General features: G+C 71.2%; 432 protein-coding genes, 6 tRNA genes and 2 pseudogenes (2 of these 440 running past the window's edge). 259 read left to right on the plus strand and 181 right to left on the minus strand.

Features of this window, described 5'->3' with window-relative positions; translation table 11 throughout:
• The 3 genes from V6R91_RS15435 to V6R91_RS15445 all read left to right on the plus strand — a co-directional run.
• A protein-coding gene (locus tag V6R91_RS15435; protein WP_271061932.1) for a FecCD family ABC transporter permease crosses the window boundary here: on the plus strand, nt 1-250 show its end. Its footprint begins 803 nt before the window's first position; 250 of the gene's 1,053 nt are visible here — the last part of the coding sequence; its start codon lies off the left edge, out of view; it ends in the stop codon at nt 248-250.
• On the plus strand, nt 247-1,035 hold the full coding sequence (locus tag V6R91_RS15440; RefSeq protein WP_336395988.1) for an ABC transporter ATP-binding protein: 789 nt from the start codon (nt 247-249) through the stop codon (nt 1,033-1,035). Before V6R91_RS15435 ends, V6R91_RS15440 begins: the two co-directional genes overlap by 4 nt.
• Nucleotides 1,036-1,141: 106 nt before the next feature.
• Nucleotides 1,142-1,420, plus strand: coding sequence for a GlsB/YeaQ/YmgE family stress response membrane protein (locus V6R91_RS15445; protein WP_217996176.1), 279 nt, complete (start codon nt 1,142-1,144; stop codon nt 1,418-1,420).
• Nucleotides 1,421-1,530: 110 nt separating this feature from the next.
• Here the strand turns inward: V6R91_RS15445 and V6R91_RS15450 are convergent, their stop codons facing one another.
• From V6R91_RS15450 to V6R91_RS15475, 6 genes are all read right to left on the minus strand, one after another.
• A complete protein-coding gene (locus tag V6R91_RS15450) occupies nt 1,531-2,559 on the minus strand; it encodes a hypothetical protein (protein WP_336395989.1) in 1,029 nt (342 codons plus the stop codon).
• Nucleotides 2,560-2,598: 39 nt separating this feature from the next.
• Nucleotides 2,599-3,342, minus strand: a complete 744-nt coding sequence (locus V6R91_RS15455) for an SDR family oxidoreductase (protein ID WP_336395990.1) — start codon at nt 3,340-3,342, stop codon at nt 2,599-2,601.
• Nucleotides 3,343-3,434: 92 nt separating this feature from the next.
• Nucleotides 3,435-4,976: an alpha/beta fold hydrolase gene (locus V6R91_RS15460; RefSeq protein WP_336395991.1), complete on the minus strand. Its 1,542-nt coding sequence runs from the start codon at nt 4,974-4,976 to the stop codon at nt 3,435-3,437.
• Nucleotides 4,977-5,282: 306 nt separating this feature from the next.
• Nucleotides 5,283-6,344 (minus strand): phosphotriesterase family protein, encoded by a 1,062-nt coding sequence (locus tag V6R91_RS15465; protein ID WP_336395992.1) that lies wholly within the window; start codon nt 6,342-6,344, stop codon nt 5,283-5,285.
• Nucleotides 6,337-7,344, minus strand: a complete 1,008-nt coding sequence (locus V6R91_RS15470) for a DMT family transporter (protein ID WP_336395993.1) — start codon at nt 7,342-7,344, stop codon at nt 6,337-6,339. Before V6R91_RS15470 ends, V6R91_RS15465 begins: the two co-directional genes overlap by 8 nt.
• Before the next feature lie 40 nt (nt 7,345-7,384).
• Nucleotides 7,385-8,134, minus strand: coding sequence for a glutamine amidotransferase (locus V6R91_RS15475; RefSeq protein WP_336395994.1), 750 nt, complete (start codon nt 8,132-8,134; stop codon nt 7,385-7,387).
• Nucleotides 8,135-8,254: 120 nt separating this feature from the next.
• Between V6R91_RS15475 and V6R91_RS15480 the strand changes: the two genes are divergently transcribed.
• Complete coding sequence (locus V6R91_RS15480; protein WP_067243430.1) at nt 8,255-9,241, plus strand: substrate-binding domain-containing protein; 987 nt, start codon at nt 8,255-8,257, stop codon at nt 9,239-9,241.
• Between the two features lie 134 nt (nt 9,242-9,375).
• On the opposite strand, the gene V6R91_RS15485 is transcribed toward V6R91_RS15480, so the two are convergent.
• Together V6R91_RS15485 and V6R91_RS15490 are read right to left on the minus strand one after the other, a co-directional pair.
• A complete protein-coding gene (locus tag V6R91_RS15485; RefSeq protein WP_336395995.1) occupies nt 9,376-11,136 on the minus strand; it encodes a sulfatase in 1,761 nt (586 codons plus the stop codon).
• Nucleotides 11,137-11,144: 8 nt separating this feature from the next.
• Nucleotides 11,145-11,786: a PadR family transcriptional regulator gene (locus V6R91_RS15490; protein WP_271061816.1), complete on the minus strand. Its 642-nt coding sequence runs from the start codon at nt 11,784-11,786 to the stop codon at nt 11,145-11,147.
• Nucleotides 11,787-12,010: 224 nt separating this feature from the next.
• Here V6R91_RS15490 and V6R91_RS15495 point away from each other — a divergent pair, with 224 nt between their 5' ends.
• Nucleotides 12,011-13,345, plus strand: coding sequence for an MFS transporter (locus V6R91_RS15495; protein ID WP_336395996.1), 1,335 nt, complete (start codon nt 12,011-12,013; stop codon nt 13,343-13,345).
• 25 nt (nt 13,346-13,370) lie between these two features.
• Here V6R91_RS15495 and V6R91_RS15500 read toward each other — a convergent pair whose 3' ends face one another.
• A complete protein-coding gene (locus V6R91_RS15500) occupies nt 13,371-14,282 on the minus strand; it encodes a LysR family transcriptional regulator (protein ID WP_336395997.1) in 912 nt (303 codons plus the stop codon).
• A 122-nt stretch (nt 14,283-14,404) separates the two neighbouring features.
• Between V6R91_RS15500 and V6R91_RS15505 the strand changes: the two genes are divergently transcribed.
• Complete coding sequence (locus tag V6R91_RS15505; protein WP_336395998.1) at nt 14,405-15,427, plus strand: MBL fold metallo-hydrolase; 1,023 nt, start codon at nt 14,405-14,407, stop codon at nt 15,425-15,427.
• Nucleotides 15,428-15,549: 122 nt separating this feature from the next.
• Nucleotides 15,550-16,896: an MFS transporter gene (locus tag V6R91_RS15510; RefSeq protein WP_336395999.1), complete on the plus strand. Its 1,347-nt coding sequence runs from the start codon at nt 15,550-15,552 to the stop codon at nt 16,894-16,896.
• Here the strand turns inward: V6R91_RS15510 and V6R91_RS15515 are convergent.
• The gene (locus tag V6R91_RS15515) at nt 16,891-18,321 is read right to left on the minus strand and encodes an aminotransferase-like domain-containing protein (protein ID WP_336396000.1); all 1,431 of its coding nucleotides are present in this window, start codon (nt 18,319-18,321) and stop codon (nt 16,891-16,893) included. The genes V6R91_RS15510 and V6R91_RS15515 overlap by 6 nt on opposite strands.
• Here V6R91_RS15515 and V6R91_RS15520 point away from each other — a divergent pair.
• On the plus strand, nt 18,320-19,288 hold the full coding sequence (locus tag V6R91_RS15520) for a DMT family transporter (RefSeq protein WP_336396001.1): 969 nt from the start codon (nt 18,320-18,322) through the stop codon (nt 19,286-19,288). The two genes, V6R91_RS15515 and V6R91_RS15520, sit on opposite strands and share 2 nt — an antisense overlap.
• A gap of 27 nt (nt 19,289-19,315) precedes the next feature.
• Here the strand turns inward: V6R91_RS15520 and V6R91_RS15525 are convergent, their stop codons facing one another.
• Together V6R91_RS15525 and V6R91_RS15530 are read right to left on the minus strand one after the other, a co-directional pair.
• On the minus strand, nt 19,316-20,416 hold the full coding sequence (locus V6R91_RS15525; RefSeq protein ID WP_336396002.1) for a serine hydrolase domain-containing protein: 1,101 nt from the start codon (nt 20,414-20,416) through the stop codon (nt 19,316-19,318).
• A 59-nt stretch (nt 20,417-20,475) separates the two neighbouring features.
• Nucleotides 20,476-21,135: a TetR/AcrR family transcriptional regulator gene (locus tag V6R91_RS15530; RefSeq protein ID WP_336396003.1), complete on the minus strand. Its 660-nt coding sequence runs from the start codon at nt 21,133-21,135 to the stop codon at nt 20,476-20,478.
• Nucleotides 21,136-21,214: 79 nt separating this feature from the next.
• On the opposite strand from V6R91_RS15530, the gene V6R91_RS15535 reads away from it, so the two are divergent.
• The gene (locus V6R91_RS15535) at nt 21,215-22,582 is read left to right on the plus strand and encodes an MFS transporter (protein WP_336396004.1); all 1,368 of its coding nucleotides are present in this window, start codon (nt 21,215-21,217) and stop codon (nt 22,580-22,582) included.
• On the opposite strand, the gene V6R91_RS15540 is transcribed toward V6R91_RS15535, so the two are convergent.
• Entirely contained in the window at nt 22,579-23,529 is a 951-nt protein-coding gene (locus tag V6R91_RS15540) for an EamA family transporter (RefSeq protein ID WP_336396005.1), read from the minus strand. The two genes, V6R91_RS15535 and V6R91_RS15540, sit on opposite strands and share 4 nt — an antisense overlap.
• 78 nt (nt 23,530-23,607) lie before the next feature.
• Here V6R91_RS15540 and V6R91_RS15545 point away from each other — a divergent pair, with 78 nt between their 5' ends.
• Nucleotides 23,608-24,477 carry a LysR family transcriptional regulator gene (locus tag V6R91_RS15545; protein WP_336396006.1) on the plus strand — a complete coding sequence of 290 codons (870 nt, stop codon included), beginning with the start codon at nt 23,608-23,610 and terminating at the stop codon, nt 24,475-24,477.
• A 220-nt stretch (nt 24,478-24,697) separates the two neighbouring features.
• Here the strand turns inward: V6R91_RS15545 and V6R91_RS15550 are convergent, their stop codons facing one another.
• Genes V6R91_RS15550 through V6R91_RS15565 form a run of 4 tightly spaced genes read right to left on the minus strand, consistent with a single transcriptional unit; the run spans nt 24,698 to nt 28,869 of the window.
• Nucleotides 24,698-25,630 carry a PfkB family carbohydrate kinase gene (locus V6R91_RS15550; protein WP_336396007.1) on the minus strand — a complete coding sequence of 311 codons (933 nt, stop codon included), beginning with the start codon at nt 25,628-25,630 and terminating at the stop codon, nt 24,698-24,700.
• Nucleotides 25,627-27,108 carry a purine-cytosine permease family protein gene (locus tag V6R91_RS15555; protein ID WP_336396008.1) on the minus strand — a complete coding sequence of 494 codons (1,482 nt, stop codon included), beginning with the start codon at nt 27,106-27,108 and terminating at the stop codon, nt 25,627-25,629. The genes V6R91_RS15550 and V6R91_RS15555 overlap by 4 nt, the downstream gene beginning before the upstream one ends.
• A gap of 58 nt (nt 27,109-27,166) precedes the next feature.
• Complete coding sequence (locus V6R91_RS15560) at nt 27,167-28,165, minus strand: ADP-ribosylglycohydrolase family protein (protein WP_336396009.1); 999 nt, start codon at nt 28,163-28,165, stop codon at nt 27,167-27,169.
• Nucleotides 28,162-28,869 (minus strand): GntR family transcriptional regulator, encoded by a 708-nt coding sequence (locus V6R91_RS15565; protein ID WP_336396010.1) that lies wholly within the window; start codon nt 28,867-28,869, stop codon nt 28,162-28,164. Before V6R91_RS15565 ends, V6R91_RS15560 begins: the two co-directional genes overlap by 4 nt.
• Before the next feature lie 352 nt (nt 28,870-29,221).
• Here V6R91_RS15565 and V6R91_RS15570 point away from each other — a divergent pair, with 352 nt between their 5' ends.
• The 11 genes from V6R91_RS15570 (at nt 29,222) to V6R91_RS15620 (ending at nt 41,132) form a co-directional block, all read left to right on the plus strand.
• Nucleotides 29,222-30,505, plus strand: coding sequence for a SufS family cysteine desulfurase (locus V6R91_RS15570; RefSeq protein WP_336396011.1), 1,284 nt, complete (start codon nt 29,222-29,224; stop codon nt 30,503-30,505).
• Complete coding sequence (sufU, locus tag V6R91_RS15575) at nt 30,502-30,945, plus strand: Fe-S cluster assembly sulfur transfer protein SufU (RefSeq protein ID WP_336396012.1); 444 nt, start codon at nt 30,502-30,504, stop codon at nt 30,943-30,945. Before V6R91_RS15570 ends, sufU begins: the two co-directional genes overlap by 4 nt.
• Before the next feature lie 206 nt (nt 30,946-31,151).
• A complete protein-coding gene (locus tag V6R91_RS15580) occupies nt 31,152-32,519 on the plus strand; it encodes an MFS transporter (protein ID WP_336396013.1) in 1,368 nt (455 codons plus the stop codon).
• Nucleotides 32,516-33,769 carry an alpha/beta fold hydrolase gene (locus tag V6R91_RS15585; RefSeq protein WP_336396014.1) on the plus strand — a complete coding sequence of 418 codons (1,254 nt, stop codon included), beginning with the start codon at nt 32,516-32,518 and terminating at the stop codon, nt 33,767-33,769. Before V6R91_RS15580 ends, V6R91_RS15585 begins: the two co-directional genes overlap by 4 nt.
• Nucleotides 33,762-35,255 (plus strand): aldehyde dehydrogenase, encoded by a 1,494-nt coding sequence (locus V6R91_RS15590; RefSeq protein WP_336396015.1) that lies wholly within the window; start codon nt 33,762-33,764, stop codon nt 35,253-35,255. The genes V6R91_RS15585 and V6R91_RS15590 overlap by 8 nt, the downstream gene beginning before the upstream one ends.
• Nucleotides 35,256-35,277: 22 nt before the next feature.
• Complete coding sequence (locus V6R91_RS15595) at nt 35,278-36,180, plus strand: NAD(P)-dependent oxidoreductase (RefSeq protein ID WP_336396016.1); 903 nt, start codon at nt 35,278-35,280, stop codon at nt 36,178-36,180.
• Nucleotides 36,177-36,971, plus strand: coding sequence for an N-acyl homoserine lactonase family protein (locus V6R91_RS15600; RefSeq protein ID WP_336396017.1), 795 nt, complete (start codon nt 36,177-36,179; stop codon nt 36,969-36,971). The genes V6R91_RS15595 and V6R91_RS15600 overlap by 4 nt, the downstream gene beginning before the upstream one ends.
• 88 nt (nt 36,972-37,059) lie before the next feature.
• Nucleotides 37,060-38,538 (plus strand): FAD-dependent tricarballylate dehydrogenase TcuA, encoded by a 1,479-nt coding sequence (gene tcuA, locus V6R91_RS15605; RefSeq protein ID WP_336396018.1) that lies wholly within the window; start codon nt 37,060-37,062, stop codon nt 38,536-38,538.
• A gap of 68 nt (nt 38,539-38,606) precedes the next feature.
• Nucleotides 38,607-39,236, plus strand: a complete 630-nt coding sequence (locus V6R91_RS15610) for a GntR family transcriptional regulator (protein WP_336396019.1) — start codon at nt 38,607-38,609, stop codon at nt 39,234-39,236.
• A gap of 145 nt (nt 39,237-39,381) precedes the next feature.
• A complete protein-coding gene (locus V6R91_RS15615) occupies nt 39,382-40,974 on the plus strand; it encodes a sodium-dependent transporter (RefSeq protein ID WP_336396020.1) in 1,593 nt (530 codons plus the stop codon).
• Entirely contained in the window at nt 40,971-41,132 is a 162-nt protein-coding gene (locus V6R91_RS15620; RefSeq protein ID WP_271061230.1) for a methionine/alanine import family NSS transporter small subunit, read from the plus strand. Before V6R91_RS15615 ends, V6R91_RS15620 begins: the two co-directional genes overlap by 4 nt.
• 55 nt (nt 41,133-41,187) lie before the next feature.
• Here V6R91_RS15620 and V6R91_RS15625 read toward each other — a convergent pair whose 3' ends face one another.
• Nucleotides 41,188-42,075, minus strand: a complete 888-nt coding sequence (locus V6R91_RS15625; RefSeq protein ID WP_336396021.1) for an alpha/beta fold hydrolase — start codon at nt 42,073-42,075, stop codon at nt 41,188-41,190.
• Nucleotides 42,072-42,713: a TetR/AcrR family transcriptional regulator gene (locus tag V6R91_RS15630; RefSeq protein ID WP_336396022.1), complete on the minus strand. Its 642-nt coding sequence runs from the start codon at nt 42,711-42,713 to the stop codon at nt 42,072-42,074. Before V6R91_RS15630 ends, V6R91_RS15625 begins: the two co-directional genes overlap by 4 nt.
• Nucleotides 42,714-42,854: 141 nt before the next feature.
• Here V6R91_RS15630 and V6R91_RS15635 point away from each other — a divergent pair, with 141 nt between their 5' ends.
• The 4 genes from V6R91_RS15635 (at nt 42,855) to V6R91_RS15650 (ending at nt 47,362) form a co-directional block, all read left to right on the plus strand.
• The gene (locus V6R91_RS15635; RefSeq protein WP_336396023.1) at nt 42,855-44,558 is read left to right on the plus strand and encodes an endonuclease/exonuclease/phosphatase family protein; all 1,704 of its coding nucleotides are present in this window, start codon (nt 42,855-42,857) and stop codon (nt 44,556-44,558) included.
• A gap of 76 nt (nt 44,559-44,634) precedes the next feature.
• Nucleotides 44,635-45,840: a sensor histidine kinase gene (locus tag V6R91_RS15640; RefSeq protein WP_336396024.1), complete on the plus strand. Its 1,206-nt coding sequence runs from the start codon at nt 44,635-44,637 to the stop codon at nt 45,838-45,840.
• Nucleotides 45,837-46,463, plus strand: a complete 627-nt coding sequence (locus tag V6R91_RS15645) for a response regulator transcription factor (protein WP_336396025.1) — start codon at nt 45,837-45,839, stop codon at nt 46,461-46,463. Before V6R91_RS15640 ends, V6R91_RS15645 begins: the two co-directional genes overlap by 4 nt.
• A gap of 152 nt (nt 46,464-46,615) precedes the next feature.
• Nucleotides 46,616-47,362 carry a DUF4822 domain-containing protein gene (locus V6R91_RS15650; protein ID WP_336396026.1) on the plus strand — a complete coding sequence of 249 codons (747 nt, stop codon included), beginning with the start codon at nt 46,616-46,618 and terminating at the stop codon, nt 47,360-47,362.
• A gap of 140 nt (nt 47,363-47,502) precedes the next feature.
• Here V6R91_RS15650 and V6R91_RS15655 read toward each other — a convergent pair whose 3' ends face one another.
• Nucleotides 47,503-47,724 (minus strand): hypothetical protein, encoded by a 222-nt coding sequence (locus V6R91_RS15655; protein ID WP_336396027.1) that lies wholly within the window; start codon nt 47,722-47,724, stop codon nt 47,503-47,505.
• Nucleotides 47,725-47,957: 233 nt separating this feature from the next.
• Between V6R91_RS15655 and V6R91_RS15660 the strand changes: the two genes are divergently transcribed.
• Together V6R91_RS15660 and V6R91_RS15665 are read left to right on the plus strand one after the other, a co-directional pair.
• Nucleotides 47,958-48,467, plus strand: coding sequence for a flavin reductase family protein (locus V6R91_RS15660; RefSeq protein WP_067243461.1), 510 nt, complete (start codon nt 47,958-47,960; stop codon nt 48,465-48,467).
• Between the two features lie 58 nt (nt 48,468-48,525).
• Nucleotides 48,526-48,930 carry a hypothetical protein gene (locus V6R91_RS15665; protein ID WP_336396028.1) on the plus strand — a complete coding sequence of 135 codons (405 nt, stop codon included), beginning with the start codon at nt 48,526-48,528 and terminating at the stop codon, nt 48,928-48,930.
• A gap of 31 nt (nt 48,931-48,961) precedes the next feature.
• On the opposite strand, the gene V6R91_RS15670 is transcribed toward V6R91_RS15665, so the two are convergent.
• From V6R91_RS15670 to V6R91_RS15680, 3 genes are read right to left on the minus strand one after another with little or no spacing between them, the layout of a single operon-like run.
• On the minus strand, nt 48,962-52,360 hold the full coding sequence (locus tag V6R91_RS15670) for an error-prone DNA polymerase (RefSeq protein ID WP_336396029.1): 3,399 nt from the start codon (nt 52,358-52,360) through the stop codon (nt 48,962-48,964).
• Nucleotides 52,360-53,907 (minus strand): DNA polymerase Y family protein, encoded by a 1,548-nt coding sequence (locus V6R91_RS15675; protein WP_336396030.1) that lies wholly within the window; start codon nt 53,905-53,907, stop codon nt 52,360-52,362. The genes V6R91_RS15670 and V6R91_RS15675 overlap by 1 nt, the downstream gene beginning before the upstream one ends.
• Nucleotides 53,904-54,725 carry a hypothetical protein gene (locus tag V6R91_RS15680; RefSeq protein WP_336396031.1) on the minus strand — a complete coding sequence of 274 codons (822 nt, stop codon included), beginning with the start codon at nt 54,723-54,725 and terminating at the stop codon, nt 53,904-53,906. The genes V6R91_RS15675 and V6R91_RS15680 overlap by 4 nt, the downstream gene beginning before the upstream one ends.
• Before the next feature lie 124 nt (nt 54,726-54,849).
• Here V6R91_RS15680 and V6R91_RS15685 point away from each other — a divergent pair, with 124 nt between their 5' ends.
• Together V6R91_RS15685 and V6R91_RS15690 are read left to right on the plus strand one after the other, a co-directional pair.
• Nucleotides 54,850-55,140, plus strand: a complete 291-nt coding sequence (locus V6R91_RS15685; protein WP_336396032.1) for a DUF1905 domain-containing protein — start codon at nt 54,850-54,852, stop codon at nt 55,138-55,140.
• A 48-nt stretch (nt 55,141-55,188) separates the two neighbouring features.
• Complete coding sequence (locus tag V6R91_RS15690) at nt 55,189-55,836, plus strand: UdgX family uracil-DNA binding protein (RefSeq protein ID WP_336396033.1); 648 nt, start codon at nt 55,189-55,191, stop codon at nt 55,834-55,836.
• 13 nt (nt 55,837-55,849) lie between these two features.
• Here V6R91_RS15690 and V6R91_RS15695 read toward each other — a convergent pair whose 3' ends face one another.
• Nucleotides 55,850-56,737 (minus strand): DUF72 domain-containing protein, encoded by an 888-nt coding sequence (locus V6R91_RS15695; protein WP_442928132.1) that lies wholly within the window; start codon nt 56,735-56,737, stop codon nt 55,850-55,852.
• Between the two features lie 136 nt (nt 56,738-56,873).
• On the opposite strand from V6R91_RS15695, the gene V6R91_RS15700 reads away from it, so the two are divergent.
• The 6 genes from V6R91_RS15700 to V6R91_RS15725 all read left to right on the plus strand — a co-directional run bounded on the left by V6R91_RS15700 (nt 56,874) and on the right by V6R91_RS15725 (nt 61,363).
• Nucleotides 56,874-57,341 carry an A24 family peptidase gene (locus V6R91_RS15700; protein WP_336396035.1) on the plus strand — a complete coding sequence of 156 codons (468 nt, stop codon included), beginning with the start codon at nt 56,874-56,876 and terminating at the stop codon, nt 57,339-57,341.
• A gap of 145 nt (nt 57,342-57,486) precedes the next feature.
• Entirely contained in the window at nt 57,487-57,702 is a 216-nt protein-coding gene (locus V6R91_RS15705) for a response regulator (RefSeq protein ID WP_067243469.1), read from the plus strand.
• On the plus strand, nt 57,695-58,309 hold the full coding sequence (locus V6R91_RS15710; RefSeq protein ID WP_336396036.1) for a CYTH domain-containing protein: 615 nt from the start codon (nt 57,695-57,697) through the stop codon (nt 58,307-58,309). The genes V6R91_RS15705 and V6R91_RS15710 overlap by 8 nt, the downstream gene beginning before the upstream one ends.
• A gap of 55 nt (nt 58,310-58,364) precedes the next feature.
• Nucleotides 58,365-59,528 carry a type III polyketide synthase gene (locus tag V6R91_RS15715; protein ID WP_336396037.1) on the plus strand — a complete coding sequence of 388 codons (1,164 nt, stop codon included), beginning with the start codon at nt 58,365-58,367 and terminating at the stop codon, nt 59,526-59,528.
• Entirely contained in the window at nt 59,518-60,240 is a 723-nt protein-coding gene (locus tag V6R91_RS15720; protein WP_336396038.1) for a methyltransferase domain-containing protein, read from the plus strand. The genes V6R91_RS15715 and V6R91_RS15720 overlap by 11 nt, the downstream gene beginning before the upstream one ends.
• Nucleotides 60,230-61,363 (plus strand): FAD-dependent oxidoreductase, encoded by a 1,134-nt coding sequence (locus V6R91_RS15725; protein WP_336396039.1) that lies wholly within the window; start codon nt 60,230-60,232, stop codon nt 61,361-61,363. The genes V6R91_RS15720 and V6R91_RS15725 overlap by 11 nt, the downstream gene beginning before the upstream one ends.
• 111 nt (nt 61,364-61,474) lie before the next feature.
• Here V6R91_RS15725 and lpdA read toward each other — a convergent pair whose 3' ends face one another.
• Nucleotides 61,475-62,872, minus strand: coding sequence for a dihydrolipoyl dehydrogenase (gene lpdA, locus V6R91_RS15730; RefSeq protein ID WP_067243473.1), 1,398 nt, complete (start codon nt 62,870-62,872; stop codon nt 61,475-61,477).
• 92 nt (nt 62,873-62,964) lie between these two features.
• On the opposite strand from lpdA, the gene V6R91_RS15735 reads away from it, so the two are divergent.
• The 3 genes from V6R91_RS15735 to V6R91_RS15745 all read left to right on the plus strand — a co-directional run bounded on the left by V6R91_RS15735 (nt 62,965) and on the right by V6R91_RS15745 (nt 64,781).
• On the plus strand, nt 62,965-63,447 hold the full coding sequence (locus V6R91_RS15735) for an FHA domain-containing protein (protein ID WP_336396040.1): 483 nt from the start codon (nt 62,965-62,967) through the stop codon (nt 63,445-63,447).
• Nucleotides 63,447-64,133, plus strand: coding sequence for a transcriptional regulator FtsR (gene ftsR / locus V6R91_RS15740; protein WP_336396041.1), 687 nt, complete (start codon nt 63,447-63,449; stop codon nt 64,131-64,133). The genes V6R91_RS15735 and ftsR overlap by 1 nt, the downstream gene beginning before the upstream one ends.
• Nucleotides 64,134-64,235: 102 nt before the next feature.
• On the plus strand, nt 64,236-64,781 hold the full coding sequence (locus tag V6R91_RS15745) for a MerR family transcriptional regulator (RefSeq protein WP_067243478.1): 546 nt from the start codon (nt 64,236-64,238) through the stop codon (nt 64,779-64,781).
• A 78-nt stretch (nt 64,782-64,859) separates the two neighbouring features.
• Here V6R91_RS15745 and V6R91_RS15750 read toward each other — a convergent pair whose 3' ends face one another.
• Nucleotides 64,860-65,669: a ParA family protein gene (locus tag V6R91_RS15750; protein WP_067243479.1), complete on the minus strand. Its 810-nt coding sequence runs from the start codon at nt 65,667-65,669 to the stop codon at nt 64,860-64,862.
• A gap of 92 nt (nt 65,670-65,761) precedes the next feature.
• Between V6R91_RS15750 and V6R91_RS15755 the strand changes: the two genes are divergently transcribed.
• From V6R91_RS15755 to def (V6R91_RS15765), 3 genes are read left to right on the plus strand one after another with little or no spacing between them, the layout of a single operon-like run.
• On the plus strand, nt 65,762-69,169 hold the full coding sequence (locus tag V6R91_RS15755; RefSeq protein WP_336396042.1) for a pyruvate carboxylase: 3,408 nt from the start codon (nt 65,762-65,764) through the stop codon (nt 69,167-69,169).
• A 49-nt stretch (nt 69,170-69,218) separates the two neighbouring features.
• On the plus strand, nt 69,219-71,402 hold the full coding sequence (locus V6R91_RS36380; protein WP_378819536.1) for a MinD/ParA family ATP-binding protein: 2,184 nt from the start codon (nt 69,219-69,221) through the stop codon (nt 71,400-71,402).
• Nucleotides 71,402-71,893 carry a peptide deformylase gene (gene def, locus V6R91_RS15765; RefSeq protein ID WP_336396043.1) on the plus strand — a complete coding sequence of 164 codons (492 nt, stop codon included), beginning with the start codon at nt 71,402-71,404 and terminating at the stop codon, nt 71,891-71,893. The genes V6R91_RS36380 and def (V6R91_RS15765) overlap by 1 nt, the downstream gene beginning before the upstream one ends.
• A gap of 76 nt (nt 71,894-71,969) precedes the next feature.
• Here def (V6R91_RS15765) and V6R91_RS15770 read toward each other — a convergent pair whose 3' ends face one another.
• On the minus strand, nt 71,970-73,796 hold the full coding sequence (locus tag V6R91_RS15770; RefSeq protein ID WP_336396044.1) for an AMP-dependent synthetase/ligase: 1,827 nt from the start codon (nt 73,794-73,796) through the stop codon (nt 71,970-71,972).
• A gap of 158 nt (nt 73,797-73,954) precedes the next feature.
• Here V6R91_RS15770 and V6R91_RS15775 point away from each other — a divergent pair, with 158 nt between their 5' ends.
• Together V6R91_RS15775 and V6R91_RS15780 are read left to right on the plus strand one after the other, a co-directional pair.
• Nucleotides 73,955-74,653 (plus strand): lysophospholipid acyltransferase family protein, encoded by a 699-nt coding sequence (locus V6R91_RS15775; protein WP_067250494.1) that lies wholly within the window; start codon nt 73,955-73,957, stop codon nt 74,651-74,653.
• A 38-nt stretch (nt 74,654-74,691) separates the two neighbouring features.
• A complete protein-coding gene (locus V6R91_RS15780; RefSeq protein WP_067250490.1) occupies nt 74,692-76,029 on the plus strand; it encodes a class II 3-deoxy-7-phosphoheptulonate synthase in 1,338 nt (445 codons plus the stop codon).
• Between the two features lie 212 nt (nt 76,030-76,241).
• Here V6R91_RS15780 and V6R91_RS15785 read toward each other — a convergent pair whose 3' ends face one another.
• From V6R91_RS15785 to V6R91_RS15795, 3 genes are all read right to left on the minus strand, one after another.
• Nucleotides 76,242-78,818 (minus strand): esterase-like activity of phytase family protein, encoded by a 2,577-nt coding sequence (locus V6R91_RS15785; RefSeq protein WP_336396045.1) that lies wholly within the window; start codon nt 78,816-78,818, stop codon nt 76,242-76,244.
• Between the two features lie 127 nt (nt 78,819-78,945).
• On the minus strand, nt 78,946-80,886 hold the full coding sequence (pknB, locus tag V6R91_RS15790) for a Stk1 family PASTA domain-containing Ser/Thr kinase (protein ID WP_336396046.1): 1,941 nt from the start codon (nt 80,884-80,886) through the stop codon (nt 78,946-78,948).
• A 103-nt stretch (nt 80,887-80,989) separates the two neighbouring features.
• A complete protein-coding gene (locus tag V6R91_RS15795) occupies nt 80,990-82,126 on the minus strand; it encodes a LysM peptidoglycan-binding domain-containing protein (protein WP_336396047.1) in 1,137 nt (378 codons plus the stop codon).
• 192 nt (nt 82,127-82,318) lie between these two features.
• Between V6R91_RS15795 and V6R91_RS15800 the strand changes: the two genes are divergently transcribed.
• Complete coding sequence (locus tag V6R91_RS15800; RefSeq protein WP_231820575.1) at nt 82,319-82,669, plus strand: Rv2175c family DNA-binding protein; 351 nt, start codon at nt 82,319-82,321, stop codon at nt 82,667-82,669.
• A 284-nt stretch (nt 82,670-82,953) separates the two neighbouring features.
• On the opposite strand, the gene V6R91_RS15805 is transcribed toward V6R91_RS15800, so the two are convergent.
• Nucleotides 82,954-84,042 (minus strand): polyprenyl synthetase family protein, encoded by a 1,089-nt coding sequence (locus tag V6R91_RS15805; RefSeq protein WP_336396048.1) that lies wholly within the window; start codon nt 84,040-84,042, stop codon nt 82,954-82,956.
• An 89-nt stretch (nt 84,043-84,131) separates the two neighbouring features.
• Here V6R91_RS15805 and V6R91_RS15810 point away from each other — a divergent pair, with 89 nt between their 5' ends.
• The 25 genes from V6R91_RS15810 to V6R91_RS15930 all read left to right on the plus strand — a co-directional run bounded on the left by V6R91_RS15810 (nt 84,132) and on the right by V6R91_RS15930 (nt 111,417).
• Nucleotides 84,132-84,506 carry a DUF3040 domain-containing protein gene (locus tag V6R91_RS15810; RefSeq protein ID WP_231820577.1) on the plus strand — a complete coding sequence of 125 codons (375 nt, stop codon included), beginning with the start codon at nt 84,132-84,134 and terminating at the stop codon, nt 84,504-84,506.
• Between the two features lie 268 nt (nt 84,507-84,774).
• Complete coding sequence (gene mraZ, locus V6R91_RS15815) at nt 84,775-85,206, plus strand: division/cell wall cluster transcriptional repressor MraZ (RefSeq protein ID WP_067249391.1); 432 nt, start codon at nt 84,775-84,777, stop codon at nt 85,204-85,206.
• Nucleotides 85,207-85,305: 99 nt separating this feature from the next.
• The gene (gene rsmH, locus V6R91_RS15820) at nt 85,306-86,292 is read left to right on the plus strand and encodes a 16S rRNA (cytosine(1402)-N(4))-methyltransferase RsmH (protein WP_336396049.1); all 987 of its coding nucleotides are present in this window, start codon (nt 85,306-85,308) and stop codon (nt 86,290-86,292) included.
• Nucleotides 86,289-86,861, plus strand: a complete 573-nt coding sequence (locus tag V6R91_RS15825; protein WP_336396050.1) for a hypothetical protein — start codon at nt 86,289-86,291, stop codon at nt 86,859-86,861. The genes rsmH and V6R91_RS15825 overlap by 4 nt, the downstream gene beginning before the upstream one ends.
• 70 nt (nt 86,862-86,931) lie before the next feature.
• Nucleotides 86,932-88,716, plus strand: coding sequence for a peptidoglycan D,D-transpeptidase FtsI family protein (locus V6R91_RS15830; RefSeq protein ID WP_336396051.1), 1,785 nt, complete (start codon nt 86,932-86,934; stop codon nt 88,714-88,716).
• Nucleotides 88,717-88,750: 34 nt separating this feature from the next.
• Nucleotides 88,751-90,175 (plus strand): UDP-N-acetylmuramoyl-tripeptide--D-alanyl-D-alanine ligase, encoded by a 1,425-nt coding sequence (locus V6R91_RS15835; protein WP_336396052.1) that lies wholly within the window; start codon nt 88,751-88,753, stop codon nt 90,173-90,175.
• On the plus strand, nt 90,172-91,281 hold the full coding sequence (mraY, locus tag V6R91_RS15840) for a phospho-N-acetylmuramoyl-pentapeptide-transferase (RefSeq protein WP_067244259.1): 1,110 nt from the start codon (nt 90,172-90,174) through the stop codon (nt 91,279-91,281). Before V6R91_RS15835 ends, mraY begins: the two co-directional genes overlap by 4 nt.
• A complete protein-coding gene (gene murD / locus V6R91_RS15845) occupies nt 91,278-92,825 on the plus strand; it encodes a UDP-N-acetylmuramoyl-L-alanine--D-glutamate ligase (protein WP_336396053.1) in 1,548 nt (515 codons plus the stop codon). The genes mraY and murD overlap by 4 nt, the downstream gene beginning before the upstream one ends.
• Nucleotides 92,779-94,047, plus strand: a complete 1,269-nt coding sequence (ftsW, locus tag V6R91_RS15850; RefSeq protein ID WP_378819510.1) for a putative lipid II flippase FtsW — start codon at nt 92,779-92,781, stop codon at nt 94,045-94,047. Before murD ends, ftsW begins: the two co-directional genes overlap by 47 nt.
• Nucleotides 94,044-95,117 carry a UDP-N-acetylglucosamine--N-acetylmuramyl-(pentapeptide) pyrophosphoryl-undecaprenol N-acetylglucosamine transferase gene (locus V6R91_RS15855; protein ID WP_336396054.1) on the plus strand — a complete coding sequence of 358 codons (1,074 nt, stop codon included), beginning with the start codon at nt 94,044-94,046 and terminating at the stop codon, nt 95,115-95,117. Before ftsW ends, V6R91_RS15855 begins: the two co-directional genes overlap by 4 nt.
• Before the next feature lie 99 nt (nt 95,118-95,216).
• A complete protein-coding gene (gene murC / locus V6R91_RS15860; RefSeq protein ID WP_336396055.1) occupies nt 95,217-96,614 on the plus strand; it encodes a UDP-N-acetylmuramate--L-alanine ligase in 1,398 nt (465 codons plus the stop codon).
• 99 nt (nt 96,615-96,713) lie between these two features.
• On the plus strand, nt 96,714-97,607 hold the full coding sequence (locus tag V6R91_RS15865) for an FtsQ-type POTRA domain-containing protein (protein ID WP_336396056.1): 894 nt from the start codon (nt 96,714-96,716) through the stop codon (nt 97,605-97,607).
• Between the two features lie 200 nt (nt 97,608-97,807).
• The gene (gene ftsZ, locus V6R91_RS15870) at nt 97,808-98,977 is read left to right on the plus strand and encodes a cell division protein FtsZ (RefSeq protein WP_219084548.1); all 1,170 of its coding nucleotides are present in this window, start codon (nt 97,808-97,810) and stop codon (nt 98,975-98,977) included.
• Nucleotides 98,974-99,654: a YggS family pyridoxal phosphate-dependent enzyme gene (locus V6R91_RS15875; RefSeq protein ID WP_336396057.1), complete on the plus strand. Its 681-nt coding sequence runs from the start codon at nt 98,974-98,976 to the stop codon at nt 99,652-99,654. The genes ftsZ and V6R91_RS15875 overlap by 4 nt, the downstream gene beginning before the upstream one ends.
• 42 nt (nt 99,655-99,696) lie before the next feature.
• A complete protein-coding gene (locus V6R91_RS15880; protein ID WP_067244239.1) occupies nt 99,697-100,191 on the plus strand; it encodes a cell division protein SepF in 495 nt (164 codons plus the stop codon).
• A 3-nt stretch (nt 100,192-100,194) separates the two neighbouring features.
• On the plus strand, nt 100,195-100,497 hold the full coding sequence (locus V6R91_RS15885; RefSeq protein WP_067244236.1) for a YggT family protein: 303 nt from the start codon (nt 100,195-100,197) through the stop codon (nt 100,495-100,497).
• Between the two features lie 125 nt (nt 100,498-100,622).
• Nucleotides 100,623-101,207, plus strand: a complete 585-nt coding sequence (locus V6R91_RS15890) for a DivIVA domain-containing protein (RefSeq protein ID WP_067244234.1) — start codon at nt 100,623-100,625, stop codon at nt 101,205-101,207.
• 9 nt (nt 101,208-101,216) lie between these two features.
• Nucleotides 101,217-101,792 carry a signal peptidase II gene (gene lspA, locus V6R91_RS15895; RefSeq protein ID WP_336396058.1) on the plus strand — a complete coding sequence of 192 codons (576 nt, stop codon included), beginning with the start codon at nt 101,217-101,219 and terminating at the stop codon, nt 101,790-101,792.
• Between the two features lies 1 nt (nt 101,793).
• Nucleotides 101,794-102,714, plus strand: coding sequence for an RluA family pseudouridine synthase (locus V6R91_RS15900; protein WP_219084549.1), 921 nt, complete (start codon nt 101,794-101,796; stop codon nt 102,712-102,714).
• 36 nt (nt 102,715-102,750) lie between these two features.
• A complete protein-coding gene (locus V6R91_RS15905) occupies nt 102,751-103,323 on the plus strand; it encodes a GNAT family N-acetyltransferase (RefSeq protein ID WP_271062596.1) in 573 nt (190 codons plus the stop codon).
• Nucleotides 103,324-103,496: 173 nt separating this feature from the next.
• Nucleotides 103,497-107,015 (plus strand): DNA polymerase III subunit alpha, encoded by a 3,519-nt coding sequence (gene dnaE, locus V6R91_RS15910; protein ID WP_067244224.1) that lies wholly within the window; start codon nt 103,497-103,499, stop codon nt 107,013-107,015.
• 142 nt (nt 107,016-107,157) lie between these two features.
• Nucleotides 107,158-108,564: a hypothetical protein gene (locus V6R91_RS15915; RefSeq protein ID WP_336396059.1), complete on the plus strand. Its 1,407-nt coding sequence runs from the start codon at nt 107,158-107,160 to the stop codon at nt 108,562-108,564.
• Between the two features lie 6 nt (nt 108,565-108,570).
• The gene (gene hisD / locus V6R91_RS15920; RefSeq protein ID WP_336396060.1) at nt 108,571-109,899 is read left to right on the plus strand and encodes a histidinol dehydrogenase; all 1,329 of its coding nucleotides are present in this window, start codon (nt 108,571-108,573) and stop codon (nt 109,897-109,899) included.
• Nucleotides 109,900-109,910: 11 nt separating this feature from the next.
• Complete coding sequence (nrdR, locus tag V6R91_RS15925) at nt 109,911-110,387, plus strand: transcriptional regulator NrdR (RefSeq protein ID WP_336396061.1); 477 nt, start codon at nt 109,911-109,913, stop codon at nt 110,385-110,387.
• A gap of 10 nt (nt 110,388-110,397) precedes the next feature.
• Nucleotides 110,398-111,417 (plus strand): quinone-dependent dihydroorotate dehydrogenase, encoded by a 1,020-nt coding sequence (locus tag V6R91_RS15930; protein WP_271062857.1) that lies wholly within the window; start codon nt 110,398-110,400, stop codon nt 111,415-111,417.
• A 61-nt stretch (nt 111,418-111,478) separates the two neighbouring features.
• On the opposite strand, the gene V6R91_RS15935 is transcribed toward V6R91_RS15930, so the two are convergent.
• Nucleotides 111,479-112,045, minus strand: a complete 567-nt coding sequence (locus V6R91_RS15935) for a DUF3043 domain-containing protein (RefSeq protein WP_067244212.1) — start codon at nt 112,043-112,045, stop codon at nt 111,479-111,481.
• Nucleotides 112,046-112,091: 46 nt separating this feature from the next.
• Here V6R91_RS15935 and V6R91_RS15940 point away from each other — a divergent pair, with 46 nt between their 5' ends.
• The 5 genes from V6R91_RS15940 to V6R91_RS15960 all read left to right on the plus strand — a co-directional run bounded on the left by V6R91_RS15940 (nt 112,092) and on the right by V6R91_RS15960 (nt 117,160).
• Nucleotides 112,092-113,507, plus strand: coding sequence for a dipeptidase (locus V6R91_RS15940; protein ID WP_336396062.1), 1,416 nt, complete (start codon nt 112,092-112,094; stop codon nt 113,505-113,507).
• Nucleotides 113,508-113,598: 91 nt separating this feature from the next.
• Nucleotides 113,599-113,964, plus strand: a complete 366-nt coding sequence (gene erpA, locus V6R91_RS15945) for an iron-sulfur cluster insertion protein ErpA (RefSeq protein WP_067244207.1) — start codon at nt 113,599-113,601, stop codon at nt 113,962-113,964.
• A 122-nt stretch (nt 113,965-114,086) separates the two neighbouring features.
• Nucleotides 114,087-114,986 carry an aa3-type cytochrome oxidase subunit II gene (gene ctaC / locus V6R91_RS15950; RefSeq protein WP_067244205.1) on the plus strand — a complete coding sequence of 300 codons (900 nt, stop codon included), beginning with the start codon at nt 114,087-114,089 and terminating at the stop codon, nt 114,984-114,986.
• Between the two features lie 5 nt (nt 114,987-114,991).
• Entirely contained in the window at nt 114,992-116,722 is a 1,731-nt protein-coding gene (gene ctaD / locus V6R91_RS15955) for an aa3-type cytochrome oxidase subunit I (protein ID WP_067244203.1), read from the plus strand.
• Nucleotides 116,723-116,725: 3 nt separating this feature from the next.
• Nucleotides 116,726-117,160 carry a cytochrome c oxidase subunit 4 gene (locus V6R91_RS15960; RefSeq protein WP_067244200.1) on the plus strand — a complete coding sequence of 145 codons (435 nt, stop codon included), beginning with the start codon at nt 116,726-116,728 and terminating at the stop codon, nt 117,158-117,160.
• Between the two features lie 70 nt (nt 117,161-117,230).
• Here the strand turns inward: V6R91_RS15960 and thrS are convergent, their stop codons facing one another.
• The 6 genes from thrS to ctaE all read right to left on the minus strand — a co-directional run bounded on the left by thrS (nt 117,231) and on the right by ctaE (nt 123,539).
• Nucleotides 117,231-118,439, minus strand: a complete 1,209-nt coding sequence (gene thrS, locus V6R91_RS15965) for a threonine--tRNA ligase (protein WP_336396063.1) — start codon at nt 118,437-118,439, stop codon at nt 117,231-117,233.
• Nucleotides 118,440-118,638: 199 nt separating this feature from the next.
• The gene (locus V6R91_RS15970) at nt 118,639-119,058 is read right to left on the minus strand and encodes a rhodanese-like domain-containing protein (RefSeq protein WP_067244195.1); all 420 of its coding nucleotides are present in this window, start codon (nt 119,056-119,058) and stop codon (nt 118,639-118,641) included.
• Between the two features lie 94 nt (nt 119,059-119,152).
• The gene (gene qcrB, locus V6R91_RS15975) at nt 119,153-120,979 is read right to left on the minus strand and encodes a cytochrome bc1 complex cytochrome b subunit (RefSeq protein WP_271061509.1); all 1,827 of its coding nucleotides are present in this window, start codon (nt 120,977-120,979) and stop codon (nt 119,153-119,155) included.
• Nucleotides 120,976-122,049: a cytochrome bc1 complex Rieske iron-sulfur subunit gene (gene qcrA, locus V6R91_RS15980; RefSeq protein WP_067244190.1), complete on the minus strand. Its 1,074-nt coding sequence runs from the start codon at nt 122,047-122,049 to the stop codon at nt 120,976-120,978. Before qcrA ends, qcrB begins: the two co-directional genes overlap by 4 nt.
• 33 nt (nt 122,050-122,082) lie before the next feature.
• Nucleotides 122,083-122,883 (minus strand): cytochrome bc1 complex diheme cytochrome c subunit, encoded by an 801-nt coding sequence (qcrC, locus tag V6R91_RS15985; RefSeq protein WP_067244188.1) that lies wholly within the window; start codon nt 122,881-122,883, stop codon nt 122,083-122,085.
• A 23-nt stretch (nt 122,884-122,906) separates the two neighbouring features.
• On the minus strand, nt 122,907-123,539 hold the full coding sequence (gene ctaE, locus V6R91_RS15990; protein WP_157517926.1) for an aa3-type cytochrome oxidase subunit III: 633 nt from the start codon (nt 123,537-123,539) through the stop codon (nt 122,907-122,909).
• A gap of 180 nt (nt 123,540-123,719) precedes the next feature.
• Here ctaE and trpD point away from each other — a divergent pair, with 180 nt between their 5' ends.
• Complete coding sequence (gene trpD, locus V6R91_RS15995) at nt 123,720-124,781, plus strand: anthranilate phosphoribosyltransferase (RefSeq protein ID WP_219084556.1); 1,062 nt, start codon at nt 123,720-123,722, stop codon at nt 124,779-124,781.
• Nucleotides 124,782-124,790: 9 nt separating this feature from the next.
• Nucleotides 124,791-125,777, plus strand: a complete 987-nt coding sequence (locus tag V6R91_RS16000) for a PHP domain-containing protein (RefSeq protein WP_231820590.1) — start codon at nt 124,791-124,793, stop codon at nt 125,775-125,777.
• A gap of 1 nt (nt 125,778) precedes the next feature.
• Here V6R91_RS16000 and V6R91_RS16005 read toward each other — a convergent pair whose 3' ends face one another.
• The 3 genes from V6R91_RS16005 to V6R91_RS16015 form a co-directional block, all read right to left on the minus strand.
• Complete coding sequence (locus V6R91_RS16005) at nt 125,779-126,714, minus strand: 5'-3' exonuclease (RefSeq protein ID WP_336396064.1); 936 nt, start codon at nt 126,712-126,714, stop codon at nt 125,779-125,781.
• A 38-nt stretch (nt 126,715-126,752) separates the two neighbouring features.
• A complete protein-coding gene (locus V6R91_RS16010; protein WP_336396065.1) occupies nt 126,753-127,274 on the minus strand; it encodes a hypothetical protein in 522 nt (173 codons plus the stop codon).
• Nucleotides 127,275-127,600: 326 nt separating this feature from the next.
• The gene (locus tag V6R91_RS16015; RefSeq protein WP_336396066.1) at nt 127,601-128,146 is read right to left on the minus strand and encodes a hypothetical protein; all 546 of its coding nucleotides are present in this window, start codon (nt 128,144-128,146) and stop codon (nt 127,601-127,603) included.
• Between the two features lie 248 nt (nt 128,147-128,394).
• On the opposite strand from V6R91_RS16015, the gene rpsA reads away from it, so the two are divergent.
• The 11 genes from rpsA to coaE all read left to right on the plus strand — a co-directional run bounded on the left by rpsA (nt 128,395) and on the right by coaE (nt 140,321).
• A complete protein-coding gene (rpsA, locus tag V6R91_RS16020) occupies nt 128,395-129,849 on the plus strand; it encodes a 30S ribosomal protein S1 (protein ID WP_067244173.1) in 1,455 nt (484 codons plus the stop codon).
• A 264-nt stretch (nt 129,850-130,113) separates the two neighbouring features.
• Nucleotides 130,114-131,763, plus strand: coding sequence for a TIGR04028 family ABC transporter substrate-binding protein (locus V6R91_RS16025; RefSeq protein ID WP_336396067.1), 1,650 nt, complete (start codon nt 130,114-130,116; stop codon nt 131,761-131,763).
• Nucleotides 131,764-131,782: 19 nt separating this feature from the next.
• The gene (locus V6R91_RS16030; protein WP_271061503.1) at nt 131,783-132,787 is read left to right on the plus strand and encodes an ABC transporter permease; all 1,005 of its coding nucleotides are present in this window, start codon (nt 131,783-131,785) and stop codon (nt 132,785-132,787) included.
• A complete protein-coding gene (locus tag V6R91_RS16035) occupies nt 132,784-133,653 on the plus strand; it encodes an ABC transporter permease (RefSeq protein ID WP_336396068.1) in 870 nt (289 codons plus the stop codon). Before V6R91_RS16030 ends, V6R91_RS16035 begins: the two co-directional genes overlap by 4 nt.
• Nucleotides 133,650-135,338, plus strand: coding sequence for an ABC transporter ATP-binding protein (locus V6R91_RS16040; RefSeq protein ID WP_271061501.1), 1,689 nt, complete (start codon nt 133,650-133,652; stop codon nt 135,336-135,338). Before V6R91_RS16035 ends, V6R91_RS16040 begins: the two co-directional genes overlap by 4 nt.
• Entirely contained in the window at nt 135,335-136,399 is a 1,065-nt protein-coding gene (locus V6R91_RS16045; protein WP_336396069.1) for a putative FMN-dependent luciferase-like monooxygenase, read from the plus strand. The genes V6R91_RS16040 and V6R91_RS16045 overlap by 4 nt, the downstream gene beginning before the upstream one ends.
• Nucleotides 136,396-137,019, plus strand: a complete 624-nt coding sequence (locus tag V6R91_RS16050) for a CMD domain protein (protein ID WP_336396070.1) — start codon at nt 136,396-136,398, stop codon at nt 137,017-137,019. The genes V6R91_RS16045 and V6R91_RS16050 overlap by 4 nt, the downstream gene beginning before the upstream one ends.
• A complete protein-coding gene (locus tag V6R91_RS16055) occupies nt 137,016-137,684 on the plus strand; it encodes an alkylhydroperoxidase domain protein (protein WP_336396071.1) in 669 nt (222 codons plus the stop codon). The genes V6R91_RS16050 and V6R91_RS16055 overlap by 4 nt, the downstream gene beginning before the upstream one ends.
• Complete coding sequence (locus tag V6R91_RS16060; RefSeq protein ID WP_271061251.1) at nt 137,681-138,334, plus strand: VOC family protein; 654 nt, start codon at nt 137,681-137,683, stop codon at nt 138,332-138,334. Before V6R91_RS16055 ends, V6R91_RS16060 begins: the two co-directional genes overlap by 4 nt.
• Complete coding sequence (locus V6R91_RS16065) at nt 138,331-139,680, plus strand: amidohydrolase (protein WP_336396072.1); 1,350 nt, start codon at nt 138,331-138,333, stop codon at nt 139,678-139,680. The genes V6R91_RS16060 and V6R91_RS16065 overlap by 4 nt, the downstream gene beginning before the upstream one ends.
• Nucleotides 139,681-139,721: 41 nt before the next feature.
• Nucleotides 139,722-140,321, plus strand: a complete 600-nt coding sequence (gene coaE / locus V6R91_RS16070) for a dephospho-CoA kinase (protein ID WP_336396073.1) — start codon at nt 139,722-139,724, stop codon at nt 140,319-140,321.
• On the opposite strand, the gene V6R91_RS16075 is transcribed toward coaE, so the two are convergent.
• Complete coding sequence (locus V6R91_RS16075; protein ID WP_271061248.1) at nt 140,308-140,928, minus strand: DUF4126 domain-containing protein; 621 nt, start codon at nt 140,926-140,928, stop codon at nt 140,308-140,310. The two genes, coaE and V6R91_RS16075, sit on opposite strands and share 14 nt — an antisense overlap.
• Before the next feature lie 99 nt (nt 140,929-141,027).
• Here V6R91_RS16075 and uvrB point away from each other — a divergent pair, with 99 nt between their 5' ends.
• Entirely contained in the window at nt 141,028-143,109 is a 2,082-nt protein-coding gene (uvrB, locus tag V6R91_RS16080) for an excinuclease ABC subunit UvrB (RefSeq protein WP_336396074.1), read from the plus strand.
• Between the two features lie 28 nt (nt 143,110-143,137).
• Nucleotides 143,138-143,500, plus strand: coding sequence for a TfoX/Sxy family protein (locus tag V6R91_RS16085; RefSeq protein ID WP_336396075.1), 363 nt, complete (start codon nt 143,138-143,140; stop codon nt 143,498-143,500).
• Nucleotides 143,501-143,515: 15 nt separating this feature from the next.
• Here the strand turns inward: V6R91_RS16085 and V6R91_RS16090 are convergent, their stop codons facing one another.
• The gene (locus V6R91_RS16090) at nt 143,516-143,773 is read right to left on the minus strand and encodes a hypothetical protein (protein ID WP_067244149.1); all 258 of its coding nucleotides are present in this window, start codon (nt 143,771-143,773) and stop codon (nt 143,516-143,518) included.
• Nucleotides 143,774-143,819: 46 nt separating this feature from the next.
• Between V6R91_RS16090 and V6R91_RS16095 the strand changes: the two genes are divergently transcribed.
• From V6R91_RS16095 to V6R91_RS16170, 16 genes are all read left to right on the plus strand, one after another.
• A complete protein-coding gene (locus V6R91_RS16095; protein WP_067244147.1) occupies nt 143,820-144,263 on the plus strand; it encodes a MarR family winged helix-turn-helix transcriptional regulator in 444 nt (147 codons plus the stop codon).
• A 75-nt stretch (nt 144,264-144,338) separates the two neighbouring features.
• The gene (locus tag V6R91_RS16100) at nt 144,339-145,067 is read left to right on the plus strand and encodes a DUF4129 domain-containing protein (protein WP_336396076.1); all 729 of its coding nucleotides are present in this window, start codon (nt 144,339-144,341) and stop codon (nt 145,065-145,067) included.
• Nucleotides 145,064-145,573, plus strand: coding sequence for a hypothetical protein (locus V6R91_RS16105; RefSeq protein ID WP_271061245.1), 510 nt, complete (start codon nt 145,064-145,066; stop codon nt 145,571-145,573). Before V6R91_RS16100 ends, V6R91_RS16105 begins: the two co-directional genes overlap by 4 nt.
• Nucleotides 145,557-146,546, plus strand: coding sequence for an AAA family ATPase (locus tag V6R91_RS16110; RefSeq protein ID WP_336396077.1), 990 nt, complete (start codon nt 145,557-145,559; stop codon nt 146,544-146,546). The genes V6R91_RS16105 and V6R91_RS16110 overlap by 17 nt, the downstream gene beginning before the upstream one ends.
• 89 nt (nt 146,547-146,635) lie before the next feature.
• Complete coding sequence (locus V6R91_RS16115) at nt 146,636-147,913, plus strand: DUF58 domain-containing protein (protein WP_336396078.1); 1,278 nt, start codon at nt 146,636-146,638, stop codon at nt 147,911-147,913.
• Nucleotides 147,910-148,455 (plus strand): hypothetical protein, encoded by a 546-nt coding sequence (locus V6R91_RS16120; RefSeq protein ID WP_336396079.1) that lies wholly within the window; start codon nt 147,910-147,912, stop codon nt 148,453-148,455. Before V6R91_RS16115 ends, V6R91_RS16120 begins: the two co-directional genes overlap by 4 nt.
• Nucleotides 148,456-148,464: 9 nt before the next feature.
• A complete protein-coding gene (gene uvrA, locus V6R91_RS16125) occupies nt 148,465-151,404 on the plus strand; it encodes an excinuclease ABC subunit UvrA (RefSeq protein ID WP_336396080.1) in 2,940 nt (979 codons plus the stop codon).
• Nucleotides 151,404-153,431 (plus strand): excinuclease ABC subunit UvrC, encoded by a 2,028-nt coding sequence (gene uvrC / locus V6R91_RS16130; protein ID WP_336396081.1) that lies wholly within the window; start codon nt 151,404-151,406, stop codon nt 153,429-153,431. Before uvrA ends, uvrC begins: the two co-directional genes overlap by 1 nt.
• Nucleotides 153,432-153,456: 25 nt before the next feature.
• Nucleotides 153,457-154,329, plus strand: a complete 873-nt coding sequence (rapZ, locus tag V6R91_RS16135) for an RNase adapter RapZ (protein ID WP_067244737.1) — start codon at nt 153,457-153,459, stop codon at nt 154,327-154,329.
• A gap of 97 nt (nt 154,330-154,426) precedes the next feature.
• Entirely contained in the window at nt 154,427-155,404 is a 978-nt protein-coding gene (gene whiA, locus V6R91_RS16140) for a DNA-binding protein WhiA (protein ID WP_067244740.1), read from the plus strand.
• Nucleotides 155,405-155,555: 151 nt separating this feature from the next.
• A complete protein-coding gene (locus V6R91_RS16145) occupies nt 155,556-156,182 on the plus strand; it encodes a superoxide dismutase (protein WP_067244742.1) in 627 nt (208 codons plus the stop codon).
• Between the two features lie 100 nt (nt 156,183-156,282).
• A complete protein-coding gene (gene gap, locus V6R91_RS16150; RefSeq protein ID WP_271061240.1) occupies nt 156,283-157,293 on the plus strand; it encodes a type I glyceraldehyde-3-phosphate dehydrogenase in 1,011 nt (336 codons plus the stop codon).
• Between the two features lie 9 nt (nt 157,294-157,302).
• A complete protein-coding gene (locus V6R91_RS16155; RefSeq protein ID WP_336396082.1) occupies nt 157,303-158,529 on the plus strand; it encodes a phosphoglycerate kinase in 1,227 nt (408 codons plus the stop codon).
• A complete protein-coding gene (tpiA, locus tag V6R91_RS16160; protein ID WP_336396083.1) occupies nt 158,520-159,311 on the plus strand; it encodes a triose-phosphate isomerase in 792 nt (263 codons plus the stop codon). Before V6R91_RS16155 ends, tpiA begins: the two co-directional genes overlap by 10 nt.
• 108 nt (nt 159,312-159,419) lie before the next feature.
• On the plus strand, nt 159,420-159,668 hold the full coding sequence (gene secG / locus V6R91_RS16165) for a preprotein translocase subunit SecG (protein ID WP_067244751.1): 249 nt from the start codon (nt 159,420-159,422) through the stop codon (nt 159,666-159,668).
• Entirely contained in the window at nt 159,668-160,024 is a 357-nt protein-coding gene (locus tag V6R91_RS16170) for an RNA polymerase-binding protein RbpA (protein ID WP_067244753.1), read from the plus strand. The genes secG and V6R91_RS16170 overlap by 1 nt, the downstream gene beginning before the upstream one ends.
• Nucleotides 160,025-160,066: 42 nt before the next feature.
• Here the strand turns inward: V6R91_RS16170 and V6R91_RS16175 are convergent, their stop codons facing one another.
• The 3 genes from V6R91_RS16175 to V6R91_RS16185 all read right to left on the minus strand — a co-directional run bounded on the left by V6R91_RS16175 (nt 160,067) and on the right by V6R91_RS16185 (nt 162,432).
• Nucleotides 160,067-161,026 carry a GTP pyrophosphokinase gene (locus V6R91_RS16175; protein WP_336396084.1) on the minus strand — a complete coding sequence of 320 codons (960 nt, stop codon included), beginning with the start codon at nt 161,024-161,026 and terminating at the stop codon, nt 160,067-160,069.
• Nucleotides 161,027-161,105: 79 nt separating this feature from the next.
• Nucleotides 161,106-162,293: a hypothetical protein gene (locus V6R91_RS16180; protein ID WP_336396085.1), complete on the minus strand. Its 1,188-nt coding sequence runs from the start codon at nt 162,291-162,293 to the stop codon at nt 161,106-161,108.
• 68 nt (nt 162,294-162,361) lie between these two features.
• Nucleotides 162,362-162,432 (minus strand) — tRNA-Gly (locus tag V6R91_RS16185).
• 135 nt (nt 162,433-162,567) lie between these two features.
• On the opposite strand from V6R91_RS16185, the gene V6R91_RS16190 reads away from it, so the two are divergent.
• The 10 genes from V6R91_RS16190 (at nt 162,568) to clpX (ending at nt 172,027) form a co-directional block, all read left to right on the plus strand.
• Nucleotides 162,568-162,641: transfer RNA gene (locus tag V6R91_RS16190), tRNA-Pro, on the plus strand.
• Nucleotides 162,642-162,709: 68 nt separating this feature from the next.
• Nucleotides 162,710-164,230, plus strand: coding sequence for a trigger factor (gene tig / locus V6R91_RS16195; RefSeq protein WP_336396086.1), 1,521 nt, complete (start codon nt 162,710-162,712; stop codon nt 164,228-164,230).
• A 69-nt stretch (nt 164,231-164,299) separates the two neighbouring features.
• Nucleotides 164,300-164,794, plus strand: a complete 495-nt coding sequence (locus V6R91_RS16200; protein WP_271062459.1) for a tetratricopeptide repeat protein — start codon at nt 164,300-164,302, stop codon at nt 164,792-164,794.
• Nucleotides 164,795-164,874: 80 nt separating this feature from the next.
• The gene (locus tag V6R91_RS16205; RefSeq protein WP_067244762.1) at nt 164,875-165,465 is read left to right on the plus strand and encodes an ATP-dependent Clp protease proteolytic subunit; all 591 of its coding nucleotides are present in this window, start codon (nt 164,875-164,877) and stop codon (nt 165,463-165,465) included.
• A 17-nt stretch (nt 165,466-165,482) separates the two neighbouring features.
• Nucleotides 165,483-166,133 (plus strand): ATP-dependent Clp protease proteolytic subunit, encoded by a 651-nt coding sequence (locus V6R91_RS16210; protein WP_067244764.1) that lies wholly within the window; start codon nt 165,483-165,485, stop codon nt 166,131-166,133.
• A 139-nt stretch (nt 166,134-166,272) separates the two neighbouring features.
• Nucleotides 166,273-167,226, plus strand: a complete 954-nt coding sequence (locus tag V6R91_RS16215; RefSeq protein WP_271062458.1) for a sugar-binding transcriptional regulator — start codon at nt 166,273-166,275, stop codon at nt 167,224-167,226.
• A 29-nt stretch (nt 167,227-167,255) separates the two neighbouring features.
• Complete coding sequence (gene deoC, locus V6R91_RS16220) at nt 167,256-168,224, plus strand: deoxyribose-phosphate aldolase (protein WP_067244769.1); 969 nt, start codon at nt 167,256-167,258, stop codon at nt 168,222-168,224.
• A gap of 8 nt (nt 168,225-168,232) precedes the next feature.
• Nucleotides 168,233-169,675, plus strand: a complete 1,443-nt coding sequence (locus V6R91_RS16225) for an aldehyde dehydrogenase family protein (protein WP_336396087.1) — start codon at nt 168,233-168,235, stop codon at nt 169,673-169,675.
• Nucleotides 169,672-170,535, plus strand: coding sequence for an aldehyde dehydrogenase family protein (locus V6R91_RS16230; protein WP_336396088.1), 864 nt, complete (start codon nt 169,672-169,674; stop codon nt 170,533-170,535). Before V6R91_RS16225 ends, V6R91_RS16230 begins: the two co-directional genes overlap by 4 nt.
• A 223-nt stretch (nt 170,536-170,758) precedes the next feature.
• Nucleotides 170,759-172,027, plus strand: coding sequence for an ATP-dependent Clp protease ATP-binding subunit ClpX (gene clpX, locus V6R91_RS16235; protein ID WP_067244775.1), 1,269 nt, complete (start codon nt 170,759-170,761; stop codon nt 172,025-172,027).
• 17 nt (nt 172,028-172,044) lie between these two features.
• Here clpX and V6R91_RS16240 read toward each other — a convergent pair whose 3' ends face one another.
• The 3 genes from V6R91_RS16240 to V6R91_RS16250 all read right to left on the minus strand — a co-directional run bounded on the left by V6R91_RS16240 (nt 172,045) and on the right by V6R91_RS16250 (nt 175,627).
• Nucleotides 172,045-172,542 carry a GyrI-like domain-containing protein gene (locus V6R91_RS16240; protein WP_336396089.1) on the minus strand — a complete coding sequence of 166 codons (498 nt, stop codon included), beginning with the start codon at nt 172,540-172,542 and terminating at the stop codon, nt 172,045-172,047.
• Between the two features lie 85 nt (nt 172,543-172,627).
• A complete protein-coding gene (locus V6R91_RS16245; protein WP_336396090.1) occupies nt 172,628-174,682 on the minus strand; it encodes a M3 family metallopeptidase in 2,055 nt (684 codons plus the stop codon).
• 39 nt (nt 174,683-174,721) lie between these two features.
• Entirely contained in the window at nt 174,722-175,627 is a 906-nt protein-coding gene (locus tag V6R91_RS16250; RefSeq protein WP_336396091.1) for a LysR family transcriptional regulator, read from the minus strand.
• Nucleotides 175,628-175,730: 103 nt separating this feature from the next.
• Here V6R91_RS16250 and tdh point away from each other — a divergent pair, with 103 nt between their 5' ends.
• Nucleotides 175,731-176,774 carry an L-threonine 3-dehydrogenase gene (gene tdh, locus V6R91_RS16255; protein WP_219084580.1) on the plus strand — a complete coding sequence of 348 codons (1,044 nt, stop codon included), beginning with the start codon at nt 175,731-175,733 and terminating at the stop codon, nt 176,772-176,774.
• A gap of 23 nt (nt 176,775-176,797) precedes the next feature.
• On the plus strand, nt 176,798-177,976 hold the full coding sequence (locus tag V6R91_RS16260; protein ID WP_336396092.1) for a glycine C-acetyltransferase: 1,179 nt from the start codon (nt 176,798-176,800) through the stop codon (nt 177,974-177,976).
• 133 nt (nt 177,977-178,109) lie between these two features.
• On the opposite strand, the gene V6R91_RS16265 is transcribed toward V6R91_RS16260, so the two are convergent.
• Nucleotides 178,110-178,373: a hypothetical protein gene (locus V6R91_RS16265; protein ID WP_271062558.1), complete on the minus strand. Its 264-nt coding sequence runs from the start codon at nt 178,371-178,373 to the stop codon at nt 178,110-178,112.
• On the minus strand, nt 178,370-180,976 hold the full coding sequence (gene valS, locus V6R91_RS16270; RefSeq protein WP_336396093.1) for a valine--tRNA ligase: 2,607 nt from the start codon (nt 180,974-180,976) through the stop codon (nt 178,370-178,372). Before valS ends, V6R91_RS16265 begins: the two co-directional genes overlap by 4 nt.
• 217 nt (nt 180,977-181,193) lie before the next feature.
• On the opposite strand from valS, the gene V6R91_RS16275 reads away from it, so the two are divergent.
• Genes V6R91_RS16275 through V6R91_RS16290 form a run of 4 tightly spaced genes read left to right on the plus strand, consistent with a single transcriptional unit; the run spans nt 181,194 to nt 186,226 of the window.
• Complete coding sequence (locus V6R91_RS16275; RefSeq protein ID WP_336396094.1) at nt 181,194-182,810, plus strand: ABC transporter substrate-binding protein; 1,617 nt, start codon at nt 181,194-181,196, stop codon at nt 182,808-182,810.
• A gap of 49 nt (nt 182,811-182,859) precedes the next feature.
• Complete coding sequence (locus V6R91_RS16280; protein ID WP_336396095.1) at nt 182,860-183,861, plus strand: ABC transporter permease; 1,002 nt, start codon at nt 182,860-182,862, stop codon at nt 183,859-183,861.
• A complete protein-coding gene (locus tag V6R91_RS16285) occupies nt 183,858-184,670 on the plus strand; it encodes an ABC transporter permease (RefSeq protein ID WP_336396096.1) in 813 nt (270 codons plus the stop codon). The genes V6R91_RS16280 and V6R91_RS16285 overlap by 4 nt, the downstream gene beginning before the upstream one ends.
• On the plus strand, nt 184,667-186,226 hold the full coding sequence (locus V6R91_RS16290) for an ABC transporter ATP-binding protein (protein WP_336396097.1): 1,560 nt from the start codon (nt 184,667-184,669) through the stop codon (nt 186,224-186,226). The genes V6R91_RS16285 and V6R91_RS16290 overlap by 4 nt, the downstream gene beginning before the upstream one ends.
• Here V6R91_RS16290 and V6R91_RS16295 read toward each other — a convergent pair.
• A complete protein-coding gene (locus tag V6R91_RS16295) occupies nt 186,216-186,866 on the minus strand; it encodes a pentapeptide repeat-containing protein (RefSeq protein WP_336396098.1) in 651 nt (216 codons plus the stop codon). The two genes, V6R91_RS16290 and V6R91_RS16295, sit on opposite strands and share 11 nt — an antisense overlap.
• Before the next feature lie 292 nt (nt 186,867-187,158).
• On the opposite strand from V6R91_RS16295, the gene ileS reads away from it, so the two are divergent.
• Genes ileS through ndk form a run of 4 tightly spaced genes read left to right on the plus strand, consistent with a single transcriptional unit; the run spans nt 187,159 to nt 192,812 of the window.
• Nucleotides 187,159-190,620 (plus strand): isoleucine--tRNA ligase, encoded by a 3,462-nt coding sequence (gene ileS, locus V6R91_RS16300; protein WP_336396099.1) that lies wholly within the window; start codon nt 187,159-187,161, stop codon nt 190,618-190,620.
• Nucleotides 190,617-191,972: a bifunctional folylpolyglutamate synthase/dihydrofolate synthase gene (locus V6R91_RS16305; RefSeq protein ID WP_336396100.1), complete on the plus strand. Its 1,356-nt coding sequence runs from the start codon at nt 190,617-190,619 to the stop codon at nt 191,970-191,972. Before ileS ends, V6R91_RS16305 begins: the two co-directional genes overlap by 4 nt.
• Entirely contained in the window at nt 191,969-192,394 is a 426-nt protein-coding gene (locus V6R91_RS16310; protein ID WP_271060574.1) for a DUF4233 domain-containing protein, read from the plus strand. Before V6R91_RS16305 ends, V6R91_RS16310 begins: the two co-directional genes overlap by 4 nt.
• 1 nt (nt 192,395) lies before the next feature.
• On the plus strand, nt 192,396-192,812 hold the full coding sequence (gene ndk / locus V6R91_RS16315; protein ID WP_067244815.1) for a nucleoside-diphosphate kinase: 417 nt from the start codon (nt 192,396-192,398) through the stop codon (nt 192,810-192,812).
• A 70-nt stretch (nt 192,813-192,882) separates the two neighbouring features.
• On the opposite strand, the gene V6R91_RS16320 is transcribed toward ndk, so the two are convergent.
• Nucleotides 192,883-193,500, minus strand: coding sequence for a vitamin K epoxide reductase family protein (locus V6R91_RS16320; RefSeq protein ID WP_067244818.1), 618 nt, complete (start codon nt 193,498-193,500; stop codon nt 192,883-192,885).
• Nucleotides 193,501-193,785: 285 nt separating this feature from the next.
• On the opposite strand from V6R91_RS16320, the gene V6R91_RS16325 reads away from it, so the two are divergent.
• Nucleotides 193,786-196,356: an Rne/Rng family ribonuclease gene (locus V6R91_RS16325; RefSeq protein ID WP_336396101.1), complete on the plus strand. Its 2,571-nt coding sequence runs from the start codon at nt 193,786-193,788 to the stop codon at nt 196,354-196,356.
• Here V6R91_RS16325 and V6R91_RS16330 read toward each other — a convergent pair.
• Entirely contained in the window at nt 196,318-196,587 is a 270-nt protein-coding gene (locus V6R91_RS16330) for a DUF4031 domain-containing protein (protein ID WP_067242816.1), read from the minus strand. The two genes, V6R91_RS16325 and V6R91_RS16330, sit on opposite strands and share 39 nt — an antisense overlap.
• Nucleotides 196,588-196,844: 257 nt before the next feature.
• Here V6R91_RS16330 and rplU point away from each other — a divergent pair, with 257 nt between their 5' ends.
• The 11 genes from rplU (at nt 196,845) to V6R91_RS16385 (ending at nt 204,508) form a co-directional block, all read left to right on the plus strand.
• A complete protein-coding gene (gene rplU / locus V6R91_RS16335; protein WP_169797632.1) occupies nt 196,845-197,153 on the plus strand; it encodes a 50S ribosomal protein L21 in 309 nt (102 codons plus the stop codon).
• Nucleotides 197,154-197,173: 20 nt separating this feature from the next.
• Entirely contained in the window at nt 197,174-197,428 is a 255-nt protein-coding gene (rpmA, locus tag V6R91_RS16340; RefSeq protein ID WP_067242812.1) for a 50S ribosomal protein L27, read from the plus strand.
• A gap of 137 nt (nt 197,429-197,565) precedes the next feature.
• The gene (gene obgE, locus V6R91_RS16345) at nt 197,566-199,074 is read left to right on the plus strand and encodes a GTPase ObgE (RefSeq protein ID WP_067242810.1); all 1,509 of its coding nucleotides are present in this window, start codon (nt 197,566-197,568) and stop codon (nt 199,072-199,074) included.
• Nucleotides 199,071-199,865 (plus strand): glutamate 5-kinase, encoded by a 795-nt coding sequence (gene proB / locus V6R91_RS16350; protein ID WP_336396102.1) that lies wholly within the window; start codon nt 199,071-199,073, stop codon nt 199,863-199,865. The genes obgE and proB overlap by 4 nt, the downstream gene beginning before the upstream one ends.
• A gap of 69 nt (nt 199,866-199,934) precedes the next feature.
• Complete coding sequence (locus V6R91_RS16355) at nt 199,935-201,233, plus strand: glutamate-5-semialdehyde dehydrogenase (protein WP_271060576.1); 1,299 nt, start codon at nt 199,935-199,937, stop codon at nt 201,231-201,233.
• A gap of 48 nt (nt 201,234-201,281) precedes the next feature.
• Nucleotides 201,282-201,506 carry a hypothetical protein gene (locus V6R91_RS16360; RefSeq protein WP_067242806.1) on the plus strand — a complete coding sequence of 75 codons (225 nt, stop codon included), beginning with the start codon at nt 201,282-201,284 and terminating at the stop codon, nt 201,504-201,506.
• A 9-nt stretch (nt 201,507-201,515) separates the two neighbouring features.
• Complete coding sequence (gene nadD, locus V6R91_RS16365; protein WP_271060577.1) at nt 201,516-202,115, plus strand: nicotinate-nucleotide adenylyltransferase; 600 nt, start codon at nt 201,516-201,518, stop codon at nt 202,113-202,115.
• Nucleotides 202,112-203,224 carry a hypothetical protein gene (locus V6R91_RS16370; RefSeq protein WP_271060578.1) on the plus strand — a complete coding sequence of 371 codons (1,113 nt, stop codon included), beginning with the start codon at nt 202,112-202,114 and terminating at the stop codon, nt 203,222-203,224. The genes nadD and V6R91_RS16370 overlap by 4 nt, the downstream gene beginning before the upstream one ends.
• Nucleotides 203,224-203,607, plus strand: a complete 384-nt coding sequence (gene rsfS, locus V6R91_RS16375; RefSeq protein WP_067242829.1) for a ribosome silencing factor — start codon at nt 203,224-203,226, stop codon at nt 203,605-203,607. Before V6R91_RS16370 ends, rsfS begins: the two co-directional genes overlap by 1 nt.
• A gap of 35 nt (nt 203,608-203,642) precedes the next feature.
• Entirely contained in the window at nt 203,643-204,332 is a 690-nt protein-coding gene (locus V6R91_RS16380; protein WP_336396103.1) for an SDR family oxidoreductase, read from the plus strand.
• A 103-nt stretch (nt 204,333-204,435) separates the two neighbouring features.
• Nucleotides 204,436-204,508 (plus strand) — tRNA-Ala (locus tag V6R91_RS16385).
• Between the two features lie 165 nt (nt 204,509-204,673).
• On the opposite strand, the pseudogene V6R91_RS36385 reads toward V6R91_RS16385, so the two are convergent.
• A pseudogene (locus V6R91_RS36385) lies at nt 204,674-204,967 on the minus strand (Imm70 family immunity protein); the annotation flags it as partial.
• Between the two features lie 513 nt (nt 204,968-205,480).
• Between V6R91_RS36385 and V6R91_RS16390 the strand changes: the two are divergent.
• On the plus strand, nt 205,481-205,864 hold the full coding sequence (locus V6R91_RS16390) for a VOC family protein (protein WP_336396104.1): 384 nt from the start codon (nt 205,481-205,483) through the stop codon (nt 205,862-205,864).
• Nucleotides 205,865-205,892: 28 nt separating this feature from the next.
• On the opposite strand, the gene V6R91_RS16395 is transcribed toward V6R91_RS16390, so the two are convergent.
• Nucleotides 205,893-206,117: a helix-hairpin-helix domain-containing protein gene (locus V6R91_RS16395; protein ID WP_336396105.1), complete on the minus strand. Its 225-nt coding sequence runs from the start codon at nt 206,115-206,117 to the stop codon at nt 205,893-205,895.
• Nucleotides 206,118-206,330: 213 nt separating this feature from the next.
• Here V6R91_RS16395 and V6R91_RS16400 point away from each other — a divergent pair, with 213 nt between their 5' ends.
• Both V6R91_RS16400 and V6R91_RS16405 read left to right on the plus strand, forming a co-directional pair.
• Nucleotides 206,331-207,314, plus strand: coding sequence for an iron-containing redox enzyme family protein (locus V6R91_RS16400; protein ID WP_442928152.1), 984 nt, complete (start codon nt 206,331-206,333; stop codon nt 207,312-207,314).
• Nucleotides 207,311-207,535 carry a CDGSH iron-sulfur domain-containing protein gene (locus tag V6R91_RS16405; protein WP_231820637.1) on the plus strand — a complete coding sequence of 75 codons (225 nt, stop codon included), beginning with the start codon at nt 207,311-207,313 and terminating at the stop codon, nt 207,533-207,535. The genes V6R91_RS16400 and V6R91_RS16405 overlap by 4 nt, the downstream gene beginning before the upstream one ends.
• 25 nt (nt 207,536-207,560) lie before the next feature.
• On the opposite strand, the gene V6R91_RS16410 is transcribed toward V6R91_RS16405, so the two are convergent.
• The 4 genes from V6R91_RS16410 to V6R91_RS16425 form a co-directional block, all read right to left on the minus strand.
• Entirely contained in the window at nt 207,561-209,069 is a 1,509-nt protein-coding gene (locus V6R91_RS16410) for a sulfatase family protein (protein ID WP_336396107.1), read from the minus strand.
• 32 nt (nt 209,070-209,101) lie between these two features.
• The gene (locus tag V6R91_RS16415) at nt 209,102-210,139 is read right to left on the minus strand and encodes a LacI family DNA-binding transcriptional regulator (RefSeq protein ID WP_336396108.1); all 1,038 of its coding nucleotides are present in this window, start codon (nt 210,137-210,139) and stop codon (nt 209,102-209,104) included.
• Nucleotides 210,136-211,548, minus strand: coding sequence for an MFS transporter (locus V6R91_RS16420; protein WP_336396109.1), 1,413 nt, complete (start codon nt 211,546-211,548; stop codon nt 210,136-210,138). Before V6R91_RS16420 ends, V6R91_RS16415 begins: the two co-directional genes overlap by 4 nt.
• Before the next feature lie 106 nt (nt 211,549-211,654).
• Entirely contained in the window at nt 211,655-212,026 is a 372-nt protein-coding gene (locus V6R91_RS16425) for a MerR family transcriptional regulator (RefSeq protein ID WP_336396110.1), read from the minus strand.
• A 78-nt stretch (nt 212,027-212,104) separates the two neighbouring features.
• Here V6R91_RS16425 and V6R91_RS16430 point away from each other — a divergent pair, with 78 nt between their 5' ends.
• Nucleotides 212,105-212,704, plus strand: coding sequence for a DUF998 domain-containing protein (locus V6R91_RS16430; protein ID WP_271060589.1), 600 nt, complete (start codon nt 212,105-212,107; stop codon nt 212,702-212,704).
• Between the two features lie 39 nt (nt 212,705-212,743).
• Here the strand turns inward: V6R91_RS16430 and V6R91_RS16435 are convergent, their stop codons facing one another.
• Genes V6R91_RS16435 through V6R91_RS16445 form a run of 3 tightly spaced genes read right to left on the minus strand, consistent with a single transcriptional unit; the run spans nt 212,744 to nt 216,000 of the window.
• Complete coding sequence (locus V6R91_RS16435; RefSeq protein WP_336396111.1) at nt 212,744-213,364, minus strand: NADPH-dependent F420 reductase; 621 nt, start codon at nt 213,362-213,364, stop codon at nt 212,744-212,746.
• Nucleotides 213,361-214,581 carry an FAD-dependent monooxygenase gene (locus V6R91_RS16440; protein ID WP_336396112.1) on the minus strand — a complete coding sequence of 407 codons (1,221 nt, stop codon included), beginning with the start codon at nt 214,579-214,581 and terminating at the stop codon, nt 213,361-213,363. The genes V6R91_RS16435 and V6R91_RS16440 overlap by 4 nt, the downstream gene beginning before the upstream one ends.
• 39 nt (nt 214,582-214,620) lie before the next feature.
• Nucleotides 214,621-216,000 (minus strand): MFS transporter, encoded by a 1,380-nt coding sequence (locus V6R91_RS16445; protein WP_271060592.1) that lies wholly within the window; start codon nt 215,998-216,000, stop codon nt 214,621-214,623.
• Nucleotides 216,001-216,150: 150 nt separating this feature from the next.
• On the opposite strand from V6R91_RS16445, the gene V6R91_RS16450 reads away from it, so the two are divergent.
• A complete protein-coding gene (locus V6R91_RS16450; protein ID WP_271060593.1) occupies nt 216,151-217,050 on the plus strand; it encodes a LysR family transcriptional regulator in 900 nt (299 codons plus the stop codon).
• A 58-nt stretch (nt 217,051-217,108) separates the two neighbouring features.
• Here the strand turns inward: V6R91_RS16450 and V6R91_RS16455 are convergent, their stop codons facing one another.
• Together V6R91_RS16455 and V6R91_RS16460 are read right to left on the minus strand one after the other, a co-directional pair.
• Complete coding sequence (locus V6R91_RS16455; RefSeq protein WP_271060594.1) at nt 217,109-217,597, minus strand: YbaK/EbsC family protein; 489 nt, start codon at nt 217,595-217,597, stop codon at nt 217,109-217,111.
• Nucleotides 217,594-218,160 carry a helix-turn-helix domain-containing protein gene (locus V6R91_RS16460; protein WP_336396113.1) on the minus strand — a complete coding sequence of 189 codons (567 nt, stop codon included), beginning with the start codon at nt 218,158-218,160 and terminating at the stop codon, nt 217,594-217,596. The genes V6R91_RS16455 and V6R91_RS16460 overlap by 4 nt, the downstream gene beginning before the upstream one ends.
• 102 nt (nt 218,161-218,262) lie before the next feature.
• Between V6R91_RS16460 and V6R91_RS16465 the strand changes: the two genes are divergently transcribed.
• On the plus strand, nt 218,263-218,772 hold the full coding sequence (locus V6R91_RS16465; protein WP_336396114.1) for a hypothetical protein: 510 nt from the start codon (nt 218,263-218,265) through the stop codon (nt 218,770-218,772).
• Between the two features lie 159 nt (nt 218,773-218,931).
• Complete coding sequence (locus V6R91_RS16470; protein ID WP_336396115.1) at nt 218,932-219,390, plus strand: GNAT family N-acetyltransferase; 459 nt, start codon at nt 218,932-218,934, stop codon at nt 219,388-219,390.
• 206 nt (nt 219,391-219,596) lie between these two features.
• On the opposite strand, the gene V6R91_RS16475 is transcribed toward V6R91_RS16470, so the two are convergent.
• The 3 genes from V6R91_RS16475 to V6R91_RS16485 are packed head-to-tail and all read right to left on the minus strand — an operon-like array spanning nt 219,597 to nt 222,834.
• Nucleotides 219,597-220,406 carry an alpha/beta hydrolase gene (locus V6R91_RS16475; RefSeq protein WP_271062709.1) on the minus strand — a complete coding sequence of 270 codons (810 nt, stop codon included), beginning with the start codon at nt 220,404-220,406 and terminating at the stop codon, nt 219,597-219,599.
• Complete coding sequence (locus V6R91_RS16480) at nt 220,403-221,566, minus strand: FAD-dependent oxidoreductase (protein WP_336396116.1); 1,164 nt, start codon at nt 221,564-221,566, stop codon at nt 220,403-220,405. Before V6R91_RS16480 ends, V6R91_RS16475 begins: the two co-directional genes overlap by 4 nt.
• Nucleotides 221,567-221,580: 14 nt before the next feature.
• Nucleotides 221,581-222,834: a carboxylesterase family protein gene (locus tag V6R91_RS16485; protein WP_336396117.1), complete on the minus strand. Its 1,254-nt coding sequence runs from the start codon at nt 222,832-222,834 to the stop codon at nt 221,581-221,583.
• Nucleotides 222,835-222,925: 91 nt separating this feature from the next.
• On the opposite strand from V6R91_RS16485, the gene V6R91_RS16490 reads away from it, so the two are divergent.
• Complete coding sequence (locus V6R91_RS16490) at nt 222,926-223,501, plus strand: TetR/AcrR family transcriptional regulator (protein ID WP_271062706.1); 576 nt, start codon at nt 222,926-222,928, stop codon at nt 223,499-223,501.
• Between the two features lie 45 nt (nt 223,502-223,546).
• Here the strand turns inward: V6R91_RS16490 and V6R91_RS16495 are convergent, their stop codons facing one another.
• Nucleotides 223,547-224,332, minus strand: coding sequence for a DNA/RNA non-specific endonuclease (locus V6R91_RS16495; RefSeq protein ID WP_336396118.1), 786 nt, complete (start codon nt 224,330-224,332; stop codon nt 223,547-223,549).
• A gap of 105 nt (nt 224,333-224,437) precedes the next feature.
• Here V6R91_RS16495 and V6R91_RS16500 point away from each other — a divergent pair, with 105 nt between their 5' ends.
• From V6R91_RS16500 to V6R91_RS16510, 3 genes are read left to right on the plus strand one after another with little or no spacing between them, the layout of a single operon-like run.
• Nucleotides 224,438-225,649: a serine hydrolase domain-containing protein gene (locus tag V6R91_RS16500; protein ID WP_336396119.1), complete on the plus strand. Its 1,212-nt coding sequence runs from the start codon at nt 224,438-224,440 to the stop codon at nt 225,647-225,649.
• Nucleotides 225,646-226,344, plus strand: coding sequence for a TetR/AcrR family transcriptional regulator (locus V6R91_RS16505; protein ID WP_336396120.1), 699 nt, complete (start codon nt 225,646-225,648; stop codon nt 226,342-226,344). Before V6R91_RS16500 ends, V6R91_RS16505 begins: the two co-directional genes overlap by 4 nt.
• Nucleotides 226,345-226,390: 46 nt before the next feature.
• Entirely contained in the window at nt 226,391-227,194 is an 804-nt protein-coding gene (locus tag V6R91_RS16510) for a DUF1206 domain-containing protein (protein WP_336396121.1), read from the plus strand.
• Between the two features lie 73 nt (nt 227,195-227,267).
• Here V6R91_RS16510 and V6R91_RS16515 read toward each other — a convergent pair whose 3' ends face one another.
• From V6R91_RS16515 to nhaA, 13 genes are all read right to left on the minus strand, one after another.
• On the minus strand, nt 227,268-228,686 hold the full coding sequence (locus V6R91_RS16515) for an MFS transporter (RefSeq protein WP_336396122.1): 1,419 nt from the start codon (nt 228,684-228,686) through the stop codon (nt 227,268-227,270).
• Between the two features lie 114 nt (nt 228,687-228,800).
• Entirely contained in the window at nt 228,801-229,952 is a 1,152-nt protein-coding gene (locus tag V6R91_RS16520) for an NAD(P)/FAD-dependent oxidoreductase (protein WP_336396123.1), read from the minus strand.
• Nucleotides 229,953-230,052: 100 nt separating this feature from the next.
• Nucleotides 230,053-230,310, minus strand: a complete 258-nt coding sequence (locus tag V6R91_RS16525) for a YHS domain-containing protein (RefSeq protein ID WP_067242764.1) — start codon at nt 230,308-230,310, stop codon at nt 230,053-230,055.
• Nucleotides 230,311-230,356: 46 nt separating this feature from the next.
• Nucleotides 230,357-232,624, minus strand: a complete 2,268-nt coding sequence (locus V6R91_RS16530; protein ID WP_336396124.1) for a heavy metal translocating P-type ATPase — start codon at nt 232,622-232,624, stop codon at nt 230,357-230,359.
• Between the two features lie 36 nt (nt 232,625-232,660).
• Entirely contained in the window at nt 232,661-233,608 is a 948-nt protein-coding gene (locus V6R91_RS16535; RefSeq protein ID WP_336396125.1) for a heavy-metal-associated domain-containing protein, read from the minus strand.
• Nucleotides 233,605-233,817: a heavy-metal-associated domain-containing protein gene (locus tag V6R91_RS16540; protein WP_336396126.1), complete on the minus strand. Its 213-nt coding sequence runs from the start codon at nt 233,815-233,817 to the stop codon at nt 233,605-233,607. The genes V6R91_RS16535 and V6R91_RS16540 overlap by 4 nt, the downstream gene beginning before the upstream one ends.
• A gap of 96 nt (nt 233,818-233,913) precedes the next feature.
• The gene (locus V6R91_RS16545; protein WP_336396127.1) at nt 233,914-234,399 is read right to left on the minus strand and encodes a universal stress protein; all 486 of its coding nucleotides are present in this window, start codon (nt 234,397-234,399) and stop codon (nt 233,914-233,916) included.
• A gap of 98 nt (nt 234,400-234,497) precedes the next feature.
• Nucleotides 234,498-235,673, minus strand: a complete 1,176-nt coding sequence (locus V6R91_RS16550; protein WP_336396128.1) for a trans-sulfuration enzyme family protein — start codon at nt 235,671-235,673, stop codon at nt 234,498-234,500.
• Nucleotides 235,674-235,843: 170 nt separating this feature from the next.
• Nucleotides 235,844-236,284 carry an Lrp/AsnC family transcriptional regulator gene (locus tag V6R91_RS16555; protein ID WP_336396129.1) on the minus strand — a complete coding sequence of 147 codons (441 nt, stop codon included), beginning with the start codon at nt 236,282-236,284 and terminating at the stop codon, nt 235,844-235,846.
• 33 nt (nt 236,285-236,317) lie between these two features.
• The gene (locus V6R91_RS16560) at nt 236,318-236,662 is read right to left on the minus strand and encodes a DUF202 domain-containing protein (protein WP_336396130.1); all 345 of its coding nucleotides are present in this window, start codon (nt 236,660-236,662) and stop codon (nt 236,318-236,320) included.
• Nucleotides 236,659-237,018 carry a YidH family protein gene (locus tag V6R91_RS16565; protein ID WP_336396131.1) on the minus strand — a complete coding sequence of 120 codons (360 nt, stop codon included), beginning with the start codon at nt 237,016-237,018 and terminating at the stop codon, nt 236,659-236,661. The genes V6R91_RS16560 and V6R91_RS16565 overlap by 4 nt, the downstream gene beginning before the upstream one ends.
• On the minus strand, nt 237,015-238,016 hold the full coding sequence (locus V6R91_RS16570) for a formylglycine-generating enzyme family protein (protein ID WP_336396132.1): 1,002 nt from the start codon (nt 238,014-238,016) through the stop codon (nt 237,015-237,017). The genes V6R91_RS16565 and V6R91_RS16570 overlap by 4 nt, the downstream gene beginning before the upstream one ends.
• Before the next feature lie 49 nt (nt 238,017-238,065).
• Nucleotides 238,066-239,283 (minus strand): Na+/H+ antiporter NhaA, encoded by a 1,218-nt coding sequence (gene nhaA, locus V6R91_RS16575; RefSeq protein WP_336396133.1) that lies wholly within the window; start codon nt 239,281-239,283, stop codon nt 238,066-238,068.
• Between the two features lie 136 nt (nt 239,284-239,419).
• Here nhaA and V6R91_RS16580 point away from each other — a divergent pair, with 136 nt between their 5' ends.
• Genes V6R91_RS16580 through V6R91_RS16595 form a run of 4 tightly spaced genes read left to right on the plus strand, consistent with a single transcriptional unit; the run spans nt 239,420 to nt 243,517 of the window.
• Nucleotides 239,420-240,013, plus strand: coding sequence for a TetR/AcrR family transcriptional regulator (locus tag V6R91_RS16580; protein WP_271062848.1), 594 nt, complete (start codon nt 239,420-239,422; stop codon nt 240,011-240,013).
• 35 nt (nt 240,014-240,048) lie between these two features.
• A complete protein-coding gene (locus V6R91_RS16585) occupies nt 240,049-240,813 on the plus strand; it encodes a glucose 1-dehydrogenase (protein ID WP_336396134.1) in 765 nt (254 codons plus the stop codon).
• Between the two features lie 34 nt (nt 240,814-240,847).
• Nucleotides 240,848-241,447 (plus strand): CueP family metal-binding protein, encoded by a 600-nt coding sequence (locus tag V6R91_RS16590; RefSeq protein WP_336396135.1) that lies wholly within the window; start codon nt 240,848-240,850, stop codon nt 241,445-241,447.
• Nucleotides 241,448-241,486: 39 nt separating this feature from the next.
• Nucleotides 241,487-243,517 carry a glycoside hydrolase family 2 protein gene (locus V6R91_RS16595; RefSeq protein WP_336396136.1) on the plus strand — a complete coding sequence of 677 codons (2,031 nt, stop codon included), beginning with the start codon at nt 241,487-241,489 and terminating at the stop codon, nt 243,515-243,517.
• Here the strand turns inward: V6R91_RS16595 and V6R91_RS16600 are convergent.
• Both V6R91_RS16600 and V6R91_RS16605 read right to left on the minus strand, forming a co-directional pair.
• Nucleotides 243,443-243,691: pseudogene (locus V6R91_RS16600) on the minus strand (nuclear transport factor 2 family protein); the annotation flags it as partial. The gene V6R91_RS16595 and the pseudogene V6R91_RS16600 overlap by 75 nt on opposite strands.
• A 21-nt stretch (nt 243,692-243,712) precedes the next feature.
• The gene (locus tag V6R91_RS16605) at nt 243,713-244,468 is read right to left on the minus strand and encodes an SDR family oxidoreductase (protein WP_336396137.1); all 756 of its coding nucleotides are present in this window, start codon (nt 244,466-244,468) and stop codon (nt 243,713-243,715) included.
• A gap of 63 nt (nt 244,469-244,531) precedes the next feature.
• Between V6R91_RS16605 and V6R91_RS16610 the strand changes: the two genes are divergently transcribed.
• Entirely contained in the window at nt 244,532-245,215 is a 684-nt protein-coding gene (locus V6R91_RS16610) for a TetR/AcrR family transcriptional regulator (protein WP_336396138.1), read from the plus strand.
• On the opposite strand, the gene aspS is transcribed toward V6R91_RS16610, so the two are convergent.
• A complete protein-coding gene (gene aspS / locus V6R91_RS16615) occupies nt 245,212-246,513 on the minus strand; it encodes an aspartate--tRNA(Asn) ligase (RefSeq protein ID WP_336396139.1) in 1,302 nt (433 codons plus the stop codon). The two genes, V6R91_RS16610 and aspS, sit on opposite strands and share 4 nt — an antisense overlap.
• Nucleotides 246,514-246,781: 268 nt before the next feature.
• On the opposite strand from aspS, the gene V6R91_RS16620 reads away from it, so the two are divergent.
• The 6 genes from V6R91_RS16620 (at nt 246,782) to V6R91_RS16645 (ending at nt 251,439) form a co-directional block, all read left to right on the plus strand.
• Nucleotides 246,782-247,099: a YciI family protein gene (locus tag V6R91_RS16620; RefSeq protein ID WP_271062642.1), complete on the plus strand. Its 318-nt coding sequence runs from the start codon at nt 246,782-246,784 to the stop codon at nt 247,097-247,099.
• A gap of 51 nt (nt 247,100-247,150) precedes the next feature.
• A complete protein-coding gene (locus V6R91_RS16625; protein ID WP_336396140.1) occupies nt 247,151-247,645 on the plus strand; it encodes a methylated-DNA--[protein]-cysteine S-methyltransferase in 495 nt (164 codons plus the stop codon).
• 116 nt (nt 247,646-247,761) lie between these two features.
• A complete protein-coding gene (locus tag V6R91_RS16630) occupies nt 247,762-248,862 on the plus strand; it encodes a flavin-containing monooxygenase (protein ID WP_336396368.1) in 1,101 nt (366 codons plus the stop codon).
• 35 nt (nt 248,863-248,897) lie between these two features.
• On the plus strand, nt 248,898-249,686 hold the full coding sequence (locus V6R91_RS16635; RefSeq protein ID WP_336396141.1) for a DUF3592 domain-containing protein: 789 nt from the start codon (nt 248,898-248,900) through the stop codon (nt 249,684-249,686).
• Entirely contained in the window at nt 249,686-250,213 is a 528-nt protein-coding gene (locus V6R91_RS16640) for a hypothetical protein (RefSeq protein WP_336396142.1), read from the plus strand. Before V6R91_RS16635 ends, V6R91_RS16640 begins: the two co-directional genes overlap by 1 nt.
• Nucleotides 250,214-250,245: 32 nt before the next feature.
• A complete protein-coding gene (locus tag V6R91_RS16645; protein ID WP_336396143.1) occupies nt 250,246-251,439 on the plus strand; it encodes a glycoside hydrolase family 3 N-terminal domain-containing protein in 1,194 nt (397 codons plus the stop codon).
• Here the strand turns inward: V6R91_RS16645 and V6R91_RS16650 are convergent.
• From V6R91_RS16650 to V6R91_RS16660, 3 genes are all read right to left on the minus strand, one after another.
• A complete protein-coding gene (locus tag V6R91_RS16650; RefSeq protein WP_336396144.1) occupies nt 251,379-252,320 on the minus strand; it encodes a 3-methyladenine DNA glycosylase in 942 nt (313 codons plus the stop codon). The two genes, V6R91_RS16645 and V6R91_RS16650, sit on opposite strands and share 61 nt — an antisense overlap.
• Nucleotides 252,321-252,366: 46 nt before the next feature.
• On the minus strand, nt 252,367-253,395 hold the full coding sequence (locus V6R91_RS16655; RefSeq protein ID WP_336396145.1) for an App1 family protein: 1,029 nt from the start codon (nt 253,393-253,395) through the stop codon (nt 252,367-252,369).
• Nucleotides 253,396-253,619: 224 nt separating this feature from the next.
• Nucleotides 253,620-254,267, minus strand: a complete 648-nt coding sequence (locus V6R91_RS16660) for a DedA family protein (RefSeq protein WP_067242710.1) — start codon at nt 254,265-254,267, stop codon at nt 253,620-253,622.
• A gap of 96 nt (nt 254,268-254,363) precedes the next feature.
• On the opposite strand from V6R91_RS16660, the gene leuS reads away from it, so the two are divergent.
• From leuS to V6R91_RS16685, 5 genes are all read left to right on the plus strand, one after another.
• The gene (gene leuS / locus V6R91_RS16665) at nt 254,364-256,946 is read left to right on the plus strand and encodes a leucine--tRNA ligase (RefSeq protein ID WP_336396146.1); all 2,583 of its coding nucleotides are present in this window, start codon (nt 254,364-254,366) and stop codon (nt 256,944-256,946) included.
• A gap of 4 nt (nt 256,947-256,950) precedes the next feature.
• Nucleotides 256,951-258,741: a GDSL-type esterase/lipase family protein gene (locus V6R91_RS16670; protein ID WP_336396147.1), complete on the plus strand. Its 1,791-nt coding sequence runs from the start codon at nt 256,951-256,953 to the stop codon at nt 258,739-258,741.
• A gap of 118 nt (nt 258,742-258,859) precedes the next feature.
• Nucleotides 258,860-259,510: a ComEA family DNA-binding protein gene (locus tag V6R91_RS16675; protein ID WP_336396148.1), complete on the plus strand. Its 651-nt coding sequence runs from the start codon at nt 258,860-258,862 to the stop codon at nt 259,508-259,510.
• 104 nt (nt 259,511-259,614) lie between these two features.
• Complete coding sequence (locus V6R91_RS16680; protein WP_336396149.1) at nt 259,615-261,894, plus strand: ComEC/Rec2 family competence protein; 2,280 nt, start codon at nt 259,615-259,617, stop codon at nt 261,892-261,894.
• A 132-nt stretch (nt 261,895-262,026) separates the two neighbouring features.
• Nucleotides 262,027-262,692: a DsbA family protein gene (locus tag V6R91_RS16685; protein ID WP_336396150.1), complete on the plus strand. Its 666-nt coding sequence runs from the start codon at nt 262,027-262,029 to the stop codon at nt 262,690-262,692.
• A gap of 9 nt (nt 262,693-262,701) precedes the next feature.
• Here the strand turns inward: V6R91_RS16685 and putP are convergent, their stop codons facing one another.
• Complete coding sequence (gene putP, locus V6R91_RS16690) at nt 262,702-264,213, minus strand: sodium/proline symporter PutP (protein WP_336396151.1); 1,512 nt, start codon at nt 264,211-264,213, stop codon at nt 262,702-262,704.
• A gap of 148 nt (nt 264,214-264,361) precedes the next feature.
• Here putP and holA point away from each other — a divergent pair, with 148 nt between their 5' ends.
• Entirely contained in the window at nt 264,362-265,411 is a 1,050-nt protein-coding gene (holA, locus tag V6R91_RS16695) for a DNA polymerase III subunit delta (RefSeq protein WP_271062777.1), read from the plus strand.
• Between the two features lie 83 nt (nt 265,412-265,494).
• On the opposite strand, the gene rpsT is transcribed toward holA, so the two are convergent.
• A complete protein-coding gene (rpsT, locus tag V6R91_RS16700; protein ID WP_067242701.1) occupies nt 265,495-265,755 on the minus strand; it encodes a 30S ribosomal protein S20 in 261 nt (86 codons plus the stop codon).
• A 220-nt stretch (nt 265,756-265,975) separates the two neighbouring features.
• Between rpsT and V6R91_RS16705 the strand changes: the two genes are divergently transcribed.
• Nucleotides 265,976-267,256 (plus strand): MFS transporter, encoded by a 1,281-nt coding sequence (locus tag V6R91_RS16705; RefSeq protein ID WP_336396152.1) that lies wholly within the window; start codon nt 265,976-265,978, stop codon nt 267,254-267,256.
• Here V6R91_RS16705 and V6R91_RS16710 read toward each other — a convergent pair.
• From V6R91_RS16710 to V6R91_RS16735, 6 genes are all read right to left on the minus strand, one after another.
• Nucleotides 267,180-267,929 carry an alpha/beta fold hydrolase gene (locus V6R91_RS16710; RefSeq protein WP_336396153.1) on the minus strand — a complete coding sequence of 250 codons (750 nt, stop codon included), beginning with the start codon at nt 267,927-267,929 and terminating at the stop codon, nt 267,180-267,182. The two genes, V6R91_RS16705 and V6R91_RS16710, sit on opposite strands and share 77 nt — an antisense overlap.
• 94 nt (nt 267,930-268,023) lie before the next feature.
• Nucleotides 268,024-268,176: a hypothetical protein gene (locus V6R91_RS16715; RefSeq protein ID WP_157517848.1), complete on the minus strand. Its 153-nt coding sequence runs from the start codon at nt 268,174-268,176 to the stop codon at nt 268,024-268,026.
• 202 nt (nt 268,177-268,378) lie between these two features.
• Nucleotides 268,379-270,094, minus strand: coding sequence for an ABC transporter family substrate-binding protein (locus V6R91_RS16720; protein WP_231820679.1), 1,716 nt, complete (start codon nt 270,092-270,094; stop codon nt 268,379-268,381).
• A 105-nt stretch (nt 270,095-270,199) separates the two neighbouring features.
• On the minus strand, nt 270,200-272,257 hold the full coding sequence (locus tag V6R91_RS16725; protein WP_336396154.1) for an ABC transporter ATP-binding protein: 2,058 nt from the start codon (nt 272,255-272,257) through the stop codon (nt 270,200-270,202).
• Nucleotides 272,254-273,174: an ABC transporter permease gene (locus V6R91_RS16730; RefSeq protein WP_336396155.1), complete on the minus strand. Its 921-nt coding sequence runs from the start codon at nt 273,172-273,174 to the stop codon at nt 272,254-272,256. Before V6R91_RS16730 ends, V6R91_RS16725 begins: the two co-directional genes overlap by 4 nt.
• Nucleotide 273,175: 1 nt before the next feature.
• Entirely contained in the window at nt 273,176-274,159 is a 984-nt protein-coding gene (locus V6R91_RS16735) for an ABC transporter permease (protein WP_231820682.1), read from the minus strand.
• A gap of 245 nt (nt 274,160-274,404) precedes the next feature.
• Between V6R91_RS16735 and lepA the strand changes: the two genes are divergently transcribed.
• From lepA to hemW, 5 genes are all read left to right on the plus strand, one after another.
• Complete coding sequence (lepA, locus tag V6R91_RS16740; protein ID WP_231820683.1) at nt 274,405-276,255, plus strand: translation elongation factor 4; 1,851 nt, start codon at nt 274,405-274,407, stop codon at nt 276,253-276,255.
• Between the two features lie 4 nt (nt 276,256-276,259).
• The gene (locus tag V6R91_RS16745) at nt 276,260-276,751 is read left to right on the plus strand and encodes a DUF1990 family protein (RefSeq protein WP_336396156.1); all 492 of its coding nucleotides are present in this window, start codon (nt 276,260-276,262) and stop codon (nt 276,749-276,751) included.
• 276 nt (nt 276,752-277,027) lie between these two features.
• The gene (locus tag V6R91_RS16750) at nt 277,028-278,371 is read left to right on the plus strand and encodes an HNH endonuclease signature motif containing protein (protein WP_336396157.1); all 1,344 of its coding nucleotides are present in this window, start codon (nt 277,028-277,030) and stop codon (nt 278,369-278,371) included.
• A 175-nt stretch (nt 278,372-278,546) separates the two neighbouring features.
• Nucleotides 278,547-279,200, plus strand: a complete 654-nt coding sequence (locus V6R91_RS16755; protein ID WP_271061890.1) for a DUF1990 family protein — start codon at nt 278,547-278,549, stop codon at nt 279,198-279,200.
• 27 nt (nt 279,201-279,227) lie between these two features.
• Complete coding sequence (gene hemW / locus V6R91_RS16760; RefSeq protein ID WP_336396158.1) at nt 279,228-280,445, plus strand: radical SAM family heme chaperone HemW; 1,218 nt, start codon at nt 279,228-279,230, stop codon at nt 280,443-280,445.
• Between the two features lie 50 nt (nt 280,446-280,495).
• On the opposite strand, the gene V6R91_RS16765 is transcribed toward hemW, so the two are convergent.
• From V6R91_RS16765 to V6R91_RS16775, 3 genes are read right to left on the minus strand one after another with little or no spacing between them, the layout of a single operon-like run.
• Nucleotides 280,496-281,920 carry a carboxylesterase/lipase family protein gene (locus tag V6R91_RS16765; protein ID WP_336396159.1) on the minus strand — a complete coding sequence of 475 codons (1,425 nt, stop codon included), beginning with the start codon at nt 281,918-281,920 and terminating at the stop codon, nt 280,496-280,498.
• Nucleotides 281,917-284,337, minus strand: coding sequence for an alpha-L-rhamnosidase-related protein (locus tag V6R91_RS16770; RefSeq protein WP_336396160.1), 2,421 nt, complete (start codon nt 284,335-284,337; stop codon nt 281,917-281,919). Before V6R91_RS16770 ends, V6R91_RS16765 begins: the two co-directional genes overlap by 4 nt.
• A complete protein-coding gene (locus V6R91_RS16775) occupies nt 284,334-285,698 on the minus strand; it encodes an MFS transporter (RefSeq protein WP_336396161.1) in 1,365 nt (454 codons plus the stop codon). The genes V6R91_RS16770 and V6R91_RS16775 overlap by 4 nt, the downstream gene beginning before the upstream one ends.
• A 98-nt stretch (nt 285,699-285,796) precedes the next feature.
• Here V6R91_RS16775 and V6R91_RS16780 point away from each other — a divergent pair, with 98 nt between their 5' ends.
• Genes V6R91_RS16780 through V6R91_RS16825 form a run of 10 tightly spaced genes read left to right on the plus strand, consistent with a single transcriptional unit; the run spans nt 285,797 to nt 295,197 of the window.
• Nucleotides 285,797-287,026 (plus strand): PucR family transcriptional regulator, encoded by a 1,230-nt coding sequence (locus V6R91_RS16780; protein WP_336396162.1) that lies wholly within the window; start codon nt 285,797-285,799, stop codon nt 287,024-287,026.
• 42 nt (nt 287,027-287,068) lie between these two features.
• Nucleotides 287,069-288,103: a heat-inducible transcriptional repressor HrcA gene (hrcA, locus tag V6R91_RS16785; RefSeq protein ID WP_067242670.1), complete on the plus strand. Its 1,035-nt coding sequence runs from the start codon at nt 287,069-287,071 to the stop codon at nt 288,101-288,103.
• Nucleotides 288,104-288,151: 48 nt separating this feature from the next.
• Nucleotides 288,152-289,261 (plus strand): molecular chaperone DnaJ, encoded by a 1,110-nt coding sequence (gene dnaJ, locus V6R91_RS16790; protein ID WP_336396163.1) that lies wholly within the window; start codon nt 288,152-288,154, stop codon nt 289,259-289,261.
• A gap of 12 nt (nt 289,262-289,273) precedes the next feature.
• Nucleotides 289,274-290,002, plus strand: coding sequence for a 16S rRNA (uracil(1498)-N(3))-methyltransferase (locus V6R91_RS16795; RefSeq protein ID WP_336396164.1), 729 nt, complete (start codon nt 289,274-289,276; stop codon nt 290,000-290,002).
• A gap of 55 nt (nt 290,003-290,057) precedes the next feature.
• Nucleotides 290,058-290,405: an HIT domain-containing protein gene (locus tag V6R91_RS16800; protein WP_067242665.1), complete on the plus strand. Its 348-nt coding sequence runs from the start codon at nt 290,058-290,060 to the stop codon at nt 290,403-290,405.
• 52 nt (nt 290,406-290,457) lie between these two features.
• Nucleotides 290,458-291,498 (plus strand): PhoH family protein, encoded by a 1,041-nt coding sequence (locus V6R91_RS16805; RefSeq protein ID WP_231821507.1) that lies wholly within the window; start codon nt 290,458-290,460, stop codon nt 291,496-291,498.
• Entirely contained in the window at nt 291,495-291,956 is a 462-nt protein-coding gene (gene ybeY / locus V6R91_RS16810; protein ID WP_336396165.1) for an rRNA maturation RNase YbeY, read from the plus strand. The genes V6R91_RS16805 and ybeY overlap by 4 nt, the downstream gene beginning before the upstream one ends.
• The gene (locus V6R91_RS16815; RefSeq protein WP_336396166.1) at nt 291,953-293,260 is read left to right on the plus strand and encodes a hemolysin family protein; all 1,308 of its coding nucleotides are present in this window, start codon (nt 291,953-291,955) and stop codon (nt 293,258-293,260) included. Before ybeY ends, V6R91_RS16815 begins: the two co-directional genes overlap by 4 nt.
• Nucleotides 293,250-294,215 (plus strand): GTPase Era, encoded by a 966-nt coding sequence (gene era, locus V6R91_RS16820; RefSeq protein ID WP_336396167.1) that lies wholly within the window; start codon nt 293,250-293,252, stop codon nt 294,213-294,215. The genes V6R91_RS16815 and era overlap by 11 nt, the downstream gene beginning before the upstream one ends.
• A gap of 1 nt (nt 294,216) precedes the next feature.
• Nucleotides 294,217-295,197, plus strand: a complete 981-nt coding sequence (locus V6R91_RS16825; protein WP_336396168.1) for a quinone oxidoreductase family protein — start codon at nt 294,217-294,219, stop codon at nt 295,195-295,197.
• A 16-nt stretch (nt 295,198-295,213) separates the two neighbouring features.
• Here V6R91_RS16825 and V6R91_RS16830 read toward each other — a convergent pair whose 3' ends face one another.
• Both V6R91_RS16830 and thrC read right to left on the minus strand, forming a co-directional pair.
• The gene (locus V6R91_RS16830; protein ID WP_336396169.1) at nt 295,214-296,992 is read right to left on the minus strand and encodes a DUF2207 domain-containing protein; all 1,779 of its coding nucleotides are present in this window, start codon (nt 296,990-296,992) and stop codon (nt 295,214-295,216) included.
• 37 nt (nt 296,993-297,029) lie between these two features.
• Nucleotides 297,030-298,451, minus strand: a complete 1,422-nt coding sequence (thrC, locus tag V6R91_RS16835; RefSeq protein ID WP_336396170.1) for a threonine synthase — start codon at nt 298,449-298,451, stop codon at nt 297,030-297,032.
• A gap of 256 nt (nt 298,452-298,707) precedes the next feature.
• Here thrC and leuA point away from each other — a divergent pair, with 256 nt between their 5' ends.
• Nucleotides 298,708-300,462, plus strand: a complete 1,755-nt coding sequence (gene leuA / locus V6R91_RS16840) for a 2-isopropylmalate synthase (protein ID WP_336396171.1) — start codon at nt 298,708-298,710, stop codon at nt 300,460-300,462.
• 122 nt (nt 300,463-300,584) lie between these two features.
• Here the strand turns inward: leuA and V6R91_RS16845 are convergent, their stop codons facing one another.
• Complete coding sequence (locus V6R91_RS16845; protein ID WP_336396172.1) at nt 300,585-301,280, minus strand: trimeric intracellular cation channel family protein; 696 nt, start codon at nt 301,278-301,280, stop codon at nt 300,585-300,587.
• Between the two features lie 36 nt (nt 301,281-301,316).
• On the opposite strand from V6R91_RS16845, the gene recO reads away from it, so the two are divergent.
• Complete coding sequence (gene recO / locus V6R91_RS16850) at nt 301,317-302,045, plus strand: DNA repair protein RecO (RefSeq protein ID WP_271061400.1); 729 nt, start codon at nt 301,317-301,319, stop codon at nt 302,043-302,045.
• Nucleotides 302,042-302,881 (plus strand): isoprenyl transferase, encoded by an 840-nt coding sequence (locus V6R91_RS16855; protein ID WP_336396173.1) that lies wholly within the window; start codon nt 302,042-302,044, stop codon nt 302,879-302,881. The genes recO and V6R91_RS16855 overlap by 4 nt, the downstream gene beginning before the upstream one ends.
• A 2-nt stretch (nt 302,882-302,883) precedes the next feature.
• Here the strand turns inward: V6R91_RS16855 and V6R91_RS16860 are convergent, their stop codons facing one another.
• Nucleotides 302,884-303,459, minus strand: coding sequence for an AAA family ATPase (locus tag V6R91_RS16860; protein WP_336396174.1), 576 nt, complete (start codon nt 303,457-303,459; stop codon nt 302,884-302,886).
• A gap of 53 nt (nt 303,460-303,512) precedes the next feature.
• Here V6R91_RS16860 and V6R91_RS16865 point away from each other — a divergent pair, with 53 nt between their 5' ends.
• On the plus strand, nt 303,513-304,220 hold the full coding sequence (locus V6R91_RS16865; protein ID WP_336396175.1) for a DsbA family oxidoreductase: 708 nt from the start codon (nt 303,513-303,515) through the stop codon (nt 304,218-304,220).
• Nucleotides 304,221-304,298: 78 nt separating this feature from the next.
• Here V6R91_RS16865 and V6R91_RS16870 read toward each other — a convergent pair whose 3' ends face one another.
• Nucleotides 304,299-305,510 (minus strand): metallophosphoesterase family protein, encoded by a 1,212-nt coding sequence (locus V6R91_RS16870; protein WP_336396176.1) that lies wholly within the window; start codon nt 305,508-305,510, stop codon nt 304,299-304,301.
• Nucleotides 305,511-305,652: 142 nt separating this feature from the next.
• A complete protein-coding gene (locus V6R91_RS16875) occupies nt 305,653-306,147 on the minus strand; it encodes a glutathione peroxidase (RefSeq protein ID WP_067242639.1) in 495 nt (164 codons plus the stop codon).
• A gap of 109 nt (nt 306,148-306,256) precedes the next feature.
• Here V6R91_RS16875 and dusB point away from each other — a divergent pair, with 109 nt between their 5' ends.
• The 7 genes from dusB (at nt 306,257) to V6R91_RS16910 (ending at nt 313,261) form a co-directional block, all read left to right on the plus strand.
• Nucleotides 306,257-307,417 (plus strand): tRNA dihydrouridine synthase DusB, encoded by a 1,161-nt coding sequence (dusB, locus tag V6R91_RS16880; RefSeq protein ID WP_271061403.1) that lies wholly within the window; start codon nt 306,257-306,259, stop codon nt 307,415-307,417.
• A 4-nt stretch (nt 307,418-307,421) separates the two neighbouring features.
• On the plus strand, nt 307,422-308,810 hold the full coding sequence (locus V6R91_RS16885; RefSeq protein WP_271061404.1) for a deoxyguanosinetriphosphate triphosphohydrolase: 1,389 nt from the start codon (nt 307,422-307,424) through the stop codon (nt 308,808-308,810).
• Entirely contained in the window at nt 308,810-310,702 is a 1,893-nt protein-coding gene (gene dnaG / locus V6R91_RS16890; RefSeq protein ID WP_336396177.1) for a DNA primase, read from the plus strand. Before V6R91_RS16885 ends, dnaG begins: the two co-directional genes overlap by 1 nt.
• Before the next feature lie 35 nt (nt 310,703-310,737).
• A complete protein-coding gene (locus V6R91_RS16895; protein WP_067244611.1) occupies nt 310,738-311,520 on the plus strand; it encodes an ATP-binding cassette domain-containing protein in 783 nt (260 codons plus the stop codon).
• A gap of 101 nt (nt 311,521-311,621) precedes the next feature.
• Nucleotides 311,622-311,697, plus strand: a tRNA-Asn gene (locus V6R91_RS16900).
• Between the two features lie 112 nt (nt 311,698-311,809).
• On the plus strand, nt 311,810-312,571 hold the full coding sequence (locus V6R91_RS16905) for a class I SAM-dependent methyltransferase (RefSeq protein WP_067244608.1): 762 nt from the start codon (nt 311,810-311,812) through the stop codon (nt 312,569-312,571).
• Between the two features lie 117 nt (nt 312,572-312,688).
• Nucleotides 312,689-313,261 (plus strand): DUF4037 domain-containing protein, encoded by a 573-nt coding sequence (locus tag V6R91_RS16910; protein WP_336396178.1) that lies wholly within the window; start codon nt 312,689-312,691, stop codon nt 313,259-313,261.
• A gap of 38 nt (nt 313,262-313,299) precedes the next feature.
• Here V6R91_RS16910 and V6R91_RS16915 read toward each other — a convergent pair whose 3' ends face one another.
• Genes V6R91_RS16915 through V6R91_RS16925 form a run of 3 tightly spaced genes read right to left on the minus strand, consistent with a single transcriptional unit; the run spans nt 313,300 to nt 315,163 of the window.
• A complete protein-coding gene (locus V6R91_RS16915; RefSeq protein WP_336396179.1) occupies nt 313,300-314,094 on the minus strand; it encodes an ABC transporter permease in 795 nt (264 codons plus the stop codon).
• Nucleotides 314,091-314,807 (minus strand): ABC transporter ATP-binding protein, encoded by a 717-nt coding sequence (locus V6R91_RS16920; protein WP_336396180.1) that lies wholly within the window; start codon nt 314,805-314,807, stop codon nt 314,091-314,093. Before V6R91_RS16920 ends, V6R91_RS16915 begins: the two co-directional genes overlap by 4 nt.
• The gene (locus V6R91_RS16925) at nt 314,804-315,163 is read right to left on the minus strand and encodes a hypothetical protein (protein WP_271061410.1); all 360 of its coding nucleotides are present in this window, start codon (nt 315,161-315,163) and stop codon (nt 314,804-314,806) included. Before V6R91_RS16925 ends, V6R91_RS16920 begins: the two co-directional genes overlap by 4 nt.
• Before the next feature lie 71 nt (nt 315,164-315,234).
• Between V6R91_RS16925 and V6R91_RS16930 the strand changes: the two genes are divergently transcribed.
• Nucleotides 315,235-315,777, plus strand: a complete 543-nt coding sequence (locus V6R91_RS16930; protein WP_271061411.1) for a helix-turn-helix domain-containing protein — start codon at nt 315,235-315,237, stop codon at nt 315,775-315,777.
• A 68-nt stretch (nt 315,778-315,845) separates the two neighbouring features.
• On the opposite strand, the gene V6R91_RS16935 is transcribed toward V6R91_RS16930, so the two are convergent.
• Nucleotides 315,846-316,520, minus strand: coding sequence for a hypothetical protein (locus V6R91_RS16935; protein WP_336396181.1), 675 nt, complete (start codon nt 316,518-316,520; stop codon nt 315,846-315,848).
• Between the two features lie 308 nt (nt 316,521-316,828).
• Here V6R91_RS16935 and V6R91_RS16940 point away from each other — a divergent pair, with 308 nt between their 5' ends.
• Nucleotides 316,829-317,386, plus strand: coding sequence for a GNAT family N-acetyltransferase (locus V6R91_RS16940; protein WP_336396182.1), 558 nt, complete (start codon nt 316,829-316,831; stop codon nt 317,384-317,386).
• Between the two features lie 37 nt (nt 317,387-317,423).
• Here the strand turns inward: V6R91_RS16940 and V6R91_RS16945 are convergent, their stop codons facing one another.
• Nucleotides 317,424-317,795: a DUF4406 domain-containing protein gene (locus V6R91_RS16945; RefSeq protein WP_231820709.1), complete on the minus strand. Its 372-nt coding sequence runs from the start codon at nt 317,793-317,795 to the stop codon at nt 317,424-317,426.
• Nucleotides 317,796-317,841: 46 nt separating this feature from the next.
• On the opposite strand from V6R91_RS16945, the gene V6R91_RS16950 reads away from it, so the two are divergent.
• Both V6R91_RS16950 and V6R91_RS16955 read left to right on the plus strand, forming a co-directional pair.
• Nucleotides 317,842-318,597, plus strand: a complete 756-nt coding sequence (locus V6R91_RS16950; RefSeq protein ID WP_336396183.1) for a DeoR/GlpR family DNA-binding transcription regulator — start codon at nt 317,842-317,844, stop codon at nt 318,595-318,597.
• Nucleotides 318,598-318,640: 43 nt separating this feature from the next.
• Complete coding sequence (locus V6R91_RS16955) at nt 318,641-319,546, plus strand: CPBP family intramembrane glutamic endopeptidase (RefSeq protein WP_336396184.1); 906 nt, start codon at nt 318,641-318,643, stop codon at nt 319,544-319,546.
• A gap of 12 nt (nt 319,547-319,558) precedes the next feature.
• Here V6R91_RS16955 and V6R91_RS16960 read toward each other — a convergent pair whose 3' ends face one another.
• On the minus strand, nt 319,559-319,882 hold the full coding sequence (locus V6R91_RS16960) for a hypothetical protein (protein WP_271062436.1): 324 nt from the start codon (nt 319,880-319,882) through the stop codon (nt 319,559-319,561).
• Nucleotides 319,882-320,064: a hypothetical protein gene (locus V6R91_RS16965; protein ID WP_271062435.1), complete on the minus strand. Its 183-nt coding sequence runs from the start codon at nt 320,062-320,064 to the stop codon at nt 319,882-319,884. The genes V6R91_RS16960 and V6R91_RS16965 overlap by 1 nt, the downstream gene beginning before the upstream one ends.
• A 131-nt stretch (nt 320,065-320,195) precedes the next feature.
• Between V6R91_RS16965 and V6R91_RS16970 the strand changes: the two genes are divergently transcribed.
• Genes V6R91_RS16970 through V6R91_RS16980 form a run of 3 tightly spaced genes read left to right on the plus strand, consistent with a single transcriptional unit; the run spans nt 320,196 to nt 322,272 of the window.
• Entirely contained in the window at nt 320,196-320,777 is a 582-nt protein-coding gene (locus V6R91_RS16970) for an RNA polymerase sigma factor (RefSeq protein ID WP_336396185.1), read from the plus strand.
• A complete protein-coding gene (locus tag V6R91_RS16975) occupies nt 320,767-321,753 on the plus strand; it encodes a hypothetical protein (protein ID WP_336396186.1) in 987 nt (328 codons plus the stop codon). The genes V6R91_RS16970 and V6R91_RS16975 overlap by 11 nt, the downstream gene beginning before the upstream one ends.
• Before the next feature lie 36 nt (nt 321,754-321,789).
• Nucleotides 321,790-322,272 carry a hypothetical protein gene (locus tag V6R91_RS16980; RefSeq protein ID WP_336396187.1) on the plus strand — a complete coding sequence of 161 codons (483 nt, stop codon included), beginning with the start codon at nt 321,790-321,792 and terminating at the stop codon, nt 322,270-322,272.
• On the opposite strand, the gene V6R91_RS16985 is transcribed toward V6R91_RS16980, so the two are convergent.
• On the minus strand, nt 322,253-322,978 hold the full coding sequence (locus V6R91_RS16985; RefSeq protein ID WP_336396188.1) for an aspartate/glutamate racemase family protein: 726 nt from the start codon (nt 322,976-322,978) through the stop codon (nt 322,253-322,255). The genes V6R91_RS16980 and V6R91_RS16985 overlap by 20 nt on opposite strands.
• A gap of 54 nt (nt 322,979-323,032) precedes the next feature.
• Here V6R91_RS16985 and V6R91_RS16990 point away from each other — a divergent pair, with 54 nt between their 5' ends.
• Nucleotides 323,033-323,911: a transposase gene (locus tag V6R91_RS16990; RefSeq protein WP_336396189.1), complete on the plus strand. Its 879-nt coding sequence runs from the start codon at nt 323,033-323,035 to the stop codon at nt 323,909-323,911.
• A gap of 29 nt (nt 323,912-323,940) precedes the next feature.
• Here V6R91_RS16990 and V6R91_RS16995 read toward each other — a convergent pair whose 3' ends face one another.
• From V6R91_RS16995 to def (V6R91_RS17015), 5 genes are all read right to left on the minus strand, one after another.
• Nucleotides 323,941-324,642, minus strand: coding sequence for a response regulator transcription factor (locus V6R91_RS16995; protein ID WP_271062429.1), 702 nt, complete (start codon nt 324,640-324,642; stop codon nt 323,941-323,943).
• Complete coding sequence (locus tag V6R91_RS17000; RefSeq protein WP_336396190.1) at nt 324,639-325,898, minus strand: sensor histidine kinase; 1,260 nt, start codon at nt 325,896-325,898, stop codon at nt 324,639-324,641. Before V6R91_RS17000 ends, V6R91_RS16995 begins: the two co-directional genes overlap by 4 nt.
• Entirely contained in the window at nt 325,895-329,587 is a 3,693-nt protein-coding gene (locus tag V6R91_RS17005) for an efflux RND transporter permease subunit (RefSeq protein WP_336396191.1), read from the minus strand. Before V6R91_RS17005 ends, V6R91_RS17000 begins: the two co-directional genes overlap by 4 nt.
• A gap of 238 nt (nt 329,588-329,825) precedes the next feature.
• Nucleotides 329,826-330,335: a septum formation family protein gene (locus V6R91_RS17010; protein ID WP_067244568.1), complete on the minus strand. Its 510-nt coding sequence runs from the start codon at nt 330,333-330,335 to the stop codon at nt 329,826-329,828.
• A 95-nt stretch (nt 330,336-330,430) separates the two neighbouring features.
• On the minus strand, nt 330,431-330,997 hold the full coding sequence (def, locus tag V6R91_RS17015; protein WP_084344432.1) for a peptide deformylase: 567 nt from the start codon (nt 330,995-330,997) through the stop codon (nt 330,431-330,433).
• Between the two features lie 64 nt (nt 330,998-331,061).
• On the opposite strand from def (V6R91_RS17015), the gene V6R91_RS17020 reads away from it, so the two are divergent.
• Nucleotides 331,062-332,237 (plus strand): DMT family transporter, encoded by a 1,176-nt coding sequence (locus tag V6R91_RS17020; protein WP_336396369.1) that lies wholly within the window; start codon nt 331,062-331,064, stop codon nt 332,235-332,237.
• Here V6R91_RS17020 and pgl read toward each other — a convergent pair.
• From pgl to tkt, 6 genes are read right to left on the minus strand one after another with little or no spacing between them, the layout of a single operon-like run.
• Complete coding sequence (gene pgl / locus V6R91_RS17025; RefSeq protein WP_336396192.1) at nt 332,231-333,007, minus strand: 6-phosphogluconolactonase; 777 nt, start codon at nt 333,005-333,007, stop codon at nt 332,231-332,233. The genes V6R91_RS17020 and pgl overlap by 7 nt on opposite strands.
• A 4-nt stretch (nt 333,008-333,011) precedes the next feature.
• On the minus strand, nt 333,012-333,947 hold the full coding sequence (locus tag V6R91_RS17030; protein ID WP_336396193.1) for a glucose-6-phosphate dehydrogenase assembly protein OpcA: 936 nt from the start codon (nt 333,945-333,947) through the stop codon (nt 333,012-333,014).
• Nucleotides 333,944-335,491: a glucose-6-phosphate dehydrogenase gene (zwf, locus tag V6R91_RS17035; RefSeq protein WP_271062021.1), complete on the minus strand. Its 1,548-nt coding sequence runs from the start codon at nt 335,489-335,491 to the stop codon at nt 333,944-333,946. The genes V6R91_RS17030 and zwf overlap by 4 nt, the downstream gene beginning before the upstream one ends.
• A gap of 13 nt (nt 335,492-335,504) precedes the next feature.
• Nucleotides 335,505-337,121, minus strand: a complete 1,617-nt coding sequence (locus V6R91_RS17040; protein WP_336396194.1) for a glucose-6-phosphate isomerase — start codon at nt 337,119-337,121, stop codon at nt 335,505-335,507.
• The gene (gene tal / locus V6R91_RS17045; RefSeq protein WP_336396195.1) at nt 337,118-338,230 is read right to left on the minus strand and encodes a transaldolase; all 1,113 of its coding nucleotides are present in this window, start codon (nt 338,228-338,230) and stop codon (nt 337,118-337,120) included. Before tal ends, V6R91_RS17040 begins: the two co-directional genes overlap by 4 nt.
• Nucleotides 338,227-340,323, minus strand: a complete 2,097-nt coding sequence (gene tkt, locus V6R91_RS17050; protein ID WP_336396196.1) for a transketolase — start codon at nt 340,321-340,323, stop codon at nt 338,227-338,229. Before tkt ends, tal begins: the two co-directional genes overlap by 4 nt.
• A 237-nt stretch (nt 340,324-340,560) precedes the next feature.
• Between tkt and V6R91_RS17055 the strand changes: the two genes are divergently transcribed.
• Nucleotides 340,561-341,463, plus strand: a complete 903-nt coding sequence (locus V6R91_RS17055) for a heme o synthase (protein WP_067244618.1) — start codon at nt 340,561-340,563, stop codon at nt 341,461-341,463.
• 33 nt (nt 341,464-341,496) lie between these two features.
• Here the strand turns inward: V6R91_RS17055 and V6R91_RS17060 are convergent, their stop codons facing one another.
• On the minus strand, nt 341,497-343,170 hold the full coding sequence (locus V6R91_RS17060; protein WP_336396197.1) for a serine hydrolase: 1,674 nt from the start codon (nt 343,168-343,170) through the stop codon (nt 341,497-341,499).
• A gap of 92 nt (nt 343,171-343,262) precedes the next feature.
• Here V6R91_RS17060 and V6R91_RS17065 point away from each other — a divergent pair, with 92 nt between their 5' ends.
• Nucleotides 343,263-344,240 carry a hypothetical protein gene (locus tag V6R91_RS17065; protein WP_336396198.1) on the plus strand — a complete coding sequence of 326 codons (978 nt, stop codon included), beginning with the start codon at nt 343,263-343,265 and terminating at the stop codon, nt 344,238-344,240.
• A 24-nt stretch (nt 344,241-344,264) separates the two neighbouring features.
• Here V6R91_RS17065 and V6R91_RS17070 read toward each other — a convergent pair whose 3' ends face one another.
• The gene (locus V6R91_RS17070; protein WP_336396199.1) at nt 344,265-344,927 is read right to left on the minus strand and encodes a response regulator transcription factor; all 663 of its coding nucleotides are present in this window, start codon (nt 344,925-344,927) and stop codon (nt 344,265-344,267) included.
• Nucleotides 344,908-346,191, minus strand: a complete 1,284-nt coding sequence (locus V6R91_RS17075) for a sensor histidine kinase (RefSeq protein WP_336396200.1) — start codon at nt 346,189-346,191, stop codon at nt 344,908-344,910. The genes V6R91_RS17070 and V6R91_RS17075 overlap by 20 nt, the downstream gene beginning before the upstream one ends.
• Nucleotides 346,192-346,316: 125 nt before the next feature.
• Between V6R91_RS17075 and V6R91_RS17080 the strand changes: the two genes are divergently transcribed.
• Both V6R91_RS17080 and V6R91_RS17085 read left to right on the plus strand, forming a co-directional pair.
• The gene (locus V6R91_RS17080) at nt 346,317-347,057 is read left to right on the plus strand and encodes an ABC transporter ATP-binding protein (protein ID WP_067244543.1); all 741 of its coding nucleotides are present in this window, start codon (nt 346,317-346,319) and stop codon (nt 347,055-347,057) included.
• Nucleotides 347,054-348,397, plus strand: coding sequence for an FtsX-like permease family protein (locus V6R91_RS17085; RefSeq protein ID WP_336396201.1), 1,344 nt, complete (start codon nt 347,054-347,056; stop codon nt 348,395-348,397). Before V6R91_RS17080 ends, V6R91_RS17085 begins: the two co-directional genes overlap by 4 nt.
• 50 nt (nt 348,398-348,447) lie before the next feature.
• Here the strand turns inward: V6R91_RS17085 and V6R91_RS17090 are convergent, their stop codons facing one another.
• Nucleotides 348,448-349,617, minus strand: coding sequence for a COX15/CtaA family protein (locus V6R91_RS17090; RefSeq protein WP_336396202.1), 1,170 nt, complete (start codon nt 349,615-349,617; stop codon nt 348,448-348,450).
• Nucleotides 349,618-349,847: 230 nt separating this feature from the next.
• Here V6R91_RS17090 and sufB point away from each other — a divergent pair, with 230 nt between their 5' ends.
• The 7 genes from sufB (at nt 349,848) to V6R91_RS17125 (ending at nt 356,612) form a co-directional block, all read left to right on the plus strand.
• Nucleotides 349,848-351,266: a Fe-S cluster assembly protein SufB gene (gene sufB, locus V6R91_RS17095; protein WP_067244536.1), complete on the plus strand. Its 1,419-nt coding sequence runs from the start codon at nt 349,848-349,850 to the stop codon at nt 351,264-351,266.
• On the plus strand, nt 351,267-352,469 hold the full coding sequence (gene sufD, locus V6R91_RS17100; protein ID WP_336396203.1) for a Fe-S cluster assembly protein SufD: 1,203 nt from the start codon (nt 351,267-351,269) through the stop codon (nt 352,467-352,469).
• Complete coding sequence (locus tag V6R91_RS17105; protein WP_067244531.1) at nt 352,466-352,801, plus strand: non-heme iron oxygenase ferredoxin subunit; 336 nt, start codon at nt 352,466-352,468, stop codon at nt 352,799-352,801. The genes sufD and V6R91_RS17105 overlap by 4 nt, the downstream gene beginning before the upstream one ends.
• Before the next feature lie 54 nt (nt 352,802-352,855).
• Nucleotides 352,856-353,626 carry a Fe-S cluster assembly ATPase SufC gene (gene sufC, locus V6R91_RS17110; protein ID WP_067244529.1) on the plus strand — a complete coding sequence of 257 codons (771 nt, stop codon included), beginning with the start codon at nt 352,856-352,858 and terminating at the stop codon, nt 353,624-353,626.
• A gap of 9 nt (nt 353,627-353,635) precedes the next feature.
• Nucleotides 353,636-353,965, plus strand: a complete 330-nt coding sequence (locus tag V6R91_RS17115; protein WP_067244526.1) for a metal-sulfur cluster assembly factor — start codon at nt 353,636-353,638, stop codon at nt 353,963-353,965.
• A 99-nt stretch (nt 353,966-354,064) separates the two neighbouring features.
• Entirely contained in the window at nt 354,065-355,225 is a 1,161-nt protein-coding gene (locus V6R91_RS17120; protein ID WP_336396204.1) for a MalY/PatB family protein, read from the plus strand.
• Between the two features lie 13 nt (nt 355,226-355,238).
• Complete coding sequence (locus V6R91_RS17125) at nt 355,239-356,612, plus strand: MFS transporter (protein WP_336396205.1); 1,374 nt, start codon at nt 355,239-355,241, stop codon at nt 356,610-356,612.
• Here V6R91_RS17125 and V6R91_RS17130 read toward each other — a convergent pair.
• The gene (locus tag V6R91_RS17130) at nt 356,581-357,189 is read right to left on the minus strand and encodes a TetR family transcriptional regulator (protein WP_336396206.1); all 609 of its coding nucleotides are present in this window, start codon (nt 357,187-357,189) and stop codon (nt 356,581-356,583) included. The genes V6R91_RS17125 and V6R91_RS17130 overlap by 32 nt on opposite strands.
• A gap of 85 nt (nt 357,190-357,274) precedes the next feature.
• Between V6R91_RS17130 and V6R91_RS17135 the strand changes: the two genes are divergently transcribed.
• The 4 genes from V6R91_RS17135 to V6R91_RS17150 all read left to right on the plus strand — a co-directional run bounded on the left by V6R91_RS17135 (nt 357,275) and on the right by V6R91_RS17150 (nt 360,842).
• The gene (locus V6R91_RS17135) at nt 357,275-357,862 is read left to right on the plus strand and encodes a biotin transporter BioY (protein WP_271061295.1); all 588 of its coding nucleotides are present in this window, start codon (nt 357,275-357,277) and stop codon (nt 357,860-357,862) included.
• Nucleotides 357,852-358,529 carry an energy-coupling factor ABC transporter ATP-binding protein gene (locus tag V6R91_RS17140; protein ID WP_336396207.1) on the plus strand — a complete coding sequence of 226 codons (678 nt, stop codon included), beginning with the start codon at nt 357,852-357,854 and terminating at the stop codon, nt 358,527-358,529. The genes V6R91_RS17135 and V6R91_RS17140 overlap by 11 nt, the downstream gene beginning before the upstream one ends.
• 25 nt (nt 358,530-358,554) lie before the next feature.
• Nucleotides 358,555-359,151 (plus strand): CbiQ family ECF transporter T component, encoded by a 597-nt coding sequence (locus V6R91_RS17145; RefSeq protein WP_336396208.1) that lies wholly within the window; start codon nt 358,555-358,557, stop codon nt 359,149-359,151.
• A gap of 92 nt (nt 359,152-359,243) precedes the next feature.
• The gene (locus V6R91_RS17150) at nt 359,244-360,842 is read left to right on the plus strand and encodes an ABC-F family ATP-binding cassette domain-containing protein (protein ID WP_271061292.1); all 1,599 of its coding nucleotides are present in this window, start codon (nt 359,244-359,246) and stop codon (nt 360,840-360,842) included.
• Nucleotides 360,843-360,883: 41 nt separating this feature from the next.
• On the opposite strand, the gene V6R91_RS17155 is transcribed toward V6R91_RS17150, so the two are convergent.
• From V6R91_RS17155 to V6R91_RS17170, 4 genes are read right to left on the minus strand one after another with little or no spacing between them, the layout of a single operon-like run.
• Nucleotides 360,884-361,729, minus strand: coding sequence for an SURF1 family cytochrome oxidase biogenesis protein (locus tag V6R91_RS17155; RefSeq protein WP_271061291.1), 846 nt, complete (start codon nt 361,727-361,729; stop codon nt 360,884-360,886).
• Nucleotides 361,726-361,923 carry a hypothetical protein gene (locus V6R91_RS17160; protein WP_067244506.1) on the minus strand — a complete coding sequence of 66 codons (198 nt, stop codon included), beginning with the start codon at nt 361,921-361,923 and terminating at the stop codon, nt 361,726-361,728. Before V6R91_RS17160 ends, V6R91_RS17155 begins: the two co-directional genes overlap by 4 nt.
• Nucleotides 361,920-362,297 (minus strand): DUF3099 domain-containing protein, encoded by a 378-nt coding sequence (locus V6R91_RS17165; RefSeq protein ID WP_336396209.1) that lies wholly within the window; start codon nt 362,295-362,297, stop codon nt 361,920-361,922. Before V6R91_RS17165 ends, V6R91_RS17160 begins: the two co-directional genes overlap by 4 nt.
• Nucleotides 362,298-362,333: 36 nt before the next feature.
• Nucleotides 362,334-362,885 (minus strand): DUF4190 domain-containing protein, encoded by a 552-nt coding sequence (locus V6R91_RS17170; RefSeq protein ID WP_336396210.1) that lies wholly within the window; start codon nt 362,883-362,885, stop codon nt 362,334-362,336.
• 116 nt (nt 362,886-363,001) lie between these two features.
• Between V6R91_RS17170 and fabG the strand changes: the two genes are divergently transcribed.
• Nucleotides 363,002-363,712, plus strand: coding sequence for a 3-oxoacyl-ACP reductase FabG (gene fabG / locus V6R91_RS17175; RefSeq protein WP_271061288.1), 711 nt, complete (start codon nt 363,002-363,004; stop codon nt 363,710-363,712).
• Nucleotides 363,713-363,766: 54 nt separating this feature from the next.
• Here fabG and V6R91_RS17180 read toward each other — a convergent pair whose 3' ends face one another.
• From V6R91_RS17180 to V6R91_RS17190, 3 genes are all read right to left on the minus strand, one after another.
• Nucleotides 363,767-364,474 carry an alpha/beta fold hydrolase gene (locus V6R91_RS17180; protein ID WP_271061287.1) on the minus strand — a complete coding sequence of 236 codons (708 nt, stop codon included), beginning with the start codon at nt 364,472-364,474 and terminating at the stop codon, nt 363,767-363,769.
• A 72-nt stretch (nt 364,475-364,546) separates the two neighbouring features.
• Nucleotides 364,547-365,182 (minus strand): phosphoserine phosphatase SerB, encoded by a 636-nt coding sequence (gene serB, locus V6R91_RS17185; protein WP_336396211.1) that lies wholly within the window; start codon nt 365,180-365,182, stop codon nt 364,547-364,549.
• 34 nt (nt 365,183-365,216) lie between these two features.
• A complete protein-coding gene (locus V6R91_RS17190; protein WP_067246286.1) occupies nt 365,217-366,461 on the minus strand; it encodes a glucose-1-phosphate adenylyltransferase in 1,245 nt (414 codons plus the stop codon).
• Nucleotides 366,462-366,507: 46 nt separating this feature from the next.
• Between V6R91_RS17190 and glgA the strand changes: the two genes are divergently transcribed.
• The 3 genes from glgA to V6R91_RS17205 all read left to right on the plus strand — a co-directional run bounded on the left by glgA (nt 366,508) and on the right by V6R91_RS17205 (nt 368,861).
• A complete protein-coding gene (glgA, locus tag V6R91_RS17195; protein ID WP_271061285.1) occupies nt 366,508-367,692 on the plus strand; it encodes a glycogen synthase in 1,185 nt (394 codons plus the stop codon).
• Between the two features lie 17 nt (nt 367,693-367,709).
• Nucleotides 367,710-368,510, plus strand: coding sequence for an ABC transporter ATP-binding protein (locus V6R91_RS17200; RefSeq protein WP_336396212.1), 801 nt, complete (start codon nt 367,710-367,712; stop codon nt 368,508-368,510).
• A 93-nt stretch (nt 368,511-368,603) separates the two neighbouring features.
• Nucleotides 368,604-368,861, plus strand: coding sequence for a type B 50S ribosomal protein L31 (locus V6R91_RS17205; RefSeq protein WP_067246295.1), 258 nt, complete (start codon nt 368,604-368,606; stop codon nt 368,859-368,861).
• Between the two features lie 101 nt (nt 368,862-368,962).
• On the opposite strand, the gene V6R91_RS17210 is transcribed toward V6R91_RS17205, so the two are convergent.
• From V6R91_RS17210 to V6R91_RS17220, 3 genes are all read right to left on the minus strand, one after another.
• Nucleotides 368,963-369,379 (minus strand): hypothetical protein, encoded by a 417-nt coding sequence (locus V6R91_RS17210; RefSeq protein ID WP_336396213.1) that lies wholly within the window; start codon nt 369,377-369,379, stop codon nt 368,963-368,965.
• A 77-nt stretch (nt 369,380-369,456) separates the two neighbouring features.
• The gene (locus tag V6R91_RS17215; protein WP_271061283.1) at nt 369,457-369,777 is read right to left on the minus strand and encodes a hypothetical protein; all 321 of its coding nucleotides are present in this window, start codon (nt 369,775-369,777) and stop codon (nt 369,457-369,459) included.
• 53 nt (nt 369,778-369,830) lie between these two features.
• Complete coding sequence (locus V6R91_RS17220; protein WP_336396214.1) at nt 369,831-370,535, minus strand: exonuclease domain-containing protein; 705 nt, start codon at nt 370,533-370,535, stop codon at nt 369,831-369,833.
• A 62-nt stretch (nt 370,536-370,597) separates the two neighbouring features.
• Here V6R91_RS17220 and V6R91_RS17225 point away from each other — a divergent pair, with 62 nt between their 5' ends.
• Nucleotides 370,598-371,506 carry an alpha/beta fold hydrolase gene (locus tag V6R91_RS17225; protein WP_271061281.1) on the plus strand — a complete coding sequence of 303 codons (909 nt, stop codon included), beginning with the start codon at nt 370,598-370,600 and terminating at the stop codon, nt 371,504-371,506.
• On the opposite strand, the gene V6R91_RS17230 is transcribed toward V6R91_RS17225, so the two are convergent.
• Nucleotides 371,478-371,969 (minus strand): Lrp/AsnC family transcriptional regulator, encoded by a 492-nt coding sequence (locus V6R91_RS17230; RefSeq protein WP_067246307.1) that lies wholly within the window; start codon nt 371,967-371,969, stop codon nt 371,478-371,480. The two genes, V6R91_RS17225 and V6R91_RS17230, sit on opposite strands and share 29 nt — an antisense overlap.
• Nucleotides 371,970-372,132: 163 nt before the next feature.
• Between V6R91_RS17230 and pdhA the strand changes: the two genes are divergently transcribed.
• Genes pdhA through V6R91_RS17245 form a run of 3 tightly spaced genes read left to right on the plus strand, consistent with a single transcriptional unit; the run spans nt 372,133 to nt 375,735 of the window.
• Nucleotides 372,133-373,245 (plus strand): pyruvate dehydrogenase (acetyl-transferring) E1 component subunit alpha, encoded by a 1,113-nt coding sequence (gene pdhA / locus V6R91_RS17235; protein WP_336396215.1) that lies wholly within the window; start codon nt 372,133-372,135, stop codon nt 373,243-373,245.
• Nucleotide 373,246: 1 nt separating this feature from the next.
• Nucleotides 373,247-374,299 (plus strand): alpha-ketoacid dehydrogenase subunit beta, encoded by a 1,053-nt coding sequence (locus V6R91_RS17240; RefSeq protein WP_271061278.1) that lies wholly within the window; start codon nt 373,247-373,249, stop codon nt 374,297-374,299.
• The gene (locus V6R91_RS17245) at nt 374,296-375,735 is read left to right on the plus strand and encodes a dihydrolipoamide acetyltransferase family protein (protein WP_336396216.1); all 1,440 of its coding nucleotides are present in this window, start codon (nt 374,296-374,298) and stop codon (nt 375,733-375,735) included. The genes V6R91_RS17240 and V6R91_RS17245 overlap by 4 nt, the downstream gene beginning before the upstream one ends.
• A 49-nt stretch (nt 375,736-375,784) precedes the next feature.
• Here the strand turns inward: V6R91_RS17245 and V6R91_RS17250 are convergent, their stop codons facing one another.
• Together V6R91_RS17250 and V6R91_RS17255 are read right to left on the minus strand one after the other, a co-directional pair.
• Nucleotides 375,785-377,056, minus strand: a complete 1,272-nt coding sequence (locus V6R91_RS17250) for an MFS transporter (protein WP_336396371.1) — start codon at nt 377,054-377,056, stop codon at nt 375,785-375,787.
• A 118-nt stretch (nt 377,057-377,174) separates the two neighbouring features.
• The gene (locus tag V6R91_RS17255) at nt 377,175-377,795 is read right to left on the minus strand and encodes a TetR/AcrR family transcriptional regulator (protein WP_271063037.1); all 621 of its coding nucleotides are present in this window, start codon (nt 377,793-377,795) and stop codon (nt 377,175-377,177) included.
• A 148-nt stretch (nt 377,796-377,943) separates the two neighbouring features.
• On the opposite strand from V6R91_RS17255, the gene V6R91_RS17260 reads away from it, so the two are divergent.
• From V6R91_RS17260 to V6R91_RS17280, 5 genes are read left to right on the plus strand one after another with little or no spacing between them, the layout of a single operon-like run.
• Complete coding sequence (locus V6R91_RS17260) at nt 377,944-379,503, plus strand: carboxyl transferase domain-containing protein (RefSeq protein WP_336396217.1); 1,560 nt, start codon at nt 377,944-377,946, stop codon at nt 379,501-379,503.
• Between the two features lie 4 nt (nt 379,504-379,507).
• A complete protein-coding gene (locus V6R91_RS17265) occupies nt 379,508-381,493 on the plus strand; it encodes an acetyl/propionyl/methylcrotonyl-CoA carboxylase subunit alpha (RefSeq protein WP_336396218.1) in 1,986 nt (661 codons plus the stop codon).
• Entirely contained in the window at nt 381,483-382,673 is a 1,191-nt protein-coding gene (locus V6R91_RS17270) for an acyl-CoA dehydrogenase family protein (protein ID WP_372449968.1), read from the plus strand. The genes V6R91_RS17265 and V6R91_RS17270 overlap by 11 nt, the downstream gene beginning before the upstream one ends.
• A gap of 10 nt (nt 382,674-382,683) precedes the next feature.
• Nucleotides 382,684-383,187, plus strand: coding sequence for a MaoC family dehydratase (locus V6R91_RS17275; RefSeq protein ID WP_336396219.1), 504 nt, complete (start codon nt 382,684-382,686; stop codon nt 383,185-383,187).
• Nucleotides 383,184-383,987: an HpcH/HpaI aldolase/citrate lyase family protein gene (locus V6R91_RS17280; RefSeq protein WP_336396220.1), complete on the plus strand. Its 804-nt coding sequence runs from the start codon at nt 383,184-383,186 to the stop codon at nt 383,985-383,987. Before V6R91_RS17275 ends, V6R91_RS17280 begins: the two co-directional genes overlap by 4 nt.
• Before the next feature lie 26 nt (nt 383,988-384,013).
• On the opposite strand, the gene V6R91_RS17285 is transcribed toward V6R91_RS17280, so the two are convergent.
• The gene (locus V6R91_RS17285; RefSeq protein WP_336396221.1) at nt 384,014-384,610 is read right to left on the minus strand and encodes a histidine phosphatase family protein; all 597 of its coding nucleotides are present in this window, start codon (nt 384,608-384,610) and stop codon (nt 384,014-384,016) included.
• Nucleotides 384,607-385,434 (minus strand): Sir2 family NAD-dependent protein deacetylase, encoded by an 828-nt coding sequence (locus tag V6R91_RS17290; RefSeq protein WP_271062762.1) that lies wholly within the window; start codon nt 385,432-385,434, stop codon nt 384,607-384,609. Before V6R91_RS17290 ends, V6R91_RS17285 begins: the two co-directional genes overlap by 4 nt.
• Nucleotides 385,435-385,538: 104 nt before the next feature.
• Here V6R91_RS17290 and V6R91_RS17295 point away from each other — a divergent pair, with 104 nt between their 5' ends.
• Nucleotides 385,539-386,381: a TrmH family RNA methyltransferase gene (locus V6R91_RS17295; RefSeq protein ID WP_336396222.1), complete on the plus strand. Its 843-nt coding sequence runs from the start codon at nt 385,539-385,541 to the stop codon at nt 386,379-386,381.
• On the opposite strand, the gene V6R91_RS17300 is transcribed toward V6R91_RS17295, so the two are convergent.
• Nucleotides 386,368-387,198 (minus strand): SGNH/GDSL hydrolase family protein, encoded by an 831-nt coding sequence (locus V6R91_RS17300; RefSeq protein WP_219086802.1) that lies wholly within the window; start codon nt 387,196-387,198, stop codon nt 386,368-386,370. The two genes, V6R91_RS17295 and V6R91_RS17300, sit on opposite strands and share 14 nt — an antisense overlap.
• A gap of 112 nt (nt 387,199-387,310) precedes the next feature.
• Here V6R91_RS17300 and V6R91_RS17305 point away from each other — a divergent pair, with 112 nt between their 5' ends.
• From V6R91_RS17305 to V6R91_RS17315, 3 genes are all read left to right on the plus strand, one after another.
• The gene (locus V6R91_RS17305; protein ID WP_336396223.1) at nt 387,311-389,053 is read left to right on the plus strand and encodes a DEAD/DEAH box helicase; all 1,743 of its coding nucleotides are present in this window, start codon (nt 387,311-387,313) and stop codon (nt 389,051-389,053) included.
• Between the two features lie 152 nt (nt 389,054-389,205).
• Nucleotides 389,206-390,294: a VIT1/CCC1 transporter family protein gene (locus V6R91_RS17310; protein WP_336396224.1), complete on the plus strand. Its 1,089-nt coding sequence runs from the start codon at nt 389,206-389,208 to the stop codon at nt 390,292-390,294.
• Nucleotides 390,295-390,373: 79 nt separating this feature from the next.
• Nucleotides 390,374-391,018 carry a hypothetical protein gene (locus tag V6R91_RS17315; protein ID WP_336396225.1) on the plus strand — a complete coding sequence of 215 codons (645 nt, stop codon included), beginning with the start codon at nt 390,374-390,376 and terminating at the stop codon, nt 391,016-391,018.
• 27 nt (nt 391,019-391,045) lie between these two features.
• Here the strand turns inward: V6R91_RS17315 and V6R91_RS17320 are convergent, their stop codons facing one another.
• The 9 genes from V6R91_RS17320 to V6R91_RS17360 form a co-directional block, all read right to left on the minus strand.
• A complete protein-coding gene (locus tag V6R91_RS17320; RefSeq protein ID WP_336396226.1) occupies nt 391,046-392,026 on the minus strand; it encodes an aldo/keto reductase in 981 nt (326 codons plus the stop codon).
• A 66-nt stretch (nt 392,027-392,092) separates the two neighbouring features.
• Nucleotides 392,093-392,845: an ABC transporter ATP-binding protein gene (locus V6R91_RS17325; RefSeq protein ID WP_336396227.1), complete on the minus strand. Its 753-nt coding sequence runs from the start codon at nt 392,843-392,845 to the stop codon at nt 392,093-392,095.
• Nucleotides 392,842-393,678 carry an ABC transporter ATP-binding protein gene (locus tag V6R91_RS17330; RefSeq protein ID WP_336396228.1) on the minus strand — a complete coding sequence of 279 codons (837 nt, stop codon included), beginning with the start codon at nt 393,676-393,678 and terminating at the stop codon, nt 392,842-392,844. Before V6R91_RS17330 ends, V6R91_RS17325 begins: the two co-directional genes overlap by 4 nt.
• Complete coding sequence (locus V6R91_RS17335) at nt 393,675-394,496, minus strand: ABC transporter permease (RefSeq protein ID WP_271062499.1); 822 nt, start codon at nt 394,494-394,496, stop codon at nt 393,675-393,677. Before V6R91_RS17335 ends, V6R91_RS17330 begins: the two co-directional genes overlap by 4 nt.
• Nucleotides 394,493-395,455: an ABC transporter permease gene (locus V6R91_RS17340; protein WP_336396229.1), complete on the minus strand. Its 963-nt coding sequence runs from the start codon at nt 395,453-395,455 to the stop codon at nt 394,493-394,495. The genes V6R91_RS17335 and V6R91_RS17340 overlap by 4 nt, the downstream gene beginning before the upstream one ends.
• A gap of 78 nt (nt 395,456-395,533) precedes the next feature.
• Entirely contained in the window at nt 395,534-397,033 is a 1,500-nt protein-coding gene (locus tag V6R91_RS17345) for an ABC transporter substrate-binding protein (protein ID WP_067243404.1), read from the minus strand.
• A 39-nt stretch (nt 397,034-397,072) separates the two neighbouring features.
• Nucleotides 397,073-397,828: a DUF1684 domain-containing protein gene (locus V6R91_RS17350; RefSeq protein WP_336396230.1), complete on the minus strand. Its 756-nt coding sequence runs from the start codon at nt 397,826-397,828 to the stop codon at nt 397,073-397,075.
• Between the two features lie 126 nt (nt 397,829-397,954).
• Nucleotides 397,955-398,737, minus strand: coding sequence for an ABC transporter ATP-binding protein (locus V6R91_RS17355; protein ID WP_336396231.1), 783 nt, complete (start codon nt 398,735-398,737; stop codon nt 397,955-397,957).
• 67 nt (nt 398,738-398,804) lie between these two features.
• Nucleotides 398,805-399,746 carry an ABC transporter substrate-binding protein gene (locus V6R91_RS17360; RefSeq protein WP_336396232.1) on the minus strand — a complete coding sequence of 314 codons (942 nt, stop codon included), beginning with the start codon at nt 399,744-399,746 and terminating at the stop codon, nt 398,805-398,807.
• A gap of 39 nt (nt 399,747-399,785) precedes the next feature.
• On the opposite strand from V6R91_RS17360, the gene V6R91_RS17365 reads away from it, so the two are divergent.
• The 3 genes from V6R91_RS17365 (at nt 399,786) to V6R91_RS17375 (ending at nt 402,686) form a co-directional block, all read left to right on the plus strand.
• A complete protein-coding gene (locus V6R91_RS17365) occupies nt 399,786-400,835 on the plus strand; it encodes a FecCD family ABC transporter permease (protein ID WP_336396233.1) in 1,050 nt (349 codons plus the stop codon).
• Nucleotides 400,832-401,869, plus strand: a complete 1,038-nt coding sequence (locus tag V6R91_RS17370) for a FecCD family ABC transporter permease (RefSeq protein ID WP_336396234.1) — start codon at nt 400,832-400,834, stop codon at nt 401,867-401,869. The genes V6R91_RS17365 and V6R91_RS17370 overlap by 4 nt, the downstream gene beginning before the upstream one ends.
• Nucleotides 401,870-401,960: 91 nt before the next feature.
• A complete protein-coding gene (locus V6R91_RS17375) occupies nt 401,961-402,686 on the plus strand; it encodes a siderophore-interacting protein (RefSeq protein WP_336396235.1) in 726 nt (241 codons plus the stop codon).
• 66 nt (nt 402,687-402,752) lie between these two features.
• Here the strand turns inward: V6R91_RS17375 and V6R91_RS17380 are convergent.
• Nucleotides 402,753-402,837, minus strand: a tRNA-Leu gene (locus tag V6R91_RS17380).
• A 121-nt stretch (nt 402,838-402,958) separates the two neighbouring features.
• On the opposite strand from V6R91_RS17380, the gene V6R91_RS17385 reads away from it, so the two are divergent.
• Together V6R91_RS17385 and V6R91_RS17390 are read left to right on the plus strand one after the other, a co-directional pair.
• Nucleotides 402,959-404,260, plus strand: a complete 1,302-nt coding sequence (locus V6R91_RS17385) for a M20/M25/M40 family metallo-hydrolase (RefSeq protein WP_067243397.1) — start codon at nt 402,959-402,961, stop codon at nt 404,258-404,260.
• A 52-nt stretch (nt 404,261-404,312) separates the two neighbouring features.
• Complete coding sequence (locus tag V6R91_RS17390; protein WP_271062721.1) at nt 404,313-405,137, plus strand: undecaprenyl-diphosphate phosphatase; 825 nt, start codon at nt 404,313-404,315, stop codon at nt 405,135-405,137.
• A 19-nt stretch (nt 405,138-405,156) separates the two neighbouring features.
• Here V6R91_RS17390 and V6R91_RS17395 read toward each other — a convergent pair whose 3' ends face one another.
• The gene (locus V6R91_RS17395) at nt 405,157-406,014 is read right to left on the minus strand and encodes a PAC2 family protein (protein ID WP_067243395.1); all 858 of its coding nucleotides are present in this window, start codon (nt 406,012-406,014) and stop codon (nt 405,157-405,159) included.
• 109 nt (nt 406,015-406,123) lie between these two features.
• Here V6R91_RS17395 and V6R91_RS17400 point away from each other — a divergent pair, with 109 nt between their 5' ends.
• From V6R91_RS17400 to lnt, 9 genes are read left to right on the plus strand one after another with little or no spacing between them, the layout of a single operon-like run.
• Complete coding sequence (locus tag V6R91_RS17400; protein WP_336396236.1) at nt 406,124-406,819, plus strand: HAD family hydrolase; 696 nt, start codon at nt 406,124-406,126, stop codon at nt 406,817-406,819.
• The gene (locus V6R91_RS17405; protein WP_336396237.1) at nt 406,816-407,829 is read left to right on the plus strand and encodes a tRNA (adenine-N1)-methyltransferase; all 1,014 of its coding nucleotides are present in this window, start codon (nt 406,816-406,818) and stop codon (nt 407,827-407,829) included. The genes V6R91_RS17400 and V6R91_RS17405 overlap by 4 nt, the downstream gene beginning before the upstream one ends.
• 10 nt (nt 407,830-407,839) lie before the next feature.
• A complete protein-coding gene (locus tag V6R91_RS17410; RefSeq protein ID WP_336396238.1) occupies nt 407,840-408,811 on the plus strand; it encodes an FKBP-type peptidyl-prolyl cis-trans isomerase in 972 nt (323 codons plus the stop codon).
• On the plus strand, nt 408,811-409,815 hold the full coding sequence (locus tag V6R91_RS17415; RefSeq protein ID WP_336396239.1) for a helix-turn-helix transcriptional regulator: 1,005 nt from the start codon (nt 408,811-408,813) through the stop codon (nt 409,813-409,815). The genes V6R91_RS17410 and V6R91_RS17415 overlap by 1 nt, the downstream gene beginning before the upstream one ends.
• The gene (locus V6R91_RS17420) at nt 409,812-410,795 is read left to right on the plus strand and encodes a helix-turn-helix transcriptional regulator (protein WP_067243391.1); all 984 of its coding nucleotides are present in this window, start codon (nt 409,812-409,814) and stop codon (nt 410,793-410,795) included. Before V6R91_RS17415 ends, V6R91_RS17420 begins: the two co-directional genes overlap by 4 nt.
• A gap of 34 nt (nt 410,796-410,829) precedes the next feature.
• The gene (gene tatA / locus V6R91_RS17425) at nt 410,830-411,084 is read left to right on the plus strand and encodes a twin-arginine translocase TatA/TatE family subunit (protein ID WP_231820762.1); all 255 of its coding nucleotides are present in this window, start codon (nt 410,830-410,832) and stop codon (nt 411,082-411,084) included.
• Between the two features lie 59 nt (nt 411,085-411,143).
• Nucleotides 411,144-411,905: a twin-arginine translocase subunit TatC gene (tatC, locus tag V6R91_RS17430; RefSeq protein WP_336396240.1), complete on the plus strand. Its 762-nt coding sequence runs from the start codon at nt 411,144-411,146 to the stop codon at nt 411,903-411,905.
• Nucleotides 411,902-414,376: a DEAD/DEAH box helicase gene (locus tag V6R91_RS17435; protein ID WP_336396241.1), complete on the plus strand. Its 2,475-nt coding sequence runs from the start codon at nt 411,902-411,904 to the stop codon at nt 414,374-414,376. The genes tatC and V6R91_RS17435 overlap by 4 nt, the downstream gene beginning before the upstream one ends.
• Before the next feature lie 10 nt (nt 414,377-414,386).
• Nucleotides 414,387-416,006, plus strand: coding sequence for an apolipoprotein N-acyltransferase (gene lnt / locus V6R91_RS17440; RefSeq protein WP_336396242.1), 1,620 nt, complete (start codon nt 414,387-414,389; stop codon nt 416,004-416,006).
• Between the two features lie 23 nt (nt 416,007-416,029).
• Here lnt and V6R91_RS17445 read toward each other — a convergent pair whose 3' ends face one another.
• The 4 genes from V6R91_RS17445 to V6R91_RS17460 all read right to left on the minus strand — a co-directional run bounded on the left by V6R91_RS17445 (nt 416,030) and on the right by V6R91_RS17460 (nt 418,746).
• Nucleotides 416,030-416,413, minus strand: a complete 384-nt coding sequence (locus V6R91_RS17445) for an RNA polymerase-binding protein RbpA (RefSeq protein ID WP_067243387.1) — start codon at nt 416,411-416,413, stop codon at nt 416,030-416,032.
• A 124-nt stretch (nt 416,414-416,537) separates the two neighbouring features.
• Nucleotides 416,538-417,326 (minus strand): glycerophosphodiester phosphodiesterase family protein, encoded by a 789-nt coding sequence (locus V6R91_RS17450; protein WP_336396243.1) that lies wholly within the window; start codon nt 417,324-417,326, stop codon nt 416,538-416,540.
• Nucleotides 417,323-418,249, minus strand: coding sequence for an SPFH domain-containing protein (locus V6R91_RS17455; protein ID WP_067243385.1), 927 nt, complete (start codon nt 418,247-418,249; stop codon nt 417,323-417,325). The genes V6R91_RS17450 and V6R91_RS17455 overlap by 4 nt, the downstream gene beginning before the upstream one ends.
• 20 nt (nt 418,250-418,269) lie before the next feature.
• Entirely contained in the window at nt 418,270-418,746 is a 477-nt protein-coding gene (locus V6R91_RS17460; RefSeq protein WP_067243384.1) for an NfeD family protein, read from the minus strand.
• 138 nt (nt 418,747-418,884) lie between these two features.
• On the opposite strand from V6R91_RS17460, the gene V6R91_RS17465 reads away from it, so the two are divergent.
• Complete coding sequence (locus V6R91_RS17465) at nt 418,885-419,649, plus strand: SDR family oxidoreductase (RefSeq protein ID WP_336396244.1); 765 nt, start codon at nt 418,885-418,887, stop codon at nt 419,647-419,649.
• A gap of 62 nt (nt 419,650-419,711) precedes the next feature.
• On the opposite strand, the gene V6R91_RS17470 is transcribed toward V6R91_RS17465, so the two are convergent.
• The gene (locus V6R91_RS17470) at nt 419,712-420,305 is read right to left on the minus strand and encodes an HdeD family acid-resistance protein (RefSeq protein ID WP_271062054.1); all 594 of its coding nucleotides are present in this window, start codon (nt 420,303-420,305) and stop codon (nt 419,712-419,714) included.
• Between the two features lie 137 nt (nt 420,306-420,442).
• Between V6R91_RS17470 and V6R91_RS17475 the strand changes: the two genes are divergently transcribed.
• The 4 genes from V6R91_RS17475 to V6R91_RS17490 are packed head-to-tail and all read left to right on the plus strand — an operon-like array spanning nt 420,443 to nt 424,504.
• Complete coding sequence (locus V6R91_RS17475) at nt 420,443-420,880, plus strand: helix-turn-helix transcriptional regulator (RefSeq protein WP_336396245.1); 438 nt, start codon at nt 420,443-420,445, stop codon at nt 420,878-420,880.
• A gap of 10 nt (nt 420,881-420,890) precedes the next feature.
• The gene (locus V6R91_RS17480) at nt 420,891-421,301 is read left to right on the plus strand and encodes a VOC family protein (protein WP_271062056.1); all 411 of its coding nucleotides are present in this window, start codon (nt 420,891-420,893) and stop codon (nt 421,299-421,301) included.
• 29 nt (nt 421,302-421,330) lie between these two features.
• Nucleotides 421,331-423,685: an excinuclease ABC subunit UvrA gene (locus V6R91_RS17485; protein WP_336396246.1), complete on the plus strand. Its 2,355-nt coding sequence runs from the start codon at nt 421,331-421,333 to the stop codon at nt 423,683-423,685.
• A 6-nt stretch (nt 423,686-423,691) separates the two neighbouring features.
• On the plus strand, nt 423,692-424,504 hold the full coding sequence (locus V6R91_RS17490; RefSeq protein WP_336396247.1) for a TrmH family RNA methyltransferase: 813 nt from the start codon (nt 423,692-423,694) through the stop codon (nt 424,502-424,504).
• Nucleotides 424,505-424,539: 35 nt separating this feature from the next.
• Here V6R91_RS17490 and V6R91_RS17495 read toward each other — a convergent pair whose 3' ends face one another.
• Nucleotides 424,540-425,178 (minus strand): tyrosine-protein phosphatase, encoded by a 639-nt coding sequence (locus V6R91_RS17495; RefSeq protein ID WP_336396372.1) that lies wholly within the window; start codon nt 425,176-425,178, stop codon nt 424,540-424,542.
• Nucleotides 425,179-425,694: 516 nt separating this feature from the next.
• On the minus strand, nt 425,695-426,048 hold the full coding sequence (locus tag V6R91_RS17500; protein WP_231820775.1) for an ArsR/SmtB family transcription factor: 354 nt from the start codon (nt 426,046-426,048) through the stop codon (nt 425,695-425,697).
• 19 nt (nt 426,049-426,067) lie between these two features.
• Here V6R91_RS17500 and V6R91_RS17505 point away from each other — a divergent pair, with 19 nt between their 5' ends.
• The 3 genes from V6R91_RS17505 (at nt 426,068) to V6R91_RS17515 (ending at nt 428,693) form a co-directional block, all read left to right on the plus strand.
• Nucleotides 426,068-427,453 (plus strand): FAD-dependent oxidoreductase, encoded by a 1,386-nt coding sequence (locus tag V6R91_RS17505; protein ID WP_336396248.1) that lies wholly within the window; start codon nt 426,068-426,070, stop codon nt 427,451-427,453.
• A gap of 81 nt (nt 427,454-427,534) precedes the next feature.
• Complete coding sequence (locus V6R91_RS17510) at nt 427,535-427,933, plus strand: arsenate reductase ArsC (RefSeq protein ID WP_271062065.1); 399 nt, start codon at nt 427,535-427,537, stop codon at nt 427,931-427,933.
• 241 nt (nt 427,934-428,174) lie between these two features.
• Complete coding sequence (locus tag V6R91_RS17515; RefSeq protein ID WP_336396249.1) at nt 428,175-428,693, plus strand: GNAT family N-acetyltransferase; 519 nt, start codon at nt 428,175-428,177, stop codon at nt 428,691-428,693.
• A 22-nt stretch (nt 428,694-428,715) separates the two neighbouring features.
• On the opposite strand, the gene V6R91_RS17520 is transcribed toward V6R91_RS17515, so the two are convergent.
• Nucleotides 428,716-429,444, minus strand: coding sequence for a formylglycine-generating enzyme family protein (locus tag V6R91_RS17520; RefSeq protein WP_442928153.1), 729 nt, complete (start codon nt 429,442-429,444; stop codon nt 428,716-428,718).
• A 75-nt stretch (nt 429,445-429,519) separates the two neighbouring features.
• On the opposite strand from V6R91_RS17520, the gene V6R91_RS17525 reads away from it, so the two are divergent.
• Complete coding sequence (locus V6R91_RS17525; RefSeq protein WP_336396251.1) at nt 429,520-430,020, plus strand: DUF2127 domain-containing protein; 501 nt, start codon at nt 429,520-429,522, stop codon at nt 430,018-430,020.
• A 12-nt stretch (nt 430,021-430,032) separates the two neighbouring features.
• On the opposite strand, the gene V6R91_RS17530 is transcribed toward V6R91_RS17525, so the two are convergent.
• The 7 genes from V6R91_RS17530 to polA all read right to left on the minus strand — a co-directional run bounded on the left by V6R91_RS17530 (nt 430,033) and on the right by polA (nt 439,227).
• Complete coding sequence (locus V6R91_RS17530; protein WP_336396252.1) at nt 430,033-430,731, minus strand: potassium channel family protein; 699 nt, start codon at nt 430,729-430,731, stop codon at nt 430,033-430,035.
• Nucleotides 430,724-432,112, minus strand: a complete 1,389-nt coding sequence (locus V6R91_RS17535; RefSeq protein WP_336396253.1) for a TrkH family potassium uptake protein — start codon at nt 432,110-432,112, stop codon at nt 430,724-430,726. Before V6R91_RS17535 ends, V6R91_RS17530 begins: the two co-directional genes overlap by 8 nt.
• 141 nt (nt 432,113-432,253) lie before the next feature.
• Complete coding sequence (gene yczE, locus V6R91_RS17540) at nt 432,254-432,907, minus strand: membrane protein YczE (protein ID WP_336396254.1); 654 nt, start codon at nt 432,905-432,907, stop codon at nt 432,254-432,256.
• Complete coding sequence (locus V6R91_RS17545; RefSeq protein ID WP_271063055.1) at nt 432,904-433,680, minus strand: SGNH/GDSL hydrolase family protein; 777 nt, start codon at nt 433,678-433,680, stop codon at nt 432,904-432,906. Before V6R91_RS17545 ends, yczE begins: the two co-directional genes overlap by 4 nt.
• Before the next feature lie 73 nt (nt 433,681-433,753).
• Nucleotides 433,754-434,794, minus strand: a complete 1,041-nt coding sequence (locus V6R91_RS17550; protein WP_336396255.1) for an LLM class flavin-dependent oxidoreductase — start codon at nt 434,792-434,794, stop codon at nt 433,754-433,756.
• A 93-nt stretch (nt 434,795-434,887) separates the two neighbouring features.
• Nucleotides 434,888-436,573, minus strand: coding sequence for a DUF885 domain-containing protein (locus tag V6R91_RS17555; protein WP_336396256.1), 1,686 nt, complete (start codon nt 436,571-436,573; stop codon nt 434,888-434,890).
• A 20-nt stretch (nt 436,574-436,593) separates the two neighbouring features.
• Nucleotides 436,594-439,227, minus strand: a complete 2,634-nt coding sequence (polA, locus tag V6R91_RS17560; RefSeq protein ID WP_336396257.1) for a DNA polymerase I — start codon at nt 439,225-439,227, stop codon at nt 436,594-436,596.
• Between the two features lie 45 nt (nt 439,228-439,272).
• Here polA and V6R91_RS17565 point away from each other — a divergent pair, with 45 nt between their 5' ends.
• Entirely contained in the window at nt 439,273-439,701 is a 429-nt protein-coding gene (locus V6R91_RS17565) for a hotdog fold thioesterase (RefSeq protein ID WP_219084703.1), read from the plus strand.
• A gap of 13 nt (nt 439,702-439,714) precedes the next feature.
• Here the strand turns inward: V6R91_RS17565 and V6R91_RS17570 are convergent, their stop codons facing one another.
• From V6R91_RS17570 to V6R91_RS17580, 3 genes are all read right to left on the minus strand, one after another.
• Nucleotides 439,715-439,984 (minus strand): hypothetical protein, encoded by a 270-nt coding sequence (locus tag V6R91_RS17570; protein WP_336396258.1) that lies wholly within the window; start codon nt 439,982-439,984, stop codon nt 439,715-439,717.
• Between the two features lie 71 nt (nt 439,985-440,055).
• Nucleotides 440,056-440,595 carry a GNAT family N-acetyltransferase gene (locus V6R91_RS17575; RefSeq protein ID WP_271060846.1) on the minus strand — a complete coding sequence of 180 codons (540 nt, stop codon included), beginning with the start codon at nt 440,593-440,595 and terminating at the stop codon, nt 440,056-440,058.
• 2 nt (nt 440,596-440,597) lie between these two features.
• Complete coding sequence (locus V6R91_RS17580; RefSeq protein WP_067243365.1) at nt 440,598-441,224, minus strand: ANTAR domain-containing response regulator; 627 nt, start codon at nt 441,222-441,224, stop codon at nt 440,598-440,600.
• 93 nt (nt 441,225-441,317) lie between these two features.
• On the opposite strand from V6R91_RS17580, the gene V6R91_RS17585 reads away from it, so the two are divergent.
• Together V6R91_RS17585 and V6R91_RS17590 are read left to right on the plus strand one after the other, a co-directional pair.
• Nucleotides 441,318-441,848, plus strand: coding sequence for a GNAT family N-acetyltransferase (locus tag V6R91_RS17585; protein WP_336396259.1), 531 nt, complete (start codon nt 441,318-441,320; stop codon nt 441,846-441,848).
• Between the two features lie 560 nt (nt 441,849-442,408).
• Nucleotides 442,409-443,539, plus strand: coding sequence for a radical SAM protein (locus V6R91_RS17590; protein WP_336396260.1), 1,131 nt, complete (start codon nt 442,409-442,411; stop codon nt 443,537-443,539).
• A gap of 107 nt (nt 443,540-443,646) precedes the next feature.
• Here the strand turns inward: V6R91_RS17590 and V6R91_RS17595 are convergent.
• The 7 genes from V6R91_RS17595 to trpB form a co-directional block, all read right to left on the minus strand.
• Nucleotides 443,647-443,729, minus strand: a tRNA-Leu gene (locus V6R91_RS17595).
• A gap of 86 nt (nt 443,730-443,815) precedes the next feature.
• Nucleotides 443,816-445,264: a pyruvate kinase gene (gene pyk / locus V6R91_RS17600; RefSeq protein ID WP_336396261.1), complete on the minus strand. Its 1,449-nt coding sequence runs from the start codon at nt 445,262-445,264 to the stop codon at nt 443,816-443,818.
• A gap of 59 nt (nt 445,265-445,323) precedes the next feature.
• Nucleotides 445,324-446,790: a glutamate synthase subunit beta gene (locus V6R91_RS17605; RefSeq protein ID WP_336396262.1), complete on the minus strand. Its 1,467-nt coding sequence runs from the start codon at nt 446,788-446,790 to the stop codon at nt 445,324-445,326.
• Complete coding sequence (gene gltB, locus V6R91_RS17610; protein WP_336396373.1) at nt 446,783-451,303, minus strand: glutamate synthase large subunit; 4,521 nt, start codon at nt 451,301-451,303, stop codon at nt 446,783-446,785. The genes V6R91_RS17605 and gltB overlap by 8 nt, the downstream gene beginning before the upstream one ends.
• 136 nt (nt 451,304-451,439) lie before the next feature.
• On the minus strand, nt 451,440-452,438 hold the full coding sequence (gene lgt / locus V6R91_RS17615; protein ID WP_271060841.1) for a prolipoprotein diacylglyceryl transferase: 999 nt from the start codon (nt 452,436-452,438) through the stop codon (nt 451,440-451,442).
• Between the two features lie 18 nt (nt 452,439-452,456).
• On the minus strand, nt 452,457-453,245 hold the full coding sequence (trpA, locus tag V6R91_RS17620; RefSeq protein WP_067243360.1) for a tryptophan synthase subunit alpha: 789 nt from the start codon (nt 453,243-453,245) through the stop codon (nt 452,457-452,459).
• Nucleotides 453,242-453,477, minus strand: the 3' portion of a protein-coding gene (gene trpB, locus V6R91_RS17625; RefSeq protein ID WP_336396263.1) for a tryptophan synthase subunit beta. 979 nt of this gene lie beyond the right edge of the window; 236 of the gene's 1,215 nt are visible here — the last part of the coding sequence; its start codon lies off the right edge, out of view; its stop codon occupies nt 453,242-453,244. Before trpB ends, trpA begins: the two co-directional genes overlap by 4 nt.

Raw genomic sequence — 453,477 nt, forward strand, 5'->3', positions numbered from 1 at the left:
GGCGACCGCGACGGTCGGGCCGATCTCGTTCATCGCCCTGGCCGCGCCGCAGATCGCCCGTCGGATCGTGCGCTCCGACGGGCTCGCGCTGGGTTCGACCGCCGCCGTGGGCGCCCTGCTGCTCCTGCTCGCGGACGTCGTCGCCCAGCGCGTCCACCCGGACTCACCGCTGCCCGTAGGCATCGTCACGGTGTCGATCGGTGGCCTGTACTTCCTATGGCTGCTCGTGCGAGAGGGAAAGAAGAGATGACTCGACTGATGGTCGACGGCGTCGCACTCGGCTACGCCGACAAGCTGGTGTGCACGGACGTCTCTGTGGCCGTTCCGGACGGCGCGTTCACGGTGATCGTCGGGCCCAACGCCTGCGGCAAGTCCACGCTCCTGAAGAGTCTCACCCGGCTCTTACCGCCTTCGCGCGGCAGCGTCCTCCTGGACGGCCGGAGCCTGCACGAGCTGCCCACCAAGCGCGTGGCGCGCGAGGTAGGGCTGCTCCCCCAGGGGCCGATCGCCCCGGACGGGATCCGGGTCGTCGACCTCGTCACCCGCGGCCGGTACCCGCATCAGCGGCTGTTCGCACCGTGGACGCCCGAGGATGAGTCCGCCGTCGGCGACGCCATGGACGCCACGGGGATCTGGCACCTCTCGGGGCGTCTGGTCGACGAGCTCTCCGGTGGCCAGCGGCAGCGTGTGTGGATGGCCGTCGCCCTGGCCCAGCAAACGCCGATCCTGCTCCTGGACGAGCCCACCACGTACCTCGACCTCAGTCATCAGATCGAACTGTTGGAACTCTGCCGCGCACTCAACCGGCGGCAGGGGAATACGCTCGTCGCGGTCCTGCACGACCTGAACCAGGCGGCACGCTACGCCGACCACATCATCGCGATGAAGGACGGCGCGGTGACGGCGACCGGGACGCCGGGCGAGGTGATCACCGAGTCCCTCGTCTCGGACGTGTTCGGCCTCGATGCCCTCGTGATCGAGGACCCGGAGTCGGGGAGCCCACTGGTGATCCCGCGCTGGCCTCACGACGGGTGACCTATATCAGGCCCGCGCGCGTCATCCAACCCCTGTCGCGACCCGCGTCCCGTGTGCGAACAATAGGAGAGCACGGCAACGTGTCTCTCGTATGAAGGAGTTCAGCATGGTTGTCATCGGATGGATCATCGTCGGCCTTCTCGCCGGCGCACTGGCGAAGCTCATTCTGCCCGGCAAGCAGGAGGGCGGCTGGTTCAGCACCCTTCTCCTCGGCCTGATCGGCGCGTTCGCCGGCGGCCTCCTGTTCGGCCTGATCGGCGGCAAGGGCATCGGCGCGGTGTTCAGCGACCCCTGGTCGTGGGGCTCCTTCTTCATCGCGGTCATCGGCGCCCTCGTCTTCTCGTTCGTCTGGGGGCTCATCACGAAGAACCGGGCTCGCGACTGAGCCGGCATTCCGACTCACGGTCGCCCGGCGGCGGGATCGCACAGGATCCCGCCGCCGGGTCCGTCAGGGCAAGGCGTCACGTCCGGATGTCTCGATCATCGGCCGTGCGGTCAGTGCCAGGAGAGCTCGAGATCCAGTCGTCCGACGCGAAGGCGCAGGACCGTCCTCTTTCCGCCGGGCGCGGAACCGGGGGTGTGCTGGCGGAGGTAATCGTCGGCCCTCGTCAGGACCCGTTGCATCCGCGCATCCTCCTCGACGACCACCGCTCGGGCCTGCTCGGCCCGCCGGATCGCGTCGCGCGCGTCGATGAGCGCGCGGCGATTGACGCGATGCCAGAGGCGTGCGCGGTTACCGCGTGCGACACCGTAGAGGGCCGTGAGGAGCGCGCCGATCGAGATCATGATGGCGCTGGCGAGGACGGGCGCCCACGGATTCCGGGTCTCGAAGTCTGCGAAGGCGAAGGCGTACCACAGGACCCCGATGCAGAACACCGTCAGCCCCAGCGTCGGCCATCCGAAGCGGAACGGAAACCGCGAAAGCGCGGCCACGTACACGCGGAACGAGGGCCAGATCGCCCGGACGCCGGTCGCGTCCGCGGCGCGATCCAGCGCCTCGGTCAGACGATGTGACTCGACATCGGCCGACACGTTGAGGGACCGCGCCGGGATCTGCGCCGCCCACCCCGCGAGTTGCGTCGTCAGGACCTGCGGCGTCAAGAGCGCTTCGCGAGGTTGAGTGACGTACTCGTCGGCGGCAGCGCGGATGGTGAAGGGGTCCTTCGCGAGCGCTGCCGGCTCGCCCACCCCCTTGAGGGCGGAGCGAAGGGTCAGCGCAAGCGCGACGGCCCCCGCGATGAACGTCAGCCCTCCGGCCGCTTGCCGCCAGTCCTCCGTCTCCCGGGTGAAACCCTCATAGAAGAAGGACGCGGAGATGCTGATGAACAGGCCGGAGAGGAGCGCGCCCATCGCGGGAGCCACAATGGTCTGGAACTGCGTTTCGGCGAGCCTGATGTACGTGAATGTGCGCCGCTCCGGAGCTCGGATGATGCGGACGGTGGCGAACTCCACGAGGCTGAGGACCAGGCACGCGACCACGCTGAGTCCGCCGAATCCGATCAGTATCGTCGTGAGGTCTTCCATGGCGCTCCTCTCCGGGGCCCGCTTCGCGTCGTCGGCGTCTCAGCCGTACACCTTCCCGGCGCTGATGCCGCCGTCGATCACGAACTCCGCACCGGTCGCGAACGAGGACTCGTCGCTGGCGAGGAAGACCACGATCGCGGACACCTCCGCGGGATCCGCCGCGCGGGTCAGGAGATTGGTGTCCTCGTCGTCCGCCGTCAGCATCGCGGCCGTCATCGGGGTGCGGATGTTCCCGGGATGCACCGAGTTGACCCGCACGCCCTGCCCCGCCAGTTCGAGCGCGGCCGACTTCGTGACGCCGCGTACGGCGAACTTGCTGGCGGTGTAGGCGTGCATGCCCGCGATCCCCTCGAGGCCGGCGACCGAGGAGATGTTGATGATCGATGCGGGCGTCGCCCGCTTGAGCGCGGGCAGGGCGGCACGCATCCCCAGGAAGACGCTCTTCGCGTTCACCGCCATCACCGTGTCCCAGGACTGCTCGGTGGTCTCCTCCAGCGGCGATCCCGTGAGGATCCCGGCGTTGTTGACGAGGACGTTCAGGGCGCCGAAGCCGGACTCCGTCGCCGCGACCGCGTCCTTCCATTGAGCGGCGTCCGTCACGTCCAGGTGGAGGGAGATCGCCCGCGGGCCCAGCTCCGTGGCCAGCGCCGACGCCGCCTCGTCGGCGATATCCGCGATGGCCACACTGCCTCCCTCCGCGACGATCGCGCGTGCGTGTGCGGCGCCCATGCCGGATGCGCCCCCTGTGACGAGGGCGACCTTGCCCTCGAGTCGTCGTCCCATGACGGTGAACCTCTCTCATAGATGCCTGACGCATTTGTGACGTCAGTAACCCGCACTATAGCCACCTCGGTGCGGGGCGCGTCAAGAGCGGCTCAGCGGTCCGTGCAGATGGTCCCGTCCGCGGGCAGCTCCCCGCGGATGAGGTACGCGAGCGCCGCCTTGGTGGAGCACGTCGACTGCGAGAGGACGGAGGTGTGGCCGTCGGCCTCGACGCCGAGGAGGACCGCGTCGAGCTGGTCTGCGAGCGTCGCGGCATCGGTGAACGGCGTGGCGGGATCCTGCGTCGTCGACGTCACGAGGAATCGGCCGGAGCCCGACGCGGCGATCTCCGGATCCAGATGCGCCGGGCGGTCGGTCTCGCAGGTCAGCGCCACCGCGGCATCCTCTGCGGCGTTCCCCGAATCGCGGATGAAGAAGTAGTCATCGCCGTGCAGCGGTTCCAGGTCTGCGCGATCCAGAGGAGTGGTCGCCTCCGGCATCGCGCACAGGACGGCGTGCGCGAAGCCGCCGGAGATCGCGGTGTCCCCGGCGTCCTCCTCGCGGGGCGCGGCCGCTCGGGGGGCGGCGCTCTCCCCGTCGGCCGGCGTCGCGGACGGCGGCGCAGGCAGGGACGAGGAAGCGAAGGCCTCCGAGAGCCACGTGACAGCATCCGGCCAGGACGACCGTGGCTGATACATCGCCGAGAGGAGCTCTCCGGTCATCCGGGCGCCGTCGAGCGTGACCGCGACGCCGTCGACCGACACCTGCTGTGGATGCGCGGTCAGTGCGCTGCGCAGTTCGATGAGCTGAGCCTTCGCCGCAGCGCCGTCGCCGGACACAGGGCAGGGGCCGAGCTCGCCGGCGAGGCAGCCGTCGATGAAGCGGTCCAGGCTCTCCTCGAACGCGATGGACTGACGCTCCGTCCCCAGCGCGGTGAAACCGATCGACGGGGCGGCGCCGTCGAGTACGAGCCGTCGCGCCTGCGCCGGGAAGAGCGTGGTGTAGACGCCGCCGACGTAGGTGCCGTAGGAGTAGGCGACGGCGTCGAGCGGCGCGTCGCCGAGGGCGCGGCGCAGGGCCTCGAGGTCCAGCGCGACGTCCGTGGTGCTCGCGAAGCGGGCGAGCTCGTCCGACGGCGTGCAGCCGTCGGCGGACCCAGGGCAGGCCAGGGGAGCGTCTGCGCCCTGCAGGCCCCAGACCCCCCGCGGATCGAAGCCGACGAGCGTGAACCCTTCCCTCAGGGACGGCACCCGCTCAACCGTGTCGTGGACGAGCTCGGTGCCGGAGCCCCCGGGACCGCCCTGGATGACGAAGAGGGTGGGAGCCTCGTCCTCCGTCGAGGGATAGCGGCGTACCGGGATCTCGATCGTCGCGTCGGCGGGATCAGCCCAGTTCCGGGGAACGGCGAGGCGCCCGCACTCGGCGTCGGCGTCGTCCTCGCACGCGGTCCACGAGAGGGACTCCGCGCCGCTCTCGTTCCACGCATCGACCCAGGCCTGCGCCGTCTCGGGACGTACCTGGGCCGGGGCGATCGACTCGTCAGACGTGCTTCCGGGCACGGAGCCGCAGCCGGCGAGCAACGCCGTGCCGAGCGCGAGGACGGACAGGACGGAGCTTGCGCGCCGGGGGAGCAGCGATCGACGATCCGGGGTCATGCGACGGACGATATCCGCCTCGCGTCGGGTCGCCGTGTGCGGCCGCGCAAGGACGCGGCACGTCGGGCCGCGGCGCTACGGGGTTCCCCGCAATCCCGGGAGCCGAGGCGTTTCGTCTCGCTGCGCTCGCTCAACGACCGGAGCGTGGGGTTGGCGGCGTTTCGTCTCGCTGCGCTCGCTCAACGACCGGGGGTGGCGGTTCTCGGTCGTTGAGCGAGGAGCGCAGCGACGAGACGAAACGCGGTGACCTGGGGTTGGGGGCGTTTCGTCTCGCTGCGCTCGCTCAACGACCGAGGTGGAGGGCGGTCATGCGGCGGACGGTGTGGCGAGATCCTCCCCGCTGAGCCAGCGGGCGGGATTCGCCACCATCAGGCGGTGCAGCGCGGCGTCGTCCAGGCCGCGCGCGCGAAGAAGATCGGCGAAGACCGAGACCACGAAGCTGAGGCCGTTGCCTCCGTTGCGGCGCCACATCTGCTTGAGGAACAGATCCTGTGACAGCATCAGCTGCGCGCCGTAGCCGTCGGCGATCAGCGCGGCGACGGCATCCGCCGTCTCGTGCGGCGAGGGAGAGGCGCCCTCGCCGGGGAAGGAGATGTCCAGCCCGATCATGTCGAACTCCAGGATCGCGCCCCGGTCCAAGAGCGCGCGCTGATAGTCCGGATCCGATCCCGACGGGTCGCTGTGGGCGAGGGCGATCCGGTCCGGTGCCACGCCGAGCTCCTCGGTGAGGACATCGAGAACCTCGTGTCCCCGGCGCTGCCAGCCGGGCATGTGGATGTTCATCGGCACGTGCGGGACCTCGCGCTGCGCGAGCCCGGCGGCACGAAGGGCGGCGCGCTCGGCGGGCGTGAACTCCGGGGAGACGCCGACCTCGCCGATGACGCCCGCCCGGATCCGCCGTGATCCGATGCCCTCCGTGAGGTCGTGGAGGATGTCGGCGACGTGGGCGTCGACGGAGCGCGCCGTGAGGCGTTCGCCCTCGAGCTTCTGCAGGTACGTGCCGGTGCTCATGACGACGTTCGCGCCGGTCGCCCTCGCGACGGCGGCGAGCCCGTCCGGGTCGCGTCCGATCGCGGGACTCCCCGTCGCATCCACGATGGTTCCGCCGCCGCGGCGCCGGAACTCGGCGACCTCGACCACGACGTCGTCGATGGGCTTGGCCGCGAGGTTGTCCGGGCAGCAGTAGGGGTCCTCGCGGAGGAGGAACTGCCACTCGGGCGCGACGTCCTGCGCGGCGAGCGCGCGGGTCGACGGGTACGCCGCCGGCGCGAGGACGGCTGACAGATCGTTGAAGAGGTGCTCGTGGGGGAGGACGATGCCGAGGTCCGTCGCAGCGACCGGTCCGAGCACGGTCTGGACGTCAGGCATCGGTTCGCCCCGATGGTTCCGGTTCGGGCACCACCGCGCGACGCGAGGGGATCATCGCGATCGCGGCGGCGGCGAGGGCGACGAGTGCGCCGATCACCGTCACGGCATGGAGCGTGACGCCGTGCGAGGGGACGGCGACCTCGATGAGGATGGACCCGATGAGTTGACCGGCGGTGGAGGCGAGGCCGAGGAGGAGGAGTCCCAGTCCCCGCACGAGAAGCGCCATCAGCGCGATCGAGAGCAGCCCGAGGGGGCCGCCGAGGTACATCCACCACGTGTCGGGGAGTGCGAAGTGTGCGCCGGTGGCGGCCATGCGGATGAGGTAGACGATGCCCAGCGCCGCGAACCCGATGAGGAAGTTCCAGGTGATCGAGACGAGCATCGAGCCCGAGAGACGACCGATCTCGGAGTTCCCCGCGGGCTGCCAGCCGGCGAGGAGGCCGCCGACGAAGGGCATGATCGCCAGCGCGATCATGTGCGGGGCGGACCAGCTCGGGGAGACGACGAGCAGGGTGGCAGCGATCGCCAGGACGGCGCCGATCGCACGCTGGACCGTGACGGCCTGCTTGATCCGCACGCCGATGCCGAGGCGATCGCAGAGCACTCCGGAGATCACGAGACCGGAGATGAGCGAGGTCTGGAAGACGGCGACGCCGAGGAACCCGACCGTCACCCCCTCGGACAGCACGATCACCGCGCCGCACAGGCCTGCGAAGAAGTTCCATCGCGGAAGCTCCCCTCGCACGAGCTGGCCGGGCAGGGCGAGGAACGCACGCCGTGTCTTCTCGCGGGTGAACACCACCACGAGCATCAGGACGAGACCCGTCCCGAAGGAGATCAGCGCCGCGGCGTGCCCGTCGCCGAGCTCCGAGCCGAGGCGGCCGTTCACCAGGGCCTGGAGCGGGCCGAGCATGCCGGCGAAGACGGTCGCCAGGGTCAGCGCGGCGACCGAGGCGGAGCGTGCGGTCGCGGGGCGGGCGGTCGACGTCGTTGTCATCATGTTCTTCTGTCTTTCCCTATTGTCGCGGCGAAGCCGCAGGTCAGTCGAGTTCGCCGGCCAGCCAGCGGAGAGAGCGGGCGAACAACGGGCCGTAGCCCTCCCAGGACATGAACTCCTCGGGTGCCCAGTGCGGGGACACGTCGGACATGAACGCGAGGGTGCGACCCGCGCCGACCGTGCGGGTCGCGAGCAGCGGGTCGGCCCCGATGGCGGCGAGCACCGTGGCGTCGGGACGAGCCTGTGCACGCTGGTAGCCGAGCAGGATCGGCCAGTCGCGGTCGAGCCCGGAGGTGATCGCGTGCTCAGCGACCACCGAGCCGCTCACGCCCTCGGGTGTCTCCACCCGGTCGTCGTAGGGCGTCAGCGAGACGGGGAGGACCTCTTCGACCGCGGTCCCGTGATAGCGCGCCTTCGCCTCGAAGCCCTGGAAGCTGAGGTAGCCGCCGGCCATCATGAGCCCGCCGCCGCCCTGGACCCAGTCCTTGAGCAGCGTGAGCCGGTTCGGAGTGGGCCTGCCCAGGCTGAACGTGTCGGGGTGGAGGAGGAGCGAGTTCGAGCCGATGTCCGACAGGAGGACGGCATCGTACTCAGCGAGCTGCTCCGCGGTCTGCGGGAAGCGCTCGGCGACGTCGTGCGACCGCAGGTGGACGACATCCAGCCCCTCTGTCGTGAGCGCGTCGAGAAGACGGGCGCACCCGATCTCGACGCGCGTGTGCGCGAAGGGGTCGTATCCCTTGTGATCGATCGTGGCGCTCACCCACGACTCGCCCGCCAGCAGAACCTTCACCATCATCGACTCCTTCGCGCGTCTCCGCGCCGTCCGGCTCATGCGTTGCGCACTGTTGCGCAACGCACACATCAAACTAGGATGAGAGTCCGGTCGTGTCAACTCGCCCAGGGGGAACGTGCGATGTCGCTCAGTCAGATAGCGCAGCAGGTCGGCGTCTCGACCTCGACGGTGACCCGATACGTGCGCGGCGAGCTCAAGGTCGCCCCGGCGACGGCCCGCAGGATCGATCGCGCGCTGGCGGAGAACGGTCATCCCGCCGCCGCGCGGACGACGACGGTCAGCACGATCGGGCTCGTCGTGCCCTCCCTCGACAATCCGTACTTCTCGAGCCTCGCGGACGCGGTCGTCGACGCCGCGGTCGAGGACGGGATCGACGTCCTCACCTCGCTCACCGGGTCCTCGGCGGCCCGGGAGCGCAAGAGCGTCGAACGCCTCGCCCAGCTGCCGCATCTGGGCGGGATCATCTACCTCGGCATGCACAGCACGAACGAGGCGTTCACGGGGCGCGTCGGCGGGGACCTGCCCGTCGTCCTGCTCGACGAGTACGTGAACTCGCGCGGCACGAACGTCGCGCAGGTCACCGCGGACAGCTTCGGCGGCGCGTATCAGGCCACCGCGCACCTGATCGGCCTCGGTCACACGGCGATCGCCCACCTCGGCGGACCACGGGGGCTGCACACCGCGGACCAGCGCGAGGCGGGGTATCGCGCCGCCCTGGCGGACCGCGGGATCGAACCGGACGAGCGTCTGATCGTGCGGGGGACGTTCACCTCCGACTTCGGCAGCAACGTGTTCGCGCACCTCAGCGCGGCGGGGCGGCAGCCGACCGCGGTGTTCTGCGCCAGCGACATCATCGCCATCGGCGTGCTCGAGGCCGCCCGTCAGGCGGGGATCGCCGTTCCCGAGGCCCTGTCGGTGATCGGCTGCGACGGGATCACCGTAGGGGAGTGGCTGACGCCTCGGCTCACGACGGTCGCTCAGCCGACGACGATGCTGGCGCGGCAGGCGGTCGACGAGCTGGTCGGCATCGCCACCGGGGCGGCGCCGACGACGCGGACGCTGCCGATGACCCTCAAGCTGCGCGCTTCGACCGCTCCGCCCGCCTGACGCGCGGCGGGCGTTGCGTCTCGCTGCGCTCGCTCAACGACCGGGGCGGAGTGCAGCGACGAGTCGAAACGCGGTGACCCGGGTTGGGGGCGTTTCGTCTCGCTGCGCTCGCTCAACGGCCGGCGGTGTCGGGATCAGATCCGGGCGAGGTCGGCGGCGAGACGGTCGAGCGTCGTCGGGCCGAGCGGGATCACCGCGGCGAGCTGATGGAGGCTCGTGTCGCCGAGCATCCCCAGCATCTCCGAGTGCAGAAGCATCGGCAGGTGCGCGGCCACGACCTCGCGCGTCGGCGGGTGGGCGAGGAGCTCGTGCACCGAGGTGCCGAGCCCGAAGTCGCCGGAGGGGAACGCGTCCAGCGGGGTCAGGGGCGCGGCGGCCTCGGTGGCGAGATGGCGCTGCGCGGCGACGAGCAGGTGCTCCGGCCCCGGCTCTGCGTCCGCCGGGATGCCGAGCCGCTCGTACTGCGACGCAGGAGCCTCGTTCTCGCGCAGCAGCCGCGCGAGCAGGCGCAGCATCCGCAGCTCGACGTCCGGGTCGTCGAGCGGGCGCTCCTGACGCGGATCCGCCTCCAGATCGAACAGGAGGGTCCCGAACAGGTACGGGTTCATCATCGCGCGCCCCGTGAGTCGCAGCGGGCGGACGCCCTTCGTGAACGAGAACGGCTCGGCGAGCTCGGCGCCCGCGAACTCCGCCGGCGCGAAGCGCCCGCGCATGTGCGTGGGCATGAGCGTGTACTCCTCCAGGGGGGCGTTCTCCGGCGTCGCACAGGAGCGCATGTACACGTAGCGGCCGTCCGTGACGTTCACGTGTCCGCCGTGGATGCCGAACAGCGCGGCCTCCCGCGACGGGGATCCCTCGGGCGTGGGACCCTGCTCGTCGGTGCGCATCGGGATCCCGAGCATGTCGTCGGTGCGGTCGAGGCCGAAGAAGTCGAGCAGCGTCGGCGCGATGTCGATCGTCTGCACGAGCCCGCGGTGGCGGCGGCCGGCGTCGCCCGTCCTCGGGTCCCAGAGGAACGCCGGGAGCCGCACGAGCTCGTTGAACCAGGGCTGGACGCTCTTCGCCCACCAGCCGTGCTCGCCGAGAAGGAACCCGTGGTCGGTGTTCACGAGGAGGAGGGTGTCCTCCCACATGTCGTGCTCGTCCATGAAGTCGAGGACGCGGCCGAGCGAGCGGTCGCACATCGAGGCGAGCGCCTTGTACTCGTATCGCGCGTGCTCGACCTTCGACTCCTCCTCGGTCACCTTGGCGTACGGCGGCCAGTCGAACTCCGGTCCGTCGTACTCGTGCGGGTAGAGGCGACGGTACTCCTCGTAGGTGAAGAAGGGCTCGTGAGGATCGAAGCACTCGATCTGCAGGAACCAGTTGTCGGTGTCCGCGTTCGTGGACAGGAACTCCAGTCCCGCGTCGAAGGTCCGTGTCTGCGGATGCTCCGCCTCGCGCCGCAGATAGCCGCGGTTGATCGCGTCCTGCCGTCGGATGGCGCCCTTGAAGCCGGTCTCCGGCGCCTCGCCGGGCTTCGCGGCGTGCCCCTTCCACGGGTCGCCCTCCTGACCGCGGAAGAACTCCCAGGTCGTGTAGCGCGGGTGGTAGGTCGCGCCACCGTCCTCCCAGTAGTGCGGATGGTCGCTCGCGAGGTGGGTGTGGATCCCGGCTCGTCCCAGCATCTCCGGCATGGAGTCGTCCCAGGGCTCCAAGGGACCCCAGGAGCGGTGCAGGAAGTTGTACCGACCGGTGTGGATCTCGCGCCGGGCGGGCATGCACGGCATCGATCCGGCGTAGAAGTTGTCGAACGTGACGGTCCGCTCGGCCAGCCGGGTGAAGTTCGGCGCGTGGATCTCGTCCGAGCCGTAGGGCGGCAGCATATGCCGGTTCATGCTGTCGAACATGACCATGATCGCCCTCATCGGTCCGCTCCCTGGATCGTGGCGGCCGCGGCGTCGTCCGGGATCACGATCGTCCGGGCGAGCTCGGCGTTGGTGCGTTCGAGCGCGTCGTCGAGGATGTCCGTGCGCAGGCTCTCGAGCGTGCGGATGTAGTCGTCCAGATCGCGGGCGCCGTTGTAGTGGAGCCGGTCGGAGAGCGCGCGGGCGAACGGCTCGTCCGCGCCCTCGGGCAGCGGTCCGAGCCGGCGGTCGCGGAACCGGTACTTGACGCGCTGGGCATACCGGGCGTTCAGCTCCGTCTCGATCAGCTCCAGGACGTCCTCCTTCGACATGAGGCCGATGCCCAGACTGAGCCGTGCGCCGAAGTCCGGGTCCTGGAAGCGGCTCGGCGGCGCGTACGGGCTGCGCAGCCAGCCGATGAAGACGGTGCGCCCCTCGGGGGTGAGGCGGTAGACCTTCGCATCCTGCGCGCCGGGCCGTTCGTCCACGGAGAACGCGACCCAGCCGCGCTCGGCCATCCGCGACAGGGACCGGTACACCTGGCTCATCGTGGTGTTCGAGCGGAGGAAGCGCCCGTGCGTGTCCAGGTACTTCATGATCTCGTAGCCGGTCGAGGGGCCGCGGGCGATGAGTCCGAGGAGCAGGTGCTCGAGCTTCATGGAGGTGGGTCCGTTCTCTCGTCGTCGAGTCAGGTGCGATGACCATTCCACAAGTGGAATTGCCTTGTCAAATCCACTCCGACGTGTCGATTCGCGACGTCGTGCTTGACAGAAGCATCCCATAAGTGGAATATCGACACCACTCCACTTGTGTCATGGGTTGCTTGGACTGCTCCACCCGATCCGCGCCCGAGACCCGTTCGCTTCAACGACGAAGGAATCGCATGAACACGTCACTCCCGGCCGCCGCCGAACAGGTCCCGACCGCCCCCGTGAAGGGAGGGGTGCGGGGTCGATGGCGCAATCTGTCCACACTCGTCGGCGTCACCGTCGTCGAGAGCGGGGAGGGCAGTCTGACCACCACGCTGTTCCCCGCCATCGCCAAGAGCCTGAACCTCGGCAACTCCGAGCTGGGCATCCTGTCCACGCTGGGCCGTCTGGTCGGCGTCCCGTTCGGACCGCTGTGGGTCTGGTACGCGAACCGCACCAGTCGCCGCCAGGCGATCGTGGTCAGCACCGTGCTGAGCGGACTGCTCGCCTTCGCCTCTGGCTTCGCGGAGAACTTCGTCGTCCTCCTGCTGCTGCAGACGCTCCAAGCCGGTGCCGTGATCGGTCTCACCCCGATCACGAACGCCGTCATCGCCGACAGCTTCGACGACCAGTCCCGGGGGCGTGCGACCGGGATCCTCTACGGCTTCTCCGCGATCCTCGGATCGTTCATCGGCCCGCTCGTGGGCCTGCTCTCGCTCTGGGACTCCGGCTGGCGGTGGGGGTTCTTCGGGGTCGGCGCCCTGCTCGTGGTCTCGGGGCTGCTCGTGCTGGTGCTGTTCCGCGAGCCCGCCGTCGGCGGAGCGGACTACGGCGAGGCGGCGAGCCGGATCGCATACGAACGCCCGCGCCTGAAGGACTCCGTCACGCTGTTCAAGATCCCGACGTTCAGCGTCATGATGCTCTCGAGGCTGCTGTCCGGTCACCTCCTGATCGCGGTGTTCGGCATCCAGTTCCTCGTCACCGAGCGCGGGTTCGACAACGCCGTGGCCGCGATCGTGGCGCTGCCGTTCGGGATCGGCTACTTCCTCGGGACGGTCGGCGGCGGCTTCGTGGTCTCGGCGCTCGATCGCCGCGTCGGCTCGCAGGGGCGCGTCGCGTTCCTGCAGGTGGCCCAGGTCCTGTTCGCGGTGGTCGCCTTCTTCGCCACGCAGTTCGACGTGACCTCCATCGGCTACTACGCCGTGTTCTGGGGGCTCATGGGGATGACGCAGGGGCTGAACCCCGGCATCAACCGACCCATCCTGATGTCGGTCATGCGGCCGGAGCTCCGAGGCCAGGGCTTCGTGATCTATCTGACCATCTTCGAGGTGATCGGGTGGGCCGCGTTCACCTTCGTGGCCGGGATCCTCGCCGACGCCTTCAGCCTCCAGGCGGTGTTCCTCTGGATCCTCGTCATCATGATGATCGTCAACGCGGCCGTGCTCACCGTGCTCTACGCGGTGTACCCGCGGGACCGGAAGCGGGTGGACGACGTCATCACGGAGCGCATCACGACGATCCGGTCCTGATCGCGGCGAGGCGGGGCGCGCGGGATCAGCCCAGCGCGTCCTGCAGTGCCGGCTCGGCGAGGAGCTCGACCAGCATGTCGAGCCGGGCGGTGCGTCGCTGCCCGGACGCCATCGCCAGCACCACGTCGTTGGGCGCCACTCGGTCGCGGACGCGCACGTACGCGACGTGTCGCCCGTCGAAGCTCTGCGTGCCGGGCGGGCGTCCGCTGAACACCGAGTAGCCGAGGCCTCGAGCGACCATGGCCCGGACGGTCTCGGGGTTGGTGAACGCCCAGCCCGCCTGCGGCACGATCCCGGCCTCCTCGATGAGCGACTCGATCACGCCGCGGGACCCGGCGGGCTGCACGAGGATCAGCCGCTCGTCTGCCAGCTCGGCGAGCGAGACGTCGTCCGCGCCCGCCAGGGGATGGCCCTCGGGAAGGACGGCATACGGATCGATCGAGCGGATCGTGCGCACATCGAACCCGGGCACGAGCTGGCGTCGGTAGAGCAGGGCGGCGTCGACGGCGCCGCCGCGGAGCAGATCCTGCACCTCGGCGGCCAGGCCGTCCACGAGGTCGAGCTCGACCCGGGGGTGCCGCGTGGTCACCGCGTCCGCCAACGGCGGCAGGAGGCGCGGGGACAGTGCGACCGTGCACGCGATCCGCAGCGGCCCCGCGATGTCGTCGTGCTCGACGCCGGCGAGCTGGGCGAGCTCGGCGGCATCGTCGAGGATGCGTCGCGCGACCGGGAGCATCCGTTCCCCGCTGCGCGTGAGGGCGACGCCCTTGGCGGGACGACGGACCAGCAGCTGGAGCCGGAGCGCGCGCTCCAGCTCGCCCAGGGCGGTGGAGACGGCTGCGGGGGAGGCGGAGCAGCGCTCTGCGGCGGCGCTCACCGTGCCGAGTTCCGCGGCGGCGGCGAAGTACTCGAGCTGGCGCAGGGTGACGCCGTTCATCTCTGCGTCGCCGCCGTCGTCGCATCCATCGATTCTCCTTAACAAGACCTTCGATAAGTTCCGCTGTACAGAACAATATTCCGGACCGACGATGGGGGAAAGCACGCCGAAGGAGACAGCAGATGAGCGAACCCCGCATCGTCACCCTGGGAACCGCAGGAGGTCCGCGCTGGTGGACGCCGCTGGACGCGTCCTCGCGGTTCGGCATCTCCACGGCGGTCGTCGTGGGCGACAGGGTCTATCTGGTCGACGCCGGGCTCGGCGCCGGACGGCAGTTCGCTCGCGCCGGATTCGCCATGGAACGGCTCGGCGGGATCTTCCTCACGCATCTGCACTCCGATCACACCACGGACCTGATGAACCTGGCCCTCTTCGGGATGTTCGGGCTCACCGGTGAGGGGCCGCGGATCCCGATCATTGGGCCCGGCGACCGCGGTCTGCTCCCGCCGGTCTCACCCCGCGCCGTCACCGCCCCGATGCCGGTGGCGCCCGCGCTCCCGACGCCCGGCACGGCCGACATGTTCCGTCTCCTGATGGAGTCGCAGGCGACGGATCTCAACGACCGCGTGCTCGACGCCTTGCGCCCCTCGCCCCTCGACCTGTTCCACGCGCAGGACATCACGCTCCCCGACGGCATCGGGTACGACGCGAACGCCATGCCGACGCCGGACATGACCCCGTTCCGCGTCTTCGAGGACGACCGGGTGCGCGTGGACGCGATCCTCGTACAGCACCCGCCGATCGCACCCGCCTTCGGCTTCTGCTTCACCACCGAGGACGGCTCCGTCGCGATCTCCGGTGACACCGCCCCCTGCGCCAACATGGTGCGCCTGGCGGAGGACGTCGATCTGCTCCTGCACGAGGCGATCAGCTTCGAGTGGGTGGCCGCCATGTACGGAGGCCGTGACGACGCGACGTCGCAGGCGTCGATCGACCATCACCGACGATCGCACACGAGCGTCGGCGAGGCGATCGCCGTCGCGCGCGATGCCGGTGCCGCACGACTGGCCCTGCATCACCTCGTACCCGGGCACATCCCGACGACGGAGTGGCTGCGCTCCGCCGCCGGTGCCGACCTGGAGGTGCTCGTCCCCGACGACCTCGAGACGATCTCCTTCGCCCGTCGGCCGGCGCTCACGACCTGAGCGCGCCGCCCCGGGATCCACCGCCCCGGACGGCGCCGGCCCCGATTCATCCGTTCCCGATTCAGCCGTTCCCGATCCACCGATCCGTTCCCCGATCCGTCCCGCTTCCAGAGAGGTCGACGATGACCCCGCACCCCACGACCGCCGCGCAGGAGGCGAGCGCCACCGCCGCCGCCGACGGCACCCAGCTCTCGATGACCACGCGCGACATGCGCCGCGTGATCGCGTCCAGCTTCATGGGCAGCATGATCGAGTTCTACGACTTCATCCTCTACGCGACGGCGGCGAGCCTCGTGTTCGGCCAGGTCTTCTTCGCCGGTCTCGGCCCCGGATTCGCGACCTTCGCGTCGTTCGCGACCTTCGCGGTCGGATATCTCGCGCGCCCCCTCGGGGGCATCGTGTTCGGTCATTTCGGCGACACCCGAGGGCGCAAGCGCGTGCTGGTGCTGTCCATGGTGCTCATGGGCGTGGCCTCTACGATCATGGGGCTGCTCCCGCCGACGGCGACCGTCGGGATCATCGCGCCGATCCTCCTCGTCCTGCTGAGGGTGGTGCAGGGCGTGGCCGTCGGCGGCGAATGGGGCGGCGCGATCCTCGTCGCCCTGGAGCACGCACCGCGTGAGCACCGCGGTCTGGCGGCGAGCTTCGCGAACGCCGGCGGCCCGGTCGGCGCGGTGCTGGCGACGCTGATGCTGAGCCTGTTCTCCCTGCTGCCGCAGGACCAGTTCCTGAGCTGGGGATGGCGCGTGCCGTTCCTCTTCAGCGTGGCGTTGCTGGCCGTCGGCCTGGTCATCCGGCTGCGCGTCGCGGAGACGCCGATGTTCCAGAGGCTCGAGGCGATCGGCGCCCGCCGACGCGTGCCGATCCTCGAGGTGCTGCGCCACCACTGGCGGGCCCTGCTCATCGCGTTCGTCGCGGCTCTCGCCTTCACCACGTCTCAGGGGCTGATGACGGTATGGGGCGTCTCGGAGGCGGTCGCGGCGGGAGCGGAGAGCACCGGCGTCCTGAACTGGAAGGCGGTCGCGGCCGTCACGACGGTCGTGATCTCGATCCTCGCGGCCCGGGTCAGCGATCGCGTCGGCCGGCGGACGGTGGTCGTCGCCGGATGCGCCGTGGGCGTCGTCCTCGCCCTTCCGATCATCGGCCTGCTGCAGACGGGCACGGTCTGGGGCTTCGCCCTGGCGATCGTGCTCGGGAACGGCCTCGTCCAGGGGATGGTCTACGGGCCGATCGCCGCCTTCGTGGCCGAGCAGTTCCCGACGGCCCTGCGCTTCTCCGGGGCGTCGGCGGCGTACCAGTCGGCGTCCACCATCGGGGCGGGGTTCTCGCCGCTCATCGCGACGAGCCTCGTCATGACGTTCGGAGCGACGTGGCCGGTCGCGGTGTTCTGGATGATCGTCCTCGCCGCCAGCGCGCTGGCGGTGCTGCTCGCCCGCGAGAGCCGGGGCGCCGACATCCACGGATCATGAGGGGCGGCGGGGACTCGGTCGCTGCTCGGCGAGGGCCTCGGCGAGGAGCCGGATCCCGGCATCGAAGGAGCCGGGGTCCGGACCTGCGTAGTTGAGGCGGACGTAGGCGCCGGTGGGCTCCGCGGGGAACCACTCGCGACCGGAGGCGATCACGACCCCGCGCGCCTCGCCGTCGGCCGACAGCCGCGCCAGGTCCACGCCGTCGGGGAGACGGACCCAGAGGTTCAGTCCGCCCGCCGGGATCGTCTCGATCGTGGCGTCGGGGAGGTGCGCGCGCACGGCGTCGATCATCAGGTCCCGCCGGACGCGCAGCCGGGCCCGGACCCCGCGCACGTGGGTGCGCCATGCGGGCTGGGCCAGGACGTCGAGCGCCGCGGACTGGAGTGCCCCGCTCACGTACATGGACTGCGCCTGGAGGTCGGCGAGCACGCGGTCGCGGACCGGGCCGCGTGCGATGACGGCGGCGACCCGGATCGCGGGGGACACGCTCTTGGTCAGCGATCGCAGATAGACGATGTGACCGTCCTCGTCGCGGGCCGCGAGGGGGACGGCGTCCGCGTCGATCCCGAAGTCATGTGCCCAGTCGTCCTCGATGAGGAAGGCGCCATGCCGTCGGAGGAGATCGCGCACGGCATCCGCGGTCGCAGGTGTCCACCGTGCCCCGGTCGGGTTGGCGAAGGACGGCTGTGCGTAGAGGGCGCGGGCGCCCGTCTGCGCGAGGGCGCGATCGAGCGCCGCGAGGTCCGGGCCCTCGGCGCCCGCGGGCACGGGGACCAGGGACACGCCCACCTGGGCGGCGGCGAGGATCGCGCCCCAGTACGTGGGCGACTCCGTCAGGAGGACGGCGCCCGCCCCGGCGACCGCGCGGAACACGGATCCGAGCGCGATCTGGCTCCCCGGCGTCACGAGCACGTCGCCGGGGGCGGGCGGCGCGAACCCGGCCGGCGTCTGGGCGCCGAGCTCGGCCGCGAACCACGATCGCAGCTCCGGCAGCCCCTCCGACGCGGGCCGTGACACGGCGGCGTCGCTCCTCGCCGCGCGGATGAGGGCGGCGCGGACCAATCGCTCCGGCAGCAGATCGCGGTCCGGATACCCGGAGTGCAGGGCGATCACGTCGGGGGACGGGGAGCGCAGCGCCGTCGAGGTCATCACGGGGACGCCAACGCTCGCCCCCAGCGCCGCGGTCTGCCAGGAGTAGTCGTGCGCCCGGCCGTGATGCGCGGCCCGGACGAAGGCGCCCACGCCGGGCCGGGTCTCGATGAGACCCTGTGCCGCCAGCAGGCGCAGCGCCTTCTGGACGGTCACGGGACTGGCGCCATGGCGTGCGGTGAGCTCTCGGGTCGACGGCAGCCGCGAACCCGGCGCGGCGCCGGCGACCCACGTACGGAGATCGGCGGCGAGTCGATCACTGCTACCCTGATTCATGAAAGACCACAGTAGCGCTACTATCCGCGAGGCTCACCCGCTATCCATCTCTCGGGCGGGGCTGACCTGGGGATTCCTCGGTGTCCTGGCCTTCTCGTTCACCGTCCCGATGACGCGGGTCGCCGTCGGCGCCGAGCAGATGTCACCGCTCTTCGTCGGCAGCGGACGAGCGGTCGTCGCCGCGCTGCTCGCCGCCGCCGCCCTGGCCGTGACCCGTCAGCGCCGGCCTCGCGGGCGCGAATGGCTGAGCGTCGCCGTCGTCGGCGCGGGAGCGGTGGTCGGGTTCCCGCTGCTGACCTCCTTCGCGCTCACCGAAGCACCGGCCCGCCATGGCGCGGTGGTGGTCGCGCTGCTGCCCGCCGCGACCGCCGTCGTCGCCGTGCTGCGCACGCGGGAGCGCCCTGGCCGGGCGTTCTGGGCGGCGGCCGTGATCGGCGCGATCGCGGCTGTGTCGTTCGCCGCGCTCCAGAGCGGAGGCGTCAGCGGGATGCGTCCTTCCGACGGGCTGCTGTTCGCGGCCGTGGCGGTGTGCGCGATCGCGTACGCCGAGGGCGGCGTCCTGTCCCGCACGCTCGGCTCGTGGCAGACGATCTCGTGGGCGCTGGTGGCGGCGTCTCCCGTGATGACGATCCTGACGGGCGCCGCCGTCGCTGCGCAGCCGCCGTCGGGATCCGTGACGGCCTGGCTCGCCTTCGCCTACCTCGGAGTGGTCAGCATGTTCCTCGGGTTCTTCGCCTGGTATCGGGGCCTCGCGATCGGTCCGCTCGCGCAGATCAGCCAGGTGCAGCTGGCCCAGCCGGTGCTGAGCATCGCGTGGGCGGCCCTGCTGCTGCGCGAGCCGATCACCGTGGCGACCGTGCTCGGCGGCGGGGCGGTGATCGGCGCCGCGCTGCTCGCGGTCCGTTCCCGTGCCCGGCGGCCGCCGGGGCCCGAGGGGGACGCGGAGCACCTGGGGCGACGGGGATGAGCCTTCGCCGCGTTCGCGGAGGGACGATCAATCCGACGTGGCGCCCTGGAGGTCGCCGAGCATCCCGAGGACACGCTCGTCCATATCGACCTGCGCCATGACGACGCAGACGGTGCCGTCCCGGTCGGCGAAGAAGTCCGTCCCGAGCCCGCCGGACCAGCCGAAGCGTCCTCGGTGTTTCCCCTCCGTCACGATCGAGACGCCGTAGCCCCATCCCGTGCCCTCCCAGAACCCGGGGAAGAAGCTGTCCGGCGCCTTGGCCGACGGCGGGACCTGATCGCGCCTGAATTCTGCGAGCAGGTCCGCATCGATGAGGCGCCCGTCCAGGAGGGCGTGCAGGAACGCGCGGTAGTCGGAGACGGTCGACACGAGCTCGGAATGACTGACGTCGAACGGCGGGGCGACCGAGAACCCCGCTCCCGCGGGCTCCGTCTCGACGAATCCGTCCTCCGAGCGCCGGAAGGCCGCGACCAGGCGGTGCTCCTGCCCCGGCCGCACCGTGAAGCCGGTGTCGACCATCCCGGACGGGGAGAAGACCGTGGTCGCCAGGACCTCTTCGGTGGAGCCGCGTCCCAGGCGCCCGAGCAGGATGCCGAGGACGCCGAACGAGTGGTGATAGCGCCATCCCTCCCCGGGGTCGAACGCGAGGGGGAGCGTGCTCAGCGTGTCGAGCCAGTCCTGCGCCCCGCGCGTCACGGGCTCGGGGCCGGCCTCCATCCCGGTGTCGACCATCGCCCGCCGCAGCGGGGAGTCCGTCGTCATCATGCCGTAGCCGGACGTGTGGGTGAGCAGGTGGTGGACGGTGATCGGCCGGCTCGCCGGACGGGCCTCGGTCAACGGCGCGTCGGGGTGGGGGAGGGCGCGCAGGCCGCGCAGCTCCGGGAGCCACGCGTCGACGGGCTCGTGCAGCGCGAGCGTGCCCTCCTGGATCAGGCGCAGGGCGGCGACGGCGGTCACGGCCTTGGTCATGGACTGGACCCGGAAGATCGCGTCCGCGCGCAGGGGGGCGCCCTCAGGGGCGTCGAGGCCGACAGATACGGGGTGACCGTCGCCGAGGACGCCGACAGCGCCGGGCACCGTGCCGGCTGCGACGTGGCGGGCGAGGAGGTCGGAGAGGGGCTCGGACACGCGGGGCCTTTCGTCGCCGGAGGGTACGGCGATCATCGTATTGAGGCCGCGCTCCCGCGTCATCCTCCGATGGTCGTATCCTTCTCGCTGTTGAAGGCGACCCAGTCCTCCCAGGAGAGCGCCGTTCCGCGCTGCGTCGCCTCTCCCCGCGCCAGCTCGCGCAGGCCCGCGAGGTACAGGTCGAGCTGCCGCAGATGCAGGGCGGTGGCACGTTCCGGGGAGATCGCGAGGTGCGGACGCAGGTGGGCGACCGCCATCATGATCTCCCCGGCCGTGTAGTCGGGCGGGACGAGCCCGCGCTCACGGTCCTGGGCGATCAGCCGGTCCAGCGCGTCGCGCAGCCGTTCCGCCGCACGGTCGATCTCGGGCGTGGTCGGCAGGCGCCGGCCGAAGGTGGTGACGAGGGGGCTCGACGCCTCCTCGAGATGCCGGGTGAGGAATCGCGCGACCGCGGACTCCGTCTCCTGCTCCGCGACCTCCGTCGCGATGCGGGTCACGTCCTCCAGCGCGAGCAGTCGCAGCGCGTGGACGAGCTCGTCCTTCGAGCCGTACCTGCGGTACACGGACGCGACGCCGACGCCGGCGCGCGCGGCGATCTCCGACGTGGGCGCATCGAAGCCGCGCTCGGCGAACACGTCGCGCGCCGCCTCCAGCACGGCGCGGTCGTTCGCGCGCGCCTCCTTCGCCCGTCCGCGGTCGGGTCGAGTCTCAGGGTCCACGTTCTCAGGGTAGCGATCCGGCGGAGGACGGCCTATGTTAATCGGAACGGAATCATCCGTTCCGATTAGAAGGAAGGCCATGACCGCTCCCGTCCCTGTCATCCCGTCCGCGTCCCGCACGAGCCGCGGACTGCTCCCCGCGCTGTTGTGCGCGGTCCTGTCGTACTCGCTCATGCAGACGCTGCTCGTTCCCGCCCTGCCGTCTCTCGTCGACGGACTCCGCCTGGACGCGGCCGGGGGCGGGTGGGTGCTCACGTCCTATCTCGTCAGCGGTGCGATCGCCGCGCCCGTGCTCGGGGCCCTCGGCGACCGCTTCGGACACCGGCGGGTGCTCCTGGCGGCCATGTGCCTCTTCGTCGCCGGAAGCGTCCTGTGCGTTGTGGCGCCCGTCTATCCGCTGTTCCTGCTCGGCCGGGTGCTGCAGGGAGCCTCCACCGCCTCGTTCCCGCTCGCTCTGGCGGTCGTGCGGCGCCACGTCGCCGCCGATGCGCAGCCGGCCGCCGTGGGCTGGCTCAGCGGGACGCTGGGCCTGGGTGCCGGCGCCGCACTGGTGATCGGCGGGTTCATCGCCGAGGCGCTGAGCTGGCCGTGGCTCTTCGTCGTCGGAGCGCTGCTGGGCGTGCTGAGCATCGTCCTCGTGGCGACGCTGGTCCCGCATGCGGTGCGCGCGGAGCCGTCCGGCCCGCTGGACGCGGCGGGCGCCGCGCTGCTCGGCGGGGGACTGGTCGCCCTGCTCCTGGCCGTCGCGCAGGGGTCGACATGGGGATGGGGTAGCCCGGCCGTCCTCGCGCTCGCCGGGTGCGCAGTGGTCTGTCTCGTCACCCTCTGGGCGGTGGAGAAGCGGGTGTCCCGTCCGCTCGTGGACGTCCGCGTGCTCTCACGCCCCGCGCTCGCGTCCGTGAACCTGCTGACGCTGCTGCTGGGCTTCATCCCCTATCTGTTCTACGTCGGCCTGCCGGTCCTGTTCCAGGCGGCCCATCCCGCCGGCTTCGGGATGGACGTCGCCCAGACCGGATTCGCGATGCTCCCCGGCGCCGTCCTCGTGTTCCTCGGCGGCCGGCTGGCTCCCTGGCTCCTCGCGCGGATCCGCCCCGCCGCGGTCGCCGTGCTCGCGATGCTGGCCATGGGCCTCGGAAGCGCGGGTGCCATGATCCTCCCCACCTCGCTGCCCGCGATCGTCGCGCTGTTCGCGCTCGTCGGGCTCGGCAACGGCATCGGCTTCGCGCTGGCCGCGGATCTGGTCTCGCGGCTCGTCCCGCGGAACGAGATCGCCGCGGCCGTCGGCGTGAACGGCGTGCTGCGGACCGTCGGCTCCGCCTTCGGAACGCCGATCACGATGCTCATCGTGGCGGGCGGCGCCGTTCCCAGCGCCTTCGTGCTCCTGTTCGGCGTGGCGGCGGCCGTCTCGGTGGTCGGCGCGGTGCTGGGGGCGACCGTCCGGGTCTAGCGGATCGACGGTTCCGTCGCGCGTCGTCGGCCCCGGGGGAGAGCGCGACGGGAGCCGGCGAGCTGTCCGCCGAGGATCGCGGCGAGAGCGAGGGCGAAGCCGAGCAGCTGCAGAGGGCGAAGGTCCTGGCCGAGCACGATCCATCCGAGCGCGGCCGCGACGATCGGGGAGAGGAGCCCCAGCAGCGCCGTCGAGGTCACGGGGAGCGCACCGACCCCGCGGAACCACAGCAGGTACGCCGCGAGGCCGCCGGCCAGCCCCAGCCACGCGTATCCGCCGGCCGCGGCCGCATCGATCGCCGGGGGCGGGCCTTCCAGGACGACCGTGAGAGGGACCAGGACCAGGCCGCCGGCGGTGAGGAGCCAGCTCACCAGCACGGGTGAGCTCACACCCTCGGGGCGACCCCAGCGGCGGGTCAGCACGACGCCGACGGCCATCGAAAGCGCCCCCGCGGCGCCGGCGAGCAGCCCCGCGACGTCGACCTGAGCGCCGGGTCCGAGCACGACGAGGGCCACGCCGGAGACGCCGAGCAGCGCCCAGACGGCCTTGGCGGCGGTGGGGCGTTCGCCCAGCAGCGGCAGGGCGAGCGCGAGGACGAGGAGCGGCTGGATCGCGCCGACCGTCGCGGCCACGCCGCCGGGCAGGCGCTCGGCGGAGGCGAAAAGCAGAGGGAAGAAGAAGCCGATGTTGAGGGCGCCCAGGACGAGCGAGCGCCACCACCACACGCCGTGGGGGAGCCGGCGGAACACGAGCAGGAGGATCAGGCCCGCGGGGAGGGCACGGAGAAGGCCCGCGAAGAGGGGGTGCCCTGGTGGGAGGAACTCGGTGGTGACGAGGTAGGTGGTCCCCCAGACGACCGGGGCGGCCGCGGTCAGGGCGGTGAGGCCGGCGGTTCCGCGGAGTCCGGTGGCGCGCGGCGCCGTCGCGGCGAGGTCTGTCGTGGTCATGACGTCAGTCTCCGCGCGATGGATTCATGAGTCCAATGCATGCTTGTCATGTGATTGATCGTGGTTCACGATTGATCCGTGGAACTCCAGCAGATGCGGTATGTCCTCGCGGTCGCCGAGCACGCCAGCTTCACCCGCGCCGCCCAGGCGTGCTTCGTCGTGCAGTCGGCGCTGAGCCATCAGATCGCCCGACTGGAGGAGGAACTCGGCGTCCGCCTGTTCCACCGGACGAGCCGGCACGTGCGGCTGAGCCCGGCGGGCGAGGCCTTCCTCCCGGTCGCGCGGCAGTGCCTGGAGGCTGCGGACCGCGCCGCGGCGGAGGCCGTCGCCGCGGAGGGGGAGATCCGCGGGCCGCTGAGGATCGGTGTCATCCCGACCGTCGCTGCCGTGGACGTCCCGTCGGCGCTGCAGGCCTTCCGCGCGCGGCATCCGCAGGTCGCGGTGCGGCTGGCCGCGGGCAACAGCGACGACCTCATCCGTCAGGTGGCCGACGGGGCGCTGGATCTCGCGTTCCTCGGGCTGCCCGACGGGTTCCCGCTCTCGGGGGTGGGCGGGCGCCGGCTCGCGCGAGACCGGCATCGCGCGTTCGTGGCGCCGGATCATCGCCTCGCGTCCCGTCGGCGGCTGAGCCTGGAACGGCTCGCCGAGGAGCCGCTCATCGACTTCCCCGCGGGGACGACCGGACGGCGACAGACGGACCTCGCGTTCGCGGCCGCCGGCCTCCGGCACGAGGTCGCCTACGAGACGGCGGACATGCTGCTCATGCAGCGCCTCGTGCGCGCCGGTCTCGGCGTCGCGCTCCTCGCCTCGACGTTCGCCACCCGGATGCCGGATCTCGTCGCGATCCCTGTCGCCCATGCGCCCGTGCGCACGGAGCACGTGATCTGGGGTCCGTTCGGCCCGCCGCCCGCGGCCGCGGAGTTCCTCACGGGGCTGGACCCGCGCTGACACCCGTCCGATCCCGCGATCCCTCGTCCTCGTCCTCCTCCTCCAGTGCGGCCGAAACCCCCTCCTGTCGCCGAGACCCCCTCGGAGATACGTGTTTCCCAGGGGGTCTCGGCGGGGAGAAGGGGTTTCGCGTGCAGTTCGGCGGGGCCACGCCGGGAATCGGAAGGGGGGCAGAAGGAGGGGCGGGAGTCGGAAGGGGGCGGGCAGAGGGAGACGGCGGTCAGAGGAGGGCGTCGATCTCCGCGCTCGTCGGCGAGGTGGCCGGGCCCCGGCGGGTGACCGCGACGGCCGCCGCCACGTTCGCGCGTCGCACGGCCTCCTCCAGTCGGCGACCGGTGGCGAGACCCGCGCAGAGCACGCCGGTGTGGGCGTCGCCCGCCCCGTTCGTGTCGATCGCCTCCACCGGGTGCGGCGGGACGAGCAGCGGCTCTCGGCCGACCCCTGCGACGACCGCGCCGTCGCGGTTCGCGCGGACGATCACCGTCGCGTCCAGCCGCCGGGCCAGCGCGTGGGCGAGCTCCGGGACCGTCGACGAGGGCGCCGGCTGACCGAGGCGGACGGCGAGCGTGCGAGCCTCGGACTCGTTGGCGGTCCAGATGCTCGCGCGGGCGGCGACGGCGCGGAGGCGCTCCTCGGGGATCTCGCCCACGAGCGGAGACGGATCCACGACGACGGACGTGTCCTCGGGCAGGGTCGGGAGCCACTCCAGGAGGACCCGTCCGTTGCCCTCGTGGAAGAGGGAGTAGCCGCTGAGATAGACGACGTCGGCTCCCGTCGTGGCGACGGCGTCCAGATCCGCTCGCGAGAGCCGCCCTTCGGCGCCCAGGGTCGACACGAAGGTCCTCTCGGCGTCGTCGTCGACGATCGCGACGCTGAAGCCGGTGTCGAGATCGGTCGTCGGCTCCTGCGTCACCTCGACGCCCTCCGCGGACATCGCCTCCCGCACGATGTCTCCGAAACGACCGGTGCCGTGTCCGCCCGGGTAGACGACCGCCGCGCCGTCCCGGCGCGCCGCGGCCATCACGTTGAAACCTCCGCCCGCGGTGATCTCGTGCGAGGTGGCGAAGACGTCGCCGCCGGCCGACGGGAGCGCCGGGACGGTCAGCACCAGGTCGACGATCGCCTGGCCGGTGTGGATGACCCGGCCCGTCACGCCGCATCCGTTCGGCCGGACCGCGACCCGGCGCCGCGCGCGCCGCCGAGGGCGAGGTAGAGCAGACCCGCCAGCACGAAGGCGACGACCCAGCCGAGGCCGTTCTGGCCGATCCACGTGTCGTAGAGCGGCCCGGTGAACCACACCTCGTCGGCGGACACCTGGGCCCGGGTGAAGAGGTAGCCGACGACGAGCCCGACCGCCCAGGACCCCAGCGCGCGCCACTCGACGCCGCCGCGGTACCAGTACGAGGAGGAGCGGCCCAGATCCATCAGCCCCTCGGGGTCGTACGACGAGCGTCGTGCGAGGTCCACCAGGAACACGGCCACCCAGGCCGTGATCGGCACGGACAACAGGGAGATGAACGTGATGAACGGGCCGTAGAAGCTCGACGCGAACAGCATGAAGTAGATCGACCCGGCCGTGGTGACGACGACGTCCACGATCACCGCGTAGACCCGCTTGATCCGCACGCCCAGGGTGAGCGTGGTGAGTCCCGCCGAGTAGACCGAGAGGTGGTTCGAGAGCAGGAGCCCGCCGAACGCGGCGATCAGGTAGGGGATCGCGACCCACTCGGGGAGGATCGCGCGGATCGCGGCGACGGGGTCGCCCGCGGAGGCCAACGACGGGTCCCCGGCGGACAGCAGGCTGCCGAGCCCGATGAGCAGCACCAGGGGGATCCCCGCTCCGGCGGCCGCGGAGGCGACGAGCTGTCCGGCGCGGACGGCGGGGGACTGGTACCGCGACATGTCCGCCCCGGCGTTCGCCCATCCGATCCCGGTGCCGCCCGCGATGATCCCGACGCCGACCACCATGGCCGCGACGGGGCCGGCGGGGGCGGCGCCGACGGCGGCCCAGTCCACCGTGGCGACGAGGAAGATCGCGACGAACACGTTGAGCGCCCCGAAGATCCACGTGGCGTACTTCTGCACGGTCACGAGGAACGCATGGCCCATGCCGGAGACCGCGACGGTCAGCGCCACGAAGACGAGGATGCAGACGATCGCGAGCGCGGGGACCTCGTGTGCATCGGAGGCCGTGCCGAAGAGCAGGGCGGACAGGGAGAGCAGGGCGAACGCGGCGGTCGTCGTGTTGACCGTCTCCCAGCCGAGCCGGGACAGGAGCGAGACCAGGGTCGGGAGGGCGTTGCCGCGCACGCCGAAGACCGCACGGCTCAGCGTGAGGCTGGGCGCTCCGCCCCGCCGTCCCGCGATGGAGATGAGCCCGACGAGAGCGAACGATCCGAAGGCGCCGACGGCCGCGACGACGATCGCCTGCCAGAGGTTCAGGCCGAGGGCCACGAGGGTCGCGCCCAGCGGGATCCCGAGGATCGAGATGTTCGCGGCGAACCACACCCAGAACAGCTGCAGCGGGTGGCCTGTCCGTTCCTCGACGGGGACGGGTTCGATGCCCCGCTGCTCGAGCGAGGACAGCGCCCCGGTCGAGGCGCGGGTCGCGGCGGAGGTCTGTGCGGGCATGGGGATGCTCCTTTGCATTCGGAAACGTGGTCGGTTCGACGGGGTGGGGCGATCCGGGTCAGCGGGCGAGGTGCCGGTCGCGGAGGGTGAGGAGGGCATCGGCGGTGGTGTCGAACGCCGGCGCGGAGACGGCGGTGATCCGGGCGATCACGTCCTCGGGGGCCGGGGCGGCGTCCGAGGTCGCGCCGAGCAGCGCACCCGCGATCGCGGCGACCGTGTCGGTGTCCCCGCCGAGCGTCGCCGCCGTGCAGAGCGCGGTGAACGGGTCCTCCTCGTGGCGGCGGGCGAGGACGATCGCGGCCACGACCGACTCCTGACTGCTCACCGAGGTGCCGATGACGTCGACGACGAAGTCGGCGGTAGCGGTCGCGTCGAGCCCTGCCGACTGGGCCAGCGCCCAGCGCGCCTTGGCGGGGACGGACGCCCCTGCGGCCCAGTGCCCGAGACGCTCGGCGCGGTCGGCGAGGCGAAGCCCGAACTCCAGGGCGTCGGGCAGCGCAGCGCCGTCGATGCCCGCGCTGACGGTCCCGGCGACGACCGCCGCTGCGGACAGCGCCAGCCCCGTGTTGTGGGTCGGGCGGCTCGCCGTGACCACGGCGTCCAGGAGCGCCTTCTCGTCCGATGCCGGGACCGCGATCCCGACCGGTGCGATCCGCATGGCCGCACCGTTCGTCGTTCCGTGACGGCCGCTCTCCGCGGGCGAGACCCCGGCCGCCAGGGCGTCGAGTGCGGCCTTCGTGGAGGGACCGAGGAGGTCGAGCGACCCGCGGGCACGCATGTCGTCCTCCCACGCCTGGAGCGCCCTGGCCAGGGCGAGGGCGTCGATCCGCCCGTCGCCCGCGATCAGCAGATCCGCGAGCAGGAACGCCTGCTCGGTGTCGTCGGTGATCGAGCCCGCGGGCATCCCGGGGGCGATCGGCTGGTCCGCCACGGCGTCGCGCAACCGGTCGATCGGACCGTAACGGAGCGCGATGTCGGTGCGGCTCATGCTCTGCGTGGGCATTCCGAGGGCGTCCCCCGCGGCCAGTCCGACGAGGGTGTTGCGGGCGCGGGTCATGCGGATTCTCCGAAGGTGATGTGCAGGCGGAAGTGAGCGGGGTCGAGGAACGAGACGACGTGCTCCACGACGTCGCCGGCGCGGGTGTACGAGGTGCGCATCGAGCGGAGGAACGGCGTCCCCTCGCCGCGGCGCAGCACCGCGGCGTCCGCGGCGTCGAGGGGCTCGACGCCGACCTGCTGCTCGCCGTGCGCCGCCCGCAGGCCCGCGGCAGCGAGGGTGGCGGTCAGCGAGGCGTCGACCAGGCCCTGCGTGGGCAGCTCCCGCAGCGGGCCGCGAGCGGGCACCACGGCGTTCTCCACGGAGACGGGGGATCCGTCCGGGAGCCGTCGCAGTCGTCGGACCACGATCGCGTCGGCCAGGTCGGCGGGTGCGGCGAGGGCGGCGAGCGTCGGGGGCGCGGCGTGCGCGATGGCCAGGATCTCGACGTCGAGCGGCGTGCCGCCCACGGCCAGGGCGTGTGCCCACCCGCGTGGGGTGTCCAGCGCGACGCCGTCGAAGGTCACGAACGATCCGACGCCCATCTGGGTGCTCACGAGGCGCCGCCGGTGCAACTCCCCGATGGCCTGTCGCACCGTTCCGCGGCTCACCTGGAGGTCCCTGGCCAACTCGGACTCCCCGGGGAGGCGCTGCCCGTCGGCGAGATCGCCGTCCCGGATCCGCTGCTCGATCAGCGAGGCGACGCGCTGGTACTTGGCGTTCATGCTCGACTCCCTACCTGTCTTCACCGACTGTACCTGTCCATACCTGTCCATGCCAGCTTTTCGTCTGCTCCCACCGGCGCCCCGTTCCGGCGCCCCGTTCCGGCGCCCCGTTCCGGCTCATCGTGGCGGCACACCGTTCCGGACCCTTCGGCCTCCTCGCCGTCCGAGGCCCGCGAAACCCCCTCCCGTCGTCGATACCCCCGCGGGGATACGTGTTTGCGAGGGGGTTTCGGCGGGCAGAGGGGGTTTCGGCTGCAGGTGACGGTGCAGGAGGGGGTGACCGGTGTAGGGCGGGGCGTCGCAACCCGATGACGACGGCGCCGGAGGCGTCTGGCTGCCGTAGCGTGGAGGGGTGAGCACGACCGCAGCGCCCTTCGACGTCACGAGCGTCCGCGCCGACTTCCCGATCCTGTCCGAGAGCGTGAACGGGCAGCCGCTCGCGTACCTCGACTCGGCGGCCACGAGCCAGAAGCCGCGCGTGGTCCTCGACGCCGAACGGTCGTTCCTCGAGCACGCGAACGCCGCCGTCCACCGCGGCGCCCACACCCTCGCCGCCGAGGCGACGGAGCTGTACGAGGACGCGCGGGCCACCGTGGCCGCCTTCGTCGGCGCCGGCCCCGACGAGCTCGTCTGGACCAGCGGCGCCACGGCGGGTCTCAACCTCGTCGCCTATGCCCTCGGCAACGCGGGCCTCGGGCGGGGGAGTGAAGCGAGCGCCGCGATCGCCGTGCGCGAGGGCGACGAGATCGTCGTCACCGAGGCCGAGCACCACGCGAACATCGTCCCGTGGCAGGAACTGGCTGCGCGCACCGGTGCGGTGCTGCGGGTGATCCGGATCCGTGACGACGGCTCCCTCGACCTGGACCACGCCGCGGAGGTCATCGGCGCGCGCACGAAGGTCGTGGCCTTCGCGCACGTGACCAACGTCCTCGGCATCGTCAACCCGGTGGCCGAGCTCGTCGCCCGCGCGCGCGATGTCGGGGCGCTGACGGTCCTGGACGCGTGCCAGTCCGCGCCGCACCTTCCCCTGGACCTGCCCGCGCTCGGCGTCGATCTCGCCGTGTTCTCGGGGCACAAGATGCAGGGACCGTATGGGATCGGTGCGCTGTACGGACAGGCGGAGGTCCTCGACGCCCTGCCGCCGTTCCTCACCGGCGGGTCCATGATCGAGAGCGTCTCGTTCGAGCAGACCCGCTACCTGCCGCCCCCGCAGCGCTTCGAAGCGGGCACCCAGCCGGTCTCGCAGGCCATCGCGCTCGCTGCGGCCGTGCGCTACCTCGACGGCATCGGCATGTCCGCGATCCACGCGCACGAGGCGCGACTGGAACGGCGGATGCACGAGGGGCTGAGCGGGATCGACGGGATCCGGCTGCTGGGCGATGCACCGGACGCGGACCGGGTCGCGCTGTGGTCGTTCGTCGTGGACGGCGTGCACGCCCACGATGTCGGGCAGTTCCTCGACGCGCGCGGCGTCGCAGTACGGGTGGGACACCACTGCGCGGAGCCGGTGCACCGCCGACTGGGCGTCGCCGCCTCGGTGCGCGCCTCCGCGGCCCTGTACACCACGGAGGAGGACGTTGACCGCTTCCTCGACGCCGTCTCCGGGGTGCGCGCGTTCTTCGGGGTCGGCGCATGAGCGATCTCGAGGCGCTGTATCAGGAGCTCGTGCTCGATCACTCGAAGCGGCCGCAGGGCATGGGCCTCGTCGGGGACGAGGGAGCCGAGGGGACCGCGGACTCGCATCAGCGCAACCCGATCTGCGGCGACGAGATCACGCTGCGCGTCCGCCTCGACGGCGAGCGCATCGCCGAGGTCTCCTGGGACGGCGCCGGATGCTCGATCTCGCAGGCGTCCGCCTCGATGCTCACGGATCTCGTCGTCGGGCGGACGACGGAGGAGGCCGCGGAGCTCGTCGACGGGTTCCGCGAGGCGCTGCGCTCCCGGGGCGCGATCGAGCTCGACGAGGAAGTCTACGGCGACGCAGCGGCGTTGACCGGCGTCTCGCGCTACGTCGCCCGCGTCAAGTGCGCGATGCTCGCGTGGGTCGCGCTGGAGGACGCCGCCCGCCGCGCCTGATCCGCACCCCGCCGCCCGAGGGGCCCGCCCGACGTGATCCGGGCAGGGATGGCCGTGGGACGTGCCTGCACGCGGGGCCGCGGCCATCCGCGGGTGCTTTCCCGTGCTCGTTGCGCGGGGCCGTGCCCGGGCGTCTTGTGCTTCGGCATCCATATGTATACAGTGGCATTCCGTGCGGCGCCCGCCGCGGGAACGAGAGGCATTCGATGGCGAATGACAACGCGGTCGTCAGCACCGCGACAGGACAGGGCTACTCCCGGCAGATGACCCGGAAGGTCATCCTCGCCTCGTTCGTCGGAACGGCGATCGAGTGGTACGACTTCTACCTCTACGGCACGGCCGCCGCGCTCGTGTTCAACCGTCTGTTCTTCCCCGACTTCGATCCGCTGGTGGGGACCCTTGCGGCGTTCGGCACGTTCGCCGCCGGCTTCCTCGCCCGCCCGATCGGGGGTGTGGTGTTCGGGCACTTCGGCGACCGGCTCGGGCGCAAGAAGATGCTCGTCTACTCGCTTCTCGGCATGGGCATCGCGACCTTCCTCGTGGGCCTGCTGCCCACGTACGCCGCCATCGGCGTCGCCGCACCGATCCTCCTGCTGCTGCTCCGCCTGGTGCAGGGCTTCGCCGTCGGCGGCGAGTGGGGCGGGGCCGTCCTGATGTCGGTGGAGCACGAGGAGAAGGGCAGGCGCGGCCTGGCGGGGAGCTGGACCCAGGCGGGGAGTCCCGCCGGCCTCGTGCTATCGACCATCGTGTTCGCGCTCGTCACCCTGATGCCCGAGGAGGCGTTCCTCGACTGGGGATGGCGCATCCCGTTCCTGTTCAGCGCGGTGCTCGTCGCGGTCGGCCTGTTCATCCGGCTCAGCGTCATCGAGAGCCCCGAGTTCGCAGAGCTCGCCGCGACGTCCGAGCCGGCGAAGCTCCCGGCCCTCGAGGCGATCCGCAAGCACCCGGTCAACATCCTCCTCGCCATTGCGATGTGCCTGGCGCCGTTCGTCTGCTTCTACTTCTTCGCCACGTTCGTGCTGACGTGGGCGACCACGACGCTGGGGATGGAGCGGCAGAGCGTGCTGTGGATCGTCGCGGCGGCGGGCTTCATCGAGCTGTTCACGATCCCGCTCGCCGCCGCCCTGAGCGACCGGGTCGGACGAGGCAGGGTGTTCCTCTGGGGGACCGTCCTGTTCGCCGCCTACGCCTACCCGTTCTTCCTGGTCAACGACGCCCTGCCGAGCACGGGGATGCTCCTGGTGACGGTGATCATCGGCCTCGGGTTCATCCACCCGCTGATGTACGGCCCCATGGCGACGCTGTTCGCCGAGCTCTTTCCGCCGCGCGTGCGCTACTCCGGGGCGTCGCTGGGCTACTCGATCGGTGCGATCTTCGGCGGAGGCTTCGCGCCGCTCATCTTCACCGCCCTCCTCGGGCTGGGACTCGGCGCCATCGTCGCGATCCCGCCGTACATGATCCTCGTGTCGGTCCTGACCTTCGCCGCCGTCTACATCGGGACCCGCCCGGGGCGCCGCTACGAGGACGAGGGACTCGCCGAAACCGGTCGGAGCCGGCGGGGGTCCGGCCGATGAGCGGGGCAGGTCTGCGCGGGCTCGTCGCCCGGATCGGGCCGTGGATCGCCGCGGCGCAGCAGGATCCCGACCTGGGCGCCTTCCGGCGCACCGCCGACCTCTGTGTCGAACTCAGCGATGGCGACGCCCGCGTGCGGGTGAGCGTCACCGCGGAGACGGTGCGCGAAGGCGGCAGCGACCCGATCGTGCTCGTCGCACCGCCGGATGCCTGGTCGGAGCTGCTGTCGCGGGATCCGCGTCCGACCATGAACCACTTCCTGGCTCTGCGGATGCGGGTGGAAGACACGCGGATCGAGGGCGACGAGCTCGTCTTCGCCCAGCACGCGCCCGTCGTGCGCCGGCTCCTCGAACTCGCTCGCGAGACCGTGGACGCACCGGTCGCCCGAGCCGCGGACCCCGTGCTCGACCGCTCCGGGATCGTCGGCGGCTACGCGACCGTGACGGTGGACGACGCACCCCTCGACCTCTACGTCGAGCGCGCGGGGGACGGTGCGGGCGCCCCGCTGCTCGTGCTGCACACGGCCGGCGCGGACAGCCGCCAGGCGCATCCGCTCATGTCGGACCCGCGGGTGACGGCGAGCCGCGAGATCGTCGCCTTCGACATGCCGGGGCACGGCCGGTCCTCGGCGCTGCCCGAGCCCATCGGCGCCTGGTCCCTGACGCCGGATCGGTACGCCGAGACGATCCTCGCCGTGATCGACGCGCTCAGCCTCGATCGCCCCATCCTCGTCGGCGCCTCGATGGCGGGGCAGGCGTGCCTGATGATGGCGCACCGGGCGCCGGACCGCCTCGGCGGGGTCATCGCCTGCGAGGCGTCGGACCACGTCCCCGGTCGCGCCACGCCGTGGGCGGGGCACCTGCGGGTGAACGAGGCGGCCTTCGTCCCCGAGTGGATCGACGGGCTGATCGCCCCATCCGCGCCGGCGTCGCTGCGCGAGCTGATCCTCCGCACCTACGCGCAGGGCGGGCACCGCACCTTCGCGGGCGACATCGACTTCTACTCCGGAGGCTGGGACGGCCGTGACATCGTGGGGGACATCGACACCGCACGCTGCCCCGTCGTCATGATGACCGGCGAGTACGACTACTCCTGCACGCCGGCGATGTCGGAGGCCACGGCGGCGAAGATCCCCGGCGCCCGCTTCTGGACGATGCCCGGGCTCGGGCACTTCCCGATCTGCGAGCACCGGGAGGCCTTCGCCCCGCACCTGGACCGCGCCCTCGAAGAGATCGGAGACCCCCGTGGCTGACGCCCGGCTCACCCTGCCCGACACCCGCATGCTCATCGGCGGTCGGCGCATCCCTCGGGACCCGGAGCGCACCCTGCCCGTGCACGGCCCCCTCACCGGTGAGACGCTCGCGGTGGTCGCGGACGCATCGGCCGCGCAGACCGCGCAGGCCATCGGAGCCGCCGAGGAGGCGTTCCGCTCGTGGCGGAGGACGAGCGGCGCCGAACGCGCCCGGCTGCTCCACCGTCTCGCCGACCTCCTGGACCGGGACGCCGACAGCCTCGCCCGGCTGGAGAGCGCCGACAACGGCAAGCTCCTTCGCGAGACCACCACCCAGGCGCGTTTCGCCGCCCGGAACTACCGCTTCTTCGCCGGAGCCGCGGACAAGATCTACGGGCACACGATCCCGCTCGACGCCTGGGAGACGTTCGACTACACCGTGCGGGAGCCGGTCGGCGTCGCCGTGCTCATCACGGCGTGGAACTCGCCGATGCAGCTCCTCGCGAACAAGCTCGCGCCCGCGCTCGCCGCCGGCTGCACCGTCGTCATCAAGCCGAGCGAGATCGCGCCGTTGACCACGCTGGCTCTCGCCGACACGGTTGCCGAGGCCGGGTTCCCGGCCGGCGTGATCAACATCGTCACCGGCGGACGCGAGGCGGGCGTCGCCCTGACCACGGATCCGAGGGTCGGGCGGATCAGCTTCACCGGATCGGTGCCGACGGGGCAGGCGATCGCCCGCGCGGCGGCGGACGTCCTCGTGCCGGTGACCCTCGAGCTGGGCGGGAAGAGCGCGAACATCGTCTTCGACGACGCGGACCTCGACCGCGCCGTCCCCGGCGCCGTCGCGGGCATCTTCGCCGCGGGCGGGCAGACCTGCATCGCGGGGAGCCGTCTGCTCGTGCAGGAGAGGATCGCCGAGGAGGTCGTCGCGCGGGTGGCCGAGGTCGCCCGCGGGATCCGGCTCGGCGACCCGTCGGACGAGGCCACGCAGATGGGGCCGGTGGCCTCGGTGCTCCAGCGGGAGCGGATCCTCGCGATGATCGGCGAGGCGAAGGCGGACGGCGCCCGTCTGGTCACGGGTGGCGGGACCCCCTCGGACGAGTCCCTCGCGGCAGGGGCGTTCGTCGAGCCGACGATCTTCGCGGACGTGTCCGCCGAGTCTCGCCTGGCCCGGCACGAGGTGTTCGGGCCCGTCCTCGCGGTCACCACGTTCGGGGACGAGGAGGAGGCGATCGCTCTCGCCAACGGCACGGACTTCGGGCTCGCCGCCGGGATCTGGACGACCGACGTCTCCCGCGCCCACCGCGTCGCCCGGGAGCTGGTGGCGGGGACGGTGTGGGTCAACACCTACCGTTACTCGGCGGCGCAGGCGCCGTTCGGCGGCGTCAAGCGCTCCGGCTACGGGCGGGAACGCGGCCTGGAGGCGCTGGACGAGTACCTGCGGACGAAGAACGTGCTGCTCGACCTCTCGGACGACATCCGCGACCCCTTCGCCATCAAGGCCTGAGCACCGACGGAAAGGAACGCGCATGACGGATCGCATCGGACTGGTCGGCCTCGGCCAGATGGGACTGCCGATCGCCGGGAGGATCTCCGGCGCCTTCGACCTCGTCGCCTACGATCTCTCCGCGCAACGGCGCGCGCTCGCCGCGGACCTGCCGCGGACGACCGTGACGGAGGACCTCGCGGACGTCGCCGACGCGCGACGGATCGTCCTGTCGCTGCCGACCCCGGCGATCTCCCGGCAGGTGCTCGGCGACCTCGTTCCGCGGCTGTCCGCCGGCACGGTCGTCGTCGAGACGAGCACCGTGCTCCCGGACGACGTCCGCGACGCCCGGCGGATCCTGGAACCGGCGGGCGTCGGCATCGTCGACGCCGCCGTGCTGTCCGGCGTGGCGCAGATGGCCCAGGGGGCTGCGACGCTGCTGGTCGGCGGCGAGGACGAGGACGTCTCCCGGACCGAGGATCTTCTGGCCTTGATCGGCGGAGGGGGCGTGCTGCGGTTGGGCGCCCTCGGCTCCGGGATGGCGGCCAAGGTCGTCAACAACGGCGTCGCCCACGCCGTCATGGTCGTGCTGGTCGAGGCGTTCGCGATGGCGCGCGCCGAGGGCGTGGCGCTGGAGGACGTGGCCGCGATGCTCCTGCGGGAGGACGGCGGGCTCCAGCGTCCGCTCAACCACCGGATCATGCAGCGCGTCGCGGGCGGCGACTTCGAGGGCGGCATGCCGCTGGACGCAGCGCGCAAGGACTCCACCCTCGCCCTGGCCATGGCTCAGCGCAGCGGCATCCCGCTGTTCGCGACGCAGGCGGCGCAGACCGTGTACGACCTCGCCGTGTCGGCCGGGCGGGGCAGGGAGGACTACTCCGCGATCGCGCAGCTCTGGGAGGAGTGGTCGGGGAGGGATCTCCGGTTCGGGGACGGCGGACGATGACCGCCCCCGACGGCGTCTACGCGCTCCGCTACGCCTTCCGCACGGAGTCCTTCAAAGGAGAGCACTTCCACGGCTACTCCGCGGACTGCCACGACCGCTGGCCCATCGACTACTACGCCTGGGTGATCGTGCGCGAGGGGCGGCCGTGGGTGTTCGACACCGGCTTCACACGGGAGGAGGCGTCCCGGCGCGGGGCGCGCACCTACCTCGGATCGCCGATCGAGCTGCTGGCAGGACTGGGTTTCGCGCCCGAGGAGGTGCCCGTCGTCGTGCTCTCCCATCTGCACTACGACCACACCGGGCACATCGCCGACTACCCGCGGGCCCGCGTGGTGCTGCAGCGCCGCGAGTGGGAGTTCTGGACCGGCCCGCTGTCCGACCGCGGCGTGTACGCGCACTTCCGACCCGAGGCGGATCTCGCGCTGCTGCGGGGGCTCGTGGACGACGGGCGCGTGGACCTCGTGGACGGCGACACCGACATCGGCCCGGGGATCACCGCGCATCTGGTCGGAGGGCACACCGCGGGCACCCAGGTGCTGCGGGTCGAGACGGAGGACGGGCCGATCGTCCTGGCCTCCGACGCCTCGCACTTCTACGCGAACGTCGAGGAGGACCGGCCGTACGGAGCGGTCCACCACCTGGACGAGATGTACGCGGCGTTCGATGCGCTGCGGATGCTCGCGGGCCCGGACGGCGTCGTCGTCCCGGGTCACGACCCGCGGGTCCGGGACCGCCACGAGACGCTCGCGGACGACCGGATCGTGCGACTGCGGGTGCGGCCGGGACGCTGAGGCGTCATCCTGCGGGTGCGCGGGATCCGACTATCGCATACATATGTATACAATTAGCGCATGCACTGTGCTCTCGAGGGGGAATGACATGACCACACCCACCTATGACGTCGTCGTCGTCGGCGGCGGCAACGCCGGCTTCGCCGCGGCCCATGCGGCCGCCGAGCGGGGGCGCTCCGTCCTCCTGCTCGAACGGGGCCTGCCGGACATGGCCGGAGGCAACAGCTTCTACACGGCGGGGGCGACGAGGATCAGCCACGGCGGGCTCGACGATCTGCGCGACATCGTGGTGGCCGACGAGCGGCACGCCGTGACCGAGGTGCCGGCCTACACGCCCGAGGAGTACCTGGCCGACCTCGTCAAGGTCACGGACGGGCGCACGGATCTCGCCATGGCGGACGTGCTCGTCCACGAGTCCGCAGACGCCGTGCGGTGGCTCAGCGCGCTCGGGCTCCGGTACCGGCTGATGTACGAGCGTCAGGCGTACGACCGGCCGGACGGCACCTATCTGTTCTGGGGCGGTCTGCACATCGGCAACGTGGGCGGCGGAGAAGGCCTCATGGCGGATCACACCGCCGTGGCCGAGCGACTGGGAACGACCGTCCGCTACGGCGCCCGAGCGCGCTCGCTCGTGGTCGAGGACGGGCGGGTCGTCGGAGTGCGGTTCACCGACGAGGCCGAGGGTGCGGCGGCCGAGCACGAGGTCCGCGCGGAGAGCGTGATCCTCGCCGCCGGGGGCTTCGAGTCCTCTCCGCAGTGGCGCGAGGAGCACCTCGGGGCCGGATGGGCCCACGCGAAGGTGCGGGGAACGCCGTACAACGTCGGCGACATGCTCCGCGCCGCCCAGGAGATCGGCGCGGCCCGCGGCGGGGACTGGTCCTCCTGCCATTCGGTGCAGTGGGACGCCGAGGCCGAGCACAACGAGTCGAACCGCGAGCTCACGAACCGCCTCACGCGGCAGAGCTACCCGCTGGGGATCATCGTGAACCGCGACGGCGCGCGATTCCTGGACGAGGGCGCGGACTTCCGCAACTACACCTATGCCAAGTACGGGCGCGAGATCCTCGCCCAGCCCGGATCGATCGCGTGGCAGGTGTTCGACGCCTCCCTGCGGCCGATGCTGCGGACCGAGGAGTACGACATGCCGGGGATCGGCGTGCACGTGGCCGACTCGATCGAGGAGCTGGCCGAGCGCACCGGGATCGACGCCCCGGGCCTCGCGCGCACGGTGGCCGCCTTCAACGCCGCGATCGACCGCGACGTGCCGTTCGACCCGACCGTCAAGGACGGGCGGCGGGCGGAGGTCGTGCCGCCCAAGTCGAACTGGGCGTCGCCGATCGAGACCGGTCCGTTCTACGCCTACCCCGTCACGTGCGGCATCACCTTCACCTTCGGCGGGCTCCGCGGCGACCTCGACGGGCGCGTGCTCCGTGAGGACGGTTCGCCGATCGACGGGCTGTTCGCGTGCGGCGAGATGCTCGGCGGGCTGTTCGCGGGGAACTACCCGGGCGGGTCGGGCCTGGCGGCGGGAATGGTCTTCGGGCGCCGCGCCGGCGCGGCCGCCTGAGCCGGACCGGGTGCGGCCACGGGCCGCACCCGGTCGTCGGGTACATTCGACTCACGGGAGGTGCACCGATGGCGACGAGTGTGTACGAGCGGATCCGGGATGCGATCGTCGAGGGGCGGATCGCGCCCGGTGCGCCTCTGAGCGAGAACGGGCTCGCCAAGGACTTCGGCACGTCGCGGACCCCGGTCCGGGAGGCGCTGCACCGTCTGGAGATCGAGGCGCTCGTCGAGCGGCTCCCGCGCGGCGTGCAGGTGCGGGAGACCTCCCCGGAGGAGATCATCGACATCTACGACGTCCGGATCACGCTCGAGGGCGCGGCCGCCCGCGCCGCGGCCGAGCGCGCCACGGAGTTCGATCAGCGCCGGCTCCGCGCCGCCCAGGAGGCGATGCGGGCGGCGGGCGCCGACCCGCGCGCCCGGGCCCGGGCCAACCGGCAGTTCCACGAGGCGGTGTGGTCGGCCAGCCATTCGCCCACCCTCGTCGACCTTCTCCACCGCCTGAATGTTCACCTCGTGCGGTACCCCACGACGACGCTGGAGGGGGATGACCGCTGGGCGGCAGCGCTCGACGAGCACGAGGCGATGCTGGACGCGATCGAGGCGCGCGACGCGGCGCGGGCACGGGAGATCGCGGAGGCGCACATGACCGCCGCCCGCGAGGTGCGGATGCGGATGTACGCGGAGGCCGCGGCCCGCTGATCGCGGCCGTTCGCCGCCTCGCCGGTCGTCGGGCTGACACGGCGGACGATTGTCGTTACCCTCGCGGGAGGCCCTTTCGGGCGCGGTGCGCGGCGGATCCCGCCACCGCGTCGCGACGACACGACCGACGAAGGAGCACAGGGACGTGACTCAGACGAAGTCCGCAGAGGCCGGGGCCGCCCCTCGACGCGCGGAATGGACCGGCCAGGTCGGGTTCATCCTGTCCGCGGTCGGATCGGCGGTGGGACTCGGGAACATCTGGCGCTTCCCCGGGGTCGCCTACGAGAACGGCGGGGGAGCGTTCCTGATCCCGTATGTCGTCGCACTGCTGACGGCGGGCATCCCGATCCTCTTCCTCGACTACGCGATCGGGCACCGGTTCCGGGGCTCGGCGCCGCTGGCGCTGCGGCGCCTCGCCGGTCGGCTGGGCGAGGGCATCGGGTGGTTCCAGGTGATGATCTGCGTCTTCATCGCGATCTACTACACCGCCGTCCTGGCGTGGGCGGTCAGCTACTTCGTCTTCTCCTTCGACCTGCGCTGGGGAGCGGACGCGGCGGGGTTCTTCTCGGGCGAGTACCTGCAGGTCGCCGAGGCGCCGTTCACCCTCGACTTCGTGCCGTCCGTGCTCATCCCGCTGGTGCTCATGTGGGTCGTCGCACTCGCGATCCTCGGCGCGGGTGTGGTGCGAGGCGTGCAGCTGCTCAACGTCGTGGCGGTGCCGCTGCTGGTCGTCGGCTTCCTCATCCTCGTCGTCAGGGCGCTGTTCCTCCCGGGGGCGCTCGACGGGCTGAACGCCCTGTTCACGCCCGACTTCGCCGCCCTCGCGAACCCCGGGGTGTGGGTCGCCGCGTACGGTCAGGTGTTCTTCTCGCTCTCCGTCGCGTTCGGCATCATGATCACCTATGCCTCGTACCGGCGCAGGAAGTCGAACCTGACCACGCCGGGCCTCGTCGTGGCGTTCGGCAACTCGTCGTTCGAGGTGCTGGCCGGGATCGGCGTGTTCGCGACGCTCGGGTTCTTCGCCTCGCAGCAGGGGGTGGCCGTGGGGGAGCTGGAGGGACTCACGGGTGTCGGCCTGGCGTTCGTGACCTTCCCGGCCATCGTCGCGCAGATGCCGGGCGGCCCCTTCTTCGGCATCCTCTTCTTCGGGGCGCTGACGCTCGCGGGGCTCACCTCGCTCATCTCGGTGATGGAGGTCATCCTCGCCGGTGTGATGGACAAGTTCGGCCTGAGCCGCGCCAAGGCCGTGTATGGCCTCGGCGGCGTCATCGCGATCGTGTCCGTCATCCTGTTCGGGACGACCTCCGGACTCACCGCCCTGGACACGATCGACAACTGGGCGAACAACATCGGCATCGTCGGATCCGCGGTCGCCATGACCGTCACGGTCCTGTGGATCCGTCGCGCAGGCACGCAGCTCAGCGGCCACCTGAGCGCCCTGTCGACCTTCCGGGTCGGGCGGGTCTGGCTCTTCCTCGTCTCCGTGCTCGGCCCGATCGTGCTCGGCTACATGCTGATCGCGACGATCGTGAACCTCATCGCCGAGCCCTACAGCGGCTATGCGCCCGGCTACCTGCTCGTCGTCGGCTGGGGATCCGTCGTCATCATGATCGTCGCGTCGATCGCGTTGACCCTCAGCCCGTGGCGCCAGGACCCGGACCGGTTCACGCTGTGGCCACCGGTTCCTGCAGACCGTGCCTCGGTCGTTCGGACCGTGACCGAAGGAGACCGCTCATGACCGCCATCGCCGTCCTCTTCCTCGCCGTCGCCGTGGTCATCATCTGGGGAGGTCTGGTCACCGGGACCGTGATGCTCGCGCGGCGTCCCGAGATCGAGCGCTATCCCGACGGGGGAGACGCGGTGGAGGCGGAGGACCACCGGGGGCCGGCCGTCTGAGCCCTGCGGGTTCCGCTCAGCTCTGTGCGGCCGCGCCCTGCGTGACCCCGTGTGGTCAGGGACGGTCGACCTCGTCGAGGAAGACGCGCATCTCCGCGAGGAAGGCGTCGTGCGCCTCGAGCTGGGCCCAGTGGCCGCAGCCGGGCGGGATGACGGCCCGGGCGTGCGGCATCCGCGCGGCCGCACGGAGCGAGTCCTGCGGGTCGACGAGCGGGTCCTCCGCACCGTGGAAGAACAGCGTGGGCAGGGTCAGCTCGTGGATGCGCCCGCTCAGGTCGTTCGTCATCCGATCGCGTCCGATCGAGGCCTGGTTGTACCGGGTGTAGCCCAGGGCTCCGCGCGGGTGGCGTGCCAGCCGGACGAACTCGTCCACCACCTCGGGCGGGAGCACGTCCGGCTCAGTGACCATCGCCCGCACCGCGGATCGCGCGAAGAGGTTCGCCAGGCGGCCGAGCGGGAGCAGGATCGCGTCGGGCAGTCGACTGGCCCACCAGGCGAACGCGTGGGCGACGCGCCCACGGAACCGGGAGGTGAGACCGCCCGGGGCGATCGCAACGACGGCGCGCAGGTCCGCGGAGTGGTCGAGCCCGAGAGTCAGCACGACGTCACCGCCCATGGACACCCCGACCACGACAGGCGGACGACGGCACGTCGCCGCGACGACCTCGGCGACGACCTCGGCGAGCGACGACGCGCCGCCGACGGGGGTGCGGTCGATGCTGCCGCCGAAGCCGGGGAGGTCGACGGCCCAGACCTCGCGATCCGCCGCGAGGGGCGCCATCGCGCGGTACCAGGAGACGGATGCGGCGTCGCTGCCGCCTCCGTGGACGAGCACGACGGGGGTCCGCGCTCCGGGGTCCCCCGCGTGCAGCAGGCGCAGCGTTCCCGCGCGGGTGTCCACGGTGCGGACGTCGGCGCCCGGCGGCACGAGCCCGGCGGTCATGCGCCCAGCTCCGCCGCCAGGCCGTCGACGAAACGGGCCAGACACCGCGTTCCGGGCGTGGTGTCGGCAGCGTCGGTGTCCACGGCGCGGTGCAACAGCTCCGCCATTCCGTGCACGAGGCGGGCCGGGTCCGGATGCGGAGCGGACAGAGCCACTCCCATGTTCCACACGGCGAGCGTGGCGGCGAGCGTCTCCGGATCGACGTCGCCCGCGATCATCCGCTCCTCCTGCAGGGCCCGGATGAAGTCCGCGCCGAGCACGGCGCGGCGGCGGAACCGTTCCGGGTCGCCCTCGCCGACGAGGCGCGCGAGCAGGCCCGGCTCGTCGCGATAGGCGTGGAGGACCACGGCGTTGTCGTGCATGGCGGTGACGGCATGCAGGAAGATCCGGGACAGCAGGCCTCCGCGGGGATCGGCCTCGGCGAGATGCGCGGTCCGGTGCGCCGTGCGGACGATCTCTCTGCGAAGCAGTGCGACGAGCAGAGCGTTCTTATCGTTGAAACGGAGGTACAGGACCCCCTTGGCCGTCCCCGCGCGCTTGGCCACGGCGTCCATCCGGACCCCGGCGAACCCGCGCTCCGCGACGAGGTCCGCCGCGGCGTCCAGGATGACCGACGTCTCGACTCCGGGTCTCGCCACGGCGCCTCCTTAATGACCAAAATGATGACTCTGGTCATTAACGTTAGCAGCGGATCCGTTCCGAGGGGCGTTCACCTCCGCGCCACGGGAGCGTCATCGGGGCCGCCTAGGGTCCGGTCGACTCCTCCGAAAGGACCTGGAATGCCCCCCACTCCCGCCCGGCGACGCGGTCTCGCCGTCCTCGGCGCCGTGCTCGCCGGACTCCTCGTCGCGCCGGCGGCCCATGCGGTCGATGCGAGCCTCTCGATCGAGCCCTCGACGGTGGCCGCCGACGGCTCGGTCACCATCGCCTTCGACGCCGGGACACAGGTGCACGAGCGCAACTGGATCGGCATCTACCGCGACGGGGCGACGCCGGGCGGTCCCGCCTCCCTCGACTGGCGGTACGTGCCCGAGGCTCGCGGCCAGGTCGTGTGGAGCCCCGCGGACCGCACCGGATGGACCCACAACGCCGCCTCGATCGGCGCAGGCGAGTACGACGTGTACCTGCTCGAGGACGACGGCTACGAGGTGCTCGCCGGCCCGGTCGACCTGACGGTCGAGGGCGCGGCCCCCGTGGATCCGGCCGACCCGAAGCCGGAGGCCGACGGGGTCAGCGAGCTGAACGTCCTCTCCTTCAACGTCTGGCACGGGGGAACGCAGATCCCGGAGGGCGCGCGAGCGATCGCAGACATCATCGCGGAGACCGACGCGGACGTGACCTTCCTGCCGGAACAGGGCGACGCCCCCGCGCAGGTCGCCGCCCTCCTCGGCTATCAGCACCTCGTCGCCACCGACACCGGGATCGTGTCGCGCTACCCGATCGTGTCCACGGACACGGTCGACGGATGGTGGTCCAAGGCCGTCCTCGACGTCAACGGCACCGACGTCGTCGCCTACGGCGGGCATCTCGAGTACCGCTGGTACACGACGTATCTGCCGCGCGGATACGGCGGGGAGATCCGCGGCGACTGGCCGGCGGGCTGGGGCACCTGGGACCGGCTCGACGCGCCCGTCACCGACGTCGACGCGATCCTGGCCGCGAACGCGCAGTCCGGTCGTCCGGCGACGGCGGCCGCGCTCGTGGCCGACATCGCCACGGAGCGCGCCGCCGGCCGCATCGCCGTCGTGGGCGGGGACTTCAACGAGCCGTCGGCTCAGGACTGGACGGCCGCGACCGCGGGGCTCCAGGACCACAACGGCGTCGTGATCCCATGGCAGACCACCCGGACCCTCCTCGACGGCGGACTGGTCGACGCCTTCCGCGAGGTCCACCCGGATCCGGTCGCGAACCCCGGGACGACGTGGCCCTCGGACAACGAGAGGTTCCCGACCTCCTCGCTGACCTGGGCTCCCGAGGCCGACGAGCGCGACCGCATCGACTACGTGTTCGCGACGCCTGACGCGCGCCTCTCGATCGACGACGCCCGCGTCGTCGGCCCGCAGTCCACGATCGTGCGCAACGAGCGCGTCGTCGACGACAGCGCCGACGACATCCTCACTCTGGCGGCGGTCTGGCCTTCCGACCACAAGGCCGTCCTCGCGTCCTTCCGTGTCTGTGACGGCGGCTGCGCACCGGCGGCGCCGGAGTGGGACCGATCCGCGGTGTACACCGCCGGGGACGAGGTCTCCTTCGACGGGGCGACCTGGCGCGCGACCTGGTGGACCCGTGACCAGGTCCCCGGCGACCCGAACGGGCCCTGGCAGGAGATCGACGTGCAGGACGGCTTCGCGCGCTGGACTCCCTCGCGGATCTTCCAGAGCGGTGAGACGGCCGTGCACGAGGGACAGGTGTACGTCGCCGCGTGGTGGACCCGCAACCAGGTTCCGGGCCAGGCCTGGGGGCCCTGGCGCCCGCACGGCTGACGACCGGCGGTCCGGGCCGGGGTCCGGGCCGCCGCCTCCCGTCGTCCGGGCTCCGGCGCCGGATACTGGAGGGGACATGAGCACCGACTCCCTCCGCGTTCCGGCGCGACGCCTTCCGATCCCCGACCATGCCGTCGACATCGGCTTCGCCGTCCTGCTGCTCGTGTGCGGGTGGCGATACTTCACCCGCCACCCGCTGGACGGCCTGGGCGTCGTGGTGCTCGTGCTCGCCGTGGGCGTCGGCCTGGCCTACGCGCTCGCGGTGATCGATCGGCCTCCGGGCAGGGGGCGAGATTCGGCGAACGGAGCAGATCCGGTCGGCTCGCGCCAGGGGATCGGCCTGCTCGTCGCGACGGCGTTCTGGCTCCCGCTCGTGGTGCTCGCGCCGTCCTTCGGCTGGTGCGGCTTCGCGCTGTTCTTCGCCGTGCACCGCGTCATCCGGGGGCGTCTGGCGTTCGCGCTGTCCGCGGCGATCGTCGTGGCCGTGAGCGTCGGGCTGTTCCTCATGTCCCGCGGGGACGACTGGGGGCTGGTGCTCGGTCCTTTCGTCGGCGGGCTCGTCCTCGCCTCCGCGTTCGCGGCGCTGGACCGGGCGCATGACGCGCAGCAACGGCTCATCGACGATCTCATCGACACCCGGGAGCAGCTCTCGCGCTCGGAGCGGGACGCGGGCGCGGCAGCGGAGCGCGGTCGCGTCGCCAGCGAGCTGCATGACACGGTCGTGCAGCGCACCGCGAGCGCGCTCCTGCTCCTGGAATCCGCCGAGCTGCGCCCCGGCGGCTCGGCGCCCGCGGTCCGGGAGGCGCGCGAGGCACTCCGGGAGGCGCTGGTCGAGACCCGCCAGCTCCTGCACGGTTTGGCGGACCCGCGGGAGGGCGCGGCGTCCCTGAGCGCCCTGCTGCGGGCCCAGGCGCAGGCGGAGGGGGCGACATTCGCGGTGGTCGGACGGGAACGGGCCGTTCCGGAGACGGTCGCCCATGCGCTGCAGCGCGTCGTGCAGGAGGCGCTGCTCAACGCCCGTAAGCACGCGCAGGCGGCGACGACGCGGGTCACGCTGACCTATTTCGACCGCGAGGTGGGCGTCGACGTCGTGGACGACGGGATCGGCCTGGAGGCGACGAGGAGCGACGAGCCGACCGGGGGATTCGGGATCCGTGCGATGACCTGGCGGATCGAGATCCTCGGCGGCGAGCTCACCGTCGAGTCCGAGCCGGGCCAGGGCACGGTGGTCGCCGCGATCGTTCCCGACGCGTCGTCGAGTGCGGCGGAGGCGACGCCGTGATCCGGATCCTGCTGCTGGACGATCACCCGGTGCTCCGCCACGGCGTGCGAGCCGTGCTCGACACGCAGTCCGACCTCGAGGTCGTGGCCGAGGCCGGATCCGCGGCGGAGGCCGAGGCCGCGGCGGCCGGCCACGATCTCGACGTCGCGCTGGTCGACCTCGATCTCGGCGCCGGGCGGCCGGACGGCATCGAGGCGACCCGCACCATCCGGCGGGCGAGCCCCCGCACGGAGGTGCTCGTCTTCACCGCCTACGACTCCGATGCCGACATCGTGCGGGCCCTCGACGCCGGGGCGGCCGGATACCTGGTGAAGGACAGCAGACCCGCGGAGATCTTTCAGGCGATCCGCTCCGCCGCCTCCGGGGGCACACCGCTGACCGGACCGATCGGGGCTCGGCTGATGCGACGCGTCGAGCGTCCGGACGAGACGCTCACCCCGCGCGAGCTCGACGTGCTCACACGGGCGGCGGCGGGGCTCTCCAACCGCGACCTCGCTCGCGAGCTCCATGTCAGCGAGGCGACGGTGAAGACCCATCTGCACCACGCCTTCACCAAGCTCGGCGCCGACAACCGTCAGGCCGCGATCGCCTCGGCCGTCAAGCGGGGCATCATCCGGCTCTGAGCGGGACGGCTCCGAGCGGGATGCCCAGGTTCCTGACAGGCGGGTTCAACCGATCGGTTGATGTCCGGCCTCCTTCGCGTTCCTAGCGTGGAACGTGTCCGCTCCGGCGACCCGAGCCGGGGCGGACGCCCCACATCAGGAACGAGGAGAAGATGAACATTCGCACCGCCCCGCGCCGGGGAACCAGGATCGTCGCGACGACGCTGGCCGCCGCCGCCCTCTGCCTCGCCCCGGCCGCCGGGGCCTTCGCCGCCGCGCCGGTCGCGCCGGTCTCCGCGGTCACGGCGACGACGCAGAGTCCGTCGGACGTGCTCGCCTCGACGCCGTGGGAGACCACGGGGGCGGTGGATCAGGACGGGAACGCGGTGGCGTTGTCGGATGAGGCCGTGGCGAACTTCGTCGGTTGGGCGTACTACAAGACGGACGGCACGTTCACGATGTACAACCTCGACGATTCGCCGAAGATGCAGGGCGACTGGTCGGTGTCGGCGGACGGGTCCGAGCGGACGCTGGTCGCGAAGGACGCGGACGGGAAGGTGCTGTTCGAGCGTGTGGTGCCGATCGTGACGCTGACGGCGGCGGGGTTCACGTATCGGGTGACCCCGGATGCGGCGAACCCGGGGGTGTACTACGACATCGTGCACACCCCGACCGACCACCCCGAGCCCGGCGCGACCGCTCCCGGCGACGGCGACGCGGCCGCGACGGATGACAGCGCTCCCGCACCCGGCACGGAGGTCGCCGACCCCGAGGGCGGCGCCGTGGAGGACGGGGAACAGCTCGCCGTGACGGGAGAGGCGGTACCCGTCGTCGCCGTCGCCGCCGGGGCCGTGGCGCTGCTCGGCGGAGGCGCGGTGCTTCTGACCCGTTTCGTGCGCCGGGGACGCGCCACGAGCTGACCTCGCGCGAGAGGCCCTGCGGACGCACGACGCCCGCGGGGCCTCTGCGTGTCAGCCGACGGGCTTGCCCCAGACCGCCGCATCTGTGGCTCTGCGGGCCTCCGGCTTCGGCGATCGTGAGGCCGGCCGGCGGTCAGTGGTCAGCGGTCAGCGTTCCGCGGATGCGCGCGGGCCGTGCGTTCGTTGCCGCGCCGGTAGTTCCCCGTGATCCTCGCCATGAGCAGCTGAGGATCGCCGTCGGCGACGTCCGCCAGGAAGTCCTCCGCGCGCCGTCCGCGGAGCACGGCCGCAGGCTTCCCGTGGTGGGTGATCACCACGTCGGCGCCGCGCCTGTCGAAGGAGAACCCGTTCGCCGTGCCCATGGGACGACGCTACCGCGACCGTTGCGGAGACGCGATGTGGGCGACGCCGTTCCTGAGGTCGCCGTTCGCGAGGTCGGCGCGTCCTCGGCGTAAGCCGAAGACACACGACTCGCTCCGGTGGGGCGTTTCGGGAAGGATTCGACGGGAGGATCGGTTGATCCCCGTGGGATGAGCGGCCGGGGTGGCGGCGCCGGAAGGACGGCGCCGGCTGCGGTCGCGGAGGAGTGAGCAGGATGACAGGACCCGGCACGGATCTCACCGAGGACTTCAAGGCGGTGTTCCGGCACCTCGCCTCCGGCGTGTCTCTCGTCTCCGCCACCACCGCGGAGGGGCCGGTCGGCCTCACCCTTTCCAGCGTCGCCTCGGTGAGCGCGGACCCGGCCGTCCTCGTCTTCTCCGTCACCAAGGCGACCGGGAGCGCGGGCGGGATCCTCGCGGCTCCCAGCATGGTGGTCCACTTCCTGCGCGTGGGCCAGGAGGGGATCGCCGATGCGTTCGCCCGCACGGGACAACCGCGTTTCACGCCGGAGCAGGGCTGGCAGACTCTTCCGACCGGGGAGCCGTATCTTCCGGACACCCGCGGCGCGCTGCGCTGCACGATCCGGCAGACCGTGTCGGTCGGGCCGTCCGCTCTCGTGCTCGCGGACGTGCACGAGGTCCTTCCCGGCGGCGAGGGCGAGCCGCTGCTGTACCACGACCGTCACTACGATCGGCTCGCCCCGGCGCACATCGACGCCTCCTGATCTCGTCCCGAGGCGGACGGGGCTTGTCCGGACGCCCGGAGTGGGCGAGGGTGGATCCATGATGGTGACCGTCTCCCTTCCGCTTGCTCTCGGCCTCCCGGTCGGACGCGTCGTGGCGTTCGAGGCGGAGGGGGCGGGCGGCCCGCGGATCCTGCGTGACGTCGTGACCGGGATCCGCTACGTGCTCCCCGCCGGGGTGCTCCCTGACGCCGATACCGTGCCCGGCCAGGCCCGTGTCGACAGCTGTACGGTGATCGTCGGGGAGGTCGGGATCGCCGGGGAGACGGGCGTGCGGACCGAGCTGGTCCTGGATCCGGTGCCGGTCCCGGACGCCTCGCGCCGGACGGGAACAGCGGCGGCGTTGTCCGGCGCCGAGCAGGCGGCGGCGTCGGCGACCGGTGAGGCCGTCTGGTGGGGCGGCGGGGAGAGGACTCCCAAGGAGGAACCCGAGCGGTTCTGGTGACCCCCGACGCGGGCCATCGGTCGGAGGGGCGTCATTGGAAGTCCCGTGACCGATGGACCACGCCGACACGGAGATCCTCGAAGGCGTCCGCGAGCACGTTGATCACTCCCTCCGGGGAACGCTCCAGGATTCCTCGGACGATGAGGGCCGGGGACTCCCGGGCGATGCGTCGGTACCGCGTCCACACGCCCTGGGAGCAGATGACGTTGACGAGTCCGTGCTCGTCCTCGAGGTTCAGGAAGGTCATCCCGCCCGCGGTCGCCGGTCGCTGACGGTGGGTGACCAGCCCCGCCACCTCGATGCGACGGCCCGTCTCGTGGGTGCGGAGCCGGTCGGAGGAGAGCACACCGCGTTCGTCGAGCCCGACCCGGAAATGCGCCATCGGATGATCGTCCGTGGACACCCCGGTCGCCCAGAGGTCGGCGGCCAGGATCTCATGGCTGGTCTGATCCGGGAACAGGGGCGGCTGCACCGCCACGGAGCTGCCGGGAAGATAGCGCGCCCGGTCCTGGGCGGCGGAGCCGGCCATCCAGATCGCCTCGCGCCGGGTCAGCCCCAGCCCCTCGACGGCGCCCGCCGTGGCCAGCGCCTCCACCTGGGCCGCCGTCACGTCCGTCCGGCGCACCAGATCGTTCAGGTCCCGGAACGGGCCGTGCGCGTCGCGGTCGGCGACGATGCGCTCGGCGGTCTTGGCGCCGATCCCGGTGATGCCCGACAGGCCGAGCCTCACCGCGAACGCGCCGTCGCGGCGGTGGGCGGCGCTGTCGTCGGGGAGGGAGCGGTCGAAGGTCTGCGCGGGAGCCGGCTGCCTCCGGTGCGTGCACTCCTCACGGCCGGTCGGCCCGAGGGGCGCGCGAGCCTCGTCCTCCCGCGGTTCCAGCGTCTCCGTCGCCGCGGAGCGGTGCAGATCCGGGCGGCGGACCTCGACGCCGTGCCGCCGGGCGTCCGCGGTGAGGGTGGACGCGGAGTAGAAGCCCATCGGCTGCGAGCGGAGCAGCCCCGCCAGGAACGCCGCGGGGTAGTGCAGCTTGATCCAGGAGCTGGCGTAGACGAGCAGCGCGAAGGACAGCGAGTGCGACTCCGCGAACCCGAAGTTCGAGAAGGCCTGGATCTGGGCGTAGATGCGATCCGCGCTCTGCGGGTCCAGCCCATGCGCGCGCATCCCCTCGTACAGGCTCTCGCGGATGCTGTCGATCCGCTCCAGCCCCCGCTTGGATCCCATCGCCCGGCGCAGGGTGTCCGCCTCGTCCGCCGTGCAGTTGCCCAGTGTGGTCGCCATCTGGATGAGCTGCTCCTGGAAGACGGGGATGCCCAGGGTGCGTTCCAGCACGGGCTTCAGCAGCGGGTGCGGGTAGGTGACCGGATCCTGCCCCAGCTTGCGGCGGACGAAGGGGTGCACGGCGCCGCCCTGGATGGGACCGGGGCGGATGAGGGCGATCTGGATCGCGAGGTCGTAGAACGTCCGGGGCTGCAGTCGCGGCAGCAACCCCATCTGCGCACGGGACTCCACCTGGAAGACCCCGATCGTGTCGGCGCGGCACAGCATGTCGTAGACGGCCGCCTCCTCCTTGGGGAGGGTCTCCAGGGACCACCTCTCCCCGGTGGCGTCGGCGATCAGATCGAAGCAGTGCTGCAGGGCGGCGAGCATGCCGAGGCCCAGCAGGTCGAACTTGACCAGCCCCATCCACGCCGCGTCGTCCTTGTCCCACTGGATGACGGTGCGGTTCTCCATGCGGGCGTGCTCGACCGGGACGACCTCGCCCACGGGCCGCTGGGTGAGCACCATGCCTCCGGAGTGGATGCCCAGATGACGGGGGGCCTTGAGCAGCTCGGCGGCGTAGTCCACCACGGCCTCGGGGATGTCGTGGTCGTCGACGGGGGAGAGCTCCAGACCCCAGCGCTCCACCTGACGAGACCAGGCGTCCTGCTGCCCGGGGGAGTAGCCCAGGGCCCGTGCCATGTCGCGCACGGCGTTCTTGGGGCGGTACTGGATGACGTTCGCCACCTGCGCGGCGCTCTCGCGGCCGTACTCGTCGTACACCCACTGGATGATCTCCTCCCGGCGGCGGGCGTCGAAGTCCACGTCGATGTCCGGCTCCTCCGTGCGCGTCGTGGCGAGGAAGCGCTCGAAGGGGAGTCCGTAGCCGATGGGGTCCACCGCGGTGATGCCGAGGAGGTAGCAGACCGCGCTCGCCGCCGCGGACCCGCGTCCCTGGCAGAGGATGCCGCGTCTCTTGGCCTCCGTCACGATGCCGTGCACGATGAGGAAGTAGCCCGGGAAGTCCTTCTCCTCGATGACGTCGAGCTCGCGCTCGATCCGCCGGCGGCCGGCGTCCGTCAGGTCCGGATACTTGTGCGGCACGGCCTTCCAGACGAGCTCTCGCAGATGGCTCATGGGCGTGTGGCCCGCCGGCACCCTCATCGTGGGCAGGGCGGGCTTCGCGCGGCGCAGCGGGAAGGCGCACTCTTCGGCGATCTCCAGACCCCGCGCGATCGCCCCCGGGTAGCGGGCGAAGCGTGCGGTCATCTCCGCCCCGGAGCGCAGGTGCGCCGATCCGTGGGAGGGAAGCCACCCCTCCAGGTCCCGCATGCTGCGCGTGGCGCGCACCGCGGCGACCGCCTCCGCCAGCCGGGCGCGGTCGGGCACGGCGTAGTGGACGTTGTTCGTGGCCACGGTGGCGAGCCCGTGCTCGACCGCGAGCGTCGTCAGGGCGTCGTTGCGGCGCGTGTCCTGCGGATCGCCGTGGTCGATGAGCTCGATCACCACGCGATCGCTCCCGAACAGGTCGACGAGCCGGCGCAGCCCGCGTCGGGCGCCGTCGACCCCCTCCTGCTCCCATCCGCGTCGGACGGCGCCCTTGCGGCATCCGGTGAGCACCGTCCAGTGACCGCCCGAGGAGGCGACGAGGTCCTCCCATTCGTACCGGGGTCGGCCCTTCTGGCCGCCGCGGAGCTGCGCCCGGGTGATCGCCGCGGAGAGCCGGTGGTATCCCTCTTCCCCGCGGGCGAGGACCAGCAGATGCTCGCCGACCGGATCCGGTTCGCCGTTCTGGGGCGACGGCAGCCCCAGGGACAGCTCCGCGCCGAAGACCGTCTGCACGCTCGTGAGCTCCGCCGCCTCGGCGAACCGAGCCGCACCGTAGAAGCCGTCGTGGTCCGTGATCGCGAGGGCGGTGAGGCCCAGTCGTTCCGCCTCGGCGATGAGCTCGGCGGGGGACGACGCGCCGTCGAGGAACGAGAAGGAGGAGTGCGCGTGCAGCTCGGCGTAGGGCACCGCGTCGGTCGGGCGGACGATGTCGCCCAGGGAGACGGCGCCGCGCTTGTGCGTGCGGATCGGGGCGTCCGCGACGAGGGTGTCGCGCAGGGCGGGCTTGCCGCTGAGCGTCCGCTCCAGCTCGCTCCACGACATCTCCGGGTTGTGCCAGCCCATCAGTGGTACCTCCCCTCGGCCCACCAGCCGTCGTCCGTGTGCAGCACGAGCCACGCGCGCTCGTGCTCGTCCACCAGCTGGAACCGCTCGCCGCGGACGCCGTCGGGCTGCCCTCGTCGGTCGCGGACCGGCCAGGGGCCCGCCCAGGACCGCACGGCGTCCGCCTCGATCCGCGCGGGCGCCGCGCTCAGGTTCCCGCGTTCGTCGACCCGGATCGCCGCTCCCGTCGTGTCCGCGACCGTGATCGGGCGGGGAGGGACGAACACCTCGGCGGGGAGGGGGTCGGGCAGGGATCCGGGCCATGGCTGGTCCGGATCCCGTGCGAGCACCACCCGTTCGCCCCAGGGGGTGAGCTGCTGGCGGTCGGCGAGGCGTCGCCCGCCCGCCACCGCGGCGGTCAGCACTCCGTCGTGACCGAGGAGCGTCTGCACGCGGGACACCGCATGGTGCAACCGCTCGTCGGTCCCGGAGCCGAAGAGCCCTGGCTGATGGTGCGCGGCGTCGTCGACGGCGATCGGGGTGATCCGGACACGGGCGATCCCGCGGAAGAGGCGGGTGTCCTCGGCGGTTGCGGGCGGGGCGTCGCCGGTGAGCGCCTCCAGCTGCCAGCGCACGCGGTCCACGAGGTCGGGCGCTTCGAAGCAGGTGGGGTGCAGCCAGGTGCGGGAGTGGACGCCGTCGTCGTCATCGGTCAGATCGATCCGCACCTCCGTGCACACGAGCGAGGCCTCGGCCAGGGCGAGGATCACCTCGTCGGCGGTGCGACGGACCGCGAAGGCGATCTGATCGGACTGGGTCAGCGGCGTCTCGAACTCGGTCTCCGCGGCGAGCTCGGGATCCGGGGCGCGGGAGACGACCGGACGGGAGTCGGCTCCGCGGGCCAGCGCGTGCAGCCGTGCGCCGTGCTCGCCGAACCGATCGCGCACGTCGAGGGGGCCGAGGGCCGCGAAGTCGCCGAGCGTGCGCACTCCGAGTCGTCCCAGCAGCATCACCAGATCGGGGTCGGCGAGGACGCGGGCGGAGAGGGGCGCGAGGAAGGCGGCGGAGGCCCCCGGCGGGACGAGGAGGTGCCCGGGAGGGGACGGCGCCCGGCGCGCAGCGTGCTCCGCGGTGAACGGCCCGTCGGCGATGCCGATCCGCACCTCGGCGAACCCCTTCGTCGCCAGGGCCGCGGAGAGCGCGCCCGCCGCGGCCTCCTCTCCGCCGTGGTAGCGGGCGACCCCCCGGGAGCGCAGCACCGCGATGCCGGGGCGCAGCATCTGGACGCCGGGGGCCTGCTCCTCGATCGCCCGCAGCACGGGGAGGAAGGCGCGTTCGTCCCGCTCCGGATCTGCGGGGATCAGCCGCAGGGCGGGGTCGAGCCCCTGGGCCTCCCTGCGCCGCTGCCCCGCGCGCACCCCCTGCGCCCGGGCCGGGGCGGTGCAGGCGAGCACGGCACCGGCGCGAAGGATCGCGGCGGACGGATGCGGAGGGGCGCCCAGAGCGGCGCGCAGCGGCCAGTCGGGGAACCACAGCACGAGCACGCGGGCGGGGGAGGCGGCGTTCATCCGGCCTCCGCCCAGTGCTCCGGAGCGAGGGGGACGTCGTGTGCGGACCCGGCCGGCACGGGGGCCTCGGCCGCGGGACGGCCCCGGTGCGGCGGGCGGGGCATCGGCACCGGCGTGGGGAGGGTCCCGTGCGCGGGGAGGGTCTCGACGGTCTCGATGGTGCCGTGCGCGCCCGGAAGCCGCACGCGGACGCTCTGCGGCACGGGGGAGCGGCGGGTCTGCGCGGTGATCGTGACCTCGCAGTCCTCCAGCAGGCCCCACCCCTCGCCGAGGCCGTGCCATCGGGGATCCTGGACCCGGATGCTGCCCTCGCTCTGCGGCCAGGGCGTCGAGGACACGACGAGGAGGGTGCACCCGCGATCGCGCAGGCGGGCCGTGAGCCGGGAGATCTCGGCCTCACGCACCCGCGAGGCCGGGCGGACCGCGATGAGGGGGACGACCTCGGAGAGGGCGGAGGCGACGGTGAGCCAGCGGGGGCCCGGGTCGGGGACGAGGAGCAGCCGGTCGAGGTCCACGCCGTGCCGGGCCAGAGCCTCCACGCCCAGCGTGGGCATGCCGACGGCCGCGCACCAGGAGCCGCGGCCGGAGGCGGTCGAGAGCAGGGCGGCGACGAGGCCGGGGGAGGAGGACAGGGCGTACGTCGTTCCCACCTGGAGCCCGCCCTCCGGCAGCAGGGGCTGCAGGGCGGAGGGGACGGGGATCAGGGGGAGGTCGCTGCGGCGGCGCTGCATCCGGGTGATCTCGCGCTGCAGGCGCAGGATCTCTCCGGCACGGGAGTCCATGGCCGGTCCGATCGCGGTGCGCAGTGCGTTCCCCATGCATCCATCCTCGAAAATCTCTTCGAATATTTCAACCCGTGAAGGAGACCGTAACTCGTACATCGGACATCGGCCCGTGCGCCGCGGAACCGGCCCTGTCCGAGGCCGTGGCTACTCTGAGCGGATGCGGATCGAGTTCGAGAGCGATGTCCTGCGGTGGAGCGCACGAGTGGATTCGTGGTACTTCGCGACCGTCCCGGAGGAGCTGTCCGCAGACATCCGCGAGCTCCCCGCGCCGTCGCGCGGCTTCGGCTCGCTCCGGGTGCACGCACGGATCGGCGCGACGAGCTGGCGGACCTCCGTCTTCTTCTCGGGCGGCTCCTATTCCCTGCCGATCAAGCGTGCGGTCCGCGACGCGGAGGGCGTGGCGGAGGGGGATACGGTCCTGGTCGACCTGGAGATCCTGGATCTCTGACGCGTCGAGGGCGTTGACCGCGTGTCCTCCCGGGAGTAGACAACCGGGATGCGGCAGGCGGACAGGGACGGGAACGGCGGCGCCCGGCGGTGGGTGCCCGGGGGCGGCGGCATCGATGAGCTGCGGCGGGAGGCGCCGGGCTGTCGCGGCTGCGAGCTGTGGCGGGAGGCGACGCAGGTCGTCTTCTCGCGCGGCTCGGCCCGTGCGCGGCTGATGCTGGTGGGAGAACAGCCGGGAGACCGGGAGGATCTCGCCGGCGAGCCCTTCGTCGGACCCGCCGGCCGGGTCCTGGACGACGCGATCGAGGAGGCCGGGATCGACCCGCGGTCTCTCTACCTCACGAACGCGGTCAAGCACTTCCGGTTCGAGCGCCGCGGCAAGCGCCGGATCCACGAGAAGCCCGCCGTCGGGCACATCACGGCCTGCCGCCCCTGGCTGGAGGCGGAGATCGCCGCCGTCCGGCCATCGGCGATCCTCGCGCTCGGCGCCACCGGGGCCAGGGCGGTGCTGGGACGCAGCGTCCGCATCGGAGAGGTCCGCGGCCAGGTCCTGGAAGCTGCGGACGACCCGGCGATCCCCGTGGTGGTGACGGTGCACCCGGCGAGCCTCCTGCGCCGCAGGGACGCCGAGGAGCGTCGGGCGGCCTTCCGCTCCTTCGTGGCCGACCTGCGCAGGGCGGACGAGCTCGCGGAGTGACCTCCGCCGCCGGTCACCGGCCCGTGTCGGCAGGCCCCGGTCGATCGCCCACGAGCCGGGCCAGAGCGAGCGCGTCGTGCGGTGCGTGGCCCCGCGCGTCGTTGTCGAAGTAGACGAAGACTTCGCGTCCGCCTTCGCCCGCGCCTCCGGCCCACCCTTGCGTGAGGTCGGCCCACTCCCGAAGCTCGGCATCCCGATACCCGCTGTGGTAGAGCTCACGGGCGCCGTGCAGTCGCACGTAGCCGAAGTCGGCCGTGAGGGCGTCGAAGCGCGGCCAGCGCCCCGCGGTGTCGGCGAGGGCGAAGGCGACGCCATGGCGGCGCAGCAGATCGGCGCAGCGCGGGTCGTGGAAGCTGGGCGAGCGCGGTTCGAGCGCGTGGCGCAGCGGTGCGTCGGGGACCGGGCCCAGCCAGGTCCGCCCGTCGAGGCGGGCGTCGTGCCGCCGGGCGAGGGCGACGGCCTCGTGCGTGCTGCGCGGCAGCGCGCGCAGGAACGCATCGAGGATCTCGGGGTCGAAGACCTGCCGTTGCGGAAGCTGCCAGAGGAACGGGCCGAGCCGTTCCCCCAGTGCCAGCGGTCCGGAGGCGAAGAAGTTGGCCAGAGCCGTGTCGGCGTCCCGGAGGCGCAGCATGTGGGTGATGTAGCGCGACCCCTTGACGGCGAAGAGGAAGCCCTCCGGCACGCTGTCGCGCCACCGCAGATAGCTGTCGGGGCGCTGCAGCGAGTAGAACGACCCGTTCAGCTCGACGGTGGAGAAGCGCTCGCCGATGTAGGCCAGCTCCCGGCGCTGAGGCATCCCCGCAGGATAGAAGTCGCCCCGCCACCGCGGATACCGCCAGCCGGAGACGCCGACGCGGATGCGCCCGGCCGTATGCGGTCCGCCCCGTCCGGTGTCCGTCATTCCGCCCCTTCCTCCCGGCGACGCTAGGGGCTCCGCATCCCAGCGAGCAGTGGATTGACCTTCCCGCACCGGGGCGCTAGCGGGAGTTCTCCACAGGGCCGCCGCGTCGCCGCGGCGGTTCTCCTAGCCTGCACGGATGGACTCCCACGCCCTGATCGTCGTCCTCGTGCACCTTGCGCTGCTCGGCGTCGCCGCGCGCCTGCTCGTCGTGGACATCCAGGAGCATCGGCTGCCCGATCGCCTCGTGCTGCCGACGTTGGTCGGCGCGCTCGCGGCAGTGATCCTCGAGGCGGCACTGACGCCCGGTGCGCGGGCGGAGCGGGCCGCGGCCGGGATGCTCCTGCTGGGCGGGTTCTACGGGGCGCTGCGGATACTGAGCCGCGAGGGCATGGGCGGGGGCGATGTGAAGCTCGGCGCCGTCATCGGGCTGGTCCTCGGCTGGCACGGCTGGGACGCGCTGGTCGTCGGCGGCGCCGCGGCCTTCGTGCTCGGGGCCGGGCATGCGCTGGCCCTGGTGGCGAGCGGCCGGGCCGACCGCTCCACCCACATCGCCTTCGGCCCCTGGATGATCCTCGGCGCCGTCCTGGGCATCGGCGTCGGATGAGGCGCAGCCCGTTCCGCGGTGAACGTCGGTCGTGAGGGGGACTTCGACCTACGGCGCTCGCCCAGTGCGGTCGCCGGCGAGCCGAAACGCGCGGATCCGTCCAGAGGAGGTCATACATGTCGAGGAGGAGGGCTATGGTGAGCAGATGGCACTCGCACGACTCCACGGCGGCCCGCTCGACGGGCAGATCCTCCCGCTCGACGACGTCGAGCGGGATGCGTTGATCGTCCCCTACAGCGAGACGCAGATCATCTACCGGCGCGGTTCCGAGCCGACCCACACCGGCCAGGGCGACGGCCCCACCGAGGTCGGCTTCTGGTACACCGAGTCCGAGGGCGACATCTCGCCCGGCGATGACTGAGCCGCAGCGCACGGTCGAGGTCGAGCGGACCTACGACGTCGACGCGGACACGCCCCTGCCGGACTGGTCCGGGGTGCCCGGTGTCCTCGAGGTGGGCGCCGGTGAGCGCCGGGCCCTGGACGCGCGCTACCTGGACACGGCCGACGCCGCCCTCGCGCGGGCCGGAGTCGCCGTGCGCCGCCGGACCGGCGGCCCCGACGAGGGATGGCACGTCAAGGGTCCCCGCGACGGCGACGCGCGGATCGAGCTCGGCTGGCCGCTCGGCGAGAACGAGGAGCCGCCGTCCGCGGTCCGCGAGGCGCTGACCCGGTGGACGTCCGAGCCCCTTCTGCCCTTCGCCCGGATCGAGAACAGCCGGACTGCCTATCAGCTCCGTGGCACGGAGGGCGTGGTGGCCGAGTTCGTCGACGATCGCGTCCGCGCGACGGACGTCCGCGGCGGCGTCGAGCGCTCCTGGCGTGAGTGGGAGGTCGAGCTGGGACCGGCCGGCCCGACGGACCCGGCCGCGCGCACGGCCTTCTTCGCCGCCGTCGAGCGCGCCGTGCATGCGGCGGGCGGACGAGCGGCGTCCTCGGATTCGAAGCTCGCACGCGCGTTGGGCCACTGAGCCCGGTTCCGCAACCCCCCTGTCGCGGCCCTCGCGGGCGTGCTTGAGTGTCCCCATGAGCCGCCCCGCCGTGCTGCGTTCCCTGCGGACGATCGTGCCGCACACGATCCTGAAGCAAGAGGAGGTCCGGGACGTCTTCGCCGCCCAACCCGACGTGAGCCGACTCGCGAAGCGAATCGTGACGGCGTCGTTCGACGGGTCCGGGATCGAGACCCGGCACACCGTGCTCGACGAGCTGTCGACGGAGAGCGGAGAGCCGACGCCGCTCTTCTACGACCGGGCGTCGGGCGCGCTCCTGTCGCCGGGGACGATGGTTCGCAACGACATCTACGCGCGCGAGGCGCGCGTGCTCTTCGTCGGGGCCGCGCAGGCCGCGCTGGATGCGGACCCGGACATCGAGGCGGCGGACGTGACGCACGTGGTCACCGTGTCCTGCACCGGGTTCCACGCGCCCGGCCCGGACTACGAGATCGTCAGGGCCCTGGGACTGGGGGATCACGTCCAGCGCTATCACCTCGGGTTCATGGGCTGTTATGCATCCATTCCGGCGCTGCGCGCGGCGGCCCAGTTCTGTGCGGCGGATCCGGAGGCGGTCGTGCTCGTGGTCAGCGTCGAGCTGTGCACCCTGCACCTGCGCTCCTCGTCGGATCCCGACACGATCGTCGCCTCGTCGCTGTTCGCCGACGGTGCGGCGGCGGGCATCGTGACCGCGCGTCCCTCGGAGGCCGGTCTGGCGGGGTTCCGGGTGGACGGGTTCCACACCGCCCTGGTCCCGGAGGGCAAGAAGGACATGGCCTGGACGATCGGGGACACCGGGTTCGAGATGGTCCTCTCCACCGCCGTCCCGCAGCTCATCGGCGAGAACATCGAAGCGGCGCTGCGCCCGCTGTGGGAGAGGGACGCGGCGGTGACCGAGGCCGCGGAACGAGACGGGCTTGGAGCAGCGGTCACGCACTGGGCGATCCATCCGGGCGGGCGCAGCATCCTGGACCGGGTGCAGGAGCGGATGCGTCTGAGCGACCGCCAGCTCGGCCCCGCGAGGGAGACCCTCCGGCGCTACGGGAACATGTCCAGCGCGACCGTGCTGTTCGTCCTCCGTCGCATCCTGGAGGAGGAGGACGCGCGAGACGGAGAGCGGACGATGGCGATGGCCTTCGGACCGGGGTTGACGGCCGAGAGCGCCCTGTTCACGGTGGTCGCCGGCACGCATGGGGCCTGACCTGTCCCGGCGTGCGATCGACGTGCGGGAGCGGATGGACGACCCGCACGCCGATCCGCGGGCTTTGGAGCGCACGTACGCACTGTTCCCGCTCGTGAACGCCGTCGTGTCCGGGTGGCGGGGGCTCCATCGCCGCGAGATCCGGCCCCGCGCACGACGGGGGCCGGTCCGCATCCTCGACGTCGGGTCCGGCGGCGGCGACCGGTGCCGCGCGATCGCGGCGCGCTTGCGTCGGGAGGGACTCGAGGCCGTCGTCACGGCTCTCGACCCGGACGACCGGGCCACGGCCTGGGCGTCCGCGCACGACGACGGCGCCGGCGTGCAGTACCGCTGCGGCACGACCCGCGATCTCGTGCGGGAGGGGGACGCCTACGACGTGGTGCTGTCGAATCACCTCCTGCACCACCTCTCGACCGACGAGGTGCAGGGCCTCCTGAACGACTCCCGACACCTGATCCGCGGCGGAGGCGTGGCGCTCCACCACGACATCGCCCGCAGTCGGCCCGCGTACGCGCTGTTCGCCGCCGCGACGCGTCCTCTGGAGGGCGGCGTCCTGTCGGGATCGTTCATCCGGGAGGACGGGCTTCTGAGCATCCGACGCTCCTACACGGCGGCCGAGCTGCGGGCGGTGGCCCCTCCCGGGTGGCACGTGCGGCGACGCCTCCCCGCCCGCCTGGAGCTGCGCACGGAGGCGGGACCCCGTGACCCATGACGTGATCGTCGTCGGGGCCGGGCCGGTGGGGCTTCTCCTGGCCCGGCTGCTCGCGCGCGACGGGGCGGACGTGCTCGTGTGCGAGCGCAGGCGCGGACCCGACGCCCGTTCCCGCGCGATCGGGATCCATCCTCCCGGCCTCGCCGCGTTGGACGCGGCGGGGTGCGGAGACGCCGTGCGGGCCGAGGCGCTCGCGTTGGACCGGGGCGAGGTGCACTCGCGCGGGCGGGTGCTCGCCGCGGTGTCGTTCGGCGGGCACCGGTCAGTGCTGACCCTGGCCCAGGAGCGCACCGACGCGGTGCTGCGCGATGGTCTGGCGTCGAGCGGCGTCGGGCTGCGCGAGGGATGCGAAGTGACCGCGGTGGCGGACACCGGCGCCGACGTCCGCGTGCGGCTGACCGATGCGGCGGGGGAGCGAGAGGAGTCCGCGGCGTTCCTGGTGGCCGCGGACGGGGTCCGCAGCGCCATCAGGGACGCGATGGGGACGAGGTGGCGACCACGGCGGGGCCGGGCCTGGTACGCGATGGTGGACGTGGCGGATCCGGCGCCGGACCGCGTGGCGCGGCTGCACTGCGAACCCGGAGGGCTCGTCGAGTCCTTCCCGCTTCCGGGCGGCCGTCGCCGCTGGGTCCTCCGGAGCCGCGGGGGTCGGCCGGGGCCCACGGCCGCGTCGTTCCGGGACGAGGTCGCGCGCCGCCTCGGTGCGGCCCCGGCGATCCCGGAGGACGCCCGCCCCGCGGTGTTCCTGGCGGCTCAGCATCGCGCCGATCCGCTGTGGTCCGGTCGGATCGTCCTCCTGGGCGACGCCGCGCACGAGACGAGCCCGATCGGAGGGCAGGGGATGAACCTGGGCTGGGCCGACGCTCGCGCGCTCGCCCCCGTGCTTCTCGCCGCGCGGAGGCGCGGAACGGGGGACGCACGCCCGGCCGAGGGGCTCCGGGAGTACGCCCGGGCCCGGCAGCGGGCTGCGGTCCGGGCGCAGCGCCGCGCCGCGTTCTACATGGCCATGGGACGCCCGGTCTCCGGGCTCGCCGTTCCCGCGCGGGAGACTCTTCTCCGGGTGCTCGGCTCGCCGCCGCTGCGTGAGCGGACGGCGGACCTCGTCACCATGCGCGGCGCCTGACCGATCCCTCGCTCGACGCGAAACCCCCTTCCACCGACGAGACCCCCTCTCCGCCGCGCGTCCCAGAGGGGGTTTCGGCGGGGAGAGGGGGTCTCGAGTACCCGGCAGAGCTCAGAGGTTGATCATGTGACCGGCGAGGCCGTGGAACGCCTCCTGCAGCGCCTCGGACAGCGTCGGGTGCGTGTGCACGTTGCGGGCCGCCTCGAGCGCGGTCAGGTCCCACTTCTGGGCCAGGGTCAGCTCGGGCAGGAGCTCGGAGACGTCCGGCCCGATGAGGTGGCCGCCGATGAGCTCGAGGTGCTCGGCGTCGGCGATCAGCTTGACGAAGCCCACCGGCTCGCCGAGGCCGTTGGCCTTGCCGTTCGCGCTGAACGGGAACTTCGCGACCTTGATCTCGCGGCCTTCGGCCTTCGCCTGCTCCTCGGTGAGGCCGAAGCTGGCGACCTGGGGCTGGCAGAAGGTGGCGCGGGGCATCATGCGGTAGTCGCCGAGCGTCATGGTCTCGGCCTTGCCGATGGTCTCGGCGGCGACGACGGCCTGGGCCTCGGCCACGTGGGCCAGCTGCAGCTTCGCGGTCACGTCGCCGATGGCGTAGATGCCCTCGACGTTGGTGCGCATGTGGTCGTCGATGTCGATCGCCCCGCGCTCCGTCAGCTTCACGCCGGTGTTCTCCAGGCCGTAGCCCTCCACCCGCGGCGCGAACCCGACGGACATGAGCACCTTGCCGGCGGTGATCTCGCCGGGCTGGCCGTCGCGCGTCTCGTAGGTGACGTGCACCGAGGAGCCGTTGTCGGTGACGGTCTTCACCGCGGTCGAGGTGAGGATCTCGATGCCCAGCTTCTTGTACTGCTTCTGGATCTCCTTGGAGACCTCGGCGTCCTCGTTGGGGAGGGCGCGGTCGAGGAACTCGATGATCGTGACCTTCACGCCGTAGTTCGCCAGCACGTAGCCGAACTCCATGCCGATGGCGCCGGCGCCGACGATGACGATCGACTCGGGCAGGTCGCGCGTGAGGATCTGCTCCTCGAAGGTGACGACGTTGTCGCTGAGCTGCACGCCGGGCAGCAGACGGACCGTCGAGCCGGTCGCGATGATGACGTTGTCGAACGTGACCTCTTCGGTCGTGCCGTCCGCCTTGGCGACCGAGATCGCCTTCGGGCCGGTGAAGGTGCCGCGTCCTTCGTACTCGGTGACCTTGTTCTTCTTCATCAGGAAGTGGATGCCCTTGACGTGCGTCTCCGCCACCTTCCGGCTGCGGTCGAACGCGGCGCCGAAGTCGAAGTGCACATCGCCGGAGATGCCGAAGAACTCGGCCTTGTGCGTGAAGGTGTGCGCGATCTCCGCGTTCTTCAGGAGCGACTTCGAGGGGATGCAGCCGACGTTGAGGCAGACACCGCCCCAGTACTTCTCCTCGATGATGGCGGTGGACAGTCCGAGCTGAGCGCTGCGGACGGCGGCGACGTAGCCGCCAGGGCCCGCGCCGAGGATGACGACATCGTAATGTGGCATGGCTCCAGCCTATCGCGGTGTCCCTCGCGCGGATCCGCCTCCCGCAGCGCCCTTCGCATCCGATAGTCTGGGGAGCCAGAGGGAGGACGATCGTGTCACAGAACGAGAACCCGGACGGCGCATCCGCCATCCGACGCGGTGCCGACGGACAGAACGACACCACGCAGACGTTCGGGCACGATTCCGATCTCTCCTTCGTGCCCTTCGCCGCCGAGCTGACCGAGGTCGAGCAGTCCGCGATCGCCGCGCTCCCTTCGGGGTCGGCGCTGCTGCTGGTCCGCTCGGGAGCCCTCGCCGGCGCCCGCTACCTCCTCGACACCGACGTGACGACGATCGGCCGTCACCCCGAGGCGGACATCTTCTTCGACGACGTCACGGTCTCGCGCCGTCACGCGGAGGTCATCCGCACGGGCACGGCGTTCGAGATCGTCGACCAGCGCTCCCTCAACGGGACCTACGTCAACGGGGAACGGGTCGATCGCAGCCCGCTCGGGAACGGCTTCGAGCTGCGCGTCGGCAAGTTCCGTCTGAACTTCTTCCTCTCGCCCGTCGACGTCGCGGTGGCGAACGACTGATGGCGTCGTCGTCCGCCCGTGAGCGCTCCGCGCCCACGGGCCTGCTGAGCATTGGTCAGGTGCTCGCACGGCTCGCCCCCGAGTTCCCCAAGCTGACCGCCAGCAAGCTGCGCTACCTCGAGAGCGAGGGCATCGTGTCCCCGGCCCGCACGGAGTCGGGGTACCGGAAGTTCTCGCCGTCGGATCTGGAGCGGCTGCGGCTGGCGCTCACGCTGCAGCGCGACCGCTACCTGCCGCTGGACGTCATCCGTGAGCACCTCGATGCGATGGACGCGGGCGGCGTGGCCTCCGGCGCCGAGCTGCCGGTCTCGATCGTGGCGAGTCCGCGCCGCTATCGCCGTGAGGAGCTCCTCGCGGCGACCGGCGCGTCGACGCAGCTCCTCAATGACGCCATCTCCGGCGGCATGATCGCGCCGGCCGACACGTTCCCCGAGAACGCAGTGGCGCTGCTGCGAGCGCTCGTCGCCCTGGACCGCCACGGAATCGAGCCGCGTCATCTCCGGCCTCTCCGTCAGAGCGCGGAACGCGACGTCGCTCTCGTGCAGTCCGCGCTGACGACGCTGCTGCGCCGCACGGACGCCGCCTCGCGCGGAAAAGCGGGGGAGATCGCCCCCGAGCTGGCGGCCAGACTCGACGACGTCCGCACGATCCTCGTCACGGACGCGCTGGCGCGGTTGCTGTCGTAACGAACTGGTTGCGACACACCTTCGCGCTGCGCCGGATGTCATTGTCCGGGGTCGGGCACTGCTCTAGCGTGGAGGTATCGACTTCTTGAGGAGGGGATGGGCATGAGCGCCGACGAGCGTCGTGACGATCCGTCATTCGGGGACGAGCTCCTCTTCACCGACGGTCTTCCCGCCATGGACGACGAGGTGGGCTACCGCGGTGCCGTCGCCGCGCGGGCGGCGGGGATCACCTACCGCCAGCTGGACTACTGGGCGCGCACGGAGCTCGTCGTCCCCACCGTCCGCAGCGCGAGCGGGTCCGGCTCGCAGCGCCTGTACGGCTTCCGGGACATCCTGGTGCTCAAGCTCGTGAAGAGCCTGCTGGACACCGGGATCTCGCTGCAGCAGATCCGCACGGCGGTGGAGCAGCTGCGCGCCGCGGGCATCCGCAACCTCTCCGGCACCACGCTCATGAGCGACGGTGCCTCGGTGTATCTCTGCACCTCGAACGACGAGGTGATCGACCTCGTCAGCCGCGGGCAGGGCGTCTTCGGCATCGCCGTCGGCAAGGTGCTGCGCGAGGTCGAGTCCACACTCGTGGCCTTCGATCCGGCGGTTCCCGATGCGGTCGACGAGCTCGCCGCGCGCCGCGCGCGCCGTACGGCCTGACCTCGGTCCTACTCCCGACGAGAAGAGCCGGTCCCGCGGGACCGGCTCTTTCTGTGTTCCTGGCGGCGTTCGCGCCGGTCAGGGGCGCGTCGTCTCGGGCACGGGGATCCGGCCCGTACGGATGATGCGGTCCAGCAGCGTGTCGAAGTCCGCGGCGAGCTCCTGCGCCGAGTCGCCGGGCCAGATGTGCAGCGGCTTGGCCGCGCCCTGCGCCTGCTGCAGCGATGTGCGTTCGGGAAGCTGGGGGCTGAGCACGAGGGGGCCGAACATGTCGCGCAGCTCCTTGATGCGGAACTGGTGCTCGATGGACTGCGGACGCACGCGGTTCACGACGATGCCCAGCGGCTGCAGCCGGGGGGAGAGCCCTCGCCGGATCTCCTCGATCGCGCGCAGGGCGCGGTCCGCGGCGGCCACCGAGAACAGACCCGGCTCGGTGACGACCATGACCCGGTCGCTCGCGGCCCAGGCGGTGCGGGTCAGCGCGTTCAGCGACGGGGCGCAGTCGATGAGCACGAGGTCGTAGTCGGCCTCGACGGACGCGAGGGCCTCCTCGAGCTTCCACACGTCTCGCACGCTCGGGTGCGGACCGTCGTAGTTGATCGCCGAGGGGCTCCCGATGAGGACGTCGATGGTCCCCGGGTGCACCTTCGCCCATCCGCTGGACGTGATCGCCTGGCGGACGACCTTCTCCTTGGGGTTGGCCAGGACGTCGGCGATGTTGAGCCGGCCGGCGACCTGGATGTCCATCCCGGTGGACACGTCGGACTGCGGGTCGAGGTCGACGACGAGGGTGCGGATGCCGCGGGCGAAGGCCGCCGAGGCGAGTCCGAGGGTCACCGTCGTCTTGCCGACGCCTCCCTTGAGAGAGCTGACGCTGAGTACGTGCACGGAGACCACGTTACCGTCCCCTAGGCTGGGGAAACACTCAGCCCCGCCCATGCGCGCGCTTTCCGTGCGCGCATCGAGCACACGAGGTGCGCATGTTCCAGAAGATCCTTGTGGCCAATCGCGGTGAGATCGCGATCCGGGCCTTCCGAGCGGCATTCGAGGCGGGGGCGCGCACGGTCGCGGTGTTCCCGCACGAGGACCGCGGATCCCTCCACCGGCTGAAGGCCGACGAGGCGTATGAGATCGGGGAGCGCGGGCACCCGGTCCGTGCCTACCTCGACGTGGACGAGATCATCCGCGTGGCCGTGGAGAGCGGAGCGGACGCGATCTATCCCGGCTACGGGTTCCTGTCGGAGAACCCCGAACTCGCGGCGAAGGCCGCGGACAACGGCATCGTGTTCATCGGTCCGCCCGCCGCCGTCCTGGAGATGGCGGGGAACAAGGTCGAGGCGAAGCGGCACGCGATCGAGGCCGGGGTCCCGGTGCTGCGCTCGACCGAGGCGTCGGACGACGTCGAGGCCCTCGTGGCGCAGGCCGAGGGGATCGGTTTCCCGCTGTTCGCGAAGGCGGTCGCTGGCGGGGGCGGGCGCGGCATGCGGCGCGTCGAGACCATGGGGGAGCTGGCGCCGGCCCTGGCCGAGGCGATGCGCGAGGCCGAGAGCGCCTTCGGAGACCCGCGGATGTTCCTGGAGCAGGCCGTCGTGCGCCCTCGCCACATCGAGGTGCAGGTGCTGGCGGACAAGACCGGTGAGACCGTCCATCTGTTCGAGCGGGACTGCTCGGTGCAGCGACGCCATCAGAAGGTCGTCGAGATCGCCCCGGCGCCGAACCTCGACGACGAGACCCGCTCCGCCCTGCACGGCTACGCGGTCGCCTTCGCCCGCTCGATCGGATACGAGAACGCGGGGACCGTGGAGTTCCTGCTGGAGACCGCCGGCGACCGGGCGGGCGAGGTCGTCTTCATCGAGATGAACCCGCGCATCCAGGTCGAGCACACCGTCACCGAGGAGATCACCGACGTCGACCTCGTGCAGACCCAGCTCCGCATCGCCGCGGGGGAGACCCTCGCCGACCTCGGGCTGCGACAGGACGAGATCCGCCAGCGCGGCGCCGCGCTGCAGTGCCGCATCACGACGGAGGACCCCACGCAGGGGTTCCGCCCCGACACGGGCAAGATCACGACCTACCGTTCGCCCGGCGGAGCGGGGATCCGTCTCGACGGCGGCACGGTGCACCAGGGCGCGCAGATCAGCCCGCACTTCGACTCGATGCTCTCCAAGCTGACCTGCCGGGGCCGGGACTTCCCCGCCGCCGTGGCCCGGGCACGCCGCGCGCTGGCCGAGTTCCGCATCCGCGGCGTGTCGACCAACATCCCGTTCCTGCAGGCGCTCCTGGATGACCCCTCGTTCGTCGCGGGGGACATCAGCACCTCTTTCATCGACGAGCGCCCGGAGCTGCTGCAGGGCCGGGTGTCGAAGGACCGCGGCACCAAGATCCTCAACTGGCTCGTCGACGTCACCGTCAACAAGCCGAACGGCGAGCACCCCGGTCACGCGGACCCCCGTCTGAAGCTCCCCGAGACCGATCTGGCGGCCGAACCCGCGCCGGGATCGCGCCAGCGTCTCCTCGAGCTCGGCCCGGAAGGGTTCGCCCGGGCGCTGCGTGCGCAGAGCGGCGTGGCGGTCACGGACACGACCTTCCGCGACGCGCACCAGTCGCTGCTCGCGACGCGCGTGCGCACGCGCGACCTCGTCGCGGCGGCGCCCTACCTGGCACGGCTGACGCCGGAGCTGCTGTCGGTCGAGGCGTGGGGCGGGGCGACGTACGACGTGGCGCTGCGCTTCCTCGGCGAGGACCCGTGGGAGCGTCTGGACAAGCTCCGCGCGGCGCTGCCGAACGTGGCGATCCAGATGCTGCTGCGCGGCCGCAACACCGTCGGGTACACCCCCTACCCGACGGCCGTGACCGAGGCGTTCGTCCAGGAGGCCGCGGCATCGGGGATCGACGTGTTCCGCATCTTCGACGCGCTCAACGACGTCTCTCAGATGCGGCCCGCGATCGACGCCGTCCGTGCCACCGGGACCACGGTCGCCGAGGTCGCCCTCTGCTACACCGGCGATCTGATGGACCCCGCCGAGAGCCTCTACACGCTGGACTACTACCTGCGCCTCGCGGACGACATCGTCGAGGCCGGCGCCCACGTGCTCGCGATCAAGGACATGGCGGGACTCCTGCGACCGGCGGCGGCCGCGCGCCTGGTCTCCGCGCTGCGCGACCGCTTCGAGCTGCCGGTGCACCTGCACACGCACGACACCCCTGGTGGCCAGCTCGCGACGCTCCTGGCCGCCAGCGCGGCCGGCGTCGACGCCGTGGACGCCGCGTCCGCTCCGCTGTCCGGCACGACCAGTCAGCCCTCGCTGTCCGCCCTCGTCGCCGCGCTCGCGCACACGGAGCGCGACACCGGACTGTCGCTGGCGGCCGTGTCGGATCTGGAGCCGTACTGGGAGGCGGTCCGGCACCAGTACGCGCCGTTCGAGGCGGGCCTGCCCGGCCCGACCGGGCGCGTGTACCACCACGAGATCCCCGGCGGCCAGCTCTCCAATCTGCGTCAGCAGGCCAAGGCGCTCGGGCTCGAGAACGACTTCGAGCTGATCGAGGACATGTACGCGGCGGCCGATGCGATCCTCGGCCGCGTCCCGAAGGTGACGCCGTCCTCCAAGGTCGTGGGCGATCTCGCACTGCATCTCGCGGCGGTGCGCGCGGATCCGGCGGACTTCGCCGCCAACCCGGAGCGCTACGACGTGCCCGACTCGGTCGTCGGCTTCATGGCCGGCGAGCTCGGTGACCTGCCGGGCGGGTGGCCCGAGCCCTTCCGCACGAAGGTCCTCGCCGGTCGCACCGTGCCGGTCGGCATCACCGACATCTCGGACGAGGACGCGGCGGCGCTGGGCGCGGACGCCACGACCCGGCGCCAGATCCTCAACCGGCTGCTCTTCCCCGCGCCGACCCGTGACCTCGCCCAGGTGCGGGAGCTGTTCGGCGACCTGTCCGTCCTGGACACTGCGGACTACCTGTACGGCCTGGTCCCCGGCCAGGAGCATCTCGTCGAGATCGACAAGGGCGTGCAGCTCTACGTCGGCCTGGAGGCGATCGGCGAGGCGGACGAGAAGGGGATGCGCACCGTCATGACGACGCTCAACGGGCAGCTGCGCCCCGTGTTCGTCCGGGACCGGTCGATCGTCGTGGACGCGCACGAGGTCGAGAAGGCGGACACGTCGGTCCCCGGGCAGGTGGCGGCCCCGTTCTCCGGCGTGGTCACCGTCAAGTGCGAGGCAGGGGCGAGCGTGCGGGCGGGTGAGCCCGTCGCCTCCATCGAGGCCATGAAGATGGAGGCGGCCATCACAGCCCCCGTCGAGGGTGTGGTGGAGCGGATCGCGATCGCGCAGACCCAGCAGGTGGAGGCGGGCGACCTTTTGGTCGTCATCCGACCCGCGCACTAACCTTGTGCGGGCGACACGCTCGCACAAGACTTTCCGGGGAGCACCTACCATGACCACAGATCGCAGAACGCCGAAGAAGGAAGACGAGGACGACGTCCTCGGCGTCCTCGACGACGCGGGCGCGGTCGACACGACCGCCATCGGGATCCTGGGCGTCACCGCCCAGGTCCCGGTGAACCTTCCGGTGGACGAGGACGACGACCTCGCCGACGACGACGTCGTCGACGACGATCCGTACGTCGAGCTCCTGATCGAGGAGGACCCGGCGGCCCTGGTGCCTGAGCCGGGCGCCATCGGACGCATCCACGAGGACTCCGACATCGCGGACATCGTGATCGAGCTCCCCGCCGAGGCGGTGCCGGTCGTGGAGACGGCCGACGAGGCCGAGGACGCTACGGCCGAGGTCGAGGAGGCCGTCGAGGGCGAGGCCCTGGCGGAGGAGGAGCCCGCGCACGGGACCCCGGCCGACGAGGAGCCCGCGGACGAGGTTGTAGCGGAGGGGGAGGCCCCGGCGAAGGAGGACGCTGAAGACGAGGTCCTGGCCGATGAGGGGCCCGAGGACGAGGTCTCCGCGGTCGTCGACGAGACCATCGAGGACGACGCGCAGGAGGAGTCGACCGCACCGGCTGGAGCCGACGACGCCGAGGACGAGGTCGAGGCAGAGCCTCTCGCCGACCTCGGGGCGGACGCCGTGGACGAGCGGGACGTGAAGGCGGAGGAGGACGACGCCGACGCGGAGAGCGACGCGGCGACGCCCCAGGACGCGGAGGCGGATGCGGAACCGGTCGAGGATCCGGAAGGCGCCGCCGAGGAGTCCACCCTCCTGGCCGCGGCGACGGATGCGCATCCGGATGCCCCGGCCACGCTCGCGACGCCGGAGGAGACGGTGGACGCCGAGGCCGAGGTGGACGTCGAGGCCGAGGCTGAGGCTGAGCCGGAGACCGTCGTCGCCGAGACGGACGAGCCGGACGCCGAGGCCGAGCCCGAGTCCGACACCGCGCCCGCGTCCGAGCCCGTCGCGGAGCCCGAGGCGATCGCGGAACCGGTCGAGGCGGAGCCGGCACCGACACCCGCCGAGCTTGCCGTTCCCGCCCCGGCCGCTCCGGCGGCGCGGCGTGCCCGGTCCGCCGCCCCGGCCGTCGCTGCTCCGGCGACGACCCCGAGCGAGGAGGAGCCGCCGGTGCCCACGCACGAGGAGGAACCCGTATCGCCGTCCGCGGCCGGACGGACGCCGCAGCACGGCGGGGCCGCACCGACGTCGAAGCGCCTGGGCGAGCTCGGCGAGCAGAAGCGTGAGAGCGCCGACCTGCTGACCGCGGACCGCCTGCTGGACCCCCATCAGATCGCGAAGCCGGAGCCCGAGGGGGCGTGGAACCACTTCGTGTACCGCGTCTCCGGCAAGCTCATCAACCTCGGCGACGGCCGCCGGGCGCGCGAGCGCAAGGCGCTGTCCGCACGCATCTCCGCGCCGCTGTCGGGCGGCGCTCGCTTCGTGCCGGTGCTGTCGCGGAAGGGCGGGGTCGGGAAGACCACCGTCACGGCGCTGCTCGGCATGGCGCTGGCCGATGCCCGGGACGACCGGGTGATCGCCGTCGACGCCAACCCCGATCGCGGCACGCTCGCGGACCGGATCGCCCGCACCAACGGCAAGACGGTGCGCGATCTCGTGCGGATCCACGACCGCGTGACCGGATACCACGACATCTCGGCGGTCGTCTCCCGCGACGAGACCCGCTTGGACGTGCTCGCGTCCGACACCGACCCGCGGGTGTCCGAGGCGTTCAGCGACACCGACTACGAACAGGTCGCCTCGGTCGCGGCCCACTACTACTCGCTGGTGCTGACCGACACCGGGACCGGCATCGTCCACTCGGTGATGGGGGCGACGCTGGACCACGCCGACACCCTCGTCGTCGTCGCCGGGCTCAGCGTCGACGAGGCACGACTCGCCTCCGAGACCCTCACGTGGCTGGAGACGAACGGCTATGCGGACAAGGTCCGCGACGCCGTGGTCGTCCTCAACCAGTCGACGCCCGGCGCGCCGCTGGTGCGCCTGGAGGAGCTGGAGTCCCACTTCGGCACGCGGGTGCGGCACGTCGTCCGCATCCCGTACGACCCGCAGATCGCCTCGGGGAGCGCCATCAACTACGGCGGGCTCCAGCCGCAGACGCGGCAGGCCGCGCGCGAGCTGGCCGCGCTGGTCGTCGAGGGCCTCCGGGCGCAGGTCGCCTGATGGCCGTCCGTGAGATCCGCCTGTTCGGCGACCCCGTCCTGCGCACCGTGTGCGCGCCGATCGAGCAGATCGACGACGGCGTGCGCGCCCTCGTCTCGGATCTGGTCGACACGGTGCAGCTTCCGGGGCGGGCCGGCGTCGCCGCACCCCAGATCGGGGTGGCGCTGCGCGCCTTCAGCTACAACATCGACGGCGACGTCGGGTACGTCCTGAACCCGGTGCTCGTCGAGGTGCGCGGCGAGCCCGTGCCCACCGGCGAGGGGTGCCTGTCGGTCCCGGGGCTGTGGCACGACGCCCTGCGACACCCGTGGGCGCGGGTGGAGGGCATCGACCTCGACGGCGAGCCGGTCGTGCTCGAGGGAGAGGGGCTGCTCGCCCAGGCACTGCAGCACGAGACCGATCACCTGGACGGACGCGTGTACGTCTCGCGACTCGACCCGGACACCCGTCGCCTCGCGATGCGCCAGATCCGCGAGAGCTCCTGGTTCTGACCGCCGCTGCGCTCGAAGACGCCGAAGGTCCCGATCGCTCGGGGCCTTCGGCGTCTCGGGGCGTCGGTCCGGGGCGTCAGCCCAGCGGAACGGTGGTGGTCGCCGTCGGCTCGTCGTAGATGGCGGCGATGTCGTCGGCGAAGTCCTTCAGGATGACGTTCCGCTTGATCGACAGCTTGGGGGTGAGGTGCCCGCTGGCCTCGGTCCACTCGGACGGGAGGATCGTGAACTTCCGGATGGACTCGGCCCGCGAGACTCGCGTGTTCGCGTGGTCGATCGCGCGCTGCACCTCGGCACGGACGGCGTCGTTGCGCGCGGCCTCGGCCAGGGGCATGTCCGCGGACAGGCCGTTGTTGGCGAGCCAGGCCGGGAGCATCTCCGGGTCCAGCGTGACCAGGGCGGAGATGAACGGCTTCTGGTCTCCGACGACCACGACCTGGCCGACGATCGGGTTCGCCCGGATCGGGTCCTCGAGCGCCGCAGGGGAGACGTTCTTGCCGCCGGCGGTGACGATGATCTCCTTCTTGCGGCCGGTGATCGTGAGGAAGCCCTCGTCGTCGAAGGAGCCGATGTCGCCGGTGCGGAACCAGCCGTCGTCGAACGCCTCGGCGGTCGCGTCCGGGTTGTTCCAGTACTCCTTGAAGACGTTGATTCCGCGCACCTCGATCTCGCCGTCCTCGGCGAGCCGGATCCCGACGCCGGGAAGGGCGGGACCGACGGTGCCGATCTTGGACTTGTCGGCGAGGTTGACCGTGGCGGGCGCCGTGGTCTCGGTGAGCCCGTATCCCTCGAGGATCACGACGCCGAGGCTGTGGAAGAAGTGCCCGAGGCGCGCGCCGAGCGGCGCGGAGCCGGAGATGGCGTACACGACGTTGCCGCCCATCGCCTCCCGCAGCTTGCTGTAGACGAGCCGGTCGAACAGCGCGAACTTGATGCGCAGGCCCAGGGGGATCTTCGCTCCCTCCTCCTGGAGCCGTGAGTGCTCGACCGCGGCCGCGGCGGCGGCGCGGAAGATCTTGCCCTTGCCCCCGGCCTCCGCCTTCTGCTCCGCCGAGTTGTAGACCTTCTCGAACACGCGCGGCACGGCCAGGAGGAACGTCGGCTTGAACGAGCCGAGCGCGGGGAGGAGCTGCTTCGTGTCGGGCTGGTGGCCGGTGCGCACCCCGGCGTGCACGTCGAGGATCGAGATGAACCGGGCGAAGACGTGCGCGGTGGTGATGAACAGCACGGTCGAGGCCCCCGGCGTGGAGACGACGTCGTCGAGCGCCTTGGCCGCGTTGCGGGCGAGCTCGACGAAGTTGCTGTGGGTCAGCACGCAGCCCTTCGGGCGCCCCGTGGAGCCGGACGTGTAGATGAGGGTGGCGATGTCCGCGGCGTTCGCGATCGTGCGGCGGCGCTCGACCTCCTCGTCGGTGACCTCGGCGCCCTGCGCGGTGAGCGCGTCGAGCGCGCCGAGGTGCATCTGCCAGACCTCGCGGACGAGGGGGAGGTCGCCGCGGACCTCGTCGAGGCGGGAGAAGTGCTCCGCCGACTCGACCATCACGGCGATGGCTCCCGAGTCCTCCAGGATCCACTGGATCTGGGAGGGGGAGCTGGTCTCGTAGATCGGCACCATGACGGCGCCCGCGTAGAACAGCGCGAAGTCCACGAGCGTCCACTCGTACGTCGTGCGCGCGAGGAAGCCGACCTTCTCGCCCGGCTGGATGCCGGCGGCGACGAAGCCCTTCGCCAGGGCGATGACGGCGCGCTGGAACTCGGCGGCGGAGACGTCGCGCCAGCCGGCGCCGTCGGGAACGGAGAACAGAGCGAGGTTCGGCGTCTTCTCGACGCGCTGCACCAGGAGATCGGTGATGTTCGCCTCGGGGTCGGCGGGGACGATCGCGGGGACTTCGAACTGGACCACGGCAACTCCTTCGGTACCGGACGGGTGGCGGCCTTTTCAGGAGTCTAGGCCACGCGGGGGCGGTTGCGCGGCGCATCGCGATGAGATCGAGTCGCAGATCGTCTGGGACCCGGTTCCGCACTCGTCCGTCGGGGCGCCCGGCGGTAGACTGCACGACGATGATCTACTGGATCCTGAAGTACGTCGTGATCGGCCCGGTGGTCAAGGCCGTGTTCCGGCCCTGGATCGTCGGACGCGCGAACGTCCCGGCGAAGGGCGCCGCCATCCTGGCGAGCAATCACCTGTCCTTCTCCGACTCCATCTTCCTGCCGTTGATGCTGGACCGCCCGGTGTCCTTCCTCGCGAAGAGCGACTACTTCACCGGCCGCGGGCTCAAGGGCTGGGCGACCCGGATGTTCATGAAGGGGACCGGTCAGCTTCCCATCGACCGCTCCGGCGGGAAGGCATCGGAGGCGTCGCTGAACACCGGCCTCAGCGTCCTCGGCCGGGGAGATCTCCTGGGGATCTATCCGGAGGGGACCCGCAGTCCCGACGGCAAGCTCTACCGCGGGCGCACGGGCATCGCCCGGATGGCGCTCGAGGCGCGGGTGCCGGTGATCCCCGTGGTCATGGTCGACACGGACGTGGCGATGCCGACCGGGCAGCGCATCCCCAACGTCATGCGGGTCGGGATGGTCATCGGCGAGCCTCTCGATTTCTCCCGGTACGCCGGGATGGAGAACGATCGCTACATCCTCCGATCCGTCACGGACGAGATCATGGTGGCCCTGCAGCGCCTCGGCCAGCAGCAGTACGAGGACGTCTACGCGTCGGCCGTCAAGGAGCGCCTGAGCGCGGCCGTCACACAGGCCTCCTGACGCGCGATCGCCCCGCGGGAGCCCCGTAGGATGGGGGGATGCTTCAGCACCTCGATGGAATCGACGCGTGGCGCTCCCTCCCGATCAAGCAGCAGCCCCAGTGGCCCGATGCCGCCCGCGTCGCCGAGGTCTCCACGCAGATCGCCGCCCTGCCCCCGCTCGTGTTCGCCGGTGAGGTGGACAACCTGCGCGACCGTCTCGCCCGCGCCGCCTCCGGACAGGCGTTCCTGCTCCAGGGCGGCGACTGCGCCGAGACGTTCGCCGGGGCCACGGCGGACCAGATCCGCAACCGCATCAAGACGGTGCTGCAGATGGCCGTGGTGCTCACCTACGGCGCCTCGATGCCGGTCGTGAAGATGGGCCGCATGGCCGGCCAGTTCGCCAAGCCGCGCTCCAGCGACACCGAGACGCGCGGCGACGTGACGCTTCCCGCCTACCGCGGCGACATCGTCAACGGCTACGACTTCACCGAGGGATCCCGTGAGGCCAACCCCGCACGGCTGCTGCAGGGCTACCACACCGCCGCCTCGACGCTGAACCTCATCCGGGCCTTCACCCAGGGCGGGTTCGCGGACCTGCGCGAGGTGCACTCGTGGAACAAGGGCTTCGCTCAGAACCCCGCCAACCAGCGCTACGAGCGCATGGCCGCGGAGATCGACCGGGCGATCAAGTTCATGGAGGCCGCGGGCGCGGACTTCGACGAGCTCAAGCGCGTCGAGTTCTTCACCGGTCATGAGGGGCTGCTCATGGACTACGAGCGGCCGATGACGCGGATCGACTCCCGGACGAACACGCCGTACAACACCTCCGCCCACTTCCTGTGGATCGGGGAGCGCACGCGCGACCTGGACGGCGCGCACGTCGACTACTTCTCGCGGATCCGCAACCCCATCGGCGTGAAGCTGGGCCCGACCACGACGCCCGAGACGGCGCTGGCCCTGATCGACAAGCTGGACCCGAATCGCGAGCCCGGCCGGCTGACGTTCATCACGCGGATGGGGGCGGGGAAGATCCGCGACGCCCTGCCTCCGCTGCTCGAGGCGGTCAAGGACTCCGGCGCGACGCCGCTGTGGGTCACCGACCCGATGCACGGCAACGGGATCACGTCGGCCACCGGGTACAAGACCCGGCGCTTCGACGATGTGGTCGACGAGGTGCGCGGCTTCTTCGAGGCCCACCGCGCCGTCGGCACGTTCCCCGGCGGCATCCACGTCGAGCTCACCGGCGACGACGTCACCGAGTGCCTGGGCGGGTCCGAGCAGATCGACGAAGAGGGTCTGGCGACCCGCTACGAGTCCCTGTGCGACCCGCGCCTGAACCACATGCAGTCGCTGGAGCTGGCGTTCCTCGTGGCCGAGGAGCTCGAGAAGCGCTGACGGACGCACGCGCGACGGGCGCCTCCCCGCGCGGGGAGGCGCCCTGCGCGCGTGCGTGGGCCCGCGCCGCGTTTCGTCTCGCGTCGCTCGCTCAACGACCGGGAGACGCCCTCGTTTCGTCTCGCTTCGCTCGCTCAACGACCGGGAGATACCCTCGGTCGTTGAGCGAGGAGCGCAGCGACGAGACGAAACGCGGCGCCCCAGCGCCGGGATCAGCCGCGGCGGGCTCGACGCGCCAGCACCAGCGACCCGCCGACGGCGAGCAGCCCGGCCGCGCCCAGCGCGAGCGGCAGCAGGCGTGCGGCGTCCGCGCCCGTGGCGGGCAGCGCGCCCGGGTCGCTCGGTGTCGGAGCCGCGGTCGGAGGGGCCGTCGGCTCCGGCGTCGTGCTGGGCTCGGGCGTCGTGCTGGGCTCCGGAGTTGGCTCCGGCGTCGGGGTCGGCTCCGGGGTCGGCCCGACGGCGGGGAACGCCTCCTCGGCGGTGCCCAGTCGCAGGAACACCGTCTCACCGGTGGCGTCCTTGAGACCGTCGTTGTCGGTGACCGCGTAGAGCGCGCCGTCGGCGGCGACCGCGAAGCCCTCCAGCTTCTCCTGCGTCCAGCCGTTCGTCGCCTGCAGCGCGGGGAGGACGTCGATCGCGGTGCTCTTCTCCAGCACGGTCAGACCCTCCGCCGACGGCGCGATCTCCGGGACGTCGACGCGCGTGACGCGCTTGACGGCCGCCGCAGGGCCGTTGAGCTTGTCCCGCTCGATGATCGCCAGCGTCGTGTCGTCGATCGCGGTGATCTCGGACAGGCCGATCCAGTCGCCGGCGGTCTGCGTGGCGTCGAGGCGGTAGCCGAACCAGTCCCACGTTCCGGTCGCCGGGTCCAGGCGCCCGATGCGCGTCACGCCGTCGCCGTCCACGGTCCCGGCGTCGGTATCGGTCGGGTCGTTCCACAGCGGCCGCTGGAGCACGGTCCACACGCGCAGGTCGGCTCCGGTGCCGGTCGTCGTCACGCCCTCCAGCCCCCACTTGCCCACGTGCGCGGCGATGTCCTCCGGGAGGGGGAACCGCTCGGTCACCGCTCCGTCCGCATCGGTGCGCACGACGGCGTTCTCCGGACCCGTCGCGCCCTCGACGGCGAGCCAGAAGCCGCCGTCCTCGGCCACGGCGAGGCCCTCCACGTCCAAGGCGGCGGGGGCGCCGGCCTCGGTGACGGCGAGGGAGCCGGTGATGCGCGCGGGCGCCGAGGTGACGTCCACGGTGAAGACCGTGGCGGGGGAGAGCACCGCGTCGCTGGCCGCATAGACGAGGCCGGGATCGACGGGGTCTCCCGCGAGAGCGCCGAGGGCGGACCAGCCGAGCGGGCTCCCTTCCACGGTGTCGGAGACGATGCTCGGCTGGGCGGGGGCGTCCGGTCCGAAGGTGAAGACGTTCACCGCGGCGCGGACCCCGTTCTCGGCCTCGTCCGTCTCGCTGGAGACGATGAGCAGGTCGCGCTCCGGCACCGGCAGGACGCCCTCGGGCCCGTTCGTGGTGAAGAGCACCTGGCGGAACTGCGGGGAGCGGGGATCGGTCATGTCGTAGACCGCCACGAAGTTGGAGCGCTCGCTCGCGATGAAGGCGTACGGCGTGCCGCCGAAGGTCGCGAACGCCAATCCCTCCGGCTCCGCCCCCTTCTTCTCCGCGCGCGACTCGGCGTGCAGGCCATGCTGCACGGCGAGATGCTCGAACGAGGAGCCGGCGTCCCAGACGACCGTGCCGTCGGCGGCGTCGAAGACCGTCCAGCCCCGGGTGCCGCCCTTCCAGTCGCCCTCGTTCGCGGTGGCGACCAGTCCGTCGCCCACCCAGGCGATCGCGTCGGGCTCGCGCGGCGCCGCCGGGAGCGATCCGGTCAGGTCGATCCGGCCGTCCTTCACAGTGTCCACGCCGGAGAGCGCGACCGACCCGGCGGAGAAGGCGCTCTCGATCTCACGGGTCGCGAGGTCGATGACCGCGACGCCGTTGTTCTCCTGCAGGGTGACGGCGAGCTTGTTGCGCTCGTCGATCGTCACGTACTCCGGCTCGGGGTCCTCCGGGGTGTCCCATCCCGCGGACGCGACGACGGGCACGGGTGCCCCGTCCGCATCGAGGAAGGAGACCGCGTCCGTGGTCCACCGCGCGGGGTCGTCGCCGAGGGAGAGGATCTGGACGAAGCCGGCGGGGAGCTGGGGGAGGTCCCCCTCCTCGCCGCCGTCGGGGGTGGCCTCCTCGTCGCGCTGGTTCTCCATCGCGATCGCCGCGAACGCGCCGTCAGGGGAGACCGCGATCGAGTCCGGCTGGCCCCCGAGGTCGATCGAGCGCACGAGCGAGCGGTCGGCGGCGCGGAGGACGTCGAGGCGGCCCCGGGGCGCGGTGAAGTCGCCACCCGTCTCATCCACGACCACGAGCAGGTACTCGCCGTAGGCCGTCACCGACGTCGGCTGGTCGTCGGCGTGACCGAGATCGGCGAGGTCCACGGTCCCCGTCCCGATCGGTGTCGCGGGATCGGTCACGTCGAGGAAGCCGATGCGCTTGCCCGCGGCGTCGGTGTAGACGACCGTGCCGTCCTCGGTGATCGTGGAGATCTCGGCCACGGTCGGAGCGGCAGGATCCACCCCTTCGGGGACGTTCTGGAAGACGGGATAGGTCGCGGTGCGCTGGAAGAACGCGGCGCCGGCCTCGGCCGGGGCCGCGGACTCCGCGGCCGCGGGGAGGGCGGCGGCGCCGACGACGCCGCCGGCGAGGCAGGCCGTCAGGACGGCGGCGGACAGAGGACGAAGGCGCATGGGGACTCCACGGACATCGGGGATCAGGGATGATGCCAGCGTGGAGACGCAGGGAGGCCGGACGGTGCCGGGCAGATGGACGGGAGGTGAACTCCCGGTGGCTGGATGACGCCGGTGCGCCGGCGCGTCAGAGCGACACGGTGATCGTCAGCGTCACTCGCGTCCCCAACGGCACCATCTCCCCGGTGCCGGGCTTCTGCGCGGTCACCTCGGTCGCGCTGTCGATGATGGCGTTCCACACGGGCGCGTAGTCCGCGGTGAAGCCGGCGTCTTCGAGCGCCGCCTTCGCCTCGTCCCTGGTCATCCCTCGCACATCGGGGATGGGGAACAGCTCGGGTCCGTCGGAGACGACCAGCGTGATCGTGTCCCCGGGACGCCAGTTGCCGCCTCCGTCGCGCTCCGAGGTGCTGATGACCCGGCCCTTCTCGACGTCGTCACTGAACTGGTGCTGCGTCTCGCCGAGCACGAGCTTCTTCTCCTGGAGGGCAGCGACGGCATCGTCGAGCTTCATTCCCACGACGTCGGGGAAGGCGCCGAGAGATGTGAACAGCGAGACGGTGTCGCCCTCGTGCACGGTGCACCCCTCGCCGCACTCGAACGCCTCTCCGCCGCCGCGCGGCGTGGCCAGGGCGTTGATCACGAGCCCGGCGTCGGCGTCCGCGTAGGTCGCGGTCGACGCGCCGACGACGAGGTTCAGCTTCTTCAGCGCATCCGTGGCCGCGGTCTCCGACAGGTCGTTGAGCCGCGGCACCTGCTTCTCGGCGGGGCCCTGGGAGATGATCACCGTCACCTGCGCACCCTTGTCCAGTCGCTCGCCGGCTCCCGGATCCGTGCCGATCGCCTCGCCGGCGGGGACGTCGAGGGACGTCGCCGCGCCCTGCACGGGCACGAACTCCAGTGCGGACAGCTCGGCGGATGCCTCTTCGAAGCTGCTTCCGGCGACGTCGGGGACGGCCACCCGGGAGCCCGGACCGGAGCCGAACCACCAGCCGGCGCCCGCCGCCGCGGAGGCCAGCAGGAGCACGAGCACCAGCAGGAACGCGCCGCGCGAGCGGCGACGGGCCACGCGCCGTCGCAGGATCGTGGCGTTGTCGACCGGAGCCTGCTCCGCCGTGGCGGCGGGCGCGGGCGGGGCGCCGGGCATCACCAGGGTCAGCTCGCCGGAGTCTCGCATCGGCGCGGCCGCGGAGGACGCCTTGGTCGCCGTGACCGCCGGGGTGATGCCGAGTTCCCGCTCGATGGCGCGGAGACGGTCGAGCATCTCCTGCGCATCCGAGGGTCGTTCGTCGGGCGTCTTCTCGGTCGCCCACAGGACCAGCTCGTCCAGTTGCTCGGGCACCCCGGGGTTGCGGACGCTCGGGCGCGGGACCGACTCGGTCGCGTGCTGGAAGGCGATCTGCATCGGCTGCTCGCCCTTGTACGGCTGCTCGCCGGTCAGCATCTCGTACAGCATGATGCCGAGGGCGTAGATGTCGCTGCGCGCATCCGCCGTCCCGCGGGTGACGAGCTCGGGCGCGAGGTACGCGATCGTGCCCATGAGCTGGGCGCCGGAGGCGGTGTTGGCCGTCGTGGCGCGCGCGAGCCCGAAATCGCCGATCTTGATGCGGCCGTCCTCCGCGAGCAGGACGTTCTCCGGCTTGACGTCGCGGTGGACGATGCCGGCGCGGTGCGCGGCGGCGAGACCGGCGAGCACCGCGTCCATGATCGTGATCGTCTGGGGCACCGTCAGCCGCTTCTGCTCGCGCATGAGCTCGCGCAGCGTGATGCCGGGGAGGTACTCCATGACGAGGTAGGCGAGTTCGCCGTCCTGGCCCTGGTCGAACACGTTGACGACGTGCGGATCCGCGAGGCGGGCGGCGGCGCGGGCCTCCTGGATGAAGCGGCTCTGGAAGACGGAGTCGTCGCTGAGGTGGCCGTGCATGACCTTCAGCGCGATCCGCCGCTCGAGCCGGAGATCCGTGGCGACGTAGACCGTGGCCATACCGCCGCGGGCGATCCTGGCCCGGACCCGGTACCGGCCGTCGACGAGCCGCCCGATGAGCGGGTCGGTCTGCTGGCTGGTCGTCACGTCAGAAGTCTAGAGAGGCCTTGCTGAAAGCCCCGGCAACGGCTCGCACTTGCCCGGGAACGAGCAGGGCCCGGGGCGATCGCCCCGGGCCCTGCTCACGCGGTCAGCCGAGCTCGGCGACCCAGACGTCCGTCTGCGGCTGCCAGAGCCCGTAGCGGTTCGGGAAGGCCGAGATCTGCACGGCCTGGGCGGCCTCGGTGAACGGCATCTCCTCCCAGCCCTCGATGTCGAGCAGGCCCCGAGTGGTGTCGCCGTTGGGATCCGACGGCCCCCCGTAGAAGGCACGGATGCTCCGGTCGCGGTCGTGGATCTGCTCCGGGGTTCCCCACCCGGTGCTCGGGCGCTGCTGGAACAGCCCGATCGAGTCCCGGTCGCCACCGGGCAGGTGGCGCATGTTGGATTCCACCATCGCGGTGGCGAGGGCGATGCTGATCCCGTGGTCGGAGACGCCGAGCTCGCGTCCGATCGCGACGATGAGCCGTCCGTTGTCCCGCTGCTCGTCGTCGAGGACCGTGGGCGGCGCCTGATACGGGTCGGGCGCGGGCGTCGGAGCCGGCGCGGGGTCGCCGGACGGGGCGGGGTCGGCGGCGGGGGCGGCGTCGAGGATCGGCAGAGCCGCCTCGGCCACGACCCGCAGAACCTGCTGCGGGTAGATGATCGAGTCCGGGCCCAGGCCGTTCAGCGCATAGAGCGAGGCGACCGTGGTCTGAAACCGCTCGGCGATGGCCCACAGGGTGTCGCCCGGCTGGACCGTGTACGTCGAACCGGCGTCCTCCGCGGAGCCCGCGTCGGCCGTCCCCGGATCCGAGGCCGGGGCGGGCGAGGCGGCAGGGGTGTCGGGAGGGGTGAGCCGGAGCACGTCTCCGGGGTAGATGATCGAGGCGGCGGTCAGGCCGTTCCACGAGAGCAGCTCGGAGACGGAGATGTCGAACTGAGTGGCGATGTCGTACGGGGTGTCGCCGGCGACCACGGTGTAGGCGGCCGGCGCCGCCATCGCACCGACGCCGTCGGCCGGGGCCTCCGCCGTCGTCGAGGTCATGCCCGTGTGCGTCACGCCCGCGAGCCCACGCAGGAATGCGGAGGCGTCGCGCTCCGGGCCGCGGTTCTCGCGGGGGAGGGGCTCGGGCTCCGCCGCCGCGGCGGGCAGGGCCGCCAATGCCCCGGCGACGGTGGTCAGAAAGGCGGCGGGCAGAGTCCAGCCGGTGATGGTCGCGCGTCGTCGCGCCGTGTCGGGTGCCAAGGCTTCCCCCCTTGTTCGGTCCCGAGGGGCGGTTTCCCCGGGGGCGTTCCCGGCCGAATCGGCCTCTACGACCGTGTCACGAATCGATAAACGAGTCAACTGGTGTAATGCAAAGTGACCAGTGTGACTGTTGTGATCCTGACCGGCGAGATCGCAGCCGAGGAGGCGTCGGGCGGATGAGAGCATGGAGGGGTGTCTGCGACTGAACCCGCCTCCGTGCCGACCGCCTGGTTGACCCTGCCCGAGCTCGTGGAGCGTCTCGGGGAACCCCTCGGGCGCGTCCGGCGTCTGCTCGACGAGCAGCATCTGATCGCCTCGCGCCGCGGCGGCGCCCCCGCCGTGCCCGAGGTCTTCCTGCAGGGCGACCATCCGCTGCCCTCGCTGCGGGGCACCGTGATCGTCCTCAAGGACGCTGGCTTCTCCGACGATGAGGCGATCGACTGGCTGCTCGCTCCCGACGACACCATCGGTCGCGCGCCGATCGAGGCTCTGCGCGACGGGCATAAGAGCGAGGTGCGTCGCGTCGCCCGGACGCTCGCCTGACGCCTGACGCCTGACGCGGTCTCGTCTTCGCGCGCGCGTCCTCGCGCGAGTCAGCCCGCGGGCTCGCCAGTTCAGGCGTTCGCGCGGGGTCAGGCGGGATCCGGTGCTCTGCGCCTGATCTGGCGTGTTGGCCTGTTCTGGCTTGCTTGGGTGCGATCAGGCCACGCGTCCACGTGGTGATGCCGGGTCAGGCGTTCGGGCGGGATCAGGCGGGATGTGTCCGTGGGAGCCTGATCTGGCGTGTTGGCCTGTTCTGGTGTGGGCCGGGATCAGGCCGAGCGGGATCAGGCCGAGCGCACCGTCGCGGCTTCGGCGAGGGCGCGCAGCTCGGTCGTGGCCTCCGCGTCGAGACGTGCGTCGCGCAACGCCTCCTCGGCCTCCGTCCCGTACCGCGCGATGAGCTCCTCCACCCGTGCAAGCGCCCCGGACTCGACGATGGTCGCCTGCAGGGATTCGATCTGATCGCGGGTCAGGGCGGGATCGCCGAGGAGCTCGTCCACGATCCGTCGGCCCGGTGCTGCCAACGCCTCGCGCGTCCACGCGATGAGGAGGGTCCGCTTGCCCTCGCGGAGGTCGTCGCCGGAGGGCTTGCCGGTCACGCGTTCATCGCCGAAGACCCCCAGGACATCGTCGCGGAGCTGGAAGGCCATGCCGATCGGATGGCCGAAGCCGCGCAGGGCCTCGCGCTGCGCGGCATCGGCGCCGGCGAGCGCCCCGCCCATGAGCAGAGGCTGCTCGACGCTGTAGCGCGCGGCCTTGAGCGAGACGATGCGCAGTGCCCGGGTGGCGTGCTCGGCGTCGTCGTTCACGCTCCAGGCGGACTCCTCGGCGATGTCGAGGTACTGACCGAGGGTCACGTCACGTCGCATCCGCGCGTATTCGGCGCGCACGGCAGCGGCGGCGGAGTGCCCGGCCAGGCCGTGCTCCAGCAGGTCGTCGCTCCAGGCCACGAGGAGGTCGCCGAGGAGCAATGCGGCGGAGCGGCCGAATCCGGCGGCGGGACCGGACCACCCGGCGGCGACGTGCTCCGCCTCGAACGCGCGGTGCGCGGACGGGCGGCCGCGGCGGGTGTCGGAATTGTCGACGAGGTCGTCGTGCACCAGAGCGGCGGCCTGGAACACCTCGAGCGCGGCGCACACGTCCCACACGGCGTCGTTCTCGGCGGCCTGCGGATCCGTGGCGCGGGCGACCGCGGCCCAGGCGGTCCGGCAGAAGCGCGCCCGCAGCCCCTTGCCCCCCTCGAGGGTCCGCGCGGCGGCCTCGACGAACGCCGCAGCGTCCGGACCGTCGCCGGCGGTCTCGGTGCGCATGCGCGCGATCAAAGCGTCGACGCGGGCCGTGACGGCCGCCAGAACGGGAGACGGATTCGGCACGCTTACAGCCTACTGAGCGTACGGCGAACATCTAGCTTCGCGGGAGCGCGCGAGCGTAGACTGGAGGGAACTCAACCCGAGGGGGACGAATGCCACTCTCAGAACAGGAGCAGCGTCTGCTCGACGAGATGGAACGCCATCTCATGCAGAACGACGCCGATGTCGTCAGCGCGCCCGCAGGCGACCGCACACTGAGCTATCGCAATCTCGTGTACGGCGCGGTCCTCCTGCTCGCCGGCGTCGGCGCCCTCGTCGCGGGAGTCGCCATCGGCGACGTCCTGGGAATCGTCATCGGCGTCGTGGGCTTCGCCGCGATGCTCGGTGGCGTCATGCTGGCCGTGACCCCCGTGCGCAGGACGGCCCCGCCGGCCGCGCGCCCCGATCACGGCACCAAGGCACCGGCCGGTCCCTCCTTCATGGATCGGATGAACGATCGCTGGGATCGTCGACACGAGGAACGATGATCCCGTGACGGGGTGACCGTCACTCCTTCGAAGGGCCCGGGTGCTTCCGCATCCGGGCCCTTCGTCGTTTCCTCCACCGGCCCTCCACCTGCACTCCACTTCCCTCCACCGGCCCTCGTCCCCGTGATTCCGCGGGACGAGGGCCTTTTCGGTGTCCGTGAACCTGGGAATCCGCGACATTGCCGTAGGAAAGTGGAGGAGAGTGGAGTAAAGTGGAGGAAGCGGGTCAGCAGGGCGCGACGGGCGGCAAGAACGGGGGTGAGGGCCGATGCTGTTGGGCACCCATTCCCCCAAGCTCGACGACAAGGGCCGCGTCATCCTCCCGGCCAAGTTCCGTGAGGATCTGGCGGGCGGCGTGGTCGTCACCCGCGGGCAGGACCGGTGCCTCTACGTCTTCAGCACCGCCGAGTTCGAGACCGTCCACGAGCGGATCCGGCAGGCGCCGCTGAGCAACAAGGAGGCCCGCGCGTTCCTGCGCATGTTCCTCTCCGGTGCCAGCGCCGAGATGCCGGACAGCCAGAACCGCATCACCATCCCCGCCCACCTCCGGACCTACGCGGGGCTGGAGAAGGAGCTCGTCGTCACCGGTGTCGGCGCCCACGCCGAGATCTGGGACGCCGCCGCGTGGAACGCCTACGCGGAGGGCAACGAGGACGCATACGCAGACATGGAAGAGGAGGTGATCCCGGGACTGTTCTGACCTGGGTCGTGACTCCCAGCCGCTCCCACCCGGCGCACCTTCCCCGGTGCCGGGCCGAGCGGATGGGGATCAGGATCCAGGATCGGGGCCCCGCACATCATGGGCATCCGCGACATCCACACCCCGGTCCTCCTCGACCGCTGCGTCGAGCTGCTGGCCCCGGCCCTGCAGCACGACGGTGCGATCCTCGTCGACGCCACGCTGGGCATGGGCGGGCACTCCGAGGCGTTCCTGGAGCGTCTCCCGAACATCCGCCTGATCGGCCTCGACCGCGACACGGACGCCCTGCGGATCGCGGGGGAGCGCCTCGCGCGCTTCAGCGACCGGGTGACCCTGGTGCACACGGTCTACGACGCGATCGGCGAGCACGCCGACGGCGCATCCGGGATCCTCTTCGACCTGGGCGTGTCCTCCCTCCAGCTCGACGAGGCCGACCGCGGCTTCGCCTACGCGAAGGATGCGCCGCTGGACATGCGGATGGATCAGACCTCCGGCATCACCGCCGCCGAGGTCGTCGCCACGTACTCCGAGGGGAATCTGCGGCGCATCTTCGAGCGGTACGGCGAGGAGAAGCTCGCCGCCCGCTATGCGCGGGCGATCCTCCACGCTCGTGAGCAGGCCCCGCTGACGCGATCGGGCGACCTCGTCGACGTGCTGGTCGCGGCGACCCCCGCCGCGGCGCAGCGCGCAGGCCACCCCGCCAAGCGGGTCTTCCAGGCGTTGCGGATCGAGGTCAACCGCGAGCTCAGCGTCCTGGCCGACGCGATCCCCGCCGCCATGGACGCCCTGGAGGTCGGCGGGCGCATCGTCGTGATGTCGTACCAGTCCCTCGAGGACCGCCTGGTCAAGCAGGCCTTCGCCGCGGCCTCGTCGTCGACGGCGCCGGCAGGCCTGCCGATGGAGCTCCCGGAGCACGCGCCGCGGTTCCGCACGCTCACCAAGGGCGCCGAGCAGGCGTCCGAGGCCGAACGCGCGACCAACCCGCGCGCGATCCCGGTCCGTCTCCGCGCCGCCGAGCGCATCCGTCCCGCCCTGACCCCTCCGGCCGAAGCGCGCCGCCGCGAACAGAGGAGCACATCCGCATGAGCCTCGCCGCCGAACCCCTGCTGCCGGGAACCGAGGAGCCGGGCCGTGAGCGCCGACTCCGCCCGCTCGAGCGACCGGCGTCCCGTCGCCGCCCCAAGCTCGTCTACGCCATCGTGGCGCTGGCCGGCGCCGTGCTCATCGGCATCGCACAGATCGCGCTCTCGATCGCGACGACGCAGGACTCTTTCACCGTGGCCCAGCTGACGCAGCAGAACAAGGAGCTGACCTGGCAGGGCCAGGCCGCCGCCGAGGAGCTCGCCGGTCTCAGCTCGCCGCAGTCCCTCGCCGCGGCGGCCGCGGACCTGGGGCTCGTCGTGGGCGGCAGCGCCAACTACATCCGTCTCAGCGACGGCGCGCTCATCGGGGCGGGGGAGGGCGCAGGGTACGCCTCGACGGTGAACCCACGCGGCTCCGGCGCGGTGCCGAACGCGCTGGTCTCCGACACGCCGGAGGAGACGGCCGGTGCACCGGTGTCCGAGGGCGTAGAACCGGTTACGGAGACACCGGACACGAACGTCCCGCCGCAGGCCGAGGGCCTGCCGACCCCGTCCTTCGGCGGCACGGAATAGACGACGGACGACACCGGCGGACGGGCGTCCGGCACACGACAGCGACGGAAGACGACCGGACGGAGACCCGATGACGACGCGCGCGACCCGCAGCCCTCGCCGACGGACGGTGGTCGCCCTGGCGGTGATCCTCGCGGTGGTGGTCGGCTTCGTCGTCCGGCTCGTCGACATCCAGGTCGTCAACGCCGCCGCCCACGTCGAGGACTCGATCGAGACGGGCAACCTCGGACTGACCCAGCCGATCGACGGCGTCCGTGGATCCATCGTCGACGCCAACGGATCGGTCCTGGCGCAGAGCGTGCTCGTCTACGACGTCGAGCTCAACCCGAAGACGATCATGACGCTGGAGCAGGACGAGGAGAACCCCCCGAAACTGCCCTGGGCGGAGGCCTCGGAGAAGATCGCCGCGATCATCGGCGAGTCCGCGGAGGAGGTGCGCGGCGTCGTCTCCGACGCCCTTGCGGAGAATCCCGACAACCAGTACGCGCTGCTGAAGCGGGGAGCGACCACCGACCAGTTCCTCAAGCTGCGCGAGCTGAAGCTCCCGTACCTCTTCTCCCCGCCGCGTGACGTGCGGCAGTATCCCAACGGCGCGGTCGCGGGGAACCTCGTCGGCTTCGTGACGGGGGACGGGGAGACGAAGACCGGCATGGAGGAGCTCCAGGACTCCTGTCTCGCGGCCACGCCCGGCGAGGAGACGTACCTGCGCGGAGAGGACGGGGTGATCATCCCCGGCAGTCACCGCGAGAAGCCGGCCGTCGACGGCGGCACCGTGAAGCTGACGATCGACAGCGAGCTGCAGTGGTATCTGCAGCAGATGATCGCCGAGGAGACGCAGAGCAAGGGAGCGCAGACCGGTTCGGTCACCGTCGTGGAGGTCGCCACCGGGAAGATCCGGGCCGCTGCGGAGTACCCCTCGGTCGATCCCAACGACCCGGGCGCGTCCGATCCCGAGGACCGCGGCAACCGCATCTTCACGACCACCTTCGAACCGGGATCCACCTTCAAGGCGATCACCGCCGCGTCAGTCATGGAGCATGCCGGGGCGACCTGGGAGACGAGCGTCGTCGCCGGCAGCCACGAGGAGTTCCCGAACGGCGCGGTCGTCAACGACGCGGTCGGGCACGACACGTACGAGTACACGCTCGCCGGCGCGCTCATCGACTCCTCCAACGTGGCCATGTCCAAGTACGGGGACATGGTCACGGATCAGCAACGATATGACGACTTCCGGAAGTTCGGAGTGGGCTCCGAGACGGCCGTCGGATTCCCCGGCGAAGAGCCCGGACTTCTCCACCCCGTGTCCGACTGGGACAACCAGTCGCACTACACGACGACCTTCGGCCAGTACTTCACCGTGACCGCCCCGCAGGTGGCGAGCGCCTACCAGGCCATCGCCAACAAGGGCGTCAAGGTGCCGCTGTCGCTCGTCGAGTCCTGCACCTCCTCCGACGGTGAGGACAAGGCGGTCACCGCCCCCAAGCCCGAGCGCGTGCTGCCCGAGGCGACGGCCGCGGAGCTGTCGCGGATGATCGAGAACGTCGCCGTGCAGGGCGGCCTGGCGGACGACATCGCGGTGCCCGGCTACCGCATCGCGGCCAAGACCGGGACCGCGGAGAAGCCCGGGGAGAACGGCGCCTACAAGGCGGGCATCTACTTCACCAGCATGGTCGGTTACGCCCCCGTGGACGACCCGCAGTACGTGGTCATCGTCACCCTCGACGAGCCCACTACGGTAACCTCGTCTGCGGCCACGGCTTCTGCGTTCCAGAAGGCGATGACGCAGGTTCTGAAGACGTTCCGTGTGCTCCCCTCGTCCGTCCCCATGGACGAGCTGCTTCCCAAGTACAAGTGATCGGCGCTCCGCGCGCCCGGAGGATCCCGACGTCATGATCGCCCTGTCCCTCGGTGAGATCGCCGCCCTCGTCGGCGGCGAGCTGCATCCCGCGGCCGACGCGACCCCGGAGACCGTCGTCTCCGGCGCGGTCGACACGGACTCGCGACAGATCGTCGAGGGCGGGATCTTCGTCGCCAAGCCCGGCGAGGTGACCGACGGGCACCGGTTCGTCGGCGCGGCGCGCGAGCGCGGCGCCGTGCTGGCCCTCGTCGAGCGGCGGGTCGACGAGCCGATCTCCCAGATCGTCGTTCCCGACGTCGTCGACGCGATCGCGGAGCTGGCGCGGGCCGTCGTCGCCAGGGTCCGTGCGGCGGGAGACCTCCGCATCGTGGGCGTCACCGGCTCGAACGGCAAGACCACGACCAAGAACTTCCTCGCGCGGATCCTCTCCGAAGAGGGCGAGACCGTCGCGCCTGTCGCCTCGTTCAACAACGAGGTCGGCGCTCCGCTCACGATGCTTCGGGTGACGCCCACGACCCGGTTCCTCGTCTGCGAGTTCGGCGCCAGCGCGCCCGGGGAGATCGCGCGTCTGGCGGGCCTGGTCGAGCCGGACGTCGTCATCGTGCTCATGGTCGGCCTCGCTCACGCCGGCGGGTTCGGCGGGATCGAGGAGACGGCGCGCGCGAAGGCCGAGCTGGTCGCCGCCGCGCGCCGCGGGGGGACCGCCGTCCTCAACATGGACGACCCTCGCGTGTCCGTGATGCGCGGCGCCGCCCGGGATCGCGGGCTGACGGTCCGCGGCTTCGGCGCGGGGCCGGGCGCCGACGTGCGCGCGGTCGACGTGGACGTCGATGCGAGCGGGACGACGTGCACCGTCGTCCTCGCCGGCGATGACGGCGAACAGCGCCTTCCGCTGCGCCTGCAGGTCCTCGGCGCCCACCACGTCGGCAACGCCCTCGCCGCGATCACCGCCACTGCCGCGCTCGGGGTGGCCCCGGGCGACGCGGTCCGCCGTCTCGAGACGGTCGAGATCGCCGAGCGGTGGCGGATGCAGCCGATGGGCAATGACGAGGTCCGCATCATCAACGACGCGTACAACGCCAGCCCGGACTCCATGGCCGCCGCCCTGCGCACACTGGCGCAGATCACGCGGCCGGGGGAGCGCACCGTCGCGGTCCTCGGCGCCATGAGCGAGCTGGGGGAGGCCGCCGGCGACGAGCACGACCGCATCGGCCTGCTCGCCGTGCGTCTGAACATCCAGCGCATCGTCGTCGTCGGCGCCGATGCCCGCAGGCTGTATCTCGCCGCGGTCGGCGAGGGGTCGTGGGACGGGGAGGCCGTGCACCTGCCGGATGCGGACGCCGCGTATGACTACCTCCGTGAGGAGCTGCGCCCCGGCGACCGCGTCCTGGTCAAGTCGTCCAACTCCGCCGGGCTCCGGTTCCTCGGCGACCGTCTGGGAGAATCGTTCTCGTGAGGTCCCTGCTTACCGCGGCGGCAATTTCGCTCGCCTTCACCCTCTTCCTGACGCCGGTCTTCCTCCGGCTGTTCCGGAAGTGGGGCTGGGCGCAGGTGATCCGCACCCCCGAGGCGATCGAGAACCCCAGCCACCACGCCAAGCGCGGCACGACCACGATGGGCGGCACGATCTTCATCGTCGGCACGATCGTCGGCTACACGATCGGCACGCTCACCGGCGGCAGCTCTCCGACCGCGTCGGGATGGCTCGTGATCTGGATGATGGTGGGCTTCGGGATCGTGGGCTTCATCGACGACTTCATGAAGGTCCGCAGTCAGCGCAGCGCCGGCCTCTCCGGATGGCGCAAGATCATCGGTCAGATCCTCGTCGTGATCCCCTTCGGCATCGTCGCGCTCACCACGACCAACCAGTGGGGCAACACCCCCGCGAGCGGCTTCATCTCGCTCTTCCGGGACATCCCCGTCCTCTGGCTCTTCGCGCTCGGGCCGATCGTCGGCTGGGCGCTCTACCTCATCTGGCTGTCGCTGATCGGGATCGCCGCCTCGAACGGGGCGAACCTCACCGACGGGCTCGACGGGCTGGCCGCCGGCGCCGGGGTCTTCGTGATCGGCGCCTACAGCCTGATCTCGTTCTGGCAGTTCAAGCAGTCCTGTGTGGCCCCGGCGCTGGAGTCCTCGGTCCAGGGCGGCTGCTACGACGTGGCCAACCCGTTCGACCTCGCGGTGATCTCGGCCTCCTTCGTCGGAGCGCTCGTGGGCTTCCTCTGGTGGAACGCGCCGAAGGCGAAGGTGTTCATGGGCGACGTCGGATCCATGGCGATCGGCGGCGTCATCGCCGCGATGGCGATCCTCACCCGCACCGAGCTGCTGCTCGTCCTCCTTGCGGGCGTCTTCGTGATCGCCCCGGGCTCGGTGATCGTCCAGCTCACCTACTTCAAGCTCACCCGCGGCAAGCGACTGTTCCTGCAGAGCCCGTTCCACCACCATCTCGAGATGCGAGGTTGGCCCGAGAGCACGATCGTCGTGCGGATGTGGATCATCGCCGGGCTCCTCGCGGTGTCGGCCGTCGGCCTCTTCTACGTCGAGTGGCTCACCCGGTCATGACCCGCGACCTCGACGCGCTGACGAGCTGGCACGCGGACTGGAAGGGCCTGCGCGTGGCCGTGCTCGGCCTGTCGGTCACCGGCTTCTCGGCCGCGGACACGCTCACCGAGCTCGGCGCGGAGGTGCTCGTGCTCTCCGAGTCGGCCTCCGACGACTATCGCCGCCTGGTCCCCGTCATCGGCGCGGGCCTGCACCTCGGACCGCTGAACGAGGTGCCCGAGGCTCTCGCGGCGTTCGCCCCCGAGGTCGTGATCGCATCCCCGGGCTTCGCGCCGTCCCATCCCGTCATCCGCTGGGTCCGGGACAACGGGATCGCGCTGTGGGGGGACGTCGAGCTGGCCTGGCGCGTGCGGGACAAGGTGCTCCGTGCCGACGGCACGCCGGCGGAGTGGACGCTGATCACCGGGACGAACGGCAAGACGACGACCACCCGGCTCGCGGCCTCGATGCTCGTGGAGGGCGGGCTGCGCGCGGCCCCCTGCGGGAACATCGGCGTCCCCGTGCTGGACGCCGTCCGCGACCCCGAGGGGTTCGACGTCCTCGTCGTCGAGCTGTCCAGCCACCAGCTCTGGTACCTCGGCCTCAGTGCACCCGCGGGGCAGATCGTGCCGCGGTCCTCGGTCTGCCTGAACCTGGCCGATGACCACCTCGTGTGGCACGGCAGTGCTGCCGCCTATCGGGACGCGAAGGCCGTCGTCTACCGCAACACGACCACGGCCTGCGTCTACAACAAGGCGGACGAGGCGACGCGCCGCATGGTCGAGGAGGCGGACGTCGTCGAGGGCGCCCGCGCGATCGGCTTCGATCTCGGCATCCCCGGCCCCAGCGATCTCGGCATCGTCGAGGGAATCCTCGTCGATCGTGCGTTCCTGGAGGAGCGCCGGAGCAGTGCCCTGGAGCTCACGACGGTCGCCGCCCTCGCCGAGCGCGGTCTCTCCGCCCCGCACATCGTGCAGAACATCCTCGCGGCCGCGGCCATCGCGCGTTCCTTCGGCGCCGCGCCGGAGGCCGTCCGGGACGCCCTGGAGGCTTTCCGGCTCGACCCGCATCGCATCGAGGTCGTGGCACGTTCGGGCGGTGTCACCTGGATCGACGACTCGAAGGCGACCAACCCGCACGCGGCGCAGTCCTCGCTCCGTGCCTTCCCCGGGGCGATCTGGGTCGTCGGCGGCGATCTGAAGGGCGTCGACCTCTCCGAGCTCGTCGCCGGAGCGGGGGCGACCGCACGCGCCGCGATCGTGATCGGCGCGGACCGCGGCGAGGTGCTCGCGGTGTTCGAGCGACACGCGCCGGCGGTCCCGGTGATCGAGGTCGTCCCCGGCGAGACTGAAGGGGTCATGAACCGCGTCGTGGAACTGGCGGCCGGGATCGCGCATGACGGCGACACCGTGCTCCTCGCACCCGCCGCGGCATCCTTCGACCAGTTCGACAGCTACGCGGATCGAGGCCACCGCTTCGCCGAGGCGGTGCGGGAGTGGATCAGCCGGGGGAGCGCGCATGACGCAGATGACTCGCCCCGCGATGACGCCCCGCGGGGCGGCTGACGGCGGCGGGCGCGGGCTGGCCGCTCGCGTCTCCCTGGGCCGCATCTTCACCCCGGTGTCGTCCGAGTTCGTGCTCATCGCCTCCACAGCGCTGCTGCTGACCGCGTTCGGGCTGGTGATGGTCCTGTCCGCCACCAGCGCGACCGCGGTGGACCGGGGGGAGGGGCCCTACGACGTCGTCCTGAAGCAGGGCGTCTTCGCGCTCGTCGGCGTCCCGTTGATGTTCCTGCTCAGTCGCCTTCCCGTGGAGTTCTGGAAGCGGATCGCCTGGCCCGCGCTGATCCTGACGACGCTTCTGCAGCTCCTCGTGTTCGTGCCCGGTCTCGGCGTGGAGAACGACGGGAACCGGAACTGGATCCTCGTCGCGGGACAGAACATCCAGCCCTCGGAGTTCCTGAAGCTGTCGCTGGCGCTGTGGGCAGGACTGATCCTCTATCGCAAGCAGAGGCTGCTGCGGCTGTGGAAACACGTCTTCATCCCGCTGATCCCGGTGTCCGCGCTCGTGATCGGGACGGTCATGGGCGGGCACGATCTCGGCACGGCCATGATCCTGTTCCTCGTCCTGCTCGGGGCGCTGTTCTTCTCCGGCGTGCGTCTGCGGATCTTCCTGCTGCCTTTGCTGCTGTCGCTGGTCGCGGTGGCCGTGCTCGCCCTCACGAGCAAGCGCCGGATGAGCCAGATCATGAGCCTGTTCAACCCCGACACGATCGACTGTTACTACACGGACTGCTATCAGCAGCTGCACGCCGTCTGGGGGATGGCGAACGGGGGGATCTTCGGTCTCGGGCTGGGCAACTCGCAGGAGAAGTACGGGTGGCTCCCCGCGGCGTCGAACGACTACATCTTCGCCATCGTCGGTGAGGAGCTGGGGCTGATCGGCTGCGCGATCGTGCTGGGCCTGTTCGCGATGTTCGCGGTCGGGGTCTTCCACATCATCCGAAAGACGGCCGATCCGTTCGTGCGCATCGTCTCCGGCGGCATCGTCGTGTGGGTGATCGGGCAGGCCCTCATCAACATCGGCGTCGTACTGCGGATCTTCCCGGTCCTGGGCGTCCCGCTGCCGTTCATGTCGCAAGGAGGTACCTCGCTCGTGTCGGTGCTGATCGCCTGCGGTGTGCTGCTCTCCTTCGCCCGGTCGCTGCCGGCGGGGGCGACGGCCGGCGCCCTTCGCGGGCCGGCGCTCCGGGAGGGGCCGGCAAACCGGGGTAGGGTCGCTCGGTGACCACCTATCTTCTGGCCGGCGGCGGCACCGCCGGCCATGTGAACCCGCTGCTCGCCGTCGCGGACGGGCTCCTCGCCCGCGACCCCGACGCCTCGGTCCTCGTACTCGGCACCAAGGAGGGACTGGAGGCGCGCCTGGTGCCCCAGCGAGGCTACGAGCTGCTGACGGTCGACAAGGTGCCGTTCCCGCGGCGGCCGAACGGCGCGGCTCTCGCCTTCCCCGTGCGATTCCCCCGGGCCGTTCGCCAGGTGCGCGACCACCTGACGGGCCGTGGGGTGGACGTCCTGGTCGGGTTCGGCGGATATGCGTCGGCCCCGGCCTATGTCGCGGCGCGCCGCGAGGGGGTCCCGTCCGTGGTGCACGAGGCGAACGCGCGCCCGGGGCTGGCGAACGTCCTCGGCGCGCGCTCCGCGGCCGGAGTGGGGGTCGCGTTCGAGGGCACGCCGTTGCGCGGCTCGACCGTGGTCGGGATGCCGCTGCGGCGCGAGGTCGTCGAGCTCGACCGTTCCGCGCGGCGGCTCGAGGCGGCGGCGGAGTTCGGTCTCGACCCGGCTCGACCGGTGCTGCTGGTGTTCGGCGGATCCCTCGGCGCGCAGCGGATCAACGAGGCCATCGCCGGGTCGTGGCAGGACATCCTGGCGACCGGATGGCAGCTCCTCCACGTCACCGGAGAGCGGTCGGATCTCGCCGACCCGGGCGCCGCCGGATATACGATGCGCCGCTACGTCGACCGCATGGATCTCGCGTTCGCCCTCGCGGACCTGATCGTGTCGCGCTCCGGCGCGGCGACCGTCAGCGAGGTCAGCGCCCTCGGCATCCCCGCGGTCTACGTCCCCTACGCCGTCGGCAACGGTGAGCAGCGCCTGAACGCCGCCTCCGCGGTGGCGGCAGGAGCGGCCCTCTTGGAGGACGACGCGACGTTCACGCCCGAACGCGTCCGCGCCGTCGTCGTGCCGCTGCTGCAGGACGCCGGTCGCCGTGAGGCCATGGCACGTGCCACGGAGGACGTCGGCTCGCGGCGAGGAACCGAAGACCTCATCGCCCTGATCGATCGCGCGCTCGCGCGCTGACCAAGCACCCTCGGCCGGGCATCTCGAAGGGCACCGGGCATCGCCGGACGGCGCGCCCCGGAGCCCGCTCCGAGCCGGGCGACTTAGGATGAGGGAGCCATGATCAGACCCGACCTCACCCTCCCGATCCCGGACGAGATCCGCTCCGCCCACTTCATCGGCATCGGCGGATCCGGCATGAGCGGGCTCGCTCGGATGTTCCTCGACGCGGGCATCCGCGTCTCCGGTTCGGACCGTGCGGACAGCGCCGCCCTGCGGGCTCTCGCCGAGCGGGGGGCCACCGTCCACGTCGGCCACGACGCCGCGCACTTGGGGGATGCGGACACGGTGGTCCACACCGGCGCGATCTGGCCGGAGAACCCCGAGTACGTGACGGCCAAGCAGCGCGGGCTGCACGTCATCCACCGTTCGCAGGCGCTGTACTGGCTGATCGGCTCCCGACGCCTCGTGTCGGTGGCGGGAGCGCACGGGAAGACCACCTCGACGGGCATGATCGTGACGGCGCTTCAGGCGCTCGGGGAGGACCCGAACTTCGTCAACGGCGGTGTGATCGAGCAGCTCGGCGTCTCCAGCTCCTCCGGTGTGGACGACCTCTTCGTCATCGAGGCCGACGAGTCGGACGGGACCTTCCTCCTCTACGACACGGCGGTCGCGCTCATCACGAACGTGGATCCGGACCACCTCGACCACTTCGGCTCCGACGAGGCGTTTCACGACGCCTTCGTCCGCTTCGGGAACGAGGCCTCCGAGGCCGTCGTGATCTCGAGCGACGACCCCGGTGCGCTGCGGGTCCGTGCGGGGCTCACGCACCCGAACGTCGTGACGTTCGGACAGGCGGATGACGCCGACGTCCGTCTGACGGACATCGCCACCGACGGTCCGGTCGCCGCCACGATCGAGCACGCGGGCGAGAGCGCGCGCATGCGGCTCGCCGTTCCCGGCGTGCACAACGCCGTCAACGCCGCCGGCGCGGTCGCGGTGCTGCTCACACTGGGCCACCGTCTCGCGGAGGCCGTCCACGCGGTGGAGGGGTTCGCCGGCACCGTGCGGCGCCTCGAGCTGCATGGCACGGAGCGAGGGGTGAGCGTGTACGACGACTACTCGCACCACCCGACCGAGGTCCGCGCGGCGCTCGAGGCGATGCGGACGATCTCCGGTCCCGGGCGGATCATCGCGATCCAGCAGCCGCACACGTACTCGCGCACCCAGCACATGTACCGGGAGTTCGCCGAGGTCCTCGAGCGCTTCGCCGACCACACGGTGATGCTCGACGTCTACGGGGCGCGGGAGGACCCGGTGCCCGGGGTGACCGGCGAGCTCGTCAGCGGCGCCTTCGCGGATCCCTCCCACGTGCACTTCGTGGCGGACTGGCAGGAGGCGGCGGACTACACCGCCTCTGTCGCCCGCGAGGGGGACCACGTCATCACGCTCGGCTGCGGGAACGTCTACCAGATCATCCCTCAGGTTCTCGAGGCGCTGCGGCGCACCGGGGCGTGACCGGTGCGGCGGCCCGCCCCGATCCCTCGGCCGGCTGAACCGGTCGAGGCCGCGCCGCCCGCACGGCCCGCGGACGTCGAGCGTCCTCCCTCCGCGGCGATGGCGGAGGATCTGCAGGAGACCGCGCCGATCGCCCCGCTGCTGCCGGGCCTGATCCGTCCGTCGTCGTCCCCGGCGTCCCCGCAGCCCGCGCCCGCGGATCGGGAGGGACCCGGAGAGCCGGGCGTCGCCGACGGCCGGCTGAGCCCACGCGACGTGTGGCGCGCCGCCAAGGCGCGGCGCCGGACGCTGCGGGCCGAGATCCGCCGCTTCACGCAGCGCTCGCGCCGGCGCCGCCTCGCCTGGATCGGAGGGATCCTGGCGGTGCTCGCCATCGTGCTCGGAAGTGCGGCGACCGCGTACAGCCCGCTGTTCGCGCTGGAGAAGATCACCGTGGTGGGCACGCACGCGCTCAACCCCGAGGAGGTGGCGGAGGCGCTCGCGGGACAGAAGGGCACACCGCTGGCGTTGATCAGCTCGAGCGAGGTGAAGGAGGCGCTCGTCGCCTTCCCGCTCATCGAGACCTATCAGCTCGAGGCGAAGCCGCCCCACGAGCTGACGGTGCGCATCGTCGAGCGGACGCCCGTCGGCGTGGTCTCGTCCGAGGCGGGCTTCACGGTCGTCGACGGCGCCGGCATCGCCCTCTCGACCTCCACCGAGCGCCCCCCGGGATTCGCCCTGATCGAGGTCGAGGGCGGAACGGGGTCGAAGCCGTTCACGGCGGCCGGGACGGTCATGCGCGCGCTGCCCGAGGACCTGCGCGGGCAGGTCGAGACGGTGACCGCGACCTCGGTGGACGACGTCACCCTCGCGCTCTCGTCGGGAGCGACCGTCGTGTGGGGGAGCGCGGAGGAGTCCGGGCTGAAGGCGCTGATCCTGAGCAAGCTGATGGCGGCGCAGCCGGAGCGGGCGCTGTACGACGTCTCCTCGCCGGACGCGGCTGTCGTGGGCTGAGTCGGGCAGCCGCCCCGGGCGGGAAGGCCGCCCCGCGGAGGAGTTTCGGCCCGTTAACGCCGACACGCGCGTGTCCTTGCGATCGCAGGGCCCCGGTGCCGCTTACCTTCGATTCGAGAGAACGCAATACCGGGAAATACTTTAACCCTCTCGTTGAGGTTTAAGGTTCCCGACTCAAGGCTCGACAATCGGAGGCCGGGATGAGCCAGAACCAGAACTACCTCGCCGTGATCAAGGTCGTCGGCGTCGGCGGTGGCGGCGTCAACGCCGTCAACCGCATGATCGAGCTCGGGCTGCGCGGTGTCGAGTTCATCGCCGTCAACACCGACGCGCAGGCGCTGCTGATGAGCGACGCGGACGTCAAGCTCGACGTCGGGCGGGAACTGACCCGGGGTCTCGGCGCGGGCGCCGACCCGGAGGTCGGACGCCGGGCGGCCGAGGACCACGCGGAGGAGATCGAGCAGGCGCTCACCGGTGCGGACATGGTCTTCGTGACCGCCGGCGAGGGCGGCGGCACGGGCACCGGCGGCGCGCCGGTCGTCGCGCGGATCGCGAAGTCCATCGGCGCGCTGACGATCGGCGTCGTGACCAAGCCGTTCTCCTTCGAGGGGCGCCGTCGCCAGAGCCAGGCCGAAGCCGGTGTCGCCAAGCTGAAGGAAGAGGTCGACACGCTCATCGTCGTACCGAACGACCGGCTGCTGGAGATCAGCGATCGAGGCATCTCGATGATCGAGGCGTTCGCGACCGCCGACCAGGTGCTGCTCGCCGGTGTTCAGGGCATCACGGACCTCATCACCACCCCCGGCCTCATCAACCTCGACTTCGCCGACGTGAAGTCGGTCATGCAGGGCGCGGGCTCCGCGCTCATGGGCATCGGATCCGCGCGCGGCGCGGACCGGGCGATCAAGGCCGCCGAGCTCGCGGTGGAGTCGCCGCTGCTGGAGGCCTCGATCGAGGGCGCGCACGGCGTGCTGCTGTCGATCCAGGGCGGGTCGAACCTCGGCATCTTCGAGATCCACGACGCGGCGGACCTCGTCAAGGAGGCCGCGCACCCCGAGGCCAACATCATCTTCGGCACGGTCATCGACGACACGCTCGGCGACGAGGTGCGCGTCACGGTGATCGCCGCGGGCTTCGACGGCGGAGAGCCGTCGCTGCGGCTGGACCCGATGGTCGTCTCCCGGCCCGCCGCCCCGGTGCAGGAGATCGGGCTGGCCGACGACGAGTCCGAGACCACGGCGACGGAGTCCGCCGATGCCCCGGCGCCGACCGCTGCGACCCCTGCCTCGCCCGTGCTCCCGGTCGTGGCGACCAGCCTTGAGCCGGCGTTCGCCGACGACGACATCGACATCCCCGAGTTCTTGAAGTGACGCTGGCGGAGCGGCTGTCCGCGATCGACGAGGCGATCGCGGACGCCGCGCGTCGGGCCGGGCGAGACCCCGCGGAGCTCACGCGCATCGTGGTGACCAAATTCCACCCGGCGTCGCTGGTCCGCGAGCTGCACGCTCTCGGCGTGCGCGAGGTGGGGGAGAACCGGCAACAGGAGATCACCGCGAAGACGGGCGAGCTGCAGGACCTCCACGATCTGCGCTGGCATTTCATCGGACAGGCGCAGACCAAGAAGGCGGCGGCGATCCGCCGCGCCGCGCACACCGTGCACTCCGTGGACCGTGAGCGGCTCGCGGACGCCCTCGAGCGAGCGGCGGAGGACGATCGCGCCCTCGACGTGCTGATCCAGGTGAACCTCACGGAGGATCCGTCCCGAGGCGGCGTGAGCCCCGACGGCCTCGAGGCGCTCGCGGAGCATGTGCAGAGCCTGTCGACCCTCACGCTGCGCGGACTGATGGCGGTCGCTCCGCTGGACGAGGAGCCGGCCTCCGCGTTCGCGCGGCTGCACGGATACGCCGCGCGCCTGCGGGCGGTCGCGCCGGACGCGTCCTGGATCTCCGCGGGCATGACCGCAGACTTCGCGGAGGCGATCGCCGCCGGCGCGACACACCTGCGGATCGGCTCCGCAATCACGGGTCCCCGCCCTGCCCAGGGCTAGCCTCGAAGGAAGAACACACCCCACACACTTCCGGAGGACACGATGGGGAACCCGCTGAAGAAGACCATGGTGTACCTGGGCCTCGCCGATGAGGAAGAGGTCTACGAGGAGGAGGCTCAGGCCTCCGCCGCTCCGGTGCGCCGTGAGCGCGACGTCGAGCGCGAGCGTGAGCGTGAGCGCGAGGACCTGAAGCCCGCCGCTCCGGTGACGCCTCTGCGGCGTCCCACGGCCGTGCGCCAGCCGGCCTCCGGCGCGGTCAACGAGATCCTCACCGTGCACCCGAAGCAGTACCGTGACGCCCAGGTGATCGCGGAGAGCTTCCGTGACGGGATCCCCGTGATCATCAACCTCTCGCAGATGAGCGACGCCGACGCGCGCCGGCTCATCGACTTCGCGAGCGGCCTGTCGCTGGGCCTCTACGGGCGCATCGAGCGGGTGACCAGCAAGGTCTTCCTGCTCTCCCCGGAGAGCATCGCGGTGTCGGGTCAGGGTGGGATCGCCGGGGCGGACCCGGACACCGCGCTCGCGCACTCCTGACGCGTGTCACCGATCCCGCTGATCGCGGCCATCCTCAACGGGGTGCTGCTGATCTACTTCATCGTGCTGCTCGCGCGCCTTGTGCTCGAGTACATCCCGATGTTCAACCGCGAGTGGCGTCCCAAGGGCGCAGGGCTCGTCGTCGCCGAGATCGTCTTCACGGTCACCGATCCGCCGATCAAGCTGTTCCGCCGCCTCATTCCTCCGCTGAGGGTCGGACCGGTCGCGATCGACTTCGGATTCGCCCTGACGATGCTCGTCGTGCTCATCCTGATGTCCGTCACGCGTGTGATCGCCCAGTCCTGAACGCGGGGCGACCCCGTCCCGCGCAAACCCGGTCGGGACGACTATGCTTTCCCAGAGGTGCGCGCCCCGGGTACGCGCCAACAGTCCACCTGGCCGCCGAGAACTCATCGAAAGAGGAGCCACCAATGGCATTGACCCCGGATGACGTCGTCACCAAGCAGTTCCAGCACGTCCGTTTCAAGGACGGGTTCGACCCGGACGAGGTGGACGACTTCCTCGACGAGATCGTCATCGAGTGGCGCAAGGCGCTCGAGGAGAACGCCGAGCTGAAGGCCAAGCTGGCCGCGTACGAGTCCGGCGAGAAGGCGCCGGCCGCCGCCGAGACGCCCGCGCCGGCCCCCGTCGCCGCTCCGGCGCCCACCCCCGAGCCGTCCTCGGGTGCGGCCCCGGCGGGCATCATCGAGCTGGCCCAGCGTCTGCACGACGAGCACGTCGCCGAGGGCAAGTCCCAGCGCGACCAGCTCATCGCGGACGCCAAGGCGCAGGCGGCGAAGATCCTCGCCGACGCCGAGGCGCAGCAGCGCGAGCAGACCGCTCGTCTCGAGCGCGAGCGCAACGTGCTGGAGAGCCGGATCACCGAGCTGCACGACTTCGAGCGCTCCTACCGCTCGCAGCTGCGCAGCTACATCGAGAACCAGCTCCGCGACCTCGACTCCCAGTCGGGTCCCTCGGGCTCCTCGGACAGCCCGGTCTCGCAGGCCGGTCGCTAGGTCGGCCTGTTGCCAGGGCGTCGACCTCTGCATCGTTCGGCGGCCGGCGCGATCGTCGCGATTCTCGCGGCGGTCGTGCTGGCCGCCGATCAGTTCGTGAAGTACCTCACGATCGAACACCTGCCGCTGCACCAGCCGGTCCCGGTCCTCGGCGAGTTCCTGCAGCTGTACTCCGTGCGCAACCCGGGCGCCGCGTTCTCCCTCGGCGAGAACGTCACCTGGATCTTCACGATCGCGCTCGCGGTGGTCGCGGGCGTCATCGTGTGGAAGGCGGTGGGGGTCCGCTCGCGGTTGTGGGCCGTGGTCCTCGGGGCGCTCCTGGGCGGAGTGCTCGGGAACCTGACGGACCGCCTCTTCCGAGAGCCGGGATTTCCCGTCGGCCACGTCGTGGACATGATCTCGATGCCGTGGATGATGCCGGCGATCTTCAACGTCGCTGACATCTTCATCGTCACGGGCATGATCTCCGTCGCCCTTCTCGTGGTGGTGGGCCTGCGTCTGGACGGCACGCGCGAACGGGATGCGGCGCCCGCCTCCTCCGCGGGCGAGTCGGCCGGTGACGGCCAGGACCGCGCGGACGTCTGACGTGGAGACCCGTTCCCTTCCGGTCCCGGACGGTCTCGACGGCGCCCGCGTCGACGCCGCGCTCGCGAAGATGCTGGGCTTCTCGCGGACCTTCGCCGCCGAGGTGGCCGAGGCGGGCGGGGTGTCCCAGGACGGTGCCGTGCTCGGCAAGTCCGACCGGCTGCGCGGAGGCGGGTGGCTCGATGTCTCCTGGCAGCCCCGCCAGGAACCGCGGATCGAGCCGATCGCCGTCCCGGAGCTCGGGATCGTCCACGACGACGACGAGATCGTCGTCGTCGACAAGCCCACCGGCGTCGCCGCGCATCCCTCGCTCGGATGGGAGGGGCCGACCGTGGTCGGAGCCCTCGCGGCCGCCGGCTTCCGCATCGCGACCAGCGGCGCACCGGAGCGGCAAGGGGTGGTGCACCGGCTGGACGTGGGGACGAGCGGGCTCATGGTCGTCGCCAAGACCGAGCGTGCGTACACCGCGCTCAAGCGCGCGTTCAAGGAGCGCACCGTCGAGAAGGTGTACCACGCGGTGGTGCAGGGACACCCGGATCCGCTCGTCGGGACCATCGACGCGCCCATCGGCAGACACCCGAACCACTCGTGGAAGTTCGCCGTCACCCCGGACGGCAAGCCTTCGGTCACGCACTACGAGACGCTCGAGGCCTTTCCCGGGGCGTCCCTGCTGGAGATCCACCTGGAGACCGGGCGAACGCATCAGATCAGGGTGCACATGGCGGCGCATCGCCACCCCTGTGTGGGGGATCCGCTCTACGGCGCCGACCCCACGCTGTCGGCCCGGCTCGGCCTCACCCGCCAGTGGCTGCACGCGCATCGACTCGGCTTCTCCCACCCGGGCTCGGGGGACTGGGTGGAGTTCGAGTCGCCATATCCCGCGGACTTCCGGCACGCGTTGGAGATCCTCCGCGGGGAATGACGCGCGGATGTCGGTGCGGGGCGCCAGACTGGGCCCATGACCATCGTCGTCCGGCCTGCGACCGTGTTCGAGGACGTCGCCACGCTCGTGGGGCCGAAGAACCCGGCTTCGAACGTGTGCTTCTGCCTGAGCTATCGGATCGGGAACAAGGAGAACGTCGCCCTGCGCGGAGCGGCGCGCGCCGACCGCGTCCGTGAACTGTGTCATCAGGACCCGCCTCCCGGCGTGATCGCCTACCGGGACGGCGAGCCGGTGGGCTGGGCGGCGCTGCATCCGCGACGGGACACGAGCTTCGCGCGCAATCGGCTCATCCCGCACGTCGACGACCTGGACGTCTGGGCGCTCTGGTGCTTCCGCGTCCGTCCCGGCCACCGCAAGCAGGGCGTCTCGCACGCCCTGATCGAAGGAGCCGTCGCCTACGCGCGAGAGCGCGGGGCCCCCGCCATCGAGGGGTATCCCGTCGACAACGCGGGGGAGAAGGTCAACCTGACCATGGCGTACGTGGGCACACGCGCCCTGTTCGAGTCGGCGGGATTCAAGAAGGCCGCGGAGACCCGTTCGGTGCTGGACGGCTTCCCTCGCGTGCTGATGCGCCTCGACCTCCGCTGATCCCGCGCGGTCCTGGCGTCGTCGCGGTCCTCGGGAACCCGCGCGAGCTCAGGCACACGCGCGAGTTCAGGCTGGTCAGCGCGATATTCGCCTGATCTCGTGCGAATGCCTGAACTCGCGCGGCCCGCTGACGCCGGCGCCGGGCGTCGGAGGCGGTCCGTAGACTCGAAGGCATGGCATCCGACTCCTTCGTCCACCTCCACGTGCACAGCGAGTATTCGATGCTGGACGGTGCCGCACGCATCGGGCCGCTCGTGCAGGAGGCGGTGAAACAGGGGATGCCCGCGGTGGCGGTGACCGACCACGGCAACACCTTCGCGGCGTTCGAGTTCTACAAGGCCGCGAAGGACGCCGGGGTCAAGCCCATCATCGGCATCGAGGCCTACGTCACGCCGGGCACGCACCGCAGCGACAAGAGCCGGGTGCGGTGGGGATCCCCCGAGCAGCAGCGCGATGACGTCTCCGGATCCGGCGCCTACACCCACATGACTCTCCTGTCCGAGACGACGGAGGGCATGCACAACCTCTTCCGGCTGTCCTCGACGGCGAGCATCGAGGGGTACTACTTCAAGCCCCGCATGGATCGGGAGATCCTGCAGAAGTACAGCAAGGGCCTGATCGCCACGACGGGGTGCCCGTCAGGGGAGATCCAGACCCGGCTCCGCCTCGGCCAGTACGACGCCGCCCGCGCGGCCGCCGCGGAGTTCCAGGACATCTTCGGCAAGGAGAACTACTTCGCCGAGATCATGGATCACGGGCTCGAGATCGAGCGCCGAGTCACCGGGGACCTCCTCAAGATCGCGAAGGACCTCGGCATCCCGCTGGTGGGGACCAACGATCTGCACTACACCCACCAGCACGACGCCAAGAGCCACGCGGCACTGCTGTGCGTGCAGTCGGGGTCGACCCTCGACGACCCGAACCGGTTCAAGTTCGACGGCGACGGCTACTACGTGAAGTCCGCTGCGGAGATGCGCCAGGTGTTCCGCGACCACCCGGTCGCCTGCGACAACACGCTGCTGATCGCCGAGCGCTGCGACGTCTCGTTCAACACCAGCGCCAACTTCATGCCGCGATTCCCCGTCCCGCAGGGCGAGACGGAGGAGAGCTGGTTCATCAAGGAAGTGGAGAAGGGGCTGCACTACCGCTACCCGAACGGCATCCCGGATGCGGTGCGCAAGCAGGCCGACTACGAGGTCGAGGTCATCTCGTCGATGGGCTTCCCCGGCTACTTCCTCGTCGTCGCCGACTTCATCAACTGGGCCAAGGACAACGGCGTGCGCGTCGGCCCGGGACGAGGTTCCGGAGCGGGATCGATGGCGGCCTACGCGATGCGGATCACCGACCTCGACCCGCTCGAGCACGGCCTCATCTTCGAGCGCTTCCTGAACCCGGACCGCGTCTCCATGCCCGACTTCGACGTCGACTTCGACGACCGTCGTCGCGGCGAGGTGATCCAGTACGTCACCGAGAAGTACGGCGACGAGCGCGTGGCCCAGATCGTCACCTACGGCACCATCAAGGCGAAGCAGGCCCTCAAGGACGCCGGGCGCGTGCTCGGGTTCCCGTTCAGCATGGGGGAGAAGCTCACCAAGGCGATGCCGCCGGCGGTGATGGGCAAGGACATGCCCCTGGACGGCATGTTCGACAAGGACCACCCGCGATACAAGGAGGCGTCGGAGTTCCGCACCGTCATCGAGACGGATCCCGAGGCCAAGACCGTCTTCGACACCGCACTGGGACTGGAGAACCTGAAGCGCCAGTGGGGCGTGCACGCCGCCGGCGTGATCATGTCCTCGCACCCGTTGATCGACATCATCCCGATCATGCGACGGGAGCAGGACGGACAGATCGTCACGCAGTTCGACTACCCGTCCTGCGAGTCCCTCGGGCTCATCAAGATGGACTTCCTCGGGCTGCGGAACCTGACGATCATCTCCGACGCCCTCGCGAACATCAAGATGAACCGCGACGAGGACCTCGTGCTGGAGGATCTGGCGCTGGACGACCGCGCCGCGTACGACCTGCTGGCCCGCGGCGACTCGCTCGGGGTCTTCCAGCTCGACGGCGGACCCATGCGATCCCTCATGCGTCTGATGAAGCCCGACAACTTCGGCGACATCTCGGCGCTGATCGCCCTGTATCGCCCGGGGCCGATGGGGGCGAACTCGCACACGAACTACGCGCTGCGCAAGAACGGCCTGCAGGAGATCACGCCGATCCACCCGGAGTTCACCGAGTCGCTGGCCGACATCCTCGAGGAGTCCTACGGCCTGATCATCTACCAGGAGCAGGTGATGGCGATCGCCCAGCGGGTGGCCGGCTTCTCCCTGGGCCAAGCGGACATCCTGCGGCGTGCGATGGGCAAGAAGAAGAAGTCCGAGCTGGACAAGCAGTACGAGGGGTTCCACGCGGGCATGCGGGCCAACGGCTACTCCGACGGCGCGGTCCAGGCGCTCTGGGAGATCCTGCTGCCGTTCTCCGACTACGCGTTCAACAAAGCGCATTCGGCCGCCTACGGCGTGATCTCGTACTGGACCGCCTACCTCAAGGCGCACTACCCCGCCGAGTACATGGCGGCGCTGCTCACGAGCGTCGGCGACTCCAAGGACAAGATGGCGCTGTACCTCAACGAGTGCCGACGGATGGGGATCAAGGTCCTCCCGCCGGACGTGCGCGAGTCGATCAACTTCTTCGCGGCCGTCGGGGAGGACATCCGCTTCGGTCTCGGCGCCGTCCGCAACGTCGGCAGCAACGTCGTGGACGGGATCGTGCAGGCGAGGGAGAAGGAGAACTTCACCTCCTTCCACGACTTCCTCAAGAAGGTCCCGATGCACGTCTCGAACAAGCGGACCATCGAGTCGCTGATCAAGGCGGGTGCCTTCGACTCGATGGGGGACACGCGCCGCGCGCTGGTGGAGATCCACGAGGACGCGGTGGAGGCCGCCGTCGGCCAGAAGCGCAACGAGGCCCAGGGGGCGATCGGCTTCGACTTCGACAGCCTCTACGACGACCTGGAGGAGGCGGCTCCGGCGAAGGTTCCCGAGCGCCCGGAATGGACGAAGAAGGACAAGCTCGCCTTCGAGCGCGAGATGCTGGGGCTGTATGTCTCCGACCATCCGCTCGCGGGCCTGGAGGTGCCGCTGGCGAAGCACGCGTCCATCGCGATCAACAGCCTGCTGGAGTCGGAGGACCTGCAGGACGGCGACCAGGTGACCATCGCGGGTCTCATCACGAGCGTCCAGCATCGCGTCGCGAAGGCCAGCGGAAACCCCTACGGGATGATCACGGTCGAGGACTTCCACGGCGAGATCACCGTCATGTTCATGGGCAAGACCTATCTCGAGTTCCAGGGCATGCTGCAGTCGGACGCCATCATCGCGGTCCGAGGGCGGGTGTCGCGGCGAGACGACGGGATGAACCTGCACGCCCAGGCGGCGTTCACGCCGGACGTCGGCTCCTTCGACGCGGCAGGACCGCTGACGCTCGTGGTCCCCGAGCAGCGGGCGACGGAACGGGTGATCGAGGACCTCGCGGACGTCCTGCGCCGCCACGCGGGGGAGACCGAGGTCATGCTGACCATGCACCGGGGAGGGCGGGCGAAGGTCTTCGAGGTCCCGATGCCGGTCTCGGTCACGGCCGACCTGTTCGGGGACCTCAAGTCGCTCCTCGGTCCGCAGTGCCTGGGGTGACACCGTTCGGAGCCGGGGGCGACGCGCACCACGTCGCCCCCGTCACGTGCACGTTCCGCTCAGGGACGATCCGCGGCGCGCGGGTAGGATCTGTTCGCGTCGGAGACGCCGGGCACGGCCGCTCTCACGCGAAAGGACCCTCATGACGAACGAGAATCCCTCCGTCCCCTCGGCGCCTGAGGACGACGCGAACGACGACGCGCTGTCCACGCCCGACGGGCCGTCCGCCGCCGCGCCGGTGGCGGAGACGGCCCGCGTCACCGACGACGGGGAGCCCGCGGCCACGTCGCGAACGACCGACCCGGCGGATGCCGTCCCGGTCGTGGAGGGCATCGACGCGACCCCCGAGGCCGACGTCATCGTCGAGGCCGCGCCGCAGGAGGGCATCCTGGGCTTCACCCTGCGCGAGCTCCTGATCGTCGGCGCGTGGCTGGTCGGTTTCGTGCTGTCGTTCGTGCCGGCCTTCGGCTTCCCGTTCGCCGACGGCGTGTCGTTGTGGGGCCCCGACCTGCAATGGCTGCTCCCGATGGGCGTCCCCACCGTGGCCACCTTCCTGATCGTGCTGCGCCGGTTCTCGCCGGAGGGCATCCGTCGGGTGGGGTCCCTGGGGATCGACCAGTTCGCCTCGGTGGCGTTCTCGGTCGCCGCCGTCAGCTGGGCCGCGCTGCTGTGGCAGCAGATCCGTCTGTCGTTCGCCACGGCGAACCCGGGCGCCGGGAGCTGGGCCGTCTGGCTGGAGCTCCTCCTCTCGCTCGGACTCGTGGTCCTCACCGTGTTCGCCCCGCTCGTCCCGCGCCTGCGCGACGACTTCGAGGGGCGTCAGGAGACGCTCGCGCACCGCAACGCCAACCCGGTGCGCCCGGTGATCGCGCGTCCGCGCCCGATCCCGCAGCCGGACTCGGCCCCCGCACCCGCTGCCGAGGAGGCAGCGGCCCGGACGGACGACCCGGCGACAGGCCCGACCGACGCCCCGCCGCAGTTCTCCTCCCGTGCGCACGCCGCCGGTGCCGAGCCCGGCACCACCTCCGTCGACCCCGCCGGCGACGCCTACGCTCCCGCCTACGCGCGCCGTTCCGCGGTGGAGGACGACGCCGTCGACACGCGGGACCGCGCCGATGCGCGCCGGCACGAGACCGGCACCGGCACGGACGCCGTCACGGACACGGACGCCGCGCAGCCCGCCGAGGAGCGCGACGAGGTCATGCCCGACGCCCTCACCGAGGTGTTCGCTCCGCTGGTGGAGACGGACACGGATCTGCGTCTCTCGGGTGAGCAGCCCGGCCCCGTGCCGGAGGACGACGACGTCGAGGACACGCGGACGCGTGCGGTCGCGACGGTCGACGAGCCGGCGGCGTCCGTCGCACAGCCTTTCTGGGCGCTGGCGCCGGAGCGGCGACCGGTGCACGATGAGCGGGGATCCGTCATCTTCGAGATCGGGCCCGACGCGTGGATCCTCGTCCTCGAGGACCGCGGCGGCGCCTATGTGGTCCGCCACGACGACGGGCGGGTGGGCTACCTGCACGACACGACCGACATGACCCGAGGCTGAGGACGCATGCAGACGATCGACCTGAGGGGACGCACCCTCACCACCGCCGAGATGCTCGCGGCGGTCCCTCGCGCCACCGCGGCGCGCGCCGAGGCCCTGGCGACCGCGGCCGCCCTCGTCGAGGACGTGCGCGTGCGCGGCGAGAGCGCGCTGCGCGAGCAGGCCGAGCGCTTCGACCGCGTCGTCGATCACGCCATCCGGGTGCCGAAGCAGCACATCGACGACGCCGTGGCCGCGCTGGAGCCGAGGATCCGCTCCGCGATCGAGGAGTCGATCCGTCGGGTGCGTGCGGCCTCCGAGGCACAGGTGCCGGCTCCCGCGGTCACCGAGCTGGGAGCGGGCGCACGGATCCGCCAACGGTGGCAGCCGGTCGGCCGCGTCGGGGTGTACATCCCCGGCGGCAAGGCCGTCTACCCCTCCAGCGTGATCATGAACGTCGTCCCGGCACAGGTGGCGGGCGTCTCCGAGATCGCGCTCGCCTCGCCGGCGCAGGCGGACCAGGATGGCCGGGTGCACCCGACGATCCTCGCCGCGGCGGGTCTGCTCGGCGTCGATGAGGTCTACGCCATGGGCGGCGCGGGAGCGATCGGCGCGTTCGCCTACGGCGTGGACGCGCTCGGCCTCGACCCGGTCGACGTGCTCTCCGGTCCCGGCAACAACTTCGTCGCCTCCGCCAAGCGGGCCGTGGCCGGCGTCGTCGGAACCGACGCGGAGGCGGGCGCGACGGAGATCCTGATCGTGGCCGACGAGACGGCGGACCCGCTCCTGGTGGCGGCCGACCTCGTCAGCCAGGCCGAGCACGACGAACAGGCGTCGGCCGTGCTCGTGACCGATTCGGCCGAGCTCGCCGCCCGTGTCGCCGAGCGGGTGGAGCAGCTCGCGGCGTCCACCCGTCACGCGGATCGGGTCGCCGCCGCGCTGTCCGGGCCGCAGTCCGCCCTCGTGCTCGTGGACGGACGCGAGGCCGCTGTGGCCTTCAGCAACGCGTACGCGCCTGAGCACCTCGAGCTGCACCTCGCCGATGCGGCCGAGGCGGCAGCGTCGTTCACGAGCGCCGGAGCCGTGTTCGTCGGCGAGGACAGCCCGGTGAGCCTGGGCGACTACCTCGCGGGCAGCAACCACGTCCTGCCGACCGGCGGACAGGCGCGCTATGCGCCAGGCCTCGGGGCCTACACGTTCCTGCGTCCGCAGCAGGTGATCGAGTACGACCGCGCGGCTCTGTCGGAGGTCCGCGAGGCGATCGTCGCCCTGGCGGACACCGAGGTCCTTCCCGCGCACGGCGAGGCCATCGAGGCACGGTTCGTCGGTGCGCCGGTGGTCACGGCGGAGGCGTAGTCTTACTCACCATGCACTGCCCCTTCTGCCGTCACCCCGATTCGCGCGTGATCGACTCCCGCACGAGCGATGACGGTCTCTCGATCCGCCGCCGTCGTCAGTGCCCCGAATGCGGGGGGCGTTTCTCGACCACGGAGACGGCGAGCCTCAACGTCATCAAGCGTTCCGGCGTCATGGAGCCGTTCAGCCGCGAGAAGGTGATCTCGGGCGTCCGGAAGGCGTGCCAGGGCCGCCCCGTGACGGAGGCGGATCTCGCCATCCTCGCTCAGCGCGTGGAGGAGGCGGTCCGTCAGACCGGTGTCTCGCAGCTGGACACGAACGAGATCGGGCTCGCGATCCTCGGGCCGCTGCGCGCTCTCGATGAGGTCGCCTACCTCCGGTTCGCGAGCGTCTATCAGGCGTTCGACTCGCTGGAGGACTTCGAGTCCGCGATCGCTGATCTCCGTGCCGACCACGCCTCGTCCGAGCCGGAGCCCGCCGACCGGTAGCCTGGCAGGGATGTACGCGCTCCTCTTCCGCCACGTCCTGTCGCGACTGGATCCCGAGTTCGCCCACCACGCGGCGATGCTCGTCATCCGCATCCTGGGGGTGCCGCCGTTCTCGTGGGTCGCCCGAGCGCTGACCCGCTCGCCCGAGGGCGACAGGGTGACCGCGCTCGGCCTCACGTTCCCGACGCCGTTCGGCGTCGCGGCCGGGTTCGACAAGAACGCCGTCGGCGTCCGCGGGCTGGACGCCCTCGGGTTCGGGCATGTCGAGGTGGGCACGATCACGGCGCTCGCGCAGCCGGGAAACCCCAAGCCCCGGCTGTTCCGGCTCGTGCCCGACCGCGCGGTGATCAACCGCATGGGGTTCAACAACGCGGGAGCGGAGGCGGTGGAGCCGCGTCTGCGCCGGCTGCGGCGACGTCATCCGCGCGCGGTCGTCGGCGTCAACATCGGCAAGAGCCGAGTGGTCGCCGTGGAGGATGCGATCGCCGACTACGTCTCCTCGGCGACGCGCCTGGCGCCGCTGGCGGACTATCTCGCGATCAACGTCTCCTCGCCGAACACCCCGGGGCTGCGCGGCCTGCAGGCGGTCGAGACGCTCGCGCCCCTGCTCCGCGAGGTGAAGGCGGCCGCGGGGGCCACGCCGTTGCTGGTGAAGATCGCGCCGGACCTGCCGGACGACGAGGTCGAGGCGATCGCCCGCCTCGCCGTCGCCGAGGGACTCGACGGGATCATCGCGACGAACACGACGATCGGGCGGGAGGGCCTGCGCACCGCCGCCGGCGTGGTGGAGGCCGCCGGCGCCGGTGGGCTGTCGGGTGCGCCCCTGCGCGCGCGGTCGCTCGAGGTGCTGCGCATCGTGCGCGCGGCGGTCCCGGAGGACTTCTGCGTGATCTCGGTCGGGGGAGTGGAGACGGGCGCCGACGTCCGCGAGCGACTGGACGCCGGCGCGACCCTGGTCCAGGGGTACACGGCCTTCCTCTACCGCGGGCCGCTCTGGGCGCGTCAGATCTCCCGCGGCCTTCCGCGCTGAGCCCGACGACGAGACCCCTCGTCCTCCGCGGAGAACGAGGGGTCTCGTCGTCGGGGGCGCGTCAGACCGGGTACTGACCGCGCTTGACCTGGGGCTTCGGCAAGCGCATGAAGCGCATCTGCAGGGAGCGCATGGCCGCGTACCAGCCGAGGCCCTTCTCGCGGCGATCCTCGCCGAACTTCGCCGCGGCCTTGCGCTTGATCCGGACGCTGAGGATCACCATGTCCGCGATCGCGAGGATGATGTAGCCCCACAGCACCACGAACGCCCAGTAGGCCACGGCCATGTTCGGGATGAGCGAGGCGATGATCACGAGCACCATCAGCGCCATCACGAACTCGCTGAGATGCCAGCCGGCGTCGACGTAGTCGCGGACCCAGCGGCGCTGCGGACCCTTGTCCCGGGCGGGGAGGTACTTGTCCTCGCCGTTCGCCATCCCGATGCGGGCCCGCTCGCGGCGCTCCTGCAGCTCGGCCTTGGCCTTGGCCCGCGCCTCCTTGGTGTCCGCCACGAGCGGTCGGCGGCGCGCAGCCTCCTGCTCGGCGCGGCTCGGCGTGGGCCGGCCCTTGCCGACCGTGGGCGCTGCGGACTCGTCGTTCGAAGCGGGGCTTGCGGGGGTATCGGCCACGAAGGCTCCTGACGTGCGTGGAAGGGGTCGCCTTAAGATTACTCGCATGACTTCTCCCTCACCTTCGGTCACCGCGTCCGCCGACCTCGAGGCGGCCCTGCGCGAGTCCGTCGCCGGCGCCGTCCCCTCCGCTCTCGCAGATCTCGGCGACCTCGTGCGCATTCCCGGCATCGCCTGGCCCGCGTTCGACCAGGAGCAGCTCGTGCGCAGCGCGGACGCCGTGGCGGCCCTGGCGACCGACACCGGGGTATTCGACAGCGTGCGCGTGCTGCGCGCCGCGATCCCCGGGACGGATGAGCTCGGCCAGCCCGCCGTCCTGGCCACGCGCGCCGCGCGCAACGGCCGGCCGACGATCCTGCTGTACGCCCATCACGACGTGCAGCCCCCCGGAGACGACGCGCTGTGGGAGACCCCGCCGTTCGAGCCGACGGTCCGCGACGGGCGCCTCTACGGCCGCGGCGCGGCGGACGACAAGGCCGGCATCATGACCCACATCGCCGCCCTGCGCGCGGTCGCCGAGACGCTCGGCGACGATCTGGACCTCGGTATCGCCCTCTTCGTGGAGGGGGAGGAGGAGTACGGATCGCGCTCCTTCGCGCAGTTCCTCCGCGACAACGAGGACGCGCTGCGGGCCGATGCGATCGTGGTGGCGGACTCCGGAAACTGGGACTCGGAGACCCCGGGCCTGACGGTCTCCCTCCGCGGTGCGGCGCGGTTCACGATGACGGTGCGCACGCTGGACCACTCCTCGCACTCCGGGATGTTCGGGGGCGCCGTGCCGGACGCGATGATGGCCACCGTGCGCCTCCTCGACACGCTGTGGGACGAGAACGGCTCCGTCGCGGTCGAAGGGCTCCGCGTGCGGGACGCGGAGACGCCCGAGTACGGGGAGGACACGCTTCGCGCCGAGACCGGACTGCTCCCCGGGGTGAGCCCGATCGGCGAGGGGACGATCCTCGGCCGGATCTGGAACAAGCCGTCCGTGACGATCATCGGGATCGACGCCACCTCGGTCGAAGAGGCGTCGAACACGTTGGCCGCGCAGACCCGCGTCGTCCTGAGCTGCCGGGTCGCCCCGGGCCAGTCCGCGACGGAGGCGTACGAGGCGCTGACGGCGCATCTGCGCGCGCATGCGCCGTTCGGTGCGCAGCTGGAGTTCTCCGACGAGGACCTCGGGAACCCCTTCCTCGTGGACACGGCGGGATGGGCGGTGGGCCTCGCCCGTGCGGCGATGGCCGACGGATACGGCAAGGATCCGGTCGACGTCGGCATCGGCGGGTCGATCCCCTTCATCGCCGACCTCGTCGAGACGTTCCCCGCCGCACAGATCCTCGTGACCGGGGTGGAGGACCCGCACTCGCGTGCGCACAGCCCGAACGAGTCGCTGCACCTGGACACGTTCCGCCACTCGATCGCCACCGAGGCGCTGCTGCTGGCGCGGATGAACGAGATCCAGCAGTGAGCCCTGCCGCCGGCTCCGCCCCGGGCGGCGGGGCCGGCGGTAGAATTCGGGGGAGAGCCCGTGCCCTGCCAGGGCCTTCCGAAGGAGCGACATGAGCGACACCACCCTGACGACCCCGGAGACCACCCACGCCCACGGCGTGAGCCTCACCGACGCCGCTGCGCAGAAGGTGAAGAGCCTGCTGGAACAGGAAGGCCGTGACGACCTGCGTCTGCGGGTGGCGGTCCAGCCCGGCGGCTGCTCCGGTCTCATCTACCAGCTCTACTTCGACGAGCGCTATCTCGAGGGCGACGAGACCGTCGACTTCGACGGCGTCGAGGTCATCGTCGACAACATGAGCGTGCCGTACCTCGACGGCGCGTCGATCGACTTCAAGGACACGATCTCGGAGCAGGGGTTCACGATCGACAACCCCAACGCGCAGGGTTCCTGCGCCTGCGGCGACAGCTTCCACTGACCCCTCGGCAACCACCCGGAAACGCCGTCACGACCTCGCTGAACCTGCGTGGTTGGCATGAATCGGGTGTGAGGTTGCCCTAGACTTGGGTACGCCCCTGTCCGAGATCTGAAAGGTGCACCGTGCCTTCGAAACGCCGCCTTCGTTGGGCTGCGCTCCCTCTGGGAGTCGCGGCAGCTGTGGCCCTGGCGGGATGCTCTCCCACCGAGCTCCACGGCTTCCTCCCGGGCTTCGTCGAGGATGGCACTCCTGCCACCAACCACACGGACCGCGTCGCCGCCCTCTGGGTGAACTCCTGGATCGTCCTGCTCGCCGTCGGCGTGATCACGTGGGGCCTGATGGCCTGGGCCGCGATCGCGTACCGCCGTCGCAAGGGCCAGACCGGCCTGCCGGTGCAGCTGCGCTACAACATGCCGATCGAGATCTTCTACACGATCGTGCCGCTGATCCTCGTGGCCGGCATGTTCGCCTTCACCGCGCGTGACCAGACGATCATCGAGACCCAGTACGAGGACCCGGACGTCTCGATCACCGCGATCGGCAAGCAGTGGTCCTGGGACTTCCAGTACGACGGCGAGGACGAGGACAACTCGGACGCCGTCTGGAGCATGGGGATCCAGGCGCAGCCGGACAAGGACGGCAACGTCGACCAGGAGGCCCTGCCGACGCTGTACCTGCCGGTGGACCAGAAGGTCCGCATCGAGCTGCAGTCCCGCGACGTCATCCACTCGTTCTGGATCATCGACTTCCTGTACAAGAAGGACATGTACGTCGGCAAGGACAACTCCTGGTCCTTCACCCCGACGCGCATCGGCGAGTACCAGGGCAAGTGCGCCGAGCTCTGCGGCGAGTACCACTCGATGATGCTCTTCAACGTCAAGGTGGTCAGCCAGGCCGACTACGACGCCTACCTCGAGACGCTGCGCGACGAGGGCAACACCGGCGACATCACCGACGCATACGACCGGCTCGCGAACCTTCCGGGCACGGGCGCGCCGACCTCCGAGGAAGAAGGGAAGTAACCAGGATGACCTCCACTCTCCCGGGAACCTCCGAAGCGGGCGCACGCCCGACGACGATCCCGCCGCGTCAGGCGGCGCTGCTCACCACCACCCGCGTGGAGCAGAAGGGCAACATCGTCGTCAAGTGGCTGACGTCGACGGACCACAAGACCATCGGGTACATGTACCTGATCGCCTCGGTGCTGTTCTTCCTCCTGGGCGGCGTGATGGCGCTGATCATCCGTGCGGAGCTGTTCGCTCCCGGGATGCAGATCATCCCGACCAAGGAGCAGTACAACCAGCTGTTCACGATGCACGGCACGATCATGCTGCTGATGTTCGCGACGCCGCTGTTCGCGGGCTTCGCGAACGCGATCCTGCCGCTGCAGCTGGGCGCGCCGGACGTCGCCTTCCCGCGTCTGAACGCGTTCGCCTTCTGGATCTTCCTGTTCGGCTCGACGATCGCGGTCGCCGGCTTCCTGACCCCGCAGGGTGCGGCCTCCTTTGGGTGGTTCGCCTACCAGCCGCTCGCGAACGCCTCGTTCTCTCCGGGCGCCGGAGGCAACCTCTGGATGCTGGGCCTGGGTCTGTCCGGTTTCGGCACGATCCTCGGCGCGGTGAACTTCATCACCACCGTGATCACGATGCGCGCTCCCGGAATGACCATGTGGCGCATGCCGATCTTCTCCTGGAACACGCTCATCACGAGCCTGCTGATCCTGATGGCGTTCCCGGTGCTCGCCGCGGCGATGCTCGCGGCGGCGGCCGACCGCGTCCTCGGCGCGCACATCTACGACCCGGCCAACGGCGGCGTCCTGCTGTGGCAGCACCTGTTCTGGTTCTTCGGCCACCCCGAGGTGTACATCATCGCGCTGCCGTTCTTCGGCATCGTGTCCGAGATCTTCCCGGTCTTCAGCCGGAAGCCGATCTTCGGGTACAAGACCCTGGTCTACGCGACGATTGCCATCGCGGCGCTGTCCGTGGCCGTGTGGGCGCACCACATGTACGTCACCGGATCGGTCCTGCTGCCGTTCTTCGCCCTCATGACGATGCTCATCGCCGTGCCGACGGGTGTGAAGATCTTCAACTGGATCGGCACGATGTGGCGCGGCTCCGTGACCTTCGAGACGCCGATGGTGTTCGCCCTCGGCTTCCTGGTCTCGTTCGTCTTCGGCGGTCTGACCGGCGTCATCCTCGCCTCGCCGCCGCTGGACTTCTTCCTGTCCGACTCGTACTTCGTCGTCGCGCACTTCCACTACGTCGTGTTCGGCACGGTCGTGTTCGCGATGTTCGCGGGCTTCTACTTCTGGTGGCCCAAGTGGACGGGACGGATGCTCAACGAGCGCCTCGGCTACGTGCACTTCTGGATGCTGTTCATCGGCTTCCACATGACGTTCCTCATCCAGCACTGGCTGGGCGTGGACGGCATGCCTCGCCGGTACGCGGACTACTCCTCGTTCGACAACTGGACGTGGGGCAACCAGGTCTCCACGATCGGTGCGATCATCCTCGGCGCCTCGATGCTGCCGTTCTTCCTGAACGTCTGGATCACGGCCCGCAAGGCGCCGAAGGTCACCGTGAACGACCCGTGGGGCTACGGCGCCTCCCTCGAGTGGGCGACCTCCTGCCCGCCGCCGCGGCACAACTTCACGTCGATCCCGCGCATCCGCAGCGAGCGTCCTGCGTTCGACCTCAACCACCCCGAGGCCGCGGAGCACCCGGTCGCGGCGGGCGTCGCCGAAGGAGAGGCCAAGTAAGCCATGCGCGACAACGTCATCCTGTGGTGGATCCTGACCGCGTTCTTCGCCCTCGTCGGGGTCGTCTACACCGGCTGGAACATCCTCGCTCACCCGGACCGTGAGCTCGTCACGGCGATCGAGTGGGTCGGGACCGTGGCCCTGTTCTTCACCGCGTTCATGTCCGCCATGATCGCCTTCTACCTGGACCGCACGCACCGCGCGCAGGGCGGCCAGCTCCCCGAGGACATCCTCACCGCCGACATCGACGACGGGGACCCGGAGCTCGGCGAGTTCAGCCCGTGGTCGTGGTGGCCCATCGTGCTCGCAGGCTCCGCGGCCCTCGGCATGATCGGCCTGGCCGTGGGACAGTTCCTGTTCCCGATCTCCATCGCGATCTTCGTCGTGGCGATCGTCGGCTGGGTCTACGAGTACTACCGCGGGAACTTCGCCCGCTGAGCGGGAGAGGGCCTCGAGATCGGGCCCCGGGACCATCGGTCCCGGGGCCCGATCTCGCCGTGCGGCGGAACTAGACCAGGAAGACCGATGAGCGTCGGCGGATCTCCTCCTGCATCCCGGTGATGAGGTCATCGACCGCGACGGCCTTCCCGTTCACGCTGAGGAGGTCCTCGGCGGCCTCGCGGTCGCCCAGGACCGCCACGCGGGGCACGCGGCGTTCCTGCAGGCCGCGCACGCGCGAGCCGAGGGAGCCGCGGCGCGCGACCTCGACGCGGATCCCGGCCGCGCGGAAGCGCTCGGCCACGGCGTCCGCCTGGGTCCCGTGCCGATCGACGCGGACGGGCGCGAGCGCGAGCGGCACGGGCGCGAGCCAGGTCGGGAAGCGCCCCTCGTAGCGCTCGATCAGCAGCGCGACGAGCCTCTCCATCGATCCGATGAGTCCGCGATGCACCATGACCGGACGCGCGACGCGTCCGTGCGCGTCGGTGTAGCGGAGATCGAATCGTGCGGGCAGCACGCGATCGACCTGGACGGTCGAGAGGGTCAGCTCCCGCCCGGCGGCATCGATCACCTGGACGTCGATCTTGGGCCCGTAGAAGGCCGCCTCCCCATCGGCTCGGCGATGCGGCAGCCCCCGCCGGTCGAGAGCGTCCAGGAGGTCCTGCTCGGACGCTCGCCAGTCCTCGTCGGATCCCGCGTACGCCGACGCCTCTCGCAGGTCGCGTCCGGAGAGGCGGATGTACGAGATCTCGATGTCGAGGACGTCGTAGGCCCGGAGGATCGCGTCGACCGCGGTGACGACTTCCTCCACGACCTGGTCGGGCCGACAGAAGACGTGCGCATCGTCCAGGCTGATCTGCCGGACGCGGCTCAGACCGCCGAGGACGCCGGTGAGCTCGCTGCGGAACATCGCCGCCGACTCGGTGAGGCGGACGGGGAGGTCCCGCCAGCTGTGCGGTTCGGCCGCGTAGACCTGGACGTGGCTCGGGCAGTTCGCCGGCCGGAGGACGAACTCGTCTCCGCCGACGCGCATTGCGGGGAACATGTCGGCGGCGAACTTGTCCCAGTGGCCGCTCCGCTCGAACAGGGAGCGCCGTGCGAGCACGGGGGTGTAGACACGTCGGCACCCGGTCTCCTGGGCGATCTCGGCGGCGAACTGCTCCAGGGAGGCGCGGACGGCCGCGCCGTGCGGGAGCCACAGGGGGAGACCGGCGCCGATGTCGGCGCTGGTCTCGAAGAGGCCGAGTCTTCGGCCGAGTACGCGGTGATCGTTGTCCATCTGTCCTTCTCCAGGGTGAGTGCGCGGAGAGGACACCGGAGACGACGAAGCCCGGGGTGTCTCCCCGGGCTGTGCGTCATGCGTGGAGTCGCTAGAGGTCGCGCCGGAGAGGAACCGGCGTCGTCGTGACCCGCAGCATTCGCATGCGCCGACGATAGCACGTCAGGCGATCCGGGGACGACGGCCGGGACGACCTCGGTCAGGCGCGATGACGGACGCGAGGGATGCCGGTGAGAGGATCCACCGGACGGCGGTGCACGCCGTCCGCATCCTCCACGGGGTAGCCTTCCCGGGCCCAGTACTCGAAGCCTCCGATCATCTCGCGCACGCGGTATCCGAGCTTCGCGAACTCCAGGGCGCCCTTGGCGCCCGCGTTGCAGCCCGGGCTCCAGCAGTAGACGACGACGTCCGCATCGGCGGGGATCTCGGTCGACGCCCGCTCGGCGATCTCGCGGTAGGGCATGTGGACGGCGTCCGGGACCCGTCCCTGCGCCCAGGCCTCCTCGGAGCGCACGTCGACCACCACGACGGGGTCGCCGGCGGAGCGTGCGGCGTGAAGATCGCTGGCATCGGTCTCGAAGGCGAGCTTGGCGGCGAAGTAGTCCTGGCGGTCGATCATGATCTCAGCGTACGCGGGCGTGCCCTGGACCGGGGGAGCATGACAGAGCCCCGTCCGGTGACCCGGACGGGGCTCTGTCATGGGGGAGGGAGGACTACTTCTCTCCGTCCTCCGGCTTCTTGCGCGGCTTCTTGACCGGCTCCGTCGCGACGACCGAGCTGGGAGTGTTCGGCGTCTCGCCGATGTGTCCCTCGTCGGTCGGCTCGATCTGGTCCTCGGAGACCCCGGCGCGGGCGTGGGCGCCCAGGATCTCCTCGTGAGCCGTTTCGTCGACGTCATGCAGCGCGTGGCTCTGGTGAGCGTCGGCCGCAGCGATCTCCGTCTGCGTGAGCGGCTGCAGGCGATCCTCGAAGAACCAGCGCGACAGCGCGGAGCGGAAGTTCTCGGTCCACGGGATCCGGCCCTTGGCGTTCGGACGGACCACGAGCGGCTCGTAGGTGTCGACGTCGATGAGCTTCCACCGGTCGTAGACGTCCACGGGCTTGTGCACCTCGATGAACTCGCCGCCGGGGAGGCGGACGATGCGTCCGGACTCGTAGCCGTGCAGCACGATCTCGCGGTCCTTCTTCTGCAGCGCGATGCAGATCCGCTTCGTGATGAAGTACCCGAGCACAGGGCCGAGGATCAGCAGCGCCTGCAGGGTGTGGATGACCCCCTCCATCGTGACCATGAAGTGCGTCGCGATGAGGTCCGAGGACGCGGCGGCCCAGAGCACGGCGTAGAAGATCACGCCGGCGACGCCGATGCCCGTGCGAGTGGCGGCGTTGCGCGGGCGCTGGGCGATGTGGTGCTCGCGCTTGTCCCCGGTGATCCATCCCTCGATGAACGGGTAGATCGCGACCAGGACGATGAAGATGCCGAGGACGGCGACCGGCAGCAGGATGCCGAACGACCAGGTGTGGCCGAGGAACACGACGTCGAGGTTCGACGGAGCCAGGCGCAGCGCGCCGTCCGCGAAGCCGATGTACCAGTCCGGCTGGGTACCCGCCGACACGGGGGACGGGTCGTACGGGCCGTAGTTCCAGACCGGGTTGATCTGGAAGAGGGAGGCGATCAGCACGATCGTGCCGAAGACGATGAACAGGTAGCCGCCCATCTTGGACATGTACACCGGCATCATCGGGTAGCCCACGACGTTGTCGTTCGTCCGGCCGGGGCCGGCGAACTGCGTGTGCTTGTTGATCACCATGAGCATCAGGTGCAGAACCACGAACGCGAGGACGAGGGCCGGCAGCAGCAGGATGTGCAAGGTGTACAGGCGGCCGACGATGTCGGTGCCGGGGAACTCGCCGCCGAAGAGCAGGAACGAGGTCCACGTTCCGATCAGCGGGATGCCCTTGATCATGCCGTCGATGATCCGCAGGCCGTTGCCGGAGAGCAGGTCGTCCGGCAGCGAGTAGCCGGTGAAGCCCTCGGCCATCGCGAGGATGAACAGCACGAAGCCGATCACCCAGTTCAGCTCACGCGGTTTGCGGAAGGCGCCCGTGAAGAAGATGCGCAGCATGTGCACGCCGATGCCGGCGACGAACACCAGCGCGGCCCAGTGGTGGATCTGCCGGACCAGGAGTCCGCCGCGCAGGTCGAACGAGATCCGCAGGGTGGACTCCAGAGCCGCCGACATCTCGATGCCGCGCATCGGGGCGTAAGCGCCCGTGTAGTGCGTCGGAACCATCGACGCCTGGAAGAAGAACGTCAGGAAGGTGCCCGAGAGGAGCACCACGACGAAGCTCCACAGGGCGATCTCGCCGAGCATGAACGACCAGTGATCCGGGAAGATCTTCCGGCCGAGCTCCTTGACGAAGCCGGACAGGCTCGTGCGCTCGTCGATGTAGTTCGCCGTGGCGCCGACGAAACGGCCGCCGAGCGGCTTCTCGTCCTTCTTGTCGCCCTTCGTCTCGGGGGTGACGGTTGCGGTGCTCAATGGCGCTCCCAGAAGCTCGGACCGACGGGTTCGGTGAAGTCGCTCTGCGCGACGAGGTAGCCCTCGTCATCGACGGTGATGGGCAGCTGCGGCAGCGGCCGAGCGGCCGGGCCGAAGATGACCTTGGCGTGCTCGGTCACGTCGAACTGCGACTGGTGGCAGGGGCAGAGCAGGTGGTGGGTCTGCTGCTCGTAGAGCGCGACCGGGCAGCCGACGTGCGTGCAGACCTTGGAGTACGCGACGATGCCGTCGTACGACCAGTCCTTGCGCTCCTCGGACTCGATGAGCTGCTCGGGCAGCAGGCGCATGAGGAGGACGATGGCCTTCGCCTTCTCCTCCAGGTACCCGCCGTCGTGGCCGAGCTCGGTGAGGCTCTCGGGGATGACGTGCACGGCGGAGCCGAGGGTGACGTCCGCGGCGCGGATCGGGGTGCCGTCGGGGTCGCGCGCCAGGCGCACGCCCTTCTCCCACATCGTGTGCTTGAGCAGCTGGACCGGGTCGCCCGCGATCGGGTTCTCCGGGGTGCTGTGGGGGGCGAGACCGCGGAAGAGCGTCACGCCGGGGATGATCGAGGCGACGAGCGCGGCGAAGAGCGAGTTGCGGATCATCGTGCGGCGCCCGAACCCGGACTCCTCGTTCGCGTCCGCGAACGCCTTGACGGCGGCGGCGCGCGTCGAGTCGCGACCACGGGTGGGGTGGCGCGACTCCACGAACTCCTTGTCGTTCATCACGGCCTTGGACCAGTGGATGGCGCCGATGCCGAGTGCGAGGAGCGCGAGGGCGATGCCGAGGCCGATGAAGAGGTTGTTGTAGCGCACATCGATGAGCGCGCCGCTCTCGATCGGGAACAGCATGTAGGCGGCGACCGCCCACAGGCTGCCCGCGAGGGACAGGTAGAAGAGCGTGTAGACCGTGCGGACGGCCGTCTTCATCGCCTTCGGGTCCTTGTCCGTGATCCGCTCACGGTGCGGCGGAAGACCCGGGTTCTCCGCGGGATCGCTGACTGCGACGCTCAGCCCGGGGGAGGGCTGATAGGCCCTGTCGAGAGCCTGCGAGTCGTCGTGTGCCATGGTGCTCCTCGTACGTTCTTCGATATGCAAGCGTCAGTTGGACTTCGCCGTGATCCACACGGTGATGGCGACCAGCGCGCCGATCCCGAAGATCCAGACGAAAAGGCCCTCGGAGACGGGGCCGAGCGAGCCCAGCGTGAAGCCGCCCACCTGAACCGCCTCCTGCTGGAACAGCAGGGCGGAGATGATGTCGCGCTTGTCCTCGGCGGACAGGTTCATGTCGCCGAAGACCGGCATGTTCTGCGGACCGGTGACCATGGCCGCGTACATGTGGAGGGCGCTCGTGCTCGTCAGCGGGGGCGCGTACTTGCCCTCGGTCAGCGCACCGCCGGCGGCGGCGACGTTGTGGCACATCGCGCAGTTGATGCGGAACAGCTCGGCACCGTGCGAGACGTCGCCCTTTCCGTCCAGCACCTCGGCCTCGGGGTAGGTCGGACCGGGCGCGACGGACTGCACCCAGGCGGCCATCGACTTGATCTGCTCGTCGGTGAACTGCGGGTGCTTCTGCGGCGCCTGCGGCCCCTGCATCTGCAGCGGCATGCGGCCCGTCGCGACCTGGAACTCCACCGCGAGCTCGCCGACGCCGAACAGGCTCGGCCCGTTCTCGGTGCCCTGGAGGTTCATGCCGTGGCAGGTGGCGCAGTTCGCCTGGAAGAGCTTCTCGCCCTCCTCCACGGACACCTGCGCGGTGGCGGCGGTCGGCTCGCTGGCGGCGAACGCAGCGGATGCGCCGGCGTAGATGCCGCCGGTGATCATGAGGCCGGCGCCGATGAGGGCGGCGGCGGCCAGGGGGCTGCGGCGACCGCCGGAACGGCGCTTCTTCTCTCGTGCCATGTCGGGAATCCGCTCCGTTTTCTTTACTTCAGGAAATAGATGACGAAGAACAGGGCGATCCAGACCACGTCGACGAAGTGCCAGTAGTAGGACACGACGATCGAGGAGGTCGCCTCCTTGTGCGTGAAGTTCTTCACCGCGTAGGCGCGCCCGATGACGAGGAGGAACGCGACGAGGCCGCCGGTCACGTGCAGGGCGTGGAAGCCCGTCGTGATGTAGAACGCCGAGGCGTAGGAGTCCGCCGAGATCGGCATGCCCTCGGCGACGAGCTGGGCGTACTCCCAGACCTGGCCGGAGACGAACACCGCGCCCAGGATGAACGTGAGCCAGAACCACTCGACCATGCCCCAGCGCTTGCGGCCCTTGTCGTTGCGGGCCGTGTACGGCTGCAGGCGCTCGGCGGCGAAGACGCCCATCTGGCAGGTGACCGACGACAGCACCAGGATGATGGTGTTCACCGTGGCGTACGGCACGTTCAGCAGCTCGGTGCGGGAGGCCCACAGCTCGGGCGAGGTGCTGCGCAGGGTGAAGTAGATCGCGAACAGGCCCGCGAAGAACATCACCTCGCTGCCGAGCCAGACAATGGTTCCGACGGCCACGGGGTTGGGCCGCTTGATCGTTCTCGCCGCCGGGGCATACGTCGCTGAGGTCGTCACCCCTCCATTATGGCCGATCCGCGACGGCGATTCTTGCACCCCCGGGGGCCGTTTCGCCTTCCGGGCACTTAGGGAGACCTAAGAAGTCGCCGGGAATCCGCTGTGTGTCCAGGGCCTCCTCGCCGCGGCGGACGAGGTCACGACCCGGTCACGAACCGGCCCCGTCGATAGGATTCCCCCATGGCGGATGCGTTGACCTGGCCCGATGTCCTCTCCACTCTCCTCGCACGGCGCGACCTCAGCGTGTACGAGTCGACGTGGGCGATGCGTCAGGTCATGCGCGGCCAGGCGACCCCGGCGCAGCTGGCGGGCTTCCTCATCGGGCTGCGCGCCAAGGGCGAGACCATCGACGAGATCGTCGGCTTCCGCGACGCGATCCTGGAGGCGGCGGTCCCGCTGCCGGTGTCGTCGGACGTGCTCGACATCGTCGGCACGGGAGGCGACCGGGTCGGGACCGTGAACGTCTCCACGACGGCGGCGATCGTGATCGGCGCGATGGGCGTGCCGGTCGTCAAGCACGGCAACCGCGCGGCGAGCTCGGCCTCCGGCGCGTCGGACGTGCTCGGCGCCCTGGGGCTGGATCTCACGCTGGATCCGCAGGCCGTCGCCGACATCCTCGACCGCACGGGCATCACGTTCGCGTGGGCGGGCGCCTTCCACCCGGGGTTCAAGCACGCCGGCGGGGTGCGCGCGGAGCTCGGCGTGCCGACCGTCTTCAACATGCTGGGACCGCTGTGCAACCCCGCGAGGGCGGAGGCGAACGCGGTGGGCGTCGCCCAGCTCGAGCGCGTGCCGTTGATCACCGGCGTCTTCCGCACCCGCGGCGCGACCGCGCTCGTCTTCCGCGGCGACGACGGCCTCGACGAGCTGACCACGACGGGGCACAGCCGCATCTGGGAGGTCACGCGCGGCGACATCCACGAGCACGACCTGGACCCGCGCGACCTCGGGATCCCGCTTGCGGAGCTCTCGGACCTGATCGGCGGCTCTCCCGAGCACAACGCGGAGGTCCTGCGCCGCACCCTCGCGGGCGAGGCCGGTGCGGTCCGGGACATCGTCCTCCTCAACGCCGCCGCCGGGGTCGTCGCCTACGAGCTCTCGCACGACGCCGCCCAGGCGCAGCGGCCGATTCTGGAGCGGCTCGCCGACGCCCTGGCGCGCGCGTCCGCCGCGATCGACGACGGGCGCGCCCTCGCCAAACTGGACGAGTGGATCTCCGCCTCCCGGGACTTCGCCGCGTAGGGACCGGACATGGATCCCGTCGACGCCCTGCTCGAGATCGCCCGGCTGCTGGAGCGCGAGCGGGCGTCGCGGTACCGGGCGCGCGCGTTCCGGCAGGCCGCCGCGGCGTTCGGCGACCTGGACGAGGCGTCGCGCGCCGACCCCGCCCGGATCCGCGCGACGAAGGGCATCGGCGCGTCCACGTCGGAGGTGATCCTCGAGGCTCTCGAGGGGAAGGTGCCGCACTACCTCGTCGAGCTCCGCGGCGAGGTCGAGCCCGAGCGCCGTTCGGAGCTGCGTGCGCGGCTGCGCGGAGACCTTCACGCCCACACCGACTGGTCCGACGGGACGACCCCGATCGCCGTGATGGCCGATGCGGCGCGGGCGCTGGGGCACGACTACCTCGCGATCACGGACCATTCGCCGCGGCTCCGGGTCGCCCGCGGGCTGTCGGCGGAGCGGCTGCGCGAGCAGATCCCGCTCGTGCGCGGTGCGAGCGGAGACGGTCTCACCGTGCTCGCGGGAATCGAGGTCGACATCCTGGAGGACGGTGCGCTCGATCAGGAGGACGCGCTTCTCGCGGAGCTGGACGTCGTGGTGGCGTCCGTGCACTCGAAGCTGCGGATGGATGCCGGGCCGATGACCCGGCGGATCGTCCGCGCGGTGAGTCATCCGCACGTCTCGGTGCTGGGCCACGTCACCGGGCGCCTCGTGCAGGGGGAGCGCGGCACCCGTCCGCCGTCCGACTTCGACGCCCGCGCGGTCTTCGAGGCGTGCGCGGAGCACGGGGTGGCGGTGGAGATCAACTCCCGACCGGAGCGCCAGGACCCGCCGGACGAGCTCCTGACCCTGGCCGTGGAGATCGGCTGTCTCTTCTCGATCGACTCCGACGCCCACGCGCCGGGTCAGCTCTCTTTGCTGGACCACGGCGCGGAGAGGGCGGAGCGTCTCGGCGTGCCGCCGGAGCGGATCGTGACGACCTGGGGACTGGAGCGGCTCCGCCGCTGGGCGGGATAGGTCAGCCGAGGCGGTCGAGGGCCTCGATCGCCCGTCCCATGGACGTGCCGAGGTTCCACCGTTCGGCCAGCGCCACCGCCGCCGCCCGTGCGGCGTCGTCGAGCGGGTGCAGGGGAGCGGCCGGCGCGGCGACGTCGAGCGTCGTCGCGACCCGCACCACCGTCGGGGCGACGTCGAGGTAGGCCGAGGCGGCGAGGATCTTCTTCGCCACACCCGCGGACATCCCTTCCCCGCGCTCCGCCGCCGCGCGGATCCCGTCCAGGTCCCCGTGCGCGGCGAGGAGCGCGGCGGCCGTCTTCTCGCCGACGCCGGGGATGCCGGGGAGGCCGTCCGACGCGTCGCCGCGCATCGTCGCGAAGTCCGCGTACTGCGAGGGAAGGACCCCGTACTTCGCGACCACCGAGGCGTCGGTCAGGTCCTCCAGGTTGCTCATGCCCCGCGCGGTGTAGACCACCCGGACGCCGCGGGCGTCGTCGACGAGCTGGAAGAGGTCGCGGTCACCGGTGACGATGTCGACGGGCATCCCCGCCGTGTGCGCCAGGGTGCCGATGACGTCGTCGGCCTCGTGCGCGGGCGCCCCGATCACGGTGAGGTCGAGGGCGGCGAGCGATTCCCGGATGACGGGGATCTGCGCCTCGAGGGGATCGGGCACCTCTTCCACGTCGGCGCCTCCCGGGACGGCCTCGACGACGCGGTGCGCCTTGTAGCTGGGGATCAGGTCGACCCGCCACTGGGGACGCCAGTCGTCGTCCCAGCAGGCGACGAGGTGCGTCGGCTGGTACGCCGTGACGAGCTTGGCGACCATGTCGAGCAGCCCCCGCGCGGCGTTCACGGATGTGCCGTCCGGCGCCTTGACGGTGTCGGGCACGCCGTAGAAGGCCCGGAAGTAGAGAGAGGCGGTGTCGAGCAGCATGAGCTTCGGGGCGCGCGCGGTCATGGGCTCAGTCTGCCAGGCGGCTGCGGGCGCCCGCGGAGTCACGGGCACCCCGGTGCGCCGGGCCTCTCCTCGCAGGTGCCGTCCACCAGCGCCGAGCGGGCCTCGAACACGCGCACCGTCTGCGTCGCGGGCGCCGCGGCGATCTCGCCCATGGGGATCCACCCCAGGCCGTAGTCCAGGTCGGCGGCGTAGCGGACGACGACGGTGGCGGTGTATTCGCCTCTCGCGCCGTACACGTGGCTCGTCGCCGTGGGGGTGAGGTCGGCCTGGCCGAGGGCGGCCCACGACGCGCCGGGGTCCGCGGTCGACCGAGTCGCGCCGTCGCCGTACGCGAAGTCGAAGCCGACGGGCGTGAACCGCACCGTGACGGAGCGTCCCAGAAGATCCGCGGAGGTGGTCTGCGCGGTCGCGTCGCTGACGAAGTTGGCGGGAAGCCCCACGACGCCGACGTTGCCGGGCTCCGCGGACACCGTCGTGCCGGTCGGGACGAAGCGGACGAGATCGGCGAGGGTGATCGGACGGGGCGCCGGCTCCGCCGGGTCCTCGGGGCCGGCGTCCACCTGGGGCGGGCGCGCCCCGAAGCACAGGCGGGCGTCCTGCAGGCGTTCGAGACAGCGCTGGAGCTCCTCCGGGTCAATGCCGACATCGAATCCAGGATCCGAAACGGGGCCGTCATCGGGATAGTCAGATGGGATCTTTGGCCCTGACTCCCCAGAATCGGATTCAGGTTGCCCGGGTATTTCGTAGCCGTCCCAAACATCAATCGTGTCGCCGTCGTTGCAGGCACCGAGATGCAGCGAAATTTCATCACACACGGCTTCTCCCGCTCTGGATGGCGTTGCGACCGACGTTGCTATCGCAACGAGTGTGAGCGCTAGAACACGGGTTAGCACGTGTGATCCGTGAGCTGGGACATCACGATTACTAGCTCGTTGCGCTCGACCATCATTTCGACGGACAGAAGAGACCACGGCTCTCGGTCGGCAGGAGTTACATCCGTTCCGTTCGAATCCAGGACCTGACTTTCGCCGACGCCGACGCAGACGTCGATAGTCACAGTGTCGGTGGCGCGTGCAGGAGGGTTCTGGCCTTCGACGTACTTGACCTCTGTGTCACCCTTGATAGTCAGCCCACGCTCTTTGAACTTCCGTCTGCTCTCGATGTTGGCTTCGAGTGCTTCGCCCCGCAGGAAGGCCTGCGGGTCGGCCGTGCGGTCCCCAGTGCGCTCCCGATTAGCCGCGTCGATGTACGCGCGGTAGGTCGCTTCGGCGGCGGCGAACGCCTCCTCCTCGGACGCGAACAGGGGCGTCGGCGTCGGGTCGGGCGCGGGCGTCGGGGCGCAGCCGCCGAGGGCCATGGCGCCGCCGACAGCCATCGCGACGAGGGCGACGCGGGCGCGGCGCCGACGGGAGGAGAGGTGCTCAGGGGTCACCGTTTCACGCTATCTGCGCGACGAAGCGTCGTCCGGGTTATCCACAGGCGCGAGGGCGTCGAGCGCGGGCGACAGGGGCGTCGCCCACGGAGGGTTCCGATCTGATAGCCTGAAGTGTCACCCGTGGGGATCCGTCCGCATGTGCGTGACGCGCAATCCCATAACCATCCGCTTCGGAGCGATCTTCCGTCATGCATGTCGACGGAGCCCCGGGGCCCGATCATCCATCTACAAGGACTACCCACTACATGACTACCGCAACGACCGCCACGGCCGCCAAGCAGGTCGCGATCAACGACATCGGATCTGCCGAGGACTTCCTGGCCGCGGTCGAGAAGACCCTGAAGTTCTTCAACGACGGCGACATCATCGAGGGCACGATCGTCAAGATCGACCGCGACGAGGTCCTGCTCGACGTCGGCTACAAGACCGAGGGCGTCATCCCCTCGCGCGAGCTCTCCATCAAGCACGACGTCGACCCCAACGAGGTCGTCGCCGTCGGCGACCAGGTCGAGGCCCTCGTTCTCCAGAAGGAGGACAAGGAAGGCCGCCTGATCCTGTCCAAGAAGCGCGCCCAGTACGAGCGCGCCTGGGGCGACGTGGAGAAGATCAAGGAGAACGACGGGGTCGTCACCGGCCAGGTGATCGAGGTCGTCAAGGGCGGCCTCATCGTCGACATCGGTCTGCGCGGCTTCCTCCCGGCCTCGCTCATCGAGCTGCGCCGCGTCCGCGACCTCACGCCGTACCTCGGGCAGGAGCTGGAGGCCAAGATCCTCGAGCTCGACAAGAACCGCAACAACGTCGTGCTCTCGCGCCGCGCTCTGCTCGAGCAGACGCAGTCCGAGTCGCGCACCACGTTCCTCAACAACCTGCACAAGGGTCAGGTCCGCAAGGGCGTCGTCTCCTCGATCGTCAACTTCGGTGCGTTCGTGGACCTCGGCGGCGTGGACGGCCTCGTGCACGTCTCCGAGCTGTCCTGGAAGCACATCGAGCACGCCTCCGAGGTCGTCGAGGTGGGCCAGGAGGTCACCGTCGAGATCCTCGAGGTCGACCTCGACCGCGAGCGGGTCTCCCTGTCGCTGAAGGCGACGCAGGAGGACCCGTGGCAGGTCTTCGCCCGCACCCACGCCATCGGCCAGGTCACCCCGGGCAAGGTCACCAAGCTCGTCCCGTTCGGCGCGTTCGTCCGCGTCGCGGACGGCATCGAGGGCCTCGTGCACATCTCCGAGCTCTCCAGCAAGCACGTCGAGCTGGCGGAGCAGGTCGTCTCGGTGGGCGAGGAGGTGTTCGTCAAGGTCATCGACATCGACCTCGACCGTCGCCGCATCTCGCTGTCGCTGAAGCAGGCCAACGAGTCGGTCGACCCCTACGGCACCGAGTTCGACCCGGCGCTGTACGGCATGCTCGCCGAGTACGACGAGAACGGCGAGTACAAGTACCCGGAGGGCTTCGACGCCGAGACCGGTGCGTGGAAGGAAGGCTTCGACGCCCAGCGCGAGGCTTGGGAGCAGGAGTACGCCGCCGCGCAGGCGCGCTGGGAGGCGCACAAGGCCCAGGTGCTCAAGGCCGCCGAGGCCGAGGCCGCCGCGGGCGACGACTTCGGGGGACAGACGTTCTCCAGCGAGTCGACCGGCGCCGGCACGCTCGCCGACGACGAGGCTCTCGCGGCTCTCCGCGAGAAGCTCTCGGGCGGCAACGCGTAATACCGACCGCTTCGGTTCCGAACGGGCCGTCACCCCGCCTCACGGCGCGGGTGGCGGCCCGTTCCGCGTCTCCGACGCGACCGACGACCGGGCCGTGAACGTCTTTTGGACGGGGCCGCGCCGGCGACATATGACGCCGTGAATGACGTCCGATGACGCTGTGTGAAGCGGCGTGACGGTATGTGACTGCCCCGCCGACGAAGGGGGCCGCAGCGTGGTGGACTGTCGCTCTCACCCGGCACGTCCATCCCCAGAGGAGACCCCATGTCCCGTCCCGCCCGCGTACTCCGCTCGCTCGCAGCGCTCGCCGTGGTCGCCACGCTCATGGCCGGGTGCTCCAGCGGTTCCGCAGGCTCCGGCGGCAGCGAGGAACCGGGCGCGGGCGGCACCCTCACGTATCTGGAGCCGCAGACCTGGACCACCCTGTACCCGCCGGCGGCGGGCTTCTACCCGAACGGTGGAGTCGTCAACAACATCACCGACCGGCTGCTGTACCAGAACCCGGAGACGCTGGAGCTGGAGCCGTGGATCGCCACGGCCCTGCCCGAGGTGAACGCCGACTCCACGGAGTACACGTTCACGATCCGCGACGACGTCACCTACTCCGACGGCACCCCGCTCGACGCGGAGAACGTCGTGCGCAACCTCGACCTGTTCGGCAAGGGCGACCCGAGCCGCGCCCTCACGGTGTCCGAGGCGATCAACAACTACGACCGCGGCGAGGTCGTGGACGAGCACACCGTCCGGTTCCACTTCACGGCTCCTGCGCCGGGCTTCGCGCAGGCCGTCTCGACGATCAACTCCGGTCTGCTGTCGAACGCGACCCTGGACAAGACGAACGAGGAGTTCGGCCCGGGAAACGCCACGACGGTGATCGGCTCGGGACCGTTCGTCGTCGCCGACGAGAAGATCGGCACCGAGCTCACCCTCACGGCCCGTGAGGACTACGACTGGGCTCCGCCGTCGCTCGCGCACCAGGGCCGCGCCCTCCTCGACGGCGTGCACGTCGTCGTCGCGGGGGAGAGCAGCGTCCGCGTGGGCACGGTCGTCGCAGGGCAGGCCGACGTCGCCCGACAGATCGACGCGCCGGACGAGGCGCAGTTCGCGGCCGACGGCCTGAGCCTGCACGCCGCCACCACGAACGGCGTGAACAACGGGTTCAGCCTCCGCTTCCGCAACTCCGTGCTCTCCGACATCCGCGTGCGCCAGGCGATCATCGCGGGCGTCGATCGCGAGGCGATCGTGGAGACCCTGTTCACCGACAGCTACCCGCTCGCGACCGGGGCCCTGGCCCGGACGGCTCTGGGGTACGTCGACACCTCCGAGTACTACGCGTACGACCCGAAGCGCGCCGCGGCCCTCCTCGACGAGGCCGGGTGGAAGGCCGGAGCCGACGGGGTGCGCGTGAAGGACGGCGTCCGCCTGAGCCTGACCTTCAACGAGGCGCTGCCGCAGCCGCGTTCCAAGGAGGTCGTGACGCTCGTCCAGGAGCAGCTGGGCGAGCTCGGGATCGACGTCCAGCTCTTCGCCGGCGACCAGGCGGCGCAGACCGAGGCGTCCCTGTCCGCCGACACGATCCAGGTGTACCACTCGATGGTCGGACGCGCGGACTTCGACGTGCTCAAGTCGCAGTTCTTCGGCGGGAACCGAAACACGCTCCTGAACCGGGACAACACGGACGACTCGATCGGCGACCCGGAGCTCGACGCGCTCCTGTCCGCGATCGCGTCCGCTCCCTCGGTGGAGGCGCGCCAGGCCGCGTCGGAGGCGGCGCAGAAGCGCATCGCCGAGCAGGCGTACTTCCTGCCGATCTTCGAGGAGCCCCAGGTGTTCGGTCTGAGGGCCGGCGTGCAGGACTTCGCCACCGAGTCGGTCGGCCGCCCGTCGTTCTACTCGACGTGGCTCGACCGCTGACCGCGGGCAGGCACGGCACATGGCGTACATCCTGAGGCGGGTCGGGCAGGCGCTGCTCGTCCTCGCTCTCACCTACACGCTGGCGTACCTCCTGCTCGCCGCGCTGCCGGGGGATGCCGTGCTCGCACGGTACGGCTCTCCGGAACTGGGGCTCTCCGCGGAGCAGCTCGCCGAGATCCGGGCCGCGTACGGCGCGGATCGCAGCCTGGTCGAGCGCTTCGCGGACTCGACGCTGGGATTCCTCCGCGGCGAGTTCGGCTTCTCGGTGCAGAGCGGGGCGTCCGTGGCGGCGCTGCTCGCGACGGCACTGCCGTCCACGCTGATCCTCGCCGTGGCCGGGCTGGCGACGGCGGTGTTCCTGGCGGTGACCATCGCGTTCACGGCGACGTACGGAGGCTTCCGGTGGCTGCGGCGGATCTTCCACGCGATCCCGCCGCTGCTGGTGTCCCTTCCGGTGTTCTGGGTCGGGATCGTCCTCGTGCAAGTCTTCTCGTTCCGTCTCGGCCTCGTCCCGGTGATCGGCGCGAACCCGGTCCAGGCGCTCATCCTGCCGGTGGCGACGCTGGCGATCCCCATCGCCGCCCCGCTCGCCCAGGTACTGATGCGCAGCATCGAGGACGTGCGCGACCAGCCCTTCGTCACCGTCGTGCGCGCCCGCGGAGCGAGCACGTCCTGGCTGCTGTGGCGGACGGTCGCGCGCAACGCCCTCCTCCCCACGCTCACCATGGCGGGTCTGCTCTTCGGCGAGCTGGTGGGCGGCGCGGTCGTGACCGAGACCGTGTTCGGACGCGCCGGGGTCGGCCAGCTCACCGCCCAGGCGGTCGCGAACCGCGACACCCCGGTCCTGCTCGCGGTGGTGGTGCTCTCCACGGTCGTCTTCGTCGTCATCAACCTCGTCGTGGATCTCCTCTATCCGCTGCTGGACCCGCGCCTGCGCACGAGCCGCCCCGGTCGGTCGCGCATCGCACGTCCGGTTCCGACATCGCCGGTCGAGGCCGTGCCCGAGACGGAGGTCGTCCGATGACATCCGTACCCGTCACGACGGTCGATCGCGGGACCGGTCGCCCCGGCAGGCGCGACGCCGCGACGCGGCCCGCGGTGCTGCGCCCCGGCGTCATCCTGCCCGTGCTCGTCCTCCTCGTCGCCCTCGCCTGGGCGCTCCTGCCAGGGGTCTTCGCGGCCGGGAGTCCGACGGCGTCGGTCGGTCCGGCGCTGCAGCCGCCCGGCCTGGAGCACCTGTTCGGGACCGACGCCACCGGACGAGACCTCTTCACCCGTGTCGTGCACGGCGCATCGGCGTCGATCGTGGGCGCGGTCGTCGCGGTCCTGGTCGGACTCGTCGCCGGCACGGCCATCGGCGTGGCGGCCGGTGCGGTCGGCGGAGCGCTGGAGGACTTGCTCATGCGGTTCGTGGACGTCCTGCTCGCGATCCCCGGCCTCCTGCTCTCGCTGAGCGTCGTCATCCTGCTCGGCTTCGGCACCACGAACGCCGCGATCGCCGTCGGCGTCACCTCCATCGCCGTGTTCGCCCGTCTCGCGCGTTCGCAGGTCGTGAGCGTGCGCGGAGCCGAGTTCGTGGAGGCCGCATACGGATCCGGAGGGAGCTTCGGATCCGTGCTCGTCCGCCACATCCTGCCGAACTCGCTCACGCCTGTCATCGCGCTCGCGGCGCTGCAGCTCGGCTCCGCGATCCTCCAGATCTCGACCCTCGGCTTCCTCGGCTACGGTGCGCCGCCGCCCACGCCCGAGTGGGGGCTGCTGATCGCGGAGGGACGGGACTACGTCGCGACCGCCTGGTGGCTGACGGTGCTGCCCGGCGCGGTCGTCGCCCTCGTCGTGCTCGCCACCAACCGGCTCAGCGCCGTCATCCGAGGAGGCCGAGGAGCATGACCCGCGCCCTGTTGGAGATCCGGGACCTCGCGGTGGCCTACCGCACAGGACGAGGGGAGTTCACGGCCGTCGACGGCGTCTCCTTCGACGTCGAGGCGGGCCGCACGACCGCGCTCGTGGGCGAGTCGGGGTCGGGCAAGTCCACGGTCGCCCAGTCGGTGATCGGACTGCTCGCCGGGAACGGGCGGATCACCGCCGGGAGCATCGCGCTCAACGAGCGCACCGACGGCCTCACCCAGCTCGTCGGTCTCCCCGAGCGACGGTGGCGGCATCTGCGCGGCCGCTGCGTGGCGCTCATCCCGCAGGACCCGGGGACCTCGCTAAACCCGGTCGCCACGATCGGCGCGAGCGTGGCCGAGGCGCTGCGGATCCACGGCTGGAAGGACGGGGCGCGGATCCGCGCCCGGGTGATCGAGCTGCTGGACAAGGTGGGCATCGACGACCCGGAGCGGCGCGCGCGGCAGTATCCGCACGAGCTGTCGGGCGGCATGCGTCAGCGCGTGCTGATCGCCGCGGCGCTCGGACTCGAACCGGAGTTGATCATCGCCGACGAGCCCACGAGCGCCCTGGACGTCACCGTGCAGCGCAAAGTGCTGGACCTGATCGACCGGCTGCGCCGCGAATCCGGCAGCGGCGTGCTGTTCATCACGCACGACCTCGCGGTCGCCGCCGACCACTCCGACTCCCTCGTCGTCATGCGGCAGGGCCGGATCGAGGAGACGGGCGTCTCGCGCGTCGTCCTCGGGCAGCCCCGGGCGGAGTACACTCGGACCCTCCTCGCCGACGCGCCCTCGCTCGCCAGGGTCGTGGAACGGCGCGCCCACGAGCCTGCGCCGGGCGAACCGCCGCTCGTCGAGGTCCGCGGACTCCGTCAGGAGTACCGTTCCGGGCGCGGGGAGCCCTTCGTCGCCGTGGACGACGTGTCCTTCACGGTGGCACGCGGGACCACGCACGCCCTCGTGGGCGAGTCGGGGTCGGGGAAGACGACGACAGGCCGCAGCATCGCGGGGCTCAACCGGCCGTCCGCCGGGAGCATCCTCGTCGGCGGGACGGAGGTCACGGCGCTGGGGTCGGCGCGTGGCGCCCGGCGGGCCTTCCGCCGCGTCGCCCAGCTCGTCTACCAGAACCCCTACGCGTCCCTGGACCCGCGTCGCCCGATCGGCCGCACGCTCGCGGAGCCGCTGGAGAACTTCGGGATCGGAAACCGCGCGGATCGCGAGGAGCGCGTGGCACGCCATCTCGAGCTCGTCGCGCTTCCAGCCGAGATCGCGGCGCGTCGTCCGTCCGAGCTGTCCGGAGGACAGCGGCAGCGGGTCGCGATCGCGCGGGCGCTGATCCTGGAGCCCGAGCTGGTCGTGCTCGACGAGGCCGTCTCGGCCCTCGACGTCACGGTCCAGGCGCAGATCCTCCGGCTCCTCGCGCGCCTTCAGGACGAGCTCGCCCTCACGTACGTCTTCATCTCGCACGACCTCGCCGTCGTCCGTCAGATCGCGGACACCGTTTCCGTCCTGCAGCGCGGGCGGCAGGTCGAGCACGGACCGACCGGGCGGGTCTTCGATCGCCCGGAGCACGCATACACGCGCCGTCTCATCGACGCGATCCCCGGTGCCGCCCTCCGTCCCGAAGCGCCGTCCGCGCCGCCCGTCCTTTCCGCCGCCAACCTGTTCGTCAAGGAGGATGCATGACCACGCCCCGTCTGGGCTTCTTCACCCGTCTGCTGGAGGACGCCGACGCCGCCGACCGGTACCGGTTCGCCCTGGAGCAGATCGAGCTCGCCGAGCGGCACGGCTTCGCCTCCGCCTGGCTCGCGCAGCACCATTTCGGCGCGGACGAGGGCGGGCTCCCGTCGCCGTTCGTGCTCCTTGCCGCTGCGGCGCAGCGCACGTCCCGGATCGGCCTGGCCACCGGTGTGCTGACCCTCCCGATCGACGACCCGCTCCGGGCGGCGGAGGACGCGAGCGTGCTCGACGCCCTGAGCGGCGGGCGGGTGCAGCTGGGGATCGCCTCCGGGGGGACGCCGTCGTCGTTCGCGCCGTTCGGGCGCGACTCCGCGCAGCGGCGGGAGATCTTCGCGGACCACGCGGCGGTCTTCCGGGACGCGCTGGCCGGCCGCGGCGTCCGCGGGACGGACGCACGGATCTATCCGGCCGCCGACGGGCTCGACCGCCGGATCTGGCAGGCCACGTTCTCCGTCGAGGGCGGGGTCCGGGCAGGGACCGACGGCGACGGGCTGCTCCTGTCACGGACGCAGCCCCGGCCGGGGGACGCCGCCGACCTCCCGCTGCACGAGCTGCAGCTGCCCATCATCGAGGCCCACCGCGACAGCCTTCCGGCGGGGGCGCCGTTCCGGGTGCTCGCCTCGCGCACCGCCGTCGTGGTGGACGAGGCGGACAGGACGCGAGTGCGGGAGCACGCCGCGCCGCGGCTGCGGCGTCTGGCGACGGCCCTCCACGGCGTGGACGCGGACGGGCTCGGCGTCGACGAGCTGATCCGGATCACCGACACCCACATCGGCACCGTCGACGAGGTCGTGGCCTCCCTCGAGGCGGACCAGGCCATCGGCGCCTCGACGGACGTGTCGTTCCAGGTCCACTCGGTCGACCCCGGCCACGAGCTGACGCTGCGCTCGCTGGAGCTTCTGGCGACCGAGGTCGCGCCGCGTCTCGGCTACGCCGTCGGGGACACCGCCGCGCAGGACCTCCGCGGCCTCCATCTCGCCGCGGCGACCCGAGGCGGCGAGGCATGAGCGCCGATATCATCGACCTCCTCGCGGGCGTGACCCCGGGAAGCGCGCTCGACGAACTGCGCGGACGACGTCCCCAGGCACGGGAGAACGCGCAGCGCAGCTTCGAGGCGCTGCTGGAACCGGCCGAGCCCGGGACCTTCCCGCTCGCCGAGCGCTATGCGGTCGCGGCATTCGTGGCGCGCCTGCACGGGTTCGGATCGGCAGCGGAGTTCTACGCGGATCTGCTCGGCGACGAGGCCCCGGGGCTGGTTGCCGCGATCGCCGCTGCGGCGGACGGCGCCGGCGGACGCGGACCGGTCGGCGTGTACCGGGAGCCGGGGCTGAGGGGAGAGGACGAGCCCGTCGATCCGTGGACCGCGGCGCCGGAGTTCGGCGTCCGGCTCGCGGCGGCACTGACGCACGCGCACCTGCTCGTCCTGCGTCCGCGCGAGGCCGGCGCGCCGGCTCTGCAGGCGCTCGTCGATGCGGGATGGAGCGCCGACGACATCGTCACTCTGTCACAGCTCGTCGCCTTCCTGAGCTTCCAGCTCCGGCTGGCCTGGGGGATCCGCGCGGTGCGCGAGCACCCGACGGACGGCGCCGGAGACGTCGTCCCCTCGTTCGAAGGAGCACAGCGATGACCGACACCGCCGCCGGCGCACAGGACCCCGGCGCCCTCGTCACGGAGTATCCCGAGCTCAGGCGACCCCATGGCTTCACCCAGGAGGGCCTCGGGTGGGTGCCCTGGCTCGCCCCGGTCCCGGAGGCGGACCTCACCGACGTCCAGCGCGACGCCCTCATCGAGCCCCGGCGCGCCTCGATGCCCTACTTCCGGCTGCTCGCGCGGGACCCCGGGGCGCTCAAGGCGCGGACGCTCACCGATCTCGACATCTTCTACAACACGGACGGCGGGATCGGCCGTGCGGAGCGGGAGCTCGCGGCCGCTGCGACCTCGCGCCGCAACGGATGCGTCTTCTGCGCGTCCGTGCATGCCGCCGCGGCGACCCGCGAGTCCGACCGCGGCGCCGACGTGCAGCGCCTTCTCGACGAGGGCGTGGCTGCGGACCTGGGGGACGAGCGGTGGAACGCGGTCGTCGCCGCGTCCGTGACGCTGGCCGGGACCCCGCTCGATTTCGGCGCGCCGGACCTCGCGCGACTGCGCGATGCCGGACTCGACGACGCCGACATCCTCGACGTGATCGGCGGCGCCGCCTTCTTCAACTGGGCCAACCGCCTCATGCTCTCCCTCGGCGAACCCGAGGTCCCCGCCCGCCGGAACACCCCTGAGAAGGAGGAGACGCCGTGAGCATCCCCGCACAGCTCGATCACATCGTCATCGCCGGCCCCGACCTCGCCGGTCTCGTCTCCTGGTTCGCCGAGCGCACCGGCGTCGCCGCGGCGCCCGGCGGGGCGCACCCCACGGGAACCGCCAACGCGCTCGTGGCGCTCACCGTCGAGGGGCGCCGCGCCCCGCACTACATCGAGCTGATCGGGCCGGATCCGTCGCTCGACCACTCCGCGCCCCCGACGACGTTCGGCATCGACGCGCTGAGCGGGCCGGCCGTCGTGACGTACGCGGTCCATCCGGAGGACATCGACACGACGGTGGAGGGCGCCCGTGCGCGCGGCTTCGACCCCGGCGAGATCTGGGAGCTGTCCCGGCGCCGGCCCGACGGCGAACTGCTGGAGTGGCGGCTGACCCGGGGCGGCGGCGCGGGCGGGTACGCATCCCCGTTCCTCATCGACTGGGGGAGCACCGAGCAGCCGGGCCTCAGCGACATCCCGACGATCGAGGTCGTCTCGTTCGAGCGGGTGGAGCCGGACCCCGCGCCCCTGCGGGCGATCCACGAGGCTCTGGGGCTCGAGGACGGGGCGCTCGCCGAGGTCGTCGAGGGGCGGCCCGCCGGCTTCCGGCTGACCCTGCGCACGCCGGACGGCCGAACGGTCGCGCTGTGACGGCCGGGGTCGAGGGCGACCTGACCGCCTACCTGGAATGGCAGCAGCGCCACGTCGTGGCTCCGGTCGTGCCCGAGCCCGTTGCCGAGACCTCGTCGTTCGCCGGCGCGGGCGACGCGGTGCACGCGGAGCTCGGTCGCTCGGTGGCGGACCTCGCCCCGGATCTCCGCGCGCTCGCGACGGCGCTCTTCGAGGATCCCGAGATCGGATTCGAGGAGCAGCGGTCGGTCGCGAGGATCGTCGAGCTCGTGGAGAGCCACGGCCGTGCGGTCGAGGTCGGCGCGTTCGGCGTGCCCACCGCATTCCTGGCGACCGTCGGCCGGGGGTCGGGTCCGCACTTCGCGGTGATCGCCGAGTACGACGCCTTACCCGGGGTGGGCCACGCGTGCGGACACAACATCATCGCGGCGACGGCGGTCGGGGCGTTCCTCGCCGCCGCGCCGGTGGCGGAGCGCCTCGGTGCGCGCCTGTCGCTCATCGGCGCTCCCGCGGAGGAGAACGGGGGCGGCAAGGAGCTCGTCCTGCGCGCCGGCGGCTTCGACGCGGTGGACGCCGCGGGCATGGTGCATCCCGCCGCGGGAGCACGCACGTCGCCGGTCCTCGGGCCGAGGACGACGGGTGTGCGCCGGGTCGCCGTCACGTACCGCGGGCGGGCCGCGCACGCGGCGGGCGCCCCGTGGCTGGGCCGCAACGCCCTCGACGCGGTCGTGACGGCCTACCAGGGCGTGGCGCAGCTGCGTCAGCACATCCTCCCCACGGATCGGCTGCACGGCATCATCACCGACGGCGGCGCCGTCCCGAACGTCGTGCCGGAGCGCGCCTCGGCGCTCTTCTACGTGCGCTCGGCGGAGATCGAGACGCTGCGCGTCCTCACGGACCGCGTCGTGGCCGTGCTGGAGGCGGCCGGGCTCGCGACGGGGACCCACGCGGACATCGAGGTGGACCCGGTTCCTCCGTACCTCCCGCTGCAGCCCAACCTGGCGCTGACGCGACGATGGGCGGACGCCGTGCGCCGCCTCGGTCGGGAGGTGCCGCCGTCTCCGCCCGTCGCCGCGCAGGGCGGACCGTCCACGGACATGGGCAACGTCAGTCGCTACGTCCCCTCGCTGCACCCCTCGATCGGTCTCGGCGGCCCGGACGACGTCCATCCCCACAACGCCGCCTTCGCCGCCCAGACGATCCGGGAGCCGGCCTTCGCCGCCCTCGCCGATGCCGCGGTCGGTCTGGCCGCGACAGCGGCGGACTACCTGGCGGACGCGGAGCTGCGCGACGCCGTGGCCGCCGAGTTCGCCGCGGCGGGCGGGCGATTCCGGTGGGAGGACGCGCGGGAGGGCGCGTCGCGCTGACCACGGCCGGACGGTCCCGCACGCTGTGGAAGACTGGCGGGATGCCGCTCATCGCGCTCACCGGCGGGATCGCCTCGGGGAAGTCCACGATCGCCGCTCGTCTGGCCGAGCACGGCGCCGTCGTGATCGACGCCGATGCGATCGTCCGGGAGGTCCAAGCCCCCGGCTCGCCCGTGCTCGCCCGCATCGCCGAGAGGTTCGGTCCGGAGGTCATCGCCGCCGACGGCTCGCTCGACCGCGCTGCGCTCGGAGCGATGGTCTTCGACGACCCCGCGGCGCTCTCCGACCTGAACGCGATCGTGCACCCCGCGGTCCGCGACGAGTCGCACCGCCGGTTCGAGCGGGCCCTCGCCGCGGATCCGGGCGCGCTCGTCGTCTACGACGTGCCGCTGCTCGTGGAGGCCAGGGCGGACGATTCCTGGGACCTGATCGTGGTCGCCGACGCCCCCGCGGAAGTGCGGGAGGAGCGTCTCGTCACCGAGCGGGGGATGACGAGGGAGGCCGCCCGGTCCCGGATCGCGGCGCAGGTCTCGGACGAGGCGCGCCGAGCCATCGCGGACGTGCGGATCGACACCACCGGCTCCCTGGACGACACCCGTCGTCAGGCCGACCGCCTGTGGGAGCGCCTCACGCGGGCGTGACCGGCGGCGCCGCGTCCGCGGACCGCCGCCGTCGGCGGCGTGCGGCGCGTCGGACGAGGACGACGGCGCCGACGATCAGGCCGATCAGCAGCAGGGCGGCGAGGAGAGGAACGACGATCGCCGCGGCGGCGAGCGCGAAGGAGGCGGCGTCCTCCGAGGTGCTGAGAACGGGGGCCGCGATCCCGGCGGTCGCCGTGTTCGCGGCGACCCGGGTGGTGGCCTTGACCGCGTGCACGACGAGGGCGATGGCGATGCCGGCCACGATGGGCACCCACGCGTTGGTCGAGAAGAACGTCGAGGGATCGTCGACGGCGACGGTCTGCGCGTTCGACCCGGCGCCGAAGGCGATGCCTCCCGCCGCGGGGCGGACGATGCTCTGCAGGACGTCGTTCGCGGAGTCGAGGGCCGGGATCTTGTCGGCCACGATCTCCACGAGCAGCAGCGCGCCGATGACCCAGAGCGCGATGTCGCTGGACAGCCAGGTCCATCCTGCGGGCAGAGCGACCGCGGGCAGGAGGCGGTCGGCGAGACCGAGCAGGAACAGCGGCATCCAGGCGTTGAGGCCCGCTGCCGCGGCCAGGCTGGAGCCGATCACGAACTCGATCACGCCCTCACTCTAGGCCGCGACGGCGGCGGACGCCGGACCGCTGTGCGGATGAACGGCCGTCCGGCCCGCGTGTCGGTGGCCCCGCCTACGCTGGTAGTCATGCAACCCACCCGCAGCGTCCGGCCCTTCGAGGTCGTCAGCGAGTACGCGCCCTCCGGCGACCAGCCGCAGGCGATCGCGGAGCTCGCGGCCCGGATCAACGCCGGCGAGACGGACGTCGTCCTGCTCGGCGCCACCGGCACGGGAAAGTCCGCGACGACCGCGTGGCTGATCGAGCAGGTCCAGCGCCCGACGCTGATCCTCGCCCACAACAAGACCCTGGCGGCCCAGCTCGCGAACGAGTTCCGCGAGCTGATGCCGCACAACGCGGTCGAGTACTTCGTGTCGTACTACGACTACTACCAGCCCGAGGCCTACGTCCCGCAGACGGACACCTTCATCGAGAAGGACTCCTCGATCAACGCCGAGGTGGAGCGGCTGCGGCACTCGACGACGAACTCCCTGCTGTCGCGGCGCGACGTGGTGGTCGTGTCGACGGTGTCCTGCATCTACGGACTGGGTGCGCCCGAGGAGTATCTCCGCGCGATGGTGGCGCTGCAGGTGGGGGAGCGATACGACCGCGATGCGCTGATCCGCCAGTTCATCTCGATGCAGTACAACCGCAACGACGTGGACTTCTCCCGGGGGAACTTCCGGGTGCGCGGCGACACCATCGAGATCATCCCGGTGTACGAGGAGCACGCCATCCGGATCGAGCTCTTCGGCGACGAGATCGAGGCGCTGTACTCGCTGCACCCGCTCACCGGCGAGATCATCGAGAGGCTCGACGCCGTGCCGATCTTCCCCGCGTCGCACTACGTGGCCGGCACCGACGTCGTGCAGCGTGCGATCGGTTCGATCGAGGAGGAGCTCGCCCAGCGGCTCGCGGAGCTCGAGCGACAGGGCAAGCTGCTGGAGGCGCAGCGACTGCGGATGCGGACGACCTTCGACCTGGAGATGCTGCAGCAGCTCGGCTTCTGCTCCGGGATCGAGAACTACTCGCGCCATATGGACGGTCGCGAGCCGGGCGAGCCGCCGCACACGCTGCTGGACTTCTTCCCCGACGATTTCCTCCTGGTCATCGACGAGTCGCACGTGACCGTGCCGCAGATCGGCGCGATGTACGAGGGGGACGCGTCGCGCAAGCGCACACTGGTGGATCACGGCTTCCGCCTTCCCAGCGCCCTGGACAACCGCCCGCTGCGGTGGGACGAGTTCACGCAGCGGATCGGCCAGACGGTGTACCTCTCGGCGACGCCGGGCAAGTACGAGATGGGCGTCGCCGACGGCGTCGTGGAGCAGATCATCCGCCCGACGGGGCTCGTGGACCCGCAGATCGTGGTGAAGCCCTCCAAGGGCCAGATCGACGATCTTCTGGAGGAGATCCGCCTGCGGGTGGAGCGTGACGAGCGCGTGCTCGTGACGACCCTGACGAAGAAGATGGCGGAGGAGCTCACCGACTTCCTCGGCGAGCACGGAGTGAAGGTGCGCTACCTGCACTCCGACGTCGATACGCTGCGTCGCGTCGAGCTGCTGACCGAGCTGCGCGCCGGGGTGTACGACGTGCTGGTCGGCATCAACCTCCTGCGGGAGGGCCTGGATCTGCCCGAGGTGTCGCTGGTGGCGATCCTGGACGCCGACAAGGAGGGTTTCCTCCGTTCGGGGACGTCGCTCATCCAGACCATCGGCCGTGCCGCCCGAAACGTGTCGGGCGAGGTGCACATGTACGCCGACAACATGACCGACTCCATGCGCAACGCGATCGAGGAGACCGAACGGCGCCGCGAGAAGCAGATCGCGTACAACACGGCCCACGGCATCGATCCGCAGCCGCTGCGCAAACGCATCGCCGACATCACCGAGGTGCTGGCCCGCGAGGGAGCGGACACCGCCGAGATGCTGTCCGGGCGCGGCGGGCGGGCGGGCAGGAGCGGGAAGGGCAAGTCGCCCACTCCGAACCTGCGTCGCGAGGGGATCGCCGCCGAGGGGGCGGAGCAGCTCGAGGCGACCATCGCCGACCTGTCGGACCAGATGCTCGCGGCGGCGTCGGAATTGAAGTTCGAGCTGGCCGCCCGGCTTCGCGACGAGGTGCAGGATCTGAAGAAGGAGCTGCGGGCCATGGAACGGGCAGGACACGCCTGAGCCGGCGGTCGAGCGACGGGAGCACGGCATGGATACGGCGGGGACCGAGCTTGCGGATCGCGTGCGGGCGCTGCTGGCCGACGAGCCGACGCTCGAGGAGAAGCGGATGTTCGGAAGCCGCGTCTTCATGGTCAACGACCGGATCCTGGTCGGCGCGCGCCGCGGGGGAGTCCTCCTGGTCCGGCTGAGCGACGAGCACGGGGAAGAGCTCGTCACGCGTCCGGAGGCTCGTGTGGCGGTGATGGGCGCGCGCAGCATGGGGACCCGGTGGCTCGATGTCGACACCACCGGGTTCGGGGACGCGGAGCTGATGTTCTGGATCGACGCCGCCCGTGAGGACAACGCGGCGCCCTCGCGCGGGCCCGACGGCAGCGACGACGGCGACCGGTGAGGAGACGCGGGCCGGTCAGGGGCAGTGCATCAGCGGCTTGGGGCCCGATCGGTCGATCTCGTGTGAGGTCATCGGAGCGCCGCACAGCGGGCAGGCGCGCTGTGCCCGCTCCGCGTCGGACGGAGGAGGCGTCGCCTCGTACGGGCCGACCGACGCCGGGCCGGCGAACCGGATGAGGTTCGTGTTGAACCACGCGTAGAGGCCGCCTGCCTCGCGGATCCTCGTCCGCAGCGGCGGACGGGGGGCTGGGCTCGGATCCGGGGTGTCGTTCATACTGCTTAGTGTACTAATGATTTGTGTGCGAGGTATCATCGACGCCATGGAGGAACCGACGCCGGAAGAGATGCTGCGACTGGAGAACCAGCTGTGCTTCGCCCTGGTCACCGCCGCGCGCAACGTCGTGGCCATCTACCGACCGATCCTCGAGCCGCTGGGCCTGACGCACCCGCAGTACCTCGTCATGCTCGCGCTGTGGGAGCAGGCGCCGAGGACGCTGCGCGAGCTGGCCACCGAGCTCGCGATGGATCCGGCCACGGCGTCCCCGCTCGTCAAGCGTCTGGAGGCGGACGGACTGGTGGAGCGCGTCCGGAGCTCCGCGGACGAGCGGCGCCTCGACATCGGCCTCACGGCCGCCGGCCGGGCACTGCGCGAGCGGGCGCTGGCGGTCCCGGGTCAGGTCCTCGCTCGGCTGGGTATCTCCGCCCACGACGCCGCCGCCGTCCGCGACGGTCTGGCGCCGTATGCCGGTGCCGTGACGCTCTGAGCCCGCGGTATCCGTCTCCGGGCGTCGCCTGTGGAGAACCGGGGGCGAGAGCGGCGGTGACCTAGGGTGGGGCATATGCGCCGCGACGACACGCGACCCACGAGGGGAATCGAGGCGCGTCGCACGGTCGCCGGCGGATCGGCGTTGGTGGTGCTGATCCTGGTGCTGATGGCCTTCGCGGCACTGCAGGGGCGGCCGGTCTTCGGTCCGCTGCTGTTCGAGGGTGCCGGCGCGGTCACGCCCTCTCCGCCGCCCTCGATCGATGCGGGGACCGCGCCGCCGGACGTCCGCGATCAGGATCCCGCGGCGCTGGCCTGGCTCGGCGTCGTCCTCGGGATCCTCGTCGCGATCGCCCTCGCCGCTCTGCTGATCGCCGTGCTCGTCGTCCTCCTCCGACGACTATGGCGCGATCGCCCCTTGCGCGTTCGGGCGGGGGTGCAGCTGCAGGACGCCATGCCCGCCCCCGACGCATCCGACCCGGCGGCCGACGCCCCCGTGGTGCGCGCCGGGATCGCCGGAGCCCTGGACGCCATCACGGCGATCGGACGCCCCGACGACGCGATCGTCGCCGCGTGGGTCGGGCTGGAGCAGACGGCTGCACGGGCGGGGCAGCCCCGTGGTGCGTCCGAGACCCCGGGAGAGCTGGCGGTGCGGATCCTCTCTCGGCATCGCGCATCGGCTCCCGAGGTGACCGCCTTGCTCCGGCTGTACGAGGGCGTTCGCTTCGGCGGGGCGACGGCATCGGAGCGCGATCGCACGGAGGCCGCGCGGCTGCTCCGCCGTATCGAGGAGGCGTGGCGATGAGGGCCCGGATCGGGCCCGTGCTGGTCGGCGTCGCCCTTGCGATCCCGGTGCTGGCGGTGCTCGTCACGCTGGGCGCGCCGTGGGGATTCTCGATCGCATGGCTCCTGCTCGTCGCCGCGGGGGTCGTCGTCGCCCGGCGGACGGTCTTCGACGACACCGGGACGTGGCCTCCCGCCGAACCCGAACGGCCGGTCGTCGGTTCTGACGTGTCCCGGCTCGCGTGGTCCATCAATCCCCGTACGGGAGTCGCCGGACACGCGATCGTGCGTCGCGTCCAGAGGGTCGTCCGTCGGCGGCTGTCCCGCCGGGGCCTCGATCTGGACGATCCGGCCTCGGCGGCCCGGATCGACGCCCTGCTGGGGCAGGACCTGCGGAAGGCCCTCACTGCGAAGGAGGTCCGTCGCGACGACCTGCGTCGGATCCTCGACGCGGTCGACCGGCTTGCGCCGGCCGCCGCAGATGAACGACACGACCGAGAGGACGATGGACATGACCGATCACGATGAGACACCCGCGCCGGACGTGGACGAGGTCGCGGAGGTCGGGCGGCGCGTGCTCGCCGGCGTGCGGACCGCCGTCGTGGGGATGGACGAGCCCCTGTCCGTCGCGCTCGCGACGATCCTCGCCGGCGGGCACGTGCTGTTCGAGGACGTGCCCGGTCTCGGCAAGACCCTCGCCGCGCGGAGCCTCGCGGCCGCGCTCGGACTGGACTTCCGCCGTCTCCAGTGCACGCCCGACATGCTGCCCGGCGACGTCACGGGATCCTTCGTGTACGTCCCGGGCTCGACGGACTTCGAGTTCCGTCCGGGCCCGATCTTCACGGGTGTGCTGCTCGCCGACGAGATCAACCGCACGACGCCCAAGACGCAATCGGCGATGCTCGAGGCCATGGCCGAGCGTCAGGTCACGGTCGAGGGCAGGCGGTTCCCGCTGGCGGAGCCGTTCCACGTCATCGCCACCGCGAACCCCGTCGAGTACGAGGGGACCTACGCGCTGCCCGAGGCGCAGCTGGACCGGTTCATGGTGCGATTGTCGGTCGGGTATCCGACGCCCGACGCCGAGACGGACATCATTCTGGAGCGGGTCCGTCGAGGACGCCCGGACACCGTCGTGGAGCCCGTGATCGACGGCGCGGGGCTCCGTCGGATCCAGGAGGCCGTCGAGCGGATCCACGTTGATCCGGACGTGGTCCGGTACGGCGTCGCGCTCACACGCGCGACGCGTGAGGCGGCCCCGGTCGCCGTCGGCTCCTCCCCGCGCGGGTCACAGGCGCTCGTGCTCCTCGGACGCGCCCTCGCCGCCCTCGACGGACGGGGATACGTCCGCCCCGACGACATCAAGCGCATCGCGGTCCCGGTGCTCGCGCACCGCCTCACTCTGACACCCCAGGCATGGGCGCAGGGCACCGACCCCGCATCGGTCGTGACCGCGGCGCTCGCGCAGACCCCGGTGCCGCCGACCGTGGGCGCCGCGCTGTGACCGGCCTCCGCCGGGGTCCGCGGACCGCGCGGGGCGCTTCCCCCGACCCGGCTGAGTCGTCCGGCCCCGCCGAACGCGTCACCGTCCGCGTGCCCCTGCGCTGGCGGCAGACACCGGTGGTGCCGCTCGGGATCATCGGCGCGGTGCTGCTCGCCGCGGTCGGGCTCGCCGCCTCACGGGGGGATGTCGTCGCGGTCTCGACGCCGCTCGCGCTCGCGGCGGCCTGGGCGCAGTGGCGGCGGCCGGCGGCGGGTCGCATCGACGTCGGCCTCAGCGCCCGCGCCGCGGACGCGGCCGAGGTACACGTCGCCGTCGACATACGGGCCGACGCGGAGGCCGTCCAGTTCGCCGTGGATCAGGACGGGCGCAGGAGCGGGACCGTCGACGTGGCGCCCGGCACCGGCGTGCTGCGGTCGCGGAGCCGGCTGAGTCACTCCGGTCCGATCGAACTGCTCCGCCTGACCGCACGCGCGGTCACGGCCGACGGCGCCTGGGTGAGCGAGGTCGTCCCGGCCGGGAGCCTGACCTGGAAGGCGGCGCCGCGGACGCGACGGCTCGACCGGCTCCCGACGTCCGTCCGGCTGACAGGGCTCCATGGTGCGCACGAAGGGTCGCGGATCGGTCAGGGCGGCGAGTTCCGGGACATCCACCCGTTCGCACCCGGGGACGAGCTCCGCCGCGTGGACTGGCGTGCGACGGCCCGGGCCGCCCGAAGGCCCGGGGACCTGCTCGTCCGCCGCACGCAGGCGCTGAGCGACAGCGCCGTCGTGATCGCGATGGACACCGCCGACGATCTGGGCGCGGTCGTCGCCTCCTGGGGCACGCCGGACCGGGAGCGCAGCGGTGTCACGTCCCTGGACCTCGCCCGTGAGGCCGCCCTGTCACTGGCGACGTGCGCGGTCGAGACCGGCGACCGGGTCGCCTTCCACGTCCTGGCCCCGGGCGGACGGGCCGTCCGCAGCGGTTCCGGCGCCCGTCATCTCGCGCGCCTCCGCGGTGTGATCGCCGGGACGGGGGCGAGCGGGGACGGGTCACGGTTCCGGCGCACGCCCCCGATCGGGAGCGGATCGATCGTCTTCGTGCTGTCGACGTTCTTCGACGGGGCGGCCGCGGAGATCGCCACGCGCTGGCGCGCGGGCGGCCACGCGGTGGTCGCGGTCGACGTCCTCCCCGAGCCGGACACGTCGCGGCTGACCGCCGAGCAGACGGTCGCGGTGCGCACGCTGCTCGCCGAGCGTCAGGACGTGATGGCGGACCTGCGCGGCGCGGGGGTCGAGGTCGTGGCGTGGAACGACGACGGTGCCGACGCCGCCCTGCGGGCCGTCGCCGCGCACGGTCGCGCCGGGGCCGGGCGGGGGCGACGATGAGGAGACGGGCGCACGAACTGCGCGTCCCGCGCGGCATTCCCGGGATCGTCCCTCGGCTGCTGGTGCTCCTGGTCACGACGGCGGGAGTCCTCGCCCTCACCCCGTTCATCGTCTGGCAGGCGGTGGCCGTCGCGGCAGCGTCCGTGTCGGTGGTTCTTCCGCGTTCGTTCGCGGCGTGGGCGGGCGCGGCCTGCCTTCCGATCGGCGTGCTGCTCACCGCGCCGTCGCCGGGCCGCACGGCGCTCGCGGTCCTGCTCGTCCATGCGATCCACGTGCTGGCAGCACTGTCGCTGACGATCCCCGCCGGTTCACGGATCGCGCCGGGCCTGCTCCGGCCCGTGCTGCGGCGCTTCGTCGTGATCCAGGCGATCGCGCAGCCCGTCGCGGCCACGGCGGCGCTGCTCCCGCAGGCCGGTGCGGCGGACACGGCCTGGCTCGCGCCGCTCGGGGCAGCGCTGCTGCTCGTCGTCGCGACGGCGACGACGCATCTGATGCGCCGGGGTTCCGCCGCTCGCGGAGCCGATGTCGGTGGCCCCTCCTAAACTTGTCGGGTGCCCATTGTTCCCGTCGCCAGCCCAGGAAAACTCAGTGTCCGCGGTGCCCGCGTGCACAACCTCAAGAACGTCGACCTCGAGATCCCGCGGGACTCGCTCGTGGTCTTCACCGGTCTCTCCGGATCAGGCAAGTCCAGTCTCGCGTTCGACACGATCTTCGCCGAGGGCCAGCGTCGCTACGTCGAGTCGCTGAGCGCCTACGCCCGTCAGTTCCTCGGGCAGGTGGACCGCCCCGACGTCGACTTCATCGAGGGGCTCAGCCCGGCGGTGTCGATCGACCAGAAGTCGACGAACCGCAACCCTCGCTCGACGGTCGGCACCATCACCGAGATCTACGACTACATGCGTCTGCTGTGGGCGCGCATCGGCGTCCCGCACTGCCCGGAGTGCGGCGAGCGGATCCAGCGTCAGACGGTGCAGCAGATCGCCGATCAGCTCATGGAGCTGCCTGAGCGCACCCGCTATCAGATCGTCGCGCCGGTCGTCTCGCAGAAGAAGGGCGAGTTCGTCGACCTCTTCCGCGAGCTCGGCGCCAAGGGCTACGCCCGCGCCATCGTCGACGGCGAGATGATCCAGCTCTCCGAGCCGCCGACGCTCAAGAAGAGCTACAAGCACGACATCGCGGTCGTGGTCGACCGCCTCGTGGCCTCGGGGGACATCCTCGGGCGTGTCACGGACTCGGTCGAGACCGCGCTGTCTCTGGCGGGCGGCGTCATGCAGGTCAACTTCGTCGACGAGAGCGGCGACGCCGCATGGCAGTCGTTCTCGGAGAAGCTGGCCTGTCCGAACGGCCACGCGATCACCCTCACCGAGATCGAGCCGCGCACGTTCTCGTTCAACGCCCCGTTCGGCGCCTGCCCGGCATGCTCGGGTCTCGGCACACGGATGTCGGTGGACGTCGATCTCATGCTCGGTGACGAGGAGCTCTCGATCCGCGAGGGCGTCATCCTGCCCTGGACCACGCAGGGCAAGGGCCTCTTCCAGTACTACGAGCGGCTTCTGGAGGGTCTCGCCCGCGACCTCGACTTCTCGCTCGACACGCCGTGGCGCGAGCTCCACTCCGATGTCAAGGAGGCGGTGCTGCGCGGCGACAACTACAAGGTGACCGTCAAGTGGAAGAACCGCTACGGGCGGGAGATGCGGTACTCCTCGGGCTTCGAGGGCGTGGTGCCGTACATCGAGCGGCAGTATCTGCAGGCCGAGAGCGACACACAGCGCGGTCGGTGGGGCGAGTACCTCCGTGAGGTCCCGTGCCCGGTCTGCAACGGCGACCGGCTCAAGCCCGAGGTCCTGGCGGTCCAGGTGCACGGGCACTCGATCGCGGAGGTCTCGCACCTCAGCCTCGCGGAGGCGCAGCAGTTCATGCAGCGGCTCGAGCTCACGCCGAGAGAGGCGAAGATCGCCGCCCAGGTGCTGCGGGAGATCCGTCTGCGGCTGGACTTCCTGCTTCAGGTCGGTCTGTCCTACCTGAACCTCAGTCGGTCGGCGGGCTCGCTCTCCGGAGGCGAGGCTCAGCGCATCCGCCTGGCGACCCAGATCGGCTCCGGGCTCACCGGCGTGCTCTACGTGCTGGACGAGCCCTCGATCGGGCTGCACCAGCGCGACAACCGCCGTCTGATCGAGACGCTGCTCACCCTCCGCGACCTGGGCAACACGCTGATCGTGGTGGAGCACGACGAAGAGACGATCGAGGCGGCCGACTGGGTCGTCGACATCGGTCCCGGCGCGGGCGTCGGCGGCGGGGTCGTCGTCCATTCCGGGCCCTACGAGGCACTGCTCGGCGACACCGACTCCATGACCGGTGACTATCTGGCGGGGCGCCGTGAGATCCCGACGCCGGCCCAGCGGCGCCGGATCGACCGCAAGCGGATGCTCAGTGTGGTCGGTGCGCGCGAGAACAACCTGCGCGGCGTCACGGCGGACTTCCCGCTCGGAGTGCTCACGGCGGTCACCGGCGTCAGCGGATCCGGCAAATCGTCGCTCGTAAACGACATCCTCTATCAGGTCCTCGCGGCGCGTCTCAACGGAGCGCGCACCGTGCCCGGCAAGCACACCCGCGTGACCGGGCTGGACAATCTCGACAAGGTGGTCCACGTCGACCAGGCCCCGATCGGGCGCACGCCGCGGTCCAATCCGGCGACGTACACCGGCGTGTTCGACCGGATCCGCACCCTCTTCAGCGAGACGCCCGAGGCGAAGGTGCGCGGGTACCTCCCCGGCCGCTTCAGCTTCAACGTCAAGGGCGGTCGCTGCGAGGCCTGCTCGGGCGACGGCACCATCAAGATCGAGATGAACTTCCTCCCCGACGTGTACGTCGACTGCGAGGTCTGCCACGGCAAGCGCTACAACCGGGACACTCTTGCCGTCCACTACAAGGGGAAGAACATCGCCGAGGTCCTGGAGATGCCGATCGAGGAGGCCGCGGAGTTCTTCGAGCCGATCCAGGCGATCCACCGGTACCTGCGCACCCTCGTGGACGTCGGTCTCGGCTACGTGCGTCTGGGTCAGTCGGCGACCACGCTCTCCGGCGGCGAGGCGCAGCGGGTCAAGCTCGCCACGGAGCTGCAGCGCCGGAGCAACGGCCGCAGCATCTACGTGCTCGACGAGCCGACGACGGGTCTGCACTTCGAGGACGTGCGCAAGCTCCTCGAGGTGCTCAACGGGCTGGTGGACAAGGGCAACACCGTGATCGTGATCGAGCACAACCTCGATGTGATCAAGTCCGCCGACTGGGTGATCGACCTCGGCCCCGAAGGCGGCTCCGGCGGCGGGCAGATCATCGCCACCGGCACCCCCGAGCAGGTCGCGAAGGTGGACGAGAGCCACACCGGTCGCTTCCTGGCGGAGATCCTGCAGCCCGAGGGGCGCGCGGGCCGCGCATCGGCACCGCGGGCGGTGAAGCGCAGGGAGCCGGTGTCCGAGCGCAAGGCGAGCTGATGGCGCAAGAGCTCCCGTACAAGCCGCGGGCGGGGGAGATCCCGACCGACCCCGGTGTGTACCGCTTCCGCGACGCCCAGGGGCGCGTGCTGTACGTCGGTAAGGCGAAGAACCTCCGTCAACGGCTGTCGAACTACTTCGCGCCGCTGCGGACGCTGCACGAACGCACCCGGCGGATGGTCACCACGGCCACCTCTGTCGAGTGGACGGTCGTGCCCACGGACGTGGATTCGCTGCAACTCGAGTACATGTGGATCAAGGAGTTCGATCCGCCCTTCAACGTCCGGTACAAGGACGACAAGTCCTATCCGTTCATGGCGGTCACGCTCGGCGACGAGGCCCCGCGGGTCCTGGTCACCCGCAACCGTCGGATCCCCGGTGCGCGGTACTTCGGCCCGTACCCGAAGGTGTGGGCCGTCCACGAGACGATCGACCTCATGATCAAGGCGTTCCCGATCCGCACGTGCAGCGACGCCAGCTACCGCCGGGCGATGCAGACGGGGCGGCCCTGCTTCCCCGGGCAGATCGGAAAATGCGGCGGGCCGTGCTCGATGACGGTCACGATCGAGGAGCACCGGGCGATGGTGGACGACTTCATCGCGTTCATGGAGGGCGGTGACGAGCGCTTCACCCGGGAGCTCACCCGGCGCATGCGCGAGGCGTCGGCGGCGATGGACTACGAGAACGCCGCGCGGTTCCGGGACAAGCTCGCCTCGATCGAGGCCGTGCTCGGCAAGAGCGCCCTCGTGCTTCCCCAGGACGAGGACGCGGACCTGTTCGGGATCGCGGAGGACGAGCTCTCCGCGGCGGTGCAGCACTTCGTGATCCGTGGCGGCCGGGTCCGCGGCGTCCGCGCCTCGACGGTGGAGAAGGAGATCGACATCAGCGGCGGGGACCTGGTGGATCAGGTCCTGCAGCGTGCCTACGGCGAGGCGGAGGGGGACGCCGTGCCGCGCCGTGTCCTCGTGCCGTCCCTCCCGGACGACGTCTCGGAGCTCGAGCAGTGGCTGCGCGATCGCCGCGGTCGGAAGGTGGAGATCGCGGTCGCGCAGCGCGGCCAGCGCGCCGAGCTCATGCGCAATGCCACCGTCAACGCCCAGCAGGCTCTCCTGCGACACAAGATGAAGCGGTCCAGCGACTACGTCACGCGCACCCAGGCACTCACCGACCTGCAGGAGGCGCTGGGACTGACCGAGGCGCCGTTGCGGATCGAGTGCTACGACATCTCCCATCTGAGCGGGACCAACGTCGTCGGCTCCATGGTCGTCTTCGAGGACGGGCTCCCGCGCAAGGACCAGTACCGATCCTTCGGCATCCCCGAGACGACGGACGACACCGATTCGATCTACCAGGTGCTGCGCCGTCGGCTCGCCCATCTGGACGCCCCGGAGGGCGAGCCGCTCGCCCCCGGCGCGCCCCCGGCCGATGCCCTGGAGACCGCGGACGCCGCGGAGGTCGAGGCGCCGCAGGGGAGACGGCGGCCGCGCTTCGCGTATCCGCCGCAGCTTCTCCTCGTGGACGGCGGGCGGCCGCAGGTGGAAGCCGCGGCGCGGGCGTTGCGCGACGCCGGGCACACCGAGATCGGGCTGGCCGGCATCGCCAAGCGGCTCGAGGAGATCTGGCTCCCGGGCGACGACTACCCGGTGATCCTGCCGCGGACCAGCGAGGCGCTGTACCTGCTGCAGCGCCTGCGGGACGAGGCGCACCGGTTCGCGATCACGCACCAGCGCAAGAAGCGCAAGCGCGACATCACTACGGTCCTGGCGGAGGTGCCCGGCCTTGGCGCCGCCCGCATCCGGGCGCTGCTGCGGCTTTTCGGGTCGGTGGCCGCTCTGCGTCGGGCGGAACCGTCGCAGATCCAGGAGGTCACCGGTATCGGTCCCGCGCTGGCGCAGAGCATCCACACGCATCTCGCCACGACGCGGTCGGCACCTGCCGATCCGTCGCCGGAGGACGCCGCGGCCCCTCCGGCGGCGCTCGCACCGGCCCCGGAGCCCCCGGCGCCGAGCATGCCCGCGGATCGGTAGGCTGGTCGGGAGCGAAAGGGGAGTCATGAGCGCCGCCGACCAGGGCGAGTTCCTGATCGTCACCGGTATGTCGGGCGCGGGCCGTTCCACGGTCGCGAACGCCCTGGAGGACCTCGGCTGGTACGTCGTCGACAACCTCCCTCCGCAGATGCTCCGTCCGCTCCTCGACCTGGCGAATCTCGGCGGCGCCGCGCTGCCGCGGGTCGCTGCGGTCGTCGATGTGCGAGGCCGCAACCTCTTCGACGACTTCCCCGGCGTCGCACGGGCGCTCCGACAGCACGGGTCCGTGCGGGTGCTCTTCCTCGACGCCTCCGACGACGTGCTCGTGCGCCGGTTCGAATCGGTGCGGCGGCCGCATCCGCTGCAGGGCGACGGCACGCTCCTCGACGGGATCCGGATCGAGCGGGCCCGGGTGGCGCCGCTGCGCGAGGCCGCCGACATCGTGATCGACACGTCGGCGTTCAACATCCATCAGCTCGCGACCACGGTCACGGACCTGTTCGCCGAGGAGGGGGCGGCCCGGCACCGCCTCACCATCATGAGCTTCGGCTTCAAGTACGGTCTCCCGTCCGACGCGGATCTCGTGGCCGACATGAGGTTCCTGCCCAATCCGTTCTGGATCGACGAGCTGCGGGACTCCACCGGGAAGGATGCGCCCGTCAGCGAGTTCGTTCTGTCCCGAGAGGGCGCGGAGGAGTTCCTCGATGCGTACACCGCGGCGCTGAAGCCGGTGCTCGAGGGCTACCAGCGCGAGAACAAGAGCCATTCCACGGTGGCCGTGGGCTGCACGGGAGGCCGCCATCGTTCGGTGGCGGTGGCCGAGGAACTGGCCCGACGGCTCGCGTCGGTGCCGGGCGTCGCCGTCACGGTCCGTCACCGCGATCTCGGTCGGGAGTGACGCGCGCGGCCGCACCGGTCGGGTCGATGCGGGGTGCGGGAGCCGAGTAGGCTATTCCCTTGCGCCGCGACCCGGCGCGGTAACGCGAAGGAGACCCGTGGCACTCACCACCGACGTCAAGGCAGAGCTCGTCAGCATCCGGAACGCACCCCCGACGGTGCGGGTCGCGGAGGTGACCGCGGTGCTGAGGTTCGCCGGCGGTCTGCACTCCATCGCCAACCGGGTCGCCGTGGAGGCCGAGGTGGACGCCGAGCTGCTGGCCCGTCGCGTCGCCCGGGATCTCGCCGAGCTCTTCGGGGTCCGTCCGGAGATCGCGCAGATCCAGGGTGCCTCGGGCACGGACGGCGCGCGCTACGCCGTCCGCGTCATCGGCGCGGGGGAGACCCTCGCCCGCCAGACCGGTCTTCTCGACCAGCGTCGCCGTCCGGTCCGCGGTCTGCCGAACCGCCTCACCACCGGCTCCCGCGAGGAGCTCGCCGGACTGTGGCGCGGCGCCTTCCTCGCCGCCGGCGCGCTGAGCGAGCCCGGTCGCTCGGCGGTCCTCGAGGTCGCCTGCCCGTCGTCCGAGGCGGCGATGGCGCTCGTGGGCGCCGCCCATCGGCTCGGCATCGCGGCGAAGGCCCGCGAGGTCCGCGGTCTCCCGCGCGTCGTCGTGCGCGAGGGCGAGGCGATCCGCGCCCTGCTCACCGTCATGGGCGCGGTTCGAACGGCGGCGGCGTGGGAGGAGATGCGTCAGCGCCGGGAGGTCCGCGCGGGCGTGAACCGCCTGGTCAACTTCGACGACGCCAACCTGCGCCGTTCCGCCCAGGCCGCCGTCGCCGCGTGCGCACGGGTCGAGCGCGCGCTGGAGATCCTCGGTGACGACGTCCCCGATCACCTCCGCACGGCGGGCGAGCTGCGACTCGCGCACCGCGACGCCAGCCTGGACGAGCTGGGGCACCACGCCGACCCGCCGATGACGAAGGACGCCGTCGCCGGCCGTATCCGGCGCCTCCTGGCGATGGCGGACAAGCGCGCGCAGGCCGAGGGCATCCCGGGCACCGAGTCCGCGGTGCCCGCGGGCATCGACGTCTGAGCCGGGTGACGCGGATCGCCGTCATCCGGGAAGGTTCCGGTTCCGCGGAACGTTCCCGTCGATAGGATGGATATCGTCCGCCTCGTCCCGCGTTCCGGCGGGGTGGGGAACCGGTGAGCGCCGCGAGCGCGGCGCGGATTGGATGAATTCGATGGCGATCTACACGCTCCCCGACCTCCCGTACGATTTCGCGGCTCTCGAGCCCCACATCAGCGGGAAGATCATGGAGCTGCACCATGACAAGCACCATGCCGCGTACGTGGCCGGAGCCAACACCGCGCTGGAGCAGCTCGCCGAGGCCCGCGAATCGGGCAACCTCGGTGCGGTGAACAAGCTCGAGAAGGACCTCGCGTTCAACCTCGGCGGTCACGTCAACCACTCCATCTTCTGGACCAACCTCTCGCCGAACGGCGGCGGTCAGCCCGAGGGTGAGCTGAAGGCCGCGATCGAGGAGTTCTTCGGCTCGTTCGAGAAGTTCCAGGCGCACTTCACCGCCGCGGCGACGGGCATCCAGGGCTCCGGCTGGGCGGTGCTGAGCTGGGACCCGATCGGTCAGCAGCTCATCATCCAGCAGCTGTTCGACCAGCAGGCGAACACCGCGCAGGGCACGGTGCCGATCTTCCAGCTCGACATGTGGGAGCACGCCTTCTACCTCGACTACCTCAACGTCAAGGCGGACTACGTCAAGGCCGTATGGAACATCGCCAACTGGGAGAACGTCGCCCAGCGACTGCAGGTGGCCCGCGAGCAGACGAACGGACTGCTGGTACTGTCGTAAAAGATGGGCGTCCTGATGGGCGAAAAGCCCATCAGGACGCCGTTGTCCGGGTCATTTGCAAGAATCACGCAATCCCTCGAGTAAGAACCAGGAGACTTTCGTGTCTGTCAAGATCGGTATCAACGGCTTCGGCCGGATCGGACGTAATTACCTCCGCGCGGCTCTCGCGCAGGGCGCGGACATCGACATCGTCGCGGTCAACGACCTCACCGACAACAAGACGCTGGCGCATCTGCTGAAGTACGACTCGGTCGGAGGCGTGCTCGACGCCCAGATCAGCTACGACGAGGACAGCATCACCGTCAACGGCAAGGAGATCAAGGCGTTCGCGGAGCGTGACCCCGCGAAGCTGCCCTGGGGCGAGCTCGGCGTCGACATCGTGATCGAGTCGACCGGCTTCTTCACCAAGGCGGAGGACGCGCGCAAGCACATCGAGGCCGGCGCCAAGAAGGTCCTCATCTCCGCGCCGGCGACCGGCGACGACCGCACCATCGTGATGGGCGTCAACGAGGAGACCTACGACCCGGAGACCGACCACATCATCTCCAACGCCTCCTGCACGACGAACTGCCTGGCCCCCCTGGCCAAGGTGTTCAACGACGAGTTCGGCATCGTCCGCGGGTTCATGATGACCGCGCACGCCTACACCGCCGACCAGAACCTGCAGGACGGCCCGCACAAGGACCTGCGCCGTGCGCGCGCGGCGGCGATCAACATCGTCCCCGCCTCGACCGGTGCCGCCAAGGCGATCGGCCTCGTCCTTCCCGAGCTGAACGGCAAGCTCAGCGGCTCCTCCTACCGCGTGCCGGTGCCGACCGGCTCGATCGTCGACCTCACGCTCATCACCGAGCGCGACGACCTGACGGCCGACGAGGTCAACGCGGCCTACAAGAAGGCCGCGGACGAGGGGCGCCTGGCCGGCTACCTCCAGTACAACGAGGACGCCATCGTCTCCAGCGACATCGTCCACAACCCGCACTCGTCGATCTACGACTCGACGCTGACGAACGTCAGCGGCAACCTCGTGAAGGTGTCGAGCTGGTACGACAACGAGTGGGGCTACTCGAACCGTCTCGTCGACCTGACCGAGTACGTGGCCGAGCGGATCTGACCTCACGCCATGACCCTGCGCACCCTCGACTCCCTCCGGGAGACGGTCGGTTCGCTCGACGGCACGCGCGTCATCGTCCGTTGTGACCTCAACGTCCCCCTGCGGGACGGGGTCATCACGGACGATGGCCGCGTGCGCGCGTCGTTGCCGACCCTGAACGCCCTCATCGACGCCGGCGCCCGTGTCATCGTCGTCTCGCACCTGGGACGCCCGGACGGCGCCCCGGATCCGCAGTACAGCCTGGCGCCCGTGGCCACTCGTCTGTCCGAGCTCCTCGGCAGGTCGGTATCGTTCGCGTCTGACACGGTGGGCGCGTCCGCGCGCGAGACCGTCGACGCGCTCGGCGCCGGCGAGGTCGCCGTGCTCGAGAACCTGCGCTTCAACCCGGGGGAGACCGCGAAGGACGAGGGGGAGCGCACGGCCTTCGCCGAGCAGCTCGCCGCCCTCGGCGACGCGCTGGTCTCGGACGGCTTCGGTGTCGTGCACCGCAAGCAGGCGAGCGTCTACGAGCTCGCGAGGATCCTGCCTTCCGCGGCGGGCCTGCTCATCGCGGCCGAGCTCGACGTCCTGGACCGGCTCACCGAGAAGCCCGAGCGTCCGTACACGGTCGTGCTGGGCGGGTCGAAGGTGAGCGACAAGCTCGGGGTGATCTCGCACCTGCTGCCGCGCGTCGACCGGCTCCTGGTGGGCGGCGGCATGCTGTTCACCTTCCTCGCGGCGGAGGGCCATCCGGTCGCGTCGAGCCTCCTGGAGAAGGACCAGCTCGAGACGGTCCGCGGCTACATCGCGGATGCGAAGGAGCGCGGCGTCGAGCTCGTGCTGCCCACGGACGTCGTGGTCGCGGCGTCGTTCGCGGCGGACGCCCCGCACGAGGTCGCCGCTGCCGACGCGATCGAGGACACCGCCTTCGGCGCGTCCGGGATCGGCCTGGACATCGGGCCCGAGACGGCGACCCGTTTCGCGGAGGCGATCCGCGGATCCCGCACGGTGTTCTGGAACGGCCCGATGGGCGTGTTCGAGTTTCCGGCGTTCGCCGCGGGGACCAAGGCCGTCGCGGAGGCGCTGACGGAGGTCGACGGACTCAGCGTGGTCGGCGGCGGCGATTCCGCTGCGGCCGTGCGTCAGCTCGGATTCGCCGACGACCGGTTCGGGCACATCTCGACCGGCGGTGGCGCCAGCCTCGAGTTCCTCGAGGGCAAGAAACTACCCGGCCTGGAGGTGCTCGGATGGGCGTAACGGCTCGTACCCCGCTGATCGCGGGCAACTGGAAGATGAACCTGGACCACCTGCAGGCGGTGGCGTTCGTGCAGAAGCTGCACTGGACGCTGAAGGACGCCAAGCACGAGGACGGGTCGGTCGACGTGGCGGTGTTCCCGCCGTTCACGGATCTGCGCAGCGTCCAGACCCTGATCGACGCCGACAAGATCCCGTTCGCCCTCGGCGCGCAGGATCTGTCGATGCATGACTCCGGGGCCTACACCGGTGAGGTCTCGGGCGCCTTCCTCGCGAAGCTCGACGCGAAGTACGTGATCATCGGGCACTCCGAACGGCGCGAATACCACGCCGAGACGGACGAGGTCGTCGCCGCGAAGGTGAAGGCGGCGCTGAAGCACGGGCTCGTCCCGGTGATCTGCGTCGGCGAGACCGCCGAGGACCTGGAGAAGTTCGGGGCCAGCGCGGTTCCCGCCGGGCAGCTGGAGGCGGCGCTCCAGGGCGTTCCCGCATCGGCGGACATCGTCGTGGCGTACGAGCCGGTCTGGGCGATCGGATCCGGGCAGGCCGCGACGCCGCAGCAGGCGCAGGACGTCTGCGCGGCCCTGCGCGGCGTCCTCGCGAAGGTGCTCGATCAGGACGCGGCGGCGCGCACGAGGATCCTCTACGGCGGATCGGTGAAGGCGGCGAACATCGCCAGCTTCATGCGCGAGCCCGACGTGGACGGCGCCCTGGTCGGCGGTGCGAGCCTGGTGGTGGACGAGTTCGCGTCGATCGTCCGATTCCAGAAGCACGTCGGGGTGTGAGCCGAGGGGGCGTCGCCCCTTCGACGTATACTTGACCGTTACGCGGGTCCTCTTCCGCCGAGGGAACTCGGCCTCCTGACAGACGGGACCCGACCGAAAGGCCAATCCGTGGATATTCTCCAGTTCGTCCTGCAGGTGCTGCTGGGCATCACCAGCGTCCTGCTGACGCTCCTCATCCTGCTCCACAAGGGTCGTGGCGGCGGTCTGTCCGACATGTTCGGCGGCGGCATGACCTCGGCCGTGGGCTCGTCGGGGCTGGCGGAGCGCAACCTCAACCGCTTCACGATCGTCCTCGCCCTCGTGTGGTTCGTCGCGATCGTGGCGCTGGGGCTCATCACGAAGTTCGAGGTGATCTGATGGCGTCCGGTGGAAACGCGATCCGGGGCACGCGTGTCGGCTCCGGCCCGATGGGGGAGCAGGACCACGGCTACCACGCCGACCGCATCGCGGTGTCGTACTGGGACGGCCTCGGCAACGAGACGGTGCGCTACTTCGCCGCCGGGCTCCCTGACGAGGAGATCCCCGAGGTGATCGACCACCCGCACAGCGGCCTGCCGGCGGGACGGGACAAGGACAACCCGCCGGCGATCGCCAAGACCGAGCCGTACAAGACGCACCTCGCCTATGTGAAGGAGCGGCGTACCGACGAGGAGGCCGAGCAGCTCCTCGAGGACGCGCTCCAGCAGCTGCGCGAGCGCCGCGGACAGCGCTGACGCACGACGAGGAAGGCCCCCGCCACCAGGCGGGGGCCTTCCTCATGTCCGGCGTCCCTCGTCGTCCGCGTGCCCGACGAGGGAGAGCGGAAGGAAGTGACGCGCGTCGTCCGTCTCCACGACGTCGACGCGGATCCGGTCCCCGACCCGGAGGTAGTCGGAGACCTTGATGAATCGGCGGTCGTCGACCATGCCCTGAGCAGCAGCCAGCTCCCGGACCGCCCGCGCCGAGATGAGACCTTGGCGGCCGCTCTCGTCGATGGCGAGAGCGTAGCGCGGGCCCGTGGTGCGGATGGTGGCGGTCCCGGCGTCCGCGGCGGCGGAGTCCGAGGTCGATACGTCCTCCGCGATCGTGGACTCCAGGGCGCCCGCGAGCTCATCGGCCATCTCGTCCACGACCGCGAGCAGCGACGCCATATGACTGGCCACGGATTTGTGGAACCCGGAGGGGTTGATGGGCGCGCCGGGCTTGTACAGATCCTCGTGGGTCAGCTCGCTCCAGGCGTCCTGGAGCCTGGTCTTGATCTGGACCTCCACGCACACCGGCGGCGAGGACGGCAGGGTGACGCGCACCAGCAGGTGGAACGCGCGATATCCGGACGCCTTGGGCTCGCTCAGGTAGTCCTTGGTCTCGATGATCTCGAGCGCGGTGCCGCTCAGGTCGCTCGCGCGAAGGGCTGCGACGGCGGCGCGCTGGTCGCGGGGGGACTTGCACAGCACTTTCACCCCAGCGATGTCCTGGACGTGCTGTTCTACGTCGCTCCCGTCCCGCACCGCAAGCGTGGGGTCCTCGGCGCGCTTGCGGCTCAGCTTGTCCAGCGTGCGGTCCTCGGACTTGATCCGTGCATGGTCCGGGTCAAGTCGGGACCCGTCGTCACCCTCGAGGATGTCCTCGAAGATCCGGCGCAACCAGCCCTGCACCTGGCTCTGCGCGTTCGTCCAGTCACCGGGCCGCCGTCGGTAGGCGTCGCGCACGAGCGCGCCGTGCTCGTCGTCCTCCACCCGTGCCCCCTCGCTCCGGATCCTCCCCTGGAGGATAGAAGCCCGAGCAGGCGTCGGCAACCGGCGGCCGCGAGATCGGTCAGCGACAGGCCGCGGCGGCGGCGATCATCTCCTCCGGCGGCGGCCCGTACGCCGAGGTCCCGTTGGCCGGATCGTGGAAGCCCATGCTGATCGCCCACGCCGTGGCCCAGGCCTCGGTGGCATCCGGATCCGTCGTGTCGTACATCGAGAAGCAGCGCACGGTGATCGCATGCCCGACCTCGTGCGCGACGAGGGCCCGGCTGGCGTCGGACGGCCACTGCTCGGCGATGGAGTCCGACAGCTCGATCGTCGCGTAGCCGCCGTCCGCGTACCACCACCAGGTGAGCCCGGACAGCCAGCCGTCCACACCCAGTCCGTTGACGAGGACGGCCCAGTCGAAGTCCATCAGGACGCCCGGGGCGAGGGACCGCGCGAACGCTTCCACCTCGAGGTGCGCGGCGGACAACGGCCCGTCCTTCTCGGCGAGCTCGGCCGCCGCGGAGGCGCGCAGGTCCTGCACCTCGGCCGCGAGCGTCCGGAACGCCGCCGGACCGTCCACCCGCACGACGGCCGGATCGGCGAGGACCCGATCCAGATCGGAGATCGCGTTCCGCAGCGCGATGACGTCCTCATTGCGTGCGGACACGTTCTCCGCCTCCGCCGCGCGGGCGGCGTCCACGGAGACGGTCAGGGCCGCCACCGATCGGTCCTCGAGGTCGTCCGCGGTGGTGGAGAGCCTCTTCTCGATCGAACGCAGGTCGCCCGCGTGCTCCTCCGCCGCCGCAGCGGCGTCCTGCAGGGCGTTCGCCGCGCCCCACGCCTCCCACGCCCAGAAGGGCTTGCGAGGCGGAGGGGGAGTCGCGTTGTCGCGAGAGCCGGCCGCCTCGGCGAGTGACGCATCGAGGTCGGTGCCGACCCGCTCCACCTCGCTGTGCGCGTCCTCGGGGACGAGTCCGGCGGGGTCGTCCCCGAGGGCGAGGGAGAGCAGGCGGGCGTCCTGCGCGATGCGGATCTGTGCATCGAGCGACTCCTCGGCAACGCCGGCGCCGCGCGCCGCCGCGGCGAACCCGTCGCGCGCGTCGTCGTATCCGAGCTGCGCCGCCGTGTGGACGCCGATTCCCGCGGACAGCGCGACGAGCGCACCGCCGGTCAGCAGCAGGGCGCGCACCCCGCGACGCCGTCGGGTACGCGGGGGAGCGCTGGAGAAGCGCGGCGGCAGCGCGTGGGATCCGGTGGGGCTGGTCATCTCCCGAAGTCTCGCACGCGCGGACCCGGGAAAAGGAGAAGGCCCCGCACCGGCGGGGCCTTTCGCTGAGGGGGCGACGGGAATCGAACCCGCACAACCAGTTTGGAAGACTGGGACTCTACCATTGAGCTACGCCCCCGGGCCCGTCGCCGAGCGCCGGGTCCGTGCGGCCCGGCGAACCGGAACCGACTCGAAAGAGCATACCGGACGTTCGGGTGCAGTCCTGTCCGTTAGACTTCTCGGGGCCGTTCCCGCGTGCGCGGGCACAATCACCCGGGGCGTAGCTCAGCTTGGTAGAGCGCCCGCTTTGGGAGCGGGAGGTCGCAGGTTCAAATCCTGTCGCCCCGACGTCGGTTCGCACGACGTCGCAGCCGCGCCGGAGATGCGCGGGACATTCACAAGGAGAACACACCAGCATGGCGAACAGCACCGTCGAGAAGCTGGCCCCGACCCGGGTCAAGCTCCACATCACGGTCACCCCCGAAGACCTGAAGCCCAGCATCGACCACGCGTACGAGCACATCGCGCAGGACGTGCAGATCCCCGGCTTCCGCAAGGGCAAGGTGCCCGCCCCCATCATCGACCAGCGCATCGGGCGCGGCGCCGTCATCGAGCACGCCGTGAACGAGGGACTGGACCGCTTCTTCCAGGAGGCCGTGGTCGAGCAGAAGCTCCGCATCGTCGGCCGCCCCTCCGCGGACGTGACCGAGTGGCCGAACGAGAAGGACTTCTCCGGCGACCTCAAGGTCGAGATCGAGGTGGATGTCCGTCCGGAGATCGAGACCCCGTCGCTGGAGGGCATCACCCTCACCGTGGACGCGGTGGAGACCGACGAGGCGGCGCTCGACGCCGAGCTCGACCGTCTCCGCGCCCGGTTCGGCACGCTCGTCCCGGTGGACCGCCCGGTCGCGACCGGCGACTTCGTCGAGCTCGACCTCGTCGCGACGATCGACGGCGCCGAGATCGACCGTGCGGAGGGCGTCTCCTACGAGGTCGGCTCGGGTGAGCTGCTGGAAGGGATCGACGACGCGATCGAGTCGCTGACCGCCGGCGAGGACACGACGTTCCGCTCGACGCTCGTCGGCGGCGACCACGCCGGCGAGGAGGCCGAGGTCTCCGTCACGGTCAAGGCGGTCAAGGAGCGCGAGCTCCCCGAGGCCGACGACGACTTCGCGCAGATCGCCAGCGAGTTCGACACTATCGCGGAGCTCCGCGACAGCCTGCGCGAGAACGTCCAGCAGCAGGGCGTGTTCGCCCAGGCGTCGGCCGCGCGCGACAAGCTCGTGGAGACGCTGCTCGAGAAGATCGAGATCCCTGTGCCGCCGCAGCTCATCGAGGACGAGGTGCACAACCACCTCGAGTCCGAGGGGCGTCTCGAGGACGACGAGCACCGTGCCGAGGTGACCGAGGCCAGCGAGAAGCAGTTCCGCACCCAGGTCCTGCTGGACGCGATCGCCGAGGACGCCAACGTCCAGGTCTCGCAGGAGGAGCTCAGCCAGTACCTCATCCAGTCCGCCGCGCAGTACGGCATGGCCCCGCAGGAGTTCGTCGAGGCGCTGCAGTCCGCGAACCTGCTGCCGGTCCTGGTCGGCGAGGTCGCGCGCAACAAGGCGCTGGCGATCGCCCTGGGCAAGGTCACGGTCGTCGACTCCAACGGCAAGGCCGTCGACATGACCGGCTTCGTCGCGACCGAGGACGACGCCGAGGGCGATGGCGAGGCCGCGGAGGAGAAGCCGGCTGCGAAGAAGGCCCCGGCGAAGAAGGCCGCGGCGAAGGACGACGCGGACAAGCCTGCCGCGAAGAAGTCTCCGGCGAAAAAGGCTCCGGCCAAGAAGGACGCGGACGCGGCCGAGGAGAAGCCCGCCGCGAAGAAGGCCCCGGCCAAGAAGCCGGCGACGCGCAAGGCCGCCAAGGAGGCGGCCGAGAAGGCCGAGTGATCGCGTAGCGACACCGGAGGGGCGGGTGCTGCGGCATCCGCCCCTTCGTCATCCCGGGAAGGAGCAGTCATGACGAGGTGGGACGACCGGATCGACGCCGTCTGGGAGGCCGCATCGGGCGGTCTCGTCGACGACGAGGTGATCGCGCGGATCGACGCCCTCGCGGCCGAACGCGGCACCGACGATGCGCGGGCCGAGTTCGAGAGGGCAGGGGCCCGGGACTCGGCGGGCCGCCCCGAGGAGGCGGTGCCGCTGTACCGGCGTGCGCTGGCGTTGGGCCTGGACGCGGAGCACCGACCCCAGGCGGTCATCCAGCTGGCGAGCTCGCTGCGCAACCTCGGCGCGGTCGACGAGGCCCTCGCCCTGCTCACGGAGGAGCAGGAGCGGGAGCCGGACTCGCCCTATCGCGACGCGGTCGCCGCCTTCCGCGCCCTGGCGCTCGCGAGTGCCGGCCGCCCGGCGGAGGGGCTGTCGGTGGCCCTGCTCGCGCTCGTCCCGCACCTGCCGCGCTACCACCGGTCGCTGACCGCCTACGCGCACGAGATCGCCCGCGACGATGCCTGATATGCCGACGGCGAACACGGCCGGGCCGCCGCGTTGACGCCGGTAGATTCGAATCACCGAACACGGAAACAGGAGCGGAAATGGCTGAACCCCTGGTCGCGACGAGTGTCTTCGACAGGCTGCTGAAGGATCGCATCATCTGGCTCGGGTCCGAGGTGCGGGACGAGAACGCGAACGAGATCTGCGCGAAGATCCTCCTTCTCGCCGCCGAGGATCCCGAGAAGGACATCTACCTCTACATCAACTCCCCGGGCGGATCGATCACGGCCGGCATGGCGATCTACGACACGATGCAGTTCGTGCCGAACGACATCGTCACCGTCGGGATCGGGATGGCGGCCTCCATGGGCCAGCTGCTGCTGACCAGCGGCACCAAGGGCAAGCGCTACATCACCCCGAACGCCCGCGTCCTCCTGCACCAGCCCCACGGCGGCTTCGGCGGGACGGCGAGCGACATCCAGACGCAGGCGCAGCTCATCCTGTCGATGAAGAAGCGCCTGGCCGAGATCACCGCCGCGCAGACCGGCAAGACCGTCGAGCAGATCGACGCCGACGGCGACCGCGACCGCTGGTTCACGGCGGACGAGGCGCTGGAGTACGGCTTCGTCGACCACATCCGCGAGCACGCCAGCGACGTGCACGGCGGCGGCGGAACCGGCGCGGACAAGTAAGGCGGGAGAGGACCCACATGTACACACCCACGTTCCGCTCCGCCGGAAACCTGCCCTCCAGCCGCTACGTGCTCCCTCAGTTCGAGGAGCGCACGGCCTACGGGTTCAAGCGTCAGGACCCCTACAACAAGCTGTTCGAGGATCGAGTGATCTTCCTCGGCGTGCAGGTGGACGACGCCTCGGCCGACGACGTGATGGCTCAGCTCCTCGTCCTGGAGAGTCAGGACTCCGAGCGCGACATCACGATGTACATCAACTCGCCCGGCGGCTCCTTCACCGCGATGACGGCGATCTACGACACGATGCAGTACGTCGCGCCGCAGATCCAGACCGTGGTGCTGGGCCAGGCAGCGTCGGCGGCATCCGTGCTCCTGGCGGCCGGTGCGCCCGGAAAGCGCCTCGCCCTCCCGAACGCGCGCGTGCTCATGCACCAGCCCGCGATGGGCGAGGCCGGGCACGGTCAAGCGTCGGACATCGAGATCCAGGCGGCGGAGATCCTGCGGATGCGCACCTGGCTGGAGGAGACGATGGCCCGCCACACCGGCAAGAGCCCCGAGCAGGTGAACCGCGACATCGATCGCGACAAGATCCTGTCCGCGGAGGAGGCCAAGGACTACGGCATCGTGGACCAGGTCCTCACGAGCCGGAAGCGCCAGGCGCTGAGCTGACGAGACGATGTCATAGGGGCGGAGCCGGGAATCCGGTTCCGCCCCTTCGTCGTCCCCGCGATTGCGCAGGCGCCGAGAGCTCCTTGCGCATATGAGCAAAGGCGTGCGCGAGTGTGGGAACACGCGTATCCTCGGGAGGGTGACCCCCACCCCGGCCCCGGACGACGAGCTGCTCGCCGTGCGCGTGGCCGAGCTGTACTACGACGAGGACCGCACCCAGGACGAGATCGGCTCGCTGCTGGGCATCTCTCGATGGAAGGTGGGCCGGCTCCTGGCCCAGGCCCGCAGCGACGGCATCGTCCGGATCGAGATCATCCATCCGCGTGCCCGTCGCCTCGGCGTCGAGCGGGCGCTGCGCGAGCGGTTCGGCCTCGCAGACGCGGTCGTCGTCCCGGCCGTCGCGGACGAGGCAGACCTGCTCGATCGCGTCGCGCAAGCCGCGGCCGACCACCTCGCGGCTCTTCGGCCGGTACCGCGCACGCTCGGGGTGAGCTGGGGGCGTACGCTCACGGCGGTCTCCGAACATCTTCCTCAGGGCTGGGCGCACGGCGTGACCGTGGTGCAGATGAACGGCGGCGTGAGCGTCAATCGGCGCCCCGGCGGAGCGGCGACGCTGGCGTCGACGATCGCCCAGCGTGCCTCCGGCCGTGTCGCGCTCCTGCCGAGCCCGGCGATCCTCGAGAGGCTCGAGACGAAGCAGGCGATCGAGGCGGACCGCACCGTCGCCGGTGTCCTCGATCTCGCCGCCGCGGCCGACACCTATCTGTTCACCGCAGGGGCGTGCGACCACCGGTCCGCGCACGTCGAGAACGGATACCTCGAACCCGGCGACATCGACGAGCTGGCCCGTCGCGGCGCGGTGGGAGACGTCCTCGGACGCTACATCGACGCCGACGGGAACACCGTCGACCCCGAGCTCGACGCCCGCACCGTCGGCCTGCCGCTGGAACGCTTGCGCACGGCGGAGACGGCCGTCTTCGTCACGGCCGGAACCGCTAAGCACGACATCGCGCGGACCGTCGTCGCGGCGGGCCTGTGCACCGCGGTGGTCACCGATGAGGAGACCGCCCTGACCCTCCTGGAGGACAAGTGACCACACGCGAACTCACCCGCAGGACAGCCGTGGAGGTGCTGGGCGCGGAGCCCGACGACCTCACGCTGCGCCGCTTCCTGCACGGCCTCCCGGGGGTGGACGCCGTCGGTCTCGAGCAGCGCGCCGCGGGTCTGGCGACGCGTTCGATCAAGACCTCGTCCAAGGCGTGGGCGCTGGATCGGATCATCTCGCTGATCGATCTCACCACCCTCGAAGGCGCGGACACGCCGGGCAAGGTGCGCTCGCTCGTCGCGAAGGCGAGGACCCCCGACGCCGCGGACCCGTCCACTCCGCGGGTCGCGGCGGTGTGCGTTTACGGGGACATGGTCCCGCACGCCGTCGAAGCGCTCGGCGCGATGCACGGGGATCCCGACGACGGGCTCATCTCGGTGGCCGCGGTCGCCACGGCCTTCCCCTCCGGTCGCGCCTCGCTCGACATCAAGCTCGCCGACACGGCGGACGCCGTGGCGGCCGGTGCCGACGAGATCGACATGGTGATCGACCGCGGCGCGTTCCTGGCGGGGCGCTACGGCCAGGTGTTCGACCAGATCGCCCGGGTGAAGGAGGCCTGCCGCCGTGAAGACGGCAGCTACGCCTCCCTGAAGGTGATCCTGGAGACCGGCGAGCTCAACACCTACGACAACATCAAGCGTGCGTCGTGGCTCGGCATCCTCGCGGGCGGGGACTTCATCAAGACCTCGACCGGCAAGGTCCAGCCCGCAGCGACGCTGCCGACGACGCTGCTCATGCTGGAGACGGTGCGCGACTGGCATCGGGCGACGGGGGAGCGGATCGGCGTGAAGCCGGCCGGCGGGATCCGTTCGTCCAAGGACGCGGTCCGGTACCTCGTCACGGTCGCCGAGACGGCCGGGGAGGACTGGCTTCAGCCGCACCTGTTCCGCTTCGGCGCGTCGAGCCTGCTCAACGATGTCCTGCTGCAGCGGCAGAAGCTCACCTCCGGCCACTACTCCGGCCCCGACTACGTCACGATCGACTAGGAGCACGCATGTCATTCCTGGAATACGCTCCGGCGCCGGAGTCCACGGCGATCCTCAACCTGCGCGACAGCTACGGACTGTTCATCGACGGCGAGTTCGTCGACGGCGCGGGCCCGAGCTTCGTCACGATCTCGCCGTCCGACGAGTCCCGCATCGCGGAGATCGCGTCGGCGGACGAGCAGGACGTCGACCGCGCGGTCACCGCAGCACGACGCGCCTATGAGAAGACCTGGTCGCGCATGAGCGGTCGCGACCGCGGCAAGTACCTGTTCCGCATCGCCCGCCTCGTGCAGGAGCGCGCGCGCGAGCTCGCCGTGGCGGAGAGCCTCGACAACGGCAAGCCGATCAAGGAGAGCCGCGATGTCGACGTGCCGCTCGTCGCGGCCTGGTTCTTCTACTACGCGGGGTGGGCGGACAAGCTGGATCACGCCGGCCTCGGGGCCAACCCGGCGTCGCTCGGCGTCGCCGGACAGGTCATCCCCTGGAACTTCCCGTTGCTGATGCTCGCCTGGAAGCTCGCCCCGGCGCTCGCGGCGGGCAACACGGTCGTGCTCAAGCCGGCCGAGACCACACCCCTCACCGCCCTGCTCTTCGCCGAGATCCTGCAGCAGGCGGATCTGCCGCCGGGCGTCGTCAACATCGTCACCGGCGCCGGGGCGACCGGCGCCGCCCTCGTCCGGCACCCCGACGTCGACAAGGTCGCGTTCACCGGGTCGACGGCGGTGGGCCGGGACATCGCGAAGGCCGTCGCAGGCACCCCCAAGAAGCTGACGCTGGAGCTGGGCGGCAAGGCCGCGAACATCGTGTTCGACGACGCGCCGATCGACCAGGCCGTGGAGGGCATCGTCAACGGCATCTTCTTCAACCAGGGCCACGTCTGCTGCGCCGGCAGTCGGCTGCTCGTGCAGGAATCGATCCAGGACGAGGTGCTCGACCGTCTGAAGAGCCGGCTCTCGACCCTCCGGCTCGGCGACCCGCTCGACAAGAACACCGACATCGGCGCGATCAACTCCGCCGCCCAGCTGGCCCGCATCCGCGAGCTCAGTGACATCGGCGAGGCCGAGGGCGCCGAGCGATGGACCGCGGACTGCGTGATCCCCGACAAGGGCTTCTGGTTCGCCCCGACCATCTTCACTGGCGTCGAGGCGTCGCACCGCATCGCCCGGGAGGAGGTCTTCGGGCCCGTGCTGTCCGTGCTGACCTTCCGGACTCCGGCCGAGGCGATCGCGAAGGCGAACAACACCCCTTACGGCCTCTCCGCGGGGATCTGGAGCGACAAGGGCTCGCGGATCCTCGCCGTCGCCGACCGCCTGCGCGCCGGGGTCGTGTGGGCAAACACCTTCAACCGCTTCGACCCCTCCAGCCCGTTCGGCGGATATAAGGAGTCCGGATACGGCCGCGAGGGCGGACGACACGGACTGACGGCCTACCTGAAGGGAGCAGCGGCGTGAGCAAGCGGCTGACGGTACCCAAGACGTACAAGCTGGCCATCGGCGGCGCCTTCCCGCGCAGCGAGTCCGGACGCACCTACGAGGTGCAGTCGGCGAAGGGCGCCTTCCTGGCGAACGCCGCCAAGGCCTCGCGCAAGGACGCGAGGGACGCGGTCGTCGCGGCGAGGGCGGCCGTGAAGGGCTGGTCCGGGGCAACGGCGTACAACCGCGGTCAGGTCCTCTACCGCGTCGCCGAGATCCTCGAGGGCCGGCGCGCGCAGTTCGTCGACGAGATCGCCGCCCAGGAGGGGGTCTCCGTCGCGGCGGCCGGCGCGCAGGTGGACGCCGCGATCGACCTGTGGGTCTGGTACGCGGGCTGGTGCGACAAGTACGCCCAGGTCGCGGGCAACGCCAATCCCGTCGCCGGGCCGTACTTCAACATCTCCGTCCCCGAGCCGACCGGAGTGGTCGTCGTCGTGGCCCCGCAGGACTCGGCGCTGCTAGGGCTGGTCTCGGTGCTCGTGCCCGCGCTGGTCACGGGCAACGCCGTCGTGGCGGTGGCGAGCGAACGCTACCCGCTGTCCGCGATCAGCCTCGCGGAGGTCCTCGCCACCAGCGACGTCCCCGGCGGCGTGGTGAACGTGCTGACCGGATCCCCGGCCGAGATCGCCCCGTGGCTGGCCTCGCACGCCGACGTCAACGCGCTGGATCTCGCCGGCGCGGGCGAGCTCGACTGGGTCGATCTGCAGATCGCCGCCGCGGAGACGCTGAAGCGCGTGCTGCCGCCGGTGTCCGGCACGGCGGCGGTCGACCCGTCCCTGGAGAGGATCACCGCGTTCGTGGAGACGAAGACGGTCTGGCACACGAAGAGCATGGTCTGAGCCGGGATCCGGACCGAGTCGCGGAGGCGAGGGCCCGCACCGCCGTATGACGGTGCGGGCCCTCGCCGTGTCCCTGCGCGATCCCGGGTGAGCCGTGCGGCAGCGGAAGACGGGCGGTCGCCCCGCGGATGCGATCCGACGCGATGCGCGCCGCTCCGCGCCGCTGTCGGATGCACCGGTTAGGCTCGAAGGACGATCTCAGGGAGCCTGGAGGAGGCCGCGAATGGCACGAATCGGTGAGAGCGCCGACCTGTTCAAGTGCTCTTTCTGCGGAAAGAGCCAGAAGCAGGTGCAGCAGCTGATCGCCGGCCCCGGCGTCTACATCTGCGACGAATGCGTCGAGCTCTGCAACGAGATCATCGAGGAGCGGATGGCGGAGTCGGCCGGCGGGGCGGTGGCGGACTTCGAACTGCCCAAGCCGCGCGAGATCTTCTCCTTCCTCGAGGAGTACGTCGTCGGTCAGGAGCCGGCGAAGAAGGCGCTGGCCGTGGCCGTATACAACCACTACAAGCGCGTGCGCGCTCACGGGACGCTGCAGCCGGCCGAGCAGAAGGCGGACGAGGTCGAGATCGCGAAGAGCAACATCCTGCTCATCGGGCCGACCGGGTGCGGCAAGACCTATCTCGCCCAGACGCTCGCGAAGCGGCTGAACGTGCCGTTCGCGGTGGCGGACGCGACCGCGCTCACCGAGGCGGGCTACGTCGGCGAGGACGTCGAGAACATCCTCCTCAAGCTGATCCAGGCCGCCGACTACGACGTCAAGCGCGCGGAGCAGGGCATCATCTACATCGACGAGGTCGACAAGATCGCGCGCAAGGCGGAGAACCCGTCGATCACCCGGGACGTGTCCGGTGAGGGCGTGCAGCAGGCCCTCCTGAAGATCCTCGAGGGCACGGTGGCCTCGGTCCCGCCACAGGGCGGACGCAAGCACCCGCACCAGGAGTTCCTGCAGATCGACACGACGAACGTGCTCTTCATCGTCGCGGGCGCCTTCGCCGGACTGGAGGACATCATCTCCTCCCGCGTCGGCAAGCACGGGGTCGGCTTCGGCGCTCCGCTGCACGACAAGGGGAAGGACCTGGACCTCTTCAGCGAGGTCCTGCCGGAGGACCTGCACAAGTTCGGTCTGATCCCGGAGTTCATCGGTCGTCTGCCCGTCGTCGCCTCGGTGTCCCCGCTCGACCAGGCCGCCCTCATCGACATCCTCACCGGCCCGCGCAACGCCCTCGTCAAGCAGTACGAGCGGATGTTCCAACTGGACGGCGTGGAACTGGAGTTCGAGGAGGAGGCGCTGCGCTCGATCGCCGACCTGGCCGTGGAGCGCAAGACCGGCGCGCGCGGACTCCGGGCGATCCTGGAGGACGTGCTCGGCCCGATCATGTTCGAGATCCCGTCGAGCGAGGACGTGTCCAAGGTCGTCGTGACGCGCGCAGCCGTCGACGAGGGCGCTCCGCCCACGCTCGTGCTGAACCGCAAGCGCAAGAGCGCCTGAGCCGGCCCCGCGGCGTGTCAGGCGAGGGGGAGGATCAGGTCGGTGCGCAGATCGGCGGGATTCGTCCCCGGATCAGAGACGTACACCTCGATCCAGATCCCGCGCGGGCGACCGCCGTCGGCCGCCGCGCGTTCGGCCAGGGCCATCCAGCCCGCGCCGAGATTCTCGTAGGACCCGTGAACGGTGGTCGCCACTGCCGGGCCGGTCGGCAACGCCGATGCGATGATCCGTGCTCCGGACGCGGTGGGGATCGGCTCCGCCGGCGCGTCCGCGACCGGGAACCCGAGCTCCAGGTCGAACGACTCGCGGGGGTCACCGAAGTATGCCGCGATGGCCGGCCCGGTCGGAATCAGCTCACCGCCGGCGAAGGCCGCGCCGATCTCGCGGTAGCCGGTGTCGAACACGTCGCGCAGGTCCGCGATGCGGAGCCCCTCGTGCCGGATGACCGCCAGCGGGACGGCGTCGAGCGTGAGGGCATCGGCGGCGCCGAAGGGCTGTTCGGGGAACGCGGTCATGGGGCCTCCGGGCTCGAGAGAAGGATCGCGTCCGCGTATCCCACGGCCAGGATAGGCCCTGCACGACGGACGCGGGGCGCCACGGTCAGGCGTCCAGGCCGCGCCGCTTCAGGAGGGGGCCGATCTCCGCGTCCCGCCCGCGGAAGTCGCGGTACGCCTCCCGCGGGTCCTTCGAACCTCCGACGCCCAGAAGGCGGCGCCGGAACCGCTCGCCGTTCTCCCGGGTGAGGCCGCCGTTCTCCCGGAACCACTCGACCGTGTCGGCATCGAGGACCTCGCTCCAGATGTAGGAGTAGTACCCCGCGCTGTATCCGCCGGAGAAGACATGCGCGAAATACGCGGCCGAGTACCGCGGGGGCACCGCGGGATCGTCGAGCCCGATCTCGGCCAGCGCCGCGGCCTCGAACCCGCCGATGTCGTCCACGCTGTCGCCGGGGCCGATCCGGTGGATCGCCTGATCCAGCCAGGCGGCGGCGAGATACTCGCTCGTGGCGAAGCCCTGTCCGAAGGCCTCCGTCGCCCTCAAGGTCTCGACGAGGTGTGCGGGAAGGGGCTCTCCCGTCTCGTGGTGGCGCGCGTACCGCGCGACGACCTCCGGCCAGAGGATCCACATCTCGTTGACCTGACTCGGGAACTCCACGAAGTCCCGGAAGACGTTCGTCCCGGAGAAATGCGGGTACGTCACGCGGGCGAGCAGGCCGTGCAGCGCGTGCCCGAACTCGTGGAACAGGGTCGTGACCTCGTCGAGCGTCAGCAGGGTGGGCTCGCCGTCACCGGGACGCGCGACGTTGAGGTTGTTCGCCACGACCGGGAGCGTGCCGCGTAGCGCCGACTGGGAGACGATCGGATTCATCCACGCGCCGCCGCGCTTGCTGTCGCGCGTGTAGAGGTCGAGGACGTACAGCCCGAGCGGGGAGCCGTCCTCCTCGAACACCTCGAAGACCCGCGCGTCACGGTGGTAGGCCGGCAGGTCGGGTCGCTCGGCGAACGTGATGCCGTACAGGTCCGTGGCCGCGGCGAAGACCCCGTCGTGGAGGACCCGCTCGGCCTCGAACCAGGGCCGCAGGGCCGCCGAGTCGATGTCGTAGCGCTGCGTGCGCAGTCTCTCCGTGTAGAAGGCCCAGTCGTGGGCCTCGATCCGGAAGGGCTCCGGCTCCGTGTCGTCGACGATGCGCTGGAGCGCGGCCTTCTCCGCCGCGGCGTTGCGTGCCGCCGGACGCGCCAGGTCTTTCAGCATGCGCTCGACCGCCTCGGGGGTGCCGGCGGTCTCGTCCGCGGTCACGGCGGCGGCATGCGAGCCGTGGCCGAGCAGCTGCGCGCGCTCGGCGCGGAGGACGGCGATCTCGGCCAGTACCCCGCGGTTGTCGTGGGGCCCGCCTCGCGAGGCCCGGGACCGCGAGGCCGCCATGATCCTCCGCCGGCTCTCGCGATGACGCAGGGCGGACAGGTACGGGTGCCCGGTGAACAGCGGCAGGGTCACGAGGTAGCGTCCGTCGAGACCGCGCTCCGCGGCGGCACGCGCGGCGGCCGAGAGCTCCCCGGCGCTGAGACCGGCGAGCTCGTCGGCGTCCTCGAAGACGACCGCGAGGTCGTTCGTCTCGGCGAGCAGGTTCTTCTCGAAGGCCGTCCCGAGCGCGGACAACCGCTGGTTCAGCGTCGTCAGTCTCGCCTTCGACTCGGCGTCCAGTCCGGCCCCCGACAGCAGCATCTCGCGGTGCCGGCGATGCGTCAGGTAGCGCTGTTCCGCGGTGAGATCGGACCGCTGTTCGAGCTGGTCGTTCACCGCCGCGACGCGGGCGAAGAGGGCGGGATCGAGGCTGATGGCGTCCTGGTGCGCGGACATGAGGGGCGCCAGCTCCTCGTCGATCGCCTGGATGTCCTCGGTGGCGTCCGCCGAGCTGACCGTGTAGAACGCATGGGAGACGCGATCCAGCAGCTCCCCGCTGTGCTCGAGGGCCTCGATCGTGTTCTCGAACGTCGGCGCCGCCGGGTCGTCCGCGATGGCGCGGACCTCGGCACGCTGCTGGGCGAACCCCGCGTGGAAGGCGGGCAGGTAGTGCTCGGGGCGGATGACGGAGTAGTCGGGGAGCGCATAGGGCAACGGCGAGGGCGCAAGCAACGGGTTCGCGTCGGCGGTCATCCTCCGAGCCTAGGGGCGGGCTCGCGGACAGCGGTCGCGTCACGCCGTGAGCGTCGCCATCACCCGCTCCAAGGCATCGGCGACGAGGCGCACCGACCGGCGCCGCAGGTTCTCCGGCCGTGCGAGGAGGTCGATCATGCGGTTGGTGCTCACCCCCGTGAGCGGACGACGCACGACGCCCGTGGCGTCCGCCACCACCGAGGTGTAGCGCGGCAGCATCCCGACGACATCCCCGGCGGCGATGACGGAGGCCGCGACCCCGTAGTCGTTGATCCGATGCACCACGTCGACCGGGCGGTTCGTGACCGCGGCGATCGCACGCAGCACGTCGTCGGGGGAGTACCCGGCGCGGCTGGTGACCCACCGCTCGCCCACGACCTCCTCGGGGGCGAGCCGCGTCCGCGCGGCAAGCGGGTGCGTCGGCGAGAGCGCGACGTCCAGCGGCTCCGCGGCGAGAGGCACCACGCGGATGCCGCTGCGAGGCCAGGGCGGACTGTGCTCCATGCGATGGGCGAGCACGAGGTCGTACCGCGCAGCGAGCCCGGGGAACTCGCTCTGTGCGACGTCTTCGTCCGTGAACCGCACCGTCGGCGCGTCACCGCCGCCCAGCTCGCGGATGAGCGGGCCGAACAGCGCCTGCGCGGCACTGAGGAATCCGCTCACGGTCACGATCCCGGCGGGCGAGGCCTCGAACCGGTCCACCGCGTTGCGCGCCGCCGCCATGGCATCGAGCGCCGTGGCTCCGGCCTCGGCGAGCACCTCGCCCGCCGCGGTGAGCACGAGCGTGCGCCCCTGCCGCCGGGTGAGCGGGGTCGCCACGCCGCGCTGGAGCGCGGCGAGCTGCTGTGAGACGGCGGAGGGGGAGACGTGCAGCGCCTCGGCGACAGCGGTCACGCTCCCGAGCGCTCCGAGCTCCCGGAGGATCTGGAGCTGGTGCAGGTGCATCGGTCCATCCAAGCACGGATTCCGCATCGGATGAAGCACGACTGAATCATCGATCCAGAAACTGGTCATTGATCTTCAACGAGCGTCGGGGTGTGATCGGAGCATGAAGGCTCTGTACAAGGACGGCCCGCACGAGGGCCTGGCGCTCGTGGATCGCCCGGATCCGGTGGCGGGACCGGACGAGGTGGTCATCCGCGTGCTGCGGACCGGCATCTGCGGCACCGATCTGCACATCCGCCGGTGGGACGACTGGGCGGCTTCCGAGATCCGTGCCCCGCTCATCCCCGGGCACGAGTTCTACGGCGAGGTCGTGGAGGTCGGAGCGCTCGCCCACGACATCCAGGTCGGGGACCGCGTGTCCGGGGAAGGGCACATCGTGTGCGGGATGTGCCGCAACTGCCGGGCGGGCCGACGCCAGATGTGCATCCGCACGATCGGACTCGGCCTGCACCGCGACGGCGCGTTCGCCGAGTACCTCGCCCTGCCCGCGGCGAACGTCTGGGTGCACAACCCCGACGTTCAACCGGAGCTCGGCGCGATCTTCGACCCGCTCGGCAACGCCGTGCACACCGCGCTCGCGTTTCCCGTCATCGGGGAGGACGTCCTGGTCACCGGCTGCGGCCCGATCGGGCTCATGGCGATCGCCGTCGCCCGCCACGCCGGGGCGCGATTCATCACCGCCACGGACATCAGCGCCCCGCGGCTGGAGCTGGCACGGGCGATGGGCGCCGACGAGGTCGTGGACGTGTCGCGCTCCGACGTGCGCGACGCACAGAAGGCCCTCGGAATGAAGGAGGGCTTCGACGTGGGCTTCGAGATGAGCGGGGCGCCTGCGGCGCTGCCGACCATGATCGAGAACATGAACCACGGCGGTCGCATCGCGATGCTGGGGCTGCCCAGCGCGCCCTTCGGCGTGGACTGGGGCAAGATCGTGACGCACATGCTGACGATCAAGGGCATCTACGGGCGCGAGATGTTCGAGACCTGGAACGCCATGGGGGCGATGCTCCAGACGAGCCCGGCGCTGCGCGACGCCATCGGCCGGATCATCGCCGATGTGATCCCTGCCTCGGACTGGGAGCGTGGATTCGACGCCGCCGCATCGGCAGGGACCGGGAAGATCATCCTCGACTGGACGCGGCTCTGAGCCGCACGACAAGGAGAAACCACATGTACGGGGCATTCCAGGCGCACGTCGCCGCGGAGCTGGACGGGATCGAGCAGGCCGGGCTGACGAAGCACGAGCGCGGCATCCGCGGCCCGCAGAGCGCCGAGATCATCGCGGATGGCGCGGAGGTGCTGAACTTCTGCGCGAACAACTACCTGGGCCTGGCCGACGACGAGCGGATCCGTGAGGCCGCCAAGTCGGCTCTGGACGACTGGGGCTACGGCCTGGCCAGCGTGCGCTTCATCTGCGGCACGCAGGAGCAGCACCTCGAGCTCGAACGGCGCCTGGCCGCGTTCCTCGGAACCGACGACGCGATCCTCTTCTCTTCCTGCTTCGATGCGAACGGCGGTGTCTTCGAGACGCTGTTCTCGGCCGAGGACGCGATCATCTCGGACGAGCTCAACCATGCCTCGATCATCGACGGCATCCGGCTCTCCAAGGCGCGGAGGCTGCGATACCGCAACCGTGACATGGCGGATCTGGAGGAGCAGCTCCGGGCCTCTCAGGACGCGCGGTTCCGCGTGATCGTGACCGACGGGGTGTTCTCCATGGACGGGTACATCGCTCCGCTGGCGGAGATCTGCGACATCGCGGAGCGGTACGACGCACTGGTCTTCGTGGACGACTCGCACGCGGTCGGGTTCGTCGGCGAGCACGGGCGGGGAACGCCCGAGCTCTGCGGCGTCGAGGGCCGGGTCGACATCTACACGGGGACGTTCGGCAAGGCGCTGGGCGGGGCCTCGGGCGGATACGTCGCCGCCCACGAGGACATCGTCGCGCTGCTGCGCCAGCGCGCGCGCCCGTACCTGTTCTCCAACACGCTGGCCCCTTCGATCGTGGCGGGGACGCTCACGGCGCTCGATCTCGTCGAGGGATCCGGTGCTCTTCGCGCACGGCTGCGCGACAACGCGGCACTGTTCCGCGCGCGCATGACCGAGGAGGGGTTCGACCTCCTTCCCGGCGAGCACCCGATCGTGCCGGTCATGTTCGGCGATGCCGCGCTCACGGCGCGGATCGCGGCGGAGATGCAGCGGGAAGGCGTCTACGTGACCGCCTTCAGTTTCCCGGTGGTCCCCCGTGAGAAGGCGCGGATCCGGGTGCAGCTGTCCGCCGCGCACACGCCGGAGCAGGTCGAGCGCTGCGTCGCGGCCTTCGTCGCAGCGCGGGCCGCGGCGGCCTGACTCGGGTCGGCGACGCGCCCGGCGATCCGTTCCGTCGAGACCCCCTCGCACCGCCGAGACCCCCTCTGAAAGACGTATCTCAGAGGGGGTCTCGGTGCGGAGAGGGGGTCTCGGCGGAGAAAAGCCGACCGGGTCAGTCCTCGAAGGGGCGGACGACGACCTCGCCGGTCGCGGTGCGCTGGACCTCCCAGCCCGTGTCGAGCTCGGCGATCGGCCGTCCCTCGAGCCAGGTGAGCGTCCACGTGCCCCGCAGGACGTTGAGGGGGCCGGTCGCGAGGCTCAGCGTGCCGTCGGCGACGCTGCGCGCCTCGGCCTCCGCGATCGCGGGGCGCAGCGCCGCCGGAACGGACGCCGGCGGCTCGGATCCTGCGGCCCAGCGCGTCCCCAGCTGCATCATGACGACGCCTCCACGGGGGCCAGCTCGATGTCGGTGACCTTCAGTTCCTCGCCCTCCGCGAGATCGAGCCGGGCGATGCGCCCGACGGCGCGGAGGTCGTCGGCGGCGGCGCGCAGCGCCTCCAGGCGATCCGCCGGCGCCGAGACGGTCGCGTGCGACACCGGCGTCTTCTGCGAGGCCTTCGCCTCGGTCTTGGCCCGTCGGATGCCGATCAGCGCCTCACTCGCGGTCGCCAGCACCGCAGGGTCGCCGTCCGTGCCCAGCGGCGCCGGCCACGCGGCGGTGTGGATCGAGCCCTCCTCGAACCAGGACCACGCCTCCTCGGTCGCGAACGACACGATCGGGGCGAGCAGGCGCAGCAGCGTGGACAGCGCCAGCCGGAGCGCGAGCGCCGCGGAGGCCTGGCCGACGTCCGTCCGGTCGTACGCGCGCTCCTTCACGAGCTCCAGATAGTCGTCGCAGAAGGTCCAGAAGAACGCCTCGGTGATCTCCAGCGCGCGCGCCTGGTCGTAGTTCTCGTAGGCGGCGGTCGCCTCGACCACGACGCGGTCGAGGGCGGCGAGCATCGACGCGTCCAAGGCATGCGTGACCTGCGCGCCCTCGGGCACGGGGAACGAGAGGACGAACTTCGCGGCGTTGAGGATCTTGATCGCCAGGCGGCGGCCGATCTTCACCTGCGTCGGGTTCTGCGGGTCGAAGGCCGCATCCATGCCGAGCCGGCTCGACGCTGACCAGTAGCGCACCGCGTCGGATCCGTGGGCGTCGAGGATGTCGGCCGGGGTGACCACGTTGCCCTTCGACTTGGACATCTTCTTGCGGTCGGGGTCCACGATGAACCCGGAGATCGCTGCGTTGCGCCACGGCGAGCGGCCGTCCTCCAGGGTGGACCGGAGCATCGTCGAGAAGAGCCAGGTGCGGATGATGTCCTGCCCCTGCGGTCGCAGGTCGAACGGCGCGACCAGATCCCACAGCTCCTGATCGCGCTGCCAGCCTCCCGCGAGCTGCGGGGTGAGGGAGGAGGTCGCCCAGGTGTCCAGGATGTCCTTCTCCGCGTCGAACCCGCCCGGCACTCCGCGCTGGTCCTCGCGGTACCCGGGCGGGACGTCGGTGGTGGGGTCGACGGGCAGCGAGGCGAGGTCCGGGGTCAGGACGCGGTCGTAGTCGCGCTCGCCGTTCTCGTCCAGCGCGTACCAGATCGGGATCGGGACGCCGAAGAACCGCTGGCGCGACACCAGCCAGTCGCCCGTGAGGCCGCCGGTCCAGTTCTCGTAGCGCACGCGCATGAAGTCCGGGTGCCAGGTCAGCTCCTTGCCGTGGGCGAGGAGCTGGTCGCGAAGCGTCTCGTCCCGGGCACCGTTGCGGATGTACCACTGCCGCGTCGACACGATCTCCAGCGGGCGGTCGCCCTTCTCGAAGAACTTCACCGCGTGCTGGAAGGGCTTGCCGACGGCCGTCATGGCGCCGGTCTCCTGCAGTTTCTCCACGAGCGCCTTGCGCGCGCTGAACACGGTCTTGCCCGCCATGTTCTCGGCGTACCAGGCGCGGGCGTCGTCGTCGGCGACGGCGACGGGCGCCTCGGCGAGGAACCGGCCGTCCAGTCCGATCGTGGTCATGTTCGGCAGGGACTCGTCCGCGGCCGTGCGCAGCTCCCGCCACCACACGATGTCGGTCACGTCGCCGAAGGTGCAGACCATCGCCGCGCCCGTCCCCTTGTCGGGCTGCGCGAGGTGGTGCCCGTGGATCTCGATCTCGGCGCCGAAGAACGGCGTCCGCACTCGGGTGCCGATGAGGTGCTTGTGGGGTCCCTCGGGGTGCGTCACGATCGCGATGCACGCGGGGAGCAGCTCCGGGCGCGTCGTGTCGATCGCGATCGACCCGGATCCGTCCGCGAAGGGGAACTCGATCGTGTGGTAGGCGGCGGGCTGCTCGCGATCCTCGAGCTCGGCCTGCGCGATCGCGGACCGGAAGTCGATGTCCCACAGCGTCGGCGCGAGCGACTGGTAGGCCTCGCCGCGCTCCAGGTTGCGCAGGAACGCGAGCTGGCTCTGCCGGATCGTGTCGTCGGAGATCGTGCGGTAGGTCTGCGTCCAGTCCACGCTCAGCCCGAGCTGGCGGAACAGCGCCTCGAACTGCTTCTCGTCCTCGACCGTGAGCCGCTCGCACAGCTCGATGAAGTTGCGTCGGCTGATGGGGAGCTGATCGGCGGCGCGGCTGGACTTGTTGTCGCCGCCCTCGAACGGGGGAGTGAAGTCGGGGTCGTACGGCAGGGACGGGTCGCAGCGCACGCCGTAGTAGTTCTGCACGCGGCGCTCGGTGGGAAGCCCGTTGTCGTCCCAGCCCATGGGGTAGAACACGGTCTTGCCGCGCATGCGCTCGAAGCGTGCCTTGATGTCGGTGTGCGTGTACGAGAACACGTGGCCGATGTGCAGGCTCCCCGATGCCGTCGGGGGAGGGGTGTCGATCGAGTACACGCCGTCGCGACCGGCCTCGGCGGCGCGGAGGCGGTCGAACAGGTACGTCCCCTGGTCCGACCAGGTCTGGCCCCACTTCGCTTCGAGTCCTTCGAGGGCGGGCTTGTCGGGGATCGGGCTGGTCGCGGACATGAAGGTCTCCTCGAGCGATGTATGCGGCACCGTGTGAGCGTGCCTGAGTGTGGATTGCGCCCAGTCTAGCGGCGGGCCGGCGACCGGGCGCGCGACGCCGGGCGACAGCCGGGTGCCGAAGGGTGCGCGGCATAGATCGATCCGGTCCAACAATGCGCCCCTAGACTGGGAGGACCCGTCATCGGACGGTTCCGTCCGCTCTTCCCGAGGACTCTTCATGCGCATCTCGCTCCGGCGTCGCCTCCTGCCCCTCCTGGCCGTGTCCGCGGCCGCCGCCCTCGCGCTCAGCTCCTGCGCCGCTCCGTCCGACGCCGGCGACGGCGCCGGCGAGGTCGTCTGGGGCGTGGACGGCAGTCTGCTGTCCTCCGGGCACATGGATCCGCAGACGAGCCAGCTGGACATCTCGGCCATGGTGCAGCGCGCGGTGCTCGACTCGCTCGTGTTCCAGAAGCCCGACGGTTCGTTCGTGCCGTGGCTCGCGACCGAGTGGACGGTCTCGGACGACAGCACCGAGTACACGTTCCAGCTGCGTGACGACGTCGTGTTCCACGACGGCGAGCCGTTCGACGCCGAAGCCGTCAAGGCGAACTTCGACCGCATCGCCGACCCCGCCACGGAGTCCGCGCAGGCCGCGAACATGCTCGGCGGGGAGTTCTACGCGGGCACCGACGTGGTCGACGCGCACACCGTGACGGTGCGGTTCTCGCAGCCGTACGCCCCGTTCCTCCAGGCGGCCAGCACCGCTCAGCTCGGGTTCTACTCGCCCAAGGTCCTGGCCTCCTCCGCCGACGACCTGAAGGCCGGGGGCCCGGGGATCACGGTGGGAACGGGGCCGTTCGAGCTCACCGACTACACGCCGGACCAGGAGATCGTCTACACGCGCAACGCCGACTACGCCTGGGCGCCGGAGGGGGCCGAGGCTCCCGGGTTCGAGACGCTGCGCGTGCAGATCCTCCCCGAGCCGTCCGTGCGCGTCGGGGTGGTGTCGTCCGGTGAGGCCGATCTCGTGAGCCAGATCCCGCCGAACCTCGTGTCCGAGGTCGGCGACGGCGTGACCGTCGAGGCGCAGGAGGAGCCGGGGCTGCCGTACTCGCTCTATCTGAACGAGAAGCACGGCGTGTTCGCGGACCAGCGGGTCCGTCAGGCCTTCTCGCGGGCCATCGACATCGACGCGTCCGTCGAGAAGATCTTCTTCGGCGAGTACCCGCGGGCCTGGAGCATCCTCGGTCCGACGACGCCCGGCTACGACGCCGACCTCGAGGGAACCTGGCCGATGGATCGCGAGCTGGCGAACCGCCTGCTGGACGAGGCGGGGTGGACCCAGCGCGACGCCGACGGCGTCCGGATGAAGGACGGCGCCCGCCTCTCCGCCCGGTGGATCGCGTGGACGCCGGTGCCCGACGACCGGGCGGCGCTGGCCAACGCCATCCAGTCCGATCTCGCCGAGGTGGGCTTCGAGATCCAGCTCGAGAAGCTGGAGCCCGGCGCCTACAACGAGCAGTACGGGCCGAAGACGTTCGACCTCACGGACTGGAGCTTCTCCGGGGTCGACGCCGATCTGCTCCGGAGCCACCTGCACAGCGAGGGATTCCAGAACGCGTCCCAGGTCTCGGACCCGCAGATCGACGCCCAGCTCGAGGCGGCCGTCGCCACGACGGACGCCTCGGCCCGGGCCGAGATCTACCGGGGTCTTCAGGAGTGGAACGCGGAGCACGTGGCGATCGTGCCGCTCTACGTCCCGTCCAGCGTGACGGCGGTGGGGGAGCGCGTCCAGGGGCTGGGTTACGACCTCTACGGACGCCCGCTCTTCTTCGGCGTCCGTGTGGGCGACTGACCCGCGCCGACGCGGGATGCGTGCTCGGGCGCGGAAGGCGCGCGGCGCCGTGCGACGACGCCTGATCCGGGTCGCCGAGGCGATCGGCTCCGTCGTCTTCGTGCTGTGGGCCGCGGCGACCCTCGCCTTCCTCGCGTTCCGGGTCATCCCCGGCGACCCCGTCGAGGTCATGCTCGGCCCCCAGGCGCAGGTGGGCGAGGCGGTGAAAGAGCGGATCCGCGCGGAGCTCGGTCTGGACCGCCCGCCGCTGGAGCAGTACGTCGCCTACCTCGGCCAGCTGCTGCGCGGCGACCTGGGCGAGTCCTACCAGCTCCGGATGCCGGTCGCCGAGGTGATCGGTCGGCAGCTCGGCGCGACCGTCCAGCTCACGGCACTGGCTCTGCTCATCGCGGTCGTGCTCGCCGTGTCCGTCGCGCTCCTCGTCCGCGGCCCGGCGGCCCGCGGGATCACGGCCGCTGTCGAGCTCGTCGTCCTTTCCTCCCCGGTGTTCTGGATCGGGCTCCTCCTGCTCAGCGTCTTCGCCTTCGGGCTCGGCTGGTTCCCGGTCTCGGGCGCGCGCAACCCCGCGACCCTCGTCCTCCCCGCCCTGACGCTCGCGCTGCCGGTGGCCGCCCTGCTCGGGCAGGTGCTGCGCGACGGGGTGGAGGCCGCGGAGCGCCAGCCGTTCGCCCTGACGGTGCGGGCGCGGGGAGCCGGGCCGGTGCGTCTGGCCGCGCACCATACCCTCCGGCACGGCGCCGCCGGCGCGGTCACGCTCGCCGCGTACCTCGTCGGCTCCCTCCTGGGCGGCGCGGTGCTCGTCGAGACCGTCTTCGCCCGACCCGGTCTGGGACGGGTCACCCTGTCGGCCATCACCAACCGGGACCTGCCGGTGATCGGGGGCGTCATCCTGTTGAGCGCCGCCGTGTTCGTGGTCGTGAACCTGCTCGTGGACCTCCTCCAGCCCGTGATCGACCCGAGGCTGAGATCGCCGGGGCCGGCATCGCCGACGAGGTCCCAGCGCGTGGATCCGGGCCGCGGAGCCGGGCACGCGACGGGAGGAGCGTCATGAGCCTCGGGCGGCGCATCCTGCTCGTCGCGGCTCTCGCGGTCCTCGCCGTGGTGGCCGTGGCCGCTCTCGCCCCGCAGCTGCTGACCTCGCACGACCCGCTGCAGACAGACGTCCGCTCGGCGCTTCAGCCGCCCGGGCCGGCCCACCCGTTCGGCACCGACCAGAGCGGCCGGGACGTGTTCTCCCGGGTCGTCCACGGCGCGGCACGCTCGGTCGGCATCGGCCTTCTCGCCACCGCGGCGGCCCTCGCGGTCGGATTGGTCGTCGGAGTGCTGTCGGGCGTCGCGCCGAGACTCGTCGACGCCGCGGCGATGCGGGTGACGGACGTGCTCCTCGCCTTCCCGGAGTTCCTCGTCGCACTCGTCGTCGTCGCGGTCCTCGGTCCGGGAACGGCGAACGTCGCGGTCGCGGTGACCATCGCCGCCGTCCCGGTGTACGTGCGGCTGGGGCGCGTGCAGACCCGCGCCCTCGCGGCCGCGGAGCACGTCGAGGCCGCACGGATCCTCGGGATCGGTCCCGTGCGCACCTTCGCCCGCCACGTGGTCCCCGGCGTCCTCGGCGCCCTGAGCGTCCTCGCGACCATCGGGATCGGGTCGAGCATCCTCGCCGCGGCCGGGCTGAGCTTCCTCGGTCTCGGTCCCGCGGAGCCGCAGCCGGAATGGGGGCTGATGCTCGCCGGCGGCCGCAACGTCCTCGGACAGGCCTGGTGGATCTCCGTCTTCCCCGGCGCGGCCATCACGCTGACCGTCGTCGCTGCGACGGTCGTCGGCAGACTCCTTCGGGCGAGAGCAGAGGGGAGGACGGCATGACCGGTGCCCAGGAGCCCGCTCTGCGCGTGCGGAACCTCTCGGTGCGCCTGGGCGGCGCACGGCTCGTGGACGGAGTGTCCTTCGACGTGGCGCCCGGTGAGTGCGTGGCGATCGTCGGGGAGTCCGGCGCAGGAAAGTCGCTGACCGCCGCCGCGCTGCTCGGGCTGACGCCGTCAGGCGCCCGGGTCGAGTGCGACGAGCTGCGGATCGCGGGCCGGGACGCCCGAGGCGCCTCCGAGCGGTCCTGGCGTCGGTTCCGCGGCGATACCATCGCGCTGGTCTCGCAGGACGCGCTCGTCTCGCTGGATCCGCTGCGCACGGTCGGCGCCGAGGTCGCCGAGCCCCTGGCGATCCACACCCGGCTCTCCCGGGCGGGCCGAAGCGCCCGCGCCGTCGACCTGCTCGCCGAGGTCGCCGTGCCCGATCCCGCGCGCCGTGCCCGCCAGCGACCCCACGAGCTCTCCGGAGGGCTGCGACAGCGCGCCCTCATCGCCTCCGCGCTCGCCGCAGACCCCCGCGTGCTCGTCGCCGACGAGCCGACGACCGCCCTGGACGCGACGGTCCAGGCGCGCGTCCTGGGGCTTCTGCGGCACCTCGCGGACTCCGGGCGAGCCATCGTGTTCATCAGCCACGACTTCGCTGCCGTGGAGCGGGTCGCCGACCGCGTGCTGGTGCTCAGCGGAGGGCGGGTGATCGAGCGGGGCGAGGTCGCCGCCGTGATGCGGGACCCCCAGCACGACCAGACGCGCGCGCTCGTCGCCGCGAGCCGGCACCGGCCCCGCCCGTCGGTGCCGTCTGGCGCCGACGCCGAGGTCGTCGTGTCGGCGGTGGGTGCATCGAAGTCCTACGGAGGGGTGCCCGCCGTGCTCGACGTGCATCTTCGGGTCGTGCGCGGTCGGACCCTCGGGCTGGTGGGCGAGTCGGGCTCGGGCAAGACGACGCTCGCCCGGATGATCGTGGGCGCCGAGTCCGCCGACACGGGGCTCATCCGGGTCGCGGACGAGTCCGTCTCCGGCGGCGGGCGGCCGCAGCTCGTGCATCAGAACCCGCGGGGCGCCCTCGATCCCCGATGGAGCGTCGGCCGCTCGATCCGCGAGGCGCTGGAGGCCGCGGGAGTCCCGCGTGCGCATCGGGCTGGACGGGCGCGTCGGCTCCTCGCGGAGGTGGGTCTGGACCCGGAAGTCGCCGGGCGGCGTCCCTCCGCCCTGTCGGGAGGCCAGCGCCAGCGCGTCGCCATCGCCCGGGCACTGGCTGCAGACCCGCGGATCCTGGTGTTGGACGAGCCGGTGTCGGCCCTGGACCCGACGGTGCGCGAGAGGGTGCTCGAGCTGCTGCGCCGGCTGCAGCGGGAACGGGCGCTGACCATGGTCTTCGTGTCCCACGACCTCGACGTCGTCGCGGCCGTCGCCGACGACGTCGCGGTCATGCAGCGCGGACGCATCGTGGAGCAGGGCACGATGGCGCAGGTCTTCGCGGCGCCGCAGCATCCGTTCACCCGCGAGCTGCTCGCCGCGTCGTCCGCGCACGGGGAGCGGAAGGACCTCCTCAGTCCGTGACGAGGATGCCGGCGCCCGCCGCGAGCGCCGGAGCCAGCTGCTGCACTTGGAACGCCGTGATGGTGATGCCGCGGAGGCTGTTCGTGTCGGTGTAGGCGAGCGCGTCGAGGCCGCGCAGATCCGCGTCGGAGGCGCGGAGGCCGCGCGTGTCGACCTCGTCGCTGCGGCATCCCTCGAAGCGCACCCGCGCGAGCTCGGCCCGGGGCACGTCGAGCGTGCGGATCGACGTGTCGACGACGAGCACGTCGTGCGCCGTCGCCCCGCCGAGCGTGAGGTAGTCGATGCGCAGGTCGCGCAGCTCGAGCTCGGAGACGTGCGCCCCGCTGAGGTCGAGCGTCCCGATCCGACCCCGGGCGAGGCGGAGCCGCCGAACCGTGGCGTTGCGGAGCCCGAGCGACGCGATCCGGGCGTCCGAGACGTCGACGTCGAGGAGGGTCGCGCCCGTCATGTCCACGGCGTCGGCGTCGGCCGAGAGCACGCACTGCTCGAGCGTCGCATGGGCGAGGTCGACCTCGCCGTGCAGGTCGAGCCGGGCGGCGACCAGGTCGGCACGCCGAGCGGGGGCGGCCGGCGCGAGCGCGGAGGGAAGATCCGGCGGCGAGACACGGGGAGCGACGGGGGAAGCGGGGGTGCGGGCCATGGGATGAGCCTAGGCGGGGCGACCGACACCGGCTCCGCGCCGCTCGTGCTGCGGGTACACTGGGCGCAAAGCTGTGATCCGGCCATCACCGGGGAGCTCCCGGAAGAACGCCTCGAGAAGCTCGCGATCGAGGTCAGTAGAACCGGGCGGGGCAGGCCCGTCATCGCCGCAGTGAGAGTGGGTCCCGGCGCATCGTTCGCCGGGATCACGCGGGGTGGTACCGCGGCTCCACGGATCGGGTGTCCCGGAGTCGTCCTCGCAAGCAGCCACCGCCACGACACTGCGAGAGACGATGACCTACCCCCGCACCTCGGCCGCGTCCGGGACCGAGACCTCCGCCGGATCCGCTTTCGGTCCGGCCGCCGTCACTCCGAGCCCGCGCTTCCCGGAGATCGAGCGCGACGTGCTCGCGTTCTGGAAGTCCGACGACACCTTCCGTGCGTCGATCTCGCAGCGGGAGGGCGCCGAGGAGTGGGTGTTCTACGACGGCCCGCCCTTCGCCAACGGCCTGCCGCACTACGGGCACCTGCTCACGGGCTACGCCAAGGACCTCTTCCCCCGGTTCCAGACCATGCTCGGCAAGAAGGTCGACCGCGTCTTCGGCTGGGACACGCACGGCCTTCCCGCCGAGCTCGAGGCGATGAAGCAGCTCGGCATCACCGAGAAGGACGAGATCGAGCAGATGGGCGTCGGCGTCTTCAACGCCAAGGCCCGCGCCTCCGTGCTCACGTACACCCGGGAGTGGCAGGACTACGTCACCCGCCAGGCCCGGTGGGTCGACTTCGAGCGCGGGTACAAGACGCTCGACCTCGGCTACATGGAGAGCGTCCTGTGGGCGTTCAAGACGCTCTACGACAAGGGCCTCGCCTACGAGGGCTATCGTGTGCTGCCGTACTGCTGGCGCGACGAGACGCCGTTGTCCGCGCACGAGCTGCGCATGGACGACGACGTGTACAAGATGCGCCAGGATCCGTCCGTGACGGTGACCTTCCCGCTCACCGGCGCCAAGGCGGAGGCCCTCGGCCTCACCGGCGTGCGCGCGCTCGCCTGGACCACGACGCCGTGGACGCTGCCCACGAACCTGGCGCTCGCCGTGGGGCCCGAGATCGCGTACGTGGTCCTGCCCGCCGGCCCGGACGGCGCCGCCGACACCCACGCCGCCGATGCGCAGGACGCGGCGGCGGAGTCCGCCGCCCACCGTTACCTGCTCGCGCGGGAGCTCCTGGCCGGCTACGCCAAGGACCTCGGATACGCGTCGGCGGAGGACGCGCTCGCCGCCGTCGAGGCCACGCACCTCGGTGCGGAGCTGGCCGACGTCGCGTACGACCGCCTGTTCGACTACTACGCCGACACGGAGACCTGGGGGACGGGGAACGCCTGGCGCATCCTCGTCGACGACTACGTCACCACCGGCGACGGCACCGGAATCGTCCACCAGGCCCCCGCGTACGGCGAGGACGACCAGCGCGTCGCCGAGGCGGCGGGGATCCCGACGATCCTCTCCCTCGACGACGGCGGGCGGTTCCTCCCGCACGTGACCGATGTGGCGGGCGAGCTGTGGATGGACGCGAACACGCCGCTGGTGCGGCTGCTCCGCTCCGCCGGGCGCCTGCTGCGCCTGCAGAGCTACGAGCACTCCTATCCGCACTGCTGGCGCTGCCGGAACCCCCTGATCTACAAGGCGGTGTCGAGCTGGTTCGTCCGGGTCACCGACATCAAGGACCGCCTGCTCGCCAACAACGAGCAGATCACCTGGGTCCCCGAGAACGTCAAGCACGGCCAGTTCGGCAAGTGGCTGGAGGGCGCGCGCGACTGGTCGATCAGCCGCAACCGCTACTGGGGGTCGCCCATCCCGATCTGGAAGAGCGACGACCCCGAGTACCCGCGCGTCGACGCCTACGGCTCGCTGGCGGAGCTGGAGCGCGACTTCGGGGCGCTCCCGCGCAACCCCGAGGGCGAGATCGATCTGCACCGCCCGTACATCGACGAGCTCACGCGGCCGAACCCCGACGACCCGACGGGCAAGAGCACGATGCGCCGCATCGAGGACGTCTTCGACGTGTGGTTCGACTCGGGATCCATGCCGTATGCGCAGGTGCACTACCCGTTCGAGAACCAGGAGTGGTTCGACTCGCACGCGCCCGCGGACTTCATCGTGGAGTACATCGGGCAGACCCGCGGGTGGTTCTACGTCATGCACGTGCTGTCGACGGCGCTGTTCGATCGGCCGGCCTTCACCGGCGTGAGCTGCCACGGCATCGTGCTCGGCTCCGACGGCTACAAGATGTCCAAGTCGCTGCGCAACTACCCCGACGTGTCCGAGGTGTTCGACCGCGACGGCTCGGACGCCATGCGGTGGTTCCTCATGTCGAGCTCGGTGCTTCGCGGCGGGAACCTGTCCGTCACCGAGGAGGGCATCCGTGCGGGGGTGCGCGAGTTCCTGCTGCCGCTGTGGAACTCGTGGTACTTCTTCGCCACCTACGCCAACGCCGCTCTTCCGGTCGTCGAGCGAGCGAAGGGAGGCGAGACGCCGCAGGGCTACACCGCGACCTGGCGCACAGACTCCGCGGACGTCCTCGACCGCTACATCCTCGCGCGCACCGGCGACCTCGTGCGGGGCGTGCGCGCCGACCTGGAGGGGCTGGACTCGACCACCGCGGCCGGTCGTCTGCGTGACTTCGCCGAGGTGCTCACGAACTGGTACATCCGCCGCTCGCGTGATCGCTTCTGGCTCGGCGTCACCGACGATCCGTCCAGCCGCGAGGCGTTCGACACCCTGTACACCGTCCTGGAGACGCTCACGCGCGTCGCGGCCCCGCTCGCCCCGCTCGTCACCGAGCGCGTCTGGCAGGGGCTCACCGGCGGTCGCAGCGTCCACCTGACGGACTGGCCGGACGCGGACCTGTTCCCCCGCGCCGACGACGTGCGGGACGCGATGGACGCCGTCCGCGAGCTGTCGAGCGTCGGCAACGCCCTGCGCAAGAAGGAGAAGCTGCGGGTGCGCCTGCCGCTCGCGCGCTTCACCGTGGTCTCGCCGCACGCGGCGGCCCTCGCCCCGTTCGAGGACATCCTCCGTGAAGAGCTCAACGTCAAGTCGGTCGAGCTCGTGGCGCAGACGCCCGCCACCGCGTCGGAGTACGGGATCAGCCACCGGCTGAGCGTCAACGCGCGGGCACTGGGGCCCCGTCTCGGCAAAGAGGTGCAGAAGGTCATCCAGGCTGCGAAGGCCGGATTCTGGACCGAGGAGGGCGGCGTGGTCACCGCCGACGGGATCGAGCTGCGGGAAGGGGAGTACGAGCTCGCGCTGGAGACCTCGGGCCGTCCCGAGGGCGAGGCGCTCGCCGTGGTGCCCAGCGGGGGATTCGTGCTGCTGGACACCACGACGACCCCCGAGCTGGAGGCGGAAGGGCTCGCCCGGGACGTCATCCGCGCCGTGCAGGACACCCGGAAGAACGCCGGGTTCGACGTGAGCGACCGCATCGCCCTCGTGCTCACGTTCGCGGACCGGGGCGATGCGGACGCCGTGGCCTCCGCGTTCGCTCAGGCGGATGTGGCGGGGGAGACCCTGGCCCTCGCCTCCGCGGTCCGGTTCGGCGCGGAGGCGCTCGTCGAGGACGGAGACGTGTCGGTGCCGGCCGAGCACGAGGCGACGATGCCCGCGGGGACCTACGCCAACGCGGGTGACTTCACCGTCGCGGTGGGCCGGGTCGGACCGGGCCGCGGCCTCGAGACCGATGGGGAGGAGTCGCGGTGACCGACGACAGAGAGCGGGCCGACGCCGTCTACAGCGCGCTGCTCGCGCGCGCGGGCGAGCGGTGGGTGCAGCCGCGCAAGGAACGGACCGCGCGGCTGCTGGAGCTGCTGGACGACCCGCAGAAGACGTACCGCGTGGTCCACGTCACCGGGACGAACGGCAAGACCTCCACGGCACGGATGATCGAGAGTCTCCTGCGCGCCCACGGGCTGCGCACCGGGCTGTTCACCAGTCCCCATCTGGAGCGGTTCACCGAGCGGATCATGATCGACGGTCAGCCGATCGACGACGCCGCCGTGGCGGAGGCATGGGAGGAGATCGACCCGTTCGTCGCGATCGTCGACGCCGAGCTCGAGGCGGCCGGTGACGCGCCGCTGACCTTCTTCGAGCTCCTCACCGCGCTCGCGTTCGTCGCGGCCTCGGACGCCCCCGTGGACGTGCTGGTGCTGGAGGTCGGGATGGGCGGGACCTGGGACTCCACCAACACCGCGGACGGCGACGTGGCGGTGTTCGCGCCGATCGATCTCGATCATGCGGACCGGCTCGGCGCCACCATCGCGGCGATCGCCGAGGTGAAGGCGGGGATCATCAAGGACGGTGCCTTCGTGGTCTCCGCGCGGCAGACGCCCGAGGCCGAGGAGGTGCTGCGGCGCGTCGCCGCGGAGCGCGACGCTCCGATCGCCTTCGAGGGCGAGGGGTTCGCTCTCGTGGAGCAGCGGCTCGCGGTGGGCGGTCAGCAGATCACGGTGCGGGGACTCGCCGGCCAGTACGAGCAGGAGTACCTGCCGCTGTACGGCGCCCACCAGGGGTTCAACGCGGCGCTCGCGATCGCCGCCGTCGAGTCCCTCATCGGAGGCGCGGAGCGCGCGATCACCGGCGGGGTCCTCGCCGAGGGGCTCCAGGGCGCGAGCTCGCCGGGGCGGCTGCAGCTGCTCGGGGTGTCGCCCACGGTCGTCGTGGACGCGGCGCACAACCCGCACGGCGCCCGGGCCCTCGCCCAGGCACTGCGCGAGAGCTTCGACTTCGACGAATGGGGGCTGGTGCTCGGGGTCCTCGCCGACAAGGACGCCGCGGGCATCGTCGAGGTGCTCGCGCCCCTGGCCGCGCAGGTCTTCGCCACGGCTCCCGACTCCGAGCGCGCCACGGATGCGGACGGCATCGCCGACCTCGTCGAGCGCACGGGGACGCGCGTCACGGTGCATCCGTCGCTCGCCGACGCCGCCGACGCCGCCCGTGAATGGGCATCCTCCTCGGATCGGCGCGCGGTGATCATCGCGGGCTCCGTCGTCCTCGCCGGCGAGGCGATCACCCTGTCGGAGGACGAGGACTGGAAGAGCGGGTGGCGCGCATGACGCGGACCACCCGTTCCCGTGCGCCGCGCGGTCTGGCGCAGAAGCTCGGCGCGATCGTGCTGGGGTTCGAGGCGATCGTCGTGGGGCTGGGCGGCCTGACCGTCTTCGGCCTGCGCGCCCTGCCCCCCGCGATCGAGCCCTGGTGGGCGATCGTCGGCGGCGCCGTCGTCGCGGTCGCGATGATCGTCGCGGCGGGTCTGCTGGGCTCGCGCTCGGGGATCGTGCTGGGATGGATCCTGCAGGTCGTCGTGCTGGCATCCGCTCTGCTGGTCCCCGCGATGCTCGTCATCGCGGTGATCTTCGGCGGCATGTGGGCCTATGCGATGATCGCGGGTGGGCGCGTGGACCGCGCCGCCCGGGCCGCCGGCGGCCCGACCCCTGACCCCGCGCACCGACCGGGTGCGCAGACAGAGAGTGAGTGACATGCCCACGGAAGAGACCCTCGTCCTCGTCAAGCCGGACGGCGTCGCCCGCGGCCTGACCGGTGCGATCCTGGCGCGCATCGAGGCCAAGGGGTACGCCCTGGTCGACATCCGCCTCGTCGAGCCGGACCGCGAGGTGCTGGAGGCGCACTACGCCGAGCACGCGGGCAAGCCCTTCTACGAGCCGCTGCTCGAGTTCATGATGTCCGGTCCGTCCGTGGCGATCCGACTCGCGGGCAACCGCGTGATCGAGGGCTTCCGCTCGCTCGCCGGCACCACCGACCCGACGACCGCGGCCCCCGGGACCATCCGTGGCGACTTCGGTCGGGACTGGGGCCTGGCGGTGCAGCAGAACCTCGTGCACGGCTCCGACAGCCCCGAGTCTGCGGCCCGCGAGCTCGGCATCTGGTTCGGCTGAGCACTCCGACGACAGGCGAAGACCCCGCCCCTGTTCGCAGGGAGCGGGGTCTTCCCGTCGGAGGCCTCCGTCAGAAGAGCAGGCCGGCCACCTCGCCGAGGAGGTCGAGGCCGCGCAGCTGCGCCAGCAGGATCACGACCGCGTACGCGAGGATCGTGGCCAGCGGGACCCAGGCCATCAGCCGCGCGGCCCGGGCCTTCACCGTCGGCGAGGACGAGAACGTCCCGTTGCGGAACAGATGGAGGACCGTCGCGAAGAAGGTGGGGATCGTCACGGCCCAGGTCAGCATGCACCACGGGCACAGGACGCCGAGGTTCGGCGCGTAGAGGCTCTGCCCGATCAGCCAGCACACGAAGCCGAACGCGAAGGTGACGCCCGCGCCGAAGGCCCCCCAGAACCAGCGGGGGAACCGTGCACCCGCGAGCAATGCCACGCCGACGACCATCGGCGCCATCCAGCCCGTGAGGCCGATGATCGGGTTCGGGAAGCCGAACACCTCTCCCTGCCACGAGTCCAGGTTCTTCCCGCACTGGATCATCACGCTGATGTTGCAGCCCAGCACGGCGTCGGGGTTCTCCAGCTGGATGATCTTGTCGAGGGTCAGCTGGAACGCCGCCCACCATCCCACCACGCTCGCGACGATGAGCCAGATGGCGTATCCGACCGGGCGGGTGCGCTGCGCTGTCATGCCTCGGATTATGCCAGCGCGTCGCTATGACCAGGGTGGGATCGTCCGGGAGAAACCAGGTCGCGGCTCCGTCGGTGCCGCGAAGAACACGCCGAGGTGCGATAATGAGGGGGATGCTCGACCCGGCCGGTGCCGGGGGAGGCATCGCACGCAGACTTCGGAGGCGAACGCCTCCATCGCGATCAGAGCGTCCTCGCCGATCGCAGACCGTTCAGTACGCAGGGCTCGCGAGCGCTGCATGAGATTCCGCGGCGGCAGAGCCGACGCGCAGGGAGTACGCCGGCAATGGGCGAAGTGAATGATGACAACACCCCTACCCTCGACCTGGATGCGCTGCTTCCGCTGACCCCCGAGGGGGCGCAGCGGGACTCCGGCGGCGACGATCCGGCCGTGCCCGGGGCCGAGCCGGCCTCGGAGGCCGGCGAGCAGGAGGCCGGCGAGCAGGAGGAGGACGGCGCCGAGGCCGTGAGCGACGAGCCCCTCGTGGCGACCGCGGGCACGGACCGGTCCGCGGAGGCGCCGGTCGACGACGCGCCGGTCTCGACGGAGGACGCCGTCGAGACGACGCCGGCCGAGGCGGACCCGTCCGCTGAGCCCGAGAGCCAGCCGGCCGAGGCGGATCCGTCCGCTGAGCCCGAGGCGCAGACGGGCGGTGCACTGACGGACGACGCGCAGAGCGATCCGGCCGAGGCCACGGGCACGCCGCAGGACGCTGCGGGAGAGCAGCAGCCCGAGCCTGAGCCCGAGCCGGAGCCCGAGCGGCCGGTGACGGCCGTGAGCCTCGGTCTCCTTCCCGAGGTGTTCGTCTCCCGCGTGTCCACGCAGCTGCACTTCTACGCGCCCGAGATCGTGCCGCTCCCGGCGCGTCCCGGGCGTGAGCGCGACCGGGACGCCGACGAGGAGCAGGGCGGCGGGTCGTCGTCGCGTCGCGGGCGCCGCCGTCGTGGCGGGGGGTCCGACGCCGACGAGCAGGGCGGCGACCAGCCGCGTCAGCGTCAGCGGGTCGTCGAGTACATCACCGAGCCGCAGCGGATCAAGGGCTCGACGCGACTGGAGGCCAAGAAGCAGCGCCGCCGCGACGGTCGCGACGCAGGACGTCGTCGGCCGGTCGTCACCGAGGCCGAGTTCCTCGCGCGCCGCGAGGCCGTGGACCGCGAGATGGTGGTCCGTTCGAAGAACGGCCGCACGCAGATCGCCGTGCTCGAGGACAACGTCCTCGTCGAGCACTACGTGGCCCGCAACCAGGACGCGTCGCTCATCGGCAACGTGTACCTCGGTCGCGTCCAGAACGTGCTGCCGAGCATGGAGGCCGCGTTCGTCGACATCGGTCGCGGTCGCAACGCGGTGCTGTACTCCGGCGAGGTGGACTGGGACGGCGTCGAGACGGGCAACCAGCCCCGCCGCATCGAGCTGGCCCTCAAGCCCGGCGACAAGGTGCTCGTCCAGGTCACGAAGGACCCGGTCGGGCACAAGGGCGCGCGGCTGACCAGTCAGATCTCGCTGCCCGGCCGCTACCTCGTCTACGTGCCCAACGGCTCGATGAACGGGATCTCGCGCAAGCTGCCGGACACGGAGCGGGCGCGTCTGAAGCGCATCCTCAAGGAGGTCCTGCCGGAGTCCTCGGGCGTCATCGTGCGCACGGCGGCGGAGGGTGCGACCGAGGACCAGCTCACGCGCGACGTGCAGCGGCTCACCGCCCAGTGGGAGCACATCCGCGGCCAGGTGGAGACGCAGCAGGCCCCCGCGCTGCTGCACGCCGAGCCGGACCTGCTGGTCAAGATCGTGCGTGACGTCTTCAACGAGGACTTCACGAAGATGCTGATCCAGGGCGCCGACGCCGGGCGCACGATCCGTTCCTACCTGGAGAGCGTGGCGCCGGACCTGCTGGAGCGCGTCGAGACCTACGAGGACGAGGTCGATCCGTTCGACGCCTACCGGATCACGGAGCAGATCGAGAAGGCGCTGGACCGCAAGGTGTGGCTGCCGTCGGGCGGCTCGCTGGTGATCGACCGCACCGAGGCCATGACCGTCGTCGACGTCAACACCGGGAAGTTCGTCGGATCCGGCGGAAACCTCGAGGAGACCGTCACCAAGAACAACCTCGAGGCGGCCGAGGAGATCGTGCGACAGCTGCGTCTGCGCGACATCGGCGGCATCATCGTCGTCGACTTCATCGACATGGTGCTGGAGTCCAACCGCGACCTCGTCCTGCGCCGCCTGGTCGAGTGCCTGAGCCGGGATCGCACGAAGCACCAGGTCGCCGAGGTGACCTCGCTGGGCCTCGTCCAGATGACCCGCAAGAAGCTGGGCCTGGGCCTTCTCGAGACCTTCAGTGAACCGTGCGAGGTGTGCGCCGGGCGCGGGATCATCGTCCACCACGACCCGGTGGTCAAGCACCGCGCGGCGTCGTCCAACGGATCCGGCCGTCGCCAGCGGGGCGGCTCCGCCTCCGCGGCTCCCGCCGCCGCGCCGTCGCCGCAGGGCGGGACCCACGCGATCCCCGAGGGGGCGAAGTCGGCGCTCGCGCAGATCGCCGCCTCGACGCGCGCAGGCGGGGCGGCACCGGTCGTCGCCGATACGGCCCCGGTCGTGCCTGTCGAGGCGGAGCGCCCGAAGAAGGCGCGCAAGAAGCGCCCCGAGCGCAGCAAGGCGCCGCGCACCGAGACCGAGCAGCTGCTGGACTCCGTTCTCGATGCGCTCCCGGAGCCCAAGGCCCCGGGCCAGGGGCGTGCGCGTCGTCGCGTGACGACGGCGGCGCTGTCCGCCGGCACGGCCGTGGTGCACACTCCGGGCGCACCGACGGGGACGGACGAGGGCTCAGCCCCGTCGGTCCCGGGCGCGGACGCGGAGTCCTGAGGCGATCAGCGCCCGAACGAGCTGCTTGCCCGTGACGTGACGCGCTCCGCCGGCGATGAGCCGGGGGAGCGCGTCCTCCGGGACGTCGTAGTGGTCGAGGTCGAACGCACGCCGGGGCAGGTCGTGCGCCGACGCGAACGCGTGCAGTTCCTCGACGCTCTCGTCGCTCACGAGGTGAGCCCACAGTCGCCCGTGCGCGGGCCAGACCGGATCGTCGATGAGGATCGCCATGCGCCGATCCTAGGCGGATCGCGTGCGGGCGGACCCCGGGCGCGACGGCTCGCGACACGGGGCGCCTGCTTTGCGCGATGCCGCCCGGATCCGGTAAAGTAGCTCCTTGGTGCACCGCGCGTCTGTCCCACTCGGGCGTGCGGAGGTTGCCCATCGCGCCCGCCACTGCGGTCCCTCTGCTCGTGGCGCGAAGCACAGCACAGTCTTCCCGTGAGAGTAACGGAGCCCAGAGCTCCCCAATGAAAAACAGGTGTGAAGTGGTTTACGCAGTAGTGCGCGCCGGTGGTCGGCAGGAGAAGGTCGAGGTCGGCACGATCGTCCAGCTCGACCGCGTCCAGGCAGCCCAGGGCGACAAGATCGAGCTGCCGGCTGTTCTCTTCGTCGACGGCGACACGGTCACCACCGACGCCGACAAGCTCGCGAAGGTCAAGGTCACCGCCGAGGTCGTCAGCCACCTCCGCGGCCCGAAGATCGTCATCCAGAAGTTCAAGAACAAGACCGGCTACAAGAAGCGCCAGGGCCACCGTCAGGAGCTCACGCGCGTCAAGGTCACCGGCATCAAGTAAGCACCAAGAGGAGCTGAGAAATGGCACACAAGAAGGGTGCGAGCTCGACCCGCAACGGTCGTGACTCCAATGCACAGCGACTCGGCGTGAAGCGCTTCGGCGGCCAGGCCGTCAACGCCGGCGAGATCCTCGTCCGTCAGCGCGGCACGCACTTCCACCCCGGCGTGAACGTCGGCCGTGGTGGCGACGACACGCTGTTCGCCCTCGCCGCCGGCGCGGTCGAGTTCGGCACGAAGGGCGGCCGCAAGGTCGTCAACATCGTCGCGGGCGAGTAAGTCGCTCGCAGACAGCGAGACACCGGACGGGGCGGGCTTCGGCTCGCCCCGTCCGCGTATCCGCCGGTGAGCCGACCGCCGTCCGGCCTGAGAAACGCGCCCGCTGAAGCGGCGCACAGCACGAGGAGAATCCCGCCATGGTCACGTTCGTCGACACCGTCACGCTGCATCTGCGTGCGGGCAAGGGCGGCAACGGCTGCGTCTCCGTGCACCGCGAGAAGTTCAAGCCGCTGGGCGGCCCGGACGGCGGCAACGGCGGGGACGGGGGCGACATCGTGCTCGTGGCCGACCCGCAGACCGGAACCCTGCTCTCCTACCACCACTCGCCCCACCGCTCCTCAGGCAACGGCGGCTTCGGGATGGGCGATCACCGTTCCGGCTACGCCGGCGAGACCCTCGAGCTCCCGGTGCCGGTGGGCACCGTCGTGAAGAGCCCGTCCGGCGAGGTGCTCGTCGACCTGGTCCAGCCGGGGCAGCGATATGTCGTGGCCCGGGGCGGGCAGGGCGGCCTGGGCAATGCCGCGCTCGCGACCCCGAAGCGCAAGGCGCCCGGATTCGCGCTGCTGGGCACCCCCGGGTTCGAGGGGGATGTCGTCCTCGAACTCAAGACGGTCGCCGACGTGGCGCTGGTCGGGTATCCGTCGGCGGGCAAGTCCAGTCTGATCGCCGCGCTCTCCGCGGCACGTCCGAAGATCGCCGACTACCCGTTCACGACCCTGCACCCGAATCTCGGCGTCGTACAGGCCGGCGACTCGCGCTACACGATCGCCGACGTGCCCGGCCTGATCGAAGGGGCCAGCGAGGGCCGCGGGCTCGGGCTGGAGTTCCTCCGCCACGTCGAGCGCTGCTCGGCGCTGCTGCACGTCATCGACTGCGCGACGCTGGAGCCGGGGCGGGATCCGCTGTCGGATCTCGACGTGATCCTCGCCGAGTTGGCGGCGTACCAGGTCCCCGAAGGCCAGGTGCCGCTGCTGGAGCGTCCGCAGCTCGTCGCCCTGAACAAGATCGACGTCCCCGAGGCGCGTGAGCTCGCCGAGATGGTGCGTCCGGACATCGAGGCCCGCGGATTCCGCGTCTTCGACATCTCCACCGTGTCGCGCGAGGGACTGCGTCCGCTCTCCTTCGCGCTGGGGGAGATCGTCGACCGGCACCGCGCCGAGCAGGCCGTCGAGGTCGTTCCGGAGCGCGTCGTGATCCGTCCGCGCGGGGCGGAGCGGGACTTCGAGATCCGTGTCGAGGGCGGCAGCTACGGCAACGTCTACCGGATCCTGGGCGAGAAGCCCGTGCGCTGGGTCCAGCAGACGGACTTCCAGAACGAGGAGGCCGTCGGCTACCTCGCCGATCGCCTGGAGAAGCTGGGTGTGGAGGACGAGCTGTTCCGCCTCGGAGCGACGGCGGGCTCGACCGTCGTCATCGGGCCGGGCGACAGCATCGTCTTCGATTGGGAGCCGTCGATCTCGTCGGCGGCCGAGCTGATCGGCACGCCGCGCGGCCTCGACCCGCGCTTCGATCCCAACACCCGGCGCACCACCAGCCAGCGTCGCGAGCAGTACCACGAGCGGATGGACGCCAAGGCCGCCGCGCGCGCGGAGCTGGAGGCCGAGCGCCGTGCGACCAAGGGGGTCCCGGCGGAGGACGAGGAATGACCGCTCGCTCCCGCGCCGAGCTGGCGACGGCCGAGCGGATCGTCGTGAAGGTCGGCTCCTCCTCGATCAGCGGCGAGTCGGCGTGGCGGATCCCGGTGATCGTCGAAGCCTTGGCGGCGGCCCACGCGCGCGGGACCGAGGTCGTGCTCGTCTCCTCCGGTGCGATCGCGAGCGGCATCCCGCTGCTGCGCCTGGACGCCCGCCCGACGGATCTGGCCACGCAGCAGGCCGCCGCCGCGGTGGGACAGAACGTCCTCGTCTATCGGTACCAGCAGGCGCTCCAGCCCCACGGGATCGTCGCGGGACAGGTGCTGCTGACCACCGGAGACCTGGAGCACCCGACGTCGCGCTCGAACGCGCGACGGGCCATGGAGCGGCTCCTCGGGCTGCGCGTGCTGCCGATCGTCAACGAGAACGACACGGTCGCCACCCAGGAGATCCGCTTCGGCGACAACGACCGGCTGGGCGCGCTCGTGGCGCAGCTCGTCGGCGCCGACGCGCTCGTGCTGCTCAGCGACGTCGACTCGCTGTACACCAAGCCGCCGTCGGACCCCTCCGCGGAGCCGATCGCCTTCGTGCCCGCGGGTGCCGACCTGTCCGGGCTGGAGTTCGGCGCCAGCGTGGTCAACGGCGTGGGAACCGGAGGCGCCGCGACCAAGGCGTCCGCTGCACGCCTGGCCGCGTCGTCCGGGATCGGCGTGCTCGTCACGAGCGCGGACCTCGTGGGGCGGGCCTTGGACGGCGACGAGATCGGCACCTGGTTCGAGCCCGCGGCTCCGGCCTCCCGCTGAGCCGTCCCGCTCGTCTCGGCGGCCGTCACGCGCGGATCCGCACCGTTCCGGGGTCGATACACTGACCGCATGAGCGTGGAAGCCGTGATCGCCCCCGTCCCCGACGACGCCGTCTCGGCGGCCGACGGCCCGCAGGAGCGGATGCGGCGGGCCAAGGACGCCTCGCGCGCGACCGCGCGGCTGACGAGTGACGAGAAGGCACGGCTCCTGCACGCCGTGGCCGATGCGATCGAGGGCGCCTCGGCGCGCATCATCGCCGCCAACGACCGGGATCTGGAGCGCGGCAGGGACGAGGGGCTGAGCGACGCGCTGCGTGATCGCCTGCGCCTCGACGAGACGCGCATCGCCGCCCTGGCGTCGGCCGTGCGGGAGGTGGCGGCGCTGCCGGACCCGATCGGCCAGGTCGTCGGAGGCCACCGGATGCCGAATGGCGTCGCCCTGGAGCAGGTCCGCGTGCCGTTCGGTGTCGTCGGGGTGATCTATGAAGCACGCCCCAACGTGACCGTCGACATCGCGGCCCTGGCCCTCCGCTCCGGCAACGCCGTGGTGCTGCGCGGAGGCAGTGCGGCGCGGGAGTCGAACACCGCGCTGGTGTCGATCATGCGCGAGGCCGTCTCCCGGAACGGGCTCACGCCCGAGGCGATCCAGACCGTCGACGACTTCGGGCGGGAGGGGGCGCGGGCGCTCATGCACGGCCGAGGGTTCATCGACGTGCTCGTCCCGCGGGGCAGTGCGTCGCTGATCGAGACCGTCGTGACCGAGTCGACGGTGCCGGTGATCGAGACGGGGGCGGGCAACGTGCACATCGTCCTCGACGAGACCGCCCCGGAGGACTGGGCACGGGACATCGTGGTCAACGCCAAGGTGCAGCGCCCCAGCGTCTGCAACGCGGTCGAGACGGTGCTGGTCCTGCGGCCGGCCGCTGAACGCCTGGTCCCGCTCGTGACCGGCGCCCTGGCCGAGCACGGAGTGACGGTGCACGGCGACGACGACGTCGTCCGGTTGGGCGCGGACATCGTGCCGGCGACGGAGGAGGACTGGGCCACGGAGTACCTGAGCCTGGACCTGGCGATGCGCGTCGTGGACTCCCTGGACGAGGCGCTCGCCCACATCCGCACCTACAGCACCGGACACACGGAGTCCATCATCACGACGGACGCCCGAAACGCCGAGCGCTTCCTGGCCGAGGTCGACTCGGCGGTGGTCATGGCCAACGCGTCCACCCGCTTCACGGACGGGGGCGAGTTCGGCTTCGGTGCGGAGGTGGGGATCTCGACCCAGAAACTGCACACCCGCGGCCCGATGGGGCTCTCCGAGCTGACCAGCACGAAGTGGTTGGCGCGTGGAGCCGGTCAGACGCGCGGCTGAGGGCTAGACTGAGGGGCGGAATCCGCCCGGTCACCCCTTGGAGTATCGATGAACCTCGTCGCACAGATCGCGATGGCCACCGCTGAAGCGGAGCACCACGGCAACGTGGCGCTGGACACTGTCATCTTCGGGATCATCGCGGCGGTCACGTTCACCGCGCTGGGTCTGGTCACGCTGTCCTACCGCAACGTCGCCAACCGGCACTCCGCCAAGGCCGAGGCATGGGCCGCGGCGCACGGCAAGGACGGGCACGGAACGGGGCACGGCCACTAGGCCTCGGGGATGACGACGACCTCGCGAGCGCCGCGCATCGGCGTGATGGGCGGGACCTTCGACCCGATCCATCACGGGCACCTGGTCGCCGCCAGCGAGGTCGCGCACTCGTTCGACCTGGACGAGGTGGTCTTCGTGCCCACCGGTCAGCCCTGGCAGAAGAGCAACGTCACCGCCAGCGAGCACCGGTACCTGATGACGGTCATCGCGACCGCGTCGAACCCGAGCTTCACCGTGAGCCGCGTCGACATCGACCGCGAGGGGCCCACGTACACGATCGACACCCTCCGGGACTTGAAACGCGAGCGGCCGGATGCGGAGTTCTTCTTCATCTCGGGTGCAGACGCCGTGGCGCAGATTCTCAGCTGGAGGGACCATGATGAGTTGTGGGATCTGGCCCACTTCGTCGCCGTCTCCCGACCGGGGCACGTCCTGAGCACCGACGGACTTCCCACCGAGGACATCAGTCAGCTCGAGGTCCCCGCCCTGGCCATCTCGTCCACGGACTGCCGGGCGCGGGTGCGCGATGGCGATCCGGTCTGGTATCTCGTTCCCGACGGGGTCGTCCAGTACATCGCGAAGCATCATCTGTATCGGAGCAAGGCATGAGCACATCGGATCAGCGCGGGGGTGCCCCCCTCACCCGCAAGCAGATGCGGGAAGCACGGCTCACCGGCGCGACGACGGTCATCACCCCCGAGGAGGCGGACGCCGCGAAGAACGCGCAGGCGGCCGCGTCCGCCCCGGCGACGCCGCAGCCGGAGGCGACGGAGGCCGCCGGCCTCGAAGAGGTCGCTCCCGTCCAGGAAGAGCCGAAACCGGAGGCCCCGGCGGAGCACGATCAGGCCGAGGCCTCAGGCTCGGCGCCGTTGACGCGGCGTCAGATCCGGGAGCAGGAGCGCGTCCGCACCGCCTCGGTCCCCGTGGTCGAGGAGGAGCCGGCTCCGCCCGCGCCGGCGCAGAAGAGCGGCCAGAAGCCGGAACCGACCGCACCGGACCCGCACCGCAGCACTCGGGCGGAGGTCCGCGGCGGGGCGGAGAAGGCGCGCGCGACGGACGAGCCGATCGTGTCGGAGGTTCCCCGAGCGACCCCGACGCCGCCTGCTCCGATCGAGAACCCGACACCCGAGCGTGACTCCGCCCCTGCCGGGTCGAAGGAGCCCGCACCCGCCTCGGATGCGCCGCAGACGGGCGCCGACACCGACGAGGGCCCGCACCGTCCGATCGTCCGACGGGGGTTCGGCGAGGCCGTGCTGTCCACCGACGATGCCGGGTCCGGTCCCCAGCGCTCCTTCGACGAGCTTCTCTCCTCGGACGGCGGCTCCCAGCACTCGGCGCCGAACGCGCTGATCTTCCAGCAGGCGCCCGGCGTCGGCTCCCTCTCCGGTCCCGTCGCAGCGACGGGGGAGATCCTCGTCACGGGGAGCTATGAGCTGCCCGAGGGCCTGGGTTCGCAGGGGCATGCGCGCGGCACGGCCGACGGCAAGGAGGTGGACGCCGTCCTCGTGGACGGCGAACTGCCGCCCGCCTCGTCGCCGACGCCGATCGCGGCGAGCTCCGCGATCAGCACGATCAAGCCCGCCGGCGAGGTGATCCGCCCGCCGGAGCCGGAGAAGAGCAACAAGCTGATGATCGCGTTGACCATCACCGCGGGCGCACTCGCGGTGGCGCTCGTGGGAGCGCTCATCGTCGCGATCACCACGGGGGTCTTCTCGTGATGCAGTCGGCGGCGTCCGCGACCGAGATGCTGCAGATCGCCGCCGAGGCCGCGCTCTCCAAGGGCGGGGAGGACCTGCTCGCCCTCAACGTGTCGGAGCCGCTGCCGCTCGTCGACATCTTCCTGCTCGTGACCGGGAACAGCGAGCGCAACGTCGCCGCGATCGCGGACGAGGTCGAGGACCGGCTCATCGAGGCGGGACACAAACGTGTGCGCCGCGAGGGTCGCGACGAAGCGCGGTGGGTCCTGCTGGACTTCGGTGACCTCATCGTGCACGTGTTCCACGAGCAGGAGCGCACGTACTACGGTCTGGAGCGGCTGTGGAAGGACTGCCCGGTCGTCCCGATCGAAGCGGCCCAGCCCGGCCGGGCGGTCGGGGAGTAGTCGGTCGATCCGACGCGGCGTGCGACGATGGACGTATGCCGTTGACCCTCCTCACCGGTGCCGGTTCCGGCATCGGGGAAGCCCTCACCCGACGACTCCATGAGCGCGGCGACGACCTCGTCCTCCTGGCGCGGGACGCCGGCCGTGCGCGCACCCTGGCGGAGCGCTTCCCCGGGGTGCGCACGATGGTGGCGGATCTGGCGAACCCGGGGCGGATCTCCTGGGCGCTGTCCCAGCAGAGCCTGCCCGAGCGGATCGATGCGCTCGTTCACGTCGCGGGCGTCGTCGATCTCGGGCCCGTGGGGGAGACGCCCGCGTCGTCCTGGGAGCAGCAGCTCGCTGTGAACCTGGTCGGACCGGCCGAGCTTACCCGTCTGCTGCTTCCGCTCATCCGCGTGGCGAAGGGTCAGGTGCTCTTCGTGAACTCGGGCGCGGGTCTGCGCGCGCACGCGGGATGGGGTGCGTACGCGGCGTCCAAGCACGGCCTGCGTGCCCTCGCCGATGCGCTCCGGTCGGAAGAGGAGGCGCACGGCGTGCGCGTGACCTCGGTGTACCCCGGACGGACGGCGACCCCGATGCAGGAACGGGTGCACCAGCAGGAGGGGCAGCCGTACGACCCGACGCGGTTCATCGACCCGGAGTCCGTCGCGACGAGCATCCTCACGGCTCTCGATCTTCCCCGCGATGCGCAGTTGACCGACCTGACCATCCGGCCCGGTGCGTAAGAGGCGACACTCCCGGAGGAGCGGAACGGCGTCCGGATTCGCGCGAGGTCCGGCGCGTGTAGTAAGCTCAAGGAGTTGTCGCGGGAGGCCGCGAACAGCATCTGGGCCTGTGGCGCAGCTGGTAGCGCACCTGCATGGCATGCAGGGGGTCAGGGGTTCGAGTCCCCTCAGGTCCACAAAAAACCCTGGTTTTCCAGGGTTTTTTCGTATTCTCTCCCGGCAAGCCCGTCCGCGAGGTGCCCGCGCCGCGTACGCTCGGGGCGACGCGACGAGCGGGGGAATCCCGCAGTGTGCCCGTGAGGGGGAGTCCACGCGGTTCCCGGCAACGGAGGGGCTTCGGCTCAGACGATGCGCAGGGGGTGCCCTGTTCGGATCGAGGTCTCGAGAGCGGTGTCCACGACGGTCATGAGGTGATGGCCGTCCGCAGTGCTGTGCCAGTCGGCGAGGGTCTCGGCCGGGTAAGTCGGGTACTCGTCCCAGGGCGGGGGACGAGTGGGGTCGTCGATGGTCCAGACGACGTCGGTCGGGGGCAGCGCGCGGAGCGCGTCAAAGATATGACGAAGCTCGGTGCGGGCGTGAGTCGCGGCGGAGGGCCCGAGGTGTCCGTGTTCGTAGAGCCATGCGACCGTCGGGAAGAGACTGCCCCGCGCTCCTCCTTACAGTCGGAAGGCGACGGTGTCGAAGAACGAGGCCAGATAGTCGGCGCGGCGGATCGGATAGCCGGTCTCGCCGACGCCCAGCCACACGTACCGCTGTCCGATCACGCGATCATCCTGGCAGGAACGCGCGCCGGGCGAGCCGCCCGAGTGCTGCTGAGGCGAGGCGGTGCGGCCGACGGTAGCGGCAGGATACGGTGAAACCCCTACCCGACAGAGCCCGGTCCGAAGCGCCCGGATATGTTGGGCCGTGCGGGGCTGGTGGCGCACTCGTCGCGAGTGCTCGTGAGGGGTATACACGACCAGCCCCGCGCCAGGATGCGTGCCGCATCATGGTCACGGCCGGTTCATGGTCCCCTCCACCGGCCGTGACCGCCTCCCCGTCGGCCCGGCTTGCCCCGCGAAGCGGAACGCTCCCGCGGCGTGGCCGGTGAGTCCTCGCCCGTGGCCTCGGTAGGTTGTCGGGAGACACCGACAGAGGAGCCAGATCTCATGACCGCCGCCGTGCAAGGGCTCGACCACGTCCAGCTGTCGGTGACGGACCTCCAGGAGTCGATCGAGTGGTACGCGCGCGTCCTCGGCTTCCGACTCCTGGACGGTTACGGCGACAGCGCCCTGCTGCGTCTCGACGGCGGCCCCGACCTCATGCTGTGGGAGGCGATCGACCACCGGCCCGCGCAGATCCTGGTGAACGGGGAGCAGAGGCCCGTCTTCTTCCTCCGATCGGAGCGGATCGACGAGTTCGCCGATCGATGCGCCCGCGAGGGGGTCAGGATCGTGAGCCTCGACGACGCCGGCTTCGCCACCTTCCTGAAGCTCCGCGATCCGAGCGAGAACCTGATCGGCGTCCTTCAACTCGCGATCTCGGGTCTCTGACGGGTCACGGAGAGAAGCCGGCACTCGATCAGGCGTCTCTGTAGCCCAGGCCGCGCGCACGAAGCTCCTCTCCGAGGAGGCGGATCGCCTTCGGGCCGACGCCGTGGATGGCGAGGAGCTCCTTCTCGGTGTGCGTCGCGAGCTGCGCGTACGTGGTGATCCCCGCGTGCGCCAACGAGCGCGTCGCCACCCGGCCCACGGAGGGAGGGAACTCTGTCGCGCGCTCGGCCGTTTCTTCGTCCATCCCGGTCATGACCCCATCCTCTCGCGGGGTCTATGACGCGCGAAGGGGCCCGATCGGTGAGTTCGGTGCTCACAGCGGGCCCGCATGGCGACGAGAGGCCGGCTCGTCAAGGCCCTTCTCGCGAGCACGGACGACGGTCAAGCTCGGGGTCCGGACGAGAGGAGCCCCGTGACCACGGCAACCACCCCGACACCGTCGATCCCTTTCCACGCTCGCGGAGCGCTGAGCCAGGCCGTGCTCGAGCGACTGACCGGGCGGTCGGCGGCCCCGCTGGGCGTGCTCAGCGGCGCGGCGGCGCACGAGAGCACGGACCCGCTCCGCGATGACGACCTGCAGTTGTCGCTGTGGATGCTCTACGCCTCGGCGTACGGCTCGGTCGACGGGATCGACCCCGCACAGGAATGGGATCCGGAGCTCGTCGAGACCCGCCTCCGGCTGGAAGAGGTCTTCGAGGTGGCCGTGCGGCCCGCCGTTCCCGTGCCGACGCTGCCGCCGGCCGCGCAGGGCGCTGTGGCGCGAGCGCTGTTCACGCTCGTCGACGAGGACGACGGTCCGAGCCTGTCGCGGTTCCTCGCGAGGAAGGCCACGCTCGAACAGGCGAGGGAGTTCCTGATCCAGCGATCGATCTACACGCGTCGGGAGGCCGACCCGCATTCCTGGGCCATCCCGCGACTGAGCGGGCGCGCGAAGGCGGCGCTCGTCGAGATCCAGGCGGACGAGTACGGCGGAGGGCGCCCGGAGCGGGTCCACGCCGAGATCTTCGCCAAGACGCTCCGCGGAGCCGGTCTCGACGACACGTATGCCGCGTACGTGGAGCACGTTCCGGCGATCACGCTCGCCTCGCACAACCTGATGTCGCTGTTCGGCCTCAACCGTCGTCTGATCGGCGCGATCGTCGGGCACCTCGCCGCGTTCGAGATGACCTCGTCGATCCCGAACCGGCTCTATGGCGACGGTTTCCGACGGCTCGGCTTCTCCGACGACGTCACGGACTACTTCGACGAGCACGTCGAAGCGGACGCGGTCCACGAGCAGATCGCCGCCCGCGACCTCGCCGGCGCGCTCGCCGAGGACCGACCCGATCTGCTTCCGGACATCATGTTCGGCGCCGCCGCATGTCTGACGATCGACGCTCTGGTGGGTGCCGAGCTCCTGGAGAAGTGGGAGCGCGGGGAGTCGTCGCTGCGGAAGGCGGTGCCGGCATGAGTCGGCACCGCGACCCGGTCACCATCACCCCCTACCCGGACGGGCCCCTCCTCGTTCGCGGCGACGCCGTGATCCTCTCGCCCGAGGGCGAGAGGATCGAGCGTCGTCGGCGGACCGTGGCGCTCTGCCGTTGCGGGCTGTCCTCGATCAAGCCCTTCTGCGACGGCACGCACCGGGCCGCCGGATTCCGCACGGAGGAGCACGAGGCTCCTCCGGCGTGAGGATGACACGACGCGCGTGACGTGTTCAGGCGGTCGCCTGGATCTTCGCGACGTACTCCTGGACGAGGGCCAGCATCTCCTGGTCGTGCGGCCCCCACTCCGGGTGCACGGTATCCGGACCGGTGTACGGCAGATCTCCGTAGTGTTCCTGATACCGCGCCAGGGTGCGTTCGAGCTCCGCCCGAATCTCGGCGTAGGCGGGGTCGTCTGCGACGTTGTGGATCTCCGTGGGATCACGGCGCAGGTCGTACAGCTCCCATTCCGGTTCGAACAGGCGGTCCGACGCGCCCGGAACGCCGAGGCCCGCGCCGTAAAAGCAGATCAGCTTGTGCTCCTTCGTGCGGATGCCATAGTGACCGGGTGCATGGTGGATCGGGTCGTCGTGCTCCCAATACCGGTAGTACGCCGCATCCGGCCAGTCCGTCACCGCTTCGCCGCGCAGCAGGGGGCGGAAGCTGCGTCCTTGCGACGTCGGCAGGGCGTCGTCCGCATCGATGCCGCAGGCGTCGAGGAGGGTCGCGGCGAAGTCCACGTTCGTGATGATCGCGTCCGAGGAGGTGCCCGGCGCGATTTCGGCCGGCCAGCGCACGAGCACAGGCATCTGCAGAGACTGGTCGAACATCAGGCGCTTGTCGAACCAGCCGTGATCCCCCAGGAAGAACCCCTGGTCCGAGGTGTAGACGACCAGAGTGTCGTCCGTCAGCCCCTGCGCATCCAGCCGATCGAGCAGGCGCCCGACGTTGTCGTCGATGGATTGGATGCACTGCAGGTAGTCCCGCATGTAGATCTGGTACTTCCAGCGCATGCGGGCCTTCCGGTTCTCCGGACCACGCAGGTGCGGCGGCACCTCGGTCTTGAGATCGTCGGCACCCATGTCGTCGGCCAAGGTCATGTGCACGCCCTGCACCGCCTTGCTGCGGGTGGCGTAGTCGTCGAAGAAGGTCTCCGGCTCCGGGATGGTGCCATCGGCATAGAGATGCCGATGCCGGGGGTCGGGCACCCAGGGACGGTGCGGCGCCTTGTGGTGCACGAGCAGGCAGAACGGCCGGTCCGTGTCCCGGCGCTCCAGCCAGTCCAGGGCCTGATCCGTGACGATGTCGGTGGCGTATCCCTCGACCGTCTCCGCGCCGTCCGGGCCGATCATCTCGGGATCGATGTAGTCGCCTTGCCCGGGGAAGACCTTCCACTCGTCGAAGCCGCGGGGCCTGGCCTGGCCGTGCTCGCCCAGGTGCCACTTGCCGAACAGCGCCGTCTGATAGCCCGTGCGCTGGAGCACCTCGACGAAGGTCGGGACGCGGTAGTCCATCTCCGTCCAGATCGACGACACCCCGTTCACGTGACTGTAGGTTCCGGTCAGGATCGATGCGCGCGACGGGCTGCAGATCGAGTTGGTGCAGTACACGGCGTCGAGTCGCATGCCCTCGTCGGCGATCCGGTCGAGGTGAGGGGTGTGGTTGACCCGACTGCCGTACGCCGAGATCGCGTGCGCGGCGTGGTCGTCGGACATGATGAAGACGATGTTCGTGGGCTTCACGGTTCCTGCTTTCTGGTGCGGGGTCGGGGAGGTCAGGGACGGTCGAGCTCGGGAGCGAGAACGAGGTGCTCGTGGCCTCCGCCAGCGATCTCCTGCATGATCAGTCGCGCGGCCTCCGCTCCGGCGCGGGCGAGGGGGAGGCGCGAGTAACGGAGCTGGGGCCAGACGCGCGGTGACAGGGTGCCGGCGGCGAGGGCGGCAACCAGGATCCCGTCCTCGCGCACTCTCCGGGACGCCATCGCCGGTTCGACGTCCGCGCCCCAGGAGCACAACACCGCGGTCTCGGCGGCCTCGCCGTTGACCGCTGTGAGCGCTGTGTCGATCGCGCTCCCCAGGTCGCGCGCGTAGTCCCTGGTCAGCTCAGGGTCCTGCTCGATCGCGCGCAGCACGTCGTCGGTGACCCCGGTCGTGACGACGCGGAGGGAGAGCCCGGGGTGGCGGGCGAGGGCGCCGACGAGCGCCTTCTCGCGCAGGCGCTCGGCGCGGGAGGACACCTCGGGACGCACGTGCAGGACTGACCGTACGCCGCGCTCCGCCAACTCGTCGAGGAGCGCGGTGGCCCCGCCGGCGTAGTCGAAGTCCACCGTCGAGTACGGGACGTCGGCGGGCGGGGCCCCGCAGTCGAGAACGACGAGAGGCAGTCCCTCGTCCCTTGCCGCGTCGAGGACGACGGTCGGGGCCGCCTCGTCGTCATGGCCGACGAACACGACGCCGTCGAGGCGCCCGCTTCGATAGTCGTCGAGGTCGTGCGGCGCCGCCGCGTCCGTCAGGATCGTCAGGTGCATCCGCTCCGTCGCCAGCGCGGCGCTCGCCCCCTGCACGATCGCGGCATATCGCGGGTTCGAGAGGGGCTTGGTCACGATCATCCCGATGCTGCGGCTCGTGCGGGACCGCAGGGACTGCGCGAGGCTGTTCGGGATGTAGCCGAGCTCCTTGGCGATACGGCGCACGCGGGCCCGGGTGTCCGGCGAGAGCGCCACGGTGGAGGCGTCGTTGAGGGCGTAGGACACCGTCGACACGGAGACCCCCGCGCGACCCGCGATGTCCTTGAGCGTCGGACGCTTGATCATGCGGCGCTCCTGCTCCGGCGGCGCCGTTCCAGTTCCGCGATGTTCAGCAGAACCCGGCCTCGGGTGAGGGGAAAGGTCAGGAGGATCATGGCGGCCACGGCGTAGAGCACCGCTGGCGCCAGCGTGGAGAACGCGTAGATGCCGTCGATGGTGGCCGCGTCCTGAGTGGGGCGCCCGGACTGGAACCCGATCAGGGCGAGCGCGAAACCGCCGACGCCCCCGGCGATCGCCTGGCCCACCTTGCGAGCCCAGGTGTTGATCGCGTACACGGAGCCGTCGTCGCGCTGGCCGCTGCGCACTTCTTCCGCATCGATGACGTCTCCGACGACGGCCCAGACGAGCAGGTTGTAGAACCCGATCCCGAACCCGGCGAGCAGATTCAGGGCGATGAAGATCCAGGGATGCTCCACGTGCAGGAGGAACAGCACGACGTAGACCGCCGCAGCGCCGAACAGTGCGGCGACGAGGACCTCCTTCTTCCCGTATCGTCCCGCAGCGCGGGCGGCGATCGGTGCGAGAACGAGCCCAGGAACGTACGCCGCCAGTTGAGCGGGGCCGGACATCGCGCCGTCGTTGAAGTGGTAGAGCCAGAGATAGGCCGCCATGGCTGCGACGAACAGACCCGCGAGCATGATGACGATGTTCGCGACGATGAGGGTCAGCAGCGGACGGCTGGTCACGAGCTGGCGCAGGAGAGCGGAGAAGCGTCGCGGCCGCGCGACCAGCGGGGCCTCGATGCGCTCGCGGACGCCGGCGTAGCAGAGGACGTAGAACAGCGCCGCGCACGCGGAGAACACGCTCGCCGTCAGGAAGAACTGGGAGGGAACCACCTGTGAGGTGCCGTCGATCGTCGCGTAGATGAACAGGGGCGGCACCAGGGAGACGAACAGACCCGCTGCGTTCGCGCCGAGACCGCGGAACACCGACAGTGAGGATCGGTGGATCGGGTCATCCGAGATGACCGACGCCATCGAGCCGTACGAGATGTTCGTCGTCGTATAGCAGATCGATCCCCACAGGAGATAGGTGACGGCCGCGAAGGTCAGCTTGGCCCCGTAGTCCCAGTCCGCCACGAACGGCACGTACATGAGCGCGCTCGCGACGGCCACGGGCACTGCCATCCGCGCCAGCCATGGCCGGAACCGCCCGTCGCGGCCGGGGGAGTGCCGGTCGAGGAACCGCCCCCACCCGACATCCGTGAACGCGTCGACGAGTCTGGCGACGAGGAACAGCGTCCCGACGTGCACCGGGTCCAACCCGGCCACGTTGGTGAAGTACACCATGAGGTATGCCGACGCGAAGATGAAGGTGAAGTCGTTGCCGAGGTCGCCGAACATGTAGCCGACTCGGTCGCGCCACCCGAAGGGGCGCACGGCGGAACGACGGGGCGCGTCGGTCGTGGTGCTCATCGCTGTTTCCTCTCCCTTGAGCTGACCACGACAACGGTAGGGACTCAATCGTTTGAAGACAACGTTCAAGTGTTTGAGTGGCTTCCGGGGCCGAGGGGTGGCGCGGTCACCGCCCCCGGTCGGGCTCGTCGGGCGCGACCGCGAGCTCGCGGAGCGCGTCGCGCACCGCGTCGCGTCCGCGCGTCAGCTCCGCGATCCGCTCGTCGAGGACGCGCAGCTGCTCGTCGAGCAGGGCGGCCCGCTGCGCGCGGCCCATGGTGTCCCAGTCCCGCATCCTGGTGCGCATCTGAGCGAGTGAGAACCCTGCGGCGCGCCCCGCCGCGATGAGCTCGATGCGACGCACCGCCGCCGGGCCGTAGTCCCGGTATCCGTTCGGATGCCGAGCGATCTGACCCGGGCTGAACATGTCCTGCTGCTCGTAGTAGCGGATCGCTGAGGGCGCGAGACCGGTCCGCCGAGCGAGTTCGCTGATTCTCATGGGCTCCTTGACCTTCAACCTGCTTCAGTCTCTAGCGTTCCAGGAGTCCTCGCCACCGAACGTCGAAGAAGGATCTCCATGGCACATCCTCTCCTGCTCCTCGCGACCGGACTCTTCGTGATCCGGCTCGTCCTTTTCGCGACGCTGCATCTCCTGCCGGGCGGGGTCCATCCCCTGCGCGAGACGGTCAGCGACTATGCCGCGTCTCCCTCCGCCCGCACACGGAGGATCGCGGCGGCCGCGTCCTGGACAGCGGCGACCGCCTGGGCGGCCCTGGGCGCCGGGGTGCTGAGCGACGCCGCGCTGGGGTCGCGCCGCCTGGGCGTGGGCGCCTGGCTGATCGTCCTCGGCCTCGTCGTCGCGGCGATGCCGTTCGTCCCCACCGACCGGTCCGGGCAGCCCGCGACGATCCGGGGCCGGATCCACCTGCTGTTGGCGATCGGCTGGTTCACCCTCGCCTCCTCGACCATCGGACCGCTCGGGCGTCTGCTCTCGGGGACACCCGCGTTCGTCGTCGGTGTGCTGGACCCGGTTGCGGCGGTGTCCCTCGCCGCCCTCGTGATATCGATGGTGTTCCCGGACCTTCGAGCCCGGACGTTCGGCGCGAGCGAACGTGTGTTCATCCTCGTCGTGACGCTCGCCCCGCTCATCGCCGCCGCCGCTCTCACTGCCCGCTGACCTGACGGAGCAGGTACGGACTGCTCGCTCCGATGCCGGCTAGGACAGGAGCGCGAACCCGGACTCGTAGCGCGTCTTCCCCAGGGCGGCCATGATGATCTGGAGGAAGCCCATGGCCTCCAGCTCCCGTGCGCGGGTGAGCGGGCCGACGTCGACGGCCCGCATCCCCGCCGCCTCGACGAGCGCGGCGACCGACATCTTGGCATCCGCATAGTCCCCGGCGTACAGCACTGTCGTCGGCGTCGTGCCGTTCGTGCCGCTGGTGAGCGTGTCTCCGAGGTTCACGTTGAAGGCCTTCACCACGGCGGTGCCTTCGGGCAGCAGAGCGGCGAGCTCCGCGGCCGTGGAGGAATCGGCGGGGGAGATCAGCTGGTCGTACGTGGTGAAGTCGATCGGATTGCTGATGTCGATCACGACCTTGCCGGCGAGACGGTCCCGATAGTGGTCGAGGACGCTCGAATACGCGCCGTAGGGCACGGCCAGGACCACGAGGTCGCCGGTCAGGTCGTCGCCGAGGACTCCATACTCGAGGCCGGGGCGAGCGGCGGACATGCTCGTCGCACGGCGTTTGATGACCTGGATGCGGGCGCCGGCCCGCTCGGCGACCTCGGCGATGGCGCCGCTCATCTTGCCGCTTCCGATGATGCTGATCGATGTCATGCGTACTGGACCTTCCTGAATCGGGCGAGCGCGCGCTCGGCGACCTTCTGGGCGTCGTAGTCGAACACCACGCCGCGGCGGAAGTCCCGGCCGACGCGGATGTCCGCGTCGCGCTTGGACAGATCCGCGAACTCGTTCTGGGCGTCGAACATCGCACCCGCTCGCCGGGACCCGTTCTGCAGGATCGCGGTGCGTTGCATGCGGACGGCGGTGTACCGACGGAAGGCCTCGGGGATGTCGGAGACGTCGTCCGCTGCCGCGAGGAACGTGGCCAGGGCCATGCTGTCCTCGATCGCCTGGTTCACCCCCTGCCCCTGGTGGGGCAGCATCGTGTGCGCCGCGTCGCCGAGCAGCGTGATCGGGCCCCGCGACCAGTCGGTCAGCGGGTCGTGGTCGAAGAGTCCCCACCAGAAGGTCTTCTCGATGCGGCCGATGAAATGGCGCAGCCGGGGATCCCAGCCGTCCCCTGCGAACTCGGCGGCGAGCTCCGCGACATCCGCCGGACCGGACCAGGGCCCATGCAGGGGGCGGTCGCTCGGGATTCCGGCGACGAAGTTGAACAGCCTGCGCTGCTGCAGCGGATAGCACATGAAGTGCCTGCTGTCGCCCATCCAGACCTGGCTGATCATGGGCCAGTCGTCCGGCAGACGCGCGGCGTCGACGACGCCGCGATAGACGATGTACCCCGAGTAGACGGGCTCGGGGTGCTGACCGACGGCCTGCCGCACCACGGAGTGGATGCCGTCCGCGCCGATCACGGCGTCGAACACCTCCTCGGCGCCGTTGCCGAACCGCGTCCGTACGCCCGTGTCCTCCGCCTCGACAGACACGAGGCGGTGACCGAGGCGGACCGTGTCGGGATCCACCTCCGCGGCGAGGGCGGCGATGAGGTCCGGACGGTACATCCCGATGTTCCGGTACTGCCGGGAGGTGTCCTCCCAGGCCGCATCGGTGACGACCTCGCCGAGGGCGTTCAGGTAGACGCCGTGTCCGTCGGGGACGGCTCCGGCCTGCCGGATGCCGTCGAGCACGCCGAGTCGGTCGAGGACCCGCGCGGCATTGGGCGCGACGGTGACCCCGGCGCCGACCTCACCGAGCTGCGCGGCCTGTTCGAACACGGTCGCACGGAGTCCCGCGATCCGGCGGAGAGCGATGGCGGCCGTGAGCCCGCCCATCCCTCCGCCGATGATCGCAATCCTGGTGTCCTGATCTCGCATGGGTTCTCCTTGACGGCGTCGCAGCGGACTGCGCGGTGGTTATCGGGTCGGCGCGAGGCTCTGCGCGGTGTTCCTCGGCGTGAAGACGGTGGCTCCCTGCGCCTGCTCGGTCTCGTGGTCCGGCCCCAGCGGGATCCCGCTGCGGTCCCGGAGACACAGCGTCGCGCCGGCGCCGAGGAGCGTGGCGAAGAGCAGGTACGCCGAGACGGAGGCCGTGGTGCCCGTGGCGCCCAGCAGCATCTGCGCGATCATCGGCGCGAACGCCCCGCCGAGCACCGCGCCGATCGCATAGGTGATGGAGACGCCGGAGAAGCGGACGGACGCGGGGAAGATCTCCGCGTACCACGCGGCGAGCGGGCCATAGGTGAGCCCGAGTCCGCTCGAGATGAGCAGGACCGCGACGTAGAGGCCGGGAAGGCCTCCGGCGTCGACGAGCCAGAAGACGGGGAACACGACGACGGCCTGGATGCCGAAGCCGATGAGGAAGGTGGCCCTCCGTCCGATCCGGTCCGCGAGACGACCCGCGAGGAGCGTCGAGAAGAACCAGACGACGGCCGCGAACACGGCGGCGAGGAGAACCGCCGTGGTGTCGAGGCTCTGGACGCTGATCGCGTAGTTGTTGAGGAACCCGCCGGTCGTCATGTACCCGAGGGTGCCGTTGCCCACGAACACCAGGGCAGCGAGGAAGACGAGATGTCCGTGGCGCCGGAAGAGGGTCACGATCGGGAGGGACTCCTGCTTCCCGCGTCGGGCGATCTCGGCGAAGACCGGGCTCTCGGCCACCGAGCGCCGGATCACGAAGCCGACGACGATGAGCACGACGCTCACGAGGAACGGCACACGCCAGCCCCACTGCAGGTAGGCCTCACCGGGAGAGATGAGCCCGGTCATGAGCGCGGTCATGCCGGAGGCCAGCAGGAACCCGAGCGGCACGCCGAGCTGGGGCCAGGATCCCGCGCGACCGCGACGGTCGGCGGGGGCGTGCTCGACCGCCATCAGGACGGCACCGCCCCACTCCCCGCCGGCCGAGAGGCCCTGCAGGATCCGCAGCAGGAGTAGCAGCACCGGTGCCGCGATGCCGATCTGCGCGTACGTCGGGAGCACGCCGATGAGCGTCGTGGCCGCGCCCATGAGGACCAGGGTGGCGACCAGCATGGCGCGGCGGCCGATGATGTCGCCGAAGTGCCCGGCAAGGAAGGCGCCGAGCGGACGGAAGAGGAAGGAGATGCCGACCGTGGCGAAGGAGAGCAGGAGCGCGATCTCCTTCCCGGCCGGCTGGAAGAACAGCTGCGCGAAGACGAGCCCGGCGCTCGTGGCGTAGATGAAGAAGTCGTACCACTCGATCGTGGTGCCGATGATCGTCGCGAACGCGATCCGGCGCTGGGACGCGGGATCGCCGGTGGCGGGGGTGGAGGTCATTGTTGTCCCTAACGTCATTGTTCTCCCTCCGGAAGGAGGGATCGGGAATCGGGTCCTCCTATCGTGGAGCCGTTGTCACTGCATGTAAATCGCACTAATCCGCGGATATAATTCAGTCAGACTGAAGAAGCCGACCGGACGAGGCATGACATGGATGTGAGCCTGCGGCAGCTGGAGCTGTTCGCCGCGCTGCCGGACTTCTCCACGTTGAGTGCCGCCGCAGCGCACCTCCACATCTCCGAGTCCGCGTTGTCGCAGGCGATCACGGCCTTGGAGAAGGCGGTCGGAGAGCAGCTGTGCGTCCGGCGCAAGGCGCGCGGTCTCACCCTGACACCGACCGGCCAGCGGTTCGCCGAGAACGCCCGGAGGATCGTCGCGGACACCCGGGAGCTCGTGCTCGGCGCGGGGCGGGACGGAGAGCTTCGGGGGCCGGTGAAGCTCGGCTGCTACTCGAGCTTCGCTACGAACGTCGTCCCGGAGCTTCTGGAGGGGTTCCCCAAGCGGCATCCCGGTGTGCAGCTCGAGATCATGGTGGGCACCAACGAGGAGCTGCTCTCCGGTCTGGAGGCCGGGCGGCTGGATGTGGCTCTCGTCTTCGACGTGTCCCTGCCCGTGGGGTATCGCCGCCGCCGGATCTACGCCACGCGGCTCGAGGTCCATCTGCATCCCGATCACCCGCTGGCATCCGCTCCCGCGGTGGATCTGGCGCAGCTCGCCGACGAGCCGTTCATCCTCTACGACGCGACGCCCGGGACACGCAATGTGACCGACGCCTTCTCGGCCCGGGGGCTCGAACCCCGGATCGAGGCGCGGGTTCCGCAGATCTCGCTCGTCGAGGCGCTCGTCGGACGCGGGGTCGGGTACGGCCTGCTCATGTCACGACCGAACACCCTGCCCATGAGCACTGAGGGGCGTCCCGTCGTGATCCGCCCGCTGGACCCGCCGGTCACCGTCTCGCACGTGGTGGGCATCTGGCCCGCGGACATGTCGCTCACCCCGCGGGCCTCCGCCCTCCTCGACTTCGCGGTGGAGAAGCTCGGCACCTCATGAGATGAAGCAACGAACCGTGCGCCGCGCTGCGGCGATGACGCGAGCTCGGCGACCCGGCTCAGTCCGTGGCGACCCGCACCCGGCGGCCGCCGGTGAGCGCCGACAGGGAGTCGATCGTGAGCGGCATCACCGTGTGCGGCGTCCCCGCCGCCGCCCAGATCGTGTCGTAGTCGGCGAGGGCCTCGTCGATGACCGTGGGCACCGGGGCGGGGTGCCCGACCGGCGCGACTCCGCCGATCGCCTGCCCGGTGACGGTCCTGACCTGCTTCGCCGTGGCCATCTCGATGCGCGCGGCCCCGAGCTGGCCCGCGAGGACCGCCGGATCCACGCGATGACGCCCGCTCGTCATGACGAGCACGGGCTCGTCGTCGGCGAGGAACAGCAGGCTGTTGGCGATGGCGCCCACCTCGCATCCGAGCGCTGCCGCCGCCTCCGTCGCCGTGCGGGCGGAGTCGGGAAGCTCGCGGACGCGCGCGGTGATCCCGGCGTCGGTCACGTGCTGCTGGACGATGCGGCTGCGCTCGGGCAGCGTCTGGTCGACGGTCATTCGTGCTCCTCTGTCCGTCGGGGCGGTGTCGCCCTGGCGGGTGTGGTGGCGGGTGGGTAGTGCATGAGCAGGACGACGCGGGCAGAGGCGTCCAGAGCTTGAAAGCGATGCGGGATGTCGCCGCGGTAACGCAGGCTCTCCCCGGCGCCGAGCTCGCGTTCGTGCCCGATCGGACCGATGCGGACGCGTCCGCCGAGGACGGTGACGGTCTCCTCGACGCCGTCCGCGTGACCGTGGCTCTCCTGCCGATCCGTCGTCAGGGTCGCCCGATACGCCTCGACCAGCCCCTGATCGTCGTCCCAGCGGTCGAGGAGGACCGCGCTCACCGATGCGCCGGCGACCGGCGCGGCATCGGCGCCCGCGCGCTCGGGCAGCAGCGCGCTGAGCGGGGCGTCCAGGGCGGTGGTCAGCGCGAAGAGGGTGTCGAGGCGGGCGCCGCGGAGACCGTTCTCCAGTTCCGAGATCGTGCCCTTGCCGACGCCGCTTCGGCGTGCCAGCTCGGACAGCGACACGCCCCGGTCCGCGCGCAGCGTGCGCAGCATCGTCCCGAGCGCGTCCGGCACGGCTCACCTCCGTTCTGTTAACAGAACCCTATGTCGCGCACCCCTTCACGGCAAGGATCGGGGCACGTACGAGGCCAACAGCACCTCGATAGCATGCGGGAGATGAAGCACGACGTGGCCGCGTGGGGCGAGGACGGCGCGCAGGGGCTGCCCGAGGCGTACTCCGGTGCGCTGGCGGGCGCCCTCACGTACCACGCCGCCTTCCTCCTGATCCTGATCGCGCAGGAGTGGAGGCATCCCGGCGGCCCGCTCCCGTACGGGGCGCCGGGGCAGGCTCTCGCCGTCATGTCGATCGTCGCCGTGTCGCGCGTCATCGTCGCGCGGGTGCGGAGGTCGGCATCGGCGGCCTCCCGGGCGATCGGGGGCGATCTCGTCGTCCTGTTCCTGGTCCTGGCCATCATCGCCCTGGTCGCGCTTCCTCGGGACTCGTCGGGTGCCGTGCTCTTCGCGTTCATCACGATGACGCCGGTCAGCATCGCGCTCGTGACCCTGGTCTCCGCGCTCTCGCTGCTCGTCCAGCGCTCTCGTACCCTCCGGATCGTCCTCGCGATCGTGGTCGTCATCGACGCGGTGCTCGCCGTCGTCGCCATCGGGCTCGGGATGAACGGCTGAGCGCGCTTCACCGCACGTTCGTCGGTCCTGGGACGAGGGAGGCCGGCGGATCCCGCCGAGGGCCGCGCCGCATATCGCGAACGACCGGGGAGGTCGACCCCCGGGCGGATCTTCGGCGCGCTCGATATCGTGGCTGGCGCACCGTGAGGAAGGGACCAGATGGCGATCCAGATCAGACGCATCACGCCGGAAGACGCGGGCGAGGTGCTCACCCTCCAGCGCGCGGCGTTCGTCTCGGAGGCGCTCGTGTATCGGGACCCGGATCAGCCGGCGCTGACCCAGACCCTGGAGCAGGTCGAGGCGGAGCTGCGGGATGCGCAGGGATTCGTCGCCGTCCTTGCGAACCGGATCGTCGGCGCCGTCCGAGCACGCGAGCGGGACGGGGTGCTGCAGATCGGTCGGATCGCCGTCGCACCCGACGTCCAGGGGGAAGGCATCGGCCGGCGGCTTCTCGAGGCGATCGAGGCGGACACCGACTGCGCCGAGGCCGAGCTCTTCACCGGCAGTCTCAGCGAGGCCAACATCGCGTTGTACACCGACTGCGGCTACCGGGAGGCCGAGCGGATCGACCAGGGAGACGGCACGGCCCAGGTCTTCCTTCGCAAGCGCCTGCGGTAGCGGCGGCGTCGGGTGTCGCGGTTCCCGTCCCGCGGAGGACCTGCTTGCGCGACATCGCGCCTCCCGTCAGCCGGACCGCGGGCCGGCCATCCGGGAAGCCGTCCGGCGAGGAAGAGAAGACGCGCGGTGCCGGCCGGGAGTCGGGCTCTCCCGGCCGGACCGCGCGTCCGTCCCCTGTGCGGCGCCGGAGGCGACCGCACCGTTCGTCAGGCGATGCTCTGCAGCACCTCCCGGGTCTGGGCGGCGACCTCCCCGGGCAGCTCGATGCCGGGGAAGTGGGTCTCACCGTCGAGCCGTGCATAGCTGAACCACGGGTTGGCCGCCGCGTACTCCGCGTGCAGGCGGTCGTACGCCTCGTCCTTCGGGTGGCTGAAGACGTGCCGGATCGGTCGTGGCGCGGACAGCTGGGACATGCGCCCCATCGGCGAGCCCCACTGCGCGTACGCGGCCTGCACCTCACGGCCCGAGCGCGCCCACATGTCGTACCCGAACCCGCCCGCGTCGAAACGCACATGGTCCAGGACCGCCTGGTTCGTGCTGCCGTCGAGCCATGACTGGAGCAGGCCGTCCCTGGCCGCCTTCCAGGTGGCGCGGTCCTGCAGGGCGGCGACCCCCGCGGCGAACTCGGCCGGCGGAGGGGTCATGATCAGGTCCAGGAGGATCACGGCGGGCACCCGGTCGGGGCCGAGCCGCTCCGCCATCTCCAGTCCCACCCATCCGCCGTGCGCGTGGGAGAGGGGGACGAAGCTCTCCACGTCCAGGGCGTCGAGGAGCCCGATCGTGTCGGCGGTCTGTTCCGCGACGCCGAAGTCGCCCCGTGGGGTGCGGTCGGGGCCGTGACCGCGCCAGCAGACGCGGATCACTCGGAAGTCGTCCCGAAGCAGGGGCAGCAGGCCGGTCCAGGCGCGGTGGTCGTGCGCCCAACCGTTCAGCAGCACGATCGCCGGGGCATGCGGGGCGTAGCCCTGGTCGTCGAACGCGATGTCCACATCTCCTACGCGCATCGTCGTGATCATGGGGTGTCTCCTGTCGTTTCTCTGAGGACGGGTGCGGACCGGGCGCCGATCGCCGGCCGCTCCCTGGTCGCCGCCAGGGCGGACCTCTGGACGCCGGGGAGCACCCCGGCCGCGCGCAGCAGCGCCGACCTCGGCGCGTTCGGCAGCCGGTCGAGACCGCGCATGCGGAACGACGTCAGCTGGGTCCGTTCCACCGCCGGTCGCTGCCGCCGCTCCCAGACCCGGAGGGCGTTCGGCATGTCCGATGCGCCGGTGACGGCGTGGGCCAGCGACAGGGCGTTCATCATCGCCGTCCCGCCGCCCTGCCCGAGGTACGGCGGCTGGGCGTGGGCGGCGTCGCCGAGGACGGCGACACGACCCCGAGACCACGCGGTGAGCCGGACCAGCTCGAATCGGGACCAGGGCACCACCGCCACGGGCTCGGCGCGCAGCAGGGAGTCGAGCGCCGGGAAGTCCCGCTCCCAGCCGTGCGCCGGACCCGACCCCGCGCCCCTGTCGTCTCCGGCCTCGCTGACGAGCGCCACGTACGTGAGCTCAGGCGTGCACGGCGTCACGAGGACGCGCCGGCGCGGGCCGAAGTACTCGGCGTGCACGTCGAAGTCGTCGCCGGGGGTCGTGCGGATCATCATGCGCGCCGCTCCCTGGCGCATCTGCACCCGCTCCTGGAGGAGGCCGAGACGATCGCGCAGACGAGACCCGACCCCGTCGGCGCAGACGACCAGGTCCGCACGCCGCTCTTCGTCGGCCAGGGTGAGCGTCCCCGCGGGATCGACGTCCAGGCAGGTCGAGGTCGTGCGCAGGTCGACCGCGGACGCCTCGGCCGCCGATCGGAGCGCGTCGATCAGCGTCTCCCGCAGCACCGTGAAGCAGCGGGTGCGTCCCTCGGCGTTGATCGGGATGCGGTACAGCGTGCGCCCGAGACGCGAGCGTGCCTCGACCGCCGGTGCGATCCGCGCTCCCCGGGTGGCGTCGTCGAACGCGCCCAGGCTCTCCAGAGCGGCCAGCCCGTTGTCCCAGAGATAGATCCCGGCGCCGACGGCGCGGATACGGTCCTGTCGCTCATGCAGCGTGACGCGCCACCCGCGCTGCGCGAGCGCGATCGCCGTGCTGAGGCCGGCGATCCCGCCGCCGACCACCTCTGCGGTGCCTGCTTCGGACACGTCCACGCCTCCGATCAGAGCGCCTGCGGCGGGCGACCGACGGCGTGCGCGTCCCAGCCCGGATCGCCGTCGCGGACGAAACCGGCCCAACGTCTCTGCACGGACGCCCGCGCCTCGGCGGTCCGCTGCGGCGGGATCCCCGCGAGCATCGGCGCGTCCTGCCAGTCCTCGGGGGCGCCGAAGAGCAGCGGGAGCTCGAAGCAGTGACAGGCGCCGAGAGGATTGGCGTCACCGTGCCTCTCGAACCGGTACAGGTGGGCGTGTCCGCCGTTCTCGGACCAGCGATCGGCCAGCTCCGTCGCCCCCTGCGCGAAGACCGTCTGCGTCATCATCTGTCGCAGGCGATTGGCGGCGTCCGCCTCCTCGGACCCGGGGTCGTGCGGATTCGCGACGAACGCCGCGGCCTCGTCGGCCGTGGTGCCGATCAGCAGCTCGACATCGGGGATCCGTGCGTCGACGGCCTGTTGCCAGACCTCCGGTTCCGGCAGGGGGTCGACACCCCAGACCGGCTGGAAGGGTGGCGCGGCGCGCAGCAGGCCCGCACCGGCGAGGGCCTCGGCCGCGCGCTCCTGCGTCGCCAGCACGTCCTCGACCGAGCACGTCGTCAGATCCGTCCCGGCGTTCGCGGCGACGATCGCGGCGACGCGTGCGGCATCCGCGGCGGAATGGAAGCCGAGTCCGATCGGCGCGCTCTGGACGACCGCGCGACGGAACAGCCCCCGCGTCTCATCGATGCCCAGCATCGCCACGATCGCCTGCGCGCCCGCGGACTGGCCCGCCACCGTGACGCGGCGGGGGTCACCGCCGTACGAGGCGATGTGTCGCTGCACCCACCCCAGCGCCGCGATCTGGTCCGCCAGGCCGCGGTTCCCGGCGCTGATCCCGGGGACCGGGGCGTAGCCGAGCAGTCCGAGGCGATGGCTCACCGCCACGACGACCATCGGGCCGCGCGCCGCGAGCGCGGTCGCGTCGTAGAGGTTCCAGCCCCCGGACCCGGTGAGGTAGGCCCCGCCGTGAAGCCACACGAGGACGGGGAGGGGGGTCGGATCGACGGAGGCAGGCGCGAAGATCGTGAGCTCGAGGCAGTCCTCCTGCTGCTCCAGCGGCGCCGCGGTACCCATCACCAGGGCCAGACGACTGGGCTGCTGCGGTGCTTCGACGGAGATCCCGCCGGGGACGGGCGGCCCGGCGGGCACCGGCGCGGGGCGGCCGAACCGCTCCGCCTGGGCGTAGGGGATGCCGCGGTGCACGCGGATGGGAAGCATCATCGCCCTCCTCTCAACGCAAGTCCACTTGCGGTATGGCGAGACTAGGGCTTCCGACTGGTTAACGCAAGACAGCTTGCGTTAAGATCCGAGCATGGCGTCATCCCTCCCGACCAAGCAGAAGCGCGGTGAGGCGCTGCGTCGTGCGGTGATCGACGCGACGTTGGAGCGCATCGAGCGCGAGGGGATCGACCAGGTGCGGATCTCCGATGTCGCGCAGGCGGCGGGCGTCCACGAGACGTCGATCTACCGGCGCTGGAGAACGCTGCCGCAGCTGCTGCTGGACGCGCTGCTCTCGCAGGTCGACGAGCGGATCACGATCCCGGACACGGGGGACGTGGAACGGGACCTCACGACCTTCGTCGAATCGCTCGTCGCGTTCTGCCGGTCGCCGATCGGCGCGGGGCTCGTTCGGAGCAGCTCGCTCGCGGACGATGCCGATGTCGCCACGGCGCGGGCGGGGTTCTGGGAGGTGCGGATGGCCGCCTCGGAGGAGATCGTGCGCCGTGGCATCGCGGCCGGCCGACTGCGGCCCGACACCGACCCGCGTCTGGTGATCGCGATGCTCGGGGGAGTCGTGCATCTGTACGTGACGCAGTTCGATGGGGAGATGCCCGAAACGCTGGCCGAGCAGGCCGTGTCCGTCGTCCTCCGCGGCGTCGCGCGATGATCCCGCAGACGGAGTCGGGACGCCTCCGACGTCGGGATCCTGCGGTCAGAGCCTGATGTCGCGGACGTCCGAGAGCGGGTGCCAGGACGGCGGGCGGGTCGTCGTCCGAGTGAGGACGTCCGCGTCGCTCAGCGGTCCGGCGTCGAGTCCGGCGAGGGCGGCGATGTCCCCGACGGGCACCTGGAAGGTGCGAAAGGCGCCCAGGGCGGGCGGAGCGATCCTCGCATCCGTGGTGTCGACGAGGTCGGACTGATCGAGGACGAAGCCCGCGGACGCGAGTCCTGTCGGTCCGCTCCACGCGGCGATCTTCCAGAACCGCAGCGGGACGCGGATGCCCCGGTACGCCGGGTCGTCGTCGGCGAGGATCGGCGCGGTGAAGACGGAGACCCGCTGAGCGGTGGCCTCCGCGTACCGGAGCACGTGGTCCTCCAGGCCCAGCCAGAGCAGCGGTGACTGGTTGAAGCCGGCGGCCTGGGGCGCGGCGTTCGGGTAGGCGAAGGTCGCGCGCATCGCGGCGCGCGCCTGATCCGCATCGCCCCAGCCGGGGTCCCGACGACGCACGAGGTGGCCGCGATCGAGATCGTTGCCGGAGTAGACCTCCGCCCCCGTCTGCTCGTGGGCGGGCAGGCGCGGATCGAGATGCCAGTCGCCGTCGCGCGGCAGGTCCCGGAGATGGGGACCGTCGATGTTCACGCCGGTCACGGCGGCCAGGCGGCGCTCGGGAGCGAGCAGCACCGTGAAGCGGGGGTAGTCGAGGCGGCGCACCGGGGCGGACGGCGACGGCAGGGGGACGGCGGCGGTCAGGAACTCGGCATCGTAGCCCTCGGTCATCTCCCTATCGTGTCGGATCCGGCGCTCGCGGGAAAGTCGTCCACGGCGGTGTCACCAGCGGTGACATACACTGGGATCCACGACCCGCAGGGGAGGGGAAGCCGGATGACGATCGGCAGAGTGATGGGCGCGCTGGGCGTCGCGACGGCGGCCGCGGCCGGGGGAGCGTGGCTGTGGCGCCACCAGGGGGAGATCGCCGCGCGTCGCCCGCTGAACTCGTGGACCTTCACGCACATGGATACGCTGATGCCCCGCGAGCTCGTGCGCCGGAGCGACCGGGTGCGGCCGCTGCCGCGGGCCCGGGTCGGTCTTTCGACGCGGGCGCTGCGCTACCGCCACGGGGGCGCGACGTACTCCCTCGACGATCTGCACCGGCGCACGCACACCAGGGGATTCCTCGTCGTCCATCGCGGCGAGGTGCTGCACGAGGAGTACCGCGGGCCGTGGGCGGGGCCGAAGACCCGCTTCCAGCTGTTCTCGCTGACGAAGTCGGTGACGTCGATGCTCGTCGGGATCGCGCTCGAGCGCGGCGAGATCGGCGCCGTCACGGACCAGGTGGTGGATCATCTGCCCCAGCTGCGGGGATCCGGGTACGACGGGGTCACGCTCGCGCATCTCCTCGACATGACCAGCGGCGTCGGCGACCTGGAGGACTGGACGGTCCCCGACGCGCCCGTCCGCCGCTTCGAGGCCGCGGTGACGACGGGGGGATCGGTGCTCGACGTCATCCGCTCCACCCCGCGTCGTCGCGCTCCGGGCGCGTCGTTCATGTACTCGACGCTGGATTCGCACGTCATCGGCTGGATCCTCGAGGCGGCGACCGGGAAGACGCTCGCGCGCTATGCGGAGGAGCGGCTCTGGGGGCCGATCGGAGCGGAGGCCGATGCCTTCTACTTCCTCACCCGGGGGCGCCCGAGGACGGCGCTCGGCGGGGGCTCGCTGAACGCCACGGTCCGCGACGTGGCGCGGGTGGGCATGGTGATGGCCTCGGCGGGGCGCCTGGACGGTCAGCAGATCGTCCCCGCGGAGTGGGTCGCGCGCAGCCGGGGCTCGGAGCTGCCCGCGCTCGAGGTCGGCGCGATCGAGGGCGGCGGCGGATATCCGCACTACGGCTATGCCAACCAGTGGTGGACGCTCGGAGGCGAACGGCGGGCCTTCACCGGCCTGGGCGTGCACGGGCAGTACCTGTGGGTCGACCCGGACTCGGAGACCGTGATCGTCAAGACCAGCGCGTGGAACGACCCCGACGACGCCGCCAGGGACCGGGAGACCTGTGCGGCGCTGTCCGCGGTGGTCGCCGCCGTGGAGCGACGATGAGCGGGGCGTCGGGCCGGGCGCCGGGGCGTCGGGCGAGGGCGACCCTCACGAGGTCGGGCATCCTCGACGCCGCGACGCGCATCGTCGTGGCCGGCGGGCCGGCGGCCCTCACGCTTCGCCGGCTCGGGACCGTGCTCGGCGCCGACCACACCGCGGTGCTGCGGCATTTCGCGTCGAAGGACGAGATCGTTCTCGCGATGGCGGAGCGGATGCTCGACGGGGCCATCGCCGACGTCGCGCCGGGGCCGGACTGGGCCGAGACGTTTCGCGATCTTGCCCGTCGCCTGCGCCGCGCGTGCCTCGTGCAGCCGGCCGTCGCGGTGCTCGTCGCCACACGGATCACGCGCAGCCCCGCGGAGTTCCGCGGCGCCGACCTGGTCCTCGCCACCCTGGAGCGCGCGGGGTTCCGGGGCAGGGGGGCCGTGGTGCTCTACCGGGTCCTCACGGATCTGGTGTTCGCGGTCAGCGCCTACGAGGCCTCTGCCTCGCTGCTGGATCCGGAGTCCCGTGCGGGCGATCGGCTCGCCCTGGGCCATGACTACCTGCGCGCCTCGCCCGCGGAGTATCCGCACCTCGCGGCGGCCGCTCCGCAGCTGGTGGGCATCGGCGACGACGAGGTGTTCGAGACCTCGCTCGCGCTCGTGCTCGACGGCCTCCGGTTCCGGCTGAGCACGCGGGAGGCCCCGTTCCGGTGAGCGCAAGGGCCCTGCCTGCGGCGACGGCGCCCGGTACCCTGCCCCCGTGAAGACTCCCCGAGGCGCCGCCCGCGCCGCTCGCCGGTCGACGGCCTTTCGGCGGACGGCCCGCGCCGGATACGTCGTGCTGGGACTGGTGCACCTCATGATCGGTGCCATCGCGCTGTCCGTCGCGGTCGGGGCGGGCGGCGACGCCGACCAGGACGGCGCTTTGGAGGGGATCCGAAGGCTCCCGATCGGCGGGCTCCTGCTCTGGGCGGTCGCCGCCGGGCTCGTCGTGCTGGCGGTCTGGCAGCTCGTCTCCGCCGTCGTGACGGTCCGGGACGGCGAGGCTCGCACCTGGGCTCGGCGCGCGGTCATCGTGGGAGCCGCCGTCGCGTACCTCGCTATCGCCGCCACCGCCGCGGTGATCGCGCTCGGAGGGCGCGCGGAGTCGGAGGAGACGTCCCAGGGAGTGAGCGCCGGGGTCCTGTCCACGCCGGGCGGCGTCGTGCTGCTCGTGCTCGTCGGGGCGGGGGTGTTCGCCACCGGGGTGGGGTTCGGCGTCGCGGGCGTCACTCGAGGGTTCGAGAAGACGATGCGCCTGCCCGCCGGCCGGATCGCTCGCAGGATCACGGTGGCCGTGGGCGTGGTGGGCTACGTCGCCAAGGGGGTCGCCGTGGCGGCGACCGGCGCGCTGTTCGTCCTGTCGGCGTTGACGCGTGATCCGTCCCAGGCGTCCGGCCTCGATGGCGCGCTGCATCGGATCGCGGCGCTGCCGTTCGGGCGGGCGCTGCTGTGGGCCGTCGGGGTGGGGCTGGTGGCGTACGGGCTGTTCTGCCTCGCACGCGCCCGGTACGCCAGGATGTAGCACCTCCGGCTCCGGATGGCGAGGAGGGGACCGGCGCGCCGGGCGCCGGTCCCCTCCTCGACCGCTGTGCGTGTCAGCCGCGCAGGGCAGCGTCGTGGCGGTGCGTCCGGTACAGGATCGCCGTGAGGAGCGCGCCGGCGAGGGCGATGATCGCCGCCGTCACGAACGCGGCCGAATATCCGCCCGTCAGCGCCACCGGGTCGCCGAGCTGCCCCGCCCCGAACCCCGCGGCGACGGCCGCGACCACGGCGAGCCCGATCGCGGATCCGACCTGGTAGCTGGTGTTCACGATGCCCGAGGCGAGTCCTCCCTCCTCCGGCGGGGCCGCCGAGATGGCGATCTGCAGCGACGGGATGAACGCCAGCGCCTGTCCGAACGCGACGACCAGCGACGGGCCGAACGCGTCCACCCAGTAGTTGCCGTCGGGGCGGATGAAGGCCATCCACACCAGGCCGGCGGAGAGGATCAGCAGGCCCACCACGATCGGGGCCTTGGGACCGAACGCCGCCATGATCCGCGGAGCGAGCACGATCATGCCCAGCATGATGAGCACGGTCATCGGCAGCAGCGCGGCGCCGGCGGGGAAGGCGCTGAAGCCCAACACCTGCTGCAGGTACAGGTTCAGGAAGAACCACATGGGCACCCAGGCGGCCCCGAGGAGGACCTGCGCCAGGTTCGCGGCGCCGAGGTTCGGCGAGCGGAAGATGGACAGCCGCATCAGCGGCTCGCGCTTGACGCGCTGGATGATGAGGAACAGCACCAGCAGCACCACGCCGGCCCCGATCGCGATCCACGTCTCGGCGGATCCCCACCCGGCCACCTCGGCCCGGACGATCCCGTAGACGAGCGCGGCGAGGCCGAGAGTGACGGTCAGCGCGCCGATCACGTCGACCGACCCGCGGGCGCCGACCTTGCCGGAGGGCAGCGCGCGCCACATCAGCAGCAGCACGAGCGCGGCGATCGGGACGTTGATGAAGAACACCCACGGCCAGGAGGCGAACTCGGTGATCACTCCGCCGAGGAACACGCCGGCGGTGCCGCCCGCGGGGGCCGCGGCGCCGTAGAACGCCATCGCCTTCGTGAGCTCGCGGGGATCCGATCCGAAGAGCATCATGAGCAGCGTGAGTGCGGCCGGGGCGATCAGTGCGGATCCGACGCCCTGGAGGACGCGGCCGATGAGCTCGACGGGGACGTCGCCGGCGAAGCCGGCGACCAGGGAGCCGATGGCGAGGATCACCCAGCCCGCGGCGAACATCCTCCGCGGACCGAGCAGATCGGACAGGCGGCCGCCGAGCAGCAGCAGGCCGCCGAGGGCGATGACGTACGCATTGAACACCCAGGAGAGGTCGTGGGGCGTGAAGCCGAGGTCCTTCTGCATCTGGGGGAGCGCGACGCCGATGATCGACGCGTCCATGATGACCATGAACTGCGCCAGGGCGATGATGGCGAGGCCCCACCAGCGCGTCGTGCTCTTAGTGGTTGGGGAAGACACGGCGAACTCCGTTCGGTTCGTTGACGAGAGTGCGGACCGGATTGGTCCCGACAGAGGATAATACCCTAGGGGGGTAGGGTATTCCCGAATCCGGCGATCCGGACGTGCGGAGCGTCACCGCTCCGGCTCCGCGTGCAGCGTGGGCGCCGCGGCGAAGACGACGCCCACGGCGTCGACGGCGCCGAGACCGATGTGGCGACGTCCCTGCAGGTGCCGAATGACGAACGCGTCGCCCGCGTCGCGCGTTCCGGGAGAGGACAGCAGCCCGGCCCCGGAGACGGCGAGCCCGTGGACCATGGCGGTGAACGGGCTCCGCGGGCGGTACGGCCCCGGATCCTCGCCCCGGCCCAGGTCCGCGAGGACGGCGCGTGCCGCATGGGCGCCCTGCGCCGCGGATTCCTCCCAGTGATCGATTCGCCAGGGGCCGGGCAGATGGTCGTGGTGGCGAGCGACCCCGCCGGCCGCGTACACGCCCGGATAGGGGGTGCGCAGACCGGCGTCGACATCGACCCCGTCGGTCCACGGCGAGGGGGCGGAGGGGACGGACCCGAGCGCGGCCAGCACCAGATCCGCGCGCACGATGGTCCCGTCGTCGAGATCGAGGATGACGCTCTCGTCGCCGGCGTCGAGCCGGACCAGGACGCGGCCGAGGAGCGTCCGCACGCGCTCCCGGTGTACCCGGACGAGGAGTTCGGCGATCTCGTCGCCGAATGCGGCCCGCCCCGGGACGTCGCTGCGCGCGATCAGCGTGACGCGGTGCCCCGCGCGGTGGAGGGTCGAGGCCGTCTCCGCGGCGATCGCGCCGCCGCCGAGGAGGGCGACGTCCGCGCCGCCCGGGTGGCGGCTGAGCAGGTCGCGGATGCGCACCGCGTCGGCGATCCCGTGCAGCGTGTGCAGGCGCCCGGAGGCGAGGGCGTGATCGCGGCCGGGAAGGTCCGGAGGGAGTTCCCGTGCCGTGCTTCCCGTGGCGACGACGATCGCGTCGGCGGTGAGGGTTCGGCCCGAGGACAGCTCGATCTCGCGCCGCTCGCGGTCCACCCGCACGGCGGCGTCGGCGACGATATCGGTCTGGGGAAGGCCGATCGCGACCAGCTCCGGGGCGAGCGGGCCGAAGGCGACGGAGGGGAGCAGCGTCCGGATGAGCGGGCCTTCGCCGGCCGGCGTGAACACGGTGAGGCGGAGGTCCTCGCGGGCGGCGAGCGCGCGGGCCGCGGCGGCTCCGGCGGCGCCGGCCCCGAGAACGGCGATGCGGGGAAGGGGGGTCATGGGTTCTCCCAGGTGTGGATGACCGGAAAGGATGTGGGGACGACAAAGGCAGGGGGCGAGGCGCGGTGTCTTCCGCGGCCTCGCCCCCTGCCGTGCGTGTTCAGGCCATGTTGGCCGCGTAGGTGGCCGGGGCCGAGTCGAAGGCCGGGCCGCACCCGGCGCAGCAGAAGTAGTACCGCTCGCCTTCGTAGTCACGGAACAGCCCTGCCGCCTCCGCGGCCTTCTTGCTGACGGGGTTGCCGACCATCACCGGGCAGGTCGTCATGTCGTCGGCCGGTGCGCTGAGGAGCTCGACGCGCGCGGCGCCGCCGGCTCCGGTGCTGCAACAGCTCGACGTCGGCTGGAGGTCTTCGGTCATCGGGGGTTCCTTTCGTGTTCTTCCAGGGGTGGGTGGATCCGCGGCGTCACTGCGCGACGCTGCGGAATCCGCGCAGGCGCAGGCTGTTGCCGACGACGAAGACGCTCGAGAACGCCATCGCCGCTCCTGCGAGCATCGGATTGAGCATGCCCAGCGCCGCGATCGGGATCGCCGCGACGTTGTAGGCGAACGCCCAGAACAGGTTCGTCTTGATGGTGCTCAGCGTCTTCCGCGACAACCGGATGGCGTCCACGGCGCTGCGCAGGTCTCCGCGGACCAGCGTGATGTCGGACGCCTCGATCGCGACATCGGTGCCCGTGCCCATCGCCAGGCCCAGGTCGGCCTGGGCGAGCGCCGGGGCGTCGTTGACGCCGTCGCCGACCATCGCGACCACCTTGCCCTCCTGCTGAAGCCGGGTGACGACGTCGACCTTGTCCTGCGGAAGCACCTCGGCGTACACGTGCTCGATCCCGACCTCGGCCGCGATGCGGTGCGCGACCGCCTCGTTGTCACCGGTCAGGAGCACCGGGGTGAGCCCGATCTCCTTGAGCTGAGCGATCGCGTCGGCGCTGGTCGGCTTCACCGTGTCAGCGACGACCAGAACGCCGCGGGCGGCGCCGTCCCATCCGATCGCGACCACGGTCTTGCCCTCCTCCTCGGCGCGTGCCTTGGCGGACGCCACCTCCCGGGAGAGGTGGAGCGACCAGTCGGCGAGCAGGGACTCCCGCCCGACGACGACGGACGTGCCCTCCACGATGCCCTGGACGCCCTTGCCCTCGATGTTGGCGAAGTCCTCGGGAACCGGGAGCGATCCGACCTCCTGGGTGGCCGCCTTGGCGATCGCCTGGGCGATCGGGTGCTCGGAGGCGTCCTCGAGGGCCCCGGCCAGACGCAGCAGCTGCGCCCGGTCCACGCCCGGCTCGGTCACCACGTCGACGAGCGTCATCTTGCCGGTGGTCACCGTGCCGGTCTTGTCGAGCACGACCGTGTCGACGCGGCGGGTGGATTCGAGGACCTCCGGCCCCTTGATCAGGATCCCCATCTGCGCGCCCCGGCCGGTCCCGACCAGCAGTGCGGTCGGCGTCGCCAGGCCCAGCGCGCACGGGCACGCGATGACGAGGACCGCGACGGCGGCCGTGAAGGCGGCGGCGACGGGGAACCCGGCGCCGAGCCAGGCGCCGAGGGCCACGAACGCGATGACGATCACGATGGGGACGAAGACGCCGGAGATCCGGTCGGCCAGGCGCTGGACCTCGGCCTTGCCCGTCTGGGCGTCCTCCACCAGCTTCGCCATCTGGGCGAGCTGGGTGTCCGCGCCGACGCGGGTGGCGCGGACCACGAGACGTCCGCCCGCGTTCACCGTCGCCCCGGCGACCGCGTCGCCCTCGCCGACCTCGACCGGCACCGACTCTCCGGTCAGCATGGACGCGTCGACCGCGGACGTGCCGGAGACGACGACGCCATCGGTCGCGATCTTCTCACCGGGGCGGACGACGAACTCGTCGCCCGCCTGCAGCTCCTCGATCGGGATGCGGACCTCGGCGCCGCCGCGGAGGACGGCCACCTCCTTCGCGCCGAGCTCCAGCAGCGCGCGGAGGGCAGCGCCGGCCTGGCGCTTGGAGCGCTTCTCGAAGTAGCGCCCGGCCAGGATGAACATCGTCACCCCGGCGCCCACCTCCAGGTAGATGTTGGCCGCGCCGTCCGACGGCGCGATCGTGAGCTCGAACGGGTGTGTCATCCCCGGCGTGCCCGCGGTGCCGAAGAACAGCGCGTACAGCGACCAGAGCAGGGCGACGGAGGTGCCCATCGAGATGAGCGTGTCCATCGTCGCGGTGCCGTGACGCAGGTTCGTCCACGCGGCCCTGTGGAACGGCCACGCGGCCCAGACGATCACGGGCGCCGCGAGAGCGAGGGACGCCCACTGCCAGTACGTGAACTGCAGCGCCGGGATCATCGCCATCGCGATGACCGGCACGGTCAGCACGATAGACCCGATGAGCCGGTGCCGCAGCGCGGTGAGCTCGGGATCGGCGTCGTCCTCTTCGCCGCCCGCCGGGGCGGACGGGCCGGAGGCCTTCGGCGCGGGAAGCGCCGCGGTGTACCCGGTCTTCTCCACCTCGGCGATCAGCAGGGCGGGGTCGTACCCGTCGGGGACGGTCACCTTGGCCTTCTCCGTGGCGTAGTTCACGGCCGCGGTGACGCCGTCGAGCTTGTTGAGCTTGCGCTCGATGCGGTTCGCGCAGGAGGCGCAGGTCATCCCGCCGATCGTGAGTTCGATGCCGGTTCCGCCCGCGGGGGGCGCTGATGTGCTCATCCTCTTCCTTCTCCGTTCTCCGTGGCCGACCAGGGGTCAGTGGCCCTCGGACGGCGAATCGTCGTGTTCTGCCGAGTCGGCGTCCGCGTGCGCGGCATCGAGGACGAACTCGGCGGTGCGGACCTGTCCGTCGATCTGGAAATCGAGGTACAGCAGGTAGCGGCCCGCAGTGGGCGCCGTGGCGGCGAAGCGGATCTCGGGCCCGCCGCTCTGCCCGGCCTCGGGCTCCTGGCCCTCCGGGTGCACGTGCAGGAAGGCGAGGTCGCCCTCCCGCAGCGCGACCAGGTGGCCGAAGGCGCCGAGGTACGGTTCGAGCGTCGTCACCGGCTCCCCGTCGCGGGTGATCTCGATCGAGAGGTCGCCCGGCGTTCCCGCGGTCAGCTCCCCGGTCAGGGTCGCGGTGTACCCGTCGACCTCGTCCGTCCGCTGGGGAGCGGTCTCGACGGGGACGACGTCGCCGCCGACCGTGACGGTGCGCGACAGGGTGACCGGGTCCTCCGCGTCCGCGGGGGTGAAGTCGGCGTACACGCGGTAGGCGCCCGCCTGCTCCCAGGCCCACGGCAGGGACCAGGTCCCGGTGTCGTCGAGCGCGGGGTGGACGTGGCGGAAGCCCTGGCCATCCGTGCGCACGACCATCAGGTGCAGATCCTTGTCGTGCTCTGTCGTGTAGTCGGTCACCGGCTGTCCGTCCGGGTCGAGGACCTGGAAGCTCAGGACGCCGTCCTCGCCGGGCACGGCGGGAGCGTCGATCGGGGAGAGCAGCAGCCCGCCCTGCTCCGCGGACAGGCCGCCGGGCAGGTGCCCGGCGGTCGCGTCGCCCTCGCCGTGTGCGGCGTCGGACGCCGTGCCGTGGGCGTCGGAGGCGCCCTTCTCCCAGGCGGCGACGGCGGAGTCCGGCACGACGACGCCGGCGAGCCCGAAGGCCGCACCGAACGCCGCCGCCACTCCTGCGCCGTAGAGCGCCAGTCGTGCTCCGGCCCTCATGACGAGCGCACCGCCGAGTAGCCGGCGTCCGCGACGGCGGCGAGGATCTGTGCGTCGTCGATCTCCTCCGCGGAGGTGATCACGAGGCGGCCCGTCTGCGCGCTGACCTGGATGTCCTCGACGCCGGCGATCTCGCCGACCTCTTCACGGATCGACAGCTCGCAGTGGCCGCAGGTCATGCCGGTCACCTGGTACTCGGTCGACGTCATCGGAGTCTCCTTCTGCCGGTACCCCGTGCGGGTACGTTCCTCGATGACAACACTATACCCGGGAGGGGTATTCCAGAGAATCCCGGTGCGCATCGATCAGGCCCGGCGGGACTCTCGCCGGGCAGCGGCCACCGCGTCTGACGGAATCACCAGGGTCGGCCGTGTCGCATGGTGCAGGACGTTGGTCGAGGTGCTTCCGAGGAGGGTGGCCTTGACTCCGCGCCGGCCCCGGGAGCCGAGCACGATGAGGGTCGCGTCGTGCTCCTCGGCGGCGTCGATGATGGCCTCGGAGGCCGTCGAGAGGGAGGAGGCCACCATCGGTGTCGCGTCCAGGCCCCGATCGCGTGCGCGCCGCGCTCCTTCGGCCGCGACCTGCTCCGAGGAGTCGAGGGCGGCGGCGTCGAGCCCCTTCAGCTCCTCGATCAGGGGGTGGCCCTGCAGGTGGGCGGCGAAGGCCTCCATGGGCTGGCGGGCGTAGAAGACGATCGCCCCCGAGCCGGGGAAGAGGTCGGCGGCGGCGTCGATCGCGCTCTGCGCGTTGGGTGAGCCGTCGAAGGCGATCAGCAGCTTCTGATTGGACATGGGGTTCTCCTTCGTTCGAATTGCCGGTCGCTCGCGCGTCCGAATACCCCAGGGGGGTATGAAACCGAGGATACCCCCCGCCGGGGGCGTCGGCGCGCCTATCCGGCGTGCACCGCGTCCGCGGCGGCGAGGACGTCCTGCACGAGGTCGTCACTCTCCTCGATGCCGGCGGCCAGCCGGACCAGTCCGAGGGGCACGCCGGCGGCGGCGATCTGCGCGTCGTCGATCATGCCGCGCCACATGGAGGCGGGATGGACGGCGAGGGACTCGGTGCCGCCGAGGCTCGCCGCGCGCCGGAAGTACCGCAGCCGGGACAGGAACGCGTCCGCCGGGGCGTAGCCGCCCGCGAACTCGACGCCGAGCACCCCGCCGAATCCGGACATCTGCGCGGAGGCGAGGGCGTGCTGCGGGTGGTTCGGCACCCCCGGGTAGTGGACCCGGGAGACGGCAGGGTGATCATGCAGCGCTTCGGCGAGGGCGAGGCCGTTCGCGTTGTGCCGCGGCATCCGCAGGGGCAGCGTGCGCATGCCGCGCAGCAGCAGCCAGGCGTCGAACGGACCCAGCGTCGCGCCGGTCAGGACGCCGACGTCCCAGATCCGGTCCAGGATCTCCGCGCGCCCGGCGAGGACCCCGGCGGACACGTCCGAATGCCCGCCGAGGTACTTCGTGGCGCTGTGCCACACGACGTCCGCGCCGTGTTCGGTCGGGCGCTGGTTGACGGGAGTGGCGAAGGTGTTGTCCGCGAGGACGAGCGCGCCGTGCGCGTGTGCGATGTCGGAGACCGCGCGCAGGTCCGTGATCTGCAGCAGCGGGTTGCTCGGCGTCTCCACTAGGACCAGGCGGGTGCGCGGCGTCATCGCACGGGCGAACGCCGCGGTGTCGGTCTGGTCCACCTGGCTGACCTCGACGCCGAAGCGGGGGAGGAGGTTCATCAGGACCGAGGCGGTGCCTCCGTAGGTCGAGCGCTGGCCGATGACGTGGTCGCCGGCCGAGACGAGAGCGAGCACCGCCGTCGTGAGAGCCGCCATCCCGGACGCCGTCACCATGGCGGCCTCGGTGCCTTCGAACTCGGCGACGACCGCGGCGACCTGCGCGTGGTTCGGATTGCCGTACCGGGTGTAGAAGTCGTGTCCGCGCGGGGTCGTGGCCACGGCCGCGAACTCCTCGGCGGAATCCGTCCAGAACGTCGACGTCTGGTAGATCGGTCGTGCCACCGACGGTCCCGGTGCCAGCGGCTCGTCGGCGTGCACGGCGGCGGTGCTGGTGGTGCTCACGGTCGGCTCCCTCTGTCGGTCGGGCGTCCCCTCAGGGTGAGGCAGAGGGTCACGAGAGGCCAAGCGGCGGACGGGACAACGGCAGGACCGTGCGCGCGGAGGGTCTCCGGCGACGGAGACGATGCTCGGCCGCGCAAGGATCCGCCCCCGGCGCCGATGCCGTCGCGGGCTCAGGGGCGCGGCGACAGCGTCTTCATCGTGACGTAGCTGTTGACCGCTCCCACGGCGGGCAGCGACGCCAGCCGCTGGGAGTGGAACCGCTCGTATGCGGCGAGGTCGGGAACCTCGATGTCGAGGAGGTAGTCGTAGTTGCCGGTGACGTGGTGCGCACGGGCGACCTCGGGAAGGGCGGCGACGGCGGCCTCGAACGCGGCGACGTCGGCGTGCGCGTGGCGGGTGAGCCGGACGCCGGCGAACACCCGGAGCGAGCGGCCGATCGCGGCCGGCTCGATGACGGCCCGGTACCCCTGGATCACGCCGGACTCCTCGAGGCGGCGCACGCGGCGCAGGCACGGCGACGGGGTCAGCCCGACCCGTGCGGCGAGCTCGGCGTTGCTGATACGGCCGTCCTCGGCGAGGACCGCGAGGATGCGGCGATCGAGCTCGTCCATAGCGCCATGATAGGAGCCGGGGCGGGGCAGGGGTCAGAGGACGTCCGCGATCAGCAGCGCGACACCCGCGCCGCCCAGGGCGAGCGCCGCCGCCGTGGCGAGCGCCATGGGCCAGGCGGAGTGGGTCAGCGTCCCGCCTCGCGACAACGCGGCGTTGGCCCGCCGGTACCCGGCCGTCGCGGCGACGTAGGCCGCCACCGCGAGTCCGGAGCCGGCGAGACCGATGAGGACTGCGACGAGCCCCAGCGCCTCCGCGGAGAACCGCATCGCCACGAGGCTCCCCACCGCGAACGCCAGGCAGGTCCGTCGCCAGGCGAGCAGGGTCCGCTCGGGCTGGAGACCCGGGTCGTACAGGCCGGGAGCCGGCTCGGCGGTCACAGGAACAGGCCGATGGCGATCAGCGCGACGGCGAGGATCACTCCGACCACGAGGATCGCCCCGATCGGCAGCCCCGGGAGCGGCGCGCTGCGGCGCATGGCCTTCTCGGTCGCCATCCACCCGAACCAGGCCTGCAGGGCTGCCAGAGTGCCGAGCGCCAGGAAGACGGCCGCAGCTCCGATGCGCCATCCGGCCGCTTCCGGGAGGGAGAGGGCTTCGAGGGCGAACGCGGCGGCGTACATGGCGAGGGCCGTACGCAGCCAGGCCAGGAACGTCCGTTCGTTCGCGAGGCTGAACCGCGGGTCCGGCTCCTCGCCGTCGCGGTAGACACGGGAGGGGAAGCGTCGGGTCGTCATGCGGCGGCCTCCTCGGCACGCAGGGAGACGGTGCGGAACCCGGCGTTGCCCATGGAGGAGTCGGGCGTGTTCGAGGACCGTGCCGAGTTGCGGTAGCGGTTGCAGTAGGAGATGTGGCAGAGGTAGCTGCCGCCGCGGAGCACGCGGGAGCCCGCCGTGGGCGGTCCGACCGGATCGACGGCGTCGCCCCGGCGGTAGGCTCGCGGATCGAACCCGTCGGCGCACCATTCCCAGACGTTGCCGACGGTCTGCCACAGGCCGTATCCGTTCGGGGCGAACGTCCGCACAGGCGCCGTGGTCAGGTAGCCATCCTCGGCCGTGTTGATCCGCGGGAAGACTCCCTGCCAGATGTTCGCGCGCCATCCTCCCTCGTCGACCTCGTCGTCGCCCCAGGGGTACTTGGCGCCGTCGAGCCCGCCGCGCGAGGCGTACTCCCACTCGGCCTCTGTGGGCAGGCGGCGTCCGGCCCAGGCGCAGTAGGCTTGGGCGTCGTTCCAGCTCACGTGGGTCACCGGGTGCTCCTCCATGCCCTCGATGTCCGAGAGCCGACCGCCCGGGTGCGCCCAGTCCGCGCCCCGCACCCCCAGCCACCACGGCGTCCCTCCCGCCGGACCCATCACGTCGGACGGCTCGGCGGCGAGGGCGAGGTGGAACACGGCCGAGAACCCGAAGGTCTCGGCCTCGGTCCGGTAGCCGGTGTCCGCGACGAATCGCGCGAACGCCGCGTTGGTGACGCTCGTCTCATCGATGTCGAACCCGGTGACGGTGACGCGGTGCCGCGGGGTCTCGCCGTCGGCGGGGTTCTCGTCTCCCGACGAGTCGCCCATGGTGAACGACCCGGACGGGACCCGCGCCTGGGGGATCGTGTGACGTCCGGACGCCGGGGCGGGCGTCGGAGCGGCGGCGGTCGTGCTCAGGCTGAGGAACGAGGAGCGGCCGGGCGTCCCGCATCCGCACCCGCATCCCGGGTCGGCGGCGGCGTTCGGGGTACGGGTCATCCGCCCATCGTATCGGCGCCCGACGGCCCGGTCGGGGGAACGGGCACCGTCACCGGACGCCGGCCGCGAGGGGCTCGGACGCACGTCGGCGGCGCGCGGCGGCGATGCGCAGGCTGACGGCCGCGGCGGTCGCGGACAGCAGGCTGCCCGCCAGCACCGCCAGCTTGGCGGCATCGGCCGGGCCGGTCTCGTCGAACGAGAGACCGGCGATCAGCAGCGACACGGTGAATCCGATGCCGGTCAGCATCGCGACGGGGACGAGGTCGCGCAGGAGGATCCCGTCCGGGAGACGGAGCGGGGTCGTCCGGGTGACCAGTGCGGTCACGCCGAGGACGCCGAGCAGCTTCCCCGCGAACAGGCCCGCGACGATCGCGATCACGACCGGCTGCGCGACCACTGCGGCGATGCCCTCTCCGTCCACGACGGTGACGCCCGCCGAGAAGAACGCGAACAGGGGCAGTGCGACGCCGGCGGCCCACGGGCGCACGAGGCGCTCATACCGGTGCGTCCTCGTCTCGGTCTCGCCGTGGCGCCGCCGCGCGGGGACGCTCAGCTCCAGCAGCACGCCGGCGATGGTCGCGTGCACGCCGGACTCGTGCATGAAGTACCACGACGCGCCCGCGACCGGGAGGAGCATCCACCAGGAGGCTCGACGGTTGCGTGCGAGGAGGGCGAAGACGACGACGGCCACGAGCGAGAGCGCGAGCGCGACGAGGTCCACGGATCCGGTGTAGAACGCCGCGATGACCACGATCGCGAGGAGGTCGTCGACGACCGCGAGGGTGAGGAGGAAGACGCGGACCGTCCGGGGGAGACCTCGGCCGAAGATCGCGAGCACGGCGAGGGCGAAGGCGATGTCCGTGGCGGTCGGGATCGCCCAGCCGGTGAGGGAGGCGGCATCGTCAGCCAGGAGGACGACGCCGACGAAGACCAGGGCCGGCAGGGCCATCCCGCCCACGGCGGCAAGGACGGGGACGGCCGCCTCGGCGGGGCGGCGGAGCGATCCCGCCACCAGTTCCTGCTTGAGCTCGACCCCGACGACGAAGAAGAACACGGCCAGCAGGCCGTCGGCGGCCCAGGTCGAAAGGGAGAGGTCGAGATGCAGCGCGCCGGGACCGACGACGAACGACGACGCGGCGGCGTAGCTCTCGCGCCAGGGGGAGTTGGCCCAGACGAGCGCGACGGTCGCGGCGGCGACCAGGAGGGCTCCTCCGGTGGTCTCCTTCGTCAGGGCACGGGAAAGACGGGACAGGGGTGCGACGGGCATAGAGCGTCCTCGGTTCGGCGTCCGCCGACGGGTCCGCCGGCTCGAATCGTCGACCAGGCTTCCCGACACACCGCCTACAGACTATCAGGGCCTTTGTGGTAGTGACAGTTACCCGCACAACGAGTACGATGAGAGGATGCCTCGCGCTCGGCTGTCGCCCACCGACCTCTCGGACGTGTCGCGTCGGTGCATCGCCGCCCTGGTCGACGGGGGCGGGGACACGACCACGACCGTCCTCGTGGCGGCCTCCGGTCTGTCCGAGCGCACCTTCTTCCGCTACTTCCCGAGCAAGGCGGACTGCATCCGCCCGGTCCTGGAAGCCGGCTACCGGCGATTCGTGGCCGAGGTCGTCGACCGGCTCGCGGCGGGTTCTGCGGGCACGCTCCTGGACCTCGCGCGTGACGCCTTCGTGAGTGCGTACCGCGCGGACGAGGTGCCCCGGGACGAGCGGTTCGTCCACCTGCTCGTGGAGGTCCCGGCGTATCGCCGCGTCTGGCTCGAGATCAACGAGGACACGGCGCAGGCGCTGGCGGCCGCACTGGCGGAGCGGAGCGGCGCAGGGCCGGACGAGATCGCCCTGCGGTTGACGGCCGACGAGATGACGCTGCTCGCGGTGTCGTCACTGCGCGTCATGGTCCGCTCCGGTCTGTCCGCTGCGGAGGCTGCGGATCTCGTCGTCGCGGAGCGGCGGCACGACCCCCTCGACCGGTCGACGGCGGACGCCGTCTGAGAAGAGGCCGCTGCGGCGGCGGGAAAGGACACATCATGGATCTGAACGGCAAGGTGGTGCTCGTCACCGGCGGGGCGAGCGGACTCGGGGAGGCGTTCTGCCGGGGCATCGTCGCGGCCGGGGGAAGCGTCGTCATCGGGGACATCGCCGAGGAGGGCGGCCAGGAGGTCGCGAGCGACCTGGGGGAGCGGGCGCACTTCGTCCGTCTCGACGTCACCTCCCCGGAGAGCTGGGAGAGCGCGATCGCCGCGACCGAGGAACGGTTCGGCCGCCTCGACGGCTTGGTGAACAATGCGGGGGTCAGCGCGTCGGGAACGCCGGTCGCCGACGAGCCGCTGGAGACCTTCCAGCGCATCATCCAGATCAACCTCGTCGCGGTGCACATGGGCATCCATTTCGCGGTGCCCGCCCTGCGACGTGCCGGCGGCGGATCGATCGTGAACATCTCCTCCGCGGCCGGGCTGTTCGGGCTGGCACTGACGAGTGGATACGGCGCGGCGAAGTGGGGCGTGCGCGGTCTCACGAAGGTGGCCGCCGTCGAGCTCGGGCGCGAGCGGATCCGCGTCAATTCGATCCACCCCGGGATGATCCTCACCCCGATGACGGAGTCCATCGGGCTCACCACCGACGAGGGGGCCTTCCCGAACAACCCGTACCGGCGGGTGGGACGACCGGAGGAGCTCGTCGGCACGGCCGTGCTGCTGCTGTCGGACGCCTCGTCGTACACGACCGGTGCCGAGATCGCCGTCGACGGCGGCTGGACGGCGGGGCCTACGATCGAGTATGTGACGGGCCAGTAGGCCCGGGATCCCCACCCCGAGGAGAGGACCACCCGTGACGACTCCGATCCCGCGACGGCGACGCTGGACCGCTGCCGTGGCCGTCGTGGCCGCTCTGACTCTGGGCGGCTGCGCCGCCGTCCCCTCGGCGGGCGGCCAGGGGCCGGAGCCCGGGGCCGCGCTGCTGGCCGATCACGGGCTGGCGGGCCTCGACGCCGTCGGAGTCGTCGACACGCTCGACGCGTTGCCGGTGGCCGAGCGCTCGACGGAGCTGATGGCATCGGTCCGGCCCGACGCGGTCCTGCTCAGCGACGCCCGGGGGCGGGAGGCCCGTCTGGAGATGCCCGGGGATCAGGTGTACCTCTCCGTGGCGCCGTATCGTTCCCGCACGCACGAGTGCTTCTTCCACAGCCTGACGACGTGCCTGGGCGAGCTCGGCGACACGGAGGTGCACGTGACCGTGACGAGCGTCGACGGCGCCGTCCTGATCGACGAGAGGCGACGGACGTTCGACAACGGCTTCGTCGGCCTGTGGGTCCCGCGCGGGATCGAGGGCACGCTGTCCGTCTCGGCGGACGGACGGACCGGGACGGTGCCGTTCTCGACCCTGTCCGACGCGGACCCGACCTGCATCACGACCCTGCAACTCGCCTGACTCGGCGGGGCACCTCCCCGCACGCGGAACGGAGCGACGATGATGACGACCCCGCCCCCGGCGCCCTCCCCGCTCCGCGCGAGCCGGCTGGAGCCCGCGCGTCCGCGCCCGCAGCTCGTGCGCTCGTCCTTCCTCGAACTCGGCGGCACGTGGGGGTTCGCGTACGACGATGCCGACGAGGGCGTCGCGCGGTCGTGGTTCGACGGTCGTGACCTCGGCGGCGCCATCACCGTGCCCTTCCCGCCGGAGTCCCCGGCTTCGGGCATCGGGGACACCGGCTTCCACCCGGTCGTCTGGTACCGCAGGGAGATCGCGGCGACCGAGATCGCCGCGGCCGGCCACCGCCGGGGGAAACGGCTGCTCCTCCACTTCGGAGCGGTGGACCACACGGCGGAGGTCTGGCTGGACGGGCGACGCGTCGGCGGGCACCGGGGAGGGCACACGCCGTTCACGGTGGACCTCACGGACGCGTGGGAGGACCTTGTCGGCCGCCCCCTCGTCCTCGTCGTCCGCGCCGAGGACGATCCACGGGACTTGTCCCAGCCGCGCGGCAAACAGGACTGGGAACGGGAGCCCCACGAGATCTGGTACCACCGCAGCACGGGGATCTGGCAGCCCGTGTGGATCGAGTCCGTGCCGCCCCAGCACGTGACGGGTCTCCGTTGGAGCACTGACCTGGCCCGGGGGACGGCCACGGCCGAGGTCGCCCTCGCGCGGCGGAGCCCCACGCGGGTGAGGGTCGAGATCACCGGCGACGATCAGCTCCTGGGGGCTGCCACGGCGGAGGCGGACGCGTCGGCGGTCGCCGTGACCGTGCCGCTCGGCCGCCTTCGGGACGGCCCCGCCTCCGAGGACCTACTCTGGCGTCCCGGGGCGCCGACGCTGCTCGATGCGCGCGTGCACGTCGAGACCGGGCAGCAGGAGCCCGACGAGGTGGCGAGCTATCTCGGGCTGCGCTCCGTGGCCTGCGCGGACGGGGCGTTCCTCGTCAACGAACGCCCCGTGGTGCTGCGATCCGTGCTGAGCCAGGGGTACTGGCCCGCGTCGCACCTCGCGGCGCCGGATCCGGACGCGCTGCGCCGGGAGGTCGAGCTGATCCTCGCGCTCGGGTTCACCGCGGTGCGCATGCATCAGAAGGTCGAGGACGAGCGGTTCCTCTATTGGGCGGACCGGTGCGGGCTGATGGTGTGGGCGGAGATGCCCGCCGCGTACCGGTTCGACGACGACGCGATGCGGGCGACGACCGCCGAGTGGACCGAGGCGGTGGTCCGCGACCGGAACCACCCGAGCGTGGTCACCTGGGTGCCGCTGAACGAGAGCTGGGGCGTGCCGGACATCGCGTCCCGTCCGGATCAGCGGGCGTTCGCCGAGTCCCTGTACCTCCTGACGAAGGCGCTGGACCCCACGAGGCCCGTGGTCTCCAACGACGGCTGGGAGCTCGCGGCGTCCGACATCTGGACCGTCCACGACTACGAATCCGAGGGCGATGTCCTGCGCCGACGATACGACGTGGCCGAGGACGAGCTGCGATCGTTCCTCGATGGGATCGGCCCCGCGGGGCGGCGGCTGCGTCTGCCCGGCACATCGGATCACGGCGAGCCGGTGATGCTGACCGAGTTCGGTGGTGTGAAGTGGGACCCCGACGCCTCGGAGCCCGGGGCGTGGGGATACTCGGAGGCAGCGGACGAGGAGGACTTCGCCCGGCGGATCGAGGACATCCTCTCTGCCGTCCGGGCGGCCACCCGCGGCGTCGACGGGCGCCGCGATGGACTCGCGGGGTGGTGCTGGACCCAGCTCGCCGACACCCGGCAGGAGCGCAACGGCCTGCTGACGGGCGACCGCCGGCCGAAGCTGCCCCTCCACCGCCTTCGCGGCATCATCGAGGGGCGCTCCGGCGGGCGATCACCCGCCGGGTCAGCCTTCGCGGATGGTCATCCGGCGGATCCGGTCCCCCTGGAGGTCGAAGGTGAAGGCGGAGCGTCCGTTCGCGTAGGACGAGCTCCAGTCGCCGACGACCGTGACGCGCCCGTCCTCGGCTTCGACGGACTGGACGGCGAGGCGTCCCGCTGAGCCGAGGAACTCCTTGTCGCTCCAGGCCTTGATCTGCGCGCGACCGGTGAACACGCGTCCCCAGTCGTCGACGGAGCCGTCGTCGGTGAACGCGGCGAGGAACGCGTCCTCGTCCTGGCTGTGCACGGCCTCGAAGAACGAGGACACGGGTTCGGGAAGGGTGGGAGTGGTCATGTCGATCTCTTCCTTTCGTTCTCAGCGGGTGGTGTAGCCGCCGTTGGCGAAGATGGTCTGTCCGGTGATCCACCAGCCCTCGGTGGCGAGGAACCGGACGATCGGGGCGACGTCCTCGATCTTGGTCAGCTCGCCGCCCATGGCCTGCGACTTGTGGAACGCGACGCGCTCCGGGGTCTCCTGGCCATAGAAGAACGGGGTGTCCATCGGGCCCGGGGCGATCGCGGTGACGGAGATGCCGCGAGGGGCGAACTCCTTCGCCGCGGCGCGGGTGAAGTGCTCGACCGGGGACTTCCCGCCGGCATAGGTGGAGTAGCCGTCGGTGAACGCGGCGAGGAGCGACGTGACGATCGTGATGATCTTCCCTCCGTCCGCGAGGTTCTTCCCTGCTTCCTGCAGGAAGAAGTATGCCGCCTTCGCGTTGATGTCGAACATCGAGTCGTACTCGTCCTCGGTGGTCTCGACGATGGGCTTGCGCAGGACCTTGCCGACGGTGTTCACCGCCACGTCGATGGTCCCGAGGGCGGCCGCCGCGTCGGCGAACAGGCGGGTCACGTTCGCGGGGACGGTGAGGTCGCCCTGCAGGATGACGCCCGTGCGGCCGGCGGCCTCGACGGTCGCGAGGGTCTGCTCGGCGTCGGCCCGGGTGCTCTCGGAGTTGTAGTGGATCGCGACATCGGCGCCGGCGTCGGCGGCCTGCCGGGCGATCAGCCCGCCCAGGTTCTTCGCGCCGCCCGCGATGAGCACGTTCTTCCCGGAGAGGGTGTGGTCGGCCATGGATGCCTCCTATAGCAATGGAATGGAATCGTGTAGTGATGCTACACGAGGTAATGTAGCAGCATGACAGCGTCGAGTGGAAGCGATACACGAGAGCGCCTCATCCGGGCCGCCGCGGATCTCATCGCGGCCGCTCCCGGCGAGGATTTCTCGCTGCGTGCGGTCTGTGACGCGGTGGGCGTCAAGATGCCGACGCTGTATCACTTCTTCGGCTCGAAGCAGGGGCTGATCGACGCCGTCGTGGAGCGCGGCTTCGATCTGTACCTCGGCGAGAAGGCCGCGATGGAGTCGACGGGCGACCCGATCCAGGACATCCGTGCGGGGTGGGATGCGCACGTCGCCTTCGGTCTCGCGCATCCCGGCTTCTACACGCTCATGTACGGAAAGGTGCGCCCGGGGCATTCGCCGGCGCCGCAGGCCAGGGCGAGCGAGATCCTCCGAGGGCTCACCGGGCGCGCCGCGGCGCAGGGACGGCTCGTGACCACGCCGGAGCGGGCGGCCGCCCACGTGCTCGTGGCGAACATCGGCGTGACCCTCCGCCAGATCGTGCTGGCCGAGCCCGATCCGGACCTGTCCGCCGAGGTGCGCGAGGGCGTCCTCGCGGCGATCACCGGGACGGCCTCCGGGCGCGACGACGCTCTCGCGGCGGCGATCGAGATCGCCGCCGCGAGTCCCGGTGTCCTCGGCGCTGCGGAGACGGCGCTGCTCATCGAGTGGCTGCGCCGCCTGGGGGCCGCGGAGGGCTAAGGCGTCAGACGGTGCAGGTCCCGCGGGTACAGGGTGACCTCGCGGACGTTGGCGGCTCCGATCACGCGTGCGACCCAGCGTTCGAGCCCGATCGCGAACCCGCCGTGGGGCGGCATCCCGTGCGCGAAGGCCGAGAGATACTCGGCGTGGTCCTCGGGACGTTCGCCCTTGGCACGAAGGGCGCTGGCGTAGTCGTCGTACCGGTGCCGGCGCTGCCCGCCCGTGACGAGCTCGATGCCTCGGAAGAGCAGGTCGAAGCTGTTGCTCCAGCGCGGGTCGTCCGGCTGGGGATGGGTGTAGAAGGGCCGTTTCGCCATCGGATAGCCCTCGACCGCGAGGAAGTCGCTGCCGTGCTCCGAGCGGGCCCAGGCGCCGAGCGCGCGTTCGTGCTCGGGCGCGAGGTCGGGCTCGTCGGCCGGCGCGCCGACGAGCCGGAGCGCGTCCCGGAAGTGGATCGTCGGGATCTCGTCCGGGACGACGGGCAGGTCGGGGGAGAGCACCGCCACCGCCTCCTCGGCGGACCGGCCGATCTCCGTGACCATCCCGTCGAGCACGTCGCGCAGGCAGCGCAGGACGTCGCGATGGTCGTCGATGAACCCGAGCTCCGCGTCGAGGGACCGGTACTCGGCGAGATGGCGGACCGTGTCGTGGGGTTCGGCGCGGAACACCGCGCCCACCTCGTACACCCGCTCGAACACGCCCACGAGCTGCTGCTTGAAGAACTGAGGGCTCTGAGCCAGGAACGCCGGCCGGCCGAAGTAGTCCACGGGAAACACGTCCGCCCCCGACTCGGTGGCGGACCCGACGAGCTTCGGCGTGTGCACCTCCCGGAAGCCCTGACGGTCGAGGGTGTCCCGGAAGCCCCGGAGACTGGCCGCGGCGATCTCCCAGGCGGCGCGGCGGCTCCGGTGCCTCAGCGAGACCGGGGCGTGGTCGAGGATCGCGGCGAGGCCCGCGCCGAGGGACGGGCGCCACAGCTCGAACGGGGGAGTGCGGGCCGGATCGGAGAGCAGGTCGATGCGGGGCGCGGTCACCTCGACGCCGCCGGGGGCGTTCGGGTTCGGTGTCGCGATCCCGGTGACCCGGACCGGCGTCTCCTCCGGCGGGACGTCGGTGCGGCCCGCCTCGTCGGCGCGCAGGACCACCTGCGCCGTTCCCGAGCGGTCGCGCACAACGAGGAAGGTCACGGCGGACAGGGAACGTCGGCGAAGGACGTGACCCAGCAGGGTCACCGTCGTGCCGGGGGCGGCTTCGGGCAGGTGCGCGGCGAGGACGCGGGGGACGGGTGGTATCGACATTCTTCCTCCAGATGCGGGAAGCCCTGGAGGTGCGGGCGGGGGCCAGATCGCGGTGCCACCACACCTTCGCCGGCGAGCGCCGGCCTCTCGTCGGTACGCCGGGACGCGCGGGGGACGGGTGCCGGGGATCCGGCGCGAGGGTCGTCACTCCTCACGTCCGCCGCGGACCACGATACCCGTCCCGGCGGCGTGCTGCGCCCGCGCGGTGCCGGCGGGACGCGAGTGCGGGCGGGGTGCGAGTGTCGGTGGGGCGTGCCAGACTGCGGCGATGAACGAGTCGACGACGACGCACGTCTGGGTGGTCCGATCCGAAGCGGGAGCGGACCGCGACCTCCGCATCCCCATGCGGCAGCAGCCGTGGTGGGACGACCACGCCGCCTTCATCAACGCGCTCGTGGACGAGGGGGACGTCCTCCTCGGCGGGGCGCTGCCCGACGAGGGCGGCGCCGTTCTCGTGATGCGCGCCCCCGACGAGGAGACGATCCGGCGACGTCTGTCGAACGACCCCTGGTACGTTCACCGGATCCTCCGCCTCGCCCAGGTCTCGCGCTGGGACGTCCTCATCGACGAGTGGCCGCGGAGCTGAACACCGTGAGGCGTCGGCGCCCGGTGTCGGTGCCCGGACTAGCCTCTTCGCATGACCTCGTTCGGCCGCATCGACACACCCGTGGGAGTCCTGGGCGTGCTGTCCGACGGGCGGGCCGTCACCGCGGTCGGATGGCGGACGACGGCGCCTCCCGAGGTCGACGCGCGGCCCGACGAGGTGCTCGTGGCGGCGCTGCGGCAGCTCGACGAGTACTTCGCCGGGATGCGCCGTGCGTTCGATGTGCCGATCGATCTGGGCGAGCGTTCGGAGGCGGTGCGGGCGGTGCTCACCACCCTGTTCACGACGGTGGGCTACGGCGAGTCGCTCACGTACGGCGAGCTCGCCGCCCGGAGCGGGACGGGCGTCCCCGCACGAGCGATCGGCGCCGTCATGGGGTCCAATCCGATCCCGATCATCGTGCCGTGCCACCGGGTGCTCGCCAGCGACGGGCTGGGCGGGTACTCCGGCGGAGAACACGGCAACGGCCTGGTGACCAAGCGCTGGCTGCTGGAGAAGGAGGGGGCTCTGCCCGCCGCGCTGTTCTGACCATCCCGTCCGGACCCGCTTCTGACCAGCGTGTCCCGACCGTGTCGACGTGGCCGTCCATGCTGTACGCCGGGGGCCACTGGAACAACGGCATGGCGCGCGGCGTTGTCCTCGCCGTGGACATCCTTCCGAGCATCGTCATCGGCGCAGGCCAGGCCGGGCTGTCCGCGTCGTACCATCTGCGCCGTCTGGGGATCGCACACGTGGTCCTCGACGCCGACGACGCGCCGGGCGGCGCATGGCGTCACCGCTGGGACGCGCTGACGATGCGGGACGTCCATCGGGTCGCCGAGCTTCCGGGCGACACCCCGCCGGTCCACGACGACCGTCGGGCGAACGAGGCGATCCCTGCGCTGTTCGCGGCGTACGAGGAGGCCAACGAGCTGCCCGTGATCCGACCCGTCGCCGTCGAGAGGGTGGAGGACGAGGAGGGGATCCTGCTCGTGCGCGCCGACGTCGGAGAGTGGCGCTCGCGCACCCTCGTCAATGCCACGGGGACGTGGACGCAGCCCTTCCTGCCGCACTACCCGGGGATGGAGACCTTCCTCGGGGAGCAGTTCCACACCGTCGACTATCCCGGGCCCGAGCACTTCCGCGGTCGCCGGGTGCTCGTGGTGGGCGGCGGGGCGTCGGCCGTGCAGTTCCTCGGTGCGCTCGCCCCGATCGCGGACACGCTGTGGGCGACGCGTCGCGAGCCGGTGTGGCGCACAGACGACTTCACCCCGGAGGCGGGCGCCGCCGCGGTGGCCCTCGTCGAGCAGCGGGTGGCGCAGGGCCTTCCTCCGCAGAGCGTCGTCAGCGTGACCGGGCTCGCGTTGCGGGAGCAGGAGCGCGAAGCCGCGCGGCTCGGCGCCTATGCCGCGCGGCGTCCGATGTTCTCCCGCATCGAGCCCGACGGCGTCCGGTGGGCGGACGGATCGTTCGAGCCCGTGGACGCGATCCTCTGGGCGACCGGGTTCCGCCCCGCCGTCAGCCACCTCGCGCCGCTGCGCCTTCGGAGCGCCGCGGGCGGCATCCAGCTCGATCGGGCGGGACGGGGAACGCAGGCCGTGCGGGACGCGCGCATCCAGCTCGTGGGGTACGGCCCCTCGGCGAGCACGATCGGCGCCAACCGCGCCGGCCGCACGGCGGCGCGGGGCGTGCAGAGGTACCTGGCCTCCGACGCCGCGAGAGAGCGAACGCGATCGACGCAGCCGGTCGGTGTCACGGACCTGTGACCGGGAGGGACGAGCGACGTCGGTAGCCTGAGCGCATGATCAGGGTCATCGGCATCGTCATCTGGCTCGCCTTGTCGGCCGTGCTCCTGCTGTGGGCGGGCATCGGCCTGTTCGGTGTCGACCAGCGCCAGAGCCCGCTGTCGTGGACCGGGGACTCCCTGGGGCTCCCGATCATGGTCGGCGTGGCGTGGGGACTGCTGCTGACCTTCGGCGGGACGATGATGCCGAGCTCTCGCAGCCGCGTCCGCGCCGGGCGTGCGGTCACCGCCACCGGCACGATCGTCGAGGTCTCCCGCACGGGGCTGACGGTGAACGACGTGCCCCAGTTCGACATCTACGTACGCGTGACTCCGGCGCAGGGCGACGACGTCATCGGGCGGCTGCGCACCCTCGTCCCGTCCGAGGAGCAGGGGGCGCTGCAGGTCGGGACCCCGTTGCCGATCGCGTTCGATCCCGCGAACCCGGACGACCTCGCCCTCGCGGACCCGGAGGACCCGGCGGTGCGCGCGGCCCTGCTGGAGTGGCGGATCGCCAAGGGCCTGATCGCTCCGGGGCAGGTCCGGGCGCGCACCACCGGGATCCAGGTCCCGGCCTCGGTGGTCGCTGTGCGCCCGACCGGACGGCGCCTGCAGGGGCAGGTGGAGCTCTCCCTGCGCGTGCTGCTGACGCCGGACGGTCAGGAGCCCTGGGAGGCGGACACCACGGTGTTCGTGTACCCGCAGGCGCTCGCGCATCTGCAGGTCGGGGCGCCGATCTGGGCGTTCTACCGGCGGGAGGACCCCCACACCGTCGCCGTCACCATCGAGAAGGAGGAGGCACGCTGATGCTCGACACGCTGATGTGGCTGCTGAACTTCCCGGCGTCGCACGGGTACCAGATGGTCTTCGTCGCGGGCTTCTCGCTATTCGGGCTGATCGCGATGGCGGTCCGCCGGCCGGCCGGGCGAGACGCTCTCGCGGTGATCCGTGCGAGGGAGGGCCTGGCCGTGGCGGACACCGGGGAGGCGGCCCGACGGATCCGCGGTCGGCTGCGTCAGTGGTTCTTCCGGATCCTGCTGCTCGTCATGCTCGCCGGTGGCGCGGTCGGCATCCTGTCCCTGGTCGGCGTGCCCGTCACCAATGCCTACATCCACGCGAACGGCGTCGCCGCGGAGGCGACCGTGGACGGGGACTGGGTCACGTTCACGGCGGAGGACGGGAAGACCTACACGCTGGAGAACCCCTTCTTCACCCCGGCCGCGTACCCGGACTCCCGTGCATGGGTGGGCAGCGGCGATCCCGTCGTCGTGCACTACCTGCGCGAGCACCCCCAGGCCTTCGTGATCGCGACGGACGCGTCCGGAACCTCCTGACCGCGCCGTCGGGACCCCGTACCCTGGAGGGGATGCGACGAACCGGACGCCTGCTGGCCGTGCCCGCGCTGCTCGGGACCCTCGGTGCCGCCCTGGTGGCCGCACCCGCTGCGGCACCGGCACACGCGGCGGAGAAGCCGGCGGTGCAGGTCGTCGCCGCGGAGGGGTCCTCGATCACGGCGGAGGCGCAGCGGATCGTCGCCGCGATGGACGTCGGCGCCCGGGCGCGGAGCGTCGTGATGGGGCACATCCCCACCACCGACGCGTCTGCCCTGGGCGACTACATGGCGTCGGGCCTCGGCGGCTTCATCCTGATGGGATCCAACGTCCCCGCCTCCGCGACCGACCTGCGTGCGGTGACGGCGGCGCTCGTCCGCGACCCCGCGATGCCGCCACTGATCGCCGTGGACGAGGAAGGGGGAGACGTCACGCGCCTGCCCTGGGACGGCCTTCCTGCGGGGTCGGCGTTGGCCGCGGCGCCGTCGTCCGCCGCTGAGGCCGCGTTCGCGGGCCGGGGCGCGCTGGTCGCGGCCGGTGGCGCCTCGGTGAACTTCGGCGTGGTCGCCGATGTCGCCACAGGACCGACGTCGTTCATCTTCTCGCGGGCGCTCGGCACCACCGCGGACGACGCCGCGGCGCGGGTCGCGGCGGCCGTCCGAGGGGAGGCGCCCTTCGCGCTGTCGACGCTGAAGCACTTCCCCGGCCACGGGGCGGCCGAAGGGGACTCGCATCGGGTCATCCCCGCCACGGCGATGAGCATGACGGAGTGGCGGCGGACGACGGCACCTCCTTTCGCGGCAGGGATCGACGCGGGCGCGGACCTCGTGATGTTCGGCCATCTGGCCTACACCGCCGTCGACCGTGTGCCGGCCTCGCTGTCGCCGGTCTGGCACCGGACCCTCCGCGACGAGCTGGGATTCGACGGCGTCAGCGTCACCGACGACCTCGGGATGCTCGTCTCCTCGGGGGATCCGGCCTACGCCGACCCGGTCGGCAACGCCGTGGCCGCCATCGCGGCGGGAAGCGACATGGTGCTGATGGTCGTGGGTTCCGACGGGTCCACCGCCGGGCGGATGGCGGAGGGCATCGCCGCGGCCGTGAAGGACGGCCGCATTCCCGGCGACCGGCTCACGGAGGCCGCGGAGCGCGTCATGGCCCTGCGGCTTCAGGTCGCGGCCGCGGCACCGACGTGGCGGCCGTGCCCGGAGTGCACCCCGGCCGGTTGACCGCTCTCGGTCTCCGCGTGCGCCGATCCCGGTGACCAGGCGTCGAGGATCCGTTGCCGCAGGATCGTCCCGCGCTCGGCGAAGGCGCGCTGGCGTCGGACGTACTCCGCCTTTCCCTCGGCGGTCTCGATCCGGACGGGAACGACGCCCCACGCCGACAGGTCGTACGGGGCGGCCTCCATGTCCAGCAGCCGGATGTCGCGGGCGAGCTCGAAGGCGTCCAGCAGTAGCTCGCCCGGGACGAGCGGCCCCAGCTTCATGGCCCACTTGTACACGTCCATGCCCGCGTGCAGGCAGCCGGGCTGCTCGTGTCGCGGCTGCGACGCGCGATCCAGCGTCTGCTCGTTCCGGGGAACGGCGGGAGGGGTGAAGAACCGGAAGGCGTCGAAGTGCGTGCAGCGCAGCTCGTGCGCCTCGACGACCGCGTCCGTGCCCGCCTGGCCGAGGCGCAGCGGCACGGGGTGGCGATGCTCCTCGGCCCGGTAGACCATGGCCCATTCGTGCAGGCCGAAACAGCCGAACCGTGCGGGCCGGACGGCGGTGGACCGGAGGATCCGTTCGATGAGGGCGGCGAGTTCGGGCTTCTCGGCGGCGAAGCGGGCGGCATCCGGAACCACGGCCTCCGCCGGCGCACTCGCATACCAGCGCCAGGAGGAGCGCTCGGCGGCGTCCGCCAGGGCGACACCCGCTCCCGGGTGCCAGCGGCGCAGCTGCGCGGGCTTGTATCCGTAGTAGGTGAAGAGGAAGTCCCAGACCGGGTGCTTCTCTCGGCGGCGCGCGCGGTCGCGGTGCGCGGCGGTCAGGGCGTCGGCCCGCTCCGCGTGCGCCGCTGCCCGGTCACGCCAGACGGCGGAGTCGAGCGTCGCACAGATCACGGGCATCCTTCGAGGATACGACTCGAGTCCTGCGTGACGCCGTCGTCCGACCTCAGCGGACGATCCCCTCGGCGATCAGCCTCTCCAGGATGCCCGCCCCGTCCTCGTCGCTCACCCAGGGCACCGCGTCCTCGGAATGATCGTCGCCGGCGGCCCGCCCGCCGGCGAGGACGGCCTCGGCCGGAAGGAGCCGGCGGATCGCGACCCCGGCGACGGAGTCGGGGTGCTCGGAGAGGAACTCCGAGTAGATGGCCTCGTCGTGCTGCCCGTCGTCGCCGATGAGCAGCCAGCGCACCTGGGGGAACTCCGCGGCGAGGCGACGGAGGTTTGTCAGCTTGTGCTCACGCCCGCTGCGGAACCAGCGGTCGTGGGTCGGGCCCCAGTCCGTGAGCAGGATCGCGCCCGCCGGGAAGAGGTGGCGGGTGAGGAAGCGGCTCAGCGTCGGGGCGATGTTCCAGGCACCCGTGGAGAGGTACACCATGGGGGCGCCGGGATTCTCCCGCATCAGTCGGTCCAGGAGGACGGCCATGCCGGGGACCGGGAGCCGGGCGTGCTCGGTCACCACGAACGAGTTCCACGCGGCGATCAGCGGGCGGGGCAGCGCCGTGACCATCACGGTGTCGTCCACGTCCGACACGACCCCGAAGCGCACGTCCGCCGAGACCACGAAGACGCGGGCCTCGACGGGCTCCCGCCCCTCGACGCTCATGGTCAGCGTCTGCCATCCGGGGGCGAGGTCCGCCTCGATCCGGCTGTCGACCACACCGCCGCGGTCCGCGGTGACGTCGTGCGTGCGGCCGTCGATCGTGATCTGGACCGTCGCGAAGCTCACCGGGATCCCGACGAAGCTCCGCCAGCCGCGGACGCTCGCGTACTCGCCGGACGGGGTGCGCCGCCGCGGCGGGACGATGAGCACTCGCCCGACGACGCGGACCCATCCCTCTCCGCCGTAGCCGGGGAACGGGAGGATCGTCGCGGTGCGGCCGCGCCGACGTGCACGACGTTCGCGCCACGCGTGGAAGCGGTGCTCCAGGCGGGCGAACCAGTGGATCCGTGCCGGTCGGCGGCGGGCTGAGGGCATCGCTTCAGTCTTTCACGTCTCGCGGTGCCCCGCTGCCAGCCCCTGCCGCCCGCGACGCCCGCCGCGCGCACCGTCGCGATCGCCTGTTCTCGCGCGCGTGAGTTCAGGCGATCGCGCGAGATCAGGCGGATCCGGGGGAAACACGCCTGATGCGGCGCGTTCGCCTGATCTCGCGAGGGAGTCCCCGCGCGCGCAGGACAGAACGAGGGAGGGAGAGGGAGGGATCAGGCGGGGTCGTCGTGCATGTGGCGGGCCTCGCGCTTCTCCAGCACCTTCTTCACGACGAAGATCGCGATGAGGAAGACGGCGATGACGCCGACGAACACGTAACCGGCGAAGTGCACGCGCTCGGAGAGCTCCCGGTAGCTGCCCGCGGCGAGGGACGCCACGCTGACGTAGGCGGCGGACCAGATGATGCACGCGGGAGCGGTCCAGGCGAGGAACCGGCGGTAGGAGTACCCGCTCATCCCGACGGTGAGCGGCACCAGGGAGTGCAGCACGGGCAGGAACCGCGACAGGAAGATCGCGATGCCGCCACGGCGTTGGAGGTAGCGCTCCGAACGGATCCAGTTCTGTTCGCCGACCCGGCGACCGACCCAGGAATGGCGGATGTGGGGCCCGAGCCAGCGCCCGAGCCAGAAACCGATGCTCTCGCCGATGAGCGCCCCGATCACGACGACGAGCGCCAGGACCACGCCCTCCACCGGACTGGCGACGCCCATGGCCGCGACGATCACCACGGTGTCACCGGGAACGATCAGCCCGATCAGGATGCTCGTCTCCAGCATGATCGCGATGCCGGCGAGCACGGTGCGCAGCACCGGGTCGACGGACTGCACGGCGTCGAGGAGCCAGCCCAGGATGTCGTCCACCCCACGAGGATACGGGCCGGGATATGGCGCCGCCTGGGATAACCTGGAATATCCCGAACTCCGGGTCCTTCCGTTCTGCAGAGATTGGTCGTTTCGTTGTCCGAGAACCTGTCGCCCACCGCCGCCGTGTCCGCTGAGGAGCCGCTGACGGCGCACGCGCTTCAGGCCAAGTGGCAGAAGTACTGGGCCGACAACGAGACCTTCCGCGCCGGCGGCGCCGACGACACCCGCCCGCGCAAGTACGTCCTGGCGATGTTCCCCTACCCGTCCGGCGACCTGCACATGGGGCACGCCGAGAACTACCTGTACTCGGACATCGTCGCGCGGTACTGGCGTCACCGCGGGCACAACGTGCTGAACCCGATCGGGTGGGACTCCTTCGGCCTGCCCGCCGAGAACGCCGCGATCCGCCGGGGCGCGGATCCGCGGGAGTGGACGTATCAGAACATCGCGCAGCAGCGGGAGAGCCTGGGCGACTACGGCGTCTCCTTCGACTGGAGCCGGGTCCTGCACACGTCGGATCCGGAGTACTACCGCTGGAACCAGTGGCTGTTCCTGAAGCTGTACGAGCGGGGGCTGGCGTACCGCAAGGAGAGCCCGGTCAACTGGTGTCCGAACGATCAGACCGTGCTGGCGAACGAGCAGGTCGTGGACGGGCGGTGCGAGCGCTGCGGCGCCGAGGTCGTCAAGAAGAAGCTGACGCAGTGGTACTTCCGGATCACGGAGTACGCGGACCGGCTGCTGGACGACCTGAACCAGCTGGAGGGCTCCTGGCCGCAGAAGGTGCTGCAGATGCAGCGCAACTGGATCGGCCGGTCGGTGGGCGCCGACGTCGACTTCCGCATCGAGGGGCGCGAGGGCGCCGTCACGGTGTTCTCGACGCGTCCGGACACCCTGCACGGCGCCACGTTCTTCGTGGTCGCTCCGGACTCGGACCTGGCCGCCGAGTTGGCCGCGTCGGCCTCGCCGGAGGTGCGGATGCGCTTCCAGGACTATCTGACGCAGGTCCAGAAGACGAGCGAGATCGACCGTCAGTCGACGGAGCGGCCGAAGACGGGCGTGTTCCTGGAGCACTACGCGATCAACCCGGTCAACGGCGAACGGCTGCCGATCTGGGCCGCCGACTACGTGCTCGCCGACTACGGTCACGGCGCGGTGATGGCGGTTCCCGCTCATGACCAGCGCGACCTCGACTTCGCGCGGGCGTTCGACCTGCCCGTGAAGGTCGTCGTCGACACGACCGCGCCCATCACCGGGGCGATGCCCGTGATCGAGGTCGACGAGGACGGCGTCCCGATCGAGCCTGCGGAGACCCTGGACGACCAGCACCCCGCCACGACCGGGATCGCTCTGACCGGCGAGGGCCGGATGATCAACTCCGGCGAGCTGAACGGCCTCTCCAAGCGCAACGCGATCGCCCGCGCGATCGAGCAGCTGGAGGCGTCCGGGAACGGACGCGCCGCGAAGAACTACCGTCTGCGCGACTGGCTGATCTCTCGGCAGCGCTTCTGGGGAACGCCGATCCCGATGCTGCACACGACGGACGGCCGGATCGTCCCGGTGCCCGAGGACCAGCTCCCGGTCCGCCTGCCCGGCGTCGACGGGCTGGACCTGTCGCCGAAGGGATCGTCGCCGCTGGGGGCCGCCGAGGGCTGGGTCCGCACCGTCGACCCGTCCACCGGCGAGCCGGCTCTCCGGGATCCCGACACGATGGACACGTTCGTCGACAGCTCCTGGTACTTCCTGCGCTTCCTGTCGCCGACGTCGGACGTCGTGGCCTTCGACGTGGACGAGGCGCGGCGCTGGGCGCCGGTGGACTCCTACATCGGCGGCGTCGAGCACGCGATCCTGCACCTGCTGTACGCGCGGTTCCTGACCAAGGTCCTGTTCGACATGGGGCTCATCGACTTCACCGAGCCCTTCTCCAGCCTCATCAACCAGGGGATGGTCATCCTCAACGGCGCGAAGATGTCCAAGAGCAAGGGCAATCTGGTGCTGTTCCAGGAGGAGCTGGACGCGCACGGCGCGGACACGCTGCGCGTCGCCCTCGCCTTCGCCGGCCCGGTGGAGGACGACAAGGACTGGGCGGACGTCTCGACGACCGGCGCTCAGAAGTTCCTCTCCCGCGCGCTGCGCGTCGCGCAGGATGTCTCGTCCCCGGTCGACGTCCTCTTCGACGGCGGAGACGCCGCCCTGCGCCGCGCCACGCACCGGCTGCTGGCCGAGGCTCCGGGTCTGGTGGAGCAGACGAAGTTCAACGTGCTCGTCGCACGGCTGATGGAGCTGGTGAACACGACCCGCAAGACGATCGACACGGGCGCCGGAGGGGCCGACCCGGCGGTGCGCGAGGCGGCGGAGACCATCGCGGTGATGCTGGACCTCGTCGCGCCGCACACCGCGGAGGAGCTGTGGGAGATCCTCGGACACGAGCCGTCCGTGGGTCTGGTGCCCTGGCGCCAGGCGGATCCGGTGCTGCTGGTCGAGGACACCGTCACGACCGCCGTGCAGGTGAACGGGAAGGTGCGCGCGACGCTCGAGGTCCCGGCACGGATCGGCGACGCCGAGCTCGAAGCCCTCGCCCGCGCGGACGAGCGCGTGCAGCGGGCCCTCGCGGACAAGGAGATCGTCCGCGTGATCGTCCGCGCGCCGAAGATCGTGAACTTCGCCGTCAAGGGCTGAACCGGTGCGCGGATCGCCCCGCCGGGTGCGTGCCCGCGCCCTGAGGGTGATCCGGCGTCTGTCCACGGTGCTCCTGACCGGCGGCGCTCTGGCGGGTCTGCTGCTCGGCATGGTCGCGCAGCTGGCGGCTCCCGTGGATCTGACGCGTCCGATCGGTCGCGCCTGGTCGGCAGCGCAGGAGGAGCTCGGCACCGCCCGGACGCCCGAGACGTGCGTCTCCCGGGGGAGCGAGTGCTCGCAGCGCTTCGACCACGGGTGGGTGTACTGGTCACGGGGGACGGGTGCCCACGCCGTGCATGACGGCGCTCTCGGAACGGCCTTCGCCGAGGCGGGCGCGGAGCACGCGTTCGGCCTGCCCGTGGACGACGTGCAGCGCGGCGCGGACCGCTCGCTGCGGTGGCAGGAGTTCCAGCGCGGCGGGCTCTTCGTGCGCGGCGGCGACGCGGTGACCGCCGTCCGGGGGCCGATGTGGGGTGCCTGGCTGCGGCATCGCGAGGACCGCGGAGGTCTCGGCGAGCCGCGGTCCGGCGTGCGGCGGGACGCCAACGGCATGGGGATCCAGGAGTTCCGGCGCGGTTCCGTCTACCTGCGAGACGGCGTCGCCGTTGCGGTGCGGGAGGACATCGCACGCGCCTACGCCGACTCGGGCGCGCAGCAGGGGCCGCTCGGGTACCCCCGGCTGCCGGAGGAGGCCGCCGGCGACGGGCGCGTGCAGCGATTCGAGCACGGGGCGATCTGGTGGTCCGAGGCGACCGGTGCCGTCCCGGTCCTGGACGGGATGCGTGGGGACTATCTTCGGCGCGGCGCGCAGGAGGGCGATCTGGGCTGGCCGACGGCGGCGGAGACCGCCGTCAAGGGCGGAGCCCGGCAGACGTTCCAGAACGGCGTGCTCTACCGGACCGACGAGGACGGCGCCGTCCACGCGACGTGGCCGGGCGATATCGAGGCGCGCTATCGCGATCTCGGCGACGCCGGCGGGGCCCTGGGACTGCCCGTCGGCGAACGCACCGCGTTCGCCGACGCCTGGTATCAGGCGTTCTCCGGCGGGGTGCTGCTGTCGTCGCCGCGGGGCACGTCGGTGCTGGACCGCACCACGTTCGACCAGTGGACACGGCTTCCCGACCGGTTCGGCTGGCCCGTCAAGGACGCCTGGAGCGACGAGCGCGGGTCCCACACGGCGTTCGAGCGGGTGGAGACGATCCAGCGGGACGGCATCCTCTACAGCGCGGAGCCGGTGGGACCGCAGACGGCGGTGCTCCTGTGCGACTCGCAGTGCGACGGCTCTTCGTGGGTCGAACAGGGCGCCCGTGCCAACGGCTTCACCGACATCGTGGAGCGCTCCTACGGCGGGGGCGGATACGTCGCGCATTCCGGCGCCCTGGGCATGAGCGTGACGGACGCGCTGGATTCCCACCTCGTGCTCCTCCCCGAGGGGAACCCGGGGCTGGTCAGCATCACGCTCGGGGGCAACGACGCGACCCAGGGTGTGCCGGGCGATCAGATCGTCGCGGCGGAGCGGCGTCTGCTCGAACAGGTGCGCGCGGCCTACCCGGAGGCGACCATCGTCGTGAACGGCGTGATGAGCCGGCGGGACGCGTCGCACGCGGAGCGGCGCGCCGCGGAGGCGCTCATCCTGCCCGAGGCCCAGGCGATGGGCTTCCCGACGATCTCGGTGGCGGGCTGGATCACGGATCGCCGTGCCCCGCAGGCGGATCCGATCCATCTGTCCCAGGCCGGGCACGACCGAGTCGCCGGCCCGTACGCCGACGCGCTCCGCGCGGTCCTCGGGCGATGACGGCATCACGGCCTTTCGCGTTCCGCGCTCGTCCTGCACGGGGTCGCGCAGGAGGCGCTTGTCCACGGAAGGCATGACTCGCGATCCCGCGACCACACCCGGCTCGTAGCGTCGCGGTGTGACCCCAGAACCCCCGCCTCGCCCGACCGTCCGACTGCGTCCGGCCACGCCGCGGTTCCGTCTCGGCATCGGCGCCGCCGTGATCCTCGCGATCGTCGTCCTCTCGGTGACCGTGGGCATCGGGCTGGTCCGCGGACAGGGTCCGCTGCACCCGGACGAGCCGTTGCCGGCGACGACCGAGGCCCCCGGAGCACCCCGGGGCGCGGTGCCGAGTCCCGGGGCCGCGTCCGTCTACGTGCACGTGCTGGGCGAGGTCGAGCGCCCCGGGCTGTACGTGCTCGGAGACGGTGCGCGCGTTGCCGAGGCGGTGGCCGCGGCGGGCGGCACCCTGGCTTCCGCTGATCTGGGGAGCATCAACCTGGCGCGGCCCGTCTCCGACGGGGAGCAGATCATGGTCGCGGCGCCCGGCGCCGGCGCCCAGGCCCCGGGCGGGGTCGGCGGGGCGCCCGGTGCCGGCGGGCTCATCGACCTCAACACCGCTGACGCCGCGACGCTGGAGGAGCTGCCGCGGATCGGTCCCGCCCTCGCGGCACGGGTCATCGAGTGGCGGGAACAGAACGGTCGCTTCGTCGCCGTCGACGATCTCCTCGCGGTGCCGGGCATCGGGGAGAAGCTCGTGGCCGGGCTGCGGGACCGGGTCCGCGTGTGACCGGCGCCACGCAGCCAGGCTCGAACGGTCACCGGTCGGGGGAGAAGGGAGTCTCCTCCGTCGAGGAAGGGTCGATCTCGCGACGGGCCGGGCGGGATCTGCGCATGCTCCCGGTGGCGGGATGCGCGAGCGGTGCGGCCCTGCTCGGCGTCACCGTCCCGGTCGCTGCGCTCCCGCTCCTCGTCCTCGGGGGACTCATCGTGGCTCTCGCCCTCTCCCGATGGTTCCTCCGGCGTGCGCGGCGTCGGCCGGACGGCCTGATCGGATTGGCGCTGCTGTGCGGCGCCACCGTGTGCGCGGTGGCGACCACTCTCCTGATGTCCGCCCCCTCTCGGGTGCACGCGGCAGGATTCGAGGGCCGGGTCCTCGAAGCGGTCGCGGTCGTCTCCTCGTCGCCGACCGGCGGCGCGGACGGGCGACTGTGGGCGGACGCCGACTCGCGGAGCCTAGGGCCGCCGGGCCGTCCGGGAGCCATCCACGTCCCGGTGCGTCTGGGCATCCCGCAGACGGAGGAGGGGGTCGACCCGGGCACCGTGATCCACGTCCGCGGACGGGCCGTGGCGACGGACGGAGGAGAGCGTGCCGCCCTGGTGCTCTTCGTCGAGGAGCCTCCCGAGATCCTGTCGCGGGGGCCGCTGATCGTCCGGATGGCGGCGGACGTGCGCCGCGCGTTCGCCGACCGGGCGTCGAGGCTTCCCGGGCCCGGGGCGGCGCTGCTTCCCGGCCTCGCGATCGGGGACACCAGGGCGGTTCCCGGCGCGCTGGAGGACGCGATGATCGCCAGCGGGCTGTCGCATCTGGTCGCCGTCAGCGGCAGCAACTGCGCCATCGTCACCGCAGCCGGGTATGGGCTGGTCGTGCTGTTGCGCGGCGGTCGCGCCCTGCGCGTTCTCGGCGCCCTCGCTGCGCTGGCGGCGTTCGTCGTGCTCGTCACCGCCGAGCCGAGCGTCGTGCGTGCGGCGGCGATGTCCGGGCTCGCGATGCTCGCGGTCCTCCGCGGCAGGCCCCGTGCCGGGCTGTCGATCCTGCTGCTCGCGGTCTCGCTCCTGCTCGTCGTCGACCCCTGGCTGAGCACGTCCATCGGCTTCGTGCTGTCCGCAGCGGCGACGGCCGCGCTGCTGGTGCTCGCCCTGCCGCTGGCACGCGGCCTGTCGCGATGGATGTCCTCTCCGGTCGCGCTGGTGCTCGCCGTGCCGCTGTCGGCGCAGCTGGCGTGCGCGCCCGTCATCGCCCTGTTCGCGACCGAGCAGTCCCTTGTCTCCGTGGCCGCGAACCTGATCGCCCAGCCGGCGGCCCCGGTGGCGACGATGCTCGGACTGCTGGCCTGTCTCGCGCTGCCCGTTCCGCCGCTGGCGGATCTTCTCGCGGCCTGTGCGTGGCTGCCCTCGGCGTGGATCGCGGTGACCGCGGAGACCACCGCGTCGTGGCCGGGAGCTTCGGTCGAGGTGCCGCCGGGTCCGCTCACCGCGCTGGTGACGGCGGTCCTGGGTGCGGCGGTGATCTGGATCCTCGTCCCGCATCCCCCGAACGCCGCGGTGTCCACCGCGTCGGTCGTCGTCCTCGCCGTCGTGATCGGCACGGGCACGGGCCTGGCGCTGCTGGGCGGCCCCGTCGCGCCGATGACGCGCCCCGGCGACTGGACGGTGGCCGCCTGCGACGTGGGCCAGGGGGACGCCGTGGCCGTCCGCAGCGCCGGCCACATCCTGCTCGTGGACACCGGGCCGGATCCCGCCGCCCTCGAACGCTGTCTGAGGGAGCTCGGGATCGACCGGGTGGACCTCCTCGTGCTCACGCACTTCGACCTGGACCACGTGGGCGGGACCGAGGCCGTCATCGGCCGGGTCGGCGCCGTGCTGCACGGCGTCCCCGCCGACGGGGGCGACGAGCGGATCCTCGCTGCCCTGACCGATGCGGGAGCCCACGCCTCCGCCGCAGCGGCCGGAGACTCGGGGACGCTCGGGGACGCCTCCTGGCGGGTGTTGTGGCCCCGGCGCGACGAGCGGGTCTTCCCGGCGGGCAACGACACGAGCGTGGTGATGGAGGTCTCCGGTCCCGACGTGCCGCGCACACTGCTGCTGGGGGACACCTCGGCCCGTTCCCAGCGCCTGATGGCGCGGACGCAGACCCTGCGCGGTCCGTACGACGTCGTCAAGGTCGCCCACCACGGCAGTGCGGACCAGGATCCGGATGTCTATCGTCTGCTCTCCGCGCCCCTGTCGATCGTCTCCGTCGGCGCTGGCAACGACTACGGGCATCCCCGGGCGCAGACGCTGGAGCTGCTGCACGCCACCGGGTCACGGGTCGCGCGCACGGACCAGTCGGGCCTCATCCTCGTCAGGGGCACGCCCGGCGGCCTCCGGTTGTGGGCCGAGCGCACGCCGTGACGGAGAACGGACGACGCCTCCCCAGGGGGCCCATGGCACACACTGCTACCCTCGGCCGCGATCCGTCCACCGTCCTCATCTCCGGCTCCTGATCCCGATCCCGATCCCGATCCCGTTCCTTTGGAGGGTCCCATGAACCGCACACTCAGGGCGATCCTCGTCGCCGTCGGCGCGGCGGTAGTGCTGCTGCTCGGCGGGCTGCTCTTCGTCCTCGCCACCCGCGGCGCCGCGCCGGAGACGACAGATCCTGCGGCGGACCCGACCGCCTCGGTCGTGCGCGACGACTCGCATGTGCTGGGGGAGGAGGGCGACGGCAGGGTCACCGTCGTCGAATTCCTGGACTTCGAGTGCGAGGCCTGCGGAGCCTTCTATCCGGTGGTCGAGGATCTCCGCGCCGAGTACGCCGGCGAGATCACCTACGTCGTGCGCTATTTCCCCCTCCCGGGCCACGTGAACGCGATGAACGCGGCCGTCGCCGCCGAGGCCGCGGCGCAGCAGGGGCGATTCGAGGACATGTACCACCTGCTGTTCCGGACGCAGGCGGAGTGGGGCGAGGCGTCGGCGCCCGATCCCGCGGTTTTCCGCGCCTACGCTCAGGAGCTGGGCCTGGACATGGACTCGTACGACCGCGCGGTCGCGGACCCCGCGACGACGGAACGGGTGAACCGGGACGTCGAGGACGGCCGTGCGCTCGGGATCACCGGCACCCCGACGTTCTTCCTCAACGGCGAGCAGGTCGCCCTGCAGCGCTTCGACGACCTGGGCGACGCCGTCCGCGATGCCGTGGGCGACCGCTGAACAGGATCGTCACGGGGTGTCCCCGACGGCGTGCGGGCGGGGCACCGCGACCATCGTTCCGGTGTCCGTGAACTCCCGCTGGATCTCCTCGTTGTGCCGGTAGGTCGCCAGGCTCACGACGATCGCCGCGAGGAGAGACAGGACGAAGGCGGGGAGGAGCTCATAGAGCCCGGTGCCGAGCGCCTTCCAGATGAACACGGTCGCCGCGCCGACGACCATGCCGGCCAGGGCGCCCCAGTTCGTGAGGCGACGCCAGAATAGGCTGAGAAGGATCACCGGGCCGAACGCGGCGCCGAAGCCCGCCCAGGCGAAGGAGACCAGACCCAGGATCGTGTCGTTCGGGGTGATCGCAAGGATTCCGGCGACGATCGCGACCCCCAGAACGGCGAGTCGCCCCATCAGCACGAGCCGCGCCGGCCTCGGCGGGGTGCGGCGGAAGACGCGGTAGATGTCCTCGACCAGGGCGGACGAGCACACGATGAGCTGACTGGAGATCGTGCTCATGATCGCCGCCAGCACCGCCGCGAGGACCAGGCCCGCCACGAACGGGTGCAGCAGGGTCTGCGACATCAGCAGGACGACGGTCTCGGGGTTGGTGAGGTCCACCCCCGTCTTCGCGATGTACGCGACGCCGACGAGACCGGACAGCACGGCCCCGCCGAGCGACACCGCCATCCAGGAGATGCCGATGCGGCGCGCGCTCTTGGCCTCCTGGGGGGAGCGCAGGGCCATGAATCGCACGATGATGTGCGGCTGCCCGAAGTACCCGAGTCCCCAGGCCAGCGCGGACACGATCGCCAGGATCGTGCCGCCGGTGAGCGCCGTGCCGGACAGCAGCGACAGGTGTTCGGGCGCGATCTCGCCGATCAGCTCGGAGGTCTCGCCGAGACCCCCGATCGCGACGACCGCCGCGACCGGGACGACGATGAGCGCGACGACCATCATCAGGCCCTGGACGACGTCGGTGAACGACGCGCCGAGAAAGCCGCCGAAGAGCGTGTAGAGGAGCGTGACCCCGGTCACCAGCATCATCCCGGTCAGGTAGTCGCCGTTGAAGGAGCTCTCGAAGAAGACCCCGCCGGCGACCATCCCGGAGGAGATGTACAGCGTGAAGAAGACGAGGATCACCGTTCCGGAGATGATGCGCAGTAGACGGGTGCCGTCGCGGAGCCGGTTCTCGAGGAAGCTGGGGACCGTGATGGAGTTCCGGGAGACCTCCGTGTAGGCGCGCAGCCGCGGCGCCACGATCTTCCAGTTCAGGTAAGCCCCCAGCAGCAGGCCGATGGCGATCCACGCCTCGATGAGACCCGCCGCGTAGATGGCGCCGGGCAGTCCCATGACGAGCCAGCCGGACATGTCCGAGGCGCCGGCGCTGAGCGCGGCGACCCACGGCGGGAGGTTCCGCCCGCCGAGCATGTAGTCCTCGTGGTCGCTGGTGCGCCGGTAGGCCATCCAGCCGATGAGGAGCATCCCCGCGAAGTACAGCCCGAGGGCGGCGAACAGGAAGATCTGGTCGGACATCGTCGTCCCCTCCGCGGCGGCCTTCGCCGCTTCGTTCGTGCTCCGATGATGCCAAACGGGCGCCGCAGAAGGAACCGTCCGGACCGCGCGCCGCGATGTCGGCCCGGCGCCGGCGGGGAGGTCGGTGTCCGCCGGTAGGCTGGAACGCATGGCTGCCCCCCGTTCCTCCGCCCGCGGCAGCGCGAAGCGCGGGAGCAAGGCCGCGAGCATTCCGCAGGTGTCCTGGCGTGAGCCCCGACCCGCGCCGATCGTCCTGGTCTCGGGGCCTGAGGAGATCTGCGCCGAGCGCGCGATCGCGGGAGTCCGCGACTACCTGCGGCTGGAGGACCCGGCGCTGGAGGTCAGCGACGTCCGCGCCGACGACTACGCCTCGGGCACCCTTCTCGCGCTGACCTCGCCGTCGCTGTTCGGCGAGCCGCGCCTGGTGCGTGTGGCCGGCGTCGAGAAGGCGACGGACGCCTTCATCCAGGAGGCCGTGGCGTATCTGGAGCATCCTCAGGAGGGCGCGACGGTGATCCTCCGCCACACCGGCGCCTCGGTGCGGGGCAAGAAGCTGCTCGACGCCGTGCGCGCCGGCACCGGTGACGGGATCGAGATCCCGTGTCCTGCGATCAAGCGCGACAACGACAAGTTCGACTTCGCGGCGGGGGAGTTCAAGGCGGCCGACAAGCGCATCGCCCCCCAGGCGCTGCGAGCTCTCGTCTCCGCGTTCTCGGATGACGTCACCGAGCTGGCGGCGGCGTGCCAGCAGCTCATCGGCGACGTCGAGGGGGAGATCACGCCCGCCGTGGTGGAACGGTATTACGGAGGACGGGTCGAGGTGTCGGCGTTCGTCGTGGCCGACACGGCGATCGCGGGCCGTTACGGAGAGGCGCTCGTGGCGCTCCGCCACGCCCTGTCCTCCGGCGCGGACCCCGTGCCCATGGTCGCGGCGTTCGCGATGAAGCTGCGCACGATGGCGCGCGTCGCCGGGTCCCGGGAACCGGCGGCGGCTCTGGCCTCACGGCTCGGGATGAAGGACTGGCAGGTCGATCGTGCCCGTCGCGATCTGTCCGGCTGGAACGAGCGCTCCCTCGGGCTCGCGATCCAGGCGACGGCGCGCGCGGACGCCGAGGTCAAGGGCGCCGCGCGGGATCCCGTCTTCGCCCTGGAGCGCATGATCACGGTGGTCGCGACGCGTCGTCCCTTCGGCGGCTGAGCACGTCGGAACGGCCGACTCCGCGCCGGACGACGACGAAGGCCCGCCTCCGAGGAGACGGGCCTTCGTGATGCGGCGAGGCGTCAGAGCGCGGCGACCTGCTTGGCGATCGACGACTTGCGGTTCGCGGCCTGGTTGGAGTGGATGACACCCTTGCTGACGGCCTTGTCCAGCTTCTTCGACGCCTTCTTCAGGGCGGCCTCGGCGGCGGCCTTGTCACCGGCGGCGATCGCGGCGCGCGTGGTGCGCACGGCGGTCTTCAGCTCGCTCTTGACGGCCTTGTTGCGCTCGCGCGCCTTCTCGTTGGTCTTGTTGCGCTTGATCTGCGACTTGATGTTTGCCACGTGCGGGAACCTTCGTTCGTGTTTCGGATGGTGTGCCGTCAACGGGAGAGGGGCGTTGAACGGCGGTCGTGAGGGCAAAACCCACACGCAAGCCAATCACCGAGTCTAACAGGTCTCCGTATCGGCGCCGAACGGCGCCCGGCCGTGTCGCGTGCGCGTCGTGCCGCGCCCCGTCGTGCTCGCGGGTCCATGCTGGGCGGAGGAGCCGAAGGAGTCCTCCATGCCCGAGCCGTCCGTGCCCGATCCCGCCCGCCCCACCGCACGCAGGGTCGGGGGAGTCTGGTTCCTCCTGTTCACCCTGGCATGGCTGGCCGTGTGGACGGTGCAGCTGACTCCGATCCAGCTGCTGCTCCCGCTTCAGCTCGACACCCCCGGCGACGGGTGGATCGAGGGCGTGGTCCGCGCCGGCGTGGTGCTGTCCGCCGGCGGGCTCGCCGGAGTGCTGGCCGCCCCCTTGGCGGGCCGGATGTCCGACCGCACCCGGCTCGTATGGGGACGACGGCGCCCGTGGGCGGCGGGCGGATCGCTCGTCGCCGCCGTCGGCCTCCTGCTCACAGGTGCCGCGGAGGGGCCCCTCGGGATCGGCGCCTCGTGGGTGGTCGTGTCGGTCGGCGTCTCGACGGCGGGGGCGGCGTTCACCGCGCTCATCGCGGATCAGCTCGACACGCAGCGCGGGAGCGCGTCCGCGGCGGCCAGCGCCGCGCAGGCCGCCGGGGTCGTCGTCGGCGTCGGGGCGGTGGTGCTGCTCGGGCTCGGCACCGGGGCGGCGTACGCGCTCCTCGCCGCGATCATCGCGGTCGTCGGGGTGGGCGCCGCAGCGCTGCTCCCGGACCGGCCGGCGACGCGCGGCACGGTCGACGCCCCCGGCACACGACGGTCCTCCCTGCACGACCGCGACTTCCTCTGGCTGCTCGCGAGCCGGTTCGTCGTCAACGTCGGAAACGCCCTGGGCACCTCACTCCTGCTGTTCTTCCTGCGATACGGCATCGGCGTGCCCGCCGCGGAGGCCGAGGACGACCTGCTGCTGCTCATCGTCGTGTACACGGCCTTCGTCGTGGCCGCCTCGGTGGTGGTGGGGATCCTCTCGGACCGGTGGGGCCGCCGCCGGCTTCTGACGGTGCTCTCGGCCGTCGTGCAGGCGGCCTCGGGCGTCGTCATCCTCCTGAGTCCCGACCTCGCGGTGACCTCGGTGGCGGCGGCGGTCATGGGCACGGGTTACGGCGCCTACATGGCGGTGAGCCTGGCCTTCGCGACGGACCTGCTCCGGGATCCCGACGACCATGCCCGCGACCTGGGGCTCGTGAACGTCTCCGCGGCCCTCGGCCAGCTCGTGGGGCCGCTGCTGGGCGCTGGGCTGGTCGCCGCGGTGAGCGGCTTCTGGCTGCTGTTCGTCGGCGCTGCCGTGCTGTCGCTCGGGGGAGCGCTCATGACCGGGGCGATGCGGGCGGGCGGGCGCTCTCCGACTCCAGCGTCGCGAGCGCCAGGCCCAGAACGGCGTTGAAGACGCGCGGACGCATCGCGGTGACGAGGTGGGTCGTCCGGGGGACGAGGATCAGTTCGGCGTTCGGCGCGATCCCGAGGAACAGCCGCTCATGGATGCGCAGCTGGTCGTACTGCCCGTTCACGAACCAGGTCGGCATGGTCAGACGCTCGACCGCCGCCAGCAGATCGAGCGTCCGCAGCGCGCCCAGGGCGACGTCCTGCGCACGCAGCGCGTAACCGCCCGCTCCGAAGTCCTCACGGGTGTGCGCGGGCAGCGTCGCCGCCAGCACGCGCTGGCTCAGCCACATGCCCTGGTCCGGCAGTGAGTTCATCGCCCCGGCGAGCATCCGGTAGGCGGCGAGACCCGCTCCCCGCGGCACGGCGGTGCAGGACGCTGCGACGAATCCGGCGACGGGCGGGGTCGCGTCGCTGCCGGCGTAGACCGTGGAGAGCAGCCCGCCCATCGAATGCCCAACGAGAAGGACCGGGCCGGCCGCCGCAGCGTCGCGGACGGCGGCGTCGATCGTGGCGAAGGCCTCGTCGAGGGTGAAGACCTCGTCCATGCGTGCGCCGTGGCCGGGCAGGTCGACGGCGACCGCCGGAGTCCCGCGCTCGGTCAGATACGCCAGCTGGGAGCGCCACATCGTCGCGGACGTCCGGATCCCATGCACCAGCACCACGCTCACCGTCACGGCACCAGCCTAGGAGGCCCCCGGAAGGAGACTTCGCAGACGTGACGAGAAGGGGCCGGCGGAGGGGATCCGCCGGCCCCGCCCGTGCTCGATCTCAGCAGAGGTTCGCGCCGTTGCAGATCATCAGCAGCGCCTGCGGGGAAGAGGTCTCCACCTGCGATGCGGACGCGGCCACGCCCACCGCGCCGAGCGCGAGCGCGAACGCCGCCAGGACCCCGGCGGTCTTCTTCGTGAGAGAGATCTTCATCGAACTTCCTTCCGTGTCGTCGCCCACATCCGTTGTGGGTCGAACGATCGACGGGGAGTGCGGTGCATCGCTCCCCCCGAGCGATCCATGGTCACGACCCTGAGCCCGCTGACGGGGCCAGCAATGCCTGTGCGGGCAGCCCGAGCACGAGAAAGCGGGGCCGGCGGACGAATCCGCCGACCCCGCCCAGGAGGGGGAAGGGTTACTTCTCCCAGCCCACGTTCTCCACGGGGGTGACGCCGTAGCCGTCGAGGCCCACGTAGGGCTCCGGGGTCAGGTTAGCGAGACCCTTCTTGACAACAGAGATCGAGGGACCGTTGTAGAGCGGGATGACGCCCCAGGTCTCCTTGATGATCTCCGGCTCGAGCTTCATCGACGCCTCGGTCCAGGCCTCGGCCGTCGTCTGGGACTCGACCTTGTCCTTGATCTCCTGATCGATCTCCGGGGTGCTGGTCCCCGACAGGTTCAGGGTGCTGTCAGAGCAGTACAGCTGGCAGAACCACAGCGGACCGAACGGGTCGGAGTCCGTGAACCGCAGCGAGAACGCGTCCCAGTTCTTGGACGTGAAGTCCGGCGAGAAGTCAGCAGACGGCCGCTTCTCGATCTGGACGTCGATGCCGATGGCCTTCTCCTGCTGCTGGATGGCCTTGGCGAGTGCCTCGATCGTGGGGTCATCGCTGTGGATCGGGTAGACGACGGAGAGCTTGACGCCGTCCTTCTCGCGGATGCCGTCCTTGCCCTCGGTCCAGCCCGCGTCGTCGAGCAGCTTCTTGGCCGCGTCGACGTCGTGCTTCAGCCCGGCTTCGCCGAACGAGTCGTTGTAGCCGTCCTGGAACGAGTACAGGTTGAGCGAACCGGCAGGCGCCTCTTCGTAGCCGAGGCCGTTCCACGCGATCTGCTTCTGCTGGTCGATGTCGATGCCCATGAAGAACGCCTGACGAACCGCGATGTCCTTGAACTGGGGCTTGTCGGCGTCCACGATGAGGACCGTCTTCGCGGTCTGCTGAGCCCGGTAGGTCACCGAGTCCTCGACATCCTTGACCTGCTCAAGGCGGTCCTTGTTGTTGGCGCCGACCTGGTCGATCTCACCGTTCTTGAAGGCGTTGAGCGATGCCTGAGCATCCATGCCGGTGAAGGTCACCTTGTCCAGGAGCGGCTTGTCGCCCCACCAGTTCTCGTTGGGGACGAAGGTGATGACCTCGCCGTTCGGGTCGAAGTCGCCGATCTTGTACGGCCCCATGCCCCACTCGGCGTGCGGGTTGTCGATGAAGCCCTCGTTGAAGATCTGCGGCGTGTTGACGGCCGGGTGCATGATCCCCGTGAGGAACGGCATCTGCGGCCAGGCGAACTCCCCGTCGAACGTGACGACCACGTCCTTCGGCGTCGCGCCCTGCGTCACCGAGGTGATGGCCTTGTAGCCGTCGGTCGAGTTCGGGACGTAGGCCTCGTCCGTGCCGTTGTTGGCCTTCCAGGTGGTCTCGAAGGCGGTGTAGTCGAGGGGTGTGCCGTCGTTCCAGGTCGCCTTCTCGTTGACCTTGAAGGTGACCGTGGTGTTACCGCCCTCGACGCCGATCTTGTAGTCGGAGACGTAGGCGGGGTTCGGCTTGACCGTCCCGTCCGGATCCATCAGGAACACCTGCGGGGTGTACCACGAGGCGAGCCGCTGCGTGTCGGCGCTCGCGTCCCCGTTGAACGCATTGAGCTGCGGCGGGATCTCGTTGATGGGGAAGCGAACTTCGCCGCCCTCTTTGAGGTTCTCGCGCGGCTGCGGGTTGTAGTCCGCGAACTGGGTCTCGACGGGCTTGTCGCCGCCGTCGTTACCGCCGCCGGTGTTGCTGCCCGACGCACAACCGCTGATGGCGAGTGCGAGGGCGCCGCCGAGGGCGACGACGCCCATCAGCTTCTGGTGCCTTTTCATGGTGCTCCTTCGTTGCCTTTCGGCTCTTTCAGGGGATGAGGGCAGGATAACCACGTGCCACGGACGATCCGGGGTAGGGATCGCAAACCGTTACCGTTCCGATTCTCAGCGGTAGTGGCACGCGTTCCTGTGGTCGGGTCCGCCGGTCAGGGCGGGTTCCACCGTCTCGCAGCGGGTCTGCTGCTCGGGGGGAAGGATCTTGTACAGCGGGCACCGGGTCACGAACGAGCAGCCGGTGAGCTTCTCGGTCGGGCTCGGCAGGTCGCCCTGCAGGACGATCCGTTCCCTGGTGCGCTCGATGTCCGGGTCGGGGATCGGAATGGCCGACAGCAGCGCCTGTGTGTACGGGTGCTGCGGGTCGTCGAAGACCGCGTCGACGTCACCGTGCTCGACGAACTCGCCGAGGTACATCACGCCCACCCGGTCTGCGATGTGGCGGACGACCGAGAGATCGTGCGCCACGAACAGGTAGGACAGGCCGAGCTTCACCTTGAGCTCGTCCAGCAGGTTGATGACTCCCGCCTGGATCGACACGTCCAGCGCCGACACCGGCTCGTCGAGGACGACGATCTTCGGGTTGGTCGCGAGGGCGCGGGCGATGCCGATGCGCTGGCGCTGGCCACCGGAGAAGGCGCCGGGGAAGCGGTTGGCGTGGGCCGGGTCGAGGCCGACGAGGTCCATCAGCTCGTCCACGCGCGCGTTCGCCTCGTCGCGCGAGACGCCGATGGCGCGCAGCGGCTCGGCGATGACGTCGGTGACGGTCATGCGCGGATCGAGAGCGCCCATGGGGTCCTGGAACACGATCTGGATGTCGCGACGGAGTTCTCTCTCGGCACGGCCGCCGTGCAACTCGGAGACTTTGGTCCCGCCGATGGTGATCTCGCCGTCGGTCTGCTTGACCAGGTCCATGATCTGCAGCAGGGTCGTGGTCTTGCCGCATCCGGACTCGCCCACGATCGCCATCGTCTCGCCCTCACGGATGTCGAACGTGAGGCCCTTGACGGCGTGCACCTCGCCGACCTTGCGCTTGAGCACCGCGCCCTTGAGGAGCGGGAAGGTCTTGCGCATGTTCTGAACGTCGAGCGTGATCGGCCGGTCCTCACGAGGAACGCGGTCGATTGCGGCCTCCGGGATCTCGGGGACCGGGTAGACGGGACGCCCCCCGATGAGCCCGTCGTCGTCGATCTCCTCCGCGCGGATGCAGGCGACGAGGTGCTCGCCGCCGCCGTCGGTCGCGATCGGTCGCAGTGGGGGCTCAGCGGTCCGGCAGGCCTCGACAGCGATCGGGCAGCGTGCCGCGAAGGGGCAGGCGTCGGGCAGGTTGACCAGGAGCGGAGGGTTGCCTTTGATGGGGACGAGCGGCTCCTTCTCGGCCTTGTCGATCCGGGGGATCGCGCCGAGGAGCCCGATCGAGTAGGGCATACGCGTCTGGTGGAACAGCTCCCGGACGGGAGCCTGCTCGACCGGGCGTCCGGCGTACATGACGAGCACGTCATCGGCGGTCTTCGCGACGACCCCCATATCGTGGGTGATCATCATGACCGCGGCACCGGTCTCCCGCTGCGCAGTGCCGATCAGGTCGAGGATCTGGGCCTGGATCGTCACGTCGAGAGCGGTCGTCGGCTCGTCGGCGATGATCAGCTTCGGGTTGTTCGCCATCGCGATGGCGATGACCACGCGCTGTCGCATACCGCCGGAGAACTCGTGCGGGAAGGACTTCATGCGCCGCTCGGGACTCGGGATCCCGACGAGGCGGAGGAGCTCGATCGCGCGCTCCGTGGCCTGCGCGGCCGACATGCTGCGATGTACCGTGAGCGCCTCGATCAGCTGGTCGCCGACGGTGAACACCGGGGTCAGCGAGGTGAGCGGGTCCTGGAAGATCATCGCGATCCCGTTGCCGCGCAGCGTCGACATCTGCTTGTCGGTCTTCCCGACGAGCTCCTGCCCGTCGAACCGGATCGACCCGGTGACCTTCGCGTTGTCGTCGAGAAGTCCCATGATCGCCAGCGACGTCACGGACTTGCCCGAACCGGACTCACCGACGATGCTGAGCGTGCGGCCCTCCTCGAGGTCGAAGGATACGCCGCGGACGGCGTCGACGCGGCCGGCCTCGGAGGCGAAGCTGACGTGAAGGTCTCGGACAGAGAGCAGAGGAGCGGTCATGCGCGGCCTCCCGCCGCAGAGGTGGGATCGAGGGCGTCGCGCAGGCCATCGGCGACGAGGGCCATGGAGACGGTGAGCAGGGTGAGAGCCGCGGCGGGGAAGTAGAACGTCCAAGGGGCGCTTGTGACGGACCCGGCGCCGGTGCCGATGAGCGAACCCAGCGACACGTCCGGGATCTTCACGCCGAAGCCGATGAAGGACAGGCCGGTCTCCGCCATGACGGCGCTGACGATGCCGAGGGTGAAGTTGATGACCAGGAGCGAGCCGATGTTCGGCAGGAGGTGGCGGAGCACGATCTTCATGCCGGGAACGCCCATGTAGCGCGCGGCGTGCACGTACTCGCGTTCACGCAGAGAAAGGGCCATCGTCCAGATCACCCGGGCCGGGAAGAACCAGCCGGTGAAGATCATGACCAGGGCGATGATGCGCCAGTCGCCCCCTGCACTGTTCGAGACGAGGGCGAGGATGAGGAAGGTCGGGACCACGAGGAGGAAGTGGATGATCAGCAGCGTGACGCGCTCGAAGATCCCGCCGAAGTACGCCGCTGCGGTGCCCACGACAGCGGAGATCACCGTGGTGCCGACGGAGACAGCGACGGCGATCATGAGAGATCGCTGCGTGCCGATCGCGACCTGCGCGAACAGGTCGTTGCCTGAAGCGGTCGTGCCGAACCAGTGATCACTCGACGGCGGAGTGCCGAGGTTGAGGAAGTCGAGGTAGATGTGGTCGTACTTCGCCACGAGCGGGCCGATGATCGAGAAGAGCACGAGCGCGAGGAAGATGAAGACCCCGACGACGGCCGGCCGGTTCCGAATGAACCGTCGGTAGTACAGCTCCAGGGTGGACATGCGCTTGCGGGGCAGGCGCGCGGCCGTGGTATCGGGGCCGACCGGGGGCTGGATGGTGTTCGCGGTCATGTCAGCTCACCCTCACTCGCGGATCAAGAACGACAACGGCGATGTCCGAGAGAATTGCTCCGATCGCGGTGAGGACCGCTCCGAAGGCGGCGATGGCGACCACGCCGTGGACATCGTTCTTGCTGATGGTGTCCGTGAAATAGCGGCCCATTCCGTTCCAGCCGAAGATCGACTCCGTCAGGATCCCTCCGGTGAACACCGTCGGGATCGTGAACGCGAGTTGCGTGGCGACGGGGATGAGCGAGGTACGCAGGGCGTGCTTGCGCACGGCCTGCGGCTTGGTGAGACCCTTTGCACGGGCGGTCCGGACGTAGTCCGCCTTGATGTTGTCCAGCAGGAGCGAGCGCTGCAGGAAGTGGTACTGGGCGTAGCTGATCACGACCAGGGCGATCGTCGGCAGCGTGAGGTGTTGCAGTTTGTCGACGATGAACGGGAAGAAGCCCTCGACGTTCTTGCTGCCCGAACCGGTCACGAAGAAGACCCGCGTACCGACCAGGTCGTTGAACGCGATCGCGAGGAGCACGATTCCCAGCGCGGCGACGACGATGTTGATGTTCATCGTGATGATCGAGGTGGCCTGGCCGATCCGGTCTCCAAGCTTGTACTGCCGGGAGGCCGTGTAGACACCGAGCGCGATGCCGAGAACGGCAGCGATGATCGTGCCCCCGATGACGAGTTCCGCGGAGACCCACATCCGGTACGCCACTTGATCGTTGACGGATTGCCCGACGGGGCTTACTCCCCAGTCCCAGCGCAGGACGATGCCGGTGAACCAGTTCCACCACCGCTCGAGCAGAGGTGTCGCCTCGCTGAGGCCTCGAGGCGCGAGCAGCTTCTCGATCTCTTCGTCGCTGAGGGGCGGGCGCCGTCCCACGTAGTTGCTACGCGGGTGCAGGAAGCCCCACGCGAGGAAATACGTGAGGTTCGTCGCCACCACGATCATGAGGAGCCAGCCGAGAAGTCGGCGGAGCAGATACTTGATCAAGACGGTGTTCTTTCTCTCTTCGCAGTCGCCGCACGGGTTCTCCGACGCGGCGCTGGGTCGAAGCCGTTCTCACGCCGTCCGCGCCCCGGGGTGGGAGCGCAACCGGATGAGACGGAGCACAGTCGCGTGCGGAACTCGGTTTCGCCCCGCGGCAACTTCGCGAGACTATCACCGCCGCCGCCGGATCGCGATGAGGCGGGCCTCACGTAGAATCGTCCGGATCCCTTCGACCCGCTCAGGAACCCATGTCACCCCGCGCCCTCACCCCTCTCCAGCCGGCCTCGACGCCCGCTGCGCAGATCCGCAACTTCTGCATCATCGCCCACATCGACCACGGCAAGTCGACCCTCGCCGACCGCATGCTCCAGATCACGGGCGTCGTCGCCGATCGGGACATGCGTGCGCAGTACCTCGACCGCATGGACATCGAGCGCGAGCGCGGCATCACGATCAAGAGCCAGGCGGTGCGGATGCCGTGGCAGCTCGATGGCGAGACGTTCGCCCTGAACATGATCGACACCCCGGGCCACGTGGACTTCACCTATGAGGTGTCGCGGTCGCTCGCCGCCTGCGAGGGCGCGATCCTCCTCGTCGACGCGGCACAGGGGATCGAGGCGCAGACGCTCGCGAACCTCTACCTCGCCCTCGAGAACGATCTGCACATCATCCCGGTGCTCAACAAGATCGATCTTCCGGCCGCGGACCCGGACAAGTTCGCCAAGGAGCTCGCCGACCTCATCGGCGGGCGCCCGGAGGACGTGCTGCGCGTGTCGGGAAAGACGGGCGTCGGCGTGGAGGACCTGCTGGACCGCCTGGTCACGGAGATCCCCGCCCCGGTCGGCGACGCCGAGGCGCCGGCGCGGGCGATGATCTTCGACTCCGTGTACGACTCGTACCGCGGCGTGGTGACGTACGTCCGGATGGTCGACGGCCGCCTGTCGCCGCGCGAGCGGATCCAGATGATGTCCACCGGGGCGACCCACGAGCTGCTGGAGATCGGCGTGTCCAGCCCGGAGCCGGTGCCGACGAAGGGCCTCGGCGTGGGCGAAGTGGGCTACCTGATCACCGGCGTGAAGGACGTGCGCCAGTCCAAGGTGGGCGACACCGTCACGAACGCCCGCAAGCCCGCCGCCGAGGCGCTGGCGGGCTACACCGACCCCAAGCCCATGGTCTTCTCCGGTGTGTACCCGATCGACGGGAGCGACTACGCCGAGCTCCGCGAGGCGCTGGACAAGCTGAAGCTCTCCGACGCGTCGCTGCAGTACGAGCCGGAGACGTCGGTCGCGCTGGGCTTCGGCTTCCGCTGCGGGTTCCTCGGGCTGCTGCACCTGGAGATCGTGACCGAGCGCCTGTCCCGTGAGTTCGGCCTGGACCTCATCACGACGGCGCCGAGCGTGATCTATGAGGTCACCACCGACACGGGGGAGAAGGTCACCGTCACCAACCCCAGCGAATACCCGGACGGGCGGGTCGCCTCGGTGGCCGAGCCCATGGTCAAGGCCGCGATCCTGCTGCCCAAGGACTACGTCGGCACGGTGATGGAGCTGTGCCAGTCGCGCCGCGGATCGCTGCTCGGGATGGAGTACTTCTCCGAGGAGCGCGTGGAGCTGCGCTACAACATGCCGCTCGGCGAGATCGTGTTCGACTTCTTCGACCAGCTCAAGTCCAAGACCCAGGGCTATGCCTCGCTCGACTACGAGCCGTCCGGGCAGCAGGAAGCGGACCTCGTGAAGGTCGACATCCTGCTCCAGGGGGACAAGGTGGACGCCTTCAGCTCCATCGTCCACCGCGACAAGGCCTACGCCTACGGCACGATGATGGCAGAACGGCTGCGCAAGCTCATCCCACGCCAGCAGTTCGAGGTGCCGATCCAGGCCGCCATCGGCGCCCGGATCATCGCCCGCGAGACCATCCGCGCCATGCGCAAGGACGTGCTCGCGAAGTGCTACGGCGGCGACATCACTCGTAAGCGCAAGCTCCTGGAGAAGCAGAAGGAGGGCAAGAAGCGCATGAAGATGGTCGGGCGCGTCGAGGTCCCCCAGGAGGCGTTCATCGCCGCGCTGTCCGGGGACGTCGAAGGCAAGGACAAGAAGTAGTCCGATGCGCCGACCGGCGTATCCGCGCGGGATCACCCGTGAGCCGGTGCAGCGCGTTCCCCGGGGGATGCGGCTGATCGAGCGCTCCACGGAGGTTCCGCCCGCGGCGCGGACCGCGGTGGCGTCGTTGATCTCGACGTGGGACTTCAAGCGCCGGGTCGGTTTCGGCGCGCCCGAGGCGGCGCCCGCGCCGGGGCAGGTCGGCACGTTGTCCCTCCGCGTGTTCGGGAAGCGGTTCGACGAGCCGGTGCGCGTGGTGTGGGCGGGGGCCCGGGGCTTCGGCTACGAGGCGATGCCGGGACACCCGCTGTACGGCGAGGAGTCGTTCGTCCTCGATGAGGCGGGCCGCTTCACCGCCCGCTCGATCTCGTGCCCTGCCACGTGGCGCTGGCGCGTCGTCACCCCGGCCCTGCGGATCCTGCAGCATCGGACCATGGCCGCGTACGTGCGCGTGGTGAGCGACGCGGTCCGTGAATCGGCGTCGACGAGACGCTGACGGAGCGCCCGGCAAGGAAGGACCTTCTCCTGCGCCCGCCCCGGTCGTTGAGCGAGCGGAGCGAGTCGAAACGCACTCTCACCTGTTCGGTCCGCCTCCTCCCGGTCGTTGAGCGAGCGCAGCGAGTCGAAACGCGCGCGCCCACGGCTTCCTCCCGGTCGCTGTAGTTGTCCACACCCCCACCCGAGTGTCGTATGTATGTTCTAATCTGGGGTCATGCCCACCCCGGCCCCGTCCTCTACCGCTCGTTCGCGGGAGGGGTTGTTGGATGCGTGGGTGGCGACGCGTCGGCAGATCGCCCGGTTGGAGGCGGAGGCCTCGGCGTTGTTGGCGGAGCGGGTGACCCTGTTCGAGGGTGATGTGCGAGCTCAGCCGGTGCATCGTGACAGTATTCGCCGGTCGATGGTCGCGGAGTATGCCGCGGCGGGGCGGGTGTCGCGGGGGACGGTGGAGCGGGCCTTCGCCGACGCCGAGGTCCTGGCCGCGCAGCTGCCGGACGTGAAGGAGCGGTGGCCGGAAGGGACGATCACCGCTGCGCATGTGCGGGAGATCGTGCACGCGTCGCGCATCCTGCGCGACGCGATCGTCTCGGGCTCGGCGGACCCCGAGGTGTTGACGCTCTTTCAGGCGGCGGTGTTGGAGGTCGCGGAGCATGAGTCGCCGGCACGGACCCGGGTGCTGGCGCGGCAGGTCGCCGCCGCCCTGGCACCTGCCGCGGTGGTGGAGCGGCATCGTGCGGCCTGGCCGGACCGGTGCGTCACGATCCGGTCCCTCGATGACGGTCTCGCGTTGATCACCGCGGTGATCCCCGAGGTCTACGCCGTCGCGATCATGGACCGCCTCACCCGCATGTCCCACCACATCCGCCGCCGTCCGGCACCGGACACCACCCCCGGCAACGAAACTGACACCAGGGACGTCATCAACGCCGATACCACCAACGCCGCTGAGGCCCTGGACCTCACCGTTCCCTCCGCTTCCGACACCACCGATGCTGCAGAACCCACGAGCACCGCGGTCACCGCCGATGTCGTGGATGGGCGGACAGCCGATCAGGTCCGCGCGGACCTGTTCACCGACCTGCTCCTCGCCGCCGACCCCACCCCCATCCACGGCACAGGGCTGGACCGCATCCAGGCGCACATCCAGGTCACCGTCGCCGCGACCACCCTCGCCGGACACGACGACCGGCCCGCCGAACTCGACGACCACGGCCCCCTCCACCCCGACCTCGCCCGCGCCCTCGCCGGCCGACACACCGGATGGACCCGCCTCTTCCTGGGCCCCGACGGCATCCTCACGCACACCGACACCTACACGCCCACCATCCCCATGCGCCGCCACCTCCGCGCCCGCGACCAACACTGCCGATTCCCCGGCTGCACCACCCCCGCGCACCACTGCGACATCGACCACACCCACGACCACGCCCGAGGCGGACCCACCACCCTCACCAACCTCGCCCACCTCTGCCCGACCCACCACGCCCTCAAACACCCCGACATCCCGGACGCCCACCGATGGACCGCACGACAACACCCCGACGGCACCATCCAATGGACCAGCCCCCTCCAACGCACCTACACCCACCCACCACCCCGACGCATCATGTTCCTCTAGAGGAGCATTGCCACCAGCGGACGCAGGGTCGCAGAAGGCGCAGCCTGGGAGAAGGGGCCATGTTCGCCGCGGACGCTGCGCCGGAGACGCGCGACGAGGACCGGCGGCGACGCGAACGGCGCACAATGTGGAGAACCTGAGTGAGCGCCGAGAGGTCGGCAAGTAGGCTGGTCTCATGCGTCGCGGGACTTTCCGAGAAGGCACGGTGGACTATGCCGCCGTGGGGGCCACTCACGCCCCCGACCTCATGCAGTATCCGCCGGAGCACAGTCTTCCCGCCGAGGAGTCGTGGCGCATCGGCAGTGGCGAGGAGCGGTTCCGCGTCGCCAGCGAGGCTCTGCTGTCATGGACCGCGCAGCGGGCCGCGGGTCTCGAGATCGAGGATCTGCGGCCGGCGTCCGGCCCGGCCTACGCGGGCGTCAGCTTCGACGCCGAGGGCACGCCCATCGCGCCGAGCAAGAACGAGGTCGAACAGCGCTTCGACGCCGACGGCACGCCGTTCGTCGGCCCCGGCATGACCCTGCGTGTGCGCGGGCGAGCGGGCGGGATGCGTGCGGATGCCGAGCTGCGCGTCATCTCCGTGACGGAGGAGCCGCGGCGGGTGGGCTTCGTGCTCGGCACCGTCGGCGGGTCCGTGGTGAGCGGCGAGGAGTCGTTCGACCTGGACTGGCGCGAGGACACCGACGAGGTCTGGTTCACCGTCCGCGCCTTCGACCGGCCCAACGCCTTCCTGTACCGGACGATCCCGGCGCTCGTGCGCCGTCGTCGACGCGAGCTGTTCGCCCGCTACCTGCGCGCCATCTCGCCGCTGTACACGACGCCGCTGTGAGCGCCGCACGATGAGGGGTCGGCGCTGATGGCCGGGCCCCTTCCACTCGGCGATCCCGCCCCGGCCGACGGCCGTCTGCCGGAGGACCTGCCGTTCGACGCGTCGACGCCCTTCTCGGCGTACTTGCACGTCCCGTTCTGCCGGGTCCGCTGCGGATACTGCGATTTCAACACCTATACCGCCTCCGAGCTGCGCGGCGCCCGTCAGGACACGTTCGCGGACACGCTGCTTCAGGAGGTCGCGCTGGCCCGCGGCGTTCTGGCGGAGCGGGGCGCGCTGCGGCCCATGGACACGGTCTTCTTCGGCGGTGGCACGCCCACGCTCCTGCCGCCCGGGGACCTCGCCCGCATGCTGGCCGGTGCCGTGGACGCGTTCGGGCTGCGCGCGGGCGCCGAGGTCACCGTCGAGGCGAACCCCGACACCGTCACGGCGCCGGTCGCGCGGGAGCTCGCGGCCGCGGGGGTGACCCGGATGTCGATCGGCATGCAGTCGGCGGTGCCGCACGTGCTCGCGGCGCTGGACAGGACCCATCGCCCGGAGAACGTGCGCACGGCGGTCGAGGCCGCGCGGGAAGCGGGCCTGTCCGTCAGCGTCGACCTCATCTACGGCGCCCCCGGCGAGACCCTGGACGACTGGCGCGCCTCGGTGGACGCGGCGGTCGCGCTCGAGCCCGACCACGTGTCGGCCTACGCCCTGATCATCGAGGACGGCACCAAGCTCGCCCGCCAGATCCGCCGCGGTGAGGTCGCCGCTCCCGACGACGATCTTCAGGCGGACATGTACGAGCTGGCCGACGAGCGGCTGACAGCGGCGGGTCTCGGCTGGTACGAGGTGAGCAACTGGGCGCGCAGCGCCGACCAGCGCTCCCGGCACAACCTCGCGTACTGGCGCGGTTCGGACTGGTGGGGCTTCGGTCCCGGCGCCCACAGTCATGTCGCGGGCCTGCGCTGGTGGAACGTGCGGCACCCGGCCGCGTACGCCCAGCGCCTGGCGGCGGGGGAGTCGCCGGCCGCCGGCACCGAGCGGCCCGATGCGCAGGCCGCGCTGCTGGAGCGCATCCTGCTCGGATCCCGCCTGGCCGAGGGGCTGCCGCTGGAGGTCCTGCCCGACGCGGTGCGGCCACGGGTGGCCGGGCTCATCGCCGACGGTCTCGCTGAAGGCGGCGCCGCCGTGCGCGGGCTGCTCGTGCTCACGCGGCGCGGGCGCCTGCTGGCGGACGCGGTCGTGCGCACCCTGACCGACTGACCGGCCGACTGACTGACCGGCCGACGGGCGAGCAGGGCGGGCCGAACCGCTCAGGGAAGCAGATCGAGACCTGAGGTGCGCCGTTGGGGCACCGTGGCGGACGCCGCGTCGAAGAGCCGGGTCGTGCGGCGCTCGTCGAATGCGGGCCACCCCGGATCCTGCTCGCGGATGAACCGCACCCAGGCCGAGTGCATGTCGTCGGCCAGCTCCTGCGGGGCGTCCGCGCCGGTCATGCGCTGCGACTCGGGATCCGCCAGCGCATCGAAGACGAAGCCCAGTTCCAGGGCGTGCGCGGCGCGAAGGTCGCGGACGCGACTGCGCCACGCGAACTCGTAGACGTAGGTCGGGGAGCGGCGCGCCCGTGCGGCACGGGTCATCGGGGCACGCAGCAGCATGTCGGTCGCGAGCTGTCCGAAGATCTCGCCGGTCGAGGCGCCCGGCGCGTCGGCGCGGTACGCGCGGACGGCGCGTCCGGGGATCCGCAGCGCGAGGCGGGCGAGCAGCAGCTTCGCCGGACGGATCTCCGCGAGGGATTCCGGGGTGAACCAGAGGCGATACTCGTCGGTGTTCGTGCCGATCAGGACGGGTATCCCCGCGTCCGCCACCGCCTCACGCGGCTGGCGGGGGAGCGTCTCCGGATCGATCACGAGCTGATAGCCCGGCGCGCCCCCGAGCGGGGACGATCCCGCGGACTGACGGCGGCGTGCGTCGAGCAGGCGGTCCGGCGACACCGCGGCGAACGACGCGCGATCCGTCCCGACGCCCAGCAGTTTCGCCAGCTGCGCGGTGATGCGGCCGCCCTTCTGCGGTGTCTGGGCGTCGAGCGGCCCGGACTGGATGATGGCCCCGGCCACGTGTCCGCGGGTGTCGTCTCGGGTCAGCAGCGCGGCGACCAGGGCGCCGCCCGCGGACTCGCCCATCAGGGTGATCCGTGCGGGGTCGCCGCCGAACGCCGCGATCTCGCGGTGGACCCAGCGCAGGGCGGCCGCCGCGTCCTGGAGGCCGAGATTGCGAGGCGCATCGTCCAGGACGGAGAAGCCCTCGGCGCCGAGCCGGTAGTTGATCGAGACGAAGACAATGCCGGCGCGGGCGAACGGAGTGCCGTCGTAGATCGTCAGGGCGGCGGTGCCGCGCTCCAGCGCCCCGCCGTGGATCCAGAGCACGACGGGCGCCCCGGACGCCGACGACGGGGCCCATACGTTCGCGGTGAGGATCTCGTCGCCCTCGATCCGGACCGATCCGAGCAGCTCGGCGGTCGCACCCCCGTACGGGGACTGCGGGGCGGTCGCGCCGAAGGCGGTGGCCGTCCGGACGCCCTCCCAGGCGGGAGCCGGCTGCGGGGAGCGGAACCGGTTCTCGCCGAACGGGGCCGCGGCATAGGGGATCCCGAGGAATCGGTGGACTCCGGCGATCTCCTCGCCGCGTACGGTACCCAGGGACAGACGGACCTCGACGGCATCGCTCACGCTCGTCATCGTACGGCTCCGGACAGTACGTGCGTTCCCGGGCCGAGGTCGTGCTCCTTGCCCTTCCACCGGACGGTGGTGGGCACGGGCGTCGCGACGGTCAGTGCGTCGCCCTCCACGCGCACGTCGATGGCGCCGTGCGGAGTCGGAACGACCGCGCGGACACGCTCCAGCGTCTCGGGCCTCGGTGCGACCCGCGCCCGCTCGTATCCGGGGAGCTCCGGCGTCACCCCGAGGGTGTGCACGATGACGTCGTGCGCGACCGTCGCGGACCAGCCGTGACAGTACGACCCGCCCTCCCAGCACTCCCGGAGAGCGGTCGGTCCCGTCGCGAGGAGCTGGTCCCAGTCCCGGTACAGGGGCAGGAGATCGCCGCCGAGCTCCGCGACCGCGGCATGCACGAGGGAGCGGAAGAACGGCTGCGCGCCCACGACCAGCCGTTCGGTGTCCCAGTCCGGCTCGTCCCGCCGCCACACCGGCGAGCCCGCGCTCGGGCCCCGCTGATCGGCACCATGGTCGGCGAGCGGACTCCGGGTGAACATGACGGCGCGGTCGGTGAGGAGGCGGAGGACGCCGCGCCGTCGATGGTCCGGGAGGACGCCGGCGAGGACCGCCGCGGCGGCGACGTGCTCGCTGACACCGGAGCCGAGGGACCCGTCGGGGAGGATGTTGTCGCGGTACGCGCCACGGGCCTCGTCCCAATAGGCCTCGAACCCGTCTCGTACGGCGGCGTGAAGGCCGTCCGCCCAGTCGGCGCGTCCCCGGTCTCCCTGCCACGAGGCCATCTCGGCGAACTGTCTCAGCGCGCGCGCCCATAGCGCGGTGAGCGCGGCGCTCGATCCGCGCACCTGCACCGGCGACCAGTCGATGAGAACCCACCCGGGAACGTCGACGAGCCGTCCGTCCCGCAGATAGGGCAGGAACCAGCGGAGGACACCCTCGACCGTCGGCAGCAGGCCGCCGACGAGCCCGCGGTCGCCGGTGTACCGGAAGAGGTTGTGGACGGAGGCGATCCAGTGCAGTGCCCAGTCCGGGATCGGAGGGATCCGGGGTGAGGCGAAGTCCCCGGCCGCCGCCATCGGGAGCATCCCGTCCGAACGGGGCCGCGCGAGCAGCTGCGGGTTCCACGCTGCGAGGGACCAGTCCGCGTTGGCGACGAGATCGACGCTCTGATGGACCACCGCGTCCCCTGTCCAGGCGCGGCGTTCGCGGGTCGGGCAGTCGAGGTACGCGTCCGCCGCGCTGAGGTCGACGGTGCGCAGGCTCACCCCCACGATCCGGTCGATGAGCTCGTCGCTGCTGGAGAACGAGGCACCGTGGCGCGGTCGGTGCGTCTCCACGAGTTCCGCACGGATGAGCCGCGGCAGCGGCCCGGCGGATGAGGCGCTGAGGACCAGGAAGCGTCCGGCCACGAGATCGAAGGGCTCGATCACGGTCTCGCCGTCGCGGAGCACGAGCTGCAGCGGGGCGGCGCTCTCGAACGCAGCCGGTCCCACCGCCTCGAGGAGACCGCCGCGGACGATGTCGCCGGCGGTCCCGGCGAACGTCAGCCGCAGTCGGCCGGACACGATGCGGCCGACGTCGAGGACGGTGACGCGTCCGGTGGAGATGTCGTCCGCGAGCGCGGCGACGAGCTGCTCGGTCGTCGCGGCGACGGCGTCGCTCCCGCTGCGGGCCAGCTCGCCGGTCGGCAGCGCCAGGGGCGTCTCCGCGAGGGCGGGGGCCTGCCGCGGGAGCACCGCGCCGTACGGCTCACCGCCCGGCGTGGTGCGGCCGCGGGGGCCGATGATCGACTGCTCGCGGATCTCCCTCGCCGGGTGCCACGCACCGGAGGGATCCGGTCGCGTGGTCCAGTCCGGGTCCAGACGCCGGGCGTCGAAGAGCTCGGCGGGCTGCGACGCGAGGACGCCCTGCGGCGCGGCGGGCGTCCACGCGTCCGCGTCGCAGGCGATCCACTCCGCGTCGGTCGCGACGATTCCCTCGCCGTCGGCCTCCAGTTCCGCGGCGAAGGCCCCGGCGCCCATCGTGTGCGACGCCCGGGACGGGGTCCACCACGGGACGGGGTGGCCGTAGAAGCGTGCCAGGACGGCGATGGTGTTCCGGCCGGGGCGCAGCAGAGCCGTGACGTCCCACTCGTCGTACGTGAGCGCGTCGGCGTCATGACGTGCCGGCCCCGAACCGACCCGCTCCCCGTTGATCCAGGCGGCGTAGCGCGCATCGGCCGTGGCGAACAGCGTCGCGCGGCCGGGGGCCGACGGGAGGGTGAAGGACCGGCGCAGCAGGACGCGCTGGTCCGACGTCCCGGGGTCGAGAGCCCCGAGGGGCTCCTCGGGCCCGGGGACGACGAGGCCCGTGGTCCGCGACCAGATCCACCGGCCGCGCCACGGGCGCGCCGTCCTCTGCCGTGGCCAGGTCGCGGTGCTCATGGGCGATTCCTCTCTGCCAGGGCGGCCCGGGTGCGCGCCGCCTCGTCGCGGGTGATGGGGTAGGCCAGGAACACGAGACCTCCGAGCAGGACGAGCGCCACGGGAACGCCGGACTGGGCCAGGGCGATCCCCATGAGCGACAGCGGCGTCTGCTCGCCGCCGGGGACGTAGCCGGTGACGGCGAGGACGTAGGCGACCAGGGCGCCGCCGATCCCGGCGCCGGCCTTGGCGGCGAACGAGCCGATCGAGGCGAGCGCGCCTTCGGTCCGGAACCCGCCGCGCAGCTCCACGTGGTCGGTCAGCTCGGCCAGCAGCGCGTAGTTGAGGGCCACGGCGCCGCCGAAGCCCAGTCCGGCCGCGCCGAAACAGACGAGGTAGACGGATCCGGGAAGACCGGGGAGCAGGAGGATCGAGCCGATCCCGACGGCGGCGACGGCGAGGCTGGCGAGATAGGCGGGCTTGAACCCGACCCGCTGGCCGATGAGCGGGCCGCCGATGCTGCCGATGACCATCGGCGCGGCCATCACGAGGGCCACCGCGCTGACGAGCCCGGCGCTTCCCGCGTAGTACGTGAAGAAGAACGGGATCCCGGCCATCAGGGCGGCGTTGCCGGCGCTCGTGGCGAGCTTGGAGACGAGGAGCACCGGGACGGCACGGGAGGAGAAGAACAGCGCCCGCAGGTCGCGGAGGCCGTATCTCTCGCTATGGACGGGCGTCACCCGCTCCCGGGTCAGGAGAGCGCCGGTCGCGGTGAGCGCGAACGAGACGACGGCGACGACGACGGCGTAGACCTGCCACCCCGCAGCACCTCCGCCGAGCAGCGAGACGAGGGGGAGGGACACCCCGATCACCAGCACGGTGCCGAGCAGGTACGTCGCGCCCTTGATCGCGGCGAGACGACCGCGGGTGCGCGGGGACGCGCTCATGGTCGGCAGCAGCGCGTTCAAGGGGATGTCCATGAGATCGAAGGCGATTCCCCAGACGAGATACGTGATCCAGGCCGCCAGGAGCGCGCCGCCGGCCCACCCCGGCACGAGGAACAGCGCCGCGAAGCTCACCGCGGCGACGCCGCCGCCGAGGAGGAGATATGTCCGGAACCGGCCCCAGCGCGTCCGCGGCAGGTGGTCGACGAGGTACCCCATCAGCGGGTCGGTCGCCCCGTCGACGATGCGCGCGACCAGCAGGAGCGTGCCGACCGCGGCCGCGCCGATGCCGACGTGGTCGGTCAGGTAGATCAGCAGGAAGGACCCGATCACGGTGGACAGCACGATGTTGCCGAGGTTGGCGGCGAGATAGCCCGCCTTCTCGGAGGGTCGGACGTCGGCGGCGGCCGGGGCCGTGGGAAGCGCGGAGGCGGTCATCGTCGACCTTTCTTCGGGGGTTTCTCTCATGGTCGGTCACAGTCCTCACTCGGACCAGTGGGCGGAATCCGGAACTCACGGGGCGTAGCTTGTGATGCATGACAACATCCGCTATCCGACTCTCCGAGCGCGACCTCTCTGCCGAGGTCCGCGACTCCCGGGAGCTCGTCGACCGGGTCATCGCAGCGATCGCGCCGACCGACCCGGCGGCCCACGGCATGGGTGCGACGTCGATCGCCGCGGACATCCGGTGGTCCGTGGCGCAGAGCCTCCGGGCGGTCGCCGATGTCCTCGCCGGGCGCGAGGCGGACCTGGAGCTGATCCGCGCCTCTGCGATCCGGCGGTTCGAAGAGGGCGCCTCGCTCGCCTCCGTCATGACCGCGTACCACCGCGGGATCCAGGAGGTCTGGGCGCTCGTGCGCGAGCGCGCGGCGTCGGACGAGGCGTCGGCGGTGGCGGACGCCGGCGTGCGGCTGATGCGTCTTCTGGAGCGGATCGGCGGCGCTCTTGCGGAGGACCAGGAACGCGTCTGGACCGTCGTGCACGCGGGGGAGAGGGAGGGGCGGTTCGCCCTGTTCACCGCGCTGACCCAGGGTGGGGACGCGGTCTCCGCGGCGCACCGGTCCGGACGGCCGCTCGCGGATCGGTACGGCGTGCTGGCGGTGCGGATCGTGGGAGAGCCCGCCGGGGCGCCGGACGACGTCGCCGCGCGACGGGACGTCCAACGCCTGCGCGCGGCGATCGACGCCGCGGTCCCCGGCGAGGAGGTGCTGGCGGTGCTCACGTCCGCGGGCGGCACGGCCCTCGTCCCGGTGCGGGGACCGGGCGTGGCGGAGCGGATCGGCGAGAGTCTGGCGGCGGCCTTCGGAGACCGGTCCGCAGCAGGCTGGAGCGAGGCGTCGCCGGCCGGGGTGGCCGACGCGGTCGGCGTCGCGGAGGAGCTGCTCGCCCTTGCGCTCGTCCGGGACGACATCGGCGGGACCGGACGCGTCGCGACCTTGGACGCGATGCTGCTCGACTACCAGAGCTCCCGTCCCGGGCCTGCGCGGCAGGCCCTCGCTCGCTCCCTGGAACCGCTGAGCGAGGACCTCGTCCTCACGGCGCGGCGTTACCTGGCGCTGGAGGGGGACAGGAGGAGGACGGCGGCGGCTCTGCACGTGCACCCGAACACGGTCGACTACCGTCTCGGCCGCATCGCCGTCCTGTGCGGGTGGGACGCGACCACGCTCACGGGGGCCGCCCAGCTGCGGGCGGCGCTGATCGCGGCTCGACGGGAGGAGGACGCCCGCGGCGGTGCGGCGGGGAGCGTTTCCGGCGGAACCGAGTAGAATTGGCACTCAGTACGGGCGAGTGCCAGCGAAGGAGGGCGGATGGTCAGTGAACGGGGCCTCCAGGTCCTCCGCGCCATCGTGGAGGACTTCGTCGAGACGAACGAGCCGGTCGGCAGCAAGTCGATCGTCGAGCGCCATGCCTTCGGCGTCTCCGCGGCAACCATCCGCAACGACATGGCGCAGCTGGAGGACGAGGACCTGATCGTCGCGCCCCACACGTCGTCGGGCCGAGTGCCGACCGACAAGGGGTACCGGGTCTTCGTCGACCACTTGGCGCAGCTGCGCCCCCTCTCGAGCGCGCAGCGCTCCGCGATCACCGCGTTCCTGACGGATCCCGCCGATCTCGACGACCTCATGGTGCGGACGGTGCGGGTGCTGACCCGGCTGACCGGCCAGGTGGCGCTCGCGCAGTATCCGTCCTTCGCGCGGGCGCACGTGACGCACGTGGAGCTGGTCGCCCTGGCGCCGAACCGCCTGCTGACCGTGCTCGTCACGGATGCCGGCGGGGTCTCGCAGCGCATCGTGACTCTTCCCGCCGACCTCGACGACGCCGAGATCGCCGTCGTGCGGGCACGCCTCACGGTCCTGCTCACGGGCCGATCGGTGCGCCGGGGCCTCGAAGGGATCGCGGCCCTCCAGGACGCCCCGGAGACAACTCCGCTCGGGATCGCCCAGGCCGCGCTGGTCCGTGCCGTGTCCGAGGAGCTGGAGGAGTTCCGCCAGGAACGGCTGGTGATGGCGGGCGCGGCGACCCTCGCCCGCCGGGAGCACGACTTCCGCGGCAGCATCCATCCGCTCCTGGAGGCGATCGAGGAGCAGGTGACGCTGCTGCGGCTGATGAGCGAGATGGTCACGGACGAGCAGGGGCTCGCCGCGAGCATCGGCGCGGAGAACGAGGCCTTCGGGCTGCCCGAGGCGTCGATCGTGGCGAGCAACTACATGTCGCCGGGCGGGACGGCGCGGGTCGGCGTCATGGGCCCGACGCGCATGGACTATCCGAGCAACCTCGCGGCGGCGCGGGCCGTGGCCCGCTATCTGTCGCGGCTGCTCGACGAGGATGAGGCGGGTCGCTGAGCGACGCGCGGGGGACGAGGCGGAGCACGCCCGTCCGGAAAGGTGACTGTGGCTGACCACTACGAGGTCCTCGGCGTGTCCCGTGACGCGAGCGAGGAGGAGATCAAGAAGGCGTACCGGCGGCTGGCGCGCCAGCTCCACCCGGACGTCAACCCGAGCGAGGAGGCCGCCGAGCGGTTCAAGCTCGTGACGCACGCGTATGACGTGCTCAGCGACGCCGATGCGCGGCGCCGCTACGACATGGGCGGCGACGAGAACGGTGGCGGATTCGGCGGGTTCGGCGGGTTCGGCGACATCTTCGAGACCTTCTTCGGAGCGGCCGGCGGCGGGCGCTCGGCACGCCCGCGTTCCCGGCGCGAGCGGGGACAGGACGCGCTCGTGCGGATCACCCTCGAGCTCGGTGACGTGGTGTTCGGGGTCCACCGGGACATCGAGGTCGACACTGCGGTCCTCTGCGAGACGTGCCAGGGCTCGTGCTGCCAGGAGGGGACCTCTCCGGTCACGTGCGACATCTGCCGCGGTACCGGCCACGTGCAGCAGCAGGTCCGCGGTCTGCTGGGCACGGTGCTGACGACGGCGCCGTGTGGATCCTGCGAGGGATACGGCACGACCATCCCGTATCCCTGCGCCACCTGCAACGGCCAGGGCCGCGTCCGTTCGCGGCGCACCGTCGGCCTCGACATCCCCGCCGGCGTCGAGACCGGGCTCCGGCTGCAGCTTCCCGGGTCCGGCGAGGTCGGGCGCGCGGGCGGGCCGAACGGCGATCTGTACATCGAGGTCACCGTCACGCCGCATCCGACGTTCAGCCGGGAGGGCGACGATCTGCTCGCCACGCTCGAGGTCGCGATGACCGATGCGATCCTGGGGGCCACGACGACGATCGACGGCCTGGACGGGCCGGTGGATCTGGAGATCCGCCCGGGCGTCCAGTCCGGCGACGTGCTGACGATCAAGGGGCGGGGGATCACCCCGCTGCGCGGCAGCCAGCGCGGAGACCTGCGCGTCGGCGTCCAGGTGCTCACCCCGACGAAGCTCGACGGCAAGCAGCGTGCGTTGATCGAGGACTTCGCCAAGCGCGCCAAGGCGCCGTCCCCGCGGCTGTCGGAGTTCCATCAGGGGCTCTTCTCCAAGCTTCGCGACCGTTTCCGCAACGGCTGATCGGGGCTGGTCATGGCGCTGCACTTCCTCACCGACGACGCCGCGGGCGCCGAGCCGGGTGCGGTCGTCTCGCTCACCGGGGCGGAGGCCAAGCACGCGGCGGTGGTCCGCCGCGTCCGCCCCGGCGAGGTCGTGACCCTCGGCGACGGGCGGGGCGTCTGGCTCGAAGGCCGCGCCGAGCACGTCGAGCCGGCGCGCGTCGACGTGCGCATCGCCGAGCGACGCGAGCTGCCCCGTCCGGACCCGCGGATCGTCCTGGCGCAGGCGCTCGCGAAGGGGGACAGGGACGAGCTCGCCGTGCAGGCGGCGTGCGAGCTCGGGGCCGACGAGATCGTGCCGTGGCAGGCCGCGCGCAGCGTGTCCCGCTGGGAGGGCGCCAAAGCGGTCAAGGGGCGCGAGCGCTGGAGCAGCATCGTGCGCGAGGCCGCGAAGCAGGCGCATCGCGCCTGGATCCCGGACGTCGCCGCCCCGGAGCGCACCGCCGACCTCGTCGCGCGGGCGGCCGCTCAGCGGATGCTGCTCCTCGACCCCACCGCGCCCGGACGGCTCTCGGCCATCGAGGTCGATGACCGAGACCTCGTCCTCGTCGTCGGCCCGGAGGGCGGCATCGCGCCGGAGGAGCTCGAGCGGCTCAGCGACGCGGGCGCCGAGCGCGTCCGGCTCGGCGACACCGTGCTGCGCACCTCCACGGCGGGTCCGGCCGCGATCGCCCTGCTCTCGTCCGCGCTCGGACGCTGGTGAGCAGAGGCGCCGCGAGGACGGACGCGGGCACACCGGCGCGGATAGACTGGCACGCATGACCGAGCCCTCGATCTTCACACGCATCCTGAACGGCGAGATCCCCGGCGAGATCCTGCTCGACACCGGCCGCGTGTTCGTGATCCGGGACATCAACCCGCAGGCGCCGCTCCACGCGCTCGTCATCCCGAAGACCGAGGAGTACCGCGACGTCACGGAGCTGGCGGCGGGCGACCCCGGTCTGCTCGCCGAGCTCGTCGCGGCCGCGAAGCGGATCGCCGATGAGCACGCGAACGGAGAGTACCGCCTGATCTTCAACAACGGCGCGAGCGCCGCCCAGTCCGTCTTCCACGTGCACGCCCATGTGCTCGGCAACATCGAGGAGAACAAGCTCGTTGGCTTCTGACGAATCGGCAGACCGCCGTATCACCGCGCGCATCGAGGCGGACGGCATCGCGATGGTCCAGCTGCTCGGACCCCAGGACCGGCTCCTGCGCGTGCTGGAGAAGGAGCACCCGGAGGTGGAGGTGCTCGTGCGCGGGAACGAGATCACGCTCACCGGCGCTTCGGAGGCCGTGGCAGCGGCCCGCGCCCTCGTGGAGGAGCTGATCGCGATGACGAGGTCCGGGCACGATCTCGGTCCCGCCGACGTGACGCAGTCCGCCCGCATCCTGGGCCGCGGCGACGGTCCGCGCCCGAGCGAGGTGCTCGGCGAGGCCATCCTGTCCTCTCGAGGACGCGTGATCCGCCCGAAGACGCTCGGACAGAAGGAGTACGTCGACGCGATCGAGGAGAACACGATCGTCTTCGGCATCGGACCCGCCGGCACGGGGAAGACCTACCTCGCGATGGCGAAGGCCGTGCAGGCGCTGCAGCGCAAGGAGGTCGAGCGGATCATCCTCACGCGCCCCGCGGTGGAGGCGGGGGAGCGGCTCGGGTTCCTCCCGGGTACGCTCACCGACAAGATCGATCCGTACCTGCGCCCGCTCTACGACGCGCTCAACGAGATGATGGACCCCGAGATCGTGCCGCGGCTGATGGCCACGGGGACGATCGAGGTGGCTCCGCTCGCCTACATGCGCGGCCGCACGCTCAACGACTCCTTCGTCGTGCTCGACGAGGCGCAGAACACCACGCCGGAGCAGATGAAGATGTTCCTGACCCGGCTGGGCTTCGGAACGAAGATGGTGGTCACCGGCGACATCACCCAGGTCGACCTGCCGCAGGGCGCATCCGGTCTGCGGCTCGTCACGCGCGTCCTCAAGGACATCGACGACATCCACTTCTCCCGGCTCACCAGCGACGACGTCGTCCGGCACACGCTCGTGGGCCGCATCGTGGACGCCTACAGCGAGTACGACGAGCAGCGCCTCGCGGCGCGGACCGAGCGTGAGCAGGCCGCGGAGTTCGCCAATCGCGCGGAGCGGCGATCGTCCCTGCGGGGGCACGGGACACAGGGCGGGCCGCGGGACCGCATGCCGAAACGAGGACGCTCATGATCGAGATCAACAACGAGTCCGCCATCGACGTCGACGAGACGGTGCTGCTGCGGCTGACGGAGCACAACCTCGCCCAGCTCAACGTGAGCCCGGACGCCGACGTCGCGATCGTGCTCGTGGACGAGGGCGCCATGGAGGCCCTGCACGTGCAGTGGATGGACGAGCCCGGTCCCACCGATGTGCTGAGCTTCCCGATGGACGAGCTGCGGCCGGGCACCGTGGACCGCCCGACGCCCCCGGGGCTGCTCGGCGACATCGTGCTGTGTCCTCAGGTCGCGGAGGGACAGGCCGTCGCCGCCGGCCACAGCCTCATGGACGAGCTGATCCTTCTGACGACGCACGGTCTCCTGCACCTTCTCGGCTTCGACCATGCCGAGCCGGATGAGGAGCGGGAGATGTTCGGGCTCCAGAAGGAGCTGATCGTCGGCTTCGCGGCCGCCGAACGCCGCCGCCGATGACCGTCACCGCGCTCCTCCTCCTCGCCGGCGCCGTGCTGCTCGTGGGCTTCGGCGGGCTGATGGCGGCCATCGACGCCGCGTTCTCCGTGACCTCACGCTCGGATCTGGTCGAGATGAGCGGCGATGGGCGAAACGCCGTGGCCCTCCAGCGCATCGCGCAGGATCCGGATCCGCACGCGAACGCCGTCGCCTTCATCCGCGTGCTGTCCGAGACCACCGCCGCGGTCCTCGTGACGGTCGCGTTCGTGCTGCTGCTGGACGAGATCTGGTGGGCCATGCTGGCGGCCGCGGTGCTGATGACCGGCATCACCTTCGTGCTCGTGGGCGCCAGCCCGCGCTCCTTCGGGCGCCGGCACGCCGACACCATGCTGCGCGGGTGCGCGCCGGTGATCCGCGGCCTGCGGATCATCATGGGGCCGCTCGCGCAGGGGCTGGCCGTGCTCGGTGCGCGCGTGACCCCGGGTGGAGGGCGGACGAGCTTCGCCTCCGAGGAGCAGCTGCTGAGCATGGTCGACGAGGCCGCGTCCCATGACCTCATCGAGGCCGACGACCGCGAGCTCATCCATTCCGTGTTCGACTTCACCGATCAGTTCGTGCGGGCGGTGATGGTGCCGCGCACCGACATGGTCACTGTGGATGCGGATGCCACGCCGACCGAGGCGATGTCGCTGTTCCTGGATCGCGGCGTCTCCCGGGTGCCGGTCGTCGACGACGATGCCGACGACGTCGTCGGCGTGCTGTACCTGAAGGATCTCGTCCAGTTCGCCTTCCGCGACGAGACCGGGTGGCGCAACGCCACGATGCGCGAGATCGCCCGCCCGCCGGCGTTCGTGCCGGAGTCGATGCGCGCGGAGACGCTGCTGCAGCAGATGAAGCGGGATGCCGTGCACGTGTGCCTGGTCGTCGACGAGCACGGCGGCATCTCCGGGCTCATCACGCTGGAGGATCTCATCGAGGAGCTCGTCGGGGAGATCGCCGACGAGTACGACCAGCCGATCGCCGAGGTCGTGGCCGTCGCGCCCGGACGATACCGGGTGAGCGCGCGCACGAGCCTGGAGGATGTGGGCGACCTGTTCGGCGTGGAGCTCGAGGACGACGACGTCGATTCCATCGCGGGCCTCCTCGCCAAGGAACTGGGCCGGATCCCGCAACCCGGATCGACCGCGAACGTTCGGGGGCTAGTCCTCACCGGGGGCACGTCCCGAGGACGGGGCCGCGGGCTCGCGACGGTGTTCGTCGAGCGCGCGGAGGAGCCCCCGGGCGAAGAGGCGCAGCAGCAGGAGGAGGACCAGCATGGACACTGAGCACGACGCGGGGGCCGAGCCGGCCGGTCCCGAGCAGGCCCACCCGGAGCGGGCCGGCGTGGAATCGCCGCACCGCAGCGGGTTCGTCACGTTCGTCGGCAGGCCCAACGTCGGCAAGTCCACGCTCACCAACGCGCTGGTGGGCGAGAAGATCGCGATCACCAGCGAGAAGCCGCAGACCACGCGCCGCGCGATCCGAGGTGTCGTGACGCGCCCGGACGGCCAGCTCGTCATCGTGGACACCCCGGGGATCCATCGCCCGCGCACCCTGCTCGGGGAGCGGCTGAACGATCTCGTCGAGCAGGTCCTGGGAGACGTGGACGTCATCGGATTCTGCGTGCCCGCGGACCAGAAGGTCGGGCCCGGGGACCGCCGCATCGCCGCATCGCTGGACGGCTACTCGCGCGCGAAGAAGGTCGCGATCGTCACCAAGGCGGATGCCGCCGCGCGGGACGAGATCACCGAGCGGCTCATGGAGGTCGATTCCCTCCGCGATGACTGGGCGGCGGTGATCCCGCTCTCCGCGTTCACCCGTCTGCAGCTGGACGTGCTCGCCGACGAGCTTCTCGCCCTCATGCCCGAGGGGCCCGCGCTGTACGCGGAGGACACGGTGACCGACGAGTCCGACGAGGACCGCATGGCCGAGATCATCCGGGAGGCGGCCCTGGAGGGCGTGCGGGATGAGCTGCCGCATTCGATCGCCGTCACGATCGACGACGTCGCCCCGCGCGAGGACTCGGACATCCTCGACGTGCACGCCAGCATCGTCGTGGAACGGGACAGCCAGAAGGGGATCATCATCGGGCACAAGGGCGCGCGTCTGCGCGACGTCGGCTCGCGCGCGCGGGCGGGGATCGAGGAGATGCTCGGGACGCGGGTGTTCCTGGGGCTGCACGTGCGCGTGGCCAAGGAGTGGCAGCGCGATCCGAAGCAGCTCGGCCGGCTCGGGTTCTGACATGGCCGGCACGGCGCGACAGTGGGTCGCCCCGTCCTGGGGAGCCCCGGAGACCTGGCGGTTCATCGAGACCCCGCTGCGCGATCCCGGACCCGGCGAGGTGACCATCCGGGTCCGCGCCGCGGGGGTGAACCCCGCGGACGCGAAGCACGTCGCGGCACCGCGCTCCACCGGACCCGCCGTCGAGTGGCCGGTGCCGATCGGCTACGAGGTCTCGGGAGAGATCGTCGCCCTCGGTCCGGGGACGGCCGGAGAGCCCGTTACCCGGATCGGTTCCGGCCCGGCGGCGCTGGGGGACGAGGTCATCGCCTTCCGGGTCCGGGGCGGCTACGCCTCGGCGCTCACGATCCCGGGCGCGAAGGCCTTCCGGAAGCCGGCGGGGATGGACCATCCCGCGGCGGCGAACATCCTGCTGGCGGGGACGACGGCGGCTGAGATGCTGGCCGTGACGGAGGTCTCGGCCGGCGACCTCGTGCTCCTGCACGGCGCGTCCGGCTCGGTCGGGATGAGCGCTCTGCAGCAGGCCCGGCGGATCGGCGCCGTCGTCATCGGGACCTCGAGCGCTGCGGGAGCGGACCGGGTGCGCCGGTTCGGCGGGCATCCCGTCCTCTACGGACCGGGCCTGATCGACCGAGTGCGGACGCTCGCCGCCGAGATCGGACGGCCCTTGTCCGCTGCGTGGGATGCCGTAGGCACGGACGAGGCCGTGGAAGCCTCGCTCGCGCTCGTGCAGGATCGGGCGCGGATCGTGACCATCGCCGCCGCGGACCGCGCGTCGGCCGAGGGGTTCCGGTGGATCGCCGGATCCCGGCCGGACAGCGCCCGGTTCCGCGACGACGCGCGAGGGCGTCTCGTGGAGCTCGCCGGGCGCGGCGAGCTGGAGGTGCCGGTGTCGCGCACCTTCCCCCTGGCCGAGGCGCCGGCGGCGCTGCGCCTGCTCGCCCAGGGGCATCCGGGCGGTGCCTTCGCCCTGATCCCTTAGCTCCGCCCTCGGGCGGTCAGCGCCCGCCGGAGAAGCCGCCGCCTCCTCCGCCGCCGGAGAAGCCTCCGCCGAACGATCCGCTGGAGGAGGACGAGGAGGACGCGACCGGCGTGGCGTGGAGCGAGGATCCCATGCGCGACAGCGAGGACCCCAGCGACCCGATGGCGTACCCCGTGTACCAGGACGGGGCGGCGTCCTCGCTCTCGTAGTGCACGGCCAGCACGCGGCCCCACTCCTTCTCCATCCCGAAGAGCATGGCGTACGGGAGCAGGCGCTCGTACAGCACGATCACGTCCGCCTGGCCGTCCCGGCGCCGCTCGGCACCCGTGTAGGACTGGAGCATCCGGATCCGATCCGCCTCGGCGAGGCGGATGTACTCGCGTGCGCCCTGAAGGTGCTCCCAGGCCTCCGCTCCCGCCGGGGTCAGCAGGCTCATGCGCTGCGACAGCACCACGGCCATGACGATCAGCACCGCCGTGAACAGGATCGAGATCACGAAGGCGGCGATGGCGGCGTCGCGCTGGACGACGAGGCCCGGGGCGCTCAGCCCGATCGCGACGAGACCGGCGAGGACGCCCGCGATGCCGATGACGACGGCCGTGCGCGAGCGCGCCCGACGGATCAGTCCGCGTCGCTCGGCGGCGTCGCGGCCCGCCTTCGGCAGCCGGGAGAGGCGTCCGGCCACGGCGTTGTCGGGCTCGGCGAGGTCGAGCCGCGTCCCGGCGACGCGAGCGGGGAACAGCGCGGCGAGGGCCGCACCGTCCAGCGGGTCGGGGATGCGTGCGGGATCCTGGAGCGTGAGCGTCGGCTTCTTCCCGCCCTCTTCGATCCGGAGGGCGCCGTGCACGCCGAGATGCACGATCTCGGCGGCGGTCGCCCGCGAGGCGGCACCGAGGAGCTCGCCGGCCAGCAGCGGCGGAAGGGCGGCCGGCACCTCGTACTGCGCGACGACGACACCGCGTCCCTGCGCGCGGTGGCGACGGCGGACCGCGCCGCGCGCGACGGCCCCCAGGACCGGAACCAGGAGCGCTCCACCGCCGGCGACCGCGTACGGCACGACGTCGGTCACCGCGTCCGGCCTGCTCGCCGGCGACGGCGTCACGGTCCCGGGCTCCATCGCGAACGCGACCGTGATGCCGGCACCCGCCGGCAGATCCCGGGCACCGACGCGGAAGCCGCCCGCTCCGTCCGGGGCGATCTCGCAGGTGTCCCGCGAGCCGTAGCCGCCCCGGTAGCACGAACGATCGCCGGTCAGGTGGCCCGCCAGCGCGTCGGAGAACTCGATCGTGGCCTGGAACGCGTCGACCGGCTGCGTGCTGTCGAGCGGGAGCAGATCCCAGTAGAACTCGTCGACGTCCGCGTCGTCCGGCCGGTGCACCACATCGCGCATCGTGTACTCGATGACGTACGTCGTCGAGCCGTGCTGGAAGGAGTCGTCCCCGATCGCGATGAAGAGGACGTCGTCCTCCGAGTCGGTCTCGTACGGCACCGACGCGCCGTCGGCGTCCCGCACGGAGACCACGGTGGGGAAGATCGGCACGCCGCGGTACTTCTCCGGCAGGCCCCGGACGATGCCGCGGTTCTGGTCTGTCTCGGGGAACTCGGCGACCACCGTCTCGGTCACCCGCAGCGAGGCGCGACCCGCGTCGTCGAGGCCGAGTTCGTAGCGCGCGTCCCACGATGAGTAGCGGAAGTCGTTCACATCCGCCGTCGCCGCCGACGGCACTGCGACCGCGACCGCGGCGAGCACCAGGGCGACGACGCCCAGGACGATGGTTCGGAGTCGTTTCGCCATGTCGGCCAGGCTAACCCGGTCGGGCGGCGCGTCCGGGTCAGTGCCGGGCGTGCTCGGCGATGTACGTCCGCAGCGCCTGCTCGTCGTTCGGCATCTCGGTCACCCGCTGCGGGGCGTCGAGCATCGCGCGCAGCTCGGGGGAGTAGTCCAGGTCGATCCCCAGGGCCTCGTGGATCGTGTCGGCGAACTTCTCGGGCTTCGCCGTCTCCAGCACCAGCATCGGCACCCCGTCCTCGACGAAGCGACGGGCGACGGCCACCCCGTCGGAGGTGTGCGGGTCGATGACCTCGCCCGAGGCGGCGTGGACCGCCCGGATCGTGGCGACACGGTCCTCGTGCGTGCTCGTCCCGCTGGCGAAGCCGAACTCGCCGTCGAGGCGCGACAGCTCTGCGGAGAGGTCGATCGCACCGGTCTCGGCGAGCTCGGCCCACGCCGCGCGCACCCGGGAGGGGTCGCGGTCCAACAGGTCGTAGACGAAGCGCTCGAAGTTGGAGGCCTTGGAGATGTCCATCGACGGGCTGGACGTGGCGAGGGTCTCTGCGGCCGACCGCGGACGATACACCCCGGTGCGGAAGAACTCGTCCAGGACGTTGTTCTCGTTCGCCGCGAGGACGAGCCGCCGGATCGGCACGCCCATCCCCTTCGCGTAGTAGCCGGAGAGGATGTTGCCGAAGTTGCCGGAGGGGACCGTGACGGACACCGTGCTGTCGGCACGGCGCGTCGAGGGCACGGCGTCGGTGGCACGCAGCCAGGCCCAGAAGTAATAGACCACCTGCGCCGTGATGCGCGCCAGATTGATCGAGTTCACCGCGCCCAGATGCTGCGCCTGTTTGAACGCCAGATCGCCGGAGAGGCGCTTGACGAGGTCCTGGCAGTCGTCGAAGACCCCCTCGACCGCGATGTTGTGGACGTTGTCGTCCTGGAGCGAGTACATCTGGGCGCGTTGGAACGGACTCATCCGGCCCTGCGGGGAGAGCATGAACACGCCGATCCTGTCCTTGCCGCGCAGCGCGTGCTCGGCGGCGGAGCCCGTGTCGCCGGATGTCGCGCCGAGGATGTTCAGCACGCCGTCGGTGCGCTCCAGCGCGTACTCCAGCGCGTGTCCGAGGAACTGCATCGCCATGTCCTTGAACGCCAGGGTCGGCCCCTCGGAGAGGCCGACCAGCGTGATCCCGCCGTCGATCGCCCGCAGCGGCACGGGGGTCGGGAACACCTCGGGCGCATACGCGGCGCGGCACAGCGCCGCCAGGTCCTCGCGGGGGATGTCCGTGGCGAAGCGGCCCAGGACCTCTGTCGCCAGCTCGGCGTAGTCCAGCCCGCGCCAGGACTCGAGCTCCTCGGCGGACACCGTCGGCAGCGAAGCGGGCACCGACAGCCCGCCGTCCGAGGCCAGACCCTCCAGCAGCGTCTCGACGTACGTCCTCGGCTCCCCGCCGCCGCGGGTGGAGATGTAGTGCACGGATGCTCCTCGATCGTTCGGGGTGTCGGGCCGCGCGACGGGCGCGCCCTTCGATTCTCGCAGGAACCGCGCCCGCTCCGGGCCTCCATGACGCGGAGTGTGCGCCCGGCGGAACGTCGGTGCTAGCATGGCCGCATGCGCGCGGGCGTTCTGCTTCTCCTTATCCGCCGCGACGAGTCCTCGTTCTAAGGGCCCACCTCGTCGCGGTGTTCGCGTTGGCCCGACTCCCGCGAGACCCGAGAAGAGAACGCCCCTCATGAAGAACACGCAGCGCCCCTCGTCCATGCCGGTCCACAAGTACCGGCCCTTCCACGAGCAGATCCGCGTCGATCTCCCGGATCGCACCTGGCCGTCGAATCTGATCACGCAGGCTCCCCGCTGGTGCGCGGTCGACCTGCGGGACGGCAACCAGGCCCTCATCGACCCGATGTCGCCCGAGCGCAAGCGCGTCATGTTCGAGCTCCTCGTGCAGATGGGCTACAAGGAGATCGAGGTCGGGTTCCCGTCGGCGAGCCAGACCGACTTCGACTTCGTCCGCCAGCTGATCGACGAGGGACTGATCCCCGACGACGTCACCATCCAGGTGCTCACCCAGGCGCGCGAGCACCTGATCGAGCGGACCTACGAGGCGATCGCGGGAGCCAAGCAGGCCATCGTGCACCTCTACAACTCCACGAGCGTCCTCCAGCGGGAGGTCGTCTTCCGCTCCGACCGGCAGGGGATCATCGACATCGCCCTGAACGGGGCTCGGCTGTGCCGCGAATACGAGAAGCGCATCCCCGAGACCGCGGTGTACTACGAGTACTCGCCGGAGAGCTACACCGGCACCGAGCTCGAGTTCGCGGCGGACATCTGCAACCAGGTGCTCGAGGTCTTCGAGCCCACGCCGGAGCGCAAGGTGATCATCAACCTCCCGGCGACCGTGGAGATGGCGACCCCGAACGTCTACGCCGACTCGATCGAATGGATGAGCCGTCATCTGAACCACCGCGAGAACGTCATCCTCTCGCTGCACCCGCACAACGACCGCGGCACCGCGGTCGCCGCCGCGGAGCTGGGCTACATGGCGGGCGCCGACCGCATCGAGGGGTGCCTGTTCGGCAACGGGGAGCGCACCGGCAACGTGGACCTCGTCGCGCTCGGGATCAACCTGTTCACGCAGGGGATCGATCCGCAGATCGACTTCAGCGACATCGACCAGGTCAAGCGGACCGTCGAGTACTGCAACCAGCTCCCGGTGCCTGAGCGCAGCCCGTGGGCGGGGGACCTGGTCTTCACCGCCTTCAGCGGATCGCACCAGGACGCGATCAAGAAGGGCTTCGAGGCGATGGCCGCCCGGGCCGACGCCGAGGGCGTCTCCGTCGACGAGATCGAATGGGCGGTGCCCTACCTGCCGGTGGACCCGAAGGACCTCGGGCGGTCCTACGAGGCCGTGATCCGGGTGAACTCGCAGTCCGGCAAGGGCGGGGTCGCCTACCTCCTGAAGGCCGACCACGCGATCGACCTGCCCCGCAAGCTCCAGATCGAGTTCTCGGGCGTCGTCCAGGCGAAGACGGACGCGGAGGGCGGCGAGGTCACGAGCGAGCAGATCTGGTCGATCTTCTCCGACGAGTATCTGCCGGCGGCCTCGTCCGAGGACAAGTGGGGACGGTTCGAGCTCCTCGCGACGCAGACCCGCAGCGACATGTCCGGCGAGGTGGTGCTCGACGTCGTGCTCCGCGACGACGAGCAGGAGCTCGCCGTGTCCGGCTCCGGCAACGGGCCCGTCGCGGCGTTCGTGGAGGTGCTGCGCGCGCAGGGCTTCGACATCACCGTCTACGACTACGTCGAGCACGCTCTCAGCTCCGGCGGCGACGCGCAGGCCGCCGCGTACGTGGAGCTGCAGGTGGGAGACCAGCGCCTGTGGGGCGTGGGCATCGACGGCGACATCTCGACCGCGTCGCTCAAGGCGATCGTGTCGGGCGTCAACCGGTCGATCCGGGCCCGAGCGGCGGAGCTCGCCGCGGTCTGATCCGATCCTTCTGATCCGATCCTTCTCTCGCGAGACCCCCTCCGCCCGCCGAAACCCCTCCGGGAAAGCGCGGGTGCGAGGGGGTCTCGGCGTGGAAAGGGGGTCTCGGCGCGTCGCTCCGATCAGTCCGCCGACGGCTTGATGATCGGGATGAGCCCGGTCTCCGCGGCGACCTTGCGTCGGTGCAGGCGTCGCTGCTCCGGGAGGGAGAGGTCGAAGACGACCGCCAGCACCCGGATCACGGCCGTGACGGCGATGCCGACGACGGCCGCGGGGACGATGCTCATCCCGAGTCCGTGGGCCACGACGATGAACGTGCACCCGGCGCCGGCCGCCACCGCGTACAGCGAGCCGACGTGCATGATGGCCACCGGAAGGCCCATCAGCACGTCGCGGAGCATGCCGCCGCCCGCTGCCGCGCACACGCCGATGAAGACCGCGGGCACCGGCGGGATCCCGAAGGCGATCGCCTTGCTCGTGCCGAAGGCTCCGAACATCCCGATGACGACCGCGTCCAGGCCGACGATCACCGCGTTGAGCCGCTGGAAGACGCCCGCCAGCAGCATCCCGACGAGCGCGGCACCGGCGGCGGTGAGCAGATACCAGTTGCTCTGCAGCGTCGCGGGCGGCTGGCCGATCAGGATGTCGCGGATGAGACCGCCGCCCATGCCGATCATGATGCCGATGATCGCCACTCCGAGCAGATCGAGCCGACGCTGTCCCTGGAACCCCGAGGCGAACATCGCGCCCTGGACGCCGCCGAGGCCGACGCCCAGCAGGTCGGCCCAGAGGGGAATGGAGAAGAGCGGATCGGTCACCCCTCCATTGTCCCCGCCGCGAGGGATAATCGAACAATGCCGACCTACCGAGACGAAGCGGTGGTCCTGCGCACCCACAAGCTCGGTGAGGCGGACCGCATCGTCACGATGCTCTCGCGACGGCACGGCAAGCTCCGTGCGGTCGCGAAGGGGGTCCGGCGCACCTCCTCGAAGTTCGGCTCGCGCCTGGAGCCGTTCATGGTCGCGGACGTGCAGCTATACGAAGGGCGTTCGCTCGACATCGTGCAGCAGGCCGAGTCGCTCGGTTCCTACGGCGCCGACATCGCGCTGCACTACGAGCGGTTCACGGCGGCGAACGCCATGGTCGAGACCGCCGACCGGCTCAACGACGCCGAGGCCACACCGGAGCAGTACCTGCTGCTCGTGGGCGGCCTTCGGGCGCTGGCGCGCGGCGAGCACGCCGCGCGCAGCATCCTCGACTCCTACCTGCTCCGCGTCATGGCGCTGTCGGGATGGGCGCCCTCGTTCGGCGACTGCGCCCGGTGCTCGCGACCCGGCCCGCACACCACGTTCGTCGCGCAGATGGGCGGACTCGTGTGCGAGGAGTGCGCGCCGGCGGGCAGCGCCCGGATCGCGGCGTCGGCGCTCGACCTGCTGCGCTCCCTGATGGCCGGTGACTGGACCCGCGTCGATGCGGCCGCCGCCGCCGACGCGGCCGCGGCTTCCGGTCTGATCGCCGCGTACGCGCAATGGCACCTCGAGCGCGGCATCCGCTCGCTCGCTCACGTGGAAGGAGCGCGGTGACCCCTCGCGCGCAGCAGCACCCCCGTTCCCCCAAGCCGTACACGCACCGTGATGCGGTACCGTACCGCCCTCTGAACTGGACCGGCGAGCAGCCGCCGGCCTTCCCGGCCGTCCCGAACCACGTCGCGATCGTCATGGACGGCAACGGGCGGTGGGCGAACCGCCGCGGGCTCAGCCGCATCGAGGGGCACAAGGCCGGTGAGGAGGTCCTGCTCGACGTCGTCGCCGGTGCGATCCAGGCGGGCGTACGACACCTGTCGGTCTACGCTTTCTCGACGGAGAACTGGGCGCGCTCCCCGGAGGAGGTGCGCTTTCTCATGGGCTACAACCGGGACGTGCTGCACCGCCGCCGCGATCAGCTCAACGAGTGGGGCGTGCGCGTGCGGTGGGCCGGTCGCAAGCCGCGGCTGTGGGGGAGCGTCATCAAGGAGCTGCAGTTCGCCGAGGAGCTCACCCGCGGAAACGACGTGCTCACGCTGACCATGTGCGTCAACTACGGGGGTCGGGTGGAGCTCGTGGACGCGGTCCGCGCCATCGCCGAGGAGGTCAAGGCCGGGCGGATGAAGCCCAGCGCCGTGACGGAGAAGGCGATCCGCCGTCACCTCTACGTGCCCGACATGCCCGACGTCGACCTGTTCCTGCGCAGCTCGGGCGAGCAGCGGACGTCGAACTTCCTGCTGTGGCAGTCCGCCTACGCCGAGATGGTGTTCCTGGACACCCTGTGGCCGGACTTCTCACGCCGCGAGCTGTGGCGGGCGATCGAGGTGTATCTGTCCCGCGATCGTCGCTTCGGCGGCGCGGTGGACGCCCCGGACACGGCGGACCCACCGGCCTGATCTCAGCGCGGACGTGCGGCGGAGAGAGCGCGGAGCCAGCGTTCCGCCTCTCGCGGATGCCGCAGGCGCACGATCGGCAGATCGGGGTGCGCACGCACGATCTCGGGCATCCGCTGGTCCCACTTGTAACGGGTGCGCCGCTGCCAGCGGAGGATGTCGTCCTCGCCCGTCCATGCGGCGCGGGTCCAGATCGCCGGCTCGGTGTTCCCGTTCCACAGTCGCGTGCGGAGGATGCGGCGGGCGAGGGTCCGGCGGATCAGCCGTGCCCGCACGATGCGCCACGGATAGTCGAGCCAGACGACCAGATCGGCTCGGGGCACGAGAACGGCGTCCGTGCCCTGCGACGTGTACTGCCACTCCGTCACCCAGCGCTCCTCGGCGGCGAACGCCCGGACGTCGTCGAGGAAAGAGGGACGCGGCGTCCATCCGGCGCCGTGGAAGAGCGCGTCGATCTCGACGTGTCGCACTCCGGCCGCGGCGGCCACCCGCCGCGCGAACGTCGTCTTCCCGGCGCCGGTGATCCCCGCGACCAGGACCCGCAGGGGGAGTACGGGCGAGGCGTCCGGGGGCGAGGGCATCCGAGGATGCTACCAACGGAATACATCCTGATTCGATGCGGTTGCATGAAGATGTGAGCAACCCCATCTCGATCGATATCTGGTCCGACATCGCCTGCCCCTGGTGCTACATCGGCAAGCGCAACCTGGAGAAGGGCCTCGCGGCGCTCCGCGACGCGGAAGGGGACCAGAGCCCCGAGGTGGAGATCACGTTCCACTCGTTCGAGCTCTCGCCGGACACGCCGGTGGACTTCGACGGCGACGAGATCGACTTCCTCTCCGGTCACAAGGGGATGCCGCGCGAACAGGTCCAGCAGATGCTCGAGCGCGTGACCGGTGTCGCGCGTGAAGCGGGTCTGGAGTACCGCTTCGACCTGCTCCAGCACACGAACACGGTGAAGGCGCACGAGCTGCTCCACCACGCGAAGGCGCACGGCCGCCAGCACGAGATGGAGGAGCGGCTCATGGCGGCGTACTTCACCGAGGGGCGCCACGTCGGGCGGATCGACGATCTGGTCGACCTCGCCGTCGAGGTCGGGTTGGACGCCGACGAGACCCGCATCGCTCTGGAGTCCGAGCGTCACCTCGCGGACGTGCGGCAGGATCAGGAGCAGGCCAGGGCCTACGGCATCCAGGGCGTGCCGTTCTTCGTCATCGACGGCAAGTACGGCGTCAGCGGGGCGCAGCCGCCCGCCGCGTTCGAGAACGTGCTCCGCGACCTGTGGGCCCAGCGTGCGGACGGAGCGCCCGCGGACGGAGAGCGCGAGCCGGAGACGGCCTGACGCGCGGTCCCGACGCCGGATGACGCAGGCGTGGGCGCAGATCTCCGGGCCCACGCCTGCGTAGGAGCCGCCCGCCGCTCAGACGGCCTCCTGCGCGGGCGCCAGAGGCAGCGGCTCCATCGGCTGGTCGTTCGCGGCCAGGTCGATGTCGAGATCCCGGGCGTACACGACGCGGGTCTGGATCGACACGTCGTCGCCGTTCTCGGTCAGCTCGAACACGCGGCCGCCGCGGAGCCGATTGCGTTCGGCCCCGTCCAGCCCATAGGCGCCGAAGCCGGTGCCCGGCGCGTAGCCGAGCAGGACGCCGTAGTAGTTCCCGACGTAGTCGTTGACGTGGTCGTGTCCGACGAAGACGCCCCTCACGTCGCCGCGCTCGAGGATCGCGTTGTACATGCCGGAGTTGATCGGGCCCGGGCACTCGTCCTCGTTGCGCTCTCCGACGATCCCGTGTCGCGCCCTGCCCCGAGCCGCATCCTCGGGAGCGCGCGTGTCGACCCCGCCCCACCACATGAACCGGTGCTCCCACAGCGCGATGTGGATGAACATGAGCCCGGGGATCTTCCTTCCCCGCTTCTGCTCCAGGCGCTGCGACTGCTCGCGGTACCAGGAGACCTGGTCCATTCGCAGCCAGTCCCAGTCGGGGTAGCCGGTGAAGTCCTGGCCGTCGATGTCCCCGGGGGCGTACCGGCCCGAGTCCAGGAGCCAGAGGACGAACGCCTCGCGGGTCTTCTTCGCCGCCGATCCGATCGACACGATGGTGTTGCTCGTGCCCGTGAGACCCGCCTCGTTCGCCGCGTTCACGTTGTGCTCGTAGGAACGGTAGATGTCGAGCATCCCGGCCTCGTCGACGCCCGATTCCGGGAGCGAGTCCTCGTCGTGGTTCCCATAGGTGACCGCCCAGGCGATGCCGCGGGACTCCATGGGCCAGACGACGTTGTTGATGGCCTGCTTCACGGCGAGCCGGGTCTCGCACCCCGAGGAGATCACGTCGCCGTTGATGACCACGAAGTCCGGCTTCTCCTGATCCAGGACCTTCTCGATCAGCTCGACCGTGCGCCGGTCCGTGAGCTCGTCGTCCTGCGTGTCGTTGAACTGGACGATCTTGAACGTCCCGTCAGGACGGAACCGCAGGGCGGACGCCCGGGCGTTCGGCTTGCCCGTGGCGGGGTCCTCGCGCACGGCGGGCGCGATCGCGGCGTGCGCCGAGCCCAGCGGCAGCGCGGCGCTGAGCGCGCCGATCGTCCCGGCGGTGAGGACGGCACGTCGGCTCATCGGCAGTCGGTCTGTCATCTCTCGGTCTCCTCGTCGTCGTACGGCGTTCGTCGCCGAGCCGACGCTAGGCAACCCGGATGACGCTGGGGCGACGAGGAGGTGAACAGGGGAGCAGCCGCGCGTCCCCGTCGGAGCGGTCGCGCGGGCCGAGAGGACGGGGTCAGCGCGTGAGCGCGGCCTCGATCGCCGACACGATCGCCGGGTCGTCCGGTCGCTGCTTCGGCCGGAAGCGCTGGATCGAGCCGTCCGCGCCGACGAGGAACTTCTCGAAGTTCCACTCCACGCGACCGGCCTTGCCGTTCGCGTCGGGAGTCCGGGTGAGCGCCTTGTAGAGCTCGGCGGCGTTGCGGCCGTTCACCTTGACCTTGTCGTTGACGGGGAACGTGACGCCGTACGTCGTGGAGCAGAACTCCAGGATCTGGTCCATCGAGCCGGGCTCCTGGCCGAAGAACTGGTTGCAGGGGAAGCCGAGCACCGTGAAGCCGCGGTCGGCATATGTGCGCTGCAATTCTTCGAGCTGCGCGTACTGGGGGGTGAGACCGCATTTCGAGGCGACGTTCACGACCAGGACGACGTCGGCGTCGAGATCCTGCAGGGTCGTCTGGGCGCCCGAGGCGTCGGTGAACGGGATGCTGCGGACATCGGCACTCGTCATGCTCCTCAGCCTACGCGCGCGGCAGTGTTCGAGGCCCGATCCTGCGCGGTTCCCCGGCGGCGGCCGCTCGCCGCCACCGGGGTCGCTCATCTGGGAGAATGGAGGGGCCATGACTCTTGCTCCCGCTCCCGCCCGCCCGCTGCAGATCGGTCCGATCCGGATCGAGGCGCCCGTCGTCCTCGCCCCGATGGCGGGGATCACGAACACGGCGTTCCGGCGCCTGTGCCGGGAGTACGGTACGGGACTGTACGTCAGCGAGATGATCACCTCGCGCGCGCTGGTCGAGCGCAACGCCATCACGATGCGTCTCATCCAGCATCACGAGAGCGAGACTCCTCGGTCGGTGCAGCTGTACGGCGTCGATCCCGCGACGATCGCCGAGGCCGTGACCATCCTCGTCGCCGAGGACCGCGCCGATCACATCGACCTGAACTTCGGATGCCCTGTGCCGAAGGTCACGCGCAAGGGCGGGGGAGCGGCGCTGCCGTGGAAGCGGTCGCTGTTCGCGGACATCGTGCGACGGGCGGTCAAGGCCGCGGGCTCCGTGCCGCTGACGGTGAAGATGCGCAAGGGGATCGACCGCGACCACCTGACCTTCCTCGACGCGGGGCGCGCGGCGGAGGACGCCGGGGCGGCCGCGGTGGCGCTGCACGCGCGCACCGCCTCCGAGTACTACTCGGGCCACGCGGACTGGAGCGCCATCGGAGAGCTCAAGGAGGCGGTGACCTCGATCCCGGTCCTCGGCAACGGCGACATCTGGTCCGCCGACGACGCGGTGCGGATGATGGCCGAGACCGGATGCGACGGCGTCGTCGTGGGCCGGGGCTGCCTCGGGCGGCCGTGGCTGTTCGGCGAGCTCGCGGCAGCTCTCGGTCCCGAGGGCTCCGCGGGTCCCCCGGTCGACGCGACCCTCCGCTTCGTGTCCGAGGCGTTCCGGAGGCACGCCGAGCTGCTCGTCGACTTCTTCGAGGACGAGGACCGCGGGTGCAAGGACATCCGCAAGCACGTCGCGTGGTACTTCAAGGGCTACCCGGTCGGCGGGGATCTGCGGGCGGCGCTCGCCCGGGTCTCCACGCTCGCGGAGATCGACGACCTTCTCGGCACGCTCGAGGACGCGCCCTATCCGGGCGCTGCCGCCGAGGGGCAGCGAGGCCGTGCAGGGTCGCCGAAGCGGACGGCTCTTCCGGACGGCTGGCTGGAGTCCCGCGAGATCGCTGCGGAGACCGGGGCGATGATGCGCGGAGCGGAGATCGAGAACAGTGGCGGCTGAGACGGTGAGCGGCGCAGTCCGTGCGGGCGCGACCCGCGGCGACGGCTACGACGCCCACGACGCCGCCCGGTTCTTCGCGGAGACGCACCGCTCCGAACGCGACGACTTCGCGCGGGACCGCGCGCGGGTGCTGCACTCCGCGGCGCTTCGTCGCCTGGCTGCGAAGACGCAGGTGCTCAGTCCCGCCAGCACCGCCGACTTCGCTCGGAACCGGCTCACGCACTCGCTCGAGGTCGCCCAGGTGGGCCGAGAGCTGGCGATCGCGCTCGGCGTCTCGGCGGATGTGGTGGACACGGCCTGCCTGAGCCACGACCTCGGCCATCCGCCGTTCGGGCACAACGGCGAGCGCGCGCTGAACGAGTGGGCCGAGCCCATCGGCGGCTTCGAGGGGAACGCGCAGTCGCTCCGCATCCTGACCCGTCTCGAGGCGAAGGTGCTCGACGACGACGAGCACTCGGTCGGGCTCAACCTCACTCGGGCGAGCCTGGACGCCACGTGCAAATACCCCTGGACGGTGGACAACCCGCTCCCGGATCCGGGAGGACGTCTCAAGTTCGGGGTGTACCCCGAGGACGAGGCGGTCTTCCGCTGGATGCGCGAGGGCGCCCCGGGGCGGTTGCGCTGCATCGAGGCCGAGATCATGGACCTCTCGGACGACATCGCCTATTCGGTCCACGACTTCGAGGACGCGATCGTCAACGGCTACCTGGATGTCGCCAAGCTCGCCGATCCCGCCGAGCACCACGCGCTCATCGGGCGTATCCAGCAGTGGGTGGGCTACGACTTCACCCGCGAGGACCTGGCCGACGCTCTGTACCGGCTGACCTGCCAGCCGATGTGGCTGAAGTCCTTCGACCGCTCGCGCCGGGACCTGGCGCGGCTGAAGAACCTCACCAGCGACCTCATCGGGCGCTTCGCCCGCGCGGCGGTCTCCGCGACCCGGGAGGCCTACGAGGGGCCGCGGCTCGCGCGGTACAGCGCGCACGTCGTGGTGCCTCCGGTGATCGAGGCCGAGATCGCCGTGCTGAAGGGGATCATGGGGCAGGCGATCGTCACGATCGACGCCCGCCGCGGCGTGTACAAGGAACAGCGCCGTGTGCTCAAGCGGCTGGCCGATGCGCTGTGGTCCACGGACACGCTCTGGCGTGCGGGCGCCGACGTGCTGGAGCCGGCGTTCGCCGCGGACTTCCTCGCGGCCGAGACGGATGCGGAGCGAGCGCGGGTGGTCGTGGACCAGATCGCGAGCCTGACGGACCAGACCGCGGTCGACTGGCACAACCGCCTGGTGGGGGACATCGATCCCGCCGAGGTCGGCATCTGGACGCCGCGGCATGCGCGGCCGGCGGGCCGGGCGCACGCCGCACGCGGCGCGGACGCCGTCGAGGTGCACTGATGCCGCGCATCAGCCAGGCCGACATCGACGAGGTCAAGGCGCGCACCAACATCGCGGACATCGTGGGCGAACGGGTCTCGCTCAAGTCCGCGGGCGTGGGCTCCATGAAGGGCCTGTGCCCGTTCCACGACGAGAAGAGCCCCAGCTTCCACGTGCGGCCGCAGGTGGGCTTCTACCACTGCTTCGGCTGCGGCGCCTCCGGAGACGTCTACTCGTTCCTGCGGGAGATGGATCACGTCAGCTTCACCGAGGCGGTGGAGCGGCTGGCCGCGCGCATCGGCTACACCCTGCACTACGAGGACGGCGGTGCCGCGCCGGAGACGAGCGGGCGCAGCAGGCTGTACGCCGCGAACACCGCTGCCGCGGAGTTCTTCCGCGGCCAGCTGCTGAGTGCCGAGGCGGAGTCGGCCCGCCGCTTCCTCGGCGAGCGCGGGTTCGACGCGGGCGCCGCGGCGCACTTCGGCGTGGGGTACGCCCCGCGCGGCTGGGACGGGCTGCTCAAGGCGCTGACCGCCCAGGGCTTCACCCGTGACGAGCTGAGCGCGGCCGGGCTGGTGTCGACCGGGCAGCGGGGGGTCTACGACCGATTCCGCGGCCGCGTCGTGTGGCCGATCCGTGACGTCACCGGGCAGACCATCGGCTTCGGCGCCCGGCGTCTGTACGAGGACGACAAGGGCCCCAAGTACCTGAACACGCCGGAGACCCCGATCTACAAGAAGGCCCAGGTGCTCTACGGGCTCGATCTCGCCAAGCGTGACATCTCCCGTGGCGATCCGCGACGGGTCGTGGTCGTGGAGGGCTACACCGATGTCATGGCCTGCCACCTGGCGGGGGTGACCACCGCGATCGCCACCTGCGGCACGGCGTTCGGCGCGGAGCACATCAAGGTGCTGCGCCGGGTGATGGGCGACGACTCCGCGCACGGCGAGGTCGTCTTCACCTTCGACGGCGACGAGGCCGGGCAGAAGGCGGCGCTGCGCGCCTTCGCCGAAGACAACCGCTTCACCGCGCAGACGTTCGTGGCGGTGGCGCCGGACGGCCTGGATCCCTGCGACCTGCGTCTGCAGCGCGGTGACGCGGCGGTGCGGTCCCTCCTCTCGGCGAAGGTGCCGATGTTCGAGTTCGTCATCGACCGGAGGCTCGCCTCCTACGACCTCGCGACCGTCGAGGGGCGCGTCGGGGCTCTCCGCGCCGCCGCGCCGATCGTGGCGGAGATCCGCGATCGGCTCCTCCGTCCGGAGTACGAGCGGGTTCTCGCGCGCCGCCTCGGGATGGACCCGGACGACGTCCACGCGGAGGTGCGCAGGCAGACCCCCCGCGCGGCGGAAGGGCGCGAGCAGGGGGCGCGCCCGTCCGACACGACGACGGCGCGTCCGGTGGGCGGCATCGGCCAGGGCGGCGAGACGGCGCCGCAGGCGCTCGCCCCGGTGACGCTGGCGGCCCTTCCGCGCACCGGGATCGCCTCGCTGGAACGGGATGCTCTGACCGGCGCGCTGCAGTACGGCCATCAGGTCGACCACGAGCTCCTCCAGCGAGCGCTGAGCGCTCCGTTCGAGATCCCCGCGCTCGACGCCGTCCGCGAGGCGGTCGCCGCGGCGGGGGACCGCTCTCGTCCCGGGTGGGTCATCGCGGCGGTCGACGCGGTGCGGGAGCCGTACCGGAGTCTTGCCGGCGAGCTCCTGATGCGGGCGTTCCCGGCTCGGGACGAGGCGGGCGCGGTGGCGTCGACGACGGATCTCGCGCGCCGGCTGATCCAGCGGCACCTCGACCGCGAGAAGCACGAGCTGCTGGGCGCGATCCAGCGGGTCCCGCCGGACTCGGACGGCGGGCGCGCCCTGCGCGTGCGCCTCCGGGACATCGACCTCGAACGGCAGCGTTTCGTCGAGTCGTGACGCGTCGACGCCGTCGAACAGGCAGGATGGAGGACATGGCGCGTTTCGAGGGGGACGAGTCGATCGCGATCGACTGCGACGACATCGTGATCGACCGGCAGGGGCACAGCACGCCCACCCGCGCCGTGGACGGGGTGAGCTTCCGTCTGCAGGCGGGGGAGCTCATGTGCATCGCGGGTGCGACCGGCTCCGGGAAGACGACCCTGGTGGGGGCGCTCGCGGGTTCCACCGACCCCTCGCTGCGGGTCGTCGGCGGAGACGCGCGCGTGTGCGGGATCTCGATCCGTCGCCCCGGGCGTCGGCATCGCGAGCTCACCTACCTCACCGGCTACGTCCCGCAGAACGGCGGGGCGGACCTGAACCCGCAGCTGACGGTCCAGGAGATCATCGCCGAGCCGATCCTCCAGCGCGAGCGTCGCGTGAACACGAAGGCGCTGGCGATCCGGGTGGCGACGCTCCTCGACGAACTGCACCTGCCTCTCGGCGCGGCGGCGAAGTTCCCCTACGAGCTGAGCGCGGGCATGCGCCAGCGTGTCGCGATCGCCCGGTCCTTCGTGCTGGAGCCGCGCGTCCTGATCGCGGACGAGCCCCTGGCGAACCTGGACCTCGAGGTCCGTCACGTCGTCTTCGACGCCATCTCCCGGCGCCGTGCGGACGAGGGCATGGCCGCGCTCCTGGTCAGCAACGACGCCGCTTTCGCCCGGGAACTGGGCGCCGAGACCCTGATGATCCGGGAGGGGCACGTGGTCGCGCGGGGCGCCGGTGCCGATCTCGTCTGGACGCCGGGGACGGAGCCGGACCGGGCATCGTCGCGGTGAGCAGGACGCCGCGCGGACGACACGCGCGAGGCGCGGCCCGGTTCGGGAGCACGACGCGGATCCTGCTATGATCGATGAGTTGTCCGCGCAGCGGTGAACATTCCCCTGTAGCTCAATTGGCAGAGCAGCCGGCTGTTAACCGGCAGGTTGTTGGTTCGAGTCCAACCGGGGGAGCCAGCGAGAAGGCGCCTTGTCCCGTTCGGGACGAGGCGCTTTCTCGTCTGTCGGCGGGGAAGGTCGCAAAAGCGGCGCCGACGCCGCCGTCCCGCGCGGATGCGAGACTCGAGGGATGACGGATTCCTTCGAGGCCTTGATCGAGATCGGCGACACGGCCGACGTCTCGGGATGGGACTTCTCCTGGCTCGAGGGTCGTGCGAGCGAGGAGCGGCCGCCGTGGGGATATGCCCGGCTCCTCGCCGAACGCCTGACGAAGGCGACGGCATCGCTCGACATCCAGACCGGCGGCGGGGAGGTGCTCGCGGAGGCCGGCGTCTTTCCGCCGGTCGCCGTCGCGACGGAGTCCTGGCCGCCGAACGTCGCTCGGGCATCGCGTCTGCTGCACCCTCGTGGGGTGGTCGTCGTCGCTGATCCGGACGAGCCGCCGCTGCCGTTCGCGGATGAGGCGTTCGACCTGGTGACCAGCCGGCATCCGGCGACGATCTGGTGGGACGAGATCGCCCGGGTCCTCCGGCCGGGCGGGACCTATCTCGCGCAGCATGTGGGGCCGGCGAGCGTGTTCGAGCTCATCGAGTTCTTCCTCGGGCCCCAGCCCGAGGGGCGGCGCCACCGGCGTCCGGAAGACGAGGCGGCGGACGCGGAGTCCGCCGGGCTGCAGATCACCGATCTGAGGACGGCGACCCTGCGCATCGAGATCCACGATGTCGCGGCGGTCGTCTACCTGCTGAGAAAGGTCGTCTGGTGGGTTCCGGGGTTCTCCGTCGAGCGGTTCCGCCCTCGGCTGCGCGAGCTCCATGACCTCCTTCGCCGAGAGGGCCCGTTCGTCGCGCACGCGACGCGCCATCTCATCGAGGCCCGGAAGCCCCGGCGATGACGGACGACTCGGTCTCCGGCCTCGATCTGGCCCGACGGTTCTACGCCGAGGCGGTCGAGCCCCTCGTCGATGTGCCGCACGCCGCGGCCCTCCTGGGGGAGGGGTCCGAGGGACTGGATGATGCTCACGACCTGGCACTTGATCGGTGCGGCCGAGCCGCTGCGCGGGCGGTGCATCGAGTCGGGCGACGTGATCGGATCGCGTCTGCTGACCGCGAGGCTCTGTCGCCTGGCTATGGAGCTCGTGTTCCTGCAGGAGCGCGCGTACTGGCCCTACGACAAGTGGTTCGGGGCGGCCTTCGCCCGTCTCCTTCCCGCCGCCCAGCTCGCACCGCTTCTCGATCACGCTCTCACCTCGCGCGGGCAGGAGGCGGCGACGGCTGCGCTTCACGAGCTGTTCACCCGACTCGGGGAGCGGCAGAACCGCCTGTCGTTCGGGTCCCCGGTGCGACCCCGCCTCGCGCCGTTCGATGTCGGCATCAACGGCGCGATCCGTCCGTACCTCACGATCAACGCGGGCGAGTTCGTGGAGAGTCTTCGGGGGAGCATCTCGGACCCGTCATTGCGCGCGCTCGTCCCGGTGGGGTCCCTCGATCAGCTCACGCACGCCGACGATGCCGTCGTCACGCACACCGACTGGCCGGCCCGGCTCTCTCGCGAGTATCGCGACGCCCTGACAGGGGAGACCTGACCCGAGGCGCGACCCCCCCCAGCGGTCCGCCGTGCGTATCAACGGAGATCCCGGCGCAGCGGCGCGACGACCGCGATCCCCGCGGCCCCCAACGCGTAGGCGACGAGGACGCCGGCGCCGGCCACGGGGGGAAGCAACGGGGCAGGCCCCAGAGACGTCTCTGCCGCGATGGCGTCGGTCAGGAAGGTGAACCGCGTGAGGGACGCGGTGGCGCCGCCGGGCAGGAACGGGTATAGGACGTTGACGCCCGGGATGACCATCAGGATGTATTCGACCAGGTAGAAGTATCCCAGGACGATGCCCATGGCGACGAGGGTATGCCGGGCCAGTGCCCCGACCGCGACTCCGATCAGCATGTAGGCGGCCGCAGCGAGGGCGAGCTGGGCGAGGATCGTCACGAGCGGTCCCGTCGGCATGCCGAGGCGCACGCCTCGCAGTTGCGCCGCCCCGACGAGGACGAGTCCCGCAGTGACCGACGCGGTCACGCCGTACAGGAGGCCGAGGCCGGTGTAGACGACGAGCTTCGCGGCCAGGACCCGGCCACGGCGCGGGATCATCAGGAACGTCGTGGCGATGGTGCGATGACGGTACTCGGCGGTCACGGCGAGCGTGCCGATCAGCGCCGGGACGAACAGCAGGACGCCGCCGAGGCCGAGGAGGAGAGCAGCCCCTTCCGTCGTGTCCAGACCGGGCATCGGCGGCGAGGCGTTCTCCGGGCCGATGAGCGCGAGGAGTCCGGGGAGCACCCCGCCGACGCCCATCGCGGCCAGGAGGGTCCAGAGAGGCAGGTGTGTCGCCGCAAGCCGGGCGATCTCTCCGCGCACGGCGTTCACGCGGCGACCTCCGCCCCGGTCAGGCGGAGGAACGCGCTCTCGAGCGTTTCACCGTCGGACACCAGATCCGCGATCGGCCCCGCCCAGGCGACCGCGCCTTGGTCGAGGAGGACGACGTCATCCGCGCTCTGCTGGATCTCTCCGAGCAGGTGGCTGGAGACGAGCACGGTCCCCCCACGTGCGGCGAAGTCGCGCAGGACGCCGCGGAGCCACGCGACCCCGGCCGGATCGAGGCCGTTGGCCGGCTCGTCCAGCACGAGGGCCTCGGGCTCTCCGAGGAGAGCGGCGGCCAGCGCGAGCCGCTGCCGCATGCCGGTGGAGAAGCCGCCGACACGCCGGTCGGCGTACTGCTCGGCGCCGACCGCGCCGAGCACCGCATCGACGCGGGCGCGGGGCAGTCCGCCGAGCGCGCACAGCGTCCGCAGGTGCGCCCGAGCGGTCACCCGGGGGTGGGCGCCGGCGATGTCGAGGACCGCCCCGACGGTGCGTGCGGGCGCGACGAGGTCGCGATACGCGTGTCCGGAGATGGTGGCAGACCCGGCATCCGGGCGGGTGAGGCCGAGCAGCATGCGGAGGGTCGTCGACTTCCCGGCACCGTTGGGGCCGAGGAGCCCGGTGACGCGCCCAGGGCGGGCGACGAAGCCGACGTCTGCCACGGCGACGACGTCGCCGAAGGACTTACGCAGCCCGACGAGGCGGATCTCGGTGCTCACCGGTCGCTCCCTTCACGGATCGATTGGGCGAGGGCGTCGGCGTCCGGAGTGCTCACGAGCAGCTCGTCGAATCCCGTCTCGGCGCGGTCGAGCAGGATCCGCAGCAGAGGCAGACCCCGCTTCATCGACACCAGCCGCCGCACTCCGGACGGATGGGTGAAGACACCGAGCTTCCGGAACCCCGACACCACGAGACCGGAACGCATGCCGAGGATCTCGGAGGTCCAGCCTGGCGCTGCCGCGGCGTCCCGGACGACGTCGTTCGATGCGGTGAACGACGGCCGGCCCGCCATCGCGGACTCCCACCCGGGGAACAACACCCGAACGGCGCGCCCCGTGTACTCCACCTCGGTCATGATCCGTTCCCTTCGTAGAATCGATACAGTGTCGAGAACATTATCATGCTGATAATAATGGAGGTCGCGACGTGACGGAAGCAACCCCGATCGCCGATGTCGTGCTGCATCCGGTGCGGCTGCGGATCGTGCAGCAGCTGGGCGGACGACAGCTCACGACGGCCCAGCTGCGCGCCGCGCTGCCGGATGTGACGCAGGCCACGCTGTACCGCCATGTGGCGACGCTGGTGGAGGCGGGCATCCTCGTCGTCGTGGACGAACGGAAGGTGCGCGGTGCGGTCGAACGCACGCTGGCGCTGGGCGAGCGGATGGCGCACGTGGACCGGGAGGAGCTGCGTCAGGTGGACGAGGCCGTGCTAAGGACGGCGTTCCTCACCTTCCTCGGCGAGGTGTCGGCGGACTTCGATCGGTTCCTCGCCGCGGATCCGGTCCTCCGAGACTTCTCGGGATTCGGCCGGACGGTGCTCTACGTCGACGAGGACGACCTCGCGCGCATCCAGGCAGGCCTCGCCGAGCTCCTGTCGCCCTACTTCGAGGCGCGATCGGGTCGGCGCCGGGTCACGCTCTCGACGGTGCTGACGCCGGATCCCGGAGCGACGGTCGAGCCCCGGTAGGCGGTGGGAGCGCTGAGTCTCCGTCATCCGACCCGCGCGATCGACGACGGATGCGCCGCGCGCACCTGTCAGACGACGGGGAACCCGTCCGGCTTCCCGGTGCACGGGGCGAGCCAGGTGAAGGCGTGTCGGCAGCCTGCTTCTGTCGCGCGGACCGGCGAACGCACCCGATAGACGACGTAGGCGTCCGCCGTCAGAGGCTTATCGACGCCCATGCTGACAAGGGTCGAATCCGGGTCCTCGGGAGAGGGCAAAGCACACCGAGTCGGTTGATGCGCCGGCGGGTCGCCGCTCGGCGTCGTCCACCACAGACTCGTCGCGTAGTCGTCCTTCCCGCCGGCGCCGATGTCTGGCGAGAGAACGTCGAAGAGCGTCTCCGCGCAGGTGGGGGTGCCGGCGGTGTGGCCGCCGAGACGAGCCGCGACCTCAGCGGCGTCGCCGGCTCCGGGGGCGAGTGGGTAGATCTCGTAGGCCACGAGCGCGCACTCCTGCCAGTAGAACATGATCAGATCCTGCTCGCCGTCTCCATCGCTGTACCGCGGCGTGAGCCAGCACGACACCTCGGTCCAGGAGCGCGCCGGCGCGCCCAGTCCTCGGATCGGGCCGCGGATCTGCGACTGCCGCGACAGCAGCCCCGCTTGCTCCTGCACGAGTTCGTCGACCAGTCGATGGGCGTTGTTCGTGTTGATGACCCGCAGGATTGGGTCGGGCGCGAGTGCGATGACGGCCAGCAGCGCGAACACGCTGACGGCGCCGACGAACCGGCGGCGACGCGGGGACCACGGCGCGGACGAAATGAGAACCGGTGTCCCGGCGTCGGTCGCGGTCAGCTCGGTCGTAGGGTGCATGTCGTCTCCCTTCTCCCTTCTCCCGGAAGCGGCCCACGGCCCCGTGCGGGTGCCCTCCCGTTCGCTCCACCGTGCTCCGTGGTCGGTTCTCCCGATCACAGGACCGCCCTGACGCGGGCGCACGGAGCCGATCCCGATGTTCCGGGAGAACCGCGTCCGGGAGCCATTGCGCGCGGGGACGGCACTCGGCTACGGTGCGGACCATGACCCCCGCCCCCGCCGTTCGTCTTCGTGCCCGCACCGATGAGGACCTCGACGCGCTCTACGAAATCGCGTCGGATCTGGACACCTGGGAGGAGCGCAACCCGGGCCGGCCCGTGACCGTGACGCGCGAGGCCTGGCGGGCGCGTCTCGCCGAGCGCGAGGCTGACCCCGGCGGCAACGTCAGCTTCGTGATCGACGAGGCGGGCAAGGCCGTCGGGACGATCGGGCTCTTCGACTTCGACGGGCTCTCCGGGCATGCGGAGGTGGGGATCGCGCTCACGCCGTCGGCACGAGGGCGCGGGATCGGCACGGCGGCCATCGCGCAGATCCTCGAGTTCGCGTTCGTGCGGTGCAACCTGCACCGGGTGCACCTGGAGGTGATCGGGTCGAACGCGCCGGCGATCCGCGCCTACGAGAAATCGGGGTTCGTCGTGGAAGGTCGCCAGCGTGAGCACGCGTGGGTCCGCGGCGCGTACACGGACATCGTGCGCATGGGAATCCTCCGCGCGGAATGGCTCGCGCGCCGGACCGACGGCTCGGGCGCCCGGACGGCGTGAGGTCCGCACCCGCCGAGGGCTCGACCCGGGCGACCCCTCATGCGGCGGCGTTGGGGACCTCCTCCAGCGAGAAGTAGACCGGGATGCCTCGCTCGCGCGCGATCGCCACGTCCTGATCCGCGCCGCGCGAATCGCCGGGGAGGCGCAGGACAGCGTCGCAGTGCTGCAGGAGCCGCTCCGCCGTGGGGTACATGACCTCGGCGGCGAGCGGGTCGGTCGGCCCGCTCGCCCCCGCGCTGGCAAGGACGGGCAGGGCCACCCACTCTCCGATCATCGGGATGTGTCCCGCCCGGAAGATCGGCCAGGCGGCCTCCTCCAGGCGTTCGAGGTTGCGCGCCATCAGCTCGGGGTCGCCTCCGGTCCCGGATGCATAGGGGCCGGCGATCAGGATGAGCAGGGGTTTCGTCATGGCGTCAAGATACAGTAACAACGTGAAGGAATCGGAAGGAACGTGAATGCTCGCCGCGGCACGCAAGGAACTGCTGATGGAGCGATTGCGCACGCACGGGCGCATCGTCGCGAAGGAGGTCGCCGCGGAACTGGGGCTGTCGGAGGACAGCATCCGCCGCGACCTCCGCGAGCTCGACGCGGCCGGACTTGCCGTGCGCGTCTACGGCGGAGCGCTCCCGGCCTCCCCGGCCGTCGTCGACTACACCGCCCGGACCGCCGTCGCGGCCGAGAGCAAGCGCAGGGTCGCTGAAGCGGCGGTCCGCCTGATCGAGCCGGGCAGTGCCGTGCTGCTCGACGGGGGCACGACGGCGCTGGCCGTCGCCGAGGCGCTCCCTCGCGCCTTCACCGGAACCGTCATCACGCACAGCCCCACGGTCGCCGCGGCCCTCCTTCACCACGACGCCGAGATCCTGCTCATCGGAGGCCGCGTCTTCAAGCACTCGGCCGTCGCGTGCGGAGCGGCGGCGATCGAGGCGGCCAGCAGGATCAGCGCGGACCTGTTCCTCCTCGGCGTCACCGGGATCCATCCGCAGGCGGGTCTCACCACGGGCGACGCGGACGAGGCGGCGATGAAGCGCGCCCTCGCCGCCCGGGCGGCCGAGACGTACGTGCTCGGCAGCGCGGAGAAGGTGGGCGCCGCGTCCCGCTTCTGCGTCCTGCCCGTCGACGCGGTCGCCGGGATCGTGATCGACAAGAGCCCCGAAGACCCCGTCCCGCGTGAGCTCGCGGCCGCGGGAGCACGTCTGGTCCCCGCGCGCTGAGCCCGGGGCGCCGTATCCTGGTTCCGGCGAACGGAGGAGCACGGTGCGGGCGGACGAGACCGGGAGCGCCCGCAGGACGGAGCTCCGTGAGGACCGAGGCTACTACGCGGGTCTGCGAGGTGTCCGTCATGCCGGCCGTCGCGGGATGCTCGCCGTCGCGGTCGTCCTCGCCGCGTACGTCGCGCTGGCCGGAGTCGGATCCGCTCTCGTCATCCCCGCCGTGGAATCGGCGGGGTTCCCGGAGGCGCGCACACCGCTGTCCCTGCTGATGATCGCCCTCATGCTCCCGGTCGTGTGGGGGACGCAGCGTCTCGTCTTCGGTGTGCCCGGGCGGTGGCTGCACTCCGTCTCCGGGCGTTTTCGGGCCCGGCTCGCGCGGACGGCGGCGCTGGTCACGGTCCCCGCGTTCGGCATCGTGATCGGCACGGACTGGCTGATGGACGGCGCACCCGCGTTCGCGCCGATCGCGCCCTCGTCCCTGCTCGCCCTCCTCCTGGGGATCCTCGTCGCGCCGTTCCAGGCGGCGGCCGAGGAGTACATGTTCCGCGGACTGATCGGCCGGTCGGTCGCGACCTGGTTCCATCCCGCCTTCGTCGGAACCGCGATGAGCATGGTCGTCGCCACCATCCTTTTCGCCTCGTTCCACGGCACCGCGGACCCTTGGCGCCTGGCCTTCTACGCGGTGTTCGGCGCGTGCGCATCGCTCATGACGTGGCGCAGCGGCGGCGTGGAGGCCGCGGTCGTGATGCACACCGTGAACAACATCGCCGCTCTCGTCGGGATGATCGGCGACGGCGGCGCACCGGGATCCTCGGATCAGACCGGCCAGGGGTCGCCGCGTCTTCTCGTGACGATGGCGGCCTGCGCGGTCATCACGGGCGTGGTCTGGTGGGCCTCCACACGGGCGGCGCGTCGCGGAACGCCGTCTCGGGCCGAGACGACACCGTAAGACGGACGGGTCTCAGCCCTGCGCGGCCCACATCGCGATCGCGGAGGCGATCGCCAGGACGAGGGCGACGACGAGGGTGATCCGCGGGATCGCCTTTCGTGCTCGGGGCGAGCGGCGCCCGACGAGCAGGGCCGTGACGGACGCCGCGAGCAGGAGCAGGCCGCCCTGGAGCGCGGCGAGGATCGCGACGTTCTGGGTCGTGGCGCCCGCGCCGATCGTGGGCAGCGCCAGAAGCATGAGGAGGACCGGCGCGACGACGATGACTCCGAGGGAGAGCGACCAGGCACGGCTCGTCCCGTCCTCGGCGCCGTCGCCGTGGGGGTGAACGGCGGCCATCACACCGCAGACACGGCCATGGTCGCTCCCAGGCCCACCGTCCCCGCCGCGCCGACCACGGACAGGGCGGCGAACCAGCCCTGTCCCGTCATCATCACCGCGAGCAGTCCGCCGACGGCGATGATCGCGAAGCCCGCGAAAGCGATCCACCAGATGATCCCGCGTCGATCAGCTGCCTGCATGCTGTCCTCCTGGATAGACCACGGCGCCGTCGGAGAGACGGCCCTCACCCTGGTTGTTGCCGGATGAGAGGGTGGGGTTACATCGGATTCCGGATGTAACCTTCCGGGCCGATCCGGCAACAACCAGAAGTGTGGGGTTCGAGATCACGGGTTCACGCCTTCCGCGGCCGGCGTCGGCGGCGGTCGCGCGTGCGTTCGAGGATCTGTTCCGGGCCTACCATGCCGTGATCGTGACGGCGGGCTTCAACCGCCTCGACGATCTCGGAGCGGCCGAGGACGCGGCCGCCGAGGTGTTCACGGCCGCGTGGCGGCGGCGGAGCGAGCACGAGACCGTGTTCACTCTGCCGTGGCTGTACACGACGCTGCGGAACGTGACCGGGAGCGAGTACCGCCGCCGGGGGAGGGCGTCGCGTCGCTATCAGCGGCTGGCGGCGGAGGCTCCCGGTCATCCGACCGTCCTCATCGACGACGACGCCATCGCCGTGCGCCAGGCGGTGGCCCGGATGCGCTCCGACGACCGCGAGGTCATCTGGATGGCGTACTGGGAGGAACTGAGCCGCGAGGAGATGGCGGAGATCCTCGGGTGCTCCGTCGCCGCCGTGAAGGTGCGGCTGCACCGGGCGCGAGAGCGGCTGCGACGGCGGCTCGGCACTGACGAGACGGCGGGCGAGGTGCCCGTCGAGGAGGGGAAGGGGGTGCACGATGGACGATGACGAGCTGACGCGGCGTCTTCGCGCGGCACGCCCCGGGACGCCCCGCCGCAACGCTCCGCCGTCCGTCGCGGCCGAGCGCGTCCTGCGACGGATCGTCGCGGAACCCACGGAGCACCGCGTGGCTGCACGCGGCCGGGTCCCCGCACGTGGTCGGGTCGGAGGGCCCGTCTGGCTCGCGGCGGCCTCTGTGCTGGTCCTGATCGCCGTCGCCGTCCTGGGAGGGATATCGCTGCTGCGTCCGCCGGCCGCCGTCGCCGCCACTCCCGCCCTGCTCGTGGCCGAGCCCGTCTCCGGAACCGCAAGGGAGAACCTGATGAACATCAGCGGATCGGTCCGCGCCGAGGGCATCGGAGCGAGCGACGTCGTCCGCTTCCAGACCTGGGCGCTCTCGTTCGACCCGGAGTCGGGCGAGCCTCCCGCCCAGATCGTCCCCGAAGAGCACCTGATCCGCCGGTCGGCCGACGGAGCGGTCGAGATCGAGGTCCGCGCAGGAACGCCGACCGCCGACGACGGCACCGCGGTGCCGGATCCCACGCCCGCACCCGGCACCGTCCTGTGGACCGACACCCGGCCGGCGGGAGAGGGAGCGGGCTTCTTCGGCGATGTTCCGGGCTCCGCGGCGGAGATGCCGGACTTCTTCCGAGCCAGCGGCGTGCTCGTCGGCGAGAGCAGCGGAGAGTACTTCTCGGCCGTGCGCCTCCTCCTCTCGGAACGCAGCCTCGACGCCGAACAGCAGGCGGCGCTCGTCGAGTTCCTCGCCACGCTCCCGGACGTCGCGGTCGACGGGAGCGTGACGGACCGTCTCGGACGCCGAGGCGTCTCCGTCAGCACGGACTCTCGTGCCCCGGGGGAGTATCGGGATACCCTGGTGCTCAGCGCCGCTCAGGGTGTTCTCGCGTACGAGGCGACCTACATCGGCTCCTCGCGCACGGACATCCCCTCCCCGGCGGTGATCGAGTACGTGGCGTGGAGATGATCGAACCCCGGGCGGCCCGAACGGAAGGTCCCGGGTATGCATCGGTTGCGGTCTCTGCTCACCGTCGCGGCGGCTGCGCTGCTCGTCGTCGGCGGACTGTTCGCCCCCGCGGCGGCACAAGCGTCCTCGGACGACCTGCAGGAGCGAGTGGATCAGGTCTTGGCCGCCTATCCGGGCGGCGAGCAGACCGGTCCCGGGGAGATCACGTGGGACGATGGCGCGGTCGTGCTGACGCTTCTCCCGGGGACGGCGGACTCGGCGTTCGCGCGGGGAGTGGGGTCGTGCGCCGACGGGACGTTCTGCGCCTTCAGCGGCTCCTCGCTCTCGGGCGCCCGGATCTCCTTCACCAGCTGTTCGGGGGCCAACTCCGTCGCTCCGCTGGGGAGCCCCGTCCGCAGCATCGCGAACGCCCGCTCCTCCGGTGTGGTCGTCGCCTACAACGGCTCATCGGCGGTCGCCTCCGTCGGAGCCGGCGCCTGGACCAACACCTCCGCGACGATCACGCGCCTGGGCTGCTGACCGCGTCCCTCTCACGACCGTCCAGGGCGAGGGACATCGCCGCCTCCACATGGATGGCCGTCGTCGGGAAGACCGGGACGGGGGCGTCCTCGGCCCGGATGAGGAGCTCGATCTCGGTGCATCCCAGGAGGACCCCCTCCGCCCCTTCCCTGACCAGGCGGTCGATGACCACGCGAAACCGCCGTCGGGACTCCTCGCGCACCACGCCGTGCACCAGTTCGGCGTAGATCACGTCGTGGACGACGGCGCGTTCCCCGGCGCTCGGCACGATCGTGGCGATGCCGTGCCGGGCGAGGCGGTCGCGATAGAAGGACTGCTCCATCGTGAAGGCCGTGCCGAGCAGGCCCACCGTGCCGAGCCCGGCTGCGGCCACCGCGGCCGCGGCGGCGTCCGCGATGTGAAGGAACGGAATCGCGACCGCCTCCTCGATCCGGTCGGCGACGAGGTGCATCGTGTTCGTGCAGAGCACGAGGAGGTCGGCCCCGGCGGCTTCGAGCCGGCGGGCCCGCTCCGCGAGCAGATCGCCGGCGGCCTCCCAGTCACCGCGGGACTGGAGTGCCTCGACCTCGGCGAAATCGACGGAGTCCAGGACGATCCGCGCCGAGTGATGTCCGCCGAGCTCCCGGCGGACGAGCTCGTTCGCCAGACGGTACCACTCCGCTGACGACTCCCAGCTCATCCCGCCCAGCACGCCCACCGTCTTCATGTCGCCCACGCTACCGTCCTGCGTCCTCCGGACGCCGGTCGCTATCGTCGAGTCATGACCGCGCACGACGCCGCCGGTGCCGAGGATCCGCGCCTGATCGAGATCGCCGTCGAGCTCTACACCGCCCCGCCGGGAGAGTTCGTCGCACGACGCAACTCCCTGGCGCAGGAAGACGGGGAGCGCGACCGTGCCGCGAGGATCCGGACCCTGAGGAAGCCGTCCGTCGCGGCGTGGGTGGTGAACGTCTTCGCCACGGAGCGCGCGGATCGACTCGCCACCGCGCTGGAGCTGGCGGCCGAGCTGCGCGAAGCACAGGAGGACCTCGACGCCAGGTCGCTCGCGGAGCTGGGAAGACAGCGCCGGGCACTGACGACCCAGCTCGCGAGAGAGGCCGCCACGGTCGCCACCGCGCGAGGGGAGCGGGTGACGGAATCCACCCTCGAGGCGGTGCGCCAGACGATCGCCGCGGCGTTCTTCGATCCGCAGGCCGCCATGGCGGTGGCGTCCGGTCGACTCGTCCGGGAGCTCGAGGCCTCCTCGGGAACCCCGATCGACCCCGCGTCCGTCGTCGGAGGCGGCGCGCCGTCCGTGATCACCGCGGCCGCGGAGGCCCCGCCGGCCGACGAGCTCCGTGCACGTCGGGAGCGCAAGGCGGCCGAGCGGGAGGTCCGTGAGGCGGAACAGGAACTGCAGCGGGCACAGCGCGCGCAGGATCGGGCGGATCGGGGCCATGCCGAGGCTGAGTCTCGGGCGGAGCGGCTCTCCGCCCGGATCGCGGAGCTCGAGGAGGAGCTGGCCCGTCTGCGCGCCGACGCCGACGAGACCGCCGCTGCGGTGGATGCCGCACGCGCGGAACGCGCGTCCGCCGCCGAACGGGCGGCACAGGCGCAGGACCGACTCGACGCGGCACGGTCCGCGCTGCCGGAGCGGTAGTCGCCGGCCGGCGACAGGCCGAAGCAGTGTCAGACGTCGGGCGACGTGTCCGTCAGGCCGTTGCGGAACGCGTAGACGACCGCCTGCACGCGGTCGCGCATGCCCAGTTTCTGCAGGACGCGTCCCACATGCGTCTTCACGGTGGACTCGGAGAGCCAGAGGCGCTCGGCGATCTCGCCGTTCGACAGTCCCTCCACCAGCGCGTCGAACACGTCCCGCTCGCGGTCCGTGAGCACGCGGAGGCGGTCGGATGCCGCCTCTCGCGCCGCCTTCTGTGCCCGGCGGACGGGGTCGTCGGCGGCGCGGGAGAGGGCGCCGAAGCGCCGCAGCAGCTCCGAGGTCACCCGGGGCGCGAGGACGGCGTCGCCGTCGGCGACGGCCTGGATCGCCGCGATGATGTCCTGGGCGTCGGAGTCCTTCAGAAGGAAGCCGCTCGCCCCCGCCTCGATCGCGCCGAACGCATACGCGTCGAGGTCGAAGGTCGTGAGCACCAGCACTCGCCCGAGCTCGGCGGACGTGATCTGCCGGGTGGCCTCGATGCCGTCCATCCGCGGCATCTGGACGTCCATCAGGACGACGTCCGGCCGGTGCACGCCGGCCAGCGCGACGGCCTCGATGCCGTCCGAGGCCTCGCCGACGATCTCGATCCCGGCGGTCGCGCCGAGAACCATCGACAGCCCGGTCCGGATGAGCGCCTGGTCGTCGACGAGCAGGACGCGGATGTCGCTCATCGCTCGTCTCCCGGGAGGATCAGCCGCACGACCCACCCGGCGCCGGTGCGCGGGTCCAGCGGGCCCGCGTCAAGGGAACCGCCGTAGAGGAGCGCCCTCTCGCGCATCCCCACCAGGCCACGGCCGACGCGTGCCTCCTCGTCGGGCGGCGCGGAGACCGGGCGGCCGTCGTCGTGCACGGTCGCGGTCACCTCGGCTGCGGCCACCCGCACCTCGACCCCCACGACACCCGGCGCGACGGCATGGCGCATGGCGTTGGTCAACGACTCCTGCACGACGCGGAAGACCGTCATCTGCTTGCCGGCGGAGACCTCGGCCGTGCCGTCGGAGACGACCGACAGCTCCACGGGCAGCCCGATGCCGCGGTACACCTCGACCAGGCGAGGCAGATCCTCGATCCCGGTGCTGGTGCGGGACCCGGCGTCGTCCGCGGCACGCTCGAGAACCCCGAGGGCGCGCCGCATCTCGTCCAGGGAGGACCGCGCGACGCCGCCGATCTGCGTCACGGCCATGCCGGCGCGGTCGGGGTCGGCGGCCAGCACGGCCGTGGCGCCGTCGGCGAGCCGGACGATGACCGAGAGCGAGTGCGAGACGATGTCGTGCACGTCCCTGGCGATGCGGGAGCGCTCCGCGAGCGCCGCGAGCTGCGCCTCCTGGTCGCGCTCGTGCTCGAGGATCCGTGCCCGTTCCAGCAGGGCCTCGACGTAGCGCCGGCGGTTGCCGGCGTTCTGGCCCCACAGGAGAGCGACGAGCAGCAGGAGCAGGTCGAACACGAGATAGGAGACGACGGTCGCGATCACGTTCCCGTCGCGGGTCACCGGCAGCAGCCCGATCCCGGTCAGCAGGTGGATCCCCGACTGGGCGACCGTGAGCGCGTAGGCGGCTGCCGCGGCGACCCAGGCGCGGCGCACCGAGTCGTAGACCGCCACCGCGAACACGGCATAGGCCGCGCCGACCGTGCCCGCATTACTCCAGAAGGGCATCAGCAGCACCGAGGAGACGAACGCCACCGCGAACACGAGCAGCGGACGCCGGCGTCGGAACAGCACGAGCACGGACGAGAACACGACCACGACGAGACCCAGCAGGACATAGGCGAGGACGCCCGGCTGCAGGTCGTCGCCGACACCGGCCCCGAGGGCAGGGAGCACCGTCAGCACCACCCAGCTCAGCGCCGTGACGGCATCCACCGCCCGGGGGTGACGCTGCCAGCGCCCGGCCGCGCGATCCAGCGGGCTCGGCGAGGCGGATGTCACGTCGCCAGTCTCCCACGCGCGGGATCGGTCCCGTCGTCCGACGCCCCCTCGATCCCGGCCGCCGCGTCGGTCTGCGTGGTCGTGAACCCGACCTCCTCCAGCTCCTCGGGGATGTCCTCCCGGTTCTCCGCCTCGACGCGACGAGCCGCACGCCGCGCCCGACGCTCCCGGCGCCGCTCTCCCCGGCGCTCGTGCAGGACCACGAGGGCGGGCACGAGCAGCAGCGTCAGCAGGGTCGAGGAGACGAGGCCGCCGATGACGACGATCGCGAGGGACTGCGAGATGAACGCGCCCCCGCCCGTGATCCCGAAGGCCATCGGAAGCAGCGCGAAGATCGTCGCGCACGCGGTCATGATGATCGGGCGCAGGCGCAGGCGGGCGCCGTGGACGACCGCATCGTCGAGGGAGGACCCGGCCCGGCGGTAGTGGTTGATGAGGTCGATCAGCACGATCGCGTTCGTCACCACGATGCCGATGAGCATGAGCATGCCGATCATGGCCGGGATGCCCAGCGGCGTACCGGTGAGCAGGAGTCCGCCGATGGCGCCCGTGGCGGCGAAGGGGACCGAGACGAGCAGCAGGAGCGGCTGCATCAGCGAGCGGAACGTCGCCACCAGGACGATGTACACCAGCGCGATCGCCGCGAGCATCGCGACGCCGAGCTCGCCGAACGACTGGGCCTGCTCGGCGGCCGCGCCGCCCTCGTCGAGGGTCACCCCGGCCGGCAGCTCCACCTCGTCCAGCGCGGTCTGGACCGCGAGCGCCGCCGCGCCGAGATCCTCGCCCGAGGGAGTGACGGAGACGGTCACGGCACGCGCGCCGTCGATCCGCGTGATCGTCGCGGGCGCGGTGACCACGTCGACGCTCGCGACGTCGCCGACACGGATCGGGGTCGCACGCACGTGCTCCAGGTCGCGCTGCGCCTGCGCGAGCCGATCCGCCTCGGCCTGCTGCGCGGCGCCCTCGTCGATCCCCTCGCGGACCGCGCGGATCTGCTCGTCCAGCCCCGTCAGGCTGCCCTCCGCGGCAGCGACGCCCTGCGACAGCTGCTGCACGGCCTTCTGGTACTCGAGCGCCGTGATCGTTCCCTGCGCAGCGGGGTGGGGATCGAACGGCGGGGGAGAGGCGAGGAGGGCGGCGAGCTGATCGCGCAGCGCCGCGAGGTCCTGTTCGCCCTGCGCGCGCGCGTCGTACAGGTCGTCCAGCTGTTCCTGCGTCTTCGCCTCGGCGTCGGCGCGCGCGTTCGCGGACATCTCCTCCTGCTCGCGCTGGAGGGCGTCGGCGGCGTCCTTCTGGGTCCGCTGCGCCTGCAGGGCCGAGACCGGCAGGGTGAGCGCGCGGATCGCGTCGGGATCGGTCGCCGAGGACTGGGCGCGAAGCACGAGGTCCCGGTTCTTCCCGTCGATCCCGACCTCGCCGAGACGCTCGCCCTCGACGGCGGCGGCGATGGCGCTGCCGATCTCGGGGACCGTGAAGCCCTGCGCCGCGGCGGCGGTGCGGTCCACGGAGACGGCGAGGATCGGAAGCTCGGCCGCGAGGTCGTCGCGCACCTCGCCGACGCCCGAGGCCCCGTCCAGGGCCGCGCTGATGCGCTCGGCCGCCGTCGTGAGCGCCGCCTCGTCCGCGCTCTTCACGATGACGTCGATGGTGGAGGAGGTGGTCTGCGTCGCCTGCGTGGACACGGTGATGTCGTCGGCCGCCGGGAGACCGCGGACGGCCTCGCGGATGCGCGTGAGCGTGCGGTCCGGATCCGCGGCCGGTGCGATCACGACGTCGAGCAGGACCGATGCCCCCTGCTCGCCGGCGGTGGTGCGGTAGGAGGCCACCCCGTCCACCGAGTCGATCGCCTTCTCCAGCGCGCCCGCGGCCTCGTCGGCGACGGCGAGTGTCGTGTCCAGCGGCATCTTCTGCTCCACCTGGACCGCGCGCGCGTCGGCGAAGCTGCCGAGCATGTCGGTCTTCAGGAAGCCCGCCGCGACGACGGTGCCCGCGAACACGAGGATCGAGACCATCAGGACCGTGACCGGTCGGCGCAGCGAGAACCGGAGCGCGGGGAGGTAGGCGCGCTGCATCCGGGTGACCCGCTCGGAGGAGTCGGTCTCGCCGAGAGGCGCCATGGCGCTCGGGCCGGCGTCATCGGTGACGTCCGTGTTCTCCGTCGTCCGAACGGCGTCGCCCTCCGTGCCCTCCAGGACCGAGGCGCGCTCCGTGCGCCGCGAGGGGCGCCGCAGGAACCAGTAGGCGAGTACCGGGACGATCGTCAGCGAGACGATCAGGGACGCGAGCAGCGCGATCGTCACGGTGAGGGCGAACGGCCGGAACAGCTCCCCGGCGACGCCGCCGACGAGCGCGACGGGGAGGAACACCGCAACGGTCGTGAGCGTGGAGGCGGTGACGGCGCCCGCCACCTGCCCGACGGCCGTGCGGACGTCGTCGGTACTGAGCCCGCCCGGCCCTCGCCGGCGGGCGATGTTCTCGATCACGACGATGGAGTCGTCGACGACGCGCCCGACCGCGACCGTCAGTGCCGCGAGCGTGAAGATGTTGAACGAGAACCCGCCCATGCGCAGCCCGATGACCGCGATCAGCAGCGACAGCGGGATCGACACCGCGGTGATGACGGTCGCCTTCGGCGACAGCAGGAACACCAGGATGATGAGGACGGCGAAGAGCAGGCCGAGACCGCCCTCGACAGCGAGGTCGTGGGTGGACTTCTCGATCATGGTGGACTGGTCGAACAGCGTCGTGACCTTCGCATCGCCGCCCAGGCCGGGCAGCGCCTCGTCGATCGTCGCCGCGACGGCGTGCGACACCTGGACGGCGTTGGCATCCGGGGTCTTGGTGATCGTCAGCCCGAGCGCAGCGCGGCCGTCGGCGCGCGACAGCGTGGTCTGCGGCACGGGAGCGAGCTCCACGGTCGCCACGGCCGAGAGGGGGACAGGGCCGTCCATGGTCGGCAGCGGCAGAGCGGCGAGCTCCTCCAGCGTCGTCCCCTCCTGACCGACCTCGATCGCCATGGCCGTCGTCCCGTCGTCACTCGTTCCGGCGGGGACGACGACACCGGCGGTGCGCAGCAGCCCGGAGACCGCGGACGGGTCGATCGATCGCGCCGAGAGCTCGCCGGGGTTCAGCGTCACGAGCACCCGCTCCTGCACCTGTCCGGTCACCTGGACCTTCCGCACCCCGGGCACATGCTCGATCGCGGGGACCAGGGACGCCTCGACGCGCTCGGCGAAGGCGTCGAGATCCTCGGCGCTGGTGAGGGCCAGGCTGAGCACCGGGATGTCGGAGGAGCTGCCCGCATAGACCTCGGACTGGACGCCGTCCGGACCGGAGGCGATCACAGAGGAGGTCGTGGTGCGCAGGTCGGCGAGGATCTTGTCGTCGTCGGCGCCGAACTTCCACGTCACCGTCACCTGTCCGGATCCGCTCGAGGTGCTCGCGCGGACCTCCTCGACGTCGCCGACCGCCGACAGCGCGTCCGACAGCGGCGCCACGACCTCGCGGTCCAGCGTCTCCGCGGACGCGCCCGGCTTCATGACCGCGACGACGGCCGCCGGCTGCGACATCGACGGCAGCAGCTCCTGCGTGGTCGAGGCCGTGGCCCACAGGCCGATCCCCACGACGAGGATGCTGAAGAGGGCGACGACGGCGCGGTTGGCGAGGCTGAGTCTGGTCAGCAGGGTCACGGGACCTCCAGGGCAGGGCGCACCGACGACGCGGACGCGGGGGTGGACTCTGCCACGTTAGGGAGAGGAGGCGACCCGGCACATCGGCTGAGCGGCGGATCCGTCGCCCGCCGGAATGGTCCTTTGGTACCACGGTGGCCGCGCCGGCACGGCCCATGAGGACCAGGCGGCGGGGACGACGAAGGGGACCCGCCACGGCGGGTCCCCTTCGTGTGTGCGGTGCGACGACCGCAGGTCCTTACCGGGCGCTGCCCTTCAGGGAACCGGTGGTCTGCCCTGCCGGGTCGGCGATGATGCACTGCACGACGCGGTCGTTGAGCTGCTCCCAGGTGTCCTTGGACGGGGAGATGTAGGCCGCGTCCAGCGACGACGAGTTGTAGTCGAGGCCGACGAAGTCGGTGAACGGCTGGCCGTAGCACTGCGTCTCGGCCGCGGCGGTGATGGCGGCGTCGTCGTACTCCCCGTCATCGACCTTGAACTCGAAGAAGACCTCTTCGTCGTGCGGCTGGTCGCACGGCACCACATCGGTGTCCTCGATCATGCCGGTGCCGCTGGCCATCTTGCAGTCGCCCACCTTGAGGCTGAAGATGTCGATGTTGGAGCTCTCGGTGACCTGACCGCTCTCCTCGTCGCGCGGGGCGTCGCCCTTCCCGCCGAGAATGCCGTCGATCACGCTGCAGCCGCTCAGTGCGACCGCCAGGATGGCCGCCGATCCGGCCATCGCCAGGCGCGTGCGCGTCTTCATCATGTGAGTTTCCCCTCCCAAAGCTGTGAAACAGGACTGAATGTCCCCGGAGAACCGTACCGGTGAGAGGGAGCGAACTCAATTCGTTGAACGCAGATTCAGCCTTCGAGGTCGTCGACGCCGGGAACCCAGCTCGCTCCGGGACGCCCCCAGCCCCGCTTGCGGGCGATCTTCTGGACGGTCTTCCATTCCGAATCGGAGAGACGGTCGATGTAGAGCACCCCGTCGAGATGGTCGAACTCGTGCTGCATGATCCGGGCGCGCCAGCCGTCGACCTCGATCACGACGTCTCGCCCGTCGAGGTCGGTGCCCGTGACGCGCACGCGATCCGATCGCCGCAGCGGGAATCGCTCTCCCGGGAAGGAGAGGCACCCCTCGGACTCCTCGTCCGGGTCCGGGGAGCCGGGCTCCAGCGGCGCCATCCAGAGCACGGGGTTGATGATGACGCCGCGCCAGGGGTTGTCGTCGTCATCGACGTAGGAGTAGGTGAACAGGCGCAGCGGCACGCCCACCTGCGGGGCCGCGAGCCCCACCCCGGGGGCGAGGTCCATGGTCTCGAACATGTCCGCGACGAGGGTGCGGATCTCGTCGGTGATCTCGCCGACGGGGGCGGCGGGGGAGTGCAGGACGGGATCGCCCATGATGCGAATGGGAAGAACGGCCACGCCACAACCCTAGTGCGCGCCCCGAGGCCGGTAGGCTCGACGCGTGCACTGGGACGCGACACGGATGATGACGGAAGACGTCGGGGAGCAGCTCGTCGGCGCCTTCCAGAACCCGGGCCTGCTGATGGGCATCCCGCTCGCGCTGGCCGGGGCCGTGTTCATGTCGTTGGGCGCGCAGTACCAGCACCGCGGGGTCGAGAAGGTGGAGCGCCTCAGCGGCGCCGACGGCGCGACCGGACTCTCGATGACCCAGATCAAGGGGCTGCTCACGCGCCCGTCGTGGATCATCGGCACCCTGATGCTCGGGTTCGCGATCGTCTGCCAGCTCGCGGCGCTCTCCGTCGCCCCGCTGATCGTCGTCCAGCCGCTGGGCGCCATCGCCCTGGTGATGACCACGCTGCTGAACGCGCGGGTGTCCGGGCATTCGCCCACGAAGAAGTCGCTGATCGCGATCGCCGCCTGTGTCGGCGGGATCTTCCTCTTCGTGATGGTGGCCGCGCTGTTCGCCACCGAGCACCAGATCACCCAGACCCAGCTTTTCGTGATCCTGACGATCCTGCTGCTGGTCATCATCCTGCTCGGCGCGTGCTTCCTCGTCCTGCGCCGACGGATGCGGGCACTGTTCTACATCACGGGCGCCGGCATCCTGTACGGCTTCGTCGCGACCCTCGCCAAGGTCGTCATCACGCGGATCAAGGACCAGGACTTCGACTGGCTCACGGTGGTGTGCGTGATCGCCCTCCTCGCTGCCGGCGCCGTGGGCGCCTACTTCGTGCAGACCGCGTACAGCTCCGGCCCGCCGGATCTCGTGATCGCCGGGCTCACCGTCATCGACCCGATGATCGCGGTCCTCATCGGTCTGCTGGTGCTCGGCGAGGCCTCCGCCGCGCCGCTGTGGGCGCTGATCGCCTTCGGCATCTTCGGCGCGGTCGCCACCTGGGGCGTCGTGAGCCTCGCCCGATACCACCCTCAGGTCCTCAGCGAGAGCCAGGAGCTGCCCATCGAGCGCGGAGGCGGCTCCGCCGGCGGAGCCGCGGGGACGACGTCGTCGCGGGCGCCGCTGTCGCCCGAGTCGCCGATCGAGACCTCCGCCCCGGAGGGTGACGGGGAGGAACGCTCGCCCGGCGGGCACACCGACGCCGGTGCCTGGCCGAACAACGTCGCACCGTTCCGCCGGACCGAGCAGAGCGGGTACTCCGACGATCCCGGACGCGGGTCGGGCACCCGCGGAGGTCAGTAGCTCGGGTCGATGAGGTCGGGGGAGACCTCGCTGGCCGCCGCCTCGTCGATGAAGAAGACCGTGCGCTTGCGTCCCTTGGCTCCGGCCGCGGGCACGTTCGCGTAGTTGGCGCCGGCGAGGGCGAGTCCCAGCGCGGACGCCTTCTCCGCCCCGGTCGCGACGAGCCAGATCCGCTTCGAGGCGTTGATCACCGGGCGGGTCAGGGTGACGCGCTCGGGCGGCGGCTTGGGGGAGTCCCGCACGGCGAGGGCGGCGCGGTCGGTCTCGTTGATCTCCTCCCGGTCCGGGAAGAGCGAGGCGATGTGCCCGTCCGGACCGACGCCGAGGAAGCAGACGGCGAACGAGGGCCAGCGCTGTTCCTCGGTGCCGAAGCGGCCGAGCTCGGCGGCGTAGGCCTCGGCGGCCTCGTCGAGGCCGAGCCCGGAGTCGCTGGCCGCGATCTCGTGGATGTTGGCGGCGGGGACGTCGATGCGATCCAGCAGCGCGGCCCGCGCCTGTCCGGCGTTGCGCTCCGGGTCGTCGGCGGGGACGTACCGTTCGTCCCCCCACCAGAAGTGGACGAGCGACCAGTCGATCTCGCCGGCGTCGGGACGCACCGCGACCTCGCGCAGGACGGCGGCGCCCATGGACCCGCCGGTGAGGGCGACATGCGCGAGGCGCCCGTCCTTGGTGCGGGCACGGATGCGGACGAGGAAGCGTTCGGCGACGAGGCGAGCGAGCTCGGCGGGGTCGTCGGCGATCACGACGCGGCGTGCGGTGGAGTCGGCCATGCGGTCAGGCCCCCGACTCCGGCGGAGCGAGACGCTCCCAGCCCTCCGTGATGACTCGGCCGTAGAGCAGGTCGGGGTCGAGCCGGCGCAGCTCCTCGGCGAGGCACTCGCGGAGCGTCCGCCGGGGTAGGTGCAGTTCGTGGTCGGGCTGCCCGGGCTGCGTGAGGACCGCCGTCCCGGGAACAGGGCGCTCCAGGAGGATGTCGCCGCCCGCGCGCGTCAGGCGGACGGACTTGATCCCCTCCTGCCAGTGCTCGGGATCCTCGTAGGACCAGCGGACGGGGACGTCGAGCGCGAGCTGGAGCCAGCCGGCCAGCAGCGCGGTCGAAGGAGACGCCGCCGCCCCTCGGACCTCGACCGCCGTGACCTCCTGGAAAGGCGGCTGATCGAGCACGGCGGCCAGCTGCTCGCGCCAGTGGGTGAGCCGCGTCCAGGCCAGGTCCGTGTCGCCGGGGGCGTGCGTGCGACCCAGCAGCGCGAGGCGATCGCGCACGTCCGGTGTCGTCGCCGCATCCGTGATGCGGCGCTGGGCGATGCGTCCCAGGGGCGAGGCCGCCGGGTCGGTGGGCGCCTCCTCGGGCCACCAGGCGACGACGGGCGCGTCCGGAAGCAGGAGGCCCGTGACCAGGCTCTCCTGGTTGCTCGCGGCGTCTCCGTAGGCGTGGAGGACGACCACCTCGCTGGCGCCGGCGTCGCCGCCGACGCGGATCTGCGCGTCGAGGTGCGCGTCGCCGTCGCTCGTGGTCAGCACGATCACGCGCATCGGGTGCTCGCGGGAGGCGTCGTTGGCGGCGTCGATCGCGGCCTCTGCCACGCCGTTGCGCGCGGAGATCACCAGGGTGAGCACGCGGCCGAGGGCGACGGCGCCGCCCTCCTCCCTCACCTTGACGAGCTGCTTCGCGACCTGACTGACGGTGGTGTCGGGAAGGTCGATGATCACGGTCGTCTCCAGACTCGTCCGTCGCGGGCCAGCAGGGCGTCCGCCGAGGCGGGGCCCCAGGACCCGGGGGCGTACTGCTCGAGCGGGCCGCTCTGCGCGGCCCAGTACTCCTCGACCGGGTCGAGGATCTTCCAGGACAGCTCGACCTCCTCGTGCCGCGGGAACAGCGGCGGGTCGCCGAGCAGCACGTCGAGGATGAGACGCTCGTACGCCTCGGGGCTGGCCTCGGTGAAGGCGTGGCCGTAGCCGAAGTCCATGGTGACGTCGCGGACGTTGGAACCCGCGCCGGGCACCTTGGAGCCGAACCGGATCGTGACGCCCTCGTCGGGCTGCACCCGGATCACCAGCGCGTTCTGCCCCAGCTCGGAGGTCTGGGAGCGGCCGAACAGGTGCTCGGGGGCGCGCTTGAAGACGACGGCGATCTCCGTCACCCGGCGCCCGAGCCGCTTGCCGGTGCGCAGGTAGAACGGGACGCCGGCCCACCGGCGGGTGTTGATCTCCAGCTTGACGGCCGCATACGTCTCCGTCGTGGAGTCGGGGTTCATCCCCTCCTCGGCGAGGAAGCCGGCGACCTTCTCGCCGCCCTGCCATCCGCCGGCGTACTGTCCGCGAGCGGTGGCCTCGGCGAGGTCCTCGGGAAGGCTCACCGCGGCGAGCACCTTCTCCTTCTCCGCACGCAGGTGATCGGCGCCGAGACTGATCGGCTCCTCCATGGCGGTGAGCGCGAGCAGCTGCAGCAGGTGGTTCTGGATGACGTCGCGGGCGGCGCCGATCCCGTCGTAGTAGCCCGCGCGGCCGCCCACGCCGATGTCCTCGGCCATGGTGATCTGGACGTGATCGACGTAGTTGCGGTTCCAGATCGGCTCGTACAGCTCGTTGGCGAAGCGCAGCGCCAGGATGTTCTGGACCGTCTCCTTGCCCAGATAGTGGTCGATCCGGAAGATGGAGTCGGCCGGGAACGTCCCTTCCAGCGCGTCGTTGAGAGCGCGCGCGGAGGCGAGATCGTGCCCGAACGGCTTCTCGATGACCACGCGGCGCCATCCCTGGGTCCCGCGCCTCTCGTCCACCAGGCCGGAGTCCCGCAGCTGCTTGGCCACGAGGGGGAAGTCCTTCGGCGGGATGGACAGGTAATAGGCGTGGTTGCCCATCGTTCCGCGCTCGACGTCGAGCTTCTCGACGGTCTCGCGCAGGCGCCGGAACGCGTCCTGGTCGCCGAACTCGCCCTGCACGAAGCGGATGCCCTGCAGCAGCTGCTGCCAGGTCTCGTCACGGAACGGCGTGCGCGCGTGCTCCTTGACGGCCTCGTACACGACCTGGGCGAAGTCCTGGTCCTCCCAGTCGCGCCGGGCGAACCCGACCAGCGCGAAGCCGGGGGGCAGGAGCCCCCGGTTCGCGAGGTCGTACACCGCCGGCATCAGCTTCTTGCGGGACAGGTCGCCGGTGACGCCGAAGATCACGAGCGCGCTCGGGCCCGCGATGCGGCTCAGCCGCCGGTCGTCGGGATCGCGCAGCGGGTTGTTCCCGGCGGAGATGGGGACGGTCATCGGGAGGCTTCTCCTACTGGGCTGCTTCGAACAGGTCGAGCACGTCGTCCTGCGCCTCGGTCAGGGTGAGGGTCACCACCGGGCGGCCGTGCTCGGCGAGGACTGCGGCGTCGCCGGCGGCCTGGGCCTCGATGAGCTGGCCGAAGGTGAACGGCCGCTCGGGGATCTCCAGGTCCACGTCGGTGCGCTCGAGGATCTGCAGGAACACGCCCTGCGCGGGACCGCCCTTGTGGTACTGACCGGTGGAGTGCAGGAACCGCGGGCCCCATCCGAAGGTGGTGGGCCGGCCGGAGTCGGCGGCGACCATCTCGCGCAGCCCCTGCAGCTGCGGCATCTCGAGGCGGTTCACGTAGGCCTGGATCGACACGTAGCCGTCCGCCGGGAGCTGCGCCCACAGCGCGTCGAGCACGCCGGCGATCGTCCCGGACGCGGCGAGGGCGGGATCCGTCACGCGGACCTCGACGCCGTCGACCGTGAACGCCGGCGCGGCCGGCTCGGGGCGGGCGTCCAGCAGGGCGCGGGCAGCGATCTTCGCGGACTCCACGTCGGGCTGGTCGAACGGGTTGATCCCGAGCAGGAAGCCGGCGACCGCCGTCGCGTACTCCCACACGACGAACTGAGCGCCGAGCGTGCCGGAGACGAGGATCTCGCCGGGATGACGCTCGCGCAGGTGGAACTCGTCGGCCTCGTCGACGATCCGGACGATCTGGAGGTCGTCAGGGCGTTCCTCGACCTCCGGGGAGACGGGGAGGAGCACGACCGGCAGGACGCCGGTCCCCTCCTTGCCGGTGGACTCGGCGACGAGCTGCTCGATCCAGTCCGGCAGTCCGACGATGTGGGTGCCGTCGGTGATCAGGCCGATCTTGTCGCGCCGGGCGCCGTCGGCGCCGACGGTGCGGGCGATCGCCGCGCCGAGGCGGAGTCCGGGATTCTCGGCGGAGTCCACGGCGACCTGGAGGAGCGTGGCCTCGGCCTCGTCCAGCAGCTCGGCGATGTCCGCGCCGGCGAGGCCGGAGGGCACGAGGCCGAAGGCGGTGAGCGCCGAGTAGCGCCCGCCCACGTTCGGGTCGGCGTTGAACACCCGGTAACCGGCGGCGCGCGCCGACTCGTCGAGCGGCGAGCCCGGATCGGTGACGACCACGATGCGGCCGCGGGGGTCGATGCCGGTGTCGCGGAACGCGGCTTCGAAGGTGCGCCGCTGCGAGTCGGTCTCGACGGTCGAGCCGGACTTGGACGAGACCACCAGGACGGTGCGGTCCAGCCCCGCGTCCAGCGCGGCGAGGACCTGCCCCGGGGACGTCGAGTCGAGGATGGTGAGCTCGACGCCGGCGGTCTGGGAGATCACCTCGGGAGCGAGCGAGGAGCCGCCCATCCCGGCGAGGACGACGCGGTCGACGCCCTGGGCGCGCAGCTCCTCGCGCAGGGCGACGATCTCGGCGACGAGCGGGCGGGACACGCTCACCGCGTCCACCCAGCCGAGCCGCTTGCTCGCCTCCTCCTCGGCGGCCGTGCCCCAGATCGTGGCGTCCCCGCTCGTGATCCGCGACGCGATCAGGTCACCGACGAGGCCGGGGACGACCGTCTCGATCGCCTCGGCCGGGGCGCCGGTCGTGTGGATCTCGAAGCTCATCGCTGAGCCTCCAGGCCCTGCTCGACCTGGGCGAGCAGTCCGTGCCAGGAGTCGATGAACTTCGCGACCCCCTCGTCCTCGAGCACCTGCGTGACGTCGGCGAAGTCGATGCCCGCCTCCGCCAGGGCGGCGAAGACCTCGCGGGAGGCCTCGTACTCGCCGGTGATCGTGTCGCCCACGACCTCGCCGTGGTCGAACGTCGCCTCCAGGGTCTTCTCCGGCATGGTGTTGACTACGCCCTCGGCGACGAGACCGGTCACGTACAGCGTGTCGGGCAGCGCAGGGTCCTTGACGCCGGTGGATGCCCACAGGGGGCGCTGGGCGTTGGCCCCCGCCTCGAGCAGCGCGGTGGCACGGTCGCCGGCGAACGTCTTCTCGTAGAGCTCGTAGGCAAGGCGCGCGTTGGCGAGGCCCGCCTTCCCGCGCAGGGCCGTCGCCGCCTCGGTCCCGATCGCGTCCAGGCGCTTGTCGGTCTCGGTGTCCACACGGGAGACGAAGAACGAGGCGACGGAGTGGATCGTCGACAGGTCGATGCCCGCGGCCTTGGCCTGCTCCAGGCCGGTCAGGTAGGCGTCGATGACCTCGGCGTAGCGCTCGAGGCTGAAGATCAGGGTCACGTTGACGCTGATGCCCGCCGCCGTCGCGGCGGTGATCGCCGGGAGCCCGGCCTTGGTGGCGGGGATCTTCACCAGGAGGTTCGGACGGTCCACCTTGGCCCACAGCTGCTCGGCCTGGGCGATCGTGCCCTCGGTGTCGTGGGCCAGGTCGGGGGAGACCTCGATCGAGACGCGTCCGTCGACGCGGCCGGTGGACTCCCACACGGGGCGGAAGACGTCCAGCGCGTCCCGGACGTCCTGGGTCGTCGCCTCGAAGATGGCCTCCTCGGCGGTGGCGCCGCGGCCGGCCAGCTCGGCGACCTGCGCGTCGTACGAGGTGTCGTCCGGATTGGTGATGGCGCCGGCGAAGATCGTCGGGTTGGTCGTGACGCCGACCACGTTGCGGGACGCGATCAGCTCCGCGAGGTTCCCGGAGGTGATGCGGGTCCGGGACAGGTCGTCCAGCCAGATGCTGACGCCGGCGGCGGCGAGCTCGGAGGTGGGGGTGCTCATGCGTTCTCCTTGAGGGTCTCGCGGGCCGCCTCGACGACGGCGTCGGCGGTGATGCCGAACTTCTGGAACAGGGTCTTGTAGTCCGCGGAGGCGCCGAAGTGATCGATGCCGACCGAGCGACCGCGGTCGCCCACGATGCCCCGCCAGCTGAGCGGAGAGCCCGCCTCGACGGAGACGCGGGCCGTGACGGCGGCGGGGAGGACCGACTCGCGGTACGCCTCGTCCTGCTCGGCGAACCACTCCAGCGACGGCGCCGACACCACGCGGGCGTTCACGCCCTCGGCGGCCAGCGTCTCGCGGGCGCTGAGGGCCAGTTGGACCTCGGAGCCCGTGGCGATGAGCAGCACGTCGGGGGTGCCGGTCGGTGCCTCGGCGAGGACGTAGGCGCCCTTGGCCACGTGATCGGCGGAGGCGAGGACGTCGCCGCTCGCCTCACCGTCGCCCCGCTCGAACACGGGGATGTTCTGGCGCGTCAGGGCGATGCCGGCCGGCCCCTCGTGCCGGCGGAGGATCTCCAGCCAGGCGGCTGCCGTCTCGTTGGCGTCCGCGGGACGCACCACCGTGAAGTTCGGGATCGCGCGGAGCGTGGCGAGCTGCTCGATCGGCTGGTGGGTCGGGCCGTCCTCGCCGAGCGCGACGGAGTCGTGCGTCCAGACGAAGATGCTCGGCACGTTCATCAGCGCGGCCAGACGCACCGCCGGGCGCATGTAGTCGCTGAAGATGAGGAACGTGCCGCCGAAGGGCCGGGTCGGGCCGTGCAGGACGATGCCGTTCACGATCGCGCCCATGGCGTGCTCGCGGATCCCGAAGTGCATCACCCGGCCGTACGGGTTCCCCGACCACTCGTGGGTCGACCACTGCTCCGGGATGAAGGAGGGGGCGTCCTTGATGGTCGTCAGGTTCGACTCGGCGAGATCCGCCGAACCGCCCCAGAGCTCCGGCAGGCGTGCGGCCAGGGCGTTGATCACCTGGCCGGACGCGGCGCGCGTGGACACGTCCTTGCCCGCCTCGAAGACCGGGAGCGCGGAGGACACGTCGTCGGGCAGGGCGTGGGCCTCGAGCCGGTCGAGGAGCGCCTTGCGCTCGGGGTTGGCTGCCGCCCATGCGTCGAAGGAGCGCTGCCACTGCGCCCGCTCCTCGGCCGCCCGCTCGGCGAGGCCGCGCGTGCGGGCGAGGACGTCGTCGGCGACGACGAACGTCTTCTCCGGGTCGAAGCCGAGCACCTTCTTCGTGGCGGCGAGCTCGTCGGCACCGAGGGCGGAGCCGTGGATCTTGCCGGTGTTCTGCTTGCCGGGGGAAGGCCAGCCGATGATCGTCTTGAGGATGATGAGCGACGGGCGGTCGGTCTCGCCCTGGGCCGCCGTGATCGCGGCGTGCAGCTCGGCGACGTCCTCGACGTACTCGCCGGACTTCTTCCAGTCCACGACCTGCACGTGCCAGCCGTAGGCGGCGTAGCGGGCGGCGACGTCCTCGGTGAAGGCGACGTTCGTGTCGTCCTCGATCGAGATCTGGTTGGAGTCGTAGATGGCGATCAGGTTGCCGAGCTGCTGGTGGCCGGCGAGGGACGACGCCTCGCTCGTCACGCCCTCCTGGAGGTCGCCATCGCCGGCGATGACGTAGACGCGGTGGTCGAAGGGGCTCTGCCCGGCCGGGGTCTCCGGGTCGAACAGGCCGCGCTCGTAACGGGCGGCGTAGGCGAACCCGACCGCGGAGGCCAGCCCCTGACCGAGCGGTCCGGTCGTGATCTCGACACCGGCGGTGTGTCCGTACTCCGGGTGGCCGGGCGTCTTCGACCCCCACGTGCGCAGCGCCTTGAGGTCGTCGAGCTCGAGCCCGAAGCCGCCCAGGTAGAGCTGCACGTACTGCGTCAGGGAGGAGTGCCCCGCAGAGAGGATGAACCGGTCCCGGCCGATCCAGCCGGTGTCGGCGGGATCGTGGCGCATCACCCGCTGATACAGCAGGTACGCGGCGGGGGCGAGACTCATCGCCGTTCCGGGGTGGCCGTTGCCGACCTTCTCCACGGCGTCCGCTGCCAGCACGCGGGCGGTGTCCACCGCGCGCCGATCGATCTCATCCCACTGCAGTTCCGACACGCCAGAGCCCTTTCTGAGAGTTTCGAGAGCACCCGCGTCCCTGCGCGTTCCGCGACATCACGGAATGGCCTGGGGACGATCATCGGGCGCGCAAGCGGTTCTCAGCATAGTGCGGATGGATCCGGCGGTCGCCGGTGCGACGCGAACTGTTTCGGCGGTTCGACCCCGCATTCCGGTGGCCTAGACTGGGAATGTTCCGTGTATGCGCAGGAGGAGGCGATCAGCATCTCGACGATCATGAAGCCGGTCGGTGCAGATCGCTCACTGAAGCGGACGATCAAGGCGTACATCGTTCTGACCAAGCCACGCGTCCTTGAGCTTCTGCTCGTGTCCACGGTGCCCGTGATGTTCCTCGCCCAGGGCGGCCTGCCGAACCTCTGGCTCGTCGCGGCGACCGTCATCGGCGGCTCGCTCAGCGCCGGCTCGGCGGCCGCCTTCAACATGTACCTCGACCGGGACATCGACGCCCACATGCAGCGCACGGAGAACCGGCCGCTGGTCACCGGGGAGGTCTCGCCGCGCGGAGCGCTCATCTTCTCGTGGGCCCTCGCCATCGTCTCCACGGTCTGGCTGTGGCTCACGACGAACCTGCTCACGGCGGCGCTTTCCGCGACCGCGATCTTCTTCTACGTCGTCATCTACACGATGATCCTCAAACGACGCACGGAGCAGAACATCGTCTGGGGCGGGATCGCGGGCTGCTTCCCGGTGCTCATCGGGTGGAGCGCGGTCACCGGCTCGCTGGACTGGCCGCCGTTCGTGCTGTTCATGCTGGTGTTCCTGTGGACGCCGCCGCACTACTGGCCGCTGTCGATGAAGTACAAGAACGACTACGACGACGTCGACGTGCCGATGCTGGGCGTCACGCGCTCGGCCCCGCAGGTCGGGCTGCAGGTCATCCTCTACGCGTGGGCGACGGTCGCGTGCTCGCTCCTGCTGGTCCCGGTCGCCGGCATGGGCCTCGTGTACACGGTGTCCGCGGCGGTCTTCGGCGGCTGGTTCATCTATGAGTCGCACCGGCTCTACGCCCAGGCCGTGCGGGGGACCTCTCCGAAGCCGATGCGCGTCTTCCACGCCTCCATCACGTACCTGACGCTCATCTTCCTGGCTGTCGCCGTCGATCCGCTCCTGCCGTTCTGACGACGGACGGGCCGTGCCGTCGGTCCGATCCGCTCAGCCGGCCCTGGTCCACGTCCCGAAGCCCTGTGTGTCGAAGGACGACAGACGCAGCGTGCGGGCCGTGCCCCCGTCGAGGACGAACTCGGCGGACGCCCGCGATCCCGCCGGCGCGTTCTCGGCGGACGGGGAGTACGCGAACACGGAGCCGTCCCAGTCCTCGAGGAGGAGCCGAGCCCTGCCGTCCGGGCCGATCGACGCCACCAGGCCGTCGTCCGTGCGACGGACCGTCGCCTCCCCGAAGTACGGATTGAGGTAGCGACCGACGAGGGCGGAGTCCGGGGCGGCCGGTGCGGGATCCGCGGGGCGCGGAACGCCCACGAGATCACCGTCGGGCGCCGTGTACGGGGCGAACGCGGCCTCGGCGTCGGCAACCCAGTCGCGGGTGACCTCGCCGAACTGCACGAGATCGAGGAACGCGGCGGCGACGGCCTCCGGCAGGCCCACCGGCGCGCCGTTCGTGAGCACGACGATCCCGAGGTCGAGGTCCGGGACCACCTGGAAGGCGGTCGCGGCGCCGAGCGAGAAGGCTCCGGAGTGGGACACCGCCATGCGGCCGCTGACGAGCGGCGAGGCGTTGAAGCCGAAGCCGTAGTGCCCGGGCCGCTGATCGGTCGACCCGGATGGGGAATTGACGATCTGCGGCGTCATGGCCTCTCGGAGCAGATCCGGATCGGCCACGGTGCGGGTGCCGAACGAGCCGCCGGCGAGCAGCAGGCGCATCCAGGCGCTCATGTCGTTCGCCGTCGAGGAGACCCCGCCGGCGGGCGACTGCGGGTCCGGGTCGCGGTCGTACAGCGGCTCGAAGGAGCCGTCCACGAGGGCGTGGAGCCGGGCGCGGTCCGGGTGCGCGAGGTAGTCCTCGTGGCGGGCGCTGCTCGAGGTCATGGCGAGCGGCTCGAAGACGGCTCGGTCGATGAGGTCCTCCCACGGCTCGCCGGCGGCCTCGGACACCGCCTCGGCGCCGACCGTCAGGCCGAAGTTGGAGTAGTGGTACGAGGAGCGGAACGGGGCCAGGGGAAGCAGGCGGAGGCGCGACAGGATGGTGTCGCGGTCGTAGCCGATGTCCTCGAGGTCGTCGCCGGATCCGGTCGCGAGGCCCATGCGGTGGCTGAACGCGTCGCCGATCGTCGCCCGCTCGGACACGACGGGGTCGGACAGCTCGAAGTCGGGGAGCACGGATGAGATCGGCGTCGACCAGTCCACGCCGATCTCGCGTCCCACCGCGGCGACGGCGGTGGCCGAGAGCGGCTTGGAGATCGAGGCGATCTGGAACACGGTGTCGGCGGTGACGGGCTGATCGCCGCCCTTCTCGATGAGGCCGTAGCCGCCCGAGAAGAGCAGTCGATCGCCGTGAACGACGGCGATCGACATCCCGGGGACACCGGTGCGGTCGAGACCGTCCCTGGCGAGCTGCGGCAGCGCCCGCACAGCGTCGGCGATGCGCTCCTCGAGCGGTGCCCCCAGGGACACCGCGTCCTGGGCGGGGCTGTCGCCGGTCGCGACCGCAGGGCCCGCGACGGGAGCGGTGCACGCGGTGATCCCGCTCGTGAGGGCCACCAGGACGAGAGCGGGGCCGAGGATCCGTCGCGGTCGCCGCGACGCGTGGTCCCGGCGATGAAGTGCCGGGACCTGCGTCCCCAGCGGATGCCGTCGGAGCCCTATCCCCATCTCGATCCTCCTGCTAGCGTCCAGACTCATCCAAGTGACCGGAACAGGACAACGCAAGGACCCTTTCGTGCATTGTCCGCTTGAGGACAGACATGTCGGACGACGACCTTCTCGACCTGCTCCACCGCGAGCGGCTTCCCGACGTGCCGACGGTGGCGGCACGCACCGGGCTGGACGCGGAACGGACGGCGCAGGCGCTGCGCCGGCTGTCCGCGGAAGGACACCTGACACTCCAGGAGGGCGTGATCCTCCTGCACGCGCCGGCGCAGGCCGCCGCGCTCGCGATCGAACGACTGCTCCAGAGCGAGCGGGCCGAGGCCGAGGCGCGCAGCATGCGCCTGGCGTCGATCGTGGACGGCGTGGCCCGCCGGACGGCGTCGTGGACGTTCGGCGAGGCCGTGGCGCGGGGGCGGCTCCCGATCCAGACGGCGCACGGCCCGCACGCGGCGGAGGACCTGTGGTTCGCCGTGCAGGCGTCGCGCGTGGCCCCCGGTGGGAGGGTCAGCGCGGTCCTCACCGACATCGACCGGTACCGGACCAGCAGCCCGGAGCGCTCCCGCGCGTTCGCCCAGGCGATGGGGGCGTACGCGTCGGTGCGCGCGATCATCCCCGCCGTCGAGCTGGACGACCGCCTCACCGCGATGGTCGAGGCGTTCCGGGCATCGGACGTCGAGTTCCGGGTGCTGCCGAGCCCGCCGAGCTGGTTCTGGGTCGACGACGAGGGCGTCACGGCCCTTCCGCTCGTCTGGGGCGAGACCGCGCCGCAGAGCGTGCTGGCCGTGTCGAGTCCCGTCATCGCGGGGCTCGCGCAGGACTACTTCGCCCGCCTCTGGCAGCAGGCGCGGCCCGTCGCCGCCGACACCGCCGGCTACGGAACGCTGCTGCACCGCATGCGGCGGGGGATGACGCTGGACGCAGCCTCCCGATCCCTCGGGATCACCCCGCGCACCGGACGCCGCCGGATCGCGGCGGCGATGGAGCGGTACGGCGTGGAGACCCTGTTCGCCCTCGGCGTCGCCTGGGCGGAGGACGGCTGTCCCGGGGCGCCGGTGCGTGCGACGCCTCGATGAGGGGCACGGGAGCCCTCCTGTCCGTCAGCCCGCCGTGGACTGGAGGTAGGCGAGGACGGCCTTGACGCGGCGGTTCTCGTCGACGGGGGTCAGGTCGAGTCCCCGGAACACGTTGCCGACGTGCTTGCTCACGGCCGCGTCGCTGAGGACCAGCCTGCCGGCGATCTCCGCGTTCGACAACCCGTCCGCCATGAGGGCGAGGACCTCCCGCTCGCGCGGCGTCAGCCGGGTCAGCGGTCCCTCGCGGCGCGGCCGGAGGAGATGCTGCACCACCTCCGGGTCGATCACGGTGCCGCCGCTGCGGACACGCTCGAGAGACCGGTCGAAGTCGCGGACGCGGTTCACCCGGTCCTTGAGGAGGTACCCCACCGCGCCCTCGGGCAGCGTGAGGAGCTCCCGCGCGTACATGTCCGCGATGTACTGGGACAGCACGAGCACCGGCTGCCCCGGGTTCCGCCCGCGGATCCGCAGGGCGGCAGCGAGGCCGTCGTCGCGGTCGCCGGGCGGCATCCGGACATCGGTGAGCACGAGCTCGGGAGGGCACCCGTCCCGCTCCAGCGAGAGATAGGCGTCCAGGAGCTCGGTGGCGGAGGCCGCGGTCGCCACGATCCGGTGACCGAGACGTTCCAGCAGAGCCACCAGCGCCTCGCGGAGCAGGCCGGAGTCCTCAGCGAACAGGATGCGCATGCGTGTCCCCTCCCGCTGTCGGGATCCGCATCCCCACCCGCGTCGGCCCGCCGCGCGGGCTTCTCACCTGGAACTCGCCGCCGATCGTCTCCACCCGCTCGCGGAGTCCCCGCAGCCCCGTCCCCGCGTCCTCGGCGACCCCGCCGGGCCCCTGGTCCACCACGTCGAGCGCGAACACGCCGGCGTCCCATCGAGCGGTCACGTCCACCCGGGCGGATGCGGTGTGCTTGGCGGCGTTGGTGACCGCCTCCGTCACGAGGTAGTAGGCGGCGGTCTCGACGGGCGCCGGGAGCCGCCGCGCGTCGAGGCCGGTCAGGTCGAGGCTCATCGGGACCGGGGTGCGGTCCGCGAGCTCCGACAACGCCGCGCGGAGCCCATGGTCGGTGAGGACGGCGGGATGGATCCCCCGGACGGTCCGGCGCAGCGTCCCGAGTGCGTGCTCGGTCTGCTGCTGCGCCGCCGTCAAGGCCTGCAGCGCCGCGTCGGCGTCCGCTCCCGTGATCTGCAGCTGTTCCAGCTCCAGCCCGACCATCCCGAGCCGGGCGGCGACGGTGACGAGCTCCTGCTGCACGCCGTCGTGGAGGTCGCGCTCGATCCGCCGGCGCTCGTCCTCCAGGGCCTGCACCAGCACGATCCGGGAGCGGGTGAGTCGTTCGACGTTCCGCGTCAGCTCCTCCTCGCGCGGACCGCAGAGGAACCGCAGCAGCGACGCATGCCCGCCGGCGAGCGCGGCGTTCAGATAGCCGAACAGCCCGAGCGCCGCCAGGCCGAGAGGGATCGTCAGCCACCAGGTGCTCGGCGAGGGCGAGACGACGCCGCCCTCCCACAGCGTGATGGTCGTCTCGCGCCGGATCCCGGTCGCGCCGACGGCGACGAGGAGGACGAGGGCGACGGCCTCGGCGAAGAGAAGCGCGAGGGAGACGCCGCCCAGCAGCACGTCCAGCAACAGCGCGCCGACCTCCCGCCAGGTGGCGGCCTCGGACAGCCGTACGGACAGCCAGATGTGGCGCTGCTCCGGCTCGAGACGCACATGCGCGGAGCGTTGCACGGGAAAGCCGAGGACCCGGGTCCTCCGGCGTTCGAGCGCCCCGAGCGGCAGGGCCCAGAGCGGCACCAGCAGGAGGGTGAGGACGACCACGGGGAGCAGGATCACGGCGAGCGCGGCGCTGGTCAGCAGGTACAGCAGCGCGCGCCACGGCCAGGCGCTCCCCAGGAACCGCCAGGGCGAGCGCACCAGCGCGCTCCACAGCCGGGGTCCGTTCATGCGATCAGCCTACGGATGGCGCTGGTCGGGAGCGGTCCCGTCGAGCAGAAGGTAGAACCTGCTCTACCCCGAGGGAGGAGCCTGCCCGGTGGCCCCGCCGGAGGCGCCCGGGATCGAATGGCGGCATGAACCGACACCTCGTCCAGGCGCACGACCTCCGCAAGTCCTTCCCGGGAGCCGGCCGCGGCGCGACGGCCACAGAGGTGCTCCGCGGGGTCTCGCTCACGGTGGCGCCGGGGGAGATGGTGAGCATCGTGGGCCCGAGCGGATCCGGCAAGAGCACGCTGCTGTACTGCCTCGCCGGGCTGGAGCCGTACGACGGCGGGTCGGTCCGCCTCCTCGGGACCGAGCTGGGCGGGCTGCGTCGCCGAGCGCTGGCCGCGCTGCGCCGGGAGCACGTCGGATTCGTGTTCCAGTCGTACAACCTGATCCCGTCGTTGAGCGCCGGGGACAACGTCGCGCTGCCGGCGCGCCTCGCCCGGCGCGGCGTCCGGGCGGCGGAGGTGGATCGCGCGCTGGAGGAGGTCGGGCTCGCCGGCCGCTCCTCGGTCCTTCCCGGCCGTCTCTCCGGAGGGCAGCAGCAGCGGGTGGCCCTGGCCCGCGTCCTCGCGCAGCGTCCCGACGTCGTCTTCGCCGACGAGCCGACCGGCGCGCTCGACACGCGCACGGGCGCGTCGGTCCTGCGGCTGTTGAGGACGGCCGCGGCAGAGGAGCGGAGCGTCGTCCTCGTGACGCACGACCTGGAGGCCGCCGCCCAGGCCGATCGCGTCCTGGTGCTCCGGGACGGCGAGATCCATCGCGAGCTCGGGCGCGCGACGCCGGATGAGGTTCTCGATGCTCTCGCCGCCGCGGGGGAGCGGCCATGATCCGGCTCATGGCGGCGGACCTCGTCCGTCAGGCACGGATCTGGAGCGGGCTGTTGCTCCTGGCCGTCGTGGTGGGGTTCGTGGCCGGCTTCGCCGCGATGCTGGTGGAGACCGGGCTGGTCCAGGGCGGCGCGGTCAGGCAGACCCTGGAGGGCGCGAGCAGCATGGTTCTGGTCTTCACCGGGATCAGCGCCGTCGTCGTGATCGCGGGCGCGGCGAACCTGACCGTGGCCCTCCAGCAGCGCGGCTACGCCCTCTGGCAGGTCGTCGGGGTGTCACCCTCGCGCGTCGGCGTCGTGGTGCGGGCCCAGCTCGGCCTCGTCGGGATCGGCGGCGGTCTTCTCGGCTGCGCGCTCACGACGACGGTCATGCGGCCGCTGTTCGCGTACTTCTTCCAGACCTGGGGCGACGAGGTGCTGTCGACCCCGCTGCGCCTGGGGCCGGTCTCGTTCCTCTGCGTCGGGGTCGGCGTCGGCGTCCTCTGCATGACCGGAGGGCACGGCGCGGCGCGCCGGGCGAGCCGTGTCCCGCCGGTCGAGGCGCTGCGCGAACCCGAACCGCCCCGGATCCGCATGGGTGTCCTGCGCGGAGTGCTGGTCGTCGCGACCCTCGGCGGGGTGACCGCGCTCGCGTGGCGGCTCGGCGACGGGGACTTCTCCTCGATCGTGAACCGAGGGATGTTCCTGACGCCCGCCGTCGTCGCGCTGATGGCGGCGATGGGGCCCGTGCTGTATCCCGCGGCCCAGTGGATCTGGTCGGCGCTGGTGCCGGCCCGGATGTCGGGGGCGTGGTTCCTCGCCCGGCACGATGCCCGCTCCCGCGTGAGCCAGAGCACCGCGGTGATCGCGCCGCTGATGGTCGCGATCGCCCTCGTCGGCGGGCTCTACAGCGGGGCGGCGACGCTCGGGGCGGCGGCGCCGGCCTGGACGGGGCAGCAGGGTGACTGGACGATCCAGACCGAGGCGGTCGCCGTGATGCTGGGCGGTCCGCTGCTGGTGGGGACGACCGGGGCGGCGGTCGCGGTGTTCATGGCGTCCGGGGCCCGCGAGCGCCAGGTCGCGCTGCTGCAGGCGGCCGGCGCCGACCGCGGCGTCATTCTGCGCGCGGCGTGGGGGGAGGCGACGATCCACGCCGCGACGGCGGTTCTCCTCGGCGCGGCGGCGACCGTGATCGGCAGCGGAATCCTGGCTGCGGGCCTGGGGCTGTCGGCGCCGGTCGTGGCGTGGGGACCGATCCTGCTGGTCGGCGCGGTCGGCGCCGGGCTGATCACGCTCGCGACGCTCGTCCCGACGGCCGCCGCGCTGCGCATGCCGGTGTCGCGGGTGCTCGCCGCCGAGTGACGGCAGCCCGGATCCCTCGCTCCTCCGTACAGGAAGGAGACGCCGGAGGATCAGAGGGCGGGCGGGCCGGCGGGGGCGGCAGGGACGTCGGGGGCGGTGGAGGCGACGGGGCGCTTCAGGCGCAGGACGACGACGGTGTAGGCGGCGGCGGACAGAGCGGCGAGCACCATGTGGGTCCCGACGAGCACCTCGGGCAGCCCGGTCCGCGCCTGGATCACGCCGACGGCGACCTGGACCCCGATCGCGACGATCAGGGCCAGGAGCCAGGCGCGGGGGCGGAGCCGGCGGACCCCGGCGACCACCGCCAGGAGCAGCACGAGCGCCGCGAGCACGTACCCGGGCCAGGAGTGCACGTGCGCCATCACGGACGCGTCGAACCCGCGCCGGACGATGTCCGCATCGCCGGAGTGGGGTCCGGATCCGGTGGTGAGGACTCCCACGACGATCGTCACGGCGAGCACGAGCCCCGTGACGTGGGTGAGCGCGGCGAACCAGGACGGGACGACCCGCTCTCGCGGCCCGGCCGGTTCGCGCATCCGGACGAGGAACGCGGCGGTGATGCAGACGAGGACGAGGGAGGAGGCGTAGTGGAAGCCGACGATGAAGGGATTGAGTCCCGTGACGACCGTGATGCCCCCGACGAAGGCCTGGGCGATGATGCCGATCACCGTGAGCCACGCGAGGGCGGTGAGATCGCGTCGGGTGCCGTTCGCGCGGAGCGAGAAGACCGCCGCGACCACGACGGCGAGGAGCAGGGTCGCGTTGAGGAACATGAAGCCGGGAAGGCCCGCCGCGGTGCCGATCCCGTAGGCGATCAGTGCGGCGACGATGCCGCCGCCGGCGAACCAGAGGGTGGAGCGCACCGCGCGGCGGCCGCCGACCGCGTGCAGAAGCAGGAGCAGGACGGCGAGCGCCAGCAGGCCCACGACGCCCGTCATGGTTCGGTTCCCGAACTCGATGATCCCGTGATAGCCCTGCTCGGGCGTCGGCACGAGCGAGTCCGGGGTGCACATCGGCCACTCCGAGCAGCCGAGGCCGGAACCGCTGAGCCGCACGGCGCCGCCGGTCCCGATGATGATGACCTCGGCGAGGAACGAGAGCCACGCGAACACGCGCAGGGGCCTGGCCGGGAACGGTGCGGCCTCCGCGCCGCCGCCGGGACGGGGAGGAGCCTCGCGGAGGCGGTGCGGGGCGGCAGGCGAAACGGTGCTCTCGGGCATGGGTCCTCCGGATCCCGCCGGCGGGACGGAAACGGTCCGCATGTCGGAGGGAACCTGTAGAATCGGGGGTGTTGCGATGCGCGCGCTCGTGCGCGTGACATCGAGAACAGTCTAGGCGCGAAGCGTCCATGAGAGGGCCCACCAGCGGCACCCCCATCCCCGCAGACACGACGGGGATGCGGCGTGCCGGGGCGGATGACACCGTTGCGGCCCGATGAGGAGAGTGTGTGATGTCGGATGTGCTGATCGATCGCCCGGAGCTCGATGGTCTGGGGGTGTACGAGTTCGGCTGGCACGACCCCGATGCCGCCGGCGCCAGCGCGAAACGCGGTCTGAGCGAGGCGGTCGTCCGGGACATCTCCGCCCTCAAGAACGAGCCCGAGTGGATGCTGAAGACCCGTCTCAAGGGGCTCCAGCTCTTCGGGCGCAAGCCGATGCCGACCTGGGGCGCCGACCTCAGCGAGATCGACTTCGACAACATCAAGTACTTCGTGCGCTCCACGGAGAAGCAGGCCCAGTCCTGGGAGGACCTGCCTGCGGACATCCGTGAGACCTACGAGCGCCTCGGCATCCCGGAGGCGGAGCGTCAGCGCCTCGTCGCGGGCGTTGCCGCGCAGTACGAGTCCGAGGTCGTCTATCACCAGATCCGCGAGGACCTGGAGCAGCAGGGCGTCATCTTCATGGACACCGACACGGCGCTGCGGGAGCACCCCGAGTTCTTCGAGGAGTACTTCGGGACCGTCATCCCGGCCGGCGACAACAAGTTCGCGGCGCTGAACACGGCCGTGTGGTCGGGCGGCTCGTTCGTGTACGTGCCGAAGGGCGTGCACGTGGAGATCCCGCTGCAGGCCTACTTCCGCATCAACACCGAGAACATGGGCCAGTTCGAGCGGACCCTGATCATCGCCGACGAGGGCAGCTACGTCCACTACATCGAGGGCTGCACCGCGCCGATCTACAAGAGCGACTCGCTGCACTCGGCCGTCGTCGAGATCATCGTGAAGAAGAACGCCCGCGTGCGTTACACGACGATCCAGAACTGGTCGAACAACGTCTACAACCTCGTCACCAAGCGTGCGGTCGCCCACGAGGGCGCGACCATGGAGTGGGTCGACGGCAACATCGGCTCCAAGGTCACCATGAAGTACCCGTCCATCTACCTGATGGGCGAGCACGCCAAGGGCGAGACCCTCTCGGTCGCGTTCGCGGGCCCGGGTCAGCACCAGGACGCCGGCGCGAAGATGATCCACATGGCGCCCTACACGCAGTCGTCGATCGTCTCGAAGTCGATCGCCCGCGGCGGCGGACGCGCAGGGTACCGCGGCGAGGTCCGCGTGGACGCGAACGCCCACCACTCGGCGAACACGGTGCGCTGCGACGCTCTGCTCGTGGACACGAAGTCCCGTTCCGACACCTACCCGGCGATCGACATCCGGGTCGACGACGTGCAGCTCGGGCACGAGGCCACGGTGTCGAAGGTCAGTGAGGAGCAGCTCTTCTACCTGCAGTCCCGCGGCATGCCCGAGGACGAGGCGATGGCGATGATCGTGCGCGGCTTCATCGAGCCGATCGCGCGGGAGCTGCCCATGGAGTACGCGATGGAACTGAACAAGCTCATCGAGATGGGCATGGAAGGATCGGTCGGCTAGATGACGGCCTCGACGACGGCGCCCTCTGCGGCGCAGGACACGCACGCCCACATCGACCCCGCGGCACAGGTCGCCGCGGCGGGGAGCTTCGTCCCCGTCCAGACCCGCTCGGAGCGCCCGCACTCGTTCGATCCGGCGGACTTCGACGCTCCGACGGGCCGCGAGGTCAACTGGAAGCACACGCCGGTGGAGCGCCTGCGCGCGCTGCTCGCGGACGAGCCGGGCGACGAGCACGCGGTCGCGATCGATCTCGACGCGGCGGAGGCCTTCCTCGTCCCCGACGAGGAGGACGCGTACGGGCAGTTCTTCCGTCCGGAGGACCGTGTCAGCTCCCTCGCCTGGAAGCACGCCCACCGCGGTCTGCACCTGCGCATCGAGGAGGGCGACGAGGTGGCGGAGCCGGTCGTGCTCCGCATCGACGGGACCGACGCCGGCAAGCGCGCCTTCGGTCAGCTCCTGATCGAGGCGATGCCGAACTCGCAGGCCACGGTCGTTCTCGACCACCACGGGGCGGCGCAGTACGCGCAGAACGTCGAGATCATCGCGCGGGAGGGATCCCGCCTCACGGTGGTCTCCGTGCAGCGCTGGGCGGACGACGCGATCCACGCCGCGGCGCATCAGGCGCGGGTGGACCGCGATGCGGCGCTCACGCACTTCGTGGTGAGCTTCGGCGGGGGCGTCGTACGCGTCAACCCCAGCCTGGAGCTCGCCGGCGCGGGCTCCGAGGGCCGCATGTACGGGCTCTCCTACGCGGACGCCGGTCAGCACCTGGAGAGCCAGGTGTACCTGCACCACAAGGGCCCGCACACGACCGGCGACGTCCTCTACAAGGGCGCCCTCCAGGGGGAGAGCGCCCACAGCGTGTGGATCGGCGACGTCCTGATCGGCCCGGACGCGACCGGCACCGACTCGTACGAGGCGAACCGCAACCTCGTCCTCACCGAGGGCGCCCGCGCGGACTCGATCCCGAACCTCGAGATCGAGACCGGCGACATCCTCGGTGCGGGGCACGCGAGCGCCACGGGGCGTTTCGACGACGAGCAGCTGTTCTACCTCCAGGCCCGGGGCATTCCGGAGGAGGAGGCGCGCCGGCTGGTCGTCCTCGGCTTCCTCAGCGACATCGTGCAGCGTCTGCGCATCCCCGCTCTGGAGGAGGAGCTGCTCGCCGCGATCGAGGCGGAGCTCGCCGAGGTCTCCGCATGAGCGCCCAGCGCGCCTGCGGAGTGAGCGACCTCGAACAGGACACCCCGCTGCGGGTCGAGCTCGACGGCGTCCCGATCGCCGTCGTGCTCGACGCGGAGGGTACGATCCACGCGATCGGCGACACCTGCACGCACGGCGACATCTCGCTGTCCGAGGGGTTCGTCGAGGGGCAGACCCTCGAGTGCTGGGCGCACGGCTCGGCGTTCTCGCTGTGCACGGGCAAGCCGCTCAACCTCCCCGCCTACGAGCCCGTCCCCGTCTACGTCGTCGAGATCGACGGCGACGACGTGCTCATCGACCCCGCCGTCACGAAGGACGTCTCCGCGCTCTGACCAGCGCGCCGTCCCGACGCACCACGACGTAAAGAACCGACGAAGGAGAACAGAATGTCTGTCCTCGAGATCCGCGACCTCCACGTGACGGTCGAGACCGATGCAGGGACCACCCCGATCCTCAACGGGATCACCCTGACCATGCGCACGGGCGAGACCCACGCGATCATGGGCCCCAACGGCTCCGGGAAGTCCACGCTGGCCTACACGATCGCAGGCCACCCGAAGTACACCGTCACGAGCGGATCGATCACGCTCGACGGCGAGGACGTGCTGGAGATGAGCGTGGACGAGCGCGCCCGCGCGGGCCTGTTCCTCGCGATGCAGTACCCCGTGGAGATCCCCGGCGTCACCGTGACAAACTTCCTGCGCACGGCCAAGACCGCCCTCGACGGCGAGGCGCCGTCGATCCGGCAGTGGACCAAGGACGTCAAGGCCGCGATGGCGAACCTGCGCATGGACGGCAAGTTCGCGCAGCGCAACGTCAACGAGGGCTTCTCCGGCGGCGAGAAGAAGCGCCACGAGATCCTCCAGCTCGAGGTGCTCAAGCCGAAGATCGCCGTGCTCGACGAGACCGACTCGGGCCTCGACGTCGACGCGCTCAAGATCGTGTCGGAGGGCGTCAACCGCGCCAAGGCGGAGACGAACCTCGGTGTGCTGCTCATCACGCACTACACCCGGATCCTCCGTTACATCCGCCCGGACTTCGTGCACGTGGTCGTCGCGGGCAAGATCGTCGAGGAGGGCGGCCCCGAGCTGGCAGACCGGCTCGAGGACGAGGGCTACGACCGGTTCCTCGACCCCTCCGCGCCGATCGAGGCGTAGGCTGAAGCCATGACCGCGACCCTCACCGAGGAGAAGTACGACGAGGTCACCGAGGCTCTCAAGGACGTGATGGATCCGGAGCTCGGGATCAACGTCGTCGACCTCGGACTCATCTACGACCTCGCCTGGGACGACGAGAACGACGCCCTCGTGATCCACATGACGCTCACGAGCGCCGGCTGCCCGCTCACGGACGTGCTCGAGGAGCAGACCGCGCAGGCACTGGACTCCGTCGTCGAGCGTTTCCGCATCAACTGGGTCTGGATGCCGCCGTGGGGCCCGGAGCGGATCACCGACGACGGCCGTGACATGATGCGCGCACTCGGGTTCGCGATCTGATCAGGCCGTTCTGAAGGCCCGACGCCGCCGCGGCGTCGGGCCTTCGTCATGCGCGGTCCTCCGCGGCCTCGACCCCGTCCGGATCGCTAGGCTCGGAGGATGACGTCCGCTCCGCTCCAGGCACTGCCGATCGACCAGCTCCGTCAGCGATCCAGCACCAAGTGGCGGTCGTACCCCGAGGACGTCCTCCCGCTGTTCGTCGCGGAGTCGGACTTCCCCCTCGCCCCGGCGATCACCGAGCGTCTCGCGCGCGCGGTGGAGCTCGGCGACACGGGCTACACGCCGCCGGACCCGGGCGTCCGCTCCGCGTTCTCCGCGTTCGCGGCGCGCCGATTCGGCTGGACCGTGGACCCGGCGCAGGTCCGCACCACGGGCGACGTGATGATGGGCGTCGTCGAGATCCTCCGCGCGGCGCTGCAGCCCGGCGATCGCGTCGTGATCGCTCCTCCGGTCTATCCGCCGTTCGTCGACTGCATCGAGGAGTCGGGGGCGGTCGTCGAACCGGTGCCGCTGCGCGACACGGGCGACGGATGGGAACTGGACACGGCGGGCATCGAACGCGCCCTCGCCGGCGGCGCCCGGGCGGTGCTGCTCAGCAATCCGCACAACCCGACCGGCACCGTGCACGCGCGGCAGGCGCTCGCACGGGTGGCCGAGATCGCGGCCGCGCACGGTGCGATCGTCGTCAGCGACGAGATCCACGCGCCGCTGGTGCAGCCGGGCATCGCGTTCACCCCGTTCCTCGCCGCCTCCGCGCAGGCGGCGGAGGTGGGCTTCACGGTCACGAGCGCGAGCAAGGCGTACAACCTCGCAGGACTCAAGTGCGCCGTGATGGTGACCGCGGGGGAGCGCCCCGCAGCCGTCGTCCAGGGTCTTCCCGCCGAGGTCGAGTGGCGGACCGGCCTGTTCGGCGCGCTGGCCGCCGTCGCGGCGTGGGCGCCGGAGAGCGACGCCTGGTTGGACGGACTCCTCGCGGCGCTCGACCAGAACCGCCGACTCCTCGCGCGCCTGCTGACCGAGCTGCTGCCCGAGGCGGAGTACCGCATCCCCGATGCCGGCTATCTCGCCTGGGTCGACCTGCGCCCGCTCGGCTGGGGCGACGACCCGGCCGGACGGATCCTGCGGGAGGCGAAGGTCGCCCTGAACCGAGGCTCGACTTTCGGCGCGGAGGGCGCCGGACACGTCCGGATCAACATCGCCTGCTCTCCCGAGGTGCTGACCGAGGCCGTCACGCGGATCGCCGCGCTGCGGTCGTCATGAGCACGAGGGCGACGTGACGGCGGCCGAGGTCGCGCCCCGCGCGGACTCGATCTGGAGCGCGCGATACGCCGGCGTCACGCTCGGGGCCGTCGCGCTGATCTTCCTCGCCGCGATCGAGGCGCTCGCGGTGACGACGGTGATGCCGGTGGTGAGCGCCGAACTGCACGGCGAGTCGCTCTACGCCGTCGCGTTCGCCGGGACGCTCGCGACCGGGGTGATCGGCATGGTTGCCACGGGCGCCTGGTGCGATCGCGCCGGTCCCCGCCTCCCGGTGTACACGGCGACCGCGCTGTTCGTCGTCGGGCTCGTGATCGCCGGATCCGCGACGGACATGACGGTGTTCCTGATCGGCCGCCTCGTGCAGGGGCTCGGCGCCGGAGGCCAGACCGTGGCGCTGTACGTGGTGGTCGCGCGGCTGTACCCGTCGAGACTGCACGGGGCGATCTTCGGCGCCTTCGCCGCCGCGTGGGTGGTCCCCTCCATGATCGGTCCCTTCCTGGCGGGCGCGGTGACCGAGTACCTGCACTGGCGCTGGATGTTCCTCGGCGTCGCGGTCCTCGCGCTGCTGGCGCTGCTCCTGGTGGCGCTCCGCCTGCACGGCGTGGACCTCGGGCAGGGGGAGGCGGAGGGCGCCCGAGGGATCGGGCCCCGGCTGATGCTCGCGGTCGTCGTCGCGGTCGCCGCCGTCGCGGTCGGGCTGGCCGTGGACGCGCCGCCGCAGTGGCGCTGGCCCGGGGCCGTCCTCGCCGTCGCCGTGATCGGGGTCGCGATCCTTCCCCTCCTGCCGCGGGGGACCCTGCGAGCCGGGAAGGGGCTCCCCAGCGTGATCCTCATGCGCGGGCTCGTCGCCGGGGCGTTCTTCGCCGCCGAGGCCTACATCCCGTACGCCCTGATGGACCGCTTCGCGTTCCCGCCGACCCTGGCCGGGCTCGCGCTCACCGGGGCGGCGCTCGCGTGGTCGGGGGCGTCCTGGCTCCAGGGACGGATCGGGGATCGGTTGGGCAGCACGCGCATCGCGGTGATCAGCCTCGCCGCCGTGCTTGCGGGCGTCCTCATCGTCCTCGCGACGGTGAGCGTGTCGCTGCCGCCGTGGCTCATCGTCGTGGGCTGGACCTTCGCGGGCGGAGGCATGGGCCTGGTCTATCCGCGCCTCAACGTGCTCATGCTCGCGTACTCCACCCGCGGGAACGAGGGCTTCCACTCCTCGGCGCTGTCCATCGCCGACTCGACGGGATCGGCGGTGGCGTTGGCGGTCGCCGGCCTGCTGTTCGGGGCTGCCGCGGCCGACGCTGCCGCGTTCTCGGCCGTGTTCCTGCTGTCGATCGCGATGCTCCTGATCGCGCTCCTTCCCGGGGTCAGGCTCGGGAATCCGCCGCTGCGGGACTGACCGCCGAAGCCGCCTCGCCTCGGAGGCCCGCGCCGAGCATCCGGATCCCGAGGTCGAAGACGACGGCGTCAGCGGCGGAGCCGTCGTGCTCCGCCGCCGCACCGTGGCTCTCAGCGTGCATGCGCTGCTGCACGAGCGTGGTGTGCCCGAGGATGAACTGCAGGATCGCCGTCGCGGCCGGAGCGTTTCGGGCGTCGACACCCGGGAGGGCGTCGACGATGGCGTCGTGCGCGCGGGAGGCTCCCCGTCGCATCGCCGCCGTGCTGAGGACGACCTCGGCGCCGTCGCGACGGGCGAGCAGCGCGTCACGGATGCCCCGGGCGACCGTGAGGAGTCGGTCGTCGGGCCCTGCGCCCGGAGGCGACGGCGGAAGCGGCCGTTCGAGGATGCGGTCGGCAACCGCAGCGAGCAGGTCCTGCTTGCTGGCGAAGTGCCAGTACAGCGCGCTGGCCTGAACGTCCAGCTCTCCGGCGAGTCTCCGCATGGTGAGGTCGGGGAGTCCCACCCGGTCGAGGAGGTCGAGGGCGACCGAGACGATGCGCTCCCGGTCGTGCCGCCCGGGGGAGGGAGGGGTCATGCCCCTCACTATACTGAACAGCGTTCTAGTGAACGCTGTTCAGGAGATCGCCTCTCGCGATCCGCATCCGAGTCGAGGAGGAATCATGACCTCACCCGCCCGTCCGCTGGGGGCCGAGGCCGCACGCATCGCGGTGTTCGCCGCTCTGATCGTCGCGCTCGGCCTGGTCATCGTGCCACTGCCGGCAGGCGTGCCGATCACGGGACAGACGCTCGGCGTCATGCTCGCCGGGCTGGTGCTCGGTCCGCGGGTCGCACCGTTGGCGGTGCTGACCGTCCTCGCTCTGGCTGCGGTCGGCCTCCCGGTGCTGGCCGGAGGACGAGGGGGACTCGGCGTGTTCGTCGGCCCGAGCGCCGGATACCTGCTCGGGTGGGTCGCGGGCGTGGTCGCGATCGGCCTCATCGCCGGAACGGGGCGGCGGAGCGTCTGGCGGACGGCCCTCGCGACGCTCGTCGGCGGCGTCGGGGTGGTGTATCTGTTCGGGATCCCCGTCCAGGCCCTGGTCACGGGGGTGCCGCTCGGGGCGACGGCGCTGGCGTCACTGGCCTTCCTCCCGGGCGATCTGCTGAAGGCGGCGGCCGCGACGGCGCTCGCGCTCGCGCTCCGCCGGGCGTACCCCCGGGCCTTCGCTCCCTCGCCGAGGCGCCCGGACGCGCCCGCCCATGTCGGCTGACATCCGGCTCGACGGCGTCGGAGTCCGCGCGGACGGCCGGCGGATCCTCCAGGACGTGAGTCTCCGCGTGACCGCACCGCGCACCGCCGTCCTCGGCGCGAACGGATCGGGCAAGTCGACGTTCGCCCGCCTGCTGAACGGTCTGCAGCACGCCACGACCGGGTCGGTGCGCGTCGGAGGGCTCGATCCCGTCCGCGACGCGCGGGAGGTCCGGCGTCGGGTGGGATTCGTCTTCGCCGATCCGGAGGCGCAGATCCTCATGCCCACGCCCGCGGAGGACGTCGCCTTGTCCCTGCGCGCCGGACGGCGAGGGGCCGCCGATCCCCGCGTCGGCGCCGTTCTCGACCGCTACGGCCTCGGGGGCCTGGCCGACGCCCCGGCGGCCGAGCTGTCGGGCGGCGAGAAGCAACTGCTCGCGCTGGCGGCGGTGCTCGCGACGGAGCCGGACCTCGTCGTCGCCGACGAGCCCACGACGCGTCTCGATCTGCGCAACACCCGTCGGATCGCCGAGCTGCTCCTCGGGCTGCGCCAGCCCCTGGTGCTGGTCACGCACGACCTGGATCTGGCGCTCCGGTGCGACGAGGCGGTCCTCTTCGAGGACGGGCGGGTCGTCGCCGTCGGGTCGCCGGATGCCGTCGTGTCCGCCTACGTCGCCCAGTGCGCATGAGCACCGGCGAGAGGAGGGACCGCCGGTGAGACAGCTCTATCGCCCGGGCCGGAGCATCGTGCACCGGACGCCCGCCGGGGTCAAGATCGCGCTGCTCGCCGGCGCGGCGCTCCTGCTCGCTCTCCTGCCGCTGGGCGCCGTCGGCGTCGGCGGCGTCCTCGTGCTCGTCTCGCTGCTGTACCCGCTCGCCCGGCTTCCGGTGTCGGCGCTGGGCGCGGCGTGGTGGCGGCTGCGCTGGATCGTCGTGGTGGTCGGCGGCGCGCTCGGTCTGCTCGTCTCCTGGGAGACGGCCGCCGTCAGCACCGGCCGAGTGGTCGCGCTCATGCTCCTTGCGGAGCTGGTCACGGCGACCACGACGATGGCGGCCGTGACCGAGGTGCTGCGCAGCGTGCTGACGCCGTTCCGCGCCATGGGCGTCGACCCCGATGCGGCCGCCCTGGTTCTCGCCCTGACGATCGCGACGGTGCCGGTGGTGTCCGGATTCGTCCAGCAGACGCGCGACGCCCACCGGGCGCGGGGCGTGCGGATGGGGCCGCGCGGTGCGGTGCCGATCCTGGTGCGGACCCTGCGGCATGCGGACGCGGTGGGGGAGGCGCTGACGGCGCGCGGCCTCGCCCCCTGACAGCGGACCGGGCGGCGTCCGCACGGCGCGGCGCCCTATACTGGGAGGCTGGCCATCCGGCCGCTCACCCTCTTCCAGAACGGACGTCTGCTGTGCTCGCCGTGCACGACCTCGAGATCCGCGTCGGAGCGCGCCTGCTCATGGAGAACGTCTCCTTCCGCGTCGCCGACGGCGACAAGATCGGCCTCGTCGGCCGCAACGGCGCCGGCAAGACGACGCTGACGAAGGTCCTCGCCGGGGACACGCTGCCGTCCGACGGCCGGGTGGACCGCAGCGGCGAGATCGGCTACCTGCCCCAGGACCCGCGCTCCGGGGACCCGGAGATGCTCGCGCGGACCCGGATCCTGGACGCCCGCGGGCTGGGATCGCTGACCCTGGGCATCCGCGAGGCCTCCGAGCTGATGGGCTCGGACGACCCGGCGGTGGCGGAGAAGGCCATGCGTCGCTTCGGGAACCTCACCGAGCGGTTCGAGTCCCTCGGCGGCTACGCTGCGGAGGCGGAGGCCGCGTCCATCGCGCACAACCTCTCCCTGCCGGACCGCATCCTCGACCAGCCGCTGAAGACCCTCTCCGGCGGACAGCGACGGCGCATCGAGCTCGCTCGGATCCTGTTCTCGGACGCGGACACCATGATCCTCGACGAGCCGACCAATCACCTCGACGCCGACAGCGTGGTGTGGCTGCGCGAGTTCCTCAAGGGCTACAAGGGCGGCCTGATCGTGATCAGCCACGACGTGGAGCTCGTCGGCGAGACCGTCAACCGCGTGTTCTACCTCGACGCGAACCGCCAGGTCATCGACATCTACAACATGAACTGGAAGAACTACCTGCGTCAGCGCGTCGCCGACGAGGAGCGGCGCAAGAAGGAGCGCGCCAACGCCGAGAAGAAGGCGACCCAGTTGCAGCTGCAGGCGGCGAGGTTCGGCGCCAAGGCGTCGAAGGCCGCCGCCGCGCACCAGATGGTCGCCCGCGCCGAGAAGCTGCTGTCCGGGCTGGAGGAGGTCCGGCAGGCGGACCGCGTGGCCAAGCTCCGGTTCCCGAAGCCGGCGCCGTGCGGCAAGACCCCGATGAAGGCCTCGGGGCTGTCGAAGTCCTACGGGTCGCTCGAGATCTTCACCGACGTGGACCTGGCGATCGACCGCGGATCCAAGGTGGTCGTCCTGGGGCTCAACGGTGCGGGAAAGACCACCCTGCTGCGGATCCTCGCCGGGGTGGATCAGCCCGACACCGGTCAGCTGGAGCCCGGGCACGGCCTGAAGATCGGGTACTACGCCCAGGAGCACGAGAACCTCGACGTGTCACGATCCGTGCTGGAGAACATGGTGTCGGCCGCGCCGGACCTGACCGAGACCGAGGCGCGCAAGGTGCTCGGCTCGTTCCTGTTCACCGGGGACGACGTCCACAAGCCCGCCGGCGTCCTCTCCGGAGGGGAGAAGACGCGACTGTCCCTCGCGACCCTCGTGGTCTCCTCGGCGAACATGCTGCTGCTGGACGAGCCCACGAACAACCTCGACCCCGCGTCCCGCGAGGAGATCCTCGGCGCCCTGGCGCACTATGAGGGCGCCGTCGTGCTGGTGTCCCACGACCCCGGTGCGGTGGAGTCCCTGAACCCCGAGCGGGTGCTGATCCTCCCGGACGGCGTGGAGGACATCTGGAGCCGCGAGTACCAGGACCTCATCGAGCTCGCCTAGGGCGTGCCCGCTCGGGTCCGCCCCTATCGCCGTCGATACGGTCAGCGGTGGCCGGCGGCGTCGAGGAGCTCGTCCTCGTCGTGCATGTCGCGATCGCGTCGGCGTCGCGGCTCGCGGGCGGGCCGCCCCTCCGCCTCCTCGCGGTGCTTCACGACCTCGGTGCGGATGATGTACCCGATGAAGACGAAGCCCATGAGGGCGAACAGGATCCACTGGATCGCGTAGGACAGATGCGGTCCCGGGTCCTCGGACGGCGCATCGAAGCCATGCGGTCGTGCGGACGGTGCGGGGTCCTCCGACACGAGCGCTCCGTACGCGCCGGCGTCGACCGGAGCGGACGGGTCCTGAAGGCCCTCCGACTTCAGGAGGTCGGCGACGAAGCCGAGGTTGATGCTGGGGACCTGCCCCTCCGGCGCGCCGCGGCCGGAGGGCGGCAGGGGCTCCTGCGGGCGCAGACGCACGACCGCTTCGACGGGGCCCGTCGGGGCGGCGGGGACGACGTCGGGAACCTCGCCCTCGCCGGGGGCGACCCACCCGCGGTTCACGATGAGGGTCCGGCCGTCGTCCGTGCGGAACGGCACGAGCACCTCGAACGCGCTGGTGCCGCCGTGCGGACGGTTCCGGACGAGAAGCTGACCCTCGGGGACGTACTCGCCGCGCAGGAGCACCGGGCGCCACTCGTCCTCGGGGTCAAGGGCGGCGCCGGCCGGCAACAGGTCGCTCAGGGGCACCGCCGGTGCGTCATAGTTCTCCTCGACGAGGCGGATCTGCGTCTCCCGCCCCTCGTTGCGCGCGAACTGCCACTGGGAGAGCAGGACGCAGACGACGGCGAAGACGAGGGCGACGGCGACGTACCCCGCCCATCGCAGGAGCCGACGGCGCATCATGAGAACCCCTTCCGTACGTCCACCGGGAAGTCCCGGGCACGCAGGTAGTCGCTGAGGAACGCGACGTGCTCGTCGCAGGCCGTCCACACCTTCTGCCGATCCGGGGCGTGGATGCGCGGATTGCGCCAGAGCACGCGGTGGGTGGCGACGGAGCGGCACCCCGCGCGCGAGCACTCGGGGGCGGGGTCCGTCATCGGGCGGCTCCGGGATCGGGGTCCGCGGGCGTCGATCCGGTCTCCTGGATCCTCAGCGTGGGGCGGCCCTCGTCCGACGCCGGGGGAGCGGCCTCGGTCGGTGCGGCCGTGATCCCGAGCTGGGGCGACTCGATGACGGTCTCGGTCGAATCGTCCCCGGCATTGGCGAACACCACGGCGATGTAGGGCAGCACGATCGCGGCGAGCGCGAAGAGCCAGGTGTACCAGCCGTACGGGGTCACGACCACCATGAGCAGCAGGCAGGCCACGCGGATCGACATCGTGACGATGTACTGGCGGGCTCGCCCCTTGGCCTCATCGCGCGGCGCGCGCGGCAAGGAGGTCAGCGAGGGGGCGGTGCGGGACTTTCTCACGGTGAGTCCAGCCTACGCCGCCGCACCGCTCTCGGATCACGACATGAGCGGGATCATCGACAGCGAGAACGCGCCGAAGAAGAGGAAGCTGATGATCGACAGGGCCACGATCACGATGAGTCCCGCCACCCCGATGTAGCCCAGGATCAGCCCGGCGATCGCCATGCCGCGTCCGCCCAGCTGCGGGTTGCGCTTGCACTGGCCCAGGGCGATGTGTCCGGTGATGACGGCCGCGATCGAGGCGAGCAGCGGGACGACCACCCAGATCAGCACGAGGCCGGCGATGCCGAGGATCATCGAGGTGACGGCGAGCCCGTTGGTCGGCGCGGGCGGAGCATACGGCGCTGCGTACCCGTACGCGGGCGGCGTGCCGTACGCCCCGGGCCCGCCGTATGCCGACGGGACGCTGGGCGAGGCCGGGGCGCCGTAGCTCGGGAACGCCGGAGAGGCCGGCGCGGGCACGATGGCCGCGCCGGGTGAGGCGGCCGCCCCGTCCCACGGACCGCGCGGCGGCGGGGCGGGCTGCTCGGGTGTCGGCGGCACGGGGGGCCGCGGGGGCTGCTCTTCGGCGTTGGCGTTGTCGCTCACGATGTCCGTCTCCCTGGTCGTCCCCAGACTCCCGGCACGGCCGCCGGATGTCAATTCCCGCCGCGCTGCTCTGGGTAGGCTTGCGAGGCTGGAGAACCTGAGAGTGGGAGTCTGTGATGAGCACTGACCGTGTCGTCCTCGTGACCGGTGGCAACCGCGGCATCGGCCGCGCGATCGCGGAGCGCTTCGTACGCGACGGCTACCGGGTGGCGGTCACGGCGCGCAGCGGCGAGGGGCCGGACGGCACGCTCACGGTGCGGGCGGACGTGACCGACGCGGCGGCCGTCGACGCCGCGTTCACGGAGGTCGAGCAGAAGCTCGGCCCCGTCGAGATCGTCGTCGCGAACGCCGGGATCACCAAGGACACCCTGCTCCTGCGCATGAGCGAGGACGACTTCGACAGCGTCGTGGCCACGAACCTGGGCGGGGCGTTCCGCGTCGTCAAGCGCGCGTCGAAGGGCATGCTGCGTGCGCGTTTCGGGCGGGTCGTCCTCATCTCGAGCGTGGTCGGCCTCTACGGGTCGGCCGGTCAGATCAACTACGCCGCCTCGAAGAGCGCCCTCGTCGGCTTCGCGCGTTCGCTGACCCGTGAGCTCGGCGGCCGCGGCATCACCGCCAACGTCGTCGCCCCGGGATTCATCGAGACGGACATGACCGCCGAGCTCCCGGAGGAGACGCAGAAGCAGTACAAGGCGAGCATCCCGGCGGGCCGGTTCGCGTCGGCGGACGAGGTCGCCGGGGTCGTGACGTGGATCGCCTCCGACGACGCCGCGTACATCTCCGGCGCCGTGATCCCGGTCGACGGCGGCCTCGGGATGGGTCACTGACGGGCGCCGTCGATACCCGCCGCGAGCAGGCACCCGCCGCAGTGCGGGGAACGGTCAGCGTCCGGCTGTGCGATCGATCGCGGCCACGAGGAGCTCGGTGAGCCGATCGGGCACGGAGAACTGCGGCCAGTGTCCCGACCCGATCCGGACGACCTCGGCGTCCTGGATGCGGCGGTACTCTTCGGCGTAGTCGCCCCACTGCCGGATCTGCTCGCCGAACTCCGCTTCGGTCATCCCGCCCATCAGCAGGGTCACCGGCACGTCGTATCGTCGCGGGTCCGCCAGACGGATGGGGTCGGTCGGGACCCGTGCCGGCACGCTCCTGGTGAGCGGGGCCGTCCGCGCGCGTGTGGCCTCGTCGAGGTCCGAGACGTCCTCATCGGGGAAGAAGCCCCACCCGGGGAACGGGACCACGCCGTCCACGATCTCGAACTCACTGATCCCGTACCCCGGCGCGGGCGGCGCCGTGTCCACGAAGACGACGCGCGCCACTCGCTCCGGGCGGGCGTCCGCGGCTCCCCACACCACGTTGCCGCCGCCGGAGTGGCCGACGAGCACGACGGGGGCCTGGGCACGGTCGATCTCGGCGACGACGGCGTCGACCCACTCGGCGATGCCGACCTCCGCGGACGACGCGCCGGGCTCGCCGACGCCCGGCAGGGTGAGGGCATGGGGCCGGTGCCCGGCCGCGACGAGACCGCGAAGGATCGGATCCCACGAGGAGGCGTCGAGCCAGAGGCCCGGAACGAGGATGATGTCCATGTCCCGACGCTAGTGCCGGCCGCCGACATCCTGAAGGGAGGGGGACGGGGACGGGGACAGGGGGATCGCGCCTCAGGGCAGGAGCGGGATGACCTCGCGGAGATCCTGCGGCCCGACGACGAGGTTCGCCGCGGCGCGCACCGCCGGCTTGGCGTTGAAGGCGAGGCCGAGCCCCGCCGCGTCCATCATGCGCAGGTCGTTCGCACCGTCGCCGATCGCGACCGTGCGTCGCCGGGGCACGCCGAGCTCGTCCGCCCAGGCGAGGAGGGTCGCGGCCTTCGCCTGCGCGTCGACGATCTCGCCCTCCACGGTTCCGTCGAGGGCGTCTCCCGCGAACGCGAGGCGGTTCGCACGCCAGCGGTCGACGCCGAGACCGGGGGCGACGTGATCGAGCACCTCGTGGAAGCCTCCCGAGACGACGCCGACGACACCGCCGCGTGCGTGCACCGCCGCTGTGAGCTCGGTCACGCCCGGGGTCGGCCGCACGCGGGCGCGCACCCGGCCGAAGGCGGCGGACGGCACACCGGCGAGCGCCTCGACGCGGGAGCGGAGGCTCGTGGCGAAGTCGACCTCGCCGCGCATCGCCGCCTCCGTGGCCGCCTGCACCTCCGCACGGCGACCCGCCTCATCCGCGATCAGCTCGATCACCTCGTCCTGCAGGAGCGTGGAATCGGCATCGAGGACGACGAGGAAGCGCGCAGCGGTCACGCGACGAGCGTAGCGGCTCCTCGGGGCGGGCCGATCACGGCTCGATCAGGACGCCCTTGCCGACCACGGTGATGCCGGACTCCGTCACGGTGAACCCGCGGGCGAGGTCCCGCTCGCGATCCACGCCGACCGTCGCTCCGTCCAGGAGCACCACGTTCTTGTCGAGGATCGCCCGGTGCACGCGCGCGCCCTGTCCGACCCGGACGCCGTCGAAGAGGACGGAGTCGGTGATCGTGGACCCGCCGCCGGCGAGGGTCCACGGGCCGACGACGCTCCGCTCCAGATGGGTCCCCGACAGGACCGAGCCGAGCGAGACGATCGAGTCGATCGCGTTGCCGATCCGCCCGACCGAGTCGCGGACGAACTTGGCCGGGGGAGAGTTGACCGCCTGGGCGTGGATCGGCCACTCCATGTTGTAGAGGTTGAACACCGGGAGCGTCGAGATGAGGTCGCGATGGGCGTCGTAGAACGAGTCGATGGTCCCGACGTCGCGCCAGTAGGCCCGGTCCCGCGGGGATGAGCCGGGCACGTCGTTCTGCCGCATGTCGTAGAACCCGGCCTCGCCGCGCTCGACGAAGAAGGGGACGATGTCGCCGCCCATGTCGTGGCTCGACGTGGCGGACTCCCCGTCGGCCTCGACCGCGGAGATCAGCGCGTCCGCGTCGAAGATGTAGTTGCCCATCGAGGCGAGGACCTCGTGCGGGGCGTCCGGGAGGCCGGTCGCATCCGTCGGCTTCTCGAGGAACTGGTGGATCCGCCCGGATCCGTCTGTGGCGACGTCGATCACGCCGAACTGCGAGGCCAGCGCGAGCGGCTGACGGATGCCGGCGACGGTCGCCTTCGCCCCCGAGGCGATGTGCGCCTCCAGCATCTGGCGGAAGTCCATCCGGTACACGTGATCGGCGCCGATGACGACGACGATGTCCGGCTTCTCGTCGTTGATGAGGTTCAGGCTCTGCAGGATGGCGTCCGCCGAGCCGGAGAACCATCGCTTTCCGAGCCGCTGCTGGGCCGGCACCGAGGTGACGTACGAGTCGAGCAACGCGGACATCCGCCAGGTCTGGGAGATGTGCCGGTCGAGGCTGTGCGACTTGTACTGCGTCAGCACGACGATCTGGCGCAGGCCCGAGTTGATGAGGTTCGATATCGCGAAGTCGATCAGCCGGTACTGGCCGCCGAAGGGCACCGCGGGCTTGGCCCGGTCCGCGGTCAGGGGCATGAGGCGCTTTCCCTCGCCACCGGCGAGGATGATCCCGAAGACCTTCTTTGGTGCCGACATGGCTCCACCATAGATGCCCTGTGAGCGCTTGTACTAGCGTGCAGTCATGCGCGTCGACATGATCACCAAGGAGTACCCGCCGGAGATCTACGGCGGGGCGGGTGTCCACGTCGCCGAGCTCGTCCGCGCGCTCCGGGAGGCCGTCGACGTGCGCGTGCGCGCGTTCGGCGCGCCGCGTGACGAGGCGGGAACCACGGCGTATCGCACGCCCTCGGAGCTGGACGGCGCGAACCCCGCGCTGCAGACGCTGGGAACGGATCTCGTGATCGTCCCGGACGTCGCGGGCGCGGACGTCGTGCACAGCCACACCTGGTATGCGAACTTCGCAGGACACCTCGCTTCGCAGCTGCACGGCATCCCGCACGTCCTGACGGCCCACAGCCTGGAGCCCCTCCGTCCGTGGAAGGCGGAGCAGCTCGGCGGCGGATATGCGGTCTCGAGCGGGATCGAGCGGCTGGCGTACGAGAACGCGGCCGCGATCGTCGCGGTGAGCGCCGGAATGCGCGCCGACATCCTGCGGGCGTATCCCCAAGTCGACCCCGCACGGGTGCGCGTCATCCACAACGGCATCGACGTCGACGCGTGGCACCCCGTCGACGACGACGCGTTCCTCCGCGCGGCGGGGATCGACCCCGCGCGGCCGTCTGTCGTCTTCGTCGGGAGGATCACGCGCCAGAAGGGGCTGCCGTACCTTCTGCGTGCCGCCGCGGAGCTGCCCGCCGACGTGCAGGTCGTGCTCTGCGCCGGCGCGCCGGACACCCCGGAGATCATGGCGGAGGTGCAGGGGCTCGTCCGCGGTCTGCAGCAGTCCAGGGACGGCGTGGTCTGGATCGAGCGGATGCTGCCGCGGCGCGAGCTGTCGGCGATCCTGACGGTCGCGACGACCTTCGTCTGCCCCTCCGTGTACGAGCCGCTGGGCATCGTGAACCTCGAGGCGATGGCGTGCGGCGCCGCCGTCGTCGGCACGGCGACGGGCGGCATCCCCGAGGTCGTCGACGACGGGGTCACCGGCCGACTGGTGCCGATCGAGCAGGTCCAGGACGGGACGGGGACGCCCGTGGATCCGGAGCGGTTCGTCGCGGACCTGGCGCGGGTGCTCACCGAGGTCACCGGCGATCCCGCCCGTGCCCGCGACTACGGTCGGGCCGGGCGCGACCGGGCGGCGCGCGAGTTCAGCTGGGCCGCCATCGCCGACACGACCCGAGCGCTCTACGCGGAGGTCGTCGGCTGAGCCGATAGGCTGGCGGCATGCCTGACGACTCCGATCTCACGGTGCTCGATCTCACGGATGTCGTCGTCCGTCGGGACGGGCGGAACATCGTCGACCATGTGACCTGGTCGGTGACCGACGACCAGCGATGGGTCATCCTCGGGCCGAACGGCGCCGGCAAGACCACGCTGCTCCAGCTCGCGGACACGCTGATGCATCCGACCTCCGGCCGCGTGGACATCCTGGGGGAGACCCTGGGGCGCACCGACGTGTTCGAGATCCGCCCGCGGATCGGCTTCGCGTCCAGCGCCATGGCCCGCCGCATCCCGCGCGAGGAGTCGGTGCTCAACACGGTCATGACCGCGGCCTACTCGGTGATGGGGCGGTGGAACGAGGACTACGACGGCGTCGACGAGCGTCGCGCGATGCGGGTGCTGGAGCAGTGGCACCTGTCGCACCTGGCGGATCGGTTGTTCGGGACTCTCAGCGACGGCGAGCAGAAGCGCGTCCAGATCGCCCGCGCCGTGATGACCGACCCGGAACTGCTGCTGCTCGACGAGCCGTCGGCGAGCCTCGACCTCGGGTCCCGCGAGGAGCTGCTGGCGCTGCTGAGCGGCTACGCGCAGTCGCCCACCACGCCGGCGATGGTCATGGTGACCCACCACGTCGAGGAGATCCCCGTGGGCTTCACGCACGTGCTCCTGCTCCGGGAGGGCCGCGTGGTCGCCGCCGGGCCGCTCGCGCAGACCCTGACCGCCGAGACGCTGAGCGAGGCGTTCGGCATGCCGATTTCCCTCGACCGGGTCGACGGCCGCTACGCCGCGCGTGCCGCGTCCTGACGCGCTCGTCTGCTAGAATCGATCCTTGGTGTTTTCCGCACCGCAGACTTCCCTCGCCCCTGGCAGAATCCAGGGCACCACGTAAGGAATCCCATGAAGACTGACATCCACCCCGACTACCAGGCCGTCGTGTTCCGCGACCTCGGCTCGGGAGAGACCTTCCTCACCCGCTCCACCGTCACGAGCGACAAGACGATCGAGCTGGACGGCGTGGAGTACCCCGTCATCGACGTCGAGATCTCCTCCGCCTCGCACCCGTTCTACACGGGCAAGCAGCGCATCATGGACTCGGCCGGTCGCGTCGAGAAGTTCAACCAGCGCTTCAAGAACTTCGGCGGTTCCTCCAAGTAAGCCCCGACGTCGACGAGACGCACAAGAAGGCCCTCGGCTCGTGAAGAGCTCGGGGGCCTTCTGCTGTGCACCGAGGAACTCGGCCGGCCGCTGCGGAGTCGCTACGCGTTCCGGCCGGCCGCACGGTCGCGGAGGCTCCGCCAGCCGGAGAGTCCGGACGCGTCGGCGGCGGAGACGAGGAACTCCGTCGCGGACGTGTCCAGCGCCTTCCACCCCGCGCCTTCGCACAGCGCGACGATGCGTCCGACGATCTCGTCGCCGGCGCGGACGTGGAGCATCAGGTGCTCCAGCGGGGCGTCACTGTCCCTGCCCAGACTGAACTCGATCGAGCCCTCCGGGCCGTGCCAGACGCCCCAGCGCGGATCGGACCAGTCGGTGTCGGGGAACGTCGCGTCGATGTGTCGTCGCACGTCCTCGAGCGCACCGAGGGGGAGCATCGGGTCGCTCTCGCACGCCGTCAGATCGTCGTAGGTCTGGATCTCCTGCGGAAGCCGCAGGATCAGCACGTCCCAGCTCATGACGGCGAGTCTAGGTCCACGGACCTGCCACGTTCGCGCTTCGTCGGGTCAGCGGAGCCGTGCCGCACGCGCCGCGGTCAGCGATCGGGGGCAACGTCGATCCGGATGCGGGTCGGGGTTCCGTCGGCTCCCCGGCGCATGACCCAGTCCGGATCGGGTGTAGGGGCGGGGATCGATCGCCGGGTCTCGCGATCGCGCTCCATCCCGGCCTCGTGCGCGCTGGGGGACCAGACGCTGTCGAACACGCCGACGAGGCCGCCGCCCGCGCCGCGGTAGCGCTCCTCGATGGGCCTTCGCGACGCCGCGTGTGCGACTCCGGTCACGATGAGCGCGATCGGCAGGGCCAGCACGAGCGCGATCGTGCCCCACCCGAACACCGCGTCGATGACCGCATCCATGATCACAGGCTAGCCACGGCTCGTCGGCGCGGCATCCGCCGTGCGGAGGATCCTCAGCGGACCGGCCAAGCGCCGTCGAGCGTCTGTTCGGGCTCCAGGCGGCCGATGCGGATGAAGTACTCCGTGAGGCTCTCGGCCTGGGCGCGGGCCCATCCGATCTGGCGCGTGTGCAGTTCCGCGGCGGTGTCCGGGAGCGTGAAGCGGCGGGCCAGGGCCTGTGCCACGCGTCCGGCCGCGATGGCGTCCGCCGATGCCTCGTGCGCGGCGTCCAGCACGACCTCGTAGTGCGCGGCGACGACTTCGAGGGTGCGCTTTCCCGGCCGGTACCGGTCGTAGGCCTTGTCGATCACCAGTGGATCGATGACCGGCGAGGGGGCGTCCAACGGCTCCACGGCGTGTCGGCGGGCCTCGTGCGCGAGAAGCGAGAAGTCGTAGGAGGCGTTGTACGCGACGATCGGCACGCCCTGGCCGAGGAGGGCACGGAGCGCTCTGGTCACCTCCGCCACGACCACGGCGGCAGCCGCGCCGTGGCGGCGTGCGTGATCGGTCGTGATCCCGTGGATCGCGGATGCGCCCTCCGGGATCGGCACGCCAGGATCGGCCAGCCAGCTTCTCGACGCGAGCTCGCGTCCCTCTCGGTCGAGCACCCCGATGTAGGCCGTGACCACCCGGTCTCCGGCGACGTCGACGCCGGTGGTCTCCAGATCGAACACCCCGACGCGATCGATCCAGGCGGGCAGCGCACGATCCGTGGTCATGGCACCCACGGTAGGACGCGGCGCCGACATCGCCGTACGAGACGCGCCCGTAGACTCGAGGGGTGACCGTCGCCTCCCCGTACGCCGACCGACTGCAGCGCATCCCCGTGGAGCGGCGCGAGGTCGAGATCGCCGGGGGACGGACGACGTACTGGGTCTACGGGGACGACACGGTCTCGGGCGACGCCCCCGCCCTCATCGCCGTGCACGGCTTCCGCGGGGAGCACCACGGCCTCGAGCCCGTGGTGGCGTATCTGCCCGGCATGCGAGTGATCATGCCGGATCTGCCCGGCTTCGGGGAGACGCCGCCACTCCCCGGCAGGACGCACGACATCGAGGCCTACGCCTCGTGGCTGCGTGCGTTCGCGGCCGAGGTGGCGCCCGGCGCGGTGATCCTCGGGCACTCGTTCGGATCCATCGTCGCCGCGGCGGCCGTGGCCGGGGGCCTCGCGACGCCGCGCCTGATCCTGGTGAACCCCATCGGGGCGCCGGCGCTGGAGGGCCCGAAGGGCGTCATGACCCGGCTGGCGATCCTGTATTACGCGCTGGGAGCGCGGCTGCCGCGTGCTCTGGGGACGGCGCTCCTGCGCAATCCGCTGATCGTCCGGGTGATGAGCATGGCGATGGCGAAGACGAAGGACCCTTCCCTGCGGCGCTTCGTGCACGACCAGCACGACACGTACTTCTCCCGGTTCGCGGATCGCGATGTCCTGAAGGACGCGTTCGTGGCGAGCGTCTCGCACGACGTCAGGGAGTACGCGGCGTCGATCGGCGTCCCCGTCCTCCTCGTCGCGGCGCAGCGCGACGACATCACCCCGATCGAGGCGGAGCGGCGGCTCGTCCGCCTGTTCCCCGACGCGCAGCTCGTCGAGATCGCGCACGTCGGCCACTTGATCCACTACGAGACGCCCGCGGAGGCCGCCGGCGCGATCGAGCGCTTCCTCAGGCCTCTCGGCGCGCCATCCCGATGAGGCCGGCGACGCGGAACGGGATGATCTCGCCCATCGCGAGAGAGGTCTCGGTCCTCTCCACGCCGTCGATCGAGAGGATCCGGGCGTCCGTGTCGAAGAGGTGGCGCGCGTCGCGGCACGCGACGCGCGCGAGGATGTCGACCGAACCGCTGAGCCCATGCGCCTGGACGACCTCGGGCACGCGGGACAGCTCGGTGATGATGCGCGGCAGCTCCGTCTGACGCACGCCGATGCTGACGAACGCCTGCAGCGGGAAGCCCAGGACGGCGGGGGAGTAGGCGCGCTCGTACGGCAGGAACACCCCCGTCTGCTCGAGCCTGGTCATGCGAGCCTGGATCGTGTTCCGCGAGAGACCGAGCCGTTCCGCGAGGGCGACCACCGTGATCCGCGGCTCTGCGGCGAGCGCGTCGAGCAGGTCGAGGTCGATGCGGTCCAGGGCGGCGGGACGTTCCGAGGCGGGCATAGTGCCAAACCGTAGCAGGCTCGCGTGACGTCTGTCTTGGCAACATGCTCAAAAGCTGTTCCAATGCTTGAGCCAGATGCTGAGCGGACGTAGCCTCAAGGCAACGGCAAGGAAGCCCACGGAACGTCGCCCCACGAAGGCGGCTCCGACAAGGAGGACGACGATGTCACCCAGCATCACCCCGATCGCCGACACGGAGACGGATCTCGCGCTCACCGAGCAGCTCATCGCCCCGGACGGCACCCGCCGGGCCAATCCGCTCCTCGATCCCTTCGTCCAGGACGTGAGTCCCACGGACCTGCTCGCCCTCTTCCGCGACATGAGCGTGGTGCGCCGCATCGACAGCGAGGGGATCGCGCTGCAGCGCCAGGGCCAGCTCGGGCTGTGGGCGCCGTGCCAGGGCCAGGAGGCCGCGCAGGTCGGAACCGCGCGGGCGCTCCGCGAGGACGACGTGGTGTTCCCCAGTTACCGGGAGACGGGCGTGATGTACGTCCGGGGAGCGGACCCCGGCGACTACACGCGCGCCTGGCGCGGCGAGGAGGGCGCGTCCTACGATCCCGCCGTCATGCACATGGCGCCGCTGCAGATCATCATCGGCGCGCAGACGCTGCACGCGGTCGGCTACGCGATGGGCATCCGCGCGGACGAGTCGGACCAGGTCGCGGTGACGTACTTCGGCGACGGCGCGACCAGCCAGGGCGACGTCAACGAGGCCATGGTCTTCGCGTCGTCGTACCGACTCCCCGTCGTCTTCGTGTGCCAGAACAACCACTGGGCGATCTCCGAGCCCGTGGCTGTGCAGTCGCAGTTCCCCATCGCGGGACGCGCGCCGGGATTCGGGATCCCCAGCCTCCGCGTGGACGGCAATGACGTCCTCGCCTGCGTGGCGGCCATGCGCTGGGCGACCGAGCATGCACGGTCCGGCAAGGGCCCTGCCTTCATCGAGGCGGTCACCTACCGGCTCGGACCGCACACGACGGCGGACGACCCGACGCGCTACCGGGACCCGGCGGAGCTCGAGGCCTGGCGCGGACGCGATCCGCTGCTTCGGCTCGAACGACTGCTCCGCGCGGAGGGCGTGCTCGACGACGCCCAGGCGGCGGAGATCGCGTCGGCGGCGGACGAGGCGGCGCGCACCCTTCGCGCCACGTGTCTCGCCATGACCACGCGCCCGGCGCTGGCCGTGTTCGACAACGTGTACGCGACCCCGCACACGGGCCTCTCGGAGCAGCGCGCCGCGTATGCCGACTACCTCGCCTCGTTCGAAGGGGTCTGACATGACGACCCTCACGATGGGCAAGGCCCTCGGCGCTGCGCTGCGCCGTTCCCTCCAGGACGACGAGAAGGTGGTGCTGCTCGGAGAGGACATCGGAAAGCTCGGCGGCGTCTTCCGGATCACGGACGGCCTGCTCGCGGAGTTCGGCGCCCGACGGGTGATCGATACCCCGCTGGCCGAGTCCGGTATCGTCGGGACGGCCGTGGGGCTGGCCATGCGCGGCTACCGCCCGGTCGTGGAGATCCAGTTCGATGGGTTCGTCTATCCCGCGTTCGACCAGATCGTCTCCCAGGTGGCGAAGCTGCACTACCGCACCCAGGGGCGGGTGCCGATGCCGATCACGATCCGCATCCCGTGGGGCGGCGGCATCGGCGCGGCCGAGCACCACTCCGAGTCTCCGGAGGCCTACTTCGTGCACACGGCAGGGCTCCGGGTCGTGGCGGTGTCGAACCCGCAGGACGCGTACGTGTGTCTGCGTCAGGCGATCGCGAGCGACGATCCCGTGATCTTCTTCGAGCCCAAGCGGCTGTACCACGCCAAGGGCGAGGTCGACGAGGAGACCCCGCTCGCCGACGCCGCGCCGATGGGGCTCGCGCGTGTCGTGCGCCCCGGCGCGGATGCGACCGTGATCACCTACGGGGCCATGGTCGGCACGGCCCTGGCCGCCGCGGAGGCGGCCGAGGACGAGGGACGCTCGCTCGAGGTGATCGATCTTCGCTCGCTGTCTCCGGTGGACTACGACACCGTCTGCGCGTCGGTGCGCCGGACCGGCCGGGTCGTCGTCGCCCACGAGGCCTCCAGGGAGGCGGGGGTGGCCGCCGAGGTGATCGCGAGCATCACGGAGAAGTGCTTCACCTGGCTGGAGGCGCCGCCGCTGCGGGTGACGGGTCACGACATCCCGTACCCGCCCGCCAAGCTGGAGAAGCACCACCTCCCGGACCTCGACCGCATTCTCGACGCCGTCGACCGCGTCCTGGGCGACGACGCGCTCGAGCCGGGAGCGGGACTCGGCCGCAAGGACGATGCGCGCCCGGTGACAGGAGCAGAGCGATGACCCAGGAGTTCCGTCTTCCCGATCTCGGCGAGGGGCTGACGGAGGCCGAGGTCGTCCAGTGGCTGGTCGCCGAGGGCGACTCGGTCACCCTCAACCAGACGCTCGCCGAGGTGGAGACCGCGAAGGCGGTGGTGGAACTGCCGTCGCCGTACGAGGGCACGGTCACGGCGCTGCACGCGGCGGCGGGGGACACGGTCGCCGTCGGAGCGCCGCTCATCGCCTTCCGCCTGCCCGGCGAGGAGGAGGACGCCGCCCCGCCGGCGGACGCCGTGAGCCCCGCGTCGGAGACGGCCGGTTCGTCCGGATCGGAGGAGGCGGACGGCCAGGGCCCGGGGGCCGAACAGGACGCCGGGGAGACGGCGCAGCCCAACCTCGTCGGCTACGGCGCCGCCCCTGCGGCGGCGGGGAGACCGGCGCGCCGCGCCCGACGCCCGGTCACGGCCGCCCGGACGGCGGACACGACGGTGCTGGAGGCGGCGCCCCACGACGCGGTGGTCTCCGAGGCGCCGTCGCACACGACGGTCGAACGGCCGCGATCGACGCCGCCCGTGCGCGCGTACGCGAAGGCGCAGGGAGTGGACCTCGCCCTTCTCGCCGCGACGATGGGGGACCGGGTGATCACGCGCGCGGACGTGGACGAGTACCTCGGCACGGTGTCCATGCGTGAGGAGGAGATGTCCGCCCGCGAGGGGAAGGTCTCCGAGCTCCGCGCGGGCGGGGACGACGACGCCGCGGCGCGCGTCACCCGGACGCCGATCCGCGGGGTGCGCAAGCGCACGGCGGAGGCGATGGTGGCGAGCGCGTTCACCGCCCCGCACGTCACGACCTTCCACACCGTCGACGTCACCGCGACGATGGAGTTCATTGCGGCGCTGCGCGAGGACCGGTCCCTCGACGGAGTGCGGATCGGTCCGCTGGCCGTGGTGGCGAAGGCCGCGTGCCTGGCACTGTCCCGGTTCCCGGGCCTGAACTCCTCCTGGGACCAGGATGCCGGCGAGATCGTGGAGCACCACTTCGTCGACCTGGGCATCGCCGCCGCCACGGATCGCGGGCTCATCGTGCCGGTGATCCGCGACGCGGAACGGCTGTCTCTCCCCGACCTCGCCCAGGCGCTCAGCGCGCTCACGGCGACGGCACGCAGCGGGAAGACCCCGCCGGCGGACCTGCTCGGAGGCACGTTCTCCCTCACGAACATCGGCGTGTTCGGCGTGGACGCGGGGACGCCGATCCTGCCGCCCGGGCAGACGGGGATCCTCGCCTGCGGCGCCGTGCGCCGACTGCCGTGGGAGCACCGCGGCGAGGTGGCGCTCCGTCAGGTCATGACGCTGAGCCTGTCGTTCGACCATCGCGTCGTCGACGGCGCCGAGGGAGCGCAGTTCCTCAAGACGGTGGCGGATCTGCTGGAGAATCCCGCGCGGGCGATGCTGCTGGCGTGATCGGAGCCCGGCCCGTCGCGAGTCGGCGGGCCAGGCTCCGTCGCCGCACTCAGCGCCGGGAAAGACCCAGGACGCGTCGGGTGAGACGACGTTCGCGGAGGATGAACGCGCTCCCGATGAGCCACAGCGGGACCTGGGTGAAGAAAGCCCATCGGAACGCGTCGAGCGAGTAGCTTCCGGGAGTGCCCGCGCCCTGGAGGTCCAGCGCCAGCCCGATGAGGAAGATCGCCACGAGCGCGGCGAGGAAGCCTCCGCCGTTGACGATCCCCGTCGCGGTGCTGAGCCGGTGCTGCGGGTTGTGCGTGCGCGCGTGGTCGAAGGCGACCATCGACGCCGGGCCGCCCGAGGCGAGCGCGACGGCGAGGACGACGAGCAGCCAGATCGGCGCGGGGCCCGGCCATGCGATCACCGCCACCCAGGCGGCGAGCTGGACCGCGACGGTCGGCAGGACGAGACCGAGCGAGCGGCTCGCGGGACGCCGCGCCGAGAGCGCGCCGATGAGGGGGCCGAACAGGACGCCGCACACGACGTAGACGGTGGTGACGAGCGAGGCCCCGGCGGTGCTCAGCCCCTGCCCTGCGGTGAGGAACGGGATCCCCCAGAGCATCATGAAGGCCGTGCCGGCGAACGGGGTGGTGAAATGCGTCCAGAACCCGAGCCGGGTTCCCGGGTGGGACCAGGCGGCCCGCAGCGACACGCGCAGGTCGGCGCGAGAGGTCACGACGCGGATCGCCCCGGTGTCGGTGTTCACCGACACGTCCGCGGCGAACTCCGGGGGACGGTTGCGGATGACCGCGAACACGAGGACCGCGAACAGGACGCCGATCCCGGCGAGGCTGCCGAACGCGACCGACCAGCTCGTGGCGTGCAGCAGGGCCGCCATGGGGACGAGGGCCAGGAGCTGCCCGAACTGGCCGACGATCCCGGTGAGCTGTGCCATCAGCGGGCCCCGCTGGGCCGGGAACCAGGTCGCGACCACACGCAGCACTCCGGGGAAGATCGCCGCGTCGCCGGCCCCCAGGAGCATCCGCGCCACGATGGCGATGCCGACGTTCGGCGCGAACGCCATGACGAGCTGCCCGGCCGCCATGAGCACCATTCCCGCCACCATGACGGGGCGAGAGCCATAGCGGTCCAGAAGGATGCCCACCGGCACCTGCATGAGACCGTAGACGGCGAGCTGGAGGACGGCGAAGAGCGAGAGCGTGGAAGCGTCCGCTTGGAAGATCTGTGCGGCGTCCACGCCGACCGCGGACAGCGAGGTGCGGTTCGTCACCGACAGCAGATAGGCGGTGACGCCGACCGACCAGATCAGCCACATCCGACCGGTGTCCCAGCGCCCGACGGCGACGGGGGCGGTGGTCACAGCGGGCTCCTCAGAGGGCGGGATGGGACTCCAGCCTACTCCCGGCTGCCTCCGTCGCCGTGTCCGACCGCTCTCACCGGGACGGCGCCAGCAGCGCGGCCGTCGCCATCGCGCGGAGGACGTGCGCGGTCTCCGCGGAGGCGCGCTCGGCGGCGCGGGTGCTGTGCGGAGTCGAGTTGATGAGCCCGAAGCAGGCCTGCACCCGCAGCCGCAGCTGGTCCGCGCCCGCGTCGAGCAGCGCGGCGAGCGTCTCCTGCCACAGGTCGATGTACGCGCGCTGGAGGCGGCGGACGCGGCGGAGATCCTCGTCGCCGAGGTGGGTGACGTCACGGTCCTGGACACGGATGACGTCGGGATGGCTCAGGGCGAAGTCGACGTGGAAGCGGATCAGGGCGTCCATGCGCTCCGCGGGCGTGTCGCCGGAGGATGCGACGGCGCGGCCGCCCGTGACCAGGTCCTCGCTGACCTCGACCAGCACGGCGCCGAGCAGCGCCTGCTTTCCGGCGAAGTGACGGTAGACGGCGGGGCCGCTCACTCCCGCGGCCGACCCGATGTCCTCCAGGCTGACGCCGGCATAGCCGCTCCGGGCGAACTGCTCCGAGGCCGCCCGGAGCAGAGCGGCGCGCCGGCTCTGCTTGGCCCGGTCGCGGGCCGTCGACGACTCCTGCGTCGAGACGGGCGGGGTCCTTGTCATGTCAGTTAATCCTCGCTAACCTGGATCCGTTGGTTAATGAACACTAACCGGTTTCCCGCTCCGGCACCACGCACGCGTCGTGTCCGCGCGGGGGCGAGGGTCGTGGGGTCGAGGAGGACGACACGATGGCGAGCGGACGGACGAGCCGATGACGGACACGATCACGCAGCGCACGCTGGCGGCGTCCCTTCGAGAGCGCATCGCCCGCGCCGCCGACGGCGGTCCCGAGCACGCCAGAGAGCGTCACGTCGCCCGGGGCAAGCTCCTTCCGCGGGAACGCGTGCGACGCCTGCTGGACGAGGGCAGCCCGTTCCTGGAGGTGGCTCCGCTGGCCGCCGAAGGCATGTACGACGGCGAGGCACCCGGTGCCGGGCTGATCGCCGGGATCGGCCTCGTGCACGGCCGGGCCGTGATGGTCATCTGCAACGACGCCACGGTCAAGGGCGGCACGTACTTCCCGCTCACCGTGAAGAAGCACCTGCGCGCCCAGGAGATCGCCGCGGAGAACCGTCTGCCGTGCATCGCGCTGGTGGACTCGGGCGGCGCGTTCCTGCCGATGCAGGACGAGGTCTTCCCCGATCGCGACCACTTCGGGCGCATCTTCTACAACCAGGCCCGGATGTCCGCGGAGGGCGTGCCGCAGATCGCCGCGGTGCTGGGCTCGTGCACGGCCGGAGGCGCGTACGTCCCGGCCATGAGCGACGAGACGGTGATCGTCCGGAACCAGGGGACGATCTTCCTGGGTGGGCCGCCCCTGGTGAAGGCCGCCATCGGGGAGGTCGTCACCGCCGAGGAGCTCGGCGGCGGCGAGCTTCATGCGCGGACCTCGGGCGTCGTCGATCATCTGGCCGAGGACGACGAGCACGCGCTGGAGATCGTCCGCGACATCGTCGCCACCCTTCCGCCGCCGCGCAGCCCCGCGTGGGAGGTCCTGCCGTCGGTGGACCCCGCCGAGTCCTCGTCGCTGTACGACGTCGTCCCGGTGGACGTGAACGAGCCCTACGACGTGCACGAGGTGATCGTCCGGCTCGTCGACGCGGGGTCGTTCACGGAGTTCAAGCCGGACTACGGCACGACCCTCGTCACCGGGTTCGCCCGTCTGCACGGTCACCCGGTGGGGATCGTCGCGAACAACGGCGTGCTCTTCTCCGAGTCGGCGCTCAAGGGCGCGCACTTCATCGAGCTGTGCGATCAGCGAGGGATCCCGCTGCTGTTCCTGCAGAACATCACCGGGTTCATGGTGGGCCGGGACGCGGAGGCGGGCGGCATCGCCAAGGACGGAGCGAAGATGGTGACGGCCGTCGCCACGACCCGGGTGCCCAAGCTCACCGTCGTGATCGGCGGCTCGTTCGGCGCGGGCAACTACTCCATGTGCGGCCGGGCGTACTCGCCGCGGTTCCTCTGGACGTGGCCGGCCAGCCGCATCTCCGTGATGGGCGGGCCGCAGGCCGCCTCCGTGCTCGCGACGGTCAAGGAGGATCAGCTCGTCGCGCGCGGAGAGGCGTGGACCCCCGAGGAGCGCGAGGCGTTCGAGGCGCCGATCCGTGCGCGCTACGACGCACAGGGCGAGCCCTACTACGCCACCGCCCGGCTCTGGGACGACGGCGTCGTGGACCCCGAGCAGACGCGCGATCTCCTCGGCATCGCGCTCGACGTCGTCTCCCGTGCCCCACTGCCCGAGACCCGTTTCGGCCTCTTCCGGATGTGATGCCATGACCGCTTCAGCCCCATCGCGCTCCGAGGGCGTCGCGCCCGTGTTCGACACGGTGCTCGTGGCCAACCGCGGCGAGATCGCCCGCCGCGTCATCCGGACCCTGCGCCGCCTCGGGATCCGCAGCGTCGCGGTCCATTCCGACGCCGACGCGTCGGCGGCGCACGTCCGAGAGGCGGACGAGTCCGTGCGGATCGGGCCACCGCCCGCCGCGGAGTCGTATCTGGACATCGACGCGGTGATCGCCGCCGCGCTGGCCACGGGCGCCCAGGCCGTGCACCCCGGATACGGCTTCCTGTCCGAGAACCCCGCCTTCGCCGAGGCGTGCGCGGCAGCCGGTCTGGTCCTCGTGGGGCCCGGGACACAGGCGCTCGAGGTCATGGCGGACAAGATCCGCGCCCGGGCGCACGTCGCCGCGCACGGGGTACCGATCGTGCCCGGCTTCAGCGCCGCGGGCATGTCGGACGAGGAAGTGGCCGCCGCCGCCGACGCCGCGGGCTACCCGCTGCTCGTCAAGCCCTCGGCCGGCGGCGGCGGGAAGGGCATGCAGGTGGTCCGGAACCCCGCGGAGCTGGCTGAGGCCCTCGCGACGGCGCGCCGCGTCGCGCGGGCGAGCTTCGGGGACGACACCCTCCTGCTGGAACGGCTCATCGATCGGCCGCGACACATCGAGGTGCAGATCCTGTCCGACGCGCACGGCCGCACGATCCACCTGGGCGAGCGCGAGTGCACCCTCCAGCGGCGGCACCAGAAAGTCGTGGAGGAGGCGCCGTCCCCGGTCGTCGACCCGGGAACGCGGGAGCGGCTGGGCGCGGCGGCGATCGCGACCGCCGCGTCCGTCGACTACCGCGGGGCGGGCACCGTCGAGTTCCTCGTCTCCGCGGAACGGCCGGACGAGTTCTTCTTCATCGAGATGAACACCAGGCTCCAGGTCGAGCATCCGGTGACCGAGCTCGTCACCGGGATCGACCTCGTCGAGCAGCAGCTGCGGATCGCAGCGGGGGAGCCGCTGCGGATCGCGCAGGAGGAGGTGCGTCTCGACGGCCACGCCATCGAGGCGCGCGTCTACGCGGAGGCTCCCGCGCGCGGCTTCCTGCCCGCCACCGGCGAGGTGCTGGCGTGGGCGGAAGCGCCCGGCGCGCGGACGGACTCCGCCGTGGAGACCGGCAGCGTGGTCTCCGCCGACTACGACCCGATGATCGCCAAGGTGATCGCGACCGGACCGGACCGGGACGAGGCGCTGCGCCGCCTGGACGCCACCCTGGCGCGGACCGTGCTCCTCGGCGTCGAATCGAACCTCGCGTTCCTGCGCACGCTGCTCGCTCAGGACGAGGTGCGCCGCGGCGACCTCGACACCGGCCTCATCGATCGGCTCCCGCCGTTCGCCGACCCGGCGCCGTCGTCCGCGGCGCTGCGGGCCGCTGCACGCACCGCGGGGGCGGTGCCGGAGCGAGAGGCGGGATCGACGCACGCGGCGCCGCCATGGACGACGCGGAGAGGATGGCGCCTGGGAGCGGACCCGGTGCCCCGCGAGATGCGTTTCCTCTGGGGCGACGCGCTCCTGACCGCCGAGGTCGCCCCGGACGAGGACGACGAGCTCGCCACGGTGCCGACCGCACGCGCCGAAGACGGCACGGTCTGGGTGCACGTGGACGGCGTGGCCACCGCTCTCACCCCCATCGGCCGACGAGCGGCGTCGGAGCGCCGACGGGCGGAGCGCCGCGGCGACGTCGCTGCCAGGGCGCCGGAGATGCGGGCGCCCATGCCGGGCGCGGTGGTGGCCGTGCACGCACCGGACGGATCGGCGGTCGCCGCCGGCGACCGGATCCTCTCGATCGAGGCGATGAAGATGGAACACCCCGTCCTCGCGCCCCAGGACGGCATCGTCCGCGTGTCGGTGTCCGTCGGAGACCAGGTGCGTCGCGATCAGATCGTCGCGCGCATCGAGCAGACCGCATCCCACGAGGAGGACGACGATGACCGGTGAGGGACTGTCGGAGACGATGGCGCTCGAGATGAGCGAGGAGGAGCGTGAGCTCGCGGGCATGGTGCGGGAGTTCGCCGAGACCGTGGTGGCCCCGCGGTCCTACGAGGCCGACCGCGCGCATGAGCTGCCGATGGACGTGGTCTCCCAGATGGGGGAGATGGGGCTGTTCGGACTGCCGTTCCCCGAGGACGTCGGCGGTCAGGGCGGCGACTACTTCGCGCTGTGCCTGGCCATAGAAGCGCTCGGGCGCGTGGATCAGTCCATCGCCATCACTCTGGAGGCGGGCGTCAGCCTCGGGGCGATGCCCGTGTACCGGTTCGGCTCGGCCGCGCAGCAGGAGGAGCACCTGCCGGACCTGCTGGCGGGGAAGGCCCTGGCGGGATTCGGGCTGACCGAGCCGGAGGCCGGCAGCGATGCCGGGGCGACCCGGACGACCGCGCGACTCGACGGCGACGAGTGGGTGATCGACGGCACCAAGCAGTTCATCACGAACTCGGGCACCCCGATCACCCGATTCGTGACCGTGACGGCGGTCACCGGGCAGAGCGAGGCGGACGGCCGGGTCCGCAAGGAGATCTCCACGATCATCGTTCCCAACGGCACGCCGGGCTTCACGGTGCAGCCCGCGTACGACAAGGTCGGCTGGAACGCCTCCGACACCCACCCGCTGACCTTCGACGCCGTGCGAGTGCCCGCCTCGAACCTGCTCGGGGAGCGCGGTCGCGGCTTCGCGAACTTCCTCAGCATCCTCGACGAGGGCCGGATCGCGATCGCCGCCCTGGCGACGGGAGCGGCCGAGGGCTGCCTGGAGGCGGCCGTGGACTACGCCAAGAGCCGGACTGTCTTCGGCTCCTCGCTGAGCACGCGTCAGAACGCCCAGTTCACGCTGGCGCGGATGCGCGCCCGCGTGCACACGGCGCGGCTGGCGTGGCATCACGCCGCCCGGCTCCGAGACGCGGGACGACCGTTCGCGGAGCAGTCCGCGATCGCGAAGCTCGTCGCCGGCGAGGCCGCGATGGACAACGCCCGCGATGCGACCCAGATCTTCGGGGGGAACGGGTTCATGAACGAGTATCCCGTCGCCCGGCACTACCGCGATTCGAAGATCCTCGAGATCGGCGAGGGGACGACCGAGGTGCAGCTGCTCGTGATCGCCCGGGCGCTGGGGCTGGCCGGGTAGCGTGACGGACATGACCGAGGAGACGGGTTCCGAGACGCAGGACATCGTCCAGCGCGGGCTGTACTTCGAGGAGTTCGTCGTGGGCGCGCGCTACCTGCACCGGCCGGGACGGACCGCGACGGAAGCCGACAACGTCCTGTTCACGACGCTCACGATGAACACGCAGGCCCTGCACCTGGACGCCGCGTTCGCGGCCGCGCAGGAGCCGTTCGGTCAGCGGCTGATGAACTCGATGTGGACGCTCTCAACGATGGTCGGGGCCTCGGTCGCCCAGCTGACGCAGGGGACGTTGGTGGCCCAGCTCGGGCTGAGGGAGATCGCCTTCCCGCACCCGCTGTTCGCGGGGGACACGCTCTACACGGAGAGCGTGGTGACGGACAAACGCCTCTCCGCGTCGCGGCCGGGCCAGGGGATCTGCACGATCGCGCACACCGGCCGGAACCAGGACGGGGTCGTCGTGGCGACGGCGTCGCGCACCGTCCTCGTGCGTTGCGCCGGAGCGGAGGAGCGATGAAGACGCTCGACCTGGGGCCCGCCCTGCTGTTCTGCCCGGCGGATCGCCCGGAGCGGTTCGCCGGCGCGCGGGAGAAGGCGGATGCCGTCATCCTCGATCTCGAGGACGCGGTGCTGCCCGAGGCCAAGGCGCAGGCACGGCGGAACATCGCGTCCGCGGTGCAGACGGCGGATCGCGTGGTCGTGCGCGTCAACGCGCCCGGAACGGCGGACTTCGCCGAGGACATCGCGATGCTCGCGGACACGCCCGTGCGCACGGTGATGGTCGCGAAGGCGGAGGATCCGGCGGCCCTGGACGCGCTCGGCGACCGGGATCTCATCGCGCTCTGCGAGACCGCGCGAGGCGTCGTCCGCGCGGCCGAGCTCGCGTCCCATCCGCGCGTCGCCGCGTTGATGTGGGGCGCGGAGGACCTCGTCGCCTCGCTCGGCGGCACCTCGAGCCGCAGGGCGGACGGACGCTATCGCGACGTCGCCCGTGAAGCGCGTTCCCGTGTGCTCCTGGCGGCCGGCGCGCACGGGGCGGCGGCGATCGACGCCGTCCACCTGGACATCGGGGACGATGAGGGGCTGGCCCGCGAGGCCGAGGACGCGGCGGCCTCGGGCTTCCGGGCCACCGCGTGCATCCATCCACGCCAGGTGCCGGTGATCCGGGCGGCATACCGGCCCGACGAGGAGACGATTGCATGGGCGCGGGCGGTGCTCGCGGAGGCTGCGGATCAGCGCGGCGTCTTCCGGTTCCAGGGGCGGATGGTCGACGAACCGGTGCTGCGTCACGCCCGGTCCGTGCTCGCCCGGATCTGAGCATCTGAGCGGAACGGACCGCCCGATCAGAGAGGTGCGGAGACGCCCACCTCGGTGAGCAGGCGGATGCCGCCGCGCTCGGCGACGAACCGGTGGACCGAGGCGTTGCCGAGCAGCTCCCCGTCCCTCGGGAGGGTGCCGCCGGAGGCGTGCAGGAGCAACGCCCGGATGACCCCTCCGTGCGTGGCGACGAGGACGGACTCGGCGCGCGGGGCGGAGCGCTGGCGCGCCGCGCGGGCGATCCGTTCCAGCGAGCGCAGCGCGCGTTCGGTGACCTGCTCCAGCGTCTCCGCGCCGGGGACCTCGCCGTGCCAGGATCCGTACTTCTCGAGGAAGTCCGCGACGAGGAGTCCTTCGCCGTCGCCGAACTCGCGCTCCCGCATCCCGCGGGTCGTGAGCGGTGCCGGCAGCGCCAGGTGCTCCGCGATGATGGCCGCCGTCTCGTGGGCGCGCACGAGCGGGCTCGCGTACACGTGGTCGAACCGTTCACCCCGCAGCATCGCCGCCGCGTCGGCGGCCTGGGCGCGTCCCGTCTCGTTCAGGGGGATGTCGGTGGATCCTTGGATCCGACGTGCCAGGTTCCAGTCGGTCTGGCCGTGGCGGATGAGGGTCAGCAGGGTCACGTGAGCAGCTCCTGGAGGGCGGGCAGGGCCTCGCCGGTCCGGGCGACGACGGTCGCGTCGGCCCAGGCGTCGGCACGGGTGGCTTCGAGGTTGACGATGACGAGGGGGAGGGCCCGGCGTCGGGCGCGCTCGATGATCCGGATCCCGGAGTTGACGACGAGCGAGGAGCCGGCGACCACGAGCGCCTCGCAGGAGGCGAGCAGGGACTCGGCGGTCCGGAAGCGCTCGCGCGGCACGAACTCGCCGAAGAAGACGACGTCCGGCTTCAGTATGCCGTCGCAGACGGTGCACGTCGGGAGGACGAACCCCTCGGTCGTGCGCGGCGAGACGTCTCCGTCCGGGTTCAGGACGACGTTCTCCGGCACGGAGAGCCAGGGGTTGCGCTCGTCGATCTGCGCGGCCACGGCGTCGCGGGCAAGGTGCTGACCGCAGTTCAGGCAGACGACACCGCGCATGGTGCCGTGCAGCTCCACCACCCGGGCGGAGCCGGCCTGCAGATGAAGCCCGTCGACGTTCTGTGTGACGACGCCCCCGGACAGGCCGAGCCGTTCCAGCTCGGCGATCGCGCGATGGCCGGCGTTCGGCGAGACGGCGCGGAAGGAGCGCCAGCCGAGGTGTCCGCCGACCCAGTACCGGCGGCGTGCCGCGTCGGAGCCGAGGAAGTCCTGCAGGGTCATCGGCGCGCGCCGCGGCGGGGCGTCGACCCCGCGATAGGCGGGGATGCCCGATTCCGTGGAGATCCCGGCCCCGGTGAGGAAGGCGAGTCGACGGCCCCGGAGGACGTCGGCCGCGTCGCGCAGCTGCGCGCTCTGCGGCGCCGTCATCGTGGTCACGGATCCTCCCGCCCTCGAGTCTACGGGGAGGCTACGGAGCGGAGATCGGCGAAGGCACAGGATTCCGTGGCACAGTTCGATGGCACAGTGGGAGCATGAATCTCGTGTCGGTCGACGACCCCGCCGATCCCCGGCTGGACGACTTCCGGGGGCTGACGGACGTCGCCCTGCGGCAGCGGAGCGAGCCCGCAGGCGGCCTGTACATCGCCGAGTCCGAGAAGGTGATCGCCCGGGCGATCGGCGCCGGCCACCGGCCGCGTGCGATCCTCACCCAGCGGCGATGGCTCCCCGGCATCGAGGCGCTGCTCGGAACCGATGGGCGGACGCCGGTCTACCTCGTCCCCGACGAGGTGGCCGAGGGGGTCACGGGCTACGCGGTGCATCGCGGCGCGCTGGCCTCGATGCACCGACCCGCCCTGCCGCCGCTCGACGCGGTGCTGGCGACGGCGCGCACCGTGCTCGTCCTGGAGGACGTGCGGGATCACACGAACGTCGGGGCGGCCTTCCGGGCCGCCGCGGGTCTCGGAGCGGACGCGGTGCTCGTCTCGCCGCGATGCGGGGACCCGCTCTACCGGCGGAGCGTCCGCGTCAGCATGGGGACGGTGTTCCAGGTGCCGTGGACGCGCTTCGACTCCTGGGAGGAGCTGCGGTGCGGGCTCGACGGCATCGGCATGGGGCTCGCTGCCCTCGCCCTCGACGAGACCGCCGTGCCGCTGGACGTGTACGCCGCCACCCGTCCGCCCCGCGTCGCGCTCGCCTTCGGCACGGAGGGCGACGGGCTGTCCCGATCCGCGCTCGCCGCTGCGGACGCGGTCGTCACGATCCCGATGTCGGGCGGCGTCGATTCGCTGAACATCGCCTCGACGGCCGCCGTCGTCCTGTGGGCGCTCGGGCACCCGCCTGCGCCGCAGCAGGGCGACGGGATCAGTCCGGGCTGACGGGGGAGGCCACCGGGGCCGGCGCGGGACGCTTCGCCTCGATGTCGTCGCCGGAGGACTGATGCCGCAGTCGCCGGAGGACCCAGGGAACGAGGTGCTCCCGTGCCCAGACCAGATCGCCCGCCCGGGCCTCGCGCCAGGTGCGCACCGGGAGCGGGTCGGGCTGCATGGCCTGGAGGTCGTTGGAGACGTTCAGCGCGCGCAGCACCATGCGGGCCACCTCGTGGTGCCCCAGGGCGTTCAGATGCAGGCGGTCGTCGGCGAAGAACCGCGTGTCCTGGATCGCCTTGAGTCCCCACTGGTCGGCGACGATGCAGTCGTGGCGGTCAGCGATCGCGCGCACGTTCTCGTTATAGATCGCGACCTTCCCGCGGAAGGGGCGGAACACCGGGGTGAAGTCGGTGTCGATCCCGGTGAACAGGATCACGGCGGCGCCGGTGCGCGACAGCCGGGTCACGACATCGTCGAGCTGGGCGGCGATCTCGTCCGGATCCGTCCGGGGACGGATCACGTCGTTCCCGCCCGCGCAGACGGAGATGAGGTCGGGGCTCAGCGCGATCGCGGGCTCGACCTGCTCGTCGCTGATCTGCGCGATGAGCTTGCCGCGCACCGCGAGGTTCGCGTAGGCGAAGTCGTCGACCTGCGACGAGAGCACCTCGGCGACGCGGTCCGCCCATCCCCGGTGACCACCGGGGACGGAGGGGTCGGGGTCGCCGATCCCCTCGGTGAACGAGTCTCCGACGGCGACGAATCGACGCCACGGGTGAGGCGTCTCGTTCTCGACGAACGGGGTTCGGGGCGGTTCCTGCACGCTCATGCGCTGCCTCCAGGGGGATATCGGCACCGGGATCACCGGCCGCGGGAACGAGCCTAGCGGGGCGCCGCGGCTGGTGCGTGGATGTCCCCGGGCTCGTCTATCGTGGAATCCCATGCTCTCTCCGTCCTTCCCTCAGCGCGCGCCCTGGGGGACCGCCGACAAGCTGCGCGCCTGGCAGCGGGAGGCGCTGGAGGAGTACTTCCGGGCGGACAAGCGCGACTTCCTGGTGGCGGCCACGCCCGGCGCAGGAAAGACGACGTTCGCGCTCACGCTCGCGGTGGAGCTGCTGCGCACGAACGAGGTCAACCGTGTCATCGTCGTCGCGCCGACCGAGCACCTGAAGACCCAGTGGGCCGACGCCGCGGCGCGGGTGCACATCCGCCTCGACCCCCGGTTCCGGAACACCCATTGGGCGCCGTCCCGCGAGTACCACGGCGTGGTCGTCACGTACGCCCAGGTCGCGGCGAAGTCCTCCGTCCACCGTCATCTGACCGAGGACGCACGGACCCTGGTGATCCTCGACGAGGTCCATCACGGCGGCGACGCGCTGAGCTGGGGCGACGCGATCCGGGACGCGTACACCCCGGCACGACGACGGCTGCTGCTGTCGGGGACGCCGTTCCGCAGCGACACCGCGCCGATCCCGTTCGTCGACTATCTCCCCGACGAGTCCGGGTCCCGGGTGTCGAGCACGGACTACCGCTACGGGTACGGGCGTGCCCTCGCCGACGGCGTCGTGCGCCCGGTGCTGTTCCACATGTACGCGGGGAAGATGCGCTGGCGCACCAGCGCCGGCGACGAGCTCGAGGCGCACCTCGGCCAGGACAACACCAAGGACGTCACCTCGCAGGCCTGGCGCACCGCCCTCGACCCGGAGGGCGAGTGGATGCCGGCGGTGCTGTCGGCCGCGGATCGCCGGCTCACCGAGATCCGCCACCACGTCCCCGACGCCGGGGGCCTGGTGATCGCCACGGATCAGACCGTCGCCAGGGCGTACGCGCGCATCCTGCGGGAGCTGACCGGGGAACGGCCCACGGTCGTGCTCTCCGACGAGGCCGAGGCCTCGCAGCGCATCGAGCAGTTCAGCCAGGGCACGAGCCGGTGGATGGTGGCGGTGCGCATGGTGTCCGAGGGGGTGGACGTGCCCCGGCTCGCGGTCGGCGTGTACGCGACGTCCTCGTCCACGCCGCTGTTCTTCGCCCAGGCGATCGGGCGCTTCGTCCGTGCGCGCCGGCGCGGCGAGGCCGCCAGCGTGTTCCTGCCGAACGTCCCTGTCCTGATGAAGCTGGCCAACGAGATGGAGCGCCAGCGCGACCACGCGCTGGACCGGAAGACGAAGGACGACGACGGCCTCGACGACTCCCTGATCGACGCCGCCAACCGCGAGGAGGAGGCGTCCGACGCCCTGACCCAGGAGTTCAGCTACCAGGCGATCTCCTCGCTCGCGCACTTCGACCGCGTGGTCTTCGAGGGCAAGGAGTTCGGGCAGCTGGCTGAGCCGGGAACGCCCGAGGAGGAGGAGTTCATCGGGATCCCGGGCCTCCTCGAACCCGAGCACGTCCACGAGCTCCTCATGCAGCGCCAGGCCCGGCAGTCCCGGCTGCGCGAGACGCGCGAGGCGCAGGCGGGGCCGGAGCAGACCACGACCCTGCCCGCGCCGCTGCACCGCACCCTCCGCGAGCAGCGGCAGCTGCTGAACAGCCTCGTCGGCCTCTACGCACGCCAGAGCGGTGAACCGCACGGAGCCGTCCACGCGGAGCTGCGTCGGATCTGCGGCGGCCCCGCGGTGCCCCAGGCGACCGTCGCACAGCTGCAGGCGCGCATCGACGTGCTCCGTCGTCGCGTGCGCTCCTGAGCCGCGCGGCCGCGGGCGTCGTCCCGGCGGGCGGCATGCCCGGGAGCCGCGGATGAGGAGACCCGAAATGCTGTCAATCCGCGTCCTGACGCGGTTCCGGTCTTCCTTCCTCAGTAGCGTGGAACGGTCGTCCTTATCCCCGGAGGCCTCGCATGACCACTCAGCTCGAACCGACCTCCGCCGACCGTCGGCGCTGGGCGCGCTACCTCGTCGAGGAGCGTGCGGAAGGGCGGGTGTACCAGCGCCTGGCGTCCCGGCGGGACGGAGAGGAGAAGCAGATCCTGCTCTCGCTCGCCGATGCGGAACGGCGCCACGAGCAGCACTGGCTCGACCTGCTCGGGGAAGAGCCCTCGCGCCTGCCGCGCGCCGGTCTGCGCTCTCGGATCCTCGGCTGGATGGCGGGTCGGTTCGGCTCCATCTTCGTGCTCGCCCTCGCGCAGAACGCCGAAGCACGGTCTCCGTACGACGCCGAGGAGTTCGCGACGCCGGCCATGCGTGCGGATGAGAAGGTCCACTACGAGGTGGTGCGCGGTCTCGCCGCCCGAGGGCGCCGTCGCCTGTCCGGCTCCTTCCGCGCCGCCGTCTTCGGCGCCAACGACGGTCTGGTCAGCAACCTCGCCCTGGTGATGGGGATCGGCGCGACCGGGGTCAGCGGCGGGTTCGTGCTGTTCAGCGGGATCGCCGGGCTGCTCGCCGGGGCACTGTCGATGGGAGCGGGGGAGTTCGTCTCCGTGCGGTCCCAGCGGGAGCTCCTCGCCGCCACCGAGGCGAACGACGACGCGGCGGCCGCCGCCGGCGATCTCGACATCGACGAGAACGAGCTGGCGCTCGTCTACCGCGCCCGCGGCGTGGCGCCCGCCGAGGCGCTGGCGAAGGCGCACCGCGTCGTCGAGGCCGCGAAGATCGGCGCCCGCCAGGCCACGACGGGGCCGGTCGGCACCCGCGCTGCGGACCACGAGGTGGTCGGCAGCGACTGGGGCGCCGCGGTGTCGAGCTTCCTGCTCTTCGCCTCCGGCGCGATCATCCCTGTCCTGCCGTGGCTGTTCGGCATGGACGGCATCGCCGCCGTCGTGACGGCGCTGGTCCTGGTCGGCGTGGCGCTGCTCGGCACCGGGGCGATGGTCGGGATCCTCTCCGGAGGACCTCCGCTCCGCCGCGCTCTCCGGCAGCTCGCCATCGGTTTCGGGGCCGCGGCCGTCACCTACGCGCTGGGCCTCCTCTTCGGCGTCGGCGTCGCCTGACCCGCTCGGGCGACGCCTCGTCCGCGGAAGATGAATCCCTTCGGGGTTCCGGGTATGGTCGGGATCGTCGAGGAGGATCATGAGCACCCTGGTTTTCCGCGTCAGCGCGGTCGTCGGTTCGTTGGTGGTCGTCGGCATCATCATCTGGGTGGACGTCGCCACCTCGGTGTGGCAGAACTACGCCGTCGTTTCGGGACTCGCCGGAGGGCTGGTCACGTTCCTGCTCACCGCGGCCGTGGTCGACAAGGTGATCGCCCGGTCGACCCACGAGCGCTGGGCCCCGGTGACCCGTCTCGCCCTGGGCGACCTGCGTCGCAGCCTTGCCGTTGACCCCCGTGATCCCGCGGCCGGCATGCGCCGTCTGCCGGATCCCGACCCCGCCTCCGCGCGTGCGCTCGTCGATGCGGCCGCGGAGGAGCGGGACGCCATCGCGGCGGCCCTGGGCCGCTGGTCGTCCTTCCTCGCGGCCAGCGCCGACGTCGCCGAGGTCATGGACGCGCTGGCGGAGCTCGCCGAGCGTCTGGACCGCATCGACGAGCACGCGCGACGAATCGACGCGGGCGCGGCTGACTCCGCCGCACTCCTGGTCGAGCTCCGCGGAGAGATCGCGGGCTATCGCGCCGCCGGCGACGCCCTGTTCCACCACCTCGGCGCCGCGCTGGACGGCTACCGGTTCCCGCGGCGCACCGGCTCGCGCCGGGCAGCCATCGCACAACCGGGCTGAGAACCGAAGCGGGGTGGGCGGTCCGGGTCAGTTCGCGCCGTCCAGGCGCTCCCGTTGCGCGGACGTCAGCTCCAGGTCCGCGGCGGCGAGATTCTCGTCCAGCTGTCCGACGCTGGATGCGCCGATCAGCGGGATGAAGGGGACGTCGCCTCCCATGAGCCAGGCCAGGACGACCTGGTTCGGCGTCGCCCCCGCCTCCGCGGCGACCTCCTGCAGCGCGATCCGACGCGCGTCGTTGCCCGGGTGCCGGTAGAGCTCGCCGGGGTCGATGTCGCGGGCGTAGGCGCCGCGCAGCAGGGGCGAGTACGCGACGGCGGCGAGTCCGGGCTGATCGCGGAGGTAGGCGAGCAGATCGGGGGACACGACGCCGATCTGCCCGTCGGGGGAGCGGCGGCTCGGGTGGTCGACCCGCGAGCGGAGGTAGCTGTGGTGATGCTGCAGCACCTGCACTGCGGGAAGGCCCTCCGCCGCGGCCAGGGTCCGCGCGCGCTCGATCTGCCAGGACCAGTGGTTGCTCAGCCCGATGTGCGTCGCCCGCCCCTCGGCCGCCAAGACCCCGAAGGTGCGGATCTGCTCGTCGAACGGGGTGCGCGGGTCCGGGACGTGCGCGTAGAACACGTCGACATGATCGCGGCCCAGGTTCTTCAGGCTCCGGTCGAGGCCGCGCCGGATGACGTCCGCGGAGAGCCCTTCGATGTCGTCGGCGAGCGCGGTGGCCGCCTGCGCGGGACGACCGCCGACCTTGGTCGCGACCACGACCTCGTCGGTGAGTCCTCGATCGCTCAGCCAGCGCCCGAGCAGACGCTCGCTCTCGCCGCCGCGGGTGCCGTTGACCCAGTAGGCGTAGTTGTTCGAGGTGTCGATGAACGTGCCCCCGGCGGCGAGGAACCGGTCAAGGATCGCGAACGAGGTCTCCTCGTCCGTCGCGGTGCCGAACATCATGGCACCGAGCGCGATGGCGGAGACGGGCGTGGCGCGGTCCCCGCCGCCGATGGTGCGTGTCCTCATCCGACCATGCTGGCACGTGCGGGCCCGCGCGTCACCGGGTTCGTCCTGATCGACCGGCCGGCACGGTCAGGGCAGGCGGGGGATCGCGGCCACGAGGCGGCGGGTGTACTCCTCGGCGGGCGCGGTGAGCACGGTTCGCGTGTCGGCGGCCTCGACGATGCGCCCGCGCTCGAGGACGACGGTCCGATCGCAGACCGCCGCGACCGTGCCGAGGTCGTGCGACACCATCACGAGAGCAAGCCCCGTCTCCGTGCGCAGGCTCCGGAGCAGGTCGATGACCTGCATCCTGGTGCTCATGTCCAGCGCGCTCACCGGCTCGTCGGCGATCAGGACCCGGGGACGCACGACGATGGCGCGCGCGATCGCGATCCGCTGGCGTTGACCGCCCGAGAACTCGTGCGGATACCGTCGGGCGGCGTCCTCGGGCAGTCCCACCGACGCGAGTGCCGCCCGCACCGGCTCGCGGGTCGCGGCCCCGCGCGCGATCCCCAGCGACTCGAGGGGTTCGGCGATCGTCCGATCGATCCGCTGCCGGGGATCCAGGGACGAATAGGGGTCCTGGAAGACCGCCTGCACCGTCTGCCGGAACCGCCGCATCAGGACCCGATCGCGAAGCCGGAGCGGCACCCCCTCGAACAGCACTTCGCCAAGCGCCGGAGCGGCGAGGCCGAGCAGCAGGGACAGCAGCGTCGACTTGCCGGCGCCCGACTCGCCGACGATCCCGACGGATTCCCCGGCCCCGACGGCGAGGTCGATGCCGACGAGGGTCGGACGCCCGCCGTAGGAGAAGGACACGTCGCGGGTCTCGAGCACGGTCATGATCGTCCCTCCTCCGGGGAGCCGGTTGCGGGAAGACCCCCGTCGAGGGCGCCGTCGAGCGCGCGGGCGTGTGCGATCAGCGCCGCCGTGTACGGGTGTCGAGGGACGCGGAGCACGTCCAGGACGGGGCCGTCCTCGACGGCGCCGCCACCCTGCATCACGACCACCCGATCCGTCATGCGGGCCACGACGGCCAGGTCGTGACTGACGAAGAGCAGACCCATGCCCCGCTCGACGACCAGCCGGTCCAGCAGATCGAGGATCCGCGCCTGCACGGTGACGTCCAGAGCGGTGGTGGGTTCGTCGGCGATCAGCAGGCGCGGGCGGGCGGCCAGCGCGATCGCGATCGCCACCCGCTGCCGCTGGCCGCCGGACAGCTCGTGGGGATAGGCGCGGCGGAGGCGCGGTTCGTCGAGGCCGACCTCCTCGAAGGCTTCGGCGACGGCGTCCCGCAGCGCGGACCCGCGGAGTCTCCGGTGCCGCCGGAGCGGCTCCGCGACCTGCCGCTCCACCCGCATCAACGGGTCCAGGGCGGTCAGCGGTTCCTGGAAGACCATTCCGGCCACCGCGCCGCGCAGGCTCCGCAGGGTCGCGTCCGTCGCACCGATGGTCTGGACTCCGCCGAGCCGGACGGATCCCGCGCTGCGCAGCGGAGCGGGGAGGAGGCCGGTGAGGGCGAGCGCGCTCACGGACTTGCCGGATCCGGACTCGCCGATGATCCCGAGCCGTTCGCCGGGCGCGATGCGGAAGGACAGGTCAGTGACGAGATCCCGGCCCGGCGCATGGACGGACAGGCCGGACACCTCGAGGAGGTCGTCGGATCCGGGGCTCACGCGGGCCTCCTTCGACGGCGGGTCGGGTCCGCGGCGTCGCGGAGGCCATCGGCGACGAAGTTCACGCCGAGGACGAGGACGACCAGGGCCAGGCCGGGCGCGATGGCTCCGGCCGGGGCGATGAGCACCGTGCCCTGGGCCTCCTGCAGCAATCGCCCCCACGAGGCGTTCGGGGGAGGGGCGCCGAGCCCGAGATACGACAGGCTCGCCTCGGCGAGCACCGCCGCGCCGAACTGCAGCGCCAGCGTCACCGCGAGTGTGGGCGCCATGTTCGGCAGCAGATGCCGTCGCACGATGCCGAGCGTGCCCGTCCCGCTCGTCCGCGCGGCGACGACGTACGGCGAGCCGACCTCGCGGCGCGCGAGGATCCGGGCGACGCGCGCCACGACGGCGGACATCGCGAGCCCGATCGCCAGCACGGCGGAACCGAGGGACGGCGGCTGGAGGGCGACGATCAGCATGGCGGTGAGCAGCACGGGGAAGGCGATGGCGACGTCGATGAACGCGGAGACGGCGTCGTCGATCCACGGCGCCGCGAGAGCCGCGGCCAGGCCGATGAGCACGCCCAGGACCGCCGCGATCGCGACCGAGCCCGTGCCGACCGCCAGGGCGATGCGTGCGCCCACCATGAGCTGGCTCAGCAGGTCGCGACCGAGCTTGTCGGTTCCCAGCAGGTGCTCGGCGCTCGGCGGGGAGAGCCGGCCGCCGGTGGTGTCGTCCAAGGGATAGGGCAGCCAGACCAGGGACACGAGCGCCACGACCAGGACCGCTCCGACCAGCAGCGCCCCGATCCAGAGCGTCGCGCGACGCCGGTTCACGAGGCGACTCCGATGGAGCGACGCAGACGCGGGTCCACGAGCCGCTGACTCAAATCGGCGACGAAGCCCACGAGCAGCACGATGAGCGTGGTGACGACCAGCACCCCCTGGATCGCCGCGAAGTCGTGGCGCGCGATGCCGTCGACGAGATATCCGCCGAGACCGGGGAGCGCGAACACGCTCTCCACGACGACGGCGCCGAGCAGCGTGGACGCCAGCTCGATGCCGAGCACGGAGATCACCGGCACGGCGCCGTTGCGCAGGCCGTGACGCCACAGCGCCTCACCGAAACCGGATCCGTGGGCGCGTGCCGTGCGCAGGTAGTCGCTGCCGAGGACGTCGAGTGTCGCGGAACGGACGTACCGAGTGAGGGAGGCGCCCATGACGATCGCGATGGTGATGGCGGGGAGCATCAGCGACGCGACGGCGCCGGCGGGGTCGCCCCAGTCGTCGGCGGGGAACCCGCCCGTCGGGAACCATCCGAGCCCGAGTCCGAAGAGCCAGACGAGCACGATCCCGACCCAGAACACGGGAACGGCGATGCCGAGCTGCGCGATCCCCGACAGGACCGTTCCCCACCACCGGTCGGCGTGCACAGCGCTGACGATGCCGGCGATCAGGGCGCCGACCACGGCGAGGCCGAAGGCCATCAGGGTCAGCGGCGCCGTCACCTGCAGGCGCCGGGCGATGTCCGGGCCGACCGGGGCGCCGGTGAGGAGGGACTCCCCGAGATCCAGACGGATCATCTGCCCTGCCCAGGTGACGAACTGGACGAGCAGCGGCTGGTCGGATCCGACCTGTTCGCGCGCCGCGGCGATCTGCTCGGGCGTCGCGTCGACGGACAGCAGAGCATTGGCGGGGTCGCCGGGAAGCAGGCGCAGCAACACGAAGATCAGCACCATGGCGATGGCGAAGGAGCCCACGAGAAGGGCTCCGCGACGCAGTGCGTAGCCGAGCATGCGTTCCCCTCCGTCGTCTCTCCGTCGCCCCGTCACCGGGGATTCGGCCGCGCGGCTCGAACGGGCCGCGCGACCGCGTCACTCCTTGACGATGCCATAGACGAAGAACTGGGAGTTGAGGCCGTTCACGGGGAAGCCGGACACCGCGTCGGACGCGACGACGATCTGCGGGTAGAGATAGAGCCACGCGCTGGCCGCGTCGGTCGCGATCTGCCGGTTGGCCTGGGCCAGGAGGGCGGTCTGCTCCTCCTCGGTCGTCGCGCGCTCGGCGTCGGCGATCCACTGCGCCACCTGCGGGTTGTCGTAGCCCCAGTAGAAGTCCGGGTTCCCATACCAGACGACGTCGCGATCGTTCACGTGCTCCTGCAGCGTCGCCTGGAAGTCGTGCTCCTTGAAGACCTTCGAATACCACTCGTCGGCGCTGATCGTGTTGATCTCGACCGTGATGCCGACCTTCTTGAGCTCCGACTGCAGGAACTCCGCCACGGCCGGGTGCGGGTCGTAGCTGGGCGTGTCGAGCGTGAACGTGAAGCCGTCGGCCAGTCCCGCCTCGGTGAGGAGCCGCGCGGAGCGCTCGGGGTCGTAGGGGTTGAGGTCGGTGAGATCCTCGTACCAGGGGTCGCTCGGCGGGACCATCGACCCGATGAGCGTGCCGTAGTCGCCCCAGATCGCGTTCAGCAGCTTCTCCCGGTCCACCGCCGAGTACACGGCCTGGCGCACGCGCGGGTCGTCGAACGGGGCCACACGGTCGTTGAACGCCAGGAGCTCCTTGGTCGTGGAATCGCCCTCGCTGATCGTGAAGCCGGCGCTGTCGAACTGCGGCAGGGAGTCCGGGTTCTGCACCGAGGTGATGAGATCGATCCGGCCGCTGCGCAATGCCGTGTCCTCGGCGGCGGCGTCGGTGAAGTAGGAGAAGACGACACCGGCGTTCTTGGCCGGCTCGCCCCAGTAGTCGTCCCATCGGTCCAGCGACAGCGTGCTGCCGCGCTTCCACTCGCCGAGGGTGTACGGCCCCGTGCCGTCCGCGGTGGTCTCCCGATCGGTCGCATCGGCGTTCACGATCCAGACGTAGGAGAGGAGGTAGGGGAAGGAGACGGATCGGTCGCTGAGGGTGACGACCACGGTGTGCTCGTCCGGGGTCTCGACACCCGCCACCACCGACAGGCTCGACTTGCGTGCGGACTGAGAGTCCGGTGCCAGGACGGCCTCGATGCTGGCCTTCACGTCCGCGGACGTGAGCGCCTTGCCCGAGTGGAACGCGACATCGTCGCGGAGCGCGAACGTGTAGGTCAGACCGTCCTCGGAGACCTCGTATCCGGTGGCGAGGAGGGGCTCCACCTCGCCGTCGTCGGTGAGCCGGAAGAGGCCCTCGTAGACGTTGCCCGTGAGCGCCTCGGTCACGCCCTGCCCGCCGCCGGCGGTGTTGCTCAGGTTGACGGGCTCGTAGAGCGAGCCGATGCGGATGATCGCGTCGTCACCGGTGGCGCCGCCTCCGGAGGGCGCGCAGCCGGAGAGGGCGACGGCCGCGACCGCGAGGCCGCCGATGACGAGGGAGAAGGACTTCTTCAGGGAGCGCATGGGCGTGTCTTTCGAGGGAGGCGAGGAACGGAAGATCGGTCAGGCCGTGTAGATGTCGAAGCCGTCGCGGAAGCGGACGAGGCGCTCACCGGCCGGCACCGGCCACGGGAAGCGGTTCTGCGGCGGAGGCATCGGGCAGTTGTACTGGGCGGAGAACCCGCACGGCGGGACGAAGGCGCGGTTGAAGTCGAGCCGGACCGTGCCCGCGTCGCCGAACCCTCCGGCGTCGTCGCGCTCGACGAAGAGGAACCGCCCGGATCCGTAGGTGCCCGTCTCGTCGTCCCGGCCGTTGGTGGGATCGCCGAAGACGAGCAGGAGCGTCCCGCCGTCGTCGAACGCGGCGAGGGTGAACGTCTCGCCGTCCCGCTCGAAGACGATGTCTCCGGGCACGACCAGGTTGCGGGACCCGCCGGCGTCGCGGATGTGCTCGAACGGGATCGTGCGGTCCGCGGACACGGGAGCGAACCGGGCATCGATGACCCAGTCGGGGTCGTAGGGGAAGGCGACGATGTCCTCGAAGGCGCGGATCGCCGGCGAGTCCGCGTCCCAGACACGGAGGCCGTGCTCGGGCGCGCCCGTGTCGATCCCGGTACGCGACAGGGCCGTGACCGTGACGCCCGCGGGCGTCACAGCGTGCTCCGCCGCCACGAGCGCCTCCGCCTGCTCCGGGGTCGTGTCGGTCGGGAACCACCGCGTCTCGACGAGGCTCAGGTTGCCGGTGGGCGCGGTGACCGCGGCGCGGCGTCGCGCACGCCAGCCGTCGTGGGCGGCGGCCGCGGGGTCTGCGTTCGTCATGGATGTTCCGTCCTGCTCGGAGCCCCGGGCGCTCGGGTAGGCGCGCGGGTGCCCCAGATATCAAGTCTGCGGCATCCGGAATCCTTCCCGGCAATCGGGGGCGACACGGTCCGTAACAGCGCGCCGCTATCGGCGCACGACCATCGGGGTCCCCGTCACGGGGTCCGCGGTCACGAGCGCGTCGATGCCGAAGACCTCGCCGATGCGATCCGCCGTGAGGAGGCCCTCCGGCGCTCCCGTGGCGACCACACGGCCGCCCTTCATCAGCACGAGGTGATCGGCGTACCGCGCGGCCTGGTTGAGGTCGTGGAGCACCGCGACCACCGTCTTGCCCTGACCGTTGAGCGTGCGGAGCAGATCCAGCAGCTCGTACTGGTGGGCGATGTCGAGGAACGTCGTCGGCTCGTCCAGCAGCATGACCGGGGTCTGCTGCGCCAGGAGCAGCGCGACCCACACCCGCTGGCGCTGCCCGCCGGAGAGCTGATCCACGGATCGATCCGCGAGGTCCTCGGTCCCCGTGGCGCGCAGAGCCTCCGTGGTCGCGGCGCCGTCGGCGCCGGTCCACCGCTGCAGAGCCGTGTGGTGCGGATGCCGGCCGCGCGAGACCAGGTCGGCGACGCGCATGCCCTCCGGCGCGACGGCGTCCTGCGGCAGCAGCCCCATCCGGCGCGCCAGCTCCTTCGAGCCGTACTCCGCCAGGGCGCGGCCGTCGAGCAGCACCTGACCCGTCTTCGGGCGCAGGACCCGCGCGAGCGCGCGCAGCACGGTGGACTTGCCCGAGGCGTTCGGGCCGAGGATGACCGTGAACGAGCCGCGCGGCAGGGCCAGATCCACACCGTGGACGACCACCTGCCCGTCGTAGCCGATCACCAGGTCCCTGGCCTCGATCGCCGGCGTGTGCGTGGTCATGTCTTCTCCCAGGGAGCCGGTGCGAGGCGCGCCGTCCGATCGGCCGCACCCCGCACCGGACGGGCGCTCAGCCGAGCAGGTCCTCGACCTGGTCGATGACGAGATTCGCGCCGATGACGCCGATGCCCACCATCCAGGTGTCGTCCTCGACCTCGAACGCGCTGCCGCCGGACACGCCGGGCAGAGCTCCCCACAGGCCGGTGATCCGGGCCTGCGTGGTCGCCGCCGGGTCGCCGCCCGGGCTCATGTAGAAGACCGCGTCGCCGTCGATCTGCTCGTAGAGCTCGGGGCTGAGCTCCATCATCGAGTACTCGTTCCAGTCGCGGTCGGCTCCGAGGTCGAAACCCATCTCTGTCAGCAGCGAGCCGGAGAACGTGCCGGGGCCGTACAGGCGGAAATTGTCCGACCGGAAGCGGACGATCGAGGCGGTCGTGCCCTGGGCACCGACCCTCTCTCCCACGTCGGCCGCCCTCTTCTCGACGCCGGAGATGAGCTCGTCCATCCTGTCGGACTGGTCGACGGCGCGTGCCGTCAGCTCGGCCTGTTCGGTCCAGTTCGTGCCGGTGTCCTCGGAGAACACGGTCGGCGCGATGGCGGAGAGCTCGTCGTACAGCGCCTCGTGGCGGACCTTCGACCCCAGGATCAGATCGGGCGCGAGGTTCGCGATGGCGTCGACGTCCGGTTCCGCGATGAAGCCGATCGGCTCGGTGTCGGCGAGCTCGTCGGCGAGATAGGCGGGGAACCCGCGCCCTGAGCTGATCTCCGGAGCGCCCACCGGGGTGATCCCGAGGGCGACCAGGGCATCCATCTGCGGCGAGTCCAGAACGACGATGCGCTCCGGCACCGTCTCGAACTCGGTCTCGCCCATGGCGTGCTCGACCACGTATCCGGCGGTCGGGCTCGCGGAATCCTTCGGTTCGGCGGCGCTGCAGCCGGTGACGAGCAGCGCGATGCCGGCGAGGGAGGCGGCGGCGGAGAGGAAGGTCCGGGGGCGTTCGGGTCTGTTCACATCCACGAACGCTAGCAACATTGGTTAGGCTCACCAAACATGAACATCGGGGCCGCGATCGTCGAGCCCGCACGGACGACCCTCGCCGTGCGGCCATCGCGCACAGCGTCCGTCATGCTCGGCGCCTCACTGACCCTGGCCCTCTCCGTGGTGCTGAGCCTGGCGGTCGGGGCACGTTTCATTCCGCTTCACGAGGTCGCGCTGGCCCTCGTGGGCGCCGGCCACGAGAACGTGCTCCACATCGTGGGCGAGCTGCGGGTCGCCCGGACGGTGAACGCGCTGATCTGCGGCGTCGCGCTCGGGGTCGCGGGGGTCCTGATGCAGGCGATCACCCGCAATCCGATCGCCGATCCCGGGATGCTCGGGGTCAACGCCGGCGCCTCGTTCGGCGTGGTCGCCGGGCTCAGCGTATTCGGCGCCCTCGGGGTGGGCGGGACGGTGTGGCTCGCCCTGGCCGGCGCCGCCGCAGCCTCGGCGGTGATCTTCTGGTTCGCCGGTTCCCGGTTCGCCGAGGCGTCGCCGGTGCGCCTGATCCTGGCGGGCGTGGCGTTCTCCGCGATTCTCGGAGGCGCCACCCAGGCGCTCGTGCTGTCGGACGAGACCCTGCTGGACGCGTTCCGGTTCTGGCGGGTCGGCTCTCTGACGGCGCGTCCCGTCGACGAGGCGTTGCCGCTGGTCGCGCTCGTCGTGGTCGGTGTCCTCCTCGCGCTGGCGCTGGCGCCCGCGCTCAACGCGATGTCGCTCGGGGACGACAGCGCGATCTCCTTGGGCGTCCGTCCTGGCGTCGTACGCGCTCTGGCCCTCGCCGCCGTCGCGCTGCTGTGCGGAACCGCCACCGCCATCGCCGGGCCGATCGCGTTCGTCGGACTGGTCGTGCCGCACCTGGTGCGGCGCGCGGTCGGACCGGACCACCGGATCGTGCTGCCCGCCTCCGTGCTCGCCGCCCCGGCGATGCTGCTTCTCTCGGACACGCTGGGCCGCATCATCGGAGGCGGCGGCGAGGTGCAGGTCGGCATCGTCACGGCGTTCGTCGGAGGCCCCCTGCTCATCGCCTTCGTGGCGAGGCGGCGCGGGACGAGGCTGTCGTGACCGGTCTCTCCACGGATGAACGTGTGGTCGCCGCGCGCCGGTGGTCGTTCCGCTATCGACCCCGGAGCGTCCTCACGGTCGCCGCCACGGCCGGAGCGCTCGTGGTGCTGTGCGGGGTGGCGCTGATGGTGGGGGAGTACGTGGTCAGCCCGGACGCCCTGTTGCGGACCCTCGCCGGTGATCCTCCGGAGCGGCTCGACGGGTTCTTCGTGCTCGGGCGCCGCCTTCCTCGGGCCCTCGTCGCGATCGTCGTCGGGGCGAGCCTCGCGGTGGCCGGTGCGGTGTTCCAAGCGCTGACCCGCAATCCCCTCGCGAGCCCGGACGTCGTCGGCATCAGCAGCGGCGCGTCCGTCGGCGCCGTGGCCGTGTTCCTGATCTGGGGTGGATCGATGGACCAGGCGGCGCTGGGCGCTGTGGCGGGGGCTCTCGCGGTCGCCGGCGTGATCGTGCTGCTCACGGTGCGGACGGGCCTGCACGGCGTCCAGCTGATCCTCACCGGGGTCGCCCTCTCGGCGATCGCGATGGCGGTGGTCGACTACGTCCTGACGCAGGTCTTCGTCGCGAGCGCCACCACGGCGCAGACCTGGCTCGTGGGCTCTCTGCAGGGTCGAGGGTGGGACGACCTGATCCCGGCCGGCATCGCGCTGGCCCTCATCACGCCGCTGCTGGCCTGGGCCGCGCCGCAGGTGCGGATGATGGAGCTCGGCGACGGCATGGCGACGTCGCTGGGCGTGCGCATCGTCCGCCTCCGGTGGCTTCTGCTGCTCGCGGCGACGCTCCTCGTGGCGGTGGCGGTGGCGACCGCCGGGCCGATCTCCTTCGTGGCCCTCGTCGCCCCGCACATCGCCCGTCGGCTCTCCGGGGCGACCGGATTCCTCGCCGCCGGGCTCGTCGGCGCCTTCCTCCTGCTCGCGAGCGACCTGCTCGCGATGTACGCGTTCCCGGCCCCGATCCCGGTGGGCGCCGTCACGATCACCCTCGGCGGCGGGTTCTTCCTCTGGCTGCTCTGGAGAGAGGGGGCGCGCCGTGCCTGAGCGTGCGAAGACACCGGACCGGTCGGGACCTCGTCCGCGGCCTCCGCAGCGGAGCCGGCGGCAGGATGCGCGCGTATTCGCCGCGACGGTCGTGGCCGTCCGGGAGGTCACCCCGCACATGCGACGGATCACGGTCACCGCGCCGGAGGTCGCCGGGTACGCACCGCTCGGGCCCGATGAGTACCTCGGGCTCCTGATGCCGCGGGACGACGAGGCCCCCCTGGTTCTCCCCGCGGAGGACGGCGGGGACAACATCCGGGCCGCCGTCGCGGCGATCCCCGAGGAGCACCGCCCCGATCTCCGCTGGTACACGCTGCGCGCACACCGGCCCTCCGCGGCGGAGATCGACATCGACATGGTCGTCCACGGCGACGAGGGGCCGGGCACCCGCTTCGCGCGCCGGGCGCGCCCCGGTTCCGTGCTCGGGATCCGCGAGGCCGCCGCACTGTATGCACCGGCGCCGGACGCCCGCACGCGGCTCCTCGTCGGCGATGAGTCGTCCCTTCCGGCGATCGCCCGGATCCTCGAGACGACAGGCTCCGTGAGGACGGCCGTGTTCATCGAGATCGCGGACGAGAGGGAGCGCCAGGACCTCCCGGGCGACGTCGTCTGGGTGCCGCGGGGGGATGAGCGTCCCGGCGCGCCGCTCGCGCGCGCGCTCCGCACGGCCGTGCTCCCGGATCCCGTCGACTACGCGTGGGTGTGCGGCGAGCGGGGCGGCGTGCAGGAGATCCGCCGCCAGCTCGTCGAGCACGGGGTGCCGAAGGACCGGATCACCTTCTCGGGCTATTGGCGCCTCGGTGAGCCTCGCGGGTGACCGTGATGCGACCGGGAACCGAGAAGGCCGGGCCGCTCCGTCTGGAGCGACCCGGCCTTCTCACTGTGCGCGAGGGGGGACTTGAACCCCCACGCCCTATGCGGGCACTAGCACCTCAAGCTAGCGCGTCTACCTATTCCGCCACCCGCGCTGGTGTTTTCGGCTGTTTCCAACCGAAGAATGAGATTAGCACGATCCTGGGGTGCGCTCGAACCCAGGCGTCCGCCGGGCGCGTCGATCGGGCCTCTTCCCGCGTTCGATACGCTGGACGCATGTCTGCGCCCGAGGTCGATCTGCCCGAAGTCGCCCGGCTCGCCGCCGATCTGATCCGGTTCGACACGTCGAACTTCGGAGGCGGAGACGCGCGGGGGGAGCGCGAGGCCGCCGAGTACGTCGGCGCCTACCTGGAGAGCCTGGGGCTGCGCACCGAGTACTACGAGCCGATCACGCGGCGCACCAACGTCATGGCGCGCGTGCCGGGACGCGACCCGGACAAGCCTGCGCTCGTCGTGCACGGGCACCTCGACGTCGTCCCGGCGATGGCGGACGACTGGAGCGTGGATCCGTTCGGCGGCGTCGTCCGGGACGGGATGCTGTGGGGCCGAGGCGCCGTGGACATGAAGAACATGGACGCGATGATCCTCACCTCGGTGGCGGATCTCCTCCGTGCCGGCGAACAGCCCGAGCGCGACCTCGTCCTCGCCTTCTTCGCCGACGAGGAGAACGGCGGGGTGGAGGGCTCGGCCCTCGTGGTTCGGGAGCGCCCGGAGTGGTTCGCCGGCGCCGGTGAGGCGATCAGCGAGGTCGGCGGCTACTCCATCGACGTGGCCGGACGTCGTGCCTACCTGCTTCAGGTGGGGGAGAAGGCCCTGATGTGGATCCGCCTGGTGGCCCGCGGGCGCGCCGGGCACGGCAGCCGCCTGCACCCGGACAACGCCGTGACACGGCTGGCCGAGGCGGTCGCCGCACTCGGGCGCACGCAGTGGCCGGTGCGGCTGACGCCGACGACCAGGGAACTGCTCGGACGGCTGTCCGATCTGACGGGCTTGCCCGCGGACGATCCGGACGCGCTGGCGGCGACGGCCGGGCCGGCCGAGGCGTTCCTCCGCTCGACCTTCCGCACGACGACGAACCCGACCGTCCTCGCGGCCGGTTACAAGCACAACGTCATCCCCGAGCGGGCCGAGGCGCTGGTCGACGTGCGCGTGCTCCCCGGCACCGAGGACGCGGTGCTGGCCCAGCTCCAGGAGATCGTGGGCGACGACGTCGAGATCGAGATGGTGGTGCGCGACATCGGCATGGAGACCCCGTTCCAGGGCGCGCTCGTCGATGCGATGGTCGGGGCGCTCGGGCGGCACGATCCCGGTGTTCCGGTGATCCCGTACCTGCTCGGCGCCGGGACGGACAACAAGGCCCTGGCCACCCTCGGCATCACCGGCTACGGGTTCGCGCCGCTGCGCCTGCCCGCCGATCTCGACTTCACAGGCATGTTCCACGGGGTGGATGAGAGGGTTCCCGTAGACTCTCTCGTCTTCGGGCAGCAGGTGCTGACCGACCTCTTCCGGACGTACTGACGCCCTCTGCGTCGCGGTACGACGCCCTCCGCCTGACCCGAAAGCACGACGCATGCATCTGCTCGAAGCCCTGTTCCTCGGCCTCGTGCAGGGACTGACCGAGTTCCTGCCGATCTCCTCCAGCGCCCACCTGCGCATCGTGGGCATCTTCCTTCCCTCGGCGCAGGATCCCGGCGCCGCATTCACCGCCATCACTCAGATCGGCACCGAGGCGGCCGTGATCGTGTTCTTCTGGCGGGACATCGTCCGGATCATCAAGCACTGGGCACTGGCGCTGGTCGGCAGGATCCCGCGCGACGACAAGGACGCGCGCCTGGGCTGGCTGATCATCATCGGCAGCATCCCGATCGTCGTGCTCGGGCTCCTGTTCCAGGACCAGATCGAGACCGTCCTGCGGTCGATGTGGATCGTCGCGATCATGCTGATCGTGTTCGGCCTGCTTCTCGGCGTCGCCGACGCCGTGGGTGCCAAGAGGCGCAGACTCGACGAGATCACCGTGCCGCACGGCGTCGTCTACGGCCTCGCGCAGTCGCTGGCGCTGATCCCCGGGGTGTCCCGTTCCGGCGGGACGATCACGGCCGGGCTCTTCCTGGGCTACGAGCGCGCGGCGGCGGCGCGGTACGCCTTCCTGCTCGCCATCCCGGCGGTGATGGGATCGGGGTTCTACCAGGTGTTCAAGAGCATCGGCGAGCCGAGCGTGTTCTCAGCGGGGGAGACCCTCGCCGCGACGGGCGTGGCCTTCGTCGTCGGGCTCGGCGTCATCGCGTTCTTCATGAACTGGATCTCGAAGCGCAGCTTCCTGCCGTTCGTGATCTACCGCGTGCTGCTCGGCGTCGTGCTGCTGGTGCTGCTCGGGATGGGCGTGATCCAGCCCTGACGGGCTCCGACCCCCGGGCTCAGCGCTTGTGCTCGCCCGGGCCGTCGCCGTTGTTGCGGCGCAGGTAGCGCTCGAAGGCCTGCGCGATCGCGTCGCCGGAGGCGTCGGGAGAGTCCCACGTGTCCCGCGTGCGCTCGAGCTGATGGATGTAGTCCGTCATGTCCTCGTCCTCGGCCGCGGCAGCGTCGATGGACGCCTCCCAGGCGGCGGCCTCGGTGCGCAGATGCCCCCGCGGCACGTCCACCCCGGACAGCTCGTGAAGTCGGTCGAGGAGGGCGAGCGTCGCCTTGGGCGACGGCGTGGCCGAGGCGACGTAGTGGGGCACGCTCGCCCAGAGGCTGGCGGTCGGGATCCCCGCGGACTCCGCAGCATGCTCGAGCACGCTCAGGATCCCCACCGGGCCCTCGTAACTGGAGCGTTCCAGCCCCAGCCCCTCGCGGATCTCCTCGTTCTCGCTCGACGCGAAGATCGAGATCGGTCGGGTGTGCGGCACATCGGAGAGCATCGCGCCCAGGGTGACGAAACCCGTCACGTCGTCCGCCAGAGCGGCGTCGACGAACTCGGCGCTGAACGCCTGCCAGGCGCGCGCGGGCTCCGCGCCGGTGAGGAGCCAGAACCGTGTCCGGTCGGTGTCGTCGTCGCCGACCGGGCGCCACAGCGTCGCCTCCGGCCAGCGCAGCCGCCTCCGGCCGTCGGCATCGAGTCCCACGGCCGGCCGCGTGTACTGGTAGTCGAAATAGAGCTCCGGGTCCACCGAGTGCGCACGCTCGTACTCGCCGCTGCTCCGCAGCAGTTCGACGGCGGAGCTCGCGGCTTCGCCGGCGTCGTTCCAGCCGTCGAACGCGGTGATGACGATCCGGGGTCCGAGAGCCTGCACCTCGCTCCTCTCCGCGGCGCCCGTCGCGCCGCTGGATCCCCCCAGGCTAGTCGCCCGACGGCGGACCGGGGCGGCGGGCGGCGCGCGGTGCCGCGGCTACGATGGAACAGTGACCCACCTTCCTCGCGCCGTCCTCTGGGACATGGACGGGACCCTCGTCGACACCGAGCCCTATTGGATGGCCGCCGAGACACCGCTCGTCGAGTCCTACGGCGGGTCCTGGACCCATGAGCAGGCGCTCCAGCTCGTCGGCAACGGGCTGGAGGACAGCGCGCGGATCCTTCAGGCCGCCGGCGTGCGGATGGGGATCACCGAGATCATCGACCACCTCACCGACAGCGTCCGCCGACAGCTCGTGGTCGACGGCGTCCCCTTCCGTCCCGGCGCCCGCGAGCTCCTTCGCGAACTGCGGGATTCGGGCATCCGGACGGCGCTCGTGACGATGTCCATGCGACGGATGGCGGAGGACATCGTCTCTCTCATCGATTTCCCGGCCTTCGACCTGATCGTCGCCGGCGACGACGTCGAGCGCCCCAAGCCGTACCCCGACCCGTACCTGCAGGCGGCCAAGGAGCTCGGCATCGACGCCTCCGAGGCGGTCGCCCTCGAGGACTCCGCCACGGGACTGCGCTCCGCCGTGGCCGCCGGCACGGTGGCGGTGGGCGTGCCGCACATCGTCCCGCTCGACGGCATCGGTGCGCACGAGCTCTGGCCGACGCTGGACGGACGCGGCGTGGCGGACATCGTCACGGCGTTCGCGGACCACCGTGCCGTGCGCGTACCGGAGATCGGGGCGGACGCGTGACGGCGACGCGCCCCCGCGGTCCCTTCCGTGAGGGGGATCGCGTCCAGCTCACCGGGCCGAAGGGCCGCATGCACACCGTCACGCTCCGCGCCGAGGGCGAGCTGCACACGCATCACGGGGTGCTGCGCCACCGAGACCTGATCGGTCTTCCCGACGGATCCGTCGTCGCCAACAGCTCCGGCCACGAGTACCTGGTGCTGCGACCGCTGCTGCGCGATTTCGTGATGTCGATGCCGCGCGGCGCGGCGATCGTCTATCCGAAGGACGCCGGCCAGATCGTCGTCCAGGCGGACGTCTTCCCCGGCGCCACCGTCGTGGAGGCCGGGGTCGGCTCCGGAGCGCTGTCCCTGTCCCTCCTGCGGGCGATCGGCGACGAGGGGCGCCTGCTGTCCTTCGAGCGCCGCGAGGACTTCGCCGAGGTCGCCCGGGCGAACGTCGAGACGTTCCTCGGAGAGCTGCCGCCGACCTGGGACGTGATCGTCGGCGACCTCGTCGAATCGCTGCCCGGGGCCGTGGCCCCCGGCACGGTGGACCGCGTCGTGCTGGACATGCTCGCCCCGTGGGAGTGCATCGACGCCGTGGCCGAAGCGCTCGTTCCCGGCGGGGTCGTGCTCTGCTACATCGCGACGGCCACACAGCTCTCCCGGGTCGCGGAGTACATCCGCGGCACGGGGCTGTTCACGGATCCGGAGTCCAGCGAGACCATGGTCCGCGGCTGGCACGTCGAGGGGCTCGCCGTGCGGCCGGATCACCGCATGGTCGCGCACACGGGCTTCCTCATCACGGCCCGCAGGCTCGCACCCGGCGCCGTTCCCCCGGATGTCAGGCGTCGGGCGGCGAAGAAGGCCAGCTACGGCGACGAGGATGTCGAGCTGTGGACACCGGGCGCCGTCGGCGACCGGGAGATCACGGACAAGAACCTCCGAAGAAGGGTGCGCGAGGCCCAGCGTGCCGCCGGCGGCGCGCGGCTCGCGGCGGAGGGGCGGAGCGAGCCGGGCGCGTCCGCATAGACTGGAGCGCGTGCGTAAGACTGCCGCTGCCCTGATCACCCTCGGCCTCGCCTCCGTCGCGCTGGCCGGATGCACGAGCGCCCCCGCCTTCGACGGGGCGGCCTGCGTTGCTCCGTCGTCGGGCGACCTCGCCCGGGTCGCGACGGTCACGGGCGACCTCGGCACCGAGCCGGAGGTCGACCTGCGCACGCCCATGAAGGAGTCGTCCCTCACCGTCGACAAGGCGATCGTCGGGAAGGGGCAGGCCGTGAGTGCCGGCGACCAGCTGCTGTCCATCGATGTGGCGCTCTACAGCGGCACGACGGGGGAGCGTCTCGTCGCGACGGAGTTCAACGGCGACACCACTCGTCTCTCGAACGTCGACTCGTGGGACAGCCAGGTGCCGGGCATCGCGAAGGCGCTCACCTGCGCCACCGAGGGTTCGCGGCTCCTCGCCGGGATCCCCGCCGACGACCTCGGCGCCCAGACCGCGCAGGGGCTCGGCGTCGACAAGGACGAGACCGTCTTCGCCGTGATCGACGTCCTCAAGGTCTACCTCCCGCACGCCGAAGGCGCGCTCCAGTACAACGACGCGCTGGGACTGCCCACCGTCGTCCGTGCGCCCGACGGGCGCCCGGGGATCATCGTCCCCGACGCGAAGGCGCCCACCGAGCTCGTGGCGCAGACGCTCATCAAGGGCGATGGCGAGAAGGTGACCGGCGACACGCCGATCCGCGTGCACTACACCGGCGTGACCTGGGCCGAGCGCACCGTCTTCGACAGCACGTGGGGAAGCAACCCGACGAAGTTCGACCTCGCGCAGGTGATCCCCGGCTTCGCCGAGGGACTGAAGGGCCAGACCGTCGGATCCCAGGTCCTCCTCGTCATCCCGCCGGAGAAGGGCTACGGCAGCCAGGCGCAGGGCGCGATCCCCGCCGACTCGACGCTCGTGTTCGTGGTCGACATCCTCGGTGTGGATCCCGACACCGGTACGGGACAGTAGTGGCCGGACGCATCCCTCCTGAAGAGCGCCTCACCAACCTCGTCGTGGCGCTCATGGCGACCGAGGTCGGCCTCACGAAGCAGCAGATCCTCGAGAACGTCTCCGGGTACCGGCAGCGGCAGGAGGCCGGGGCCCGTGCGGATGCGCTCGAGAAGATGTTCGAACGGGACAAGGACGATCTGCGCGCCCTCGGCATCCCGATCGAGACGCTCGGCGACCACGCCGACCCGAACGATCTGCGCGAGGCCCGCTATCGCATTCCCAAGGCGGAATACGATCTTCCTGTCGACATCGAGTTCACTCCGGCCGAGCTGGCGGTGCTCCGCCTCGCCGGAGGTGTCTGGAGCGAGGGTTCCCTGTCCGGCGAAGCGCAGGCCGGTGTCCGGAAGATCCGCGCCCTGGGCATCGACGTGGACGAGCCCATCATCGGGTTCGCTCCCCGCATCACGGCCCGCGAATCCGCGTTCGCCCCGCTCCAGGAGGCGATCGAGCGCAGTGTCGCCGTGGTCTTCGACTATCTCAAGCCGGGGGAGGAGGCTCCCCGGCGCCGACGGGTGAATCCGCTGGCTCTCCTGGAGTACGAGGCGCGATGGCACGTGTTCGGGATCGATCGCGACGCGGACGGCGAGCGGATGTTCCTGCTGTCGCGCATCGTCGGCGACGTGACCGTGACCGCCGAGTCGTTCCCGGCGGCGCTGCGTCAGGACGCCGGAGACCGTGCGCTCGCAAGCCTGGAGGCCGTCGCCGCCGCCCACTCCGCGTTGCTGGAGATCACTCCGGGGACCGAGGCCGCGCTGCGGCTCGGACGCCGCGCCACCCCGGCGGCGCAGGGCATCCGTCTGCCGTACGTCGACCTCCATATCCTGGCGGACGAGCTGGCCTCGTACGGTCCGGAGGTACGCGTGGTCGAGCCCACCGACCTCCGGGACGCCGTCATCTCGCGGCTGCGCGCCGTCGTGGCCGCCCACGGGTCCACGACCGGCGGAAAGGGGACGTCATCGTGAACGCACGGCGACCGCTGCTCACCTCCGACCGTGTCCGCGCCTATCTCACGCTCGTCCCGTATCTGCTCGAGCGCGGCGAGGTCTCGCTGGAGGAGGCGGCGTCGGACTTCGACGTCACCGTCCCCCAGATGCGCTCGATGGTCGAGAAGCTCACCCTCATCGGCCTGCCGGGGGACGAGGGCTACTGGCAGCAGCCCCAGGAGCTCTTCGACATCAACTGGGACCTCCTGGACGAGCAGGGGATCATCGAGCTCACGAACGACGTCGGCCTGCGTCGCGCTCCGCGCCTCACCGCGCGGGAGGCGGCAGCGCTGCTCGCGGGTCTGCAGCTCACGGCCGCGGTGCCGGCCGTGGCGGAGTCCGGGGTGATCGCCGGGCTCATCGCCAAGCTCTCCCGCGGCGCCGCCGGGCTGCCCGCCGACGTCATCGTCGCCCCCGGGCCCGTCGACGAGGTGCGCTCCCTGGTGTCGCGCGCGCTGCAGGACGGCGTGGCGGTGTCCTTCACTTATCGCGCCCCGGACGCCCCGGCGATCACGCGCACCGTCGATCCCGTGAAGGTCCTGATCACCAACGGCCAGTGGTACCTCCAGGGCTGGTGCCACCTGCGGCGCGCGATGCGGACCTTCCATCTGGACCGGGTGAGCGACCCCCGGCTCACGGACATCCCGATCGAGCACGGTGAGGAGCCCGTCCCCGAGCTCTTCGCCGTCGGCGGCGAGGGCGAGGCCACGATCCGCCTTCCTGAGCGGATCGCTCCGCTTCTCAGCGACTATCTCGAGCGCGCGGAGGCCGAGGTGCACGACGGCGTGGTCACCGCCCGGCTGCGCGTGGGAGATCCGTTGACGTTGAAACGGCTGGCGGCACGCTATGGGGGACAGGTGGAGCTGCTGGCCCCCCATGCGGCGCGAACGGCCGCGCACGACTGGGCTGCGGCAGGACTCGCTCTGTACAACGAGGATTCCGAGTCCTCCGCACGGTAGACTGACCGGAAATCCCCGACTTGAGGAGACGAACATGTTCGCTGGACTGAACGGGTGGCACCTGCTCATCCTCCTCGCCGTCATCCTCCTGCTGTTCGGAGCGGCGAAGCTCCCGGCGCTCGCCAAGAGCATGGGCCAGTCCGCACGCGTCTTCAAAGGCGAGATGAGCGCCATGAAGGAAGAGGACGCCGCGCGCGCCGAGCAGCGCGAGGCCGACAAGGACGACAAGGGCGAGGGCTCCACCGGCACGGGCCAGGGCACCTCGTCCGACCCTGAACGACCCCGCTGATCCGCGTGGCAGCGGTCGATTCTGCGACCGCCGGAGGCAAGCCTCGGCGCGATCGCACCATGTCGCTCGCCGCGCACCTCGTCGAACTCCGCAAGAGGCTGATCATCGCCGCTGCGGCGCTGGTGCTCGGCATGGTCGTCGCGTTCCTCGTGACGGACCCGATCATGAACTTCGTGACCGGCCCGATCCGGGCGGTCGCGGAGAAGCGAGGAGCCGACCTCGTCGGCTTCACCTTCACCTCGGTGACCGCGCCATTCGACCTGCGGATGCGGATCGCGTTCTCGATCGGCATCTTCCTGTCCGCCCCCGTCTGGCTGTGGCAGATCTGGGCCTTCATCATGCCGGGGCTGACGCGGAAGGAGATCCGCTACACGATCTCTTTCGTCGCCGCCGCCGTCCCGCTGTTCTTCGCGGGCTGCTATGTGGGCGTCATGATCGTCCCGCACATCATCGAGCTGATGGCGGGGTTCACCCCGGACGGGGCGCAGAACCTCTACACCGCACAGGAGTACTACGACTTCGTCTTCAAACTGATGCTCGTCGTCGGCATCTCGTTCATCCTTCCCGTCTTCCTCGTCGCGCTGAACGTGGCGGGGGTCATGTCCGGCAAGGCGATCCTGAAGGGGTGGCGCGTCGCCGTGCTGATCGCGACCGTGTTCTCCGCGCTCGCGACCCCGGCGGCCGACGTCATCAGCATGCTGCTGCTCGGCGGCATCCTGGTGGTCCTGTTCTTCGCCGCGGCGTTCCTGTCCATGCTCTTCGACCGGCGCAGGCGCAAGCGGCAGGATGACCTGGGCCTCCCGCTGGACACCACCGGATGACCTCGCCCGCCGATCGCTACTCCGCCGCCCGGGAGTCGCGGGACTACCCCCAGACAGCGGCGTTCGCCGCGCGACAGCGGTTCGAGCTGGATCCCTTCCAGGTGGAGGGGTGTCGTGCGCTGGAGCGCGGTCGCAGCGTCCTGGTGGCCGCGCCGACCGGGGCCGGCAAGACGATCGTCGGGGAGTTCGCGATCCACCTCGCGATGGCGGGCCCGGGGGAGAAGGCGTTCTACACGACGCCCATGAAGGCCCTGTCCAACCAGAAGTTCCGGGAGCTGGTCGACGTCTACGGCCCGGACGACGTCGGGCTCCTCACCGGGGACGTGAACATCAACGGCTCCGCCCGCATCGTGGTCATGACCACCGAGGTGCTGCGGAACATGATCTATGCGGACTCCCCGACGCTGCAGGGCCTCCGGTTCGTGATCATGGACGAGGTGCACTACCTCGCCGACCGATTCCGCGGGGCCGTCTGGGAAGAGGTCATCATCCACCTGCCGTCGGCGGTCCGCCTCGTCGCGCTGAGCGCCACCGTGTCGAACGCGGAGGAGTTCGGCGACTGGCTCGACACCGTGCGGGGCGACACCGAGGTCATCGTCTCGGAGACGCGCCCCGTGCCGCTGGAACAGCACGTGCTGGTCCGCGACGACCTGCTCCCGCTGTTCGACGACCGCGCGGGCGTCGCGACGGCCCAGGTCAACCAGGAGCTGATGCGGATCCGCTCGTTCACCGGCTCCCGCTACGACGAGAACCGCCGAGCGCAGGAGTACGGCAGCCGACGGCATGCCGGCGCCTACGCGCCTCGCCCGAAGAAGGGCGGTCGCCGCCCCGTCCGTTCCTCGAACGTCCGCCGGATCGAGCGTCTGGACCGTCCGCAGGTCGTCGAGCTCCTGGACCGGGCGAACCTGCTCCCGGCGATCTTCTTCATCTTCAGCCGCGCCGGCTGCGACGCCGCGGTGCAGCAGGTCCGCCGGTACGGGATCCGCCTGACGACCGCCGAGGACCGGCAGGAGATCCGCCGGACGGCCGAGGAGCGGATGCGGACGCTCCGCGACGAGGATCTCGGCGTGCTGGGCTACTTCGAGTGGCTCGACAACCTCGAACGCGGCATCGCCGCCCATCACGCGGGTCTGCTCCCGGCGTTCAAGGAGGTCGTCGAGGAGCTGTTCCAGAGACGCCTGCTCAAGGTGGTCTTCGCCACGGAGACGCTGGCACTGGGGATCAACATGCCGGCGCGCACGGTCGTCCTGGAGCGGATGGAGAAGTTCAACGGCGAAGCGCGCGTCGCGATCACGTCGGGGGAGTACACCCAGCTGACCGGCCGCGCGGGGCGCCGGGGCATCGACGTCGAGGGCCATGCGGTCGTCCAGTGGACCGAGGGGATGGATCCGCAGGCGGTCGCCGCACTCGCGTCCCGCCGCACCTATCCGCTGAACTCCAGCTTCCGACCGACGTACAACATGGCGGTGAACCTGCTGGATCGCTTCGGGCGCACCCGCTCGCGCGAGGTCCTCGAGTCCTCGTTCGCGCAGTTCCAGGCGGACCGGGCCGTCGTCGGCCTCGCGCGGTCGGTGCGCGAGGCCGAGGAGTCCCTCGCCGGCTATCTGCAGGCCATGACCTGTGAACGGGGAGACTTCCCGGAGTACTCGAGCATCCGGCGGGAACTCAGCGACCTCGAGAAGAAGAACCGGTCGGACGCGAGTGCGCCGCGCACGGTGCGGGACAAGCGTCTGCGCAAGATCGAGTCCCTGCGCCGAGCCATGCAGCGCCATGCGTGCCACCGGTGCCCCGATCGCGAGACGCACGCCCGCTGGGCCGAGCGCTACTGGAAGCTCAAGCGCGAGACCGACCGCACGCGTCGCCAGATCGAGAACCGCACGGGGACGGTGGCGCGCGTGTTCGATCGTGTGATCGACGTCCTGCAGGCGATGGAGTACGTGACGGGGGACGGCGACGACCTGGTCCTCACGGACGCCGGCCGCTCGATGCAGCGCATCTACGGCGAACGCGACCTGCTCGTCGCGGAGTCGTTGCGGCAGGGGCTCTGGGACGGCCTCGACGCCGCAGGACTGGCGGCGATGGCCTGCGCGCTCGTGTACGAGCCCCGCCGGGACGACGGCTCCGTGGACCCCCGTGCTCTACCCCGCGGACGGTTCCGCGAGGCGTGGGACGCGACCCTGACCCTCTGGGCCGAGCTGGACGATCTGGAGAAGGATCACCGTCTGCCCGGATCCGAGCCGCCGTCGGCCGCTCTCGCGCCGGCCATGCACGCGTGGGCCCGCGGCGGTGCCCTCGACCGCGTCCTCGACGAGGCGGATCTCGCCGCGGGGGACTTCGTGCGCTGGTGCAAGCAGACGATCGATCTGCTCGACCAGCTGTCGATCGTCGCCGGGTCCGCGGAGCCGGCCCGTACGGCACGAGCGGCGCTGGACGGCGTGCGGCGCGGGATCGTCGCCTATTCTGCGATGTGAGCCGACCCGAATGAGCTCTCGACCGATGCGCGACCGCAGCGCGCCCGACGACACCGCGCCCGACGAATCCGCGCCCGCGGATCGCGCCGTGGCGCCGCTGGTGCCGCTGTGGCTCGCCGTGGTCCTCGCCGCGTGCGCGGGCGGACTGCTCACCCTCGCCTTCCCTCGGCCGGCGGTGTGGGGGCTCTCCTTCGTCGCCGTGGCCATGCTGCTCGTCGCGCTCATCGGGCGACGGACATGGTCGGCGCTGCTCGTCGGGTCCGTCTTCGGGATCGTCTTCTTCGTGCTGCTGGTCTCCTGGACCGGTACGTACCTCGGCCCGATCCCGTGGCTGGCGCTCGGCGTGCTGGAGGGCGTGTTGACGGGCGTCGGTCTCATCCCGGTCACCCTGGCGTACCGCTGGATCCCCCGGGTCGTCCGCCGGCCCGCCGTACGCGCCGTCGTCCTCGCGGGGACCGTGGGAGCGCTGTGGATCGGCCGCGAGCTGTTCGTGGGCACCTGGCCATACGGAGGATTCCCGTGGGCGCGCATCGGGCTCACGATGACCGACACGAACGCGGCGCACCTGGCGTCCTGGGTCGGAGTCAGCGGCCTGGGCTTCGTCGTGGTCGCGTTCGTCGCGCTCGTCGTCGAGATCGTGCGCGATCGACCGCGAGCCGCCCCGCGTCCCCGACTCCTGCCGATGCTCTCGTCGCTCCTGCTCCTGATCCTGCTCGTCGCCGTGCCGCTGTTCCCGACGACGCCGACGGGAAGCATGCGAATCGGGGCCGTGCAGGGCAACGGACCCGCCGGGTTCTTCGACGAGCGCGAGCCGTACGCGGTCATCGACGCGCAGATCTCGGCCACTCGTGAGCTGCGCGGCGAGGACATGGATCTGCTCGTCTGGCCCGAAGGCGGCATCGACGGCGATCCGTTCGAGAGCGCCGCCCTGGCCTCGGCGCTGAACCAGGTCGTCCGCGGAGCCGACGCGCCGCTCCTCGGCAACGCCGCGACGGGGAAGGGCGAGCGGTTCTACAACACGTCGTTCCTCTGGCCGAAGGACATGACGGGGACACCGTCGCGGTCGGAGACGCAGACGCACGCGAAACGGCACCCCGTCCCGTTCGGCGAGTACGTACCCGACCGCGCCTTCTACAACGCGATCGTGCCGGATCTCATCGGGCTGCTGCAGCGTGAGTACACGCCCGGTGACGATGCTCCGCTGGTGCGGGTGGGGGAGCGCACGGTCGGTCTCGCGATCTGCTTCGACGTGATCTACGACGAGGTCATCCGCGAAGGGATCTCCGGCGGGGCCGAGGTCTTCGTCTTCCAGACCAACAACGCGGACTTCCGCGGGACGGCCGAGAACCTCCAGCAGCTGGCGATCGCACGCATGCGAGCGATCGAGACCGGCCGGTCCGTCGTGAACATCTCCACGGTCGGCACCAGCCAGATCATCCGCCCGGACGGATCCACCGTGTCGACCGTGGACGCGGATCGCCCCGGTGTGCTGCTCGAGGATGTCGAGCTGCGCACCGGGGCGACCGGGGGCGTCGTCGTGGGACCGAATCTGGAGCAGCTCCTGCTCTGGGGCGGGCTGCTCGGCGTGGTGGTCGCCGGGCTGTCGGCGCGGCGGCGCCGCATCGGCTGAACCTCAGCGGCAGGGGCGTCTGATCAGGCGCCGATCTTCTCGCGAGTGGGGTCGTCGCCGGCGCCGCGGCGGGCCCGGACGTAGGCGAGGCGCTCCTCCAGGAGCTCCTCGAGCTCGGCGCGCGTGCGGCGCTCGAGCAGCATGTCCCAGTGGGTGCGGGCGGCCTTGTCGTCGCCCTCCTCGACCTCGACGGACTTGCCGTCGACCTGGAGGCGTGCCTCTGCGCCGCAGGAGCGGCACTCCCACGTGGTGGGGGGCTCGGCGTCGGCCGCGAACATGAGGGTCGTCTCGTGTCCGCAGGTGTCGCACGAATACGTGGTCTGACGGCGTTCCATGAAGACGACGCCCTCTTCGCTCTGTAGGCTCTGGGCGCCGAGTCGGATGCCGCGAAGGCTGCGATCTGCCATTGTGTGGTCCTCTCGTCAGCACTCAGGTATAGCGGGTCAACCTGTGCACGTGATGCGAGGGGTCTGAACGCGCGCGACATTCACAGTCGATGCCCAGCGCCGGTTCCCGACCGCCGCGCAAGCGTCACGACGGGGCGAGCACGCGCAGCGCGACGTCGGCGCGATCGGTGACCACGCCGTCGGCACCGGCGGCGACCAGAGCCGCCATGTCCGCCGCCTCGTTGACCGTCCACACGTGCACCTCGACGCCGGCGGCGCGTGCCGCGCGGACGAGCGAGGGGGAGAACACGGGGACCCTTCCGTACCGGACCGGAATCTGCAGCGCGTCGATCCCTGCCAGGACCCGACCGGCGATGCGGTCTCCCGGAAGGGCCGCGAGCGCCCGGGCGCGAGCGATGCCCGAGCGGCCGGGGGAGGCCGCAGGGGCGATCTCCGCACCGGCGTCGACGGCGGCGGCCACGGCCCGTCGTCTCGTCGCATCGGAGAAGCTCGTGAGGAGCACCCGGTGGGCGTGCGGAGAGACCGCGGATCCCGCCGCCTCCGCCGCTGTCGCGTCCTTGACGTCGACGTTGAACCGCAGGGTAGGGAAGGACTCCAGCGCCTCCCGCAAGGTCAGCAGTCCGCCGTGCTCGGCGAACAGGGCCGCGAGCTCGGCGGTCCGCACGGATGTCACCGGACGGGGATCGCCGAACAGGCGGGACAGATCCGCGTCGTGGAAGAGGACGACATCACCGTCCGCGGTGCGGCGGCAGTCCGTCTCGATGTACGCGACACCGCACGCATGGGCCGCGGCGATCGCCAGGGCGGAGTTGTCGAACACGGCATGCGAAGGGTCCTCGCCCTCCGCGATCGTGAGACCGCGATGGGCGAGGACCCTCGGCCAGGGCGCCCCGTCGAAGTACGGGTGCGTCACGCGTTCGTCGACGGCGGGGGAGTCTGTCCGTTGCGTGCCGTGAAGGCGCTGCCGATCCCCTTGAGCGCCTCCGTGAGCTCGCTGGGGATGATCCAGAGCTTGCTGGACTGACTCTCGCTGATCTTCGGCAGCATCTGCAGGTACTGGTAGGCGAGCAGCTTGTCGTCCGGCTGGCCCTGGTGGATGGCGTTGAAGACGTTCTGGATCGCCTCGGCCTCACCCTGGGCGCGCAGGACCGCGGCCTGCTTGTCGCCCTCGGCACGGAGGATCTCCGCCTGCCTGCGCCCCTCCGCCTCGAGGATCTGCGACTGCTTGGATCCCTCGGCCGTCAGGATCGCGGCGCGACGGTCACGCTCGGCGCGCATCTGCTTCTCCATCGAGTCCTGGATGGACACGGGCGGGTCGATCGCCTTGAGCTCCACGCGCGAGACGCGGATGCCCCACTTGCCCGTGGCCTCGTCCAGGACCACGCGCAGCTGTCCGTTGATCTCGTCGCGGCTGGTGAGCGCCTCTTCGAGGTTCAGACCACCGACGACGTTTCGCAGCGTGGTCGTGGTGAGCTGTTCGACGGCCCCGAGATAGTTGGCGATCTCGTACGTCGCCGCCCGCGCGTCCGTGACCTGGAAGTACACGACCGTGTCGATCGACACGACCAGGTTGTCCTCGGTGATCACCGGCTGCGGCGGGAACGAGACGACCTGCTCGCGCATGTCGATCAGCGGCCGGAGACGGTCGATGAACGGGACGAGCAGATTGAGCCCGGGGGTGAGCGTCTTGTGGTACCGGCCGAGTCGCTCGACGATGCCGGCGGTCGCCTGCGGGATGATCCGGATCGAGCGGGCGACCGTGACCAGCACGAAGATGATGACGGCGATCGCGAGGATCCACCCGATCGCGGTCGGGATGAAGGATGCGTCGTCCATGAAGGCCTGCTCCTGCTTTCTTAGTCGTGGGCGGAACGGACGTAGGCGGTGGCGCCCTCGATGCGGCTGACCACCACGGGTGCGCCGGGCGCCAGAGGCGTGGTGACGGGCGCGTCGGAGGCGAGCCGTGCCGTCCAGGTGTCGCCGTTGCTCAGCTTGACCTGTCCGGTGAGCGTCGAGACCTCCAGGAGGACGACGCCGCTGAGCCCGAGGAGGGCGTCGACGTTGCTCTTCGCCGGGTCCTCGTTGCGATGAAGGCGACGCAGCAAAGGTGGTCGCAGCAGGAGGATGAACGCGGCCGCAGCGATCGCGGCGATGATCACCTGCGCCCACAGCGGCAGGCCCGTGAGGTCGGAGACGAGGCCGACCGCGCTGCCGAGGGCGAGCATGAGGAATGTGAAGTCGAGCGAGAGCATCTCGATCACGAGGAAGACCGCGATCAGGACCAGCCAGCCGATCCAGGCCCAGTCCTCGAATCCCTGCAGAATCGCTTCCATGCGCGCATGCCCCTCCTTTCCGTCAACCTACCACGCGGGTCCCTTCCGCCCGGGTCGTCCCGGACGCGGGGCGAGAGGCGGTTGGTAAAGTTCAGGGGTCCGTCCGCGCGCCCGAGCGCGCCCGTCCGAGGAGTCATCGTGTCCCAGCCCCTTCCCGCCGAATCGCTGACCGGAAAGGTCGCCCTGGTCACGGGGTCGTCCCGCGGGATCGGAGCCGACACGGTCCGCCTGCTCGCGCAGGCCGGTGCCGACGTGGTGATCAACTACCGGAACAAGGCGCCGCGGGCGGAGAAGCTCGCCACGGAGATCCGCGAGCTCGGTCGCCGCGCGCTCGTCGTGGGCGCGGATCTCACCGATCAGGGATCCGTGTCCGACATGATGAGCGCCGTCGAGACGGAGTACGGGCGCATCGACGTCCTCGTCCTCAATGCCTCCGGAGGCATGGAGTCCGGTCTCGGCGAGGACTACGCGCTGCGGCTGAACCGCGACGCCCAGGTCAACGTGCTGGAGGCGGCGCGCCCGCTCCTGAAGGACGGGGGCCGGGTCGTCTTCGTCACCAGCCACCAGGCGCACTTCATCCGCACGACGCCGACGATGCCGGAGTACGAGCCCGTCGCGCTCTCCAAGCGCGCGGGCGAGGATGCGCTGCGTGCCCTCATCCCCGAGCTGACCGACCAGGGCATCGAGTTCGTGGTCGTGTCGGGCGACATGATCGAGGGGACGATCACGGCGACGCTCCTGGAGCGCGCCAACCCCGGCGCGATCGCACAGCGCCGCGAGTCTGCGGGCCGTCTCTACAACGTGGCCGAGTTCGCGGCCGAGGTCGCCGCGGCGGCCGTGGAGCCGGTGCCGAACGACCACACCCGTCTCATCGGCGACGTCAGCAGCTTCGGCGTCGAGTAGGTCGGACGGACGAGAGAGGGGCATCACCGCGCGGTGATGCCCCTCTCTCGTCGCCAGCGCGATCAGACCGACTCGTCGCGCAGGGCCGCGGAGACGTCCTTCGCGTCCTTGCCGATCGTGATCGCGCGGATGATCTGCACCAGACCGATCGCGACGAGGGAGATCCCGAGGACCCACCACAGCACCACCGCCGCGAACAACGGCGAGAACAGCACGACGACGCCCGCCGCGATGCTCAGCAGCGCATACAGCAGCGTCCACACCTTGGTGCCGTCGGTGCCCAGGAGCGACAGGGACACGATGCCGTCGAAGATCCAGCTCACACCGATGAAGATGGCGACCACCAGGGCGAGGGCGGTGGTCGCGGCGGCGAGGTTCGAGAAGGCGATGACGCCCGCCACGATATAGAGGACGCCGAGCAGGATGTGGCCGATCCGCGCCCACCCGCCCTTGCCCGCCGAGAAGATGCCCAGCCCGATGTAGACCAGGCCTCCCACGATCAGGTAGGCGGCGACGATGCCCGTCACGATCACCGCGGACTTGCCCGGCCAGATCAGCAGGATGAGGCCGGACAGGAGGGCGATGACGCCCGAGACGGCCAGGAAGACGCGGAGCGAACGCACGAGGCTCTTCGCATCCGAAAGTGCGTCGGACATGTGGTGGACCCCTTTCTGAGAAGATCCTGTGAGGGATGAGGCTCAGCGTAGCGCCGCGATCCGTCGCGGGGGAGAGGACCTGCCGACGGCGCCCGCCGATTCCGGCGGATGTCCGCAGCGCGTGCGAGGATTTCCCCATGCCGCCGAGCTCCGACAGAGACCGACTGCGCGACCTCGTCGCCCTGCGCAGGGTCCGCGACAGGATCGACCGGGAGTACGCCCGGCCGCTCGATGTGGAGGCCTTGGCGCGCGGTGCGCACATGTCCGCAGGTCACCTCACCCGCCTGTTCAAGGCGGTCTACGGCGAGCCGCCGTATTCGTACCTGATGACCCGACGTATCGAGCGGGCGATGGCACTGCTGCGGCGTGGCGATGTGTCGGTGACCGACGCGTGCTTCGCGGTCGGATTCCAGTCGCTGGGGACGTTCAGCACCCGGTTCTCGGAACTGGTGGGGGTGTCGCCGCGCGCCTATCGGAGCGATCCGGGCCTCGGCGCGGGGATCCCGTCGTGGATGGAGAAGCAGGCGACCCGACCGATCAGGAATCGAGAAGCGAGCGTGCGCGCCGATGGGTAGCGTCAGCGGCATGGACATCACGATCAACGCCAGCTTCCTTCCGCACACCGATGCCGAGGAGTCCCTGGCCTTCTACCGCGACGTGCTCGGGTTCGAGGTCCGCAAGGACGTCGGCTATCAGGAGATGCGCTGGGTGACGGTGGGCCCGATCGGCCAGCCGGACACCGCCATCGTCCTGCATCCGCCGGCCGTCGATCCCGGCATCACCGACGACGAGCGGCGCACCGTCCTCGAGCTCATGGCGAAGGGGAGCTGGGGCGGGATCGTCCTCGCGACGGACGACGTGGACGCCGCCTTCGCCGAGATCGAGGCGAAGGGGGCCGACGTCGTCCAGGAGCCCATCGATCAGCCCTACGGAATCCGCGATTGCGCGTTCCGCGACCCTGCGGGCAACATGGTGCGTCTGCAGCAGACCGCCTGACCGGCGTCATCACCGAGGAGAGGACGAGGATGCGCGACGAGCACATCGCTGATTCGCACGACACCATCCGGGTGCGCGGCGCCCGGGAGAACAACCTGAAGGACGTCGACGTCGACCTTCCCAAGCGTCGTCTCACCGTGTTCACCGGGGTGTCCGGATCGGGGAAGAGCTCGCTGGTCTTCGACACGATCGCCGCCGAGTCCCGGCGCATGATCGATGAGACCTACAGCGCCTTCCTGCAGGGCTTCATGCCCTCGGTGCCGCGCCCGGACGTCGACGTGCTGGAGGGGCTGACGACCGCGATCATCGTGGATCAGGAACGGCTCGGCGCGAACCCGCGCTCCACCGTGGGCACGGTGACGGACGCGAACGCCATGCTCCGGATCCTGTTCTCGAAGCTGGGGGAGCCGCACATCGGCGGTCCGACCGCGTTCTCCTTCAACATCCCGACGCAGAGGGCCAGCGGCGTCATGACGGGCCCCGGCGGGGAGAAGAAGATCGTCAAGGATGCGATCTACCTGGGCGGGATGTGCCCGCGCTGCGAGGGCAGGGGAGCGGTCTCCGACATCGACCTGTCGCAGGTCGTCGACGAGTCGAAGTCCCTCGACGAGGGCGCGATCATGGTGCCGGGCTACACCGCCGACGGCTGGATGGTGAAGGGCTTCTCCCAGTCGGGCTTCTACCCCGCCGACAAGCCGATCGCGGAGTTCACCGAGAAGCAGCGGCACCTCTTCCTCTACGGCGAGGTGACGAAGGTCAAGATCTCGGGGATCAACATGACGTACGAGGGACTGATCCCGAAGATCACCAAGTCCATGCTCTCCAAGGACCTCGACGCGCTCCAGCCACACATCCGGGCCTTCGTCGAGCGGGTCGCGACGTTCACCACGTGCCCGGAGTGCGAGGGGACCCGGCTCACCGAGGGCGCGCGCTCGTCGAAGATCGAGGGCATCAGCATCGCCGACGCGTGCCGCATGCAGGTCACCGATCTCGCCGCCTGGGTCCGCGGGCTCGACATGCCGGAGGCCGGACCGCTTCTGTCCGCTCTGAGCGCGAACCTCGACGCCTTCGTCACACTCGGTCTGGGATATCTCAGCCTGGATCGGCCGTCGGGAACCCTGTCCGGGGGAGAGGCGCAGCGGATCAAGCTGCTGCGGCATCTCGGGTCGTCCCTCACCGACGTCACCTACGTCTTCGACGAGCCGACGATCGGTCTTCATCCGCACGACATCCAGCGGATGAACGGTCTCCTCGAGCAGCTGCGCGACAAGGGGAACACGGTCCTCGTCGTCGAGCACAAGCCGGAGACGATCGCGATCGCGGACCACGTCGTCGATCTCGGCCCGGGAGCGGGCAATGCGGGAGGGACCATCTGCTTCGAGGGCACCGTGGACGGGCTGCGTCGGAGCGGGACCCTCACCGGCCGCCATCTGGACGATCGTGCCGCGCTCAAGGCGGAGGTCCGTGCCCCTGTGAGCGTCCTGGAGATCCGCGGAGCGAACGAGAACAACCTGCAGGACGTGGACGTCGACGTGCCTCTCGGGGTCCTCACGGTCGTGACGGGCGTGGCCGGCTCGGGCAAGAGCTCGCTCATCCACGGCTCCGTCGCCACGCGGGAGGGCGTCGTGTCGGTCGACCAGAGCGCGATCCGGGGATCCCGGCGGAGCAATCCCGCGACGTACACGGGCATGCTGGAGCCGATCCGCAAGGCGTTCGCGAAGGCGAACGGCGTCAAGCCGGCGCTGTTCAGCGCGAACTCCGAAGGCGCGTGCCCCACGTGCAAGGGGGCCGGTGTGATCGTCACGGAGCTCGGTTTCATGGACACGGTCGAGTCGCCGTGTGAGGACTGCGGCGGAAAGCGCTTCCAGGCGGCGGTGCTCGACTACAAGCTCGCAGGCAAGGACATCACCGAGGTGCTGGAGATGCCCGTGACGGAGGCGAAGGAGTTCTTCGGCGGGGGAGAGGCACGGATCCCTGCCGTCTCGTCCATGCTGGAGCGCCTGGCCGACGTGGGGCTGGGCTACGTGACGCTCGGGCAGCCGCTCTCGACGCTCTCCGGCGGGGAACGGCAGCGGCTCAAGCTCGCGATCCAGATGGTAGACGGCGCCGACGTCTACGTCCTGGACGAGCCGACCACGGGCCTGCACCTCGCGGACGTCGAGAACATGCTCGGGCTGCTGGACCGCCTCGTGGACGCGGGCAAGTCCGTGATCGTGATCGAGCACCACCAGGCGGTCATGGCGCACGCCGACTGGATCATCGATCTCGGCCCCGGTGCCGGTCACGACGGCGGCAAGGTCGTGTTCGAAGGGACACCCGCCGAGATCGTCGCGACCCGGTCGACGCTGACGGGGGAGCACCTGGCCTCTTACGTGGGAGCCTGACGACGAATGGGCGATCTCCGGATCACGGTGCGCAACGCACGGTTCCAGCTCATCGAGGCGCTGGTGCACAATCGCAGCCGGCGCCTGCGCGAGCGGCGCTTCGTCGTCCAGGGCGTCCGGCCGATCAGCCAGGCCATCGCTCACGGCTGGACGATCGAGACGCTCATCCGCGATGGGGACCGTCCCCTGTCGGAATGGGCGTCGGAGGCTCTGGGGCACGCGGGCGAGGTGATCCGGATGAGCGGGGAGCTGCTCGCGGAGCTCTCCGGGAAGGAGGCCGGCGCGAGCGAACTGGTCGCCATCGTGACGATGCCGGACGACACCCTGAGCCGGATCCCCGTGCCGGAGGCCTTCCTCGGCATGGTGTTCGACCGTCCGACGCAGCCGGGGAACATCGGCGCCATCCTGCGGTCCATGGACGCGTTCGGCGGCCACGGCCTCGTGGTGTCGGGTCACGCGGCCGACCCGTACGATCCGAAGTCCGTCCGCGCGTCGACGGGCTCCCTGTTCGCGACGCCGGTGGTGCGCGCGCCGGCTCACGGCGCGGTCATGGACTGGGTCGCGCAGGCTCGGGCATCGGGCACACCGGTGACTCTCGTCGCGACCGACGAAGACGGCGACGTCGACATCTGGGACCACGATCTGACCGGGCCGACCCTCGTGCTGATCGGCAACGAGACGACGGGGCTCGCCCGGGGCTGGCGCGAGGCAGCGGACGTGACGGTCCGGATTCCCATGCGCGGCTCGGCGAGCTCGCTCAACGCCGCCAACGCGGCGTCCCTCCTGCTCTACGAAGCCGCGCGCCAGCGAGCCCACTGACGGAAGCAGGGAAGCACGCCTCTCGCGGGTGTCGGTCAGCGCCCGGGGACGGAGCCTCGCCAGGTCTCGATCGCGATCCGCGACTCTGGCGCGAGATGTCCACGGGCGAACCAGGCGTCGAGGTCCAGGTTCTCGTACATCTCACGGAACGCGGAGCCTGCGGTGTGGCCGAACCGGCGGAGGACCTCGCGACGTTCATCCGCGTGGAACGGGCGCCCGTGGAGGGCCGCCATGGCGTCGGCGTTGTCGAAGGAGCCGAGGTAATCCGAGCCGGCCGCATCCGCCGTGACATCGAGGGCTCGAAGCAGCACCGCGGCGACGAGGCCGGTCCGGTCCCAGCCGGCCGCACAGTGGAAGAGCACGGCGCCGTCATCGGCGGTCGCGATCGCGTTCAGGACAGTGGCGAGCCTGTCCGGAAGCGTCCGGAGGTGGTCGAGGTAGTAGAGCGGCGTGCCCCAACGCCCGTCTTCTTCGTAAGTCCTCCAGAAGGCGGCGTCGTCCCCGTCGAGGTCCACACGGAGGTGGTTCATCCTCGACGGGACATACGCGGTGTGCTCATCGGGGCGTCGCAGATCGATCACCGTCCGCACGCCGTGCGCGTGAAGCGCTGCCCAGCCTGCATCATCCAGGCGATCAAGTGCCTCGGTGCGCACGAAGACGCCCGCGGGGGTGATCGTCCCATCGGCGCGGTCGAGGCCCCCGAGATCTCGGGCATTGGCGAGTCCAGGGATTCGCAGGCGGCGCGGCATGCGCACCAGTCTGTCATCGTCGGCGGAGCGTCCGCTGATGTCACGTCGGAAGGCTGTTGTTGACGGCGCTGACGGAGATCGCCGTCACACGCGGTTTGCCCTCGCTGGACCTGAGGACCCGTCCGTCGCGTGTGGCCGCGCCGCCTCTGAGAACACGGCCCCTTCGAGCCGGCGCACCTCGATGGCCGAATCTCCGATAATGCACATTATGTCAGGTTGAAAATGGCTTGTTCTCGCCGGCTGCGAACACGACACCCGCTGCAACTTCCCTACTCCAGCCCTGAAACGCAGCATGCACGATGAGATCTAGGACTCCGTCGGGTGGGTTAGCGCCCTGTCGAATTCCGCCGGTATTTATCCGTTGATCTGGGATTCTTGGAAGCGACTTGCGCCCCGTTCGCGAAACGAGCGAATCATTCGCACTTCATGCGAGAGCTGATGTCAGGTGGTCTCCAGCATGCGCGTCACACCGTCCAGCGCGTCCGACACCAGCCGGTAATACGCCCAGGTCCCCCGCTGGGACCGCGTGAGGAAGCCCGCGGTCATGAGGACCTTGAGGTGATGGGACACGGTCGGCTGGGAAAGCCCGACCGGGTCGATCAGGTCGCACACGCACGCTTCCTGGCCCTCGCTCGATGCGACGATCGACAGCAACCGCAGCCGGGCCGGATCCGCGAGCGCCTTCAGTCGCGCGGCAAGCTGCTCAGCGTCCTCTTGGCCGAGCGGTTCCTTCACGAGCGGCGCGCAGCACGCGGTCGTCGCGGTGACGTCGGTGACTTCGAGCATCGTGACCATGCATCGATACTAATCGATATTGACACTCGTCGATAGATGCGGTCATACTTGCATCGACGTTCATCGATATGTGGAGGTTCTGATGGTGACGATGCTGGATCTGACCCCGAGAGTCGCGGTCTCGGATCGGCTGGCGACGCTGCCGGTCGTGATCATCGGCGCGGGCCCGATCGGGCTCGCCGCGGCGGCGAACTTGGCCGAGCGGGGCATCGATTTCACGATCCTCGAAGCCGGCGACCGGATCGCACACTCGATCCAGCTCTGGGGCCACACCCGCCTGTTCTCCCCCTGGAAGCACCTCGTCGACCCCGCGTCTCGCCGGCTGCTGGAGGCGACGGGTTGGGTGATGCCGGCCGCGGAGGGGCGCGCCCCGACCGGGCAGGAACTCGTCGACGACTACCTGATCCCGCTCGCGGATCTTCCCGAGATCGGGTCGCGGATCCAGTTCGGCGCCCGGGTGGTCGCCGTGTCGCGGGAGGGCATGGACCGCACCCGCACCGCGGGGCGCGCGCAGGCCCCGTTCCTGCTGCGCATCCAGCACCAGAACGGACAGATCACCGAGGCGACGGCCCGGGCGGTGATCGACGCGTCCGGCACCTACACGTCCCCGAATCCGCTCGCCTCGTCCGGGCTCGCCCCGCTTGGCTTCGACATGGTCTCCGACGGGGTCCTGCATGCGCTCCCCGATGTCCTCGGCGCGGACCGAGCACGGTTCGCCGGTCGGCACACGGTCGTGGTCGGGGCGGGGCATTCGGCGGCGAATACGCTCATCGCGCTCGGGAAACTCGCCCGCGAGGAGCCGGGCACCGGGGTGACCTGGGCGATCCGCAACCCCTCCGCGATCCGCGTGTCCTCGTCTCCCGATGACGAGCTGCCGGACCGGGCGAAGCTCGGCACCCGCACCGAGCGCCTCATCGCCTCAGGTCTCGTGACTGTGGTCGATTCGTTCGAGATCTCCCGCGTCGAATCCCAGGGTGACGGAATCCGCCTGATCGGCACCCGCCGCGGGGAGTCAGCACTTCTGGACGCAGATCTCGTGGTGAACGCGACCGGGTTCCGTCCCGACCTGCACATGCTGCGCGAAGTCCGGATCGACCTGGACGACATCGTCGAAGCCCCGCGCCAGCTGGCGCCGCTGATCGACCCGAACGTCCACTCCTGCGGCACGGTCGAGCCACACGGGTTCCGAGAGCTCACGCACCCGGAGCCGGGGTTTTTCATCGTCGGGATGAAGTCCTACGGCCGCGCCCCCACGTTCCTGCTCGCTACCGGCTACGAGCAGGTCCGCTCCGTCACCGCCTGGATCGACGGCGACCTGGCCGCCGCGTCCCGAGTCGCTCTCGCCCTTCCCGCGACCGGGGTCTGCTCCACCAGCGACACCACCGCCGGATCCTGCTGCTCATGACCCAGATCAGCCCCATGGCCGCGCCTCCCCGCGACAGCACCCCCTGACCACTCCCCTCGCCTGCCGGAACGAAGGAACCCCATGTCCACACCCACCGTCCTGTTCGTCTGCGTCCACAACGCCGGCCGCTCTCAGATGGCCGCCGGCTACCTGCAGCACCTTGCCGGCGAACGCGTCGATGTCCGCTCCGCCGGATCCGAGCCCAAAGACCAGATCAATCCGGTCGCCATCCAAGCCATGGCAGAGGAAGGCATCGACATCACCGCGAACGCGCCGAAGCTGCTCACCGTCGACGCGGTAAGACAGGCCGACGTCGTGATCACGATGGGCTGCGGCGACGCCTGCCCGGTCTTCCCCGGCAAACGCTACGAGGACTGGGAGCTTGACGATCCCGCCGGGCAGAACATCGACGCCGTCCGCTCGATCCGCGACGAGATCCGCGCCCGCGTGAGCGTCCTCGTCGATGAGCTGCTTCCCTAGCGGGTTCGCCGTTCGGGAGTTCGCATTCACGCCACCAAGGGTCAGGAGACCGCTCCTCTGACGCGGGATGGTCTGTGGCCCGGCCGCGAACGGTTCGCGGCCGCTGCGCGCCACTGCCCCGCCGTGAGCTCGGCGTCTACAGCTTCCGAACGCTCGCCTCTATGCGACGGATGTCCGAGCGCAGCCCCGAACGACATAAGACGCCGAAGGGGCGCTTCTCCCCTGCTTCGAAAGGACGCACATGGCGCATGCTGAGCCGGACGCCCCCGGACGGCGGATCCATGTCACGACGGCGGCGCCGACGGAGCGGCACGCGCGATCCATATGGGACTGCTACCGCACGGTCTTCGGCAACGCGCCGGACTACTCGGTCTGGGTCGAGGAAACGCTCCGACGGCATGCGCGCCGCGACGGTTTCCGCCTGGTGAGCGCGACGGACGGCTCCGCGGTCACAGGCTTCGCTTGGCGATATATCGGTTATCGAGGTCAGTACTGGACCGATCTCGCGGCGACGTGGCTCGGCAGGCACTTCGAGTTCGTCGAGCTCGGCGTCGCACCCGAGCGACGCCGGCACGGCCTCGGCCAGGCGCTGCACGACGCTCTTCTCCGGGGCGTCGATCGGCCGTGTCTGCTGAGCACCATCGACGAGCCGTCGGATCCCGCGGTGCGCCTGTACGTCCGATCCGGGTGGCGACGTCTGGGCGTCCTGACGCCAGGCCGCCAGATCATGGGGCGCCTGCCGGAGCGGACGGCCCGCTGACCGCAGCCTCGACGCCAGGGCGTCAGCGGCGTGGGGTCCACCCCATCGGCAGCGTGCCGGAGGTCTCGGCACGTTCCCGGTCGGCGCGCGCCGACCAGCCCTGAGCTTCGCCCTCGCCGTCGAACCCGCCTCGGGCGACGCGGAACCCTACGTCCTCATGATGCATGCGCGGTGCCCCTCCCCGCCGGGTGGACGCCCGCACGCTCCAGGCCTCGTCGGCGAACCCTCCCCCGCGGAACACGCGATAGTCGTCGTATCGCGCCGGATCGAGGAGATCCCAGCACCATTCCCACACGTTTCCGAGCGTGTCGAAGAGGCCGAAGACGTTGGGCATCCTCCCGCCCACGTCCTGCGGCGTCCGGACTCCGTCGCGGGCCGTCCAGGCGACGTCGACGAGCGGACCGTGGTGCGGCCCGACGGAACCCGCACGGCAGGCGTACTCCCACTCGGCCTCGGTCGGCAGGCGGAAACCGTCGGCCGACACGTCCCAGTGCACGCTGTCGCCGTCGAAGCGATACGCGGGCTCGAGCCCCTCCCACTCTGACGCGGCGTTGCAGAAGCGAATCGCGCGCAGCCAGGGCACATCGACCGCGGGGCGTCGCGGATGCTGGGCGACGATCCCGAGGAACTCGCCCAGCTGTTCCTCGGTCACCGGGAACGTGCCGATCTCGAAGGACTCCAGATCCACCGTCCATCGACGGCGTCGACGCTGGTCGTGCAGCTCCACCCTGCCGGCCGGAAGAGCGGTCATCTCGATGTCGGGCACCCCGGAACCCTATCCGACAGGCACGTACGGGGTCGTCACCGGGGTCGATACCATCGCGCTATGAAGGTCTCCCCGCAACATCGCGTGCTCGACCGGGTGTTCGAGGTCAGCATCATTCTCAAAGGGATCAACGGCGTCCTCGAGCTGGTGGGCGGGATCGCCCTGCTGTTCATCGATCCCGTGTGGGTGCGCACGTGGTGGACCGGGCTCACGGCTCACCTGGTCGTCGGGCATGAGCACTCGCCCCTGTGGCAGTGGTTCGTTCATCTGGCGGATGCGCTGGACACGAAGGCCACCGTGTTCGCCGCGGTGTACCTGCTCCTGCACGGGATCATCAAGGTGGTCCTCGTCTGGGCGCTGCTTCGGGAGAAGCTCTGGGCCTACCCGTGGATGATCGTCGCCCTGGGGGTCTTCATCGCATATCAGTGCTACGAACTCGCCGTCCACTTCAGCTGGTGGATGCTCGCGCTGACCGTGTTCGACCTGTTCATCGTCGCGCTGACGCTGCGGGAGTGGCAGCTGCACCGCCGCCGGGTGACCGCCGCCGTGATCGCGGGCTGACCGGCCGGAGCACTACGGGAGCTGGGCGAACTGCTCCGCCTTCTCCGTCGGCCCCACGACGAGGATCGTGTCACCGTCGACGAGCACGGTCGCGTTGTCGGCGTTCCGCCACGGCTCTTCTCCGTGCTGGAAGGCCGCCACCGTGATCCCGTGCGACGCCCGGACCCCGGTGTCCCCGAGGCGTCGGCCATGCAGAAGCGATGGTGCCGCGGTCTTCACGAGGGCGTACCCCGGAGCGACCTCGATGAAGTCGAGCGCCGCGCCGCGGACCAGGTGGGCCACCCGGCGCCCCATGTCCTTCTCCGGGTAGATCACGTGGTGCACGCCGAGCTGCTCCAGGATCAGTCCGTGCCGATCGTCGACCGCCTTCGCCCAGATCACCGGGATTCCCATGCTGAGCAGCACCGAGCACGTGAGGATGGACGCGGACACGTCGTCGCCGATCGCCACCACGACGCGGTCGAACTCGTCGATCGCCAGCTGGCGGAGCGCCTCCTCCCTCGTCGCATCCGCGCGGACGACCTGGGTCAGCTCACCGTTGTGCGCCTGCACCAGGTCTTCCGACAGATCGACGCCGAGGACCTCGGTCCCGCCGCCCATCAGCTCGAGCGCCAGGGCGCTGCCGAATCGTCCGAGGCCGATCACGGCGACCGAGTCGGCTTCCGCGATGCGCCGGGGCGCACCGGATGCGAAGAGCGAGAACTTAGCCAATGGCGGGCCTTTCCTTGGGGAGTTCGTAGAGCACGCGACGCTCGCGCAACGCGATCGCCGTTCCGAGCGTCAGGGGGCCGAGGCGTCCGAGGAACATGAGCAGCACGAGGATCAGCTTCGCCGCGGCGGGAAGGTCCGCGGTGATCCCGGTCGAGAGCCCGACCGTGCCGAACGCGGACACCGACTCGAACAGCACCCGGTCGAGATCCATGCCGGTGATGAGAAGCAGCGCGGCGGTTCCCGCGATGACCGCGGCCACGGCGATGAGGACGACCGTGATCGCCTGACGATGAACCGCGCGGCTGAGCCTTTTGCCGAAGATGTTCACCGCCGGGTCGCCGCGGAGCTCCGTCAGCATGATGAAGAACAGCACCGCGAACGTGGTGATCTTGATGCCGCCCGCCGTTCCCGCCGGCCCTCCCCCGATGAACATGAGCACATCCATCCCGAGCCAGCTCGCATCGTGCATGGCTCCGATGTCGATGGAGTTGAAGCCGGCGGTGCGAGTCTGGACGGACTGGAAGAACGCGGCGAGGACCCGTGCGCCCGGGTCGAGAGAGCCCAGCGTCCGCGGGTTCGTCCATTCGATCGCCCCGAGGTACACCGTTCCGAGCACGAGCAGGACGACGGTTCCGGAGACCACCAGTTTGGTGTTCATCGTCCAGTGCAGTGGCCGGCGGAACTCCTTGCGCAGCTGCATGATCACCGGGAAGCCGAGACCGCCCAGGATGATCGCCCCCGCGAGCGGGAGACAGATGAACGGGTCCGAGACGAAGCTCATGAGGTTGTCACTGAACAGCGCGAACCCGGCGTTGTTGAACGAGGACACGGACAGGAACGCGGCATGCCCCAGTGCCTCCCCCGCGCCGTATCCGTAGCCCCAGACGAACCGCAGCCACAGAAGCACGGCGACGGTCGCCTCGATGCTCACCGTGATCGTGACGATGCCGCGCACGAGACCGCGGATGTCGGCGAAACCCGTGGCCTTCGTCTCCGACGCCGTGTTCACGCGTGCGCGGACCGACAGCTTCCGCGCGAGGACGAGACCGATCAACGAGGCGCAGATCATGATGCCGAGACCACCGAACTGGATCAGGGCGATGATGACCACCTGTCCGAACGGCGTCCAGTAGGTCGCCGTATCCACCGTGGTCAGCCCGGTGACGCACACCGCGGAGGTCGCCGTGAACAGTGCATCCACGAGGTCGGCGCCGCCCGGCCCGCGCTTCGAGAACGGCAGCATGAGCAGGACGGTCCCGACGGCGATCGCCGTGGCGAAGCCGATGACCACGATCTGCGCCGGCTGGAGCGTGCGGCGTGGCCGCACCCGCGGGCGGATGCGGGTGCGCGACGAGCGGATCTGCACTGCGCCACTGTACATCCTCGGCGTTCACTCCCCCGGCCCGGTGGGGGTAGCGTCGCGGCAGTCGCCGTACGGAGGGACCTCGCTCCGACGGACCGCATCCGGTGCGTCGTCCGCCGGGACACACGATCAGCGCCGCGGCGGTCGGCGGGAAGGGCGTCAGGCGGGCCGGGGCGTGCCGGGCGCCGCATCCGTACCGGGCACTCCCCCGGCGAGCCGCACCGTGAAGATGCGGAGGAAGAGCTGGCAGAGCGGACCGACGAGCAGCGCGAACGCCACCGTCCCGGCGCCCACCGTGCCGCCGAGGATCCAGCCGATCGCGACCACGACCACCTCGATGCCGGTGCGCACGATCCAGATCGGCCACCCCGTGCGACGGTGCAGCCCGGTCATCAGCCCGTCTCGGGGCCCGGGACCGAAATGCGCACCGATGTAGAGCCCGGTGGCCGCCGCCAGCACCAGCAGACCGACGAGGAACAGGAGGATCTGCACCCACAGATCCTCCGCGACGGGGATCACCAGGAACCCGACGTCCGCGGCGGGCCCCACCAGGAGCGCGTTGAGCAGGGTGCCGACCCCCGGGCGCTGGCGGATCGGGATCCACAGCAGGAGGACGACGATGCTGACGAGGATCGTGATGGCGCCGAACGTCAGCGGCACGTGATGCGAAAGCCCCTGGCTGAGCACGTCCCACGGTGCGGCGCCGAGGCCGGCGCGGACGATAAACGCGATGCCGATCCCGTAGAGGAACAGGCCGACGACGAGCTGGGTGATCCTGCGCGGGAGTCGTCGACCGGCGAACCGGCCGGTCACGCCGCATCCGTGCGGCCGCGCGGCGTGACCTCCACCCAGGCAGGATGCTTGGGCGGGCGGCCGTCGCCGGAGGACCGCCCGGTGAGGCGACGACCGATCCACGGGCCGACGTGCGCCCGGTAGTACTGCCAGGACGTCATCGCCGCGCGCGCCGCGGCCTCCGAGGGGCGCCACCAGGACTCCGGCGGTTCGAGCCCCAGCGCCTCCAGGACGCGTGCGGCCACGCGGTGATGGCCGTACGCGTTCATGTGCAGGCGGTCGTCGGCCCAGTACTGCGACGCGCTGAGCTCCCGATCCGGCCAGTTCAGAGCGCGGATCACGTCCGGGCGATCCTGGATCCTCCGGAGGACCGCCGCGGAGAGCTCGTCCCCGCGGCGCTGGATCAGGTCCCCCATCGGCAACTGCCCCGACGGATTGGCTCCGGACAGGACGATCAGCGTCGTCCCTGTCTCGTCGCATCGGCGCAGCACGCGGGTGAACGCGTCCGCGATGTGCTCGACGTCCGTCCGGGGACGGAGCATGTCGTTGCCGCCGGCATTGAACGACAGATGCGTGGGTCCCAGCGCCAGCGCCGGCTCCAGCTGCTCCTCCACGACGGGCCACGCGAGCTTTCCGCGGATCGCGAGGTTCGCATAGGAGATCGGTGCGCCGATCTGATCCGCCCATCCCTGCGCGACGAGATCCGCCCAGCCGCGCACGCGGCCGTCCGGCAGCTCGTCGCCCACCCCCTCGCTGAAGGAGTCTCCGATGGCGACATAGCGGACGGCGGTCATCCTCTCAGCCTACGGCGTGGGAGGAGCCTGAGGATGCGCGCGGTGCCGGTCGCTGGGCGCCGTCCGCGCCCGATCAAGCGTCCGCGAGTAGACGCCGGACCCGAGGGATGACCTCGGTCCCGTAGAGCTCGATGCTGCGCATCATTGCCTCGTGCGAGAGCGTCCCCGTGGCGTACTTGAGGTCGAACCGACCGATCCCCAGCGTCGTGATCGTGTCCGCGATCTTCCGCGCGACGCGATCCGGAGAGCCGCTGTAGACCGCGCCTGCGGGACCCACCTCCTGCTGGAACTGCGCCCTGCTGTACGGACCCCAGCCGCGTTCCGCCCCGATGGTGTTGCGCATCTCTTCGAAGCCGGGGTACGCGGTGTCCCAGGCCTCGTCGTCCGTGTCCGCGATGTGACCGGGCGAATGCACCGAGACGGGGTGCTCTGTCGTGCCGAAGCTGCGCACGGAGCGGTGGTACAGGTCGACGAACGGGCGGAACCTCGCCGCCGGCCCGCCGATGATCGCCAGCATCAGACCGAGGCCATGACGCGCGACCCGGACCACGGACTCCGGGCTGCCGCCCACGCCCACCCAGGTGCGCAGCCCGTTCGCGGTCTTGGGGTGCACATCGGCGTTCTCCAGCGGGGCGCGCATCGTCCCCGACCAGGTCACCGGCTCCTCCTTGAGGAGCTCGACGAACAGCGCCAGCTTCTCCTCGAACAGGGTGTCGTAGTCACGCAGGTCGTAACCGAACAACGGAAAGGACTCCACGAACGATCCCCGGCCCAGGACCACTTCTGCACGCCCGTCCGACAGCGCGTCGAGTGTGGCGAAGCGTTCGTAAACGCGGACGGGGTCGTCCGACGAGAGCACGGTGACGGCGGTGCCGAGGCGGATCCGGGAGGTCCGGGCGGCGATCGAGGCCAGCACCATCTCGGGCGACGACACCGCGAACTCGGGGCGATGATGCTCCCCGATGCCGAAGAAGTCCACGCCGACGGCGTCAGCGAGCTCGGCCTCGGCGACGATGTTGCGGATGGTCTCCGCAGCGGTGAGCAGCTCCCCCTCGGGTGTGCGGCTCACGTCTCCGAACGTGTCCAGCCCGAACTCGATGTCCTTCGCGTCCATGGATCGCCCTTCCTATTCAGGTGCATAAACCTCGGGAAGGGCCCGCGCATTCCCGCTGCCGGCGGTGAGTCCTGGCAGCGGGAACGCATCGGCTCACCCCGCGTCGAAGACCGAGCGCAGGGTGTCGAGGCCGACCCCACCGATGTCGAGCGCCCGCTTGTGGAACGCCTTGATGTCGAACGCGTCGCCCTCGGCCGCCTTGACGTGATCGCGGACCTGCTCCCAGATGCGCTGGCCGACTTTGTAAGAGGGCGCCTGCCCGGGCCAGCCGAGGTAGCGGTTCACCTCGAACTGCCGGAACTCGTCCGACATGTTCACGTTCCGGCGCATCATGTCGAGGGCGTAGTCGTGGTCCCAGACCCCCTCGCCGTCCAGACGGGGCTTGCGCAGGTGGACGCCGATGTCGAGGACCACGCGCAGGGCCCGCATTCGCTGTCCGTCCAGCATGCCCAGCCGATCGGCCGGATCGTCGAGGTAGCCGAGCTGCTCCATGAGCCGCTCGGCGTACAGCGCCCAGCCCTCCGCGTGGCCGGAGGTGCCCGCGAGCACCCGGCGCCAGGTGTTCAGATCGGCGCGATTGTAGGTCGCCTGCGCGATCTGCAGATGATGGCCGGGAACGCCCTCGTGGTAGACCGTGGTGAGCTCGCGCCAGGTGTCGAACTCGGTGACGCCCTCGGGGACGGACCACCACATGCGGCCCGGACGGGAGAAGTCGTCCGTCGGACCGGTGTAGTAGATGCCGCCCTCCTGAGTCGGCGCGATCATGCACTCCAGCCGTCGGATCTGCTCCGGGATGTCGAAGTGCGTCGCCCCGAGCTCGGCGATCGCCCGGTCGCTCGTCTCCTGCATCCAGCGCTGCAGAGCCTCGGTGCCGACGAGCTTGCGCGCGGGATCCGCCTCGAGGTGCGCGACGGCCTCCTCCACGGTCGCGCCGGGCAGGATCTCGTGCGCGATCGCCGTCTGCTCGGCGATCATCCGATCGAGCTCCTCGCGCCCCCATTCGTAGGTCTCGTCCAGGTCGACCGTGGCCCCCAGGAACCTCCGGGACGCGAGCGCGTACAGCTCCCGGCCGACGGCGTCATCGTCTGCCGCGACCGGTGCGAGCTCCGTCGTGAGGAACGTGCGCAGCTCGTCGTAGGCCACGCGCGCGGCGGCCGAGCTCTCCCCCAGCTCACGGGCGAGGGACGCCGGAAGCTGCCCGGTCTCGGGCGCCGCTTCGGCGACGAAGCCCGCGAAGAAGCCGTCGTCGGCCGTGTAGCGGGCGATCTGGGTGGCCACCTCGACGACCTGTCGACGTGCGGGGACGACGCGCTGCGCGATCCCTTCACGCAGGGTCGCCACATATCCGCCGAGCGCTTCGGGAACGGCGGACAGACGCTCGGCGATCACCGCCCAGTCATCCGCCGTGGCCGTCGGCATGAGGTCGAACGCCTGACGGAAGTCCTGCGCGGCCGACGCGATGACGTTGAGGTCGCGCAGGTGCCACCGGGCGGCGTCGAACTCGAGTTCGAGGCGCAGTTCGGCGCTCAGGTCCGCTTTCGTGACCTCGTCCACGTGGTCCGTAGGCTCCAGGGCATCGAGCTCGTCGAGGGCGCGCCGGATCTGTTCGATCGTGTGCGCGTGACCGTCGGGGCTCAGATCGTCCAGCCGGCCGTTGGCCTCGTTGCGGCCGATGTAGGTCGCCAGGGTCGGCGAGAGCTCGACGAGCGTGTCCACCCACTTCTCGGCCACCTGGTCGATGGCCGAAGGGGTGCGCGGGGCGGGTGTCTGTTCCGTCATGGACACGAGCGTAGCGCCGGTCAGTGCGCGGCCTCGTTCCAATCCGCTCCGCGTCCGACCTGCACGTCGAGGGGTACCGACAGCGTCGCAGCGCCGCTCATGCGGTCGCGCACGATCTCCTCGACCGCGTTCCACTCCCCCGGCGCGACCTCGACCACCAGTTCGTCGTGGATCTGCAGGAGCACGCGGGATCCGAGTCCACGGTCGAGAAGATCCGCGTGGATCCGGAACAGTGCGATCTTCATGATGTCGGCGGCGCTGCCCTGGATGGGCGCGTTGAGGGCGGCGCGCTCGGCGTTCTCGCGCAGGACGCGGTTGGGGCTGGAGAGGTCAGGGAAGGGACGGCGGCGGCCGAAGATCGTCTCCGTGTACCCGACCTCCTTCGCCGCCATCACCGACGCGCGAAGGTAGTCGCGGACCGCGCCGAAACGGGCGAAGTACTCGAGCATGAGCTGCTTGGCCTCGGCCTGCTCGATGCGCAGCTGCTTGGACAGCCCGAACGCGCTCAGACCGTACACGAGGCCGTAGGACATCGCCTTGACTTTGGTGCGCATCGCGGCGGTCACATCCTGCGGATCGACGCCGAAGACACGCGCGCCGACGAAACGATGCAGATCCTCGCCGGAGTTGAACGCCTCGATGAGCCCCTCGTCGCCGGAGAGGTGCGCCATGATCCGCATCTCGATCTGCGAGTAGTCCGCGGTGAGCAGAGACTCGAACCCGTCGCCCACTTCGAACGCGGCGCGGATCCGGCGTGACTCCTCGGTGCGCACCGGGATGTTCTGCAGGTTCGGGTCCGTGCTCGACAGGCGGCCCGTCTGGCTCCCGGTCTGCACGTAGGTGGTGTGGATCCGCCGATCCTCACGGATCGCGGTGTCCAGCGACTCGATGATCTGGCGCAGCTTCGTGGCCTCGCGATGCTGCAGGAGCAAGCCCAGGAACGGGTGGGGGTTCACCTCCTGCAGGTCGGCGAGGACCGCCGCGTCCGTGGAGTAGCCGGTCTTCGTCTTGCGGGTCTTCGGGAGCTGGAGGTCCTCGAAGAGCACCTCCTGCAACTGCTTCGGCGAACCCAGGTTCACCTCCCGCCCGATGATCCCGAAGGCCTCCTGGGCGATGCGGTCGGCCCGCTCCCCGAGCTCCTTCGAGAACGACGACAGCTTGTCGTGGGAGACCGAGACACCGGCCAGTTCCATGTCCGCCAGCGCCAGCAGCGTGGGCAGCTCGATCTCCCGCAGCACCCGATCGACGTCCTCGGGAAGGTCCTCACGCAGGGCGGCGATGACGCGCTGGGTGAACCACGACAGCTGCGCGGGCGTGGCGCCCTCGGTCTCCGGGACGAGCTGGCTCGGATCCGCGACGGGCAGCTTCTCGCCCAGGTAGCGGTCCACGAGGTCCGCGAGAGTCTTGTCCGGGAAGCTGGGGCGAAGAAGCCACCCGGCGAGCCCGGCATCGTAGGCGAGGCCCCTGAGCCGGACGCCCGCGGTCCGCAGCGCCTTCACCTGCGGCTTCGCATCGTGGAAGAGCTTCGGTGCGTCGGATTCCAGCCAGGGCTGAAGGGAGGCCCGCACGGCATCGCTCCAGTCCGTCTCCACGAGGTCGTCACCGGAGGACAGGCCCACGCGCGACGGCACGCCGGCGGCGGCGGTCAGCGTCACGGCGACCTCGCCGCTCACCCCGGAGATCCAGTCGGCGAGCACGGCGGCGTCGACCTCGCGGGCGCCCGGCACGCTCACCTGCGTGGCCGGGTCCTCATGCGACTCGCCGTCCGTCATCGCCTCGAAGACGCGCGGGAGGAGAGTCCGGAACTCCAGGCGCGCGAAGATGTCCCGCACCGCCTGGGCATCGATCGGCGTGACCGCGAGGTCCGCAGGGCCCACCGGCAGCTCGACGTCGCGGAGCAGTCGGTTCAGCCGGCGGTTGCGCCGGACGTCGTCGATGTGATCGCGGAGGTTCCCACCCACCACGCCCTTGATCTCGTCGGCCCTGCGGAGGAGCTCGTCCAGCGAGCCGAACTGCGTGAGCCACTTGACCGCGGTCTTCTCGCCCACTTTGGGCACCCCGGGCAGGTTGTCGCTCGTCTCGCCGACCAGGGCGGCGATGTCCGGATACTGCTCCGGGCGGACGCCGTAGCGCTCCTGGACGGTGACGGGGTCGTAGCGCTTGAGCTGAGACACCCCCTGCACAGAGGGATACAGCAGCGTCACCTCGTCGGTGACCAGCTGGATCGTGTCCCTGTCACCGGAGACCACGAGCACGTCATAGCCCTGCTCGGCCCCCTGCGTCGCCAGCGTGGCGAGGATGTCGTCCGCCTCGAACTGCTCCTTCGTGAGGACGGGGATCGACATCGCGGCCAAGCAGTCCTGAAGAAGCGGGATCTGACCGCGGAACTCCTGCGGCGTCTCGGAGCGGGTTGCCTTGTACTCGGCGTACTCCTCGGTGCGGAAGGACTGGCGTGACGTGTCGAAGGCGATCGCCATGTGCGTCGGCCGCTCGGCCTTGATGAGGTTGACCAGCATCGAGAGGAAGCCGTAGATGGCGTTGGTGTGCTGGTTGTCCTTGGTCGTGAAGTTCTCGACCGGGAGCGCGAAGAACGCGCGGTAGGCGAGCGAATGGCCGTCCACGACCATGAGGGTAGGCTTTGCGGAGTCCGTCACCCTGCCAGCCTAACGAGGAGCACGGACACCCGCCGAGGAGGAAGAATGACCGACGCCGCCACCAGCGAGGGACTCGAGTGGGCGACGGCCCGGGGGATGGGGGCCCTCGCCGAGAAGATGGGGATGCGGTTCACGGAGTTCTCGCTCGAGCGCTGCGTGGCCACGATGCCGGTCGAGGGCAACACGCAGCCGGTGGGGCTCATGCACGGGGGCGCGTACGTCGTCCTCGGCGAATCGCTCGGCTCGATGGCCGCCAACCTCCACGCGGGCCCGGGGCGTCTCGCGGTCGGCGTCGACATCAACGCCACGCACACCCGCTCGGCCACCAGCGGCGTCGTGACCGGGGTCTGTACGCCCGTGCACCTCGGGCGCAGCATCACGGTCCACGAGATCGTCGTCACCGACGATCAGGGCCGCCGCTGCTCGACCATCCGCATCACGAACATGATCAAGGACGTGCCGGGAGAGGCGTGATCTCTGAACGTGGCTAGGCGTTCCCGGACGGCGTTCTGAGGATCGCGATCACCTCGCTCAACTGGGCGGTCATTCCGTCCAGGCGGGTGTCGATCCCGTCCAGGCGCGTGTCGATCCCGTCCAGGCGCGTGTCGATCCCGTCCAGACGTGTGTCGATCCCGTCAAAACGAGCGTCGTGAGCCTCCAGCCGTTGGTCCACTGCAGCCAGGAGCTCGTACAGGTCGTCGATGTCGTTCGAGTGACGCTCGATCAGAAGGTCCTTGTTCGAGGGGGCGGCGGGCATGTCCCGACGATACACCGAGCGGCGGGCGGCCTCCCGGGTGCGAGAGCGCTCTGTGGACAACTCACACACCGTCAGCGCGAGTCCTCCAGCAAGCGCTGGAACAGCAGGTGGTCCTGCCACTGCCCTGCGATCCGCAGGTAGCGCGGAGCCAGGCCGATCCGCCGGAATCCGTTGACCTCCAGGACACGCTGGGAGCCGACGTTGTGCACCAGCGTCGCGGCCTGGATCCGGTGCAGCCCCAGGTGTTCCTGCGCATGCGCGCGGACGTGGGAGACAGCGCGGCGCATGATGCCGCGTCCTGCGAGCGACGAGTCGATCCAGTAGCCGAGATCGGCGCTGTGGAACGCGCCGCGGACGATGTTGTTGAGGTTGACCCGCCCGAGGACGCGTCCCCCGTCGTCGAGGAGGACGAACCTCGCGCTGCGACCCTCGGCCGCCTCGCGCAACGTGAGCCCGACCTGCGCCTCTTGGTGCTCGGCGGTGAAGAACGCCGGAGCCCGAACCGGATCCCAGGGCTCCAAGTGCGCACGGTTTCGCGAATAGGCCTTCGCGAGCTCGACGCCGTCGCCGGGACGGATCAGCCGGAGCCGGAGTCCGTCGCCGAGATCCATCCCTACTTCTTGGGGGCGAGCTGCTCGATGATCGCCTTGGCGACGTCCTGCATGGTGAGGCGGCGGTCCATGGACGCCTTCTGGATCCAACGGAAGGCCTCGGGCTCGCTCAGGCCCATCTTCTCGTTGAGGAGACCCTTGGCGCGGTCGACCAGCTTGCGGGTCTCGAAGCGCTCGACCATGTCGGCGACCTCGGCCTCGAGGGTGATGATCTGCTCGTGGCGGGCCAGGGCGATCTCGATCGCGGGGAGGAGATCGTTCGGGGTGAACGGCTTCACGACGTAGGCCAGGGCGCCGGCCTCGCTCGCCCGCTCCACGAGCTCCTTCTGGCTGAAGGCGGTGAGCAGCACGACCGGGGCGATGTTGCCCTTGTGCAGCTTCTCCGCCGCGCTGATCCCGTCCAGCTGGGGCATCTTGACGTCCATGATGACGAGATCGGGGCGCAGCTCCGTGGCGAGCTGGACAGCCGTCTCGCCGTCTCCCGCCTCGCCGACGACGTCGAAGCCGTTGTCACGAAGGATCTCGACGATATCGAGGCGGATCAGCGATTCGTCCTCCGCGACGACGACACGGCGGGGCGCGGTGGACGTCGGGGTCTCGGGCTGCTCAGGCTGTGCTTGCTCGGTCACGGATCCATTCTAGGGGACGCCTCTCCCTCCCGGCGGTCGCGGGCCCCGCGTCGGCCGGATCGCGGCCTCGCCGATACGGCTATGGTTTCGATCATGACCGGCTCCCCCGTCTCCTCGCCCTCGCCGACGCCCCGTCCCGCCGCGCCGCTGACGGTGCGCCGGTTCCGGCGCTCGGACTGGGGGTGGGCGCAGCGGTGGTTCGAGGACGAGACGCTCGACCGCGAACTCGGTCCCCTCGACGAGGAATGGCTGGACCATGTGCTGACCGAGACCGACGGGGTCGAGCTCGTCGTCGAGGAGCCCGGTGCCGGTTCCGGCACGGGTGCGCCCGTGGCGCTGATCGGGATCGTGTGGGGCGGCGCCGACCACGGGGCCCCCGATCTCCCCCACGCCATCACGGACCTCGCCGTGGACCCCACGCGGCGCGGCAGCTCCCTGGGACGCCGCGCACTGGACGCCGCGCTCGCGTGGCCGGGACATCCCTCGAACGACACGTGGGTCGCCTACGTGGACCAGGAGAATCCCGGCGCCTTCGCGTTCTTCACCGCCGTCGGGTGGTCCCATCGGGGCCTCGACCGGGATCCGTCCGACGAGGACGCGATGCACCGGTTCACCCGTCCCTGACGACGCGATCCTCACCGAGCGCGGATGACCGGTGCTGATGCGCCCCGGCCGGGAGGCGGCGCCGAACGCCATCGCGGAGATCGCGACGCCTGTAGGATCGGGGCCGTGGAGATGATCGAGGTCGACAGAGCCTAGCCGCCGAACGTTCGGTGGCTTCGTCGCGCGGGTGTCACCCGCGCGCCTGATCGACCCTTCTCTGCTGCGCACAGGCCCGCTCCGCGAGGCCCGGATACGTGCGTGTTGCGATCGCCACCGGCATGTTCGGCCTGCCCGACGTCGGTTCCGTGCCGGTCGGCGCACGGCGGGCCCGATCCCGCCGCGTGCGTCACCGGCCCGCAGATCCTCCCGCTGTTGTCGCGCGCCGGAGCGCGCTCCGCCTCACGGTTCCGTCGTCGGTTGCCCTGCCAGTCCCTCTGGCGTCCGCTCTCGCCGACGAAAGGCACCGCCATGCACGACCGCACCTCTCTTCCCTCCCCACGACACGGACGCGCGCCGGGAACGACGCCGCCTCCCGGGCTGTCCCGGCCCCGCGTGATCCTGCTCCGAAGGGACGGTGGAGCATGGGGCTGCCGCTGACCACGCGGAGCCGCTGGATGCGGATCCGCGACCACCTCGCACGGTCCGGCGAGCCGTCGTTCCGGTTCGCGCAGGTCGTCACCGCGTGGAAGGGATCCACCGCGGAGACCTTCGCCGATGTCCACGCCCTCCCTCTCCGCCTGCGTCAGGAGCTGACGGACACGTTCGGCGCCTTGCTGCACCCCCTCCGGGTCCTGGATCGCCAGCGCGACGAACAGGTGGAGAAGGTGCTGTTCGCATCGGAGAGCGGCGCACGCATCGAGACCGTGGTCTCGCACTATCGAGACGGCTGGGACTCGATGTGCATCTCATCACAGGCCGGCTGCGGCCTGGGATGCACGTTCTGCGCCACCGGTGCTGTCGGGCTGATCCGCAACCTCAGCGCCGACGAGATGGTCGCTCAGGTGATGCATCCCTGGTGGACCCGGGCTGAGCTGCCGAGACCGGCCAGCGTGGCCTTCATGGGCATGGGCGAGGCGCTCGCGAACCCGCACCTCTTCGATGCGCTGACGCTGCTGACGGACCGCGCGTACGCCGGCATGTCGGCGCGGAGGATCACGGTGTCCACGGTGGGGTTCGCACCGAACCTGGAGCGTCTGGTCACCGAGCATCCGCAGCTGACGATCACGCTGTCGGTGCACTCGGCGTTCCCGGAACAGAGAGAGGGGATCATCCCCCTCGAGCGGCGATTCCCGCTCGCGCAGAACCTCGACATCCTCGATAGGCACGTCGCCCTGAGCCGTCGCAAGGTCTATCTCGCGTACCTGCTGATCGCCGGTGTCAACGACAGCGAGGACCATGCCCGTGCCCTGGTCGAGCTGGTGTCCGCCCGTGCGCGGCCGGAGCTGTTCCATGTGAGCGTCATCCGCTACAACGAGGCGGCCGGTGCCGCTCCCGAGTACCGTGCGCCGTCGTCTCGCGATGTCGACGCGTTCGTCGACACGCTGACCGCCCACGGCGTCCACGCGACCAGACGACGCCAGCTCGGTTCCCGAATCGACGCGGCCTGCGGTCAGTTGCACGCGAGATATCTCGCCCCCGGCGGCCGGGGTGCGGGTGGGGGCGCCGCGTCCTCACCGGTCATCCCGCTCGCCGTCGGTCGCGGGAACGGGTGAACACCGCCTATCGCACCGTCCGCCACCGGCGGCACGCTCCCCGTCCGTGAGGGGCGGCGTGACGATGGGCCGCGATCCCTGCCGGGTTCGCGGCCCATCGCCGTCGGTGCCGGCGGTGGGACTCGAACCCACACGCCCTTTCGGACAAAGCATTTTGAGTGCTCCGCGTCTGCCATTCCGCCACGCCGGCCCGCAGACGAGCCTATCGCAGCGATGCCGGCCGCTTCGCAGGACGACGGAGGGGGCGGAGCCGAAGCCCCGCCCCCTCCGGACGAATCACGCCTGCGCTTTGTAGACCGGCGCCGCGCCGCCCACCGCGTCGCCCACCTTATGGACGCGGATGTCGTTGGTCGAGCCGATGATCCCGGGAGGAGATCCGGAGATCACGACGACCTTGTCCCCCTCCGCGGCGAGTCCCTGGCCGAGAAGGTACTCGTCCACCTGGTGGAACATCATGTCCGTGTGCTCGACGACGTCGACCAGAACCGAGCGGATCCCCCAGGTGATCGCGAGGCGACGGCGAATGCTCGGCTCCGGCGTGAAGGCGAGCATCGGGATCCGGGAGCGGAGGCGGGACATGCGCCGCGCCGAATCTCCGGACTGGGTGAACACGCAGATGTACTTCGCGCCGACGAACTCGGCGACCTCCTCGCCGGCGAGCGTGATGATCCCGCCCTGGGTGTGCGGCTTGTTGGTGAGCGGGAGGATCCGCTCCAGGCCGTGCTCCTCGGTGGACTCGATGATGCGCGCCATCGTCTCGACGACGACGACGGGGTACTCCCCCACGCTGGTCTCGCCGGACAGCATCACGGCGTCCGCGCCGTCCAGGACCGCGTTGGCGACGTCCGACGTCTCCGCACGCGTGGGCACCGGACTCGAGATCATCGACTCCAGCATCTGAGTCGCGACGATGACCGGCTTCGCGTTCTGGCGGGCGAGCTCCACGGCGCGCTTCTGCACGATCGGCACCGCCTCGAGCGGAAGCTCGACACCCAGGTCGCCGCGGGCGACCATGATGCCGTCGAAGGCCGCCACGATCTCCTCGAGGTTGTCCACCGCCTGGGGCTTCTCGATCTTCGCGAAGACGGGGACGCGGAAGCCCTCCTCCGCCATGATCTCGTGCACGCGCTCGACATCCTGCGCGTTGCGCACGAAAGACAGGGCGATCAGGTCGGCGCCGGAGCGCAGGCCCCAGCGCAGATCCGACTCGTCCTTCTCGCTGAGCGCCGGCACGTTCACCGCGACACCCGGAAGGTTGATGCCCTTGTTGTTCGAGACGGCGCCGGCGACGACCACGCGCGTGGTGACGACGGTGCCGTCGGTCTCGACGACCTCGACGCGCACCTTTCCGTCGTCGATGAGGAGGAAGTCCCCGGGCTTGACGTCCTGCGGCAGCCCCTTGAACGTCGTGCCGGAGATCTCCCGGTTGCCGATGATGTCCTCGGTCGTGATCTTGAAGGTGTCCCCGACCTCGAGCTCGTACGGGCCGCCCTCGAACTTGCCGAGCCGGATCTTCGGGCCCTGCAGATCCACGAGGATCGCGACGGCTCGCCCCGCGTCCTCTGCGGCGCGACGCACGTTCGCGTAGTTGTTGTCGTGGACGGAGTAGTCGCCGTGGCTGAGGTTCAGTCGTGCGACGTCCACCCCCGCATCGATGAGGGCCCGCACGGTCTCATACGTCGAGGTCGCGGGTCCGAGTGTGGCGACGATCTTGGCACGTCTCAAAGCTGTGTCTCCGAGTGTTCGAGGGGGATGGATGTTGCGGCCACGCTGCCGGCCCCAGCCTACGCGGGCTGGAGGCCGATAGCGAGATCGGTCGGTCGGACCGGGGCCGGCAGCACCGTCTCCCCCATCAGATAGCGATCCACGCCTGCCGCGGCGGCCCGTCCCTCGGCGATCGCCCACACGATGAGCGACTGGCCGCGGCCGGCGTCGCCGGCCACGAACAGGCCGCTCTCCGTCGATGCGTACTCGTCGTCGCGCGCGAGCACGCCGCGCTCTGTGAACCGCGGCCGCGTGTCGCCGACGAACCGGTCCTGCTCCGGACCGGTGAAGCCCATCGCGATGAGGACGAGGTCCGCAGGGATCTCCCGCTCGGTCCCGCTCTTTGGGACCCGGCGACCGTCGACGAACTCCGTCTCCGCCACGCGCAGGGCCCGGACCTCACCGGCGTCGTTGGCGAGGAACTCCACGGTCGAGGCGAGATAGACGCGCTCCCCGCCCTCCTCGTGGGCGGACTGGACCTCGAACACGGTCGGCATCATGGGCCACGGCTGGTGCTCGGGCCGCGCCGTGCCCGGCTGACGGCCGATCGCCAGGTTCGTGACACTGAGCGCCCCCTGCCGGTGAGCCGTGCCGATGCAGTCCGCTCCGGTGTCGCCGCCGCCGATGACGACGACGTGCTTGCCCTCCGCGGTGATCTGGTTCTGCACCGGGTCACCCGCGACAGCCTTGTTCGACTCCACCAGGTACTCCATGGCGAAGTGGATCCCGTCGAGGTCCCGTCCCGGGATCGGCAGGTCGCGCGGGACCGTGGACCCGGTGCAGACCACGACCGCGTCGTAGCGGGCGCGCAGGTCGTCCCAGGAGATGTCGACGCCGATCTCGACGCCCGCGCGGAAACGCGTGCCCTCCTCCTGCATCTGCCGGAGACGCGTGTCCAGGATGCTCTTCTCCATCTTGAAGTCGGGGATCCCGTAGCGAAGCAGGCCGCCGATGCGGTCGTCGCGTTCGAAGACCGCCACCGTGTGGCCCGCGCGGGTCAACTGCTGTGCGGCGGCGAGTCCTGCCGGGCCCGATCCCACGACCGCGACCGTCTTCCCGGTCAGGCGCGCCGGAAGCTCCGGTTCGATCCAGCCCTTGGCGAAGGCCTCGTCGGCGATCGAGACCTCGACCTGCTTGATCGTGACGGCGGGCTGGTTGATGCCGAGCACGCAGGCGCTCTCGCACGGTGCCGGGCACAGCCGCCCGGTGAACTCCGGGAAGTTGTTCGTGGCGTGGAGGCGCTCGCTCGCCGCGCGGCCTTCGCCGCGCCAGGTCAGGTCGTTCCACTCCGGGATGAGGTTCCCCAGCGGGCAGCCCGAGTGGCAGAACGGGACGCCGCAGTCCATGCACCGGCCGGCCTGGCGTCGCAACACCGCGGAATCGCCGGGCTGGTACACCTCCTTCCAGTCCATGATGCGGACGGGGACGGGACGACGAGCGGGAAGCTCACGCTCCGTCACCTTCAGAAAGCCCTTGGGGTCAGCCACCGGTCACCTCCAGGATGCGGTTCCACACGATGTCGCCGTCGGGGTCGAGCCCCGCGGCCTCGGCCTCCTCACGCGTGCGGCGCACGGCCGCGAAGTCGCGCGGGAGGACCTTCACGAACTCGGACGCCTCGCGGTCGAAGTCCGACAGGATCTCCTCGCCCAACGGCGAGGAGGTGCGCTCGACGTGTTCGACGAGCAGGCTCCGCAGGACCTCCAGATCGGCGCGATCCAGCGGCTCGAGCGTCAGCTCTCCCGTTTCGAGGGACTGCGCGTTGACGCTGTCGGCGCGCAGGCCCCGCACGTAGGCGACGCCCCCCGACATGCCCGCGCCGAGGTTGCGGCCGGTGCGCCCGAGGATGACGGCGACGCCCCCGGTCATGTACTCGAGCGCGTGGTCGCCCACGCCCTCGACGACCGCGGTGGCTCCCGAGTTGCGCACGAGGAACCGCTCGCCGACGACGCCCGAGATGTACATCGTCCCGCCGGTCGCACCGTATCCGATGACGTTGCCGGCGATGACGTTGCGGTGCGGGGCGAAGGTCGCCTCACGGGGTGGTCTGATCGTGATGTCGCCGCCCGACAGCCCCTTGCCCACGTAGTCGTTGGCGTCGCCCTCGAGCCGCAGGATGATGCCGTGCGGCAGGAAGGCCCCGAGGGACTGTCCTGCGGTCCCGTGCAGGGTGATGTCGATCGTCTCCCTGGGCAGGCCCGCCGCGCCATGGCGAGTGGTCACGGCATGGCCGAGCATGGTGCCGACCGCGCGCTCGGTGTTGCGGATCGGCAGCTCCAGCACGACCGGGGACTTGTCCTCCAGCGCCTCGGCGGCGATCTCGAGCAGCGCGGCGTCGAAGTGCTTCTCGAGCTCGTGGTCTTGCGCGCGTGCGCTGCGGCGCGGCTCGCCCGCGGGGAACTCCGGACCCTCCAGGATCGGGGCGAGGTCCAGTCCCTCCGTCTTCCAGTGCCGGACCGCTGCATCCGTGCGCAGCAGGTCCGTGCGTCCGATGATCTCGTCGAGCGAGCGGAACCCGAGCTGGGCGAGAAGCTCGCGGACCTCCTCGGCGATGAACTCCATGAAGTTCACCACGAACTCCGGCTTGCCCGTGAAACGCTCCCGCAGCACGGGATTCTGCGTGGCCACGCCCACCGGGCAGGTGTCCAGGTGGCACACCCGCATCATGATGCACCCGCTGACGACGAGCGGCGCCGTGGCGAAGCCGAACTCCTCCGCGCCCAGCAGGGCGCCGATGACGACGTCCCGGCCGGTCTTGAGCTGGCCGTCGACCTGGACGACGACACGGTCGCGCATGCCGTTGAGCATGAGCGTCTGCTGCGTCTCGGCGAGACCCAGCTCCCAGGGGGTGCCGGCGTGCTTCAGCGAGTTCAGCGGGCTCGCGCCCGTGCCGCCGTCATGACCGGACACGAGGACGACGTCGCTGAGCGCCTTGGCGACGCCGGCGGCCACCGCCCCGATGCCCGACTGACTCACGAGCTTGGTGTGGATCCGGGCCGTCGGGTTCGCGCGCTTGAGATCGAAGATCAGCTGCTTCAGATCTTCGATCGAGTAGATGTCGTGGTGCGGAGGCGGGGAGATGAGTCCCACGCCCGGTGTCGCGTGCCGGGTCCGCGCCACCCAGGGGTACACCTTCTGGGGCGGCAGCTGGCCGCCCTCCCCGGGCTTGGCCCCCTGCGCGAGCTTGATCTGGATGTCGTCCGCCTCGGTGAGGTACTGGCTCGTGACGCCGAACCGGCCGGACGCGACCTGCTTGATGGCACTGCGCCGCTCCGGATCCACCAGGCGCTCGGGGTCCTCCCCGCCCTCGCCCGTGTTCGACTTGGCTCCCAGACGGTTCATCGCGACCGCGAGCGTCTCGTGCGCCTCCTGCGAGATCGAGCCGTAGCTCATGGCGCCGGTCGAGAAGCGCTTCACGATCGACGAGACGGGCTCGACCTCGTCGATCGGCACGGCCGGTCGCTCGCCCGTGCGCAGCTCGAACAGCCCCCGCAGGGTCTTGAGCTCCCGCGACTGGTCGTCCACCAGCTTCGTGTACTCGCGGAACACGTCATACCGGCGGGTGCGGGTGGAGTGCTGCAGCCGGAAGACGGTCTCGGGGTTGAACAGGTGCGGCGACCCGTCCCGGCGCCACTGGTACTCGCCGCCGGTCCACAGGCGCTCATGCGCCCGCGCGGCGGCGTCCTCCGGGTAGGCGAAGTCGTGGCGCGCCTGGTTCTCGGCGAAGACGTCCTCGATCCCGATCCCGCCGAGCTTCGTCTCGGTGCCGGTGAAGTACGCGTCGACGAACTCCTGGCTCAGCCCGACGGCCTCGAACACCTGCGCGCCCGCGTACGAGGACACGGTGGAGATTCCCATCTTGGACATGATCTTCAGCACGCCCTTGCCGAGCGCATAGATGAGGTTGCGGACCGCCTTCTCCGGGGTCAGGCCCGTGATGAAGCCCGTGCGCACGAGGTGCTCGACCGTCTCCATCGCCAGGTACGGGTTCACCGCGGACGCGCCGTAGCCGATGAGGGTGGCCACGTGATGCACCTCGCGGACGTCGCCCGCCTCGACGATCAGGCCGACCTTCATCCGGTTCTCGTTGCGGATGAGGTGGTGGTGCACGGCCGCGACCATCAGCAGCGACGGGATCGGCACGAGGTCCTTGTTGGAGTCGCGGTCCGAGAGGATGAGGAACTCCGCTCCCCGCGCGATCGCCTCGTCCGCCTCGGCGCACATCTGCGCCAGGCGCTCCTGCATCGTGTGCGCCCCGGCGTCGAAGTGATAGAGCCCCTTGATGGTCGCGCTGGACCGGTCGGGAAGCGCCTTGTCGATGTGACGGATCTTCGCGAGCTCGTCGTTGTCGATGACCGGGAAGTCCAGGGTCACGGTGCGCGCGTGCTCGGGGCTCCAGCTCAGCAGGTTCCGCTCCGGGCCGAGACCGAGGCGCAGGCTCGTCACGACCTCTTCACGGATCGCGTCGAGCGGCGGGTTCGTGACCTGTGCGAACTGCTGGACGAAGTAGTCGAACAGCAGCCGTGGCCGCTTGCTGAGGACGGCGATGGGCGTGTCGCTGCCCATCGCGCCGAGCGGCTCGGCACCGGTCTGCCCCATCGGGGTCAGCAGGATCCGCACCTCCTCCTCGGTGTAGCCGAAGGTGCGCTGGCGCCGGGTGATGGACGCCGGCGGATGCACGATGTGCTCCCGCTCGGGGAGGTCGGCGAGCCGGACCGACCCGGCATCCAGCCACTCCTGCCACGGGTGCATGCGGGCGAGGTCGCGCTTGACCTCCTCGTCCTCGACGATGCGCCCCTGGGCGGTGTCGACGAGGAACATGGTTCCCGGCTGCAGCCGGCCCCGGCGCTTGATGCGCTCCGGCGCGAACTCCAGGACGCCCGTCTCGCTGCCGATGACGATGAGGCCGTCGGTCGTCTCCGTCCAGCGGCCCGGTCTCAGGCCGTTGCGGTCGAGGGTCGCGCCGACGAGCGTGCCGTCGGTGAAGATGAGGGCGGCGGGACCGTCCCACGGCTCCATCTGGTTCGAGTGGTACTCGTAGAACGCGCGCAGCTGCGGGTCGATGTCGGCCTGCTTCTCCCAGGCGGCCGGCACCATCATCATCACGGCGTGCGGAAGGCTCCGTCCGGTGAGCGTGAGCAGCTCGAGGACCTCGTCGAACGAGGCCGAGTCGCTGGCGCCGTCGGTGCAGATCGGCAGCAGCGGGCGCATGTCCCCGAGGAGCTCGGACTCGAGCTGCGACTGACGGGCGCGCATCCAGTTGCGGTTGCCGCCGACGGTGTTGATCTCCCCGTTGTGGGCGAGCATGCGCAGCGGCTGCGCCAGCGGCCACGACGGGAAGGTGTTCGTCGAATAGCGGGAGTGCACGACCGCGAGCTCGGACGCGAACCGCTCGTCCTGCAGGTCCGGGTAGAAGGGTTCCAGCTGGAGGGTCGTGACCATGCCCTTGTAGCCGATCGTGCGGCTCGACAGGGAGACGAAGTAGGCGTCCAGCTCATGGCCGGCGCGCTTGCGCAGACGGTAGGCGAGACGGTCCAGGGCGATCCCGGAGGGGGCCTCGCCGGCGTCTCCCGCGGGAGCGGAGACGAAGAGCTGCTCGAAGGCGGGGCGGGCCTCGTCGGCGAGCTTGCCGAGGTGCTCGTTCGCGGTCGGGACACCGCGCCAGCCGAGGACGGTCAGCCCCTCCTCCCGGGCGATCCGCTCGATCCCCGCCTTCTGCTGACGTCGCGCCCCGGAGTCCCGGGGCAGAAAAGCGAGGCCGGCCGCGTACTCCCCCGCATCGGGGAGAGCGAACGGCACGACCTCGCGAAGGAAGGCATCCGGCATCTGCGTGAGGATGCCCGCGCCGTCCCCGGTCCCCGCGTCGGAGCCGATGGCCCCGCGGTGCTCCAGGTTGCGCAGGGCCTCCAGAGCCAGCGCGATGATGTCGTGACCCGGCGTGCCGCGGAGCGTGGCGACCATGGCCAGGCCGCACGCGTCCTTCTCGAACGCGGGGTTGAACATCCCCTGCTTCGGGGGGTATGCGCCGGAGGCGCCGTAGGGAGGCTGGAAGTACACCAGTTACCGTCCTCAGATCTCGAGATGACCCGGGGACGTCATTGGCCGGGCAGAGGGGGATGGAGTCCTCACGGACGTGCGGCTAACGGGTGCCTTCCGCGTCCGTGGGAGCGGTGCTTGTGGCTGAGGCTCCTGCGGTGACCTCGTCGGACGGAGGAGCGCTCACGTCGACGAAGTCCAAGCTGTCCGCCGATTCTACATCAGCGTCCTTGCGTCCTCGGCCGGGCATGTAGGGCGAGGGCTCGATGCCCGGGTGACGGCGGGACTGGACGACGAGGATCACGATGCCGACGACGACGCCGATGATCGCAGCCCAGACGTTGGTGCGCAGTCCGAGGTAGATCTCGCTCGGGTCGATCCGGATCGACTCCCAGACGATGCGTCCGGCGCCGTACCAGATGAGGTAGATCGCGAACAGCCTGCCCCACTGGAAGAAGAGCTTGCGGCCGAGCCACAGCAGGACGATCACGCCGAGGCCGTTCCAGATGACCTCGTACAGGAACGTCGGGTGGAACAGCGTGCCCTCGGCCAGGCCCGCCGGGAACGCCGGGTTCGTGGACTCGATCTCCAGCCCCCAGGGGAGGTCGGTCGGCAGGCCGAACAGCTCATGGTTGAACCAGTTACCGAAACGGCCGATCGCCTGGGCGAGGAGAAGCCCGGGCGCGAGGGCGTCCGCGAACGTCCAGAACCGGATCCCGCTCCACTTGCACCCGAGCCAGGCCCCGATCGCGCCGCCGATGAGGGCGCCGTAGATCGCAATGCCGCCCTCCCAGATGTAGAAGACGGCCCAGATGTTCTTGCCCGGCCCGAAGTAGAAGCCGGGGTGGGTCAGCACGTGGAAGATGCGCGCCGCGATGATCGCGAGCGGGACGGCGAGGATGGCGATGTCGATGACGACCCAGGGCTCCGCACCGCGCTTCGTGAGGCGGTGGTTCGTGATCAGCACGGCCAGGATGATGCCGGTGATGATGCAGAGGGCGTAGAAGTGGATGCGCAGCGGGCCCAGGTCGATGAAGCTGACCGGCGGGCTCGGGATGCTGGCGACCACGCCCGAGAGGGCGTTCTGGAGCGCGAAGGACATGCGAACGAGTCTACGGGGTCACTCGGCGCGACGCGTTCCGGCCGCCAGGGCGCGCGCGGTCTCCGCCAGCCCCTCGACCCCGCCGTCGCGGAGCGCCCGGACGAGCGCGGTGCCCACGATCGCGCCGTCGGCGTACTCCAGGACGCCCGCCACCTGCTCCGCGTTCGAGATCCCGATGCCCACGCACGCGCGGTGCGCGCCGTGCGCCCGCAGACGCTCGACGAGCGTCCGCGCCGCGCGGTCGAGCTCGGCGCGCTCCCCCGTGATCCCCATGGTCGAGACCGTGTAGACGAACCCGGTGGACGCGCCGACAACGAGGTCGAGTCTCTCGTCGCTGGACGTCGGTGCCGCCAGGAAGATCCGGTCGAGGCCGGTCCGCGTACTCGCGTCGATCCACTCCTGCGCGGCCTCGGGGGTGATGTCCGGAGTGATCAGCCCGGCACCGCCCGCGTCACGCAGGTCGTCCGCATAGCGGTCGACCCCGTACTGCACGACGGGGTTCCAATAGGTCATGACCACGACCGGCACGTCGACGGAGGCAGTGATCGCCCGCACGGCCGTGAAGAGGTCCCGCATGCGGAATCCCGCGGCCAGCGCGGCCTGCGTGGCCTCCTGGATGATGGCGCCGTCCATCACCGGGTCGCTGTAGGGCGGGCCGAGCTCGATGACGTCGGCCCCGTTCTCGGCGAGCGTGATCGCCGCACGGATGCTCGTGTCCAGGTCGGGGTAACCCACCGGGAGGTATCCGATGAACGCACCCCGTCCCTCGGCATGGGCGCGCTGGATCGCTTCTTCCACGCGACTCATGCCGTGCCGCCCTCCTCGTCGTCGTACAGATCGAAGTAGCGGGCGGCCGTGTCCATGTCCTTGTCGCCGCGGCCGGAGAGGCACACCGCGATGACGGCGTCCGGCCCGAGCTCGCGGCCGAGACGGATCGCGCCGGCCAAGGCGTGGGCGGACTCGATCGCGGGGATGATGCCCTCCGTGCGGCTCAGCAGGCGGAGAGCCTGCATGGCCTCGTCATCGGTCGCCGGGATGT

The organism is Microbacterium sp. CCNWLW41, assembly GCF_037083505.1.

Coding starts and splice junctions, on each gene's coding strand:
- V6R91_RS15540 (WP_336396005.1), bottom strand. CDS start 23,529: ATGACCACGACAGACCTCGCCGCGACGGCGCCGCGCGCCACCGGACTC.
- glgA (WP_271061285.1), top strand. CDS start 366,508: ATGCGCGTCGACATGATCACCAAGGAGTACCCGCCGGAGATCTACGGC.
- V6R91_RS16225 (WP_336396087.1), top strand. CDS start 168,233: ATGTCATTCCTGGAATACGCTCCGGCGCCGGAGTCCACGGCGATCCTC.
- V6R91_RS17585 (WP_336396259.1), top strand. CDS start 441,318: ATGACCGGCTCCCCCGTCTCCTCGCCCTCGCCGACGCCCCGTCCCGCC.
- V6R91_RS15565 (WP_336396010.1), bottom strand. CDS start 28,869: ATGAACGCCAAGTACCAGCGCGTCGCCTCGCTGATCGAGCAGCGGATC.
- V6R91_RS16415 (WP_336396108.1), bottom strand. CDS start 210,139: ATGATCAAGCGTCCGACGCTCAAGGACATCGCGGGTCGCGCGGGGGTC.
- tdh (WP_219084580.1), top strand. CDS start 175,731: ATGAAGGCTCTGTACAAGGACGGCCCGCACGAGGGCCTGGCGCTCGTG.
- V6R91_RS15490 (WP_271061816.1), bottom strand. CDS start 11,786: ATGAAGCTCGAGCACCTGCTCCTCGGACTCATCGCCCGCGGCCCCTCG.
- V6R91_RS17120 (WP_336396204.1), top strand. CDS start 354,065: ATGACGTCCGCTCCGCTCCAGGCACTGCCGATCGACCAGCTCCGTCAG.
- V6R91_RS17080 (WP_067244543.1), top strand. CDS start 346,317: ATGAACCGACACCTCGTCCAGGCGCACGACCTCCGCAAGTCCTTCCCG.
- V6R91_RS16620 (WP_271062642.1), top strand. CDS start 246,782: ATGAACGAGTCGACGACGACGCACGTCTGGGTGGTCCGATCCGAAGCG.
- V6R91_RS17525 (WP_336396251.1), top strand. CDS start 429,520: ATGAAGGTCTCCCCGCAACATCGCGTGCTCGACCGGGTGTTCGAGGTC.
- V6R91_RS15745 (WP_067243478.1), top strand. CDS start 64,236: ATGAGCGCCGACGAGCGTCGTGACGATCCGTCATTCGGGGACGAGCTC.
- V6R91_RS15940 (WP_336396062.1), top strand. CDS start 112,092: ATGACTTCTCCCTCACCTTCGGTCACCGCGTCCGCCGACCTCGAGGCG.
- V6R91_RS17160 (WP_067244506.1), bottom strand. CDS start 361,923: ATGACGGACCCCGCCCCCGAGTGCTCGCGCGCGGGGTGCCGCTCCGTC.
- nhaA (WP_336396133.1), bottom strand. CDS start 239,283: ATGCCCGTCGCACCCCTGTCCCGTCTTTCCCGTGCCCTGACGAAGGAG.
- V6R91_RS17220 (WP_336396214.1), bottom strand. CDS start 370,535: ATGACCACGGATCGTGCGCTGCCCGCCTGGATCGATCGCGTCGGGGTG.
- def (WP_336396043.1), top strand. CDS start 71,402: ATGGCCGTCCGTGAGATCCGCCTGTTCGGCGACCCCGTCCTGCGCACC.
- V6R91_RS15625 (WP_336396021.1), bottom strand. CDS start 42,075: ATGACCGCCGGGCTCGTGCCGCCGGGCGCCGACGTCCGCACCGTGGAC.
- V6R91_RS16490 (WP_271062706.1), top strand. CDS start 222,926: ATGGCGTCATCCCTCCCGACCAAGCAGAAGCGCGGTGAGGCGCTGCGT.
- V6R91_RS17390 (WP_271062721.1), top strand. CDS start 404,313: ATGCATCTGCTCGAAGCCCTGTTCCTCGGCCTCGTGCAGGGACTGACC.
- V6R91_RS17040 (WP_336396194.1), bottom strand. CDS start 337,121: ATGAGCTTCGAGATCCACACGACCGGCGCCCCGGCCGAGGCGATCGAG.
- V6R91_RS17500 (WP_231820775.1), bottom strand. CDS start 426,048: ATGGTCACGATGCTCGAAGTCACCGACGTCACCGCGACGACCGCGTGC.
- V6R91_RS16520 (WP_336396123.1), bottom strand. CDS start 229,952: ATGACCCCCCTTCCCCGCATCGCCGTTCTCGGGGCCGGCGCCGCCGGA.
- V6R91_RS17265 (WP_336396218.1), top strand. CDS start 379,508: ATGACCGCTTCAGCCCCATCGCGCTCCGAGGGCGTCGCGCCCGTGTTC.
- V6R91_RS16000 (WP_231820590.1), top strand. CDS start 124,791: ATGGATCCCGTCGACGCCCTGCTCGAGATCGCCCGGCTGCTGGAGCGC.
- V6R91_RS16680 (WP_336396149.1), top strand. CDS start 259,615: ATGCTCCCGGTGGCGGGATGCGCGAGCGGTGCGGCCCTGCTCGGCGTC.
- V6R91_RS16530 (WP_336396124.1), bottom strand. CDS start 232,624: ATGAGCACATCAGCGCCCCCCGCGGGCGGAACCGGCATCGAACTCACG.
- V6R91_RS16540 (WP_336396126.1), bottom strand. CDS start 233,817: ATGACGTCGACCGAGTACCAGGTGACCGGCATGACCTGCGGCCACTGC.
- V6R91_RS16895 (WP_067244611.1), top strand. CDS start 310,738: ATGGCGCGTTTCGAGGGGGACGAGTCGATCGCGATCGACTGCGACGAC.
- ftsZ (WP_219084548.1), top strand. CDS start 97,808: ATGAGCCAGAACCAGAACTACCTCGCCGTGATCAAGGTCGTCGGCGTC.
- V6R91_RS16870 (WP_336396176.1), bottom strand. CDS start 305,510: ATGACAGACCGACTGCCGATGAGCCGACGTGCCGTCCTCACCGCCGGG.
- murC (WP_336396055.1), top strand. CDS start 95,217: ATGATCAGACCCGACCTCACCCTCCCGATCCCGGACGAGATCCGCTCC.
- V6R91_RS16860 (WP_336396174.1), bottom strand. CDS start 303,459: ATGCCCTCGCCCCCGGACGCCTCGCCCGTACTCCCCCTGCGGGTCCTG.
- V6R91_RS17090 (WP_336396202.1), bottom strand. CDS start 349,617: ATGCCCGAGAGCACCGTTTCGCCTGCCGCCCCGCACCGCCTCCGCGAG.
- V6R91_RS17155 (WP_271061291.1), bottom strand. CDS start 361,729: ATGATGCGCCGTCGGCTCCTGCGATGGGCGGGGTACGTCGCCGTCGCC.
- V6R91_RS16800 (WP_067242665.1), top strand. CDS start 290,058: ATGACCGAGCCCTCGATCTTCACACGCATCCTGAACGGCGAGATCCCC.
- V6R91_RS17300 (WP_219086802.1), bottom strand. CDS start 387,198: ATGAGCGTGCAGGAACCGCCCCGAACCCCGTTCGTCGAGAACGAGACG.
- V6R91_RS16635 (WP_336396141.1), top strand. CDS start 248,898: ATGATCAGGGTCATCGGCATCGTCATCTGGCTCGCCTTGTCGGCCGTG.
- dnaG (WP_336396177.1), top strand. CDS start 308,810: ATGCCGCGCATCAGCCAGGCCGACATCGACGAGGTCAAGGCGCGCACC.
- V6R91_RS15455 (WP_336395990.1), bottom strand. CDS start 3,342: ATGGGACGACGACTCGAGGGCAAGGTCGCCCTCGTCACAGGGGGCGCA.
- rpsA (WP_067244173.1), top strand. CDS start 128,395: ATGACTACCGCAACGACCGCCACGGCCGCCAAGCAGGTCGCGATCAAC.
- V6R91_RS16745 (WP_336396156.1), top strand. CDS start 276,260: ATGCGCCGACCGGCGTATCCGCGCGGGATCACCCGTGAGCCGGTGCAG.
- hrcA (WP_067242670.1), top strand. CDS start 287,069: ATGGTCAGTGAACGGGGCCTCCAGGTCCTCCGCGCCATCGTGGAGGAC.
- V6R91_RS16585 (WP_336396134.1), top strand. CDS start 240,049: ATGGATCTGAACGGCAAGGTGGTGCTCGTCACCGGCGGGGCGAGCGGA.
- V6R91_RS17065 (WP_336396198.1), top strand. CDS start 343,263: ATGTCGGACGACGACCTTCTCGACCTGCTCCACCGCGAGCGGCTTCCC.
- V6R91_RS16395 (WP_336396105.1), bottom strand. CDS start 206,117: ATGACCGGGATGGACGAAGAAACGGCCGAGCGCGCGACAGAGTTCCCT.
- dnaE (WP_067244224.1), top strand. CDS start 103,497: ATGGCATCCGACTCCTTCGTCCACCTCCACGTGCACAGCGAGTATTCG.
- V6R91_RS16475 (WP_271062709.1), bottom strand. CDS start 220,406: ATGATCACGACGATGCGCGTAGGAGATGTGGACATCGCGTTCGACGAC.
- V6R91_RS16605 (WP_336396137.1), bottom strand. CDS start 244,468: ATGGCCGACCACACCCTCTCCGGGAAGAACGTGCTCATCGCGGGCGGC.
- murD (WP_336396053.1), top strand. CDS start 91,278: ATGACCCGCGACCTCGACGCGCTGACGAGCTGGCACGCGGACTGGAAG.
- uvrB (WP_336396074.1), top strand. CDS start 141,028: ATGCAACCCACCCGCAGCGTCCGGCCCTTCGAGGTCGTCAGCGAGTAC.
- V6R91_RS16595 (WP_336396136.1), top strand. CDS start 241,487: ATGATGACGACCCCGCCCCCGGCGCCCTCCCCGCTCCGCGCGAGCCGG.
- coaE (WP_336396073.1), top strand. CDS start 139,722: ATGCCGCTCATCGCGCTCACCGGCGGGATCGCCTCGGGGAAGTCCACG.
- V6R91_RS16420 (WP_336396109.1), bottom strand. CDS start 211,548: ATGAGCACCACGACCGACGCGCCCCGTCGTTCCGCCGTGCGCCCCTTC.
- V6R91_RS16250 (WP_336396091.1), bottom strand. CDS start 175,627: ATGCACCTGCACCAGCTCCAGATCCTCCGGGAGCTCGGAGCGCTCGGG.
- V6R91_RS15510 (WP_336395999.1), top strand. CDS start 15,550: ATGACCCCGCACCCCACGACCGCCGCGCAGGAGGCGAGCGCCACCGCC.
- V6R91_RS16775 (WP_336396161.1), bottom strand. CDS start 285,698: ATGACCGCCTCCGCGCTTCCCACGGCCCCGGCCGCCGCCGACGTCCGA.
- V6R91_RS16950 (WP_336396183.1), top strand. CDS start 317,842: ATGCTCGCCGCGGCACGCAAGGAACTGCTGATGGAGCGATTGCGCACG.
- V6R91_RS17340 (WP_336396229.1), bottom strand. CDS start 395,455: ATGCTCGGCTACGCACTGCGTCGCGGAGCCCTTCTCGTGGGCTCCTTC.
- proB (WP_336396102.1), top strand. CDS start 199,071: ATGACCGCTCGCTCCCGCGCCGAGCTGGCGACGGCCGAGCGGATCGTC.
- V6R91_RS16830 (WP_336396169.1), bottom strand. CDS start 296,992: ATGGCGAAACGACTCCGAACCATCGTCCTGGGCGTCGTCGCCCTGGTG.
- V6R91_RS17460 (WP_067243384.1), bottom strand. CDS start 418,746: ATGGAAGCGATTCTGCAGGGATTCGAGGACTGGGCCTGGATCGGCTGG.
- V6R91_RS16580 (WP_271062848.1), top strand. CDS start 239,420: ATGCCTCGCGCTCGGCTGTCGCCCACCGACCTCTCGGACGTGTCGCGT.
- leuA (WP_336396171.1), top strand. CDS start 298,708: ATGAAGAACACGCAGCGCCCCTCGTCCATGCCGGTCCACAAGTACCGG.
- V6R91_RS17570 (WP_336396258.1), bottom strand. CDS start 439,984: ATGCCCGCCGCCCCCTCGAACAAGGACCTTCTGATCGAGCGTCACTCG.
- V6R91_RS16050 (WP_336396070.1), top strand. CDS start 136,396: ATGAGCGCCGATATCATCGACCTCCTCGCGGGCGTGACCCCGGGAAGC.
- V6R91_RS15460 (WP_336395991.1), bottom strand. CDS start 4,976: ATGACCCCGGATCGTCGATCGCTGCTCCCCCGGCGCGCAAGCTCCGTC.
- ftsR (WP_336396041.1), top strand. CDS start 63,447: ATGGCGTCGTCGTCCGCCCGTGAGCGCTCCGCGCCCACGGGCCTGCTG.
- V6R91_RS16770 (WP_336396160.1), bottom strand. CDS start 284,337: ATGAGCACCGCGACCTGGCCACGGCAGAGGACGGCGCGCCCGTGGCGC.
- V6R91_RS16435 (WP_336396111.1), bottom strand. CDS start 213,364: ATGACATCGATCAGCATCATCGGAAGCGGCAAGATGAGCGGCGCCATC.
- V6R91_RS15810 (WP_231820577.1), top strand. CDS start 84,132: ATGCCACTCTCAGAACAGGAGCAGCGTCTGCTCGACGAGATGGAACGC.
- V6R91_RS15780 (WP_067250490.1), top strand. CDS start 74,692: ATGCTTCAGCACCTCGATGGAATCGACGCGTGGCGCTCCCTCCCGATC.
- trpD (WP_219084556.1), top strand. CDS start 123,720: ATGGCGGATGCGTTGACCTGGCCCGATGTCCTCTCCACTCTCCTCGCA.
- V6R91_RS15655 (WP_336396027.1), bottom strand. CDS start 47,724: ATGGGCACGGCGAACGGGTTCTCCTTCGACAGGCGCGGCGCCGACGTG.
- V6R91_RS16715 (WP_157517848.1), bottom strand. CDS start 268,176: ATGAAGATCTCTCTCACGAAGAAGACCGCCGGGGTCCTGGCGGCGTTC.
- V6R91_RS17590 (WP_336396260.1), top strand. CDS start 442,409: ATGGGGCTGCCGCTGACCACGCGGAGCCGCTGGATGCGGATCCGCGAC.
- V6R91_RS15680 (WP_336396031.1), bottom strand. CDS start 54,725: ATGGGGAACGCACTGCGCACCGCGATCGGACCGGCCATGGACTCCCGT.
- V6R91_RS16565 (WP_336396131.1), bottom strand. CDS start 237,018: ATGACGACCCGACGCTTCCCCTCCCGTGTCTACCGCGACGGCGAGGAG.
- qcrC (WP_067244188.1), bottom strand. CDS start 122,883: ATGGCACGAGAGAAGAAGCGCCGTTCCGGCGGTCGCCGCAGCCCCCTG.
- V6R91_RS15970 (WP_067244195.1), bottom strand. CDS start 119,058: ATGATCGACCGCCAGGACTACTTCGCCGCCAAGCTCGCCTTCGAGACC.
- V6R91_RS15610 (WP_336396019.1), top strand. CDS start 38,607: ATGGCGACGAGTGTGTACGAGCGGATCCGGGATGCGATCGTCGAGGGG.
- V6R91_RS15930 (WP_271062857.1), top strand. CDS start 110,398: ATGTACGCGCTCCTCTTCCGCCACGTCCTGTCGCGACTGGATCCCGAG.
- V6R91_RS15640 (WP_336396024.1), top strand. CDS start 44,635: ATGAGCACCGACTCCCTCCGCGTTCCGGCGCGACGCCTTCCGATCCCC.
- V6R91_RS16965 (WP_271062435.1), bottom strand. CDS start 320,064: ATGCAGGCAGCTGATCGACGCGGGATCATCTGGTGGATCGCTTTCGCG.
- V6R91_RS15720 (WP_336396038.1), top strand. CDS start 59,518: ATGGGGCCTGACCTGTCCCGGCGTGCGATCGACGTGCGGGAGCGGATG.
- ileS (WP_336396099.1), top strand. CDS start 187,159: ATGACCTACCCCCGCACCTCGGCCGCGTCCGGGACCGAGACCTCCGCC.
- V6R91_RS17555 (WP_336396256.1), bottom strand. CDS start 436,573: ATGACGGAACAGACACCCGCCCCGCGCACCCCTTCGGCCATCGACCAG.
- V6R91_RS17250 (WP_336396371.1), bottom strand. CDS start 377,056: ATGTGGCTGATCTGGTCGGTCGGCGTCACCGCCTATCTGCTGTCGGTG.
- mraZ (WP_067249391.1), top strand. CDS start 84,775: ATGCTGTTGGGCACCCATTCCCCCAAGCTCGACGACAAGGGCCGCGTC.
- V6R91_RS15915 (WP_336396059.1), top strand. CDS start 107,158: ATGACGAACGAGAATCCCTCCGTCCCCTCGGCGCCTGAGGACGACGCG.
- V6R91_RS16440 (WP_336396112.1), bottom strand. CDS start 214,581: ATGCGAGATCAGGACACCAGGATTGCGATCATCGGCGGAGGGATGGGC.
- V6R91_RS15555 (WP_336396008.1), bottom strand. CDS start 27,108: ATGCCCGCACAGACCTCCGCCGCGACCCGCGCCTCGACCGGGGCGCTG.
- V6R91_RS16120 (WP_336396079.1), top strand. CDS start 147,910: ATGAGGAGACGGGCGCACGAACTGCGCGTCCCGCGCGGCATTCCCGGG.
- V6R91_RS16405 (WP_231820637.1), top strand. CDS start 207,311: ATGAGTCGGCACCGCGACCCGGTCACCATCACCCCCTACCCGGACGGG.
- V6R91_RS16325 (WP_336396101.1), top strand. CDS start 193,786: ATGGGCGAAGTGAATGATGACAACACCCCTACCCTCGACCTGGATGCG.
- V6R91_RS17435 (WP_336396241.1), top strand. CDS start 411,902: ATGACCTCGCCCGCCGATCGCTACTCCGCCGCCCGGGAGTCGCGGGAC.
- V6R91_RS15835 (WP_336396052.1), top strand. CDS start 88,751: ATGATCGCCCTGTCCCTCGGTGAGATCGCCGCCCTCGTCGGCGGCGAG.
- tatA (WP_231820762.1), top strand. CDS start 410,830: ATGTTCGCTGGACTGAACGGGTGGCACCTGCTCATCCTCCTCGCCGTC.
- V6R91_RS17365 (WP_336396233.1), top strand. CDS start 399,786: ATGAACATCGGGGCCGCGATCGTCGAGCCCGCACGGACGACCCTCGCC.
- V6R91_RS16380 (WP_336396103.1), top strand. CDS start 203,643: ATGCCGTTGACCCTCCTCACCGGTGCCGGTTCCGGCATCGGGGAAGCC.
- V6R91_RS16390 (WP_336396104.1), top strand. CDS start 205,481: ATGACCGCCGCCGTGCAAGGGCTCGACCACGTCCAGCTGTCGGTGACG.
- valS (WP_336396093.1), bottom strand. CDS start 180,976: ATGTCCGCGACCAGCCCGATCCCCGACAAGCCCGCCCTCGAAGGACTC.
- V6R91_RS17485 (WP_336396246.1), top strand. CDS start 421,331: ATGCGCGACGAGCACATCGCTGATTCGCACGACACCATCCGGGTGCGC.
- holA (WP_271062777.1), top strand. CDS start 264,362: ATGGCTGCCCCCCGTTCCTCCGCCCGCGGCAGCGCGAAGCGCGGGAGC.
- V6R91_RS16975 (WP_336396186.1), top strand. CDS start 320,767: ATGGACGATGACGAGCTGACGCGGCGTCTTCGCGCGGCACGCCCCGGG.
- V6R91_RS15635 (WP_336396023.1), top strand. CDS start 42,855: ATGCCCCCCACTCCCGCCCGGCGACGCGGTCTCGCCGTCCTCGGCGCC.
- V6R91_RS16720 (WP_231820679.1), bottom strand. CDS start 270,094: ATGAAAAGGCACCAGAAGCTGATGGGCGTCGTCGCCCTCGGCGGCGCC.
- V6R91_RS16155 (WP_336396082.1), top strand. CDS start 157,303: ATGACCCTGCGCACCCTCGACTCCCTCCGGGAGACGGTCGGTTCGCTC.
- V6R91_RS15445 (WP_217996176.1), top strand. CDS start 1,142: ATGGTTGTCATCGGATGGATCATCGTCGGCCTTCTCGCCGGCGCACTG.
- V6R91_RS17535 (WP_336396253.1), bottom strand. CDS start 432,112: ATGTACAGTGGCGCAGTGCAGATCCGCTCGTCGCGCACCCGCATCCGC.
- ndk (WP_067244815.1), top strand. CDS start 192,396: ATGCCCACGGAAGAGACCCTCGTCCTCGTCAAGCCGGACGGCGTCGCC.
- V6R91_RS17180 (WP_271061287.1), bottom strand. CDS start 364,474: ATGGACATCATCCTCGTTCCGGGCCTCTGGCTCGACGCCTCCTCGTGG.
- V6R91_RS16815 (WP_336396166.1), top strand. CDS start 291,953: ATGACCGTCACCGCGCTCCTCCTCCTCGCCGGCGCCGTGCTGCTCGTG.
- V6R91_RS15620 (WP_271061230.1), top strand. CDS start 40,971: ATGACCGCCATCGCCGTCCTCTTCCTCGCCGTCGCCGTGGTCATCATC.
- sufC (WP_067244529.1), top strand. CDS start 352,856: ATGTCTGTCCTCGAGATCCGCGACCTCCACGTGACGGTCGAGACCGAT.
- V6R91_RS16485 (WP_336396117.1), bottom strand. CDS start 222,834: ATGATGCTTCCCATCCGCGTGCACCGCGGCATCCCCTACGCCCAGGCG.
- V6R91_RS36380 (WP_378819536.1), top strand. CDS start 69,219: ATGACCACAGATCGCAGAACGCCGAAGAAGGAAGACGAGGACGACGTC.
- V6R91_RS17270 (WP_372449968.1), top strand. CDS start 381,483: ATGACCGGTGAGGGACTGTCGGAGACGATGGCGCTCGAGATGAGCGAG.
- V6R91_RS16570 (WP_336396132.1), bottom strand. CDS start 238,016: ATGACCCGTACCCCGAACGCCGCCGCCGACCCGGGATGCGGGTGCGGA.
- V6R91_RS17550 (WP_336396255.1), bottom strand. CDS start 434,794: ATGGACGCGAAGGACATCGAGTTCGGGCTGGACACGTTCGGAGACGTG.
- ctaD (WP_067244203.1), top strand. CDS start 114,992: ATGACCTCCACTCTCCCGGGAACCTCCGAAGCGGGCGCACGCCCGACG.
- V6R91_RS17515 (WP_336396249.1), top strand. CDS start 428,175: ATGGCGCATGCTGAGCCGGACGCCCCCGGACGGCGGATCCATGTCACG.
- V6R91_RS16640 (WP_336396142.1), top strand. CDS start 249,686: ATGCTCGACACGCTGATGTGGCTGCTGAACTTCCCGGCGTCGCACGGG.
- V6R91_RS17245 (WP_336396216.1), top strand. CDS start 374,296: ATGACCCAGGAGTTCCGTCTTCCCGATCTCGGCGAGGGGCTGACGGAG.
- V6R91_RS16200 (WP_271062459.1), top strand. CDS start 164,300: ATGACGAGGTGGGACGACCGGATCGACGCCGTCTGGGAGGCCGCATCG.
- V6R91_RS17140 (WP_336396207.1), top strand. CDS start 357,852: ATGTCGGCTGACATCCGGCTCGACGGCGTCGGAGTCCGCGCGGACGGC.
- ftsW (WP_378819510.1), top strand. CDS start 92,779: ATGACGCAGATGACTCGCCCCGCGATGACGCCCCGCGGGGCGGCTGAC.
- V6R91_RS17010 (WP_067244568.1), bottom strand. CDS start 330,335: ATGATGAAGACGCGCACGCGCCTGGCGATGGCCGGATCGGCGGCCATC.
- V6R91_RS17445 (WP_067243387.1), bottom strand. CDS start 416,413: ATGGCAGATCGCAGCCTTCGCGGCATCCGACTCGGCGCCCAGAGCCTA.
- V6R91_RS15675 (WP_336396030.1), bottom strand. CDS start 53,907: ATGAACGCCGCCTCCCCCGCCCGCGTGCTCGTGCTGTGGTTCCCCGAC.
- V6R91_RS16960 (WP_271062436.1), bottom strand. CDS start 319,882: ATGGCCGCCGTTCACCCCCACGGCGACGGCGCCGAGGACGGGACGAGC.
- V6R91_RS16525 (WP_067242764.1), bottom strand. CDS start 230,310: ATGACCGAAGACCTCCAGCCGACGTCGAGCTGTTGCAGCACCGGAGCC.
- V6R91_RS15755 (WP_336396042.1), top strand. CDS start 65,762: ATGTTCCAGAAGATCCTTGTGGCCAATCGCGGTGAGATCGCGATCCGG.
- V6R91_RS16685 (WP_336396150.1), top strand. CDS start 262,027: ATGAACCGCACACTCAGGGCGATCCTCGTCGCCGTCGGCGCGGCGGTA.
- V6R91_RS15710 (WP_336396036.1), top strand. CDS start 57,695: ATGACTGAGCCGCAGCGCACGGTCGAGGTCGAGCGGACCTACGACGTC.
- sufB (WP_067244536.1), top strand. CDS start 349,848: ATGTCGGATGTGCTGATCGATCGCCCGGAGCTCGATGGTCTGGGGGTG.
- V6R91_RS16370 (WP_271060578.1), top strand. CDS start 202,112: ATGAGCACATCGGATCAGCGCGGGGGTGCCCCCCTCACCCGCAAGCAG.
- V6R91_RS15500 (WP_336395997.1), bottom strand. CDS start 14,282: ATGAACGGCGTCACCCTGCGCCAGCTCGAGTACTTCGCCGCCGCCGCG.
- V6R91_RS16285 (WP_336396096.1), top strand. CDS start 183,858: ATGAGCCTCGGGCGGCGCATCCTGCTCGTCGCGGCTCTCGCGGTCCTC.
- recO (WP_271061400.1), top strand. CDS start 301,317: ATGCCGACCTACCGAGACGAAGCGGTGGTCCTGCGCACCCACAAGCTC.
- V6R91_RS15775 (WP_067250494.1), top strand. CDS start 73,955: ATGATCTACTGGATCCTGAAGTACGTCGTGATCGGCCCGGTGGTCAAG.
- rapZ (WP_067244737.1), top strand. CDS start 153,457: ATGAGCGCCGCCGACCAGGGCGAGTTCCTGATCGTCACCGGTATGTCG.
- V6R91_RS17545 (WP_271063055.1), bottom strand. CDS start 433,680: ATGACCGCCGTCCGCTATGTCGCCATCGGAGACTCCTTCAGCGAGGGG.
- V6R91_RS17260 (WP_336396217.1), top strand. CDS start 377,944: ATGACGGACACGATCACGCAGCGCACGCTGGCGGCGTCCCTTCGAGAG.
- V6R91_RS16985 (WP_336396188.1), bottom strand. CDS start 322,978: ATGAAGACGGTGGGCGTGCTGGGCGGGATGAGCTGGGAGTCGTCAGCG.
- thrS (WP_336396063.1), bottom strand. CDS start 118,439: ATGGACAACGATCACCGCGTACTCGGCCGAAGACTCGGCCTCTTCGAG.
- nrdR (WP_336396061.1), top strand. CDS start 109,911: ATGCACTGCCCCTTCTGCCGTCACCCCGATTCGCGCGTGATCGACTCC.
- lgt (WP_271060841.1), bottom strand. CDS start 452,438: ATGTCCTTCGCGCTCCAGAACGCCCTCTCGGGCGTGGTCGCCAGCATC.
- V6R91_RS16980 (WP_336396187.1), top strand. CDS start 321,790: ATGCATCGGTTGCGGTCTCTGCTCACCGTCGCGGCGGCTGCGCTGCTC.
- V6R91_RS15560 (WP_336396009.1), bottom strand. CDS start 28,165: ATGACCCGCGCCCGCAACACCCTCGTCGGACTGGCCGCGGGGGACGCC.
- V6R91_RS16245 (WP_336396090.1), bottom strand. CDS start 174,682: ATGACCGCCGACGCGAACCCGTTGCTTGCGCCCTCGCCGTTGCCCTAT.
- V6R91_RS17130 (WP_336396206.1), bottom strand. CDS start 357,189: ATGACCCCTCCCTCCCCCGGGCGGCACGACCGGGAGCGCATCGTCTCG.
- V6R91_RS17520 (WP_442928153.1), bottom strand. CDS start 429,444: ATGACCGCTCTTCCGGCCGGCAGGGTGGAGCTGCACGACCAGCGTCGA.
- V6R91_RS15715 (WP_336396037.1), top strand. CDS start 58,365: ATGAGCCGCCCCGCCGTGCTGCGTTCCCTGCGGACGATCGTGCCGCAC.
- V6R91_RS17135 (WP_271061295.1), top strand. CDS start 357,275: ATGACCTCACCCGCCCGTCCGCTGGGGGCCGAGGCCGCACGCATCGCG.
- V6R91_RS15440 (WP_336395988.1), top strand. CDS start 247: ATGACTCGACTGATGGTCGACGGCGTCGCACTCGGCTACGCCGACAAG.
- V6R91_RS17295 (WP_336396222.1), top strand. CDS start 385,539: ATGAATCTCGTGTCGGTCGACGACCCCGCCGATCCCCGGCTGGACGAC.
- era (WP_336396167.1), top strand. CDS start 293,250: ATGGACACTGAGCACGACGCGGGGGCCGAGCCGGCCGGTCCCGAGCAG.
- V6R91_RS16170 (WP_067244753.1), top strand. CDS start 159,668: ATGGCGTCCGGTGGAAACGCGATCCGGGGCACGCGTGTCGGCTCCGGC.
- V6R91_RS16295 (WP_336396098.1), bottom strand. CDS start 186,866: ATGGCCCGCACCCCCGCTTCCCCCGTCGCTCCCCGTGTCTCGCCGCCG.
- V6R91_RS17200 (WP_336396212.1), top strand. CDS start 367,710: ATGCCTGACGACTCCGATCTCACGGTGCTCGATCTCACGGATGTCGTC.
- tpiA (WP_336396083.1), top strand. CDS start 158,520: ATGGGCGTAACGGCTCGTACCCCGCTGATCGCGGGCAACTGGAAGATG.
- V6R91_RS15515 (WP_336396000.1), bottom strand. CDS start 18,321: ATGAATCAGGGTAGCAGTGATCGACTCGCCGCCGATCTCCGTACGTGG.
- V6R91_RS16290 (WP_336396097.1), top strand. CDS start 184,667: ATGACCGGTGCCCAGGAGCCCGCTCTGCGCGTGCGGAACCTCTCGGTG.
- V6R91_RS16625 (WP_336396140.1), top strand. CDS start 247,151: ATGACCTCGTTCGGCCGCATCGACACACCCGTGGGAGTCCTGGGCGTG.
- V6R91_RS15960 (WP_067244200.1), top strand. CDS start 116,726: ATGCGCGACAACGTCATCCTGTGGTGGATCCTGACCGCGTTCTTCGCC.
- V6R91_RS16205 (WP_067244762.1), top strand. CDS start 164,875: ATGGCTGAACCCCTGGTCGCGACGAGTGTCTTCGACAGGCTGCTGAAG.
- V6R91_RS16780 (WP_336396162.1), top strand. CDS start 285,797: ATGACAACATCCGCTATCCGACTCTCCGAGCGCGACCTCTCTGCCGAG.
- V6R91_RS15580 (WP_336396013.1), top strand. CDS start 31,152: ATGGCGAATGACAACGCGGTCGTCAGCACCGCGACAGGACAGGGCTAC.
- V6R91_RS16825 (WP_336396168.1), top strand. CDS start 294,217: ATGGCCGGCACGGCGCGACAGTGGGTCGCCCCGTCCTGGGGAGCCCCG.
- V6R91_RS15670 (WP_336396029.1), bottom strand. CDS start 52,360: ATGGGCTGGCACAACCCGGAGATGTCGTGGAGCGAGCTGGAGCGGACG.
- uvrC (WP_336396081.1), top strand. CDS start 151,404: ATGGCGCAAGAGCTCCCGTACAAGCCGCGGGCGGGGGAGATCCCGACC.
- V6R91_RS17215 (WP_271061283.1), bottom strand. CDS start 369,777: ATGGATGCGGTCATCGACGCGGTGTTCGGGTGGGGCACGATCGCGCTC.
- V6R91_RS17290 (WP_271062762.1), bottom strand. CDS start 385,434: ATGACGGCGCCGCAGAGCGCGCAGCTGCGCGACGCGGCCGACGTCCTC.
- V6R91_RS16430 (WP_271060589.1), top strand. CDS start 212,105: ATGGCACATCCTCTCCTGCTCCTCGCGACCGGACTCTTCGTGATCCGG.
- V6R91_RS16265 (WP_271062558.1), bottom strand. CDS start 178,373: ATGATGCAGCTGGGGACGCGCTGGGCCGCAGGATCCGAGCCGCCGGCG.
- V6R91_RS16905 (WP_067244608.1), top strand. CDS start 311,810: ATGACGGATTCCTTCGAGGCCTTGATCGAGATCGGCGACACGGCCGAC.
- V6R91_RS16645 (WP_336396143.1), top strand. CDS start 250,246: ATGCGACGAACCGGACGCCTGCTGGCCGTGCCCGCGCTGCTCGGGACC.
- V6R91_RS15865 (WP_336396056.1), top strand. CDS start 96,714: ATGGCGGAGGATCTGCAGGAGACCGCGCCGATCGCCCCGCTGCTGCCG.
- V6R91_RS17190 (WP_067246286.1), bottom strand. CDS start 366,461: ATGTCGGCACCAAAGAAGGTCTTCGGGATCATCCTCGCCGGTGGCGAG.
- V6R91_RS17240 (WP_271061278.1), top strand. CDS start 373,247: ATGACGACCCTCACGATGGGCAAGGCCCTCGGCGCTGCGCTGCGCCGT.
- fabG (WP_271061288.1), top strand. CDS start 363,002: ATGAGCACTGACCGTGTCGTCCTCGTGACCGGTGGCAACCGCGGCATC.
- V6R91_RS17275 (WP_336396219.1), top strand. CDS start 382,684: ATGACCGAGGAGACGGGTTCCGAGACGCAGGACATCGTCCAGCGCGGG.
- V6R91_RS16450 (WP_271060593.1), top strand. CDS start 216,151: ATGGATGTGAGCCTGCGGCAGCTGGAGCTGTTCGCCGCGCTGCCGGAC.
- V6R91_RS17070 (WP_336396199.1), bottom strand. CDS start 344,927: ATGCGCATCCTGTTCGCTGAGGACTCCGGCCTGCTCCGCGAGGCGCTG.
- dusB (WP_271061403.1), top strand. CDS start 306,257: ATGACTCTTGCTCCCGCTCCCGCCCGCCCGCTGCAGATCGGTCCGATC.
- V6R91_RS16610 (WP_336396138.1), top strand. CDS start 244,532: ATGACAGCGTCGAGTGGAAGCGATACACGAGAGCGCCTCATCCGGGCC.
- tal (WP_336396195.1), bottom strand. CDS start 338,230: ATGAGCACCCCCACCTCCGAGCTCGCCGCCGCCGGCGTCAGCATCTGG.
- V6R91_RS15665 (WP_336396028.1), top strand. CDS start 48,526: ATGATGGTGACCGTCTCCCTTCCGCTTGCTCTCGGCCTCCCGGTCGGA.
- V6R91_RS15685 (WP_336396032.1), top strand. CDS start 54,850: ATGCGGATCGAGTTCGAGAGCGATGTCCTGCGGTGGAGCGCACGAGTG.
- V6R91_RS16730 (WP_336396155.1), bottom strand. CDS start 273,174: ATGACCGCGAACACCATCCAGCCCCCGGTCGGCCCCGATACCACGGCC.
- V6R91_RS15890 (WP_067244234.1), top strand. CDS start 100,623: ATGGCATTGACCCCGGATGACGTCGTCACCAAGCAGTTCCAGCACGTC.
- V6R91_RS16210 (WP_067244764.1), top strand. CDS start 165,483: ATGTACACACCCACGTTCCGCTCCGCCGGAAACCTGCCCTCCAGCCGC.
- V6R91_RS16180 (WP_336396085.1), bottom strand. CDS start 162,293: ATGACCAGCCCCACCGGATCCCACGCGCTGCCGCCGCGCTTCTCCAGC.
- V6R91_RS16030 (WP_271061503.1), top strand. CDS start 131,783: ATGGCGTACATCCTGAGGCGGGTCGGGCAGGCGCTGCTCGTCCTCGCT.
- V6R91_RS16090 (WP_067244149.1), bottom strand. CDS start 143,773: ATGAACGACACCCCGGATCCGAGCCCAGCCCCCCGTCCGCCGCTGCGG.
- V6R91_RS17350 (WP_336396230.1), bottom strand. CDS start 397,828: ATGACGAACGCAGACCCCGCGGCCGCCGCCCACGACGGCTGGCGTGCG.
- V6R91_RS16355 (WP_271060576.1), top strand. CDS start 199,935: ATGAGCGTGGAAGCCGTGATCGCCCCCGTCCCCGACGACGCCGTCTCG.
- V6R91_RS16535 (WP_336396125.1), bottom strand. CDS start 233,608: ATGAGGGCCGGAGCACGACTGGCGCTCTACGGCGCAGGAGTGGCGGCG.
- qcrA (WP_067244190.1), bottom strand. CDS start 122,049: ATGGCACACGACGACTCGCAGGCTCTCGACAGGGCCTATCAGCCCTCC.
- V6R91_RS16005 (WP_336396064.1), bottom strand. CDS start 126,714: ATGACCGCGCGCGCCCCGAAGCTCATGCTGCTCGACACCGCCTCTCTC.
- lepA (WP_231820683.1), top strand. CDS start 274,405: ATGTCACCCCGCGCCCTCACCCCTCTCCAGCCGGCCTCGACGCCCGCT.
- V6R91_RS17255 (WP_271063037.1), bottom strand. CDS start 377,795: ATGACAAGGACCCCGCCCGTCTCGACGCAGGAGTCGTCGACGGCCCGC.
- tcuA (WP_336396018.1), top strand. CDS start 37,060: ATGACCACACCCACCTATGACGTCGTCGTCGTCGGCGGCGGCAACGCC.
- V6R91_RS15825 (WP_336396050.1), top strand. CDS start 86,289: ATGAGCCTCGCCGCCGAACCCCTGCTGCCGGGAACCGAGGAGCCGGGC.
- sufU (WP_336396012.1), top strand. CDS start 30,502: ATGAGCGATCTCGAGGCGCTGTATCAGGAGCTCGTGCTCGATCACTCG.
- sufD (WP_336396203.1), top strand. CDS start 351,267: ATGACGGCCTCGACGACGGCGCCCTCTGCGGCGCAGGACACGCACGCC.
- lnt (WP_336396242.1), top strand. CDS start 414,387: ATGAGCTCTCGACCGATGCGCGACCGCAGCGCGCCCGACGACACCGCG.
- V6R91_RS16755 (WP_271061890.1), top strand. CDS start 278,547: ATGCGTCGCGGGACTTTCCGAGAAGGCACGGTGGACTATGCCGCCGTG.
- V6R91_RS16110 (WP_336396077.1), top strand. CDS start 145,557: ATGACCGATCACGATGAGACACCCGCGCCGGACGTGGACGAGGTCGCG.
- nadD (WP_271060577.1), top strand. CDS start 201,516: ATGACGACGACCTCGCGAGCGCCGCGCATCGGCGTGATGGGCGGGACC.
- aspS (WP_336396139.1), bottom strand. CDS start 246,513: ATGTCGATACCACCCGTCCCCCGCGTCCTCGCCGCGCACCTGCCCGAA.
- V6R91_RS17230 (WP_067246307.1), bottom strand. CDS start 371,969: ATGCCCGCCTCGGAACGTCCCGCCGCCCTGGACCGCATCGACCTCGAC.
- V6R91_RS16240 (WP_336396089.1), bottom strand. CDS start 172,542: ATGACCGCGTTCCCCGAACAGCCCTTCGGCGCCGCCGATGCCCTCACG.
- V6R91_RS16940 (WP_336396182.1), top strand. CDS start 316,829: ATGACCCCCGCCCCCGCCGTTCGTCTTCGTGCCCGCACCGATGAGGAC.
- V6R91_RS16260 (WP_336396092.1), top strand. CDS start 176,798: ATGTACGGGGCATTCCAGGCGCACGTCGCCGCGGAGCTGGACGGGATC.
- V6R91_RS16360 (WP_067242806.1), top strand. CDS start 201,282: ATGAACCTCGTCGCACAGATCGCGATGGCCACCGCTGAAGCGGAGCAC.
- V6R91_RS16095 (WP_067244147.1), top strand. CDS start 143,820: ATGGAGGAACCGACGCCGGAAGAGATGCTGCGACTGGAGAACCAGCTG.
- V6R91_RS17510 (WP_271062065.1), top strand. CDS start 427,535: ATGTCCACACCCACCGTCCTGTTCGTCTGCGTCCACAACGCCGGCCGC.
- V6R91_RS17210 (WP_336396213.1), bottom strand. CDS start 369,379: ATGAGCTGGGACGTGCTGATCCTGCGGCTTCCGCAGGAGATCCAGACC.
- V6R91_RS17355 (WP_336396231.1), bottom strand. CDS start 398,737: ATGACCACGCACACGCCGGCGATCGAGGCCAGGGACCTGGTGATCGGC.
- trpA (WP_067243360.1), bottom strand. CDS start 453,245: ATGAGTCGCGTGGAAGAAGCGATCCAGCGCGCCCATGCCGAGGGACGG.
- V6R91_RS16040 (WP_271061501.1), top strand. CDS start 133,650: ATGACCCGCGCCCTGTTGGAGATCCGGGACCTCGCGGTGGCCTACCGC.
- V6R91_RS17475 (WP_336396245.1), top strand. CDS start 420,443: ATGCCGCCGAGCTCCGACAGAGACCGACTGCGCGACCTCGTCGCCCTG.
- ybeY (WP_336396165.1), top strand. CDS start 291,495: ATGATCGAGATCAACAACGAGTCCGCCATCGACGTCGACGAGACGGTG.
- V6R91_RS16330 (WP_067242816.1), bottom strand. CDS start 196,587: ATGGCGATCCTCATCGACGATCCGGTCTGGCCCGCGCACGGGCGACTG.
- V6R91_RS17105 (WP_067244531.1), top strand. CDS start 352,466: ATGAGCGCCCAGCGCGCCTGCGGAGTGAGCGACCTCGAACAGGACACC.
- V6R91_RS16465 (WP_336396114.1), top strand. CDS start 218,263: ATGAAGCACGACGTGGCCGCGTGGGGCGAGGACGGCGCGCAGGGGCTG.
- clpX (WP_067244775.1), top strand. CDS start 170,759: ATGGCACGAATCGGTGAGAGCGCCGACCTGTTCAAGTGCTCTTTCTGC.
- V6R91_RS17315 (WP_336396225.1), top strand. CDS start 390,374: ATGAGCACCCTGGTTTTCCGCGTCAGCGCGGTCGTCGGTTCGTTGGTG.
- V6R91_RS17385 (WP_067243397.1), top strand. CDS start 402,959: ATGTCTGCGCCCGAGGTCGATCTGCCCGAAGTCGCCCGGCTCGCCGCC.
- V6R91_RS15650 (WP_336396026.1), top strand. CDS start 46,616: ATGAACATTCGCACCGCCCCGCGCCGGGGAACCAGGATCGTCGCGACG.
- V6R91_RS15465 (WP_336395992.1), bottom strand. CDS start 6,344: ATGCCTGACGTCCAGACCGTGCTCGGACCGGTCGCTGCGACGGACCTC.
- V6R91_RS16795 (WP_336396164.1), top strand. CDS start 289,274: ATGGCGCTGCACTTCCTCACCGACGACGCCGCGGGCGCCGAGCCGGGT.
- V6R91_RS16995 (WP_271062429.1), bottom strand. CDS start 324,642: ATGAGCGACATCCGCGTCCTGCTCGTCGACGACCAGGCGCTCATCCGG.
- lpdA (WP_067243473.1), bottom strand. CDS start 62,872: ATGCCACATTACGATGTCGTCATCCTCGGCGCGGGCCCTGGCGGCTAC.
- V6R91_RS15905 (WP_271062596.1), top strand. CDS start 102,751: ATGACCATCGTCGTCCGGCCTGCGACCGTGTTCGAGGACGTCGCCACG.
- V6R91_RS15880 (WP_067244239.1), top strand. CDS start 99,697: ATGGGGAACCCGCTGAAGAAGACCATGGTGTACCTGGGCCTCGCCGAT.
- putP (WP_336396151.1), bottom strand. CDS start 264,213: ATGTCCGACCAGATCTTCCTGTTCGCCGCCCTCGGGCTGTACTTCGCG.
- V6R91_RS17075 (WP_336396200.1), bottom strand. CDS start 346,191: ATGAACGGACCCCGGCTGTGGAGCGCGCTGGTGCGCTCGCCCTGGCGG.
- V6R91_RS16805 (WP_231821507.1), top strand. CDS start 290,458: ATGGTCCAGCTGCTCGGACCCCAGGACCGGCTCCTGCGCGTGCTGGAG.
- V6R91_RS17305 (WP_336396223.1), top strand. CDS start 387,311: ATGCTCTCTCCGTCCTTCCCTCAGCGCGCGCCCTGGGGGACCGCCGAC.
- V6R91_RS17310 (WP_336396224.1), top strand. CDS start 389,206: ATGACCACTCAGCTCGAACCGACCTCCGCCGACCGTCGGCGCTGGGCG.
- V6R91_RS17455 (WP_067243385.1), bottom strand. CDS start 418,249: ATGGACGACGCATCCTTCATCCCGACCGCGATCGGGTGGATCCTCGCG.
- V6R91_RS15690 (WP_336396033.1), top strand. CDS start 55,189: ATGCGGCAGGCGGACAGGGACGGGAACGGCGGCGCCCGGCGGTGGGTG.
- V6R91_RS16545 (WP_336396127.1), bottom strand. CDS start 234,399: ATGTCCAATCAGAAGCTGCTGATCGCCTTCGACGGCTCACCCAACGCG.
- V6R91_RS15470 (WP_336395993.1), bottom strand. CDS start 7,344: ATGATGACAACGACGTCGACCGCCCGCCCCGCGACCGCACGCTCCGCC.
- V6R91_RS15505 (WP_336395998.1), top strand. CDS start 14,405: ATGAGCGAACCCCGCATCGTCACCCTGGGAACCGCAGGAGGTCCGCGC.
- V6R91_RS16990 (WP_336396189.1), top strand. CDS start 323,033: ATGACCGCGCACGACGCCGCCGGTGCCGAGGATCCGCGCCTGATCGAG.
- V6R91_RS15480 (WP_067243430.1), top strand. CDS start 8,255: ATGTCGCTCAGTCAGATAGCGCAGCAGGTCGGCGTCTCGACCTCGACG.
- V6R91_RS16945 (WP_231820709.1), bottom strand. CDS start 317,795: ATGACGAAACCCCTGCTCATCCTGATCGCCGGCCCCTATGCATCCGGG.
- V6R91_RS16425 (WP_336396110.1), bottom strand. CDS start 212,026: ATGAGAATCAGCGAACTCGCTCGGCGGACCGGTCTCGCGCCCTCAGCG.
- obgE (WP_067242810.1), top strand. CDS start 197,566: ATGGTCACGTTCGTCGACACCGTCACGCTGCATCTGCGTGCGGGCAAG.
- V6R91_RS17020 (WP_336396369.1), top strand. CDS start 331,062: ATGATGACGGAAGACGTCGGGGAGCAGCTCGTCGGCGCCTTCCAGAAC.
- V6R91_RS15785 (WP_336396045.1), bottom strand. CDS start 78,818: ATGCGCCTTCGTCCTCTGTCCGCCGCCGTCCTGACGGCCTGCCTCGCC.
- V6R91_RS16725 (WP_336396154.1), bottom strand. CDS start 272,257: ATGACCGCTCCTCTGCTCTCTGTCCGAGACCTTCACGTCAGCTTCGCC.
- V6R91_RS17060 (WP_336396197.1), bottom strand. CDS start 343,170: ATGGGGATAGGGCTCCGACGGCATCCGCTGGGGACGCAGGTCCCGGCA.
- V6R91_RS16275 (WP_336396094.1), top strand. CDS start 181,194: ATGCGCATCTCGCTCCGGCGTCGCCTCCTGCCCCTCCTGGCCGTGTCC.
- V6R91_RS15450 (WP_336395989.1), bottom strand. CDS start 2,559: ATGGAAGACCTCACGACGATACTGATCGGATTCGGCGGACTCAGCGTG.
- V6R91_RS16445 (WP_271060592.1), bottom strand. CDS start 216,000: ATGACCTCCACCCCCGCCACCGGCGATCCCGCGTCCCAGCGCCGGATC.
- V6R91_RS16470 (WP_336396115.1), top strand. CDS start 218,932: ATGGCGATCCAGATCAGACGCATCACGCCGGAAGACGCGGGCGAGGTG.
- V6R91_RS16100 (WP_336396076.1), top strand. CDS start 144,339: ATGCGCCGCGACGACACGCGACCCACGAGGGGAATCGAGGCGCGTCGC.
- V6R91_RS17345 (WP_067243404.1), bottom strand. CDS start 397,033: ATGCGCTCCCTGAAGAAGTCCTTCTCCCTCGTCATCGGCGGCCTCGCG.
- tatC (WP_336396240.1), top strand. CDS start 411,144: ATGTCGCTCGCCGCGCACCTCGTCGAACTCCGCAAGAGGCTGATCATC.
- V6R91_RS17205 (WP_067246295.1), top strand. CDS start 368,604: ATGAAGACTGACATCCACCCCGACTACCAGGCCGTCGTGTTCCGCGAC.
- V6R91_RS15600 (WP_336396017.1), top strand. CDS start 36,177: ATGACCGCCCCCGACGGCGTCTACGCGCTCCGCTACGCCTTCCGCACG.
- V6R91_RS17490 (WP_336396247.1), top strand. CDS start 423,692: ATGGGCGATCTCCGGATCACGGTGCGCAACGCACGGTTCCAGCTCATC.
- V6R91_RS16105 (WP_271061245.1), top strand. CDS start 145,064: ATGAGGGCCCGGATCGGGCCCGTGCTGGTCGGCGTCGCCCTTGCGATC.
- V6R91_RS16505 (WP_336396120.1), top strand. CDS start 225,646: ATGAGCGGGGCGTCGGGCCGGGCGCCGGGGCGTCGGGCGAGGGCGACC.
- V6R91_RS16310 (WP_271060574.1), top strand. CDS start 191,969: ATGACGCGGACCACCCGTTCCCGTGCGCCGCGCGGTCTGGCGCAGAAG.
- V6R91_RS16055 (WP_336396071.1), top strand. CDS start 137,016: ATGACCGACACCGCCGCCGGCGCACAGGACCCCGGCGCCCTCGTCACG.
- zwf (WP_271062021.1), bottom strand. CDS start 335,491: ATGACCGTCCCCATCTCCGCCGGGAACAACCCGCTGCGCGATCCCGAC.
- V6R91_RS16500 (WP_336396119.1), top strand. CDS start 224,438: ATGACGATCGGCAGAGTGATGGGCGCGCTGGGCGTCGCGACGGCGGCC.
- V6R91_RS15660 (WP_067243461.1), top strand. CDS start 47,958: ATGACAGGACCCGGCACGGATCTCACCGAGGACTTCAAGGCGGTGTTC.
- V6R91_RS17575 (WP_271060846.1), bottom strand. CDS start 440,595: ATGGATCTCGGCGACGGACTCCGGCTCCGGCTGATCCGTCCCGGCGAC.
- V6R91_RS16655 (WP_336396145.1), bottom strand. CDS start 253,395: ATGCCCTCAGCCCGCCGCCGACCGGCACGGATCCACTGGTTCGCCCGC.
- V6R91_RS15585 (WP_336396014.1), top strand. CDS start 32,516: ATGAGCGGGGCAGGTCTGCGCGGGCTCGTCGCCCGGATCGGGCCGTGG.
- hemW (WP_336396158.1), top strand. CDS start 279,228: ATGGCCGGGCCCCTTCCACTCGGCGATCCCGCCCCGGCCGACGGCCGT.
- V6R91_RS17565 (WP_219084703.1), top strand. CDS start 439,273: ATGACCGACGCCGCCACCAGCGAGGGACTCGAGTGGGCGACGGCCCGG.
- V6R91_RS16650 (WP_336396144.1), bottom strand. CDS start 252,320: ATGCCCGTGATCTGTGCGACGCTCGACTCCGCCGTCTGGCGTGACCGG.
- V6R91_RS15695 (WP_442928132.1), bottom strand. CDS start 56,737: ATGACGGACACCGGACGGGGCGGACCGCATACGGCCGGGCGCATCCGC.
- V6R91_RS15705 (WP_067243469.1), top strand. CDS start 57,487: ATGGCACTCGCACGACTCCACGGCGGCCCGCTCGACGGGCAGATCCTC.
- V6R91_RS17085 (WP_336396201.1), top strand. CDS start 347,054: ATGATCCGGCTCATGGCGGCGGACCTCGTCCGTCAGGCACGGATCTGG.
- V6R91_RS15485 (WP_336395995.1), bottom strand. CDS start 11,136: ATGGTCATGTTCGACAGCATGAACCGGCATATGCTGCCGCCCTACGGC.
- rsfS (WP_067242829.1), top strand. CDS start 203,224: ATGCAGTCGGCGGCGTCCGCGACCGAGATGCTGCAGATCGCCGCCGAG.
- V6R91_RS15535 (WP_336396004.1), top strand. CDS start 21,215: ATGACCGCTCCCGTCCCTGTCATCCCGTCCGCGTCCCGCACGAGCCGC.
- V6R91_RS16085 (WP_336396075.1), top strand. CDS start 143,138: ATGGATACGGCGGGGACCGAGCTTGCGGATCGCGTGCGGGCGCTGCTG.
- pdhA (WP_336396215.1), top strand. CDS start 372,133: ATGTCACCCAGCATCACCCCGATCGCCGACACGGAGACGGATCTCGCG.
- V6R91_RS16145 (WP_067244742.1), top strand. CDS start 155,556: ATGGCGATCTACACGCTCCCCGACCTCCCGTACGATTTCGCGGCTCTC.
- V6R91_RS16875 (WP_067242639.1), bottom strand. CDS start 306,147: ATGACGAGTGCCGATGTCCGCAGCATCCCGTTCACCGACGCCTCGGGC.
- pgl (WP_336396192.1), bottom strand. CDS start 333,007: ATGGCCGACTCCACCGCACGCCGCGTCGTGATCGCCGACGACCCCGCC.
- hisD (WP_336396060.1), top strand. CDS start 108,571: ATGCAGACGATCGACCTGAGGGGACGCACCCTCACCACCGCCGAGATG.
- V6R91_RS16045 (WP_336396069.1), top strand. CDS start 135,335: ATGACCACGCCCCGTCTGGGCTTCTTCACCCGTCTGCTGGAGGACGCC.
- V6R91_RS15700 (WP_336396035.1), top strand. CDS start 56,874: ATGGACTCCCACGCCCTGATCGTCGTCCTCGTGCACCTTGCGCTGCTC.
- gltB (WP_336396373.1), bottom strand. CDS start 451,303: ATGTTCAACCCCGCGTTCGAGAAGGACGCGTGCGGCCTGGCCATGGTC.
- V6R91_RS17320 (WP_336396226.1), bottom strand. CDS start 392,026: ATGAGGACACGCACCATCGGCGGCGGGGACCGCGCCACGCCCGTCTCC.
- V6R91_RS17115 (WP_067244526.1), top strand. CDS start 353,636: ATGACCGCGACCCTCACCGAGGAGAAGTACGACGAGGTCACCGAGGCT.
- rpmA (WP_067242812.1), top strand. CDS start 197,174: ATGGCACACAAGAAGGGTGCGAGCTCGACCCGCAACGGTCGTGACTCC.
- V6R91_RS15495 (WP_336395996.1), top strand. CDS start 12,011: ATGAACACGTCACTCCCGGCCGCCGCCGAACAGGTCCCGACCGCCCCC.
- V6R91_RS16705 (WP_336396152.1), top strand. CDS start 265,976: ATGCCCGAGCCGTCCGTGCCCGATCCCGCCCGCCCCACCGCACGCAGG.
- V6R91_RS16455 (WP_271060594.1), bottom strand. CDS start 217,597: ATGACCGTCGACCAGACGCTGCCCGAGCGCAGCCGCATCGTCCAGCAG.
- V6R91_RS16555 (WP_336396129.1), bottom strand. CDS start 236,284: ATGGACGAGCTCGATCGCCGCATCCTCGCGGTCCTCGCCGAGGACGGC.
- V6R91_RS17480 (WP_271062056.1), top strand. CDS start 420,891: ATGGACATCACGATCAACGCCAGCTTCCTTCCGCACACCGATGCCGAG.
- V6R91_RS17055 (WP_067244618.1), top strand. CDS start 340,561: ATGAAGCCGGTCGGTGCAGATCGCTCACTGAAGCGGACGATCAAGGCG.
- V6R91_RS16495 (WP_336396118.1), bottom strand. CDS start 224,332: ATGACCGAGGGCTACGATGCCGAGTTCCTGACCGCCGCCGTCCCCCTG.
- tig (WP_336396086.1), top strand. CDS start 162,710: ATGGCGAACAGCACCGTCGAGAAGCTGGCCCCGACCCGGGTCAAGCTC.
- V6R91_RS16910 (WP_336396178.1), top strand. CDS start 312,689: ATGATGCTCACGACCTGGCACTTGATCGGTGCGGCCGAGCCGCTGCGC.
- V6R91_RS15475 (WP_336395994.1), bottom strand. CDS start 8,134: ATGGTGAAGGTTCTGCTGGCGGGCGAGTCGTGGGTGAGCGCCACGATC.
- V6R91_RS17325 (WP_336396227.1), bottom strand. CDS start 392,845: ATGACCGTGCTCGAGACCCGCGACGTGTCCTTCTCCTACGGCGGGCGT.
- V6R91_RS16035 (WP_336396068.1), top strand. CDS start 132,784: ATGACATCCGTACCCGTCACGACGGTCGATCGCGGGACCGGTCGCCCC.
- V6R91_RS16320 (WP_067244818.1), bottom strand. CDS start 193,500: ATGACAGCGCAGCGCACCCGCCCGGTCGGATACGCCATCTGGCTCATC.
- V6R91_RS15595 (WP_336396016.1), top strand. CDS start 35,278: ATGACGGATCGCATCGGACTGGTCGGCCTCGGCCAGATGGGACTGCCG.
- V6R91_RS17280 (WP_336396220.1), top strand. CDS start 383,184: ATGAAGACGCTCGACCTGGGGCCCGCCCTGCTGTTCTGCCCGGCGGAT.
- V6R91_RS17470 (WP_271062054.1), bottom strand. CDS start 420,305: ATGTCCGACGCACTTTCGGATGCGAAGAGCCTCGTGCGTTCGCTCCGC.
- V6R91_RS16025 (WP_336396067.1), top strand. CDS start 130,114: ATGTCCCGTCCCGCCCGCGTACTCCGCTCGCTCGCAGCGCTCGCCGTG.
- V6R91_RS16765 (WP_336396159.1), bottom strand. CDS start 281,920: ATGACGAGCGTGAGCGATGCCGTCGAGGTCCGTCTGTCCCTGGGTACC.
- V6R91_RS15830 (WP_336396051.1), top strand. CDS start 86,932: ATGACGACGCGCGCGACCCGCAGCCCTCGCCGACGGACGGTGGTCGCC.
- V6R91_RS16925 (WP_271061410.1), bottom strand. CDS start 315,163: ATGACCGAGGTGGAGTACACGGGGCGCGCCGTTCGGGTGTTGTTCCCC.
- rsmH (WP_336396049.1), top strand. CDS start 85,306: ATGGGCATCCGCGACATCCACACCCCGGTCCTCCTCGACCGCTGCGTC.
- V6R91_RS15520 (WP_336396001.1), top strand. CDS start 18,320: ATGAAAGACCACAGTAGCGCTACTATCCGCGAGGCTCACCCGCTATCC.
- erpA (WP_067244207.1), top strand. CDS start 113,599: ATGAGCGACACCACCCTGACGACCCCGGAGACCACCCACGCCCACGGC.